Consider the following 450,914-nt stretch of genomic DNA (forward strand, 5'->3'; position numbering starts at 1 on the left):
CGGTCGACGGCGTTCGACTACCAGACGCTCCGGGCGATGGCCTACACCACCTTCGACGGGGCCGAGGTCGGCGAGGTGCTCGCGACGGTCGACCGAATCCCCGACGGGGACGCCGAGTCGTGGTACGAGGAGTGGAGCCGGACCGCCACGCTCGTCGAACGGGCTGCCGACGACGCGCTGGACGTCGGGCGGTCGCGGACCGCGGGCCACGCGTTCCACCGCGCACACACCTACTACCGCACGGCCGAGTTCTTCCTCGACCCTGACGACGAGCGACGCCCGCCGACCTACGAACGAAGCCGCGAGACGTTCCGCGCCGGACTGAACGCGCTCGACGTTCCGGTCGAGCGCGTCACGTTCCCGTACGAGGGGACGACGCTGCCGGGCTACCTGTTCGTCCCGTCTGACGGCGACGGCTCGGCGACGACGCCGCGACCCACCGTCGTCTGTCTCGGCGGGTTCGACTCGCTCGCCGAGGAGTTGTACTTCCTCTGTGGCGTCCCCGAGGCGCTGGCGCGGGGGTTCGCCGTCGTCCTGTTCGAGGGGCCGGGACAGGGCGCACCGCTCCGCGAGGATGGGCTGACGGCGCGCCCGGACTGGGAGCACGTCGTGGGGCCGGTGCTGGACGAACTCGAACGGCGCGAGGAGGTCGACGACGAGCGCATCGCCCTCGTCGGGGTCAGCTTCGGCGGCTACTACGCCCCGCGTGCGGCCGCGTTCGACGGCCGCGTCGCCGCCTGCGTCGCGTTCGACCACATGCACGACCTCTGGCGGGCGTCGGCGGACGACGCGCCGCGGCTCGCTCGGGCGATGCTGTACGCGCCGGACGCGCTGGTGAACCGCCTCGCCGCGCTCGGCGAACGCACCAGCGTCGACGCAGGGTGGCTGATGGCCAACTCGCGGTGGGTGTTCGGCATCGACACCGCAGCGGAACTCCAGCGCACGCTCCGGGAGTACTCGCTCACCGCCGACGCCAGGCGCATCGACTGCCCCACGCTCGTGCTCGCGGGCGAGGACGACCACTTCGTCCCGGTCGGTCTGGCCGACGAGTTCGTCGAGTTGGTCGGTGAGACGGCCGTGCGGCGCGTCTTCCGGACCGAGGAAGGGGCGGCCGAACACTGCCAGGTGGGGAACCTCACGCTGGCGACCGACACCATCTACGACTGGCTGACGGAGACGCTGGCGGCGTCGCGGTCGTCCCCTGGCACGGTCTCGGATTCGACCACCGGCGTGTGAGTCGTTCGTCACCGCGGTGAACGGTCCGTCGCGATGACAGCGACGGAACCCGAGCGATTCAAGCGTCCGGGGTCGTAGGTGAGGGCAATGACGCAGCCGTCGTTCGTCATCGGCATCGCCGGGGGCACGGGTGCCGGGAAGACCGCCGTGGCGCGCGAGGTGAAAGACGCCGTCGGGGAGGCGGTCACGCGCATCCCGCTCGACAACTACTACCGGGACCTCTCGCACCTGCCGATGGACGAACGCGAGGACGTCAACTACGACCACCCGTCGGCGTTCGAGTGGGACCTGCTCGCCGACCACGTCGCGGCGCTGCTGCGCGGGGAGTCCGTCGAGATGCCCCAGTACGACTTCACCGCCCACAACCGCAAACCCGAGCGGCTCACCGTCGAACCCTCGGCGGTCATCGTCGTCGAGGGAATCCTCTCGCTGTACGAGTCCGACCTCCGGGACCTGTTCGACCTCTGTGTCTACGTCCAGACGGACGCCGACGTGCGCATCCTCCGGCGCATCCAGCGCGACGTCATCGACCGGGGCCGCGAACTGGAGGGCGTGATGGACCAGTACCTCGGGACGGTGAAGCCGATGCACGAGCAGTTCATCGAACCGACGAAGAAACACGCCGACATCATCATCCCGGAGGGGCTGAACCGCTCGGCGGTCGACCTCCTCATCAAGAAGATCCACGCCGAGATGCGCGAGCAGGAGGAAGCGCTCGCCTGAGCGGCTCCGACCGGTCGTGCGCCGGACGGAATCCTCGTACGCTCTCCTCCCGCCCCTGCTCTCGTCTCAGCGACGGCCGTCGTCCACGAACCGTTCGACGGCCGCGACGAACCGGTACAGCAGGTAGACGACGTACAGCACGACACCGGCCCAGAAGAGCTGGTAGAGCAGGCCGAACCACACGGCGATGCCGGGGCCTCGGAAGCTGAGCAGGGTGTAGACGAGCGAGAGTGCGAGGAAGCCGACGATTGCTGGTGGGATGTACTCTAGCCACGACGGACCGCGTTCGTACAGTTGGAGGGGAGTGTACGGCGACATACGGTCACGGTTCGGCGTTCTAACCATAACAGTTCCGGGGGGTTGACACTCCGGTTCGAAGGTAATTCGCCCTCAGAACAGCACGGTCCCGTGGTGGCGGTCCCGCTCGGTGCGGCGCTTGTTCCGGAACGCCCGGAGGCGAGCGGCTAGCTGGTCGCGCAGGTCGCCGGCCGGGACGAGTTCGTCGACCTGCATCGTCGCGGCCTGTGAACGGATGTCCACGTACTTCTGGAACTCCGCCTTGGCGCTCTCGACGAACTGCGCACGCGCCTCGCCCTCCATCTCCTCCAGTTGCCCGCCGAACAGCGCGTGGACGGCCGCGTCCGGCCCCATCACCGATATCTCGGCGGAGGGGAGCGCGAGCGTCGCGTCCGGGCCGAACGACGGACCGCACATCGCGTAGATGCCCGCGCCGTACGCCTTCCGGGTGACGACGCAGAACTTCGGTACCTGCGCGTTCGACGTGGCGTAGATGAACTTCCGGCCGCGCTGGAGGATGCCGTCGCGTTCGACCGCGGAGCCGACCATGAACCCCGGCGTGTCACAGAGGTAGACGAGGGGGATGCCGAACGCGTCGCAGATCCAGACGAACTCCGCGCCCTTCTCGGCGCTGTCCGGGAAGATGGCCCCCGAGACGCGCTCGGGCTGGTTGGCGACGATACCGACCGGGCGACCGTCGATACGGCCGTAGCCCGTGACAAGTTCCGGCGCGAAGCGAGGTTTGAGTTCGAACCACGACTCGCGGTCGACGAGGCGGTCGATGACCTCGTGGACGTCGTACGCCTTGTTCGGCTCCTCGGGGATGACCGCGTCCAGGCTCTTCGGGTTCGCGGCGGGCGGTTTCGGCGTCCGGGTCGGGAGGTCGGCGTCGAACGTCTGCGGGAGGTAGCCGAGCAGGTCCCTGACGGCGGTGGCGGCGGCCTCCTCGTCCGGGACCACGAGGTCGGCGCTCCCCGACTGCGTGGCGTGGACGTCCGGCCCCCCGAGTCCCTCCATCGTCACCGACTCGCCGGTCATCGCCTCGACGATTCGTGGGGAGGCGATGGCCATCCCGGATATCTCCTCGACCATTATCAGATAGTCGCAGAAGACGGGCGTGTAGGCGCTCCCGGCGATGTCGGGACCGTAGAGCACGCCGATCTGTGGCACCTGGCCCGAGTGGATGCACTGGTTGTAGAACATCCGGCCGCCGCGGTAGCGGTCCATGTGGGTGTCTCCCTCGTCGCGTTCGTCGGCGTCGAGGCGCGCGCCCGTCGAGTCGATGAGCCGCAGGATGGGCGCGCCAGCCTCCACCGCGCGCTCGGCGAGGCGTATCTCCTTCTCGACGCCCATCTGCCCGAGCGACCCGGCCTTGACGGTGTAGTCGTTTGCGGTGAAGAACACTTCTCTGCCGTCGATGAGGCCGACACCAGTGAGCAGGCCGTCGGCGGGGAACTCCAGTTCGTCGGCGTCGCCGGACTCGAACCGGGCGAACGTGCCGTCCTCGTAGGTCACTTCGTCGAAGATACGGTCGATGCGCTCGCGGACGAACAGCTTCCCGAGCTGGTCGAGCTTCTCGTGGCCGCGCTCGGGGCCGCCCGAGACGACGCGCTCGATGTCCTCGCGCAGTCGGTCCTCGCGGTCGGTGACGACGCGGTCGCTCTCGTCCCACGCGTCGTCCCCGGCCGTGGCGACCGGGCCGTCGTCGGCGACGAGTTCGACCGGCCGACCGAGGTGTTCGGCGAGGGCGGTGGCGAGGACGCGAGCCGTCTCCTCGTCGGTGTCGCCGCGGACGGTTATCTCCACGACGACCACCGCCGTGGGTGTGCTCGACACCGCCGATGCGTCGTCCGTCGAATCGACCGGGAGGGAGGCAGTCGGGTCATGCACGGTCACGTCGCCGAGATAGCAAATAGCTGTGGGGGACGTGGTCGTGGACCGTGTGGCGTGTCACCACAACCGTCATTACCGCGCCGGTCGGCGGTCGTGTATGGCGAGTGACAACGACGACCTCCACGGCCTCATCCGCGAGTCGGTGCGAGGTATAGCGAGCGAGTTCGACCGGGAGTACTGGCGCGAGCACGTCGACGAGAAGGCGTTCCCGGAGGCGTACTGGCAGGCGCTCGCCGACGACGGCTGGCTGGGCGTCGCCATCCCCGAGGAGTACGGCGGCGAGGGCCTCGGGATGGAGGAGATGACTATCATCATCGAGGAACTGTCGCGGGGGGGCGGCCAGGGCGGCATCGTGTTCGTCCTCACGCCGGTGTTCGGCGGCATCGGCATCACCCGCCACGGCACCGAGGCGCAGAAGGAGGAGTACCTCCCGAAGATCGCGTCGGGCGACGTGCGGTTCTGCATGGGGCTGACGGAGGCTCACGCCGGGACGAACACGCTCAACATCGAGACGCGGGCCGAGAAGGAGGGGGGCGAGTTCGTCGCCTCTGGCCAGAAGATGTGGATATCGGGCGTCGAGAACGCCGACACGATGCTGCTCATAGCGCGGACGAGCGAGTTCGACCCGTCGAACCCGACCCACGGCGTCTCGATGTTCCTCGTGGACGACCCCGCAGAACGCGACGCCATCTCGCTGTCGACGGTGGACGTGGCGCTGCCGTGGTTCGAGAAGCAGTACCAGGTGGACATCGACGGGCTCCGGATCCACGAGGACGACATCCTCGGCGAGGAGGACGGCGGCCTCTACATGCTCTGGGACACGCTCAACACCGAGCGCATCGCGGGGGCGGCGTCGTCGCTCGGTGGGGGGCTCCGGGCGGTGGACCTGGCTGTCGACTACGCCTGCGACCGCGAGGTGTTCGGCCAGCCAATCGGTGCTCACCAGGCCATCCAGCATCCCCTGGCCGAGTCGTACGCGAAACTCGTCTCGGCGCGGGAGGTGATGTACGAGGCCGCGCGGAAGTGGGACGCTGGCGAGGACTGCGGCATGGAGGCGAACGCGGCGAAACTGCTCACGAGCGAGTTCGCCACGGAGGCCGCAGACCGGGCCATCCAGACGCACGGCGGCAACGGGTTCACCCGCGAGTACGAGGTGTACGACATCTGGCAGAACATGCGGCTGACGCAGGTCGCGCCGGTCACCAACCAGATGGCGAAGAACTTCATCGCCGAACACCACCTCGGCCTGCCTCGAAGCTACTGAGTCGGTGAGAGCTGCGGCCGTGCGGCTCTCCCGTTTCGGTGGTCTCACGTGGGTACGACTGCCGCGGTACGTGGCACCACAGTTCTGACTGTTCGTCCACGAAAACCCTCATCGTCGTGAACTCGTCCGGTATCTGACCATCTAGTACCTTATACACCTGAGTCGAGCGTGTGAGAACATAGGTCATGTCAGCAAAGGCTTTTCAATGTCACCCCGAACAACAGGATGTATGCCCGAGACCATCCAGCCTGAGCACGACGACGCGCCCGACGACGAACTGGAGGAGGAATCGGTCGAGGACAGCGAGGCGGAGGAGGAAGAGGAGAAGACGTTCGACTTCCCGACACCGGGTGGCCTGCGCGGCCTGTAATCCGGTACCGCACCCGCTCGTTCTATCGATTCGACGGTTCGCCGAGTGTCACCACCAGCCGCCGGCGCGCTCGGCGAGACGCGACGGTCGCTCGGCGACGCTACAGCTCCTCGCTCGGTGAGAGCGGTCCGTCGAGCCGTTCGTCGGCGGCCTCCTCCAGCTTGTAGCGCTGGACCTTCTGGGTCGCGCTCCGCGGCAGGTCCTCGACGAAGAACACCCGTCGTGGATGCGCGTAGGTCGCCACGTGGTCCAGCGTGAACCGACGGAGGTCCTCCTCGGACACCGATTCGCCCTCCTCCAGCACGACGAACGCGATGGGTGCCTCGCCCTTCGTCTCGTGGGGGACGCCGACGACGGCGGCCTCGGCGACGGCCGGATGTTCGTACAGCGCGTTCTCGACCTCCGCGGGGTAGATGTTCTCTCCGCCCGCGATGATCATGTCGTCGGCGCGGTCGACGATCCAGAAGTAGCCGTCCCGGTCAACGCGCGCGACGTCCTCGGTGTAGAACCAGCCTTCGTCGTCGAACACCTCGGCGGTCTTCTCCGGGCGGTTGTAGTACCCCTCGAACACGTTCGGGCCGCGGATGGCTATCTCGCCGGTCACCGAGTCGTGGTCGTCGAAGTCGATGTCTGGGTTCGGATGCGGCGAGAGGTCGTCGGGGGCGACGATCGTCTCGCGGGTCGCCGGGTCGGCTATCTTCAGTTCCACGCCGTAGACCGGCGGGCCGACGCAGCCGGCCGCCTTCCGGACGCCGCGGGCGGGTTCGACGGTACCGGCCGGAGCGGTCTCCGTCATCCCCCAGCCTTCGACCATCGGCACGTTCCACGCCTCCTCGATGGTGCGGCGCGTCTCGTCGGCCAGCGGCGCGGCCGCGCAGGTGACGTCCTCCAGCGACGAGAGGTCGTACTCCTCGGGGTCCTTCCGATACTCGCGGAACATCGTGGAGTACATCGCCGGAACGCCCGCGAACTTCGTGATGCGTTCGTCCTCGATGGCCCGCAACATCGGGACGGGTTCGGGCGTCGGCTGCAGGTACATCGTCGTCCCGGAGTAGATGCCGGTGCCCATCAGCGCGTTGAGCGCGTAGATGTGGAACAGCGGGAGGACCAGCAGGAACGAGTCCTCGGCGTCGATGGCGAGGCCGCCCTTGTCGTACGCCTCGACGGTCGTCAGCAGGTTCTCGTGGGTGAGCATCACGCCCTTCGGCCGACCGGTGGTCCCCGAGGTGTACGGCTGGCAGGCCACGTCGTCGTAGGCCCGCGACGGTCGGTCGAGGTCCGGCGAGGCGTCGGCGAGCGCGGCTTCGAGGTCCTCCACGCCGTCACCGCCGCCCGCGACGAGGGGGTGTTCTACCTCGGCGGCCGCCGATAGCTGGCCCACCTTGTCGCCGATGAGCTGAGACCCCACGAGGTGGTTCGCGCCCGCGTCGTTCAGAACGAACACGAGCGTTTCGGGGTCCATCCGGAGGTTGAGCGGCGTCGGCACGCCGCCTGCCTTGATGGCTCCGAAGTACGCGACCGGGAACTCGTTCGTGTTCGGAATCATCAGACCGACCCGGTCGCCCGGCGTCAGCCCCCGGTCGAGCAGGGCGTTCGCCATCCGGTCCGAGCGGTCGTCGAGCCCCGCGAACGAGAGTTCGTCCGCGTAGAAGCTGAACGCCGCCTTCTCGCCGTACCGGTGGGCGGCCATCGCCGGCAGGTCGCCCACGTGTCGCAGGGGTTCGCCCTGGTGGAGTTCCATGGTAGCGTCTGACGCTGTTCGTCCGACAACATAAACGTTCACTCCGTTGGTAGGTATAGAGGGGTGTTGTTCTACCAACGTTCACGGACCCTACGACCGTCGTCGTTAACCGACACTCTCGCGTCTGGTCCGTATGGACGTTCGCGGGGCGGTCGTGGACCTGGACGGGACGGTGTATCGCGGCGGGACGCTCGTCGACGGGGCGCTGGCGGGTATCGAGGCGCTCCGTGACCGCGGGGTCGACCCGCTGTTCGTGACGAACAACCCGACTCGCTCGCCGGCGGAGTACGCCCGACGGCTCGGCGAGATGGGACTCGACGTGGCCCCCGACCGCGTGCTGTCGGCGGGGTCGGTGACGGCGCAGTTCCTCGCGGACCACCACGCCGACGAGGAGACGTTCGTCGTCGGCAGCGACGGCCTCCGCGAGCAGTTGCGAGCGGTCGGCGTCGCGCTGACGGGTGACCCGGAGGACGCGGCGGTACTCGTCACCTCCCACACCTACGGGTTCGACTACGAGGCGCTGACCGAGGGGTACTGGGCGCTCCAGTCCGCCTCGACGTTCGTCGGGACGGACCCGGACCTGACGTACCCGAGCGCCGACGGCCGCGACCGGCCGGGGTCGGGAGCCATCACCAACGCCGTCGGCGGCGTCGCCGACCGCGACCCGGACCACGAGTTCGGCAAGCCCTCGCCGGAGACGCTGGCGGCGGTCCGCGAGCGACTGGACTGCAAGCCGGAGCACTGCCTCGTCGTCGGCGACCGTCTCGACACGGACGTCGCACTGGGAGCGACCGGCGGGATGCAGACCGGCCTCGTCCTCTCGGGAAGCACCTCTCGGGCGGTGTACGAGGCGCGAGACCCCCAGACGATGCCGACGCCCGACGTCGTGCTGGAGCATCTGGGCGAACTACGGACCGTCTTGTGAGTCACTGTCTGACATAGCTTTTTATACGTGGCTGTGTTCCCCACTACCATGAGGAATCCAGACAGCCCGTACCTCTTCGGCGAGGTGGACGACGACGACCCAGAACCCCCAGAGACGCCGGACGTGAGCCGTGAGACGGTCATCGTCGACGGCGCGGCGATGAGCTACAGGGGATACCAGCGCCAGCAGGGTGAGGAGTGACGGACCCGCCACGACCCTGACGAGTCGTCGAGGCTGGCGACCCTGACTCCGTCGGCCGTGTAAACTCGGAGCGTTCGGTTTGCGGTTCCATACGGTTTTTTATTGTCAACGGTTCACTGTCCGGTGTCCTATGGCAGACAAAGACGAACTCCGTCAACAGATGATCGACGCGTTCGAAGGTGCCGACTACCCCATCAACAGCCCGATGGACCTCGTCCCGGCGCTGCCGAACGGTCCCTCGACGAAGTTCGAGTCGGGTGACTTCTCGATGACCGCCATGGAGCTCAACACGAAGCTCGGTGGGGGAGACTTCCCGTACGAATCGGCGGACGCGTTCGTCGACGACATCATGGACCAGCTCGAGGACCAGGGTCACTTCGACTGAGTCGCTGCTGCGACTGAGTCGCCGCCGCGACAGAACCGGCGTCGCCTCTCGCCTCCGATTCTCGTTCTTTCAGCGCGCGAGCACCGCCAGTGCCGTCGCGAACAGGCCGAGCGCCAGCAGCCCCCAGTTGGCGACGGTGCTGCTCGCTCGTGTCACTCCGAGACTGAACCGACGCCCCGACAGCGGCCAGAGCAGCGGGACGCCAGAGGGCGTCAGCCAGTCGGCCAGCAGGTGTGTAGTGACGCCGAACGCACCGACGAATCCCGCGAACGGGACCAGCCACTGAACGGCGAGCGACGGGGGGAGTCGAGTGACGGCCAGCGTCGCGACCCCCGCCAGCGTCGCGCCGACGAGCAGCGCGAACGCGAGGGAGTGGGTGGGACCGCGATGGCGGAGCAACGGTATCCGGAGGTCCACGTCCGGGAGCCGTGCCAGTGCGAGGACGACGACGCCACCCGCGACGGCGAGTACGGGGTCGGTCCCGAACACCGTCCAGCCGACGGGAGCGTAGCAGACGAGCGCTGCCCCCCAGTGGCCCTCTTTGCGCATGGAGGGGATGACGACGCGACCGGCATGAACCGTCCGCTTTTCGTCACCGCGTCCCTCGACTCGGTATGTTCGCGCTCGCGGGGTCGGTCGTCGAGTCGTACGGGCCGTTCCTCGTCCCCGTCGTCGTCTTCGTGGCGGGACTCGTCGGCTACGGACTGCTCTACGCGCTCAACCGGTGGCAGTGAGCGACGGGTCGTCACGCGAGCAACGGCGGAGCACTCGGGACGCGACCCGCCACCTAGAGCTTTCCCGTCGGCCCCGGAAGTCGGCCCCATGAGCGACGAGACGGAGCCGGCGATGCGGAACTTCCCGGTCCCCGACTACGACGACCTGCCCGAGGACCTGCAGGAACGAATCGACGAGGAGACGGAGCAGGCCGGGTTCACGCCGAACGTCTTCTCCGCGATGGGGTACAAACCGAGTCACTTCCGGGCGTTCTTCGACTATCACGACGCACTCGTCGAGGACACCGCCCTCGAACGCGAGGAAATAGAGATGCTCGTCGTCACCGTCTCCGGCGTCAACGACTGCCTCTACTGCGTCGTCGCCCACGGTGCGCTCGTCCGCATCTACTCGAAGGACCCGAAACTCGCCGACCAGCTGGCGACGAACCACCGCGCCGCCGACCTCAACCCGACCCACCGCGCCATGCTCGACTTCGCCGTGAAACTCACCGAGTCGCCGGGTCGAATTGACGAGGAGGACCTCGAAGCGCTCCGCCTGCAGGGGTTCTCCGACGAGGCAATCTGGGACATCGCCAGCGTCGTCGGCTTCTACAACCTCTCGAACCGGATGGCCGTCGTGATGGACATGCGCCCGAACGACGAGTTCTACCGGTTGGGGCGAGACCAACCGTCACACTCGGAGTAGGGGGCTCGAACGACGTTCTACGTCCCTGTCCGTTAGAGAGAGAGGTCCGATGGTGCTACTGTGAGTCGGTACGGCTCCACGACGGCAAGAGGACCCGGCCCCGGTCACGCCCCCGCCTCCGCGCTCGTCCCCGAGCGGACGAGCGGGACCGCCGCGACCACCAGCGTGAGAACGACGACTGCGGCACACAGGGCGTAGGTCGTCCCGAAGCCGAACCAGTCGTCGACCATCGGGACGGCGAGCAGTGGACCGAGACTCAGTCCGACGTCGCCCATGATGTTGTAGACGCTGCCCATCCGACCGATCTCGTCGCCCGGCGTGATGTCGCCGAGGATGGCCAACAGCGCGGGGCCAGCACCGCCGGTCCCGACACCGATGAGTGCCGTCCCAGCGAACAGGCCGAGGAGCGTCGGGAGCGCGGCGAGCGTGAGGAGACCCCCACCCATCGCGAGGAACGCGGGGACGAGAATGGAAGCTCTGTTCGAGAGCCCGTCGGAGACCCGACCGCTGGCGAACGTCGTGAGACTCGCCGTGACGACGCCGACGCCGAGGACGACGCCACTGATGCCCGCAGCGTCGAGGACTCCGAGTTCGACCCCGGTCTCTGCGGCGTACTTGACGACCGTCGCTAGCAACACGCCGCCGAACGTGAACCGGATGGTCATGTTTCCGACGCCGATGGGGACGACCCGTGGCTCGCGGCGGACCATCGCCGGCAGCTCCCGGAGACTGGTCCGCTCGTCGGTCGACGGCGCGACGTCGGGGAGGACGACCAGCGCGACGAACCCTGCGACGACCGCCAGCACGCCGGCCAGCAGGAACGCCTCCGCGATGCCCAGCAGGTCCGCCATCAGTCCACCGACGACCAGTCCGGTCGGGAACCCCAGGGACTGGCCGCCGCGCATGTAGCCCAGCCACCGTCCACGGTTGGCCGCCGTCGTCACGTGCGTGATGGTGGCGAACGCACCGAGGAAGACGAACGCGCTGCCGAACCCCCACATCGTCCGGGCGAGCAGGAAGACGGCGGCGGCGTTCGACACCGGCCCGACGACCGGCAGCGCCGCGAACGTTCCACTGGGGACGTACAACCCCGCGACGTAGCCGAACGGGGCCAGTCCCTGCACGAACAGGCCGACTATCATCGGTCGGCGCGCACCGACGGCGTCGACGACGGTGCCCGCCGGGGCGTTCATCAACAGGCGCGCGATGCGATTCGCCGAGAGGATGACGCCGAGGACGACCGCGCTGATACCGAGGAGGTCGTCGAGGAGGGGGAGCGTCGGGAACGCGACGCCCGTCGCCACCCCGCCGAAGAACACGCCAGCCACCACGGCCAGCGCGACGGTCCGAATCTCGTGGGGTTCGAACGTCGCGTCGGCCTGCGACTGGGGTCGCTCCGCGGCGTCGGACTCGCCCGTCGTCACGGTCGCTGAGTCACCTCGCGGCCAGCGGGTGGCGACGGTACCGGCACTGCAACGAGATACCGTGCGCGTCGGTTAACAGTTTCTCACGGGACGAAGTCGAGTCCCCAGAGGTAACCGATGGATGGACTGTCTGCGGTTTTAACGAACAACGCTGTCTCAGAGACCGGAACGCTTGTATATTGTTAACATAATACATTATAAGACATGGTCCGGAAGCCAATCGACAGACGGCGGGTGTTACAGGGAATCGGGGCCGGAATCGTCACCGCGACGGCGGGCTGTGCGGGTGGTGGGGACGGCGACCAGGTTCCGGGAGATGGAACAGGCGACGGCGGCGGGGGAGGCGGCGGCGGTGGCGGCGGTGGAAACGGGAGTGACAACGACTCGGGCAGTGGGGGCGGTAGCACCGGTGAGGTCCTCGCACTGACCGACTACGCCAGCGAGGCGTGGCAGGCGAAGTGGGAGGACGAGATAATCCCCGGATTCGAAGAGGAGGTGAGTCCGGACTACCAGGTCACGACGGAGTACGTCGGCCTCCAGGGCACCGGCGAGCAGCGCCTCACGACGCTGTTGCAGTCGGGTAACCCGCCGGAGATGTACCACGGCACAATCACGCAGGTCGCCGACCTGGTCGCGCAGGGACAGACCCGACCGCTCGACGACACGCTCTCGTCGCTCGAAGAGGCCAACGGTGAGATGTACTTCAAGAGCACCGTCACCGTCGACGATAGCGTCCAGATGATACCCCACGGTCTCTACCTCGGCGGGACGCTCAACTACCGCCAGGACATCTACGACACGCTCGGTCTGTCGGTGCCCGAGACGTGGGACCAGCTACTGGAGAACGCTCGGGCCATCTCGGAGTCCGACGAGACGAACGCCACCGGGTTCGCCATCGCCGCACAACCCGCCGGGAAGGCCGGGTCGGACTTCGACAACTTCCTCCGCAACGCCGGCGGTGGCGTCTTCCAGGGGACCGAGGGCGAGGAGGCCGAGATCTGGTTCGACGAACAGCACGTCACCGAAACGCTGACGATGATGAACGACCTCGCGGAGTTCTCGCCGGACCCGTCCAGCCTCAACTGGGGGCCGACCATCGAGAACTGGGTCGCGGGGCGCATCGGTCAGTGCATCATGAACAACGCGTGGCTGGCGGGACCGGCGTACGCCGCCGGCGCGACCGAAGTCGCACTGAACACGAACATCGCGCCCGTCCCGATGCAGAGCGACGCCGACCCCATCGACCGTGGCTGGGCGCTCATCGACGGGACGCCCGTGCTCAGCGAGTCGGACAACCCCGACGGGGCCATCGAGTTCCTGGAGTACATGTACGGCTCGCCGGAAGCGCAGGCCGACAAGAACCTCGTCGAGCCGATGCGGTTCCTCCCGCCCTACCAGGACATCCTGGAGACCGACGCCTACCAGAGCGCCGAGATATTCCAGGCGGAGGACGGCCACTTCCTCGAACTCAACCGGCGGTGTTTCGAGGAGATAGCGCCGAACCTCTCGAGCGACGAACGCCCCTCGACCGTGGCGACGACCTACGAGAGCAGGTTCCAGTACGACTCCGAGATGGTGAACTCCGTCGTCGTCCAGGGGAACTCGCCACAGCAGGCGTACGAGGACGCACTGGCGAAACTCGAACAGCGCTTCCAGGAGGGACAGGAACTCGCCTCGTCCTGAACGGTGTTCGACTGGTTTCCCAGCCGACGCCCTCCCGACCCGGCCGTCGACTCGGCCACGCCGCGACTGCTCGGTCGCCGAGCGCTCGCCGTCGTCGTCGACCTCCTCCTGTGTTACTTCGTCCTCGAGGCGATTCCGCTCGCGCTCGTCGTCTGGCTGCTGCCCGGTCTCGCGGAGGCGAACACGACCGCGCTGTTCGTCGGGAGTGTCGTCGCGCTGGCACCCGTGTCGGTCGTCTACGGCTTCTACTTCGAGTGGCGCTACGCCCGCACGCCCGGCAAGGAACTGACCGGTCTGGTCGTGACGACGCCCGACGGGATACCGCCCGGCATCGTCGCTTGCGGTGTCCGGAACCTGCTCCGATACGTCGACTTCCTCCCGGTCGGGTACCTGCTCGGCGTCCTCGTCGCGGGTCTGTCGAGCGACGGTCGGCGCGTCGGGGACAGAGTCGCCGGGACGCTCGTCGTTCGACCCAGAGCGACGGTCGAGCGCGAGCAGAGAGCCCCCACCGACGGACGAGAAGAGCGGACGGGCCGCGCCTGAGAACCCACTCGATACACACTCACCACCGACGGCACCAGAGCGGGAGACCGCAGCAGTTCAGCGGATTCGCAGGCCGCTCTCGGGGTCGAACAGGCGCAGGTGAGAGGACGACGGCTGGAGGCCGTACGTGCGGCCCTCGCCGCGGAACCCCTTCGGGGTGACGACGGTCACGCGTCCCTCTCGCGTGTCGAAGAAGCTGTTCGTCCGGTCGCCGAGCGGTTCGTCGAGCGCGTGTTCGCCTGCGATGCCGTTGCTCGCGTCGTCGGAGACGCTGATGTCCTGCGGGCGGACGCCGACGCGGATGGGGTTCCCGGTGTACTCTCGGAGGCCGTTCCGGGTCGACACCGGCCAGCGGTGCTCGCCGACCGCCACGGCGAGACCGTCGTCCTCCTCGACGACGGTCCCCTCGAACGTCTGCATGGTGGGCTGGCCGATGAACGTCCCGACGAATTCGCTGTCGGGGTCGTCGTACAGCTCCTCGGGCCCGCCGACCTGCGCGATGTGGCCGTCGTTCATCACGACGATACGGTCGGACATCGTCATCGCCTCCTCCTGGTCGTGCGTGACGTAGAGGGTCGGACAGCCGATCTCCTTGGTCACCTCCTCGAACAGCGGCCGGAGGTCGCGTTTCAGCTTGGCGTCGAGGTCGCTCATCGGTTCGTCGAACAGGAACATCGCCGGGTCCCGGACCATCGAGCGACCCAGTGCGACGCGCTGTTGCTGGCCGCCCGAGAGGTCCGTAGGCCGGTTGTCGAGCAGGTCGGTTATCTGGAGCAGGTCGGCCGTCTCCTCGACGCGCTCGTACCGGTCCGCCTTGGCGTAGCCCGCTATCTTCAGCCCGTAGGCCATGTTGTCGCGAACGCTCATGTGCGGGTAGAGCGCGATGTCCTGGAACAGCAACGCCACGTCGCGCTCCTGCGGCGGGAGGTCGGTGACGTCCCGGTCACCGAACAGCAGTGTACCCGAAGTGACCGTCTCCAGCCCCGCGAACATGCGCAGCGTCGTCGTCTTGCCACAGCCGGACGGGCCGACGAGGGTGACGAACTCCCCCTCGTCGATGGTGAGGTTGAAATCCTCGACCGCGACCAGCGAGCCGAACTCCTTGCGAAGGTCTTGTGCGTGAACTTGTACCATGGGTTACAGTGCTCTGATCTCGAAGCCTTTCAGCAGGTACGACTGGAGGAAGAACGCGAACAGCAACGGCGGGACGGTCATCAGCAGGCCGACCGCCATGAAGTCGCCGTAGCCCGTCTCGAACGAGGAGTTCACCAGCCGGAGGATGCCCGGCGGGAACGTCGTCGCGTCGTTCGAGGGCAGGAGGATCTGGGCGAACGTGAAGTCGTTCCACGCCAGGCCGAACGCGAACAGGGCGTTCGCGATGATGGCGGGCTTGGTCTGGGGCAGGATGACGTCGACGAACCCCCGCCAGCGCGGGGCGCCCGCTATCCACGCGGACTCCTCCATCGCCTCGGGGATGGTCTGGATGTACTTCCACATCAGCCACACCGCGAAGGGCATCGACACCGCGGACAGCGCGATGATGAGACCGATGTGCGTGTTCAACAGGCCGGTCCGCCGCCAGATGAGGTAGAGCGGCAGCGCCAGCACGATTGGGCTGAACAGGTAGCCCAGCAACAGGAACCGGGCGAACTGGACCTTCCCGCGGAAGTCGTAGCGCGCCAGGCCGTAGCCGGCGACGAGCGACACCGCGACGACCATCACGATGGTCCCGACGGTGACGATGATGCTGTTGGTGATGTACGTGACGACCGCGCCGTTGTTGATGATGTCGAAGCGTTCGAGCGTGAACGCCTCACCGGACGGGAACCACGTCACCCCCTGGTTGATGGCGAGTCGCGTCTTGAACGCGTTCTGTGCCATCCAGTAGATGGGGAACACCATGACGAACCCGAGCAGCAGTGCACTCCCGACCGTCCCGAACCGGAGGAGGAACCGACGGGCGGCGTACGGGAGTCTCCGGGTGAGTCCGGGGCCGTTCCGTGCGCGCCTGCTGGTCGGGTCGCCCTCCTGGTCGTCGTCGAGGGTGCTCACGTGTCCACCTCCTGACTCGGGTTGAACGCCATGAAGTACGCGATGGCCCCCACCGCGAGGAAGCAGAACATCACGACGGCGATGGCGTTCCCCAGTCCGTAGGCGCTCCCCTGGAACGTCTCGCGGTACGCGAGGATGGGCATGGTGGTCGTCTCGTAGCCCGGTCCGCCCTGCGTCAACTGCCAGATGATATCGTACTTGTTGAACATGAACACCGAGCGCAGCAGGACGGCGACGAGAATCGCGCCCTTGAGTCGGGGGAGCGTGATGTCGCGGAACATCTCCCACGACGTCGCCCCGCAGATCTTCGCCGCCTCGTAGAAGCGGTCCGGGATGGAGCGCAGTTGTGCGAGCGCGAAGATGGTGATGAACACCGAGAACTTCCACGACCCGATGAGGATGACGGCCGGGAGCGCGAGGCTGAACTCGCCTATCAGTGGCAGGTCGGCCCGCGCCGCCCCCAGCACGTAGTTCTCCCACAGGCCGAGGTCCGTCCCGAACTGGTGGACGACGCCGACGAACGGGTCGAGCATGAACAGCGCGATGAGCGTCACGATGATGGTCGGGATGAGGTACGACGTGAACACGAACGTGCTCAGGAGTCGCTGCCCGCGGTCCATGCGGTTGATGACCAGCGCCATCCAGAGCCCGACGGCCAGTTGCACGAGCGTCGACCCGACCATGAAGATGGTCCCGCGCCACATCGACCCCCAGAACCGGTCTAGCTCGAACACCCGCGCGTAGTTCTCGAGCCCGACGAAGGTCCACGCCGGCCGCGTCAGCGGTATCTGGTGAAGCGAAGCCCACAGCGCGAACCCGACGGGCAGGATGGCGATGAGCGTGTAGAGAAACAGGACGGGCAGGATGGTCAGCCCGCCCCAGAAGCCGTCCTCCGAGATGCGGAGTCGCCCGATTCTCACACCGCCCCGGGCGAATCCGCCGTCGTCCCGCACGCGCTCGTCGACGCCCATCTACGTCCTCCACCGAGCACGTGTCGCGTGAACGTTTATCATCGTTAACGGTGAGGCGGATTTCGTCTGACAGCTATTAACTCTTGGCCGAATTCCGCATCCTTCGGAACGCTTATGCGAGCACCTGTCAGGTGTTAGAACACGACATGGACTTCAGCGAACCGGACGAGGCGGTCCAGATCAAGAAGGCGCTCGACGACTTCATCGACCGGGAGGTCGCGCCGCTTGAGAGCGAACACCCGGAGTTCCTCGGCGAGGACTACGAACGCCACATCGTCGACGACGACTACTACCAGGTTCCCGAGTACCGCGAGATTCGCGAGACCATCCGCGAGAAAGCCGTCGAGGCGGGGTTCTACGGCATGGGGATGCCCGAGGAGGTCGGTGGCGGCGGCGTCGACGTTCTCACCAAGGCCATCGTCACCGAGCACCTCGCGAACCGACCGCCGGGGTTCCACAGCGCCATCATGGGGGGCGCGGGGGGACCGACCCCCATCCTGCTGGCGGGCGACGAGGCACAGCGAGAGGAGTACCTCGAACCGCTGATGGCCGGCGAGATTACGACGTGCTTCGCGCTGACCGAACCGGCCCACGGGAGCGACCCGCAGTACATGGACGCCCGTGCCGAGAAGGACGGTGACGAGTGGGTCATCGACGCCAACAAGTACTGGATCACGAACGGTCCCTACGCCGACTTCGCCATGGTGTTCGCCCGTACCAGCGGCGAGGACGGGGAGTACGAGGGCATCACCTGCTTCCTCGTCGACGCCGACGCGGAGGGGTACAGCGTCGAGAAGGTCCACCGGACGATGGGCCTGACGCCGGGCGGCCAGTGCGAACTCCGGTTCGACGGCGTCCGCGTCGGCGAGGACAAGGTGCTCGGTGAGGTCGACCACGGCTTCCAGACCGCGATGAACTGGATCGGTGGGGGGCGCATCAGCATCGCCGCCAACGCCGTCGGCAGTTCGCAGTTCCTGCTCGACCTGGCCGTCGACTACGCCCGCGACCGCGAGACGTTCGGCAAGCCCATCGGCCACCGACAGGGCATCTCGTTCCAGCTGGCCGACCTCGCGACCGACATCGAGCAGACCCGCCACCTGTACCGCTACGCCGCGTGGAAGATGGACAACGACGAGCGCGCCCGCAAGGAGGAGTCGATGGCGAAACTGCGGGGCGCACAGCTCAACAACCAGGCGGCGGACGTGGCGATGCAGGTCCACGGCGGGTCGGGGTTCATGAAGGACCTCCCCATCGAGCGCCAGTACCGCACCGCCCGCGTCCTCCGCATCTTCGAGGGGACCGACGAGATTCAGAAGCGGACCATCGCCCGCGAACTCATCTGAGGAGGACGGTCGTCGGCTGTACCGAATGTGAACGTCCGTTCCCGACATTCCGGCCGCGGTTAACGGTGACGAGAACCGTGGGCAGTGGTAGCGTTAAGTGAGTCGACCCGTTCGGTGGAGTATGGACGGGTCGGGCGAACGAGAGCAGGTCGACGGGGCGTGCGTCACGGTCCACCGCGTCGAGTTCAGTATCGAGTGGCCACCGTGGACCGTCGCGGCGTACCTGATTCCGGGGGACGAACCGATACTCGTCGACGCCGGCGTCCCCGGCGAGACGGGTGAGGCGGAACTCGTCGACGGTCTCGCCGACCACGGCTACGCACCGGACGACCTGGCCCACCTCCTGCTCACGCACCCGCACAGCGACCACCTCGGGCAGGTGCCCGCACTGCGGGAGGCCGGAGTGACGGTGTACGCCGCCCGACAGACGCTCGACCGTCTCCGACGCGACGAAGCGGCCCTCGAAACCGGCGTTCGCGAGACCGCTCGTGCGGTGGGTCTCGACGAGGACACTGCGGAGGCACAGGTCGACCGCGCGCTCGACTCGTTGCGGCGGAACCGCCGACTGCTCCCGCCCGACGAGGTGGATATCGGGTTCGCCTTCGGCGAGTCCGTCGACGTCGGGTCGCGGTCGGTGACGCCGCTGCACACGCCCGGCCACCAGGCCGACCACGCCGCGTTCGCACTCACGCTCGGCGACGAGCGAGTCCTGTTCTCGGGCGACGTACTGGTCGAACCGTTCCGCTCGGCCGCGCTGAACGTGGGCCTCGACAGGGGGGCCGACGACGCGGTGCGCGAGTACTACCGGGCGTACGACGCCCTCGACGGACGACCGTTCGACAGGGTCTACCCCGGCCACGGTCCCGTCTTCGACACTTTCGACGAAGTCCTCGACGCCTCCCGCGAGCGACTGGACGAGATGGTCGCGGACGTCTTCGAGGCAGTCCCCGAGAACGAGGCCGCCTCCGCCGTCGCCGTCACCGAGGCCCGCGGGAAACGCCTCGACCCGCCAGCGGCGTTGCTCGACACCATCGGCGCGCTCGGCTATCTTGCCACGTCGGGACGAATCGTCGTCGACGTGACCGACGGCGTCCGTCGCTACCGTCGCTCGGGTCGAGACTGAGAGCGACGACGCCTGGGTCAGTCCTCACTCTCGGCGACCGTCACTCCGTCGCCGTCCACGAGCTTGAACTTCTGTATCTTCCCGCTGGCCGTTCGCGGGAGTTCGTCGGCGAACACGACCTCGCGGGGGTGTTTGTACTCGGCGACGCGGTCGAGACAGTACTGGACGAGGTCCTCGCTCTCCACGTCGACGCCCGCCTCGACGCCGGGTCTGACGACGACGTACGCTCTGGGCACCTCGTTGCGTCGCTCGTCGGGGACGCCGACGACGGCGGCCTCCGCGACCGCGTCGTGTTCGTGGAGCAGTTCCTCGACCTCGCTCGGGTAGACGTTGTAGCCCGCCGTGACGATCATGTGCTTCTTCCGGTCGACGATCTCGAAGTAGTTGTCCGGGTCGCGGCGCGCGATGTCGCCGGTTCGGAAGAAGCCGTCGTCGGTGAACGCTTCGGCGGTGGCGTCTGGAAGGTCGTGGTAGCCGGCCATCACCTGCGCGCCGCGGACGAGCAGTTCGCCCGTCTCGCCGAGCGGCACCTCTTCGCCCGTCTCGTCGACGATGCGGGCGTCGACCATCCGCAGGGGCTGGCCGATGGTCCCGTGTCGCGGGCCGAACGTCGAGCGCTGTTGGGAGTGGGTCGCGCCGTTCGTCTCCGTCAGGCCGTACCCTTCGGTCATCTCGATACCCGCAGTGTCCTCGAACTCGCGCTGGACCGCGACCGACATCTTCGCACCGCCCTCGGCGGCCTGGACCAGCGAGGAGAGGTCGTGGTCGCCGAAGGACTCGGCGTTGACCATGTCGACGTACATCGCCGTGACGCCGACGAAGTGGGTGATGCCCTCCGTCTCGATGGTCGTCATCGCCTCGCCAGCGTCCCAGTCGGTCGGGTTGCGGAGGTAGAGCGACCCGCCGCTGACGAGCGGTTGCATCGCGGTGTGGGTGAACCCCGTGATGTGGTACAGCGGGAGGTAAAGGAGGCTCTTGACCTCGTCGCCGGCCACCTCGCCGTAGCTGGCGAGGGTCGTGAGCAACTGTGCGCGAAAGTTCCGGTGGGTGAGTCGGACGCCCTTCGGCTGACCGGTCGTCCCCGACGTGTAGGGCAACAGCGCCACGTCGCCGTCTTCGCGGTCGACGGTCACCGGGTCGCCCCGAACCGACCGGAACGCAACGTCGTCGCCCGCGTCGCCGTCCACTTCCGTCGGCGCGTCCTCGCCGCCCGTGTCGACGGTGACGACCACGGGATCGGTGTCGGACTGCTCGATGCCACCCGCGAGGTGGTCGCGGAGCACGGGATGGGTGACGACGGCGTCGACGTCGGCGTCGTCCAACTGGTACGAGAGCTCTCGTGCCTTGTACTGCGGATTGGCGGGCGAGACGACGACGCCCGCACGGAACGCACCGAGCGCCGCGACGAGGTACTGGGGGCAGTTCGGGAGGTAGAGCAACAGGGTGTCGTCGGGTCCGACTCCGAGGTCGTGGAGACCGCCCGCGAACGCCCTCGTTGCCCCCTGCAACTCCTCGTGCGTCATCCGATAGCCAGTCGCCTCGATGGCGAGTGCGTCCCCGTGCGTCCGGACGGTGTCGTCGAACAGGTTCGCCGCGTTCCCCGTTCGCCCGGCCGGGGTCGTGTCAGAGATATGCATGCCAATCGTTACCTGTGGACGGTAATTAATCCTTTTTCGTGCCTGTCGTTCGTCGACCGAGCGGCCCGAACTATCAGCGGAAACCGCAGCCGTCCGTGAGGGCCGCGCGTGACCGACCGCTCGTTCACCGACCTCGAAGCGACCGTCGGCGCGTCGAAGCAGTCTACTGTCTCCGTGCGTCGGTGACCCCTCCCCCGGGGGTGGTTCGACGCTCCCTGGGACGCCGTACCGGAACGCCAATGGTCACATCGTGTGTGCTGTGACCATACGTGACCGAGCAATGAGCGTGGGGTACACGACGGTGGGTGCGGTCGTCGAGCGAACGACCGGAGGGCAGGTGGTACCGTCCGATGAGTGAGCGCACCGGCGCTGGGGACACTCGGGTCGGCGTCGACGTCGGCGGGACGTTCACCGACCTCGTCACGATACGCGACGGCACCGTCAGGGTCCGCAAGACCCCCTCGACGCCCGAATCGCCCGACGAGGGCGTCGTCGCGGGCATCGAGGAGGCGCGAGCGAACGACGGCCTCGACCCCGAACGCGTCGCGTTCTTCGGCCACGGGACGACGGTGGCGACCAACGCCGTCCTCGAAGGGGAGTGGGCGGACACCGCACTCGTGACGACCGCGGGGTTCCGGGACGTGCTCGAAATCGGGCGACAGGCCCGCCCCGACATCTACGACTTTCAGGCCGAGAAGCCGACCCCGGTCGTCGAGCGCGACCGGCGCTACGAGGTGGTCGAACGCCTCGACGAACGCGGCGAAGTACTGACCGACCTCGACGAGGCGAGCGTTCGGTCGCTCGCCGAGGACCTCCAGGCGACGGACGCAGAGAGCGTCGCGGTCTGTCTGCTCCACTCCTTCGAGAACGACGACCACGAGCGCCGGGTGCGGGAGATGCTGGACGACGCAGGCGTCGACGCGGCCACGTCGCTGTCCTGCGAGGTGCTCCCCGAGATACGCGAGTACGAACGGACGCTCGCCACCTCGCTGAACGCCGCGCTCAAACCGGTGATGGACCGCTACATCGGCCGACTGGAGGGGAGCGTCGCCGACCAGGGCGTCCCGGCCGAACTGAAGATTCTCCAGTCGAACGGCGGTATCATCACGGCCGACGTCGCTCGGGAACGGCCGGTCAACACGCTGCTCTCCGGGCCGGCGGGCGGCGTCCAGGGTGCGGCCTACGTCGCGGGCCTGAGCGGCGTCGAGGACATCGTCACGATGGACATGGGCGGGACGTCGTGTGACGTCTCGCTCGTCGAGGGCGGCGACCCGCTCGTCTCGACGGACGTCCACGTCGGCGACTACCCCGTCAGCGTCCCGATGGTCGACGTCCACACGGTCGGCTCGGGTGGCGGCTCTATCGGCTGGCTCGACGCGGGCGGTGCGCTCCGCGTCGGCCCGCGCTCTGCTGGCGCGGACCCCGGTCCGGTCTGCTACGGACGCGGCGGGACCGAGCCGACCATCACCGACGCCCACCTCCTGCTCGGCCGCCTCGACCCGGCTGGCTTCCTCGCCTCGGCCGACGACACGACCGTCGAGGACGTGCGGACGGTCGTCGAAGAGCGCCTCGCCGACCCGCTCGGGACCACCGTCGACGAGGCGGCGCAGGGCATCCTCGACGTGGCCAACGCGAACATGGAGCGCGCGCTGCGGGTCGTCTCGGTCGAGCGCGGCTACGACCCCCGCGAGTTCAGCATCGTGGCGTTCGGCGGTGCCGGGCCGCTCCACGCGACCAGACTCGCCGAGTCGCTGGACGTGCCTCGCGTCGTCGTCCCGCGCACGGCGGGCGTCCTCTCTGCACTCGGGTTGCTCATCAGCGACGTCCTCTACGACTACAGCGTCTCCCGCGTGCGACCGTGGGACGAGGTCGACCACGAGTCGCTCGCCGAGTCGTTCGCCGAGTTCCGCGAGCGCGGTGAGTCGAGACTCGACGAGGAGGGTCTCGTCCCCGAGCGGATGCGGTTCGAGCGCTCGCTCGACCTGCGCTACGCCGGCCAGTCGTTCGAACTGCAGGTACCGGTGCCGGAGGGTGACGTCGACGCGGCGACGCTGGAGACGGTCGTCGAGCGGTTCCACGACCGGCACCGCCAGCGCTACGGCCACGCCTACACCGACGAACCGGTCGAACTGGTCACGATTCGGGTGCGTGCGCGCGGCCTCGTCGAGACGCCGGACCTCAGACCCGCCTCGACGGCGGGGTCGGTCGCCGACGCCCGCCGGGAACGTCGGCCCGTGCTGTTCGACGGCGAGTTCGTCGAGACGCCCGTCTACGACCGCGAGTCCCTGCCCACCGAGTCGTCGTTCGACGGCCCGGCAGTCGTCGAGGGCGCGGGGAGCACGACCGTCGTCAGGCCGGACACCAGCGCGACCGTCGACGAGTACGGCAGCATCGTCGTGGCGGTGAGCGACTGATGGTCGACTCCGTCACGCTGGAAGTCGTCCGGAACGCCTGCGAGGCGCTCTGCGAGGAGATGAACGCCAACCTGATTCGGACCAGCTACTCGCCGAACATCAAGGAGCGGCGGGACTGCTCGTGTGCGCTGTTCGACGGCGACGGCGAGATGATAGCGCAGGCCGAGAACATGCCCGTCCACCTCGGCGCGATGCCGTTCTCCGTCGCGGCGGCGGTCGAGCGGTTCCCGCCCGAGACGCTCGAACCGGGCGACGCCGTCCTGCTCAACGACCCGTACCGCGGCGGCGCGCACCTCCCCGACCTCACGCTCGTCACGCCCATCTTCCACGACGGCGAGGTGGTGGCGTTCGCGGCCAACCGCGCCCACCACGCCGACGTGGGCGGCGCACGCGCGGGCAGCGTCGCCGCCGACTCCACCGAGATATTCCAGGAGGGCATCCGTATCCCGCCGGTGAAGCTGTTCGACGGCGGCGACCCGAACGAGGCCGTCTTCGACATGATTCTCGCAAACGTCCGCACGCCCGACGAGCGTCGTGGCGACCTGCGAGCGCAGGAGGCGGCCAACCAGACCGCCGTCGACCGGTTCGAGGACCTCGTCGGGACGTACGGCTGGGAGACGGTCGCCGAGGTGCTCGGCGAGATTCAGGACTACTCCGAGCGCCGGATGCGCGCCGAGATCGAGGACCTCCCGGACGGTACCTACGCGTTCGAGGACATCCTCGACGACGACGGGCAGGGCAACGAGGACCTGCCCGTACGGGCCGCGGTCACGGTCGACGGCGACTCGGTCACCGTCGACTTCGACGGGACCGCGCCCCAGACCGCGGGTCCCATCAACGCCGTCCTCGCGGTCACCACGTCGGCGACGTACTACGCCATCCGCTGTGTCACCGACCCGACGATACCGCCGAACAGGGGTTGCTATCGGCCCATCACGGTCGACGCACCCGAGGGGACCGTCGTCAACCCGCGGCCCCCCGCGGCGGTCGTCGGCGGGAACCTGGAGACGTCCCAGCGCGTGACCGACGTGGTCCTCGGGGCGTTCGCGGAGGCGGTCCCCGAACGCGTCACGGGCGCGAGTCAGGGGACGATGAACAACGTCACGTTCGGGGGTGTCGACCCTCGCGGGAGTCGGAGTGAGTCCGCCAGCGCGACCGAAGCCGGGACCGAGGAGGCGACGCCCGACGCGGGGTCGCCCTACGCGTTCTACGAGACGCAGGGCGGCGGCTTCGGCGGTCGTGCCGGAAAAGACGGCATGGACGGCGTCCACGTCCACATGAGCAACACGATGAACACGCCCGTCGAGGTGCTGGAGACGGCCTACCCGCTCCGGGTCGACCGCTACGAGTTCCGGCGGGACTCCGGCGGCCCCGGCGAGTTCCGCGGCGGCCTCGGCCTCCGGCGGGACATCACCGTCCGTGACCACACCGCGACGTTCAGCCTGCTCGCCGACCGTCGGACCCACCGGCCCTACGGCGTCGCTGGCGGCGACCCCGGTTCGACCGGGAGCGCGGTCCTCTCCGACGCCGACGGTGAGGAAGAGCCGTTGCCGGGGAAGACGACACGCGACCTCCCGCCGGACTCGACCGTCAGCATCCGGACGCCGGGCGCTGGCGGGTACGGACCGGTCGAAGAGCGCGACCCGGAGGCGGTCCGCCGCGACGTGCGCCGGGGGAAGGTCTCCCCCGAGGCGGCTCGCGAGGACTACGGCGTCGACGTGGACGGCGACGAGCGAGACGGTAACGACGGCGGTGACGCCGAACTCGACGACGGAGAGGACGACGACCGGGCGAGATGAGGGCGCTGCAGAACTCCGGGTAGACGGGAGATAGAGGCGGGCAGAGACCGTCTGCCGAGAACTGGAACGACCGATGGATCGACCGTCGAGTCGGCGAACGGTTCCTCGACGGCGAATGGTTCGAAACCAAACCGAACGGGCCGAAACACTGTTGATGCCAAAGCCAGTACGAGCGAGTATGCCCGACCTCGACGACACCGACCGGACCATCCTGCGACTCCTGGTCGAGGACGGTCGGAGGCCCTACAGCGAGATAGCAGACGTGGTGGACCTCTCGCCGCCGGCCGTGTCCGACCGCGTCTCTCGCCTGCGTGACTGGGGTATCGTCCGTCGGTTCACCGCGGACGTCGACCGGTCGAAACTCCGCGACGGCGTCTCTGTGCTCGCCACGCTGGACCTCGAACCCAACGCCGTCGAGACGACCCGCGCCGCACTCGTCGGTGACGAGGCCGTCGAACACGTCTTCACGACGGCCGAGGGGTCGCTGGTCGTCACGCTCCGCGTCCCGGACAACGACGTCCGCAACTACCTCGCGGAGACCATCGACTTCGGCGCGGTGCGGTCGCTGGACGTCTCGCTGCTCACCGCGTCGTCGTGGTCGCCGGGCATCGGCGCGGCGGAGTTCGCCCCCGAGTGCGCGGAGTGTGGCAACACGGTCACCGCCGAAGGCGATACGCTGACGCTCGGCGAGGACACCTACCACTTCTGCTGTTCGTCGTGTGCGGGGCGGTTCGAGAAGCGGTACGAGGAACTGGAGGCGGGGACGTAAGAACGGGTGGATAGGAGGAGGAACAGACGCTAGGGCGGCCGAGCGGCCGTCGTGGGGCCTACGCGCTCGCCTCGTAACCAGCGTCCTCGACCGCGGCGACGAGGTCGTCCAACTCGGCATCGCCGTCGACGGTCGCCGTTCCCTCGCTCTCGTCGGCGGTCGCGGAGTCGACGCCCGAGACCGATTCGAGCGCGTCCTCCACGCTCTGTTCACAGTGACCGCAACTCATCCCGGAGACGGAGAGTGTCGTCGTCACGAGTGGCCCTACTAGCCCGTCGAACTTGAGTCTTGGCCATCGAGTTCGCCGAATAGCTTTCGGAGTCAAAGTCAGCGACCAGGATGGCGACGTATTCGAAGGCACAACCCGGTTGAATAGCGAGCACGTAACTTTAGACATGAGCTACCGCCGGGAACGCCTCGCGATAACCGGGATGAGCTGTGCGAACTGCTCGTCGACGGTGACCGAGGCACTCGAATCGCTGGAGGGGGTACGGGAGGCGAACGTCAACTTCGCCACCGACGAGGGGACGGTGGAGTACGACCCCGAGGTCACGACGCTCGCTGCTATCTACGACGCTATCGACGACGCGGGGTACGGAGCCGTCGACGACACGCTCGCCATCACCGTGACGGACATGTCCTGTGCGAACTGCTCGCAGACCGTCGGCGAGTCGCTGCTGGACACGCCGGGCGTTATATCGGCGGACGTCAACTTCGCCACCGACGAGGGTCGCGTCCGGTACAACCCGGAGGAGGCGACGCGCTCGGACCTCTACGACGCCGTCGAGCGGGCCGGGTACTCGCCGGTCCGGGACGACGCCGACGGCGATACGGAGGCCGGTGAGGGCAGCGGCGACGGCGAGAGCCGGGCCGACGCCGCCCGCCGCGAGGAGCTGCACCGCCAGCGGAACCTCGTGCTGTTCGGGACGGCCCTGTCCCTGCCGCTGCTCGCGATGATGGTCGTCGAACTGCTCGCGCCCGGGACGCTCCCCGAGACGATTCCGGGAACCGACCTCGCGATGGGGTGGGTCGCGTTCGCGCTGGCGACGCCCGTCCAGGTCGTCCTCGGCCGCGAGTTCTACGTCAACTCCTACAAGGCGGTCGTCAGGAACCGCACGGCGAACATGGACGTGCTCATCGCACTCGGCTCCTCGACGGCGTACCTCTACTCCGTCGCGGCGCTGGCGGGACTCATCGCGCAGGCGGGCCTCTACTTCGACACCGCCGCGCTCATCCTCGTGTTCATCACGCTGGGCAACTACCTCGAAGCCCGTTCGAAGAGCCAGGCCGGTGCTGCGCTGAAGCACCTGCTCGAACTGGAGGCCGACACGGCGACCGCCGTCGACTACTCCGAGGAGTCGGGAGCCACCGACGAGCGGGAGGTCCCACTCGACGAGGTGGAGGCGGGCGACCACCTGAAGGTCCGGCCCGGGGAGAAGGTGCCGACCGACGGCGTCGTCGTCGAGGGCGAGTCGGCCGTCGACGAGTCGATGGTCACCGGCGAGTCGGTCCCCGTCGAGAAGTCCCCGGGCGACGACGTGGTCGGGGCGACGGTCAACCAGAACGGCGCGCTCGTCGTCCGCGCGACGAAGGTCGGCCGGGACACGGCGCTCCAGCAGATCGTCGCGCAGGTCCGCGAGGCCCAGTCCCGACAGCCCGACATCCAGCGCGTCGCCGACCGCATCAGCGCCTACTTCGTCCCCGCCGTCATCCTGAACGCGCTGTTCTGGGCCGCGGTGTGGTTCCTCTTCCCCGAGGCGCTCGCCGGCTTCGTCGGCGCGCTCCCGATGTGGGGACTGGTCGCCGGTGGCCCCGCGGCCGCGGGCGGCACCATCTCCGTGTTCGAGTTCTCCGTCGTCGTCTTCGCGAGCGCGGTGCTCATCGCCTGTCCCTGTGCGCTGGGGCTGGCCACGCCCGCCGCGACGATGGTCGGGACCACCATCGGCGCGCAGAACGGCGTCCTGTTCGAGGGCGGCGACGTGCTCGAACGCGTCCGCGACGTCGACACCGTCGTCTTCGACAAGACGGGGACGCTCACCAACGGCGAGATGGAACTCACCGACGTGGTGAGCGTCGGCCCGCGCGCCGACGGCGGCGAACTCCAGTACGACGAGGAGTCGCTCGACGAGGACGGCGTGCTCCGCCTCGCAGCCAGCGCCGAACGAGACAGCGAACACCCGCTCGCACGGGCCATCGTCGAGGGTGCCGAGGAGCGCGGTCTCGACCTCGTCTCGCCCGAATCGTTCGAGAACGTCCCCGGTCAGGGCGTCCGCGCCACCGTCGATGGCCGCGAGGTGCTGGTCGGGAACCGGACGCTCCTCTCGGAGGCCGATGTCGACGTCGGTCCCGCGGAGGAGACCGCAGAGCGCCTCGAATCGGAGGGGAAGACGGCGATGTTCGTCGCGAGCGCGCCGACGGGCACGAGCGAGGGCGAGGTCGTCGGCGTCCTCGCCAACGCCGACACGGTGAAGGCCACCTCGGCGGAGGCGGTGCGAACGCTCCGCGAGCGCGGAACCGACGTCTGGCTCATCACCGGCGACAACGAGCGGACGGCCCGCGCGGTGGCCGAGGAGGTAGGCATCGACCCCGAGAACGTCCGTGCCGAGGTGCTCCCCGGCGACAAGGCCGACGCCGTCTCGGACATCCAGTCCGACGGCCGCAAGGCGATGATGGTCGGCGACGGCGTCAACGACGCGCCCGCGCTGGCCGCCGCGTTCGTCGGCGTCGCCATCGGGTCGGGCACCGACGTCGCCATCGAGGCGGCCGACGTGACGCTGATGCGCGACGACCCGGTGGACGTGGTCCGCGCCACCCGTATCTCCGAGGGGACGCTCGCCAAGATCAAGCAGAACCTGTTCTGGGCGCTGGGCTACAACACGGCGATGATCCCGCTCGCCTCGCTCGGCCTGCTCCAGCCGGTGCTCGCGGCGGGTGCGATGGCGTTCTCCAGCGTGAGCGTGCTCACGAACAGCCTGCTGTTCCGGAGCTACGACCCCGACGATGACTACCGACTGCTCGGGTTCCTGCGCAGGTAGCAGTCGTCCCGAATCTCACCGTTGCAAAGATTCAACAGGTCCCGGTCGATGAACGACACATGGACGAGAACGAATCGCCCGCCGTCGTCGTCGACGGCGTCAGCAAACGATACGGTGACGTCGTCGCGCTGGACGGACTCTCGCTGACCGTCGGCCGCGGCGAACTGTTCGGCTTCCTCGGCGCGAACGGCGCGGGGAAGACGACGACCATCAAACTCCTGACGGGTCAACGAACCCCCGACGAGGGGTCGGTGTCGGTGCTGGGTCGGGACCCGAGCGCGGACCCCGTCGAGACGCGACGCCACCTCGGCGTCCTCCCCGAACGCGAGGACCCGCCGAGCTTCATGACGCCCCGCGAGTACTTCGCGTTCGTCGGCCGCGTCCGCGACATCGACGACGAGACGCTCGCCGCGCGAATCGACGGGTGGACGACCCGGTTCGCTTTCCGCGAGCAACTCGACACGCTCTGTACCGACCTCTCGCGCGGTCAGCGTCAGAAGGTGATGATAACCGCCTCGTTCCTCCACGAACCCGACCTCGTCTTCATCGACGAACCGCTCGCGAACCTCGACCCGGTGATGCAGGAGCGCCTGAAACGGTTCCTCGTCGAGTACACACGCGAGGACAACACCGTCTTCCTCTCGACCCACCACATCGACGTCGCCGAGGAGATCTGCACGCGCGTCGGTATCCTCCGCGATGGCCGACTCGCGGAGGACCGGCGACCTGCGTCGGACGATGACGACGACGAGCGACTGCTCGACGCGTTCCTCGACGGGGTGGCGGTCCAGTGAGCAGCGGTCGGGCCGACGACGTCCTCCCTGGTGGCTTCCGGTCGGAGAGCCTGCTCCGGGCGCTGTTCCGCGAGGAGTGGCGACTCCACGCCGACCTGTTCGGCGGGAAGCGATTCGCCGCGTTCCCGGCGTTCGTGGCCGTCCTGAGCGCGGCGGCGCTGTACGGGCTCCAGGCGGTCGGCACGCCGCTCGGCGACACGCTGGCGGGCCTCCACGCGCTCGTGTTCGTCTTCGGCCTCCAGACGGGTGCCATCGGCTTCGTCAGTTCGGACGCGCTCGACAGCCTGCTCGGGGACGTGACGCTCCTGCTCTCGTCGAGTCGCACGCTGCCGGTCTCCGAACGGCGCCTCTACGCGCTGTTCCTCGTGAAGGACGCGCTCTACTACTCGCTGCTGTTCCTCGCGCCGCTGGCACTCGCCGCCGCTGGCGTCGGCGTCGCGACCGGTCGGACCGACCTGCTCGTCCGCTCGCCGCTCCTGTTCGTCTCGCTCGCGGGCACGTTCGCGCTCGGACTGTCGACGACGCTCGTCGGCATCGGACTCGCGCGCCGCGGCGTCGTCGGGAAGGCCGTGCTCGCGCTCGCCACCGCAGGAGTCGCTGGCGCGCTCTGGTTCGACCTCCCGCTGGTCGCGTACTCGCCGTACGGCGTGTTCGCGGTGTTCGACCCGCTCCGGGCGGTCGCCGCGCTGTTCGCCGTGCTCGTCGCTGGCCTCCTCGGCTGGCTGCTGTTCGACCCGAACGACGAGCGGCAGGCGCGCACCGCGACCGACCGGTTCGACGCGCTCTCGGCGCGACTCGGTGACCCGCTCGCCGCCCGGTCGCTGCTCGAACTCCACCGGTCGGGCGGGGGCGTCGCGAAGGTGGTCGTCTCGACGGCGCTCGTCGCCGGCGTCGCCGTCGCACTGCTCGAACTCGTCGGTCGCGTCGTCGGCGAACCGCCCGCACCACCGGTCGCACTCGGTGCCATCCTCGCGCTGACGGCGTTCACGACGTACAACTGGCTGACGCAGTTCGACTCGCTGGCGGAGTACCGGACGCTCCCGCTCTCCGTCGCCGACGTGTTCCGGGCGAAGGCGCGCGGGTTCGCGCTGTTGCTCCCCGTCGGCGGTGCCGGCTACCTCGTCACGGCGCTGTACGTCGGCGGCACGCCCGTCGAACTGCTCGTCGGCGGCGTGCTGTTCTGCGGCGTCTCCGCGTACCTGTTCGGCCTGACGGTGCTGCTGGCCGGCGTCGAACCCAACGAGTTCCTGTTCGACACGGTGCTGTTCGCGGCGTTCACGCTCGCGGTGGTCGTGGCGCTCGTCCCAGTGCTGGTCGCGGGACTCGTCCTCCCGCTATCGGCGACGCTCGCTGGCGGTATCGTGGCCGAGTCCGTCCTCCTGGCGGTGGTCGGCCTCGCGGCGCTTCGGCGCGCGGCACCGCGCTGGGAGGCGCGACTGCTCCACGACGCGTAGCCGCGGCGGTCGCACGCGTGGACGTCCCACTACAGTCACTCGCCTTGCGGACACCGACCTGACGAGTCCCTACTGCTGACTCTCATCTGACGGCGAATCCACCTGCGGACTGCGGGCAGTACAGCGTCGTTTCGGCTGTTCTCGTGTACTGTCGCCACTGTCGTTTCGACCGTTCGCCAGCGAAACGTTCGGAGAAGAGGCGGTCTACTCGTCGTACATCGGGCCGACGTCGGGCAGCGCAGAGCGACGGCGGGCGAGGAAGCGCAGGGCCCGCTGCATCTCGCCGTAGTCGGGCATCCGGGAGTCGCGCGTCGCGTTCATGGCCACTCACCTGCGAGTACGACCTGCTGGCGATGGTCGCCACCCATTGCGATGGACGTTGCGGTCATATTATTTCAGGACAACGTGTCGAGGGGTCTTTGTTATGCCTGCCTATGCAATCGGGTAGCATCGACCTAACCGGGTCTCACAGCCGATAACGACGGTCTGACCGGCGCTCCGGCGGAGTAGATCGGAGGCGTTGTTAGTCGCCAGGCAACCCGGCGGACCCGTCGAGGAACTCCGGCCGGTCGGGCCGGGAAACGGGCGGCAGGTCGGCCGGGAAATCCGATGTTCGCCAACTACTGACCAGTCGTGTCACCGAACAAAGTGTGTCCGGCGACGATACGTTTATGCGTGCCCGAACCCGTCGTGTGTGCGTATGGCACGACTGGCCGCGACCGGGGTGACGTTCGGATGACGTGGTACACGTTCGTCCGCCCGTACCTCCGTCCGCTGGGCATCTCCATCGTGGGACTCCACGCGACGTTCGCCACCCTCGGCGCGGTGGCGACGGAGTCGGTGTTCACGCTGGGGGCGCTCGTCCTCACGCTCGTCCTGGCGGGAGCGGTCGGACTCCACGCGCACGGGCGGGGACCGCTGGTGCCGACGGTGCTCGGTGCGGGCTACACGCTCGCGGCGGCGTTCGCGGTCACGCTCGCGGTCCCCCTCGGTGCGCTGGGTCCGATGCCGGCGGACGCGTTCGCCTCGCTGTCGTGGCGGACCGTCGCCTCGGTGGTGTTCTTCGCGCTGTTCGCCGGGGCACCGTGCTACGCGCTCGCGGCGCTCTCGCTGGTCGGTGGACGGCCGAACCCGATGCTGATAGAGGTCGACTGACGGTCAGTCGTCCGACGGCACCGAGTCGTCGAGAAGGGAGTCGCTCTCCGGGTCTTCGCCAAGCAACGAGTCGAAGTCGAGTTCCTCGTCGGAATCGAGCGCATCGCGTTCGCGGTCGTACAGGTCCTCTCTGAGCTGATGGCGCTTGCCACGGCCTTTGCGCTCACGACCACGTTTCGTGTCTGGCATACTCTCACATACCACACCTACTGTCTTGAAGCTTGTCCCCACGCGACCAGTTCGCACAGGAGACGGGGGCCGACCCGTTCCGTGACGTAACGGGTTTGAGCAGCCCCGACCAACGGCTGGTAGTGACAGACGAGTCGCCCTCGCCCTCGCTCTCGCTCGACGAGTTCCAGTCCGCCCTCCAGCGTCTCGGTCGGTCGGTCGTGACGGCGAGTCAGGTCGCGCGCGTCCTCGAGTGCTCCCACGCCGAGGCCAGCGAGCGACTCGCCGCACTCGCCGACGCGGGCCGCATCGCCAGTGCGGACGTCTCCGACGACCCGGTGGTCTGGTATCCGCTCGACATCGAGGCGCTCTCTTCCCGAGAACACCGTATCCTCTTCCCCGAACGGCGGGAGGTGGTCGTCGAACACCCCCGGCAGTTCACCCGCGCGCAACTCGCGCAGTTCGCCCACCTCGTCGACTCCTCGGGCGACGCCTACATCTACCGCATCCGCGAGGAGGACGTCTGGCAGGCCCCCTACGACCACCTGGAGGACCTCCTGCGGACGATGCGCGACGTCCTCCCAGAGCGGTCGCCGCACCTCGAAGAGTGGGTCGAGCGCCAGTGGGGACGGGCGCACAAGTTCACGCTCGCGACCCACGAGGACGGCTACACGGTTCTCAGGGCGGCCAGCGACGACCTGATGGGCAACGTCGCACTCCAGAGACTCGACCAGGGCGAGCACGTCCGCGCGCCCATCAGCGACTCCGAGGTGTGGGTCGCCTCCGAGCGCGTCGGCGAGATAAAGCGCATCCTCTACGACGCGGGCTATCCGGTCCAGGACGACCGGGAACTGGAGTCCGGCGACCCGCTCGACATCGAGGTGGAACTCGACCTCCGGGAGTACCAGCGGTCGTGGGTCGAGCGCTTCGAGTCCGCACACTCGGGCGTCTTCGTCGGCCCGCCCGGCAGCGGCAAGACCGTCGCCGCGATGGGCGCGATGGCGGCCGTCGGCGGCGAGACGCTCGTCCTCGTCCCGTCGCGTGACCTCGCCGGACAGTGGCACGAGGAACTGCTCACCCACACGTCCCTCTCGCGCGACCAGATCGGCGAGTATCACGGCGGCGAGAAGAACATCCGTCCGGTCACCGTCGCGACCTACCAGACCGCCGGGATGGACCGCCACCGGTCGCTGTTCGACGACCGCGAGTGGGGGCTCATCGTCTACGACGAGGTCCACCACGTCCCCTCGAACGTGTTTCGTCGGAGCGCGGACCTGCAGGCGAAACACCGGCTCGGCCTCTCGGCGACGCCCATCCGGGAGGACGACCGCGAGGCCGACATCTTCACGCTCATCGGCCCGCCCATCGGGACGGACTGGGCGGCGCTGTTCGACGCCGGGTTCGTCGCCGAACCGGAAGTGGAGATTCGCTACGTCCCGTGGGCCGACGAGTACGCCCGCAACGAGTACGTCTCCAGTCACGGCCACGAGCGCCGGCAGGTCGCCGCGACGAACCCGGCCAAGGTCGAGGCGGTGCGGACGCTCCTCGAGGACCACGTCGGGTCGAAGGTGCTGATATTCGCCGACTACCTCGACCAGGGCGAGGCGCTTTCGAAGGCGCTCGACCTGCCGTTCGTCTCCGGCGAGATGCGCCACCGCCGTCGGCAGGTGCTGTTCGACGAGTTCCGTACCGACCGGCGAGACACCCTCATCATCTCCCGGGTCGGCGACGAGGGCATCGACCTGCCGAACGCCGAGGTGGCCATCGTCGCCTCGGGACTGGGCGGCTCCCGACGACAGGGTGCACAGCGTGCGGGGCGGACGATGCGCCCGGTGGGGAGCGCGCTGATGTACGTCCTCGCCACGCGCGGGACGAACGAGGAGGACTTCGCCCGCCAGCAGTTGCGCCATCTCGCCGGGAAGGGCATTCGAGTGACGGAACGCGACGCCCCGCAGGTCGAACCGGTGGTCGACCCGAGCGAGGAGGACGCCCAGGGGAGCGACGAGGACGCGCCGACGGACGGCATCGGCGGCACCGACACCTCCGACGAGACGGACACCTCCGACACCCCGACGGACGGCGACGGAGACGAGTGACGTCGGCAGTCGGGGCAAGAGTAATACGTGTCGCTCGTGACCCGACAGATGCACCCGCTAGTGCTCCTCTCACGCGAGACTGGATGGGTGTATGCGGTGACTGCGTTCGGTGAGTGCCGTGCGGCGAGCGTTCGCGCGCGCTGCGGTCCGTTGTGGGCGGATCTGGTGCTCATCCGCACACCGTGCTCTCGACTCCTGGAGCGGTCGCTCCGTCACGAGACCGACACCGAAGGGTAGTCGGTTCCGCACGTGCCCGTCGCTGGGGGTCGCCCTGTCGCCGGGCGCTCAGGTCCGGTCGACGAACGCGAGAATCTCCTCCGCTATCTCCTCGCCCGCGTCCTCCTGCAGGAAGTGTGCAGCGTCCTCGACCCAGATGTCGGGTTGCTCGCTCGCCGTCGGAATGAGTTCCCGCAAGGGGTCGCGAGCGCCCCCGGTGATGGGGTCGGAGTCTGCGAAGAGGACGAACGCGGGTTTCTCCCACTCCTGCAGCAGTTCGTGCGCTTCGGTCGTCAGTTCTGCACCGTCGCCGCCGTCCTTCCGCGGGACCATGTCGGGCCACGCGTAGGCTCCCGCTTTCGACGCCTCGTCGGGGAACGGTGCCTCGTACGCGGCGAGTTCCTCGTCGGAGAGTTCGGTCGCCGTGGCGTTCTGGATGAGCATCCCCACGGGCAGTTCGTCGACGCGCTCGACGAAGTCCCGGAACTGGTGCCACTCCTCGGCCATCTCGGTGTCGTCGGTCGGCACGAACGTGTTCATCGCCACGAGGCGGGCGAACCGGTCGGGTTCGAACGCCGCGTAGGTCAACCCGACGATACCGCCCCAGTCCTGACAGACGAGGGTGACGTCCTGCAGGTCGAGTTCCTCGACGAACTCCGCGAGCGTGTCGTAGTGCAACCGGAAGCTGTAGTCCTCGCGTTCGGTCAGCTTCTCCGAGCGACCGAACCCGATGAAGTCGGGGACGACGACGCGGCCACGCTCGGCGAGCGCCGGGATCATCTTCCGGTAGAGGTAGCCCCACGTCGGTTCGCCGTGGAGCAGGAGGAACGTCTCCTCGCTGTCCGCGTCGCCGGACCCCGTCCGGTCGCCAGCGAGGTCGTTCGACCCCGCGCTGTCGCCCTCGTCGACGTACGCCATCTCCAGAGAATCACCCACCGAGACGCTGTGGCGCTCGTAGTCGAACTCCGGTAGTCCCTCGAACCGTTCCTCGGGCGTCGTGGTTCGTCCCATGGCCCACCCGTCGGCGGGATACGGTAAGGCGATTGTGGCGCACACGCCTGCAACGAGTTCCTGACCGCCGGGCGAGGGCGCGATACTGTACCGTGTGCCGGTTGTGACGGGGTTTATACGACTCGCGGCGGGAGTGCAGTCATGGAGGCAGAGGTCGACTTCGAGTTCTACGCGACGCTACGAGACGCAGTCGGGGAACGGACGCTGACCAGAGACGTCGAGTCCGGAACGACCGTCGCCGAGTCGCTCCGGACCCTCGGTGAGGAGTTCCCGTCGCTCCGGTCGCTCCTGTTCGACGGCGACGGACGACTTCGCCCGCACGTCTCGGTGCTGGTCGACGGCGAACGCGTCGAGGGCGACCGACGGCTCTCGGGCGGCGAGACGGTCGGTGCGGCCCCCGCAGTCGCCGGCGGAACCGGGCCGTCGTCTCCCGCGAGCACGGAGGCGACGCGATGAAGGCCATCAGTCTCGGCAACCGTGCGTTCGAGGGGCTGAACAACGCCTACCTGCTGGAGGGTGAGGTGACGACGCTCGTCGACACCGGCATCGCCACGCCCGACACCGAGTCGGACCTTCGCGACGGCCTCGGCGAGGCGGGCTACGAGTTCGCCGACGTCGAGCAGATACTCGTCACCCACTTCCACGCCGACCACGCCGGTCTGGCGGGCGCGGTGCAGGAGGAGAGCGACGCGGTCGTGCGCGCCCACGAGGCCGACGCCGCACTCGTCGCGCAGGACCCCGACGCCGTCGAGGCGATGGAGGAGCGCCAGCGGACGCTCCTCGACCGCTGGGGGATGCCCGAGGACGCCCAGTCCGAACTGCTCGACACGATGAGCGGCGCGCTCGGTATCGACGGCCAGGCGGTCGACGTGACGACGTTCGGGGACGGCGAGCAGTTCACCGCGGGCGACGTGACCGTCGAGACGGTCTCCCTGCCGGGTCACAGCGCGGGCCTCACGGGGTTCGCCTTCGAGAGCGACTACCGGGGGCTGTCGGGCGAGGGGAGAGAACTGTTCTCCGGCGACGCGCTGTTGCCCTACTACACGCCGAACGTCGGCGGCGCGGACGTTCGCGTCGAGCGACCGCTGGCGCAGTACCTCGACACGCTGACGCGCATCGCCGACGGCCGGTACGCTCGCGCCTGGCCCGGCCACCGCGGCCCCATCGTCGACCCCGCGGGGCGGGCGCGCGACATCGCCGTCCACCACCGCGAGCGCACCGACCGGGTCCTGTCGGTGCTCGACGAACACGGCCCGGCGGACGCGTGGACCGTCAGCGCCCACCTGTTCGGCGACCTCTCCTCGATACACATCCTCCACGGGCCGGGCGAGGCGTCGGCCCACCTCGACCACCTCGCGGAGGGTGGCGTCGTCGGCGTCAGCGAGCAGTCGCCCGCCGAGTACGCGCTGTCGGGAGAGACCGTGGACGAGAGTGCGGTCGACGACCTGTTCCCGCCGCTCGCGACGGACGAACGGTAGCGCCGTTCACGCCGAGCCACGTCACGGGTCGACCATCGGCGGTTCGTCGGCGTCCATCGGGTCCATCTCGTCCTTGCGCTCGAACGCCTCCTCGATGTACGGTTCCAGTTCCTCGCGTTTCTCCGCGACGTGTGCCTCGTCTCGCTCGTGGAAGGCTGGCATCACCTCCTCGGCGAACAGTTCGAGGGAGTCGCAGATGTGCTCGTGCTCGTTGTTGCCGCCCTGCTGGACGAAGATGACCTGGTCGACGCCCGCTTCCTCCAGCGCTTCGAGGTGTTGGCGCACGTCGTCGGGCGTGCCGATGGCACCCGGCGTGTCCTCGGCTTCGACGTCCACGCCGTCGAGGACGGCCTCCGCGCCGCCGACGTCCTGGAACTCCTGCCAGACGTCCGTCCGTCCGGGCTGGTGTGGAGCCGCGCCGTAGTAGTGCGCCAGCGCGTACTGGAAGAAGGCGAACCCCTCCGCGCCGCGGTCGACGGCCTCCTGGCGGTCCTCGTGGACGGAGAAGCCGGTCACCATCGCCACGTTGGGGTTGACGGCGTGGCCGATCGGCTCGCACTCCTCCCTGAACGTCTCGTAGTAGGTGTCGACCCACTCGCGGGCGTTCTCGGCGGCCGCGAAGTCGAAGCAGAGCGCGCCGATACCCCGACGCGCCGCCTCCTCGATGGTCGACCGCGACGAACAGGCGACCCACAGCGGCGGGTGTGGGTCCTGTTTGGGTTTCGGGACGACGTTCCGGGACGGCATCTCGAAGAACTCGCCGTCGTAGCCGGGATACGGCTCCATCGTCATCATGTTCGTCACCTGCTCGGTCGTCTCCTGCCACATGGCGTCCTTCTCGCGGCGGTCGATGCCGAACCCGCCGAGTTCGATGGACGAGGAGGACTCGCCCGTCCCGAACTCGACGCGACCGTCTGAGATCAGGTCGAGCGTGGCGATACCCTCGGCGACCCGTGCCGGGTGGTTGTAGTCGGGGGGCATGAGGCGGATGCCGTGGCCGAGGCGGATGTCCTCGGTCCGCTCGGCGGCCGCCGCGAGGAACACCTCCGGCGACGACGAGTGGCTGTACTCCTCGAGGAAGTGGTGTTCGACCTCCCAGGCGTAGTCGATGCCGAGCTGGTCGGCGAGTTCGACCTGGTCGAGTGCCTCGTCGAGGATGCGCTGTTCGTCCCCGTCGGACCACGGACGGGGGAGCTGGTGTTCGTAGAAGATGCCGAATTTCATGTGCTGTGGGTCGGGTGTGGTGTCTGTTGGTCGTCGTGCTGTTCGGTGTCGGTCGGCTCGCTGTCAGTGGAACGCGTTCATCCCGCCGTCGACGAGGACGACCTCGCCCGTGGTGTACGGCGACGCCTCGCTGGCGAGGTAGAGGGCAGTTCCCTTCAGGTCCTCCGGGTCGCCCAGTCGCTCGATGGCCATGCGCTCGGTGAGTTGCTCGCGGACCGCGTCGGCCGCCTCGTCTTCTCCTGCGCCGGGCAGCATCCCGCCGGTCATGCCGGTCTGTATCCAGCCGGGCGCGAGCGCGTTGACGCGGATGTCGTGGCGACCGAGCTCTGCCGCGAGCTGTTTCGTCACCTGGACCACGCCGCCCTTCGACGCCGCGTAGGCGGCCAGCCCCGGAATCGAGGCGCCGTTGAGTCCGAGGATGGACGCGGTGTTGACGATGCGGCCGCCGGTGCCGCGTTCGCGCATAGACGCGGCGGCGGCCCTGTCGGTGTGGAAGACGCCCGTCAGGTTGACCGAGAGCAGGTCGTGCCACTCGTCCATGTCGGCGTGGACGACGCTCCCGACGGAGGTGGCGACCCCGGCGTTCGCGAACGCGACGTCGAGACCGCCGAGCGTCTCGACCGTCTCCTCGACGGCCGCGTCGACCGAGGCCTCGTCGCTCACGTCGCACTGGAGCGGGAGCACGTCGGCGTCCGTCCCGGCCCGGAGGTCCTCGGTGGTCTCCGAGAGGCCGGCTTCGTCCACGTCGACGAGCGCGACGTCGGCCCCCGCCTCGGCCATCGCCTCGGCGAACGCGCCGCCGATACCGCCCGCCGCGCCCGTCACGAGGGCGACGTCACCGTCGAGTCTGAACCGGTCGAGGACGCTCATCGGCCCCTCCCGGAGTCCGTCTGTGGGTCCATCTGTCTACGTGCTCACTGTCGTGGAGACGGGGGAAGCGGTTCTGCCACGTATGTGGGGGGATATTTACGCGAGCTACTGACACGCGCTCTCCGTCCTCGTAACAGTGATTCTCGACGTGGTGTCGGCACCGAGACGAACTGCCGCTACCCGGAGCTTTTCTGGTAGTGGTCGAGACATTGTGGCACGATGACAGTCGACTCGGACACCGACGCGGACAGTTCGGCGGTGCGGGCCGACGCGCCCCACCCGGAGGTGCAGGCCATCCTCGACGTGATGGACCAGCAGGAGACGCCGTCGCTCTCCGCGCTGACGCCGGAGAATGCGCGTGCCCAGTTCAGCGAGATGAACGACCTGCTGGAGGGCGAGTCGGTCATGCTCACGCAGGACGTCGAGATGGCTGGACCGGACGGGCCGATTCCGCTCCGGGTGTACAAACCGGTCGACGAGGACGACGTTCCGGTCCTCGTCTACCTCCACGGCGGCGGGTTCGTCGTCGGCGACCTCGACAGCCACGACCCGATCTGCTCCATCCTCGCCAACCGGACGGAGGCGCTCGTCGTCAGCGTCGACTACCGCCTCGCGCCCGAACACCCGTTCCCGGCGGCGCTCGAAGACGCCTACGCCGCCGTCGAGTGGGCCGAGGAGTACGCCGCCGACCTCGGGGGCGACCCGGACCGACTCGTCGTCGGTGGCGACAGCGCGGGCGGGAACCTCACCGCGGGCGTCACCCTGCTCGCACGGGACCGGGAGGACGGCCCCGACGTCGACCGGCAGCTGCTCCTCTACCCCGCAGTCGCACCGGGCGACCACGACGACATGCCCAGTTTCGAGGAGAACAGCGAGGGCTACTTCCTCGAAGCCGACGACATGGCGTGGTTCACGGACTGCTACGTGCAAGACGAGATACACGCCCGCAACGAGTACCTCGCACCGCTCCTCGTGCGGGACCTCTCGGGCCTGCCGCCCGCCTCGGTGGTGACGGCGGGGTTCGACCCGCTCCGAGACGAGGGCATCGCGTACGCCGAGCGCCTCGACGAGGCGGGGGTCGACGTCGTCCATCGCAACTACGACGACATGATTCACGGGTTCGCCAGCATGACCGGCGTCGTCTCGACCGCGGAGGCGTGTCTGGAGGACCTCGCTGCCGACGTGACGGGCCAGTTCGAGTAGTTCGGTCGGCGAAGTGTCCCCTCTGTCGGTGGCGTGGCGGTCGCGTGGACGCCCCCGCCGAAGCTACTTGTAGCGCGGCTCTCGTGGGGACAGTACGTATGCGGTACGTCCAGTTCCAGCTCGTTCCCGTCTCGGGGAGCCTCCACCCGCTCTCCCGCATCCTCCGCGAGGACGACCTGGTCACGCAGGAGGCCATCCACCACCTCAGACTGCTCGACGACGACACCGTCGTCGGCCTCTACGAACTGGAAGGGGAGGTCGAGCACCTCCGGACGACGTTCGACGAGCACCCGGCGATGCTCGACTACACCGTCTCTCGGTCGAACGGCGCGGTGTACGCCCACGCCCGGACCCGGCCGACCGACGCGCTCCGGAAACTGCTCGCCATCCAGCGGCAGTACGACATCGTCGTCGACGGCCCCATCGAGCACACCAGCCAGGGCGGCTTCCGCATCACGGCGGTCGGCACGCTCGACACCGTCCGAGAGACGGTCAGCGAGCACCCCGAGGAGGTGAACCTGGTCGTGGAGACGACCGGCGAGTACGTCCCCCGTCGGAACCGGCCGTTCGTCCAGCTGACCGCCCGCCAGCGGGAGGTCGTTCTGACGGCCGTCGACCGCGGCTACTACGAGAACCCCCGCCAGTGCACGTACGACGACATCGCCGACGAACTGGACATCTCCCCGGAGACGGTCGGCGAACACCTTCGGAAGGCGGAGGCGACGTTCGTCCGGATGGCGGTTCCGTGACCGACGCACGCGACGTCACGACGACCCGACTGCGCGCTGTGGTATAAACGACCACACATACGCCGGAGAACGCTATTGTCCCGTACCACACAATCGACGGATAGCTGCCGGGCTTCCCGGCGACACCGACCCACACATGTCCGAGGCAACCACAGACGTCGACTTCGAGAGGCTGGAACGCATCGTCGAGGCGGACGACGAGACGTTCAAGGAGGAACTCGGTGCGGCCACCGAGGGGCTGGACGACCCGGCCGCCATCGACGAGTTGCTCGTCGAGCACCCCGACGCCTACGAGGCGCTGAGCGTGCGCATCGCGACGGTCGAGGACCCCGAGGACCTCGCCGACGAGGACCCGGCGGCACTCGAACGGGCGATGGCCGTCCTCTACGGCGGGATGGCTCGCCTCTCCGAGGTCTCCGAGGACGTCCGGGAGGCGGTCACCGACGACTACGCGGTCAACTGGGAGGTCGAGGGGTACGACCTCGGCTGGCACCTGGAGACCGACGCGGAGAGCGGGCGCATCGACGGCGGGCCGGGCCTGCTCGACGACCCGACGCTGACGTTCATCGGGTCGCTCGATGTCATGCTCAGCATGACCGGCGACCCCGACTTCAACGGTCCGCTCGCGTTCATCCAGAACGAGTTCGAGATCGTCGGCCCCATCCAGCAGGCCCGCGACCTCGACTCGATGATGGCGGCCGTTCGAGACAACGCCCGCGACATGGCCTGACCCGGCGATGGCACGGTCATCGACGTTCATCGACGAGAGCGACCTGCTGCCCCGCGACCCGCCCGGTCCCGAGCGGTGGAACTGGCTGTCGCTCGCGCGTCAGTTCCTCAGCGCCGACACGACGGAGACGCTCGCCATGCTCCGCGAGGACTACGGCGACGTGGTGAAGGTGTACTTCGACGGCGAGGCGTACGTCGTCTCGAACCCCACCTACGTCCAGCACGTGCTGGAGGCCAACCAGGGCAACTACGCGAAGGCCGACGTCTACGACGAGGAACTCGGCGAGGTGTTCGGCCAGGGACTGCTCACCGCGGAGCCAGCGACCTGGCAGCGCCAGCAGGAGCTCATTCGGCCGATGTTCATGCCGGCGACCATCCGCACGTTCGCGGACCTCGTCGCCGAGGAGACGCGGGCGATGCTCGACCGCTGGAAGGAGTACGCCGACCGCGGCGAACCCATCGACCTCCTCTCCGAGACCGAGCGCGTCACGCTGCTCATCATCGGGAAGGCGATGTTCTCCGAGGACATGGCCGACGAGGCCGACCGGATGCAGGAGGCCCTCCACGTCTTCCGCGACGAGTTCAAACGACAGACCCGCTCGGTGGGACCGACGCTCCCGCGGTGGGTCCCCACGCCTCACAACCGACAGATGGAGGAGGCGCTCGACTACCTGAACGGGTTCGTCTACGACCTCATCGAGAAGCGCCGCGGCCGCGAAGACGAGTTCGACGACCTGCTGACGATGCTGCTGCAGGCCCGGACCGACGACGACGAACGGATGGCCGACGAGCAGATTCGCGACGAGATCGTCACGTTCCTGCTGGCGGGCCACGAGACGACCGCGACGGCGCTCGCGTGGACCTGGTATCTCCTCGCTCACCACCCCGAACAGCACCGGCGTCTGCACGACGCCGCACTCGACGCACCGTGGCTCGACGGCGACTCCCCCGACCCGACGCGGTTCGAGGAGGGGCCGTTCGTGAAGCAGTGCGTGCAGGAGGGCATGCGCATCTACCCGCCCGTCCCGGCGTTCAGCCGCCAGGCCATCGACTCCGACCGACTCGGCCCGTACCAGGTCGACCCGGGGACGGAGCTCATCATGAGCCAGTTCCTCGTCCACCGCGACCCGTCCATCTGGGACGACCCGCTGGACTACCGCCCGGACCGGTTCGACGGGGACGGCCCCGACTGCCCGCGGTACGGCTACTTCCCGTTCGGCGGCGGTGCACGCATGTGCATCGGCCGGGAGTTCTCGCTGCTGGAGGCCCGCATCATCCTCGGGATGGCCGTCCGCGACGTGAAGCTGGAACTCGAATCGCCGGACTACCACCACTACGACGACATCGGTCGGGACTCGGCCGTGACGATGACGCCCGCAGAGCGCATCGAGATGCGCGTCGGCGAGTGGGAGTGAAGAGCGTCCCCAGCCGTACTCACTGCCCATCGCCACAGTCACTATCGCGAGGGCGTGGCGTGGCGGGATTCGAACCACGGTCGTTCCCGTTCGCTCGCTAGCGCTCGCTCACCTCACACTCCCTGCTTCGAATCCCGCACGGTTCGCTGTTCGTCCTCGCTGGCGCTCGGACGGAACAGCGGGCGTGGCGGGATTCGAACCCGCGATCTAGAGGTTAGGAACCTCTCGCCCTATCCGCTAGGCCACACGCCCTACGTCCCCGGAGCAGGGCGGAGTGAAAATCAGTTCTGCTTCTCGGTCTCGACGGTCTCCTCGGTGGCCGCCGACGTCGTCGTCTCGGCGCTCGTCGTCGTGGTCGTCCCCGTCTCGGTCTGGGTCGTCTCCGTGTTCTGCGCGTTGCCCTCCCCCTGCATCTCGGCGAGTTCCTGCTCGACCTCCTCGCGGCCCTTCTTGAACTCACCCATCGCCTGCCCCGAGGAGCGAGCGAGTTTCGGGAGCTTGTTCGCCCCGAACAGCAGGACGACGATGAGCAGGACGACGAACACCTCGATGCCCCCGGGGATACCCGGGAACAGCGGTACCAGGGTTGCCATATCTATCGGTTGTTACCAACTCCCGACTATAGGCCTTTTGCTCGTTCCCAGCCACGGGTATAAGGGTCCGACGCCCGTCGGTTCGGTCGATGCAGGTCGGAGACACCGCACCGGAGTTCACCGCACCGCTCGCGACCGGCGAGGATGTCGACTCGTTCACGCTCTCGGAGGCCGTCGAGGACGGACCGGTCGTCCTCGCGTTCTTCCCGGGCGCGTTCACCAGCGTCTGTTCACACGAACTGACGACGTTCCGCGAGCGCCTCTCGACGTTCGAGGATGCCGGCGTCCGCCTCTACGGCGTCAGCGTGGACTCGCCGTTCGCGCTCAACGCGTTCCACGACGAACTCGACCTCAACTTCCCGCTCCTCAGCGACGCCAACCACGAACTCGTCCACGAGTACGACGTGGCGATGGACTTCGCGGAACTGGGCGTCCGGGACGTGGCGAAGCGAGCCGTCTTCGTCGTCGACGAGGACCGCACGATAACCTACGCCTGGGTCAGCGACGACCCCGGCGTCGAACCGGACTACGAGGAGGTCGAGGCGGCGGCGACCGACGCGTAGATATATATTTTCGAAGGCGTTTTCCTATTCCCACTCGCACCGTCAACCCATGCAATCAGAAGACGACCGTGGGAACGGCGGTCGGACGTACGACCCCGACGCGGACCACGCGTTCCCGGACCAGCAGCTGAACGACGTGCTCGAGTTCATCGACGAGGACGAGGAGATTCAGACGTACCTCGAGGCCCAGAACGTCAACCCCGTCGACCGGAAGGGGTACAACGACCACGGGCGCAAGCACATCAGCATCGTCCGGAACCGAGCGCTCTGCCTCTACGACCTGCTGAAGGCTGGCGACGTCGAGTTCAACGGCGCGCGCCAGCAGGGCCTCGACGAGGCCGACGAGGCGGTCATCGTCGCGCTGGCGGCGCAGTTGCACGACATCGGACACGTCGTCCACCGCGACGACCACAGCTACTACTCGATTCCGCTGGCGTCGGACGTGCTCGACCGCATCCTCCCGGAGTTCGGCTACGACGTGGCCGAGGCCGTCCGAGTGAAGGGCGAGGTGCTCCACGCCATCCTCTGTCACCACACCGAGGAGACGCCCCTGACCCTCGAAGCCGGCGTCCTGCGCGTCGCGGACGGGCTGGACATGGAACGCGGGCGTTCGCGGATGCCCTACGAGCGCGGCGGACGAGGTATCAACACTCTCTCCAGTCAGGCCATCCGGAAGGTGACGCTGCGGGAGGGCGACGACCGGAGCGTCCTCGTCGAGATCGAGATGACCGACGCGGCGGGCGTCTACCAGGTCGACGAACTGCTGAAGTCGAAGCTGGACGGCTCGCTCATCGAGGACGACATCCGCATCGTCGCCATCAACAGCCACGGCGACGGCGGCCAGCTGGTCGAGCGCATCGAGCTGTAGACGCGGCCCGACCGCTCCGGGACGACCGCGTGTCGCTCGTTCTCTATCACGGTCTTTCCACCCTTCATCGTCCGGTTTTCGGGGGTTTAACCGTCTCCGCATCGTCGGTCGAGACACTGTGGCTGGTGGCTCGTTCGGCGTCCTCCGGGACCGCGAGTTCCTCGCACTCTCGGGGACGGCCTTCGCTCGTGCGCAGGCGTACTCGACCATCGCGATAGCGCTGGCGCTGTACGCGGACATGCTCGGCACCACGAGCACCGTCGAGGGCCTGTTCGCCACCGCCTTCGCCCTCGCGCAGTTCGTCATCGTCCTCCCGCTCGGCCGGAAGATAGACACGGGCAATGCGAAGCGGTTCCTGCTGGCCGGGCTCGTCCTCAACGTCGCCGTCTTCGTCGGGTTCTGGATGGTCGACTCCGTCGTCGACATCGTCCTCATCCGGGTCGTGCAGGGCCTCGGCGCGTCGCTGCTCTGGATAACCGGGTCGACCGTCGTCGGCGAGATATCGCCCGACGGCGAGCGCGGCCAGTGGCTCGGGACGTACAACCAGGTCGGCGCGTTCTCCTCGCTCGCGGGCGACCTCGTCGGCGCGTACCTCCTCTCGGCGTACGACTTCGGCGTCACCTACGCCGTCCTCGCGGGGGTGACGACGGTCGCCACCGTCCTCGTGTACGCCTGGCTCCGGGACAACCCCGGCGGGAGGGCCGACCCCGAGGAGGCGACGGGACGCGAGACGCTCGAACAGTTGCTCTCGCGGACGCCGATTCGCGCGCTCGTCACCTTCCGCTTCGGGATGAGTTTCGGGAAGATGTGCGTCATCCTCTTCCTGCCCATCTACGCGAAGACGGTGCTCGACGTCCCGACGCTGTACATCGGCGGCATCCTCGCGGGCGGGAAGCTGACGAAGGCGCTGACCCAGGGGTACGTCGGGGGTCTGACCGACCGCGTGGGGTCGAAGCACCTGTTCGTCTTCGCCGGGGCGCTCTGCTTCGCTCTCGGCACGCTCCTCATCCCGTTCGCGGGTATCGCACACCGGTTCATCTCGTCGGTATCGCTCGCTGGCTACACCTTCGCACCGGGCGTCATCGTGCTGTTCGCGGCCTACGGCATCTGTGGCGTCGCCGACTCCATCCGCCTCCCCGCGAGCATGGCGCTGTTCGTCGAGGAGGGCGAGCAGTTCGACGCCGTCGCGGCGAGCATGTCGCTGCGCTCGGTCGCCTGGAAGGTCGGCCAGGTCAGCGGCCCGTTCCTCGTCGGCGTCATCTGGGACCTGACCGACGTGTTCACGGCGTTCGCCGTCGCCTCGGGCACCATCGTCGTCGCGTCGCTCGCGTTCATCGGGATGTACACGGTCGGCGACCCGGTCCCGGCCGACCTCGTCTCGAACGACGACGAGGAAGTCGTGGACCTCGCTCCGGGGGGAGAAGAGCCCAGTTGCGCCGACGACGACTGAACGCAATCGGCGACCGAATCCAACTGGCGACCGAACGCTATCGGCGGCCGGCGACCGACGAGATCGGGACCATCGAGCGTCTCACGTTCTCTCCGAGTGAGAATCGAGAGCGTGGTTTATCCCCTCGGCAGTCGACTATCCGATCGAGGTTCCATCATGTCCGTCACCACTATCTCCCAGGACGGAGCGACGGGTGTACACACCACCCGTGGCCGCGTCCGCGCCGTCGCCGTCGCCGCCGCCATCACCGTCGTCGCCCTCGTCGTCGGTATCGTCGCTTCCATCCCCGTGCTCGTCGGGTTCGCCCTCGCGGGCTACGACATCACGGCCGTCGAGACGCTCGCACGACCCGAGGTGCTCGTCCTCTCGGCGTTCGCCACGCAGGGGTCGATGCTGCTCGTCGGCTACGGCTACGTCCGGCGATACGGGCTGGCCGTCCCGGTCCGTCTCCCGACCCGTGCCGACGCTCTCGTCGCCGGCGTCGGCGTCGTCGCCGCCATCGTCCTCGCGATACTCGGCAGTCTCGTCATCTCGCTCGTCGTCCCCGTCGACCAGGGGGCGACGTCCGTCCTCGGTGACATCGGTGCCGTCGACCCGGTCGCCCTGCTCGTGTTCGCGGCGCTCTCGGTGGTCTGGATAGCACCGGCCGAGGAGTACCTGTTCCGCGGCGTCGTCCAGGGTCGCGTCAGGCAGGCGTTCGGCATCGGCGCGACGCTCGCCGTCGCGGGCGCGCTGTTCGCCTCCATCCACGTGTTCAACTACGCCGGGACGGCCGCCGTCATCGCCGCGTACCTCGGCCTGCTGGTGCTCGTCTCGGTCGTGTTCGGCTACGCCTACGAGCGGACGGGCAACCTGACGGTTCCCATCGCCATCCACGCCCTGTACAACGCCGTCCTGCTGGGCGGTTCGTACCTCGCGCTCGTCTGGGGCTGAGTCCGCGAAAAATCACCGCATCGGTCGTCCGCTCTTCCCTCCCTCGACCGACGAGGGCCTCGGTTACAGGCTCCCGTAGTCGTAGTTCTCGGCCATCTCCGCGAGTTCGTCGAGGGTCTCCTCGTCCTCGTCGAGGTTCTCCCGGAGGAGGTCCTCGGCCTCGCTGTCGCCGCGCTCGTGAGCGAGGGCGACGAGGCTCTCGTAGGCCGTCTGCTCGTAGCGCTCGGTCTTGATGGCCGTCACGAGGTTGTAGTAGTCGTGGACGGACCCGGCGTCGTTCTCCTCGGCGAACTCCTCCCACTCCGCCAGGAGGCCCTCGATGCCCTCGCACTCCTCGGTCTGGGGGGCCTCGCCCGTCAGTTCGAACACCTCGACGAGACGCTCGATGTGGTCGCCGGTCTCCTCGACGTGTGACTCGAAGAACGCCGCCACCTCCTCGTCCGACGACGTCTCGGCCATCCGGTCGTAGGCCTCGGTGAGTTCGTGCTCTGCGAAGTAGATGTCTTCAAGTTCGTGCTCGAACAGGTCGTCGATGTCTTCGGCGGCCATGTTACGAGAGCAACCGACTCGCGCCACCCGGAATACCGTTGTGCCTGAATCGTCGTCCCATCGGGCCGTCGTACCGTCCTCGCCGCCGACTCTCAGTCGCTCTCCGGCGCTCTCAGCCCCGAGATGACCTCCACCGCGGCGACCTGCTCGAACGGCTCCTCCCCGGACTCGCGTAGCCGCGCCCGAAGGTCGCGCTCGAACGCCGCCCGCTCGTCGCCGAACCGCTCGGGCGAGCAGAACGAGAGCGAGAGGACGTAGCCGACGACGTCGTCGGCCGTCCACTCCCGCTCCACGTCGAACGTGACCGTCTCGACGGACTCGAACCCAAACGCGGCGAGTGTCTCGTCCCACGGGTCGTCGTAGGTCACCGCCTCGGGGTCGACGCGCTCGGGGACGTCGTCGAGGTAGTCGGTCACGACGTCGTAGACGGTCGCCTGCCACGCCTCGCGGCCCTTCGTCAGCCACTCGCGGTCGGTGAGGAGGGCGACGCCGCCATCGGCCTCCGTCGCCCGATAGAGCCGGTCGAGCGTGCGCTCCTGGTCCATCCAGTGGAACGACCGCCCCATCGTCGTCAGGCGGAACGGTCCCTGCTCGACGCGCAGGTCGGCGTCGGAGCCGACGACCCACTCGACGTTCTCGACGCCGGCTTCGGCGGCCCGCTCGCGGGCGTGACGCAGCATCTCCTCGTTCGGGTCCATCGCCACCACATCGTAGGCGTGGCGAGCAAGTGGAACCGCGAGTTGCCCCGCGCCACACCCCAGGTCGAGGACGCGCGCGTCCGAGTCGAGCGCGAACCGCTCCCGGAGGTAGTCGACGGTCGCCTCGCCGTAGTCGGGGCGGTGCTCGGCGTAGTACTGCTCGGTGCCGATGAAGGGGTTCGACTCGGTCATGGGAACTCGGGACCGCGACGGAGTGGGTTGTCGGGCAAACGTGTTGCGGTGCGTCGTCGCTGACGGTCGCGAGACCGTCCCGTCTCACGCCGTCCCGTCAGTCGTAGTGCTCGGCCTTCGCGTAGATGTAGCCCGCGACGACCACCGTGAGTCCGACGACGAGGTACTGCGACTGGACGAGCGCGACGCCCGCATCCAGTGCGTACAGACCGAGTGCGGCCCGCCACGCCCAGTCGCGGAGCGACCAGAGTCCCCACACGACGGGGAGTTCGACCAGCGCGAGGCCGACGACGAGGCCACCGAGGAGGACGTTCGACGCCACCAGCAGGTCGTAGCCAGCGAGGAGCGCGAACGCGACGACCCCGAGTCGGACGAGACAGGCGAGCGTGATGCCCGGCGGCGTCGCGTCCGGCGTCTCCGCCGTCGGCGGCCGCCGCGCCTCGCTGAGGTTCTCGTTGTCCGGCGACTTGGTGGGGGCGGGCGGAGGGGAACCCATGAGCGGGCGTACCGTCCGCACAGGTATCAGTTTTCGGGGGTTTCCGTGATGAACGTACTTCGGTGGAATCGCGGTCAGTACGCGGTGACCGTCCCGTCGACGCGGTCGGCGAGGTACCGCCGGACGTCGCCCTCGCGCCACCCCAGCGGGCCGACCACGCTCGTCGCGGCGCGAACCAGGAGGTCGGCGTAGAACGATGCGTCGTACCGGTCGGGACGCTCGGCGGCGAGTCGCACCCGGTCGCAGGACCGCCGGTCGTCGTCGACCACGACGTAGGCGACGCCCTCGCCGGGGTGTTTCTCCATCCCGAGTCGAGCGGCGCGTTCGAGCGCTGCGACGTTCCGGGTTCGCTGTGTGTACTCCTCGGCGGCCTTCGACACCCGATTCTCGATGCGGAGGTCGAGCGGGTCGACGTCCTCGGTTCGGACCTCGGCGAGGAACCCCCGCAGGCGGTCACAGACCCGTTCGGGCGTGCGGTGTCTGTCGAACGTCTCGACGAGCGTCCGCTGGGCGTCGGCGACGTACGGCGGCGTGCTCCGCTGGCGACACTCGACGCCGCGGAACTTGTACTGCGCGTCGTCGGGCGCGGCCGTCTCGTCGCTCCGTCGACCGAAGTACTTCGTCAGCGCCCCGTCGACGCCGGCGTCGGGAGCGTCGCCCGCGGCGGCAGGAGCGTCGCTCGACGCGGCGGGACAGAACGCCAGCCAGTCGAACCGGCCCTCGTACTCCAGGCGGATGCCGACGTCGTCGCTGACCAGCCGGCAGAGGTCGTCGAGCGGCGTCTGTGAGCGGTCGGGGTCGGCAGTCACCCAGAGGCTGTCGACGATGCCGTGGCGGACGTGCCAGCCGTGGGACTCCAGCGTCGCCTTGGTGTCGAGCAGTATCTCCCGTGCGTAGGCGTTGATGGCCTCGTGGGCCTCGATGCGGCCGTAGCGGGCGTTCGAGAACCCCTGGTAGCCGAAACAGCTCACGAGGATCCACTTGATGGCGCTGGATATCCCCTCGGCGACCGCCCGTGCCCTGGGGTCGTCGCTCGCACGCAACGTCCCCTTGGCCCGGTCTCGGCGCTCGATGAGCGGCCCGAGCACGTCCGTCAGGTAGCCCTGCTCGTCGCAGATGCTGTAGCCCAGGCCGGGCACGTCCTCGCGGTCGGCGTGGCAGCCACAGCAGACCGTCTCGGGGCTGACGTTCCGCGTCACCATGATGTTCGGGTACAGCGCCGAGAAGTCCAGTTCGTGGACGTCCTCGTGGACGCCGACCTCGGGTTCGACCGTGTGGCCGCCCCGGTCGGCGTCCAGGTGCTGTCGAGCGCCCTTGAAGAACTCACAGCGCCACGAGTTCCACGGCACCAGCACGTTCCGCCGTCTCGCCTCCCGAATCTGGATGGCCGTGAGGACGTTCCCGATGGAGGCCCACGCGAGTTCCTGGAGCGGCTTGCGCGACTGCTCGACCACGAAGAGACAGCCCGCGAGGTTCGAGCGGTTCCACAGGAACGTGTTCGACCGGTCGACGATGACGCGCCCCGGAACCGAGTAGCGAGCGGGCGAGTGTCCTACCTCCCCGTAGCTGGTGTACGTCGACGCGCCTGCAAGCTGCTGCCAGCCCGGCCGTCGACCGAGGAACAGGTCCTCGCGGTCGTGTGCGGCCGCCGTCGCCGAGAGCCGCGGCACCAGTCTCGCCGTGTTCAGGTCGAGGACGTCCGGGTCGGACTCCCGGAGGTGCGCGACCAGGTCGTCGAGGACGTCCTGCGGGTCCCCCGTGTAGTCGCGTCCGTCGACGGCGAGTCCGGTGATGGCGTCGCTCGCCAGTTGCGTGGCCGCGACGTCGATGGTACAGACCCGGAGCTCTCGACTGGAGTCGTCGTCCGGTTCAACGTCACCGCCGGGCAGTGGCTCGACGTCGCGTTCCAGACAGAACCGGAACTCGCGACTCAGGTCGACGTCGAAGAGCCGGTACTCGCCGGGCGTCCCCCACCCGCGGACGGTGTGGGCGACCGACGTGACCGACTTGACGTCGTCGACGTCGACGCGCAGGACGGCCTCGGCGTCGTGGCGGAACCCCGGCCGGTGGCGCTCGTAGGCCATGTCGACGACGTGGGGGTGTTCGGCGACGAACCCGCGAATCTCGTCGAGGTCCGCCCGCTCGTGGCTGGCGGCCGAGACGTACATCGTCGGCCGGTAGTCCTCGATGCGCTCGCAGGCCACACCGTCGCCGTCGACCGACCACGCGAGCACGTCACCGTCGAGGAAGTCGAACGTGAACGGCATCCACTCACTCCGAGGGCGTCGACGGTCGCTCGGTCGCGCCGTTCCCGTCGCTCGCGTCGTCGGGGTCGCCATCGTCGGGGTCACCGTCGTCGGGTCCGTCGACCCTCCCGTCGGCTCCACGTTCGTCGCCGGCGCGCTCGTCGCTGCCGGACTCGACGGCCCGGAGGCGGTCGTCGAGGGCGTCGAGGCGTCGCTCCTGTTCGAGGTCGATGCCGACGAGCGCCGGGAACAGTGGCGTCTCGTGGTTGAGGTAGCTCGCCGCGTCGGCGTGGCGGCGGGCGTAGGTGAACAGGCGGTCGAACCGCGACTGGTCGCGCCGCCTGAGCGCCCGCCGGTAGTCGCCCCACCGCCGTTCGATGCCGCGCAGGAGGTCCCGGAACGTCCGGTTGGTTCGACCCATCAGGCCAGCACCTCCCGGCGCAGGCTCTCGCGGGCCTGCTGCCGTTCTTCGAGGACGCGCGACCAGAACGCGAGCGTCGTCTGCACGTAGTCGTGCCCGCGGTACACCAGCGTCTCGAACCCGTCGGCGACGAACCGCGGGCCGAAGCGCGTCGTCTCGACGCGCATCCGCTCGTCGGCGATACCTGCCACCGGGTCGGTCAGGTCGTCGTCGCGTTCGCGCGTCACCAGCACGGCCACGTCGTGGCGCTCGGCGACGGCCTCGACGTGACCGACGCCCGCTTCGACCATCCGCTCGGGTTCGCCGCGCGTCAGGTCGTCGCTCCGGTAGTGGTGGTCGAACGCCGGGACGACGACGAGCGCGGTGTCGCCGTCCACGCGGTCGGCCAGTCGAGCGAGCAGCGTCTGGTGCTGGAACGCCGTGAAGGCGCGCGCCATCCGAATCCTGTCGAGGAACCGCCGACTCGGTGCCAGCCGCACGAGCGACTGCGTCCGCGCGTGCCCGTGGCTGTCGGCCCACAGCGCCTCACCCGAGTGGATGAGCAGGTGGTCGACGACCAGCGAGTGCACCGCCGCGCGCACGCTGTCGTCGGTCTCTAGCAGGTGGACGCCCGTCCCGAGCGTCGGCAGTTCCGGTATCCCCTCTCCGTCCCTCTCTCGCATACTATCGGGGTCTCCCGATTCGGTGATATACCGTTCCGGGTCGGTTCCGAAAGTTCCGATTGCGAGCGCTTCGGTGGATTCTCGACGCCTCGGTGCTCCTGTGGGGGTTCTGCCGGAGTTCCGATTCCGTTCCGGGTGGGGCGTCCCCGTGGTCGTTCGGCTATCCGAGACCGCCTGATTCCCCACTCGTCCCGCGTTTCGAGGCGACGGAGGCCGGCCGGACGAAGGTGTTTCGGCGGTACCGCCCTACCGCAGAGGTGTGACCGCCTTCGACCCCGAGCAGTTCGAGGAGAAGTACGTCCACTATCTGGACGAACTGCAGACGGCGTACCGGAACGCGTACCAGCACTTCCACGGCGAGTACGACTCGACCCTGCTCCGAGCCATCGACCGCCAGGTGCTGGACGAGAGCGAACCGTTCTACGAGGGCGACGGCGAGTTCCGCGTCGAACTGCCCGAAAGCCCGCGCGAGCGGGTCGGAGAACTCCCGGTCGACGACGAGCGGTTCTACGCCGTCCTCGACGAGTTCGTCGACCGCATCGAGTACGAACTCCGCCGGGTCTTCGGGTTCGAGGCGAAGTGAGCGGGCTGGCAGTCGGAACGCCGAACGACTCGACGACACCGCAGAATGCATCGGCCGGGATTGTGAACCACGCCGTGACGTGCTCGCTCCGCTGCGCGCGTCACGTCTCGTTCAAATCCCTTCGTTGTGCATCTCTTCACTCCAGTTCGCTCGGAGCCTATCGGCTCCTCGCGTGGTTCCGTTCAGAAGATGCACCGGCCGGGATTTGAACCCGGGCCATGAGCTTGGAAGGCTCAGGTCCTGCCACTAGACCACCGGTGCTCGCTTCGCTCGCACCGTGCTTCGCCTCACTGCGTTCGGCGAAACACCGGTGCACTCGCATCCCGTGCCTCACCTCGCTTCGCTCGGTGAGACACCGGTGCTCTTGAAGCTATTATCTGGTTCCAAGTCCCGACGTATGTGCGTTTCCTTTCCCCCGCGCCTTCGCGTCCCGGTGGTGAGCCCCAGGGGTCACGCTGGTCCCGTGACGACCGCGTAGCAGTTGCCCTCGCTCTCGTATATCCGCTCGACGCCGAGCGCGCTCGCCGCGCAGTCGGCCTCGAACTCCGCGAGGTCGTAGACGTGGTAGAACCGGCCGACCGTCTCGCCGCCGGGGAGCGTCCAGTCGACGGTGGTGTCGAACCCGGATTCGCGGTCGAATTTGGAGTGCGTGACGGCCCAGACGCTGACGAGCGCGCGCCCACCCGGCACGAGCACCCGCGCGAGGTCGTCGAGGCTCGCCCGGCGGGACTCGCGGGTCGGCAGGTGGTGGAGCGCGGCGACGTACACCCCGAGGTCGGCGCTGTCCGCGGCGAGCGGGATGCGCGCGGCGTCGCCCGCGACGAGCGAGAGCGCGTCCGAATAGCCGCGGTCGACGGCCCGGTCGCGGGCGACGCGGAGCAGTTCGGTGCTGGCGTCGACGCCGACCACCCGGTCGACGCGCTCGGCCAGCAGTTCGGCGTGGCGACCGTTGCCACAGCCGAGGTCGAGCGCGGTCCCGGAGTCGTCGGGCGTCGAGGCGGACTCGCAGAACTCGCGGACCTCCGGCCACGGGTGCTCGCGGGTCTGCGAGAAGTGCTCGGCGATGCGGTCGTACGTCTCGCGCACCGAGCTGCGGTCCGTACCGTCTCCCGGGTCCGCGTCGGTCATGGTCAGATGATGCGCTTGCCGAGACCGCTGGCGGCGAGTTCGACCGCCAGGTCGGCCGTGCGGTTCGAGCGGTCGAGGATGGGGTTGACCTCGACGACCTCCAGCGAGCGCACGTCGCGGCGTGCGGTGCGTTCGAGCGCGGCGTGCGCCTCGCGGTAGGTGACGCCGCCCTTGACCGGCGTCCCGACGCCCGGCGCTTCGTTCGGGTCGAGCCAGTCCAGGTCGAGACTGACGTGGATGCCGTCGGTGCCCTCGCCGACGACGTCCAGTGCCTCCTCGGTCACGTCGGTGATGCCGCGTTCGTCGATGTCGCTCATCGTGAACACGCTGACGCCGCTCTCGCGCAACTCCTCGCGCTCGGTCCGGTCGATGCTGCGGAGTCCCACGAGCGCGACGTTCTCCGGCTTCACGTTCGCCTGCGCCCAGTCGGTGTCGCCGAACTCGCCCTCGCCGAGGAACGCGGCGACCGGCATCCCGTGGACGTTGCCCGAGGGCGTCGTCTCGGGGGTGTTGAAGTCGGCGTGCGCGTCGAACCAGACGACGCCGACGTCGGCGTCGCGGGCGCTGCCGTTGACCGACCCGATGGCGATGGAGTGGTCGCCGCCGAGGACGAGCGGGAACGCCCCGTCGGCGAGCGTCTCGGCCACCTCGTCGGCCAGTCGGGTGCAGACGTTCTCCACCTCGCCGATGTACTTCGCGTTGCCCGTCCGCGGAGTGACGGCGTCGGGGTCGCCCACCTCGGGGTGGGTGACGGGGAGGTCGCCGACGTCCGTCGGGTCGTACTCCAGGTCTACGAGTTCGTCGTGGAGGCCCGCGTAGCGGATGGCGGAGGGGCCCATGTCGACGCCACGTCGGTCCGCGCCGAGGTCCATCGGCACGCCGATGACGCGTAGCGGTCGTGTCATGCTCGTGGCGTCACCGGCCGACGACAAAGGGCCGCCGGTTCGGTCCGTGTCTGCGGCCAGCCGTGCGGTCCGACGGCGCTCCAGGGGACCCACCGACCCCGAGATTCTGCGTTCTGTGGCTGTCTTTCGTTGCAGATGACACGGACAGGGCACCAACACTAAGCCGTCGGCCGTCGCGGTGGCGGTATGCGCCTGATAAAGCTCCTCGTCGACGAGGACCAGCTCGATACGGTCCTCGATATTCTCGACGAGGAGAACATCGACTTCGTCGTCACCAAGGACGCGACGACGGAGAAGGACTCCTCGCTGGTCGAGTTCCCGCTCCCGACCCAGGCCGTCGAGTTCGTCCTCGGCAAACTCCGGGACGCGGGTGTCGACGACCGCGAGTACACCATCATCGGGAGCGCCGAGACGGCCAAGACCGAGCACTACCACGAACTCGAAGACCGGTTCGTCGCGGGCGTGGAGGAGGACGACTCGGTCGCAAAAGAGGAGATCCGTGCGAAGGCGCTGGACATGTACCGCAACGCGCTGACGTACTACTCGCTGACCGCCTTCTCGGCCATCGTCGCGGCCGCGGGCCTCCTGCTCGACTCCCCGGCGGTCGTCGTCGGCGCGATGGTCATCGCCCCGCAGGTAGGGTCGGCGCTCATCGCCAGCGTCGGGATGGTGCTCGACGACACCCGGATGATGAAGATGGGCGTCCGCACCCAGATTGTCGGGTTCACCATCGCCATCGTCGGGGCCGTCGCCTTCGGCGGGTTACTGAAACTCGGCGGCTTCGTCCCGAACGCGCTCGACGTGACGACCGTCGGCCAGATATCGAAGCGCATCTCGCCCGGCCTGCTCTCGGTCTCGGTCGCGTTCTGTGCGGGCGCGGCCGGGGCGTTCGGCCTCGCCACCGCCCTCCCCGTCTCGCTGGTCGGCGTGATGATCGCCGCCGCCCTCGTCCCCGCCGCGGCCGCCGTCGGCATCGGCATCGCGTGGGGGATGCCGTCGGTCGCCGTCGGCGCGTTCCTGTTGCTGGTGGTCAACGCCGTCGCGGTCAACCTCTCGGGGTTCGTCGTCCTCTGGTACCTCGGCTACCGTCCCGACTCGTGGGGGAGCGCCGACGTCGGAGCCGTCCGACGCTACGCGCCGACCGCCGGTGCGCTGGTCATCCTCGTCGGCATCCTCGCCGTCGCGGGCGGTGTCGTCGGCGGGAACGTCGCCCTGGAGAACGACGTCAACCACATCGTCACCGACGCGGTCACCAGCGACGAGTACGCGCAGTTGAGCCTCGTGAGTGTCCAGACCGAGGTGAGTTCCATCCGGATGCTCGATGAGACGCCGACCGTCAGCGTCGTCGTCTCCCGGCCGACAGGCGAGGAGTACCCGGACCTCGCCAGCGACCTCAGGCAGAGAATCGAGTCGTCGACCGGCGAGCAGGTCATCGTCGAGATACAGTACCAGGACCGCTCCCGGTCGACGCCGGGGGCCGCCTCGCTGGAACCGCGGTCGTCGGCCGCCGTGGGGAGTGCGTCGCACGCCGTGGTCGGGCCGTCCCACGTCGCCGCCTGACGGTCACCACGTCGCCGTCCGACGGTCACCACATCGCCGCCCGGCGGTGAGTCCTCGCGGCGACGTACTGCACGCCCTCTTTCTCCCTCACTCTCGCCGCTCAGAGGTCGAGCGTCGTCGGTTCGAACTGGAGGAACGCCGTCTCGTACCCCTCGTGGCGAGCGACCTGTGGCGGCGCCGTCGGCGTGAGCGTCAGCGAGTCGCCCGACTCGACGTCGACGCTCGTCCCGTAGTGATAGTTCAGGTCGGGGTCCAGCGTCCGCGTGAGCGAGCCGTCGAACACCGTCTCGTCGCCGCGCGTGACCGTCGCGTCGAGGCCCATGGCGGGGAGGAGGAGGTCGTTGTACCGCGTCCGCGCCGAGACGGCGAGGTAGCCGTCGCCCGAGACGCCCGCCGGGGGCGAGTCGAGGGTGGTGACGACGAAGACGGCGTCGTCACTGCGCGTCCGACCGCGGACGGTTCCGGGGAGGTCCTCGGGAGCGGGCGCACGAGCGGTCGGCAGCGACCCCATGTCGTTCGGAGCGAGCGCCCCCTGCTGGCCCGCCTGCTCGACCTCGCGGGTGGTGACCTCGGACTGCGTCTCGTTCGTGAAGTCGAGTGGAATCTCGACGGTAGCGGGGTCACCGAACCGCCCCTGGAACGCGCCCGTTCGGCGGATGTTCGTCCCGCCGACGCTGAGAGCGACGGAGTACGTCCCGTTCTCGGGCAGTGTGAAGTTCCCGCCGTAGTGAAAGCCCATCGGCTGACTCAACATCGGGTAGATGACCTCCTGACTCACCAGTTCGCCCGCACTCCCGCCCGACGCTCGCCGGATCTCGACCGAGAGTCCCGTCTCGGGGAGCACCGTCCCCGTCTCGGGGTCCCAGACCTGCGCCATCAGGTGGAGGCTGTCCTCAGGCGTCTTCGCGGTCTCCTGGACCTCGGTCCCGTTGACGTTCCAGAACGTGTGCGGGACGGTGAACATGAGCGCGAACGCGTAGTCGCCCGCCGTCTTCGTCCCCTGCATCGACATCGTCTCGACGAACGACTGCACGTAGATTCCCGAGGGCTTCTCGCCCGGCGTCCCTGGGGGCGTCGCCGTCCCGGTGGTGCTGTTCGACGACTGGTCGGCGGTGGTACTGGCGTCGGTGGAGGGGTCGGCGGAGGAGGAGTCGGAACAGCCGGCGAGTACAGCGGAGCCAGCGAGTCCGAGACCACCCGCGAGGAACCGGCGGCGTTGCATCGCCAGACGGTAGCGCCTCGGGGGATAAATGCGTCCGGTCCGACGGCGGGTCGGTGGCGAGAACGGAACGGGCGATTACAGTGATTACAGATACGACGCGCAGACGCGGCGGAGCCCCTCGTCGAAGTCTATCTCGGGGTCCCACCCCGTCGCGTCCTTCATCTTCGACGGGTCGGCCTTCGTGTCGTGGACGTAGTTCTTCAGGGGGTTCTCGACGTACTCGGGTTGGACGTCGGTCCCGAGCACCTCGTTCAGTCGTTCGATGAGGTGGTTGATGGTGTAGGCGTCGCCGGTGCCGAGGTTGTAGACGCCGTCGAGTTCGTGGTCGGCGGCGAGTTCGAGGCCGCGGACGATGTCGTCGACGTGCGTGAAGTCGCGGGTCTGCGTCCCGTCGCCGTAGATGACCGGCGACTCGCCGCTCGCTATCTGGTCGGCGAACTGCGCGATGAGGTTCGCGTACTCGCCCTTGTGCTCCTCCGCGCCACCGTAGCCCTGGTAGACCGAGAAGAAGCGCATCCCCGCGGCGTTCATCTCGTGGAAGTTCGAGTAGTACTCGGCGTACTTCTCGCGGGCCATCTTCGACGCCTCGTAGCCGGTGCGGGCCTCGACGGGCATGTCCTCCGAGCAGGGGTCGGTCTGGGAGCCGTAGATGGAGGAGGTCGACGCGTAGACGACGGTGTCGCAGCCCTCGGCTCGAACCTGCTCGACGGTGTTGATGAAGCCCTCGACGTTGACGCGCGCACCCTGCATCGGGTCCTCCTCGTGCATGTTCCGGGAGGAGAGCGCGGCGAGGTGGAACAGGGCGTCGACGTCCGCCGGCAGGTCGTCGTCGAGCACCGACCCCTCGACGAAGTCGACGGCGGGGTCGAGGTTCTCCGCGGTCCCGAGGTACGCGTCGTCGAGCGCGATGACGTGGTTGTCCTCGGCGAGCGCGTTCGCCAGGTTCGACCCGATGAACCCGGCACCGCCCGTCACGAGGACTCGGTTCCCTTCCATACCGGTGTGCCACGATGGCGTGGCAAAGGCCTGTCGGTCCACTCAGCGGTCCCCGTCCACCGTGCGCGACGGTCGATTCCACCGTCGGGTTTATCACGTGGAGTTTCGAATCCTACAGCATGTCATCGATAGAGCTCACGTCGAGCCAGAAGAAGATTCTGCAGGAGCTCATCAATCTCTACGGCTCGTCGGAGCGAGCGGTCAAGGGCGAGGACATCGCCGACCGCACGGACCGGAACCCGGGGACGATCCGCAACCAGATGCAGTCGCTGAAGGCGCTCCAGCTGGTCGAGGGCGTTCCGGGTCCGAAGGGCGGGTACAAACCGACCGCGAACGCCTACGAGGCGCTGGAGATTCAGGACCTCGACGAACCCGCCGAGGTACCGCTGTTCCACAACGGTGAGCAGGTACAGGACGCCAACGTACAGGAGATAGACCTGACGAGCGTCCATCACCCCGAACTCTGCCGGGCGGAGATTCGACTCCACGGCTCCATCAACGAGTTCCACGACGGCGACACCGTCCGCGTCGGGCCGACGCCGCGCTCGAAGCTCCTCATCGAGGGCGTCGTCGACGGGAAGGACGAGTCGAGTAACGTCCTCGTCGTCTCGACGACGAAGATGCAGGCTCCCGCGGGCGACCCCGAGCACTGACCTCGTGGTGAGTCGAACCGACGAACCGCGCTGCTGTGTCGGACTGGCGACCGACCGAACTGACGGGCCGACCGACGAGACGGGGACTCGATAGCGATACCGAACCGCACGGTGTTCGACACCGAGGCACATTCTCTATCCAAAGCCTTTGTATCCGATGGGGTTGAGGTGAGGCATATGACTGAGAACGTCGTTGTCCTCGGGTCGGGGTACGCCGGGGCAGGCGCGGTCAAGAGTATCGAGAAGAAACTCGGCGACCGCGTCGACCTGACGTGGGTGTCGGACGTGGACCACCACCTCGTTCTCCACGAGGCCCACCGGTGCATCCGCAACCCCCGCGTCAAGGAGAAGATCGCCATCCCGGTCGACGAGATCAAATCACCCAGTACGCGGTTCGTACAGGCGGAAGTGACGAACATCGACAGCGACGAACAGGTCGTCGAACTCGACGACGGCACGACGGTCAACTTCGACTACTGCGTCGTCGGCATCGGCTCCCAGACCGCCTTCTTCGGTATCGACGGCCTCCAGGAGCACGCGCTGACGCTGAAGAACCTCTCGGACGCGCTGGAGGTCCACGACGCCGTCAAGGCGGCGGCACGGGACGCGACGCGCTCGGACCCCGCACAGGTCATCGTCGGCGGGGCGGGCCTGTCGGGCATCCAGTCCGCGGGCGAGATCGCGGAGTTCCGCGACATGCACCGCGCTCCCATCGACATCCACATCGTGGAAGGGCTGGAGAGCGTCTTCCCGCCGGGCGAGCCCGAGATTCAGGCCCAGCTCGACGAGATGCTCCGCGAGCGCGACATCCAGATTCACACCGGCGAGTTCATCGGCGAGGTCGACGACGACACCGTCTACGTCGGCGACGACAAGGAACTGGAGTACGACGTGCTGCTCTGGACCGGCGGCATCACGGGCCAGAACGTGGCCGAGAAGCTCGACATCGGGCAGGACGAGCGCTCCCACCGGCTCCACGCCGCCTCGACGTTCGAGACGAGCGAACCCGGCATCTTCGCCATCGGCGACTCCGCGCTCGTCGAACAGCCGGGCGACGAGCCCGCGCCCCCGACGGCACAGGCCGCCTGGGACGCCGCCGAGGTCGTCGGCGAGAACCTCAAGCGCGCGATGAACGACCAGCCGCTCCAGGAGTGGCGGTACAAGGACAAAGGGACCGTCATCTCGGTCGGCGAGAAGGCCGTCGCACAGGACGTCAAACCCATCGAGGGCGCGGAGATGCCCATCGCCCGCGTCCTCGGCAACCCGTTCGGCGGCATGCCCGCCAAGACGCTGAAGAAGGCCATCGCCGCGCGCTGGATCAACAAGATCACCGGCACCAGTCGCGCCGCGAAGGCCTGGACCGACATGTAACAGCACCGTTTTCTTCGTCGGGTGTCCTCGCCCGTGCCTGCGACACTCGCTGCGGGCACCGCTCCTCGAAAACCCTCTTCCAGCAAGCGCGCGGGACTCCGTTCCGCTGGCAACCGGCGGCGAAGCCGCCGGTGACGTTCACGAGAGCGAAGCTCTCGTGTGCCAGCCGAAACCAACGGTTTCGGCGACGAAGCTTCTGGGAGCCTGTGAGACGCGAAGCGTCTCACAATGGCACAAAAAGGCCGCTCGCTCGTTCGCCGCTCCGCGGCTCACTCGCTCGCGGTTCAGTAACCTGGTGCAACCGCACCGCACACCGCGCCGCGAACATTCAAGTAGCAAACTGGGGCCAGACCCGTCGTGCGCTGAGAGCAGTCACGTGACGGGTCGAGCGGAGTGCGACGCGCCCCGCCACGTGTGATGCAGTTCGTAGCGCGTCGCCGTGTTCGCCCTTCGACTTCGACGCGACCGCGTTACTGGCTCTTGTAGTCCTTCTGTGGCACGTCCTCGACGTCGTAGCCCGCGGTCTGCCACGCGGTGAACCCGCCCGCCATGTGCGCCACGTCCTCGAACCCCATCTCCTGGAGGACCTTCGCGGCGAGCGCCGAGCGCCCGGCCTCGTTGCAGAACAGGACGTAGCGGTGCGCCGGGTCGAACCAGTCGCGGTAGTACTCCGTCTCCGGGTCGGCCCAGAACTCCAGCATCCCGCGCGGCGCGTGTTTCGCGCCCGGTATCGTCCCCTCGATCCACAGTTCGCGGACGTCGCGGATGTCGACGAGCGTCACGCTCTCGTCGCCGAGTCGCGTCTCCACGTCCTCAGCCGACACCGTCTCGATCTCCTCCTCGGCGGCCTCGGCCATCGACCACGCGTGCTTGCGGAGTCCCGTCATCGTCTACCACGGGACGCGACGGGTGAAAGTCCTGTCGTCGGTCACAGGGAGAGGCCCGCGTGCCAGCGGTCCGCCCCGGCCTCTGCTTTCACCTCGTCCATCCGGGCGAGCAGGTGGGTGGCGAGGCTCGCCGTCTCGGCGGCACGCCCCTCGCCCTCGGTGCGGAACTCGCCGGTGGTGCGGTTCGCGTACACCGTGCAGACCGCGCCAGCGCGGAGACCGTAGACGTTCGCGAGCGTGCAGATGGCGCTGGCCTCCATCTCGAAGTTCTTCACGTTCGCGGCCTTCATCTCCTCGAACAGGGCCTTCCCGCCGGGCGACTCGTAGCCGCCGAACCCCTCGCGGCCCTGCCCGGCGTAGAACGAGTCCGTCGAGGCGGTGACGCCGACGTGGTAGTCGTAGCCGAGTCGCTCGGCGGCGGCGACGAGCGCCGTCACCACCTCGTGGTCGGCGACGGCGGGGTAGTCCTCCCGGACGTAGGCGCCGCTCGTGCCTTCGAGACGGACGCCGCCCGAGGTGATGACCAGGTCGCCGATGTCCATCTCCTCCTGAATCGCGCCACAGGACCCGACCCGGATGAACGTCTCCACGCCGACCCGCGCGAGTTCCTCGACGGCGATGGCGGCCGACGGTGCGCCGATGCCCGTCGATGTGACCGAGATGGGCGTCCCCTCGTACTCGCCGGTGACGGTGTGGTACTCGCGGTGGCTGGCGACCTCCTCGCGCTCGTCCCACTGGCCGACGATGGTATCGACGCGGTCGGTGTCCCCCGGGAGGAGCACCGTCTCCGCGACGTCGCCGGAACCGACCGCGATGTGGTACTGTTCGTCGTCCGCGTGCTCTGGGTCGCTCATGCCCGACCGTCCGTCGGAGCGGGTAAAAGTGGGTGGATGTCCTTCCAGCGTTCACGAGGCGCTGACTACACGGTACGGTCTGGTTTCGCATCGTGTCAGTATGTTGCTAGTTTATGGCGCTCGCACCGCGACCTCTGTGTGCATATGCCTGGCATGCTAGACGGCGAGACGGCAGTCGTAACGGGCGGTTCCAGTGGTAACGGACGAGCGATCTCGTTGGCGTTCGCCCGCGAGGGCGCGGACGTCGTGGTCGCGGATATCCAGTCCGACCCCCGAGAGGGTGGGACGCCGACCCACGAACAGATACCGGAGGAGACGGACGCCGAGGCGGCGTTCGTGGAGTGCGACGTCACGAGTCGTGACGATCTGGAGGCGGCGATGGACGCGGCCGAGGAGTTCGGCGGCGTCACCTCGATGGTGAACAACGCGGGCATCTTCCGGGGAGAGAACTTCGTCGACGTCACCGAAGAGCAGTACGACCAGTTGATGGACATCAACGTCAAGGGCGTCTTCTTCGGGGCACAGGCCGCCGCGAAACGGATGCGAGCCAACGAGAGCGGCGGAACCATCGTCAACCTCTCCAGTGTGGCGGGGTTGCAGGGGTCCGCCGAGTTCGTCACCTACTGCACGTCGAAAGGGGCAGTCCGTCTACTGACCTACTCGCTGGCGGCGACGCTCGGGCCGGACGGCATTCGGGTGAACGCTATCCACCCAGGACTCATCCAGACGACGATGACGACGGAGGACGTGCCCATCTTCGGCACGGACGAGGAAGACGCGTTCGTCGAGACGATTCCGTCCGGGCGCGCTGGCCAGCCCGAGGACGTGGCGGACGCGGCACTGTACCTCGCCAGCGACCTCTCTGGGTACGTCAACGGCGAGTCGCTCGTCGTCGACGGCGGGATGGCTCACACGCAGTGAGTGCGCTATCGGCGTCGTCGAGACGGGTTCACAGCCGTCTCGGAAGGAGTGGATGGTTCTGTCAGTCGACGAACGGTGCGAACGCGCTCGACGAGCCGGTCTCGGTTGTCGGCCCGGAGACCCCGGCGTAGTTCACGACGACGAACGAGACGAGCAGCACCACCGCGATGATGCCGAACGACAGCGACAGCGTCCGCCGGTCGGCCGGTGAGATGCCCCACCTGTCGCCCGCCCACTCCGTGTCGAAGAGGACGGCGAGCAGGAGCGACGCGCCGATGGCGGCGATCCAGAACCCGCCGAGGAGCGAGACCGGCACGAGCAGGAGCCCGTAGGCGAACACGAGCGCTCCGACGGCGACGCCGAGGACGTGGCCGATGCTGAACGAACCGCTCGAGGTGGAGGTGGTTTGAGTAGTCACGAGGGACGGATAGTCGGACGAGGAGATAACTGTGCCGTGAGCCGTGTTACGCCGGTGCCGTGAGCAAGACGTCTCGGCTCATCGCCCACCGCCTCGCTCCCGCCGGTCCGCGGCGTCTTCGAGCGTCTCCAGCGAGATGGTGTTCGGGATGAGGTCGCCCAGGGTGTACTCCGCGACGCCGTCCGGGCCGTCACAGAGCACCCGGAGGTCGGCGTCGGCGAACTCGGCGAGCGTCTGCCGGCACATCCCACACGGCGTGACGCCGTCCTGCGCTGCGGAGGCGACGGCGAGGCGGGCGAACGTCTGGTGCCCGTTCTTCACCGCCTCGGCGATGGCTACCTCCTCTGCGTGCAGCGAGTTCGAGTAGTTGGCGTTCTCGATGTTACAGCCGACGAACACCGTGCCGTCGGCGGTTTCGAGCGCCGCCCCAACCGGGTACTCGGAGTACGGGACGTAGGCACCGTCGAACGCCTCGCGAGCGCGGGCCACGAGTTCGGCATCGTCCATACCCCCTCGTTCAGGTGGTCGCGAGAAATAGCCACCGCACGTCGTCGCTAGCGACGTCCGACAGCGTCGTACCGGAGTCAGTTGTCCTCGCCGGTCTCGTAGTGCTCGCCCGCCGCCTCCGGGATGCGCGTGCGGCCGACCAGCGCGAGGACGACGATGACGCCGATGTAGGGGAACGTCTGGATGAGCGTCCCGGGGACGCCGATGCCGGCGAACTGCAGCGGCTGTTGAATCGCCTCCAGGCCGGTGAACAGGAACGTCGAGAACATCGCCCCAACGGGGTTGTAGTTGCCGAACAGGTACGCGACGATGGCGATGAACCCCTTGCCGTTGACGATGGTCTGTCCGCTCCCGGTGAACTGGCTGACGTTGTACGACAGCGCGGCCCCGCCCAGTCCGCAGAACACACCCGAGAGGACGGCGGCGGCGTAGCGGACGCGGGGAACGCTCACGCCGCTGGTGTCCAGCGCCTTCGGGTTCTCGCCGCTCGCGCGGACCCACATCCCGAAGTTCGTCCGGTTGAGCACGTACCAGCTGAGGGCGACGACGGCGAACATGAGGTACACCATCAGCGACGCTCGGAACAGCGCCTGGAACGGTCCGAGCAGGCTCACCTGTGCGAGGCTGTCGAACACCGGCGAGACGACCGGAATGCCCGCGTTCCGGACCGACGGCACCGAGAACGGGAGGCTCTTGGTGTTCGGGCCGCCGTAGACGAGGCGCGCCGCGAACGGTGCCAGGCCGAGCGCGATGAGCCAGATGGCCAGTCCGGCGATGATCTGGTTCGCGCGGAACTCGATGCAGACGACGGCGAACACCAGCGCCAGCGCGACGCTGGCGGCGATGGCCGCCCCGAACCCGAGCCACAGGCTCCCGGTGATGTCGGCCGCGAAGATGGCCGTGAACGCCGAGATGATGAGCAACCCTTCGAGCCCGATATTGATGACGCCCGACTTCTCGGCGAAGATACCGCCGACGGCGGCGAGCGTGATGGGGACGGCGAGCACGAGCGTCGAGGACCACGTCCCCGGCAGCAGGAGGATGTCGACGAGCGCACCCGCCGTCGAGTCCGGGAACAGCGTCCCGGCGACGCCGAGGACGACGAGCGCGACGAGGACGGCACCGACGACGACGAAGCGACCGCTCGTCCAGTCACGGCCGGTGGTCGAGTCGCCGTCCACGGTGGCCTCACTCATCGTGCTCACCTCCGGGGTGGCCGCCGTCCGAGCGGACGGCGCCACCGAGGCGACGGCCGCGGCGGCCGGTGTTCGACAGGCGCTTGCCGAGCAGGCGGAAGAACTCGGGCATCGCCACGAACAGGATGATGAGCCCGCGGAGGACGCCGACGAGCTGGATGGGGATGTCGACGTTCGGGTCGGTCTGGATGGAGATGGCTCCGCTCTTCAGCACGCCGAACAGGAACGCCGCGGGGAGGACCCCCAGCGGGTTGTTCCCCGCGAGGATGGAGACGGTGATGCCGTCGAAACCGTACGCGGGCAGCGGGAGCTGGAAGTACCCCGAGAACAGCAGGACGTAGACGGTGCCGGCGATGCCCGCGAGGCCCCCGGAGATGGTCATGCTGGCCACGACGGTCCGGGCGGCGTCGACGCCGCCGTACTCGGCGGCCTCCGGCTGGAGCCCGCTCGTCCGGAGGTCGTACCCGAACGAGGTGTACCGGAGGAGGTAGTACGTCGCCCCGACGAGCAGGGTGACGAACACCAGCGCGAGGATGGAGAACTCGTCGGTCGGCGCGTACAGGAGTTTGGGGAACGACGCCTCCGCCGGGAGGTCACGCGTCTTCGTCGAGAGGCTCTCCGGGTCGCCGAACACGTTCTGGAGCAGGTAGAGTGCGACGAGCGACGCGACGAAGTTGAGCATGATTGTCGTGATGACCTCGTTCGCGTCCGCGTACGCCTTCAGCGCCCCCGGTATCGCACCGTAGAGACCGCCGAACACCGCTCCGACGACGACGCCGACCGTGATGAGGACGACCGTAGCCGCCAGCCCCGAGACCAGCGGTGCGACGAGGAGCATCCCGACGGTGCTCGCCAGTCCGCCGACGACCATCTGGCCCTGCGTCCCGATGTTGAAGATACCCGCCTTGAACGCGACGGCGACCGACAGCCCCGTCATCACGAGGACGGTGGTCTCAGTCAGCGTGTCGGCCAGTCGGGAGTTGAACGGCGTCCACCCCTCGCGGATGGGGGCGGCGAACTCGCCGTGGAGCGGGTCGAACAGCGGGTTGACGGGGTTCCCGAGCGCTCCGAGGAACAGCCTGTCGTACACCCGGAACGGGTCGTAACAGAAGCCGTAGCCGAAGTACGTCGTCGCGGCCGTCTCGCACGTCGCCGTGCGTCCCGCCGCGAGGATGACCACCGCACCGATGAGGATGGAGAGCAGCAGCGCGGCGAAACTGATGAGGACGCGCTCGAACGCGCTCGCCTCGACCAGTCGGTCGAGGGCGACGCGCGCTCTGTTCCCCCAGTCGGTGCCGTCGCTGCCGGGACTCCCCCCGGTCCCGCCAGTTCCGCCACCGTCGTCGGGGCCACCGCTGTCACCGGTCGCGTCGCTGCGGTCGCGTCCGTCGTCCGCGTCACCTGCGCCGCTCATCGCTCACCTCCGGGGGTCCCGGCGGTGCTCGGGCGCTGCTCGCCGTCCCCCTCGTCGAACCGCTCGGGACGTTCCCCGGCCATCAGCAGGCCGATCTCCTCCTCGGTCACCGTCTCGGGGTCGACGACGGCCATGAACTCGCCGTCGTGCATCACCGCGAGGCGGTCCGAGAGGCCGCGGACCTCGTCGAGTTGCGAGGAGACGAGCAGGACGCCCGCCCCGTCGTCTCGCAACCCGAGCAACTGCTCGTGGATGAACTCGGTCGACCCGATGTCGACCCCGCGCGTGGGATGCATCGCGACGACGAACCGCGGGTCGCGGGCGAACTCGCGCCCGACGATGAACTTCTGCTGGTTCCCGCCCGACAGCGACTCGGCGCTCGCGTCGGCGTTCGGCGGTCGCACGTCGTACTCCGCGATGACGTCCTCGGCGTGCGTCCGGGCCTCGGTCCAGTCGAGGCGGCCGTTCGTGGCGTAGGGCGGGGAGTGCTGGCTGCCGAGCAGGCCGTTCTCGACGAGGTCGAACTCCATCACCAGCCCCCGCTCGTGTCGGTCCTCGGGGATGTACGCCATCCCCTCCTCGATGCGGTGACGACGCGAGCGACCGGTGACGTCCTGCCCGTCGAACGAGACGGTGCCGTCGTCCGCGCTCCGGAGGCCGGTGATGGCCTCGACCAGTTCCGTCTGGCCGTTGCCGTCGACGCCCGCGATGCCGAAGATCTCGCCCTCGCGGGCGTCGAGGTCCACGCCCGACACCTGCTCGACGCCCCGGCCGTCGCTGACGCGCAGTCCCGAGACGTCCAGCGTCACGTCGCCGGGGTCGGCAGGGGTCTTCTCCACTTCGAGCAGCACCTCGCGGCCGACCATCAGTTCGGCCAACTGCTCTCTGGTGGTCTCGTCGGCGGGGACGGTGCCGACGTTCTCCCCGTCCCGGAGGACGGTGACGTCGTCGGCGGCGTGCATCGCCTCGCCGAGTTTGTGCGTGATGAATATGATGGTCTTGCCCTGGTCGGTGAGTTCGTCGAACACGTCGAAGAGGTCCTCGACCTCCTGTGGCGTGAGGACGGCCGTCGGTTCGTCGAGGATGAGCACGTCGGCACCGCGGTACAGCGCCTTGAGAATCTCGACGCGCTGCTGGACGCCGACCGGGATGTCCTCGACGCGGTCGTCGGGGTTCACGTCGAAGCCGTACCGGTCACAGAGGTCGTCGACGCTCCGCGTCGCCGCGTCGCGGTCGACCGCGAGGCCGAACCACTTGCGCGGTTCGGAGCCGAGCGTGACGTTCTCGGCGACGGTCATCGGGTCGACGAGCATGAAGTGCTGGTGGATCATCCCGACACCGGCGTCGATGGCGTCGCGTGGCGTCCCGAAGTGACGCTCGACGTCGTCGACGACGACGCTGCCCTCGTCGGCGCTGTAGAGGCCGTAGAGGACGTTCATCAGCGTGGTCTTGCCCGCACCGTTCTCGCCGAGCAGGGCGTGGACCGTGCCGCGCTCGACGGCGAGGTCGACGTCGTCGTTGGCGACGACGCCGGGGAAACGTTTCGTGATTCCGTCGAGGTGGACGGCAGTCGTCATTGAGAGAGTGGCAAAGTTCGTTGTCGTGTTGTGAGTCGCTCGCCCGGGTCAGGGACTGGTCGGGACGTCGACCTCCCCGTCGATGATCGCCTGACGGGACTCGTCGATCTGCGTCTTGACCTCTTCCGGCACCTCGCCGCCGATGGCGTCGCCGTAGACGATGCCGACGCCCTCCTGTTCGAGGCCGAGCGCCGTCGTCGCCCCGCCCTCGAAGTTACCGTTGGCCACGGCCTCGATGGAGTTGTAGACGGCGGTGTCGACGCGCTTGACCATGCTCGCGAGGATGACGTTCGCGGAGTTGGGTTTCGTCACGGACTGGTCGCGGTCGACGCCGATTGCGAACCGATTCTGCTCCTGTGCGGCGGCGAACACGCCCGTCCCGGTGTTCCCGGAGGCGTGGTAGATGATGTCCGCGCCCTGGCTGTACATCGAGTTGGCGGCCGACTTCCCGCCGTTCGGGTCGTTGAAGCCGCCGACGTACGTGCTCAGCACTTCGACGTCGGAGTTGGCCGCCTGGACGCCAGCGCGGTAACCCGCCTCGAACTTCTTGATGAGGTCGCTCTCGACGCCGCCGACGAAACCGACCGTCGCGTCGCCGTTCGTCTCGCCAGCGCCCGCCGAGAACTCCTGGGTCGTCAGCAGTCCCGCCATCTGGCCGACGAGGAACGACCCCTCGTGTTCGGCGAACGTGTAGTTCGCCACGTTGTCCGCCTCGACGACGGCGTCGACGATCATGAAGTCCTGGTCGGGGAACTGCCCCGACACCTCACCGAGCGCCTCCGCCTGTGCGAACCCGATACACGAGACGAGGTCGTAGTCCGGGTTCGTCGACTCGGCGTACGACTGCTGGTACGTCTTGAACTCGGTGGCCTGCTCCGGTTCGGACTCGTTGTACTGGATGTCGAACTCCTCGGCGGCCTGCTGCAGACCGACCTGCGCCTGGTCGTTGAACGACCCGTCACCGAGGCCGCCGGTCGCGTACACCATCCCGATGTTCGCGCTGCCACCCGACCCGCCGGAGTCCGTGGACTCCGTCGACCCGTTGCCGGACGCGTTCCCCTCCGTCCCTGTCGTCGTCTCGGCGGTCGAACCCCCACCGGACGAGTCGTTCTGCGTGCTGTCGTTCTCCTCCTCCGGGCCACCGGTACAGCCGGCGAGTCCGGCCACACCTGCGACACCGACCCCCTTCAGAAATTTGCGACGGTCCATTGTTGGTACCTACTGGTGTTCTGTGACGAGGGTTGAATAAGGTCACCGTTTTACACCTATTGCGAAACAGGGTGTCATCCCTATCGTCACCGACAGTTCGAGCGGTCGGGCTGCACGAACATGCAGTTCTCCTCACACCTCGGCGACGGCGCGTTCGACCCGGCCGACCACGTCCCCGACGAGCGAGTCGACGTCCTCGCTCTCCGCGTACACCCGGACGTACGGTTCGGTCCCGCTGGGTCGCACGAGCACCCACGACCCGTCGTCGAACGCGAGTCGGACGCCGTACTCCGTCTCGACGGCGGCCTCCGGGTACGCCTCGGGGAGCGTCGCACCGAGCGTCGCCATCGCACCCGTCTTCGCCTCGTCGGGACAGTCGACGCTCACCTTCCGGTAGGGGCGTTCGGTGACCGGTTCGCGGAGCGCCGCGAGTCCTCGGTCGGCGACCAGCACCGAGAGGACGGCGGCGCTGGCGACGCCGTCTATCCACGGGCCGAACGCGGTGTGGACGTGTTTCCACGGCTCACCGGCGAACACGACGTCACCACCCGCGGCCCGCGCGCTGGCGATGCCCTCGTGGAGCGACCCCAGTTTGACTCGCTCGACGCGCCCACCGGCGGCCTCGACCCGGTCGTCGATGCGGCCGGACGCGTTCGGCGTCGTCACGACCACGGGGTCCACGGCGTCGGCAGTCCGGACGTAGTGCTCCGAGAGGACGGCGAGGATGGTGTCCTCGTGGACCACCTCGCCCGCCGCGTCGACGACGACGATGCGGTCCGCGTCCCCGTCGTGGGCGATGCCGAGCACGTCGTCGTCCGCGTCGGCGACGAACGCCATGAGGTCCCCCAGCGTCTCCGGGGTGGGTTTCGACGGCCGACCGGGGAAGTGGCCGTCGACGTTGCCGTTCAGCGCGACGACGCGCGCACCCAGCGCCCTGAGCACCTGCGGCGTGGCGCGGGCGGCCATCCCGTTCCCGCAGTCCACGACGACCGTCTGGCCCGCCAGCGGGTCGCCGTGCCCCAGTGCGAACTCGCCGACCGCATCACGGTACGCCGGGAGCGGGTCGACCGACGAGGAGTCGCCCCACTCGTTCCACCGGACGGGGTCGAGGCCCTCGGCGACCGACGCCTCGATGCGTCCCTCGGCGTCGCCGTCGAACTCCGACCCGTCGACGAACAGTTTCAGCCCGTTGTCCGTCGGCGGGTTGTGGCTGGCGGTGACCTGCAGTCCGTAGCGGCCCCGCGAGGCGAACGCGAGCGTCGGCGTCGGTTGCTGTCCCGCGCGTCGGACCTGGACACCGCCGCTCGTCGCGCCCGCCTCGACGGCCGCGACGAGCGCGGTCCCCGTCGTCCGCCCGTCGCGGGCGACGACGAGTTCGTCACGGGTTCCGTCGCTCTCGCTCCGGTCGCGTATCTCGTGCGCCATCGCCCGCCCGACCGAGAGCGCGAGGTCCGGGGTCACGCGCTTGCGTGCGTCGCCGCGGATACCCGCGGTCCCGAAGAGTTCCATACTGCACGCATCGGCGGCGGCTACTTAGCTGGTTTCGTCTCTGGTCCCCCTGCTCGCCGTGTCCCCTCCTTCCCGCCGTCGCTACAGTCGGCGGACTGGCTCGCTGGAGGACTGGCTCGCTGGAGGACTGGCTCACGGTGCGCCCCGGTCGTCGCTCCCCCTCGACCGCCTCAGAGTTCCACGCCGCTGGAGACGAGCGAGTGGCGTCGGAGGAGGCCGCCGTTCTCGTCGTACACCAGGAGCGTGTCGACGTCGATTTCGAGTGCCGTGTCGCCGTCGCTCCGCCGGACCACGAACCTGAACTGGCCGTCCTCGTCGTCCTCACACTCGCGGGCCGCGCTCACGAGCGCGCGGACGTCGACCGCCGTCGCGTCGACCTCGAACCGGAACTCGCCGGTGTAGCGGTCGGAGAGTGCGAGGACGCCGTTCGCGTCGTCGGCCATCGGTTCGCGAAGACGGTAGGAGATGTCGACGCCGTCGGCGTCGAGGGGAGCGCCCGACTCGTCGGTCAGTCGCTCGTCCAACAGCCCTGCCGGGCCGTCGAACTCGACGGTCGCCACTGGCTTCGGACCCGTGGCGTCCACGTCGAGCGTGAAGTAATCGCGCCTCATTCGATGAGTGATTGGGTCGCACGCGCAAAGAACGTAACGCCGGCCTGCGCCGATATCACCGCGAGAAGCCGTCTCGCTGGCGTGGCAGGCGGTTGGTCAGTCACCGTCCCGAGGACCATCCGACGCCGATTGCGCTGCTCGGGTCACCCTGCACAGCCACCTCGGGACGTCCCGTATCGTCCACCCGGCCGCACGGTCACGGACGCTTTACCCGCTCGGCACGAAGCGTCCCCATGACGCAGTCACTCCGTCGCGGGGCCGCGCTCCTCGCCGCGACCGCCGGCGTGGTCTCGCTGGGCGTCGCCACACTGCTCGTCCTCGGTGGCGCGTCGTCCGCCCAGGCGCTCGCCGGCGGCCTCCTCGCCGGTCTGTTCGCGGTCGTCGTCGGGCCGCTGGTCGTCATCGCGCGACGTGTCGGGTCGGTCACGGACGACCCGGCGACGCTGGAACGACGGATCGGCGTCGGCGCGGGGCGGTCGTCGGCCGAACTCGACGCGCTCGCGGAGTGGGACGAACGGCGCGGCGGCCTCGACGACGCCCCCGACCACCACGGTCCCGACCGCGAGTCGTAGCATCGCGCTGGCGGTCGGCGGCACTGGCGGTGGGATGGCCGGCAGTCTGCACGCGTCGCTCCGTCGTGTACTGGTCGCCGAAGGAGAACTGCGCAGTCCGTTACTCGTCGCCGTCTCCGCTCTCGACGCTCGCGTCCTCCTCGTCGGTGTCCTCGTCGCTCCCCGGTGAGAACACGTCGACGCTGGCGACCCGGTCGTCGGCGTCGAGTTGCATCACGCGCACGCCCATCGTGTTGCGCCCCTGTTCGGACACCTCCCCCGCGTGGGTGCGCATGATCTGGCCGTCCTCGCTCATGATGACGAGGTCGTCGTCGGGCGTCACCGTCTCCAGCGCGGCGACGACGCCGTTGCGCTCGTTGGTCTTGATGTCGATGAGCCCCTTCCCGTAGCGCGACTGGACGCGGTACTCAGAGAGCTTCGTCCGCTTGCCGTAGCCGTTGCAGGTGACGGTCAGCAGCGAGGTGTCGCCGTCGGTCGTTCCGACGAGCCCGACCACCTCGTCGTCGCCCTGGAGTTTGATGGCGTTGACGCCGCGCGCGGAGCGGCCCATCGAGCGGGCCTCGGCCTCGTCGAACCGGATGGTCATGCCGTCGCGCGTCCCGATGATGACGTCGCCCGAGCCGTCGGTGACGGCCACGTCGACGAGTTCGTCGCCCTCCTCCAGTTTGACGGCGCGGATGCCCGTCGAGAGGATGTTGTCGAACTCGGTGACGGGGGTGCGCTTGATGTACCCGCCGCGGGTCGCCATCGTCAGGAACTCGTCCTCGTCGAGTTCGTCGGCGTTGACGATGGCCGTCACGTTCTCGTCGCGGTCGAGCGTGAGGATGTTGACCGCCGACCGCCCCCTGGCGGTGCGGCCCATCTCCGGCAGTTCGTAGGTCTTCAGCTGGTGGACCTGGCCCTTGTCGGTGAAACAGAGCAGGTAGTCGTGCGTGCTCGCCTGGAACGCCTTCGACACCCGGTCGCCGTCCTTGAGTCGGGCCCCGATGATGCCCTTCCCGCCGCGGTGCTGGGGGTCGAACGACGACAGCGGCATCCGCTTGACGTAGTCCTCCTGGGTGAGGACGACGACCATCTCCTCTCGGGGGATGAGGTCCTCGCGCGTGACGTTGCCGTAGTCCTCCACGATGGAGGTCCGACGGTCGTCGTCGTACTCGTCTTTGATGTCGCGGAGTTCCTCTTTGATGACGCCGAGCAGTTCGGACTCGTCGCCGAGGATGGTCTCCAGGCGCTCGATCTCGGCCGAGACCTTCTCGTACTCGTTCTGGAGTTCCTCGGCTTCGAGGGAGGTGAGGCTCCCGAGTTGCATCCGGACGATGTGGTCGGACTGGCGCTCGGAGAAGTCGAACCGCTCTTCCAGCGCCGACCGCGCGGCGTCGCGGTCCTCGCTGCCGCGGATGAGGTCGACCACCTCGTCGACGTGGTCCAGCGCGTGCAGTCGGCCCTCGAGGATGTGCGCGCGGTCCTCGGCCTCGTCGAGTTCGAACTGCGAGCGCCGACGGACGACGTTGCGACGGTGCTCGACGAACTGTTCGAGCAGTTCCTTCAGGTTCAGGACGCGGGGCTGCCCGTCGACCAGCGCCAGCGAGATGATGCTGAACGTCCGTTCGAGGTGGTGTTCGAGCAGCTGGTTGCGCACCACGTCTGCGTTCGCGCCGCGCTTGAGTTCGATGACGACGCGGATGCCCTCGCGGTCGGACTCGTCGCGGATGTCCGAGATGCCCTCGATGCGCCCGTCGTTCACGTCGTCTGCGATGCGCTCGATGCGCCGCGCCTTGTTCTCCTGGTACGGGAGTTCCGTGATGACGATGCGCCGTTCCTCCTCTTCGACCTCCAGCTCCGCGCGAACGCGGAGCTTCCCGCGACCGGTCTGGTAGGCGTCGACGATACCCTCCCGGCCGACGATGTTCGCGCCCGTCGGGAAGTCCGGCCCCTTGACGTGCTCCATCAGGTCCATGACGGTGCAGTCGGGGTCGTCGATGACCTCGATGGCCGCGTCGACGATCTCCCCCAGATTGTGCGGGGGGATGTTCGTCGACATCCCGACGGCGATGCCCGATGCCCCGTTGAGCAGCAGGTTCGGGACGGCGGCGGGGAGGACGGTCGGTTCGGTCAACCGGTCGTCGTAGTTCCCCTCGAAGTCGACGGTGTCCTTCTCGATGTCGGCCAGCATCTCCTCGGCGATGGGGGCCATCCGCGCCTCCGTGTACCGCATCGCGGCGGGCGGGTCGCCGTCGACGCTCCCGAAGTTCCCCTGCCCGTCGACGAGCGGGTAGCGCAGCGAGAAGTCCTGGGCCATCCGCGCGAGTGCGTCGTAGATGGCCTGGTCGCCGTGGGGGTGGTAGTTCCCCATCGTGTCCCCGACGATGTTCGAACACTTGCGGTGGCCCGCGTTCGACGTGATGCCCGCCTCGTGCATCGCGTAGAGGATGCGCCGCTGGACGGGTTTCAGCCCGTCTTTGGCCGACGGGAGCGCCCGTCCGACGATGACGCTCATCGCGTAGTCGATGTACGACTGCTCCATCTCCTCCTCGACGCGGACCGGGTTGATGCGCTCCGCCGGGACGTCCGGTGAATCGCCGGGTAGGTCTGAACTCATGGGTGCCTCGTAGGGGTCGGGGTCGCTCTTCGCGTCGGTGCGGTCGCTCGGTTCGCGGGCGAGTCGGCGGGGACCATCAGATGTCCACCCACTCGGCCTCTTTCGAGTGCTCCTTGATGAACTGCTTTCGCGGCCCGACGGCGTCGCCCATCAGGACCGAGAACATCCGGTCTGCTGCCGCCGCGTCCTCGATGGTTATCTGCTTGAGGATACGGTTCTCCGGGTTCATCGTCGTGTCCCAGAGCTGTTTCGGGTTCATCTCGCCGAGGCCCTTGAACCGCTGGACCTGGTCTGGCGACCCGCCACAGACGTCCTCGACGATCTCCTTGCGTTCGACCTCCGTCATCGCGTCGTACGTCTCGCCCTTGTACCGGATGCGGTAGAGTGGCGGCTGGGCGGCGTAGACGTAGCCCGCTTCGAGCAGCGGCCGCATGTGCCGGTAGAGGAAGGTGAGGTAGAGCGTCCGGATGTGCGCGCCGTCGACGTCGGCGTCGCTCATGATGATGATCTTGTGGTAGCGCGCCTCCTCGATGTCGAACTCCTCGCCGATACCCGTCCCGATGGCGGTGATGAGGTTGCGTATCTTGTCGTTCTCCAGCACCCGGTCGAGCCGGTGTTTCTCGACGTTGAGGATCTTCCCGAACAGCGGGAGGATGGCCTGGAACTTGGGGTCGCGTGCCTGCTTCGCGGACCCACCCGCCGAGTCCCCCTCCACGACGAACAGTTCGGCCTCGGAGGGGTCGCGGGTCTGGCAGTCCGCGAGCTTCCCCGGCAGCGAGGTGGATTCGAGCGCCGACTTCCGGCGGGTCAGCTCTTCGGCCTTCTTCGCGGCCATCCGGGCCTTGGCGGCGTCGACGGCCTTCCGGATGATTATCTCCGCGGTGTCGGGGTGCTCTTCGAGGTACGTCCCGAGTTCCTCGTGGACGGCGCTCTCGACGATGCCCCGGACCTCGCTGTTGCCGAGCTTCGTCTTCGTCTGGCCCTCGAACTGCGGGTCGGGGTGTTTGACGGAGATGACGGCGGTGAGACCCTCGCGGATGTCCTCGCCCTTGAGGTTGCCGTCGATGTCGTCGGTGTGGCCCTGCGCGTTGGCGTAGTCGTTGACGACGCGAGTGAGCGCCGTCTTGAACCCGGTGAGGTGGGTGCCGCCCTCGCGGGTGTTGATGTTGTTGGCGAACGCGTGGATGGAGCCCTGCACGCCGTCGGTCGCCTGGATGGCTATCTCGACCTGCACGACGCCGTCGTCGGTCTCCGCGTCGGCGTCGAAGTAGACGACGTCGTCGTGGAGGGCGGTCTTCGTCTCGTTGAGGTACTCGACGAACTCGCGGATGCCGCCCTCGTACTCGAAGGTGGCCTCCTTGTCGTCGGGCTCCGAGCGGAGCGTGATGCTCACGCCGGGGTTGAGGAAGGCGAGTTCGCGGAGCCGGGATTCGAGCGTCGAGTAGGTGAACTCCGTCACCTCGAAGATGGAGTCGTCGGGCCAGAACGTTATCTCGGTGCCCGTCTCCTCGTCGGCGTCCATCTCCCGGACGCGCTCGAACTTCTCGGGTTCGGGTTCGCCGTGGTCGAAGCGGTGGTTCCAGACGCCGCCGTCGCGCTTGACCTGGACCTCCAACCACTTCGAGAGCGCGTTGACGACGGAGATGCCGACGCCGTGCAGTCCCCCGGAGACCTGATAGGACTTGTTGTCGAACTTCCCGCCGGCGTGGAGGACGGTCATGATGACCTCCAGCGCGGGGCGGTCGTACTCGGCGTGCGTGTCGACCGGGATGCCCCGGCCGTCGTCACGGACCGTGACCGAGTCGTCCTCGTTGATGACGACCTCGATGGTGTCACAGTAGCCCGCGAGCGCCTCGTCGATGGAGTTGTCGACGATTTCGTAGACGAGATGGTGCAAGCCGCGAGAGTCTGTCGAGCCGATATACATAGCCGGGCGCTTTCTGACAGCTTCGAGGCCCTCGAGGACCTGAATCTGTCCTGCGCCGTACTCTGAATCCTGCGACATGAACTACTTGGATTTCTTTGGAAGTTCCGACACATAAAGCTCCCGCACGCGCGCGCGGAGTGAATGTGAAACTTAGTCACGGAGCCACCCTCGGTGGCGTCCGTCTCCGGTCCGGATTCACTTTCACCTCGGTAACGAGGAGGTTTTAACCACCCGGTAGTAAGGGACCGCACAGGATGACGTCATACCAGTCGGAACTCGGCGGCGGTGGCAACGTCGCCGAGGAGTTGGCCAAGGGCCAGCGAGCCATCTCCATCGCCGAGTTCTTCGAGAAGAACAAGCACATGCTCGGGTTCGACTCGGGCGCCCGGGGGCTGGTGACGGCGGTGAAGGAGGCCGTCGACAACGCCCTCGACGCGACCGAGGAGGCCGGCATCCTCCCCGACATCTACGTCGAAATCGCGGAGGCGGGCGACTACTATCGCCTCGTCATCGAGGACAACGGACCGGGCATCACGAAAGAACAGATTCCCAAGGTCTTCGGGAAGCTCCTCTACGGCTCTCGGTTCCACGCCCGCGAGCAGTCCCGCGGGCAGCAGGGTATCGGTATCTCCGCGGCCGTCCTCTACTCACAGCTCACCTCCGGGAAGCCCGCGAAGATAACGTCGAAGACACAGGGCTCCTCGCAGGCGGAGTACTTCGAACTCATCATCGACACGGACTCGAACGAACCCGAGATTTCGGTCGAGGACACGACGACCTGGGAGCGGACCCACGGGACGCGCATCGAACTGGAGATGGAGGCGAACATGCGTGCCCGCCAGCAACTCCACGACTACATCAAGCACACTGCGGTCGTCAACCCCCACGCCCGCATCGAATTCCGCGAACCCTCCGAGCACCTGAAGTACGAGCGAGCGACCGACCAGTTGCCCGCCGAGACGACGGAGATTCGCCCGCACCCCCACGGCGTCGAACTCGGGACGCTCATCAAGATGCTCGGGGCCACGGACTCCTACAGCGTCTCGGGGTTCCTCCAGACGGAGTTCACCCGCGTCGGGCAGAAGACCGCCGACAGCGTCGTCGAGCACTTCCGCGACCGACACTACGGCCGCGAGATGGCGTGGTCGCCACCTGCTTCCCAGGATGAGGCTGACGTGGCGGCCGCCATCACCGACGCCGTCAACGGCAAGGGTGCCGAGGCGACCGAAGCGTTCACGGACGCCGTGATGAAGGTGCTCGACGCCCGGGAACGCATCTCCCATCACGAACTCGTCACCGTCGTCGGGAACGCGGCGGACGCGACCGAGGACGAGCAGGGCGTCACGTTCGGCGAGACGGTCCGCGAGAACGCCGTCGAGGCTGCGTGGGGAGCGATCGTCACCAGTCGCGCGGCCGACTGCTACCGACTCGTCGACGACGCGACGACCAGCAAGAAGGACGACGCGGCCGTCGAGGCCCTCGCCCGGCGCATCGAGACGGCGTTCGCCAACAGCGAGGACCCGCGTGACCGCGTCACCTACGACACGCTCTCGCAATTCGTCGACCGGGCGGCCGAGCGGACGAAGGAACGCGACGAGGTCAGCTTCGGCGAGACCGCCCGCGAGAACGTCGTCGACGCGTTCTGGAGCGTCTGCCGGACGGTCCCGGACGACGCACCGAGCGTCTCGGAGACCGAGGGCGACCGCGACACCGCGAGCGAACTGCTCGAAGCGATGCGCGAGACGGACATCCTCTCGCCGCCGACCGACTGCCTCGCGCCCATCACGGACGACCTGGTCCGGGCGGGACTGGAGAAGGAGTACGACGCCGACTTCTTCGCGGCGGCGACCCGCGACGCGGAGGTCCACGGCGGCGACCCGTTCATCGTCGAGGCTGGCATCGCCTACGGCGGCGACCTGCCCGCCGAGGGACAGGTCGACGTCCTCCGGTTCGCGAACCGCGTCCCGCTGGTCTACCAGCGCGGCGCGTGCGCCTCGACGGACGTCGTCAAGCGCATCAACTGGCGCAACTACGGCCTCGACCAGCCGGGGGGCAGCGGGATGCCCAACGGCCCCGCCGTGTTCATGATCCACGTCGCGTCCACGAACGTCCCGTTCACGAGCGAGTCGAAGGACGCCATCGCGAACGTCCCCGGCATCGAAGACGAGATAGAACTCGCGCTGCGGGAGGCGGCCCGCGAACTGAAGCGCTACCTCAACAAGCGACGCTCGATGGAAAAACGGCAGCGCAAGCAGGACGTCATCGCCGACATCCTCCCGCGGATGGCCGACAAGCTCTCGGAGGTTACCGAGCGCGACCAGCTACAGGTCGGCGACTCGCTGGCCCGCATCATGAACAACGTCCTCGTCGAGCGGTCGGTCGAGGACGGCACGGTGAGGCTCGTCGTCCGGAACTTCTCCGACACGAACGCGAGCCTCGACGTCACGGACATCGTGACCGCCGACCCCGGCGAACCGAACGACGGGCAGGTGGTCGAGATGGACGGCGAGTGGTTCGTGAAGTGGTCGCCGACCGTCTCGGCGGGAGACACCGCCGTGCTGGAGTACCGGGTCGGCGACGACGCGACGTTCGATGTCTCCGTCGAGGGCGTCGAGGACGCGAAACTGACGGTGAATGCGTAAATGAGCTCAGACAGCAACATGACGGAACAGGACGAACTCGCCCGCCAGCGTCTCATCGACCTCGCGGCGGAGTTCTACGACCAGTTCGCAGAGGGGGAGGTGCCGTCGATGCAGATTCCCACGCGGACGAAGAGCAACATCGAGTACGACGAGGAGCAGGGCGTCTGGGTGTACGGCGACCGCCACTCCACGCGTTCGGCGAACACGGTCGGTGGCGCACAGAAGCTCCTGAAGGCCATCTACGTCATCGACTTCCTCCAGAACCAGCTGCAGGAGAACCGCTCGTCGACCCTGCGTGAACTGTACTACCTCAGCGAGTCCTGGGACCTCGACGCGGCCCAGTTCAACACGCAGGACGAGTCGAACAGCCTCATCGAAGACCTGGAGATCGTCTCGCACGTCAAGCGCGAGGACTTCCACATGCGCCCGGAGGAGTCCGGCGCGAAGGTGATGGGTCCGCTGCTGCTCCGCGAGCAGACCAACCGCGGCGCCCGGGAGATTCACTGCCAGGACGACGTCGGGCAGGGCGGCTACCAGATTCCGAACAACCCCGACACCATCGAGTTCCTCGACCACGACGCGAAGTTCGTGATGTGCGTCGAGACCGGTGGGATGCGCGACCGCCTCGTCGAGAACGGCTTCGACGAGGACTACAGCTGCATCGTCGTCCACCTCGGTGGCCAGCCCGCGCGTGCGACCCGTCGGCTCACGAAGCGCCTCCACGACGAACTCGACCTCCCCGTCACCGTGTTCACTGACGGTGACCCGTGGTCGTACCGCATCTTCGGATCCGTCTCGTACGGCTCCATCAAGTCCGCACACCTCTCGGAGTACCTCGCGACGCCGGACGCCCAGTTCATCGGTATCCAGCCGTCGGACATCGTCGAGTACGACCTGCCGACCGACCCGCTCAGCGACTCGGACGTCAACGCGCTGGAGTCCGAACTGGAGGACCCCCGCTTCCAGACGGACTACTGGCGCGAACAGATCGAACTCCAGCTCGACATCAACAAGAAGGCAGAGCAGCAGGCGCTCGCCGCCCGCGGCCTGGACTTCGTCACCGACACCTACCTCCCGGACCGACTCGAGGAGATGGGCATCCTGTAGTCGAGGGCCGTTCTTCCAGCCCTCTCGTTCTTCACGTCCGTTCCAGTCCCTCGCGTCCGCCGACGCCTCACTCGTTCACGAGCAGTAGCTTCCCGACGAAGTCGCCCTCCTCCGCTCGACGGTGCGCGTCGGCCACCTCGTCGAACGAGAAGCGTTCGTCGACGTGCGGGTCGATGGCTCCGTCGTCGACGAGCGCAGCGATATCCGCGAGTTCGTCGCCGATTCGCTCCTGGCGTTCGCCGAGGAGCACCGGGAGGATGACGAGCACGACGCCGAGGTCCAGCGAGTTGGCGTGCATCGGCGAGAGGTTCTGGGTCGAACTCGACTCGGTCGTCACGACCGTCCCGAACGGCCGGACCGCCTCGAACGCGGTCTCCAAGTGGTCGTCGCCGATGGGGTCGAAGACCGTGTCGAACCCGCCGCCGGTCGCGTGCTCTTCGACGTACGACGCGACGTCCGTCTCCGTGTAGTCAACGGTCGCGTCCGCGCCGAGGTCGGCCGCGAACTCGCGTTTCTCCTCGGTCGACCCCGTCGCGGTAACCTCGGCACCGTGCCACCTCGCCAGCTGGACGCCGACGTGACCGACGCCGCCGCTCGCGCCGTAGACGAGCACCTCCTCCCGGAGGTCGACAGTCGTCTTGTCGGTGAGCAGCTCCCACGCGGTCAGTGCGACGACCGGCAACGAGGCGGCGTCTTCGAGCGGGATGCGGTCGGGAGCGCGGGCGAACGTCCCCGCGTCACCGACCACGTAGTCGGCGAGCGCCCCCTGACGCCCCGCTCCGCCGGGCATCCCGTACACCTCGTCGCCCTCATCGAACCGGTCGACGTCCTCGCCGACGGCGTCGACGACGCCCGAGACGTCACAGTGGAGGCGCGCGGGGAACTCGGGGGCGAAGTCGGGCAGGTCGCCGCGTCGAATCTTGTAGTCGACGGGGTTGACGCTGGAGGCGACCACCGACACGCGAATCTCGTCCGGCGCGGGGTCGGGGCGCTCGACGGTCGTTCGTGAGAACACGTCCGGGTCGCCGTACTCCTCGACGACGTACGCGGTCATCTCTGTCACGGGGACCGGTTCGGGCGCGACGCCGGAGAGTGTGTCCCTTCCGGAGAACGCGTGGTCGTCGGAGTCGGGGCTGGGGCTTCAGTGCTCGGTGTCGGCGACCGGGTCCTCGACCGCCCTCGACGCCTGGTCGTACTCTGAGAGGCCGCCGCTCGCACAGGAGCGACAGTACTGGTTCTCGCCGGAGTCGGTGGTGAACAGCGGAATCCCGGCGACGACGTACTCCTTTCGGTAGGACCGTTCGACGCCCTCCTCGACCGCCTTCGAACAGACGACGCAGGGCTTGTCCGGGTCGACGCGGGTCGTCTCGTCGGTGGTGTGGACGTGGCCGAACGACGTCGGCGGGTGGCGGTCCTTCAGGCGTCGTCGCGTCGCGGGCATCATCCACAGCGCGGCGACGAAGAAGAACACGCTAAACACCATCGCGAACAGGTCGAGCGAGGCGAGCATCGCCAGGGCGACGACGAGCGCCAGCGCCCCACCGAGATACGCCGGGACGCCCTCGAACGACGAGTCCGACTGGTCCGCGTAGGGACTGCTCCCCGGTTCGAGGGAGTACGTGTCGTCGCCGTCGGCCCGGAGGAGGCGTCTGTCGCCGCCCTTCGCGTACTTGTACCAGCCGTACGCGAGGTTCCCGATGCCCCACGTGAAGAGGAACAGCAGGACGTGGACGCCGACGCTGCCGTACTCCCGCTTGCGGAGCAACACGCTGTCGCCCTGGTCGTGTTCTATCTCCCAGCCGTCGACGAGGTGGTCGCCGACGCGCCGCCGGAACCGTTCGTGGTCGACGCCGTCGATAGCCTGGGCCGAACTCGCCTGCCCCGTCCGTCCGGCTGTTCCTCGGCCTCCGGTGGACTCCGTCGTCGCACTCGCCGTTCGCGTCGTCGTCGCCTGCTCCCGTGGCGTCGTCTCACGGCACTTCGTCCCGCACTGCGGGCAGTAGTTGGTGCTCTCGTCGAGCCCCGCTCCGCAGTGCGAGCAGAAGTTCACGTCCACGTCGCCGTTGCCGGAGGGCATACGTGTCGAACGAACGTGTGGTAGAGGTAAAACGTTCCGGTGGAACCGGGCGACACGGCGTCGGTAGCGCCTCGCCGAGCGGAGTCGATTCGCCGTCGTCGTCCCGTCGAACCCGTCGTGGCCGACAGGGACGCTGGCCACGGGCGACGAGCGGTCGGTCGCGCGAGAGAGAGCGGGTGCGTCGTGCCACACGGTCGGCGGGGTCCGGTCCGCTTTTGCTCCCGACGGCCCCAGCCGACCTATGAGTCATTTCTCGTCGTTCGACGCCCTGTGTTCGGCGCTCGACGACCGTACCTTCGACCGGCTGCCGGCGCTCGTCGCCAACGCGCACATCACGGGACTCGGGGTCGCGCGAGCGCTCGCCGCCCACGACGTGCCCGTCGTCGCGCTCGACCGGAGCGGCGACGGGGTCGCCCCGGCCTCGACCGCCGTCACCGCTGCCGGGGAAGTGACGTACCCGCTCGACGACCGCGACGCGTTCCGCGAGGACGTGGAGGAACTCGTCGACCGCATCGGCCGGGAGGCGGTCGCCTTCGGCTGTATGGACGAGTGGGTCCACGCCTTCGCCGAGACGCGACCCGACGGCGTCCGTCTCTCGTTCGACGCCGACGCCGCGCCGGCCGTCCTCGACAAGGAGGAACTGTACGCCCGCGCCGACCGACTCGGCGTGCCCTATCCCGAGACGTACTCGCTGGACGAGGTCGACCCGGCCGACGCTGCCGAGGCGCTCGAATTCCCGTTCCTCGTCAAACCGGCCCGCAAACGCGAGGGCGAGGAGGTGCTCGGGACGAACGTCGTCGAGGTGGCGGACGCCGAGGCGTTCGCCGAGGTGGTCGACCGGGCGCAGTCGGCGGACATCCGGGTGCTGGCCCAGGAGCAGGTCGACGTGGCGGTCGGCGAGGACCGGTCGCTGGCGTCGTACGTCCCGCCGGGTAGCGTTGACGTGGACGATTCGACCGACACCCCCGACCCGCTCGCCGTCGTCGGCAACGCACGGGTGCGTCACCCCCGTGCGTTCGGCACGTCCTGCGTCGTCGACGTCGTGGAGGACGCGACCGTCAGGGAGCAGGCGCTGTCGGTGCTCGCCGACGCCGGCTACCACGGCATCAGCGAGTCCGAGTTCGTCTACGACAGGGAGCGGGGCGAACACGTCCTGCTCGACGTCAACACCCGGCCGTGGAAGTGGATCGGTCTCCCCGTCGCGGCCGGTCGGAACCTCCCGCTGGCGGCCTACGAGGCAGTCACCGACGGCGACGTCGAGCGCGCTTGCGGCCGGGAACGCGCGTCGCGGTGGGTGTACCTCCGTGACCTCCTCGCCGGACTGGCGAGCGGCGACGCGCCGAACGTGCTGACGGGTGAGCAGTGGCACGCCGTCGCCGGGGGACGGCCCGTCGACGCCGGCGTGACGACGGGCGTCTTCGACACGGCCGACCCCGGCCCGACGCAGCGACTCGTCGAGACGGAGTTCTCGGGCCGTGACTACTACTGCTCGTGTTGAGCGCTCCCGAGACGACGGCCGAAACGACCGGTTCCCCCGGACGATTAGTGCCTCGCGGCCGGATACGAACCGATGAGTGACACGCGGGTGGCGGACGACGACGCCTCCTCGGGGGCCGACGCGGACGCGGCGGACGGGCGGATGCGACTCAACCTGTTCACGATGAACGCCGTCGAGCACGTCTCGATGGGGAGCTGGCGCTACCCCGGCGACCAGTCGGCGCGCTACACCGACCGGACGTACTGGGAGGAGGTGGCCCGGACCGCCGAGCGCGGCGGGTTCGACGCCGTCTTCTTCGCCGACGTGCGCGGTATCTACGACGTCTACGGCGGCTCCCGCGAGACGGCCATCGAGAAGGCCGTCCAGACCCCGTCGAACGACCCGACGTACCTGATTCCGGCGATGGCGAGCGTGACGAACCACCTCGGGTTCGCCGTCACGCGGTCGACGTCGTACAACCACCCCTACCAGCTCGCGCGGGAGTTCTCGACGCTCGACCACCTCACCGACGGGCGCGTGGCGTTCAACGTCGTCACGTCGTATCTCGAGTCGGCCGCGGCGAACCTCGGCGTCGAGGAGCGTCTCGACCACGACGCGCGCTACGACCGCGCCCAGGAGTTCATGGACGTCTGCTACGCGCTCTGGGAGGACTCGTGGGACGAGGGAAGCGTCGTCCGTGACCGCGACGCGGGCGTCTACACCCGGCCCGAGGGCGTCCACGACGTCGACCACGAGGGCGAGTTCTTCTCGGTCCGTGGCCCGCACGGCTGCGAGCCGTCGCCGCAGCGGACGCCCGTCGTCTACCAGGCCGGGTCGTCCGACCGGGGTCGGGAGTTCGCCGCCCGGAACGCCGAGGCCGTCTTCGTCAGCCTCCCGACCGAACGCGGCGTGCGGGACTACGTCGAGGACATGCGTTCGCGCGCGGCCGACCACGGCCGCGACCCGGACTCGCTGGCGTTCTTCCCCGGCGTCGTGCCCGTCGTCGGCGAGACCGAGGCGCTCGCCGAGGCGAAGTACGAGAGCTACCGCGAGGCCATCGACGTCGAGGGCGTCCTCGCCGTCCTCAGCGGGTTCATGGACCTGGACCTCTCGACGCTCGACCCCGACGAGCGCGTCGAACACATCGAGACGGAGGCCATCCAGGGGGCCGTCGACGCGTTCACGACCAGCGACCCCGACCGGGACTGGACGGTCCGCGAGGTGGCGCAGTTCGCGGGCCTGGGCACCACCTCGCCGGTCGTCGTCGGGACGCCCGAGGCGGTGGCCGACGAGCTCGAACGCTGGTTCACGGACGTCGGCGTCGACGGCTTCAACGTCAAGGAGGTGACCCGCCCCGACAGCCTCCGGGACTTCGTGGACCTCGTCGTCCCGGAACTCCGCGAGCGAGGACTGGTTCGCGACCGATACGGGGACGGAACGCTCCGGGAGCGGACGCTCGGCTACGGCCCGCGACTGCCGGCTGACCATCCCGGCCGGTCGGACGACTGAGTCGGTCGCTGCGTCGGTGAACGCGTCAGCACCGGCGTTACGCACTGTTGCGTGGGTTCGGTCGGTCGCCGCCAGTAGCGGGTCGACCCGGGCGACCGGAATCCACCCTCTCACACTCGCGCTCGGAGCTGTCTCGTCCGTCGCGTGCACCGCTACTCGTACGTGGCGTGCAGTCGTCGCGGGGCCCGCTACTCGCGAGGCGGTGACTCGTCTACCGTCGATATCTCGACGTCGTACACTTCCTGGCACTCCGGCAGACGGCAGTCGTACGCACCCTCGAACTCGATGCCCTGCTTCGCCGCACTGCCCAGGAAGCGCGTCAACTGGTTCGCGAAGTCCTGGCGACTCTCGAACGTGTACTCTGGATTCTCCATGTAGCTCACCCTGTCCGTCAATCGATTGTGATTACCGCACCTTCGTTAAGTATCTTATTTGTCCACACTCATTGACTATTTTGAGAGGGGACGATCGACGCACGATTGCCCGATTGTTGCCGTAGACGTCTCCGAGGGACCCGTAGCGACCGGTCAGGTCTCGTCGAGGACGACCGGGACGCCGCGACTCGCGACGTCTGCGGCGAACGCACCCGAGTCGGTCTCCAGGGCGTCGAACGTGTTGTAGTGGATGGGCAGGACGAGGTCCGGGTCGAGGTCGGTCGCGAGGGCCGCCGCCTCGTGGCGGTCCATCGTGAACGCGCCGCCGATGGGCGGACAGAACAGCGAGCAGTCCACGGACCGGTGGGCGTCGAGGACGTCGGAGTCGCCGGGCCAGAACGCCGCGGTCCCGTCCAGTTCGACGCGGAAGCCACAGCCGAACCCCTCGGGGTGGTACGGCGTCCCGTCGTCGCGGGTGTGTGGTCCGTTCGGGACGTTGTACGCCTCGGTCACGTCGACGCAGACGCCCGCGACCGTCAGCGAGTCGCCGTACGCCACCCGTTCGACCTCGTAGGGGAGGTCGTCGAGGGGTTCGACGTCACGCGAGACGTTCTCGGCGTCGACGGCCTCGTACGCCACTATCGTCGCGTCGTCGCTCGCGACCCGGCGGACCGCGTCGGAGTCGTAGTGGTGGTCGTGGGTGACACAGACGACGTCCGAGTCGTGGGCGTCGTAGTCGACCGGGTCCGGATGACCGACGTCCGGCGTGTCGGGTTCCCACGCGCCCGAGAGCACGCCGTAGCGACCGGGGTCGAGGGAGACGACGGTGTCTGCCGATTCGAGTCGGAGCGTGGCGTAGCCGAACCAGTCGACCGCGAGTCCGTCGTGGCGGATGGTCATGTGGAGAGGGAGGACGAGGAGGAGCAAAAGCCCCCCAGATGCGGAGAGCGGTGCCGGGACGCGCGACGACGGGTGACCGTCGGGGTCGAGGGCCGAGCGCTCAGCCCTGCAGGTCGGCCGCGATGTCCGCCTCGGTGATGATACCGGCCATCTTCCCGCTATCGACGACGATGACGGCGTCGTGGTGGTCGAGGTGGTTGTCCACCTCGTCGAGCGTCGCTTCGCGGGCGACGGTGGTCAGTGCCTCGCGCATCACCTCGGCGACGGGGAGGTCGCCGAGGCCGTCGCTCTCGTCGACGCGGCGGATGTCGCTGGTCGAGATGAGACCGACGGGGTAGCCGTCGCGCGCGACGGGCATCTGGGAGTAGCCCTCCGCGCTCATCGTCTCGATGGCCTCTCGAACGCTGTCGTCGGGGGCGACGGCGATGACGGGGGCGTGCATCACGTCCTCGGCCCGGCGAATGCCCCCCTCGGCGGCGTCCATCGCCTCGACGATGCGCCGGAGCGTGGAGAGTCGCGGGTCGACGTCGTCGCCCTCGATACGGGCGATGAGTGGCTGAGAGACCCCCGCGCGGTCGGCGAGTTCGCTCTGGGTCAGCTCCAGCGAGAGACGCCGTTCGCGGAGGTCCTCGGGCGTCGGCAGCTTCATGGTTCGGTGATAACCCGAAGTTATACAAAAGCTTTCGGTCGCGGTGTGACCTCCGGCGAGGCCCCACGACGTCGGATGCACGGGGGCTGGGCCGTGAACGGGAGGAGCTTTGGGGCTCCACGTGGTTGGTACCGTGTGACATGACTTCGGGGGCAGCGGACCGGGGGGGAACCCGCCTGACGCTCGACATCTGGCATCCGGACTGCTGGACGCTGGAGGTGACCGAGCGGGTAGCGGCGGGACTGCTCGGTCACGGCGTCCACCACGTCGACGGGCGGGCGCAGGGGCGGTTCACCGCCTTCGCGGACTCCTCGGACGACCTCGCAGCGCTCCTCTCGGCCATCGAGGAGTCGCCGCTCACCGACTCCGTCTGGAGCGTCGCCCAGCCACAGACCGTCGACGACGGTGCGCTCGCACCCGGCAGCGCCACGCAGGGGCTGGTCGTCACGTACGACCTCGACAACAGCATCAACGACGCACTCGTCTCGCGGGGGTTCCTCCCCGACGAACCGGTCCGGATGGTCGGCGGCCGCGAGTACTGGACCGTCGTCGTCCACAAGGACCGGGAGGCGGTCCAGCGTGCGCTGGCCGACGTCCGGAGCGAGAAGGAGGCGGAGATACACGTCGACCACATCGCGACGGCGACCGACGGCGTCGGCGGCGGCATCTTCGCGACGGACGACCTCTCCCAGCGCCAGCGCGAGGTGTTCGAACTCGCCCGCCGCGAGGGCTACTACACCTGGCCGCGCGAGGTGTCGGCGGCCGACCTGGCGACCGAACTCGGCGTCTCGAAGGCGACGCTCCTCGAACACCTCCGGAAGGCGGAGGCGAAACTGCTGGGCGAACGACGCGACTGACGGGGGACCGGCCCGTCGGTGACGGGTCCCACGAGCGCGTGAGCGACCGATTCTGTCGCGTCAGCATCGACCCATCCATGCTAGGGAGGGGAGTTAACCCCGGTGCTGGTAGGTGGTAACACATGTCTTCGGGCACCGCGGACAACAGTCTCGCGCGGAACATGGGGCCGATGGGGGCCATCGCGACGGTGGTCGCCGGCACCCTCGGTGCGGGCCTGTTCGTCACGCTCGGCACCGCCAGTAGCACGACCGGCCCGAGCGTCATCCTCGTGGTGGCGCTGTCGGGTCTGCTCGCGATGGCCATCGCGACGAACTACAGCTGGATGGCGACCATCTTTCCGGGGGCGGCCGGGTCGTACACGTACATCTCGCGGACGTTCGGCAGCCGACTGCCGGGGTTCCTCGTCACCTGGTCGAAGTGGCTCGGGTACATGGCGGCGGACGCAGTCCTCGCCATCGGATTCGGGAGCTACCTCAAGGTGTTCTACCCGAACACGACGCTCCCGTTCGGCGTCGACTTCACCGTCGGCGTCGGCTTCGCCCTGCTGACGGTCCTCTTCCTCGTCAACCTCGTCGGCACGAAGGGGTACAGCGTCTCGCAGAACGCCATCTTCGCCTTTCTCATCGTCTCCATCCTCGTGCTCGTCGTCCCCGGCCTGTTCGCCATCGACAGCGCGAACTACCAGCCGTTCTTCACCGGCGGGTTCGACGGGTTCGTCGCCGCCGCCGTCCCGCTGTTCTACGCCTACATCGGCATCGCAGTCGCGGCACAGATGGGCGCGGAGGTGAAGAACCCCGGTCGCAACCTCCCGCTCGCGATGGTCGGCGGGACGGCCGTCCTCATCGGCCTGTACATGCTGACGGCGGCGGTCATCTACGGCGTCGTCGGCGACTACACCGTGCTGGCGAACTCCGAGCGCCCGCTCGCCACCGCAGCCGAGGTGTTCCTCGGCGATATCGGAACCGCAATCGTCGCCATCGGCGGACTGCTCGCGACCGCCTCCAGCGTCCACGCGGTGATGGCCGCGGGCATCAAGATGCCGTACTCGTGGTCGTGGGACGAGGTGTTCCCGAAGCAGTTCTCCGCCGTCAGCGACCGCTTCCGCACGCCACACTGGTCGCTGCTGACGCTGTACGTCGTCGCCTCGGCGCTGACGTTCTGGTCGGGGGGTCTCGACCGCGCCATCGCCATCGCGACGTTCAGCTACCTCATCGCGTACCTCACGGTCTCGCTGACCGCGGGCTACGTCTACGTGAAGCGCCCGGACATCGCCCGGCAGGCGGCGTTCCAGCCGGCCTCGTGGTTCCTCGCGTCGGTGTTCGTCGCCGTGGCCGGTGCGGCGGGCCTGCTGACGCAGGCGGCGAACTGGACGGCGCTGTTCACCGGGAACTTCGGCGCGCTGACGACGCTCGCCATCTACATCCCGTGGCTGCTGGTCGGTCTCGGCATCTTCGGGGTCTACTGGAAACTCGGCGAACGCAGGGGGACCGACGTCCAGGCCATCCTCGACACGCTCCCCGGCGTCCCGAGCGACGAGTGGAACCCGGACATCCGCGACAGCGACCCGGACGCGACGGACGACCGGACGCCCAGTCCGGGGGCGGGTGACTGAGATGAGTCGACCACAGACCGTCGCGGACGCCATCGACGACGAGGCGACCGTCGACCTCCTGCAGGACCTCGTCCGCATCCGGAGCCCGTACTTCGAGGAGGCCGAGATAACCGAGTTCGTCTACGACTGGCTGGACGAGCGCGACCTCGACCCCGACTACCACCACGTCTCGGAACCGGACATCACGGGCTACGAGGGCGACAACGTCGTCGCACGCCTGGAGGGCAGCGACCCGGACGCGCCGACGCTCCTGCTGAACGCGCACATGGACACGGTGAAGATCGTCGAGGCGTGGGAGGAGGACCCCTGTTCCGGCCGAATCGAGGACGGGAAGCTGTACGGCCAGGGTGCGTGCGACATGAAAGGCGGGCTGGCGGGCATCATGGTCGCGTTCGAGGCGCTCGCCGACGCGGACCTCGCGGGCGACGTGCTGTTCACGGCCGTCGTCGACGAGGAGGGGCCGTACGGTCTCGGAGCCGACGCGCTCATCCGAGACGGCTACACCGACGACTGCGACGCGGCCATCGTCACCGAACCCGGTCCCATCCTCGCGCAGTCCGACGTCGAGAACCCCGCGCTCATCCTCGGCGCTCGCGGCCGGTTCCTCTACGACGTCGAGGTGACCGGGCTGGCGGCCCACGGCTCACAGCCGCACAAGGGCGTCAACGCCGTCGTCGACGCCGGACGCGTCGCGGAGGCGCTCGACGAACTCGACGTGGACTCGCACCCGGACCTGGGCGACGGGTCGGTCTGTCCCATCAGGATAGAGGGCGGGAGTCAGACGCTCTCGGTCCCCGAGTCGGCCCGCGTGATGGTCGACCGGCACGTCGTCATCGGGGAGACCAAGGAGATGGTACGGGACCAGGCCGAGACGGCCATCGACGACCTGGACCTCGCGAGCGACGTCGAGGTGGGCTTCCGCGAGGCTCCCGCGGACGACATCTACTACGGCCCGTACGTCACCGACGAGGACCACCCGCTCGTCCGCTCGCTCGACGGCGCGACGAGGGAGGTAGCCGGCGTCGACCCGGACGTCGCCTACTTCTCCAGCGTCGGCGACTTCAACTACTTCGGCGACCGTGCGGGCCTGCCGACGGTCATCGTGGGGCCGGACGGCGAGAACATCCACGGCGCTGGCGAGTTCGTCTACACCGACGAGGTGGTCGAGGTGGCTCGCATCGTCGCGGCGGCCGCCCACAGCTACACCGGCTGAGTCGACCGGACCGAGGAGCGTCGGCGCACGACGGTGCGGCGCGACGTGTCGGCAGTCGAGCGGTTCAGTCCTCCTCGTCCTCGATGTCGAACGTCTCGATGACCTTGAGCGGGACCTTGGTGAGAGCGCCTCCGATCTCGCTCTTCGCGATGCGCTGGGCGTGCTGTTCGCCCTCGGCGTTGAACACCTTCATCTCCAGGAGGAGCCCGACCAGTGCGGTGTCGGCGGCGATGAACGCGGAGTCGAACGCCTCGCCGCAGGCCGGGCAGGGCGTCCCGCCGACCTCGACCTCCACGTAGTCCATCTCCTTCTGGTTCAGGCGTTTGCCCGCTTCGCTCACTGCGACGCCGATGGCGTCGTCGATACCGTCCACGTCGCGAACCAGCCAGGCAGCCTCCATGGCGACCAGATAGTTGCTCATACCCTCCGCTCGGTGGCGACACATTCGGGCCTTGCGATTCGCCGCGCACGACATCTCGAACCGCCGCATAAGTTATGGCGAACGCTCGGTTCACTGCAGGGAGGCATACAGATAGTCACGAAATCAGGACAGTTGTAGTTGTGGTGGGTGCAACCGTGGTTGAATCGCTGTACTGCGGTACGGTCGGAGACGAGTCGAGCCGAGCGGTAGCCACAAAGCGTTTATAAGGTAACGGAATACCCAGTCGGTGAGGAACCCGATGTTCAGACACCTTCGGTCCCTGCTGTTGTTCGCCCTGTACCAGTGCTGCCTCCTGGCCGGCATCCTCCTGTTGCCGGTCGCGGTGGTCGCCAACCGAGTCGGCCTGCCGTTCCCGTTCCACCGGGTCGTCGGTCGGGTCGGGTCCGCGTACGACCGTGCGAGAGGACAGTAAGACCGGCTCTCACGAGCCCACAGCGATTCTCGGTTTTTCGACGCCCCTGAGTGACGTCCCCATCGTGAGTGGCGAGCGTGTCACCGGAGACGAGGCCATCATCGCAACGGGGAAGCGCCGTCCCCGGAGTCCCGTTGGGTAACCTATTTCCGGACACGCCGGGTAGGCGACGGTAATGTACCGCGAATCCAGCATGGAAGACCGGCGCGACTGGGAACCACCTATCTACAGCCCCGAGGTCGGCGACCTTCCGGAGATGGAGGAGAAGGACGCAGAGAAAGTGAACCAGACCGGGACGACGACGGTCGGCATCACGACGACCGACGGCGTCGTCATCGCGACGGACATGCGCGCTTCGCTCGGCGGTCGGTTCGTCTCGAACAAGAACGTCCAGAAGGTCGAGCAGATCCACCCGACGGCCGCCCTGACACTCGTGGGGAGCGTCGGCGGCGCACAGTCGTTCATCCGCAACCTCCGCGCCGAAGTCGACCTCTACGAGGCACGACGCGGCGAGCAGATGAGTATGCAGGCGCTCTCGACGCTCGCGGGCAACTTCGCCCGCGGCGGCCCCTTCTTCGCTATCAACCCCATCCTCGGCGGCGTCGACGACGAGGGCCACCACGTCTTCTCCATCGACCCCGCGGGTGGCGTCATGGCCGACGACTACACCGTCACCGGGTCGGGCCTGACCGTCGCCTACGGGACGCTCGAACGCGAGTACGAGGACGGTCTCTCGAACGACGAGGCGAAGTCCGTCGCCGCCAGCGCCGTCAAGGCCGCCGTCGAACGCGACACCGGGTCGGGTAACGGCGTCTTCCTCGCCGAGGTCACCGAGGAGGGTGTCGACATCAACGGCCACAAGGACTTCGACGAAGTGCTGTAACGGTCGCAACTACTCTCTCGCTTTCCGACCGACGCCTGAGCGACTGCTGTCGCGGTCACTCCGGAGAGTCGGATGCGAGAGGAGTATCGGAGGGAGCACCTCTTGGTCACCGGCGACCCGACGTGTGAACTGCCTACTCGGCGGAAGCAGCGTGTGAGGCCCCTTCGGTACGGAAGGCGACGAGGTCGAGTTCCTGGTCGTAGTGGACGAGGCCCGCCTCCTCCAGTCGTGGGACGTGGTCGTGGTACAGCGAGAGGTAGACGTCGAGCACCGTCTCGGGGTCCACCTCGACGATGCTGGTTCCGGCTTCGCTCACCGTGACCTCGTCGGCCACGTCGGGGAGCGATATCTGGTTGTGCTCCTCGACCAGCGCGATCATCTCGCGCCGACGGGCGTTCGCCAGCAGTTCGAACCCGTCGTCGGCCGAGTGCGTCCCGCCCTCGTCGACGGTCGAGTGCTCCTCGACGTAGTCGAACAACTGCTCGAACGACGCAGGCGGGTCGTAGTCGATGACGCCGTCGCGGGCGTCGACCATCCCCGCATCGACGAGTCGCGGGAGGTGGACGTGGTAGATGACCTTCTCGAGCTGCGAGCGCGTGGGGTACTCGCCGGCGAACGCGTCGACAAGCGCGTCGAAGCGCGTCCGGCCGACGCTGGCGAGGTGGTCCAGCAGGCGGCGGCGCTGGTTGCTCGCGAGGACGGTGTAGAACTCGTCGAGCGACGAACTGGCCGGGGTCGCTCCGTCCGGGAGCGCGGCCAGTGCGAGTACGTCGATGGAGTGGATGTCGGACGTCATTGGTCTGTTCCGGTCGCCGTTCGGTCGAGGTGTGGCGAAACCACACCACAGCGCGGGTGCCCGACGCCCGCATGCTCTGTCTCGCTGCTACAGATGAACAGTTTCGGCTGTACGGCTTTGTAAATGGTCCCTGCGAGTGCTGGCTTATGATTCTTTCGTCAACGTCGTGAAAGCGTCAAACCACGAACCACGACGGACGGCTCGCCCTCGGTCACACGCCCGACGATTCGGGCGTCCTCGACCTGCTCCACGAACCGCTCGGCATCGTCCGGTGCGAGCGTCGCGACGAACCCGGTCCCCATATTGAACGTCCGGTGCATCTCCTCGTCGGAGACGTCCCCCTCCGACTGGACGAACTCGAACACCGGCTGTGGGTCGAACGGGTCGGTCACGTCGTACCGGTGGTCGCCCATCCGCGTGAGGTTCGTCCACCCGCCGCCCGTGACGTGCGCGGCGGCGTGGGCGTCGCACTCCCGGAGCGGACCGAGCAGGTCCGTGTAGATGCGGGTCGGTTCGAGCAACACGCCGCCGACGGTCCGCTCCTCGTCCGGCGGAAACGGGTCGGTGTAGTCGTGGTTCTTCGTCGCGGCCTTGCGCGCCAGCGTGAGGCCGTTCGAGTGGATGCCCGACGACGGCACCCCGACGATGGCGTCGCCCACCTCGGCCTCGCCGGGGAGGAGCGCGTCCTTCTCGGCGACGCCCGCGCACGCACCGGCCAGGTCCAGCCCCGTCACCACGTCCGGGAGGACGGCCGTCTCCCCGCCGACGAGCGTGATGCCCGCCTCGGCCGCCCCCGCGTCGAGGCCCGTCCCGATCTGTTCGGCGGTGGCGTCGTCGGGCGCGTCGACGGCGAGGTAGTCGACGAACGCGACGGGGTCGACGCCCGCAGCGACGAGGTCGTTGACGTTCATCGCGATGCAGTCGATGCCGATGGTCGAGTAGTCGCCCAGCGCCTCGGCGACGAGCAGTTTCGTCCCGACGCCGTCGGTGGCCAGCGCGAGGTACCGGTCGCCGATGTCGACGAGCCCGGCGTAGTCGCCCGTCGACCCGCCGATGGCACCGACCAGCGCGGCGGTCGCCGCCTCGCTGTCGGCGATGTCGACGCCGGCGTCCGAGTAGGTCATCCCCTCCCCGTCGGAGGCGTCTCGGTCCGTATCCTCGGTCATGGGCGAGAGAGCGACGAGCGAACGCAAAAGCGAATCGGTACCGGGGCGACGAGTCGGTTCGACCCGTTCAGCCGAAGGCCAGGCCGGGGCCGAGGAGGGCGAGCGCCGCGAGACCGGCGCAGACCGCGAACGACACGGCGAACACGGCCTTCGACCACGCCAGCACCTTCCGGCCGTCGAGCGGCCCGAACGGAATCATGTTGAACCCGGCGAGCAGGGCGTTGATGACGACGCCGAGGCCGCCGACGCTCCCGAGCAGCCCGTCGAGGAAGACGAGGGGGAAGAACGCCGCGACGAGCAGGACGTTCGTCACCGGCCCCGCGAGCGAGATGAGCCCGTTCTGTCGCTTGGTGATGGAGCGGCCGCCGTGGTACACCGCGCCGGGCGCGGCAAACAGGAAGCCGGCGAGTCCCGCGGCGACGGCGAGCGCGAGCATGCTGTAGTCCGCGCGGAACTCGGCGACCTGGCCGAACCGGATGGCGACGACCTTGTGCGCGAGTTCGTGGAGCAGGAACCCCACGCCGACCGTGAGCAGTGAGAGGACGAACGTCCGGGCCGCCTCGCCGACGGGGAACTCACCGCGGAGGAGCCCCGTCGCGAGACCGTTGTCGAGGAAGAACGTGAACGCGAGGCCGAGCGCCAGCCACGCGACCGTCAGGTCACGCAGTTCGCGGCCGCTGAAGCGGATACCGCCGCCACGCTGGCGTCGGCTCACAGGCCGACCCACCCGCGGACGAGGTCCACGCTGTTCTCCGCACCCTGCACCATGAGGTCGACGACACCCGCGACGCTCCCCACGTCCCGTGAGAGGTACGGGAGGACGACGAACGGGAAGAGGAAACTCGCGATCATGCTCCCGACGTTCGTCAGCGCGACGACGAGGATGAGGCGGAACAGCGGCACCTCACGCATCTGGGAGACTATCTCACCGATCGGCTGGTCCTCGTCGCCGAGCAGTTCGTTCAGGCGGCCGATGTCGGCCACGTTGACGTCGGCGTAGCGCAGTTCGACGTAGCCCGCGAACCACCCCGGCGCGAGGAGCGGGTTGACGCTCGTGAGCCACGCGATTGCGCCGCCGACGGCCGCGCTCGGCCAGTGTGCGCCCGCGAGTCGGGCGAGTCCGAACGCGAAGACGCCGTTGAAGATGAACCACGCGGCGAACAGTTCGAGCAGGAACTGGTCCTGTGCGCCCGCCATCGCCAGCAGGAGGAAGGCGACGGCGAACCCGACCGTGAACAGGTAGCCGAACAGTTTGTACAGCGAGAACCGACTGCCGGACTCGCGGCCCGTCAGCGACTCCATCGGCGGCAACTGCTCGGGGTGGTCGAGGTAGTTCTCGATGCCCGCCTGGTGGCCGGCACCGACGACGGCGACGACCCGTTTTCCCGACTCCCGGAGCGAGACGAGGTTGTGTGCGATGTAGGCGTCGCGCTCGTCGATGAGTGCGGACGCTCCACCGGGCGAGAACTGTCGGAACTCGTCCATCATCACGCTCACCACGTCGGTGTCGGTGAGCGACTCCATGTCGAGTTCCTCGTACTCGTCGGCACCCATGCCAGCGCCGAGGAGCATCCCGAGCAGCGCACCACCCATCGCGAACACGGCCAGTCCGGCCCCGACGCCGAGGAGGAGGACGACCGCTCCGCGGCCGAGTCCTTCGAGAGCCGACGCCGAGAGGTTCAGCGCACCGACCTCGACGCCGCCCATCGCCCAGAGACCGACGCCGAGCGCGAGACCTGCGGCGAGGGCCACCCCCAGCTTCGTCGTGAAATCGTATCGGTCGGGGACCAGGTCGCCGACGAACACGTAGAGGACGACGGCGGCGATCACGCCGACGATGAGGCCGCCGACGAGGCCCGCCACCGGGCCGAGCGACGCGGCCAGCGCGTCGAGGCCGAGCGGCCCGCTCAGGAACGTCCCCGCGAGCATCCCGACGAAGAGGCCGACGGCCGCACCCGCCATCGCACCGACCTGTCTCGGCGGAGCGATGCTCATCGAGAGTCCGCCGACGAGTTTCAGCTTCTCGAAGCCGGTCAGTCGCGCCCAGAACCGCTGGATGGTGACCTGGATGTCCCGGTCGACGAGCGCGATGTCGGTGCCGTGTTCCTCCGCCGCGTCGATGGCAGCCAGCATGTCCGCGCCGGGCTTGATGTCGAACTCCTCGCCCATCTTCGTCTGGACGTAGGAGAGCATCCAGTACGCGAGGAACTGGAAGACGGTGTTCCCGCGCAGCAGGTCGCTCGCGTCGAGGTCTTCGGGGCTCTCGCCCTGCATCTGCCGGTAGCGGCCTTCGTCGAGTTCGACGGCGACCACGTCCGGTTGCTCCTCGGCGATGGCGCGCTCGACGTCGTCGACGCTGTCCGCGGAGACGTGGGCCGTCCCGACGACGTGCACGCTCCCACGCTCCGTGGCCTGCTCACTCATTACCAGCGGCTATCCGTTCCTGATTCTTACCCCTGTCGCACTTCGTGAGCGAAAACCGACCGATGCAGTCAGTGAGCGTCCGGGTTCGAGGACTACGCGTCCTCGACCAGGACCTCACCGTCGGAGTCGACGACGAACTCGTAATCGCGGTAGGCGAAGGAGATGGTCCCTTCGACACGCGGCGTCCCGTCGGGACGCGGGGCGAAGAGGTCGTTCAGTGCGTCCGGGTCGACGACGTCGTAGACGGGGGGGCGGTCGTCGAACAACTGTTCGAGCGCCCGTCCGAGTGCTTCGACCGGCGTCCCGTTATCGACACTGTACTCCTCTTCGAACCGCTGTTGTGTACTCATTGTTAACCCGACCCGTTCCACCCTCATCTGATGGCTACTGATACTTATATGATTCTGTGTGATTCTCAGAATTGAAACTGTGTTCGGAGACAAACCATCGGCGACTATGGGGGACGCCGCCGAGGCGGGCGTATGGCCGCGACACTCCTCGACTCGTACACCGAGATGACCGAGATTCTCCTCCCGAACGACACGAACAACCTCGGGCGGGCGCTCGGCGGTGCGGTGTTGAACTGGATGGACATCTGCGGTGCGGTGGCGGCGATGCGCTTCGCAGGCGACCAGGTAGTCACCGCGTCCATGGACCACGTCGACTTCATCGCGCCCATCGAACTGGGCGAGGTGGTCGTCGTCGAGGCGTACGTCTTCGACACCGGCCGGACGAGCATCGACGTGAAGGTCGACGTCCGTGCCGAAGACCCCCGGAGCGAGCGACCGGACCGCGACACGACGACCTGTTTCTTCACCTTCGTCGCCCTCGACGAGGAGGGGCGGCCGACGCCGGTCCCCGACCTCGCGTGCGAGTCGGACGCAGAACGCGCACTGCGCGACCGGGCCGTCGCGGACCGGAAGGAACAGTTGCGAGGCGTCGCCGAGCGACTGGAGGAGTAGTGGCCGGGGGCGGAGACGGGGGGTGGACTCAGTCGTCGAACAGTCCCGTCGAGAGGTAGCGCTCGCCGCTGTCCCAGAACACGGTGACGACGAGCGGTTCGTCGTCGCTCTCTCTCGTCACCTGGGCTCTACCTTCTCTCGCGCGCTCGTCGTCGCGGTCGGTCTCCTCACGGCCGTCGGCGCGGACCGGCAACCGTTCGGACGGGCGGTCGACGAACGCGGTCCGTCGGTCACGGGCCGGAGCTCCGTCGGTGGTCTCGCCGTCGCTGCTCGCGGTCCCACGCTCTTCGGCGAGACGCGCGGCGACCCGGCGCGCGGCGACGTTCGACGCGCCCGACGACTGGCCCACGAGGATGCCCTCCTCGTGGGCGAGGCGGCGACACTCCTCCTCGGCGACGTCGAGCGAGACGGTCTCGACGGAGTCGACGACGTCCAGGTCGAGGTTCGGCGAGACGAACCCCGGTCCCATCCCCTGAAAGGTGTCCTCGCGCGCGTCGCCTCCCGAGAGGACGGTGCTGTCCTCGGGTTCGACGGCGACGACCTCGACGTCGGGGAACGCCTCGCGCAACCGCCGTCCGATGCCCGAAATCGTGCCACCGGTCCCGACCCCCGCGACGAACGCGTCGGGCGTGCGACCGTCTAGCTGCTCCAGTAGCTCCGGCCCCGTCGTCTCGTAGTGCGCCTGCGGGTTCGCGCGGTTCTCGAACTGGCGGAACTGGACCGCCCCCTCGGCTTCGAGTTCGTCGGCCCGGTCGTTCGCGTCGGAGATGTCGCCCTCGACGAGGTCGACTTCGGCTCCGTAGGCGCGGAGGACCGCCCGACGTTCGGGCGACTTCGAGGCGGGCATGACGATGGTGCAGTCGTACCCCTTCGCCGCGGCGACCATCGCGACGCCGATACCGGTGTTCCCCGAGGTGGCCTCGACCACGCGGTCGCCGGGGGAGAGGTCGCCCGCACGCTCCGCAGCCTCTACCATCGCCAGCGCCGGGCGGTCCTTCGCGCTGCCCCCCGGATTGCGGGATTCGAGTTTGGCGGCGACCGTCGCCCCGGGGACACCCGCGACGCGAACCAGCGGCGACCCGAGCGTGTCGAGAACGCTCTCGTCCATGCCACGACTACCCGACCGACGAGTAAAGACGTGGCGAAGGGGGTGACGCTCCGTACCATCGAAACGACGAGGAGAGTGCTGCCGCTTTCGATGAGTGGAGAGTCGGTGTCGGTGACACCGGTAGTAGCCAGAACTGTCGCGCCGAGGAGTCAGTCGTCGTCGGCCCGGAGCGTGCCTCCGGACGCGTGGATGGACTCCTCGTCGGCTTCCAGACGGTCGAACTCCCTGCCCCCACACGGACACTCCTGTCCGCCGACCGGGAGGATGAGGTTCCCGTCGGTGCCGAGTCGCGCGACGTACGGCTTCTCACAACTTCGACAGACCACGATAATGCGGTCGCGCATCGACATATCAACCTCGTCCGCCGGAACACCTATAAAGAGCCACCACTACACGACGGGTTTCGGGCTGGTACTCGGAACCGGGCACTGTCGTCTCTCGAACGTTCCAATTAAGCGGACCGGCCCGCTATCGACGGGTATGACCCTGGAGACGATGTCGCCGAACCCGGTGTGGACCGCCGACGCGTACGAGGAGACGGTCGAGACGCTCCGCGCCAACGACGACGTGACCTACCTCGTGTGGGCCGGCGACTGGTGCAAGGACTGTCGCAAACAGCTTCCCGACTTCGCCGCCGCGCTCGACGCCGCCGGCGTCCCCGCCGAGCGCATCGAGCAGTACCACGTCGAACGCGAGGACGGTGAGAAGGTCGGCGAGCGCGTCGAGGAGTACGGAATCGAGTTCATCCCGACCGTCGTCGTCGAGCGAGACGGGGAGGAGCTGTTCCGCTACGTCGAGGACGCCGACGTCCCGCCCGCGGTGTACGTCGCCCAGCACCTCGAAGAGCCGACGAACTCGACGTAACCGCAGGACGACACAGGATTTTACTGGCTGGCAGTCCCTACCCCCGACCGAGGTGGCTCGCGATGCGGCAGGACATCGACACCGGAAGTGACCCCGCCGAACCGTCCGTCGACCGTCTCTCGCGGTACGACCTCGTGCTGCTGGTCGTCCCGCTCGCCTTCCTCGGCGCGCTCCTGGTGAGTGCGCTCGCCGACGTGTCGACCCAGTCGGCGCTGTCGGGGGCCGCGCTCGTCGGGGCGGCCGTCGTCGCCGACGGCCTGTTCCGTCGACCGCCGCGCCGACCGACGAGCGTCTGATTCGACGGAGACCGGCCGTTCACCGGTCGACCGGCCCGTCACGCCACGCCAGCGCGTCCGCCAGGTCCGACTGCGGCGGCGAGCACGCGAACGACTCGCAGAGGTACGCCGTCGCTCCGCCGGTCGCCTCCCGTCCGGCCCAGATGGGCGGCGTCTCCGCGACACCGAGCGTCGAGAGCCAGTCGTCGAGCGCGTCGTCGGCCGCGGGCCGCGGGGCGAGCAGCCGTCGCGGCAGGTACGTCTCGCCGACCTGCTCGCGCCAGCCCTCGGGCCAGCCGTCGGCCGCGACGGTGAGTTCGACGTGCCCCCCGGCGAACTCGTCCGCGGCCAGCGCGAGCGCCGAGTGCTGGAGCGGGTTCGACTGCATCCGCCGCGAGTTCGCCGACAGGGTCGTCTCCGCAACGTCGTCGAACCCCTCGTTAGGCGCGAACGCGTCGAGCGCCAGCAGCAGCGACGCCGCCACGCCGGAACTCGACGGCGTCGCGTGGTCGGTCACCTCCTGCGGACGCGCGACCAGTTCCTCGCCACCCGTCGGCGTGAAGTAGAGCGTCCCGCGCTCCTCGTCGTAGAACCGCTCGACGAGCGCTCGCCCGAGGTCGAGCGCGAACCCGAGATAGTCGGGGTCGGCCGTCGCCTCGTAGGTCGCCAGCGCGCCACGGCCCAGGAACGCGTAGTCCTCCAGGTAGCCCGGCACGTCGGTCCCGTCGTGGTCCGCCGCGTAGCGCCGCGACAGCGTCCCCGTCTCTGCGTCCCACAGTTCGTCCCGGACGAAGTCGAGTGCGTCCGCCGCGGTGTCGGCGAACGCGTCGCCGAGCGTCAGCGCGCCGTCGGCGAACGCCCACGTCATCAGCCCGTTCCACCCCGCCAGCACCTTCTCGTCGCGCGGTGGCCGGGGGCGCTCCTCGCGTGCCTCGAACAGTCGTTCGCGGGCGGTAGTGAGGCCGCGTTCGACCTCCTCCGGCGTGCGGTCGAACTCCTCGCCGAGCTCGTCGACCGGGGCCGAGACGCCCAGTACCGTCGTCCCGCGCTCGAAGTTGCCCGACTGCGTGACGCCGTAGCGCTCGCAGAACAGGTCGGCCAGTTCCTCGTCGGCGAGGACTGCGCGGACCTGCTCGGGCGTCCAGACGTAGAACGCGCCCTCCTCGCGTTCGCCGTGGCCCTCGTCGTCTGCGTCTCCGGCGTCGTCAGGCGCCCCATCCTCCGGCACCACGCTCCCGTCCGCGGACTCACCGCCGCTCGCGTTCGCGGTGCCTTCTGGCACCACGCTCTCCGCGTCGAGCGTCGAGTAGAACCCGCCCTCGGGGTGGGTCAGTTCCCGCTCGACGAACTCGAGCGTGTCGCGGGCGGCCTCGGCGTAGCGGTCCGTCCCCGTGATGCGGTAGCCCTCCAGCATCGCGCGGGTGAGTTCGGCCTGGTCGTACAGCATCTTCTCGAAGTGCGGGACGGCCCACTCCCGGTCGACGCAGTATCGGTGGAAGCCGCCACCGAGGTGGTCGTACAGTCCGTGTGACGCCATCGCGTCGAGCGTCTCGTCGAGTACCTCGCGGTAGACGTCGCGCTCGGTCGCGTCGTGCGCGCGGGCGAGGAGGTGGAGTCGCCCGGGTTGCGGGAACTTCTGACCGGTCCCGAACCCGCCGTACTCGCGGTCGGCCGACCGAACGGCCGCGGCACCTGCGTCCTCGACGAGGTCCGATTCGGGGACCGCGTCCGGTTCCGGGACGTCCTCCAGTTCGTCCTCGATGGCGCGCGTCCACTGCTCGGCGCGCTGTTCCATCTCCTCGCGGTCCTCCGGGGTCGACCACGAGTCGGCGATGTCTGTCAGCAGGTCGCGGAACCCCGGCATCCCCCGGCGCGGTTCGGGCGGGAAGTACGTCCCGACGAAGAACGGCTTCAGGTCGGGGGTGAGCCACACCGACAGCGGCCACCCGGCGTTCCCGCGGACGAGCTGGCAGACGGTGAGGTAGAGCTGGTCGATGTCGGGCCGCTCCTCCCGGTCGACCTTGACGGGGACGAACTCCTCGTTGAGCACCGCGGCCGTCTCGTCGTCCGAGAACGACTCGTCGGCCATGACGTGACACCAGTGACACGCCGAGTAGCCGACCGAGAGGAAGATGGGGACGTCGCGCTCCCTGGCGCTCTCCAGGGCGGCGTCGTCCCACGGCTGCCAGTTCACGGGGTTGTCCGCGTGCTGACGCAGGTACGGACTCGCCGCGTCGGCGAGACGGTTCTCGTCGGTTGGGGTCATACCGGTAGTCCACTCGCCGGCGGTAAATCGGTGTCCGTCGACCACCCACGAGGGTGGTCGAACGTACCCGACGAGGACACCGAGCAGTCGAGTCGGTTGGTACCGAGACACACATCCGCGTTCGTGGGTAGATTCGCTCGCCGGAAGAACAATCCTTACGTCGGCGTGCCCACCCTCTCCGGGTATGACCCCACAGGAGACCGTGTTGCTCGTCGGTGGCGGCGGCCGCGAACACGCCATCGCGCGCTCGCTGGCCGACGACTGCACGCTCTACGCCTGCGCGTCGAACCGGAACCCGGGCATCGCGCGCCTCGCGGAGGCGGTCGAGACGCTCGACGAGACGGACCCCGACGCCGTCGTCGCGTACGCCGAGCAGGTGGGTGCGACGCTCGCCGTCGTCGGCCCGGAGGCTCCGCTCGCGGCCGGCGTCGTCGACGCACTGGAGGAGGCGGGCGTCTACGCGTTCGGCCCGCGCGCCGAACAGGCCCGCATCGAGACGGACAAGGCGTTCCAGCGCCGGTTCATGCGCGACCACGACATCCCCGGCTGCCCCGACTTCGAGACGTTCGACGATATCGAGGCCGCCTGCGACTACATCGACGAGTACGACGGCGACCTCGCGGTCAAGCCCGCGGGACTGACCGGCGGGAAGGGCGTCCGAGTCACCGGTGACCAGGTGACGAAGGCGGAGGCGAAGGCCCACCTGCGCGAGTCGGAGTACGACCGCGTCGTCCTCGAAGAGCGACTCGTCGGCGAGGAGTTCACCGTCCAGGCGTTCGTCGCGGACGGCGAGTTCCGCGTCTCGCCCGCAGTCCAGGACCACAAGCGCGCCTACGAGGGCGACGAGGGCCCGAACACGGGCGGGATGGGGAGTTACACCGACGCCGGGTTCCTCCTCCCGTTCCTCACGGACGAGGAGTTCGACGAAGCGACGCGCGTCATCGAGGCCACCGTCGACGCCCTCGACGACTACCGTGGCGTCCTCTACGGCCAGTTCATGCTCACCGCCGAGGGCGTGAAGGTCGTCGAGTTCAACGCCCGCTTCGGCGACCCCGAGGCGATGAACACGCTGCCCGTCCTGGAGACGCCGTTCCTCGACGTGCTGACCGCCGCGCGCGACGGCGAGTCCCTGCCCGACCTCACGTTCGCCGCCCGCGCGACGGTGTGCAAGTACGCCGTCCCCGAGGGCTACCCCGAGGACCCCGCGGGAGGGACGAAGGTCACCGTCGACGAGGCGAGCGTCCACCCCGCACTGCTGTTCTACGCCAGCGTCGACGACCGGGAGGAGGGTATCTACACGACCACCTCGCGGTCGTTCGCCGTCGTCGGCATCGCCGAGACCATCGCCGCTGCGGAGTCACAGGCCGAGGACGCGCTGTCGGCACTCGGCGACGGCCTCCGGGTCCGTCACGACGTCGGCACCGAGGCACTGGTCCAGCGCCGTCTCGACCACGTCTCGGAACTGCGTGACAGATGATGACAGTCCCGTTTCCTATCAGATGCGCTGACTTTTCACTCCTCGACGTATAGCGCGTCCATGGACATCGGAATCGTCGGGGCTGGCCGTCTCGGCGAGACGCTGGCACGACTGTTCGTCGACGCCGGTCACGAGGTGATGCTCAGCAACTCGCGGGGGGCGTGGTCGGTCGAAGACCAGACCGACGAACTGGGACGGCACGCTCACCCGGGAGACGTGGAGGAGGCGGTCCTGTCGGGCGAGGTCGTGGTCCTCGCCCTCCCGTTCCGGAACCGCGAGTCCCTCCCAAGCGGGGACCTGTTCGCCGGGAAGATCGTCGTCGACGCCACCAACCCGTACACCGAGTCGGGCGAGGTGATGGACCTCCCCCGCCCGTCGAGCGAGTACGTGGCCCGGCAGTTCCCCGGCGCGCGCGTCGTCAAGGCGTTCAACACGCTCGACTGGGAGACGCTCCGCGACGCCGCGGACCCGACGGGCGACGACCGACCGGACGACGGTCGGGTGGCCGACGACCGCCTCGCCGTGTTCGTCGCCGGCGACTACCCGAACGCCAACGAGACCGTCGCCGACCTGGTCGAGGACGTCGGCTTCGCCCCGGTCGAGACGGGGACGCTCGCCGAGGGGAGCACCAGGCAGGAACCCGGTGGGGAACTGTACGGCCGACCCATGGCCGCCGGTGACGCGCGGAAGCGCATCCCGGCCGGTCGGAACTGACCTGCTTTTTGTCGGCCGCGGTCCAATCGCCCGTGTGCCCGCTCCAGACGACGCCGACCACCGCCACGACCGGACGACGAGACACCCGACGCCCGGGCCGCTCAACTCCCTCCAGCACTGGCGAGAGGCGAAGTCGGTCCCGCGCGTCGTCTACAACTTCGTCCTCGTCGTCGTCGCGCGCCTCGCACCGTTCCTCTCGTGGAAGGCGTGGGCTCTCCGGCGAATCGGCGTCAGCGTCGGCGAGGGCGTCTCGTGGGGCCTCGAGGCCACGCCCGACGTGTTCTGGCCGGAACTCATCACGCTGGAGGACCACTGCATCGTGGGGTACGACTCCGTGTTGCTCTGCCACGAGTTCCTGCAGGACGAGTATCGCACCGGCGAGATCGTGGTCGGCGAACGGGCGATGGTCGGCGCGAAGGCCGTCGTCCTGCCCGGCGTCCGTATCGGCGCTGGAGCACAGGTCGCGGCCAACTCGCTCGTCGTCGAGGACGTGCCGCCCGGCGCGACGGTGGCTGGCGTCCCCGCGGAAGTGGTCAAGGAGGGAGACGGCCAGGAGTGAGCGTCCCGGGACCGTCGAATCGGTTCGCTCAGCGGACGCGGATGATGCCCGACCGGAAGACGAGGTCGTTCGGTACGACGAACTCCTCGCCGTCGTTCTCGACCGTCGTGACGAACACGTCCACCTCGGAGACGATGCCGCGGTGGCCCGCGACCTCCACCTCGTCGCCGATGCCATACGGCTGACTCAACAGGAGGTAGATGCCCGCCGTGGCTGCGGCGAGGACGTCCTTCAGCGCGAGGCCGCCGAAGACGATGACGGCCAGCAGGTAACCGCCGAGCAGGACGTACAGTGCACCCGCCGCGAGGCCCAGTTGCGCGAGCGCGATGATGCCCGCGACGTAGTAGATGCTGTACTTGACGAGTTTCGGGATGAGGTTGACCTCGGTGAACTTGACGTTCTCCAGACGCTCCTGGAGCGTCACCTCCGCCTTGTCACCGAGGACCAGTCCCGCGATGACGATGAGTATCGCGGCGAACACCGACGGGATGATGCCGGCGAACGCGAACAGCGAGAGGTCCGTCTCGATGGTCCCCGCGACGCTGAGCGCGCTGGCGACCGTCGCGATGTAGATGAACAGCGTGACCAGCGTCGCGATGAGTCCGACCGTCGACGTGCCGATGCGCTGTGCGGTGCGCTCGAAGCGCGTCCCCTCGACGGCCCGCGGGAGGCCGATGGCGACCATGAACCGTCGGGCGTACCGGCCGACCAGGAACCCGAGGATGAGCCCGACGACGAGAATGAGAATCGCACCGACGGAGTTCGAGACGGCGTCCAGGACGTCCTCGGCGAACCGCTCGACTTGCATCTCAGTAGTCCTCCGGGTCGAGTTCGAGGACGATCTCACCGCCCGCGAACGCCCGGACGAGAGCGTCGCTCTCGGAGAGGACGATGGAGATAGCGTTGGTGTCCCGCGAGATGGCCGCGGCCGCCATGTGACGCGTGCCGAGGCCCTTGGGGATGTCGACGCCCTCCGCGCCGGGTTCGAGGTAGCGGTACGCCGAGACGATCTTCCCCGAGTCCGAGATGACGAACGCGCCGTCCAGCCGCGAGAACTCCTTCAGCATCACGTTGACGATGGGGTCGCCGACGTGGACGTGGGACTTCTCGAACGGGTTGTACGACAGCGAGCGGGACTTGTTCATCACCTTGCCCGCGTCGCCGACCACGAACAGCGCACCGACGGGTTTCCCCTTCTGCCCCTTCTTCCCGAGTTCGATGACCACTTCGAGGACGGCGCGGATGACCGACGGATCCGCCCGCGAGTCGGTGAACAGCGAGTAGACGCCCGACCGGACGAACTCGCTCGTGTTGACCCGCGTCATCGTGTCGATGGTGTCGTCGAACAGCTTCGTCGCGCAGGCGACGATGGCCCCCTCGTCGACGTACTCCCGTTCCATCCCGCCTTCGAGACCGAACCGGATGCGGTCCCGGACGTCCTCGAACTCAAGCGGTAACTCGACGTACTGGTCCGCGTTCACCGCGTTCTCGGACGAGACGACCACCACCGGTGGAGCATCCTCTGTCGTCGCGAACTCGTCGTAGAGGGAGGCGGTCGGCGAGAAGAGAAACACCGCATCGACGTCACCGGCGATATCGTCGTATAGGTCGCCCAGCGCTGACATGATTGCACCCTCTTCCCATGACCGCAAAAGCCTTTCCGAGTGTCTGACGCGAGGCGGACAGCGGGACGACGAGGGGGAACAGGAGGCAGACAGCCCCACACGTACTCGAACGGTCACTTCATCTTACTTTGTAAGTCGGGTCGTGGGACCGGATTCGAACCTCGCTCGCTCACCGTCGTTCGCTCCCTGCTTCGAACCCTCTGCGACGCATTCGCTCGTCACGTCCGGTCCTCGCTGAGTGCGTGGGAGCTGTTCTGGGAGTCGAAACCGCTATACGGGCTGGGGAGGTCCCGGACGAGCGCTCCGGTGATTGTCGAACGACTGGTGGTGGCGGCTCTGCTGGCGCTGACGGTCTGCAGAGCATTACCCGTGGGTTTCTGGAGCTATTCCCGGAGGCTGTGTTCCTACGGGAACCCTGGGCGAGGACCTTCCGGTCTCTCGCCCAGCCCATCCTCGGAGATTCGGCCCAGTCGTTCGGGCATCCACCGCCGAACGTGTCGAAGTCGATGTTTCGTGGCGCCCGCCGACCAGGTAATCCCGGCTCTCACTCGGTGAACGAGTGGCCGAAGCCTTCACGAGGGAGTCCAGTGCGCAACGACACACCAGTTTCCAGGCAGCCCCGCCCGCGGCCCCTCCCTGGGTGATGAGGAACTCTCGGCGAGGACTGTTCTCGAAGCAGTCAGGGGTCCGACTGTCGCAAGCCGTGCTGGTTTCAGCGCCTGAACACGCAACTCTAGTGTTCATGACTGATTGGCGCTCCGTCGGCATCGGGTTCGGTTTTCAGGTAGTGTTCGGAGTACTCGCCTTCGCTCTTCCAGGCATCGGGACCGTGTTCGCTGGGTTTCTCGCCGGCCTTATCTCGGCCTACCTCACGAATAACGGTGCCAGCGTCGGTGCGTGGCACTCGTTCCTCTCCGGCGCTCTGGGTGGGATTATCGTTGCGACGCTCGCAGGTGTCGCTATCACCCTCCTCGGGTTCGCGCTCGGTTCATCGGGACTCGGAGCACTGTTCGGCGGGGGTGTCGTGACCATCGGGGTCCTGATCGCGCTCCTGACCGCGATTCCGAGTGCGGTCGGTGGCGCAATCGGTGGGTACGTCAACTGAGAACGCTCATGTGGGCGCGCGGTTCCGGGCGCTGGACGGCGGCCGTTGGCCCCGGGAGCTAGCTCGGGCCTGCGCCCTCATCACGCGCGTCGGACCCTCGTACGTCTCCCGATACTCGCGTTTCTTCAACTAGCGTTCCAATGCGGGCGACGTACGGTCCGTGAGACTCACCGACCAGTTGTCTCGGTTCTTGCTCGACCCCGCTGGGGGAATCCGTCGCACATCGTCGTCCGTTTCGACCCATGACATATTGACGCGGTCGACCTCGGTCGGACGTAGCCCGTTCCATACGTACTCCGTCAGCGAGAAAACCGCACGACGAGACGGAGTCGAGGAGTGCGTGGGACCGGCTTCGAACCTCGGTCGCTCACTTTCGTTCGCTCCCTGCTTCGAATCCGCCCGGACGATTTTCGCGCTCGCCGTCGCTCGCGCCGAAGATGCGTGGGACCGGATTCGAACCGGCGGACTCCTGAGAGACAGCGTCCTAAGCGCTGCGCCGTTGGCCTGGCTTGGCTACCCACGCGCACCCGAACGTTCCACCAACGCCGAGACAAAGCTTTCGTTCGAAGCGCGTCAGCCCTGCCGATCCCGAATCGACTCCGCGAGCCCCTCCCCGTCGAACACGGGACCGAGCACCTCTACCTCGTCACCTACTGCGACCGACCCGTCCTCGACGACGTCGGCACAGATACCGCCGCGCCCCTCCGTCAACGCCCGCGTGACGCCCTCCTCGTCGGCGACCGCCTCCACGTGGGCACAGGGTGGCCGTGGCCGCGTCCCCTCGAACGTCGCGTCACCGACGCGGAACCGCTGGCCGAGCAGGTCGTGGACGTCGACGTCCCGTACCACGACGTTCCGCCGGTGCCGTCCGTCGGTGAGGTCGATGTCGTACTCCTCGAGGATGTGGTCGAGCGCTTCGCTCTCGACGAACGTTATCTGGCAGACGTCGTAGGGAGAGTAGTAGCCCGTCCCGAGGCAGTACCGGTCGCCCTCGATGCCACACCCCGCGAGACAGCGAATCGACTGGTGGGACTCCATCGGTGCCGAGTCCTCCGGCGCGGTCCAGAGTCGTTCGACCCGTGACATGGGTGGGGTACGACCGGACGAGGCAAAGTCGTTGCTCGTCACAGCCCGCAAGCACTTTGTCGTCCTACCGCAGAGTGAGCGTATGTACAGCGCCCGAGACCACGTCGAGAACGAACAGTGGCTGGCGGACATCGACGCCGCCGGTGACCGACTCGACCTCGGGAGTGCGGCCCGGTCGCGCGCGGTCGACCTGTTCCTCTCGACTGTCCCCGAGGAGGAGCGCTCGAAGAGCGCGTCACTGGCCGCCGCGCTCTACGTCGGTGCGCTCATCGAGGGCGACCGGCGGTCACAGGGCGACGTCGCCGAGGCCGTCGGCGTCTCGCGACTCTCCGTCCAGCAGAAGTGGAAGGACCTCATCGAGGAAGCCGGACTGCGAAAACCGAGCTGGTGAGGCGGTCGTCCGACGCCGACTCCTGTCCGGCCCGGATAGCACCCGGAGCCGTCACTGCTCGCGTTTCGCTGGTCGGGGGCTCGCCTCGGGAGTCAGATTGCCGTGTTCGTCGATTTCGCCGCGAACGATGCGCGTCGAGGAGATACGGTCGCCGTCCTCGGCCGGGACGTGGTCGACGACGACTATCTCGAGCGTGTCGAGCCCCTCCTCTTGACGGAGTTGGTTGACCCGTTCGCCGCCCTTCACGGTCTCCGGCGAGACGATGAGGTAGTCGAATCGCGGCTCCGTCGCGACCCCGGTCGGTTCGACGAGTTCGTGGATCTCGAACTCCCGGTCGTACTCGTCGGCGAACCGTTCGAGCTCCGAGCGGAGCGCTCGCTCCCGTTCGTCGTACGGCTTGACGTAGCGCTCCTCGTTGCGCGTCTTCGGGGCGAGCGTGTCGCTCGTCAGTCCGACGGTGACGTCACCCAGTTCGAAGGCGCGTTCGAACAGGGCTCGGTGGCCGTCGTGCACCGGGTCGAACGTTCCCCCAAGCGCAACCTGCATACACCCGAGGACGGTGGGGCGTGGCTTATGCCTTCGGCTCTCTACTCAGTCGTCCGACTCGGCCCCAGCACTCCCCCCGGTCGCCGTCTCGTCGACGGTGATGGTGATCGGGTCGGCGTCGTCGCTCGACCGGTCTGCGAGCTGGTCGTCGAGGTTGAACACGGTGTTCAGCCCCTCCTGTACGTCGCCGACCACGTCGGTGACGAGGTCCGCCGGTGGAATCGCGACGTACTCGTAGGGGTTGTTCCCCGCACCGGCCGACTCGCGTTTGCTGCGGGTCACTTTCTCCTCGCCGTTCAGTTCGGCGAGCGCCTCGCGGACGGTACTCGGATAGAGACCCGTCCCCTCGGCGATCTCGTCGCTCGTCGAGTGTGGCCGTTCACGGAGATAGATGTATATCCGTGCCCGCGTCTCCGTGTCGAGAATCCACGTCAGTAGTTCGACCAGCCCCTCGTCGAGGCGCTCGACACCGCGGTCCGCTCCCTCACCCAGACGTTCACGGACGGACCCTTCGTCGGCCTCTGCCCCGCCATCGTCATGCGTGTCATCCAGAGACATTCGATGTACTGGAAGCCAAGGATTTGTCAGGTAAAAGCCTTACTTCGTCGCGTTGCCCCCGTGAGCGCGTCGTTGTGGGGGGCGATGGGGCGCCTGTGAGGAGGCGGCCGACCGACGAGAGGTATCGAACGTGACCGCTGGAGACCCGTCAGTCGTAGAGTGTGAGTCGCGGGCTCTCGGCGGGGTCCACGTCGGCGGCGGTGACGGTCCCGTCGGCAGCCACGGTGATGCGGTGGCCCCACGCGTCGAACGTCACCGTTCCGCTCGTCGTCTCGAACAGTGCGTCCAGCGCGTCCGGGTCGACGAACTCCGCGAGCGGCGGCGAGAGCGTCAACGGCGAGGTCTGCTCGCGCTCTGCGACCGTCTCGACGACGCGGACGCTGGGGGTTGTGTTCGGAGACGAACTCATTACTACTGAAGCGGGGACTGATATGAATAAAGGTGTCGCCGCCGATGAAAGACCGGTTTTGTACCCCGAAACGGTTCGAGACGGTCTCGTATCAGAGACGGAGGGCGCCACAGACCGCGTCGAGGCCCCCCGATTCCCGGAGGCGACGCTGGGCGGTCGCACCGTCCTCTGCGTCGAGCACTTCACGGATGCCCGTCACGCCGAGTCGGTCGCACTCCGCGTCGACGGCGTCGGCGAGCGAGACGGTCGACTCGCAGTCGCGGTCGATGAACGAGGCGTCCCGGCCCCACCGCGTCGCCCGCCACTTGTTCTCGTCCAGCGTCTCGCGACGGTGGTCGCTCAGGTGCGACCACGGGTCGGGGTGGTCCTCGTAGCGTTCGGCGTAGTCGACGACCAGCGCACGGACGTACTCCGCGAACGCGAGGACGCGCCACTCCTCGCACTGGGCGTCGGGCGTCCGGACCTCGACGGTGCCGTGGCCGGTGTGGGGCCGCACGTCGTACCAGAGTTCACCGCGATCGCTGATGGAGTCGGTCTCGACCATCAGGCGTTCGAGCCGCTGGTAGTCCTCGAACGAGCCGAACGTCGTCGGCATCCCCGTGTTCGGCAGGTTCTCGAAGACGACCGAGCGGGCCGACGCCAGGCCGGTGTCGAACCCGTTCCAGTACGGCGAGTTCACGGAGAGGGCGAGCAGCAGTGGAAGGTGCCAGCGCAGTCGGTTCGACACCCACGTCGCCTTCTCGGCGTCGTCGACGCCGACGTGGACGTGCAGGCCCGCGGTCGTGTTCCGGTGCTGCGGATACTGGATGCGGTCGAGTTGCGCGCGGTAGCGCTCCTTGTCGGCGTGTTCGAGTTCGCGCCAGTGGGCCGCCGGGTGCAGGCCCGCCGCGGCGATGCCGAACCCGTGGCGCTCGGCGTGGTCGACCAGCGCTGCTCTGACCTCGGCGAGGGCCTCCGCCGCGTCGTCCAGCCCCGCTAACGTGGGCGTCTGCGTCTCGATGACGCACTTGAACAGTTCGTGGTCCAGTCGGCCGTCCAGAATCTCGGGTGGGTCCGACTCGTAGACGAGTTCGTCGGTACCCGACGTGGGGCGACCCTCGGCGTCGACGACGAAGAACTCCTCCTCGATGCCGAGCGTCCCCATCCGGTCGAACGCGTCGGCGGACCCCAACTCCTCCATAGGACTCCTGCCCGCGGCGGCGAGTAAACGCTTGCCTTCTTGCGCTACGCTGCGAGGAACGGTCGGACGGCCCGCACGAACCCGTCGGCGTCCTCGCGGGGCGACCAGTGACCCACGCCGGGAAGGACGCGCACCTCGGCGTCGGCGAGCGTGGCCGCACGGACCGCCCACTCGACGGGCACCACGGGGTCACGCTCACCGTGGACGAACAGCGTCGGTACCGACAGGTCGGGGAGGCGGTCGAGGAAGTTCGTCCGCAGACCGCCGAGACCGACTTCGTGGCGCTGGAACGCGGCGAACGCCTCCCCGGCCTCCGGGCGTCGTGTCGCCGCGCGGACGTCCGCGAGCAGGTCGTCCGTCGGGCCTCCCGGTCCGACGATGCCCCGGATGGCTGCCGCGAGCAGTCGGTCGCTGCGTCGCAGGAGCCACCAGAGCCCCCCGAGCAGTCCGGGGACTCCGACCATCGCGGCGCCGAGTCTCCCTCCCGGGACCGACCCACCGAGGCCGTAGCTGTCGACGGCGACCAGTCGCTCGACGCGGTCGGGGTGACCGAACACGAACGAGAGCGCGACGCCACCACCCATCGAGATGCCGACGAGGGTCGCGCTGTCGATGCCGAGCGCCTCGTAGAAGCGGGCGAGCACCTCGGCGTAGTACTCGACCGTCGGCGTCCCTTCGGGCGCGTCGCTCTCGCCGTACCCCGGCCAGTCCGGGACGTAGACGCGGAACTCGTCGGTGAACGCGGGCGCGACGGTCCGCCACGAGAGCCGCCCCTCGTCGATACCGCCGCCGTGCAGGAACACGAGTGGGTCGCCCGTTCCCGCGACCTGGTAGGACAGTCGAAGCCCGTCGAGATCCACGAACTCCCGGTCGAACGAGTCCATACCGGGGCGAGCGTCGGCGCGGAGAAGTCGGTTCTGGTCGGCGGAGTCGACGCGAGCGTCCCCTCGGTAGCCACTCAGCCGCCGAACTCCTCCTCGGTGACGCGGACGACGAGCGTCTCGTCCACGTCGCGCAGGTCGTACTCCGGTAGCTGTCGGCCCGTGCGGGCGACGAACATCGGTTCGACCAGCCGGGGGAGCGACGCGGTGACCTGGGAACCATCTTCACCCTCCTCGTTCGGTTGGCCCTCCGAATCGCTCGCGGTCTCGTCCGGTCGTTCCACGCCGTACACCTTGAGGTAGCGGTCGGACTCCTCGGGTCTCACGTCGCCGTCGCGGATGGCGCGCGCGAGGTCGCGCGAGAGCCACTCGCCTTCGCTGATGGAGGGTTCGTGGACGAGCGTCGTGTCGACGAACCGGACCAGGTACCACGAGAGGTCGTTGACGAACGAGACGGCCGCCCCCAGACTGATGGTCTCCACGGCGACGCTGTTCTCGAACGGCTGGTCCAGGCTGTACGTCGTCAGCGCGTCGCGTGCCGTCTCGCGGGAGAGCAACTCGTATCGGAGGTCGCAGTCCGGTTCCCCGACGAGACAGACCGTGGTCATGGGGGAACTGTCGGCAGGTGTGGCAAGTCGGTTTCGCTCCGAACCGCCCTCACTAGGCGAAGTATGTAAATAGGGCGGACTCTTGAACTCATACGACACCCAAGCAGTCCCCGTGGAACCGCCCAGTCAGGTCGTTCCGAACATGTCTCACCCAAAGGGACTGTAGCGCGTGTCGGTCTCATGTGCACGCGGCGGGCACTTCCCCGCCGTGTTGAGACTCCTACCGACCGTGGAGCGGTAGCTTCGCCGACGCGTCGTCGACTGCGCGCGTGACCGTCGAGCGCTGGGTAACGGGAGGATTCTCCGAGTCCGTCGCGAAGCGCCTCGCTACCGTAGCAGGAAGTGTATCGACGAACAGTGTGGACAGCGCCGTAGCGCACGAGTCGTCACGCCGCAGAACGGAGTCCGTCCTCAGAAGGTCGACAGTTCGCCGTCGATAACGCGCTCGGTGATACCGGTCACGTCGGCGAGTTCCCGGTCCACGATGGCGGTCACCTCCTCCTCGATGTCGGCCACCGAGACGCCGTCTTCGGTGACGATGGTGGCGTCGGCGACGTGCGGGTCGTCGATCGGCTGCCCGATCTGGCTCAGGAGGCGAACGCGAATCTCGCGGATGCCCTCGACCTCCTCGACGACGGCGCGGGCGATTTCGGTCGAGAGCAGGTTGTATATCTTCCCGATGTGGTTGACGGGGTTCTTCCCGGAGGTCGCCTCCATGCTCATCGAGCGGTTCGGCGTGATGAGGCCGTTCGCACGGTTGCCGCGGCCGACCGAGCCGTCGTCGCCCATCTCCGAGGAGGTGCCGGTGTGGGTGAGGTAGATAGCGCCGCTGTCGTAGTCGTCGGCGGTGTTGACGTGGACCGACACCTCGCGGTCCGTGTACTCGGTCGCGAGGTCGTGGACGTACTCGCGGACGTTCCGGACGGCCTCGCGGTACTCGTCGAGACCGTCGACGTACGTGTCGACCAGCGCCGTGGCGACGGTGACGTCGATGTGGTCGCTCTCGCGTTTGCCCATCACCTTGATGTCCTCGCCGAGTTCGGGGTGGTCGTCGCTGTACTCGCCGTTGAGTCGTCGCTCGGTGTCGAGGACGATCTCCTCGGTCTCGGTCAGCGGGGCGTGGCCGACGCCGAAGGAGGTGTCGTTCGCGCTCGGGACCGTGCGCTCCTCCTCGCCGAACACGTCCTGGAGGTCGCCCGACCCCTCGCCGAGGCGGATGTCGACGACGATGTCGGTTCCGAACTCCAGTTCGGGGAAGTTCTCTCCGACGTACTCGCGGGCGGCGCGCAGCGCGATTGTTTCGGTGGGTATCTTCTGCCCATCGTACTCCTGGGTGGCCCGACCCACGATGAGGACGTAGATGGGTTCGAGGACCTCACCGCCACCGTACGCGGGCGCAGCACTCCCCGCGACGAGTTGCGTCTCGTCGGTGTTGTAGTGCAGCACCTTCCCCACGCGGTCGAGGTAGGTCTGTGCGAGCGCCTGCGAGACGTGCTCTGCGATACCGTCGCAGATGGAGTCGGGATGCCCCAGCCCCTTTCGCTCGACGATCTCGACCTCCTGGTCCTCTACCGCGAGACCCGCCACAGGCTCGACACGAATGTTCCGGTCACTCATTGTCCCGGCTTCTCCGTGGCCGGTAGAATAACTTACGGAAACTCTCGCCCGCCGAATAATTACTTCGGGGAATCTTTTGGTGTATATTGCCACCAATCGAGGGCTCCCCGTCTCAGTCGTCGTGCAGCAGTTCAGTCGCCGTCCAGCAGCAGTTCCAGGTAGGAGGTCCGGATGCCGTCGTCGGGGTCCAGCCCCAGTCGTCGGACGACCTCGAAACACCGGTCGCGTGCGGCGTCGATGGCCTCGCTCTCCAGTTCCACCTCGACGAACTCGCCGAGTCCCGTCACGTCGTCGAGGACGACGGTGACCTCGCCTACCGTGTACTCCTCGCGGCGTTTCTCGACCGTCGCGGCGGGTTCGAACCCGAGCGCGTCGAGGACGTCCGCGAGCGTCTCGCCGTCGTCGACGCCCGTCTCGTGCTCGACGCGGGTCTTCGAGGCGTCGTCGACGAGCGGCCCCTTGTACGTGACGCGCGCTTCGGTCGCGTCGTTCTCCGACTCACCCCGACTGCTGGTCGCGTCGTCGGGGCCGTTCCCCCCGTCGACCTGCGTCACCCGTCGGATGCGCAACGCCTCGTCGGTCGTCGCGAACTCGCGGTGGGGGGCATCGTAGTAGCTGTCGACCTGCTCGACGGTCCGTTCGTGGTCCGCGTCGAGGCTGTCGAGTCGTTCGCGGAGCGGCGCGTGGTCCGCCCGGAGTTTCACCTCCACCTCGTACATACCGGTACGGCGCGTGCCGCCGTGAAAAACCAGCCACATCCCAGGCGACCACGTCCTGCCCCGCGAGCAGTGGCCGGAGACGGAGACACACTCCGGGACGGACGTATCACCGTGCCACTCCCTCCCAGTCGTCCGGGAGAAGCGTGGTTATTAAGCGTGCGACGGGAGGACTGGTTCGGTATGAGCGACGAGCAAGAGCAGACCGAGGCCGAGGAGGTCGACGCAGAAGCCGAAGCGACCGAGGAGGAGACCGAGACCGAATCCGAGGCCGAGGGGCTCCAGGACGGAGATTTCGTCGAACTCGCGTACACCGCCCGCACCGTCGAGGAGGGGCAGCTAGTGGACACGACGGACCCCGACGTCGCGGAGGAGGAGGGCGTCGGCGACCAGGGCACGTTCGAACCGCGAACCATCGTGCTCGGTGCCGGTCACATCTTCGAGGGCGTCGAAGCGGACATCATCGGCGAGGAGGTCGGCCACTCGGGCAGCGTCACCATCTCCGCCGAGGAGGCGTTCGGCGAGTACGACCAGGAGCAGGTCAAGACGGTCAGCGCCGACAAGATTCCCGAGGACGACCGCTACCCCGGTGCGCAGGTCACCATCGACGGCGAGCAGGGCTACCTCGAGACCATCATCGGCGGCCGCGCCCGCGTCGACTACAACCACCCGCTCGCTGGCGAGGCCATCGAGTACGACTACGAGGTGCTCGACACCGTCGAGGACCGGACCGAGCAGGCGGAGGGTCTGCTGGGGATGTTCCTCGACGTCGACCTCGAGATGTACATCCAGACCGACGAGGTCGAGGAGGAGCAACTCGTCGAGAGCGACGAGGAGGAGAGCGAGGCCGCCGACGAGGACGAGGAGGACGCCGAACCCGAGTACGAGACGGTCACCGTCGAGAAGGAGACGCTGTACATCGAGTCGACGCCACAGCTCTCGTTCAACCAGCAGTGGATGATGCAGAAGCAGCAGATCGCTCAGCAACTGATGGACCGGACGGGCATCGACCGCGTCATCATCCAGGAGACCATCGACGGGTCGGGCATGGGTATGCCCGGCATGATGGGCGGCATGGGCGGTATGGGTGGCATGGGCGGTGCCGAGGGTGAGGAGGACCTCGAAGCCGCACTCGAAGAGGCAGACGTCGACGCCGAGGATATCGTCGACGAACTGGACGAGGAGTAGCGAGGACGACCGAAGGGAGTCCTCGGAGAATCCGAGCGGTGACCGCAGGGAACCGCGAGGAGTAGAGCGATTCGGAGCGAGCGGGAGCGAGCAAGAATCTCTGTTTTTCGAACGGAGAGCGAAGCGACCCGTGGGGTGTAGCGAGACGCGAGCGTCTCGAAGAATTCGAGCGGCGAACGGAGTGAGCCGCGAGGGGAAGGGAAGCCGAGCGACGACTGTTCTCCCAGATTCCAGACGCCGGGAGTCGGTTCTCTGTGGGCGCTCGAAGCCCCAGTCGTTCTGTCGAAGGTCGTCTCTCGGCCTCGAAACGCGGCCAGCTAGAGTGGAGTCGGTAGTTCGGTCGCACGCCCCCGCGATGCGACCGGGCAGTTCCGTCCGTCCCGTGGTGTCTCAGGCCGACGTCTCTTCGAGTGATCTCGTCTCGGAGTGGTCGTTCGCGCGTTCGACCTGCGTGGGAACGACCTCCGAACGCGTCTCGTCGAACTCGACGAGGCCCGCGGCGTCGAGTTTCGGGAGGTGGACGTGACGGAGCGTCGCCTCTACGCTCTCGGGGTCCACCGGCCCACCGTCGAGAAGTTCGCGTGCGATGACCTGGCTGGCGAGGTCGTCGACACTCACCGTCCCCGTCACCCCCCGGAGGTACGAGAGCACGTGACGCCGACGCTCGTTCGCCATCAGTTCGAACGCGGCCCCCTCGCGCTCCGCACCCGTTGACACCTGTTGTCTCGTAACCATCTGACTCGTCAGAGTCGCTACGGGGACAAAACCCCACCAGAGCGTTGTCACCGATTTCGCTCCGTTGCAGACCGTTTCACATCGCCGCCGTCCGGTGGTTCGAACGTATCAGTACGAAACAGTGACCCTCCCGTAATGGTACCTTTAGCAGACGCCGACGAGGCCGTCGGCGTAGAAAGTTCTCTGGAATCGTCACGACGGGTAGCCGCCCAGTGGCCGTCTACCCCCCGAAATAGCCAGTATCGGTGTCGAAGTACGGGAGAATCGGTCTCGCTGCACTGTTTCAGGCAGCCTCACCCTGCATCGTGTCAACGGGAACCTAACGAGCGGGTCGGTCAGGCGATGTCTCGGCTCGTGTCGATGGCGACCTCTTCGGACAGCTCCAGTTTGACGACCTCGTTGAGCGACCGGCCGCCACGGAACTTCGGCACCGTGAGTCGGTTCTCGACGGAGTCGGCCCCGACGTGGGTCGTCAGGTCGAACACCACGTCGGCCATGTAGCGCGTCGTGTCGCGCCCTTTCGGGATGTCCTCCCCGGCGAGGCAGTGGAGAATCGCCAGTCCACCGGTGTTCGACATGTGGTTCTGCATCTCGTTGAGGAAGTTCCGGTAGCGGTCGTAGTCCTCGCGTTCGAGGACGTCGACCGGGTCGATGATGAGGTTCGACGCCTCGGGGAGTGCGCTGACCAGTTTCGCCGCGTTGTCGATGGGGGCGTCCCCCGTGATGTGTCGCACCGTCGGGTCACCGGTTCGTGCCGGTGACGCCTCGATACTCTCCTGCACAGCCGTCTCGGTCCGTCCCAGCGAGATGTAGAGCGACCCCCGCATCGCCGTCAGTTCGTTGAGGAAGAGTTCGGATTGACTCGCGGGGCGGGCACAGAGGGCGATGGTACTGCCTGCCGGAATCCCTCCTCCGAGCTTCCGGTCCAGTACGTCGACGCCGGTCTCTAGCCGCTTCACCATGCGAATGAACTCTTCCCGTGACGGTTAACAGTTTCGGAGAGTTACTATTTCTGATAATTCTGTGTGTCGGCTCGTCACGCCGACCGCGTCGAGCGGGTCACAGGCGTCTGGGACGGCCACCACAGGCGTCGGGAGGAGCCGTTCGACCGCGTGCGGTGGTTCGTCGCACCCGCTGAGAACCGTCGCCGTCGGCGGCGCACCGAGCGTCCGAGCGAGGGCGACGGTCTTCGACGCGTCGCGGAGACTGGCGGGGTCGGCCGTCGACACGACGACCGACCGGTCGGCCGCCCGTAACGGGACCGCCGCCGGTCGTCCCGACCCTGCAGGACAGTCCAGTACGACGCGCTCGCGGCGGCCGGCGACCCCCTCGACCAGTCTGCGGGCCTCCGTCCGGTCGCGCGGTGCGGTGAGGATGCGGACGGACGTGCTGTGCGGGTCCTGCCGAGAGGCTGTCGCGTCGGGGTCGGTAACGTCCGAACGAACGGTGTCGACCCCGGCAGTTCGCGCGAGGTCCGGGAGGTCACGGTCGGTGTCGACCACGAGTACCTCTTCGCCACGCCGACCCAGCGCACGCGCGACGCCCAGCGCCGTCGTCGTCTTGCCGACCCCACCCTTGCCTCCCGTGACGGCGAGCATACCGCGACTGGTCCCGGCATCCCGTTTGAACCCTCGTCGTGTCCCCGGCCCCGAAGCGTCGGGGACGACTCAACGTCGACCGATAGCCCCGGAGTGGTGGGTCGGGAGATTCAAGACAGTGCCGCCACCTCCCTCGAACGATGCGGCACGACCACCTCATCACCGCCACGCAGCTCTCGCGGGACGACATCGAAACCGTCCTCGACCGTGCCGCCGAGATAGCCGACGACCCGCCCGAGCGTGACGCGGTCCTCGGCCTCCTGTTCTTCGAACCGAGCACGCGGACGAAGATGAGCTTCGACGCCGCGATGAAACGCCTCGGCGGGACCACCGTCGACATGGGCAGCGTCGACTCCTCGTCGGTCAAGAAAGGGGAGACGCTCGCGGACACCGTCCGCGTCGTCGAGGGGTACGCCGACGCGCTCGTCCTGCGACACCCGAGCGAGGGCGCGGCGGAGATGGCGAGCCGGTTCGTCGACGTCCCACTGGTGAACGCGGGCGACGGGGCGGGCCAGCACCCGTCCCAGACGCTGCTCGACCTCTACACCATCCGGGAGAACGCGGGACTGGACGACCTCACCGTGGGCATCATGGGCGACCTGAAGTACGGCCGGACGGTCCACTCGCTGGCCAGCGCTCTGACGAACTTCGACGCCCGCCAGCACTTCATCAGCCCCGAGTCGCTCCAGTTGCCCCGGAGCGTCCGCTTCGACCTGCACCAGGAGGGCGCACAGGTGCGCGAGCACACGGACCTCGAGGCTATCCTCCCGGAACTCGACGTGCTGTACGTTACCCGTATCCAGCGCGAGCGGTTCCCCGACGACAACGAGTACCGCGCCGTCGCCGGCCAGTACCGAATCACCCCGGAGACCCTGGAGGCGGCGAAAGAGGACCTCGTGTTGATGCACCCCCTCCCGCGCGTCGACGAGATAGCACCCGAGGTCGACGACCTGCCGCAAGCGACGTACTTCGAACAGGCACACAACGGCGTCCCGGTTCGGATGGCGCTGCTGGACATGCTGCTGGAGAACGCCGACGGCGGGACGGGAGGTGCATCGCCATGAGCGACCAGGAACTCCGGGTCAGCAAGATTCGCAGCGGGACCGTCATCGACCACGTTCCCGGCGGCCAGGCGCTCCGCGTGCTGGCCATCCTCGGCATCGACGGGACCGGTGGCGAGACGGTCTCCGTCGCGATGAACGTCCCGAGCGACGCGATGGGCGCGAAGGACATCGTGAAGGTCGAGGACCGCGAGCTGAGTCAGGCCGAGGTGGACGTCATCTCGCTCATCGCCCCGGAGGCGACCATCAACATCGTCCGCGACTTCGACGTGATCGAGAAGAACCGCGTCGTGCGCCCGGACAGCGTCGTCGGCGTCCTGCAGTGCCCGAACGCGAACTGCATCACCACCGAGCGAGAACCCGTCCAGAGCGAGTTCACGGTGCTCTCCGAGGGCGTCCGCTGTGTCTACTGCGACACGCTCCTCCGGGAGGACATCGCAGAGCACATCGGGTAGCGTTTTCTCGCTCGCGTCCCCACGGTCGAGTATGCGTCTGCCCTCCCCATCGGACCTCGTCGTCGTCTCCGTGCTGACCGCGTTCGTCGCGCTGACCGGCCACCTCCTCGCGGGCCTGTTCGCCGCGCTGTTCCTCCGCCGTGACACGCGAGAGTGGCTCCGCGAACGCGTCGGTCGAGGAGAACAGCTTTAACCCCGGACTCTAACCTGTCTGATGATGTCCCGCAAGGTACTGATGCTCGTCGCACTGGTCGCAGTCGCCGTCGCGTTCTTCGCACGACGATAGCTCCGGCCGGACCCGGACAGCACGCCGAACGCCGTCGACCCGCGCGGGCACGGACCCGCGGGTCGTGGTCCCCATCTTTCCGAACCCTTACGCCCGAGCGACTGCCACCGTCGGGTATGTACGGCGTCGTCACCCGCAACGCTCCCGAACTGGAGTGGTCGGAGTTCGACCGCGCGTTCTTCGAGGCCAAGGACGTCTCCGGCCGCGCCGCCGACCCCGAGTCGGAGGCGGTGAACATGGTGTCCTGCTTCGCCGACAACGCCGCCGCGCGGGGGAACCCGGACCTCGTCCCGGTCGACGACGAGGGCAACCGCGCGACCCGCGAGCAGCCGTACTTCGACTGGTCGTACGTCTGCCCGACTAACCCCGACTACCGCGAGGGCCTGCTGGAGACCATCGCCGACTGCGCGGCCGTCTCGCCCGACGTACGACTCGACGACGTGGGGTTCCCCCGGCAGGAGTACTGCCGTTGCGACCGTTGCGAACGGTTGTTCGCCGAGAGCGAGTACGAGAACCGCTTCGACTGGCGGGCGTCGGTCATCGAGGCGTTCGTCGCCGAGGCGCGCGAGCGCGTCCCCGGTCGCCTCTATCTGACGCTGTACCCCGACCCGTATCCGGGTCACGTCCGCGAGCGGACCGGCGTCGACCCGCAGGCGCTCGACGAGTACGTCGACGAGTTCGTCGTCCCCATCTACGACATGGCGTACTCGACGACCTACTGGCTGGAGATACTCGCCCAGGGGTTCGTCGACGAACTGGTGACGCCCTTCTCCATCGAACTGTACGCGGTGAACGTCGACCCCGACGACCTCGGGAAGGCCGCCGAGGTGGCCGGCGCGTACGCGAAGGACGTGCTGTTCGGCTACGACGCCTCGAACGCGCGGGCGACGCTCCGCCGGTTCGAGGCGGACGCGCGCGAGGGAAAGCGGTTCGAACCGGACCAGGAGACCCTGTCGGACGACGAGTAACCGCCGAACGGCCCCAGCGGAACGGTTATGCGACAGCCGTGACGACCGCTACCACATGTCAGCACCGCGCATCGCGTCGGTGGGCTGTTCGACTATCGGCCGCACCGACCTCACGGGCCGTGACCTGTTCTCACAGGCGCTCGCGGAGGCGTTCGAGGGGCTCCCGGACCCCGCCGAGGTGGTCGACGCGCTCTACGTCGGCAACCAGTCGGAGACGTACGAACACCAGATAATGTACGGGACACTGCTCGCCGAGTGGGCGGGCCTGCGGAACGTCCCGGCCGAACGCGTCGAGGGCTGCGCCGCGGCGGGAGCGCTGGCGCTCCGCCACGCCGTCGAGGACGTTCGTCGTGGAACCCACGACGCGGTCCTCGCCTGCGGCGTCGAGAAGATGACCGCCGGCGGAACGTCGGGTGCGACGGACGCGCTCTCGGCGGCGTTCGACCGGGCGCTCGAACAGCGCTCGGGCATCACCGCCCCGAGCCAGTACGCCCTGCTCGCACAGCGGTACCTCCACGAACACGACGCGACCGAGGAGGAGTTCGCCCGCATCGCGGTGAAGAACCACCGCAACGCGACGGCCAACCCACGTGCGCAGTACCAGCAGGAGGTCGACGTCGAGACGGTCCTCGACTCGTCGTACGTCGCGCCGCCGCTGAAACTGTTCGATTGCGCGCCGGTGAGCGACGGCGCGGCGGTCGCACTCGTGACGACCCCCGAACTGGCCGACGAACTCGCGCCGGCCGACGAGCAGGTCGTCGCTGCCGGGACGGGCGCGGCCGCGAACAACATCTCAGTCGCCGAACGGGACCTGACGTTCGTGGAGGGCGCGAACGTCGCGTCCGGGACGGCCTACGAGGAGGCCGGCGTTGAGGCGAGCGACGTCGACGTGGCGGAGGTCCACGACGCGTTCACCGTCTGCGAGGCGCTGCTCGCGGAGTCCGTCGGGTTCGCGCCGCGCGGTCGGGGTATCGAGAGTCCGCTCCCACCCGAGGAGCGCAGCGAGGGCTGGACCGACGTCCACCTCTCGACGAGCGGCGGGCTGAAGGCCCGCGGCCACCCCATCGGCGCGACGGGTATCGCGCAGGCCGTCGAGGCCTACGAGCAGTTGACCGGGCGAGCGGGCGACCGACAGGTCGAGGGGGCCGACACCGCACTGCTCGTCAACGAGGGCGGCGTCGCGGACGCGGTGACCGTCTCGCACGTCCTCCGGAGGGCAGCATGACGAGCAGTGACCAGCGCGGGCCGCTCGCCCCGGAGGACGTGACCGCCGACAGCCCGTTCACGCTACCCGGGTTCTTCGACGCGCTGGCGGCGGACACGCTGTACGGCGCGGTGTGCGAGGAGTGCGACAACGCGATGGTGCCGCCGCGACCGGCCTGCTACGCCTGTGGCTCGCGGTCGGTGGTCGCCACGGAACAGCCGCGGTCCGGCCACGTCGTCTCCTACACAGAGGTCAGGACCGCGCCGCCGGCGTTCGCGGACCGCGCGCCGTACAGCGTCGCCGTGGTCGAACTCGACTCGGGGGCGAGGCTCACCGGTCGCGTCGACGCGGCGTACGAGGACCTCGCCGTCGACCAGCCCGTCGAACTCGTCGTCCGCGAACCGACGGACGAGGAGCGGGCGGCCGCGCTCTCCTACGAGGCCGACTGGCCGGTCCACGTCTTCGAGGTGCGGTGAGCGCCGAGCGGTTTCCGACAGCAGACGAGGCTACGGGGAGAGCGCCGTTCAGAACGCCTCTGCCCGCCACGCCAGCAGGTCCTCTCGGTCCCGCGTGTCGGGGGGGAGCTCCTCGAACCAGCGCGCCTCGCTGATCTCGCTGTCCGGGTCGGCGACCTCCGGTTCGTGACTCTCGGCCCGGGCCGCGAACACCGGGAGCACGCCGGTCATGTCGTACTCGCCGTCGGTGACGGTGAGTCGGGTGAGCATCGCCAGTCCGTCGTAGGTCACGTCGACGCCCGCTTCCTCGCGCAGTTCGCGGCGGGCGGCGGCGCGGTAGCTCTCTTGGTGCTCGACGCAGCCGCCGGGGAGGACCCACAGGCCGACCCCCTCGTGGCGGACGAGCAGCAGTTCCTCGGAGTCGCGATAGACGATAGTGTGTGCACCGAACGGTGCGCCACAGTCACGGCTCCGGTCGGCGAGCGTCCGGAAGCGCCCCCGCGAGACGCGCTCGGTCCGCTCGAACCGGAGGAACCCGTCGTGTCGCTCCCGCAGGTCGTGGAGTGCTCGCTCGGCCTGCTGGTCGGCCTTCTCGGCGACGAACCAGCGGTCGTCGAAGGTCATAGCGGCGGTCGGCGGCGGCGGCGCGCGAACGAGTCGGTCATTCGGGAGGGTACGCCGACCGACCTGAAGAGTCTTGGGCGCGACCCGTTCGAGGAGCCGAGGGCTGCCCCGAATCACGGTCTTTTTGCCCGCTGACGGGGTATCGACGGCCATGGCATTCGACGAAGACGACCGAGTCGTCCTCCACGACCAGCACTCCGACTACGACGGCGAGACGGGCACCATCACGCAGAAGGTGGAGACCATGTTCGGCGACGCCACCTACACCGTGAGCTTCGAGGACGGGCAGGAACAGGGCCTCTCCGAGGATATGCTCGAAGCCGCAGACGGCGACACCGACAGCGACTCGGACGGCGACTCCGACACCGACGAGGAGTAACGTCCGTGTCGAGCGTCCCGTTCCACTACGTCGACGTGCAGGCGTTCTGCTACGCGACGGAAGACGAGGTGCGCGTCGAGCGGGCGCTCCGGACGTTCCTCCCCGACGAGTTCCCCCTCGAACGCACGGAGAACACGGGGTTCCACGGCGACCCCATCGTCGTCCTCTCCGCGAGAGTCGAGAACGCCGACGAGGTGCGACACGTCCTCTCCGCACTCGCCGAACTGGACGACATCGACGGCGTGCTCTCCGAACTCGACCAGCGCGTCACCGAGAACTGCGAACTCTACCTCTACCTCGACAAACAGGCGGCCCTCTCCGGGGGCGTCTCGCTCGGGTCGGGGCTCTCGGTCCGGGGGAAGGTCGAGGCCTACCCGGCGAAGAAGGAGTCCGCCATCGAGAACGTCCGCGAGTCGTTCGCGGAGCTGTGACTCCCTGAAAGGCCGCCGTACGGTGTGTAAGGGCTGTACTTACAGGTTGAGCTGTGGCGAATCGTGCTGTTAACTATGGCCGTCCACCCGTAGCGACGTGTGACCACGGCGTTCGGTTCGGAACGGAGCGATCGTGGTCACAGCGCAGACGGGTCACACCACCGGTTCGGTGACGGGTCGCCTGGTCGCACGCGACCCGACCCCGTTTCCTGTCATGGAGTCGGGCCCGTTCCCACCTGGGGACCGTCCGTCTCTTCGTCGAACCCGGAACGGTCAACAGTGACGACGCTGTACCACGCGGCGTGTACGAAGCCGTCACTCCCCGACCCGACGGGGCGAGCACCGTCGCCCGGTCGGCGCTGACCGCCGCCGAGCAGGGGTACGACGGCATCGTCGTCCGTCCACCGGTGGCCGCCAACCCCGACTACGACGCGAGCGACATCGGCGACCGGTACGACGTCGACGTGGTCGACGGCTGCGAGGTTCGAGCGGATGGCCGGTCGGAGGCCGCCGGAGCGGTGCAGTCCCAGCGCGAGGTCCGGACCGTCGTCTGCGTCCGCGGCGGCGCGCTCAACCGGTTCGCCGTCGAGGACGAACGCGTCGACGTACTGACCCGCCCGATGTGCGACGGCGACGTCAACCACGTCCTGGCACGAGCCGCCGCGGAGAACGGGGTTCGGCTGGAGTTCGCGTTCGGCCGCGTCCTGCGCACGGACGGGGGCGAGCGCGTGCAGGCACTCCGAGGCCTCCGGAAACTGCGCGAGATGGTCGAGCAGTACGACGCGCCGTTCGTGGTGAGCGCCGGTGCCACGAGCCACCTCCACCTGCGAGCGCCCCGCGAACTCGTCGCGCTGGGCGAACTCGTCGGGTTCTCCGCAGAGCAGGTCGAGTCGGGGCTCGCGGAGTGGGGGCGACTCGCCGAGCGAAACCGGGAGCGGATGTCCGATTCCTTCATTGAACCCGGCGTCCGACGTGGCAGGTATGAAGAAGACCATCGATGAACACGCCGCGCGGTTCGACTCCATCGCCGGCGAGTACGACGACACCCAGAACGACACCGACGAGTACCGCGCCTGCGTCTCGCTGGTCGTCGAGCACGCCGACCCCGGCCCCGAGGACGTGGTCCTCGACATCGGCTGTGGGACGGGCGCTATCGGCCTCTCGCTCGCCGGGTCGGCGAAGCGCGTCCTCGGCCGCGACGTGAGCGAGGGGATGATGGAACAGGCCCGCGAGAAGGCGGCCGACGCCGGAATCGAGAACTTCGAGGTCGAGTACGGGACGTTCCGCGACCCGAACGTCGACCACGATGCTCCCGTCGACATCGTCGTCTCGAACTTCGCGATGCACCACCTCTCGGACGAGGAGAAACGGGAGGCCATCCACGCGATCGCCGACCTCGCTCCCCGGCGGTTCGTGCTGGGCGACGTGATGTTCTTCGGCGACCCCGACCCCGAGAACCCGCTGTACAGCCCGGAGGTCGACGACCCGGCGACCGTCGGGATGCTCGCGGACGCGTTCACCGACGCCGGGTTCACGCTCACGGCCGTCGAGATGGTCCACGAGCAGTTCGGCGTGCTGGTCGCCGAGCGCTCGCCGAACTCCGAGCGCGTCGCCGAGGAGTAGTCACCCCCGACCACCCACTCACGAGACGCCACCGAATGAAACACCTCCCCAAACACGTCCGACCGCGCTGGCGCTACCTCGGGGTCGGCCTCGAAGGGTGGCCCGACGCCAGCGTCGACCGCCGGGCGTTCCAGCGCGAACTCTGGTACGCCGCACAGAATCTCGTCGGCGACGTGGGCAGCGCCGACGTCGACTGCTCCGTCTACGGGTTCGCGTTCGAGGACGGCGTCGGCGACGCGGTGGTCCGGGTCAGGCGGGGCGAGGTCGACCGCGCCCGTGCGGTACTGGCCTGCGTCGACGCGGTGGACGGCCACCCGCTCCGGGTCACGGTCCGTGGAGTCAGCGGGACAGTCCGGGCCTGCGAAGAAAGCTATATACGCCGCCCACTGGAATCGACAGACGAGAAACGCGTCGTGTTCGAGGATTCGGACCGTCCCGCGTTCGTCCGTGACGGACGAACCGACGTGCGGGTCGGGGACGAGTTCGTCGGCGCGACGGATTACGACTGCTAAGCTCCACCACAATGCAAGGTCAGAATCAACAGCAGGCGTACGACCGCGGGATCACCATCTTCTCCCCGGACGGACGTCTCTATCAGGTCGAGTACGCCCGCGAGGCGGTCAAACGCGGGACGGCGAGCATCGGGGTCCGAACGAACGACGGCGTCGTCCTCGTCGTCGACAAGCGCATCCGCTCGCCGCTGCTCGAAGGCACGAGCGTCGAGAAACTGCACAAGGTCGACGACCACGTCGGCATCGCCAGCGCGGGCCACGTCGCCGACGCCCGTCAGCTCATCGACTACGCGCGTCGGCAGGCGCAGGTCGAACAGCTCCGCTACGGCGAACCCATCGGCGTCGAACCGCTGACGAAGATGGTCGTCGACAACATCCAGCAGTACACGCAGGTCGGTGGCGCGCGCCCGTTCGGCGTCGCGCTCATCATCGGCGGCATCGAGGACGGCGAACCGCGCCTCTACGAGACGGACCCGTCGGGCACGCCGTACGAGTGGAAGGCGCTCGCCGTCGGCGGCAACCGCAACGACATCGAGGACTACCTGCAGGAGCAGTACACCGAGGAGATGGACCTCGACGCGGGCATCGGCCTCGCGCTCGAAGCCCTCGAGTCGGTCAACGAGGAGGGTCTCCAGGCCCAGGGCCTCGGCGTCGCCACCGTGGACGTCGAGACGGAACAGTTCCGTGAACTCCCGGTCGACGAGGTGGCCACCCATCTGGAGGAACACGACCTGCTCGCCGAGGACGAACCGGACGACGGCGACGACGAACCGTCCGAGTAGGCGACCCGTCCCGCGGACGCACGGTTCTTCACCCGTCTTCCGACCGTCCAGCGACGCGACCGGTCGCGTAGCGTTTCTCTACGCAGTCGGGAAACACACTTGAACCGGCGTGCGGTACGTACCGGCATGATTTCACTGGACGAAGCGGTGACGGCCCGACTCGAATCCCACGGGGCGCGCTTCGAGGTGCTCATCGACCCGGACGCCGCGCTGGCGATGAAACGGGGCGAGTTCGACGGCGAACTGGAGGACGTCATCGCCGCCGAGGACGTGTTCGAGGACGCGTCGCGGGGGGACCGACCGGCGGAGTCGGACCTCGAGGACGTGTTCGACACGACGGACCCGATGACCATCATCCCGCAGGTGGTCGAGCGAGGGGAGATACAGATAACCGCCGAGCAACGCCGCGAGATGCAGGAGCAGAAACGGCGACAGCTCGTGAACACCATCGCCCGCAACGCGGTCAACCCGCAGATGGACGACGCGCCGCACCCGCCCGAGCGCATCGAGCGAGCGCTGGAGGAGGCGCGGTTCAAGGTCGACCCGATGGAACCCGTCGAGAACCAGGTCGACGACGCCCTCGACGTCCTCCGACCCATCCTGCCCATCCGGTTCGACGAGATGACCGTCGCCGTCCGCCTCCCGGCCGACTACGCCGGGAGCGGGCAGGCACGCGTCCGGCAGTTCGGCGACCTGGAGCGCGAGGAGTGGCAGAACGACGGCGGCTGGGTCGGCGTCGTCACGTTCCCCGCGGGCATCCAGAACGAGTTCTACGACCTCGTCAACGAGGTCTCGTCGGGGGAGGCGGAGACGCGCGTCGTCAAGGACGAGGACGAACTCTCGACGCGCTGACCGCTCGGCTACCCCACGACGCCGGTTCCTCTCGACGCTCTGTTACGAGAGCTACGGCAACCGCTCTCAGTCGCGCTGTCGTGGTGCCGAAGAGTGAGAATCGAGCGGGCGACCCGTGTGTCCCGTGAGTTATCCGAGTTTGAACCCGGCGAGGAAGCCGGCCGCGAACCCGCCCGAGATGGAGACGGTCGAGAGGATGGACATCATGAAGTCCGGCGGCTGGTTCGAGGCGGCCGCGTCGCTCGCGCCGATGAGGCCGCCCGAGACGGCCTCCCAGTCGACCGAGAGGATGCCCTCCGATTCGAGGAACTTGAACAGCGCGAGCTGTACGCCGACCAGTACCGCGATGACCTTCGCTATCTTCTTGGCTGCGAACCCCATGACGCCGCCGATGACGCCGCCGGTGCCGAGGTCCAGTCCCAGTTGTGTCACGTCGATTCCCGGTGCCATATGAGTGTCACGGAAAGCGACTGATAAACCTCTTGCGACTAGTTGTGTAGCCCGCGTGACGAACGGGAGGCTGCCCATACGTTAAATAGACGCCAACCGTATCGGGCGACGAGTGACTGCCACAGACAGCGACCCCGCGCTGGCCGTCATCGCCGCACGTGCAGACGCGGGAGCGGCCGACACGGAGGAGATTCGAGACCTCGCGGCAGCGGCGGGCCTCACCGTCGCTGGCGAGGTGACCCAGACGCGCAAGGAGGACCCGGCGCTCTGTCTCGGGGAGGGGAAGGTCGAGGAACTCGCGGCGGTGGTCGCCAGCGAAGGCGCGGGCGTCGTCGTCTTCGACAACCGCCTCGGTCCCTACCAGACGTACAACCTCGGGAACGAACTCCCAGAGGGCGTCGAGGTGAAAGACCGCTTCCGGCTCATCCTCGACATCTTCGGCCAGCGCGCCCAGACGAAGAAAGCGCAGTTGCAGGTCGAACTCGCGGAGTTGCGCTACGAACTCCCGCGCGTCGAGGCGAAGGTATCGCTCGCGCGACGCGACGAGCGCCCTGGGTTCATGGGCCTCGGGGAGTACGACGAGTCCCGCGAGCAGGACATCAAGGCGCGCATCTCGCGCATCCGTGACGAACTCCAGCGCATCGAGGAGGACGAGGAACACCGCCGGGAGCAGCGCCGCGAGTCCGGGTTCGACCTCGTCGCGCTGGCGGGCTACACGAACGCCGGGAAGTCGACGCTGCTCCGGCGTCTCGCGGCGGACCTCGACGTCGACGAGAACGACGACCTCCACCCCGACCTGGACACGACCGCCGAGTCACGGGACAAACTGTTCACGACCCTCGGGACGACGACCCGCCGGGCGGACATGGACCGGCGGAACGTCCTCGTCACGGACACGGTCGGGTTCGTCTCGGACCTGCCCCACTGGCTGGTCGAGTCGTTCAAGTCCACGCTGGACGCCGTCTACCGGGCCGACCTCGTCCTGCTCGTCGTCGACGTCTCCGAACCGGTCGAGGACATCCGGCAGAAACTGGTGACCAGCCACGACACCCTCTACGAGCGCAACGAGGCACCCATCGTCACCGTCCTGAACAAGGTGGACAAGGTGCCCGAGGAGGAGGTCGAACGCAAGCGCGAGGCGCTGGCCGCCCTCGCTCCCGACCCGGTCGCCGTGAGCGGGAAGGAGGGCACCGACGTCGACACGCTGCTGGGTCGAATCGAGACGGACCTCCCGCCGTACGACCGCGAGCGACTCGTCCTCCCGATGAACGACGAGGCGATGAGCCTCGTCTCGTGGATCCACGACCACGCCTACGTCCGGGACGTCGACTACGCCGACGAGGTGGTCGTCGACTTCGAGGCCCGTCCCTCCATCGTCGAGCGAGCGCGGGCGAAGGCGAGCGACCTGCCGGTCCCGGCCGAGTCCTGAGTCACTACCATCCGCTCTCCGCCACGATGCGCTGCACCCGACCCCCGAGAGCTATCGGTGTCGCTCCCGACTCGTCGGGTGTGCCCTATGCCGTGCGACCGACCGAGGCCGAACTGAGCGAGGCCCGCGCGCTCGTCGGCGTCGCCATCGACGCCTGCGAGCGGGTCGAGACCGTCGAGACGCCGCTCCGCGTCGCCCTCGGCTGGACCGACAGCGAGGCGGTCGCCGAGGAACGGATGGGCGTCGACGGGACGACGTTCCCCGATGGAGAGGTAGAACTGGCGTTCAACGCGGCCACCGCCGGGTGGGACGACGCCATCGGGCCGGTCGCCGCCCAGCAGTACGGCCGCGTCGCGTTCGGCGACCGCGTCGACGTGGCGTTCCGCTGGCAGCGACTGCTCCGCGAGGCGTACGCGGACCGGTTGGCGACGGAGACGCACCCCGACGGACCGTACCCGTGGCGGGCGAGCGACGACGCGGCGCTCTCGGAACGCTGGGGGGCGATTCGCGAGGAGCTCGGCGAGCGCGACGACCTACCTGCCGACCGCGCCACGACGGGCGTGGCGTCGAGAATCGGCGAGGAGTTGCTCGACGAACGCGACCGCTCTGCACTGTTGGACCTCGACTGTGGAGCGGTACGCGAGGCGGGCGACGCGGCCCTGCACTGAGCGCGTCGCCCCCTCCGAGTGCTTTCTCCCTTCCCGAGTGCGTCGCCTACACCGTGCGCTTCTCCTTCGAGACGACACGGACGTTCTCGATACTGGTGCCGGGGTACTGGCCGTCGTCGTCCTTCTCGGCCGCTTTCACCATGTCCCAGACGACGTTGAGACCGGTCGTCACGCCCTCCAGCGCCTCCATCTCACAGCCGGTCTTGCCCGTCGTCTCCACTGCCACCTCCACCGAGACGCGGTCTTCTCCCACCTCGAACTCGGTGTCGACGTTAGTGATGGGTATCTGGTGGCACATCGGGATGGTCTCCCAGGTGTGTTTCACCGCCTGGACCGCGCCGACGCGGGCCGTCGCCAGCACGTCGCCCTTCGACAGCGCGTCGTCGCGGATGGCGTCGACCGTCGAGGGAGAGAGTCGAATCTCACCCGCGGCGACCGCCCGGCGTGCGGTGTCGGGTTTCGACCCGACGTCGACCATCTGGACCTCGCCCGACTCGTCGGTGTGGGTCAGGTCGTCGCTCGGGTCGATGTCCTCGTCGCGCTCGTTCATCCCTCGTCCTCGTCACTGCCCCAGATGGCCCGTGGGACGACGTCGAGCAGGTCCGAGGCGAGCAGTCCCGCGCCCGGTGCGGTCTCCTCGGCGACCAGTTCGCCCGCGCTCCCGTTGACGAACGTAGCGACGCACGCCGCCTCGAACGGGTCGAGCGAGGCGAGCATCGCGGCGGTGATGCCCGCCAGGGTGTCGCCCGTCCCGCCGACGGTCATCCCCGGCGTTCCGGCCCGGCAGACGCGGGTCCGGTCGCCGTCCGACACCACGTCGGTCTTCGCCTTCGCGAGGACGACGTGCCCCAGTTCGTCCGCCAGCGACTCGACCGCCTCCTCGTTGCCGCGGAAGTCGTCGACCTCCTCGCCGCCCAGTTCGACGAACTCGTGGCTGTTCGGGGTCAGTACGAGGTCGGCGTCGGTGTCCACCTCGGGGACGACCTCGAGCGCGTCGGCGTCGACGACGGCCCGGCCCTCGAACGTATCGAGGAACTGACGGGCGGCCTCGACCGTCTCGTCGGCGCTCCCCAGGCCGGGGCCGATCACCACCACGTCCTCGTGGTCGTGGGCCGTCTCGACGAGGTCCGGGACGTGGTCGGGTTCGAGTCGCTCGCCCTCGTAGGGCTGGACGATGAGGTCCTCGGCGTACCCCTGGACGGGCGTCTTCACCGACTCCGGGACGGCGACGAACGAGAGGTCCGCGCCCGCCCGGAGCGCACCCTGCGCGGCGAGCGCCGGCGCACCCGTGTACGGCCCGCCACCGACGACGAACACCCGGCCGTTGTCGCCCTTCTTGCCGCCGCCGCTCTGGACGCGCAGCAGGTCGCCGCGCTCGACGAACCGCTCGGCCGCGGCCGGGATGCCGATGTCGGCGACGGTGACGCCGTCGAGGTCCGACAGCCCCGGTTTCTGGTCGTGGAACGTGACGACCCGGTCGGCGTCGACGGCCGGGTCCGCCCGGTCGCCGGTGTCCGCGTCGACGCCGGTGGGGACGTCGACGGCGACGACGGTGGCGTTCGTCTCGCCGACGGCTTCGACCGCACTGCGTTCCGGCTCTCGTGGGTCGCCGGTGACGCCGGTTCCGAGCATCGCGTCGACGACGACGTCGGGGTCGCCGAGGTCCAGCGTCCGTGAGTCGCGGACCTCGCGGGCGTCGGCGTCGCACTCGACGAGTGCGTCCCAGTTCTCGCGGGCGATGCGCGTGGAGACGGTCTCGGCGCGTCCGAGCAGGTGGACGGTCACGTCGTAGTCGCTCAGGAAGCGCGCGGCGACGAGGCCGTCGCCGCCGTTGTTGCCCCGCCCGGCGACGATTGCGACGCTCGCGCCGGGGTCGGCCACCTCGCGGACGACGCGGGCGACGGCGTTACCGCTCGACTCCATCAACTGCTTCCGGGGGACGCCGAGGGCCGCCGCGTTCTCGTCGACGACGGCCATCTCGTCGGCGGAAATCATACCGGCAGCGACTCGCGGAGGGAGGTTAAACGTGCGGGCAGCGTGCGGCAGGCGAGCGAGTCGGTGGCCCCCGTACTCCGACTACCGACGGACCTCGAACCCCTCGATACCCTCCGGCGACTCCGCCTCGGCGTCCACCCCATCGACGATAGCCATCTCGGGGCCGTCCTGGCACCACGTCAGCAGGTCGTCGACGGCCGCTTCTGGGCCCTCGAACACCGCTTCGACCCGGCCGTCGTCGAGGTTCTGCACCCAGCCGTCGACGCCGCGTTCGGTCGCCGCTCGACGGGTGGACGCGCGGTAGGTCACCCCCTGCACGCGCCCGCTGATGAAGACGTGACGGCGTACCCTGTCTCCGGTACTCGGGTCGTCGGACGTCGCTTCGTCGGCCATGGTCACACGGTACTGGTCCCACCCTCAAGAACGATGCGTCGCGCTCCGTACGTCACTGTCCCACAACCGGTCCGCTCCAGTGGACGACCTGGTCGGGAGTTCGGGGGACCCCCGAGCGTCGACTCCTACCCGCTCGTCGACTCACGACACCGTCCGGGGGACCCGCTCGTTTTCGCCTGTCTCCCCGATTACGCTGCGCCGTCGGTCCGGAGGTGGAAGAACACGTACGTCTGTACGTAGCCAGCGTACTCGCCGCCGAACTGCTCGCGGATTGCTCGGGAGGTGTCGGCGTAGTTCCCTCGTTCGCAACGGGGGTAGTGGTCGGCGATGGCGGTCCGAATCCAGGTGTCGAGCGGCACGGCTTCGAGGAAGTCGAGCGAGAACAGCGCCACGCAGTCCGCCACCTTCTCGCCGACGCCGACGAACTGGGTGAGGAACTCCCGTGCGTCCTCGTAGTCGAGATTCCGCGCCGACTCGGGGTGGGCCTCGCCGGTCGCCACCATCTCGGCGGTCCGCTGGACGTAGGGCGCGCGGTAGCCGAGGCTGAGGTCCCGCAGTTCGGCCTCCGTGGCCCCCGCTAGCTGGTCGGCGGTCGGGAACGCGTGGTAGGTCCGACCGTCGAACTCGACGGGCGTCCCGTACTCGCGGGCGAGGCGCTCTTGCATCCCGTGGATGCGCGAGACGCGCATCTGGGCCGAACAGATGAACGAGACGAGGCAGGGGAACGTCGGGTCGCGAACGAGTCGCATCCCGCGGTACCGCTCGAAGGCCGCGTCGAGCAGTGGGTCGTCGGGCGTCGCCGCCACGATTGCGTCCAGATCGTCGTCGAGTCGCAGCAGGCGGACGAGGTGGTCGTGGGCGTCGACGGTCGACTCCCACTCCAGGTAGCCGTCGGACTGGCGGGCGCGGACTACCACCGGAGCGCCCCCGGTGTCGGTCTCCGGGAGGACCGTCGTGTACCATGCATCGCCCCCGTGGGCGGGCGTGTCCTCGTACATCCGGTCGTCCTCGCGGGACCAGACGTAGCTCTGCCCGCTCTCGACGGTCGCCTGCAGGTCGAATCCCCCCGGAAGTGACACGAGTGGTATCTCGCCCGTCTCCATCGTCCGGAGTTGGTGAGGCTCCCTGTTGGCGGTTTCGAAGGCGGGCGAAGGTTCTTGACAACACGCCGGCAATGTATGCTATGGATTGTCGTGTCTTCGTCGAGGCGGCCGTGCCGGTGTACGACGTGGGGACGGCCGACGAAGCCGTCCGGATAGCGATTTCGAAGACCGGCGATATGCTGAACCCGGACCTCAACTACGTCGAGATATCGATGGGCGAGCGCCACTGTCCGCACTGCGAGGAGGAACTCGAACCGGCGTTCGTCGCTGCCGACGAGGGGCTCGTCTCGCTCGAACTCGAGATGACCGTGTTCAACGTTCAGGACGAGCAACACGCCTCCCGAATCGCCCGCAAGGAGATCGGACAGCGGATGCGCAACATCCCGCTCGAAGTACTCCGTGTCGACGTCGTCGAGAGCGACGACGAGAACGGAGACGGCGAGGACGACGAGGGCGACGACACGTCGGCGACTGACGAACCGACCGACGGGGTTGCGGACGGCGGTGACATGGTTCCGGGCGTCGAGGAACTCATCGAGGAGTGACGAGGGCGAACGGGAAAGCCCTCGAAGAATCCGAGGGGGAACGGAGTGGCCCGCGAGGAGAAGCGCGGGTCGGAACGAGCGCCAGCGAGCGAGCATCGCCGACAACTGAGCGGCGCGCGATTGTACGCACAGTGAGCCACGCACCCGTCACGGCACTGGTCGCTGGAACTGCTACGGACGTCCCTGGAGCGTCGTCACTCGGGAGTGCAGGTCTGCGTAGGGGACCGCTTCGAGAAGCTAGTCGGCCGCGGCCGAGACTGGCTGTTCGTCGACGGTCATCTCGCCGGTGATGCCGTCAGCGAGGGCGAACACTGCACGTTTGTGCTCGGTCTTCGACTTGTGGATCGATGTCGGTCGGACGCCGAGTTCGTCGTAGTGGTCGTGTTCGACGTCGGTCCCGTTAGACGCTTCGTAGTGGTTGCGTACCTGTGCAAGCAGGCCGTGAAGGTGGATGAGTTCCTGCTTTTTCATGCTCAACGCGGGATAACGACTGGGAGCATATAGTATTACCCTGAGTACCGTTAGCACGTTCCTCGAATAGAGGGCCTCTCACCCCCGTCAGACACCTTTTCAGAATGAACACTCTCTCCGTCGACAATGCGGAAATTCACGTTCGAAGGCGGGTGAGAACGAACCGGTCAGCCGAGTTGTTTCAACGTCTCCAGGTCGTGCTCGGTACGGGTGAACTCGGCCGTCCGACGGGTCGCGTGGCAGTTCGGACAGTGGAACATGTCGGTGTGGTCGGGGAGGTCGCGGGGAGCCGCTTCCCACTGTTTCCCACATTCGGGACAGAGGAGTCTCACGTACGTTTCCGTCGGCATACCACTCCGTGCGTCGGCGGGTCACAAAAACGTTGACCTCGAAGGGACGGTCTAGAACCTGCCTGCCTCGTCGAGGGTATCGTCACTCGGGAGGTGGCGTCGGAAAAAACGGTCACCGAAGTCGAGTCGAAGCGTCGCGGCGTGCGCCAGTCCTCGCTCAGGCGGTCGGCACGTCCGCCGCTTCGAGGAGTTCCTTGTACCGGTTGCGGATGGTGACCTCGGAGATGTTGGCGACGTCGCTCACCTGCGACTGGGTCACCTTCTCGTTGGACAGGAGCGCGGCCGCGTAGATGGCGGCCGCCGCCAGGCCGACCGGCGACTTCCCGCTGAGGAGACCGCCCTCGCGAGCACCCTGCAGGAGGTCGCGGGCGCGACGCTCGGACTCGTCGGAGAGGTCGAGGTCGCTGGCGAACCGCGGCACGTAGCTCTCGGGGTCCGCTGGCTTGATCTCCAGGTTCAGCTGCCGGATGATGTACCGGTACGTCCGGGTCAGCTCCATCTTGTCGATGCGCGAGACCATCGTCACCTCGTCGAGGCTGCGCGGCGTGCCGGCCTGTCGGGCCGACGCGTACAGCGCAGCCGTCGCGACGCCCTCGATGGAGCGGCCGGGGAGTAGGTCCTCGTTGAGCGCGCGTCGGTAGATGACGCTCGCGGTCTCCCGGACGTTCTCGGGGAGGCCGAGGGCGCTCGCCATGCGGTCGATCTCGCCGAGCGCCTGCTTGAGGTTGCGCTCCTTGGAGTCGCGGGTGCGGAACCGCTCGTTCCACGTGCGGAGGCGCTGCATCTTCGCACGCTGACGACTGGACAGGGAGTTCCCGTAGGCGTCCTTGTCCTGCCAGCCGATGTTGGTCGACAGGCCGTTGTCGTGCATCATGTTCGTCGTCGGCGCACCGACGCGGGACTTGCTGTCCTTCTCGCCGGCGTCGAACGCGCGCCACTCCGGGCCGCGGTCGACGGCGTCCTCCTCGACGACGAGGCCACAGTCCTGACAGACCGTCTCGCCGTGCTCGCTGTCGTTCACGAGGCGGCCGCTGCACTCGGGGCAGGTCCGTACGGACTCCTGCTCGGACTGCTCGGCTTCCGCCTCGCCCATCTCCTCCGTGTACGTTCGTATGGTTGTATCGCTCATGATAGGGACTGGTGCACGCCACGTCCCGAGCGGTGGGACCGTCGCTCGTGGGTGGCGCGTCTTAACCATTAGTTAGTCCGCAAACCATATAAACCTTTTGCAGGTAGTGGACGTGAAATCGGCGTATCTGACTCTAACTCGTCGGGTATCGTGAAATACGGCTGGGCGGGTTGCGTGGGAACGTACATGATAAACCCATCGTCCGTCGTTACACCGGGCGAGGGGACCAACGTTTATGTACGAGACCCATGTCACCTTGAACAAGAAACCGCGCTCGACCTTCGGTCCTGTGCTGGACACCCACCTATGACAACTATCGCAGAACTCGGACTCCCGGCCGAATCGTTCGCTCTCGATGAGGCGTTCACGGAGTGTCCCGGCCTCCGTATCGACGTCCTCCAGGGAGTCGCGCACAATACGACCGGTCTCTCGAACCTCGTCTGGGTCGAGACGGACGACATCGACGCGGCCGACGCCGCCCTGAAGAACGACAGCACCGTCTCCAACGTGGAGAAACTCGGAGACATCGACGGCAAGTGGCTCTACACCATCGGCTGGAAGACCCCGGTCTCCGTCGCGCTCGCGGTCCTGCTGGAGGACGCGACGATGCTCGGTGCCTCTGGCGACGGCGACGGCTGGTCGTTCCGCGTGCTGTTCCCGAAACGCAACGCGCTCTCCATCGCGGCGAGCGTCTTCGAAGAGTACGACGTCAACCTCCGTATCGAACGCATCTACGAACTCGGCACGGGCGGCGAACACGGCGAGTACGACCTCACCGAGGAACAGCGAGAAGCGCTCGAAGTGGCGCTCGAGAACGGCTACTTCAAGGTTCCCCGCGACACCACCCTCGGCTCCATCGCGGACGACCTCGGAATCTCCCACCAGGCGCTGTCCGAACGCCTCCGTCGCGCCAACGAGATTCTCGCCGAAGTGGCGATTCAGCCCCCCGCCAGCGCGGAAGAGCCGGAGCTCAAGACCGACGACTGAGACGAGACGGACGAGACTGACGGCACAGCGGCACGATACACGACGGACCGACGCCGTCGGTTCGAGACGGTCGGGGTCCGACCGTGAACGTTAGACCGTGAACAGGTGGCCCTCCTCCGGAACGTCGAACACCCCGATTCGAGCGCCAGCGTCGAGCCACGCGTGGCCGTAGGAGAACGAGGCGAGCGCGTTCACCCAGTCGTCCTCCTCGCGGAAGTGCCGCCCGTCGGCGAGGTACGACGACGCCATCTCCTCGCACTCCATCGCCGCGTCGTACAGCGGACTTCCCTCCGGAGGGGCGACGGTCGCCGCGTCGAGCGCCTCGCTCAGCAGTCGCTCGTAACGGTCTGTCTTCTCGTGCAGGTCTGCGGGCATACGGGTCGCTCGGTGGCCACCGGCAAGACGACACCGACTCGGCGTCTGTGACCGAGTACACCGACTCCTGTGGCGGCGGGCCGACTCAGAGGGCGGCGAGCAGCGCGTCCACCTCGTCGGCGGTGTTGTAGACGTGGACCGACGCCCGGACGTCGCCCGACGGGAGCGACCGGATGTAGAGGTCCTCGGCCGCCAGTCGCTCGACGAGTTCCTCGGGGTCCTCGTCGTCTGCCGAGAACGCCACCAGCCCGGACTCCGGGTTGCGCGGGCCGAGGACCCTGTCGCCCAGTCCGTCGGCGAGTCGCCCCGCCAGGTCGTGGATTCGTCCCTCGACACGCTCGGTGCCGAGTTCCTCGTGGAGGTCCATCGCCGCCACCGCTCCGGCGTAGGGACCGACGTTCGTCGTCCCCACCTCGAAGCGCGCCGCGTCGGACTTCAGTTCGGGGTCGGGGCTCGACACCTCCTCGACGCTCCGGTAGCCGACCTGTACGGGTGCGGTGTCGACGTCCTCCCGGACGTAGAGGAAGCCCGCTCCCCACGGTCCGAGGAGCCACTTGTGACACGCGCCGACGACGTACTCCGCGTTCCACGCGTCCAGGTCGACGTGCGTCTGGCCGACCGACTGGACCGCGTCGACGAGCACCTCGGCCCCGTGGTCGTGAGCGATATCGACGAGGTCGGCCACGGGCCAGCGCGTGCCGTGGGTCCAGGTGATGGAGGTGAAGCAGACGAGACGGGCGTCGGCGACCGCCTCGGCGTACGCCTCGCGGTCGACCCGTCCGTCCTCTGTCTCGAGAACGCGCACGTCGACGCCCTGCTCGCGGAGGTTCCACCACGGCAGGATGCCCGCCGAGTGTTCGAGGTCGGTGCGGACGACGACGTCGCCCGGTTCCCAGTCGATGCTCGCGGCCACTCGCGCGATGCCGTCGGCCGTCGAGTGAGTCAGCGCGAGTTCGGACGGCGACGCGTCGAAGAACGAGGCGAACCGCTCGCGGGTCTCCTCGAACGCGTCGAACGCGACCGGGTAACAGCCGTCACCGGTCGGCGCTTCCGTCTCGTGTCTCCGCACCGCCGCACAGGTCGCGTCGAGCACGCGCCTCGGCGACGGTCCCGACGCCCCAGCGTTGAAGTAGCTACCACCGTCGAGCGCCGGAATCGACGCCCTGAGTTCCTCGGGGGTCACGGTCGTCCTGCGTGGCCCGGTGGCCTGAAGCTTCTGCTGGGGCCGTCGGGGGACTGTGGGAGCGCACGGACCGGTCGGCAGACTGACGCGACGGTCGCACTCGTGCGCAAGCTACAACACCGAACCGTCGGTATATCCTCCAATGACCGATTCGACCCATCGACGGCTCATCATCGCCGGGTCCGGCATCGCTGGCCTGTCGGCGGCCATCTACGCGGCCCGCTCGAACAACGACCCGCTGGTGTTCGAGGGGACCGAACCCGGCGGCCAACTCACGCTGACGACCGACGTGGCGAACTACCCCGGCTTCCCCGACGGCATCGGCGGCCCCGAACTCGTCCAGAACATGAAGGAGCAGGCGACGCAGTTCGGCGCGGAGGTCGAACACGGCGTCGTCGAGAGCGTCGTTCGTTCGAACGACGCGTTCCACGTCACGATGAAGAACGGCGACGAGTACACCGCCGACGCGTTCATCGCGGCGTCGGGAGCGAGCGCACGCACGCTCGGCGTCCCCGGCGAGGACCTGCTGATGGGCTACGGCGTCTCGACATGTGCGACCTGCGACGGCGCGTTCTTCCGCGACGAGGACATGCTCGTCGTCGGCGGTGGCGACGCCGCGATGGAGGAGGCGACGTTCCTCACGAAGTTCGCCGACACCGTCTACATCGCCCACCGCCGCGAGGAGTTCCGCGCCGAGGACTACTGGATAGACCGCGTGATGGAGCAGGTCGAGGCGGGCGACATCGAGATACTGCGCAACACCGAGGTCATGGAGATCCACGGCTCGCCCGAGGAGGGCGTCTCGCACGTCACGCTCGTCGAGAACGAGTCGGGCCACCCGAGCGACAATCTGGAGGACCCCGACACCGAGCAGTACGACTTCGACGTGGGCGCGGTGTTCCTCGCCATCGGCCACACGCCCAACACCGACTACCTGGCCGACACGGGCGTCGAACTCGACGACCGGGGCTACCTCTACACCCACGGCGGCCGCGACGGCGGCCAGACCGCCACCGACGTCCCCGGCATCTTCGGCGCGGGCGACGTGGTCGACCACCACTACCAGCAGGCCGCCACCGCGGGCGGGATGGGCGTGAAGGCCGCCCTCGACGCCGACGACTACCTCGAAGAGCTGGGTCGGGCCGGGAACGAAGGGAAGGAGACGGTCGAAGCGAGCAGCGACGACTGACTCGGAGTTCGCCAGTCAGAGGTAGTCGAAGTCGCTCCCGCTCCCCGCGAACCCGGCGCGTTCGTGCGCCCACTCGAACGGTTCGCCGTCCTTCTCGGCGAGGAACTCGACGATTTTCTCGCCGACGTTCCCGCCGTACAGTTCCGGCCCGGAGCCGAGTCGCTCGCGGACCGAGTCGGTCTCGTAGACGTACTCGACCGTCTCGAACATCGACTCGCCGTCGCTCGGGGGGACCAGCAGGTTGCTGTTGGCCTCGAACACGGTCTCCGGGCGGTCGGTGTTGAACCGCGCGGTGAGACAGTGGGCCTCGTCGATGTGGTTCAGTTCCTCCTGCATACTGCCGGAATCGGTAAGTTCGGCGAAGCACTGCCCCGAGCGCAGGAACTCGTAGACGTGCGCGTGGCGCTTCCAGAGCCCCGTGAACAGGAAGTTCTCGCGTTCGTCGTCGAGTCGGAGCAGTCTCTCCCGGAGACCGTAGTTCTCCAGAGCCTGTCGCGTCGCGGTGAGTTCGAGGAAGTTGACGTTGTAGTCCGCCTCGACCAGTCGGACCACGCAGTCGACGATGGCGCGGAACCGGTCGGGCAGCAGGTTCGCCCGGCGGTGGACGTCGACGCGAATCCAGTCGTCGCGTTCTTCGAGGACGGGATAGACGTCGAAGACGGACTCCTCGCCGACGTCGCTCTTCATCTCGATGGCGTCGACGACGCTGTTCCCGACGACGGGGATGCGCTCGTCGTCGCCGACGGACTCGGGGTAGCCCTCGTTCACGAGGTGCTCGCGGTTGAGCGCGGTCGGCGCGAGGTGGTACATCGCGGCCGCACTCCCGACGAACGTGTCGTACTGCTCGGGGAACGGTTCGGCGCGGTTGAGCGACCAGTCCCCGTCCCACTGCTGCTCGACGAACGCGGCCGGGTCGCCGTGGGCCGAGAAGTCGGGGGCCATCGAGCGCAGGCCGGCCTCGTTGTGCGCGACCATCTGGTTGGTGGCGAACAGCCACGCCTGCGGGACGATACCGGCGGCGAGCGTGTCGCCGTGGACGATGGGGAGGACGGTCGTGTCGGGGTACTCGCGGTCGAGGTGCTGCGCGAACGCCTTTATCTCGGTCATCAGCGACGCGGTCTTCTCGCTGAGGTCGCCGCGGACCCCCAGGTCGACCGCGATGTGGTCTTCGAGGTCGTACTCGACGAGGCCGTGACCGAGGACGTCGTCGTAGTGCTGGCCGGTGTGGAGGACGAAACACGGGACATCGCGTTCGCGAGCGGCGGCGACGACGGGGGCCTGCTTGTAGAAGTCGGGTTTGGTCGCGGTTACGACCGCGAGGACGTGGTCGCCCGCCTCCATCTGCCGGGCGAGGCGGTCCCCGTACACCTGCTGGTTCGTGTCCATATCCCGACCACTCACAGTTCCGTGAAAGGTGCTTCCGTCGGCGAGCGAGGCGGACGCACCGGACGCGAGCGGCGCGGAACGCACACCGCTTTACGTCTCGACCACGACGAGAGCGTATGTCGAACTCGGAGACGATGGACGTGCGTATCGAGACGCCCGACGGCGAGGACGAAGTGACGCTCCCCACCGGCCTGCTCGACATGCTGGCCGAGGAGGGCGAGTCGGCGGCCGACGTGGTCGGCGACCTCGCACTCATGTCCTGCGCTCAGCGCGTCCACGCCGCGGTCCACCACGGCCACGGCGAGGCGGACCCGGAACTGGAGGCCGTCGAGGAGACGACCCTCGACCTGTTCGAGGAGCGCTTCGGCATGACGTTCGGCGAGGCGACCGGCCACGACCACTGAGTCGGTAGCCGCCCCCGAGCGATCTTTCGAGGCGACCGGCGACGGACGCGAGTTCCGGAGGGCTTCGACTCCCCACCGCGACGGTTCTATGGGACCCCCAACGCTATCTACCAGTGTTCCGACACCACTGTCCATGGGACTCCTCGCCGAATTCCACCTCTCTTCCGACCACCTCCCGCTGGTCCCGGTCGCCACCGTCGTTCCGGAGACGACGCTCGAACTCGACCAGGGCCAGCCACGCTCTTCGGGGACGCCGACGCTGATTCTCCGTGCGACGGGCGAGGACGCCGACGCGCTGGAGGCGGCCCTCGACGACTCCCGGTTCGTCGGCGAGTACTCGCGCATCGGCCGGGACGGGGCGACCCGCCAGTACCAGTTGCGACCGGCCGGTGAGGGCCCCGAGTCCCTCGACGAACTGGCAGTGAACCGGTCCGTCGTCGAGCGCATCGTCGTCGTCGAGGACGGCTGGCTGGAGCGCTGCCGGTTCGCCGACCGCGAGGAGTTCGCCGCGTACCGAGCGTTCTGCCGCGAGCACGACATCGGCTTCACGCTCCGACGACTCCACGACGACGAGGCCGAGCGACCGTCGGAACGGATGACCGACCGTCAGCGCGAGGCCCTGCTGACGGCCTACGAGATGGGCTACTTCGACATCCCTCGGACCGCCTCGATGGCCGACGTCGCCGAGTCGCTGGGTATCACCGCACCCTCGCTCTCCGAGCGCCTCCGGCGTGCGTACGTCCACCTCGTCGAGGACCACCTCCGTTCGAACCCCGACTTGATGGGCCTAACTGGTTAGAGTACGGCCTATGCGGGTGCCGCCGTAACGCTCCCGCGTGACAGTCAGCGACGCGAGCGACGGGCGGCGCGACGAACGCGACGGCGACCCGGTCGAGAACGGACGGGACGGTGAACCGGTCGAGGATGGAGGAGTCTCGACGGACGCTCTGGCTATCGACGCGCGCGGGGTCGAACTGACGTACTCCGACGGGACGGAGGCCGTGAAGGGGGTGGACATCGCCATCCCCGAGGGCGAGTTCTTCGGCTTCCTCGGCGCGAACGGTGCGGGCAAGACGACGACCATCAAGACGCTCGTCACCCTCCTCCACCCGACCGGGGGGTCGGTGACCGTCAACGGCTTCGACGTGGTCTCCGAGCAGCGCTCGGTCCGGGAGTCCATCGGCTACATGGCCCAGGAGACGAGCGTCGACCCGGAGCTCACGGCCCGCGAGAACATCCGGTTCGCCTGCGAGGCGTACGGCGTTCCGAAGGCCGACCGGTCGGGACGCATCGACGAACTGCTCGACCTCGTCGACCTCGCTGACGTCGCCGACAAGACCGCGAAGGACTTCTCTGGCGGGATGAAGAAGCGCCTCGACGTCGCGACGGTGCTGGTCCACCGCCCGCCGCTCGTCTTCCTCGACGAACCGACGACGGGCCTGGACCCGAAGGCGCGGAATCGCCTCTGGGACTACTTCGAACGCATCAACGAGGAGGGCACGACGGTGTTCCTCACCACGCAGTACCTCGAAGAGGCCGACCAGCTCTGTGACCGCATCTCGGTCATCATGGACGGGCGCATCGAGGCGACGGGGTCGCCCGCGGAACTCAAGTCCCGCGTCGGGGGCGACGTCCTCGACATCGAACTCGACGACCCCGACGAACCGACCGTCGAGCGCGCTCGCGAGGTCGCCGAGTCCTCGGAGCTGTTCGACGAGTCGGCGACCGTCTCGACCACCGACGAGGGTATCAGCGTGACCTCCGCCTCGGCGCGCCGCCACGGCACGGACCTGCTGGTCGCCCTCCGGGACGCGGGCCTCACCGTCGTCGGGTTCAACGTCCGCTCGCCGACGCTCGACGACGTGTTCCTCGCCATCACCGACGCGGACGCTGGCGCGGAGACGGCGGGTGACGAGGCCACCGAGACGGGCGGAAGCGGGACGAGCGACGACGACGCGACGGACGCGCCGCCCGCCGAGACGGAGGTGTCGCGATGAGCACCCCCGGAGAGGAGCGGACGGCGACGAGCGTCGGCCAGAAGACCGACGCCAACGGGTTCGTCTCGGACGTCTGGATCAACCTCAAGCGGTGGGTGCTGAAGACCGTCCGGAACCCGTTCGTGGTGGTCGTCTCGCTGCTCAACCCGGTCGTGTTCCTCGTCCTGTTCACCGAGGTGTTCGGCCAGATTACGGGCGGAGCCATCAGCCAGTCGCTCGGCAGCGACGTCAGCTACACGACCTACCTCGTCCCGGCCATCGTCATCCAGGTGTCGCTCATCGCGGCGACGACCTCGGGTATCGGCCTCGTCAACGACATCGAGAACGGCATGTTCGAGAAGGTGCTCGTCACGCCGATGAACCGGGCGGCGGTGTTCCTCGGGAAGTCGCTCTCGGAGGTGCTGCGCATCGTCGCCCAGATATGCATCATCCTCGTGCTGGGGTACGCGCTGCTGTGGATAGACGGTGGCGGCGCCCCCGAGGCGTACGTTGCGACGGGACTGCTCGGCGCGGTCGGCATCGTCGCCGTCGGCATCCTCTTCTCCATCTGGTTCACCGCGTTCTCGAACATCATGGCGCTCCTCACGCGCGACGAGGAGTCGACCATCATCGCGGTCAACATGCTCCAGTTCCCGCTGCTGTTCCTCTCCAGTGCGTTCCTGCCCATCGAGATCCTCCCGGAGTGGGTGCAGGTCGTCGCCACGCTCAACCCCATCACCTACGGCATCGACGCCGCGCGGGCGCTGATGCTCGGCGAGGACGTGATGACGGTCGTCGAGGTGACCGCGTTCGGCGGCATCTGGGACACGCTCGTCCCCGCGATAGCCGTCCTCGCCGTCCTCGACCTCGTTCTGGGTGCGGCGGCCGTCTACATGCTCAACCAGGCGTCGAGCTCCGCCGTGCAGTAGTCGCGTCGTCCACGGTCGTTCTCGAAGGGGGCCGGCGATTTTCGTTCCACTCGCGCTCCTGTACCCCTGTTCAGTCGGCCTCGCCGACCATCTCGGTGAACGTGACGATGTCGTCGTCGGTCCCGGCGACGATGAGTTCGTCGTCGGGGTCGAGTCTGAAGTCGGGACCCAGTTCGGAGACGAGGTCCCCGTTGCGTTCGACGGCGACGACGGTACACCCGGTCCGGGCGCGGATGTCGGCCTCGCCGAGCGTCCGGTTGGCCAGGTCGCCCGGTCCCGTGCGGATGAGTTCGACCTGCTGGTCGAAGGTGATGACCTCCTCGTCGAGGATGGTCGAGGCGAGCATCCGTCCGCTGACGGTCCCCAGCGAGAGGACGTAGTCCGCACCCGCCCGGTAGAGTTTGCGGACGCTCTCCTGGGACTCGGCGCGGGCGACGATCTCGACCTCCGGATTCAGCTCGCGGACGACGAGCGTGGCGAACACGGTCTGCGTGTCGTCGGGCAACGAGAGGATGACGGTCCCGGCCGCCTCGATCCCCGCCTCGCGGAGCACGTCGACGTCGGTCACGTCGCCGGTCACGTCGGCCTCCTTCTCGGGGTCGGTGTCGACGGTGACCTGTGGGAGGCCGATTCCTGCATCGTCGATGGCCCTGACGACGGTCTCGCCGACGACGCCCAGTCCCGCGACGACGACGTGGCCGTGTCGGCGGCGGCGCTGTTCGGAGCGGGTGAGCCGTTTCAGCTCCTCCAGCTGGGACTCGTGGCCCGCGACGAGCAGGATGGTCTGCTCGTCGATGAGCGTGTTCGGCGACGGCGGCGAGACGAACTCGCCGCGGAACCACGCGCCGATGACGTTCGCACCCGTCTGCTCGCGGATACCGCTGTCCGCGACCTGCACGCCGTCGAGTTCGCTGCCCGACTGCACGGGGAGTTCCACGACGTCGAACCCGTCCCCGATCTCGATGGCGTCGTCGAGGTCCGAGGAGACGCCCGACGTGACCTTCGTCGCGAGGCTCTCGCCGACCAGCTGGCGGGGTGAGAAGACGTCGCTCGCCCCGGCGAGCCGGTGGTACTCCTTCAGCGGTGGCTCCTCGACGAACGTGATGACGGGCGTGTCACAGACCTGCGTGGCCGTGAGCGTCACCGAGGCGTTGGTCGCGTCGTCGACGTCGGCCACGAGCGCCCGGGCGTATTCGAGGTTCACGTCGTCCCGGTACGTCTCGACGCTCTCGGGTTCGCCGTGGACGACGGTGGTGTCGGACTCGTAGATGTCGGCCGCCCGGTCCCGGTCCGGTTCGACGACAACGTACGGGATGCCGCGAGCGTCGAGTTCCCGGATAAGCGCCTCGCCGCGAGCCGTGTACCCGGCGATGACGACGTGGTCACCGAGGTCGACGCTCGTCGGTGCGGCCGTCGACAGCGCCTCCTCGAACAGCGGGAAGACGAGCGTCGGCAGGGCGAGGAAGATGAGGAACACGCCGGTGAGGTCCATCACGATGACCAGCACGTTCATCTGCCAGCTCGACCACGGTGCGTCGGAGCCGAACCCGGTCGTCGTGAACGTCTCGACGACGACCTGCAGCGAGTGGAGGAAGGAGATCCGGTCGGCCTCGAACGCCCCCATCCCGTAGTCGTAGACGACGGCGTACAGGAGCATGACGACGAAGAGAACGGCCATGTACCGGACCGTCCGGCGCATCCACTTGTCCATCGGGAGGTACTGCCCGTGTGGAGGACAAAACCGTTGGGAACTCGGCGCGAGCACGCTGTCGCCGAGCGGACAGACCGCACGACGGAACGCTTAACCCACCTCCTGTTCCCGATGCTGTATGTCACGAAATTACGTGCAGATGGCGGCCGCGGTGGTCGCCGTCGTCCTCCTCGTCGTCGCGGGGGTGCTCGGCGGGAGCTACCTCTCGCTGGCGGCCCCGTTCAGCGGCGGCGCGTGGACCGGTGTCTCCGACAGCGGCTCCGGTCTCGGCAGTACGGTCGGCGACGCCGTGAACGGCGAGACGACCGTCGAGAACCCCTACGGCGAGGCGACCGTCGCGTACGACGACGACGGCGTCCCGCACATCGAGGCGTCGAACGAAGAGGCGCTCTACTACGCCGTCGGCTACGTCCAGGCCAGGGACCGACTGTGGGAGATGGACCTCCAGCGTCGCCTGATGGGCGGGACGCTCTCCGCCGCCGTCGGCGACGCGGCCGTCGAGTCCGACCGGTTCCACCGCGAGATGGACTTCCGCGGTGCGGCCGAAGCGTCGTGGCAGTCCGTGGAGGACTCCGGGTACGGCCCGCTCGTCGAGGCGTTCACCGGCGGCGTCAACCGCTACATGGACACCGAACCGCTCCCGGTCGAGTTCCGACTGAACGACTACGAACCGGAGCGGTGGACGCCCGTGGCGACGCTGCTCATCGACAAGCAGATATCCTGGTCGCTGTCGGGGGACTTCCGCGACCTGGAGGGGAGTGTCCTCGACGCGAAACTCGGCGCGAACGCGACGAGCCAGCTCTACCCCGACCAGCTGGCGCACGACAGCCCCGTCCTCCGGACCGAGTGGAACGCGACGACCGCGAACGGGTCGAACGCGTCCGCCCTCGCCGACTACGACGCGCTGTACGACTCCCTCCGTGACTTCCAGCGCGAACCGGGCATCGGGTCGAACAACTGGGTCGTCTCGGGGAACCAGACCGCGAGCGGGCGACCGCTGCTCGCCAACGACCCGCACCTCTCCCTCACCGTCCCGCCGGTGTGGTACGAGATGCACCTGACGGTCACGGGCGACGACGGCTACGACGTGCGTGGCGTGACGTTCCCCGGCGTCCCGAGCGTCATCATCGGACAGAACCGGGACGTCGCGTGGGGCGTGACGAACGTCGGCGCGGACGTCACCGACCTCTACCGCTACGAGACGCCCTCGAACGACACGTACGTCTACGAGGGCGAGACGCGCGAGTTCGAGACCGAACGGCAGACCATCGAGGTGAAAGGGGGTGACGACGTCGACGTGACGGTCAGGAAGTCGGTCCACGGCCCGTACCTCGAACGCGAGACGCCCGACGGCCCCGTCGGCGTCGCCGTCGCGTGGACCGGCCTGACGGGCACGAAGGAGGCGCTGGCCATCCACGACTTCAACCGGGCGTCGAGCGTCGAGGAGATGGAGGAGGCCGCGCGGAACTTCGACTCGCCGACCCAGAACCTCGTGGCGATGGACCGTGATGGCGGGACGCTCTACCGTGCCACCGGGAAGTACCCGTACCGCTACACGAACGGCTCCGTCGTCCGCGGTGACCGCGTGTTCGACGGGAGCGCTGGCGAGGGCGAGTGGCGCGGGTTCACGCCGTACGGCCAGTCGTCGTGGGAGGGGTTCGTCCCGTACGAGCAGGTGCCGCACGTCCAGAACGCCGACTACGTCGCCACCGCGAACCAGCGGACCGCCGACGAACCGGGGTTCTACCTCTCGACGAGCAGTCGGTACGCCGACCCGTACCGCGGGGCGCGCATCTACGAACTGCTCGACCGACGCGCGGAGTCGGACGAACCGATGGACAGCGAGTACATGCAGACCATCCAGCGGGACGTCTACTCGACGGCCGCGGAGGGGTTCGTCCCCGGCATCCTGGACTCGCGAAAGTCCATGAACGAGGACACCCGTGAGTGGGCGGACTCGCTGGAGTCGTGGGACTACAACATGACCGCCGACTCCGAGGCGGCGCTGGCGTTCGCGCTGTTCCGCCAGGAGGTCCGCAACGCGACGTTCTACGACGAGTATCACCCGAAGGGCCTCGACGAGGGCTACTACCCGCACCTCTACGTCGTCCAGACGCTCCCGGCCGACAGCGAGTGGTTCGACGACGTCCGCACCGCCGACCGGGAGACGCGCGCCGACGTCTACGCCGAGGCGATGGCGCGAGCGGAGGCCCGCGCCGAGGAGGAGGGCTGGGAGACGTACGGCGACTACAACCGACTGGACCTGAACCACCCGTTCCCGGTCGGGTACCTCGACTACCCCTCGCGGGCGATGGACGGGTCGCCGTTCACCGTGTTCAACTTCCGCGTCGAGGGGTCGATGCAGGCCGGGTCGAGCTGGCGCATGGTCTCGACGTGGGGGAGCGACTCGCTCGGCGTCATCCCTGGCGGGCAGTCGGGCAACCCGTTCTCGCCGCACTACCACGACCAGCTCGACGAGTGGGCCGAGGGCGAGTACAAGCCGATGACGTTCGACGCGCCCGGTGGCGTCGACATCCGATTCGTGGAGGGGAGCGATGAGTGACGCCGCACGGACCGGGCGCATCCGCGACGCGCTCCGAAGCGGGCGGTACTCCGACGTGCTCGTCGTCGTCACGTTCGTCGTCGCGCTAGCGCTCACGGCCGTCCACTGGGTGGGCCTCGCCGTCGGCGGGGCGCTGCTCGGAGTCCTCGCGCCCTCGTTCTGGCGGGCCGTCCAGTACGGCCTCTACCTCGGCATCACGGTGCTCGCGGCGTTCCTCGTCTACCTGTGGCTGTTCGGGGCGCTCGGGGAGTTCGCCGGGGCGGGGCAGTTGACGTGGCTCGCCATCGCGGTGGCGCTGCTGGTACCGCCGCTCGCGGCGACGGTGCGGGCGTTCGGCTGACTGTAGCGGCCGATTCCTCGCACGCTCGTCGCCTCGACCCCCGGCCGTCACAGGTAGCAGTGGGAACCCCCGGTGTCAGTACTGTTTTCTCGGCGCCACTGCTGCGGTCGGGTATGCAACCCGACCTCTCTGCGCTCGACGCGTTCCTCGACGACCGCGGCGCGGACGGCTACCTCGTCTTCGCCGACGCCGAGGACTCGACACAGCGCTACGTCTCCGGCTTCGACGCCCCCGACCCGTACCTGACGCTGTACGACGGCGACGTCCACCTGCTCGTCTCCAGCCTGGAGTACGGCCGCGCGAAGAAGGACAGCGACGCCGCGAGCGTCTCCCGGCACGCCGACTACGACTACGGCGCGAAGGTCGACGAGTACGGCCACGAGGAGGCGGGCGACCGCGTCGTCGTCGAGTTCCTCGACGAGCACGACGTCGACAGCGTCGTCACGCCCGACGACTTCCCCCTGGCCGAGGCGGACGCCTACCGCGACCTCGGCGCGAGCGTGACGGCCGAACGCCAGGGTGTCGTCGACGACATCCGCGCGACGAAGACCACCGAGGAGGTCGAACACATCCGGGACGCACAGGAGGCCAACGAGCGGGCGATGGCCCGTGCGGAGGAACTCGTCGCCGAGGCGCGGGTCGAGACGGGCACCGACGCGGGCAGTGGCGTCCTCGTCCACGAGGGCGAGGTGCTGACCAGCGAGATGGTCACCCGAGAGATAGAGCTGGAACTGCTGCGCCACGGCTACGCGCTCGACGAGACCATCGTCGCCTGCGGGGCGGACGCCGCCGACCCCCACGACCGCGGGAGCGGGCCGCTCCGCGCCGACGAGTCCATCATCGTCGACATCTTCCCGCGCAGCAAGGAGACGAAGTACTACGCCGACATGACCCGGACGTTCGTGAAGGGCGACCCGAACGACACCGTGGCGGAGTGGTACGACCTGACCCAGGAGGCGAAGGAGGCGGCGTTCGACGCGCTCGAACCGGGTGCGACCGGGAAGGAGGTGCACGACGCCGTCTGCGACGTCTACGAGGACGCGGGCTGGCCGACGCTCCGGAGCGACGAGCGCACCGAGACGGGGTTCATCCACTCGACGGGCCACGGCGTCGGCCTCGACATCCACGAGGGGCCGAGCCTCAGCCCCCGCGGCGAGGAGCTCGAACCGGGTCACGTCGTCACTATCGAGCCGGGACTGTACGACCCCGAGTTCGGCGGCGTCCGCATCGAGGACATCGCCGTCGTCACCGAGGACGGCTACGAGAACTTCACCGACTACCCCGAGGAGCTGGTGGTGGAGTAACGACTGTCGGTTCACTTCCGGTTCGCGTCGTCTGCTCTCGAGAACCGTTCCCCACCTTCATGTCCGTCGTTCGCCAGCTCGCCGTATGAGCCGCCCTCCCCACCTCGCCAGCCTCTCCATCGCGCTCTGGTACGCGCTCGCCGTCGCCGGAATCCTCGGCATCGCGCCGGTCGGGCCTCCGGTCGCCGCCGTGGTGGGACTCCTCGTCGGCGTCGGCGTGTTCCTCGTCTCCCGACGAGCCGACCTCCCGAGCGTGTTCGCACGGTCGCGACTGCACTACCTCCTGCCACTCCTCCCCCTCGCGCTCGGCGTGACCGTCGTCGTCCTCGACGTGTCGGGCGCGGTCGACGTCGGCGTCTCGGAGACGAGTAGCGCGCCACCGTCGGTCGTTCTCGCGCTCCTCCTCGGTGCCGTTCTCGTGGTCGTCGGGGGTGTCGCGCTCGTCGCGGCGGACAACCGGTACGCGGCCCGCAAGCGGGCGACCGAGCGCGAACTCGCGACGTGGGTCGCCCCTATCGACGAGACTCACCACCGGCGCGTACGGCGAGTGTATCTCGCGAGCGCAGTGGTCGCGACACTCCTCGGGGGCGTCGCTGTCGGAAGTGGTATCGACCTCGGTATGGGACTGTTCAGCTTCGCCGTCGCCACGGGGCTGATGGCGTTCACCGCACTCGACAAGCCGACGGAGTACACGGCGCTGGACGGCGGTGTCGTCGTCTCCCCGACGGAGGGGATTCGAGAGCGGTACCTCTCCTGGGGAGCGTTCGAGCGCTCAGAGCGGACCGACGAGGCAATCGTCCTCCGTCGTCGTCTCCCCGGGACCTCGTTGCACTGTTCGCTCGACGCGCTGGAGGACTCCGACGCCGTCGAGCGGCTGCTGGCCCACCGTATCGGCTGACATGCGTCGCGCGGTCGGTCGGGCGGCCACTCCGGCGACGGTCACTCGGCCGACTCGCCTCGGCTCGACCGGTCGCGCGACGACTCGGCGATACCGGCGTTCGGCGAGCAGCTCGGACACGCGAGCAGGTTGCCCTCGTCGTCGGCGAACACAGTCTGGAACCGTCGCGACACGTGGTTGTTGCAGTTGTCACAGTGGGGCATGGTTCGGTGATGAACGTATCACGAGACGAGAGGTTCCCGAACTAACGTCACTCGGCTAGCTGTATAGATGAGCGCTCGTTCCCGTTCGACGACTCGGACAGCCTTTTGCCGCGCGACGGAGTCGCTCGTACATGCACTGCTGTATCGTCGGCGCTGGCGAGATGGGGAGGTGGCTCGGGTCGACGCTCGCCGCGGACCCGGCGTTCGACGTCTCGTTCGCCGACACTGACCCCGCTGCCGCCGACAGCGCGGCGTCGGCGCTCGGCGGTGAGGCCGTCCCGCTCGACCCCCAGGAGTCGTCCCGACGTTTCGACGCCGTCGCACTCGCGGTACCCATCCCCGCCGTCGCCGAGGCGGTGGCGACGCAGGCACCGCGCGCCGACCGGGCGCTCCTCGACGTGACCGGCGTGATGGGAACCGCCCTCGACGCGATGCGGGAGCACGCCCCCGACCGGGAACGCCTCTCGTTGCACCCGATGTTCTCCGAGGCGAACGCGCCGGGGAGTATCGCGGCCGTCCACGACGCCCCGGGTGCCGTCACCGACGCGGTCCGCGAGTCGCTCGACGCCGCCGGAAACGACCTGTTCGACACGACCGCCGCCGACCACGACGACGCGATGGAGACGGTGCAGGCGAAGGCCCACGCCGCCGTCCTCGCCTACGGACTGGCCGGCGAGGCGGTCGACCCGCGCTACCACACCGATGTCTCGACGGCGATGTTCGACCTCGTGGCGAACGTCACCGGCGGGTCGGCGCACGTCTTCGGCGACATCCAGACGGCGTTCGAGGGCGCCGACGCCGTCGCCGAGGCGGCCGAACGCATCGACGCGGCCCGTGGCGACCCCGAGGCGTTCGCCGCCCTCTACGAGGAGGCGGGGCGACTCGGCGACGCGCCGACCGCCGAGGACGAACCGGAAGCTGACGAAGCAGGAGACGCAGCGTCGGAGTCAGACGGATGAACGCCGACCAGCGGCAGGCGGTGCTGGACAACGCGCGGTACCTCCGGCAGGTTCGCCCCATCGACCCCGAGGAGATACACGAGTACGTCGAGGGAACGCCCCACCCGGCGGTCGTCCGACAGACGCTCCGGGAGGCGGCGTTCGACCTCGGCCTGCGCGAACGCGACGACGGGACGTTCGTCCCGGCCAGCGACGACCCGGTGGACGTGCGCCTCGACCGCGTCGAGGCGTTCCCCGAGGAGTACGCGGCGCGACTGGAGGACGTACTGGTCGAGCGCTACGGCCTCGACTGGGCCGAGGGCGACTCCGGCGACCGGCTGCGAGCCACCATCCGGCGCGTCAAGGAGGAGTACTACCGTCAGCACCCCGTCGAGTACGACGCCGAGACGGCGCTGGCGTACGCGCTCTACCACCTGCCCGACTACTACGCCGTCGCACAGTACGCGTTCGGTGCTCTCGCCGACGACGGACTGGTGCCGAACACGCTCCGGGTGCTGGACGTCGGCGCGGGCGTCGGCGGTCCCGCCCTGGGACTGCTCGACCTGCTACCCGAGGACGCACTGGTCGACTACCACGCCGTCGAACCGAGTGCCGCCGCGGACGTGTTCGAGGACCTGGTCGAAGACGACCGGAATCGACGCGTTGCCCTCCACCGGGAGACGGCCGAGGCGTTCGACCCGAGTGCCGCGGTCGGTACCGACGACGCGGACGACGGCGGTCCGTTCGACCTCGTCGTGTTCTCGAACGTGCTGTCGGAACTCGACGACCCGACCGCGGTCGCCCGGCGGTACGCCGACGCGGTGGCCGACGACGGGACGCTCGTCTGCCTCGCGCCGGCCGACCGGAACACCGCCATCGGGCTCCGCGAGGTGGAACGCGACCTCGAACGCGAGGGAAGCGCGTCGGGAGCGACCCTCACCGTCTACGCGCCCGAGGTGCGCCTCTGGTCGTGGCGCACGCCGGAGGACGAGGGCTGGTCGTTCGACGTGCGCCCGGACCTCGCCGTCCCCGACGTCCAGCGCCGCCTCGACGAGGCGACGCCGGAACACGACGAGGCGCACGCCCCCGGCGAGTTCGTCAACGTCGACGTGCAGTTCGCGTACTCACTGCTCCGTCGGGACGGCAGCGAGCGCGTCGACTTCTCGCCCGACCCGGACCGGTACGCGCCGCTGGCGGCCAGCGAGAGCCACGTCACCGACCGCATCGACTGCGTGGCGTTCAAACTCTCGGCGAACCTCTCCGAGGGCAACCCGCTGTACCGCGTCGGCGACGGGAGTCAGGCGGTCGACCACTACGCCGTCAGTACGCGCGAGTCGGCGCTGAACCGCGACCTCCGGGAGGCACCGTACGGCGGACTACTGGCGTTCGAGAACGTCCTCCTCCTCTGGAACGACGACGAGGACGCCTACAACCTCGTCGTGGACGCCGAGACGGTCGTCGACCGCCTCGGCTGACCTGACGGGGGCCGTGTCCCCGAGGCGGTCGACGCTCGACCGGCCGCGATTCGAGGAGGCGCTGTTGCCGGCCGCACCGGCGAGCGCGACGAAGACGGCGCCCTCACCCGAACCAGCAACCTTCGCGGTCAGCGGAGGATTTACTATTCGCCTGTCCTCCCCTTCACATGTGCACATGCTTCCCGAACGAGGTGAGTACTGACGAATGCTGGTCGAGTTCACAGTCCAACAGCCGACGCTGCTGCAGACACTCCGGGAGGTGCCGTCGAGTCGAATCATCTGGGAGCAGAAGGACACGACGGAGAACGACGAGGAGCTACTGCTGTTCTGGGCCGAGTCGGACGACTTCGACGCGTTCGAGTCCGCGCTGTACGACGACCCGACGGTGACCGCGCCGCGTCGTCTCACCGAGTTCAGCGACCGCCGACTGTATCAGGTCGAACACGTCGGAGAGGGCCGAGCACAGAGCGTCTACTCGTCGATGGTCGAGGTCGGCGGTATCGTCCAGCAGGCGACGGCGACGCGCGAGGGCTGGCGGGTTCAGGCGCTGTTCCCGGACAACGACGCGCTGACCCACTTCCACGACGCGTGTTCGGAGTACGACCTCGGCTTCACCCTCCGACGGAAGTACGAGGAGGCCGACGACCACCACGAGTCCGACAGCTACGGCCTGACCGAGAAACAGCGGAAGATGCTCCGTCACGCCGTCGACGAGGGGTACTACGAGGTACCGCGAGCGACCGACCTCGACACCCTCGCCGAGGACCTCGACATCTCCCACCAGGCGGCCTCGGAACGCCTGCGACGGGCGGTCGACCTCCTCGTCCGCCACTCTATCGCGCCCGAGGACGAGTCGACCGAAGCGGTGACCGCGCCTCAACGAGCGGAGTAAGGTCTCGAACATGCGCTCGACAGTAGCGTGCGGCCCGACGGGGACAGCCGCGTACCACCGACGCTAAGAGCGCGGCGCTCGCCCCGTCTGTCGTGAAGCGAGCAATCGTCGTCGGCGCGTCGTCCGGCATCGGGGAGGCGCTGGCGGAACGACTGGCCGAGAGCGGGTACGAGGTCGGACTGGCCGCCCGGCGCGTCGAGCGTCTGGAAGCCATCGGCGAGGCGCTGCCGACGAAGGCCTACGTCGCGGAGATGGACGTCACCGACACCGAGCAGGCACGCGAGCGGTTCGACGCGCTGGTCGACGCGATGGGTGGCGTGGACCTCGTCGTCCTCTCGGCGGGGACGGGGCGACCGAACCGGGACCTCGACTGGAGCGTCGAGAGCGAGACGGTCGCGGTGAACGCCCACGGGTTCGCCGCGCTCGCGACCGCAGCGATGGCGACGTTCGACGAACAGGGACACGGGACGCTCGTCGGTATCTCGTCGGTGGCGGCGCTGTTCGGCGGCGGGGCGTCGCCGGCCTACAACGCGTCGAAGGCGTTCGTCTCGAACTACTGCGACGGCCTGCGGACGTGGGCGGCGAACCGGGACCTCGACGTGGACGTCGTCGACGTGAAACCCGGCTTCGTCGACACGGAGATGGCGTTCGGCGACTTCTGGATGGCCTCGCCGGAGACGGCGGCGCGGCAGATACACCGCGCGGCGGAGCGCGGCCGACGACACGCGTACGTCACGCGACGCTGGCGACTCGTCGGCTGGTTCCTCAGGGCGTTGCCCCACCGGGTACAGGAACGACTCCTCGGGTGAGAGTGGGTGGGAGACGCCACCGACTCCAGAACGTCACGAGACCCGCCGCCGCTCGGAGTACGTCACCGCGCCCGAGTCCGAGCGAATCGTGGTCTCGATGGTGACGTACCCGCCGCTGGTCTCGACGGCGAGCGCCTCGACGTAGGTCAGTTCCACGCGTTTCGTGGTCGTGTGGGTCGCCCCCGGTTCGAGCGTCCCGACGCGTTCGCGTCCCGTCCAGAGCAGTCGGCCGTCGGCGTAGACGCGGATGACGGCCGTGACGTTCTCCCGTGGCTCGTCGTCGAGGTTCGTGAGCGACGCCGTCACGTCGCGACAGGTCGGTCCACAGGACTCGACCCCGGTGACGTTGACGTCGTAGCGGGGCGCTTCGGGAGTCGCAGGCGCGGTGGCGACAGCTGGCCCCGGCTGGCCCGCGTCGGAGAACGTGCGCACGGCGGTTCCCGTCGTGTTCGTCCTCGGTGCGGCGGCCCCCGGCGATGGCTCACCCGCGGGTCTCGGGTCCGACTCCTCCTCTCCGACGAACGGTGGCGTCACGCCGACCATCCCGAGGACGATGCCCCCGGCGAGGAGGGTGAGGACCACCACTCCCACCGAGAGCACGAGAGTGTCCACTCGTCGCATCGACACGTGCTAGTCCAGCGGACCGCATAGCGCTGTTCTCAGCTGTCGGTGGAGTTTTCGGCGGTGGGACCCTTCCTCGGCCATGAACGTCCTCCTCACGAACGACGACGGTATCGACGAGGCCGGACTGCGGGCGCTGTACGACGCGCTCTCCGACGTCGCGTCGGTGACGGCGGTCGCACCGGCCGACGACCAGAGCGCGGTCGGACGGACGCTCTCGACGCGGGTGGACGTGCGGGACCACGAACTCGGCTACGCCGTCGAGGGGACGCCCGCCGACTGCGTCGTCGTCGGCCTCCAGTCGCTCGTCCCCGACGTCGACCTCGTCGTCTCGGGGTGCAACCGGGGGGCGAACCTCGGCCAGTACACGCTCGGTCGCTCGGGGACCGTCAGCGCGGCCGTCGAAGCCGCGTTCTTCGACGTGCCCGCCATCGCCGTCTCGATGTACGTCCCGACCGACGAGGTGGACTTCCGGACCTACGACCCGGACCCGGCGGTGTACGGCGAGGCGGCCCGCGCCACCCGGTTCCTCGTCGAGGAGACGGCCAGAGACGGTGTGTTCGGCATCGCCGACTACCTCAACGTGAACGCGCCCATCGCCGACGAGGACGCCAGCGAGATGGTCGTCACCGAACCGTCGACGTACTACGACATGGACGCCGAACGCGACGGCGACGTGGTCCACCTCTACGACCGCATCTGGGAACGGATGGGCGACGGCTCGCTCCCGGACCCCGAGGGAACCGACCGCCGCGCGATACTCGACGGGAAGGTGAGCGTCTCGCCGCTGACGGCCCCGCACACCGTCACCCACCACGAGACGCTCGTCGGACTCGCCGAGGAGTACTGACCCGCTCGCGGTCGACCGCCGGAGAGCTGCGCTCGCTGGCCGACGAGTCGTGGAGACGACGTGCACACCGCCGACCACGAACCACCGACCACTATGTCGGACGGCCCCCTCACGACGCCCATGAACGAGACACTGCGTTCGTTGCTAGATGGAAACGCCGACCACGCACGGGAGTTCGACTCACGGTTCGACGACGTGCAGGACGGGCAGCAGCCGGCCGCCGTCACCGTCTGCTGTTCGGACTCGCGCGTCCTGCAGGACCACGTCTGGGGGAACGACGAACCGGGGTCCGTCTTCACCTGTGCCAACATCGGCAACCGCGTGATGCAGCGGACCGACGACGGCGACGTGGTCTCGGGTGACCTGCTCTACCCGGTCGCACACACCGGGACGGAGACGGTCGTCGTCGTCGGTCACACGGGCTGTGGGGCCGTCACCGCGACGTTCGACGACCTGACCGACGGTCTCGACGAGCCGGCGGGCATCACCCACTGTCTCGACATCCTCCGTCCCCGCCTGGAACCTGGTGTCGAGGCCCTCCCCGAGGGAATCGAGCGCGAGGACGCCATCAACCACCTCGTCGAGTACAACGTCGACCGGCAGGTCGAGTTCCTCGTCGAGAGCGAGGAGATACCGGCCGACGTCGGTGTCGTGGGCGTCGTCTACGACTTCCAGGACGTCTACTCGGGGCGTCGCGGCGAGGTCCACGTCGTCAACGTGAACGGCGAGACGGACGTCGAGCAGCTCCGAGCGGCGTACCCGGACATCGACTCCCGTATCGAACGGCGCTGGGAGTACTGACGGGAGACGGCCGCTCCGTCGTCGACGAGCGTCCCGCTACTCGGGAGGCGCGTACTCTTCGTCGCTGACGTGCTCCAGCCACGTCACGACCTCGCCGTCCTGCTCTTCCTGAATGGCGATGTGCGTCATCGCCGTCTCGGGGGTCGCGCCGTGCCAGTGCTTCTCCCCCGGTGGGAACCAGACGACGTCACCCGCCCGAACCTGCGCTATCGGGCCACCGTCGCGCTGGACGAGACCACAGCCATCGGTGATGATCAGTCTCTGACCGAGCGGGTGCGTGTGCCACGCGGTACGAGCCCCCGGTTCGAACGTCACGCTCGCCCCGGCCGCACGAGCCTCGTCGCGCGGGTCGAACAGCGGGTCGATTCGGGTCGAACCCGTGAAGTACTCCTCCGGCCCTTCCTGAGCGGGCTGCGAACAGCCGTTTGTGATATCCATGAACTGAACCCGTCCTGTAGTCGGCCAGCGGAACCCTTCGATTCGACGCTAGCTGGAAGGGGTGTTTAAGTACGAACCGAGGACGGTCTACGGTCTACGGCTGGACCTGGTCGAGCGGCCGAATCAGCACCTCGTTGATGTCGACGCGCTGTGGCTGGGTCACGACGAAGGTGATGGTTCGGGCGATGTCCTCGGGCGCGAGCGCGTCCATCGACCCGACGTACTCCTTGACGCCCTCCTGAATCTCCTCGTCGGGGATGTGGTCGAGCAGTTCGGTGTCGACCGCGCCCGGTTCGATGGTCGCGACGCGGATGCCCTCCTCGGCGACGTCGAGGCGGAGCGAGTCACCGAACATCTTCACGCCGGCCTTCGCCGCGTTGTAGTGGGCGCTGTTGGCCTGGAGGAACCGTCCGACGACCGACGAGAGGTTGACGACGTGCCCGCTCTCCTGCTCCAGCATCGTCGGGACGACGGCGTGGGTGAGCGTGATCAGTCCGCGGAGGTTGACGTCGATGGTGTCCTGCAGGGTCTCGCGGTCGGCCTCCGCGATGTGCGCGAGGGGCATGAGCCCCGCGTTGTTGACGAGGACGTCGATGCGCCCGTACTCGTCGGTCGTCGCCTGCACCAGGTCGTCGATGTCCCCGTCGTCCGTGACGTCCGTCGGAACGACGAGGGCATCGCCACCGTCGTCTTCGATACTCGACGCGAGCTCTTCGAGTTCGTCTTCGCGCCGCGCGGCGAGCACGACGCTCGCACCCCGAGCCGCGAGCGACCGGGCCGTCGCCTCACCGATACCGGACGACGCTCCCGTGACTATCGCGACCTGCTCGTCGAGTTCGGAACCGAGTTCTGCTGTCATCGACCGAAACGAGTCCGGGAACCCGGTTGGCCCTGATGCTATCCTGATAGCGTGTTTAAGTGCGCCTGCGAGTCGAGCGCGGACGTGAGGAGCTGTCGCTCCGCTCGGCGGATGAGGTTCGACATCGAGGGCTGGGAGATGTCCATCTCCTGAGCCAGCTCCTCGGTGGTGACCTGCCGCGGACTCTCGAAGTACCCCCGCGAGAGCGCGAGGGTCAGCGCTTCGTGTTGGCGGTCGGTCAGGCCGAACCGCGCGGAGTCGTCCGACGACGGTCCGCTCTGCGCGATGGAGATGAGTTCCACCGAGATGTCGTACTGCGCACAGCGGTCGGTGAGTCCTCTGAACGCGTCGAAGCTCTCGAAGAGCTTCTTCTCGTACCAGCCCTCCGGGGTGACGACGGTCGGCTCCATCTGGGCGGCGGTGAACCGTTCGGGTGCGAACGCCTCCGAGACGACGTCCTCGAGTTCGACGGTGAGCTGGTAGACCTCCCTGCCGCTGGCCCGTCCAAGCGGGGTCACGTCGACGACTTCGTCGAACGCCGAGAGCTCCGCTTCGGTGAGGTCGTCGGACGGGTCGACGTAGATGACGAACACTCGCGAGTCGCGTTCGAGACAGAGGCCGTGGACCGATTCGACCTGATTCGACGGGAGCGACTCCGCGAGACGAACGAGGGGGAGAGACGGCGAACTGATGAGAAACTCGGTCGTGACCGTCATACACCGCTGGTATGCCTCATCGACAGATAACAGTCCGGGTCGACTCGCGGATGCGGGCTCCCGCTCATCCACCTCGTTCGCGTCCTCGACGGACGGTACGGAGGGTACCCATCCTGCTGCTCTCCCGAGTCTCTTGAGCGCGAGTGGGGTCAGAGAGCGCCCCAGATAGCGAGGAGCCCGAACCCGGCGACGACCGCACCTGCCAGTCGGTGCACTCGACGCGTGACCGAGCGTGTGAACCGCGAACGAAAGCGGTTCACACCGACGCTCAGGGCAAGCCACCAGAGCGCCGAGCCGAGGAAGACACCGCCGACCAGCACGGCGGCGTCGGAGTAGTCCCCCGACACGCCGATCCCCAATCCCGTGAAGATGCCGACGAAGGCGACGATGGTCACCGGGTTGGCCAGCGTCAAGAGGAACGTCGAACCGTAGTCTCTGCCGAGCCCCTGCACGTCCGAGGTGGCGACCGCAGTCGCTGCTGGCTCGGCGCGGAACGAGCGGACGCCGAGAGCCAACAGGAGGACTCCGCCCCCGATGCGAATACCGGTCCGGTAGTCGAGCAGGAGCGACGACAGCACCGTGATTCCGAACCCCGCGATCGACCCGTACACGGCGTCAGCGGACGCGGCTCCGAGTCCACTGACCAACCCCGAGAGCCGCCCCTTAGAAAGCGTTCGCTGGATGCACAGGACTCCGATCGGACCGACGGGGGCCGCGATCGAGAGTCCCAGAACGATACCCTGAATCAGGATGTCGATTGTCGTCGTTAATACGCATCACCTCACGACGGTTCGGAGACCGCTATCACGTAAACTCGTTCCGGGCGCATGATGAGAGTTATCCATTGTCACGCTGCTCTATCTTGTCCAACGAGGCGAAATATGATACACTACCTGCCCACGCAGTCACGCTCTTCCCTGCCACCCCTCAAACTACTTCCGTCTGCATACGCGATGTATGCATATGAGCACGTCAATCCGGGTCTCCGATGAGACGAAAGAGAAGTTGGCGAGGCTGAAGCGTGGAGACGAGAGTTGGGACGAGTTCCTCGACCGGTTGGCGAACGAGGAGTCGGGGATGACAGCAGGGGCGTGGAACGGGACTGACAAAGCCGAGAAGGCGCGTGAGGCAATCGAACGGTCCCGTGAGAGCTACGAGCAGTGACGTTCCTCGATTCGTCGGTCATCATCGACTATCTCGACGGAGTCGAAGAAGTCGTCGAGTTCGTCGACGACCAATCGCAGTTGGCCACCTCCAGCATCTGTGTCTACGAAGTGCTCGCTGGCGAAGTGTTCTCGGCAGGTGAGACCGACCTCGTCGAGGCGCGTGGGCACTTCGGGCGAGTCGCAGCCCTTGCCTTCTCCGAGGACGTCGCGTTCGAAGCCGCCCGGATGCAGAACCGGTTGCTCGAATCCGGTGACCCGATGTCGCCGCGTGACCTCATGGTCGCGGCGACGGCTCGGTCCGAAGGGAAGGAACTGGTCGTCTCCGACGGCGACTTCCATACGGAGGGTCTTCGTGAACTGCTCTCTGTCCGACGGTTCGGTCCGTACTGATTGGGAGGCACGACCGGTCTCACATCTCACACTCTCTCGGCACCCTCTGAATCCCGACAAGGGTTCCTGTTGTCGTTTCGTTCTGGGAGTCGCTCGGACCTTCGTCGTCGTTCCCAGACCTCCGATCAGGCACGCGTAGCGATGGAACTGCGTTCTCTCACCTATCGAGGAAGACGAGCACAGATAGCCGAAGAGGCTCCGACCATTCAGAAGACGGTGGAACTGCTGACACGTCCGTATCCGACTACCGCTCGTTCCGCTGCTCTATCTTGTTCAGTTCGATGAGCAGTCGGAAGATGGCCTTCACCATGTTCGCGTCGACGTCGAACCGCTCGGCGTTCTCACCGGCACGGGCCATCACGGCCTCTTCCTGACTCTCGTCGGTCGTCGCGAGGCCACGCTCGGTCTTCACCCGCGCGATGGAGTCCGCGACGTAGGTTCGCTGTGCGATGAGTTCGACGATCTCGCGGTCGATGCTCCGTATCTCCTCGCGAAGTTCGTCGAGGTCCATCTCGTCGGTCGATACGACTGTGCTGTCGGTGTCGGGTGTGTGCTCGGTCATCCCAGTCTCCCTCCGTCGGTGGTCGTCGTCGTCCGCCACGTCTCGCCGTCCAGTGCGTCCCACCGCTCCCGGACGGTCTCGACGCCCCGCTCCTCGCCGACGGCGACGAAACTCGGGCCGGTCCCCGACAGCGAGACCCCCGTCACCTCGGTCATCGCCGAGACGATGGGGTCGGTCGGGAAGTCGAGCGCCGCGCAGAACGCGAGGCCGTTGACCGTCATCGCCCGACCGTACTGCCCGTCGAGCGCCAGGTCCGCGACGAGGTCGGCCATCGGGGCGACGGCCCGACAGCGCTCCACGTCGGCGTCGGCGGAGAACGCCCGCTCCGGCGGCGTCCAGACGACCACTTCCCAGTCCGGGGTGGCGCGGTGGAGCACCGTGTCCTCGTCGTTGTCCGTCACGGTGAGGCCGCCGAGCATCGACGCGCTGGCGTCGTCGAACGCGCCGGTGACGGTGACGCCGACGTCGCGCGCGGCCGCAACGCCCAGCAGACACGCGTCCACGCGGGAGACGGAGTCGGGCGTCGCCTCGTCCTCGTCGTCGGTCCCCTCGGTGGGGACCGTCGGGTCCGGGCCGTCCTCGATGGCCACGCCGAGTGCGTCGAACGTCGCCAGAACCGTCGCGTTGGCGGCCGCGCTCGAACTCTTCAGCCCCGCGGCCATCGGTATCTCGCTCTCGGTCCCGACGCTCGCGCCGCCCGCGGGAATCGGTTCGCCCGCCACCTCGGCCGCCAGTTCGACGCACCGCTCTATCAGGCGCGTGTCGGCGTCGGGCGCGTCCGCTATCTCGCCCGTGACGCGTCGCTCGTCGTGGTCCGTCGGCGTCGCCTCGAACTCGACGGTGGCGGTCGTGTGCGCGTCGATGGCGAACGCCGACCCGGTGCCCGTGGCGAGTGCGTTCAACACGGTGCCCGCTGCAGGGGCGCTCGCTCGTCCGGTCCGCATCAGGCCAACCTTCTCGCGTGAGGACTTACGGGTGGTGGTCGCGGCGAGAGCCGCGAGCAAGGAGCGGTAGTGACCGAGGTCGCGGCGATAGCCGCGAACAGGGAGCGGTAGTGACCGAGGTCGCGGCGATAGCCGCGAACAGGGAGCGGCAGTGACCGAGGTCGCGGCGAGTGTGCCGGGACCGACGAACGCGGTGCTTTTCCCGTCTCGTGGGTAACTCGGAGCCATGAGCCTCCGGAACGACATCGCCCCGGACAGTCTCCCCGTCTCCCTGCAGGCCGAGGGCGTCGAGGTGGAGTACGCCGACGGCCGGTCGGTGTTCTACCACGGCGTCCCCGAGAAGTCCGCAGAACCGGTGACGACGCCGCCGGGCAAGGACGTCCACGTCCTGGTCACCGACCCGACCCAGACCGAGGGCGTCATCGTCTACGTCAACGACCGCAAGACCTCCGACGAGATACTGGAGGACTCCGGCGTCGGCCGGGTCATCCTCGACGCGGGCGAGGAGACGACGGTGTTCCCCGGCGTCGACGTCAGCGTCGACTCGTATCGCGTCACCGTCGACGGCGACCCGGAGGCGGCCCGCGGACGGGTCTTCGTCTTCGCCGAGGACGGACTCGGCGAGCAGTCCTGGGAACTCGTCGCCGAGGAGTGAGCGTCGTCGTCCAACGCTCGGTGCGATAGTCAGACCCCCCGGACGGTCGTCGGCTGTTTTCTCGATGCGCCGTGTCGGCCCCGAGGTGGACGCGTATCGCCGCCTCCGTCGCCGCACCTACGAACTGCTCACCCCGGACTACGGCCCGGTCAGCCGCTGGGTCGACCGGGTCGTCTCGGCGCTCATCGTGCTGAACGTCGTCGCCCTCGGCGCGTCGACGGTCGACTCGCTGGCACTCGCGTACGCGCCCGTCTTCTCCCTCGTGGACCGCGTCACCGTCGTCGCCTTCACCGTCGAGTACCTCGCGCGGGTCTGGTCGTGCGTGGAGGCACCGACGTACGACCGTCCCGTCGTCGACCGGGTACGGTTCGCGTCCCGGCCGTTTCTCCTCCTCGACCTGCTGGCAATCGCACCGTCGTACCTCGTCGTGGTCGTCGAGGACGCGACGCTGGTCCGGGCGGCCCGACTGCTCCGGATGGCGCGACTGCTGAAGATGGCGCGGTACGCTCGCTCCATCCGACTCCTCTGGGTGGTCGTGGGGCGCAAGCGTCGCGACCTGCTCGTCTCGCTGTCGGCCGCGTGGGTGACGCTCGTGCTCTCCTCGACGGTGATGTACGTCCTCGAACGCGGTGCCCAGCCCGAGACGTTCTCGTCGATTCCGGCGACGCTCTGGTGGGGCGTCGTCACGCTCACCACCGTCGGCTACGGCGACGTCTACCCCGTGACGACGCTCGGGCGGGTGTTCGGCGGGGCCGTCGCCGTCGTCGGCGTCGGACTGGTCGCCCTCCCGGCGGGCATCATCGGCGAGGGTCTCATCGAGGCGACGAACGAGCGAGGGCGGGAGGGGAGCGAGGATGGTCGAGCGGGGCGATGCGAAGCAGGGACCCCGCCGCAGCGCTGTTCGCGGTGTGGCGCGCTCGTCGACGTCGAGTGCGCCGACTGAGGAGTTCTCCGCTCCCCTCGTGGTCCGTCCCTCCGTATAGTGTGTCCCCGTCTCAGTCTGCCCCCCGTGCTCGGTCTTCCCCCGTCGTCCGAGTCAGTCGCTCACTGCAGGTAGGTCGGCTCCTTCGCGTCGCAGCGCTCCTCGTGGCGCTTCGCGTCGTCCTCGACGTCGAACATGAGCCCACAGCCCTCACAGCTGTACCACGTCATATCGTCCCGTTCCTCCGCTTTCACCATGGCACCGGGTCCAACGTGGTGGGTCAAATGCGTTACTCCGGCGGAGGGATAAAGTCAGCAGGCACGAAACGAGTGGTATGACACGTGGCGTGGACCTCGCGGTCCAAGGTGCGGAGAAGCGCGACGCGGGTCGCGGTATCGCACGACTCTCCAACGCGACGATGCAGACGCTCGGCGTGCTGAGCGGTGACACCATCGTCATCGAAGGCGAACGCGAGACTGTGGCGAAGGTGTGGCCCGGCGGCGAGGACGGCGCGGTGAAGGTCGACGCGGGCACCCGACAGAACGCGTCGGTGAAGATCGGCGACACCGTCACCGTCCGCGAGGAGGACGTCGACGACGCCGACAGCGTCATGGTGTCGCTGCCGAACACGCCGGAGGTCACGAACGCCGACCTCGCGGACTACGTGAAGCGACGCCTCCTCCAGCGACCCATCCAGATCGGCGACAGCGTCTCGCTCAGTGACACGGGCGTCGAGGCGCGCGTCGAGTCCACCAGCCCCGAGACGGTCGTCAGGGTCGTCGACGAGACGCGGGTCACCGTCCAGACCGGCAGCAGGAAACTCAAGAGTTCGCAGGGGTCCTCGGGCGGGCAGCGCCGTCGCGGCAGCGGTTCCTCGTCCGGTTCTCCCTCCTCCTCGTCCGACGTCGAGGAGCAACTCGGCGGGGCGACGTCCCGGCCGACGGCGGACGGACCGAAGACCGACGTCACCTACGAGGACATCGGCGGACTCGACGAGGAGCTGGAGCTCATCCGCGAGATGGTCGAACTCCCGCTCTCCGAACCCGACCTGTTCCGACGACTCGGCGTCGACCCGCCGCGAGGTGTCCTGCTCCACGGCCCGCCCGGCACCGGGAAGACGCTCATCGCGAAGGCCGTCGCCAACGAGGTGTCGGCGAACTTCTTCACCATCTCCGGTCCCGAAGTCGTCTCGAAGTACAAGGGCGACTCCGAGGAGAAGATCCGCGAGAAGTTCGCCGAGGCGCGCCAGAACTCGCCGGCCATCCTGTTCATCGACGAGATCGACTCCATCGCGGGGGAACGCGACGACGACGCCGACATGGAGAACCGCGTCGTCGCCCAGTTGCTGACCGAACTCGACGGGATGTCCGGCCGCGAGGAGGTCATCGTCATCGGCGCGACGAACCGCGTCGACTCCATCGACCCCGCCCTCCGTCGTGGTGGCCGGTTCGACCGCGAGATCGAGATCGGCGTCCCGAACGAGGAGGGCCGTCGCGAGATTCTGGACGTCCACACGCTCGGGATGCCGCTCGACGACGACGTGGACCTCGACCGCCTCGCGGAGCGCACCCACGGGTTCGTCGGCGCGGACATCCGTACGCTGTCGACCGAGGCCGCGATGTCCGCGCTGCGGCGCTACCGCCACGAACGCGACGAGGACCCCGACACCCCGTTGACGGTCACGCGGGCGGACTTCGAGGCTGCGATGGCCGCGGTCGACCCGAGCGCGATGCGCGAGTACGTCGTCGAGACGACCAACACCACCTTCGAGGACGTGGGCGGGCTCGACGAGGCGAAGGCCACCCTCCGCGAGTCGGTCATCTGGCCGCTCTCCTACGAGAACCTGTTCGAGGCGACGAACACCAACCCGCCGACGGGCATCCTCCTCTACGGACCGCCCGGCACCGGGAAGACGCTGCTCGCCCGCGCCATCGCGGGCGAGAGCGGCGTCAACTTCATCCACGTCGCCGGCCCCGAACTCATCGACAAGTACGTCGGCGAGAGCGAGAAGGCGGTCCGCGAGGTGTTCGACCGTGCCCGACAGACCGCGCCGACCATCGTCTTCTTCGACGAGGTGGACGCCATCGCGGCCGCCCGCGGCGGCGAGCAGGACGTGACCGAGCGCGTCGTCTCACAGCTCCTGACGGAACTCGACGGACTCGCGTCGAACCCGAATCTGGTGGTGCTCGCGGCGACGAACCGTTACGAGGCCATCGACCCCGCACTCCTCCGTCCCGGCCGGTTCGAGTCACACGTCGAGGTCCCCCTGCCGGACGAGGCTGCCCGCCGACTCATCCTCTCGGTCCACACCGAGGGGAAGCCGCTCGGCGAGGACATCGACCTGGACGAACTCGCCGCCGAGACCGAGGGCTACTCCGGCGCGGACCTCGAAGCGCTCGTCCGGCAGGCGTCGCTGTTCGCCATCCGCGCGCTGGCAACGGACGTCGGTCCGGAGGAAGCGAACGAACGCGCCGACGAGATTCGCATCTCGCGTGAACACTTCGAGGACGCACGCTCGAAGGTCGAACCGCCAGGGAGCGGTCGGTAGTCGACCTTCCCCACCGTTCTGACTGTCATATCCACTGAAAGCTTATGCCGGCCGTTCGACTCGGTCGTCACATGGCCCCCACGAGACGACGCTACCTCCTCGCACTCTCCGGGACGCTCGTCGCGACTGCTGGCTGTCTCGGAGACGGTGAGCGGTCGACGGCGAACGAGACCGCCACGCAAGTATCGGAGCGTCCGACGGTGGAGCGGACGACGTTCGACGACTGGGTCGCCGAGGCAGAGCGGTCGGTCGACCGCGACAAGGCGGTCAGACTGAGCAACCGGGACGAGACCGACCACACCGTCTCGGTCCGCGTCGTCCGCGAGTCGGACGGGGCGGTCGTCCACGAGGAGACGTACGACCTCTCGGCGGGCACCGGCCGACGCGAGGTGTTCAACACGGACTCCCTCGACGGACCCGGAAACGTCGGCTACGAGGTCACGGCGACGATGGGGAACCAGTCCGCGAGCGTCTGGTTCGAGACCGACGAGTGTCACGGCGGCGGCACCGTGGAGGTCAGCGACGGGGAACTGGTCGCCTACTCGGCTATCTGTTGAGGTATCTCTCACTGACGTTTTAATCAACTGAAAGCTTATACCGAACAAGCCAGTCGTTCGACATGCGTTCCCGCCGACGCTTTCCCCCTCCACGGTTGCGCCCCCTGTGTCCCCTCGTTACGTCCGCTCTCGCCCTTACTCGTTCTCTTCCGGTTCGACGTCGGCGACCCTGCCGATGGTGACCAGGAGGAGGAGCGTCACCCACGCGACGAAGACGAGACCGCCGAGGTCACCGAGGTTCACCTGGCTGCCGACCGTCGTCAACAGCGAGTTCTGTGCGACCACCGCCGACCCGAGGAGCGAGACGATGCAGACGACGCCGACGACGATTCTGCTGCGTCCGCCACGACTGAAGTCCATGCACCGACGACCGAGGCCACACTGATAACATTTCGTGTCAGTATCGATTTCGAGAATATTGCCGAAGCGATTCGGTCACCGGGCGTCGTCTGGTCGAGTGGCCCCTTTCTCCTGCTCGTCGACGAGCGTCTCGGCGAGGAGGACCGAGAGCCCCCACCGACGACGAGAGAGACGGAGAAGCCATCGTACCCACCGAGCACGTAGCCAGCGACGGTCACGACGACGACGGCGACTGCGACGGCAGCACGTCTCCCGGCTGGACTGACCAGAGGCACAGCTGTCGCCCCGGCGTCGATAAACTGGAGGGTAGCGAGGTGTCCCCTCGCTGGCCAGTCCGAGCGGGAGTCGCCCCGGTGACGTCAGTCCCAGAACGACTTCGTCCGGGCGTAGCGGCGCTCCTGCTGGAGGATGTCGCGGTAGAAGTCGTCCTCGTCCTCCCGCAGTTTGGCGATGATGCGCGCGGCGTTGTGCGGGCCGACCCCGCGTGCCGCGAGGGCGACGACGGCCTGCTTGCCGTGGCTCTGGACGAGGTTCGCGGACTGGTAGGCGCGCTCGGTCTGCTTGCGCTGCTCGTCGTCCTTCTCGGCGCGCTTGACGGCGTCGACCACCTCGTCGGCCCACGGGTTGAGCGCCGCGACGCGCGTCGACCCGCAGAGCGGGCACTCCGGCTGGTCGGCGACGCGCCGGACCTCCTGACGGCGCTCCCACTCCTGGCAGTGCAGACAGAACAGCAGCACGTTGTCCTCCTGGATGCGCTCGCGGACCGTCTCGATGACGCTCGCGTCGGCGTTCTCCGGACTCAAGAGCTCCTGTCCCGACGAGCGCCCGCCCATCCCGACAGGAGTTCGCTCGGTCACCGTCTCGACGGTGAGTGCGCCCGACTGGACGCGGCGGAGGACGTCCGCCGCGCCGTCGACGTCGAGGTCCTCGTGGAGAATCTCGCGGACCGCCTCGTCGTACATCGGCGTGTCGCGGAGCGCTTCGAGCAGGCGCGAGCGGCCGAACTGTCGGGAGCCTTTCCCCTGCCAGCGCTTCAGCGACCCGAACTTCGCGGCGACCTGCGCGAGTTTGAACTTCAGCGCGTCGGCGTTCTTCAGGGAGAGTTCGATGAGGCTCGCGACGTGGTCGGGGTCCGTCTGCCGGAGGAGCGCGAGGACGTCGCTCGCGCTCGTCCCGCCCGGCACCTCCAGTTCGATGCGGTACGGGTCGATCTCCATCCCGACGGAGGAGCCGGTCTGCTGCCCGAGCAGTGCCGACAGCAGGCGACCGAGCGTCTCGTTGACCTTGTGGCCGAAGCAGGCGTTGAGCACTATCTCGCGGCCGTACGACTCGACCATCAGGCGGTCGCTCGACGGCATCGCCTGCGTGTGGCGCTCTAGCTGTTCGAGCGCCTCGCTCGCCGTGTGGTCGTCGGTGGGGTAGCCCTCGGCGACCCACCGGGAGACGGTCGGTCTGTCCTCGCCCCGGTCGAACCGCGAGCGAGCGTCGTATCGCAGGTCGCCGACGTCCTGTGCGACGTCGTAGGGTACCGGAATCTCCTGGCCGACCCACGACGGCACCTCGCCGCCGGGGTCCTCGACGGGCGTCACCTTCACCGCCTCCTCCTCCTCGTCCACCTCGGTGATGCGCCACATCTCGCCGCGCTGGATGAACACCTCCCCCGGCTGGGCGAAGTTGACGACGAACCGTTCGTCGAGCGTCCCGACCTGCCGCCCCGAGGCCATGTCCTCGACGGCGTACGTCGCCTCGTCGGGAATCATCGAGAGGTTGGCGTAGAAGTACTGCCACGTCCCGCCCGACTTCTGCAGTTCGTCTGCCTCCTCGTCTATCCAGAGGATGCGGTTCGAGGAGAGCTCCCGGACCACGTCGCGGAACTGCTCGCGGGTCACGTCGCGGAACGGATACGCCCGCGTCACGAGTTCGTAGGCCCGCATCGCGCCGATGTCTCCGAAGTCCATGACGAGGCCGACGACCTGGTTGGCGACGGTGTCGAGGCTCCCGTGGTGGATGTTCGCGGGTTCGACCTGCCCCCGCTCCGCACGCCGGCAGATGGCCAGCGACTCGAACGTGTCGTCGGGCATCGTGGCGATGATCGTCCCCTGCGAGACCACGTCCCGGCGGTGGCCCGCGCGCCCGACGCGCTGGAGCAGGCGGGACACCTCGCGGGGCGACTGGTACTGGACGACGTGGTCGATGCGGCCCACGTCGATGCCGAGTTCCATCGACGACGTACAGAGGAGCGCGTCGAGCGCCCCGGACTTGAACCGGTCCTCGACGTCGATGCGGGCCTCCTTCGACAGCGACCCGTGGTGGATGCCGATGTTCGTCTCCAGCTTCTTGAACCGCGACCCGAGCGCCTCGGCGGTCTGTCGGGTGTTGACGAACACGAGCGTCGAGTCGTTCTCCTCGACGATGTCCCGTATCGCCCGAACGTGACTCGCCACGTCCGGTTTCGTCATCAGCTTCCCCGCCAGTCGCTCGTCCTCGACGGTCACCTCGGGCGTCAGCACCCGCAGGTCGAGGTTGCTCCCCGCGTCCACCTCGATGATAGAGCAGCCACGGTCGCCCGTGAGGAACCTCCCGACCTCCTCGGGGTCACCGACGGTAGCTGAGAGGCCGATGCACTGGAACTCCTCCGCGAGTTCTCGCAGTCGCTCCAGTCCGATGGCCATCTGCGCGCCCCGCTTCGAGGCCGCGAGTTCGTGCACCTCGTCGACGACGACGTGGCTCACGTCCGACAGCGCCCGTCGCAGCTTCTTCCCGGTCAGCATCGCCTGTAACGTCTCGGGCGTCGTCACCAGCACGTCCGGCGGGTCGTCGGCCTGTTTCCCCCGCTGGTACTGCGTCGTGTCGCCGTGACGGACGTCGACGTCCAGCCCGAGTTCCTCCGCCCACCAGTCCAGTCGCTGGCGCATGTCGCGGTTCAGCGCCCGGAGCGGCGTGATGTAGAGCGCCGAGATGCCGAAGGGGGTGCCCTCGTCCTCTCGCTCGCGGACGATGGCGTCGAACACCGGGAGCATCGCCGTCTCCGTCTTCCCGGTGCCCGTCGGCGCGATGACGAGGCCGTGGCCGCCGTCGGCCAGCGCGGGAATCGCACGGCGCTGTGGCTCGGTGGGCGTCTCGAACCCGCGTTTCGACAGCGCCGACCGGACGCGGTCGCCGAGGTGGGCGAACGCGTCCATCCCTGCCCGGTGTTCGCTCACTGTTCTAGCGATGGGGACGAATCGAAAAAAGGCCGTCGCCTGCCGGTTCGGTGGCGTTCTCGGCGGTTCTGTGGTCGCCACGTCGTGTCGGGAGGACCGGGCCGTCGCGTCGGAACCGACTTAGTGGCTGGCGTGGAGAGGTGGGCAATGAACGCCGCCGACACCTACTGGCTGGGGTGGGTCGGGTTCGGCCTGGGGTTCCTCTGCCGGGGCGTCGCCAGGGTCCGGGCCGACGGTCTCGGCGTGCTCGCCGCCGGATTCGCACTCACGGGCGCTGCGGCCGTCGTCCTCGCCGTCACTGCCGCACGACGGCCAGAGCGTCACGGCGCGCCGACCGAACCCGGATGGCGGTCGTACGGGATGGCACTCACCGGACTGGCGCTGTTCGCCGTCGGGCTCTTCGAACTCCTCTACACGTTCTGATACGGGCCGAGGCGCGTCCCGTTCAGCAGGTACGCCTGCGCATCGGGCATTCCTGCGGGGAGGTACGGCGCGAGGAACCCCTGGCCCGCGTTCGTCCACGTCCCGCCGAGCAGGTCGTTGAACGCCGGACAGACGACGAGTTCGCCCGTGACGTCGTACTGGTCGCGTGATTCCTCCTCCTCCCGGTCTGCCTCTCCGTAGTGCTCGACGAACGGGTCAGGGGCCAGCGGGCCGCGCAACCAGATGCGCTCGGCTCGCGCGCCGCCGACCTCGTCTTCGAGTCGTATCTTCGGGTGTTCGTGGCCCATGCAGACGACGCTCGCCGCGGCTACCTCCGGTGCGGGCCAGGTGTGCCCGTGGACGAAGCCGACGTCACCGAGGCGGATGCCGTTCGTCGGCGTCACCTCGACCGGGTGGTCGCGTTCGCTCTCGGCGGCCCACGCCTCGGCGTCGCCGTCGTGGTTCCCCTTGACGACGGTGACGGGGACGCGCTCGCTGACCGTCCCGAGGAGCGTCGTCAACTCCTGGCGCTCCTCGCGCGAGGGGTTCCCGATGGCGTTCCCGAGGTCCCCGAGGAAGACGACGCGGTCCGCGTCGGTCGCGTCGAGCAGTTCCAGCAGGTGCTGGCGGCGGTCGCTGGCCTGCGAGCGAATCTCGACGCCGTCGTAGCGCAGCGCGACTTCGAGGCCCGCGTGGTAGTCGGCGACCACCAGCGCACGTTCCCCCCCGCAGTCGGCGACGCCGACCGGTTCGTCCGGGACCGGTTCGAACACCGTTCAGATGGGTTTGAGCCGGCCGTCCTCGGGTTCGTAGCACTGGCCGCTCATCAGCGCGTCCTGGATGGCGTCGTCGACCGTCGACTCGTCCGCGCCGGTTCGGTCACCGACGCGGGCGACGAGTTCCTCGCGCGGCGCACCGTCACCGTCGTCGAGCGCCTTCATCTCCTCGACGAGGACCGTGTCGAGGTCGGCGTCGGCCTCTGCGTCTGCATCCGATTCGTCCGCTGGCTCCGTGTCTCCGGCGTCGGTTTCGGGTTCGGGTTCGGTCTTCGGTTCTGCCTCGGACGCAGGTTCTGTCTCGGACGCAGGTTCCGGCTCCGACCCACTCGCCGTCGCGTCCACGTCCGTCGCTTCGTCGTCGCTGGCCGGTTCGAACGAGGGCTCGTCCGGTTCGGAGGCCGGGGTGGCCTCCGAACCTGTCTCGGCGACCGCTGATTCGTCACTCTCGCTGGCGGGTTCGTCGAGGTCGTCCGCGTCCGGCGTCTCGATGTCGGCCTCGCCGGCCGGGTCCACCTCGTTGCCCGTCGAGAAGTCGGTGCCGAACTCCGACTCGACCTCCTCGCGGGTCTCCTCGTCCATCTCGTAGGCTCCCGCGTCGGCGTCACCGGACTCCGGTTCGGGCTCCTCGAACGACGGTTCCTCGGTCGACTCCTCGTCTGCTTCCGGAGCCTCGACCGGTTCGGTCCCGTCGTCCTCGTACTCTGTGTCGGGGTCGACGGTCTCTGCGGCGTCCGCGACCGTCTCCTCCGCCTCGGTCGGTTCTGCCTCCGTCGGTTCCGTCCCCGTCGGTGTAGTTCCCGAGGGTTCTGCTTCCGTCGGCTCTGCCCCGGATGGTGCTGCCTCGGCCGACGGCGACTCGGCGGCTGCCGACTCGTCGGACGCGCTCGGAGCGGACGACTCCTCCTCGGCGACCGGTTCGCCCGCTGGCTCCTCGCCCGCGTCGACGCCTTCCTCGACCGGTTCCGAGGACGGCTCCTCCACCGGGTCGCCCGTCGCGTCCGGTTCGTCGGTCGCCGCCGCTGGTTCCGGCGTCCCGGATTCGGGGGCTGAACCGTCTGCAGACCCCTCTGGGCTCGCACTGTCGGCCACGCCGGCCGCCGCCACCGACACGTCGACGTCGGCGGGGATGGCGGGCGTGAAGGACTCGTCGCCGCCCTCGCCGGGCGAGATATCGAGTTCGCGCACCTCGTCGGTCTCCCCGGCGACGCGTCGGACGGCGTCGAGCGCCACCTCCTGTAGCGCCGCGAGGTACGCCGTCGTCGTCCCGTACTGCTCGATGGCGATGGGGATGCCGGCGGCGAGGCTGGCGTCGACGCCCGCCTCGCGGAGCGCGGTGGCCAGCGTGTCGCCGGTCAGCCCCGTCTCGAGTGCGGCGGCGAACACGCCGATGCGTTCGAGCGTGCGTTTCGCGGCCGTCACGGTCCAGCGGTCGCGCGTCGGCGCGTCCACCTCGCTGACGGTCTCGGGCCTGACGCTCGTGTAGACGAGGTCCGAATCCTCGGGCTGGAACGTTCGGGCCTTACCAGTCACGGCGACGAACGACGGCGTCTCGGCGTCGTCGAGGAAGCTCATCGCCTCGGGCTGGTACTGCCCGGCGTAGACGACGAACGCGCCCGTCGGGTCGACGACGCGCGCTCGCAGGATGCTGTCGCCGGCCTGGGCGACCTCGGTGAGGACGCCCGCGGCGAACAGGCGGTTGACGCGCGCGCCCGTCGGCGTGACGACGTAGTTCGGCGCACGCTCCTCGTCCGACTCGGAGTACGAGTAGCTCGCCTCCTCGAACTCGGCGGCGAACAGGCGGTAGGCGACCTCGCGGTTGCCGGGCGTCGAACTCACGCGAACCACCCCTGGTGGTGAGTGTGAGTAGAGCAGTCGCAGCCCGCGCAGCGCACGAGAGTGCGCGAGCAGGACCGTCTGGGCGTACTCATCCGTCCACCTCCGCGAGCAGCGCGTCGGCACGGTCCTCGGCGGCCTCCTGGACGCGGTCGAACTCCTCGGCGTCGAGGTTCGCGCCGTAGTCGTCGACCGAGAGCGACCCGCGGACGCGGTACTCCTGCCCGACGATTCGGTCGGCGACCGTCTCCGCCACGACCTCCTTGTCCATCGCGTCGCGGGCGTGGTCCAGCGCGTCCTCCAGCGTCCCGTCGTAGACGCGCTCGGTCAGTTCGCGGTCGAGCACCACGGTGACGGTGCCCGTTCCGTCGTCGAGGATGGCCTTCGTCCGCAGGTCGTCGACGCCCTCGACCTCGCCGTGGGAGCGACACTGCCCGTTCTGGATGACTCGGTTGCACTCCGGGCAGCGCTGGACGAGCCCCGAGCCGTCGCGCACGTCGAGCAGGCTGCCGACGAGTTCCACGTCGAACGCGCCGCCCCCGCGGACGGCCTCGCCCACGTCGAGGCGGCGGGCCGTCGCGCGCTCCTCCACCTCGCGGTCGAGTTCGCCGACGACGGTGAACTCCGAGAGGTTGACCGACGGGACGCCCCGGAACTCCCGGACGTAGACGTCCTCGACGCGGAGCGACGCGCCCTCGACGATCTCCTCGCGGGGGTTCCAGTCGGTGAACGGCAGTCGCGCGGACTCGTCGGCGAACACGCCGGAGAGGATGTCGGTCTCGCCGTCGCGGCCGTCGATGGTCCGCTCTTCGACCTCCACGACGGTCACTTCGAGGGTCCGGCCGCGGTCGCCCGGCGAGAGGTCGGCCAGCGAGCGGTCGCCGCCGACCTCGTAGGGCACGTCGAGTTCCTCGTCGAGCGTCTCGACGTCGGTCGAGTCGCCGAGGTTCAGTTCTGGGTTCCCCTCCCACTCGCGGACGCCCGCGTTGCCGGCGCGGATGGTGTCGCCAACCGCGAGGCCGAAGTCGTTCCACGCGGTGTAGGAGATGCGCCCCGTGTCGTCGGCCAGCTCGCCCTCGAAGATGGTGAAGTCGTCGCCCTGGTACCGGATGGTGCGCTTCCCGACGGTCAACACCCGGCCCGTGACGGTGACGCTCGCGTCGTCCGTCGACACCGCGCCGATCTCCTTGGTCGAGGGAGCGCTCCCGCCGCCACCGCCTCCGCCGCCGTACTTCCGGCGCAGGCTCTGAACCGCCTCGTCCATCGGGACGTCGTACTCCACGAGCTTCCGCAGGTCGTCGCTGACCTCCTGTTTGTCCACACCGAGGTCGGAGGCGAGCTCCTCGGCAGTCTGGTCGATATCCATCGTCTGAGAGTTCGGTCGACCTCCTAAAAAAGCATTCGCGCCTAGGATCTCGCTTCGAGTATTCGTTCCGTCTCGGGGTCAGATGTGCTCCGAACTGTGACTCGACTGTTACCCCGAAAGCCCCCGGACGCTCGGGTCGGTGCGGCGGGCGCGCTCCTCGTCACTCACTTCGTTCGTTCCTGCGGTGCTCACCCGTCCGCGCCGTCGTCCTCGCGCCGGCCCCTTTCAGTCCCACCCGTAGTTCGAGAGGTGGCCGTTCCGAGACACGAAACCGGTTAGTCGTCGCTCTCTGACGTACTGGTGTGTACGTCCACGTCAACGCCGCTGTGAGCGCGGACGGGAAGCTCTCGACGCGGCGACGCGAGCAGGTACGCATCTCGGGCGACGAGGACTTCGCCCGCGTCGACCGGCTCCGGGCCGAGAGCGACGCGGTGCTGGTCGGGGTCGGGACCGTGCTGGCAGACGACCCGTCGCTGGTCCGGTTCGACCGCGAGCACCGGGAGACGGTCGAGAAGTCGGGGGTCCCGACGCGCGTGGTGGCGGACTCGCGGGCGCGGACGCCGCCCGACGCGGCCATCCTCGCGGGCGACGCCCCGACGACGGTGCTGGCGAGCGAGGTCGCACCGAGCGAGCGGGTGGAGACGCTCCGAGAGGTAGGTGCGAGTGTCGTCGTCGCCGGCGAGGACCGCGTGGACCTCACGCGTGCGTTCGACGAACTGGAGTCCTCGGGCGTCGAGGACCTCATGGTCGAAGGGGGCGGCGAACTCGTCTTCTCGCTGTTCGAGGCGGGACTGGTCGACGACCTCACGCTGTACGTCGGCAGCCTCGTCCTCGGCGGACGCGACGCTCCGACCATCGCCGACGGCGAGGGGTTCGTCGACCGAGAGACGTTCCCGAGGCTCTCGCTGGACGGCGTGGAGCGACTGGACGACGGCGTGGTGCTCGGCTGGTCCGTCGAGGAACAGGCGTAGCGAGACGAGTGACCACCCACCGAGCGCGGTGGTCGGGGCGACGACGCCGGTAGCGGGCGGCGTCGGTGTCGGTTCAGGCGGGGTCCGTCGTGTGGCCGCCCGACGACCGCTCCGGGTCGGTCTCGCCGGGCGGGTCCTCCCGGAGCGACTCGGTCCGCTCGCGGTGGAACTGCTCGCGGCGTTCGGCGACCGCCGCGTGGAGTCGCTCCTCGACCTCGACCCGCAGGCGTTCGGCGTCGTCGGCGTCGACGTCGACGGCCTTCGCGTCGTCACCGCCTCGGCCGCCCGACCCGGCGGTGTCGATGACCAGCGTCGCCAGGTCGCGGCGGCGCTGGAACACCGTCTCGGCGGTGGTGACGGTCTGGATGCGGTGGTACGGCACGACCACCTCGCGCTGGACCAGGTAGCCGTTGCGCACGAGGACGTAGTCGTCCTGAACGGCGTAGCCTCGCACGCTCCACGTCGCGTGTGCAGCCACGGGGACGACCGGCAGCAGGACGAGCGTCCCCCACCACGCGCCGTCGAGCGGCGTCCACCGGACGATACCGTAGGCGAGCGCCACCACGGCCAGCGCGACGACGAGGTACCGGACGGCGTAGCGCGTCCGCGCTCGCTTCGGCGGGCGGACGTACGACGGGTCCTCGAACGACTCGATGGACCGCGCCAGCGACAGTACGCGGCCGCGTTCGGCGAACGGGACGGCCGACTGCGACCCGCCCTCGCCGGGCGCGTACCCCGCCGTCACGACGGCGAGCGACCCGTAGCCGATGGCCCGCGCCAGGACGTTCGCCGTGACCGAGAGCGACTGGACCTTATCGAGCGGGATGGTGCCGCTGTAGCGCTGGAGGAGACCGCGCTCGTAGCGCAGTTCGTCGTGCGCCCGCGAGAGTCGGAACCCGTAGTAGTTCGATACGGCGACGGCCCCGCCGACCAGCGCCGCGACGACGTAGAGCGCGAACACGCCGCCGACGCCGAGCGTGATGGGCGACAGCTGGACCAGAAGCGGGCGAGCGGGGTCGACGACGTCGCCCAGTGACGGCGCGAACACCGGGACCGCGAACGAGAGGAAGGAGAGGACACGGAGGTCGACGGAGACGAACCCGAGCAGCAGCAGTTCCTTCGGTGAGATGGCGTACAGCGCCTCTTCGGCGTCGCGGTCGTCGTTCGTCCGCGTCTCGTCGGTCGACTCTCCGCGCTTGCGTCGACCGATGTCGTCCTGAAGGCGGCGCGCTTCGGACCGCGAGACGTACCGGAGCGACGCCTCGGTGCCGCTCCCGCCGGCGGTCTCCAGTCGCACCTCGGCGATGCCCAGCGCTCGCTGGACCGGGTTGGCCGCGATGTCCACGTTCTGGACCCGACGGAGCGGTATCTCGCGCGTCCGTCGCGAGACGACGCCCGACCGGATGTCGAACGTGTCCTCCGTGAGGTCGTAGCTGAACCGCCGGAGGTAGAGGACGTGATACCCCACCGAGACGCCGACGACGGCGACCACCGCACCGGCGAGGACGAGCATCGGGGGAGCCACCGAGGAGTCGGTGGTGAACGCGACGATGACGACGACCCAGACGAGCCGCGACAGCGAGTCGACCGCCCGGTACGGTATCGACCGCGGGGAGAGCCTCATACGGCGTCTTCACCCTCGGCGGCGATGGCGAGACGCTTCAGTCGCTCCTGTAGCTCCTCGGCGTCCTCGGGCGTCAGGCCCGGAATCGTCACGTCCGCGCCGCGGGACCCGGCGGTGTAGACCACGACGCTGGCGAGACCGACGCTCCGTTCGAGTGGACCGCGGTTCGAGTCGACGTGCTGGATACGGACGTAGGGGACGACGGTCCGCACCCTCGTCAGCACGCCGCGGCCGAGGAACAGCGAGTCCGACCGGACCTGAAAGCGCCAGATGCGGTAGCGTGCCAGCGCGAACCCGACTGCGAGGAGGCCCACGACGACGAACGCGACGACGCCGGGCCAGAGGAGGCGGTCGACGGCGTAGCCGATGGCTCCGACGATGGCACCGACGACGACCGCCGAGATGATGGCCTGTACACCCCAGACGTAGCGCACTCGCGGGTCGAGCGACCGCATCGGCCCGGTCAGCGGCTCGCGGTCGTCCGGCGTAGCCGACCGGTCGACCGCGTGGTCGGCGTCGCCGTCTGCGGTCTTCATCGTCGTACAGACGACGCGTAGCGGTAAAAAGCTGGGTGGGACACGGAGCCGTGAATCGAGTGACTGCAGGCCAGTGAGCCAGCGAAGACCGGCCCACCAGCGACCGTCACGGTGACCGACTCCGTCCCGAGCGACTCCGCCCCGACCGACTCAGACCCGCCGCAGTCGGTCGGCGCGCACCTCGACGCCGGGGGCGTAGTGACAGAGCGGGTCGCCCTCGGGCGTCTCGAACCGGTTCGCCCGGAAGCAGCCGTTCCGGCGGACGGTGAGGGCGGCCGGTGCGAGCGTCCACGGGTCGTGACGGACCTCGCCGATCCAGAGGCGGTCGCTCGACCCCTCGTACCCCTCCCGCACCGCGTCGACTCCGGCGGTGTAGAAGCGATAGCGCTCGGTCAGGAACTCGGCGCGTTCCCGGTCGGCGAGCGGTTCGTCGAGGGGGGCATAGTCGGCGTCGAACGCGAGGGGCGGTGCGTCTCGCTCCACGCGCCGCGACCGGAAGCGGAAGCCCTCCTCGCGGTCCGTGATGCGCATCGACGCGGTGTAGTACGGTAGTTTGACGAGTCGGCGCGCGGCGGCGACCCCGAGGCGGTCCCCGGCGTCGAGGTTGAAGAAGTAGATGCCGGGCGTTCCGTCGTGCGTGACGTACGTCCGGAGGTTGAGTTCGGGGAAGGTGAAGCCGAGCGACGGCGGCATCCCGCGGAGACGGACGTCCTCCATCAGGAAGCCCACGACGCCGAGCCACGCCCGTCCGTCGTGGGTATCGACGTCCAGATCGTCCGGGAGGCGCGGGTCCACGACGGACGGTTCCACCGGCCAGTGGGCGAACAGCGCGTCCCGCCACGTCATCTCGACCAGCGACATACCGGACCTACGCGGGCCACGGATTTCGACGTTGTCGTTCCCGACCGCTCCTCGGTAGACGTGGCGAGAACGCCCGCCGACACACGAGAGAGCTGCTCGAAGGACTGTCACCGGCACTGACGGACGGTACGGTTATTCGAAGCGGTTCCCAGTGTGTCAGTACGGGACACCCGTCCCGGCGATACCACCATGACCGACCGAGACAGCGACGCGTGGCGCGAGGCGGAGACGACGAGGACCGCGAGGCTCTGGGCGCGCGGGCTCCAGACGATGTTCGCTGGCGGCCCGGAACTGGCCCGACTCAACGGCGAGACGATGCGACTGACGCTGGCTCCCTACACGTCGTCGGGCCAGCGCGACCGGGGCGTGGCCGAAATCGCCCCACGTAGGGCAGCCACCCCCGAGACCACTCGGACACCCACGCAGACGCCACCAGCGACCGACGACCCGTTCGACGAGTTCCTCGCGGGGTTCGAACCGGAACTCCCGCTGACCCACTGAGAAGGGTGCGTCGAGACGTAACGAAGTGCGCGTGCAGTGCTGTGACCGACGTTACTCGTGGCCGGCGACCCGGACCGGCTCGTACGGTTCTTCGAGGAACGCGACGTCGGAGTCCGAGAGGTCGATGTCGAGCGCCTCGACGGCCTCTTCGAGGTGCTCGACACTCGTCGTCCCGACGATGGGGGCGTCGACCCACTCCTTCGAGAACAGCCACGCGAGACTGATCTGGGCCATCGTCGCCCCCTCGTCTTCGGCTAGTTCCTGGACCCGTTCGTTGACCGCCTTCCCACCGCCCTCGAAGTACGGGTGCGACTGGGCGTGGCTGTCGGACTTCCCGCGGGTCGTCGCGTCGAACTCCTCGTGCGGGCGGGCGAGGTAGCCACGGGCTAGCGGACTCCAGGGGACGACGCCGACGTTCTCCTGTTCGCAGAACGGGAGCATCTCGCGTTCCTCCTCGCGGTACAGCAGGTTGTAGTGGTTCTGCATCGTGGCGAACCGTTCGAGGTTCTCCACCTCGCTCGTGTGGAGGGCCGCTGCGAACTGGTAGGTGTGCATCGAACTCCCGCCGACGTAGCGGGCCTTCCCCCGACGGACCGCGTCGTCGAGCGCCCGCATGGTCTGCTCGATTGGCGTGTCGTAATCCCAGCGGTGGGTCTGGTAGAGGTCGACCGTCTCCATCCCGAGCCTGTCCAGCGAGGCGTCGAGCTGGTTCTCGATGGCCTTGCGCGAGAGGCCGCCGGAGTTGGGGTCCTCCTCGTCCAGCGGGAAGTACCCCTTCGTCGCGACGACCTGCTCCTCGCGGCGGCCCTCCAGGGCCTTCCCCAGGATGCGCTCTGACTCGCCACGCGAGTACATGTTGGCCGTGTCGAAGAAGTTGATACCGAGGTCGATGGCCCGGTCGACGAGTTCCACCCCTTCCTCTTCGCCGAGCACCCAGTCGCGCCAGTCGCTGGTGCCGAAGCTCATACAGCCCAGACAGATGCGCGAGACGGTCATCCCCGTGTCTCCGAGCGTGGTGTACTCCATGCCGGTGACTCACGGGGCACCGGTATAACTCTCGGGACGGGGCGATTCGGTGACGCTGTCGGGCGACGACGGTGTGAAGGGACCGGGCGGCGTAGCGACTCCCATGTCGCTCTCGCTCTCCCGCACGTCCGACGGGATGCGCGTCGAGGTCGCCCGCGATATCGACGCCCCCGCCGACGCGCTCTGGACGCTCCTCCGGGACACGACTCGCTGGCCGGAGTGGGGGCCGAGCGTCCGCGCCGTCGACTGCGACGTGCGGTACGTCGAGCAGGGAACGACTGGCCGCGTCCAGCTCGACGCGCCGGGAACACCCTGGGCACGGTTTCGAATCACCTCGTGTACGGACTACCGCTGGACGTGGTCGGTGAGTCCGCCGCTGACCGACGCGGTCCGGAACGTGCTCGACCTCGGGCCGACGCTCCCGGCGACGGGCCACCGCGTCGAACCGCTCGGCGAGGGGTGCTGTCGGGTCGTCTTCGAGATTCCGCCGCTCGGCGCGGGCTACGCAGTCGTCTGTCGACGGGCGCTGGCGACGCTGGACGACCTCGCACGAGAGGCGTGAGTGCAGTGAGAACAGGGCGCACGGTCCGGGGGCGGTCTGCAGGAGAGGGGGGAAACGCGGGGCGGTTCGGTCGTCGAGTGCGGTGTCGGCCTACCGGGAGACGGTAATCGCGTCGCGTACCCGTCGAAGGTCCTCGCCGATGCCGGAGCCGTCACAGTCCTCGCTCGGGCACTCGTAGTGCCAGCCGTCTCGTGTCGCTCGTCGCTCTGCGAACCGCTCGCCGCACTTCCCACAGAACAGCTGCGAGTCCGAGCAGGTGTCGCGGTGGAGTTCGAGTTCAAGTTCAGACGTGAACGTCCGCTTGCAGTTCCTGCAGGTGTGCGTCATACGCTTCCCTCATGGCTACAAAACTATAATATTACCGTAGGAGGCCGTGTGAGCACCCCACACAGGGAATCGAGCGATGGAGGGCGTTCCGTCGGATTGTCTGCATTAATCGTGTCGGCTCACGACAGGGATGACACCGGGACAGTCGCGTCGACTCCCGAGGGTGAGCATCTATCGAAACGGCGGCGGGCGGAAGAACAGCGAGTCGTCACCGACCGGACAGCGGACCGACGAGCAGCGCCTCCTCGACGAGGACTTCGGTGCCCCGACGCAGGCGTTCGGAGAGCGCCTGGTGGGAGATGTCGAGTTGCTCCGCGAGTTCGTCGAGGTCCGTCTCGCGTGGGACGGAGTAGTAGCCCTGCTCGCAGGCGTTGGTGAGCGCCACGTACTGTTCCTGCGTGAGCCCGAACCGACCCGACGGTTCCCCGTCCATCTCCCTAACGTGGAGGACCTCGAACGTCAGTCCGTGGCTCTCGCAGAACTCGTTGGTCTTCGACAGGGCGTCGCGGTTCGGGTAGAGGATGCGCATCTCCCACTCCGTCCCGTCGGAGTAGGCGTTCATCACCGTCGCCTCCAGCGTCGTCACCATCTCCATCACCAGTCGGACGTGGTCGACCCACACCATGCGGTAGAGCATCTCGGTGCCGAAGTCGGCCAGGAGCGAGTACTCCTTCACGTCCGGGTCCTCGTCCAGACTCGACTCCAGTTCCTCCCGACCGACGTCACGCGCCCAGATGAGGGGCATCACCGCCTCGTTCCCGCTCTCGACGATTCGCTCGCACTCGAAGTTCGCCTCCGGGTGGTCCCCCAGCGTCTGTCGGAGGGCGAACTCGTCGGCTGGAATCGCTGCTCGCGTCACCGTTGCCATGTCAATGTCGAATCACGGGAGGGGTGAGTAGTAAAGGTATCCATCCTCTCGAACCCGCAGGAGGACGGACGGGCCGTGTCCCGGTTCCTGCCGGGGTCAGTCGTACTGCTCGGGGTACGCCGCCGCCAGCAGTTCGGGGTCGGCGAGCAGTCGCTCGCGGACGGGGGCGACGGCGTCGGCGATGTAGTCGGCCGTCGCGTTCTTCAGGTCCTGCGGGTGGAGTTCCTCGCTGACGAAGTCCGCCTCCAGCGACTCGTAGTCCTCGTAGACGAGGTCCCCGCCGAACTTCTCGGGCCGTTCGACCTCGAACGGGTCGCCGTCCTCGTCCAGCAGCGGGAAGACGAGGTAGCGGACGTACTCCAGGACGCCGTTCTCCTCGACCTCGCCCATCGGGCAGTACGCCTGTCCGAGTTTCTCGCGAACCGTCTCGCGGTCGTCGGTGAGGTTCACCTTCGAGGCGGCGTCGCTGGCCGACATCTTCCCGCCGGTCAGCCCCGACAGGAGCGGCGCGAACACGCAGACTGGCTTGTCGTAGCCGTAGTCGGGCAGTAGCTCGCGGGCGAGCATGTAGATTCCCCGCTGGTCGATACCGCCGTAGGCGATGTCGGCGTCGAGCGCCGCCACGTCGAGGCTCTGCATCAGCGTGTAGACGAGTCCGCCGAGTTTCGGATTGTCGGACTGCCTGACGACCTCGCTCCCGGCGCGGGTGGCGCGGGAGACGGTCGTGTCCGCGAGCATCCGGTAGAGGTCGAGCGTGTACGGCTGGTCGAGTTCGAACTCGCGGCCCTGGACGAACTCGATGTCGCCGGGGTCCGCGCCCGCGACGTCGACCATCGCCTCGATGGCCTGCTGGTAGTACTCGGTCCGCGCGTCGAGCAGGTCGAACGGGCTCTTCTCGTCGTCGAGGTGCGCGTGCAGGTCGGCGACGAGGACGGTCACGTCGACGCCCGCCCGGAGGAAGTCAGCGAGTTTCCGGATGGTCGTGAAGTGGCCGATGTGCATCTCGCCGGTCGGCGCGTAGCCGATGTAGGCCTCGGGCGACTCGCCGTCCAGCACCTCGGCTAGCTCCTCGTCCGTGACGACCTCCTCCGTGTAGCGGGTCATCAGTTCCCGCCGCTCGGCCGTGTCCATGTCTTCGCTTTCCGTCTCCCGCGCTTAAGCGATTCGGGATGGGGTGACGGCGTCTCACGGTGGTTCGCCGGTCGACGGTGCGTCCTCCCCTGTCGTCCCGACAGCCTCGACGCACCGCCGTCGAGCGTCGGACCGCCGTCGAGCGTCAGTGCGTCGTCTCGGCAGACGACCCGGTCGTCTGCTCCCGGTCGACCCGTTCGGCGAGCGCCCAGTTCATCGACTCGTAGGTCGCCTCGTCGTCTTCGCTGGTAACGAACCCCACGAGCAGGCCCGACAGTTCCTCCCGATTGACCAGCAGCGTCCGGCCGCAGTCGAGCGATTCGAGGTCGAACGTGTGGCGTCCCTCGAACAGCCACGACGACCCGACCCGACCCACCCACTGGAGTCGGCGCTCCGGGTCGACAGTCGTCACCCTCGGCCGGAGCGTGCGCGTCCGACCGCTCTGGTCGACGGTTATCGTCACCCGTTCGCCCTCGCGCAGCTCGCCGCTGGCCGACGTGAGGTGTGGGTTCCACTCCTCGTAGGCGTCGAGGTCGGTGAGTGTGGACCAGACGGCCGACGGCGGGCTATCGATGACCGTCTCCGTACGTATCGTCCTCATCGACCGCTAGAGAGGTCGCGCACGACGATGAACCTGTTCTCTGCGGGACGTGAACCGTCGGTACCGGAGAGGACAAAGCCCCCCCGCTCGTACGGCTGCCCATGTACACGGGCAAGACGGAGAAGCCGTGTTGTCTCTGCGGCGACCGGGAGACGGTCGCCAGGCTCGACCTCCCGCCGCGAGCGGTACAGTCGATGGAGAACTCGGGGCCGATAGCCTGGCGCGACATCGTCGGCGAGGTGTCGGTCCACTTCTGCGAGTCGGACTGGGATCTCGTCACCGACCTCGTCCTCGACACCGGGATGTCGCCGCTCCCCCGGTGTAACGTGGCGCAGGCCTCGCTCGACATCCGCGAGGACTTCGAGGCCCTGTTGAACGACGTTCGCGAGGAACCCGACCAGCGAGCGCTCGAAGAACGGATGCTGACCGACGCTCGCGAGACCATCGAGCGCGTCGAGAGCGAGGGTATCGAGGAGGTCAACACCCGCGATGCGGTCGAGGCGTACGTCCGCCTCTGGGCGCTCGAGGACGCCGACCGGGCCGAGGCGACCGAGTAGGCCATCGCGTCCCGAGGGTTCAGGGCCCGCTCAGTACGGCACCGTCGGGAGCGCGTGGCCACCGTCGACGACGAAGTACCCGCCGGTCACGTACGCCGCGGCGGGACTGGCGAGGAACAGCGTGAGCGGGACGCAGTCGGCCGCGTCGCCGAACCGGTCGACGGGGATGGTCTCCAGCATCGAGGCGGGGAGTTCGCCACCCGCCGCCTCCGCGACGCCTTCGGTCTCGACGATGCCCGGCGCGACGGTGTTCGCCCGGATGCCGTGGTCGGCCCACTCGTTGGCGACGGTCTGCATCAGGTTGTGGACGCCCGCCTTCCCCGCACCGGAGTGAGCATGGTACGGCGCGCCGCCGACGCTGTTGGTCGCCCCCATCGACAGCACGACGCCGCCGTCGTTCTCCATCATGTGCTCCCCCACCGAGAGCGTGCAGTAGGCCGTCCCGTCGAGGATGGTCCCGACGACGGCCCGCCACCCGTTCGGCGAGAGCGACTCAGTGGGGCTGAGGAAGTTCGCGCCCGCGTTGTTCACGAGCACGTCGATACCACCCAACTCGTCGACGACGGTGTCGCGCATCGACTCGACCTGTTCGTACTCGCGGACGTCGACGGTCGTCGCACAGGCGCGACGCCCGCGGGCTTCGACCGCCTCGGCGACCGGTTCGAGGTGGTCCATCGACCGCGAGGCGACGGCCACGTCCGCTCCGTGGTCCGCGAACGCGAGCGCGAGTTCTCGGCCGATGCCGGTCCCGCCGCCGGTTATCAGCACGCGCTCGCCGTCGAACAGGTCCTCGCGGAAGATGTCGGTGCTCGGTGGCGTCCGTGGCCAGTCGCTCATCGTGGACCACCCGGAGGGTCGTGGTGCATGGTGGCACACGTGTGACGGGGCCGCTTAACTCTGCGTGTCGAGGTGTGACGTCGTGGCCCCCCTCGTCTCAGAGTGTCCGACCTCAGTCCCCGATACGGGTCCCGACGCGCTCCTCGGCGACGAACGAGTCCAGCCCGTCGAGGTCGAAGATGGTCGCGGGGACGTCGAGCGAGAGCAGCTCCTCGACCTTCGCGGCCATCCCGCCGGTGACGTCCGTCGACTCGCTCTCGCCGAGGGCGGTCGCCACGTCGGCGAAGGAGTCGATGTACTCGATTACCTCGCCGTCGTCGTCGTAGACGCCCGGCACCGCAGAACAGAGACCCACGCGCTCGGCGTCGAGGTGGTCGGCGAGTTCGACGACCAGTTCGTCGCCCGAGAGGATTGTCGCCCCTTTCCCCTCGTGACCCACGACGTCGCCGTGGAGGACGGGGACGAACCCCTCCCGGAGGAGCGTCCGGACCTGTCCGGTCGGGAGGACGAGGTCCGCGACGGCGTTGCGGAAGCCCGCCGAGAACGGGTGGACCGGCACCGCGGGCACGTCCTCGTCGTGGAACGCGTCCAGCACGGCGCTGTTGAGGCGACTCATCGCGTCGTGGACGGCGACCACCTCCTCGTAGTCCTCGGTGCCGACGGTCCGCGAGACGCCGAACTCGTTCGCGAAGTGGTGGCCGAACGACCCGCCGCCGTGGACCACGACGAGGTCCTCGTCGACGGCCGCCAGCGCCCGCGCGGCGTGCTGGAGGGATTCCCCGTCGACCGTCTCCGGCGCGTCCTTGTCGGTGATGACGCTCCCGCCGAGTTTGACGATGATCACTCCACACGCACCCCTTCGCGGTCCAGTTCGGCGCGGAACGCCGCCTCGCAACCGGGCGTGTAGTTCAGCGCCGTCCTCGTCGCCTCCGTCTCGTCGAGGGCGACGATACAGCCGCCGCCGCCAGCGCCGGTGAGTTTCGCGCCGCGTGCGCCCGCCTCTCGGGCGGCCCACACCATCGCGTCCAGCGACCGCGAGGAGACGCCGAGCGCCGACAGCAGGCCGTGGTCGAAGTTCATCAGCTTCCCGACCGCACTCACGTCGTCGTCGGCCAGCGCCTCCTCGCCCTCGCGGACCACGTCGCCGATGGCCCCGATGGTGTCCGCGGCGAAGTCGAACTCCTCGCGGAGCGCTCGCACCCCGGCGACGAGTTCGCCCGTGTCGCCCGCGCCGCCGTCGTAGCCGACGACGAAGGGGAGGTTCGGTACGTCGTCGATTCGACGGCAGTCGTCGCCCTCGACGCGGACCGCGCCGCCCATCGCCGAGCAGAAGGTGTCCGCTCGCGACGCCTCGCCGTCCTGCACCTCGTGTTCGACCCGATAGGCGCGGTCGGCGACCGCCTCCTGGGTGAGTTCGACGCCGAGTTCCCGCGTCGCGGCGTCGATGGCCGCGACGACGACGGCCGCCGACGAGCCCAGTCCCGCACCCAGCGGGATGTCGCTCTCGACGGTCATGTCGAAGCCCGCCTCCGGTTCGTCGGCGACGTCGCGGGCCTGCTCGACGGCTCCATCGACGTAGCCCATCGCCGCCTCCACGAGCGACGTCGGAACGTTCACGTCGGGCGTATCGCCGCCCTCGCCGCTGTACTCGACGGTGAACCCGTCGAGGGTCAGGTCCTTGGCCTCCACCCGGAGGCGGTCGTCGTCGCGGGCCTCGACGGTCACCCGTGCGCGTCGCTCGATTGCGCAGGGGACCGCCGGTTCGCCGTAGACGACGGCGTGTTCGCCGAAGAGGTACACCTTCCCCGGCGCGCTCGAAACGGTCATACTTCCTCCCTGCCGGAGCGGGCGGTTAAGCGTGTCCGAACGCGGTCACCGACGGGACGAAGCTGGGGGCGGCCGGTCGGGACCCCCCGAGTCGGACACCGTCCACTGGGAACTGGCCGGCCGTCGGAGCGGTACGTCCGGAGCGACAGGACCGTCGGCAAACCCCTATACGACTGGCGGGCTGAGGGGAGTCCATGTCTGTTCTCGCGGCCAGTCGTCACCTCGACAGGACGCTGGCCACGCTCGCTGCGGAGTACGGGTCGGTCGAGGTCGTCGGCGAGGCCCACGAGGTCGCCCCGGACGAGTACGACCGCCTCCTCGAACGGGCGGACGCGTTCGACGGCTGTGGCGGTGCCGGGGCGTGGCTCCGGGACGAGGCGGACCGCGTCCTCCTCGTCGAGAGCGACGCGGGCTGGCGCGAACCCGGAACGACTCGCCTGCCCGACGACGACCCAATCGACGCCGCGCGGCGCGCGGTTCGAGAGCAGACCGGACTCGTCGCCGACCTCACCGACGTCCGTCACGTCCACGTCCGCTTCCACCGGGACTGGACCGACCGCGACCCGGTACCACAGCCGTTCGTCGTGTTCGAGGGGACCGCGTCGGGCACGCCGGCCGACGGTGCGCGGTGGCACGACAGCCGACCCGAAGAGCTGCTGTACGAGCGCCTCGCGGAGCTGCCGCTGGCGGAGCGAGAGAAACAGTAACACCAGCACGTCACCGCCGACCGCGACGCGTCCGCGAAAACGCGGTTATATCTCGGTCTCGAAGTCCTCCAGCGCGTAGGAGGGTTCGGCACCGCGGTTGTCGAGCGTCTCGTTGGCCAGCAGCCAGTAGACGACCGACAGGGCCTTGCGACCCTTGTTGTTCGTCGGGACGACGAGGTCCACGTTCGACGTGGAGTTGTTGGAGTCACACATCGCGACGACGGGGATGCCGACCGTGATGGCCTCCTTGACCGCCTGCGCGTCGCCGATGGGGTCGGTGACGACCACGACGTCCGGTTCGATGTAGCCGTCGTACTTCGGGTTCGTCAGCGTGCCGGGGATGAACCGGCCCGTGCGGGCGCGAGCGCCGACGGCGTCCGCGAACTTCTCGGCCGGGAACCGACCGTACTGGCGCGAGGAGGCGACCAGGATCTGCTCGGGGTTGTAGTTCGAGAGGAACCGCGCCGCCGTGCGGATGCGGTCGTCGGTCTGGGAGACGTCCAGCACGTACAGCCCGTCGGTCCGGACGCGGTGGATGAACCGCTCCATGTCCTTCGTCTTCTGCTGGGTCCCGATGTGCGCCCCGGCGGCGAGGTAGTCCTCGACCGGGATGAGGAGGTCGGCCTCGTCGTCGGGCATGACGTCCTCGTCGAGCACCGGTTCGGCATCCTCCTCTGGCTCCTCGACCTCCGCGGCGTCGTCGGGGGCTACCTCGGGTGCGTCTGCTTCGGCCGCCTCTTCGGCGGCGGGCGTTACGTCTTCATCGGACTCCTCGGCCGCGTCGACCTCTTCGAGTCCTTCTTCGTTATCGCTCATGCGTTTTCCTCGATTCTGATGAGTTCGTTCAGCTTCGCTGTTCGCTCGCCGCCGACCGCGCCCGTCTTGATGAACGGGGCGGCCGTCGCCACGGCGAGGTGTGCGATGGTCGTGTCCTCCGTCTCGCCGCTCCGGTGGGAGACGACCGCGTCGTACCCGTTGTCGCGCGCCAGTTCGATGGCGTCGAACGCGTCCGACAGCGTCCCGATCTGGTTCGGCTTGACGAGGATGCTGTTGGCCGCACCCTCCTCGATGCCCGTCTCGAGACGCTCGACGTTCGTGACGAACAGGTCGTCGCCACAGACGAGGCAGTTCTCGCCCACCCGCTCGGTGAGCGCGGCGAACCCCTCGTAGTCGTCCTCGTCGAGCGGGTCCTCGACGTAGGCGAGGTCGTACTCGTCGACCAGGTCCGCCACGTACTCGACCTGCTCGTCGGGCGAGCGCTCGGTGTCCGAGTAGACGTACGACCCGTCCTCGAACATCTCGGCGGCGGCCACGTCCAGGCCGAACCGGATCTCGAAGCCGACCTCCTCCTCGACCCGCGAGACGGCCTCCTCCATCACGTCGAACGCCTCCGCGTCGTCGATGGAGGGTGCCCACGCGCCCTCGTCGCCCTTCGCGGCGGCCTCGCCACGGTCGGCGAGGACGTCGCGAGCGGCACCGTGGACGGCCGCGTTGGCGAACACCGCGTCGGCGACGCTCGGTGCGCCGACCGGCGCGGCCAGGAACTCCTGGATGTCGGTCGCGTCGGCGGCGTGTTCGCCACCGCCGATGACGTTGCCCAGCGGCGTCGGGAACTCGTCGCCCCGGAAGGCACCACCGAGGTGCTGGTACAGCGGCGCGCCGAGCATGTCGGCGGCGGCCTTCGCGGCCGCCATCGAGATGGCGACGGCGCTGTTCGCACCGATCTCCGAGAAGTCGTCGGTGCCGTCGGCCTCGCGCAGGACGAAGTCGACCGACCGCTGGTCGCCCGCGTACACCTGCCCCTCCAGTCGAGGGACGGCGAGTTCGCGGGCGTTCGCGATGGCCTCCTCGGCCGGCAGTTCGATGGCCTCGTACTCGCCGGTCGACGCTCCGGACGGAGCGGCCGCCCGGCCGAACCCACCGCTCTCGGTGGTGACGTCGGCCTCGACCGTCGGGTTACCCCGCGAGTCCAGGATGCGACGGAGTCGCACCTCGGTGATGAGCGTCACTGCTGCCCCCGGATGACCGTGAACGGCAGTGCGCCCGCGTCGTACTCCTCGGCGGCGACCAGAATCGGTTCGCTCTGCTCGGACTCGACGAGCACGGGTGCGCCGTAGGACACCTGCAGCGCTCGCGCGCCGATGATGCGAGCCTTCTCGTACCGGTTGTGTTCTTGTTGGGCCATCACTGGTAGGGGGCGACGATGTCCACGAGGTCCTTGTGGGAGACGAGCATCCGACGGCAACACGGCCGGTCGACGCCCAGGTCGTCGAGGACCTCGGCGGGATTCTCTGCTTCCTCTTCGGTCCGTCGCGTGAACTCCTCCCAGTGTTCACCCACGACTTTGCCGCACGTGAAACACCGGACTGGGATCATCATGAGTGGATCACCTCAGCGGTAGGACTTCTGGTAACGCGCACGAGCACCCGGTCCACCCCACTTCTTGGACTCGGTCTGTCGGACGTCGTTGACCAGCAGCGAGCGGTCGAACGTCATGTACGCGTCCCGCAGTTCGGCGTCGTTGGTGAACTCGACGAGTCCACGGGCGATGGCGGTGCGGGCCGCGTCGGCCTGCCCCATCACGCCGCCGCCGGAGACGTCGACCTCGACGTCGACGCCGTCCCGGAGCTCCTCGTCCGCGATGCGGAACGGTTCGAGCATCTTCAACTGCGCCATCTCCGGCTCGGTCAACTCGACTGGCTGTGCGTTGATGCGCACCCGGCCCTGGCCCTCTCGGACCGTCGCCCGGGCGATCGCGGTCTTCTTCTTGCCGCTCGTGTTGGTTACCATGTAACGTTCGCCCCGATCTGTTCGCTGATCTCGCCCAGCGTGACGAATTTGATGTTCGACAGACGGTCGAGCGAGGTGCCGTCGAGGATCTCCGCCTCGCGGTTCTCGTCGCCCTCGTACGGGTTGCCCACGTACGTCCGGACGTTCTCGAACGCCTCGCGCCCGCGCGGGGTCTTGTACGGGACCATGCCGCGGATGGCGCGCTTGAAGAGGCGGTCGGGTCGCTTCGGGTAGTACGGCCCGCGGTCCGAACCGACCTCGACGCGCTTGCGGTACTTCGCCAGCACGTCGTCTTCGTCGCCGGTGACGATGGCGTGTTCGGCGTTGACGACGGCGACGCGCTCGCCGTCCATCGCGCGCTGGGACACCTCGCTGGCGACGCGACCGAGGATGCAGTCGCGTGCGTCGACGACGAGGTCTGCGTCGAACTCGGCGACGCTCATCGAATCACCCTGACGTCGCTGCCTTCCGGGTTCTGTTCGAGTGCCTGTTCGAGGTCGATGGCCTCACCGACCTGACTGATCTTCGTGCGGGCCGTCCCGGAGAAGTCGACGGCAGCGACGGTGACGTCCTTGCGGAGCGCACCACTGCCGAGGACCTTTCCGGGGACGATGACGGTCTCTTCTTCCTGGGCGTACCGTTCGATACGCCCGAGGTTGACCTCCGCGTGCGTTCGCCGTGGCGCTTCGAGCCGGTCGGCGACGTCGCCCCACACCGCGGCACCGCTCCGTGCGGCGGCCTTACAGTCGGCGATGAGACTCTGGAGTCTCGGGTTCGTCTTACTCATTGATCTGAATTACTGAAGAAGTGCAGGGAGCAGGATTTGAACCTGCGGACCCCTGAAGGACGGCGCCCTGAACGCCGCGCCGTTGGCCAGACTTGGCTATCCCTGCTCGCATTCGTATCTCGGTGGTTCCCGTAAAACCCCTTTCGGTCCGTCGGCTCTGCGGGGCCTGCGTCATCACCGGGGGATTGGGGGTTCGGGACATCGTTACAACTGGACCGCTTCTTCGAGTTCGTCTGCGCGAGCGTACAGCGAGTCGACGGCTTCGAGCACGAGGTCGTCGACGCTCATCGAGCCGTCGGTCTCCACGTCGAAGACGAAGGCGTTCGGCACGTCCTCGACGCGCACTTCCTTACCGGGGTAACGGTTCTGGAGGTCGTTGCCGAACTCCTCGGTCGGAATCAGCTCGCCGTCCTCCTCGATGACGCCGCGGATGATCTGCGTCTCCTCGTCCTCGAACTCGCCGAGGTCACCGACGACCTCGACGGTCTGGAGGTGCCGGTAGCCGACCGCGACCCCGCCCTGGTGTTTGGCGTGGGTCTTCCCGCGGTCGAGCACGGCCTCGGCCTCCAGTTCGAGCCGCTGGTTCTCCTTTAGGTCGATGATGGGGACGTTCTCGTCGGCCGGTTGCACGAGGCCGTCGCTGGAGACGAGGTCGCCCGAGTAGGCCGTCGCCGGCCCCTGCACGTCGAGTGCGAGGGTGACGGTCTCGCCCTCCTCGAACTCGCCGGGCGGCGTCGTCAGCGGGACGAGACCGAGTCGAAGCCCGATCATCTCGTCGAACATCACCGACGAGTTCTCGATGACGCGTAGCTCGTCGATAGAGAGCGTGGGGACGTCCGCGACCATCGCTCGCCGGATACCGTTGGCGAACGCCGGGGTCACCCCACGCACGACGAACCGGGCGTCCCGGTCGTCCTCGGAGCGGTCGATGAACTCCACGTCGAACTCACTCATGGCTCAGAACCCGCTGTTCTTCGGTGGTCGGGTCCCGTCGTGCGGGATCGGCGTGACGTCCTCGATGCGACCGATCTCGAGGCCCGCACGAGCGAGCGCCCGGATGGTCGCCTGCGCGCCGGGACCGGGGTTCTTCTGCAGGTTGCCACCGGGGCCGCGAACGCGGACGTGGACGCCCTCGATGCCCTGCGCGAGGATGTCCTCGGCGACCGTCTCGGCCATCTGCATGGCCGCGTACGGCGACGCCTCGTCGCGGTTCTGCTTGACGACCGTCCCACCCGACGATTTCGCGAGCGTCTCCGCGCCCGTCTCGTCCGTGATGGTGATGATGGTGTTGTTGAACGATGCGTGGACGTGTGCGATGGCCCAGCGGCCCTCGGGTTCCTGTTGACTCATTCTTGGCCCTCCGCTCGGGCGGGGTGCAGGTCGTCCGCAAGCGGGCTGTTCTCGTCGAACGCGATGGTGTCCTCCTCGCTCGTCGTCACGGTGTACGACGGAACGCGGACGCGCGAGTCACCGACGACGACGTGGCCGTGCGTGATGAACTGGCGCGCCTGGGTCGGCGTGCTCGCCAGGCCCTTCCGGTACGCGATGGTCTGGAGGCGGCGTTCGAGCACGTCGGTCACTTCGAGCGACAGAATGTCGTCGAGGCTGTCCGCGTCCCCGAGGATGCCCTTGCGCTGCAGGCTGGCCAGGAACTCCTGACCGGCCTCGGCGGCGGCCTCGGCGTCACCCTGCGACTCGCCGAGGAGGCGACGTGCCTCGCGGCGGTAGTCGCGCAGTTCGGACTGCGCCTTCCAGAGTTCCTCCTTGTTCTTCAGGCCGTAGCGACCCGTGAGGCCGCCTTCCTCGGAGATGCGCTCGCCCTGATACGGGTGGTTCGGCGTCTCGTAGAGCTTGGTGTTCTGTCCGAGCGTCATTCGTCCTCAGCTGCCTCCTCTTTGATGGCCTCGACGTTCACGCCGATGGTACCCTCCGAGCGGCCGGTGGACTTCGTGCGCTGCCCGCGGACCTTCTGGCCGCGCTGGTGACGGACGCCCTTGTAGGAGCTGACCATCTTCATGCGGTTGATGTCCTGTCGACGGGTCATCTCGAGTTCGTTGCCGACCTCGTGGGTGGTCTCGCCCGTGAAGTAGCCCTTCTGGTGGTTGGCGAGCCACTCCGGGATGTCCTCGGCGTGCTGTTCGACGGCCTCGACGACGCTCTCGATGACGTCGTCGTCGAGACGGCCGAACGTCGCCGTCCGGTCGACCTCTGCGCGCTCGCAGATGATGCGGGCGCTCCGTCGCCCGATGCCGTTCATCTCGCTGAGCGAACGCTCGACGGTCTTCGTCCCGTCGAGGTCCGTCTGTCCGATTCGGACGAAGTAACGAATGTCGTCGTCCTCTTCGCCCTCGGGTTGTTCCTGACTCATGTGTTGGTGGGTTCGGACGTCGTGGCGGGGATTCGAACCCCGGAGGCTTGACGCCACAGAGTTAGCAACCCTGCGCCTTAGGCCGCTTGGCTACCACGACTCGCGTTTCGTATCTTCGCTTCGGACTCGCGGTCCGGCACTCGGGAGCCGACCTCCCTACACTGATTGCGTACGACCAAACCCAGTCGCGACACTTAAACACACCGAATCACCAGACCCATGCGAGAGCGCGACACGCCGGGCCTCGCTGGCAGAACGGGAGCGTCAGGAACAGTCGGGTCTTCTGGGCGGGGTCGGAAGAACGTCCACTCAGTCGGCGTCCGCGGGCATCCCGAGGTACTTCTCGTTGACCACCCACTCGTCGTCCTCGTCCCGGACCATGTACTCCCCGTAGTACGGGACGCGGTTGGCGACGACCTCGCGGTACGCCTCGCGGATCTCCTCCTTCGTCATCTCGCCCATCGTGCGCAGGTCGTCGTTCCGGTTGAGACAGCCCTTCAGGTAGCCCTGGTGGGTCACGCGCACGCGGTGGCAGTTCGCGCAGAACGACTCGTTGCCGACCGGGTCGACCACCTCGACCATCCCTCCGTCTATCCAGTACCGCTGGCGACCGTGCATCTCGCGCTGTTCGACGCGGTCGGCCTGCTCTTCGAGCCAGCCGTGGACGCGCTCGATGTCGACGGCCCACTCCGGTCGCCCGGCGAGTTCGGGCATGTACTCGATGAGCTGTAGCTGGAGCCCGTCGTTCTCCGCGACGTGCTCGACCATCTCCGGGACGTACCCCGCGGTCGCCTCGAACACGACCATGTTGAGCTTCACCGGCGTGAGGCCCGCGTCGACGGCGGCCTGCACGCCCTCGATGACGTCGTCGTACCCGCCGCTCTTCGTCAGTTCCCGGAACTCCTGGGGGTCGAGCGCGTCCTGCGAGACGTTCACCCGGTCGAGGCCGGCGTCGACCAGCGCCTCCGCCCGCCCGGGCAGGAACGTCCCGTTCGTCGTGAGCGACGTCTCCATCGAGTCCGGCGTGCGCTCGATGATCTCCTCGAGATCCTGCCGGAGCATCGGCTCACCCCCCGTGAACTTCGCCTTCTCGACGCCGAACTCCTCGACGACTTCGAGGAAACGGACCACGTCGTCGGCGCTCATCTCGTCGTCCTGTGGGTCCATCGGCCCCCGCGTATCCCCCAGTCCCTCGTTGTGACAGTAGACACAGTCGAAGTTACACCGGTCGGTGAGCGAGATGCGGACGCCGGAGACCTCGCGACCGAACTCGTCCGACAACATACCAGACGGTTCCCGCGCGGCGGGATAAACTCGTGCCCGAACCCGACCACTACGTAACCCTCTGTGGTTACCCCGCGCCCGGGAAGTAAACCACCGGACGTTGTTCCCGACCGGATACATCGCCCGGCACTCGTGGCTACTGCCCGGGCGTTCACAACCCTTATCGGCCAAACGCGACGTATCGCCCGCATGGACAAGGAGGAGATTCTCGATCGGTTACGCACGGTCGAGGACTCGCGACTCGGCGACGACATCGTCTCGCTCGGCCTCGTCAACGACGTCACCGTCGACGACCGGACCATTTACATCTCGCTCGCGCTCGGTGCTCCGTACTCGCCCGCGGAGACGGCCATCGCCGGGGCCGTCCGCGAAGCACTCGCCGACGCCGACCGGGAACTCTCGCTCACGGCACAGGTCGAGTCCAACGAGGACCTCGCTCCCGAGGAGCAGGTGCTACCAGACGTCACGAACATCGTCGCCGTCGCCTCCGGGAAGGGTGGCGTCGGGAAATCCACCGTCTCGGTCAACCTCGCCGCCGGGCTCGCCGACATGGGTGCCAGCGTCGGGCTGTTCGACGCGGACATCTACGGCCCGAACGTCCCCCGGATGGTCGACTCCGAACAGCACCCGGAAGCGACGCCCGACGACACCATCGTCCCGCCCGAGAAGTTCGGTATGAAGCTGATGAGTATGGCCTTCCTCGTCGGCGAGGACGACCCCGTCATCTGGCGCGGTCCGATGGTCCACCAGATTCTCACGCAGCTCTGGGAGGACGTCGAGTGGGGCCACCTCGACTACCTCGTCGTGGACCTCCCGCCAGGCACCGGCGACACGCAACTGACCCTCCTCCAGTCGCTCCCGCTCGCCGGGTCGGTCATCGTCACGACCCCTCAAGAGGTCGCACTCGACGACGCGCGCAAGGCGCTCCGGATGTTCGGCAAGCACGACACGCCAGTCCTCGGCGTCGTCGAGAACATGTCGTCGTTCCACTGTCCCGACTGTGGCTCCGAACACGCCATCTTCGGGGAGGGGGGCGGCCGCCGGTTCGCCGACGAGGTGGACATGCCGTTCCTCGGCGAACTCCCGCTCGATCCACGAGTTCGCGAAGGTGGCGACACCGGCGAACCGGTCGTCCTCGACGAAGAGAGCGCGACCGGCGACGCGTTCCGCGAGATGGTCGAGAACGTCGCGGACAACGTCGGCGTCGTTCGCCGCCGCGAACACCAGCAGGCGACCAGATGACGGTGGCGGAGGATACCGAGCGGGCTGCATTGCTACGGGACGTCGCTGACGACGTGCGTGGAGAGAGTTCGGAGAGCAAGCAGTTGTCCGCGATTCTGTATCGGGTCAGCGACCTGTACGACACTGACGAGGAGACGTCGCCCGAGGAGATCTACCGGGCGGTTCGGTACATGCTCCAGGTGAAGGAGCGCGGTGGCCTCGATCGCTGAGTCAGCGCACCCTCCGACCGATTAGGAGAGCGACCGAGAGAACACCGATAGCAGCGACGATCACGACCAGAGGGACGCCGCGTACTTCGCTGTCGGTATCGATTCCGTCGCTGATTCCCGAGTTCCCGACGCTCGCGTTCTGGTACTGGTAGGGGTCGTCGCTCCACGGTCCTTCGACTGCTGCGTACGACTCGTTCCACTGCACAGTCTCGCCGTCTACTCGTCCTTCGAACCCGACCTGGTCGATTCCGCCGTCGCTCTGGTTGAACTGGTCGACGTACAACCGTGCTTCACCGACGATGGTCGAGTCGGCATCGTCGAGGAGTTCGACCGTAACGGTCTCCGATTCACCGGTAGGGACGATTGCTGCGTAGAAGCTTCCATCAGTTCCCTGGGTATGAACCATCAACTTCGTCGGATACTGCTGGTCCGAGGGGTTAACGACAGTCACGTTCACGACCGTCGATTGCTCACCGTCGATCATCGCTTGAGAGATCTCGGTTTCCTCAATGTACGGGGTAGGGACCACGGAGGAGTGTTCCGGGTCGATATCGTACTCGAATTCGAACGCACGAGTGCTGCCGTAGGTAGATGCTCTGACGACGTGATTCGTCCGAAGCGCGTCCAACGACGAATTGGTGTTCACCGAAGTTGACCAGTTCTCGTGGGGAGAGAGAGTCATCTCTTCGTCAAGGACTGTTGAATTATCTCCATCTATTATGATTCCCGTACTGAGTGTCCGATTTGTGGGGTTCGTTGCGTTGATCTGGAGATTGTGAGACGTATCGTTGAATGCAAGGTAAAAATCCACGCCAGTCATCGATGTCATCTTCTTTATCTCGAGATTGTCAGAGACATCGCTCGTTTGCCCCTGCACTATCAGGGCAGACTGTCCAATTGTACTAAATAACAACAGAGAAACGACGAGCATCGTCCCGAGAGTGCGCATATAACGGCCGAATGACTCGAACCGTAAACGGCTATCGCCAACGAATCTGGTGGGACTCACTGTCCTCCCTCCGACTCACGAACACGTTCCTTGATGTCCGCCCTGCTGAGAAGCCCACGACTGGAGAAGTGCGTGCTGAAGTCGTCGATCACTCTGGCGGTGCCAGGCCCAGACCCACCAGTACGATAGCGGATGATCGTCCCACTCACAGTCGCGCGAGTTCCCACGACACGATCTTCCTCGGTGTACGCTGGACGGATGACCTCCTCTGTGTTCGTGCGACTCATCATCCATCGGCGTTCGGTCAGCGTATCGCCGATTCGGTAGTCTGTCTGGCCGGACACCTGTCGCCAGGCGGCTCGCTCGTTCTCAACGGTGTCCACCTGCTGCCACTCGTACTTCGCAGGTTGGACAATCGTGGTGTGGGACGCGACGTACTCGCGTTCCGTTTTAGTTCTCCAAGTGCTGTACCGGTGCTCGTACTCCGTCGCGTATTCGGCTGCATCGACGAGCGTGCGTCGAACGTCTCCAGTAGCCGAATGATACGATAGATGCTTCGAACGGGCCCAGTACGTATGGGTGACGTCGACGTACACCGTCCGTTCGTAGGTCACCTCGTAGCATCTCCCGTACAATGGACATTGACGGCTCGTAATCTCACGCGTTCGCGGTTCGACCGTCGAGTACTCGTACTCGCGTTCGGTGGAGTATTCGGCAGGGTCGGTGCGAACTCTACGTGTCTCGCCGGTGAATCCGTTTCCTTTGGTACGTCTCCACTCCGTATGCGTTTCTCTGACCCGCTCGCGATGCGTCTGAACGCCGTCGGCGGTCCACTGCGAATGGGTCTTGAGGAACAGTCGACGGCTGTACGTCGAACTGAACTCACGAGAGTCTGTATCGACGATTTCCTCCTGGGTTCGGACGTGTTCCTCGATGCGGTAGCCGACAGTAGTCGACTCGGAGTTCTTGACCTCGTAGCCAGCATCGACTAGCTGCTGCATCTCGCTACGTGCATTTGCGACAGTCGTCTCCTCGGTCTGCTTGCGGATTACGTACCGGAGGTTGGTTACATCGAGGGTGCCCCGGCCTGTTCGCTGGGACCCGGTGAGTGCCACTGTCGGTAGCGTCGTCGTCTTCCGTGCGTAGTCCGGGCGTTTCTCGTTGTATAGGACGAGTCGCGCATCCGGCCCGTTCTTCGCCAGCGCACTCGCGGGCAGTTCGATCGTCCCCTCGAATGCGAAGTCGTTCTCCCCCCCGACTGCATCGGTGTACAGTTCGTCCCATTCCACGACTTCACCAGGCACACCTCTGAGTTCCGCTCCGATGTCGAGATTTGCTGTGTTGCGTCGAAGCTGTACGAGAGCCGTTCTAACTTCAACCCGAACCGGTTCGTCTGGTGAGAACGGACCTTCTCCGACAACTTCTGTTGATTCTATATTGGGGACTAGTGTCTTTTGAGCACTCCAATTCTGGTAGACTCTCGCCCCGGAGTCATCCTCGATAATAATTTTTCCATCCTCCCAACCAGACAATCGACCGATGGAGTCGTCTCGCTCCGTCGCCTCTGCCCCATTTTTCCAGATATAGGTCAAGGTCGTTCCATCAGGGTCGAACGAATCGCTCGCATCGATAATGATGTCCTCTCTCGTATCTATCGGAGCACGCGTCGAACCCCCCGACCCTCCAACAGGCCTCGTACCATCATTTAGCATCTCGATACGCATCACCGACTTGCTAGGAGTGACAATGAACCCTGAACTCCCGTCGCTAATCATCTTACTCGGTTGATGGGATTTCATCTCCAGAACGAACTTCACACCATACGGCGATCCTGAGCTAGGGGATTCACCAGCCCAATAGGTGTGGACAGTGGCGATTCCATCTTCTGTCGCTACCTTTCGACCGGCTATTCGACGCACATCAGTTGGCTTCTCTGCGCTGACATCGATTCCTAAATCCGCTACCGAATGCCCGTTCAAATCGATTTTCAGGACATGGTGCGCCGTGTATCGTTCTGCATCGATTCGCGGGTGATACGAGTCGACGGGTCCGTTTACGAACTCCGCCGAGACCACTTCGGGAGGTGCGAGTACTGTGACGGTGCGATTCAGCGTCGTCTGCTGTCCCCGTTCATCGACTGCTGTGACGACGATATCGTAGTCACGCCCCGGCTTGGCGTCCGCCCAGTCGAAGTCCACTGTCGACCGAGAACCATCGTTCACCTCTCTGCCTCGTGTACCGAGTCCGTCAACACTCACGTCGACAGACTTCAGGTTCCCGTAGCCGTCAGTTGCGCTCGCCGTTCCGGACAGCCCGTCCTGAGAGACGAGGTCGGAGAGCGACAGGTCGGGACGAGGATCCGCGACGATACGATTCGTACCGTCTGCAAAGTCTGCCTTCTCCGTCGTACCATCTGCGAAGGAGACTGTGGCCGTGAGCCTATGATCGCCAGGAGACCAGCTCCTAACCAGTGACTGACCAGTCGCCTCGACGTCGCCGTCGACAGTCCATTCGACCTGGTCGACGGTACCACTCGTCGCTATAGAGTACTCCCCTCCGAGTGGCCGGTCACCCGTGACGAGTTGCGGACCGCGAATCGTCGGTGAACGGTCGACCGGGGTTGGCGTATCAGGAGGCCCCGCGGGTGGTGGCGTAGTCGAGACTGGCGTGCTGGGGGTCGAGGTGGGTGCTGTGGTCGTCGTGGTGGGTGTCGTCGCTGCCTCGCCGACGTCGACGTAGAGCGAATCGGACGCAGTGTCGCCGCTATCATCTGTTACGGTGAGGGTGACGACGTACCGCCCGACTGTCTCCGCGACGAACGTCGTTCGAGGCTCTGTCGGTTCGCGGGGACTGACAGCAGTCCCCGTCGGTGTCTCGATACGCCACTCGTACTCGGCGATACGTCCATCGGGAGCACGTGACCCCGACCCGTCCAGGAGGACAGTCGTTCCCCGTTCGACGGACTGATCGAGGCCTGCATCCGCGAGTGGTTCGGAAATCCGGTCGACTCCTCCGACAGCAGCGACGGGTCCGACCGTCGCTACGACGACGAACGCAGCGAGGGCCAACGGTTTCGTTCGCATCTATCAGGACGTAATCTGGTTACTGATTAAAAAAGTTAGCAATCGGAGAAAGTAATAATTGTGTATGGGTATGGGACAAGTAGACCGAGAGTCGGAGTAATTCGGGTCTGCTCGGAGGAGGGGAGAAGCCACGCCCTTTTTACCAGAGTAGCCTGTAGGCCCCAGTAACCGAGTAGACGGTCGCTCACGGGTTGCGAGCGAGCGACCGGCGGGGTCCAGCGTGGGACCGCCGATCGACGGCGTTCACGCGCACTAGGGGCCGCGCAGGATGCAGTCTCCAGCGGTCCGTTCCCGCCGGTCGGTCGCGTCGTCGCGCCGTCGGGCGACTCCTCGGAGTCAACACTATGGAAGTCGAAATCGCAACGATTGGCGGATACGAAGAGGTCGGCCGACAGATGACGGCCGTTCGTGCCGGGGACGACGTGGTCGTCTTCGACATGGGGCTCAACCTCTCGCAGGTACTGATTCACGACAACGTCGAGACCGAGCGGATGCACTCGCTCGACCTCATCGACATGGGCGCGATTCCGGACGACCGCGTCATGTCCGACCTCGAGGGCGACGTGAAGGCCATCGTGCCCACGCACGGTCACCTCGACCACATCGGGGCCATCTCGAAACTGGCGCACCGCTACGACGCCCCCGTCGTCGCGACGCCGTTCACCATCGAACTGGTCAAGCAGCAGATCAACTCGGAGGAGAAGTTCGGCGTCGAGAACGACCTCGTGAAGATGAGCGCGGGCGAGACGATGTCCATCGGCGACTCGGGCAACGTCGAACTGGAGTTCGTCCACGTCACTCACTCCATCATCGACGCGATCAACCCGGTCCTGCACACGCCCGAGGGCGCGGTCGTCTACGGCCTCGACAAGCGCATGGACCACTCGCCGGTCATCGAGGACCCCATCGACATGAAGCGGTTCCGCGAGATCGGCCGCGAGGGCAACGGCGTCCTCGCGTACATCGAGGACTGTACGAACGCGGGTCGGAAGGGCCGCACGCCATCCGAGAGCGTCGCCCGACGCCACCTCGAGGACGTGATGACCTCCGTCGAGGACTGGGACGGCGGCATCGTCGCCACGACGTTCAGTTCCCACATCTCGCGGGTCACGTCGCTCGTCGAGTTCGCGAAGGACATCGGTCGTCAGCCAGTGTTGCTGGGCCGGTCGATGGAGAAGTACTCGGGGACCGCCGAGCGCCTCGGCTTCGTGGACTTCCCGGACGACGTCGGGATGTACGGTCACCGCAAGAGCGTCGACCGGACGTTCAAGCGCATCATGAACGAGGGCAAGGAGAACTTCCTGCCCATCGTGACCGGCCACCAGGGCGAGCCACGGGCGATGCTCACCCGGATGGGCCGCGGCGAGACGCCGTACCAGCTCGAAGACGGTGACAAGGTCATCTTCTCGGCGCGGGTCATCCCGGAGCCGACGAACGAGGGCCAGCGCTACCAGTCCGAGAAGCTCCTGAAGATGCAGGGCGCTCGCATCTACGACGACATCCACGTCTCCGGCCACCTCCGCGAGGAGGGCCACTACACGATGCTGCAGGCACTCCAGCCACAGCACGTCATCCCGGCCCACCAGGACATGAAAGGGTTCGCGCCGTACACGAAGCTCGCGTCCTCGCAGGGTTACACCCTCGGACGTGACCTGCACGTGACGCGCAACGGGAACATGATCCAGCTGACGGAATGAGCAACGACGCCGACCGGGTCGAACAGGCCGTCCAGGAACGCCGCGACCTGGTGAACGACGCCATCGCGGACATGCTGCCCATCCAGCGGCCAGAACGGCTGTACGAGGCGTCCCGGTACCTGCTGGACGCGGGCGGCAAGCGACTACGCCCGGCGGTGTTGCTACTGGCAGCGGAGGCCATCGAGGGCGTCGAGCCGTTCGCCGAGGACTATCGGTCGTTCGGCGACGAGGATATCGACGTGATGGCCGCGGCGGTCAGCATCGAGACCATCCAGTCGTTCACGCTCATCCACGACGACATCATGGACGACGACGACGTCCGTCGGGGCGTCCCCGCCGTCCACCGCGAGTACGACCTCGAGACCGCTATCCTGGCCGGTGACACGCTGTACTCGAAGGCGTTCGAGTGCATGCTCGACACCGGCGCGCCTGCCGACCGAACGGTCCGTGCACTCGACGAACTGGCGACGACCTGCACCCGCATCTGTGAGGGGCAGGCGCTCGACGTGGAGTTCGAGGGTCGCGAGTCGGTGGCACCGGACGAGTACATCGAGATGGTCGAGTACAAGACCGCCGTGCTGTACGCGGCGGCCGCGTCCATCCCGGCCATCGTCCTCGGTGCCGACGACGAGGTGGTGGAGGCGCTCTGTGGCTACGGACTCGACGTGGGTCGCGGGTTCCAGATTCAGGACGACCTGCTCGACCTGACGACGCCCAGCGACACCCTCGGGAAGCAGCGTGGCTCGGACCTCATCGAGGGCAAGCGGACCATCATCTCGCTGCACGCCCGTGAACACGGCGTCAACGTCGACACGCTAGTCCCGCACGAACGGGACGCGGTCACCGAGGACGATATCGACGCGGCACTCGACGAACTCGACGCGGCCGGGAGCATCGAGTACGCCCGCGAGATGGCACAGGAGTACGTCGACCGCGGGAAGAACCGTCTCGAGATTCTCCCCGACGGGGAGGCTCGCCGGACGCTCGAAGCCATCGCCGACTACCTGGTCGAGCGCGAGTACTGACAGCGCGACGAGCGGCGGTATGCCGAAGCTGGGGCCGTTTCCGCGGCGTCAACTGTTTTCACGCCTCGCCGTGTCGGCCTCGACGATGACAGAACGTGTCGAATGGGAGTACGAGACGTTACGTGCTCCCCGCGGGGCGACGAAGCACGAGACCAGCGACCCGAAGGACGAACTGAACGACCTCGGCGCGGACGGGTGGGAACTGGTCGGGACCGCGTCGTACTCCGGTGGTGGGACGAAGTACTACCTGCTGAAGCGACCACGCGACTCGGATGCGACCGGGAGTCGAGATGGGGCCGGTGCGCGGGATGCGGCCGGTGCGCGGGATGCGGCCGACGACGGCGATGTAGCCGGGAAGACGGATGCAACCGGTGACGTCGATGGGTGACATCTCGGTCAGCGAGCAGGACGACATCAGCACCGAGAACACGATGCGGGCGCGGGCCGGGGAGAGCCGCATCAAACTGTGGGTGCTCCTGGGCGCGAACCGGCTCTTCATCACGGCGGTGCTCTCTGCGGTCATCTTCGTCGGGTTCATCCTCGTCAGCGTGACGCTGTCTCCCCCGTTCCGCGTCCGCGTCGTCCAGGGCGACGTGCTCGGGACGATGTTCTCGACGATGACCAGCGCGCTCGTCACGGGCGTCACGCTGGTCGTCTCCATCAACCAGCTCGTCATCTCACAGGAGAACGGACCGCTGGGCGACCAGCACAGTCGGATGAGCAACACGCTCGACTTCCGCCAGTACGCGAGCGAACTCATCGGGACGGCGACGCCCGCCGACCCCTCGGCGTTCCTGGCGACTATCGTCGAGGCGTCAGAGGACCGCGCCGAGCGGTTACGCGAGTCCGTCGACGGCAACGACAACGACCAGTTCGTCGACGAGGTGAACGAGTTCGTCGAGAGCCTCACCGGAAACGCCGACACCGTCCAGGAACGACTCGACGGAGCGGCGTTCGGGACGTTCGACGTGCTGTTCGCCGCGCTCGACTACAACTACTCGTACAAGGTGTTCCAGGTCGAGCGCCTCCGAGAGCTGTACGGCGACGACATCGGTGACGAGACGAGCGAGGTGCTGGACGAACTCCACACTTCGCTCGTGATGTTCGGGCCCGCACGCGAGCACATCAAGACGCTGTACTTCCAGTGGGCGCTGACCAGCCTCTCACAGATGATCGTCTACGCCGCCATTCCCGCGCTGCTCGTCTCGGGGTCCATGCTCGCGCTCGTGGACGCGACGACGTTCACCGGGACGACGTTCGGTATCAGCGACGTCCTCTGGGTGACCGCGGGCGCGTTCACCGTGACGCTGGTCCCGTTCTTCCTGTTCGTCTCCTACGTGATGCGCGTGGCGACGGTGGCGAAACGGACGCTCGCCATCGGCCCGCTCATCCTCCGGGACTCACAGCGCTGAGTGGAGGCGTCGGTATGGTACCGGCTGACACCGGCCATCCGCACTCAACGCTCTTCGACGGGGACCCACGACCGGTCCGTCTCGCCGACGTACCTCGACCGCGGCCGCACGATGCGGTTGTCCTCCAGTTGCTCCAGGCAGTGTGCCGTCCACCCGCCGACCCGCGAGACGCCGAACGTCGCCGCGAACAGCTCGCGGGGGACGCCGACCCCTCGCAGGAGGACCGCCGTGTAGAACTCGACGTTCGTCTCCAGCGAGCGTCCGGCCTTTCGCTCGGCGAGCACGTCGACGGCCGTCGACTCCACCTCCTTCGCGAGGTCGAAGAACGCCGACTCCTCGTCCGCGTAGAACTGCTCGGCCGCGGCCGAGAGCACCGCCGCTCGCGGGTCACGGACGCGGTAGACGCGGTGGCCGAAGCCCATCAGTCGCTCGCCCGAGTCGAGGCGGTCGGTCAGCCACTCCTCCGGGTCTCCGTGGTCGGCGATGGCGTCGAGCATGTCGAGCACCGGTCCCGGTGCGCCGCCGTGGAGCGGCCCCTTGAGCGCACCGACCGCACCGGTCACCGCCGAGACGACGTCCGATTGCGTGGAGACGATGACTCTGGCGGTGAACGTCGAGGCGTTCAGCCCGTGGTCGACGACCGTACAGAGGTACGTCTCCAGCCCCCGGACCTGCTCGTCGGTCGGTTCCTCGCCGGTGAGCATGTAGAGGTAGTTCGCGGCGTGGCGCAGGTCGTCGCGGGGTTCGATCGGTTCCTCGCCGTTCGAGAGTCGCCAGTAGGTAGCTACGGCAGTGGGTAGCTGGGCGACGGCCACCATCGCGTCACGTTTCGGCTCTGGCTCGGCGTCCGAACCTCGCGCGAGGGTCGCACACGCGGCGCCGATACGCTCGGCGTCCATCGCGTCGTCGCCACGTTCGGCCGTCTCCCGGAGTGCGGCGAGTGTCCCCCCGGAGAGCTCCCGATGGGGCTGCAGGGAGGCCCGGAAGTCGTCGAGTTCCTCGCTCGTCGGGAGTCGGTCGTTCCAGAGCAGGTAGAGCGCCTCCTCGTAGGTCGCGTTGGAGGCGAGTTCCGCGAGCGGGAACCCCCCGATGACAAGTTCGCCCGCCTCGCCGTCGATGGTCGACAGTCGGGTCTCGGCGGCGAGGACGTGTTCCAGTCCGGGGTCGAACGTGAGGTCGGTGTCGTCTGCCATCGCTGGCAAAAGTTGCCTGACCGACGACTTAGCGACGCGGCTACCGGGCGTGCTGGCCGGGAGTTTCGACGAACTCCAGCCGATGGACGGGAGTTCGACGAAGTGGGCGCGAACTGTACGAGAGATGCGCGTGACGTACGAACGGTGGTAACTCGTGTCGCAGTCAGCCGCCGTTGTCGCCCGTCTCGACGCCCATCGCGTTGAACAGTTTCCGACGGACCGCCTCTTCGGTCAACTGGAGGAGCGTATCGCGGTTGTCCTCGCTCGTCTCGATGCCCGTGAAGATGCCGAGCGGTATCTCGACGGTGGCGTCCGTCGAGTGGCCGCGAGCCTCGCCGATGTCGCCGAACGCGTCTTCGAGGACCGCGCCGATGTTCATCCGGATGTCCTTCGAGCGGGCGGCGAGGTAGATGGTGTCCTCGGCGATGGCGAACACCGCCGTCGTCGTGATTCCCTCCAGGTTCAGGAGGTGCTGTGCGGCCTGTGCGAGTGCGTCCCGGTCACGGACGAAGCCGGCGTTCGAGACGAGGTGGCTGCCCTTGACCTCTCGGTTGCGGATGGCCTCCGCCAGCACGTCGAGCGTCTCGGCGCTCATCGACGGCGACTCGACCTGTTCGAGCGTGTCGTGGTTGACGAACGGGTAGAGGTACGCCGCCGCGGTGAGGTCGGCGGGCGTGGTGTCGCGCTTGAAGTCGAGCGTCTCGGCGCGGATACCGTACAGCAGTGCCGTCGCGACCTGTTCGGACAGGGAGATATCGAACTCCTGGATGTACTTCGTCAGGATGGTCGAGGTGGCGGCGATGGAGGGGCGGACGTCCGAGAACGTCGCGTCGTACTCCACGTCGGGTTCGGCGTGGTCGATGTAGACCCCGACCGAGCGGTTGTCGAGTGGGTCGGCCGCCTGCGAGTGGTCGACCAGCGCCAGCGTGTCGTAGTCGGCGAGGTCGACCTCCGACCGGGAGAGCAGGTCGATACCGAGCAGGTTGACGAACGCCCGGTTCTCCTGGAGACCGATTTCGCCCTCGTAGACGATGTCGGCCTCGACGTCGCGGGCGGCCGCGATGGCCTGTAACGCGACGGCGCTCGCGATGGAGTCCGGGTCGGGACCCGGCGAGGTGAGGATGGCCAGTCGCCCGTCCGTCCCGTCGAGGACCTCGGCGAGTTGCCCCGCCTTGTACTCCAGTTCGCCGGTCTCCAGTGCTCTGAGCGCGGAGTCGGCGATGACTGCGGAGGGGTTGATGACGACGTCCGCACCGCTCTCGGAGAGGTCGTCGGCGGAGACCGGGTCCGAGGCACGGGCGACGACGAACTGGTCGCCCCCTCGGGAGCGGAGGTTCTCGACGGCCGCCTCGTTGGCCTCCTCGTCCGAGGAGAGGATGAGGACGACGTCACGGTCGGCGATGGTCTCCGCCACGCTCGCCTCGCGGATGTCCGCCGTGCGGGCGTCCATATCCTGGTCTCGGAGCGCTTCGACGCGGCCCTCGTCCATGTCGAGGATGAGGACGTCCTTCCCTTCCGCGTCGAGTTCCTCCGCGACGGCGTGCCCGACGCTGCCACACCCTAATATAGCGTAGGTGGACATCGACGCCATCGTGATGGCGGTACTCATGATATCCTACTTCTGACGGCGTAGTACTTGAAACCCCCCACTTGACAGTCTCAGAGCTACGTCTACGCGGGCGAAAAGCGGCAGACAGGAGCGTGGTCACCCCACGCCTGCCGTCCGGGAGCGGTTTCCCAGCCGGGACCCCACGGTTGGTGGACGACGGCCCACGGCGCCCACCGACCTCGCTCCCGTGAGAGGGGATTCGTCGGTGTCCAGAAAGTGTTTGTGGCCGGTTCACAACCGCCTCGGAGTCCCCGAACAGAAACCTATATGAATCGAACGACCGCACCTGTATTCGAGGGCTGATAGCTCAGCCAGGCAGAGCATCTGGCTCTTAACCAGACGGCCGAGGGTTCAAATCCCTCTCAGCCCGTTTCTGCTCCGAGTGCTTGCACGAGGAGTGAAACGGCCGTGGATTTGAACTAAAGAGCGAACGGTAGTGAGCGACTGGAGTTCAAATCCCTCTCAGCCCGTTTTCCTGCGTCGTCGAACGCAGAGCGTTCCGACTGCCAGCCGAATCGCGTTGGATTCGGCGAGAACGCTCGTGACGAACGAAGCGGTCGTGAAGATTTCTGGCGTGATATCGTCGCAACCCGGCCCATCGGGTATGAAGTTCCGTCGTGCTCCTATCGAGGCTTCTCCGCCTCGATTGTCGCCGACACGATGTACTCACTCAGGTCTCTCGTCTCGTCCCACGTCCGGATGAACGACTCGCTCTCTCCCTTCGGTGAGACGTCGACCGTTTCGAAACCGGCCGCCGCGAGCAATCGCGCCACCTCGTCGACCGTCTCCGCCCCGGAGACACACGCTGCGAGTGCGTCCGAGTCGTCGAGGACGTCGTCCGGGAACGGTGCCGTTCGCACGATGTCGGAGATAGTCAACCGGCCGCCCGGGCGAAGCACACGGTAGGCCTCCTCGAAGACCCCTCGCTTGTCCGGCGAGAGGTTGACGACGCAGTTCGAGATGACGACGTCGACCGTCTCGTCTGCGACGGGCAGGTGCTCGATCTCTCCGAGACGGAACTCGACGTTGTCGGACCCGTTTCGTGCCGCGTTGGCGCGCGCTTTCTCGACCATCTCCGGCGTCATGTCGACACCGAGGACCCGTCCGGACGGGCCGACCGCCTGCGCAGCGAGGAAGCAGTTGAACCCGGCACCCGACCCGAGGTCGAGGACCGCCTCGCCCGCTTCGAGACCTGCGATTGCCGTCGGGTTCCCACATCCCAGACCCAGGTTCGCTCCCTCGGCGACCGTCTCCAGTTCCGCGTCGTCGTAGCCCAGCTCTCGGGTCCGAGCGTCGAGGCCGTCCGAGCCGCACCCACAGCCGTCGCCCGCACAGCACCCCTCGTTCGTGGACCGAGTCGCGATGTCGGCGTACCGCTCCCGGACGGCGCTCCGCTGTTCGGTCGCCGACCGGGTTGCTCGTCGCTCGTCACTCACTCCCATCACCCCGTAGGTCGTCGAGCGTGGCGAGCAGTGCCGTCGCGGATTCAGTGGCGCTGTAGTAGCGCCAGCGACCCTCTTTCCGCCGCGTCACGAGCCCTGCGCTGCGGAGACGGGACAGCGCCTGACTGACCGCTCCCTGACTCACGCCCAGTGCTGGTTGGAGTTGACAGACGCAGACGCCGTCCTCGGCACCGGCGACGATGCGCAGCGCTTCGTACCGAGTGTCGTTGCCCAGCGCAGAGAGCAACTGCACGTCCGCGGCGAGCTGGTCGTCGTCGGGCGCTGCAGGTACAGAGCAGCACTCGACCGCCGATTCTGGGTCCGTCCGACCGCCGGTCTGGCGAGTCATTTTAGCTATCTCTAATATTAGTGTCTACTCATATAGCCGTACCGGCAATCTCGGATCTGGTTGAGTGATACTTCAGCTATCTATCGGTCGAGCTATCGGTACGAGACGTTACTCAGACTAACAGTAGTCGCAGAGAGCTAGCTAGTTTATGAGGTCGGAGCCAGAATAAATGAACAGTGGCTCAATCGAATACTCGTCTCCGTCGTTATCTCGAAGACGAGATCGGCGACTGCTGTGACGAGGACGTAGAACAGCGACTCGCAGAACTCGATGCGTTCGACGTCGGGAGTCCCGAGCGAGTGACCGACCACGTCGTCGCGTTGTCGGCGCTGGCGAACGAGACGCGCTACCGACTGGTCGGCGCACTGCACGCTGCCGACGGAGAGCTCTGTGTCTGCGAACTCGTCCCGCTGGTCGACGTGAGCGAGAGCGCAGTGAGTCACGCGCTGTCGACGCTCACCGAGGCTGGCATCGTCACCAAGCGCAAGGACGGCAAGTGGCGCAAGTACCGCATCACGCCGCGGGGGACCGCGCTGCTGGTCGCACTCGACGGGACGGAGCCACGACAGTGAACACGAGTACGGAGCACGACCACGGGCCGAACTGCACGTGCGAGTCGTGTGGCGACCCGCGGTCGATGGATTTCCTCGACAAGTACCTTACCGTCTGGATTTTCGGTGCGATGGCACTCGGCGTCGGTGTGGGCTACGCCGCGCCGTCAGTGACCGACCCCATTCAGAACTTCTATCTGGTCGAAATCGGTCTCGTCGTGATGATGTACCCACCGCTGGCGAAGGCCGACTACTCACAGCTGCGGACGGTGTTCGGCAACTGGCGCGTCCTGGGGCTGAGCCTCGTGCAGAACTGGCTCATCGGCCCGACGCTGATGTTCGGCCTCGCGGTCGTGTTCTTCGGCGGTTTCGTGCCCGGACTCCCGGCCCGCCCCGAGTTCTTCCTCGGCCTCGTGTTCATCGGGATGGCCCGATGCATCGCGATGGTCCTCGTCTGGAACGAACTCGCCGAGGGCTCGACCGAGTACGTCACCGGACTGGTCGCCTTCAACAGCCTGTTCCAGATCGTCACCTACGGCGTCTACGTCTGGTTCTTCGGGCTGGTCCTGCCCCCGATGTTGGGGATGGAGTCGCTGGTCGCGGGCATCGAGACGTTCGACGTCACCCCGATGCAGGTGTTCGGAGCTATCGCCGTCTTCCTCGGCATCCCGTTCGTCGCGGGGGTCCTCAGTCGGTACGTCGGCACGCGGGCGAAGAGCGAGGCGTGGTACGACGAATCGTTCGTCCCGCGTGTCGACCCTCTGACGCTGGTCGCGCTGCTGTTCACCATCGTCGTGATGTTCGCCACGCAGGGCGAGAACATCGTCGCCGCGCCCGGTGACGTCCTGCTCATCGCCGTCCCGCTCACCATCTACTTCGTCGTGATGTTCCTCGTGAGCTTCGGCATGGGCCGGGGCGTCGGCGCGGACTACTCGACGACCACCGCCATCGGCTTCACCGCCGCCTCGAACAACTTCGAACTGGCTATCGCCGTCGCAGTCGCCGTCTTCGGAGTCGGCTCCGGCGTCGCCTTCGCGACCGTCGTCGGCCCGCTCGTCGAGGTCCCCGTGTTGCTCGCACTGGTCAACGTCGCACTGCACTTCCAGCGCCGGTTCGACTGGAGCGAGAGCGACACCAGTTCCGGGAGCGCCTCCGGAACCAGCCCTCCTATCGACGATTAACGAACCATGTCAACCGCAACCTCACGCCCGACTCGCATCGCCTTCGTCTGCGTCCAGAACGCCGGTCGCTCGCAGATGGCGACCGCCTTCGCCGAACGGGAACGCGACCAGCGGGGTCTCGCCGATAGCGTCGAAATCGTAACGGGAGGAACGCATCCCGCCGACGAGGTCCACGATGTCGTCGTCGAGGCGATGCGCGAAGAGGGGTTGGACCTCGCCGACCGGACACCACGCGAGGTGTCGACCGACGAACTCGAAACCTGTGACCTCGTCGCGACGATGGGCTGTTCGACGCTCAGCCTCGACACGTCGGGCGGCGTCGACGTCCGCGACTGGGACCTCGACGACCCCCACGGGCAGGACGTCGACGCCGTTCGCGCGATTCGAGACGACGTCGAGCGCCGAGTGGCGGCGATGTTCGACGAACTCGAGCGAGACACCTGATAGATCTCCCGTCGTGACTCGACACCCGAACTCGGTTCGGCCGGTTGAAACGATCCGAACGGTTCCAGTCGCGTTCGTGCGGGTCGACGACGAGTGACCGCGGATGCGGTCCGTCACTCACCCTGGCTCGATACGGTGCGGTGAGCGACGAGGACCCCGCCACCGACGGCCAGAGCGAGCGCCGGTGGGGTCACCGTCGGGTCGGTCGGGTCCGGCGCGAACAGCGTGAACAGGACGAACAGCGCCGTGGCGACGAATGCGGCCGCCACGGCGGTCCGGAGGGTGTCGGAGAGGGCGACGAGCGTGAGAGCGGACACGAGTACCCGGCCGTTGCGCGTCGAGAAATATCCTACACATCTCTCGTTCGTCAGCGTGCGCCCGTCGAGTGTGGTTCATCTCAGAGGCCTGGAACGAGACTCGTCACGTCGAGCGTTTCGGCGACCATCCAGCCGACGAACCCGACGTAGACGGCGAGCAACACGCCGGACTCACGCGGCGTGAGTTCGAGTTCGGTCCTGAGAAGACCGAAGACGACGACGGTGGCGAGAGTCAGGAACCCCATCGTCGGGACGACGACGGAGAAATCCACTTCTACGGTCCCCCGGATGAGAACGGCGATGGGCACGACGACCAGCAGGTCGAAGATGTTGCTGCCGAAGACGTTGGCGAGACTGGTGACCCCGTCACCGCGTTGGGCGGCCCGAACGCTGACGAGGGTGTCGGGGAGGCTCGTCGCGGCCGCGAGGACCGTGATTCCCCACAGCGCCGGGGGTGTGTCGAAGATGGTCCCGAGTTCGATGGCGGCGCTGACCAACTCCTCGACGGCGACGGCGATGACGACGAGACTGACGAGCAAGAACAGCCACTCCTTGAGTACCGAGAGGTCCTCGGGGGGTTCCTCGGCATCGTAGTCACTGGTGTCCTGATACTGGGTGAAGACGTAGACGCCGTACAGCAAGATGGGGATGATGGCAAGTTCCCGCGTCACGGTTCCGAACAACTGCCCGTCGCTACCGGTCGGGTAGTAGATGACCGCGAGCGCGAAGGTGATTATGAGCGCGCTGACGCTGACCATGTAGAACTGCGCTTCCTTGTAGACGATGTCGCGGTTCGCCCCCACGCCTTCGCCGTAGAGCCCGCTGATGGCGGGGATGACGAGGACGTTGAAGATGGCGGAGCCGACGATGGCGGCCACGCCGAGGTCGAACGCACCCCTTGAGGCGGCGATGACGGTGGTCGCCAGTTCTGGGAACGACGACCCGATGGCGACGACGATCGCGCCGTGGACGACCGGCGGGAGACCGTAGTACAGCGAGAGGTTCTCGGCGGCCCGTTCGAGGAGGGAGCTACCGCCCCAGACGAACGCCGTCGCGACGACGACGGTGAGGGCGATGACGAGGAGTTCGACGAGCATCCGGTCGGCGCAAGGGTGCCCCCGGACTTAACGGGTCTGAAGACAGACCGGACAGCGGATCGATGGGAACAGCTACTCGCCGGGTTTGTAGTTCGGCGCTTCGTCGGTGATGACGACGTCGTGGGCGTGGGACTCCTTCTGACCGGCCGAGGAGACGCGGACGAACGACGAGCGCTCCTTGAACGCGGGGATGGACTCGGCACCGACGTAGCCCATGCCCGACTGCATCCCGCCGACGAGCTGGTGGAGTTCGGAGGCGAGCGGCCCCTTGTACGGCGTCGCAGCCTCGACGCCCTCGGGGACGAACTCCTCGTCCTCGTCGGCGTCCTTCAGGTACCGGTCGCCGCCGCTCTCGCTCATCGCTCCGACCGAGCCCATGCCACGGTACTGCTTGTAGCGCTTGCCGTTCATCGTGATGACGCGTCCGGGTGCCTCGTCCGTCCCGGCGAAGTAGGACCCGAGCATCACGGCGTCGGCACCTGCCGCGATTGCCTTGATGGCGTCGCCCGAGTAGCGGATGCCCCCGTCGGCGATGACCGGGACGTCGTGTTCGCTCGCAACGTCTGCGACGCCCGCGACGGCCGTTATCTGGGGCATCCCGGAGCCGGAGACGACACGCGTCGTGCAGATGGAACCGGGACCGATGCCGACCTTCAGGCCGTCGGCGAAGTCGACGAGTTCTCGGGCGGCCTCGGGAGTGCCGATGTTCCCGACGACGACATCCGCGTCGACCTGCTCCTTGATGTCGCGGGCGGAGTCGACGACGTTCCGGTTGTGCGCGTGCGCGCAGTCGATGAACACGACGTCGGCCCCGGCGTCGTCGGCGGCCGTCGCACGGTCGACCTCGAAGGGACCGACGGCGACCCCGGCGCGGAGACGACCGTCGTCGTCGCGCGCGGCGTCGTCGTACTCGCGGCGCTGGAGGATGCCCTGCATCGTCACGAGCCCGGTGAGTTTCCCCTCGTCGTCGACGATGGGCACGCGCTCGATCTTGTGCTCGTACATCAGTTCGAGCGCCTCGCGTGCGCCGACGTCCTCGCTCGCCGTGATTACCTTCTCGGTCATCGCCTCCTGTACCTCGTCGGCCTCGCCGACCTCCAGATACGGCCGGATGTCGGTCCCGGAGATGATGCCGAGGACGGTGCCGTCGTCGGCGACGACCGGTGCTCCGGAGACGCCCTCGCGCGCCATCATCGAGTCGACGTCGCGGACGGTCTGGTCGGGGGCGGCGGTGACGACCTCGCGGATGATGAGTTCGTCCGCGCGCTTGACGCGGGTGACCGCCTCGGCCGTCTCCTCGACGGTCATGTTCCGGTGGAGGACCCCCAGACCACCGTTCCGGGCCATCGCGATGGCGAGGCCCGCCTCGGTCACGGTGTCCATCGCTGCCGAGAGGACGGGAATCGAGAGCGTGACGTTCTTCGAGACGCGCGTGCTGGTGTCCGCGTCGTCTGGTTCGACGTGGCTCTCCATCGGCCGTAACAGGACGTCGTCGAACGTCAGCGCCTCCGGAACTCGAAGCTTCTGCGAGAACGTACCGTCGGGAGTCTCCGCCATGTAAGCGGTGGTCGGCCGCCGCGCAAAAACGTTGCGAGAGAGGCATCGACGTATCAGCTCGGAGACCACTGAGACCGAGAACGACGACTCGCAACTGGACGTTCGTGAGCCACATTACGGTTCTCCTTGCGTGAGAACCCATAACAAGTACCGATGTGGTTGAGAACGTTCCGTCGCGTGCGGACACGTCTCACACAACGCTTATTGGGTTATCTACAAATATTGCGATATGGACTCCGCACGTCCCGTCGGAGGTCGCCCCGGCACGCAACTTCTCGCCACCGGAGAGACCAAACCGTTTACAGGGGTCGTGCGCACATCCGTCACGCTGTGGACTCGGATTCGGAACGCTGTCGGCATCGCGACTCCCGGCGAGTCGCAGGCGGACGGCGCGGTCGTCGACGACGCGACGGCCCGACTCCGGCCGCGGTATCGCGAGGATGTGCTCCACTCGGCCACTGGTGAGGCCGCCAGCGCCTGAATGAGTACCTCCAGACATCCGGTCGCGTTACGACTCGAGCAGCAGGTCGGTCGCGGTACCAGACTGCTGGCCACCGTGATGGCCCTCCCGCTGGTCGACGGTATCTTCGCCGCACTCGTCCTCGCCGGTGCACTCACCACGGCGAGCGGCGGCATCAACCCCGTCGGCGTCTTCGAGGTCGGACTGCTCGTCTTCGGGGGGAGTGCGACGCTCGCCGTCGTCCTCGCCGAGATGGAAGGGACGACCAGAGAGCGCGTCGTCAGCGCTCTCGCCGTCGGTGCGCTCGTCGTCCCCCTCGCCGCCGTCGAGGCGGCCATCGCCCCGACCATCGAGGCGGCCATCACCATCGACATCTTCAACCGGTTCGCCGCGCTCGTCATCCTCGCCATCGCGGCGAAGACGGCGAGTTCGACCGTCGGCGAGTGGCTCCCACGACCGGGTGCCATCATCGGCCTCGGCCTCATCGCGAGTCTCGACCCGAGCGGTGCCGAACTCGTCGTCGACCCCGACCCGACTCTCATGGCAGCGGCCGCGGCAGCCGCCGGTGTCGGTGTCGGATTCGCACTCCTCGTCGCCATCGCGGGGCCGACGCTCCGCGGACTGGTCGACATCGACCGCTTCCGATTCGGCAGTGCCGTCGCACTGGGCGTCCTCCCGCTCACGCTACTCCACGTCATCGAGACGGACGTCCCGCTGGCACTGGCCGTCCTGGGGGTCACCTGTCTGCTGTCGCTCGACCCGGATTCCGAGGACGTCCCGTTCGGCATCGCGTCGGAGTCGAACGCGACGGCCAGCGGCGACGGGTCCCAGTCGCGGCGACCCGCCCACGCACACCAGGGTGGGCCGCGCCACGGCACCAGCCCGAAGAACGCGCCCGTCGCGGGACCGCAGCGTGAGAGCACGGCCGACCCGGAGGCCCGCGGTGCGAACGCGGGGAATCCGGCGACTGACGGCGGGTCGGAGTCGGGCGACACGGACGACTCCGAGGACTCCGAGCGCGCGCCGTGGCTGTAGACTGCAGGGCTTAAGGCGCTGACACTCCGCTGCTCTTCTATGGAGAACCGCGTCGTTCAGGGCCGGATGGTCACGCCCCAGTCGCTGGCCGAACTCATCGAAGGCGACTCCGTGATGGACGCCGAGAACATCTCTGACGCCGACCGGGACTGCCCCGAGTGCGGCGAGAACGTCGTCGAGGTGGGATACATGCCGTCGGTGACGGAGTTCGTCACCGGCTACAAGTGCCAGGAGTGCGACTGGGCGACGACCGACCGAGACGAGTAGTCGAACAGCGATTCGGCCGGTAGCGCCTGTCGTGGGCGCGTTGCCGGGATTCACCCGTCTCCCGAATCGAAACCGCTTTAGGGCTCTTCCTCCTCGTCGGGAACGCGGGGACGTGGCCAAGCCAGGCATGGCGACTGACTCCAGAGGCCACGCGCCCGGTGACGAGACTCCAGACTGATATACCGAGCGGCCGACTGATCATCGGTTCGCGTTGACGACCCTCTGGAGTACCGAGGCGCACACCGGAGATATCAGTCGATCGGGGGTTCAAATCCCTCCGTCCCCATTCTTCGCTGTCGCGAACGGACGTGAGCGACTGCAGGACTCACATCGGAGAATGTGAACCAGAGACCGTTCACGAGAGCCTCGCTCTCGTGATCCAACCGAACCCTCCGGTTTCGGTGACGAACGCCAGTGAGCGACCGTGGTTCAAATCCCCCGGCCCTCGGCGAGGTGGTGACGATACCATTGGATGGTTAGACCGCTAACAGTGACGAGTCGAAAGCTGTCCCGCTGTGGCGGTGTTTGACCGCGTAGTGGAGGTCCTGTAAACAGATCCCGGTGACTCGAGAGTCTCGAACGCCGACCCCACGCCGCCACAGAGTAACAGGCTACACTGATACTCCCCAGCCTAATACATTCATGAATTCGATAACTAGGCATGGAAGACAGGCGGCTCGCCGTCGTCGTGCTGGGAGTGCTCGCACTCACCGGACTCGCGACGGCGGGAGTCACGAACGCGGGGGCGCTCGACGGTGACGACACGAGCCCGATAGCAGAGTGGCAAGCGGGGACCGACCCGTTCAGCGCGGACTCCGACCAGGACGGACTGAACGACACGGTCGAACTCGGCGGACCGACCGACCCCAACGCGGCAGACACGGACTCCGACGGACTGCTCGACGGCGAGGAACTCGACCTCGGGACGGACCCGACCGTGACGGACACCGACGGTGACGGTATCGACGACGCGACCGAAGCCGAGGGTAAGACCGACCCCACGAACGCCGACACGGACGGCGACGGTCTGGAGGACGCGGTCGAACGTGACGGCGACACCGACCCCGCGAACGCCGACACGGACGGTGACGGTCTGACCGACGGTCGAGAGGCCGACCTCCGCACCGACCCGACGGCGGTGGACACCGACAGCGACGGACTCGACGATGCGACCGAAGTCGACGGACCGACCGACCCGACCGACCCGGACACGGACGACGATGGGCTCGACGACGGTGCGGAGCGAGATGCCGGGACCGACCCGGCCGACGCCGACTCGGACGACGACGGTATCCCTGACGGCCGAGAAGCCGACCTCGGTACCGACCCGACGCGATCCGACACGGACGGTGACACCATCGCCGACGGTCGGGAACTGGACCTCGACACCGACCCCACCGAGGCCGACACGGACGGCGACGGACTGGACGACGCGGCCGAACTCGACGGACCGACCGACCCGACCAGGGCCGACACCGACAACGACGGCCTCGACGACGGCGCGGAGCAGGCGGCCGGCAGCGACCCCACCGTCGCCGATACGGACGAGGACGGCCTGACCGACGGCCGAGAAGCCGACCTCGGCACCGACCCCACTGCCACCGACACCGACGGCGACGGGTTCGGTGACGGCGAGGAGGTACTCGAGGAAGAACGGCTCCCGGACGCCGACCCGCTCCGGAAGGACGTCTACGTCGAGGTCGACTACCAGGCCGGAGCGACGATCTCGGACGAGGAGCGTCACCGCATCGTCGAGAGCTACGCCGACGCGCCGGTGTCGAACCCGAGCGGCGAGCGGGGAATCGCCCTCCACCTCGTCGTCGACGAGCAGGTCGGCGGTGACTCGCCTGTGTACTGGAACGGTAGACGCGGCGACTGGAACGACCTGGGCGACTTCTACTACGACCGGTTCGACAACTACGGAGCGGGCTACCACTACGCGGTCGTCGTCGACGAACTGGACGACGACCGGACCATCGGCCTCGGAGCCGAGGGCGTGATGCTCGTCGAGGACCACCCGCGGGCCGAGACGGGGAGCACGCTGATGCACGAACTCGGTCACTCGCTGGGCATCGGGTCGGACACGTTCACCGGCGTCGACTCTCGGGAGCGGTCGGTCGCCGAGTACCCGTCGGTGATGAACTACAACGCGGACAACGACTTCTACGGCTACTCGGACGGGTCGAGCGGCGACGGCGACTTCGACGACTGGGGATACATCGAGGAGCACCTCGACACGCCGCCGACGTACGACCGGTCGGGGTGAGCACACACGACGATTCGGCGAGACGACTCGTCGGCGTCGCCGACGGAAACCACTCCTCAGCCGAACCGGCATCCTCGTGGCACGAACACCTCGTATAGCCACGTCTCGGGGACCGCCACTATCCAGTTAGACAGTATTCTTTTTATGCGATACCCCCGCATTCCGGTGATGACAGACCTACGCCCTTCCGTCGCGCTCGTCGAAGCGGTCGCAACTGAAGCAGGCTGCCACCCGGTCGACCTCCCCCCGCTGTACGACACGCTCGACCCGGACGCGCTGGATCGACTGTTCCCGCTCCGCGGTGACGGCGAGATCGTCCTCCACTACCACGGCTACGAGGTGACGCTCCGGGACGTCGACGACATCACCGTCGACGAACTCGATGCGACGAGCGACCGGAACGAACTCGCGGCCGGTGTCTCGAACTGACCAGCATCACGTCGTGAACTGCTCCCCGCACGGGTCGAGCCGAAGCGCTAGCGACGCGCGACCGTCTGCCGTCCTCCCGGTCCCCTCGCTGCGACGGACCACATTCACTCCGAACTGAACAACTACTAACCGCTGGACGCGTACTCTCTACCATGCACGGCGGTGGGGCGACCGACGCGCACGACGACGACCGGGTCGTCCTCCACGTCGATATGGACTGTTTCTACGCGGCGTGCGAGCGCCGACGCGAACCCGCACTCGAAGGGAAGCCCGTCGTCGTCGGCATGGGCTACGAGGACGGCGCGAGCCACGGCGCTGTGGCGACGGCGAGCTACGAAGCCCGCGAACACGGCGTCGAGAGCGCCCAGCCCATCTCCCAGGCGCTCGACGCGCTCCCACGAGTCGAGTCCGGGTCCGAGTGCAACGGCTCCGAGTGCGAGGAGTCGCCCGGCGACGACGACAACGAGGCAGACGTCGGGTCTGTGACCGAAACAACCGACGAAGAGACCCCACGCGGATACTACCGGAGCGTGGACCTGGAGTACTACGAGTCGGTCAGCGCCGAGGTGAAGGCCATCCTCCACGAGGTGAGCGAGACGGTCCGGGAGGTGAGCATCGACGAGGCGTACCTCGACGTCACCGGACGGGTCGGCTGGCACAGCGTGGACGTGTTCGCCCGGAGCCTCCGCGAGCGAATCCACGAGGAGGTCGGCGTGCCCGCCAGCGTCGGCGTCGCGCCCAACATGTCGACGGCGAAGATCGCGAGCGACCACGACAAGCCGGACGGACTCGTCGTCGTCGAACCCGACGAGGTGCGGGAGTTCCTGGCTCCGTTGCCGGTGGACGACCTCCACGGCGTAGGCCCGGTCACCGCGCGCGAACTGCGTTCGATGGGCATCGAGACTGCCGGTGACCTCGCGGCCGCCGACCGGACGGAACTGGTCGACCGGTTCGGTGCTCGCGGCCGCGAGTTCCACGAGCGCGCCCGTGGCGTCGACCGCCGCGTGGTCGAACCGGTGGGCCGCCCCAAGAGCCTCTCCAGCGAGTCCGCGTTCACCGAGCAGACGGCCGACCCCGAGCGCATCCGCGGACGGCTGACCGACCTCGCGATGGAGGTGGTCGAGCGGGCCGACGCGCGGGGCGCGCTGTACAAGACCATCGGCATCAAAGTCGTCCGGCCTCCGTTCGACGTCAGCACCCGCGAGCGGTCGCTGTCGGGGCCGGTCGCGGATGCCGACCTCGTCCAGTCGGTCGTCGCCGACCTCGCCGAGGAGTTCGAGGGGGAGACGGTCCGCAAACTCGGCGTCCGCGTCTCGAACCTCTCGTTCGGCGAGGGGACGCAGTCCGGACTGGACCGCTGGGAGGGGATGGAGGAGGTGGGCGAGGAGACGGAACCGTCGGTCGAGGACGCCAGCGACCCACACGCCACGAACGGGGACGAGGGCGTCGCCTCGCTCGACCGGTTCGTGCGGGACGGCGGAACCGACCCGGCGACCGACGACGCAGAGCCGAATGGGAGGACCACCGACGACCCACCGGGAATGGGAGACCCACCGGCGACCCGTCGGCTACCCCCCGGGCAGACCACGGTGTTCGACTTCGTGTGAGACCGTCTACCGCACCATGGTAACGGTTTAGTGGGGTCGTCGAACAAGGTCAGGTATGGTCCCTCAGAGCAGGTTTCTCTACTTCGTACTGTTCCTCGTCGGCATCACGCTCTTCCTGGCGGGTGGGCTGGGCTGGTTCATCACCGCCGACCAGGACTACTCCATCACGTTCCAGCAGGTCACCGACGAGGCTCCGCCTGGTGTCGCGAACGCACAACTGAACGTCGAGACCTACGACGACCTGAACGAGCAACAACGTGCGGACTTCCAGCGAGCGGTCGAGGAACGGACGGTCGTCCACTACGACACGCACGAGAACGTCTGGGCCGACGTCATCACGAAGGACGACAGGTACTACAAGTTCAAGAACGGCGGCCACGTCGACTGGCTCGACCCGATGACCTTCGGAACCGCCATCGCCAGCCTCCTCGGCCTCGGCCTCGTCGTCCAGACGGCGCGCTGGGAGATTCGTATGTACTGAATCGCCCGGAGCGCAGACCCACGACCACCACAGTTCGTCACTGTTCTCGACTCACTCGGGTCTGCGGTTCCTCTGGACCGACCGCTCCAGTTCGTCGAGCAGCGTGTGGTCGAACGGCGCTGCGGTCAGCACCGCCGTCAGTTCGTGGACCTCCTCGCGCGAGACCTTCACCGTCGCCCCGGAGAGGACGGCGTCGAGGTCGCCTTCGAGTTCGCGCAGCGTCGCCAGTGCGAGCAGGTACGGGAGTCCGAACGGCGGGAGCGAGAGCTGTGCGGTTCGGGCGCAGCGTTCGAGGTACTCGTGGGCGTCGACCCGGAACGACCGGGCGTGCCCGATGACGCGCTGGAGCGCTCGACGCGTCCCGGCGCGGTGTTCGTCGGCGAGCAGTCGGTCCTGTGGCACGTCGTCGGCCAACCACTCCCGCGGGACGTAGACGTTGTCCTCCTCGTGGTAGTCGGCGTGGACGTCCTTGACGACGTTGACGAGCTGGAGCAGGCGGCCGAACCCCTCGGCGCGCTCGCGCAGGTAGCGCTCGGTCTCCGGGTCGCTGTCGAACGCGACCAGGTTCGTCACGAGGTGCCCGACGGTGCCGGCGACGACGTCGCAGTACCGGTCGAGGTCCTCCTGGGTGTCGATGCGGAGGCCGACCCCCTGCGCGCTCTCCTCGACGAACCTCGCCATCCCGCAGACGAGTTCTCGAATCGGCGGCCGCATCGCGCCGCGCACGTCGGCGTCGAACGCGTCGAACGCGCTCACGACGCGCTTCGTCTCGCGGACGACCGTCCAGTCGTCGTCCACGTCGGCCGGAATCCACGGTTCGACGGCGTCGAGGAAGGCCTCGACGGTCGTCGGGTCGGACGGGTCGAGCGCCGCGTCGTACGTCCGGAGGAGTCGCACCTTCTCGTCGCTCGGAATGTGACGCGCGTCCTCGACGGTGTCGGGGACGCGACAGAGCAGGTAGCCGACGCAGATGTAGTCGTCCATCGGGGCGTCGAGCAGGCGGACGGTGACCGCGAACGACCGAGAGACCGTCGGGACGACGTCGTGACACCACGAGAGTGGCGTCGGTTCCGTCCTGGCGGACTCGACGTGAGTGTCGGTCATCTACAGTCGACATAGGCGGCGGGAACGTATAACCTGCCGGAAGCAGTCCGACAGGCCGAGAAGTCGGCGACTCGACGACGACCGCCTGCGGAGCACCAGCGACCTGGGCGGCACCGGTTTCCGTTCTGGTGAGTCTCGGCGCGCCCAACCGAGCGACTCGTGTCGCGTGTGTATCGTACGGCGACGCGTCTCCAGCCCTGCCGTCGAGAGTGTACGCGCAGACGGACTCAAGAGCCCGGTCCCGTGCGCTCGAAACGCTGCATCGCCTGGTCGCTCCCGACGACCAGTAGCTCGTCTTCCGCTTCGATTACCGCCTCTCCAGCGGTGGAGACCGACCCGTCGCGGACGAGTCCCAGCACCGTCCAGTCCCGGTCCGTACGACGCCGGACGTCTGCCAGTCGACGCCCCTCGAACGGGGCCGCATCGCTCCGCACCAGACGAACCTGACGGACGGGGTTCATCACCCGCTCGCCGTGTACCTCGGCCGCGACGAGTCGCGCACAGATTCGCTGCACCGAGAGCACGTAGTCGGCTCCCGCTCTGAACGCGGGGGACGCCTTCTCCGTATCGACGACGCGTGCGAGAATCTCCACGTCGGGAGCGAGCGACCGGGCCAGCGCGACGGTCAGCAGGCCGGTCGAGTCGTCGTCGACGGTGACGACGAGCGCAGAGGCGTCGCCGATTTCGGCAGCACGAAGCGTCTCGGGTTCGGTGACGTCACCGACGACGTCCGGGTCTGCCTCCTGTCGTTCGTCGATCGTCGTCACCGACGCGTGGTCGCGAAGCACCTCGGTAGCAGCAGCGCCTCCGTCGCCGAGTCCAGCGACGACGACACGAGACGGTGGGGTGGCACGCGGTGACTGTACCCCCGAGGTTTCGCTGATGACGTCGGTGATCGCACCCTCGTCTCCGGCGACGAGGAGGACGGTGTTCGGCGCGAGTCGGTCGTCGGGCGACGCCGGCAGTCGTAACTCCCCGTCGAACCAGCCGCCGACGAGCGTCAGCGACGGATGGTTCGCCAGCGGCGAATCCCCGACGCGAGCGCCGTGTAACGGGCTGCCTCTCCGGACGAGTATCTCCCGAACGACGAACCCGTCGTTGTCGCCCCCCGGTGCGTCGATGGATACCGGAGTGGTCGCCTTCTCGGCGAGCCGTCGTCCGATGAGGGCGTGCGGTGCGACGGTTCGGTCGACCCCGGCTTGCTCGAGCGCCGACCGTCGCCGGGTCGAACGCATGAAGCTGACGACGCGCAGGTCCTCGTTGGCCTCGCGTGCCGTCAACGCGATGCTCGCTGTCCTGTCTCCGGCGTCGGTGATGAGCAACGACGCGTCCTCGATGCTCGCGCGGTCGAGGTCGGCGCGCGATTCGGCGTCGCCGTTGATGGCCTGGTAGCCCTCGTCGGAGAGCCGTTTCGCCTCGGTCTGGTCCGGGTCGAGCAGCACGTACCCGACGTCGAGTCGCTCGAGTTCGTCGAGCAGCTCCTCCGTGTCGCGCTGGTACTCCGTGATGACCACGTGGTCGTTCTTGAGCGAGAGCCGGTCGTCCAGTTTGAGGGGCGCCCGTTCGAAGAGCGGGATGATGAGCACGCGCAGCGTCACGAACCCGATGACGACGCCGCCGAACTGCATCGTCACCATGAGCAGGTTCATCGCCCGCGTCTGCCACGGTGCGTCGGCTCCGTACCCGGTCGTGGTCATCGTCGCGACGACGGCGTTCAACGAGCGGTAGATCGTTCGGGGTTCGTTCTCGAGCGTCCGCATCCCCCACCAGTAGGCCAGCGTGAAGGCGAGGACGGTCGAGACGAGCCCGAGGGCGTAGAGGAGGACGAACCACTGCCGCCGCGTGTAGTCGCTGGGATGTAAGCCGCCGATGTTCCGGAGTTCGCGCATCTGATTCCTGTCGAGTTCGTTCTTCAGGAACACCTAAGCCACTTGTCTAAGGCGAACTCTGGACCGCTACCGTGGTCCCGGCGACGTGCGCCGACGGCGGTGACGGTGAAGTGTAGACAGTGTCACGTCGCCCTGTTCGTCCGTTCCTCGTGAACTACGTACGTAGCTAGTGGGGCGGCCGGGTGGTACATGTGTACGGAGAAGTGGTACGCTGTCACCGAGTCAGGGACGGATGTGGTTGGCACCAACGAGACGATCGAGACGATCGACGAACTGAACACGAACCTTGCTTCCCTCATCGACGACCTCTCCGGAGCGGGCGTCGTGACCGGCGACGACGCGACCGAGTTCCGATACCGGGCAGACATGCTCGCTGCCGAACTGACTGCGTGTGTCGAACACGCCGACACCGGGCCGCTGGGAGGCGACTGACGACAGCGTTCACGAACCTCTGTTCCCCTTCCCCGCGAACGTCCAGTCGGTGTGCGGGGAACGACTGCGACCGGGAGGCAAGAGAGACCCGTCCGAAGCTCACCGACCGCTCGGTTCGCGCCGAACAGCGGTCCGCCGGACCGACTCGACGAGGGCGACCCCCTCGGTTAAGCCCGTCCGGACGCAACTGCACGTCGTGAACCATCTGCAGCGCGTCGAGGCGGACGAGGAGAGCTACCGCCTCGCGCGACACGCGCACCTCGTCGTCTACACCGCCCGCGACGACGGCGACCTGCTGACGGTGTACGACTGCGGCGCGGCCCAGAAGCCGCCGAGCGCGCAGTTCATCGGGCACCTCGTCAACGTCGACGCCCCCGCCAGCACCGAGCGGACGCCGACGGGCTACATCGTCCGCCTCGAAGCGGGCGGCCGACTCGTCGAGCAGACCGACGGCGAGTGGGTCGTCCGTCCGGCCTGAGTCGACACGCGGAGGGCAACGTTCCCGACCGTACGCTACCCCGACCTACTCCACGCGGTCCCGCAGTTCCGTCCGGCGAATCTTCCCGGTCACGGTCTTGGGTAACTCGTCGACGAACTCGACCTCGCGGGGGTACTCGTGTGCGGCGAGTTCGTTCCGCACGTGTTGCTGGATATCCTCGACCAGGTCGTCGCTCGGGTCGTGACCCGCAGACAGGACGACGAACGCCTTGACGATGTTGCCGCGTTCGCGGTCGGACTTCGGGACGACGGCCGCCTCCGCGACGGCGGGGTGTTCGCCGAGCGAGGACTCGACCTCGAACGGACCGATGCGATAGCCCGAGGAGATGATGACGTCGTCGGCCCGCCCCTCGAACCAGAAGTAGCCGTCCTCGTCGAGGTGGCCGAGGTCACCGGAGAGGTACCACTCGCCGTCCGGACCGTCGACGAAGCAGTCGGCGGTCTTCTCGGGTTGCTCCCAGTACTCCGCGAAGAAACACGGGAAGTCGCCGCGTTCGGCGATGACGCCCGTCTCGCCCGGTGGTAGCACCTCGCCGCTGTCCGGGTCGACGACGGCCGCCTCGACGCCGGGGAGGGGTTTCCCCATCGACCCGGGGCGAATCGCCATCTCGGGGTAGTTGTTGATAATCATGTTGCCCGTCTCGGTCTGGCCGTACGTGTCGAGGATGGTGACGCCGAGCGCGTCTCGACCCCACTCGACGACCCCCGCCGAGAGCGGTTCGCCGATGGAGAGCGCGTGTCGAACGTCGTGGTCGACCCCGTCCAGCACCGCCTCGTTCTCCCGGAGCATCCGGTAGGCCGTCGGGACGGAGAACAGGACGCTGACGGGGAACTCGTCGAGCAGGTCGGCCCACGCCTCCGGGTCGAACTCGCCGTCGGTAGTGAACAGCGAGGTGCCCCAGTACCACGCGCCGAGCGTGTTGATGGGGCCGGTGAGCCACCCGAGGTCCGCGGTCGACCAGTAGAGGTCGTCCGGGGTGAGGTCGACGGACAGTTTCTGCGTCAGGGCGACGCCCGCGACCCAGCGGTGTCTGTGGAGGACGCCCTTCGCCTGCCCCGTCGTCCCCGAGGTGTAGTACAGCAGGGCGTCGTCCTCGCCGCTCGTCTCGACGACGTCGAACTCGTCGTCGGCCGCGGCGGTCGCCTCGTGGAAGTCGAGGTGGCCGTCGTCGCGGCCACCGGGGTCGCCGCCCTGCTCGACGACGACCACCGTCTCGACGCTCGGGACGTCGTCGAGCGCCCGTTCGACCGTGTCGAGGTTGTCGCTCGTCGTGAACACGAGTCGCGCGTCGCAGTCCGCGAGACGGTAGGCGATGCCGTCGGGACCGAACCGCTCGTTGACGCTGCCCCAGACGGCACCCGCCTTCAGCGTCCCGACCATCGCCGCGTAGTGCTGGGGGATGCGGGGCATGTACGAGAACACGCGATCGCCCCGGTCGACGTGGTCGGCGACGACGTTCGCCACCCGGTTCGAGCGGTCCCGCAGGTGGCCGAACGTCACCGTCTCACGGTCACCCTCGTCCCCAGCCCACTCCAGGGCGGTCCGGTCCGGGTCGGCCGCCGCGTGGCGGTCACACACCTCGTGCCCGACGTTGAGTCGGCTCGGGGCGTCCCAGTCGGCCTCGGCGTAGACGTCGTCCCACGTGAACTCGTCGCGGTCCGCTACGGGGTCGAAGCTCTCCCAGTCCATGGGTAACGAGTGGCACATGGCGACTTAGCTGTTCTCCGGCCGGTCGGTAGGCGACACAGTCCCCCATCGACAACAGTACTTCGAAACGATAGGTCTCCCCTCCCTTCAGCGATAAAGCAGTGCTTGGGGCCACTCCCGACAGATATCACTCAGTTCAGGGGGTGGTACTATGTGTCTGTCACACGTCCGGTATCGTAGAGTCTGCATGGTGACCGTGGTGGACCTGACGCTGCCGGGCGACGCGTTACCGCTCGGTGACGTGCTCCTCGAGGACGAGGATGCGCGTATCAAACCCGAGCGGATGGCGCCCATCAGCGACGACGTCCTCCCCTTCTTCTGGATATCCGACGGCTCCGTCGGGAACATCGAGCGAGCCCTCGCCGAGGAGTCGACGGTCGAATCCACCGAGCGACTGGCGTCTGTCGACGGCCGCCACCTGTACGCGATGGAGTGGGCCGGCGACCTGGGAGTCGTGGTCGAGTCGCTCGAAGCGACGGACGGCGTCATCCTCGACGGCGTCGGTGAGCAGGGTCGGTGGGAGCTCCGCATCCGGTTCCCGAGTCACGACCGTCTGCGGGAGTTCGCCGACCGCTGCCGGGCGTCCGACGTCAGGTTCGACGTCGGTGGCATCTACAACCCGCACGTCCCGACGGCGAAGGACGTCCTCACGCCCACGCAGTGGGAGACGCTCAACGTCGCGTACGAACGCGGCTACTTCGAGGTGCCACGGCAGTCGACGCTCGCCGACCTCTCGGAACAGTTCGGCGTCACGGAGCAGGCCGTCTCCCAGCGACTCCGGCGCGCCCTCAACGGTCTCGTCGGGAGCGTTCGGTTCGACTCGCCGTAGCGACGCTCAGAGAACAGGCGACAGCCGGTGGTGATACGACGAGCGGTGTCGAGACTCTCGGCCGAGTGGGTCGTGGTCCGTCGCCGACAGAAAACGGGGGCTGCGTGTCAGAGGCACAGCATCCCGTGGGCACGCCGGGGTCGTACCGGTCTCCCGCCTCCGCTCCCCACCAGTGGAGTGCCGGTGAACACGGACTGTACCTTCGTGCCCTACCCGAGAGGAGTGGTAGTGCGGCTTACGTTCGCGGGTTCAACAGTCTACGCGTTTATTAGCGGTGCTCGTCGGTGAACGGCGTCGAACCGGGTGGTATCGGGTCGCCGGACGGCGGTCGACCCGCCGCCGTCCGCCGTGCGTCTGACGATGAGTTATGACAGTTCGCACGTACGCGCGAACATGGGAGAGACCGAGACCATCACGGTGGCGGAGGTGAGCGACGGTGTCGGCGGCGTCGGCACCGCCGGCACCGACGTATCACTGCCCTCCGTCGAAGTGCTGACCGGTCGCGGGTTCGTCACCGGGAAGTCCGGGTCGGGGAAGTCGAACACCGCGAGCGTCGTCATCGAGAAACTGCTCGACCGGGGGTTCCCGGTCCTCATCGTCGACATCGACGGCGAGTACTACGGGCTGAAGGAGAAGTACGAGATCCTCCACGTGGGCGACGACGAGGAGTGCGACATCCAGGTGAGCGCCGAACACGCCGAGAAGATAGCCGACCTCGCGCTCGTCGAGAACGTCCCCATCATCCTCGACGTCTCCTCGTTCCTCGACGAACGGGAAGCCGCCGACCTGCTGACGGAGGTCGCGAAACAGCTGTTCGCGAAAGAGAAGAAGCTGAAGAAGCCGTTCCTCCTCGTCGTCGAAGAGGTCCACGAGTGGATTCCCGAGGGCGGCGGGATGGGCGAGTGCGGTCGGATGCTCATCAAGGTCGGCAAGCGCGGTCGGAAACACGGCCTCGGTATCATGGGCATCAGCCAGCGGCCGGCCGACGTGAAGAAGGACTTCATCACGCAGTGCGACTGGCTCTGCTGGCACCGCCTGACGTGGCGTAACGACACGAAGGTCGTCAAGCGCGTGCTGGGGAGCGAGTACGCCGAAGCCGTCGAGGGACTGAACGACGGCGAGGCGTTCCTCGTCACCGACTGGGAGGAGGAGGTGCGGCGGGTGCAGTTCCAGCGCAAGAAGACGTTCGACGCGGGCGCGACGCCCGGTCTCGACGACTTCCAGCGCCCCGACCTGAAGAGCGTCAGCGACGACCTGGTCGGCGAACTCCAGACCATCACCGAGGAGCAGAACGCCCGCGAGGACCGCATCGCCGAACTCGAAGCCGAGGTGCGCGAGAAGGAGAACCGCATCGAGATGCTCGAACGCGACCTGGAGGACGCCCGCGACCTCTCGCAGATGGCCGACCAGTTCGCCGCCGCGCTGTTCGACCACCCCGGTCGCTCGCGGATGCAACTGCGACGCGACCGTGAGCACGAGGACGACGCCGAAGGGACCGAACAGGCGACGCTGGAGGAGTCCCACGACCCGGCGGTCGAGACGACGCCGTGGCCAGCGCCCGACGCCGACGACCCGTCGATGGTCGGAGGGAGCGACGACGCGACGGCGTCGGCCGAAGCGACGGACGCCGAGCGGGAAGCGGAGGCGTCGACCGCGGCGACGAACGGGACCGAGAACACCGACGACGAGGCTGCCACCGACGAACGTATCGAGGCGGCGATGGCGAGCCTGACAGGTGCCGGAGCGGTTCCCGAGACGTCGTCCGGTGGCGACGACACCGCCGCCACGAACGGAACGTCCGGTACCACCGCGTCCGCGCCGACTGCGTCGGACGACTGGGCCGACGCAGGGATGCGCTCCACGTCCACGTCCGGCGAACGGGACGCGAGCGGTTCGACGTCCGCGGGAGCGGCCACGACGCCGTGGCCCGACGCTTCGCCCGCGGCCGCACGAGACGACTCGACGACAGCGGACGGGGCGAAGTCGAGCGACGCGGGCGGGAGCGACGGCGGCGAACACGGTGCGAGTGCCGCGCGAGCGGACGACGAACGACGGGACGGTGACGGTCGACACGGCGCAGAAGCGGACGGCGAGCGACCGGTCGTCGCCCGCGCCAGAGCAGTTCTCTCGGACCTCGACGAACCGACGCGGGAGATGCTCGTCGAGTACCGCGACCGCGGTCCCTGCACTCCTGTCGACGCGCACGTCGCGACGGGCGGTGACGGTGAGAGCGAACGGACGCTCGCGTACAGCAAGAACAGCGCGCTGCGGGAGGCCGGACTGATTCGACACGCGGGACGTGGGCGCTACGCCTACGCGCTCCCGACGTTCGTCGCCGCCGCCAGCGGCGACCATCTCGACGAGGGAGTGGCCGAGGACGTCGTCGAGGCCATCGAGGCGGGACTGCTCCGCTGACCGGTCGGTCCACGCTGGTCGACCATCTCGATGCGGGGCACTGTGACACAGGTGTTGGTGAAGAGTCGTCCGACCCGGACTCGATGCGGTTGCAGACGCTGGAGGAACCCCTATCGGTCGGCGGCCCTGCGGCGCGGTCGACCGTCGTTGTACTACTCGGAGAGAACAGTGACGTCGTCGTTGCTACACTCCGTACAGCGGGCGATAGACGGTGAGACCGTCGTTCGCCACGTCGCTCCGCACGCGTCGCACTCGTACTCGTAGCGGGTCCGCTCCTCACCTCCACCGTCGAGGTCGTTTTCGATGTCGTCAAGTAGTCCCATGATACTCTCTGACTCGACCATATTCCTTCACAGAAATAAGTCTTTCTTCGATTCGTATTAGTTTCGCCGAGCTGTCTAGGAACACGGCGCTGGACGGAACCCGCTCCCGACCGCTCAGATGCCGGAGACGAGGTCTCTGAGCACTTCCTCGGGGTCGTCTGCCTTGGCGACGCCGCTGGCGAGGAGGACCCCTTCGCTCCCGAGGTCCGCCGCCGCCTCGACGTCGTCGCCCGACGTGATACCGGCCCCGCAGAGCACCGGGACCGGGGGGTTGACCTCGTCGGCGGCGGCGACGGCGTCGCGGACGATGTCGGGGTCCGCGCGACTGACCGGCGTCCCGGAGCCGATGAGTTCCGGCGGTTCGACGGCGACCATGTCCGGACCGAGCGTCGCGGCGGCAGCCACCTGCCGCGGGTTGTTCGCACAGACGATGGTATCGAGGCCGGTGTCCTCGGCCGCGCGAAGCGACCCGTCGATGTCCGCCAGTTTGAGTCGGCGCTCGGAGTGGTTGAGGAGCGCGCCGGTCGCGCCCGCGTCCGCGACGGCGGGGGCGAGCGTGCTCCCGGTGTGACTGCCGTGGCCAGAGGACGAGACGTGCTGTGCCCACGTCTCGACGCCCGTCTCCGCGACGGGTTCGATGTGGGCGGCCTGCGGGGCGACGGCGATGCGCGCGCCGGTGTCGTCGGCGACGGTCGCTGCTGCCTCGGCGACGGCGACGGCGTCACAGGGGTACGCCTTCAGGTTGACGAGAACGAACATACAGGAGGGGCACTCGCGGCTGGCAAATAACTACTCACTCCGTCCCGGAACGACTCGGCGAAAACGCTGCTCGACACGGACCCGACGCGGCGGGAGCGGGGCGCTCAGTCCTTCCGCTTGACCACGTCGCCGAGCGTGTACGACCCGGAGGAGGAGCCACCCTCCCACTCGTCGTCGTCGCTGCTCGACCCCTCGGTCAGCGAGATGCCGAGTTTCCGTTCGAGCTTCTTGCGCACGTCGTCGCTCGGGAGGATGTCGCCGCGTTCGAGCTTGCGGATGAGACTCGCCTTCTCGTTGAGTTCTCCGGCGAGCTCCTCCTGCGTGAGGTTCGATCCCTCCCGCGCGTTGCGGATGCGGTCGTCGTAGTCCTGTGCGACCTCGTCCATCTGGTCGAACATGTCCCGGCGGCGTCGTTGCTGTGAGGACGAGGAGGAACTCGACGACGAGGACGACGAAGACGAGGAGGACGACGAGGAGTCTGTCGAGTACTTGGAGGTCGACCCGGACGACGACTGGGTCTTCACCTCCGTCCCGAACTGAGCACAGGCGTCACACACCTGTATCTCGGCCCCTTCGATCTTCACGGTCTTCGGCGACGAGGTCTCCGCTCCGCACATCTCACACTGCGGCATGCGAGGTCCTTTGCCACGCCCACGGATAAATCGTCCGACGGAGCCAGCGTCGACGACGAATCAGCCGGTGACCACCCTCCTCGCCGCTCGCGGCGGCCAGGACGCCCCTACAGCCTGTCCGTCGACTCGAACGCCCGCATCGCGTAGTAGAACCGCTGGAGCGCGGTGAAGTGACCCACGATGGCGAAGAACACCAGCGTCCACCCGACGACGGTGAGACCCGCTATCGAGTCGGTGTAGAGCCACGCCACCACGCCCACCACGCCGACGATGACGAGTCGGTCCGCGCGGCCGACGAGGCCGCCGTACACCCGGTCGAGACCGACAGCCTGGGCCTGCGTCCCGAGGTACGACGTCATCACGACGCCCGTCACGGCCGCGAGGCCGAGCGCCCACTCGTCGACGCCCGCGGCGAGACCGACCAGGATGAAGATGTCCGCGTAGCGGTCGAGGACGTGGTCGAGCAGGTCACCGGCAGCCGAGGCGACCTGCAGGCGACGCGCCAGCGCGCCGTCGAGGATGTCGAGCCACCCGTTCAGGAAGACGAGTACCGACCCGACGAGGTAGAGTATCGGCGTACCCTGCCCGAACGCGAACGCGAGGCCCGCGCCCGCGGCGAGCGCGATGGCCGCGACGCTCACCGCGTTCGGGGTCAGGCCGGCCTGCTCGGAGACGTCCACGAACGGTTCCAGGAACCGGTCGGCGACCGACCGGAACTGGTCGAGCGTCATAGCCACCCCGTAAAGTCGACCGTCCCGGCGCTCGGTTCTCGTTCGCCGTCGAGTACCGCACGAATCTCGTCGGCGACCGCCTCGGGCGAGCGGTCGGTCGCGTCTATCTCGTACACCGCGTCCGTCCCGTGGCGGTCGACCGCCTCGGCGAGAATCACGTCGAGGGCCTCGGCGTCCGCGTTCTCCTCCGCCTTCTCTTCCGTCTCTCCGCGCTCCAGGAGCCGCGATTCGAGCGTCTCGGGGGCGCACCGCAACACGACGACCCGGTGGGCGTCGAAGTGGTGGGCGAGGTGCGACTCGACGACGACGTCCTCGTCGGTGCCCGCCGCGTGCTCGTCGAGCCACTCTCCCAGCGCCTCGAAGTCGGCGTAGAGGCTGGCCCGGTCGGGGTCCTCGCCGTCGTGGAGTCCCGCCTCCCGGATGACGTCGTTCAGGTGGACGACGCGCGTGTCCTGCGCTCGCTCGCTGGCACGGTCGTCGAGGTGCTCGGTGGCCGTCGTCTTCCCGGTGCCGGGCGTCCCGGTAACGGCGAGCCTCACGCCTCGGGCACCTCCGCGAGAACGCCGTTGACGACCTCGACGGCTCGTTTCGTCTCCTCGCGGGTGCCCGTCGTGATGCGGACGCAGTCGGGGAGGCCGAAACTCGAACAGTCCCGGACGATGAGGCCGCGGCGCTGGGTCGCAGCCGCGACGGCGCTCCCCGCGCCCTCGTCGGCGTCGAGCGGTGCGGCCTCGCCCACGTCCACGAGGACGAAGTTCCCGCCGCTCTCGAACGTCGGCGCGTCGAGATGCTCGTGCAGGTACTCGCGCGCCCAGCGGGCGGTCTCGACCGTCTCCGTGACGAACTCGTCGTCGGAGAGCGCCGCGAGTCCGGCCCGGCAGGCGAGTTCGTTGACCGAGAACGGCGTGTTGACGCGGGCGTAGACGTCGGCCCACGACTCCGGCGTCAGGAGATAGCCGAGTCGGAGACCGGCCAGCCCGTACGCCTTCGAGAACGTGCGGAGGACGGCGACGTCGTCTCGTTCGTCGAGAAGTCGCCGCTTGCTCTCGCTCGTCGAGAACTCGGCGTACGCCTCGTCGACGACGACGAGCGTGTCGTCGGCCGTCTCGTCGGCCAGTCGCTCCACCTCGGCCATCGGCATCTCGGTGCCGACGGGGCTGTGCGGGCTGATGACGAACACGACGCGCTCGCCGTCGTAGGACGCGAGGACGGTGTCGGCGGTCTGCTCGAAGCCGTCGGCCTTCGACAGACTGTACGTCGAGACGTCGCCGTGGTGGTAGCGCGCGCTCATCGCGTAGTAGGCGAACCCCGGTCGCGGGACGAGAATCTCGTCGCCGGGGTCGAGCATCGCCCGGTGGAGGAAGTCGAGTGCCCCGTCGCCGCCGGGGGCCAGCCACGCCTGTTCCGGCGCGAAGTCCCACTCCTCTGCGATGGCCTCGGTGAGGTCGACGTGCGAGGACTTCGGGTAGCGGTTGACGCCGCCCGCGTGGTCGCGGATTGCCTCGACGGCCGCTGGCGACGGCCCGAGAGCGTTCTCGTTCGAGGAGAGCACCACGAACTCCTCGGGGTCCCGGTCGAGTTCGCGGGCCACCTCCTCGATGCCCCGCCCGGCCTGGTACACCGAGTACGACGAGCGGTCCCGTGGTTCCATACCGGAAGGCAACGGACGGCGCGGCTTAAGCGTGCTCACACGAATCGCGGGCCCCGCTCCAGGCTCGCGTCGGTACGGCCGTCCGGCCGCGATGCCTCCCCCGTCGCCACGGCGGCGACGACTGCCACGACCTGAAGCTACTTGCGTGGTCGTCGGCTAGCCTCGTCGTGAACGTCGACGTCACCGTCATCGACTACGGCGTCGGGAACCTCCGCAGTCTCCGGCGCGGCCTCGAACGCGCGGGAGCGACCGTCACCGAGTCGAGCGACCCCGACGCGATACGAACCGCCGACGCCCTCGTCCTCCCCGGCGTCGGCGCGTTCGAGGAGTGCATGCGCAACTCTCGACCGTTCCACGACGTACTCCGGGAGGTGGCCGAGGACACGCCCGTCCTCGGCATCTGCGTCGGCCTCCAGTTGCTCATGACCGACTCGACGGAGGACGCCCCCGAGGGAGACGTCGTCGAAGGACTGGACCTCGTCGAGGGTCACGTCACGCGCGTCGCGGGCGACGTGAAGGTGCCACACATGGGCTGGAACACGCTGACCGTCGAACGCGACCACCCCGTCGTCGCGGACGTGGAGACGGGCGACTACGCGTACTTCGTCCACTCCTACCGGACGGACGCGGGCGAGCACACCGTCGCGTCCTGTGACTACGGTGGCGGGTTCGCCGCCATCGCGGCCAACGAGCGCGGGAACGTCGTCGGGACGCAGTTCCACCCGGAGAAGTCCGGCGACACCGGTCTCGCCGTCCTCGACGGGTTCGTCTCGTTCGCGGCCGACTGGAACGCGGGGCGGACGCCTCTCGCGGACTGAGACCGGTCCCTCGGGAGGCAGAGTCGCCCGGTGAGACGGACACGGCGACGGACCGGTCGACTTCCGAACCGTTCTTTGCGGTGCCGCCGTCTCCTCCGCTATGGCTCTGGTCGACGCCGTCGCGTACGCGACGCACCTCCTGTTCGCCGGCCTCTGGTCGGGCACCGTCCTGTTCGTCACCGTCGGTATCCTCCCGCTGGGGCTCCGGGGAGAGATTCGCCCCGACCCGTTCGCCTTCGTCGTGTCGCGGCTCTCGACGGTGAGCCGTGCGAGTGCACTGCTCCTGTTCCTCTCGGGCGGGCACATGGCCGCGAACGCCTACACCGTCGAGTCGCTCACGGGGACGCAGCGCGGCTACCAGGTGCTCGCGATGGTCGTCCTCTGGTTCCTCCTGGCGGGCCTCGTCGAGGCCGGGAGCGCCCGGATGCGCGACGGCCTGGCGGAGGAGAAGGTGCGGACGCCCGCACGCGACGGGAAGCCGTTCCTCTACGCGGGGAGCGTCGTCGCCCTGCTCCTGTTGCTCGACGCGGGCCTCCTCGCCAGCGGCGTCACGTTCTGAATCGGGCTACATCTCCTCGTCGCCCCCGGAACTGCTAATACGCCGACAGTTCGACGCCCCGTATGCGCCCTCCCCACCTCGCCGTCGTGCTGACGGCCCTCGTCCTCCTCGCCGGCTGTGGCGGCGTCTTCGACGGTGATGCGAACGCCCCCGCGTCGTCGACGCCCGCGAACGTTCCGACCGACGACCCGATGGCCGACCCGCCGGCCGGTCTCGACGCGGACGGTATCACCGACTCGTTCGCGCTCGTCGACACGCACGATAGAGCGGTAGCGAACACGAGCTACACTGTCCGTGGTCGGCAGACCGTCACCGCGACGAACGGGACGCGGCTTGGCAACCTGACCACAGTGTCTCGCGTCTCGGCGGACCACGAGCGGGCGAGGACGCGACTCTCGCTGGATGGGACCCCACCTTCGTACGCGGCGAACGTCCTGACGATAGAGAGCTGGGCGACTGGCGAGCAGTTCTACGAGGAACGGACCGGTGAGAACGGGACGACGTACTTCGGTGGACAGCAGTGGCTCGGTGGTACTGTGTCACCGGCCGCCACACTCCGGCCGTACTACACCAACGCGGAGTCGGCATCGACGGTCAGCGAGGACGGCCGCATCCGCCTCCGAATCGACGCCACACCAGGTGACCTGTACGTGGCAGGGTGGCCGGTCGACGTGACGGAAGCACGAGTGAACGTCACGATGACCGACGAGGGGCGACTCGTCGACTACCGCATCGAGCACGACGGCACCCTCGCTGACACCGACACCGCGGTCCGTGGGGTGTACACCGCGCGCTTCACCGACATCGGCGAGACCAGCGTCGAACCGCCGGAGTGGCTCGACGAGGCGCGAAACGGCACGGCGAGGCCCGAGGGGCGCAACCCTCCGGTCCAGGTCGAGTGAACAGGGAGAGACAGACGAGGCGTGAGGAGAGACAGACGAGGCGTGACAGTTGCCAGTTCGAAACTGTCTGGCCCCAGTCGGACCCCGCCCTGGTCACCTCGCATCAGAAAACCGCATGATGCGAACCTTTTTGCTAACATGGTTAGATAATAGCACGAGAGTACTTAGCATGTGCCACGGCAAGAACGGAGTGACGTAGATGGAGTTCAGTGGGACGTTCGAACTGGAGGACACGACTGTCGACGAGGTGTGGCTCGCGCTCTCGGACCCGGTGCTCATCGCCGACTCGCTACCGGGGTGCGAGTTCCTCCTGCACGTCGAGGGTGACGACGTTGACTTCGACGCCCTCCAGGAACGAGCCGACGAACAGGACGCCGAACTGAGCGGTGACCCGGAGGTCATCGCGGAGCGAGCGTTCAGGGAGGGCGAACAGTACGCCGTGCTCATGCAGATCAGCGTCGGGCCGGTGAACCCGACGTTCGAGACGGTGGTGACCATCGACGAGCGCGACCAGCCGCGAATGCGTGCGTCGGGCGAGGGGAGTTCCGGGGACAGCTCCTTCGAGATGTCCTCCGGGATGGACCTCGAACCGACGGACGACGGCGTGGCGGTCCACTGGGAGACGGACGCCGACGTGTTCGGCAAGGTCGCCGGGATGGGCCAGCGCGTCATCAACCCGGTGGCGAACCGCGTCGTCAAGCGGTTCTTCTCGTCGGTGCAGGAGCGCCTGCGAGAGCTGACGATGGCGGACGTGGAGGAGGCGGCGGAACCGGCCGACGAAGACGACGACCGAGGGCTCATCGACCGGGTCCTCGGCCGCTCGAAGGACTGATACGAAATGACAGACCACGACATCTCGCTGACGGTGAACGGGACAGACCACGACCTGACAGTCGAATCGCGGACCCTGCTGGTCCACGCGATTCGAGACCAACTCGGCTATACGGGGACCAACGTCGGCTGCGAGTCGAGCACCTGCGGCGCGTGTACCGTCCACGTCGACGGTGACGCGGTGAAGTCCTGCACGATGCTCGCCGTACAGGCCGACGGCACGGAGGTCGACACCGTCGAAGGACTCGCCGAGGGCGGCGAGTTCCATCCCATCCAGACCGGCTTCCAGGAGGAACACGGCCTCCAGTGTGGCTACTGCACGCCGGGGATGATGATGACCGCGACGGACTTCCTCGAGTCCAACCCGGACCCGAGTCGCGAGGAGATTCGGGAGGGGCTCGAAGGCAACCTCTGTCGCTGCACCGGCTACCAGAACATCGTCAACGCCGTCGAGAACGCCGCGGAGTCCATGAGTAGCGGGGCCGTCACCGACGGCGGCACGCGCACGGACGGCGAGCCGCGTACCGACGGCGGCACGGTCGAAGACGCTCCGTGTGACGTCGACGCCACCGAGGAGGACGGAGAATGAGCATCGAGTCCCTCGACCCGGACGAGGTGAGCGCGGCGGACATCCTCGGGTCGGCCATCGAACGCCGCGAGGACCCGGCGCTCGTCACCGGCACGGGCGAGTACACCGACGACCTGCAGTTCAACAACACGGCCCACATGGCCGTCAAGCGCAGCCAGTACGGCAACGCGCGCATCGAGAGCGTCGACACGAGCGAGGCCGAGGAGATGCCGGGCGTCGTCGGCGTCTACACGCACGACGACCTGTGGAGCGACGACACGCCGGGCGGTGGGTCGTTCGAACTCCCGGTCGGCTGGCTCCTCCCGAGCCTCAACAACGTCTCCCACCCCATCCTCGTGGACGACCACGCGCGCTACCAGGGCGACGCCATCGCCGTCGTAATCGCCGAGAACCGGTACCAGGCGCAGGACGCGCTCGACGGCATCGACGTCAGCTACGAGCGCCAGGACGCCGTCACCTCGCCCGGCGAGGCGCTGGAAGACGGCGCGCCACAGCTCCACGACGACGCGGAGGGCAACGTCGCGTTCGACTGGGAGATCGGCGACGAGGAGAAGACCGCCGACGCGTTCGACTCGGCGGCCCACACCGTGAGCACCGACATCGAGAACCAGCTACTCATCGCCAACGCGATGGAGCCGCGAGCGGCCGTCGCCCGGTACAACTCCGGAACCGACGAGCTGGAGGTGTTCATGACGTCGCAGAACCCGCACCTCCACCGCCTGCTCATGTCGGGCGTCATCGGCCAGCCCGAGCACAAGCTCCGCATCAAGGCACCCGAAGTGGGCGGCGGGTTCGGGAGCAAGATCCACCACTACGCCGACGAGGCGCTCGTCGCGTGGTGCTCGAAGCTGCTCCAGCGGCCCGTCAAGTGGACCGCGACGCGCTCGGAGACGTACCTCACGGACGCTCCGGGTCGTGGCCACGAGACCACCGCGGAACTCGCGATGGACGACACGGGTCGCATCACCGGGCTGCGCGTCGACACGAAGGCGAACCTCGGCGCGTACCTCTCGACGTTCGCCCCGGCCGTCCCGACGTACCTGTACGGGACGCTCCTGTCGGGCCAGTACGACATCCCGGCCATCTACGGCCACGTCACCGGCGCGTACACGAACGTCCCGCCGGTCGACGCCTACCGCGGGGCGGGTCGCCCCGAGGCGTCGTTCCTCGTCGAGCGCCTGATGTACCTCGGCGCGAAGGAGATGGGGATGGACCAGGCGGAGTTCCGCCGTCACAACTTCGTCCCGAACGACAAGTTCCCGTACGAGACGCAGGTCGCGGTCGTCTACGACAGCGGCGACTACGAGAAACCGATGGACAAGGCGCTGGAACTGGTGGACTACGAGAACTTCCGCCAGCGTCAGGAGGAGGCCCGCGAGGAGGGCAAGTACCTCGGTATCGGCTTCTCCTGTTACATCGAGGCCTGCGGACTGGCACCCTCGGAACTCGCCGGGCAACTCGGCGCGCAGGCGGGGCTCTGGGAGTCCAGCCTCGTGCGCTTCCACCCGTCCGGGACGGTGACGGCCCACTGTGGCACGTCCGGCCACGGGCAGGGCCACGAGACGACGTACGCTCAGATCGTCGCCAACGAACTCGGCGTCGACTACGACGACGTGGAGGTCGTCGAGGGCGACACCGACGAGATACCCCACGGGATGGGGACGTACGGCTCGCGCTCCGCCGCGGTCGGCGGCTCCTCGCTCGTGATGAGCGCCCGGAAGCTCGTCGACAAGGCGAAGGAGATAGCCGCCCACCAGCTCGAAGCCGACCCCGACGACATCGAGTTCGAGGCCGGTGAGTTCCAGGTCGCCGGTGCGCCCGACCGCTCCATCGGCATCCAGGCGGTCGCCCAGCAGGCGTACCTCGCCCACGACATCCCCGAGGGGATGGAACCGGGTCTCGAGGCGACCTCGTTCTACGACCCGGACAACTTCGTGTTCCCGTTCGGGACGCACGTCGCCATCGTCGAGGTGGACCCCGAGTCCGGCGAGATAACATTCGAGAAGTACGCCGCCGTCGACGACGTCGGCAACCAGATCAACCCCAAGATCGTCGAAGGACAGATCCACGGCGGCGTCGCGCAGGGCGTCGGCCAGGCGATGTACGAGGGCGCCGAGTACGACGACAACGGGACGCTCATGACGGGGTCGATGCAGGACTACGCGGTCCCGAAGGCCGAGCACGTCCCCGAGATGGAGACAGAGTCGACGGTGACGCCGAGCCCGCACAACCCGCTGGGCGTGAAGGGCGTCGGCGAGGCGGGCACCATCGCCGCGCCGCAGGCCATCGTCAACGCCGTCGCGGACGCGCTGGAACCGTTCGGCGTGGACGGCGTCGAGATGCCGATGAGCGCCGAGAACGTCTGGCAGGCCGTCCAGGACAACACGGCCGCCGACGGCGGCGCTCCAACGGAGGAGTCCGACCCGGCCGACGACGCCGCGGACGACGGAGGTGACCGCTGATGTTCCCGGACCAGTTCGACTACTACAAGGCAGAGAGCGTGAGCGAGGCGCTGGACCTCATGGACGAGCACTCCGGCGAGGAGACGGAACTGCTCGCCGGGGGCCACAGCCTGCTCCCGGCGATGAAGAGCGGGCTGTCGAGTCCGGACGTGCTCATCGACATCGGGAGCATCGACTCGATGCACGGCGTGAGCGTGGAGGGCGACACGCTCTCCATCGGCGCGATGACGCCGTACGACGACTTCATCGAGTCCGAGGACGCACGGACCCACGCGCCGGCGCTGGTCGCCGCGGTGGAGCAGGTCGGCGACACGCAGGTCCGGAACATGGGGACCGTCGGCGGGAACCTCGCGCACGCGGACCCGGCCTCGGACCTGCCAGCACCCGCGCTGGTGTCCGACGTGACGCTCGTCGCCGAGGGACCGGACGGCGAGCGCGAGATACCCGTCGACGACTACTTCTTCGGGATGTACGCGACGGCGCTCGGCCCCGACGAACTGCTGACGCGCATCGAGGTACCGTCGGCGGGCGACGCCGTCGGCACGTACGCGAAGAAGGCGTCGCCGTCCTCGGGGTACGCGATGACGGGCGTCGCGGCGCTCGTCGAGACGGACGGCGACTCGGTCCAGTCGATTCGCGTCGGCGCGAACGGCGTGATGGACCACGGCGTCCGTCTGGAGGGCGTCGAGGACGCGCTGACGGGCGAGACGCTGGACGACGACGCCATCGAGGCGGCCGCGGAGCGCGCGACGGACGGCCTCGACACGGACATGTTCATGTCCGACCTGCAGGCGTCGGCGACGTTCCGCGAGCAACTGCTGCGCGTCTACACGAAGCGTGCGCTGAGCGAAGCGGCCGAACAGACGGCGTCCCCGGCCGCGGCCGACTGACGTGGTTCTCCCCCAGCCGACGGCGTCGTCGTCACGGTCGCCGTGGCCGTCGCTGACGACGCGGCGCTGGGGGGAGAACCACGGCCGACCGACGCGGCTGCTAGCGAACGACATAGTATCCATGACCTACTATCGACTAGCATGACCGACCGACCGGCGACGGCGTTCGCGGACGTGACGGAGGACGACCTCCGGGCCGTCTTCGACGACCAGTCGTACGTCGCCGAGGACGACATCGTGACGACCGTCCTGCTGGCGCTCCGCCTCGGCAAGCCGCTCCTGGTGGAGGGCGAACCGGGGGCCGGCAAGACCGAACTGGCGAAGGTGCTCGCGGCGGGGTTCGACACCGACCTCGTCCGCCTGCAGTGTTACGAGGGGCTGGCCGCCGAGAGCGCGCTGTACGAGTGGAACTACACGAAACAGCTGCTGGCGGTGCAGTCGGGCGACGACGACGGCTCGGTGTTCGACGAGGACTACCTCCTCGAACGCCCGCTGCTGCGCGCCCTGCGCGGCGAGGACGGCCCGCGCGTCCTGCTCATCGACGAGGTGGACCGCGCCGACGAGGAGTTCGAGGCGCTCCTGCTGGAGGTGCTGAGCGACTTCCAGGTGACCGTTCCGGAGTTCGGTACGGTCAGCGCGACGACGCCGCCCATCGTCGTCATCACGTCGAACCGGACGCGCGCGCTGAGCGACGCGCTGAAGCGACGCTGCCTCTACCTCCACGTCGAACCGCCGTCGTTCGAGAAGGAGCGCGAGATACTCGCGCGGAAGGTGCCCGAACTCGACGGCGCGGTGGCCGCCGAACTCTGCGGGATGACGAGCGAACTCCGAGAGGAACCGCTCCGGAAGCCGCCCGGCGCGGCCGAGACCATCGACTGGGCGCGGGCGGTCGCCGAACTCCGTCGAGACGACGGCACCGACCCGCTGACGGCGGGGGAGATTCGCAGCACCCTCGGCTGTCTGCTGAAGGAGGTCGAGGACATCGAACGCGTCGACGACGCGATGCTCGAACGACTCGCCGAGGCGGCCGAGACCGCCCGGCTGGAGGCGGAATGACCGACCCTCCGGACTTCGTCGCCGCGCGCGACCACGTCCGCGACGAACTCGTCCGGTTCGTCCGCTCGCTGCGGCGGGCGGGCGTCCACGTCCCAGCCAACAGCGGGACGACGGCGGCCCGCGCGCTGGTCGAAATCGGGTTCGACGACGAGGCGACGGCTCGCGTCGCCCTCCGGGCGTGTCTGGTCACCGACGCCGACGACTTCGCGACGTTCGAGCGCCAGTTCTCGGAGTTCTGGCGACGGCTCACCGCCGGCCTCGACCCCGAGGGGCCGGCACCGCGCCGCGACGACGGTCCGGAGGGGACGCTCGCTCCGCTGGGTGGGGACCCCGCACCGGGGGAGTCGGGCGACGACAGGGCGGCGAAGAACGACCGCGAGCAGGCTGACGACGAGGGCGGAGAGGATAGCTGGCGGACGACGTCGGCCGAGGGTGCCATCGTCTCGTCGCGACTGGACGAGGAGGAACGCGAGCGGACGGAGGCGGCGTGGTACAGTCCGACCGCAGGCACGGAGCGCGTCGCCGCGGCGACGGCAGAGAACCCGACGGGCGGGTTCGACGAGGTGACGGACGCCCTCGCCTCGCTGCGGGGGCGACGCTGGCGCGGTGGCGGCGACGACGGCGCCGACGTCCGTCGGGCCATGCGGACGAGTTTCGAGACGGGCGGCACCGTCGTCACGCTCCCGCAGCGCCAGCGCCCGCCGACGGCGGTCCGGGCGCTCTGGCTGGTCGACGTCAGTCGCTCGGTGCTCGACACCGTCGACCGGTCGTTCCTGCTGAGCGTGCTGCGCCGGGCGCGCGCAGACTGGCGCGACTGCCGGGTGTTCTTCTTCGACGAGGACTGCCGCGAGGTGTCCGCGTCGTTCGACCACCCGACGGCCGCCGCTGCGCTGGACGCGCTGGACCGGGCGGAGGCGGAGTGGGGCGGCGGCACCCGCATCGGGCAGTCGCTCGCCGGACTCCGTCAGGAGGCCCCCGACGCCGTCGACGCGCGGACAGTCGTGTTCGTCGTCAGCGACGGCCTGGAGATGGGCGACACGGACGTGCTGGAGCGGGAACTGGCGTGGGTCTCGCGGCGCGCCGAGGCCGTGCTGTGGCTCAACCCGCTGGCGTCGTCGCCGGGCTACGAACCGACGGCGCGGGGGATGGCCGCCGCACTGCCGTTCGTCGACGGCCTGTTCGCCTTCGGGACGCCCGCCGACCTCGCGGAACTCGGGCGGCAGGTCCGCCGCCACGGCACCACCGGACGCATCGGCTACGAGTACGACCCGCGACGGGGGGTCTCGTGACCCGGCGGCCATCGGCCGGGCACCCCGAACCCCGTCACTCACCAGAAACCCGTCACTCACGACCATGACAGAGAACGACTGGAGCGTCCCCGAGACGGACCTCTTCGACCGACTCCGTACCGCCATCGAGACAGACGCCGACGCGGTCCTCGCCACCGTCGTCGCCGTCGAGGGCAGCGCCTACCGCCGCCCCGGCGCGAAGATGCTCGTCGACGCCGACCGCGGCGGCGCGGGCAGCATCACCGCCGGCTGCCTGGAGGACGAGGTCCGCCTGCTCGCGGAGGACGTCCTGGAGGCTGGCGAACCGCACGTCGAGACCTGGGACCTGACCGGCGACGACGAGATCTGGGGCCGGGGCGTCGGCTGTAACGGCGTCATCACCGTCCTCCTCGAACTGGTCGACGACACGCTCGCACCGGCGCTCGACGCGGTAGCCGGCGGGACCGACGTCGGCGTCGCCACCGTCGTGGGCGGCGACCTGCCGACCGGCGACCGGAGCGTCTACCGGCCCGACGACGGATTCGGCGACGCCGAGGGCACCGGACTCCCCGACTGGCTCACCGACCGCGTCGAAGCGCCCCTCGCGGACCTCGTCGAAGACGGGAAGAGCGAGACGCTCACGGTCGAGGCCGAGGAGGGCACCGTCGAGGTGTTCCTCGACGGTATCACCGCGCCGCCGGACCTCGTCGTGTTCGGCTCCGGGCACGACGTCGGCCCGGTCGTCGAACTGGCGAAACTCGTCGACTTTCGCGTGACCGTGGTCGCCTTCCGCGGCGCGCAGGCGCTCCAGGAGCGCTTCCCGCAGGCCGACGAGGTGGTCTCGGCGTCGCCGCGCGACGTGGCCGACCTCCGGGAGTGGGACGACGACACCTACGCCGTCGTGATGAGTCACAACTTCGTCGACGACCGGTTCACGCTCGCGGAACTGCTCGACACACCCGTCCCGTACATCGGACTGATGGGGCCGCGCGACCGCTTCGAGGAGATGCGCGAGGAGTTCGACGAGGAGGGCGTCGAGTTCAGCCGCGACCAGCTCGACCGCGTCCACACGCCAATCGGCCTCGACCTCGGGGGCGACGCGCCGTACCAGATAGCGTACAGCATCGTCGCCGAACTGCTCGCGGTGGCGAACGACCGGACGCCGCGACACCTCAGCGACCGCGCCGGCCCCATCCACGACCGGGTGAGTCTGTCGACCGAGTGAGCCGGCATCCCAAGCTACATCACCGTCTTCGGCGGTAGGTCCCCCATGAGTCCGACGGTCCACGAACTACGCAACGAGATCCGACTGGCGGTCGGCCGGTACGAGCGCGTCGAACAGACGGGGTTCACGAAGGAGTCGCTGGCCGCCATCGCCGAGGCCGTCGGCTACACGCCCGAGACGGTCTCGCGCCCGCCGAAGGGGCAGGTGCGGGCGGGCATCCGCTGGAAGGTCGGTCTCCGCGAGGACGACGACCCGGACGCTGGCGGTGGGACGTTCAGGAAGGCCGACCTGCAGGCGATAGCCGAGTTCCTCCGAGAGGAGTAGGGTCGTCGGGGACCGGTACTCCGGCGACTCGGGCACGACGTGACCGCAGATTCTCATCGACTACCGGTCGAGACGTGTGTGGGTCACACAGCAGCGGTGGCACGTCGCGGGAACGTTATCCCCTCCCCCAGCGAATCCTCGGGTATGGCCCTGCTCGAAGCGCTGGTCATCTTCGTCGTCGGCTACGTCAGCGGGACGGTAACGCGCTGGTTCGCCGGGTTGGCGGCCATCTTCGCCCTCCTGCTCGCGATCCTCGGCCTCGCGGCCCCGGGCTGGTTCCTGAACCTCCTCGACCCGGTGCTCACGTTCTACGAGGGCAACGAACTGCTGTTCCTCTCGGGGTTCCTGTTCGCTATCGCACACCGAGAGCGCGGGGAGTGAGGGAGACGGTCGGTCGTTCCGTCGCTCAGTCGTCGCGTTGCAGTGACGCGAGCCACCGGTCGACGCCCTCGCGGGTCCGCGTCATCACGTCGTCGTCCGTCGTCGCCTGCCGGAGCATCGCGCCGTCGATGGTCGAGAGGAGGGTGTCCGCGGCCACCTCCGGGTCGACGTCGTGGAACCGGCCGCGTTCGACGTCCTGCCGGACGAGTTCGACGAGCGTCTCGCGGAACAGGCGGTCGAACAGCGTGAACTGCTCGCGGTAGTCGGCGTCGGAGGCCGCCTCCGCCCGCATCTGGATGAACGCCGCGCGGAACCCGGCACGTTCGTCGTCCAGTTCGCGGGGGAGGATGCGGTCGACGAGTCGCTCGGTCGAGTCGATGTCGTCGCCCTCCAGCACCTCGGCGTTGCGGTCGATGAGCCACGAGATGAACTCGACGAGCAGGTCGTCTTTCGTCTCGTAGTGGTAGTACAGCAGCGACTTCGACTTCTCGAACTCGTCGGCGATGTTCTGGATGGTGAGGTCCGCCGTCCCGTTGTCCCGGAGCGCGCGGTACGTCGCCTCCATGATGGCCTCGCGCGTGCCCTGACACCCACCCTCGCCGTCGTCCCCGCTCATTATTGACTGAATATTCAGTCAGTACCGAAAAGCGTTACGAGTGAGCGGACGACGCCGATACCGGCGCAGTCTACCCGAACCGACAGCGACGGAGCCCATCAAAGTCCCGGTAGTCGGCTGGCCGCTCCCTTCGTTTCACTGGGCGAATAGTTTTCTCTGAACGACGCCTCTTCGGGGTATGCCAGTCGCTGCAGTACCCGACCTGTCCGTCGAATCCGTCGACCTCCCGACCGGTGAGACCGTCACCTACCGCCACCGAGAGGGCGAGATACCCCTGCTCCTGCTCCACGGGAACATGACCTCCTCGAAGCACTGGGACCTCGTGCTCGACGCCATCGACGAGCGGTTCGACTGCTACGCGATGGACATGCGCGGGTTCGGCGGGTCGACCTACGAGACGCCGGTCGAGTCGCTCGCCGACTTCGCCGAGGACGTCGGGCCGTTCGCCGATTCGGTCGGCCTCGACTCGTTCCACCTCTGGGGCTGGTCGACCGGTGGGGGCGTCGCGATGGCGTTCGCCGCGCGTCACCCCGAACGCGTCCGGCGACTCGTCCTGATGGCCTCCGTCGGCACGCGGGGCTACCCGATGTACCGGACCGACGAGCAGGGCACCCCCACGGACGAACCGCTCACCACCCGCGAGGACATCGCCGCGGCCCCGGCGCTCGTCCCGCTCCTCCAGGCCCACGAGACCGAGGACCGCGAGACGTTCAAGGCGGTCTGGAACCAGCTCATCTACACGGACGAGCAGCCAGAGGAGGACCTCTACGACGACTACGTCGACGACATGCTCACCCAGCGGAACCTCGTCGACGTCTACCACGCGCTCGCTCACTTCAACGTCAGCGACGAGGCGAACGACTACGGCGAGGGGTCTGGACGCGCCGCCGATATCACCCACCCGACGCTCGTCGTCCACGGGGACCGCGACCTGGTCATCCCCCGCGAGATGGTCGAACAGACGGTCGACGACCTGCCGAACGCGGAGTTCGTGGAACTGTCCGACTGCGGTCACTCGCCGCCCGTCGACGCGCTGGGCGACCTGCTGGCCGTCGCCGAACCGTTCCTGCTGGAGGAGGTCGAAGCGGACGTCGAGAGCGAGTAGATCCGAGAGATCGGTCAGAACCCGCCGCGACGCTACGGAATCCGCACGTCGTTGCGGAGCGTCCCGATACCCTCGACCTCGACCTCGACCGTGTCGCCGTCTTCGAGCGGAGCGACGCCCGCGGGCGTCCCCGTCGAGATGACGTCGCCGGGTTCGAGGGTCACGTACGTCGTGATCTCCTCGACGAGTTCCTCGACGGAGAAGATGAACTGGTCGCGCGAGGAGTCCTGTCGCGTCTCGCCGTTCACGCGGAGGCTGACGCGGGCGTCCTCCGGCACCTCGTCGGGCGTGGCGACGACGGGGCCGAACGGTGCGGCCTGGTCGAACGCCTTCCCGCGGACCCAGTTCTGCTCGATGTTCTGGTCGTCGCGGTTCGAGAGGTCGTTGAGGCAGGTGTAGCCCTCGACGTACTCCATCGCCTCGTCCGCAGAGACGCCCTTCGCTCGCTCGCCCATCACGACGGCGAACTCCGCCTCGTGGTCGATGCGCTCCTTGCCGCTCGGGAGCGTCACCGTCTCCTCGTGGGCGGCCACGGTGTTCGGCCCCTTCAGGAACAGCATCGGGCGGTCGGGGAGGTCGGCGTCCTGTTCCTCCGCGTGGTCCGCGTAGTTCAGGCCGACGCAGACGATCTTCGAGGGGTCGCTCGGCGGGAGGAACTCGACGGACGCGGCGTCGTACGTCTCGCCGTCGGCCGTGAGTTCGCTGTCGTCGTCGCTCAGTTCGCCCCGGTGGACGGTGCCGTCGGCGTCGCGGAAACGTGCGAGTCGCATGGCTTCGCCTTCGGTGCCCGCGTGTTAACTCTAGCTCAAACCGAGGTCCCTGCCCCCAGGCGTACCGTTAAGCAGCCGGCCCGAGTGGACGCGACCGACATGGAACTTACCTGGCACGGCCACTCGACGTGGCACGTCACGGTCGGCGACACCGACCTCCTCATCGACCCGTTCTTCGACAACCCGAAGACCGAGAAGGGACCTGACGACTTCGACCCGGACTACCTGCTGCTCACCCACGCCCACCAGGACCACATCGCCCACGCGGGCGAGTTCACCGACGCCACCGTCGTGGCGACGCCCGAGGTCTGCGGGTACGTGGAGGCCGAGATGGGACTGGAAGACCACATCGGCGGGATGGGGATGAACCTCGGCGGCACCGTCGAGTGCGGCGACGCGTTCGTCACGATGCACCGCTCGGACCACACGAACGGCGCGAACACCGGTTACGAGTACGACCTCGGGATGCCCGCGGGGTTCGTCATCGCGGACACGAAGCCGACGCAGGTCGCTGACGAGGAGTCCACCTCGTTCTACCACGCCGGCGACACCGCGCTGATGCCGGAGATGCGCGACATCATCGGCCCCTACCTCGAACCCGACGCCGCAGCACTGCCCGTCGGCGACCACTTCACGATGGGGCCGTGGCAGGCCGCCGTCGCGGCCGACTGGCTGAACGTCGACCACGCGTTCCCGATGCACTACGACACGTTCCCGCCCATCGAGATCGACACCGACGAGTTCGTCGACGAGGTGAAGGCGACCGGCGGGTCCGCCGAGGTCCACGTCCTCGACGGCGACGAGTCGTTCACGCTGGAGTGAGCGGGTCGTCTCACGTCTGCCCCCGGTCGCCGGTGGGCGTGTGTCACCCCGTATACTGCGATTCCGAGTCTCAGTAGATTTATGCTGAGTCGCACCTTAATTAGCCCGAAGAACGCGGGACTCTCGGTCTCTCGAACGGCGCCCTCTCGACTCGTTGCGTCGACGTGATTACTCGAACACCAGCGACCGTAGTCACCGCTTCGCCACCACCCATGACACACCACCGTACCAGCCACCTGGCCGAAGAGGCGTGGAAGACCGACGGCTCCGACGTGCAGGTTCCGTTCGTCCCGGGAGACGAGTCCATCTGCGAGACGGTCGTGCTGGCCATCGCCCGTCGAATCGGCGACGCTCCGGCGCGGATTCCGCTGCTACACGACGCGGTGGACGTCGACGCCCTGGAGGCGCTGTTCGACGGCCGGTACGAGGGGACCGCGCTCGACACGGTCCGCGCGGTGTCGTTTCGGTACGCCGACCACCTCGTCCGTATCTACTCGACGGGATGTGTCACGCTCACCCAGCTGGACGACCCCGGAACGTCGTCGGGTGGCGCCACGGCGTAGGGTCGTCGGGCACCGCCGGGACAGGGCCGTCGTCGAACCCACCGCGAAACGGCGCATCTTTTTGTGTACGTCGCGCGCACGTGACGAACGCTATGGCAGATGTCGAAGCCACTACCACGTCAGAAGAGGGGTACACGAGCGTCAGTCGCGTCGGCGACTTCGAACTGACCATCGACGCGACGGGGGAGGACGGTCCCGACCCGAACCAGGTGCTCGCGGCGGACTACGCCTCCTGTTTCATCCCGGCGTTCCGCGTCGGCGGGAACAAGGAGGGCCACGAGGACCTCGGCAAGATCACCGTCGAGGTAGAGGGCGACCTGAACGACGACGACGACCTCACCGCGGTTCGCTTCGTCATGCACGTCGAGGCGGACCTCGACGACGACGAGTTCGACGCCATCGTCGAGCGCGCCGAGGACATCTGTCACGTCCACGACTCGCTCAAGGAGTCGCTCCACGCCGAGATTACGGTCCACGGCGGCCAGTTCTGAGCGGCCCGTCCGACCTCGTTTTTCTTCGCAGTGTCGTCGAGGGAGGTAGCGTATCGAGCGACTGCTGGACCGGTGCGGTCACTCGGAGGCGTCCGGTCGAGAAATCCGGACGGAGCCCGTAGACGCGGACCCCGCGGAACCGCCGCTTACTCGCGGGCGACGGCGATGTTCTTCGTCTCGCCCCCACACTCCGGGCACGGCCCGACGTACTCCTCGGAGACGATGCGGTTCTGGCACGCCAGGCACTCGAACACGGCCTCCTCGGGCGTGTACGGATCGACAGTGTTCAGGCTCATACGCGCGAGTCGAGAGTCCTCGGACAAAGATGTTACGAGTTAACACACCACAAGAGACGAAGGATGTACTAGCAGATTAAGGTTCGCGACGGAGCGAACAGACGAACGTCTCCCGGCGTTCGGAGGCGAACTCGACCGAAAACCCGGCAGCCTCGAACGCCGACGTGCAGTCGTCGAGCATGAACCGTTCGTCGAGCGGCGGTCCCTCGCCGCCGTCACCGTTGGCGGTCCAGTCGGCGATGCCGACCCGCGCGTCGGGTGCGAGGGTGCGGTGGAGTTCCGCGAGCGCCTCGTCGCTGTGAAACTCGTGGTACGTCATCGTCGAGAACGCGCCGTCGAGGTGGCCGTCGGGGAACGGCAGGTCGTCGACGGCCGCCTCGACGAGTTCGACGCTCTCGGGGACGCCCTTCTCCCGGTAGAAGTCGTGCATCTCGTGTTGCACGTCGACGGCGTAGCAGGTCTCGACGTACGGGGCCACGTCGTCGGTGTAGAACCCCGTCCCGCTCCCGAGGTCCGCGACGACGCCGCCCTGGTCGAACAGCGCGAGGAGTTCCTCGGCCGAGCAGTACCGGTAACGCGAGGCGTCTTCGAGGTTCGGCGCACGCTCCGGGTCGTACGTGTGGAAGCCCATGGCGGGTGGAGGCGGCGCGGGCACATAGTCCTGCACCGTCGCCACGCCGTTTCCGGCACCGTCACGAAGCCGCCCACTGCTGGCGTCGGATTGATACCGCTGGGCGCGTTTCTGGTTCCTATGGTGCGAATCACACCGCCGACCGAGCGGGCCTGCGAACGCTGTGGACGCGAGGACGTCTGGGACACGGACGTACAGTCGTGGGTCATCGGCGGCGCGGAGGGCGACCCCTACTGCCTCCACGAGTGGGACATCAACGGAACCTACAACCCCGTCGCGGAGTGACCGAGGCGCGGCGGAGGCCGTCGTCACTGTGAAACACTGCTCGTCGAACTCTGTGAAGGAACTGCGCTCGTGTCAAACGGACGAGCGACGGCTCAGAACGGGAGACTCGTGACGACGCCGGCCAGGTCGAGGACGGCGACGACGAGACTGCAGACGAAGACGGCGGCGAACGGCGCGTCGAAGTGCGTGTCGCCGTGAGCGTAGAACGCGCGTTCGAGGAGTTCCGAGCAGAGCGCCGTCGCGAGACCGGCGACGGTACCGACTCCCAGCGCGACGGGGAGCGACACCGACTCGGCGAGCGTCGCCGCCGTCGCGTCCGCCGGAGCGAGAGCGAGGACGGCGATTCCCGCCACGAAGGCGACGTGGTACGCGACGGGCACCTCTTCGGTGAAGGCGAACCCGAGGAGCGCCGCGGCCGCGAGTCCGAACGGCAGGAACGCGCTGGCGGTGACGTAGGCGAGGGCTGACGCGACCAGACCAGCGCCGACGCCGAGCGCAGCGACGGTCCGCCACTCGCACTGGTAGGGGAGGAACGGTTCGACTACGAGGCGCGTCGTCGGGTCGGTCGGCCGGTCGCTGGTCGCCGAGCGCTCGCCCGTCTGCCGGGACGGTCCGTTGCCGAGCGTGCTCCCGCCGTCGGTCATCGGTTCGCGGCGCTCGCCCCGGTCGTACGGCGAGACGTCGAGCAGTCCCCCGCGAATCTCCCCGACCAGCGGGTAGCCGAGGGCGACGCGGTGGGCGAACGCCGAGACGACGACGGTGGCCGCGACGGGGTCGAACGGCGCGCCGACGGTCGCGTACACCCAGGCGACGCCCGCACCGAAGACGCCGAAGACGGCTCCGACGAGCAGCGCCTTCGACTCGCCGCCGAGCGGTCGCGTGACGTCCTTCGCCGGGTGGTAGCGGAAGGAGGGGTCCATGTAGCCGCGGCGAGCGGCGAACGCCGCCGCCGCGACGCCGCCCCCGAGGACGACGTGGGGACCGAGCCAGACGCTGTACCCGAGCGGCGTCGGGACGGCGGCCGGGACCGACACGTCGAGCGCGGCGAGCAGTTCGCCGACGAGGACGAGACAGCCCAGCGCACCGAGCGCGAGGTAGCCGCCGAGCGCCGCACCGACCGCACCGCCGAGCGCCGCGACGGCGACCAGCACCGCGACCGTCACCGGGTCCACCACTACCGCTCACCTCGCCGACGCACGTACATGTCACCCACTGGTGGGGAGGGGCAGAAAGGCGTGTCTACTTCCCTCGGAGAACGGACCGTTCAACGGGTTTATGTGCGTCAATCGATGGAGAGGAGGTATGCATCGGCGAGGGAGAGGGAGGGCGACCGTGGATGCGTGACTCGCTGTGTCGAGACCTGACCGGCACGTTCGTCGGCTGCGACGGCGAGCCGACGCGCGCGACCTGTAGCTTCCACGACCGGCCCTGCGTCCTCGGGGCTGGCGACGTCCTCCAGCTAGAGGTCGAACGGATGGACGGCGAGTGGACGCCCCTGTTCCACCGCTGTGACAGCCACGCCGTCGACGAGTTTCCCGACGAACACTCCGTTCACGGTACCGACCAGGCGCTGGTCACCGCCCGCCTCGAACCGACCGGCGCACACCTCCCCGCGACGGGTCACTACGATCCGGACGCGCTCACCATCGGCAACGTCGAGGTGCAGGACGTCTCGGCAGCGACCGAGGGTCGACGCTCGCCGCTCGCCGACCGGGACACGCTCACCGACGGGGACGCGCTGTCGGAGGGCGACGAACGGTAGCCGGGAGAGAACGGGTGACGCGCAGCGAGGAGGTTCAGTTCTCGGTGTTCAGACGAGTCCGCCGGCGCAGTCCTCGTGGAGGGTCGTCGACAGGTCGTCCATCAGCGTCCGGAGGTTGACCGCGTCGTCGCGGTTGTACGACACCAGCGTCTCCAGGGAGCCGGTCTGCCCGCGTTCGTACTCCTTCCACAGGCGCACCGCGTCGCGCCCCGAGATGTCGGGGCGGTCGCGCTCGATACCGACGTCGTTCTCGATGGCCTTCAGCCCGCCAGAGAGACCGACGCGCTTGCAGGCGTAGCGCAGGTCGAGGTGCGCCGCGTCGAGGTCGATGTCGTAGCTGGTCTCCAGGAAGGGGACGTCGAACGTCGTCCCGTTGAACGTGACGAGCAGCGGCGCGTCGAGCGCCTCGCGGAGCGCCTCGCGGGTCAGCGGTTCGCCGACGATGGGGTCGGGGTCGTTGACGAGCGTCCGGACCTCGCCGTCGCGGAGCAGGCTCACCGTCGTCACCTGGTCGCGGTGGTGGGAGAGGCCGGTCGTCTCGATGTCGAAGTAGCACGCCGCGTCGCGGAAGTCCTCGTACAGTCGCCAGCGCTCCTGGCTCGGGAACGCCTCGTCGAAGAAGCGGGCGTCGCTCGCCGCGAGGTGGTCGCGACCCTGCTCGATGAACGTCGCGATGCGCTCGCCGGTCGTCTCGCCGACCGCGTCGCGTTCGAACTCGTCCCAGTGGGTGATGCCCTGCTCCCACAGGCGGCGCTCGGTCGTCTCGCCGACGCCCCGAACGGGGATGAAGCTGTTCTCGATTCGCACGCCTCCACTCGGATTCGCCGACAACTAAGGGCTTCGATGAGTTCATCTCCTCGGCGGCGAATACGGTCGCGTGAATTCTCGCACGGCGGCTACCCTCCTCGTAGCTCTCTGTCTGCTCCTCGCTGGCTGTCTCTCCCCTGCGGTCGCCGACGAGTCGACGCCGACACCCGACGGCGTAGCGACGCCCGACGACCGGTTCGACCTCCGGGTCGCGAACGACGCGGACCGCGAGGTATCCGTCGTCGTCTGGTTCGTCACCGGTAGTCTGGACGACGTCGTCGTGACGAGCGCCGACGGGACGAACGCGACGTACTCCGTCGCCGACCTCCGGGGAGCCCCGGTCGCCGTCGAGAACGCGACGAGCGTGACGCCTCGCGGCGACGTCGACCGCTCGGTCGGTCTGCGCCTCTCCGCCGGCGTCGACGGTGTCGCGCAGGCCGACGTCTCCGGCGTCGAGTCCGTCGTCTACGCGGTGTCGGCAGGCGGTGACCAGGTGGACGACGGCGAGGCCGTCCGCGCCGGCGTGAACGAGACGGTCCAGTACGTCGGCGTCGGCAGCTGTTCGGCTGGCGGGGTCGTCACCGGTCTGACGCTGAACGTCGACGGGGCCTCCGCTACCGCACAGGTCACCTGCGACGGCTGACGTGGACCCGCTCCACTCAGCCCGAAGCGCTCCTCACTCCTCGCGTGCCCAGTCTCGCGCTCGCTCGACCGCCTCCTGCCAGCGGTCGTACCGTCCGGCGACGGCCTCGTCGCTCGGGACGAACCGGGCGTCCCCGCGCCACTGCTCGCGCAGGTCGTCGGTCGAGTCCCAGAACCCGACCGAGAGACCGGCGGCGTAGGCCGCGCCGAGCGCCGTCGTCTCACCGACCGCCGACCGGACCACCTCGACGTCGAGCGCGTCGGCCTGGATGCGACAGAGCGCGTCGTTCTCCACCGCGCCGCCGTCGACGCGGAGCGCGTCCATCGAGCGGCCGCTGTCCGCCTCCATCGCCTCGGCGACGGCGCGCGTCTGGAACGCGATGGCCTCCAGCGTGGCGCGGGCGAGGTGCGCGCTGGTCGTCCCCCGGGTGAGACCGACGACGGTCCCGCGGGCGCGCTGGTCCCAGTGTGGCGCGCCGAGTCCCGAGAACGCCGGGACGCCGAACACGCCCTCGGGCGACTCGACGCTCTCCGCCAGCGACGCGCACTCCTCGGGGTCGTCGACGATACCGACGTCGGCCAGCCACTCGACGGCCGCGCCGGTGGTGAATACGGAGCCCTCCAGCGCGTACTGGGGCGGTTCGCCCTCTCGCTGGTACGCGACGGTCGTCAGCAGGCCGTGGTCGCTCCGCACCGGTTCCTCGCCCGTGTGCTGCAGGAGGAACGACCCCGTGCCGTAGGTGGTCTTCGCGCTGCCGGGGTCGAAGCAAGCCTGGCCGAACAGGGCGGCCTGCTGGTCGCCGAGGACGCCCGCGATGGGGACCGGTTCGGTGAACATCCCCTGTGCCGTCGTCTCGCCGAACGACCCGCTGGAAGGTCGTACGTCCGGGAGCGCCGCCATCGGGACGCCGAACTCCTCGCAGAGCGTCTCGTCCCACGCACAGCGCTCGATGTCGAACAGCATCGTCCGGGAGGCGTTCGTCACGTCCGTCGCGTGCTCGCCGCCCAGCGACCAGCAGAGCCACGCGTCGACGGTGCCGACGAGCACCTCGCCAGACCGCGCCCGCTCGCGGTGGTCCTCACGGTCCAGCAGTCGCTCGAACTTCGTCGCCGAGAAGTAGGCGTCCGGTTCGAGGCCGGTCCGCTCCCTGATGGTCGCGCGCAGGTCGTCGGCGAGTCCGTCGATACGGTCGGTCGTCCGGCGGTCCTGCCGGACGATGGCGGGCGCGAGCGGTTGGCCGGTCTCGGCGTCCCACGCGACGGCCGTCTCGCGCTGGTTCGTGATACCCAGTGCGACGGGGTCCTCGCTGAACCCCGACCGGAGGCGCGCCAGCACGTAGTTCACGTTCGCCAGTAATTGGGTCGCGTCGTGTTCGACCCACCCCGGTTCCGGGTACGACTGTTCGTGTTCGAGGTACTCGCGAGCGTGGACCGCCCCCGACCGGTCGACGGCCATCGCCCGCGTCCCGGTCGTGCTCTGGTCGACGGCGACGACGTACTCCATACTCGTCCGCGGCAGGCGGACGGTTAAACTGTCGGGGCTACGAGTATCGTCCGAGAACGAACGTCGGCTCTTCGTGAACGACTAGTCGCTACTCCTGAACGACCGTGTTCTACTCCTGGACGACCTCGGCCTCGGGCGAGACGCGGATGAGCCGAGCGACGTCCGCGGGGAGGCTCTGCTCGCCGCTCGGTCCGGTGACGGTGACCATCCCGAACGGGGCCACCTCGACGACCTCCAGTGCTGCGCCGGGGCGGACGCCCGCGTCCGCGAGGTAGTGAAGTTCCTCGTCCTTGCGGTGTCTGACCCGCTGGACGACGACGCGGTCGCCGACGGCGCACTCGTCGAGTCGCTTGCCGGGGGCGTCCTCGGGGCGCGAGAGGTCGGCGCCGGGGATGGGGTCGCCGTGCGGGTCGACGACCGGGTCGCCGAGCGCTTCGGCGATGCGCGCCTCGAACGTCTCGCTGATGTGGTGTTCGAGCCGGTCGGCCTCCTCGTGGACGTCGGTCCACTCGTAGTCGAGCGCCTCGGCGAGGTACGCCTCGATGAGCCGGTGGTGGCGGAGCACCTCGATGGCGACCGTCTCGCCCTCGGGCGTGAGACGGACGCCCTTGTACTTCTCCCGGTCGACGAGCCCACGGTCCTCGAGTTTGTCGAGCATGCTGGTCACCGTCGGCGCGGTGACGTCGAGCCGGTCCGCGATGGCGGAGGTGGCGATGCGCTCGGCGGAGGCGTCGTCGCCCGCCTCGCGTTCGAGGACGTAGATGGTCTTCAGGTAGTCCTCCATCACGGCACTGAGCATACTGGAGAGAGCGGACAGGTGGGTAAAAACGGTTCCCCTCGAACCGGGTCGCCGGTCGTCGGTCGCCGGTCCCCGGGTGCCCGACTACTTCGCAGTCGGGGCTGGGCGCTCCTCGCCGTCCGCGTCGAGGTCGATGTCGCCGGTGACGTAGTCGACGCCGAGGACGAGGACTGCGCCGACGACGAACGAGGCGAGGATGGCGAGCGTCGTCGTCGTCGTCCACGCCTCGACGTTCACGAGCACCTGCTCGGCGGGGTAGTACAGCGCCCCGACCATCAGCGCGACGAGGAACGTGAGCGTCGCCCTGCGGTAGTGGGTCAACGCGTACTTCACGGCGTGAGCGACCGAGAGCAGGCCGACGACCGCGCCCAGGCAGAACGTGACGACGACGGTGCCCGGTTCGACGAGCGTGTCGAGACTCCCCCCGCGGGCGACGTCGAGCAGTCGGTCGGTGAACGCCGACAGCGTCCCCGTCAGGTAGGTGTACTGCCCGAGCAACAGCAGGATGAGCGACCCGGAGATGCCGGGGAGGATCATCGCCGAGATGGCGATGGCCCCGACGACGAACAGTACCGGGAGGCTGTTCGGGAGCGCGGTACCCACCTCGACGGCTGCCACGACGGCCAGCGCGAACCCGGCGAGGCCCGCGAGCACCCGCCCCCACGAGCCGAGGTCGATCTCGTCCCGGAGGACGACGGCGCTGGCCGCGATGAGGCCGAGGAAGAACGCGAACATCAGCGCCGGCGCGTGCTCCTGGGCGTACTCGACGATTCGCGCCACGGACACCAGGGCGGTGACGATGCCGAGGCCGAGGGCCATCAGGAACGGGATATCCATCTCGACGAGGCGCTCGCGGAGGCGGGTCCGCCCCGCCGCCCTCGTGACGCCCGGCAGGAGCGCGAGTGCGCGCGGGTCGAGTTCGGTGATGGCGGTCACCAGTCGCTCGTAGATGCCCGTGATGAGGGCGATGGTCCCGCCCGAGACGCCGGGGACCGCGTCGGCGGCCCCCATCGCGATACCCCGGAGGTAGACACCGAGGTACGCTCGAACGGACATCAGGCGACCTGCGGTCGGGTCGCGTAGACGCCCGGTGCGGCGAGCGCCGACGCGTTCGACGCGTTACCCGACCCGTTCGTCGACGTGTTACCAGACCCGTTCGTCGAGTCGTTTCCGGTCGCGTCGGTGCCGGTCGTGTTCGCGGTCTCGTTCTCCGAGACCGACGTTCCGGGGTCGGCGGTGGCGTTGGTCGCGTTACCGGACGCGTTTCCGCTCTGGTTGCCTTCGGGCTGGATGGTCGTCGTCTGGTCGAGCGACACCTGCACCGGCGCGTCGTCCTGGCCGAGCACCTGCGCCTCGGTCACGTCCGTCGTCGTGTTGTAGACGGTCTGCGAGCCGTTCTCGTTGCCCTGCACCGTCCGGAACTCGTACTGACCGGTGGCACGGACGCTGACGTTCGTCTGCCCGCCGTCCGGGCCGACCTGATCGTAGCCCGTCGAGGAGTACGGCAGCGTCATCGTGAACTGCCCGTCCTCGCCGGTCTCGGCCTGCTGGACGTAGTTGAACGTCTCCGACTGCGTCCCGTTCTGCGTCGGGATGCGCATCGTCACGCTCGCGGTCACCGTCGAGTTGGCTGGGCCGGTCCCCTCGACGGTCGCCCCGTCGACGCGCTCGAACGTCTTCACCCACGGGCCGACCTGGTTGGCCGCCTCGCTGGCGTGGACGAGCCGGTAGTGTTCGAGGGCCGGGACGTACTCGGTCGGGATGCCCTGCAGGCCACCGATCTGGGAGGTGCTGTCGGTCTGGACGTACTCTCTGGCCTCGGCCATCGTGTCGAACTGCATCGTGCTCGCGTTGGTCGGGAGGTTCCTGCTGCCGCCACCCCACGAGACGTCCTCGTTGGACCAGTCGAGCACGAGCACGTTCCCGTTCGGTAGCGTCGGACTCGTCGCGCTGCCGTGGAACTTGTAGAGACGCACCCGCATCGACTCGTAGTGCGCCTGGTTGCGGACGTAGACCGCCGCCTGTGGCTGCGTTCCGGGAGCGTACTGCGTGTAGAGGGGCGTCCGGAGCAGCGCGTTCTCGCCGCTGCCGTAGGCGTCGACGCCGATGTCGTCGAACTGCGTGGGAGCGGTGTACTTCGCGGACCGCGGGTCGGCGAGTTTCCAGTCGACCATGACGTACCGGGTGCCCTCACCCTCGCCTTCGGTCGTCATGATCTCGTTCGCCGCGGACTCGTTGGTGTTCAGCAGGAAGTTCGCCGCCGTACTGGCCCCCTGCTGGAACGGGTTGGCGTTCGGGATGCGGTTCCCCTCGACCGTGATGAAGTGACCGTAGTCCCACCACGACATGACGCCGTAGGTTCCCGGTCCGTACTCGTAGTCGCCCGTACGGGCGAACTGCCCGTAGTACTCCAGCTGCTCGTTGTTCGCGTTGGCGGCGCCGTACTGGCCCTCGTCGGGCGTGTTGTTCGCGAGCCACCCGAGGCTCCCCTCCCACTGGGTGACCTCTCCGGGGCCGTTCGACTCGGCGGACTGGACCGACTGGAGCGACAGCCCACCGTTCAGAAGCGGTCCGCTGATGGCGGCGAACGGTGCCACGACGACGAGGAGCAGGACGAACACGGTCAGCACCTGCGCGGTGTCGAGGTCGGTTGCCGACTCGGTCGCGCCGAGACCGGCGAGGCGCACGACGTAACCGACGACGAACGCCGTCAGCGCAGCGACCGGGACGGCCACGTAGTAGTCGAAGCGGTTCTGGGTCAGCGTCGCCAGCACCATCAGGACGAACCAGGTGACGAGCAGCAGCGACTCGCCGCTCGGTTCGTCGTCGAGCAGGTACTTCGCGAGGAGCAGGATGCTCCCGATGCCCGCGATGAAGAACGTGAACCCGTAGCGAGCGGAGAAGAACTGGCCCGCATCCCCGAGGGGGACGGGCTGTGCTTCGTTGACCGTCCGGACCTGCGCGTTCGCGTCCAGCCCGTAGATGCGGAGGAACTGGTCGACGAAGTACGAGAACGTGTCGGGGACGACGAGCCAAGCGAGCAGTGCGACCGCCGCGATTCCCCCTACGAGCGCACCGGGGAACAGCGTCCGGGCGTCGTCACGGCCCTCGACGACGCGAGCGAGTGCCGCCACGACGACGAGGACGGCCGCGAGACCGAGGAAGGCGACCGGCTGGAGCAGGGTGAAGTCCGACGCGGAGAGGGCGAACTCGGAGATGCGCACCGCCGAGAGGAGGGCCGCGACGACCGACATGACGACGCCGGCGATGGCGACGTGTTCGGGACTGTGGCCCTTGAGGAAGACGACCACGAGGTGCAGGAGGAAGAAGAGCCCGAGCACGGAGACGAAGAAGATGGCGGGCGGCCACACCCAGACGTAGAGCGCGAGCGCGACGCCGGCGAGCACGGCGTAGCCGACGGTGCGACGGAGCGTACCCCACTCGCGTGCGCGGAACTGTTCGTAGACGGGGCGTTCGCGCTGGGCGACGCCGACCGAGACCATCACCGCGAGGACGGCGACGACCTGGAACAGCACCTCGGCGATGTGGTGGTCCGAGAAGCCGACGAGACTCCGGAAGAGGAACGCACCCGGAGTCAGCGCCAGCACGAGGACGGCGATGACGCCGCCGAGTCGGCCGCCGAATCGCTTCGCGATGAAGTACGCCGGGATGGCGACGAGCGTCCCGAAGACCGCGGGGGCGAACAGGAGGGCGGTCGTCGTCGCCTGGTCCTGGGGCATGAACAGTCCGAGGACGAGCGCGCCGAGTGCGATGAGCTGGTCGAACAGCGTCCCGAACTGCCCCGACGCGGTCCCGACGGGGAAGCGCGTCCACGGGTCGAACGGCATGGTGAACGGGAAGTTCCGGACGGTGTAACTCGTCGCGCGGAGGTGGTACCAGGCGTCGTTCCCTCGGAACAGGAACTCGCCGCTCGACGAGAAGTTCTCCCACGTCTTCACCCGGTTCCACAGCATGAACACGAGAAGCAAGGCGACCGCGGGGATGTGATACAGCTCCCGGACGCGTCCGAGGACGGAGTCGGTGTCGAACGTCAGCCCGTCCTCACGCTCCGTTGGCTGACTCATTGGTTTCACAAACCCCAAAACCCGCATAAGCCTTTTGACCTCGCCCCGAGGTGAATGGAAAACCCCTTGCCACGGCGCGGTAGAGCCACTCCTATGCGTGTCTCGGTCGTCGTCTGTACACACACGACAGAGCGGTACCCCGACCTGAAGGAGGCGGTCGAGAGCGTCCTCGCCAACGACTACCCGGACCGCGAGGTGGTCGTCGTCAGCGACGGGAGCGAGGCAGTCCACGAGTCCGCACTGGCCGACTTCGGCGACCACGACGACGTGGTCGTCCACATGCACGAGACGAACGACGGTCTCCTGACGGTCCGGAACGTCGGTGCGAGCGTCGCGTCGGGCGACGTGGTCGCGTTCATCGACGACGACGCCATCGCCGAGGAGGACTGGCTGGACGAACTCGTCTCGGTGTACGACCGGTCCCTCTGGCCGTGGCTACCCAACGGGGGTGACGCCGAGGGTGGTTCTGAGAGCGACGAAGACGACATTCTCGCCGTCGGCGGCAGGATGGTCCCCGCGTGGGTGGCCGGTGAGCCGTCGTTCCTCCCGGAGGAGTTCTACTGGCTCATCGGCGTCACCCACCAGGGGTTCGCCGACGGGCCTGGCGAGGTGCGCAACACGAACGGGTCGAACATCTCGTTTCGCGCCGAGGTGTTCGAGGCGCTCTCGGGGTTCGACACCGACGTCGGCGGCCGCCAGGGTGACAACCACCTCCAGGGCGGCGAGACGGAACTGTGCGCGCGCCTACGCGAGGAGTACGACGTGGGCGTCCAGTACAACCCGGACGCGGTGGTGGCGCACAAGATATTCGACTACCGAACGGACCCGCGCTGGCTGGTCGAACGCGCGTTCTGGCAGGGCTACTCGAAGCGGGGGATGGAGGTGTTCGTTCCCGAGTCGACGGGCGAGGAGGCCGAGTTCCTCTCGGCCCTGCTGTTCCGGTTCGTCCCCGGACGGGTGCGCGACCTCGTCGACGAGTTCTCGGCGGCGAAGCTGTCACAGCTCGTGATGCTGGTCGTCCTCACCGGTGCCGTCGGTCTCGGCTACCTCTACGGCGTCGTCAAGTGGCGGTAGGCGCCGTCACAGGCAGCCGCAGGGATATCTCGGGCGGAAACGACCGGTGAGCGTGGGCATCGTGAACCGGGACGACCTGGACAGGAGGACGAGGAGGGCAACGCACGGTTCCGGCGCACGCAACTCGGCACTGCGGCCGGTGGCGAGGAACTGGGCTGTGACCTGTTCGAACTCGACCCCGGCGACGAGGCGTGGCCCTACCACTACCACACCGCGAACGAGGAGTCACTCTGGTACCTGCTACTCTCGACGATGAACGACCCGGACGTGGCCGTCTACCCCGACTCGGGGAAGGTCGGCCTGTTCGTCGCGCCACCCGGCGCTCGCGGTGAGCGCTCCGTCCACGGCTACTACCGCATCGACGACGACGTGGACTACTGGGAGGGTGAGTGGGCGTCTCGTCGCCGCCGGACACCGGGGCGTAGCGTCAGGTTCCGTCTCGCACCGCCGCGCCCTCGCTCTCGTACTGCCACGTCAGGTCGAAGAACCGGCCGAGACCGGCGACGAACGCGCCGTTCTCCGTGATCGCCGCCTGCCGGAGGTGGTTCGGCACGTCGTCCTCCTGGACCAGCAGGATGGCCTCGCCGCCCTCGTAGGAGAACGTCGGGTCGGCGAACGTCCCGCGCCACGGTAGCTGTTCGGTGGAGTAGCGGACCGCCACGTCGTGGTCGGCGAGGCGGTCGACGACGGCCGCCTGTCGCCCGCGCTCGTCGGTCGACAGGAGGTCCGGGTGGAGCAACAGCACCTGCACCTCGACGCCCCGGTCGAGCGCGTCGAGGAGCGCCGGTTCGACGGTGTCGAAGTACTCGAACCCCTTCGAGAGGATGCAGATGCGGTCGCTCGCCTCGCGGTAGATGCGCCGGGTCTCGCGTTCGGAGGGGTCGCCGACGTCGACGACGTAGAACAGTTCCTCGGTGGCGGTGATGTCCTCGCCCGCGGCCTCGAACCGTGGCTGGAACTCGTCGAGGAACGCCTCGCGGTCGGCGTCGACGTCCTGCACGAACGACTCCAGTTCCTGCCGTCGGTTCTCCTTGGCGCGGTCGAGGATCGACGCCGGGTCGTGGGGCTGGTAGTGCTTCGGGCGACCGGGGATGATCTTCACGTACCCCTCGTCGGCGAGCGAATCGAGGACCCCGTACACCCGCGCCTTCGGGATACCGGCGGCCTCCGCGAGGTTCGGCGCGGTCGTCCGCCCCAGCGTCATCAGTTCCACGAGCGCCGTCTGCTCGTACTCGGTCAACCCGAGGCGGTCGAACACGTCCGTCTCGCTCATACGGAACCTGACCAGCGCTCGGTGGTAAAACCGCCGGTCACACGGCCGTACAGCACCGACGGGGGCGTCGAGTGCGCGCCATCCAGGGCCGGGGCGACCCGACCGACACCCAGAAAGAGTTATACGTCCGGGGTGAGTTACTCAGATAACGAGTAACCATGAGCGACACTACGAAAGAGGACGACCGGGCACATCTCGAAGGCGTCGAGGACGGCTGTGGCTGCGCGGAGATCATGGACCACCTCTCGGAACAGCGCGCCGCGGCGGCCTCGGACGACGACTGAGTCGGCGACGCGAAATCGACTCCCGTCTCTCTCCTCGCCCTCCCCCTGGCGACCGGACCCCCCGACAGACCGCAGCAGTACCGAAGCGCGCGCCGTATCGACCGACGGGGGCCGGAGGGTTTTTCAGCACGTGCGGTCGAACTTCCTCCAACCAGATGACCAACTCCGACGTGTGCGTGCTCATCCCGACCCTCGACGAGGCCGAGACCATCGGTCCGGTCATCGACGGGTTCGTCGAGGAGGGGTTCGAGAACATTCTGGTGGTCGACGGCGGGTCGACCGACGGGACGGCCGACATCGCACGTGACCACGGCGCACGCGTCGTCCAGCAGAGCGGAGAGGGGAAGGGACAGGCCGTCAGGGAGGCGTTCCGGTACGTCGACGTGCCGTACGTCCTGATGCTCGACGGTGACATGACGTACGACCCGGCCGACGCACCGAAGATGCTGGAACCGCTGTTCGAAGGGCGGGCCGAACACGTCATCGGCGACCGGTTCGCGGACATGCACGACGGCGCGATGCCCCGAGTGAACCAGTTCGGGAACCGCATCATCAACGGCGCGTTCGCGACCATCCACGGTCGGAACCTCGGCGACATCCTCAGCGGTTACCGGGCGTTCACGGTCGACTCCATCCGACGCATCGAACTGGAGTCCGACGGGTTCACCATCGAGACCGAACTCGCCGTCGAGTGCGTCAAACACGGCGTCCCGACGGCCGTCGTCCCCGTCTCCTACCACCCCCGGCCGGACGAGTCCGACACGAACCTCCACCCGGTCAAGGACGGGGGTCGCATCATCTTCGCGCTCTACAGCCTCGCGAAGACGAACAACCCGCTGTTCTACTTCGGGAGCGTCGGGACGGCGAGCGTCCTCGTCGGAACGCTCCTCGGCGCGTGGGTCGGCTACGAGTGGTGGTTCGCCGGCATCTCCCACCAGGTGTACGCCGTCGCCGCGGGCGTCGCCATCCTGCTCGGAGCGCAGCTCCTGATGTTCGCGGTGCTCTCGGACATGATCGTCGCCGTCAACCGGGAGCAGACGAACCGCCTCGAAGGGTTGGCCGACCGTATCAACGCCGACGGGCGCGACGTCTCCCGTCGTGCAGGGCCACTGACGGACGAGGACGTCAGGGAGCGAACCGCCGCCGAGCAGCGGGAACTGCGCGCCGAAGACTGAGACCGGGGACCGACGCCGAAGACTGAGACCGGGGACCGACGCCGAAGACCGGCGTTCAGAAGGGGACGAACGAACGGAGGCGGCCGACGATACCCGCCCGGTTCTTCTCGCGGGCCGTCTCGAAGACGGGGTGGAGCGCGTTGAGGAACGCCTGTTCGTTGTCGAACTGGGTCGTGGACACCTCGTCGAGTGCCTCACCGACGGTCATCGTCCCGCCAGAGGCGTCGAACGGCACCGAGACGTCGCCGACCGACTCGCGGATGGTCGCGGCGTCCGCCGGGAAGGAGAGGTCCGACCGGTCGAGTCGGGCGTCGAGTGCGGCGATGCCGAAGGCGACGGTGTCCGGTTCGTCGTCCAGGTCGTCCGTCGGTGGCCGTGCTCTCATTGGAGCGAGCTACGGGCGACAGCACTGAAAAGCCTGCGACCGACGTCAGTCGGTCGCGAACAGTTCGATTGTCCCGCTCGCCGAGACGACGACACGGTAGCCCTCGTACGGAAAGCGGACGGTCGTCCCCCGGTCCCTGCAGACGACCGCGTCGAGCGCGTCCGGGTCGACGCTGTACGCCAGCGGTGTGAGGCTCGTCGGGTCGACGTTCTCGGCGACGGCGATAGCACGGACGAGCACGTCGCTCGGCAGGTCGACCGCCGGATCGAAGTGCGTCTCTAGCTCTGACACCTCCTCCCCCTCGGTCTGGTTTCCGGTCACAACCAGCCGGGAGGGAGCTTCGAGGGGTTGTCGGCGAGCAGCGTCAACATCGGTTCGACGGCGTCGAACGCCTCGCCTCGGGAGACGACCCCGCGGTGGCGGTCCCAGTCGACGACCTCCGCGTCGTCGAGTTTGGGGAGGTGGACGTGGTGGAGGCGGGTCGGGACCTCCCCGTCCGCCTGCGGCACCAGTTCGTCGGGTTCGACCGACGACTCGGAGAGCAACGAGACCAGCAGACGGCGACGAAGGACGTCGTCGAGCAGTGTGAACGCTTCGTCAGTCGTTGGCGTGGTGACTGCGGTGTCACCCTCGGTGTTGGCTACGTTCATGGTTGACGGAACGCGTGTGAACCGTGTGATGCGGCCCGTCACGATGAGACGCGATGTTCGTATCGAAGCCTGGGTGGCTCGTACGCACACTGTGTAATCTCGGTTCCGGAACACTGTCGCGCGTCCCGACGCAAAAATCTGATGCTGGCGAGTCGAACCGGAATCGAAAACCGATAAGCGACTCCGGGACGACCCGGTGAGCATGACCGAGTACACCACGGTCTCGATTCCGAAGGACCTCGCCGCACGGGTCGAAGAGACCATCGAGGGGACGAGTTTCTCCTCGACCAGCGACCTCGTCCGGTTCCTCCTCCGGAGCATCGTCATCCAGCACCAGCGCGAGGGCCAGCTCAGCGAGGCCGAGTTCGAGGAGATCGCCCAGCAGTTGCGGGACCTCGGCTACCTCCAGTAACGTCGTTCGACCGCTGGGGCGACGAGACGGACGCTCCAGTCCGCCGGCGACTCCAGCAACGTCAGGTGACGGACTCCGACGGCGGCACGGCGTCGACAACCTGGACGGGGAGTTCCGACCCGGAGCGGTCGTACGCGACGACGGCGTCCCACGGGGGTACGGCGACGAACACCACCTCGTGGAGGTCGTCGCGCTTGCGTAGCCGGTCGTCGCCGTCCGGGTGGGAGACGAACCGGCCCTGCGTCCGGGGACTGGCGAGGTCCATCCCGAACACCGCCTGGACCGAACCGCCGGCGTCCGGGTGGTAGAAGTGCGTGAACACCGGCGTCTCCGGGTCGAGGTCGGTGTCGAGGTCGGCGGCCGTCGTCACCGTCAACCCGACCGTCACCCCCTGTGGGTCCCGGTCGTCGGCCATCGAGAGGAGGACGTCGACGAGCCCGGTCGTGATGTAGACCACACGTCGCGGGAGGGCGCCGGGCGCCAAGAACGCGTCGGCTTCGAAGGACTTGTGAACACCGCGTAATGTTAATTTATCATACAATATGCTTTTGAATGGTGGACGTTGTTGATTGACACGATGGTGGGAGACAGCATGAAGTCGTTCCTCGTGTCGCACCCGAAACTGTTCGAACTCGCGTTCGCGGGGGCTGTGGCCCTTCCGCTCATCGGGGCACAGCTCAACGGTGTCACGGGGAACGCCGGCCCCTAGAACTCGGCGTCGAGTAGTCCGCTGCTCCAGAAACACTCCCCGTCGAGGTAGACGGGACAGGAACTCATCTCCAGGAGCGACCGGAGTTCGCTCCGGCGAATCTCGTAGTCCGGAGTCGTACTCCCGAACAGGAAGCTCTGCGTCAGGCCGTCGAGGACCGGCCGACCGAGACTCCCCATCCCGTAGAGGCGGTTGGGGTACAACTGGAACGACGCGTGGTACGTGACGTCGTCGTCGGCCGCCCGACTGGTCGCAGGCTCGCAGCCGGTCCCGACAGCGTCCCCTGCACCACCGTCCGCCCGTCCGCAGTCGTCACCCGTCTCGTCCGCACGTCCACCGTGGGCGACTCCGCCGTCCGTCCGACCGTCTGCGGGTCGCTCCGCCTGTCGTTCGAGTCGGAGGACGAACGTCACGCCGCCCTCCGACTGGGCGATCTCCGTGTTACCGTCGCCGACGACGAGGTACTGCGCGCCGATGAGGCTCTCGTCGCTGGCGACGTCGAGCGCCGACTGGAGCGGGAACCCGGCGTTCAGCATCCGTGCCAGCATTCGACCGACGGCCGTCGCCCCGGTGTTCACGACGTCGTCGACGGTGACGACGCCGCCGACGGCCCCCGCTTCGATGAGCGCCATCCCCTGCTGGTAGGAGGTACAGGCGTTGAGGAAGAACGCGTCGATACCGACCCCCGCCAGCGCGTTCGCGTCCAGGTGGCCGTCGTGGCAGCGGAACCCTCGCTCGTCGACGTGGCCGATGTAGTGGACGAAGTCCACGTCGGACTGGAAGACTGCGGCGAGGTCGGCGGTTGACGCGTCCCGGTGGACGGTGACGTCGAAGGGCAGCGACTCGCGGGAGCCGTAGACGTCGCTCGCCGTCTGGTGTTCGGAGAGCATCGTCTGGTCGTTGCAGATGACGGCGATGGAGAGGTCGCCGTCCGTCGGTTCCTGGTTCAGTCGGTTGCGGAACGCGGCCGCGCTGACCTTGCTCGCACCGATGGGCACGTCGGGGGCGACCCACGCCTGTTCGAGCGAGTCGGTCCGCTCCGGACGGACGAGGCGCGGCGGCGTCGGTGGCGTCTTCGACCGGGTCGCGCCGTCGCTCATGAACGACTCGATGGCCGCCGACTGCGCCTCTGCGAGCGTTATCTCCCGTGCGTTCGGCGTTCGAATCACCGAGAGGTCGTCGACGAGGTAGGGGAGCGTCTCCAGGTTCGACGGCGTCGGGGCGACGTGGCTCGTCAGTTTCCACGTCGGCATGTGCGGTTCGAGCGACTCGAACGGGACCGCCAGGTACGCCCGTAGCTGTTCGGGGAGCGAGCGGTCGTACGTCGCCGAGAGGTCGAAGGGGAGTTCGGGCTCGACGGCGCTGCGTTCGTGTAGGTCGACGGGGTAGTACCCTTCCGTCCGGACGATACAGTCCAGGAAGTGGACCTGCTTCAGCGTGCGTTCGACGCCCCGTTCGAACCCGTGCGGATCGTCGCTCTCGTCGGGGGTCGCGAGTGCGTGGTCGACGCCGTCGGCGACCAGTCTCGGCTCGGACCCGGCGACCACCTCCGCGCCGAGGTAGTACGCCAGCGGCGCGACGACGTACGACGCCTCCAGCGTGGGCGGTATCTCGATGCGGACGCCGGTGTCCGGGAGGACCAGGCCGTCGGGGACGTCGAGTTCGTCGCCGAGTTCCAGCGCCGGTGGATGTCCGCGCAGCGTCGGGAAGGAGCGCTCGGGGGTCGTCGTCTTCAGCGCCGACCCGAGGTGCGAGACGGCGGTCATCACGTCCGCCGGGTCGGTCGTGGTGGTGATGGTCGCGGCCGGTCGTTCGTGGTACGAGCGGGCACCGACCAGCACCTCGCCCGTCTCGGCCAACGAGATGGACGTCGTGTCGCCGTCCGAGTCGACGGCGAGGGGACCGCGGACGCGGAGGTAGAGTTTGATGGGCGAGCAGAGTTCGACCCCGAACTCGCCCTCGGGGAGGTCGTGGCGCTCGAAGTGGCGGACCTGGTGGATGACCGTCCCGGTGTGGTCCCGGACGTACGTCTCAACTACCTCGGGGAAGGTGAGTTCCGCGACGTCGACGGCCACCGCCGCGTCGACGGGCGCGTCGAACAGGTCTCCGTCGACGGGACGGGGCGACACCTCGCGGTCGGTGAACAGGTCACAGCGCCGACGTTCGATGCTGTCTCGAACGCGGAGTTGCCCCTCCGGCCCCCGTTCGATGGCGACGAAGGTCACCGCGGCCGCCCCCTCCCGCTCGGTACCCCAGACATAGCAAGCAGAGACTGTCGACGTTTCGGCAAAAGTCTTCGGCTCAGTCCAGTAGTCCGCGGAGCATCTGGAAGTACGCCGTCGGAGCACGCCGCCGCGACCCGCCGACTGCGTCCCGAATCGCGCTCGTCGCGCGGTCCATCACGCCCGGGCCGTGACCGACGAGCAGTCGGTCGACGTCGTACGCCGTCAGTTCGCGCGGCGGCGTCATCCGGAGCATCGGGTGGACGCCGACGCGCTCGTCGCCCGCCCGGAAGTACTCGGCTCCCCCCAGCGCTTCGGGGACGACCAGCGTCTTCTCCTCGGGGTGGTAGAGGTACGCCTCGCTCCAGAACGGCGTGTCGTACAGCTGGAACACCTCGTACCCCGTGTCGCCGAGTTCGACGCCGATGTCCTCGACGGGTGCGAGGTAGTTCGGGTCGATGGACTCCATCCACGCCGGTCGATACACGGACACGTCGTGGCGACGGGCGAGCGCGTCGGCGTCGCGGTTGTGTCTGTCGAGGAGGACGACGCAGCCCGCGACGTCGCCGTACTCGTCGAGCAGGTCGTCGAGCCCCTCACAGTCGACCGGGTCGACCAGGTAGAGACCCTCGTCGGTCACGAGCGCGTGACTCGCACGCTCCATCCGTTCGTCGGGGTACGCCAGCCAGCCGACGCCGCCGTCGAACCGGTCTATCTCCGCCATCGTCGTCGCTCCGGACCCTTTCATCGGCATACGGGAATGGAGGGCCGCTCGGCGTATAAACGGTGGCGAGGGGGCAGAAACCCCACCGTTCTCGGCTGGCCAGTGACCCGGTTAGTCTCCTCGGCGTGCCCGGTCGCGCCGTCGGCCCCGTAGTTATTACCACACGGGACCGACCCGCGGGTATGACGTCGCTCCGGTGGCTCGCACTCGAGACGAAGTCCCTCGGCCGGATGGGTGAGTTCTACGACGAGCACCTCGACCTGCCGACCGAACGGGGCGACGAGGGAGAGCTGGTCGCGCAGGTCGGCGACACCGAACTCGTGTTCCGCCGGCCGAGCGGCGTCCCGCGCGGCGGCGTCCACACGCACTACGCCTTCTCGACGCCGTTCGACCGGTACGACGAGTGGTACGACCGCCTCTCCCGGCGGTTCGACCTCTCGGAGTTCACCTTCGGCGACGCGCGGTCGCTGTACTTCTACGACCCCGAGGGCAACTGCGTCGAGATCGGGCAGGTCGAACGCGACTCCTCCTCCCGCGCCGCGACTGACGCTCCCAGCGCGCTCACCGGCATCTTCGAGGTCGTCCTCGAGGTCGCCGACCTCGACCGCGCGGTGGCGTTCTACACCGAACTCGGTCTGGAGGTCGTCGACGAAGGCGAGGAGCGGCGACGCGTCAGGCTCACCGCAGGCCCGTTCGACCTGGAGCTCTGGGAACCACACCTCGGCATCGCCGACGCGCGCGGTGGACTCCACGTCGACCTCGGCGTCGGCGTCGCGGACCCGACCGAGACGGCCCAGCGGCTCCGGAGCCTCGCGGTCGACGTCGCTCCCGTCGACGACGGCGTCCGCGTCCGCGACGCGGACGGTCACTACGTCACGCTCCTCGAAGACGAGTGAGGTCGTCCAGCGACCCGCGGACGCGGTTCAGTCCAGTCGGTCCTCAGTCCAGTCGGTCGGTGTCGATGAGGACGCCGGGTGGCGTGACGATGAGGAACCCCCGGAAGTGGACGAGGTGACCGCCCATGTCCCTGATGTCCCGCGCGAACCCGGAGGCGAGGTCGTTCAGGTCGCCGTCGACGGACAGCACCAGCACTGCACCGTCGCGCACGAGGCGCTGCCACTCCGCCGACCCCGTCTCACCGTCGAGGACGCCGAGAACCACCTCGCCGCTGCCACCCTCCTCGTCCGATATCTCGCGCTCGACCGCACCCAGGTCGAGGTCGAAGCTACCCATGAGCGTCGGTTCGAGAGGTGGGGTAAAAAGTTGCGCTCGTCCGAGGCGAGCCGAGGCGCTCGCTTCGTTCGCACCGCTGTAAATATCACCTGCATCGACAGAATCGTCCCGCAGGTCTCTCGTACTTGCGGAATGTAGCGGTCGCTGTGGTCGAACAGTCAACGGCACGGCGCGATGCAGCACTACCCGGCAAGCACCCACCTCGTACCACAGGTCGTCTCTTCCTGTGATGGATCTCCCCGACGTCGGTCCCGGTGTTCTCTTCGGCGCGATCACGATGGTCGCGTGGGGCGTCTGGTTAGTGCTCGGTAACGCCGCGTCCGAATCTATCGACCCGCGGACCGCCGCCGCTATCTCGTACGTGGTCGCGGCGACCCTCGCCGTCGTCTACGTGCTCGTCTCCGACGCATCGCTCGTCGTCACGCCACGGGGCGGCCTGCTCGCGGTCGTCGCTGGCGTCTTCACCGCGATCGGTCTCGTCTCGACGTACATCGGACTCTCCGTGGGGACGACGACGACCGTCTCGACCGTCGGCGCGATGTACTTCGTCGTCGCGGCGCTCATCGGGATGGCCGTCCTCGGGGACGAACTCACGGCGAGGAAGGTCGCCGGGCTCGCGTTCGCCGCCCTCGGCGTGGCCCTCATCGCTCGATAGCCACCGACCGCTCCGATACGCGCACGCTTCCAGTCTCGCCGGACTCGTCAGCCGTGCGGCAAGTGAGACTCGTCGGAACTGTCATCGACGAGGGAGCCTCGGGTCGACTCCACCTATCTCGGAGAGACCGGTCACGGCAGAAAATTCGCATCACTGCGGACTACTCGGGGGGATACGATTACGAGGATCGTAGATACATATTGTGCACCCAGCAGATTGGGACTATCTCGAAAGTAGATAATACATCAAATAAGGAATTATCTAATATATGATAATTATAAGTCGGTGTGGCCGCACGTACCCGGTAGGGAAATGGACGACAACACAGAGTCCGGACGACGCGACCTTCTCAATAAATCGGTCGGTATCGGCGCCGCAGCGCTCCTCGGTGCCGGTGGCGCACTGACGTTCTCCGATGGAGCACGAGCACAGGCGACGACGAACATCGATATCGCGGACGCGAGCGTCGTCACGAACGACGGCAGCGTCGACGAAGTCTGGATCACGCCGACCGGGAGCATCAACTGGGAGGGGTTCGACAAACCCGTGTCGGTCATCCGGGTGCAGTTCCGCTCGAAGGTCGACGGGCAGACGTCGTTCACCACCGCACTGGACAAGACGTACCCGATCGGGACGAACGGGGGCTCCGGTGGCACGTTCAGCGACGTGAAGTACCCGGAGAACAACGGCAGGGTCGTCCTCTACAGCGGTACCGAGGCCAACGACCTCTTCGGCGTCCCCGAGGACGGCGAGACCCGCACACGAACCGTGACCGTCGAACTCCACATCGAACTCCTCAACGCCGGCAAGCAGCGCGTCACCCCGCCGGAAGCCGCCGAGGTGGTCGTCACCGACACGTTCGAGGCGACGACCACGAACCAGGCCGGGTCTGTCACGACGAACACGAACGCGGACGCCGGGATGAGCGGGGGGTCGTAAACCGGTGAGGCCACAGTAGCGTTCCGGTGAACGCCGTCGGGAGGTACGACCGGGGTAACCCCCGTCGTCTCAGGGGGAGACGGCGGACGCACACCGCGTGACCATCGAACGGTACGACGGTGGTCACCCACGAGTCTCGTATCGCTGTCTCACCGACAGCCGTTGGGCCGGGACTACTCTCGGCGCACGCCCGGATTCGTCACCGCGCCGTCGGCCGCCGAACCGAACGTCGCACCGTACTTCGCCAGCACGCCGTTCGTGTAGTTCGGGTCCGGGCGCTCCCACGCGTCGCGCCGCTCCGCGAGTTCCTCCTCGCTCACGTCGACCGACAGGTCCCGCTCCTCCACGTCGATGGTGACGACGTCGCCGTCTTCGAGCAGGCCGATGGGGCCGCCGACGAACGCCTCCGGCGCGACGTGGCCGATGGAGAACCCGCGGGTGGCCCCGGAGAACCGGCCGTCGGTGAACAGCGCGACGTCCTCGGCGTGGTCCTGGCCGGCGACGGCGGCGGTGACGCCGAGCATCTCGCGCATCCCTGGGCCGCCGCGCGGTCCCTCGTTGCGGATGCAGAGCACGTCGCCGCTCTCGACGTGGCCCTCCTGCACGTAGCGCATCGCCTCCTCCTCCCGCTCGAAGACGCGGACCGGCCCCTCGTGGCGCAGGTCGTCCTTGCCGGTGACCTTGAGGACGGCTCCGTCCGGCGCGAGGTTGCCCGTCAGGATACGGATGGCCCCCTCCTCGGAGAACGGGTCCGAGACCGGGCGAAGGAAGTCAGCATCGGAGCCTTCGCTCCCGTCGACACCGAGATGGTCGAGTTCCGCCGCGACGGTCCGACCGGTGACGGTCATCGCGTCGCCGTCGAGCAGGTCGGCGTCGAGCAGGCGCTTCATCACGACGGGGACCCCGCCCACCTCGTGGAGGTCCTTCATGACGCGCGACCCGCCGGGCTGGAGGTTGGCTATCTTCGGCGTCTCCCGCGATATCTCGTCGAAGCGCTCGATGGAGAGCTCGATGCCCGCCTCCGCGGCGAGCGCGAGCAGGTGGAGGACGGCGTTGGTCGACCCGCCCATCGCCACCTGCAGTCGGATGGCGTTCTCGAACGAGGCCTTCGAAAGGATGTCCGAGGGTTTGCGGTCCTGTTCGACGCAGTCGAGGACGAGTTCGCCCGCGCGGCGCGCGGTGTCGAGACGCTCCTCGCTCTCGGCGAGCGGCGAGGCACTGCCGAGCGGTGCGAGGCCGAGCGCCTCCGACATGGACGCCATCGTGTTCGCGGTGAACATCCCGCCGCAGGAGCCAGCGCCGGGACAGGCGTTGCGCTCCAGGTCGTCGAGTTCCTCGCGGCTCATCTCGCCCGACGCGTACGTCCCGACGCCCTCGAAGACGTTCTGGACGGTCACCTCCCGGCCCTCGTGGTCGCCGGGCAGGATGGACCCGCCGTAGACGAACACCGACGGGAGGTCCGTCCGGATGGCGGCCATCATCATGCCGGGGAGGTTCTTGTCACAGCCAGCGACGGTGACGAGGGCGTCCATCCGCTCGCCGAACGAGACGAGTTCGACGGAGTCGGCGATGATCTCGCGGGAGACGAGGGAGGCCTTCATCCCCTCGGTCCCCATCGAGATGGCGTCGGAGATGGTGATGGTGCCGAACTCGATGGGCATGCCGCCCGTCTCGTCGACGCCCTCGTACGCCGCGTCCGCGACGTCGTCCAGATGGACGTTGCACGGCGTGATGTCCGCCGCCGGGTTGGCGACGCCCACCATCGGCGCGTCGAAGTCGGCGTCGTCGTAGCCCATCGCCCGGAACATCGCGCGGTGCGGCGCGCGCTCCGGTCCCTGCGTCACTTCGGCACTTCGGAGGCGCTTCCCTCCCTCCCCGTTGTCTCCACTCATACCTCCACGTCCGCCCGCGTCGCCTTAACCTCCCGTGGCCGGGCAGGTGTTGCAGTCAGACCGACGCCGGCAGTGGCCCGGGTCGATTCGCGGACCGCCACTCCCGACCATCGGCGACTCGACTCCCGGCGAGCCGTGGGTGCGCCCGAAGCGCGCCCGAGGTGAGACCCCCCGTCGCGGAGCGGGTGTCGCGGCAATCCGTGCGCCGACCGCCGTGGCGTGACACAGGTTATTGGGCGGTATGGTTTCAGGTCGTACAAGGTCGTATTAGGCCGCGCCGTCGTGCGATTCGCCGGAGCGTGTCGGAAATCTGGACACCTGTAACTTTCGCCCCGGGGAGAAGCGTTAATACTGACCGGTCGTTGGCGTGGAGTACAATGTCACACACGACAGAGGGCACGTCGGAGACCCCGGCGGGTCGAGTTCTTCGACGGTACGCTGAGAACTACTGCTGAATTCGACGACGCACGGATTTTCGACACGACGCTGCGCGACGGCGAGCAGTCGCCACGAACCTCGTTCTCGTACGACGACAAGCGCGACATAGCCGCGCTGCTGGACGCGATGGGCGTCCACGTCGTCGAGGCGGGGTTCCCGGTGAACTCCGACGCGGAGTTCGCCGCGGTGCGCGACATCGCCGAGAGCACCACCTCGACGACCTGCGGGCTGGCCCGCGTGGTCGACGAGGACGTGGAGGCCGCACTCGACGCGAACGTGGACATGGTCCACGTGTTCGCCTCGACCAGCGACGTGCAACTGGAGGACTCCATGCACGCGACGCGCGAGGAGGTCGTGGAGCGCTCGGTGGACGCGGTCCAGCGAGTCCGCGACGCGGGGTGCGAGGTGATGTTCTCCCCGATGGACGCCACCCGGACCGACCCCGACTTCCTGCAGGAGGTCGTCGAAGCGGTCTCGGAGGTCGGCGTCGACTGGATCAACATCCCCGACACCTGCGGCGTCGCCACGCCCGCTCGGTTCGCGAAACTGGTCGAGCAGGTCGGCGAGTACACCGACGCGCGCATCGACGTCCACACGCACGACGACTTCGGCCTGGCGAGCGCCAACGCGCTGGCCGGGTTCGAGGCGGGCGCGGCCCAGGCGCAGGTGTCGGTCAACGGCATCGGCGAGCGCGCGGGCAACGCCGCCTTCGAGGAGGTCGTCATGGCCGTCGAGAGCATCCACGGCGTCGACACCGGTATCGACACGACGCGCATCACGGAGCTGGCGCGGATGGTCGAGGAGAAGAGCGGGGTGCCCGTCCCGGCGAACAAGCCGGTCGTCGGCGACAACGCGTTCGCCCACGAGTCGGGCATCCACGCCGCGGGCGTCATCGAGAACGCCGCGACGTTCGAACCCGGCGTGATGACTCCGGAGATGGTCGGCGCGGAACGCGAACTGGTGATGGGCAAACACACCGGCGTCCACTCGGTTCGCGAGCGCCTGCGCGAGGCGGGGTACGACCCGACCGAGGAGCAGGTACGCGCCGTCACCCGGAAGGTGAAGGACCACGGCGCGGAGAAACAGCGCGTCACCGAGGAGCGGGTCCGCGAGTTCGCCGACGAGGTCGGCGTCGAACAGGCCGCAGAGCGAGTCACGGAGGGGTCGCGCTGATGTCCTCCAGCGGCAATCGCCCCGAGGGCGAGCGACCGCGCTCGCGCGGACGGTCCGCGCGAGTGCCGACCGGGGAACGTCGGTCCTCACGTATCGACGTGACCGGCACGGAGCGCGGCGAGACTTGCCCGCCTGCAAACGGTTATGTTCGTGGGGTCGTTCGACCCGGTAATGACGCACACTCGGCTCCCGGAGACGACCGCAGTGAGCGTCGCGCTCGCGATTATTGTAGGGGTCTAGCCCCTACCGCATCCTCTCCTCACCGACCGACCGCACCGCCTTCCGAGCGAGCGACCAGCACGACACCAATCCACGACAGATGAGCGAGCGAACGAGCACCCCGACCAACCCCCGGTATCGAGAGCCGACCGAATCGCCCACCGAGGGGGAACAGACCGAGACAGAGGAATCGAACGAGACGACGCCCGAGTCGGCAGACCAGGCGACCGACGAGGACGAGCAACGACCCGTCACCACGGGCGCGCAGGCGACCATCCGCGCGCTCGAAGCGGCGGGCGTCGAGCACGTCTTCGGCGTGCAGGGCGGGGCCATCATGCCCGTCTACGACGCGCTGTACGACTCCGACATCAGCCACGTCACGATGGCCCACGAGCAGGGCGCGGCCCACGCCGCCGACGCCTACGGTCAGGTGACCGGTCGGCCGGGCATCTGCATGGCGACGTCCGGGCCGGGCGCGACGAACCTCGTCACCGGCATCGCGGACGCGAACATGGACTCGGACCCGGTCGTCGCACTGACGGGCCAGGTCCCGACGAAGTTCGTCGGGAACGACGCGTTCCAGGAGACGGACACCGTCGGCGTCACGCGACCCGTCACGAAGACGAACTACTTCGCTGACGACCCGAACACCGTCGGTGCGACGGTCAGCGACGCCATCGCGTTCGCGGGCACGGGCCGACCCGGCCCGACGCTCGTCGACCTCCCGAAGGACGTGACGACGGGGGAGACGAGCGACGAGGCCGCCAGCCCGACGGCACCCCCCACCGACGAGCCGCCGGCCGCGGAGCAGGAGGCCGTCGAGTCTGCGGCGCGCGCACTCGCGGAGGCCGACCGCCCGCTCATCCTCTCGGGTGGCGGCGTGACGAAGGGCGAGGCGAGCGACGAGGTGCGCGCGTTCGCCACCGAGTTCGGCATCCCCGTCACGACGACGATGCCCGGCATCGGGACGTTCCCGGAGGACCACGACCTCTCGCTGTCGTGGGCCGGGATGCACGGGACGGGCTACGCGAACATGGCCATCAGCCACACCGACTGCCTGCTCGCCATCGGGACGCGCTTCGACGACCGGCTGACGGGCGGTATCGAGACGTTCGCGCCCGACGCGACGGTCGTCCACGTCGACATCGACCCGGCCGAGATATCGAAGAACGTCCACGCCGACCACCCGCTGATCGGCGACGCGGGCACCGTCGTCGAACAGCTCCACGACGCGATGCCCGGCGCGTTCTCCGCGACGGAGCGGAGCGCCGACGACTACGAGTCGTGGTGCGAGACGTGCACCGGGTGGAAGGAGACGTACCGCCAGACGTACGACACGCCCGACGACGAACCGCTCAAACCGCAGTTCGTCGTCGAGGCGACCGACGAACTGACGCCCGACGACACGCTCGTCACGACGGGCGTCGGCCAGCACCAGATGTGGGCCGCGCAGTACTGGACGTACACCGAGCCGCGGACCTACATCTCCTCGCACGGCCTCGGGACGATGGGCTACGGTCTGCCCGCCGCCATCGGGGCGAAGGTGGCCGCCCCGGACCGCGAGGTGGTCTGCTTCGACGGCGACGGGAGCTTCCTGATGACGATGCAGGGGCTGTCGGTCGCGGTGCGCGAGAACCTCGACATCACGGTCGTCGTCCTCAACAACGAGGCCATCGGGATGGTCCGCCAGTGGCAGGACGCGTTCTTCGAGGGGCGCCGGATGGCCTCGGAGTACCCGTGGGTGCCGGACTTCGCGATGCTCGCGGAGGCGTTCGGCGCGAAGGGGTTCACCCTTCGCGAGTACGAGGAGACGGCCGACACCCTCCGCGAGGCCATCGAGTACGACGGCCCGAGCGTCGTCGACGCGTACATCGACCCGGCGGAGAACGTCTTCCCCATCGTCCCGAGCGGCGGCGACAACGCTCGCTTCGCCCTGACGGAGGACCAGCTATGAGCCAGGACGCCACCGACGGGACCGAGGAGTCGGTCGAACGGACCGAAGGGAGCCACAGCGTCGGCCCACATCCGGACGAGCGCGAGCACCCCATGGGGCGTCGCTCCTCGCAGGGCATCCGCATCGACCCGGACGTCGAGGCGACCCACGAGCCACGGCGGACGACCATCTCGGCGCTCGTCCGTCACGAACCGGGCGTGCTCGCGGAGGTGTCCGGCCTCGTCAGTCGACGGCAGTTCAACATCGAGTCGCTGACCGTCGGGTCGACGACGAACCCGGAGACGGCGCGCATCACGCTCGTCATCGACGAGCCCGAACCCGGCGTCCGACAGGTCGAGCGCCAGCTGGCGAAGCTCCGGCACGTCATCTCCGTGGGCGAACTCGACGGCGACGCGGTCCGACGCGAACTCGTCGTCCTGAAGGTCCACGGCGACCGACCGGCGCAGGTCCAGGCGGTCACCGAGATGTACGACGGGAAGACCCTGGACGCCGGGCCGCGGACCATCACGGTCGAGATCACCGGCGACGAGCAGACCGTCGACGACGCCATCGACGCGTTCCGGCAGTTCGGCATCCGCGAACTCGCCCGGACCGGCCACACCGCGCTCGCACGCGGCGAGACGTGGACGACGCCCGACGAACAGGAGCGGTACGAACGACTCCACGGCACCGGGGACGGGGAGTCCGCCAGCGACGAGGCCGCCACGACCAGCGCCCCGGCGAACTTTTCAGACGATGACTGACAACCAGATCTACTACGACGACGACGCAGCGTACGAGAACATCGAGGAGAAGACCGTCGCGGTCCTCGGCTACGGGAGCCAGGGCCACGCGCACGCGCTCAACCTCGCGGACAGTGCCATCGACGTCGTCGTCGGCCTGCGCGAGGAGTCCAGTTCCCGCGACGCAGCCCAGGAGGACGGTCTCCGGGTGGCGACGCCGACCGAGGCCGCGAAGGAGGCGGACATCGTCTCGATGCTCGTCCCCGACACCGTCCAGCCGGACGTGTTCGCGGCCATCGAACCCCACCTGGAGGCGGGGAACACGCTCCAGTTCGCCCACGGGTTCAACGTCCACTACGGGCAGATAGAGCCCCCCGAGGGCGTCGACGTGACGATGATCGCCCCGAAGTCGCCGGGCCACCTCGTCCGGCGGAACTTCGAGGCGGGCGAGGGGACGCCCGGCCTGCTCGCCATCTACCGCGACGAGTCCGGCGAGGCGAAAGACGAGGCGCTCGCGTACGCGCAGGCCATCGGCTGCACTCGCGCCGGCGTGGTCGAGACCACGTTCCGCGAGGAGACCGAGACGGACCTGTTCGGCGAGCAGGCGGTGCTCTGTGGCGGCGTCACCGAACTCATCAAGGCCGGCTACGAGACGCTCGTCGACGCGGGGTACAGCCCCGAAATGGCGTACTTCGAGTGCATGAACGAGATGAAGCTCATCGTCGACCTGCTGTACGAGGGCGGCCTCGGCGAGATGTGGGACTCGGTGAGCGACACCGCCGAGTACGGCGGCCTGACCCGCGGTGAGGTCGTCGTCGACGACCACGCCCGCGAGCAGATGGAGACCGTGCTGGAGCAGGTTCAGAACGGCGAGTTCGCCCGCGAGTGGATCAACGAGAACCAGGCCGGACGGCCCGCCTACAAGCAGCGTCGCGGTGCCGAGCAGGCCCACGACATCGAGGCGGTGGGCGAGGAACTCCGCGGCCTGTTCGCGTGGGGCGAAGCAGCCGGAGAGGAGAGCGAGGACGAGGCGGCCGCGCCGGAAGCGCCGGCGAACGACTGACGACCAGCGAGACAGACGACCCCGACCCAACTACGATGCCCGAGCACACCACACGAGACGGACGAGAGACGGACCGAGCGGAGAACCGACGACCCGACGACGAGCGACCGACGCTCGCGGACTGCGACCACACCAACCCGTTTACCGGCGAGAGCTTCGGTGACGCGATGGTGTACCACCGCGGCCCAGTCGTCGCCGCCGACGGTGGCGAGGCGGAGGTGACCGAACGAGCGGACGCAGAGAGCGCGGACGCCGAGCAGTCGACCGGCACAGCGGAGGGGGACACCGGCCCCGAGGACGAGGAGACGCTCGGCGACATCGACCACACGCCGCCGCGGGACGCCGAGGACGCGAACCGCGTCTACGAACGCGGCGGTGAGACACCGGACGACGACGACGTATGACCAGTACCGAGACCGCCCATCGGGGAGACCGGAGATGAGCGACCGAACGCTGTACGACCACGTGTGGGACCGCCACCGGGTGCGCACGCTCCCGTCGGGACAGGACCAGCTGTTCGTCGGCTTGCACCTCGTCCACGAGGTGACGAGTCCGCAGGCGTTCGGCATGCTCGAGGAGCGCGGCCTCTCCGTGGCTCGCCCCGACCTGACGCACGCGACGGCGGACCACATCGTTCCGACCGACGACCGTACCCGACCGTACGCCGACGAGGCGGCCGAGTCGATGATGAGCGAACTGGAGGCGAACGTCGGCGGGTCGGACATCCCGTTCCACCACCCCGACACCGGTCGGCAGGGCATCGTCCACGTCGTCGGCCCCGAACAGGGACTCACCCAGCCGGGGATGACCGTCGTCTGCGGCGATTCACACACCGCCACGCACGGCGCGTTCGGCGCGCTGGCGTTCGGTATCGGCACCTCCCAGATTCGTGACGTGCTCGCCACCCAGACCATCGCGATGGAGAAGAAGGACGTCCGGCGCATCGAGGTGACGGGCGAACTCGGCGAGAGCGTCACCGCGAAGGACGTCGTCCTCAGCATCATCCGTGAACTGGGCACCGACGGCGGCGTCGGCTACGTCTACGAGTACGGCGGTCCCGTCGTCGAGTCGCTGGACATGCCCGGTCGGATGACCATCTGCAACATGTCCATCGAGGGCGGCGCTCGCGCGGGCTACGTCAACCCCGACGAGACCACCTACGAGTGGCTCCGCGACACCGACGCCTTCGCCGACGACCCGGAGCGCTTCGACGAACTAAGGGAGTACTGGGAGTCCATCCGGTCGGCCGAGGACGCCGAGTACGACGACGTGGTCACCATCGACGGGAGCGCCCTCGAACCGGTCGTGACGTGGGGAACGACGCCGGGACAGGTCGTCGGCATCACCGAACCCGTCCCGGACCCCGAGTCGTTGCCCGAGGGCCGACGAGACGTCGCGCGCCGCGCCCAGGAGCACACGGGCGTCACGCCCGGCGAGTCGATGGACGGCTACGCCATCGACGTCGCGTTCCTCGGGTCGTGTACGAACGCGCGGCTCTCGGACCTCCGGGACGCGGCGCGGGTCGTCGCGGGCCGGGAGATCCACCCCGACGTGCGCGGTCTGGTCGTCCCCGGCAGCCAGCGGGTCGCCGCGGCAGCAGAGGCCGAGGGCCTCGACGAGACGTTCACGCAGGCCGGTTTCGAGTGGCGCGCGCCCGGCTGTTCGATGTGTCTCGGGATGAACTCGGACCAGCTCGTCGGCGACGAGGTGTGTGCGTCCTCGTCGAACCGGAACTTCGTCGGTCGGCAGGGCTCGAAGGAGGGTCGCACCGTGCTGATGAGTCCGCGGATGGTCGCCGCCGCCGCCGTCTCCGGCGAGGTGACGGACGTGCGCGACCTGCCGCCCGCGGAGGAGGAGGTGGTCGCGTGAGGGACGACGAACGCGACTACGCCGGAGCCGTCGCTCCGGAGGTAGTGGTATGAGCCACCGACCGGAGACCGGCGCGTCCGGCGACGACGACGTCCCGGACACGCCACCCGTCCAGCACGTCGAGGGGACCGGTATCGCGGTCCGCGGCGACGACATCGACACCGACCAGATACTCCCCGCGCGGTTCCTCAAGGTGCTCACCTTCGAGGGGCTGGGCGAGTACTCGTTCTTCGACCAGCGCTTCGAGACGGTCGAGACCGAGGACGGCGAGGAGGAGGTCGAGACCGACCACCCGTTCAACGACCGCGCACACCGCGACGCCTCGGTGCTGGTCGTCGGGAGCAACTTCGGCTGCGGCTCCTCGCGCGAGCACGCCCCGCAGGCGCTCCAGCGCTGGGGCATCGACGCGGTGGTCGGCGAGTCGTTCGCCGAGATCTTCGCGGGCAACTGCCTCGCGCTCGGCGTCCCGACGGTGACGCTCGACGAGGACGAGATCGAGTCGCTCCAGTCGTTCGTCGAGGCGCATCCCGACGCCGAGATAGCGGTCGACGTCGCCGAGCAGACGGTCAGCTACGGCGGTGAGACCGTCCAGGCGAGCGTCGACGACATGCAGCGCCACGCGCTCGTCGAGGGCCAGTGGGACACGACGGCGCAGCTGGCGTCGGTCCCCGAACAAATCGCCGAGACGGGGCGGAGCCTGCCGTACGTCGGAGGCGACCGGTGAGCCACGAGATTGCCGTCCTCCCCGGCGACGGCATCGGCCGGGAGGTGACGCCCGCCGCCGTCGACGTGCTGGACGCGCTCGACGTCGAGTTCGGCTTCGCGGACTGTGAGGCCGGCGACGCGGTGGCCGAGGAGCAGGGCACGCCGCTCCCCGAGGAGACCGTCGAGACCGTTCGGGAGGCCGACGCGACGCTGTTCGGCGCGGTCGGCGAGACGGCCGCCGACGTCATCCTCCCGCTCCGTGACGTGGTCGGGAGCTACGCCAACGTCCGTCCCGCACGGGCGTACCCCGGCGTCGACGCGCTCCAGCCGGAGACGGACCTCGTGTTCGTCCGCGAGAACACCGAGGGCGTCTACTCGGGCATCGAGAACGAGATCGCGCCGGGCGTGACGACGCTCACGCGAGTCGTCACCGACGACGCCTCGCGGCGCATCGCCGAGTTCGCGTTCGACTACGCCGAGGAACGCGGCAGCGACGTCACCGTCGCCCACAAGTCGAACGTGATGCGCGTCACCGACGGCCAGTATCTGGAGTCCGTTCGAGCGGTCGGCGACGAACGCGGCGAGGAGTACGACGAGGCGCTGATGGACGCGCTGGCGATGCACCTCGTCCTCCGCCCCGAGGAGTACGACGTGGTTTGCTGTCCGAACCTCGCGGGCGACGTGCTGAGCGACCTCGCCGCGGGCCTCGTCGGCGGCCTCGGCCTGCTACCCAGCGCGAACGTCGGCGACGACAACGCGCTGTTCGAACCGGTCCACGGGAGCGCCCCCGACATCGCCGGGCAGGGCGTCGCCAACCCCGCCGCGGCGATACTGTCGGCGGCGATGCTGCTGGAGTGGCTCGGCGAGGACGAGGCGGGCGAGCAGGTTCGAACGGCGGTCGAGGGCGTCCTCAGCGACGGCCCCCGGACGCCGGACCTCGGCGGCGACGCCTCGACGGACGACGTGACCGAAGCCGTCGTCGACCGTCTCTGAACCGCCGAGTCAGCTCTCGCCGAGCACTCCGTTCAGTCGAGCGATACCGTATCCAGAGAGTTCGATGCCGAGCGCGGCGTACGAGAACAGGGAGGAGTAGTCGTGACTCGTCGCGTTCCCGGTAGCGAACGGGATACCCGAGACGGCGAGCAGGATGCCGACGAGCAACCAATCCTGTGCGGCCAAACCGCGACGTTCGTGAGCGCCGACGAGTCGCGACTGGTCCGGGGGTCGGTCAGTTACCGTGCTCTTCCTCGGCGGCCGCCGCGCGGATCTCCTCCCAGCGGCCACTGTTCTCCAGTCGCTCCTGCAGGCGCGTCGTGTACTCGTCGACGAGTCGCTCGGCCGTCTCGATGCGCTCGGCGTCGTCGGGTCCGTCGTCACCGCTCATGCCGAACGCGTCCTTGATGGAGCCGAACAGGCCACCCGAGGACCCACCGTCGCTGGCACTCCCACCACCGGCGTTCGGCTGTTCGGAGGCGATGCGGTCCATCTCCGGGACGACCGACTCCAGTTTCGAGGTGTCGCCGACGAGTCGGGCCGCCTCCGGGTCGTCGACGTCCGCGACCCGGAACTCGGTGGCGGTCATCACGAGGTTCCACTCCTGGTTGGAGAGCGACGACTGGGCGACCCGGTCGCCGAACTCCCGGTCGACGGCCATCCGCGACCCGACGAGACGGTCTGTCCACGACATACTACCCTCGTCACCGTCGCGGGGCGTAACTCTTCGCCCGCCGGTCAGAAGTCTGGGAGGTCGTCCGGCGCCTCGTAGTCGGACTCCCAGTCGATGTACTCGTCCTTCAGGACGTCGCAGACGACCTGTCCGAGTTCGGTCAGCGCCGCGTTGATGCCCGACACCCGCGCCCAGGAGTCGAGGTTCGGGTGCAGGTCCCGCTCCTTCCAGTCCTCGGGGAGTCCGGGTGCGTGGTACCCGACCCGCTCGGCGAAGGCGTCCCAGAAGAAGTCGTACTCCGCGACGAGGCCGAGATCACGGACGATGTCCCACTCCGGTTCGCCGAGGTCGGTGTGCTCGCTCCACTCGCCGAACGCCCGCTCCCACGCGCCGTCGTGGAGGTACTCGTCGAGTTCCTCGCGGCGATAGTCGTCGCCCATCACGTCGGCGTCCTCGTACTCGTCGGGGTCGAACGCGGGCGAGAGGGCGGGTGGGTCCGGCGGCGAGACGTCGAGGCTCATGGCGGTCGATACGTCGGGCGTGGGGAAAAACGTGCGCCGAGCGGCCGGCGAACGGCGAAAACGAGTGGCTTCGAGGTCGGAACCGAGGGCGTTCGTCTCGCTCAGCGCCGGCCGTCGATGGAGCGGTTCCGGGCGGCGTTCGACGGCTCACGACCACCGTCGGCCATCGCCGTCCCAGCAGTCCCGTCCGTGTCCCTCGTCGCTCCGCCGTCACGCTCGCCGTCGGCCTCGCGAACCTCGAAGGTCGACACCTGCTCGCGGAGGTCGTCGGCGAGCGTCGAGACGTGCTGGACGTTGTTCGACACGCTCGAGAGCGACGCGGTCTGCTCTTCGGTCGCCGCCGAGACGTTGCTCGCCTCCGCGGCCGTCTCTTCGCTGACGCTGGCGACCTCGTTGACCACGGAGACGACCTCCTCGGCGGTGACGGCCTGGTCGTCGGTCGCGTCACTGATCTCCCGGATGCCGTCCTCGGCCTCGCCGACGGCCGTCGCGATCTCGTCGAACATGTCGATGGCCTCCCCGATGGTCTGGGAGCCCCTGTCGACGCGCTCGTTCATCTCCTGGATGCCGTCGACGGTCTCGGTCGTCGTCGCCTGCACCTCCTCGATGCGGCGCTCTATCTGTCCGGTCGCCTCGCCCGCCTCCTCGGCGAGGCTCTTGATCTCGCTCGCGACGACCGCGAACCCCTCGCCGGCCTCGCCGGCGCGGGCGGCCTCGATGGAGGCGTTGAGCGCCAGCAGGTTCGTCTGCTCGGCGATATCGGTGATCATCTCGACGATCTCCCCGATCTGTTCGACCTCCTCGTCGAGGGACTGCACCTTCGACGTGGCGCGGTCGGCCTGCGACTCGATGGCGTGGATCTCCTCGGTCGCCTCGGCGGCGTACTCGCGACCGGTCTCTCCCTGCTCGGCGGCCGTCGAGGCCGTCGCCGCGACCTCCTCGGTCGAGGCGGCGATCTCCTCGACCGTCGCGGCCATGTCGTTCATCTCGTTGGACACCTGGTGGAGGTTCTCGGACTGCTCCTCTGCACCCTGCGATATCTCGACGACGGAGCCCGCGACCTCCTCGCTCGCGGTCTCTATCTCCTCGGTACTCGCGGCGGCGTCCTGACTCGACCCGGCCACCTCGTCGGCGACCTCCTGCACCGCGTGGATGCTGGCACTCAACTGCTGGATACTCTCGTCGAGGTTCGTCATCACCGTGCCGTACGTGCCGGGGTGGTCCGTGTCGAGGCGCTGGTCGAGGCGGCCCTGCTTCAGGGCCTCGCTCGCGGCGGATATCTGCTCGAAGCTGGCCGACAGCCGAGCGGTTCCCGTCGCGAGGTCGGCGAGCACGGCACCGTACTGACCGGGTCGGTCGGTGTCAACGTCGTCGTTCAGGCGACCGGACTGGAGGTCGTCGCTGACGCTCCGAATCTCCGCGAAGCTTCCGTTGAGCTGTTCGATTCCGGCGTCGAGGTTCGTCATCACGGCACCGTACTGACCGGGTCGGTCGGTGTCCACGTCGTCGTCGAGACGACCGGCCTGCAGGTCGTCGCTCACGGCCGTGATGTCGGCGAAGCTCCCCCGGAGCTGGCCGACGCCGTCGTCGAGGTTCGTCATGACCGCACCGTACGTGCCGGGGTGGTTCGTGTCGAACGACTGGTCGAACTCGCCCTCCTTGAGACCGCGGCTCACGCCGTCGAGGTCCGTGAACACCGCTCGCAGGTTCCCCTGCATCCGGTTGAACGCGTCGACCATCCGGCCGATCTCGTCGTCCTCGACGTGGTCGTCGAGTTCGGTGTCGAGCGACCCCTCGCTCGCGGCGACCGCAGCCTCCGAGAGCTGTTCGATGGGCGTCGTGATGCGTCGGGCGACGAAGAGCCCGATTCCGAGCGCGGCCACGAACGACGCGATGGAGATGCCGACGACCAGCAGTTCGGTCAGCTGTGCGTTCGCGTCGGCGGCCGCCGTCTGTTCCTCGAGGTCCGTGCCCGCCGACTCCTCGATGGAGTGGGCTCGCTCCTCGATACCGGCCTGGACGCCCTCCATCTCGTCGGCCTTCTCGGCGGCCAGGTCGGCGTTACCCGCCTGCTTCGCCTCGAAGAACTCCGTCGCGAGCGTGGCGTACTCCGTCTGCAGGGAGCGAATCTCGGCGAGGTCCGCAGCCTGCGCGTCGCTCAGGTGGGTCCCCTCCAGCGCCGTGGCTCTGCTCTCGAACTGTTCGCTGGCCGTCTCGAAGTCGGCTTCGGCTCCCGAATCGCCGAGCTCTGCGGCCTGTACCGCCTCGTGTTGGCCCTTCGTCGCGACAATGAGCTCCGCGGCGTGGTCCATCTTCTTCCCGTCTTCGGCCACCCTGTGAACCTCCCCGTCGATGGTGGTGACACCGTAGTAGCCGACGACACCCGTCAAACCGGTCAACAGCGCGATGAGGACGAACGCGAGTATCAGCTTCGGCTTGAGGTCGTACCTGTCGATCGTAATCCGCTCTAGCATTACTGTAACCGCGGATTAGTTCCTCGACGTATAACCGCATCTTCCCAAAAATCAAAACAAATATGCACGTCTATCCGATTATTTATGATACATTTCCGGTTATTGGATTATCAACCCGCCTCATAAGCGAGGTGGGCGAACAGTAGGCCCCTCTTGCCGTTCTCGCCGGCCGACTACGCCGGCCGCGCCACCACCGCGAGGTGGTCCTCGTGGTAGGGGTCGAGCGGGGTCGTCTCCAGCACGTCGTACCCCTCCAGGGCGTCGAGGGCGGCGTCAAACACGTCCCCGGGGTCGGCGGTCACGTCCTCCGAGCGAGCCTTCACGACCGCCAGGAGGCGGCCGTCCTCCCGGAGGAACCGTCGGTTGCGGTTCGCCACCTCCGCCTGCCCGCGGGTCGCCACGTCCTGTACCAGCACGTCGACCGGTTCGACGACGTGAGCGTAGGTCTCTGGCTTGCGAGCGTCCTTGAGCAGCGGGAAGAGGTTCTCGCGCGCCTCTGCGACCGGGAGCAGGTCGCGGGTCGGGCGCGGCGCGAACTCGACGGCGTAGGTCGGCCCGGCGAAGTCGGCGACGTGGCTGACCGTCGTCCCGGACGCCGCACCGAGGTAGAGCACCGACTCGCCGCCCGAGAGACCGGTGTCCATCCCCAGTGCGAGCATCGCACCGAGTTTCGACCGGCCGGCGTCCCAGACGCGCCACTCGCCCTCGGTCGGTTCGCCGTAGACGGGGTCGCCGCGCGTCGCGAGACGCTCCCGACCGTCGAACTGGCGACGCTCGACGCCGTCGGGGAGGTCGGGAGTCATCCGTCCTCACCCGACTCGCTGGACGCGCCGTCGGCGTCCGGGGCGCCGTCCTCGGGGTTGTCGTCGCGTTCGCCGGGAGCGGGGTCACCGGTCCGGGCGCGAATCGTCGCGATGCGGTCGTCGAGCTGGTCCTGCAGTTCGGGGCGCAGGTCACCCGAGTAGTGGTCGACGCGGGCGGCGATGGAGAGCTTCCCGGCGAGGGCGCGCGCCGCCGACCCGCGCTCGTCGGGGTCGGTGTTCCGGACGTAGTCGTGGACGTAGATGACGCCGTGTTTCGGGGAGGTGGCGCGACCCCGGAGGTGGGCGAACAGCGCGTCCTCCGCGCCGAGCACCTGCACCGTCCCGGAGGGCTTCTTCGCCAGCGACTCCAGTCCCCCCGCGAGCGCGACGAGGCGAGCGGCCAGCACCGGCCCCGCCATCGACGAGAGGTTCGGGGCGACGTCGGGTGCGGTGCGCTCGACGAACGCCCGAAGGTCGTCGCGCTCGTCGGTCAGGTCGACGACGCGCCGGGCGAGCGAGACGACGCGCTCCTCGGCGGGGTCGCTCGGCGCTCGCTCGGCGAGTTCGCGAGCCCCATCGACGCCCGTCCCGGCGTCCTCGAAGCGAGTCCCCGCCCACTCCGCGAGGCGCTCGGCGAGTTCGTTCGCCACGCGCTCCGTGTCGTCCATCGACCGCACCGCGTGGACGAGTTGTCGGTCGCCGGCCGTCTGGGCCTCCTCGACGGCCGCTCGGGTCGCCGCCAGCGTCGCCTCGCGCAGTCGGTCGTAGTACTCGTCGGTGTCGGCGGCGAACCCCGACCCGACCGCCAGCGCGGGCCACTCGCGGGGGGTCTCGCACGTCCCGTCGCGGACGCGGTCGGCGGCCCCCTCGACGTCGTCGGGGGGCAGCCCCGCGAACCAGGCTCCCTCGGTGTCGCTCATGCCCTCGCCTTCCCACCGGGGTCGTATATCCGTCCCGGTACGGGGAGTCGGTACGGTGGTTCCGGACCTCCTCGACCCGCCGAGGCCGGGTCGGAAGGGTGTCGAGTCGTCCCGTGGGTTTCGAGACGGCCCGCAGCGCGTCAGTCGCAGAGGAACTCGAGCATCGGTTCGTCGAAGCGCTCGCCCGCACAGACCACGGCCTCGTGGCCGAGTCCGTCGAGTCGGTGGAACGGCGCGTCGAGCAGTTCGCCCGTCCGTCGGAACTCCCCCGTCGTGAAGAACGGGTCCTCCGTCCCGCCGACGACGAGCGTCGGCAGCGGTGGGGCGCGCTCGCTGGCGTCGTGGGCCAGACAGGCGTCGACGGCGGGCGCGAAGTCGACTCCCGCCGGGGGGTAGGAGACGAATGCGTCGTAGGGGTAGGTCGCCGCGCGCATCGCTCGTCGGAGGGGGCCGACCGCCACGGCGTCGCAGCCAGCGCGGTAGATGCGGCCCCACTCGCCCGCGTCGGCCCAGTCGCGCCACTCGCGGATTCGCGCCCGGCCGTGGTCGGAGAGGCGGGCGGCGGCCAGGCCGAGGACGAGTCGCCGGACGCGGTCGGGGTGGTCGACCGCGCAGTGGTTGGCGACGAACCCGCCCATCGAGACGCCGAGCAGGTCGGCCGGTCGGTCGAACCCGTCGAGGAACGCCGCGAGGTCGTGGCCCATGTCGCGTGTCGTGTCGTCGGCGGGGCGGCCGACGGGCCGACTCGTCAGGTACACCGGACCGGGGTAGCCCCGGCGACGGAGTCGGACGCCGTAGGTGGCGACCACGCCCGAGAACCAGAGCGCGTCGGTGACGCGCAGCAGCGGGTCGTTGAGTCCCGTGACGAGGACGAGCGGTGTCTCGCCGCTCGCCTCGGCGGGTGGCCCGACCCGGACGAACGGGTGGGAGGCGCGCTCGCCGAGTGCGATGCGGGGACCGGTCATTGGGGAGCGAAGGGAGCGCGTCGAGAAAAGCCGCGGTGGTTCGGGGTCGATGGCGGTGGTGACGGGAGGACGAGGGCAGGGCCGCTCAGAGCACGCCGAAGCCGAACAGCGGCCCCACGGTGAGGTGGACCGCGACGCCGACGACGAGCGCCGGAACCGTCGTGTAGATGGACGCGACGACCGCGGCCGTCTTGTCGATGGCGATGAGCGGGAACAGCGCGTCGCCGTCCTGGCTGATGGCGTTCGCGGTGAGCGTGGAGAACGGAATCGCTCCCTCCGCGTACGCCGTGGCGAGCACGATCTGCGGGCCACAGCCGGGAATCAGGCCGACGACGGCACCGGCGATGGGCGCGAGGATGCCTGCGGCCGCGGCGATTGCCGCGATGTCGATGCTGAACAGCGCGACCGGGTACTCGTACAGCAGGTAGGCGACGATGACCCAGACCGTGACGAACGACGTCTCCATCGCGGCGTGGGTGAACGTCTCGCGCAGACTGGCGAACGTGTCCCGTCCGTGCCCGACGTGGCCGTGACCGACGTAGCGCCGCCCGACGAGGTAGAGGTAGAACGACAGGGCGGTGCCGGTGATGCCCGCGACGGTGAACACGCCCGCGTAGCTGACGCCGAGTTCGATGGCGACCTCCGGTGCGCCGCGCAGGAGGTAGAGGACGCCCGCGACCAGTCCGACGGCCGCGGCGACCCACCAGAGCGCGAGCGCGCCCTCCGAGAGCCGACGCATGACGGGCGAGTCGCGGGTCGGCGCTTCTAGCTCGTGGCCCGTCTCGTCCTCGTAGTGGTGGACGTGGCTCCCGCCGGGGGCGGCGAGTCCGCCGTTCTGCACGACACCACCGTCCGTCGCGACGCCGCCGATGCGGCGCACGGCACGGTCGACGCGGCCGACGCCCAGACCGAAGCCGTCGATGGCGTAGCCGAACAGCACCGCCGAGGCGAACGCCAGCAGGTAGGCGTACAGCGCCGCCTCGGGAGCGAGCGCGAGGATGACGAACGCGCTGTCGCCGGCCGTCGCGGCGAGCGTGGCGACGACGGTACCGAACGACACCGTCCCGCGGAGGTACAGCGGCATCATCACGATAGCGCCGCCACAGCCGGGAGTCAGCCCCATCAGCGCGCCGACGAGCGGCTGGGCGCGCTCTCGCTCTTCGAGCCACCGGATGAGTTTCCCGTCGGTCCTGTACTGGACGTAGCTGAACAGCAGCACCGTCACGGCGACGAACGCGCTGACCTGCACGAACCCGTCGCGGACCGACGCGACGAATATCTCGGTCAACTGTGAGAGAGGGACGCCGAGAACGTCAGCCATTCTCGGCCACCCTCCGAACGTAGATTAGACGCATCTAATTCTATAGTTCGTCCCATGCGACTTATAGTTGGTGTCGTCGCATAGCGTGCGGGAACGGTCACGTGACGACTCGCCGTGACCCGTATTGTCAAGGGGAAGAGGGACGGAGGGCGTGGTATGACAGAAGCGTACGTCGTCGGTGCTGGGCAGTCGGATTTCGGCTCGTACCCGGACGAGACGTATCGGTCGCTGTTCGCCACCGCGTTCGAGTCGGCGCGCGACAGCGTTCCGGAAGGTATCGACCGGTCGGCAATCGACGAGGCGTACGTCGGCACGCTCGGGGTCGGCGGTCGCCAGCTCGGCCTGCCCGGCCCCGCCGTCGCCGACCACGTGGGTCTCGACGGCATCCCCGTCACGCGCGTCGAGAACGCCTGCGCGGCGGGCGGGAGCGCAGTCCGGCAGGCGGTCAACGCCGTGCGCGCCGGGAGCGCCGACGTGGTACTCGCGGGCGGCGTCGAGGTGATGACCGACGTGTCGAACGACGCCGTCCGGTTCTGGCTCGGGGTCTCCGGCGAGACGGAGTGGGAACGCCTCTCCGGGACCACCTTCGCGGGCGTCTACGCCCAGATGGCCAGCGCCCACATGGAGGAGTACGGGACGACCCAGGACCACCTGAGCCACGTCGCCGTCAAGAACCACGCCAACGGCGCGAAGAACCCCCACGCGCACCTCCGGTTCGAGTGCTCGCTCGACCAGGCGACGAACGCGCCGACGGTCGCCGACCCCCTCACGCTGTTCCACTGCTGTCCGACGACCGACGGCGCCGGCTGCGTCCTGGTCGTCAGCGAGGACGTCGTCGACGAGTTCACCGACGAGCGCATCCGCGTCGCGGGCGTCGGCGCGTCCGCCGACTCGGTGGGCCTGTTCCAGCGGGACACGTACACCGCCGTCCCGGCGAGCCAGCAGGCCGCCGAGACGGCCTACGCCGAGGCCGGTATGGGTCCGGACGATATCGACTTCGCGGAGGTGCACGACTGCTTCGCCATCGCGGAGCTGATGGCCTACGAGGACCTCGGGTTCTGCGAACCGGGCGAGGCCGGGCCGTACGCCGCCTCGGGCGCGACGAAGCTCGACGGCGAGTTACCCGTGAACCCCTCGGGCGGCCTCAAGTCCAAGGGCCACCCCATCGGTGCGACCGGGGCAGGACAGCTCTCGGAGGCGTTCGCACAGCTCTCCGGGAACGCGGGAGAACGGCAGGTCGAGGGCGCTCGCGTCGGCCTGACGCACAACGTCGGCGGGAGCGGCGGTGCGGCAGTGGTACACATATTAGAACGCGAGGACGGTCAGGCGGCGACGGAGGTGAGCGGCCGATGACTCACACGACCATCACCGCAGTCGGCGGCTACGCACCCGAACGGCGACTCCCGGCCGACGCCATCGAGGAGGCGTGGGGGAACGCCCCGTCGGGAATCGAGTCGACGGCGGTCCCAGCGGGCGACGAGGACGCCCTGACGATGGGCGTCGCGGCGGCGAAGCGCGCGCTGGATGCGAGCGACGTCGACGCGAGCGACGTCGGCTGGCTCGGGTTCGCCACGACCACGCCTCCCGTGGCCGAGGGCGACCTGCTCGCCCGTCTCGCGTCGATGCTCGGCGTCCGCGAGGACGCGACGACGCGTCTGTTCACCGGGAGCGCCCGCGCCGGGACGGCGGCGCTCCTCGACGCGCCCGACTCCGGACTGGTCGTGGTCGCCGACTGCCCGCAGGGCGAACCGGACGACGACCGGGGGCAGGCGGCCGGTGCGGGCGCGGCGGCGTTCGTGGTGGGCGCGGACGCCGACGGCGCGACGGTCACCGACCACGCGAGCCACGCCGAACCCGCACCGGGCGTCCGGTTCCGCCGGTCCGGGAGCGACCGCGTCGAGGGCCTCGGCGTGACGACGTACGACCGCTCGGCGTTCGTCGACCCCATCGCCGCGGCCGTCGGCGAACTCGACACCGAGGACGCCGACGCCGTCGCCATCACCGCGCCCGACGGGAAGCGCCCGTACCGCGCGACCGGAGCGCTCGGCGTCGAGAGCGAGGCCATCCAGCGCTGTACCGTCGTCCACGAACTCGGCGACCTCGGGGCGGCGAGCGCCCCGCTCTCGCTCGCACGAGCGCTCGCCGACGGGGACGAGACGGTCCTCTGCGTCGGCGTCGGCGGTGGTGGTGCTGACGTCCTCCGCGTCGAGTCCGGCGGGTCGGTCCCCACGTCGCTCGCACTCGACGCTGGCGAGGAGGTGGGCTACGCCGACGCGCTCCGACTCCGTGGCGAGTTGAGCGACGACGAGGCCGGAACCGGCGCGGCGTACGTCACGATGCCGACGTGGGCCGAGTCGCTCCCGCAGCGGCACCGACTCCTCGCGGGTCGCTGTCCCGACTGTGGCGCGCTCGCGTTCCCGCCGCAGGGGGCGTGTCCGGACTGCCGCGAACTGGTCGAGTACGAGGAGACGCGACTCGCCCCCGAGGGAACCGTCGAGGCGGCGACCCGCATCGGTCAGGGCGGCGCACCGCCGGAGTTCGCCCCACAACAGAAGCGGGGCGGCGCGTTCGGCGTCGTCGTGGTGCGGTTCGAGGCCGCCGACGGCGAGGGGAGCGTCAGCCTCCCCGGACAGGTCGTCGGCGAGGCGTCGGTCGGCGACACGGTGCGGGGCGTCCTGCGCCGACTCTACACGCAGGAGGGCGTGACGCGCTACGGGACGAAGTTCGAGCGCGTCTGAGCGGAGCGGACAGCAGCGTGGCGGGTGGCGACGGGATGGGCAGTGACAGTTGGGGGCGCTAGCCGTGTGTCCCCCTCGCACGCTCCCGGCGGTTTGACAAGGATTAAACGGCACCGGCCGGTGACGTGAGGTATGAGTCAGGAACAGCGTCAGGCGCGGAAATGCGTCTCCTGTGGGATCAACATCTCCGGGACGACCGCGGCGGCGTTCAAGTGCCCCGACTGCGGCCAGCAGATCTACCGGTGCTCGAAGTGCCGCAAGCAGAGCAACCTCTACGAGTGCCCGGACTGCGGGTTCATGGGGCCGTAACCATGGGGAAGGTCGCCGCCCGACTCAAGGTGATGCCGAACAGCCCCGACGTCGACCTCGACGGACTGCAGGAGCGCCTCGAAGCGTCGCTCCCCGAGGGCGCGAAGATCTCGCGGACGGACCGCGAGGACGTCGCGTTCGGTCTCGTCGCACTGATGCCGACGGTCATCATCCCCGACGAGGCCGGTGGGACGGAGGCCGTCGAGGAGTCGTTCCAGAACGTCGACGACGTCGAGAGCGTCGACGTCGACCAGGTCGGCCGCATCTGAGCGTCCGGACGTTCTCCCCCTCGTTCTCGCACCGCGGAGTGCCATCGCCGTCCCGAGCGGTGCTCCTCGCGCCGTCGCCGATTTGACCGCAACCAACGGACTCAAACCCCCGTCCGCGCTGGTGAGCGATATGCGAGCGGCAGCGACACTCGTGTCCGCACCGGGAATCGACCGTCTCCGGCAGCTCCCGCCGGGTCGGCGAGTGACCGTCTCCCGCGAGGGCGACGCGATTCCGCCCGGGTTCGCCCGCTCGCCCTTCACCCTGCCGTTGACCGCGCGGACCGTCTACCGGGAGTGCCGGGCGACGGACTCGCTCGTCCTCTCGGTGTTCGACGACCGGGTCGTCGTCCGACGGGAACGGTACCACCCGCAGCGTCACCCGCTTCGCCACCTCCTCTTCGACCGGTTCGCGGTGTTCCTCGTCGTGGCCGTCGCGTGGCTCCTCGCGAGGCGTCGCCGCCGTGTGAACGACACTCGTCGGTGAGCGAGGAACGCACCATTTATGTCCGTCGTGTTGGTATCCACGGCAAATGCCGAGTTCCAAGGGCCCCTACCACGGTACCCGCGAGAAGCTGTCGAACGACCCGCGAAAGCGTGGCATCTCGCCACCCCAGCGCGCCATCCAGCAGTACGAGGAGGGCGAGCGCGTCCACCTCAAGATCGACCCCTCGATTCCCGAGGGTCGGTTCCACCCGCGGTTCGACGGTCACACGGGGACCGTCGTGGGCGAACAGGGTCGAGCGTTCAAGGTCCGAATCAACGACGGTGGGAAGGACAAGACGCTCGTCGTTCGCGCCGCACACCTGAAGCGACAGCAGGAGTAGGTAATGACGATATTCAAGGAAATCGTCGACGAGGAGTACCTCACCGTCCCCGAGGTCAAGGAGTTGCTCGCCGACATCGAGAACGAACGCGCGATGGACGAGGAGCGCGAGATGCGCTACGAACTCGCCCGCGCCATCGAGCACGTCAACCGGTTCTCCGAGCTCTCCCCGGAGGACTCTCGGGCGCTCGTCGAGGAGCTCCAGGAGCACGAGAAGGTGACCGACGAGACGGCGTTCAAGATCGCCAACCTGCTCCCGCGGACCCGCGACGAGATGCGGTCGGTGTACGCCCAGCAGCGCTACTCGCTGTCGGGCGACGAACTCGACGACCTGCTCAACGTCGTCAAGAAGTACGTCTGACTCGGTTACGGCGGTCGTCTCGGCGACGGCGAACAGGTCACATCGCGTGACTGTGGTCGTCGGTCCGACGTATCCTTAAATAGCTCCTTCGCGTTGAGAGTCACATGCCCAGTGCCGACAGTGGGTCGGTCGCGGTCGTCCTCGACTACCTGCCGCACGGACGGGCCGACGACGACCGCCCCCGCTTCCAGAAACCGTCGCTCGCGTACGCCCTCGGCGTCGACGACTTCGGACTGTACGAGTGCGTCCTGACCGAGGGCGCAGAGGTATCGTTCGGTGACCACGTCGACGTCCACGGCGACGACGTCGAGACGGTGTCTCGCGTCTCGTTCGAGGAACTGTCCGGCGGCGCGCGCTCCGAACTGGAGTACGCCGTCGAGGAGATCGTCGACGACGACGAGCGTCGATTCGTCGACCACTACAACGAGGCCCAGCCCATCACGCTGCGCCTCCACCAGCTGAACCTCCTGCCGGGTATCGGCAAGAAGCTTCGCGACACCATCCTCGACGAGCGAAAGCGCCAGCCGTTCGAGAGCTTCGAGGACCTCGACGAACGCGTCGACGGGCTCCACGACCCGCGACAGATAATCGTCGAGCGCATCCTCGAAGAGCTCCGGGAGGACGAACTGAAGTACCGCTCGTTCGTCCAGTAGGGCGCTCGCCCCCGCCGAACCGGATGAAACGCCTTTTTGCGTCCCGCCGAACTACGGTCGCGCAATGAGCGAGCGACCGGTCAGGGCGGGTACCCGCGACCCCGACGCACTCGTCCAGCGCGCGGGTGCACGCGGTGACCCGAACCACGACCAGCACTTCCTCGTCGACGACCGGGTCGTCGACCGGATTCCGGGCTACCTCCCGGAGGGAACCGACCGGAGCCACGTCCTCGAGGTGGGTGGCGGTCCCGGCGTCCTCACCGACCGCCTGCTGGCGAGCGCCCCCGAGGACGGTCGCGTGACGGTCGTCGAGCGCGACCCGATGTTCGCGGGGTTCCTCCGCGAGGAGTTCGCCGACGCCGTCGAAGCGGGCCGACTCGGCGTCGTCGAGGGGAACGCACTCGACGTCGACCTCCCCGACGACGTCACCGCGAGCGTCTCGAACCTCCCGTACAGCGTCTCCTCGAAGATTACGTTCCGACTGTTACCCCTGCAGATTCCGATGGTCCTCATGTTCCAGCGGGAGTTCGCCGAGCGGATGGCCGCCGAGCCGGGGACCTCGGAGTACGGTCGCCTGTCGGTGACGGCGGGCCACTACGCGGGCGTGGAGGTGGTCGAACCCGTCCCGAAGGAAGCGTTCTCGCCCGAACCGGCCGTCGAGAGCGCGCTCGTCCGGCTGACGCCGCGCGACCCGGACTACACAGTTCCCAACGCCGACTTCTTCCTCCGGTTCGTCACGGCCGTCTTCACCCAGCGCCGGAAGACCGTCCGCAACGCCATCCGGAACACCGCCCACATCTCCGAACTCGACGACGCCGACGCGGTGGTCGCCGAGGCGGACGAGGAACTGCTGAGCGCCCGTGCGGGTGACCTCTCGCCGGCCGACTTCGCAGAACTCGCCTCGCTGGCGTGGCGCGTCGGGGAGCCGCGCTGATGCAGGGGGGCGACGCACTCGGTCCGCAGACGGCGAACATCGTCGTCACCGCCGGGGCGTTGCTCGTCCTCCTGCTCGTGGCGCTGTTGATCCGGCGACTGGGTGACCCGCTGGAACGGTACGTCGATACCATCACCGCCGACGCGACGCAGTCCATCCTGTTCACCGTCGCTGCCGTCGCCACGGCGTGGTTCCTGCTGGAGCGCTGGGAGGCCGCCGGGAGTTTCGTCGAGGCGCTCGGAAACCCCACCGTCGACCCGGCGAAGACCGGTGCACTCGGCCTCGTCGCGGGGCTCATCGTCGTCGTCGCCTACACGCTGACGCGTATCAGCAAGACGCTGCTCGTCGAACGAGACGGTGACATCATCACCGGCCACAGACAGGAGGCGTTCTACCACGTCGCGCAGTTGACCATCTACCTCGCGACGCTCCTCGTCCTGTTGGCGCTCGTCGGCGTCAACCCGAGGGACCTCGTCCTCAGTGCGGGTGCGCTCGGCGTCGTCCTCGGCCTCGCCGCTCGGCAGACGCTCGGCGCGGTGTTCGCAGGCTTCGTACTGCTGTTCTCGCGGCCGTTCGAACTCGGCGACTGGGTGGTGATGTCCGACCGCGAGGGCATCGTCCGGGACATCAGCATGTTCAACACGACGCTCCGGACGTTCGACGACGAACACGTCATCATCCCGAACGACGAGGTGACCTCCAACGACATCGTCAACCGGTCGCGGATGGGACGACTCCGCGTCTCCGTCGAGGTCGGAGTCGACTACGACGCGGACGTGGGGCGGGCCGTCTCGCTCGCCGAGGAGGCGATGGCCGGCCTCGACGAACTGATGGAGACGCCCGAACCGCGCGTCGTCGTCGCGCGCTTCGGCGACTCCGCGGTCGTCCTCGACTGCCGGTTCTGGATAGCGAACCCCAGCGCGGCGCGTTACTGGCAGGCACGCAGCGCCGTCGTCGAGTCGGTGAAGTCCCGGTTCGAGGAGGCTGGCGTCGGCATCCCGTTCCCACAGCGGGTGCTCTCGACGCGACCCGACGCGACGTTCGAGGCGGACGTGGACGCACCCGGCCCCGAGTCCGGCAGGCCACGCCCCGAGTCCGACGGGGCCGCGGGGGGTGGTGCCTGATGGTCGACCGCGAGCGGGCGGCCGAGCAGGTGTACCAGCCAGCGGAGGACTCCCACCTGCTCGCGGAGACGGCCGCCGACGAACTCGGCGACCTGCCGGCGGATACGCGGGTCGTCGACGTCGGCACCGGGTCGGGCTACGTCGCCGCGCAGGTCGGCGACGCGACCGGGGTGGACGTGCTCGGCGTCGACATCAGCCCCATCGCCGTTCGGGAGGCACGCGACCACGGCGTGAGCGTCGTGCGGTCGAACCTGCTCGACGGCCTCGCGGGTCCGCTCGACGTCGTGCTGTTCAACCCGCCGTACCTCCCGACGGACCCCGACGCCGAGTGGGACGACTGGATGGAGTACGCGCTCTCGGGCGGCCCCGACGGACGGCGCGCCGTCGACCCGTTCCTCGACGACCTGCCGCGCGTCCTGGCCGAGGACGGCCGAGCGTTCCTGCTGGTCTCGTCGCTGACGGACGTCGAGGCCGTAACGGAGCGTGCGGCCGCGAACGGCCTCGCCGCGCGCGAACTCGCGGAGGAGTCGTTCCCGTTCGAGCGACTGGTCGTCCTCGAACTCCGTCACGCCTGACGCTCGGATAACTATAGCGCATATATCGAACGAGAAAATATTATCACGGGTCGTTCCGTAGCCGTGCGTGATGACCGAACTCGTCGCGACGACGACCGGCCTGTTCCCGCTGCCCGACTGGGCGAAGTCGGAGCTCGCGGACCTGAAGGGCCACCAGAAGGACGACCTGGTGAGCGGTGACGAACCGCCATCCGTGGTCGAACAGTACGACCGGGCACGGGAGGAGGTAGTGGCCCGCCAGCAGGAGGCCGGCCTCGACCGCGTCGTCGAGGGGCAGCTGCGCTGGGACGACATGCTCGCGCACCCCCTCGCCGTGCAGGAGAACGTCGAGACGCGCGGTATCGTCCGCTACTTCGACAACAACAACTTCTACCGCGAGCCGGTCGTGACGGGCGACCTCTCGCCGACCGGCGACCTCGCGGCGGACCTCGATGCGGCCGACGTCCCGGGCGACGAACTGCAGGCCGTTATTCCGGGGCCGTACACGCTCGCGGACCTCGCCACCGACGACCACTACGGCGAGGGCTTCCTCGACGCCGTCACGGAGTTCCTCGTGGGGGAAGTCGAGCAGTTCCCCGACCACGCGACGCTGCTCGTCCTCGAACCGTCGCTGGTCGAGGAGCCGCCGGAGGACGGTGCGGACGAACGGGCCAGCGAGGCCATCGACCGCGTCGTGGGTGCGAGCGACGCCGAGAGCGTCGTCTACCCGTTCTACGGTGCGCTCGACGAGAAGGTGTACGCGCACCTGCTCGACGCCGACGTGGACGCGGTGGGCTACGACTTCGTCACCGACCACGAGGACAACCTCTACAACATCAACGAGTACGGGACGACCGACTCGGTGGCACTCGGGTTCGTCGAGGGACAGAACACGAAGGTCGAGTCGCCCGACCTGCTCCGCGAGCGGGTCGAGTGGGTCGAGGAGAACACGCCCTCGGCGACGTTCGACCGGGCGTACGTCCTCCCGAACACGGAGACGTTCTACCTGCCGACAGAACGCTTCGAGGCGAAGTTGGACGCGCTCGGTGCGCTGACGCGACCCGAGGAGGTGACGGCATGACGCGCAACCCCGCCGCCAACCGCGAGCAGTTCCGCCCCGCCGACCATCCGAACGAGCACTTCATCCTCTCGACGGTCGTCGGGAGCTACCCCAAACCGAAGTGGCTCAACCGCGCCCGCGACCTCTACCACGGCGAACTGGAGGTCAGCGCGGCCGACCGCGCCAGCGACGAACCGCGCGGCAGTTTCGACATCGACGTCGACTTCGACGAGGAGAACTGGCAGGAGGCGAAGGACGACGCCTCCCGCCTCATCACGGACGAACACGAGCGAGCGGGGCTCGACGCCATCGTCGACGGCGAGATGCGCCGCAACGAGATGGTCGAGTACTTCGCCCACCGCATCGCGGGCTACGAGTTCCACGGCCCGGTCAAGGTGTGGGGCCACAACTACTTCGACAAGCCGTCGGTCGTCGACGAGGTCGAGTACGACGAGACGTGGCTGGTCGACGAGTTCGCGTTCACGGACGACGTCGCACAGCGACCCGTCAAGGTGCCCATCACCGGGCCGTACACGCTCGCGAACTGGTCGTTCAACGAGCACTACGACGACGACGCCGAACTGTCGTACGCGCTGGCCGAACTCGTCAACACCGAGGTGGAGAAGCTCGTCGAGGCGGGCGCACGCTACGTCCAGATAGACGAACCCGCCCTCGCGACGACGCCCGACGACCACGCCATCGTCGGCGAGTGTCTCGAACACATCACCGACGGCATCCCCGAGGACGTGCGCATCGGTCTGCACGTCTGCTACGGCGACTACTCGCGTATCTACCCCGAGATTCTCGACTTCCCCATCGACGAGTTCGACGTCGAACTCTGCAACGGCGACTACGACCAGATCGACGTGTTCACCGAACACGAGTTCACCGCGGACCTCGCGCTCGGCGTCGTCGACGCCCACGTCGCGGAGGTCGAACCGGTCGAGGACATCGTCGAGAACATCAAACGCGGGTTCGAGGTCGTCCCGCCCGAACGGCTCACCGTCTCGCCGGATTGCGGGCTGAAGCTCCTGCCCCGCGAGGTCGCCTACGGCAAGATGGAGAACATGGTGACCGCGACCCGACAGGTCGAGGCCGCGCTCGACGACGGCGATATCGACCTGCCCCGCGTCGCCGCCCGCGCCGACGACTGAACGACACCGTTTCGCCCGACGGCGCACGCTTTTTCGGTCACGTTCCGGGAGTCACGCTCGATACCACGCAGCGAGAAGCTTTACTATGAAAGGTCCAGTAGTTCGGATTCTTCCCGGGACGCGACGGTGCGGCGCTGGTCGCGACGACCGCTCGGGAGGGGACCAACTGATGACACACCAGAAGATCGTCCACTGTACGACGTGCGGGCAGGTGTACGCCGCTCGAAAGCGCGAGGACGGGACGTTCATCCTCTCCACGGCCGACGGGCGGTGTCGCTGCGGCAGCGACCGACTGAGCGAGTACGAACTCGCAGAGCCGGAACCGGCACCGACCTGAGGCGGCCCGGATCGCACGACGACACTGGCCATTGCGGCGCGGTCGCCACGGCGGCGGTCGCGACGACGGTGTCACCTCCGGAACAACTGTTTATCCGCTCGGCGTGATACCGCCGGTATGGACCTCCACCCGACCGTCGAGACCACCGCGGAGGACATCGCGTCGATGGAGACGCGAGGGGCGGCGACCATCGGCGCGGCAGCGGCTGCCGCCCTCCGGGTGCAGGCAGGGGAGTCGGACGCCGTGACGCCCGAGGCGTTCCGTGCCGAACTCCGCGTCGCTGGCCGACGCCTCCACGAGACCCGGCCGACGGCGGTGAGCCTCCCGAACGCCCTCCGCTACGTCCTCCGACGGATGGACGGCGACGAGGTAGCGACGCTGCGCGCGAGCGTCGTGAAGGCTGCGACGGAGTTCGAACAGCGCCTCGACCGCGCCCAGTCACAGCTCGGCGCAATCGGTGCGAACCGCCTGCAGGACGGCGACGTCGTGATGACCCACTGCCACTCGACGGACGCGCTCGCCTGCGTCGAGGCGGCCCTCGACCAGGGGAAACACCTCGAAGCCATCGTCAAGGAGACGCGCCCGCGTCTCCAGGGCCACATCACCGCCAGAGCGTTGCGCGAGATGGGCGTCCCCGTGACGCTCATCGTCGACAACGCCGCGCGTCGGTACCTCGACGACGCGGACCACGTCCTCGTCGGCGCGGACGCCATCGCCGCCGACGGGAGCGTCGTCAACAAGATCGGGACGTCGGGGCTGGCGGTCAACGCCCGCGAACGTGGCGTCCCCATCGTGGTCGCCGCCCAGACCATCAAACTCCACCCGGCGACGATGACGGGCCACACCGTCGAGATAGAGATGCGCGACGAGCGGGAGGTCGTCTCCGACGAGGACCGGGCGGACATCGGCGACGTGGCGGTGGAGAACCCGGCGTTCGACGTGACGCCACCACGTCACATCGACGCCATCGTCACCGAAAGCGGCCAGTTCCCGCCCGAGAGCATCGTCACGCTGATGCGCGAACTGTTCGGTGACGGCGTCGCGGAACCGTGGGTCGAACCGACGAACGAGTAGGGGTCACAGCGGACGGGCGATGTAGCGAACGGTCGGCGAGTCAGTCGAGGACTGCGGACTCGCCCGGAGTGTACCAGTTCTGTGAGGAGAGGTCGACCGGGAGGGTGGCGAGGATGTGGGCGAGGTGTTCGGTCGGGTCGACCAGGTCGTCCTCGCAGGTGGGTTCGACGAGGTTCGCGTCGACGAGTTTCGGGACGTGGACGTGGTGCAGGCGAATCGCCGCGTCGCGACGCTGATGCTGAGTCGCTGCCGTCCTGGTAGCGTCGTCGCGGTCAGCAGAGAGGCGCTCGGCGAGCGTCGACTGCGTCGTCGCCCCGTTGGTGTGGAGATACTGGAGGACGAATCGCCTGTCGGCGCTCGACAGTACGTCGAACGTCTCGTCCAGCGTCGGTCGTCCCATACCGTCGTCTCTGTCCCCACACATCGATGTTGAACGGTTCTGGTCATCGAACGGTGATAAATACTTCGCCCGTTCTCGGTAGTGTATCCATCGGAGAGCGCTCCTACACGGTGTCGTCTCCGAAACCGTCGTCTCCACGGGTTTTTTCTCGCGACGCAGCGTCACCACGGACCGATGCGCATCCTCTGTGCCGGTCACGTCAACTGGGACGTGACGCTCCGGGTCGACCGCCTCCCGGAACCGGACGGTGAGGTGTCGATCGAGGAGCGTGCCCAGGCGGGAGGCGGTAGCGCGGCCAACGTCGCCTGTACCCTCGCGGCGCTCGGCGAGGAGGTGGCACTGTTCGGGAGCGTCGGCGACGACGAGGAAGGGAGGCTCACTCGCGACGAACTCGACGGGTTCGGCGTCGACACGAGCCACGTCGTCACGGTCCCGAACCACGAGACCACCACGAAGTACCTCGTCGTCGACGGGACGGGCGAGGTGATGGTGCTGTCGAACAGCGGTGCGAACGAGGCGTTCACCCCCGACGACATCGACCCGTCGGTCCTCGCGAGCGTCGACCACCTCCACCTCACCAGCCAGCGACCCGCCACCGCCGCCGCACTGGCCGAGGCGGCGGCCGGAGTGGGCATCGACGTCAGCTTCGACCCCGGCCGTCGCATCGCGAGCAGGGACTACGCGGCGACGCTCGTGAACGTCGACGTCCTCTTCCTCAACGAACGCGAGGCGCGCGTCCTCGTCGACCACGCCTCGTTCGAGTCGCTGGTACGGGAGGCATGCGTGGTGGTGAAACGCGGCGGTGAGGGGGCGACGGTCCACAACCCAGACGGCGAGGTGGACCACGACGGCTACCCGCTCGACCCGCTGGACACGACCGGTGCCGGCGACGCGTTCGCCGCCGGGTTCCTCGCCGCGCGCACCGAGGGGTACGAGCGGGCGCTGTCGGTGGCGAACGCCTGCGGGGCGCTGGCGGCGCTCCGGGTCGGAGCACGGACGACGCCGACGGTGGACGAGGTGGAGGCGTTCCTCGCAGAACACGCGTGAACGGCAGCGTTCGGCGACCGATTCCGGTCGGTGTGTCACGGGTCGTACCCTGAGCGGACATCGAAGTGAGCGAGGACGACGAGACCAGGGAAGACGAGGACGATGAGAACGAGCGGTCGGACGGCAGGACCATGGACGAGTCGTAGACCGAGACGAACCCGGTGGGGACGAGCGGTCCGCCGCCGTCTGGGCCGACCAGGGCCGTCTTACCGGTCGACCGACCCGAGCACGATGTCGAGGCTGCCGAGCGACGCGATGAGGTCCGGGATGTACTCGCCGTTGGACATCTCCGGGAGCGCCTGCAGGTTCGAGAAACACGGCGAGCGAATCTTGAACCGGGCCGGCGTGTCGGTCCCGTCCGAGCGGATGTAGATGCCGAGTTCACCCTTCGCGGCCTCGACGGCCTTGTACGTCTCCGTGTCCGGGTCCGGTTTGAGCGTCCGCGGGACGTTGCTCTGGAGCGTTCGCTCGTCGTCCGGCCAGTCCTCGAGCAGGTCGATACACTGGCCGACGATCTTCGCCGACTCCTCGACCTCCTGCATCCGGACGAGGACGCGCGAGTAGTTGTCACAGCCGTCCTCGGTGACGACGTCCCAGTCGAGTTCGGGGTAGTAGCCGTACGGGTCGTCGCGACGCAGGTCGTAGTCGACACCCGACCCGCGAGCTACGGGACCGGTGACGCCGTAGCTCTTGGCCACCTCGGGTTCGAGGACACCGGTGTCGATACACCGAATCTGGAAGATCTCGTTGCCCGTGACGAGGTTGTGGTACTCCTCCAGTTTCGCGGGGAGTTCGTCGAGGAAGTCGCGGACCTTCTCGTAGAACTCCTCGCTAGGCTCGGGGACGTCCCACGCGACGCCACCGAGGCGGAAGTAGTTGTACATCATCCGCTGGCCAGTGAGATCCTCGAGGATGTTTTGGGCGATCTCGCGGTCGCGGAACGCGTACTGGAAGATGGCCGTGAAGTCGCCGTAGACGTCCAGCGCGAACGTCCCCAGCGCGAGGAAGTGACCGGTCATCCGACTGAGTTCGACGCCGAGCGTCCGGAGGACCTGGGCGTACTCCGGCACGTCGAGGTCCGCGAGGTCCTCCGCGGCGCGCGCGTACGCCCACTCGTTGGTCATGTTCGCCGTGTAGTCCCAGCGGTCGGGGTAGGGCATGATCTGGTGGCGGTAGGTGCTCTGCTCGCACATCTGCTCCTCGCACCGGTGGAGGTAGCCGATGTCCGGTTCGACGTCGGCGACCGTCTCGCCGTCGAGCACCGTCTTCAGGTGGAGCACGCCGTGGGTCGCGGGGTGGTGGGGACCGACGTTGATGAACATCGTGTCCGAGTCGTCCTCGCGGTGGTCCTCCTTCAGCGGGTTGGCGTGCTCGCGGAAGGTGACGACCTGTGGCTGCTCCTTGTCGTAGTCCTGCCGGAGCGGGTGGCCCTGCCACGTCTCCGGGAGCAGGATGCGTCGGAGGTCCGGGTGGTCGTCGTAGCGGATGCCCATCAGGTCGTACGCCTCCCGCTCGTGCCAGTTCGCCGTGTCGAAGACCGCCGACCCCGACTGACTGCGCGGGTCGTCGTGACGCGTCGGGACGACGACGCTGACCTCCTGGGTCGGGTCCGCGTACTTCTTGAGGTGGTAGATGCTCTCGAAGCGGTCGCCGTACTCCTGGGCCGTCACGCTCGAGAGGTGGTCGAAGCCGGCCTGCTGTTTGAGTCGACCGAGCGCCTCCTCGACCTGGTCGGCCCGGACGACGAACCCCTCCGCGTTGAGGTGGGTCTCGCGACCGACGACGAGGTCACCGAGCAGATTCGCGAGGGCGTCGTGGTCCGTGCTGTGAATCTGCCTGCCTTCTCTCTGAACTGTAGGTTCCGTGCTCATGGTGGTCGCGAGAACTCGGGGACGAACCGACCGCAGCAGACGGTTCGGGAGTCTCACCAAGGGTTGAGGGCGAAAGGTGATGAGTCGATGGCAAGCGCTCGCAACCGGCACCCACCACGGAGCGTGCTGTGGTCGTTCGAGGTTCGGTGGGGCAGCGTCGGTCCGTCCGATATCGTCGACGGCACCCCTTCTGGGGTCTAGCGGCGCTTCTGGAAAGAAGTCGACGCCTCGGGGGTTGCAGCGGGCGGTGTCAGTCGCTGGTGACTGCCTGCCGGTCGAACTGCTCGCCGGCCTCGGTGACCTCTTCAAGCGACCCCTCCTCACGAAGCGACTCTTCGAGAAGGTCGGCGGCCTCCTCGTAGCCGAGATCGTCGACGAGCGACGTGGGGTTGCCGTAGGCGGCTATCCCGTGGTGTTCGGTCTTCTGTCCGACCGAGATGTTGTACCGGTCGAGGACCTCCTCATCGTACTCCTACGCCAACGGCTCGCGTTCACCGACGAGCGCGTACACGGCCTGCTCTTCTTTGGTCCGTGGTTCCTCGCCGAAGCGTCGAACACGTCTCCCAGACGGTCGACATGGTTCTGGGCCTCCTCACGGTGCTCGGAGAACCCCTGACTCGCCGTCTCGTCGCTCGTCTGGTTGGCCAGCGTCTCCAGCGCGTCGACGAGTTGCTGTTCGGTGTAGTACCGTCCCTATAGCCCTTCGACGAAGAGCTTCTCTATCGAGTCGGTAGTCATAGTGGTACAGTCGTGTGGGTTCGACCGGCGTCGTGTTGGGAACTGTGGTTGCACAGGAAGGGGACACGAGACGCAGGCGACCCGGGGCGGTACGACGGTCATTCGGTCGCCGCGCTGGTCTCGGAACGGGACTCCAGTTCGACCGCGTTCCGGTCGAGCGCAAAACAGTGACCCGGACAGCGACGTCTACGCACCGTCCGACGACTCGTCCCCGTCGTCGGAGGTGACGTACCGCCACAGCTCGCCGTCGCGTTCGACCCCCGGAATCGCCGCGAGCGAGTCAGTGAACCGGTCCGCGTCGTCGGCCGACCCGGTCTCGGCCGCGACCACCCGGACGAGGTCGGCGGTCCGCCGATCATCGGCGACGACCGACTCGAACAGCGCCGAGAGGACCTCGGTTTCCTGGCTGTCGGTCGCTTCGCCCTCGATAGCGTGTCTCGCACTCCCGTACGCGTCGCCGTCCCGGTCGAGCACGCGGCGGCCGTCGCCGTCCTCGTCGAGCGACGCGTCGTCGCCGGCGTACCGCCACTGCGTCTCGTCCTCCGCGGGCGGGACGACGCCCGGGAGCGCCGTCAGTCGGTCGCGGACGAGGTCGGTCCACCACGCCTCGGGGTCGTCGTACCCCGCGGGCGACTCGTCGAACACGCCGTCGACGAGTTCGCTGGCCGTCGACGAGTTCCACTGGCGGAGGAAGACGAGCGAGCGACGCAACGCCTCTTTCTCGTCGACGTCGAGGTCGAACGAGGCGACCACGAGGTCGACGGCCCGTGGGACGTCGGGGTCGTCCGTCGGGTCGTCGGCGTCGGTCGAGAGCAGTCGACGACCGCTCGACGTGGGTTCGTACTGCCCCGCCTCGCCCTCCTCGACGAGACCGTCGTCGACGAGGTCCGAGAGCAGCGACTCGACGCGTCCCCTCGGCCTGTCGACGTGGTCGGCGAGCGTCTCCGGGTCACCTTCGCCCCCGACGACCCGCCGCAGGACGAGGTCGTGGTCGCCGTCGACTGTCGTGGTCCCGCCTGAGTCGGTCATGCCGGGGTTCGGGGAGCTACGGGGGTCAATGCTCGCCCTGCTGTCGCCTCCTCGGCTCGCGACCCCTCGACCCGTCGGCCGGCTCTATCAGCTGAGTCACTCCGAGTCGCCGCGAGCGAATCCAGCCTATCGAGTGTCGTCGTCGGTAGATGCAGCGCGCGGGTGAGTCGTGGGAAGCCCAGACATTCGGCTAGGTCGTGTAACCCCCGAGAGCCACCTAACGCGGTGTCTCGGTGCCCCACTTCTCGATGGCGACGCCGAGTTCGGGGTGGTCCTCCGCGTACTCCTCCAGCGAGATACCCTCGACCGTCGCGTCGACGGCCTGCCGGAGCGCCTTCGCACCCGCGTGGGTGCCGTCGGGGTGACCGTGCACGCCACCACCGGCCTGGACGCCGACGTTCGTCCCGACGCGGTCGACGAGCTCCGGGACCAGTCCGGGGTGCAGACCACCGGAAGCCATCGGGAGCACGTCGTTCAGGCCGTACAGGTCGCCGTAGAGCCACTCGTTGATCCCGACGGTGTCCTCGTTGGCGAGTTTCCCCAGGTCGGCGGTCCCCGTGTGCAACTGGTCTGCTCCGCAGAGACGGGAGACCTGCGCGATGACGCGCATCGAGACGCCCTGCGTCGGGACGCGGTCGAACGCGGCGTGCATCGCGCGGTGTGCGTGGATTGCGAGGCCGTGTTTCTCACAGCGCTCGCGGACGGCCTGGACCGCGGCCCACCCGCACGTCACCACGTCGACCATCACGTACTCACAGCCCGCCTCCGCGACCCGGTCGACGCGTTCGAGCATCGTGTTCGCGTCCGCCGTGACGTTGACGAGGTAGCTCTTCTTCTCCCCCGTCTCGTCCTGGGCGTCGTCGCGGGCGGCCAGCGACTCGGTGAGGCGGTCGTCGAACGGGTTGAACTCCTGGTCGGTGAGGTTCTCGTCGTCCTTCAGCAGGTCGAGGCCGCCGGTCCACGCCTCGTAACCGACCTGCACGTGCTGGTCCGTCGAGAGACCGACCTTCGGTTTCGGCACCGTCGCGGTGATGGGGCGCTCGCCCGCGTCGAAGATGTCGTTGCGGACCGCGCTCCCGAACTGCGGTCCCGCGAACGAGGCGGCGAGTCCCTCGGGCCAGTCGCAGTCCTCCAGGCGGATGCTGTCGACGGCCTTCATCCCCATGATGTTGCCCGCGATGCACGACAGCACCTGGGGCATGTTGCCCGCCTCGAACAGTTCCTCGGGGTACGCGACCCGCACGGTGTCGCCGTCGATGTCGTACGCCGTGGCCGAGAGGTCGGTGATGGAGCCGTCGACCTGCAACTCGGCCCACGTGCCGTTGGAGGACTCGCTGGCGACGCGGGAGGCGGCGGCCTCCACGTCCATGTCGCTGGCGGGGTGGACGGTGAACGTACAGCGGAGTTCCGAGTCGGCAGGCTCGTAGTTCAGGTCGAGGAAGTCCTCGTAGGTGATGCCGGTCATGCCCTTCCGGTTCGAGTGGTGGGGTTATAAAACGGGGCGGCGGGCCCCCCGGCTCACCGGGCCCCCGAGAACCGCACCGCAGAGACGGTTCTGCCAGTTGTCGAACGTATTTGTCGCTGGACTCTCCCGTCAGAGACATGGTAACGTCCATCAACGGGACGGTGAGGGGGATGGCGACGCGGGCGAACCCGATGTTCAGCGTGGGAGCGCTCGTCGTACCGTTCGGGGCGCTCGCGGGCGTCCTGCTGTTCGGCACGAACCAGCAACTGACGTTCGTCCACGTGATGGCGGGCGTGCTCTGGACTGGTATCGACCTCTTCATGGCGCTGGTGCTCGGGCCGGTGCTCGGCGGACTCGCCGTTGAGGAGCGCGCGAGCGTGTTCCAGCGCTTCACACCGAAGATGACGTTCCTGATGCCCGCGCTGGCGTTCACGACCATCTTCGGCGGTATCACGCTGGCGTCCCGCCTCGGCTGGTTCGAGACGGCCGACCCGTGGATAGCGCTGTTCTCGACGGTGTCGATGGTACCCGCGCTGCTCGCCATCGGCTGGCAGTTCGACGCGTTCCGCGACTGGCGCTGGTGGGCCGCGTTCGCCCTCGTCGGCGGTGGGAGCGCCGTCTACCTCCTGCTCAACCTCGGCGGGTTCGCTCCCATCGACCCCGCGGTGCAGGTCGCGCTGGTTATCGTCACGCTGCTCACGTTCGTCGGCTTCGGCGTGCTGATGCCCGGCGAGGCCAGGATGTACCTGGAGATGACCAGCGACGACCCGGACCCGAACGTCATCGGCGCAATCGGCCTGCGCAACGCGAAGCTGAGCGGCGTGCAGGGCGTCCTCCAGCTCGGTATCATCGTCGTCATGGTGTACCTGCGCTGGGGCGGGTTCTGAGCGACGTTACCTGTCGAACCGTGCCAGGAGAGCCGAACCGACGACTTACTCCTCGTCGGTGGGTGCGTGGGCCTTCAGCGAGAACAGGAACGGTAGCGACGCGCCCGGCAGGTCCCAGAACCCGTCGTCACGCTCGACCATCCCGGCGACCTGCTCGAAGCAGGCGAAGGGGTGTTCGTGGACGAACTCGACGGTGAGGCCCGCGTCGACGAGGCTCGTCATGATGTCCCCGAGCGTGTGGGGCCACTCCCGGGTCTCCGTGCTGTCGAGCGACGCCTCGCTGTCGGCGTAACTGCCGTCGATATCGTACTCCTGGGACCGTCTCCGAAGTACGGCCAGTCGGAGTGGAGGCGACCGTCGCGGAGGCCGACGTCCATCAGGACGTGGCTGAACGGGTGTATATTGGCGACGTAGAACGTGCCCCCCGGTGCGAGGCAGTCGGCGACCACCTCGACCCATCCTCCGATATCCGGGAGCCACGTCAGCACGCCGTAGGAGGTGAACACCACGTCGAAGCCGCCCTCGGGCATCGCTCCCGTCCCGGCGAGTGCCTCCGGCGTGTCGTAGACGTTCGCCTCGACGAACTGCGCCCGGTCGGCGAGACCTGCGTCGCTGGCCAGGTCGCGGGCGGTGGCGATGGCCTTCGCCGAGAAGTCGAGACCCACCACGTTCGCGCCCTCCCGTCGTCGTCGTCCGACTGCTCGTCCATGTCTCGGCCCCCCGTCGTGGAGGCAAAACCGTTCGGTGGCGGTGAGAGTCGGTGACAGACACCCTCACGAACAGCGTGAGGCGCTCACTTCCAGGGGTTCGAGACGAGTTCTCGGTGGACCGCCGCGCCGACCCGCAGTCGGCAGTCGGAACGCGGTTCGGCGACACAGAGCAGGACGTAGTCGTCCTCGCGGTGACGTTCCTTCAGGGCGCGCGGCGGTCGTCGATGGTCGACTTCTCCGCGTTCAAGCTGTGCCGTGCAGGTGGCGCAGGCACCGGTGAGACAGCCGAACGGGAGGCCCAGGTCGGCGCGCTCGGCGGCTGACAGCACCGTCTCGTCGGCCGCGACCGAGATGGTCTCACGACGTCCGTCGGACCACGCGAGGGTGACGGCGTGGTCCGAGACTGCCTCGGTCGAATCGCTGTCCGAGGCGGTAGCCTCGCTGTCCGTGCCAGTAGGCACGCTACTGCCAGACGTCGCTCGTGCAGTCGCCGTCCGGCCAGCGAATCTCGTGGGCGCGCGCCGGGCCGTGGGGCAGCTCGCCGAAGTCGACCAGGAACTCCTCGTCGAGTTCCATCGTCCCGCGGCGCGGGTCCACGTCGGCCTTCAGCATCACCGACCCCTCGGCCCCCTCGTCGGGGTAGAACTGCTCGTCCCACGACGAGAACAGCGAGGTGGTCCAGTAGAGGCGCTCGCCGTCGAGGCTCAACTGGAGCATCTGCGGGCCGCCGTGGACCGCCCGCTCGCCGTCGATGGGGTGACGCGGGCCGAAGTGCCCGCCGGCCCACACCCGGTCGGCGAGTCGCGGGTTGTCCGGGTCCGAGACGTCGTACATCCGGACGTCGCCGTGGAGCCAGTTCGAGAAGAACAGGTACCGGTCGTCCATCGAGACGAGCAGGTCCGTGACGAGGCCCGGCACGGGCATGTCCCAGTCGTCGTGGTCGCGCGCCTCCACGTCGATGACCTTGTCGGCGCTGAACTCACCTGGGCCGGAACCGCTCTCAGCGCTCTCTTCGTAGAAGTGGAAGACGTTCGACGACAGCGCCGCACCGACGAAGCCGTGCGTCGAGACGGGCGAGTGCAGGAACCGCACTTCGAGGGGTATCAGGCCCTCCTCACCGAGGTCGATGGTCTGTTCGACCGTGCCCTCCTCCCAGTTCCAGACGTTGAGCTTCCGGCCGTACTTGCCCGCCTCGACGTCCTCCAGGTCGAAGCCGGGGTAGTACGTCTCGGGCGCGGCCCACTCGCTGGAGATCATCACGTTCCGCCGGGGCTGATACCAGTAGTCGTAGTTCATCCCGATCTCGCCGGGCGGGTCCCAGCGCCCCGCGACCTCGAAGTCGTCGTTCAGTTCGAGGAACCCGCCGGGGAGTTCGCCGTCCGCGTCGCCGAGCATCGAGAGCACTATCTTCCCGTCGGGGATGCAGTGGACGGTGTGCGGTGCGCTCAGGTCGTGTTCGAACACCTCCTCCGGTTCGATTACGGTCTGGAGTTCGGGGTTCCGTCGGTCCTTCGTGTCGACGACGTGGATGCGCGAGGAGCGCTGGCCCGGAATCACGAGGTGGCGTCGCTCCAGTCCCTCGACGTGACACGACGAGGAGCAGGCGTTCCAGCCGAAGTGGTGTAACTCGTCGCCGCGGTTGGGCATCTCCACGCGGTCGACGACCTCGCAGTAGGACTCGGAGTTCGGGTCCAGGTCGACGACGGCGAGGAAGTCCGGCGCGTCGACGTCCGTCCCGACGTAGAGGCCCATCACGTACGCGAGTCGCTCGGGCGTCGACTCCTCGATGGCGGCCTGCGGCGTCGAGTACCCCGGCCCCTCGTGGTGCTGGTGGTCGTGCGTGCCGACGTCGGCACTCGGGTCGTCAGCGTCACTCATGGTCGGCGTCTATGAGACGCTCCACAGCCCTGAGTCGTCGTATTGCGGGCACCGCCACCGCTACCCCGCACGGCGCCCTCCGCGCTCTACCCGTCGTTTACCCGACTACGAGCACCCATGACAACGAATGTCACGTTTCATCGTCGTGATAGATTTCTGCAACATTTGCCCCATCACGGTCGCGGTGACCGTCCGTCCTCCGAATCAGTAGGGCGATAGCTTCGTGGGGAACCTGTCCGATTCGTTACCGAACGAAGCTTCTGGAAGCACTGATAGGTCGTCGTACTCAGTTCCGAACGATGACGGAGACAGACGTCCTCGAAGCCCTCGCTAGCCTCCCGACGATGGCCCACGCGACGCTCTCACCCGCCGGCGATCGCGTCGCGTTCTACTACGACGTCTCGGGCCGCAACGAACTCCACGTACTCGACGTGGCGAGCGGCGAACACGAACAGGTCAGCGACGGGGAGGTCCCCCGCAACGCTCGCTGGGGCCTTCACTGGAGCGCCGACGGCGAGCAGGTGTACTTCCACCTCGACGACGACGGGGACGAACAGAACGACGTCTGGGCGTTCGACCTCGGGTCCGGGACGGCCGAACCGGTCGTCGAACTCGACGGGCAGACCGCCCTGAGCGACGTCGGTGACGATAGTGAGACGCTCCTCCTCGGGTCGACGCGCGACGGCCAGATGAACGTCTACAGCCACGACCTGCCGAGCGGTGAGACGACGAAACTGACGGAGTACGAGCGGGCCGCCGCTGGCGCGATACTCTCCCCCGACGGCGACCGTATCGCCTACACGACCAACGAGTCCGAGGACTTCGACAACCAGGACGTCTACGTCGTGGACGCCGACGGGTCGAACCCCCGGAACCTCCACGTCGGCGAGGACGGCGCGGAGTCCGGCCCCGCGGACTGGCACGACGACGGCACGCGACTCCTCTTGTCGGACAACTCCGAGGACCTCGGCCGCTGTGGCGTCTACGACCTCGCGGCCGACGAGGTGACGTGGTACGCCGACGGCGACGGACCCGCCCCCACGGCCGAGGAGTCGCCCGTCCGCTTCCTGGACGAGGACCGGTTCCTCGCGCTTCGCGTCAGGGACGCCGCCGTCGTCCCGGTCGTCTACGACCTCGATACCGGCGAGGACGAGGAGTTCGACGTGCCTGAGGGCGTCACGACCAGCGTCTCAGGGGAGGGACTGCTCGACGACGGGCGCGTCCCCATCACGCTCACGACGCCGGACCGTCGCCCCGAACTGCAGGCGTACGACCTCGAGACCGGCGCGACCGAGACGCTCGTCGACGCCGAGTACGGGCCGTTCGACCGCGAGGACTTCGCCGACGCGGAGTACTTCACGTTCGAATCGCACGACGGTGCCGAGCAGAGTTCGGCAGGCAGCCAGACGGAGTCCGGCGATGGGACGGAGATAGGCGCGCTCCTCTACGACTCGGGCGAGCGACCGTCGCCGCTCGTCGTCAACCCTCACGGCGGGCCGCGCGCGGCCGACTACAAGTCGTTCGGCCTCTACACCCAGTTCCTCGTCTCCCGCGGCTACTCCGTCCTGCAGGTCAACTACCGGGGCTCGACCGGCCACGGGAAGGCGTTCGTCGACATGCTCAAGATGGACTGGGGTGGCGGCGAACAGCGCGACATCGCACAGGCGACCGAACTGGTCAGCGACTACGACTGGGTGGACGACGACCGCGTCGTCGTCTTCGGCGGCTCCTACGGCGGCTACAGCGCCTACTGCCAGATGACGATGTTCCCCGACCTGTACGACGCGGGCATCGCCTGGATCGGACTGACCGACCTCGAGGACATGTACGAGAACACGATGCCCCACTTCCGGACGGAACTGATGGAGAAGTACCTGGGCACGCCCGAGGAGCACCCCGACCTCTACCGCGAGCGCTCACCCGTCGAGCACGCGGAGAACCTCAGCGCGCCCCTGCTGATGGTCCACGGCGTCAACGACCGCCGCGTCCCGGTCAGCCAGGCGCGCATCTTCCGCGACCGACTCGACGAACTCGGCTTCGAGGCGGGCGAGGACAGCGCGTACGAGTACGTCGAACTCGGCGAGGAGGGCCACGCCTCCTCGGACATCGACCAGAAGGTCCGCCTGTTCGAGATACTCGACGACTTCCTCGACCGGCGCATCGGGACGACAGTGGAGTCGCTGGCCGACGACTGAACTCTATCCGCCTCCACCGGTGGGTTCGTTCGACCGACATCTCTGCACCAGTTGGTCCTGACCCCGCGTTCCCCTTCACCGACGAGACGCAGTCTATCTCTCGTCCCACTGGAGACCGCTACCGACGACTCAACACTGTGGGTACGGTCTGAACCGTTCCCGTGGGTTCGACGGTGGCTGACCACGGCTACCCGGAACGTGGACGGCAACAATCGTGTCGAGTTGCGTCCTGGCGGACACCTCTGTCTCTGTCGTTGGCGGGACACCGCGTGGTGGGTGGGTCCAGTTGCGTCGAAAGTGCCATTCCATTCGACGCACCACTCGAGGAACGGATGCCGAGGCTCAGGTCACGTCTCCGATTCCATCGTCTCGACGCGGAGTAGTGCGAACAGGTATACCGCCCACACGACGAAGACTCCCCGCCACCATTCGAGTCCAAACAGTTGGAAGAGATACACTGCGGGTGGAGTGAGTGCAATGTGGATGCCAAGTAGGTCTCTATCGACACCTTCAGCGACGTGACCGACCCTCGTCTGAAGCGATTGGTCGCCGGCCCGGCACCCTGGTTCACCACGTCCCGAATCGTGACGTTCTTCAGGCATCGAATCAGCTCGGTGTTGGAGAAAACTAACTCTAACGGCCAGTCGTTACCGCCCCCTCAATAGAGTGCCGGGTTTTCTACGCCTGGCTGAACGTCCCGCCAGAGCACACGCGATAGAGAGGAGTGGCTTGCTTCTGGTTGGTGGACGCTCCAAACGCAGTGACCAGTCAGACGGTCATCGATCGATAAGTGGGCCCTCTCGCGGTGTTCAGTCGCCGCTCACCCACTGACGTACCGAGCCAGCCAAACGCGCTGTCCGCCCAGTTCGCCGTTTGGTCATGATCGTGATGTTCCCCGCCCGACGCCCGATCTCCTCGGGTATCGTTCCAAAGACGATCTGACGGAGTCTGCTGTCTTTCGTTGCCCCCACGATTGTGATGTCGTGTTCCTCTGCTTCTCGCAGGATCCGGTCGACAACGTCGTCGCTTTCCAGCACCTTCGTCTCGACATTCGACTCGCCTGCCGCGACGACAGCGCTGTCGAGTGCGTCCTGCGCGCTCGCTCGTTCCTTGTCACCGTCGCCCACGACCGTCACTATCGTACACGTCGCATCCTCAGTCCGTGCAATCGCGCCGGCTACTTCCGCCGCCAGTTCCGCGTGCTGGCCGCCAGCGGTCGGCACGAGAATGGAGTCGACGTCGTCACCGGTAGACGGGCCGACTCGCTCGACGAACACGTCGACGTTCGCGTTCCGGACGACCTCGTCCACAGTGCTGCCAATATCGACGTTCCCTCGACGGCGACCAGCGCCACCCCAGCCCATCAACACGCCGTCACAATCGTGCTGGTCTATCGTGTGGAGGATGGTCTCTTCGGGGTCGTGGCCGACCCGGACGAGACCGTGAACTGGCACATCGGTATCATCCGCGAGCGCCATCGCTTCGTTGACAATCTCCTCCTCGTCGTCGATGAACTGGTCGGCTCTGCTGAAGGGCGTCTGCTCTGGGACGGTAACAGCACTCATGACGAGCAACTCCGCATCCCGGTCACGAGCGATGTCGAGCGCTGTCCGCATGAGCTGTTCGACGTTCTCCGACCGGGCGATAGGGACGAGCAGTTGCTCATCGCGCTCGCGGTCTGCGACCTGGCTTCGGGCGGCGATCGTCGGTGCTGCCTGCTCGTAGTCATCTCCGCGATTTCGACGCATCCAGCCGAACCAGAACACGATGCCGATGGCCTCGGCGATGAGGCCGATGAGCAACGCCTTGAACTCGACCTGAGTGACGAGGATCAAGTTCGCGACGATAGCGACGATTGGAATCCACGGGACGAGTGGCACCTCGAACCCTCGGTCGAGGTCTGGCTGCTTCCGCCGGGACTGGATGAGCGCGATGTTCACGAAGATGAGCCCGGCGAGGAGCATGAAGTCGGCGAAGTGCGCGATAGAGTGCAGGCCGAGGTGGATACCCAGCGGTGTCGAACCTCCCTCGCTCCCCGGCGGCGTGCCGAACAGAACGCTGAACACGAGGATGTAGAAGAGTATGAGTCCACCAGTCAGCAAGACTGACGCGTATGGCGTGTTGAATCGGTCGCTGAGGTCGCCGAACACACTCGGGAGGTGACCGCGGCGACTCATGGCGAGTTTCACGCGCGAACCGGCGAGGATCGTCGCGTTGGCGGCCGAGATCATCGACAACAGCGCGCCAACGATAATGACGTAGAAGCCGATGTTTCCGAGGTAGTACTGGGCGGCGTACGCCATCGACACCTCCCCATTGTCGGCGACGTACTGGGTAGCGGCCTCGACGCCCGATAGTTCGCCGACCTGTTGGACGAGGAAGGGGAGGAACCCGTTGGTATCGTTGATGGCGATGACGATGACCAGCACGACGAGCGCGTAGACGACAGAGACGACGCCCATCGAGATGAAAATCGCTCGTGGGATGTTCCGCCCTGGACGCTCGATCTCCTCGGCGTTGGTCGCGATCGCTTCGAACCCGAAGAACGTGATGAACACGAGCGTCGTCGTCACACCGATCTCGGTGAACTGGGAGAGGTTCTCGGCGAACGAGGCCTGAACGACAGAGGGGTCGAACGCTTGGAGACCCCCGAACAGGAACAGTGCGATCAGGGCAACCTTCAGCCCCGTGACGACAATCTGGAACATTCCAGTCTCCTCGGTCCCCTTCAGGTTGACCGCGACGAGTAGCCCCAGGATGAAGACGCCAAACGACCAGTAGGGAATCGCCGCCGGGATGTTCAACGCCGGGTAGATGAATCGTCTGAACCAACTGGCGAAGCTGGCGAGGTAGAACGCGGCGCTCGCGGGATACCCTAGAATGATCGACCAGCCGACGATGTAGGTGAGGTCGCTGTCGAAGACGTTGGCGACGTACGCGTAGCCACCGCCGCTCTCGGGATACAGTGCCGAGAATTCGGCGTACGCGAGTGCGGTGAACCCAGCGACGACCCCCGCGAGGAGGAACGAGATGATGGCTGCCGCACCGACGTTACTGACGGCGAGCCCCGACAGGACGAAGATTCCGGCGGCGATCATCGTCCCGACGCCGAGTGAAATGGCACCGATCAAGCCGATATCACGATCGAGTTCGTTCGAGACAGAACGCTCGCTCATTATATGACAACCGCATGGGCCACTGGTAAACCTTGAGCTTGATTGAAAAGGGGATTGCGCTAACTGTACTGACGATGCCAGAAAATTCCGGTTGTCTGATTGGACGGGGGCTACCTGTAGAGGGTACCAGCTACGACGTGAAGCGTCGGCCCGTGGTCTATCGGTGGACCACGTCGCCACCGAAATCCTCGAGTACAGACTCCGAGAGACCGTTTCTGAAGAGAAGTGAGACGATATCACTCTCGTGGAACTCGACGTCACCTTTGGGCGTTATCATCGACTCTCCACGTTCGATGGTGACGACGAGGACGTCATCCGAGAGGATATCCGCGGCGGCGGCTTCTCCGATGGTCATTCCGACGACAGGGGCGTCTTCCAGGAGGCGTAGATCGGTCAGTTCGGCGTCACCAGCCAAGGTCATGAACCCCTTTCCAGTGTGACTGTGTTCGTCGCTCGGACCGTAGGGGGAGTACGGCTGGAACTGCTCTTCTTCTACCAGGCCCTCGTGCTCGACCTCGAGGCCGAGGTCGGTGAGCTTCCGGCTAATTCGCCCGATGTCTCGGGTGTCGGTCCCGACGGCGACGACGTGGAGGTTCTCTCGACCGATCATCGCTCGTCGGACGTTGATCACACCTGGGATCTGGAGCACTTCCTCTGCGAGTCGCTCACGGTCCGAATTCGGGGCATGACAGATGTATATCCTCGTGAGCAGGTTGTCGGCCTTCTCGTAGTTGATGTCCGCGTGATACCCCTCCAGGATGCCGCTCTCCTCGAGCCGTTCGATACGATTTCCGATCGTCCCTGCGGAGACGTCGACTTCCTCGGCCACCTCTCGAGCGGTCGTGTTACGGGCGTCCTGTGCGAGGTGAAAGAGGATGCGCTTGTCGATTCTATCGAGTCGGTACCCCATATGGCCGTCTCTTCCCAGTGTGGGGTCGAAAAGGTACTGCACTCACTCCCGTACGCTACTGTCGGACTCGCTTGTGCACCCCTAGAGTAGTTGCTATCCGGAACCCGGAGGAAGTCGCCGCAGTAGTACCGTGATTCCGGCGACCGCTGGACTACGAAACCCGAGAGGACCGCTCGCTTACTCGTACAGCCAGGTCTCGTCGATGCGCTCGTAGTCGACCAGTTCCTCGTCGTCGAAGAACAGGTCGATCTCGCGCTCGGCCGAGCCCTCCTCGGTGTCGGAGCCGTGGATGACGTTCCGGCCGAGGTCGAGGCCGTAGTCGCCGCGGATGGTGCCCGGGTCCGCTTCGAGCGGGTCCGTCGCGCCCATCATCCGGCGACCCTGGGCGACCGCGTCCTGGCCCTCCCAGACCATCGCGAGGACGGGACCCGACGTGATGAAGTCGGTCAGGTCGTCGAAGAACGGCTTGTCCTCGTGTTCGGCGTAGTGCTCGGCGGCGAGGTCGTCGGAGATCTGCATGAACTTCGCGCCGACGAGTTTCAGCCCGCGCTCCTCGAACCGGGAGACGATGTCCCCCGCGAGGCCGCGCTGGACGCCGTCGGGCTTGACCATCAGGAAGGTGCGCTCGTGGTCGCTCATTCCTCGTCGTCCTCCTCGTCGTCACCCTCGACCTCGGCCTCCGCCTCCGCTTCGGCGGATTCGAGGTCCGGCGTGCCGTCGGCCTCCTTGCCGCCGCCGGCGTCGACGACGGGTTCCTCGTCCTCGTCGCCGCGAGCCTCCTCGTCGGGGGTCTCGACGTCGCTCCCCTCGAGTTCGTCGGTGGCACCGGGCTTCTCCTCCCCGGTGGTCCCCTCGGGTTTCGTCTCGGCGACGCTCTGGGAGTCGGGCGTCGCGCCCGCCTCGCTACCGTGCTGGCGGTCCTCGTCGCCCGTCGCCGTCTCCTCGTCGGGCTGGGCGACGTCCGAGGTGGGTTCGGGCTCGTCCATCTCGGTCGAGCCCTCGTCGGCGACCTGCTGTGCCTGCTGGCCGCGGTTCGCCGCTCGTGCGCGGCGACCGGCCTCGGTCCACTCCAGGTCGCGGGCCTCGCGGCCCATCAGGTAGTTCTTCTCGGCCTTCGAGTTCACGAAGTGCAGGACGGTGCCGTCGTTCTTGACGTACATGACGCCCGTGCCGGGTTCGATCTCTTCGCCCGTGTAGTCGCAGGTGCGATTGGATGGCATCTACCGTCCTCCGATGGAGTCTGCCTCGCGGGCGGTCTCGCGCAGCTGGAGCACGTCGCCGACGCGGACCGGCCCGAGGACGTTTCGCGCGATGATGCGACCCTGGTTCTCGCCCTCGCGGATGCGACACTTGACCTGCATGGCTTCGCCGTGCATGCCGGTCTTGCCGACGATTTCGACGACCTCGGCGGACGTCGCACCGCTCTCTTCTTCGGCGCTCATCGGTCTAGTTGAGCTCCTCGAGCTTGTCGGCGATGTCCTCGACGTCGCTCTCCGCCTCGCCAGCGTCCACGATGGCGGCGGCGGCGGAGCCGACCTCGAGACCGGCCGCGTGGCCGATGTCGTCCTGCGTCTCCACGAAGAGATACGGAATCTCCTTCTCCGTGGCGAGCTCCGGGATGTGCATCACGACCTCCTCGGGCGTGACGTCCTCGGCGACGTAGACGAGCTGTGCGTTGCCTCGCTCGATGGCCTTGGTCGTCTCGTTCGTTCCTTTCTTCACCGAACCTGTGTCCCGGGCGACCTGGAGCGCCTCGATGGCGTCGTCCTCGAGGTCGGCCGGAACGTCGAAGTCTACGTATACTGGCATGATTGGATCAACCTCCCACGTGGTGGCTCGCGCCCCCTCCGCCTCGGTGGCGAACGGCCCACACGACCGTTCGACCCACCTACCGGCGCGTACCGGCGAGAGTCCCTGGCTGGGGGCATCATCAACCCCACGCGGGTTGTACCCCGTCGTTTCGACGGAGGGCATAAAAGCGCTTCCGAACGCGTCCGCCCGTGTGTCGCCCCCACACGGGTCCTCCGACCAGTTCTCGGGGACGACGGTCACGGAACGAAAGTTTTGCACGGTGACAGTTACCGCACGGTACGTCGGGCCGCCTCGCTCACTCGCGGTCGGCGACGTGGACGACCTGCTTCCCGATGTTGACGCCGTCGAAGAGCCCGAGGAACGCGTCGGGCGCGTTCTCCAGGCCCTCGGTCACCGTCTCGCGGTACTGGACCGTCCCGTCGGCGACCCACCGTCCGAGGCGTTCGGCCGCCTCCCCGTACCGGTCGGCGTAGTCGCTGACGAGGACTCCTTCGACCTTGGCACGCTTCTGGATGAGCTGTGCCAGTTTCCGCGGCCCGGTGGGGACGTCGGTCGCGTTGTAGAGCGCGATCTGCCCGCAGACGACGACGCGGGAGCGAACGTTCAACTCCCGGAACACGGCGTCCGTGACGGGCCCACCCACGTTGTCGAAGTAGACGTCGACGCCGTCGGGGCACGCCGCTCGAAGTTCGGCGTGCACGTCGCCCTCCTGGTAGTTGATACCCGCGTCGAAGCCCAGTTCGTCCGTGAGCCAGTCGATCTTCTCCTCGGCCCCGGCGACGCCGACCACGCGACAGCCGGCCTCCTTCGCGACCTGGCCGACGACAGAGCCGACCGCCCCCGCCGCGCCCGAGACGACGACGGTGTCGCCCGGTTTCGGTTCGCCCACGTCGAGCAGGCCGAAGTACGCCGTCATCCCCGGCATCCCCAGCACGCCGAGAGCCGTCGAGACGGGTGCCACGTCCGGGTCGACGGGCGTCAGCTCGTGACCGCCCGCGACGGCGTAGTCCGCCCACTGGAGTTCGCCGTTGACCACGTCACCCTCGGTCCACCGCGGATGGTTCGATTCGACTACCTCGCCGACGACGCCCGCCTGCATCGGGTCGCCCACCTCCCACGGCTCGGCGTACGACTCGGCGTCGCGCATTCGACCGCGCATGTACGGGTCGACGGACATGTACAGCGTCCGCACCAGTACCTCGTCGCGGCCCGGTTCGGGAACGTCGCGTTCGACGAACTCGAAGCAGCCCTCGTCGGGCCGACCGTCTGGTCGCTCTGCGAGCAGCCACGTCCGGTTGGTGTCACCCATGGGCGGTACTCACACGCCCCCTCCCTCAGCCTATCGGCGGCGGCGATTCGGACGGTCGACGGGACCGTTCGGTGACCGCAGGACGCAAGCCCCCCCGGCGTCCACGACCACCATGCTCGGTTCGCTCGCTCGCACCCTCCGCGAGGAAGCCCGTCGCGCCGACGAGCGACGGCTCTGCTGTCTCGCGGGGGAGGCCGACCCGGAACCCGCGCTTCAGGAGGTGCTCGACGCGGCCGACCTCGACGACGCCGTCCTCCTCGGCCACCGTGACCTCGCGGCCCTGACGCGCCACGAACCCCGGCAGGCCGGTGCCCTCCTCGGGACGACCCGCGACTGCGTCGTCGTGGACCTGCGCGACGAGTGTCGCCCGAACGCCCTCGGCCGCGCCGTCGGTGCCGTCGACGGCGGGGGGCTGCTCGTCGTCCTCGCACCGCCGCTCGACGACTGGCCCGACCGTCGCGACCGGTTCGACGAGACGCTGGCCGTCCCGCCGGACACCCTCGACGACGTCGCCGGGAACTTCCGACGGAGACTCGTCGGGTTGCTCCGCGCCCATCCGGGCGTCGCCCTCGTCGACCTCGATTCGGGGACCGTCGAACGCGACGGCCTGACCGAGCCCGCACCCACGCAGCCGACTTCCCCGCCTGCACTCCCGGACGACCACGCCTTCCCTCGCGTCGCCTACGAGTCGTGTCTCACCGACGACCAGGTCGCCGCGGTGCAGGCGTTCGAAGCGCTCCGGGAGGGGAACAGCGCCGTCGTCTGCACCGCCGACCGCGGGCGAGGCAAGTCCAGCGCGGCGGGTATCGCCGCCGGAGCCCTCGCCGCGGCGGGCCGGGACGTGCTCGTGACGGCGAGCGACCGGCGCGGCGCGGGGGAACTGTTCGCCCGTGCTCGTGCCGTCCTCGACGCCATGGGGCTGCTCGCCCACGGGGAGGAGACGGTGCAAGCGACCGACGGTGGTCGGGTCCGCTTCGCCTCGCCCGCGGAGGCGACCGACCTGCCAGACGACCCCGACGTCGTGTTCGTGGACGAGGCGGCCGGCCTCCCCGTGGACCTGCTCGCCGCCTTCCTCGGTCGTGTGCCGGTCGGCTACGCGACGACGGTCCACGGCTACGAGGGCGCGGGACGGGGGTTCGCCGTGCGATTCAGCGAGCGACTCGCCCGGAACGACGTCGACGTGCGGGAGGTGACGATGGCCGACCCCATCCGCTACGCCGGGACCGACCCCGTCGAACCGTGGGCGTTCCGGGCGCTGCTGCTCGACGCCAGCCCGCCGGTCGAACCGCTCGTCGCCGACGCGACGCCCGAGTCCGTCGAGTACGTCTCACCCTCGTCCGCGGACCTGCGCGAGGACGAGCACCTGCTCCGTGAAGCGTTCGGGTTGCTCGTCCTCGCGCACTACCGGACGGAACCCGACGACCTGGCGCGACTGCTCGACGCGCCGAACCTCACGACCCACCTGCTCACGCACGACGGACACTCCGTCGCCGTCGCACTCGTCGCCCGTGAAGGCGGACTGGACCCCGAGACGTGCGCCGAGGTGTACCGCGAGGGCCGCGTCCAGGGCAACATGCTCCCGGACCTCATGACGGGACAGTTGCGCGACCCCGACGCGGCCGGACCGGTGGGACGCCGGGTCGTCCGCATCGCCGTCCACCCGCAGGTCCAGTCCCAGGGACTCGGGAGCCGACTTCTCGACGACCTGCACGGGGAGTTCGACGATGCCGACTGGTTCGGGACGAGTTTCGGCGCGACGCCGCGACTGCTGGCGTTCTGGCAGGACAACGGCTACCGCCCCGTCCACCTCTCGGCGACGCGCAACGCCACCAGCGGTGAACACTCGGCGGCCCTGCTCCGTGGCGACGACTCGCCGCTCGTCGCTCGCCACGCGCGCTGGTTCCGCGAACGCGTCGGCGACGTGCTGGCCGACACGCTCCGGGAAGTGGACGCCGACGTGGTCCGGCGAACGCTCGCCGGGACCACGTTCGAGGAACCGAACCTGACCGACCGCGAGTGGCGACTCGTCGCGGCCGCCGCGTACGGCCCCGGCCAGTTCGACATGCACCCCGGTCCGTTCCGGCGACTCGCGCTCGCGGTGCTCACGGACCCGGAGTCGGACCTGAGCGCCGACCGGGAGCGGCTGCTCGTCCGTCGCGTCCTCCAGTTCCACGACTGGGAGGTGACCGCCGAGGAACTCGACTACTTCACCGCGAGCGGTGCCCGGCGCGAACTCGGTCGGACGTTGCAAGTGCTCGTGGAACGGTACGGTTTGAAGGCGGCCCGCGACGAACGCGACCGATATGGTTGAACCGCTCGGCTGGATCGCTCTCGGGCTGCTGGTCCTCGCCGTCGTCGGTGCGGTCGCGCCGCTGATTCCAGGTGCGTTGCTCTCCTTCGCGGGGATCCTCCTCTACTGGTACTCGACCGGGTACGCCTCACCCTCGACGTACGTCGTGGTAGTGCTGTCGCTCGTCGCACTCGGGACGGCGGCGGTCGACTACTTCGGCGGAGCGCTCGCGGCGAAGGCGGGCGGCGCGTCGACGTTGAGCACGCTCGTCGCCTCCGTCGTCGGTATCGTCCTCCTGTTCCTGACGGGGCCGGTCGGACTCATCCTCGGCGTCACCGTCTCCGTGTTCGTCGTCGAGTACTGGCGGAACCGGGACGCGAGGCAGAGCGCGCGAGCGACGCTGTACGCCGCCATCGGTATCCTCGCCTCGACGGTGGTGCAGGTGCTCACGACGCTCTCCCTGCTGGTCGCGATGCTGTTCGTCGCGTTCGCGTAGCTGACAGGCGACGCGGCGTCTATCGATGGTGGTTCACCACCGTATCGACGTCGACGTGGGCGGGTGCGCCGCACGGTACGGGCCGCTCTCGGCCCCGGAGTCGCCCACGGGTCTGGTCAGGACATCGGCGACGCTGGCCGCGGCCTCCTATATGAATCCTCGCCACATGGCGAAAGTGGAGATATTCGTCTGGTCGAGGGGTGGTGTGGTCGAAGAGAGGTCGTCGGAGTCCCGAGGTGTTACGGAAAATTCGAGGCGAAAGCCTCGTCCTTCAGGGCGGGGATGAAGCCGACCAACAGTATTTAACCGCCGACGACACCACAGACGGGGTTCCAACGCAATGATTAAGCCGTCCGACCGTGATAGTATACATAGATGGTAAAGAGCACCCGTCACGCGGAATACGAACTCTACTACCACATAGTGTTCGTGCCGAACTATCGGCGTTCGCACCTGACGGGGAAGACGAAGGAACGTCTCGAAGCCATCTTCGCGGAAATCTGTGAGGACAAAGACCTCGAACTGGCCGAGTCCGAGGTCATGCCCGACCACGTACACCTGTTCATCGGGAGTCCGCCCAAGAACGCCCCGTCACTCATCGTCAACTGGGTCAAGGGCATCTCGGCGCGGAAGTACAACCAACGCTACGACGACCGCGTGAAGTGGACTCGTTCGTACTACGTCGGTACGGCGGGAAGCTCCTCGAGGGGCGCTGTCGAACAGTACATCGCTGAACAGGAAGGTGACGACGAATGAAGCGCGTCAACACCTTCGAGGTGGTTCCACAGACCGAAAACGACAAAGAGTGCCTCCTACGGCTACTCGACGCCTCCGCTTCCCTGTGGAACGAACTCACCTACGAACGCCGTCAGAACTACTTCGGTGACGGCGACGTGTGGGACACCTCCGAGTACCGAGGACGCTACAACGGCGTCGTCGGAAGCGCGACCGTCCAACAGGTCACGCGCAAAAGCTCGGAAGCGTGGCGGTCGTTCTTCGCCCTCAAGGAGAACGGCGAGTATGCCAACCCACCGTCGTACTGGGGCAACGAGGAGGACGGACACGAACTCCGTACCTACATTCGGTGCAACCAGTACACGATTCAGTGGGGCAAGCGTAGCCGTCTCGAAATCTCTGTCGGGCAAGAACTGAAAGACGAATACGGACTCGGCTACCACGAACGACTCAGCCTCGAAGTCCGAGGCAACCCGAAGTGGAACGGCAAACAGGGTCGTCTGGAACTTGAGTACGACGAGGTTAGCGACACGTTCAGGGCTTTCCAACCAGTCACCGTCCCTGATTCTCGACTGGATTCACCACTGGCTTCTCACGAAGCCGCCCTCGACGTTGGCGCGAACAATCTCGTCGCCTGTTCCACGACCACTGGGAACCAGTACCTCTACGACGGTCAGGAGTTGTTCGGACGGTTCCGCGAGACAACTGACGAAATCGCCCGCCTACAGTCGAAACTCCGAGAGGGACGCTACTCCTCGAAACGGATTCGACGGCTGTACCGACAGCGGACAAAGCGTCGTGATCACGCACAGAACGCGCTGGTACGTGACCTCGTTCAACGACTGTACGACGAGGGCGTAGCGACGGTGTACGTGGGCGACTTGACCGACGTGCTGGAAACGCACTGGTCGGTCAGGGTCAACGAGAAGACGCACAACTTCTGGGCGTTCAAGAAGTTCATCCACCGTCTCGCGTGCGTCTGTGAGGAGTACGGTATCAGCCTCGAAGCCGAGTCGGAAGCGTGGACGAGTCAGACGTGTCCTGTGTGTGGCGACCATGAGGAGACCGTTCGCCACGGGGAGACGCTGACGTGTCCGTGTGGCTTCGAGGGGCACGCCGACCTCACGGCGTCAGAGACGTTCCTTCGAGAAACCAGCGATTGCGAAATCAGGCCGATGGCACGGCCCGTGCGATTCGAGTGGGACGACCACGATTGGTCGGGGACACCATACCCTCACGACAGTCCCAAAGAAGTGCGCACAAACCCGCAAGTTGCCTCCGTGGGTCGGTAGCCGAACCCCCAACGGAGGAATCCTCGTGCTTTACCACGGGGAGGATGTCAAGGGTGTGCGAAGTACGCGACGTGTTCCTCGTCCGGGGCCTCCGGGACCGAGTCGACGCGAGCGAACCCGATGCGCTCGAACTGGACCACGTCGTCCGGGTCGTAGTCGTGGAACCCCGGTTCGGCGAAGCCGGAGACGTCCCCCTCCATCGTCCGTAACGTGACGGGGACGCTCTCACTGGCCGGAACCCAGTGGACGACCGGTACGTCCTCCTCGCGGACGGCGTCGATGTCGTCGTCGGTGAACTCGAACGCCGGGTCGCCGTCGACCGGGTCGGTGTAGCGGACGGGGCCGTACCCCTTCAGCCAGACGCGGTCGCCGACGTCCGGGACGTCCTCCAGTTCGATTCGGACGGCGTCGGAGACGGGGATGTCCCGGTTGCCACGGTCCTCGTGGTCGGGGTGGAGCGGCGGGTGGGCGGCGTCGGGTCCGCCCTCGACCGGTATCTCCGCCCCCTCGCGGACGAGGAACCGGCGGTCGGCCTCGTCGTCGACGAGTTCGCGGTTCTTCGCGTAGACCGTCGACATCGCGAGGTCCACGTCGCTGGTGGAGGTACCGAGTTCGACGATGGCGTCGACGACGGCCTGTCCCTGGATTCCGCGGCGCTTCACGCTGGCGAGCGTGGGGGCGCGCGGGTCGTCCCAGCCGTCGAGGTCGCCCGACTCGACGAGCGACTTGATGGTCGAGGTGCTCATCTTCACGTCGTAGGCGTCGATCTGTATCTTCCCCCAGTGGACCACCTCGGGGTACTCCCAGCCGAAGTAGTCGTAGACGAATCGCTGTTTCTTCGCGGAGTCCTGCAGGTCGATGCCACGGACGATGTGCGTGATACCGAGCAGGTGGTCGTCGATACCGCTCTGGAAGTCGAGCATCGGCCACGCGCGGTAGTCGGCCGCCTCCTCGCGCGGGTGGGGCGTGTCTATCATCCGGAACGCGACGAAGTCCCGCAGCGCCGGGTTCTTGTGGTCGATGTCGGTCCGCACGCGGAGGACCATCTCGCCGCTCTCGTACTCGCCGTCGACCATCCCCTCGAACTCCTCGCGGACCGTCTCCACGTCCTTCTCGCGGTGAGGGCACGCCTCGCCGGAGTTCTTCATGTCTGAGAACTCGCCAGCCTCACAGGAGCAGGTGTACGCCCCACCGAGGTCGACGAGGTCACGGGCGTGGTCGTAGTACGTCTCCATCCGGTCGCTGGCGCGGACCACCTCGTCCGGTTCGAAGCCCAGGTAGTCGATGGCGTCGAGGATGGCGTCGTAGGCGTCGAGGTCCGGGCGCTTCGTCTCGGGGTCGGTGTCGTCGAACCGACACAGCATCCAGCCGTCGTAGAGGTCCTTGTACGTCCCGATGACGGCGGGCATTCGGGCGTTGCCGAGGTGCCACGGCCCGTTCGGGTTCGGCGCGAGACGCATCCGAATCTGGTCGTACTCGTCGGCGTTCGGGAGGTCGGGCAGTATCTGGTCGTCCTCCTCCTCGTCGGCGTCCAACTCGGCGACGGCCTCGGGGTCGAGTTCTTCCAGTCGCTCGCGTTTCTCCGCGTTCGAGAGGCCGTTGACGCGACCGACGACGGGCGCGACGACGCCCGCTATCTGGTCGCCGTGCTCGCGGAACTCGGGGTTCTCGCCCATCAGCGGCCCCATGATGGCACCGACCTGTGCGTCGCTGTCGTGTTTGAGCGCGTTGAAGAGGGCGTTGACCTCCGCCTCGCGCTCGACACGCTCGCGAATCTCGTCGTCCATTACGCCGGGATAGCTGCTTGCGGGTGAAAACTGCGTGGGATTCGCTGCTAGGAGTTGGAGGTGGTTTCGGAGTGGGTTTGGGAGACACGGCTGTGAACACCTCGAAAGCCCCCGTGCTCTCGTGAGGCGAGACGACGTAAGCACGCGACCAGCGGGAGCGCGCGCAGCGAGTCGCAGCCCACGAGAGCACGGCCCCTTTCAGTCCGCCCGCGCCGACTGATTCGCCAGCTATCGCGGGTGGACTGAAAGGGGCGAGGCGCTGGGCGAAGTCGCGGACGGGTGAGCACCGCAGCGACCGAAGGGAGCGAGGAGCACGCCCGCCGCACCGAGTCCAGCGCCTCGGGGCTTTCGAGATGTTTGCTACGCTGGCAGTCACTCGATAGAAGGTACGAGAACAGAAATCGGAGAGTTCGACTCCCTTACGCTGCTGCTTCCTGCTCGGGGTCTTTCATGCGCTCGACGATGTCGTTGATGAGGATGACGTCGCCGACGGCCCGGACCCAGCGGTACGGGATGATGACGCCGCGTGCGCCGCGGACGCGGTCGTCGAACAGTTCGACGTTGAGGTCGGCGAGGGCGAGTCCCGTCACCTGCTCGGTGTCGAGGTCGAGTCGGAGGTCCTCGACCTGCCCGATGAACACGCCGTTGTTCGAGTAGACTTCCCGCCCGACGAGTGTCGTAATCTCCTGTGGACCCGCGTCTGCATCCATACGCAGGCGGTGGTCCGGTGGGGTCTTAACCCTTGGCTGACCCGTCTGACGCTACGGTGACGGGAGCGGGTCCGCAGCGTCCCAGTGCCGGTCGATGAACGACGCCGTCCACGAGACGGCCTCTGGAGAGTCGTTGGTGACGAGCCCGCGAAGCCCGTCCGGGCCGTAGACGGTGAGCGACGCGACCTGCTCCCCGTCGCGCTCGTGGAGCTTCACGCTACACGGCAGGGTCTCGGACGTCTGTCGGACCTCGACGATGTCCCGGTGGAACACCGGGTCGTCGGCGGTGCCGTACTCGCTGACGAGTCGTTCGAGCACCGCCGACGGGAAGACCATCTGGACCGAGGTGCCCCCGTCTATCGCGTCGCGGTAGTTGTCGACGTACTGTTCTGAGACGGCGCTGATGAGGCCGTTGACGTTGTCGGCCCACGAGAGGAGCTGGGCGTTCGTCTCGGCGGGTCGGTGCGGCGCGATGGGCGACGGCCTGACGACGGTCGCTCCCGCGAACAGGTCCGGCGGGAACGGTGCGTCGTGCGGGAGCACCGTGAGCACGTCGAGCGCGGCGTCGATACCGCGTGTTCGCTCCTGGAGGTGGTCGAACGCGTCGAGTGTGAGTCGCCCCGCGAGCGTCGTCCGGTAGCCGTCGTCGGTCCGTTCGACGAGGTCCTGTGTGGCCAGTTCACGGAGCGCCCGGTCGACGGTCGAACGGGAGACGTCGAGCCTTGCCGCGAGGTCTCGCTTCCGGACGGGGTCGTTATTTAACTCTCGTAACACCGATGTCCGGCGGGTGAGCAGGTCGAGAAGAGTGGAGGGCCTCGAATCCATCGATGTTTCGTCGTGGAGCGACGCGTATCAATCCACCGTTCCGGAGTCGGTTTGACATAAATACTGCAAAGAGATATATAGTGTTGGTCGCACCGTGACCAAATCTGCGAGGCGTGCACTCATAACACCCGCCCCCGTACAGCGGCCTGCCGGAAGCCTCTGACACTCCCCGGCACGCGCGTCGTTCGACGCGCACGGCCACCGGTCGGCCCGGACCGGTGGTGCTCGGGGGAGCACTCTCCCCCGACTTCTCACGAACCGATACGCGCAGCGTCCCGTCCCGGCCGTGCGGTCGCGGTCCCGACGGGTCGTACGGTCGTGCGGTCGTCGGACACAGGGTCGGGAGAGCTAAATCGCCTCGCAGCCGTATCTGGACACATGACTGACGACGAGCGCGAGGCGATTCGAGCACGAAAGCGCGACGAACTGGTCGAGCGAACGAACGCCGAGAACGCGAGCGATGGGGGTGCCAACGGCGCGGACAGGCCGACCGAACCGCTCCACGTCGACGGGCAAGCGGGCCTCGACGAGGTACTGAGCCAGTACCCGCTGGTTCTCGTGGACTACCACGCCGAGTGGTGCGGACCGTGCAAGATGCTCGAACCGACGGTGAAGACGCTGGCCGCCGACTCACCCGCCGTCGTCGCGAAGGTCGACATCGACGAGAACCAGGCGCTCGCCCAGCAACAGGGCATCCGCGGGGTCCCGACGCTCCAGCTGTACGCGAACGGCGAACGGGTCGAGCAGGTGGTCGGTGTCAAGGACGAGTCCTCGCTACGGTCGCTCATCCAGCAGCACGCCTGACGCAGACGACGCGCTGCCGCTCGGCGACGGTCCTATAGCAGTTCGATAGACACTCGGTATCGGTTCGGAGCACCAGCCACGGTCGCGGTCCGTTCGGGCGACCGACCGAGTAGGCCTGGCTGGCCGCAGACTTACCACCCGACTCCGAGTAGCGGGTCGCCATGAGTACGTTGAGTCAGGCGCTCGGCCTCCTCGCGGGGGTCGTACTGTTGTTCGGGAACGCCTTCTTCGTCGTCTCAGAGTTCGCGATGACCCGCGTTCGCCAGTTCGACGAGAGCGAGTTCCAGGGGCACCGCGGGCTGGAACGCGCGTGGGAGATGACCGAGGAGCTGGAGATATACCTCTCCGGCTGCCAGGTCGGCATCACCATCTGTTCGGTCGGTCTGGGGTACGTCGCCGAACCCGCGCTCGCGGCCATCCTCGACCCCGCGGTGAAGGCGGTGGGGTTGGGCGGCCTGCTGGGTGGCGGTGGCGAGGGCGGTCACACTGCCATCGCCGTCGTCCTCGCACTCCTCGTCATCAACCTTCTGCACATCGTCATCGGCGAGCAGTCGCCGACGTACCTCGGTGTCGAGCGCTCGAAGACCGTCTGCAAGTACTGCGCGTACCCGTTGTACCTCTGGGCGACGGTCATGAAGCCGGTCATCCTCGTCGCCGACCGCATCGCCAAGGCACTCCTGCGCCTGTTCGGCGTCTCCATCGAGCGGTCGTGGGCCGACGAGGAGATGGAGGACGGCGAGGACGGCGAGGCGACGGACCGTGCCGACGTCCGCCGACAGATGGGCGAACGGCTCTCCGGACTCGGACTCACCGGCGAGCGGAAGGAGGAGGTGCTGGCCGCCATCGACATCGACCAGATGACCATCTACGACGTGATGGTCCCCGTCGAGGACGTCGTCACCCTCCGAACCGACGCCTCGTTCGAGGAGAACCTCGACACGATGCGCGAGGCGTCGCTCTCGCGGTTCCCGCTTGTCGGCGACTCCATTCAGGACTTCCGCGGCGTCGTCCACGCCCCGGCGGTCATCCGCGAACTCGACGGACTGCGCGACGGAAGCGTGACGCTATCGGACGTCGCCGCCCCACCGATGACCGTCGAAGCGGGCGAGGACGTCGCCGACACCATCGACCGGTTCCAGGCGGAGAACCAGGAACTGGCGCTCGTCACCGGCGGCTCACCTGACGACGAGGAGCCCCTGGAGGCGCTCGACGCGGGCGACGACGAGGTGGTCGGCCTCGTGACGGCGACGGACTGCTTCGAAGCCATCACCGGCGAACTCGAAGACCCGCTGGACGCGGAAGAAGAGTCGGCGACGGGGTCGGCGCACTGACCGCTCGGCGTCGATTCGTGGGCGTCGAGAGGGGGAACACGCAGGGTGAAGATGTCCCCTGCGTGTGACACTACGGAGCTCGCGTGAGCTCCGGATGCTATCGATCACCCAGAAACATAACCGTTCGGCGTGTATGCGTGCGGTCCACACGCCGTATCGAACTATCAGTTCTCGGCGAGGTCGAACACCGCGTCCACGTCGACGCCGTCGACGACGAGGTCCCGCATGCGTTCGACCGTCTCGGCGTTTCGGGCGCGCCCCGAGCGGACGACCTCCTCGGCCCGGTCGACGGTCGTGATGGTGTCCGAGCGGGAGAGCAGGACGGGGACGCCCGCCTCCTCGGCCCGGCCCAGCACCGCCGCCGGTGGGCGATACCCGCCGGTCAGCAACAGCGCCTTCACGCCGGGCGCGTCGAGCGCCGCGGTGGCGATCTCGGGGCGGTCGCCACCGGTTATCATCGCCGCGTCGCGAGTCCGGCGGAACTGGGCGAGCGCGTCCTCCGCGCTCATCGCGCCGACGGTGAACCGCTCGACGAACGCGTCGGTCGGGGCGTCGCTCGTCAGTACCTGCGCGCCGAGTTCGGCCGCGAGGTCGGCGACGGTGACGCCCGCGAGTTCCTGAACGCGCGGGAGCGCCCCGAAGACGGGGATTCCCTGTCCCTCCAGGAACGGGATGGCGTCCTCGACGAGGGCGTCCAGGTCGGCGTCCGCGACGGCGTTGAACAGCACGCCGTCGAGTCGGTCGCCGAGGTGGCGCGCCGCGGAGAGGACCGCGTCCACGTCGGTTGGGTCCTCGTAGGTGGCGACGAGCACCGCCCGCGCGTCGAGCAGGTCGGCGACGTCGGCGTCCGTGAGGTCGGCGACGCCCCCAGTGGCGAACGACCCGCCGCCTTCGAGGACCATCAGGTCGGTGTCCGCCGCGAGGCCGTCGTAGCTCTCGCGGATGCGCTCGTGGAGTTCGTCGGGGTCCTCGCGGCCGCGCATCGTCTGCTCGACGAACGTCCGCGAGTAGACGACGGGTTCGAGGTCGGCCACGTCGGCGTCGAGGTCCAGCAGCTCCCGCGCCAGCAGCGGGTCCTGGTCGAGCGTCTTGCCGACGGCGCTCTGCAGGCGCGTGCCCTTCGGTTTCATGTAGCCGACCGTGTGCCCGCGCTCGCGGGCGATGAGCGCGAGTGCGAGCGCGATGGCCGTCTTGCCGGTGCTCTCGTCGGTCGAGGTGATGAGTATCGGGTTCATAGCTCGTCGGGGTCGATGGTGAGGCGCACGTCGACGGCGGCCGCGCCGTCGTCGGTCGCCACGAGGGGGTTCACGTCCAGTTCCAGGATGGCGGGGAAGTCGGTGGCCAGCTGCGAGAGGCGACCGATGGTGTCGACGACGGCCGACTCGTCGACGGGGTCACGGCCGCGAGCGCCCCGGAGGAGCGGTGCGGCCTGCACGTCGTCGATCATCTCGCTCGCCTCTCGTTCGGAGAGCGGCGCGACGCGCACCGTCGTGTCCTCCAGCACCTCGACGAAGATGCCGCCGAGGCCGAACAGCACCAGCGGCCCGAACTGCGGGTCGCGGTTGACGCCGACGATGGTCTCGACGCCCTCGTCGAGGTCCAGTTGCTCCTGGACCTGCACGCCGAGGATGTGCGCGTCGGGCTGGTAGGTGCGGGCGCGCTGGACCAGGTCGTCGTACGTCGCGGCCACCTCCTCGTCCGGGACGCCGACCCGGACGCCGCCGATGTCGGACTTGTGGAGGATGTCCGGCGAGACGATCTTCATCACGACGTCGCCGCCGATGGACTCGGCCACCTCCTCGGCGTCCTCGGGCGTGTCGACGACGCTCCCCTCGGGCGTCGGGATGCCGTACTCCGACAGCAGGTCCATCGCCTCGACGCCGAGGCGGGTCTCGCCGCGGTCGGCGGCGTCAACGAGAATCTCGCGAGCGGCCTCGCGGTCCACGTCGTCGTACTCGGCCGGCGGGTCGTAGGTTCGCTGGCTGACGTCGCGGTACTCCCGCAGTGCGTCGAGACTCCGGATCGCCCGCGCGGGGTCGAAGTACGCCGGGATGCCCGCCTCGTTGACGGTGCCCATCGCGTCTCGCGCCGAGTCGCCGCCCATGAAGCAGACGGCGACGGGTTTGCCGTGTTCGGCCTGCTTCTCGACGACCACCTCGGCGAGGTCCTCGAACGTGAGGACGGCGACCGGACAGGAGACGATGCAGCACGCGTCGACGTTCGGGTCGCCGAGCACCGTGTCGATGGCGGCGGCGAACCGCTCGACGTCGGCGTCGCCGATGACGTCCACGGGGTTGTACCGGTTGGCCGTCTCGGGGAGTTCCTCGGCGAGTCCGTCGAGCGTCTCCTGGGTGAACGACGCGAGCGAGAGGCCCGCGTCGCCCACGGCGTCCGTCGCCATCACGCCCGGACCGCCCGCGTTCGTGACGACGGCGACGCCGTCGCCCTCGGGGAGCGGTTGGCCGGCCAGCGCCTCCGCCGAGTCGAACAGCTCCTGTACGTTCTCGGCGCGGAGGACGCCCGCCTGTTCCAGCCCCGCCTCGTATGCCGCCTCGCTCCCGGCGATGGTGCCGGTGTGCGAGGCCGCTGCGTGCGCTCCGGCTTCGGTGCGCCCGGACTTGACGAGGACGATGGGCGTGTCGTCGGTCACCTCGCGGGCGGCGTCGACGAAGGCTCGCCCCTCCTCGACGCCTTCGAGATACCCCAGTATCACGTCCGTCTCCGGGTCGTCGCCCCACGCGCGGACGAAGTCGCGTTCGTCGAGGACGGCCTTGTTGCCGAGCGAGACCACGTCCCGGAAGCCGATGCCCCGGTCGTTCGCCCAGTCGAGGACGGCCGTGACGAACGCCCCCGACTGGCTCATGAACGAGATGCTCCCGTCGAGCGCCATGTCGGGGCCGAACGTAGCGTTCATCCCGACGCCGGTGGCGATGACGCCGAGGCTGTTCGGCCCGACGAGGTTCAGGTCGTACGCCTCGGCGACGTCGCGCAACTCGCGCTCGCGGGACGCACCCTCGCTGCCCGTCTCGCCGAACCCGGCGGTGATGACGACGACGTTCTCGACGCCAACCTCGCCCGCCTGTTCCACCACGTCGATGGCGACGCTCGGCGGGACGACGACCACCGCCAGGTCGACGTCGCCCGCGCTGGCGAGGTCCGGCACCGTCTCCCGCCCGAGCACCGACTCGGCGTTCGGGTTGACGGGCACCGTCTCGCCGTCGAACGTCGCGAGCAGGTTCTCGACGACGGCTCTCCCGACCGACCCTTCGCGTTCGGTCGCCCCGACCACGGCCACCCGTTGGGGGGCGAACAGCGTCTCCAGTCCCATTCGTCGGCTGGAAGTTCTGGGGCAGCGTGGAAATACGTGCCGACGGTAACGTTCTCTCGGGGGAGTATCACACGCTTCGACCGGTCGGGGAATTCAGGAGCCTCGCACGCGATGACAGTCGTCGTTTCGTTGACTTTTCACGCGTGGAGCGAAGTTGACGGTCAGAGAGCCGTAGTGACAATCACACAGTAGTCTTTGACATGTTTCCCACTCTGTGCGGCAAGGAGTTCCCTTTGCACGTTCATATTGGATATCTCTGGACATAGGCCAGCACCTGCTAAGTGAACGTATTGGTGAACCGCCTCGGGAATCAAGCCCTGAAGCACTTGGCCCGCTTCGCCTGTAGAATACCTTGTCGGCGACGAGAGCTCCCCGTTGAGCGATAATCGCTGCTCCTCAAACGGGAGGGGTTGAGCGACGTACCTATCGCAATACCTATCTAATAATTATACTGATGGGTCCTCGTCCGTTGGCGTCTTGAGGGCGATTCACCATGGGATGCGTGGTCTTCTTGGCTATTGGACCGGCGATACCGGAAACGCCAATGGACTTTTCTCCATCGCAATTTTCCGATAAGCCCTCGTTCTGTCAGCTTACTTGTGGTTCTCTCAGAATGTATCGGTAGAAGCCCTGCCAAGCAATAAGCGTCTTCCACTGCCGAAAGCCGACATTCTCGACGATACCAGATCCGAACAATGAGAGCACCTTGTCTGGTGTCTCATACCGTTGATGGCCCCATACCTCTCGATAGACACCGAGCCATGAGAGGATGAGTCCGACACATACGATGAGACCGAAGTAGGTGACTGCGAACCATGGATTGATGAGTCCGATTACGACTCCGACGACGATGATGAGATAACCAACACCCCTAATGAGTGGGCCAAGAACTTCAGCAAGGACGAACGCGAAGAGGACAACGCTGTCGAGACAACGATTCTGTCGAGTAGCAATAAGTGAACGGTGGGTCCATAGCGTCTGGATAAGCCCCTGGAACCGTCGGGGTCGTTGCCTCCGAAACGCAGAGACTGTTGACGGAGCTGCAACCTCGACAATATCGTCAGGGACGAACTCGACCCGATATGACTGGCCAGCAGCCGAGAGATGGCGAGAGAGACGCATGACGAGATCGAGTCTTCATCGAGTGCCGTGGGGTCGTAGCCACCAATGTCCCGGAGGACGTCGGTTCGAAAGACTCCGAATCCAGCGGAGATACGGAGAAGGGAGCTCAGGCGGCCGACATCGGACCGGGCTAGTGAGGATGGGCGGAGACCCTCTGAGACCTGTACGTATCTCAGCAACCGTCGTGGAAGACGATTGTGTGGGAGTTGCTCATTCTCGATGGAAAAGCCATTGCTGAGACGGTTTGCTGCACCTGTTGCGACCATCTCCTCAGGATGCTCGAGGAACGGCTTGACCATCGAAAGCAACCATTACCGTCGATGATCGCATCAACACCAATCGCACCGAACAGTGGCTTGGAAGTCAGCCACAGTCCTGCGTTGAGTGCGTCCGACTGGCCACCAGCAGCCTTATCGATAACACTCAGAGAAAGGCGGTCTCGAGAGCGATACACCGCATGGATCTGTTCACATGGCATCTCCAGAGGTATATCGGCCTCAATCGCCTCCAGATCGAACACATCAAGTAGCTTGCTGAGTGTCTCATCCGTCGCTCCATCGTTAACGACAATCACCTCTGAATCGGGATAATTCGAGTCGAGCAATGACTGAATATTCTCGATGAGATCCGGCGTGTACGCGTGAACGGGAACGACGAGTGCGATTCCAGGATAGAATGGCGAATCGAGTGGGTGAAACAACGGGCCCCACGTCTTATTCCGCAGTACAGCTCGCAATTTGAACAAATCGGCGAACACAGCGAGGATGGATGCCCCGGTAAAGAGGAGATGATACCCCAAGATGACGAGCGCCGTCGAGAGAAGAAGCCTCGCCACGTCCTGATGAATCACTGGCTCACCTGTGCCTCTGCGGTCACCCATTCGAGTGCTAGCGATTCGGCTGAGCGAGTGGACGTCGGATGACGATTTGTCGTACTCGCGCGCGGAGAGTACGTATCACTTCTCGCACTTTGATCGCTTCTCGCGTTGAAGAGTGCCCGAGGGGCCCCGACTCGTGCTTGATCGTCAGGTTTAGTTTGGAGGGCAGTTCGTAGATGGGTTAGTGTGGCACTTGTCGCCCAGTTCCCAAAGATCTGATAGACAACACTGCGGACTTGAGGAGAGGGATCATTGAGGAGACGGTCACAGATGACGGCTTCCCGCACGTCTTCACGCCATCCATACGCCGAGAGTGCGTGTAGCGCTGCACTTCGAATTCGAGGAGAGTCGGCCGTCAGTTGTGAACACACCCATATGAGTGGCGTCTCTCGCTCGCCGGAGCAACAAGCACCGAAGTCGTGCAGGTGCTGGAGAGTCAATGAGAGTTCCTGCTCCTCGTTTTGAGCTACCAGACGTGCGAGTTGCTCCGGTGAAGACTCGAATAGCCGATACAGAGTGTCGACTCCGAGAACTGATAGCGGCGCACCCGAATCAAGCAAAAGCACACTACCGACATCGGTGGCATCGGGGTGACTTGTATCACTGAGTAACCGAACTCCAGCAGCCCGAGTATCTGGATGTTCCCTGCAATCGTCGAGCAAGGCATTGGCATCGACCGAGAGGTCCAGTAACGAGCACCACGTCATGCCGACCAATCGTTGGTGCCGAGCAGAGTCATCAAGCAATGCCCGGGCGCCCTCGTCGAGGCCGAAATACGACGCCAACTCCTGGAGACTCTCTCGGTCTGGTCCCTTGACCCAGCGAAGTTGCTTGTCGAGCAGAGTCCGGACAACACGTTGATCGATACGGTCGAATCCGGCCACCCACTCTGACCATTGTGGGTCCTCACTATACAACCGCGTCAGTAGTTCCGTCCGGAGTTGGTCGTAGCGATGAGCGTTTTGTCGATGTGGGAAGTGGCGACGAAGCTTTGGCCAAGTGTTTCGATGGCTATCGCGACCACAGGCAGGATCATGGAGGTGGCTGTAATCTCAGAACACCGCGCTATCTGTCGAGAGACTTCAGATCCAACGATAACACAGTCTACTGTGTCGTACCGATGCTCAGGCGTGAGTTCGAGTACCTGAATCTCGCTTTCGAGTTGGTCGAGGGACTCACACAAATTCTTCAGGACTCTCTCCTCGATTCCCATTACCCTGATCCGGACTACACCCACCCCGCTTGGCATACCTGTCCGACGATAAATACCAATTATAGTTTAAAAATTCCTACAATTTCAATTTATGAGGGTTGGGTCGGCTATAATCAATTCCTCACCAACAGCGACCTTAGGTAGACACACGCCAGAATGTGTCAGCTGTGACCGCGATGTAGCAATATTGTATCACAATGGAGGGAGCAACCACACCGTTTGAGTTGGAGCCTTGGTTCTCACTGGCAACGGGATAATCGAGTTGCGTAAGAGACGAAGGTTGGCCGCAGCTGGTCGTGATGGAGAGTGATGTTGAGCGTGCTTTTATTCTAAAGGTGGAGACACCCAGCTCGGCCAGCAACACATCACACGATAGGGCTGCGCGATTGAGACGGATATATCAGTTCGGCATTCAAGACGGTACACAATGGAGCAATGGTCTCTGTGAGTTACCGACGTGCTCTTCTCACACGTTGGTCCAGCAGGGACCGGCTTGCAGTACTCATCGTAGCGGTCGCGACCGCATTCCTCGTGGGAGCAGTCGTCGTATTGCTCGCTGTCTCAGGGTACACGACGACGATTGCAGGCAATCTTGGATCGGAGACAGCAGTCGAATTGACCAGCGATGCTGCAGGTGCAGGTGATGGTACAACGTTTCCAATCACAGCAGTCTCGGTCAATGGAGAGCCCTACACACTTCTTGGCGTGCCCACTACAACGTCACAGGACATTGCAGTTCCAAACGGTGTTGCCGGGCCACTATCCGGTAGGACCGTCACAATCGCTGGCGAGCAAACCACGCTCGAAAGGGGGGTGGTCAAGCGCAGTGATGACACGCCTTTCCCCGATTCATGGCTCATCACGGATGCATCAACGGCTCGGGAACTGGGAGCTGATCGGGCCCTCGTCATTCGCGAGTCATCCGATCCAGTTCCGCAATCTGGTGCTCCACTGATTGGCGCTCTTGCGTTCTTTATCGCCGGTACACAGCAAGTACTCGGCCTCTTGACCGTTGTGTGTGCTGGCGCAGCCGTTCTCATCGGCGTCATCATCTTCAGCGTAACCCGCATGACGGTTCGCGAACGTCGGGAAACACTTCGCGTGTTGCGCGCGACTGGAGCGACTCAACGTACCGTCCTCATGCTGGTCGCCGCTCGGGCAGGACTCCTCACACTCATCGGTATCGCCCTTGGCTATGCATTCGGGGTGATTATTCCGAATGCAGCAGCGAACATCGCCATTACGCTCGGGTTCCCGATTGGCCTTCCGATGGCGATGAGCGCTCAGACAGCGCTCGTTGTTGCCGGAATGCTTGGGGCACTCGTCTGTGTTGGCATCCTTGCAGGTGGGCTCGCTGGACGGCAGGTCGTCAGCGGAGAGCCACTTGATGTGAAGAACAATTCATCCCGACGATGGCCCGGTGGCCCCTCGTTTCTGCCGAGTGGAGCGGTCGTGCCAACGACGGCAACGCTCGCTGTCTTCATCGCGTTCGTACTTGTCGTCTTCTCGCTTGGTGGAGTCGTCGGCAGTGTAGGCGCGACAGACCAGCAGGGCGGGACGATTGTTGCGCCGAATGCGGTCCACCCAGTTGCAAGTCAGGTCGATGTGGCCTATGCTGAGGCACTACAGCGCGCTGGCACAGCCGCAAGTCCGGAGATACTGCTCTTTCAGGTGTCTGATGGCCATCCGTTCCCCGCCCGAGGCGTCCAGTTTGACGCCTATCAGAATGTCACAGACGCCAAACTCGTGGCAGGCCGAGCACCGAATGCAACTGACGATGACGAGGCAGTCATTGGCACCGACCTCGCCACGACTCTGGGAGTTGGCCCTGGAGACGAACTCGCACTGGGGGGGTCCACGAAAGCCGGGGTGGCGACGGTAGAGATCGTCGGGACGTTCTCGGCGAGTGGGGCAGCTGATGACCACCTCCTCGTGTCCCTGCCGGTCGCTCGGCATCTCTCGACGGTCCGACAGGGGAAGGTGAACCTCATTCGCCTCGCTGATCGGCCCCAGCGTGGGGCGCGTGGGGGTGTCGCCGTTCTCGACGTGAGCACCCCCAGACAGGTCGTTGCGGGCGAACAGCTACCAGTTCGAGTGCAGGTGCGTAACGTAGGGCAGGACACGACGACCGAGACGCTCCGAGCGACGTTTGGCTCACAGGAACAGTCTACACAGATATCGCTCACAGCCGACCAGCAACGGACGGTGACATTCCGTTTCACTGCGGAAGACCCGGGTACACAGACGATTCGCGTCGGAGAGACGAACCAGTCGGTTCGGGTCGTCACACCGACTGCATTGCGATTGTCACAGGTGCCGAAAACAGCACCACCAAATGCCACGTTCGAGCTTCGAGTTACGACGGCGACTGGGCAGTCGGTTTCGAACGCGACGGTCACACTCGGTGACCGCTCGGTGGGCACGACTCCCAAAGGAAGGGCCCGGGTCCAGCTACCAACTGCCGATGGGACCTACAGCCTCCGTGTCGTGGCCGGTAATCGCTCAGTGTCACGGCAACTACGGGTCAACGAAGACGTACAGCGAACCCCGACCGTCCAACTCTCGATGGTGAACGAGACCGGAGTGTTGACCGCTCCGACAGCGCGCGTGCGTGTCTCGAATCCGTGGTCTACTCCACAGACAGCGTCGGTCTCGGTATCCGGGCCTGGCGCGACAGTCAACCAAGCAGTTCGACTGGCACCAGGCGCATCCAAGGCGGTCGCTGCAAATCTCGAGCGTCGGCCCCCTGGAACCTACACCGTAGAGGCGACGGTCAATGGAACCACGATCGAACAGCAGTATCGAGTGACGGGTGATGAGCGCCTCGCCAGTGCAATTGCATCGAGTGGCCGCGTCTCAGGCGGCGTGGGAACGAGTGGGTTCATCGCCAGAGCCTTCGGGAATATCGGGCTCGTGTTAGCGACACTGCTCGGCCTCGGTGTTGTGATGACCGTCGGGAGTACCATCGCCTCATTTGCAGACGCCGTGCAGGCCCGTCGCCGTGATATCGGCGTGCATCGAGCTGTCGGTGCTGGGCCGCTGCAGGTGGGCAAATTGGTTCTCAGTGATGCACTGCGAATCGCCATCCCTGCCGGTCTCGGTGGCGCGCTGCTTGCGGTCATCACGCTCACCGCATTGTCGTGGGCTGGCGCCCTGACCGTGTTCGGCGTCCAGCTTGCCCCGCAGGCTCCGCTTGCTCTGATCGGTGGTATCGTACTCGGTGCACTCGGCCTCGCACTCGTCAGTGCGGTCATGGTCGTTGCTCGGTACGTAAGAGCCGACCCATCCCGACTGTTCGGAGGTAGCCAATGAGTCCACGACGCCGTCTCGACCTGGTACTCGTGCTTGCTGTGATCGCGGTCGGAGTCGCGACTCGACTACTGCCGTTGCACTTCTCGCCGCTGCCGTTCAACACTGATGCGTTTGTATTCGTTCGGTATAGCGAACTGATCCTGCAGAACAATCACCTCGCGTTCAGTGGCCCCGCAGCACCATACCCCGACGAGTACCTGTTCGACATGCTGCTCGCGATGGTGAGCGAAGTGGTCGGGATGTCGCCTCTCTATCTCGTCCAAATACTCATCGCCTGCCTAGCTATCGTCCCCTCGCTTGTCGCAGTCGCGTATGCGCGGTCACTTACCGCAGATCTCCCACGGGCGCATCGGCGAGGGGCGATGGCACTCGCCGGGATTGGACTCTCTGTAGAGGGGCTCTATCTGTGGCGAACAGCGACGATCAGCAGCGAGGTCTACGGTCTATCGTTTATCGCATGCATCGTGCTCTCGCTTCATCGAGGGCTCCAGACCGGGTCGCGACGCTGGCTCGCTCTCACAGCCATTCTGAGCGCGCTGATGCCCATCGTCCACAATGGGAGCACGTTCGTCGTGGGGCTCATCGGTACCGTCCTAACCGCACTCGCCGTGGGTCGTCAGTTCACGATTCGTCGTGCGCTCGGTGGGACGATTGGCGTCGTTGGATTCTGGGCGCTCGCGTTCGGGTATTACGAAGTCGTCGAGCTACCGAATGCCGCGACCATCTCTGCAGCGCCTGGGCTGTTTATCGCCTGGACGATTCTCATCGTTGGGGTGGCCCGATGGCTCGACCGAACATCTCCACGAGTGCAGCGTGGAGTCCCGGTTACTGTATTCAGCCTCGGCGTGCTCGTGTTCACGTTCAACGCGTTCGTCCCTGTGTTCCCCGGGATGCCGACAACATCGATCTGGTTACTGATCTACACCGTTCCGCTCGTCACTCTCCTGGTTGTGGCCGCTGTTGGCATTCCCTGGGTAACCACCAAGCAGAGTCAGGGCATCGCGATGGTCGCAGTCGTCATCGCTCCTCTCGCTGCCATTGGATTCGCACTAACCGGGGGGCGAACGCCCGAATATCAGGCACTGCTCACTCGCTCGACGACGTTTATGCATCTGGGAGTGGTTGTCATCGCAGCCGTCGCACTCGCGATACTCGCTCACCGACGACCGACGCTTGGTCGTATGGCTACAGTCATCGTCGTGATTGCAATACTCATCTCCGCGCCATTTCCATTCGCTGGCCTCGGGACGATTCCGTTCGAGGCCGTCACCGAGCCGACCGAGTTCGAGACGGTGATGTTCGCGACCGAGCACATGAATGGTACGTGGGCAAGTGACGATCACTTCACTCACATCGGCACGAAGTACCGGGGTGCAAACGTGGTCGATACTCCGACAAGCGCCTGGCTTCGGGGGGACGCTTCGCAGCCTGCTTGTCCAACGATTGGCCGTGAAATATGGACGACGCGGGGAGCGCCAGCAGTACCGAAACCGCTGTCACTATCCACGGCCGCATACGAGCAGTGGGTAATGACAGGGGACATCATCTATAACGGTGGAGGGAGTGAGTCGACGGTCGTTCGGTGGGTGAACGGCCAGTGTGAGCAGTCGGTCCTCAGTGAGGGGACGCGATGACCGACGATACCGTCATCACTGCTCGCGATATCTCCGTCTCACGTGGTGGCGAACCAGTCCTCGATGAACTCTCACTTACCATTCCGAGTTCAGCTCGAACCCTCATTCAGGGTGCGAGCGGGGCCGGGAAGTCTACGCTGTTCTCTGTGCTCGGCCTGCTGTCGACCCCTGATTCTGGAACTCTCAAGATAGATGGCGATGACGCCGCGACGCTACCCGAACGAAAGCGAGCGGCCCTTCGTCGAAATCACCTTGGGTTTGTCTTCCAGGATTTCAAACTCATAGATGATCTCACAGCGTTCGAAAACGCTCGGGTTCCACAGGAGCACGCTGGCGAACTCGATGAAGACTGGCTCAACTCATTGTTCGATCAACTGGGGATTGCACCGCTCACCCATCGACTCCCACCGACGCTCTCTGGAGGGGAACGCCAGCGAGTCGCGATTGCCCGTGCGCTCGCCAATCGACCAAGCGTCATCCTCGCAGACGAGCCAACGGGCCAGTTAGACCCACAGACGACCGACGACGTCCTCGACACGCTGTTTTCTGTTCACGAGACGTTCGATACCGCAGTCGTCGTCATCAGTCACGATACGCAGCTCAGTGGTGCATTCGATGAACAGTATACCCTCGCCGATGGAACGCTCAATTCGGGCGGTTCGTGAACTGCCTCGGGGTCAAGCTCCGAGGCACTCGGCCTGCTCCGCCTGTAGATTACTCTTCAGTCCGGCGTACTCGGGTGAGTAACCACCGAAATCCAGGGTAGCCATCATGCACCCACAACGCTCCCGCAGCAACAGTGAGTGCTAAGCTTAGCAGATTAGCGTACGTCAGTCCAAAGAGAACGTCGTGACTGAGAAACACCCAGGTCGCCCCATTGGCACTGAGCAAGAGGCCAATCAGCGTATAGAGGCCCTCACAAGACATAGTCGGTGCGTGAGTTGTTAGTAACAAATATGCATCGATGTACTGCTAGGAATCTATCGGGCTGTTCAGCGAGCCGCTCAGAGTCACCTCCTGAGGGATTCGCCTTGCATGATTGGTGGAAAGTCGCGAGGCGCAAGCCTCGCCGTTCACGGTGAGGAGGATGTCATTAGCGTACGAGCCATCGAATCCCTGGGTATCGGTCATGAGCCCAGAGGCCCAGTACAGCGAGGGTTAATGCGAGGCCGAACAGGGTGAACGGGTCAGGGGTGACGTTCACGAAGTGTTCGATAAAGCCTGAGTCGTTCTCATAGGGGGGCGGGGGTAAGAGCGGCCATGCGAGAAACGTGAGGAACTCCGTGTCTAATTGCAAGATTGGCAGTAAGGCATCCCCGAGGAGATGGGCACAATAGCCGATCGAGAATGCCCACGCAGGCGTTCTGTAGCCATATCGACGGGACACCACGATAGCGATGCTGCAGATGATTGTTGCAATGAAGATCGAATGGGCGAACGATCTCCCCGAGGGGAGCACATTGAGAGACCACGCAAGCGGCTTGTCGATGAGGTCTGGAAACTGCGTGCCGAGCGCCACTGCAATCGCTGGACCGTCGCCTGGCGGCCATGATTGATCACGACTATGCCGAGCGACCCGATAGATGAGATAGCCGAGCGCCGCATGCCCCCATGGCCACATTAGCGAATGATTCAGCGACGAGACTGATAGCTGTTTATACGCGCTAAGCCCCCACCCTCAAGGAGCGACCAACGGGAGCGAGTAGGGTGGGGATACAGCGTCCCCAGAACGCAGAGCGTTCTGGTGTGCGGACGAGAGCCGTGCTCTCGTCAACGCCGTCATCAGTTGTTCACGTCCTCGGTTGCTGACTCACAGGCTCGCCGTGAACTGTACATTCAAGTTACAACACGACGATAATTTGAGTGTGTCGGAGCCATGAAATACAGTCCACGCTACCGCGCACTCCCGTCCACGGAGCAACGCGGACTGATGGGCTGGCAACTCGACACGCTCCGGCAACTGAACAACGACGCCCTCAAGCGATTCAAGGAGATACTCGACGACGCAGGCACGGTCAAACAACGCGTCAGGATGGTGAGTGACGAACTCCCCGACCTCAAGCAGTGGTGGCCGAGACTCAGCGACATCTACTCGAAGGTGTCCCAACTCGCCATCTAACGCATTGCCAAAGCCATCAACTCCCTTCGCGGGTTGAAAGCCGCTGGCTACAACGTTGGGTCGCTCAACTGGAAGAAACCGCGAGAGTATCGCTCGTTCACGTATCAGCAGTCCGGCTTCGAACTCGACAAGAAGAGTGGTCGGACTGGCCGAGCGATACTCACGTTGAATAAGGTCAAAGGCGAGACCATCGAGGTGCCGATTCGGTGGCATCGTGACCTGCCCGAAGACGCGACCATCAAATCAGTCACGCTCAAACGCGAGCCCACCGGCGCGTGGTACGCATCGATCACCGTCGAGGCTGACACGTCAGAGAAACCCGCTATCGAGGACATCAACGCTACGGACTGCGTCGGGCTCGATCTCGGGGTGCTGAACCACGCCCACGACTCGAACGGAGTGTCTGTCGGCAGACTCAACCTCTCAGACGACCGCGAGCGCCTCGAGCGTGAGCAACGCTCGCTGTCACGGAAGGAACACGAGTCAAACAACTAGGAGACTCAGAGACAGCGAGTTGCTGAGGTTCACGCGGAGATGTCCAACAAGAAGCAGGACTACAAGCACAAGCTCGCCCATCACTACACCACGACGTTCGACGCGGTGGTTCTCGAAGACCTGAACGTCAAGGGCATGTTGGAAGACATTTCAAACGCCCGAACCAAAGCGGAGGTCGGCTGGCGTGACCTCATCAGCATCTTCGAGCATCACGGGGAGAAGAACGCGTGTCACGTTCTTACGGTCGACCCCGAGAACACGACGCTGGAGTGTGCGTCGTGCGGGTCATCGGTGTGGAAGCCGCTGTGGGTTCGCGAGCATAGGTGCCCCACGTGCGGGTTTGAGACGGACCGGGACTGGAACGCGGCGTTGAACGTGCTTCAACGTGGTTGTGAACCCGTCGCTCGGCGTCATCGTTCCAGCCCGCAGCCCACGATGACTGTTACTCGCCGCGCGTCCGCTTCGGTTCGAATCCTCGCGCTTTAGGGCTGGGAGCATATTACCCGAGGTAGATGAGGTTGCAACGTCGCCAGCGGTTTGTCTTCGGTCATTTGACGGCGACGTGTTCGGCGATAATCCTTCTGGCAGCACTGGGAAGCCTGACACTGGAACTCGTGTTTGTTATCTCACTGATTGCGTTTCTTGTGCTCGTCGAGCTGACTGCACCTATAGCAGTTACCCCTCGCTGGCGGTCACGCCTGAAGTGGGTTATCGCCGCTGGGTTGCTCGTCTTTGCGTATCTCGTCATCAAGCGAATTCTGGAGATCCTCCCTCCAGGGGTGATCTGAGCCGATGCGGACAGATCTCCCACGGATCGCACTGTGGGTACTCACTGGAGTCGTTCTCCTGGGGGTCGTCGTTGGCGCTAGTACGTCGGGAGCAGCGTACGGTGCGTTCAATCCCTCGTGGGACGGTGGTAGTTCACTTCGAACAATCGCCGAGAGCCAGGGGACCGATGCGGTCTACATTCAGGAGGCAACGGAGTATCGCTCGCTCTCCAGTGAGAGTGTCGCGTTCATACTCGCGCCCGATGAATCTTACAGTCCGAACGAGTCTGCCCAGGTGCAATCGTTCGTTGAGCGTGGGGGGACAGTCGTCGTTGCTGACGACAGCACGGGCTCGAATAGCCTTCTCGCATCGGTCGGGGCATCGAGCCGTGTTGATGGGCGACTCGTCCGTGACGAGCGACGGTACTACCGCGGGCCCGCGTTACCAGTTGCGACGAACGTGACAGCACTGAATCGCTCAACGCAACCGGATGAGTCAGCCACTGCATCGAATCTCACGGCCTCCATCGACCGACTGACGCTCAACTACGGGAGTGTCTTGCAGCCTGGGAACGCGACCGTCCTCGTCTCCACGTCGGAGTTCGCGTATCTGGACTCGAATCGGAACGAGGAACTCGACGATACGGAGACACTGGCCAGTCGGCCTGTCGCAACGGTCGAATCCATTGGTGAGGGACACGTCGTGACGGTGAGTGATTCGAGTGCGCTCATCAACGCGATGCTCGACCGGCAGGACAATCGTGCGTTTATCGAGAATCTCATCTCCGGGAGCGATCGCGTCGCACTCGACTATTCGCATACAGCCAGTCTACCACCACTCGCGTACGTGCTGGTGACGTTTCGGGCGTCACTCCTGTTCCAGCTCTGGGTGGGTATCCTCTTCATCTGGGCGATTGCTGTGTATCTCTACTGGCCCACGCTACGTGAACAGCCGGCACTCCGCCGACTCCGACACCGCATTCATGGTACCAATGAACAGATCTCACCTCGCCTCGATGCAGAGACAGCGGCAACAGCACTTCGACGGCGGCGACCAGACTGGGATGAAGACCGCATTCAGCGAGTCGCGACTGCGCTCGGTGGTGAAGGACCACGGGATCCATGGCGCGGAACTCGAACGAGTCGAGCTCAGCGTGGGGAAGACCCCTCCGATGAGCCATCCGAGAATTGAGCCCCTCCAAGTGCGAAGAAGTTGTACTCCTTGTTCCAGCCCTCGGGGTGATGTAAGAGCGTTTTTACATCGTGGATTGGTAAAGTGGTAAAATGAGTGCGCGCGACCCTGAATCGCTTTACAATGCGCTCCGGAAGGAGATGGGAACGGTCCTCATCGGGAAAGACGACGTAGTAGAGGGCCTCACCATCGCGCTTCTCACACGTGGGCATGTTCTGCTGGAAGGTGTCCCAGGCGTCGCGAAGACGACGATCGCCAATCTATTTGCCCGAACGACTGGCCTCCAGTATACCCGTATCCAGATGACGCCGGACGTCCTTCCGGCAGACGTGGTGGGAACGACTGTCTACCGCGAATCCACCAGTGAGTTCGAACTTCGGAAGGGGCCGATATTTGCCAACGTAGTCGTCGCCGACGAGATCAACCGCGCGACGCCAAAGACGCAATCTGCACTCCTGGAGGCGATGGCAGAGCGAAACGCGACAATCGACGGCGAGACGCTCAGCTTGCCCGACCCGTTTGTCGTTGTAGCAACGCAAAATCCGATTGAGATGGAGGGGACCTTCGAATTGCCAGAAGCACAGCGTGACCGCTTCTTGTTCCAGCTTGACGTCTCGCTACCAACTCGCGACGAAGAACGCGAGCTCCTGAACGAGTTCGACAGAGCTCCTACACTCGGCCCCGACGCAGTTGAACGAGTCGTTACCCCGAATGACCTGCTGGAGGCCCGAGAGATGGTCGAGTCCGTTCACGCTGCTCCAGAGTTGAAAGAGTACATTCTGGATATCGTCGGGGCCAGCCGCGACACTGCGGATACGCGTCACGGTGGATCACCACGAGCATCGCTGGCGTTTTTGAACGCTGGGAAAGCTCGGGCAGCGATTCACGGTCGTGAGTATGTGATTCCCGACGACGTCAAAGCGCTCGCCCAGTCCGTACTCGCCCACCGACTCGTATTAAGCACGGACGCAGAGCTCAGCGATCTCAGTGCCCGGGAAGTCGTCGATGAAATCGTTGGGTCGGTCGAACCACCGGGAAGCGATACCGAGGCAGTAGAGTCCGTTCCGGTCAGTGATGGCGGCGATGCTTCGGAGCAATAGGTCCGAATTGATAGACGGGGAGACGCAGACCCTCGTCTCACAGACATCGAGTGTGAATCGGGGACCGAGTCAGCTTGAGCTGGCCTCTGCTCCCTCCCACGTGAAGACGAGGCGCGCATCGTACCGGTCGTCATCCGACTTCTGGACAGTGACCGCTATTGGGGTCTCGAGCTGGGTTGTGAGCCCGACAGCGACCAGTGACGTAACTGGATGGTCGAGTGCGGACAGCGGTGTGATTTGTGCCCCGGCACACCCGATAGCGAGGCGGCCCGATTCGACGTCAGGCTCAGCCCTCGCGAGGAGTTCGAACTGTTCGATGGCTGCATCCGTGAGTGCCTGTGCAAGTGGGGCTGGCCCCTCCGGGACGGGCCCCGAATGCGCGCGCTCGAACGACTCGTACAGCGTGTTCCCCGTCGGCTTGAGCGACAGTCCGCGTTCACGAGTGTTGTCCGTCGTGACAAAGGGCGTGCTGAGCGCATCGGCGGCCGGTAGTTCATAGTCGTCATACTGCGGGAGGTACAGTCGGGTGTCATCGCCCGCTCGAAGGTACACGCGCTTCTCGCTCAATCCCAGATCAGCGGCAATAGCGGCCATGTTATCGGAGTGCGTCCGGGAGACCGCTTCACCAATGCTCGCCGGAACGAACGACTCAGGAGTGAGGTAGAGGGTCATCACGGCCGCGAACAGCCCCGTACCACCAATAGCGAGTAGTATCGTTCGAACGCCGGGAAAGAGTGTCCCACCAGCAAGTGCGAGCAGCCCAATTACTCCAAACCCGACTGCAGTTCGGCGATAGCGCTGGCGCTGTGCGTCGTGGTATGCCGCTCGGAGCCGCTCGTTTTCTGACCGAAGGGCTTCAACCTGCGCGAGCATGTCAGCCCGGTCGAGGTCGTCGTGGTCGCTCGCGTCGGTCGTGGCCGGTCGGTCTGCAGTGGCTGACTCACTCATGAGGGCTCCTCTCGCTCGCCGCTGTCAGTGACGAGTCCCAGCATCACTCGCTCATACCGGTGGGCCCCATATCCGAGTACTGCAATCGCTGTCACGGTCGCGAGCGTGGCGAGCCAGGGTGGCCAGTTCATCCACGCCCCATACGCGAGGCCAGCAATCACGCCTGTGACTACCGAGAACACAAGGACGCCGAGAAGTGGACGTCCTGTACTATCGAGTCCTGCGACTGCGATGAGCGCGAGCCCACCTCCGGTAACGAGGAGTGTCAGGGTACTGGAGGGGGCGAACAGGCCAACGAGCAGCACACAAACGGTGAGTGCAACAGGCGTGGCAAGCGTTACGGCGGCGATGATTGCGACTGGCATCGCACCCAGTGCAAGGAAGTCGCCTGACAACGCGAGTCCGCCAGCAACAGCGAAGCCACCCAGCGAGGCAACCATCGTCCCCCATGTGGTACCCGTCCGCCCCACAGTCGATGTGCCGTCTCGCAACTCGCTCGTGATTGGACTCATGCAGTTCGCCCCCGTCGCGACCGTCGACTGTCAAGTACGGCAGCAAGCCGTGCCCCCGGTGCAATCTCGTATGCTTCCACGCGGTCGAGACCAGCTAACGACCGTCTGAACTCCTCGAACTCGAGATACGAATCGTAGGCAGACCCCAGATCGGCGAGTCCCCCCGATTCGAACAACGTTCGGGGGGCGAGGAAGACAGTCACGAGACTGTCTGCCTGACGAGCCAGCTTGACTGTCTCTCGGATCTCACTGCGATTGCTATCGGTCGTGAAGATGACCGTGTGCGTGACGCTCTTCGCCGCCCGTCTGGCCGCCGCAAACAGCGGGTCCTGGCCGATTCGCTCGACATAGCGTTCGCTCGCCTCGAAGTATGGAGCGAGCAGTTGTGCGAACTGGTCTGAGTTAGTTGTGGATGCAGAAAGTGTCGTTGCAGCTCGTCGAGCCGCTGCTGGTGACCGGCGCTCCTGTGAGGAGTCCAGTGCAGTGTCGTCGAGCGCTGTCGGTTCTGTCGGTGTGAGCGTGGTCAGATGCCGACGAATCCGGTTGTAGCCCGACTCCGAGGCCGAGACCGGGAACCGACCGGTAATCCCCGCATCTCCGACTGTGAAACACCCGACCGGGTCATCGACAGTGTCTGCCTTCTCGACGATGGCGAGTGCGACTTCGCGGATGAACTCTTGGGCCGTCTCGCCGGGCTGACCAACGACCGTTGATCCACGGTGATCGACGAGAAGCATGGAATCGCGATCCGTTTCTGCCTGATACTCTCGGACCTGTGTGGTCTGGGTTCGGGCAGTGGCCTTCCAGTCGATTTGCCGGACTGAATCCGTGGGGACGTACTCCCGAATCGACTCGGGTTCTACGCCCCCACCAGATGGGCGGATAGCTTCGTGTTCGCCGTAACCGGATGCAATCTCCTGGCCTCCCTGGCCGATGTGGATATCATCCGGAACGCGTGGCTGAACCTGGATACGACGGCGCTCGCCGCGAGTAATCGACTCCCAGAAGAGGTCACCATCTGTCACCACGATATGAGGGCAATCGAACGTCGCCACTCCGGCGACCGAGAGGCGGACAGTGACTGTCGTCGCTGCGTCTCGGTGTGTGTCTGAGAGCTCGATTCGCTGCTGGCCTTGCGATGGCGTCTCAGCAACAACTGGTGGCTGGAGCGTGATGGAACTGGTGAGTGCTGTTGGCCGCTCAATGGTTGCACTGAGCGTCACTGGCGTCTCCGTGTCTGGTCGTACTGCCGATGGAATCGACTGCCTGACTGTCAGTGCATCGTCGAACGTCGAGAGTGCTGTAACGAACAGTACGGCACGAGCGAGCAGCCACGCCCCTAGGAGGGCTGTCCCTGCGAACAACAGCCACGACCGGAGAATCACGGCGAACGCGGCGAGACCACCGACGAGCCCAATGGTGGCCCAGCCGCGACGCGTGAGATGCATACGCGGTGGTAGAAGAGAAGACGATTCAACGTTCTGGTACTGTCGCCACGTTTGACAGCGATATGTTGATTCTCATATACGAATCGACGAATCGAAACCCCCCGAAACGAGTCCGGGGCTCATCGGCTCGGGACGATAAGTACAAGTATATTTGTGTTATTCCCCAATCCAACATGGGGATTGGAAAAATAAAGTGTTATCTAAAATACAACGAATAATGTATGAATTGGGTTTTATAGCATATTATATGCAAAATTTCCACTATAAATTTCCCAGTGCGTGCTAGTTCGCCCCTTATAATACCAGTTCCCGACTGTTTCTTATAGCTGGTGTTGTACTCGAACAGCAGATTTAACCCATATTACCCATGTTTGATGAATTTATGTCCACGAATAAATAGGCAGGCACCAGCGAACAGTAACACGAGCCAGATAAACGAGTCGGTCAAGTCCTGTTCTCCGGTAGGTTCCCCTATCGCGTCGACCACACGTCTGGCTGATAGCCTCCTGGGTGTACTCCGTGTGGACCCACACCAGCGACGATGAACGGAGGTTGGTCAATAGCTGAACGACGGACCGAAGAAGAACGAAGCGATGGGCGTACGGGCGCCAATATTTCCGTTCGCCAACTGAGAGTCTAGCTATGAGCAGCAGTCGGTTCGGGGGGGCGATCACCACTCCAACGCGCAATGCCGCGCTTGGCTGGTCAATCGTAGCGATGCTCGCCGTCCTCATGATCACGCAAGTAGCTATCGAGTCCTATCGCTGGGGGTTCTTCCTTGGCTTAGCACTCGCGTTGATTGTTCTCCCGGCAGTAGCGCTGCGGGACATCTCCGCCATGCCCCCCTGGGAGCTGCTGGTGTTGGTGGCGATACCAGCGGTCGATGCGATACTCCTCGGCGAGACCGTGCTCTCTCCGGTAACAGTGTATCTGGGAGTCGCAGCGGTTGCGCTGATCGTCGCCGTCGACGTGCGTACGTACACCCAGGTCCAGATGAATCGCTCATTCACCGTCGCGCTCGTCGTCATCGCGACGCTGGCTACCGGTGCGACGTGGAACGTTGCGTTGTGGATTGCAGATGGCGTGCTCGGAACCTCGTACTTGCTTGGCGGGCGAACGCAGGACGCTGCCAACCACGTGATGATGATCGACTTCCTCTACGCGGCGAGTGCGGGGCTGCTCGCGGGCATCCTCTTCACGGTCTACCTCAGGCGTCGGTCGTTCGAAGCGACCTCACACGCAGAGGCCCCCGGCGGAGAAGCGGGAGAACGCCCTGAGCCGACGCCGTCGCTCACCAGAGGCCGATTCAACCTCTCAGAGCGCCGAGTCACCCAGATCACCGTGACGATGCAGGTCATCCTTGGCGTGCTTCTTCTCTATGGGTTGGTGGTTCGCGACGTTCCGACGATCACCAACGCCAGTATCGCACTGTTGGTCACCTTCCTCCCCGCCGCCCTCGAGCACAACTACCGACTGCCAATGGAACCGGAGCTCGTTATCTGGCTGACGACGGCGGCGTTCCTGCATACCCTTGGGTCTGCTGGGCTCTACGATCTTATCGGGCAGTGGGACAGCCTCACTCATTCCCTATCAGCATCGATCGTTGCGGCGACGGGCTACACGCTTGTCCGCACGATAGACCTGCACTCCGCTGACGTGTACTTGCCGTCGAGAACGATGTTTGCGTTCATCCTGTTGTTCATCCTCGCCGTTGGCGTCGTGTGGGAACTCGTCGAATTCGCGCTCGACCTCGCTGCCGATCGATACGGCTTCGACGCTGCTCTCGCCCAGCACGGCGTGAGCGACACCGTTACCGACCTCCTGTTCAATCTCGCGGGGGCCATCATTGCTGCGACGCTTGGAGCGACGTATCTGACGAACGTCTCTCACCAGATCGCCGAACGGTTTGGAAACTGACGCAAAGGGAGCTACTAGCGAATCTGCGCAATAGAGGCCTTCCTGATACTCCCCCGATTGAAATAGCCCCTACTCAGCGTCAACGACCTGAGCGTTCGGAGCACGCTGTTTTACGGTCTGGATTCCGCGTTTCGCCTCCTGTTTCGAGGGGTATCCCTCGCTACTATCTGCGATGGTACCTCCATCAGAGACAATCAGCTCCCATCCCCATTCTCCAGACTCATCTTGGAAGAGTTCGAACCGTGCTGGCGTTGGCATATGAACTCCCCACACGGGATTCGTATGTGCGTTTGGGCCGGTACAGGTGGCAACAGCGGCCAACTATCCTGGGCAGCAGGAGCTAGCTGATAATCAAGTCAAACCCTGCTCTCGGTGGCTAAATGTCCGATAGTAGTGAATTCAAATATACAAGAGGGGAATAGCTTCAAAGGTACACAATCCGTGACTCTATCTCCGCTAATAAATGTTGTTTAGTGTGTATAATGGCGAGTCTCACCTTGTTCTTCGCATTTAGGTTTCATTAAGAAACATTGATTTTGAGAAAGTCAGCAGCGATTTCAACAGTATTGGCAATGAGATTGGAGTCCGTCTGGAGCGGCTGCTTGAGTCATCCGAGAGTGGTCTCTGTCCAGCGAGGATGGTGGGTAGCTCATCGATTGCCTTGCCAACTGCGCGGGTTCGTAGTGGCCAGCCAGCTCGGTGATTAGCTTCGAAGCCACTCCCCGAGCCGTTTTACCTGTTCTGTCTGTGGAATTGACCGTCGCTGGCTCGACATAGACTCACAATCTCCCGATCGGCAACGACGCCGACGTGCTGGTTTCAATTGGTTTCCTCGCCGCAAGGCGTTGGTCGTCCTCGTGATCTCAGTGGTTCTCCCGGAACGCCTGGACCGTCTTGCGGTTGGGGAGAGCAGTCATCGCCCCCTCGGCAGTTGTCGTCACCGCTGCGACGGCATTGGCGAACGCGAGTGCCTCATTGAGCGCTTCCTCGTCAGCGAGTGCTGCAAGCGCGCCGGCCGTGAACGCGTCCCCCGCGCCAGTCGTGTCAACCGGATCGACCGAATAGCCGGGGTGGTCGACCGTCGTCGGTCCCCACGGTGCGACGTCAGTTGCAGAGGCGAATGCGCCCGCATCTCCTCGGGTCAACAGAAGGGTATGCGGGCTGGCGTCGTGGATTGCAGCGGCGAGTGTCTCAGTGTCAGTGTTCGTGTCGAACCCGGCAGCAGCGAGATCATCAGGGGTCGCTTTCACCACGTCTACCCGAGCGAGCGTGTCGTCTACCACCTCGGGAAAGTCCTCATCCCACAGTTCGGGGCGAGCGTTGGGGTCGAACACGACCGTCGCGCCGTGCTCGCGAGCCCGCTCGGCGAGGTCGAGCGTCGCCGTCCGCGCGGGCTCAGAGGCGAGCGAGACGCCGCCGATGGCGACCCACTCGAGCGACGCAAGCACGTCGTCGGGAACGGTCCCCGGTTCGAGTCGCGTGTCGGCGGTCCGGTCGCGATAGAACGTGAACGCACGGTCGGCACTCGCGTCGTGTTCGACGAACGCAAGCGTGGTTTTTGCCTCGGGGTCGCGCTCGACGAATCGGTCGGGAACGCCCCGGTCGTCTAGCGTCGCGGCTAATGCGTCGCCGAAGGGATCCGCCCCAACCCGTGTCCAGAACCAGGGCGTATGACCGAGTGTCGCCAGCCCGACGGCGAGGTTCGCTGGTGCGCCGCCCGGTCGCCGCTGGAACCGCTCGACGCTCGCGAGTGGGCCGGCGCGTTCCGGGAGGAAATCGACGAGCGTCTCGCCGGCGACGAGGATACCCGGATTCATACCAGGCCTGTGCCTGCTACAGGCAAGAAACCGCCGATAAGGCTGCCTCGCTCGGTGGGCGGCTTGGGCCGATGCTGGTCCGATGTCTTCGTATCTGTTCTGTAGAGCCTCTCGTTCGAGCGGGGGGAGTGTTCGCCGGGTGAGGGCGACTCGACTTCAGCGAGGTCAAGGCGGCGACCGCAATCTCGGTGGTGGGTAGCTGTCTGTCGAGCGACGAGCGAGCAATAACGTTCATTGCAGTCGACCACGGAACTCGGACAATCGTGTTCCGGTCGGTTGTCCTCGTTTGTGTCGTCCTCTCTCTGGTAACTGGCCCGGTTGGGGCCGCTGCAACGGCTGGTGGTGGCGCGCCTGACATCTCGGCATCGCAGGCTGGCCCTGAGACGAACGGGACGAACACCACGTCCTCGAATGACTCGGTTGCGCATCGAGACCCCGATACCGTTGGTCAAGAGGGCGACCTTGAGGGGCTCAGATCGTGGTTGATTGGGCAACTCGCAGGCCGACTTGGTGAGGGTGCGATACAACTCAGTCAGGGAGAGTACGACGCTGCCCGGAAGCTGGTGGGCGACCAGTATAGCGACCGACTGGACCAGCTCGTCGACGTCGCTGGTGAGACAGAGACGACCCGAACCTACCGGCGGACCCAGGAGAACCAGCGGGAAATGGCGAACGCGACGAACGATTATCGTGAGACGTACGACGACTACCGAGACGCCCGCGAGAACGGCAACAACGAGCGCGCACGGGAGTTAGCTCGAGAACTCGAAGGAGACGCTCAACGGGTGCGTGAGAACGCTCGAGACACGCGTGATGGATTCGGTGGGCTGGGCAACCAGACGGGGCAGAACTTCACTGATGCCCGGACGGCTGTCACTGAGGTCGAGCAGAACATCACCGACACGCAGGAGCAGGTGCGGCGGTCGACGTTCGAAGCGACGAATCTCTCAGTGAGTGCAGATGGAGAAGCGGTGTCGTTCATTGACCCACTCGCCCTCTCGGGGGAGTTGACGACCGAGAACGGGTCGGTGATTGCTGAGGAGGACATTCGACTGCAGGTCGGCAATCGGACCTACAGGACGGAGACTGACGAGGAAGGAGCGTTCACTGTGGACTATCGACCGACCGAGCTTCCGCTGAATATCTCGGCGCTACCGGTCGAATACCAGCCCGCTGGGTCGTCGCCGTATCTCAACTCCTCGACGACCGTCCCAGTCGATGTCGAACAGGTGACGCCAACGGTCTCGGTCAACGCATCACCGCAGCGTATCGCATTCAACGAGCGGCTGAGTGTGAGCGGGGCGGTGCGTGCAGACGACGTGGGGGCACCCGTTCCGATTGCGGTGTACCTGGGTGGAACACGCGTCGCGACTGTGCGTAGCGATGGGAACGGAAGCTACCAAACGACGCTGCGGGTCCCGGCACGTATCGACAATGGAACGCGAAACGTAACCGCTCGTATCGCCCAGACCGACAGAGCGCTTGCGAGTACGAACGCGAGTACCACGGTCGATGTTAGAGAGACCGCGACAGGGTTGACCGCCAACGCGTCGTCTATTGATGACGGACCGATCCGTGTTTCAGGGACGCTCCAGACTGAAGCAGGGACAGCAGTCGCCAATCAGCCGATCACTGTGTCGATAGGCGGCCAGACCCTCGACACTGTACAGACGAAGGGTGAGGGACGGTATACTGCCCGCATCGACCCAGCAGAGCTCGGTGACGCCAATGGGTCGATGACGATCAATGTCGCCTATAGGGGTGAGGGGACGAACCTCGAAGCTTCGCGTGCGAACGCGACAACCGTGCTTGCTGGGGTGAATAGCGGTGGCGGTGAGCCTGCTGATGAATGGAGCCTCTTCGGTACGGACATGCGTATTGCACTCCTAATTGGCCTCTTGGTCCTCGGCCTGCTGGCCGCACTCGGCATCCGGTACTGGTCCGGTAGGGAGGGGTCCGAACCTGACGATTCACCCCCTGCAGTCGGCGACGCTCCGACATCTGCAGTACAACGGGTCGAACCAACCAGCAGTGTGAGCCTCTCGACACGGCTGGAGAGTGCTCGTGAGCAGCTTGCAGCCGGTGATATCGATGCTAGTGTAGTGACGCTATATACCGCAATGCGAGCGCAGTTTGGCCAGCAGGGCGTTCGCCGTGGGCTTACTCACTGGGAGTTCTACAACGCCTCGGCTGACGACCTCGAAAGCGAGGAGCGATCGTTTCTCGAACGGCTCACGAGTGCGTACGAACAGGCCGTGTTCTCACCACTCGGTGTCTCCGAAGAGACTGCAGAAGACCTACTGGAGCGGACGTCACAATCCTCTGATTCCTCGACTAGCGCAGACTGATGGTTGCATGGGATAGGCAAGTCTGATCGTGTACAATCTTGCTGAGGCACAATCGCTACTGGAGTCTCTACAGCAGACAGATCTTCTCGTTGGGAGTCGGTGGATGACTCTGAGGGGGGGGACTCCGGCGTCCGTCAGAGAGCCGTGAATATAGTGTTCAGATAGCACAACCACCCAGGACAGCAGGTCTGACCGTTGGTGTTCACACCGGGTCAGGTGGCGCATCCTGATAGTTCACAACCGCGTCTCGGAAGTCATCGGGCACACGGGTTGGCTCGCCAGATGCTGCATCGACGGCGACATGGGTCACACTTCCCTCAGCGACGATATCGCCGCTGTCCTGCGTTCGGCAGGCGTACTCAAACTCCATGCTCGAGGTTTGAATCGCGCTGATTCGCATCCCGTTTATGAGCTGGTCATCGAATGCAGCCGAATCCCGATAATTGAGGTCAACGTGGACGACGTGGATATCCCAGCCCTCACTCGCGAGTGTGTGATAATAATTTTTGGTAATATGATTTCTTTATCCAGTCTGCACAGCGAATATTTGCCGCACGGTTCATGTTACTCACGAGCGCTATCAGTCCTTCTTCTCCGATTCTTGAGACCGTTCGCCAAGAGGTTTCATCCGGAGTTCACCGAAGCCGTATCTGGAGTGCGAGCCGATCCGCGTGAGGCCGTTCTTCGCGGTCTCCACTGGGCTGTCCCCGAGGTAGTTCACGACTTGCCCGTGGTCGACCGTCTGAAGGCGGAAAACCTCGCGCTGTTCGAGAATCTTCTCCTCACGGAACCGCAGGTCGCCGCGGTTCTCCGCCCACCACCATGGTACGGGGCGGTCGTTCGCCTCCGGGTACTCCGACTCCAAGACGAACGGCGTCACGAGTTCAATGAGGTACGTCTCCGCGCCTTCGAGCCGGGAGTAGTCCAGTTCGTCAAGGTTCACCACTTGCGTATCTTTCAGTTGGACCTCGCCGTAGCCGTAGTTGCGCTTGCCGCCGAACTGAATGCCCTCCAGCACCTCCTTGTCGAGCGGAAGAACCGCCGGGTCATCGGCGTGCAGGTATGCGTGGACGTACCACTTCGTCGTTTGGCGGTTCTTGCGTTGTTCGGGCCGCCGCCCCATGATTGTCTCGTGAGCCAGCACGGGATGGCCACCGTGGACGCGGAGGTCGTGTGTGTTCAGCGCGTCCCGAGCACGGGTATCAAGCATCCACGAGTGCGACGCCTGCCGCTGGAGGAAGAGGTCGTCGTAGGCTTCGACCTCAGGGAGACCACTTCCGAGGTACGGACGAATTCCTGACTGGGAGTGTTCTTCGGGGAACGTCCCGAACTGGCCGGGGACGAACACTCCGTGGCTCGCCGAAATTGCAGCGTGCGTCTCGGGGGCGAGATGCTGGCCAAGGGCGTGCAGGATGGCGTTCCCGCTCACGTAGTAGGGGTGACCGATGTAATCCATCCTCAACCCCCAGAGGACCTGCTGAACCTCCGTCACCGGTCGGGCCTCCATGCGGCGTAGTCCTCGATGTACTGGAGTGCGGTACTCCACGACCACATCCGCCGTAGGTTCGCATCGAGTGTCATGTCGTACTTGTTGTGGTCGGCATCAAGAGGGTGCGCCGTGAGGCGGTTCCACGCCGACGACCACGACTGCCACGGGCGACTTCCGAGTCGGGCCGACGGTCGCCCGTCGTCATCCGCGTCAATGCGAAGTGCGAACCGTTCCCCGTCGTAGACGGTGCGGAACGGGACGACCTCGCCCGCTGAGTCCACGATGAGTCGGAGGTTAGCGAACTCATGGTGGGCACGGTAGTTGTCCAGCAGGGCTGCCACTAGAAGTGTGTGGAACTTCAGGCTCGTGTACGGGTGATAGACCGTCTCGTTGAACGCGGCGGCCACGTCGGACGCCAGCCACCGCTCGTGGGCGGCCAGTGCGTCCTCGGTGGCGATGAGTTCAGACACCTCATTCTCGACGGTCGCTCGTGTGAACGTCTGTGGGTTGTAGAGCGTCTTCCCAGTGAACAGAGACAGCCGGTAGTGGTCGGCGTGCGTCGGGACGGTCTGCTTCTGCACGTCCAGCGGACGTGAGAGCGCCGCCGCATCGCCGTCCGCACCCTCAGAAACCGACTGGTTCACCCGAACGCCTGCATACATGTCACTGGCGTCGTCGTGGCTCTCGCCCGTGAACTTGTGGGCGTCGTGGCGGTACGCGGTCAGCAGCGGGTCGCTCATGACACGTGCTCCACGCGCTCAGTGAGCGCCGACTGCAATTCAGGAAGGCACTCGTCGGCCCACTCATCGTCCTTCGCGTCCATCCTCTTCGTGTTTCCCTTGCCCCGGTCGAACACCCGCCGAAGTTCTGACTTTTCGTAGAGCGGGTTCATGAGTTCGCAGTCCACAATCCCTCCGCCGAAGTTCCGAGCGCCACCCAGCTGGTGCATAAAGTCGGTCTGGTGGGCATCGAGGTAATCGATGCCCGCAGCGAGCAGAGCGATGAACTCGGGTTTGGCTTCTCGGAACGAGAGATGCCACGCACCGTCGAGATTCGCGACAGCGTCTACCTCGGTGTTCCGAAGCGGTTCGCGGTTGTCTTCGCGATTGCGAGAGACGATGTTCCGGTTCAGGCGACGGTAGTGGCCTTCTGCCTGTCCACGCGTATAGTCCACGCTGGAGCGAATGGGCGAGAACCTGATGGGCCGCCGCATTACCTTGCCAGGACGATTGCCGAAACCGCCGAAGAGGTCGTGAATCACGCATCCGTCGCCGCCTTCGTCTTCAAGGCAGTCACCCTTCGGGTGATAGCCGGCGTCAAGGTCGCGGTTGTAGACACCGTCTTTGCGAAAATTGGCGTTGGCCTCACCGGGATGACAGACGGTGCCATCGCGTTCGTGGACGGCCTTTTCCATCCCATGACGGAGCCAGCCCGAGGGACTGAACGCTGGGATGATGCCTCCGATCTGGTTCTGGGGGTCGGTGTCCTCGTAGTTCCCATTGCTGGCGTGATGGCGGTCAGTCATGATACTGTCGTCAATGATGAGGAGGTCCGACTGAACACGGACAAACACATCACGGAAATCAGATGTCTTCATCTTCGTAGGTTAGCAGCCAGCCATTCGGTTGATTTTCTCCAGGGAGACACCGATTGCTCGGGCGAGTTCGCAGGAGGTGGTTGAAACCGCCCCCTCCCACCACGCTGCGTTATCAATGACGTAGAACGGTTTGTCGAACCCGATGTCCTCCGGTATCATCGGCTTGGAGGTGTTACACTTGTCGCTCATGCTTCGTGACAAGCGGCGTTCACCCCAGTTTCGTAGGTCGGAAGGTAGTAACTTGCACCAACGCCGTGTCCGTGCCCCCGGGAGTGCCTCACGGATGTCGTCCCAGTCCTGCACGTGGGCGAATCCGATGAGTTCCTTTGCGACCGGGACCTCACGCCCGAGGTGAGAGCGATATTCGGTTTCGACCTCGTAGACGAGTGCGGCTAGGCTGGTGTCGGCGAGTTCAATGTTCTGCTGCGATTCGACGATCGTGTCGGGGGTTTGAAGTCCGGTGGAATATGATTCGGACATGGGTCTTCTGTTCCCAGAAACCCGACCCGAGTGCTGGAATCACTCGGGCATTTCCTGCGATAGTAACGCCCCAACGGGACCGGGCTTCCTTACCTTCTGCTATACAGCATAACGTTATAAGGTTTCGCCTTATGCTATAGGGCAGAAGGTTGAAAAGGAAAGGACCTGTCTGTGATAGTGATGGGTGAAGATCGGGAAAGAAACGAAGGCGGGCAGTTCGAACCTGAGCACACCGACGAAGACGTGCTGGAAGCGGTTCGTGAACATGCGCCCGCTGGGACTCAAGAAGTCGCTGGTGAGCTTGGGATTGCACGGCAAAGTGCTGACTACCGACTCCGGCGTCTTCTCGAAGAGGGCCGAGTCTCGAAGAAGAAGGTCGGGAACTCTCTCGTTTGGTCTGCTGACGAATGACGATGGAACCGCGACCACAACCGGGTATCAACGACACCGTTGGAGTTCTGCGTTCGCCATTGAACCGGCTACAGTCACGACCACGCGATGGTGAGGGGTGGGGTCGTGAGACAGATAGAGTATTGATTTGATAACGGGTAGGCAGAGGTCGTTTATTCACCCCGACTCCGAGAGCGGACCGGACCACACTCCAACCGTCGAGGGCAGCTACATGGATATCTACCGGGGACCGAGAAGATATGCACGCCAGATATCTGCCGCCAATGCCCGCGAACGAAGCACTCACGAGCGCCAAATTATGACATATCAACGACTAATGTGGCTCTTAGAAGTCAACTGATTTATCCCAATTGAGGGTCTCCACCGAATCAATGGATGCCCGATTGCTGCTCCCCCGTCCGGTTCGTCGGCTTCCCGCCGACCTCGCAGCAATCATCGTGCTGACGCTGGTGACCGACCTCTTCGTTCTCGCGCCGGTCCTCAACGAGACCCCGGTTCGCATTGGGCTCGGGCTGGTGTTCGTGTTGTTCGCCCCAGGCTATGCCTTCATCGCCGCGTTGTTTCCGGAAGCAGGCGAGGGCCCAACACACACTGGAAACGCTGAATGGAACGATGGTGCTGTCGATGAGGTCAGTGAGGGAATCGACGGCATCGAACGGCTCGCGCTCTCGCTGGGGACGAGCATCGCAATCGTTCCGCTCATCGGATTGGTACTGAACTTCACCCCCTTCGGGATTCGGCTGGTGTCCATCGTGGTGAGTTTGAGTGCGTTCACGCTCGGCGTGAGTGTCGTCGGGGCGATGCGGCGGTGGGCCCTCCCTGCCGATGAACGCCTCGTCATCCCGTATCGTGAGTGGATCGCGGGGACGCGCTCGGAGTTGTTCGAACCCGATTCGCGTGGTGATGCGCTCCTAAACGTTGTCCTGGTGCTCAGTCTCCTCCTTGCTGTATCGAGTGTTGGCTATGCGGTACTGGTACCAACACAAGGCGAGCAGTTCACTGAGCTGTATCTGCTCACCGAGAACGAAAGCGGGGACCTCGTTGCTGATGACTATCCCACGAACCTCACTCAGGGCCAGAGTGCGTCGCTGTACGCCGGAATCGGGAATCACGAAGGCGAGACGGTAGATTACACACTGGTGGTCGAACTCCAGCGCGTGAATGTGACCTATCTCGAGAACGGGACAGCGGTCCAGCCGTCCTCGAATCAGACGAACGTGACGAACGTCTCTGTTGACGTTCGGGAGCAAGCAGAACTACGGCGATTCACCCCTAGCGTCGGGTCGAATGAGACGTGGCAACGGAACCACACGTTCACCCCACCGTTTGCTGGTGAGCGACTGCGACTCGTCTATCTACTGTACAAGGAAGACGTCCCAGAAAACCCGACAACGGAGAACGCCTATCGAGAAGTGCATCTCTGGGCCAACGTCTCCGGCGACCAATCAGGTTCCAACTAGAAGCTCTGGTTCGTTACCAAACTAGACTCACCTTCGGCGCTCGACGACCTTTGCAGCGGTTAACACCGGGTCCCAGGTCGTGTTGAATGGTGGTGCATACGCCAAATCGTAGTTCGCGAAATCCTCGACGCTGACGCCCTCGGTCACCGCGCCAACGAGGGCGTGGCTGCGGTGGACCGCCCCCTCGCCGTACTCTGAGACCAGACTCCCACCAAGGACGCGCCCCGAAGGACGGTCAATGGTGAGTGTCACCCGGACGGTGCCACCTTCAGGGTAGTATCCAGCCCGAGAGTTCGCGTCGATGGTCTCCGTTAGCGGGTCGAAGCCCGCGGCCTGTGCCGTTTCGTGGTTGAGGATACCCGTTCGGGCGGCTTCGACGTCGAACGCTTTCACGGCGGCCGTGCCTGCGACACCGCCCCCTTCAGTTCGCTCACCAGTGACTGTCTGCCCGATAGCACGGCCATGGCGATTGGCAGTCAGGGCCAGTGGGATGTAAACTGGCTCACCGGTGACGACGTGTTGGGTCTCCGCACAGTCGCCCGCGGCGTAGACGCTCGGCAGGTTCGTCTCCCGATAGCTGTCCGTCGCGATGGCACCGGTCGGTCCTAGTTCGACACCGGCGTCCTCGGCGAGGGCCGTTCGCGGCCTGACGCCGGTTCCGACGAGCACCATCTCGACCGGAACGTGGTCTTCGTTCGTCACCACTGCCTCGACGGCGTTGTCACCGTCGAACGAGGTCACTTCTGCATTCAGGTAGACTGCGACGTCCTGTTCGTCGAGGTGGTCAAGGACGGCCTCGCTGGTTGCCTCACTGAACGACGTCAGGATGCGGTCGCCGCGCTGGAACAGGTGGACTTCGAAGTCGTTGGCAGCGAGGGCTTCGGCCATCTCGACGCCGATATAGCCGCCACCTACAATACCCACAGGACCACTGCACGTCTCGAGAAACTGGCAAGCCGGCCCGCGGTCAGGTTGTTGGAGGTCCTGGTCCTCACGTGACCGGGCGACGTACTCCCGGAGGTCCTTCCCATCAGACATGGATCCGAGTGTGTAGACGCCCTCCTTGTCGAATCCGCCGATTGGTGGAGTGACGGTGGCAGCGCCCGTCGCGATCAGCAGGTGGTCGTATGGCTGGACGACCTCGCCCGCCTCGTGCTGGGCTATGACGGTCTGTTGGTCTGGGTCGATATCGACCACTTCGTGGCCAGTTCGGAGGTCAATTTCTCGCTCTTCACGGAACTGCTCGGGCGTCACCGAGACGAGGTCTTCGAGTGACTGAATCTCCCCTTTGATATAGTACGGTAGTCCACACGCGCCGTATGAGACCCACTCCCCCTGCTCGAAGACGACGACGTCGAGGTCGGGGTTTTCACGTTTCGCTTTGCTCGCTGCAGACATGCCAGCGGCATCACCACCGACGACGACAAAGGTGCTCATACTGCCGTATCGTCACCAGTCTGAATAAGGTCGGTTCGTGTGTGCGGTGGCGGGTAAGACCGTGCGCCCTCTCGGCAGGTGGTCGATTTGGAGGCTACAGTGGTGATTTCGGCGAGCGAGTGGGTTCGCTGAGGTGTTCAGTCGAATTGGCTGGGAAGAATGGACACTTCGGGTTAGAGGGGGGAAGTGTTGGCTCGACCGCTGAAAACACCGGCCCTCTTGAGACGACGTTTGTATCACGGTTCCAACCCACTGCTCCCGCTGCGTCGAGTGTGAGGAGGTGACTGTGGTACAATTCAGTTGCTTCCCGTGTATTCTGGTTGCAGACGTAGTGGTTGGACCACTCGGAGGAGTTGCGGGTCCCTCTATCGGTCGGTGTCTAGAGCCCGCCGTATGGGCCTGCCTTCGATCCCGTCAAGCGCTCGACTTGCTCGGCCGAGAGGTCGATACGCGCAGCACCGAGATTTTCCTCTAACTGCTCGATGGTCCGTGCCCCGACGATAGGTGCGGTAACGCCCTCGCGGTGCATCAGCCACGCAAGCGCCGTCTGGGCGGGGCTAGCGTCTACCTCTTCAGCGACTGCTTCGAGCTCGTCGTGAACGTCGAAGTTCTCCTCGGTGAGGTAGGCGTCTTCGAACCGGCTCGACTCCGACGCTCGGGATTCCCCAGTCAACCCCTCATCACGAGTGTATTTGCCGGTCAGGAAGCCCTGGCCGAGCGGACTCCACGGACAGATAGCGATGCCGAAGTGCTTCGCCATCTCGAGATAATCGCCCTCGATTTCTCGGTCGACGAGGTTGTAGCGTGGTTGGGCGACAGTGAACGGCTCCCATCCCTCTGCGCGGGCAATCTCGTTTGCTTTGGCCACCTTCCAGGCGTTCGGGCACAGCGTCGACGTCCCGAGATAGTTGACCTTGTTCTTCTCGACGAGGCCGTTGAGCGTCTTCATCATCTCGCGAGTCGGCGTCTCGTCGTCCCAGCGGTGGATGTAGAGAATGTCTACGTAGTCGGTATCGAGGCGATCCAGTAGCGCGTCGATTCGGTGGCGAATGTTCTTGCGGTTCGTCCCTCGCGAGTTGGGGTCGCCCTCGCGAATCTGCCAGTACAGCTTCGACGCAATCGTATAGCGCTCGCGGTCTCGGTCTTCGAGCCACTCACCGATCCAGCGTTCGGAGTCGCCCCCACCGTAGACGTCTGCCGTGTCGATGAACCGACCGCCCGCGTCCGCGTAGGCATCGAGGAGTTCGTGTGCACGCTCCTGACCGATCTCGATGTTTCCTTCCTCGGTCTCCTTCCCGAACCGCCACGTGCCGAACTGGAGTTCGCTCGTCTGCATCCCTGTGTCGCCGAGTTGTACAAAGTCGAGTTCTGAGTCCTCAGTCATCAGTCTGGCTTCGGACGAGCGACTGAAAAACGCCCAGAACGCGGCAGGCTAGACGGTCGTCGCGACAATCATCTATAGCGGACTCTTGGGTGATCACTCCTGAAATGCGGGGCAAAAGCCGAGTTCAGATATCGCTCATGACTTCCTCGTGGTACCCTGCCTCGAGTGCGATGGAGACTGCTTCCTCACTGAACGTTTCGAGGTCGACTGCAGCAGTGTTCGCCCCCACGAGGGCGTGCTGCGCGAACGAGTGTGAGAGGATCGTTGTCTGAGTGGTTGGTGGCAGTTCGTTGGGGACGCCCATCACGTACGCAATCGGGCTCTCAATCATAGAGTCGATGGCTTCCTGTGGGAACGGCTGCTCGTCGCCGCTGGTGCTGACTATACTTCGAATCGTCCCGTCGCTTCTGAGCACCTGGAGCCAGAACAGCGTCAGATCGGAATCAGATAGCACGTCCGTCGCTTGCTCGAGGCGGGTCGACAGCGAGCCCCGAATCGGGTAGTCGACAGGGGCTGCATCCGACGCCTCCGATAACATGCGAGCAAATTGAGTGATGTCTGAGCCAATCTGGGTCAGGGCGTCTTGATTCGAGAGGCTGGCGGCACGGCCGTCAGTGAGGACTCCCAGATGGTGGCCAAACAGTTGCCGAGCAAGTTGCGTGATCTGTGGGTACTCGAAATCATCAGCATAGCCAGCGAGGTGCGTGATTTGTGGTGTTGTGTTTGGACTGGAGACCTCAGTTGGTGTTGAATCAAGGGTCGTTCCGTCGCCGGTTGCCTGGAGCCAGACTGCGACGATATCCGTTGAATCGAGCGTCTCAAGGGCTTTCGAGCGTGCCCTCTCGAAGCTCGCATCAAGACCACCATCCAGAAGCGAGACGAGCGCCGGATCCGGGCGATTTGCATCCGGGTTCGGGATATGTGCCATGGGTCAGTGCTTCGAGAGAGACCATATGACTGTTTGCTGAAGTGCCAATAGAGGCCCTCTTTGTATTGATATCAGCAGTTCGGAGACAGAAGATGGTTCAACTGAAGCGGTAGCGTGGAGTCCCCTCCCTCAAGGAGCGACCGAAGGGAGCGAGTAGGGAGGGGAGGAGCGCGTTCGTACCGGCTACAATTATCAGTCTATAAGTAGCCACCCATCAACATTGAATACGTGGCAGACGACTACGTGCGTCGGACGGCAATCACCCGCCTCTCGGTAGATGGTGAGCAACGCGAGTTGCTTGAGGAAACCATCTCCGAGTGGAAGCGTGGTTGCCAACTCGCCACGGACATGGCGTGGGGTAAATGCAACACCAAAAGCGACGTCCAGCCCCTCGCCTACGACACCGTGCGCGAACACACCGACCTCGGCAGTCAACACACGATTCTCGCCACCCACCAAGCTGCACAAGCCATCACCGGCTGTCTCGACCGTCGGTCCAACGGCAAGAAGGTCAGCAGGCCAACCTTCACCGCATCCACGGTGAAGTACGACACTCGGACGATGACGCTGTTTGACGATGATACGGTGTCGCTCTCCACAACGGAGAGTCGCGTCAGGTGTGACCTTGCTTTGCCCGACGCCGACGATGGCTACCAACGACAGTACGTCGACTCCGAGATATGGAGCGTCACGGAAAGTACGCTCACCGCTCGTGACGGCGACTACTTCTTGCATATCGGCTTCCGCCGACACAAAAACGATACTGAGCGGAACACTGCCGAGGACGGAACGGTCCTCGGAGTTGACCTCGGTATCGAAAACCTCGCTGTCACCAGTACCGCCCACTTTGTCAGCGGGCGAGAGTTGACTCACGACCTCCGTGAGTTCGAGACGGTCCGTGCCGGACTCCAACAGACCGGGACACGAAGCGCCCACCGAACGCTCGAACAGTCTAGTGGCCGGGAACTTCGCTACGTCCGTGACGTGTTGCACCGGGCGTCGAACGCGATCGTAGACGAAGCGCTTCGATACGACTGTGACGTAATCGCGTTCGAGGACCTGACGTATATCCGCGACCGGACGGGTGCGTCGTGGGGGCACAAGTGGGCGTTCCGAACGCTGTACGAGCAAGTGGCGTACAAAGCCGAAGCGGTCGGGATCCTGGTGAAGCAAGTCGGGTCGGCGTACACATCGAAGCGGTGCGCCGAGTGCGGATTCACGGCAGACGAGAATCGCCCAACTCGCAACGACTTTCGGTGTCAGAGCTGCGAGTCGGAAGCGAACGCGGACTACAACGCGGCGAAGAATATCGGGATGCGGTACGTCCGTCGGGGCCAACAGTCGTCTCAGCGGACGGGCGACAGTCAGCTCGCCCTGAAGTCTGGAACGGTGACGCTGAGCGGCGGATTTACCGCCCACCCGGACGGGTTCGAAGCCGAGTTCATGGACAAGCCCCATCACCAGAAGTCCTCGACTTCTGGTTAGCAGCCAGAACTCAGAGAGTTCTGGCGACACCCTCCACGAGCGAACCCGTCAGGGTGAGCGAAGTAGGGTGGGGTAGTTGACTTATCTGGGGAGAGGGCCAGTGATTTGCACTGGGGGTACGCCCGAATCGGTTCACAAACCAGACCAACCTGTCGTGGGTGGGCCACAGGCTGGACCTGGGTGGTCTGATGAGGAGTTCTATCGAAGGTGGGCCAGCGGGCTTCGGCTTGACCAGACCGTAATATCGATATGTCGTAGGTTGTGACCAACAGTGTGAACCTTACCGGAAAGAGAATACTCGTCACTGGAGGTGCTGGGTTCATTGGCTCGAATCTCGCCAATTCGCTCGCTGAAGACAACGACGTCGTCGCCGTCGACGATGGCTATCTCGGTACCCCAGAGAACCTCAACGATGACGTAGAATACTACGAGGCAAGCGTCCTCGATGACGAACTCCCCACCGATGTTGACGTGCTGTTCCATCTGGCTGCGCTCTCGTCGTACAAGATGCACGAAGAAGACCGGATGAAAGGGGCGAAGGTCAATATTCTCGGCTTCATCAACACCGTTGAGCAGGCGATGGAGGATGGCTGTGACACCGTGGTCTATGCGTCGACCTCCTCGATCTATGGGAGTCGGACGGAGCCGTCTCCGGAGGACATGGACGTGACTGTGAACACGGGGTATGAAGCGTCAAAGATGGCACGCGAGAACTATGCTGAGTACCTCGCGAATCACTACGGCCTCAATATGGCTGGGATGCGCTTTTTCTCGGTCTATCAGGGCTACGGCGGCTCAGAGGAACACAAAGGTGAGTTTGCGAACGTCATCGCGCAGTTTGCTGATGATCTTGCAGACGGCGACGCTCCGGTTTTGTTCGGTGATGGCTCCCAGACGCGGGACTTCACCCACGTTGATGACATCGTTCGTGGACTTAGCGCTGCCGCAGAGCATGAGTTGACGGGAATCTACAACTTGGGCACTGGCGACGCAACGTCGTTTAACGAACTCGTTGAGATGCTCAACGACGAACTCGGGACGGATATCGAACCAGAATACATCGAGAACCCCATCCCTGAGAGCGTGTACGTCCATGACACAATGGCTGACTATTCGAAAATGAACGCGGAGACAGGGTGGGCGCCACAAATTTCATTAGAAGCAGGTATCCAGCAGGTTTGTCAGCAATACGTGCCGAACCCCTCTCAGTAACCAGAGCACCACTTACTGTACTTCTACTAACACTCTATCGACAAGTGAGAGTACATTTCGTCTGTTCCGGTGGGCAGGTGCCACGGGTAGATACCAAGTGTATGAGAAATGTCGAGACACGGCCGCTCGGAGAGATATGCCATATTCACCCATTAGCTCCCGAATTGAGCAGGTAAACAGACGAACTGTACTCTTTCACAACCAATAGTAAACTGGCAAGGTTACTTTCTAAGCGATTGGCTTTGTGGCGATATTTCTCCCTCAGAGGGGATTAGAAAGAGAGTACATTTCGTCTGTTCCGGGGCTGCTGAATGACTACTGAAGGATGCCAGAAAGGGGGTTTTGAAGACGCTCAGTCCCTCCTCGCGCAGCGGCGTGCAGAGCGAGTGAGGCGTGGAAGTGCACTATGAGAAGTGCACAGTGGATGCTCATCTAGTAACCGGGGGTAACTAACCATTAGAAAGAGAGTACATTTCGTCTGTTTACCTGCTAGCTGAGGCTCAGCATTCGTGAGTCTCAGGTACGTCCGATTCAAAAGGAGTGCCTCAGAGGGGCAACCGATTATTGACGACAGAGGCTGACAGCAGCGACATCTTCAGCTCACAAATTGCAGCAGATTATAAAAGATCCAGAGACCACTAAGGGTATCGAGTAGCTCCCAAAGAACCGCTCGTCTATCATTCTGGTCAAAAACAGACGAAATGCACTCTCTTCGTGATTACAGCGACATTATTCGGAGGGTGAAGTAATCGAATCGTTACCCAGTTCGAGATCGTTACGCGTTTCGAGGACTATGGATGCGTCCAGATCCAACTCGTATTCGAAATAGTGTCCACCACTACGGCCTTCGTTTCTCTCATGTTGGGTGAAGAACCCCAGCATGTGGAGCTCTGAAAGATGGCCTTGAATACTCTTCAGAGTAGTCAGAGGGTCTCTGTCCCAGGAGTGCGCTACGGTCTCGTACGTCGCCATGACTTGCTTGGAACGGGCAGGCGTCTTTCCGTCTTGTTCGAGTCTAGCAACGGCTTCGAGAACAAACTGTGCATGCTTAGTCTGGTCGCTGATGCGGTTTTGCAGCCTCCCCCGTTGCACAAGCGTCCGAGCCCGAGTGATGTGGGTGTCAGTGACCTGTGAGTCGCCATTCTTCTCTGCAACCTCGGCCCCCACACGAAGCAGGTCAATCGCCTGGCGTGCGTTGCCGACGTCTTGTGCAGCGATTGCGGCGGCAGCCCTGATAGCAGACGAATCGTATCCACCTTCTACAAATGCGTTCTCTGCCCGGTCGTTGAGAATGGTCTGAAGTTCAGTTGCGTTGTACGGGGTAAACGCAATCTCAGCCTCCATCAGCGTATCCTTGACCTTTGGCGAGAGTGACTTGCGGAACGTGTAGTTGTTACTAATACCGATGATTCCGACTCGCGCATCATCGAGATAGTCGTTCGAACGTGCCCTTGGAAGTTCGTACAGGAGGGTATTCGCATCGTCAATGTGGTCGATTTCGTCAAAGACAAACAGATGAGTTCCACCGAGTCTTTCTAGTTGCTGGTATAGCGTCTCGAAGGCATCCCCGGTACCGAGACCGCGGCGAGGGAATGAACTCGCCTCTTCGGGAAGAATTTCGTTGACTAGTGTCCGGGCCACCATGAACAGCGACTTGCCGTTACAATTGACCGTGTGGATGAAGAGATCGTCGGCCTGCTCGCGAGTCTCGACCTCCTCATTGAGTGCATCCATCATATACATCGTCACGGCCGTCTTGCCAAGGCCAGCTTTGCCGTAGATCATCACATTCTCCGGATCATTTCCAAATAGAACATCACGGAGCGCGTGTCGGTACTCGTCGATTTCTTTGTCCCGCTCAAGAATCTGCTCCGGTTGATACTCCTCTTGGAGAACGCTCTTGTCTGCGAATATTGTGTCCGTGATATCGCTAAATGGCCCGGACATTGATTCTATAGCAGAGTTCGGAAGAAGGCTATTTAATTCCTTCTTTCGTTTGTTTCGTGTGTTAGTGAGTAGACACCGTTCTCGTGAGAGGGCGTATATCGGCTGCCGATTTTGCGTATCGAACCTGTCCTAAACAGACGAAATGTACTCTCTGTCTCTTGACGGCGACTGGGACGGCTTTCTGTAATCTTATTGGAGGAGTTGTGTCAGAAACGATTCGCCAATCTTGCCACGTCCAAGTGTTCCAAACGCGGGCAGTGAAACTCCAGGCGGCAGAGAACAGACGAACTGTACTCTCTTTCTCCTTTAACTGGCGGTGTGGGCGACCACTATGCCGGTATCTTTGCGGTCTAGTTGGGGACTTCCAATCGGCCGTGTGAACTACCCCGCCCTACTCACTTTCCGCTTTCGCGACTCGTTCGTTGAGGGCGGGGCTTCCTGCTTCCACGACGCGGCTTGCTTCCGCCGCCGTAGCGGACGTAGAGGTCGCAGTCTCCACAGGCGGACCTTCGGAGTGATCCACTCCTAGCTTATCGAGACCCCGTTCGACAACGTTCAACGCGGAAGCCACTCTGCAAAATTGATCTCAATATAGTCCGCGGTCGGTGTAGCGGTCGTAGATGAAAGGTCGTCGAAACTGCTGTGGTCGCTATTCGACCGTTACCGACGTTGCGAGATTGCGTGGCTTATCGATTGGCCGGCCGAGTTGGTCTGCGATATGATAGGAGACGAGTTGCAACTGAATATTCGCGAGAACGCCTGCGATATCTGGATGGGTCTCTGGGAGTGGGAGGAAGTAATCGGCAAACTCGAGTTCGCGTTCGAGGGAGGACGGAGCCACGACGATAACAGGCGCATCACGAGCCTGAACCCCCTTGAGGTTGCTGACCGTCTTGAGGTCCTCCTTGCCCGTGATGATACCGAAGACGGGCGTGTCCTCGGTGACGAGTACGAGCAGGCCGTGTTTTAGCTCCGACGACTGAGAACCCCTACTGCGAGCTTCATCTCTGCTTGAACGTCTTGGAATTACTACAATAATTGTCATGATGTCGTTCAGCCGAGCTTAACAGACTGCCAAAAGATACGTCCATAGATGCCATATTGTATATTTTTATCAGTGATGTGAATTGATATATGTAGTCGCTCGTAATTACATCCCTAATGGAAGCATTTTTGTCCTTCTACTTCTGCACCTAGGATAAGCGCCCTGATTGGACTGTCGTGTGATGCTTTGCACGGCAGGCGTGTCAGAGGGGGGTCGCAGTAACAACTATAAATAATGTCAAGCGGAAACCAAATACAGTCGGGTTCGACGGGTGGTGTCGAGACGGAGCCCACTCAGACGAAGCCGAGGGCACCAGTAAAAGAGGTTGAACCAGAAGGCTACCTTCTGTCTGCGGATAGCGAACTCCAACCCACGTTGAGCGTGGTCATGCCGACGCTCAACGAGGAAGAAGGAATTGCAGAGTGTATCGACCGCATCAAGAACGCGCTCGTCGACATTGGCGTCTACGGCGAAATCATCGTCAGTGACGACTCGACCGACCGAACGCCTGAGATTGCCCGAGAGATGGGCGCCATTGTCGTCAATCCTGACGGGAAGGGCTACGGCTACGCGTATCAGTACGCGTTCGAACACGCCCGTGGGGAGTTCATTGCGATTGGTGACGCGGACTGTACGTACGACTTCGAGGAACTGCCCAAGCTCTACGACCTCGTCGCGAACGGTGATGCGGATATGGCGATGGGCTCCCGTCTCGAAGGGAAGATCCTCCCCGGCTCGATGCCGAAGCTTCACCAGTACGTCGGCAACCCGTTGCTCACGAAGTTCCTCAATGTCTTCTACGGGGCTGGCGTGAGTGACGCACACAGCGGCATGCGCGTGTTCACGCAGGATGCACTGGCAACGATGGATTGTGAGACAACTGGGATGGAGTTCGCCTCAGAGATGATCATGGAGGCGGGGGCACGTGGCCTAACCATCGAGGAAGTTCCCATCACCTATCACGCCCGAGCAGGAGAGGCGAAACTCGATAGCTTCCGCGATGGCTGGCGTCACGTGAAGTTCATGCTCGAAAACGCCCCGGGGTATCTATTTTCGGTTCCTGGGTTTGTACTGGGCACCTTTGGGCTGCTACTGATGGGCCTAGCGTTCTTCCACGTTAGTCTCGGTGGGTTCACTCCCGGCGCACATTCGATGATGGCTGGGAGTCTACTGACGCTCGTTGGGTATCAGATTGCGAGTATGGGCGTCTTCGCAACCATTACCACGAACCCCATTCGGAAGCCCGAGGACAGGGTAACGACTTGGATCACGAACAATCTGCGACTGGAGCAAGGGGCAACCCTTGGGACAATCATCTTCGGTGCAGGGGCGGCCTACGGGGCGGTGTTGTTCGGCCAGTGGGCCAGTAGTGGATTCAGCCAGCTTCCGCTCCTGATGGCTGACGTCGTGGCCTTGACCGCGGTCGTCCTCGGAATCCAGATTGTGTTCGGATCGTTCTTCCTGAGCGCGATCGCAGAATAGACGCTGTTTTTCCTTTAACGGTAACTGGTCACGATTTAGCAGACTGTCTTTGAAGGCCGGCATCTACTAATAGGCTCGATCAGCAATCTACGATGTTACAACCTTTTGAAGGTCGTGTCCCAGCATCGATCCGGGTGCAATCGACCCGAGTCATCAGGAAGTCGTCTACTCCGATGTTAGTGCTTCATACCGCTCGGTATCTCGATCGTCTTGCCGAAGTTGTTCAGGAGTAGCTTCGATGTCACAATGTGCTCCAACCGTCGAATCGACGAGCACTGCTCCCGAGACGGTCGCTTCGCGGTCGACAACTGAGCGAGTCAAGGTTGCGTCCTTGATTGTTGTGTCAGGGAAGACAACCACGTTCTCAAGCGTGCTGTTACGGACGTCTGCCCCCGGGAGAATGCTGACGTCTCGCAGTTCTGAGTTCTCGACGAGAGCGTTCTCTGCGATCTGTGAGTCACCGTCGATTGCCCACGAAACGGCATCCAGATACCCCTCTGATGAGCCGATGTCGAACCACGCGTCGTCGAAGGTGAAGGCGTGTACCGGTTGTTGGGCCTGTAGCCACTGAATGAACCAGCCTGGCTCGTCTGGGTTATTGTCTTCGGCGAGATACGTCTCGAACTGCGGGACAACCTCCTTGGGAAACGCATAGCAGGCAATCGAGACGAGGGTGCTGTTCGGGTTATCTGGCTTCTCCTGGAAGTCGACGACGCGCTTTCCATCAAGTTCGACCAACCCGTATGATGTGGCCTTCTCACGGGACCCGACGTCGTAGGCTGCAATCGAGGGGGTTTCTTCTTGTTCGAAGAAATCGACGAACTCGCCGAGGTCGAACCCCACCAAGTTATCCCCAGCGACAACGAGCAGGTCATTGTCAATATCCTCACGTTCAACGAGTTGGGCAAGCGCGCCGACGACACCGAACTTGCTCGCTTCGTCGCTTGTCTCCTCGACCGAGAGGATTGGTTTTTCGAAGGGCTGATTATCGAGATGCTCGGCAAATGTGTCCGCGAACGCCTCGTTGGTGCTTACGTAGACGTCATCAATTCGGTCATCGGCTTCAAGATCGGCAAGGAGGGAGTCAATGACAGTCGTTTCCCCGACTGGGAGGAGCATCTTCGGCCGATTCCGTGTAATTGGCCAGAGCCGTGTCGCAAAGCCCCCTGCAAGAACTATTGCATCCATGTTGGCACTTTCATCACCCGGTGCTTAAATTCCTTCTCAATGACTAATTTGCTATGAACTACTGTCACTGACTGATGTCGAAATGTACGAATTACTACGTATCGCCAATGTAAGAGAGAAGCCTGGTAAACACCGTCTTTTGGTTTTGGGTTATAGGTCTCTGGACGATTGAACTGCTCGTTGATATACTGCCTCGGCTTGGTCTGCAACTGAGTCCCAGTCAAAACGTTCAGCCCGTCTCGTAGGTGACGTCGGGGGTTGTTGACCCGAGAGAGCAGTGGACAATGCGGTCGTTACGCCCTCAACTGTGGGTGTAGCGAGAAAGCCCGCATCGCCAATCACCTCCCCAGCAGCAGATTCGGGATGGTCAGCACCAATTACGAGGCAGTCAGCTGCCATCGCCTCTGCGTATGTGATTCCGAACCCCTCCCTCGTTGATGGTGAGGCAAATACAGAGGCCGCTCGCATATGCCCGAGAACAGACTCATATTCATCAAGAAATCCAAGGAAGGTGATTCTGTCTGCGCTATCGAGTTCTGCAGCTTTCGACTGCAACCGTTGGGCCTCGGGACCATCGCCGATAACTCCCAATGAGACATCGAACTGAGAGGCAATATTATCGAACGCATTGAGAAGCACGTCGACACGCTTGTCTTTGATAAGACGACCCGCGAAGAGGATGTCGAAACCTGGCATTCCGTCGAGCCGATACGATTCGTCAGGGAGGGGTGCCGCATGTATTTGTTCAACATCAATGCCGTTCGGGACGACTTCGATTTGACCTCGGGATGGGCCAATCTGCGATAAGCGATCGGCTGTGACTCCAGACACAGCAACTGGAGACTGTGGAAGCTGCGCGGTGAGATATTCGATTCCTTTCCCACCCAACGCGAGACGGCCGAGGTACTCGTCCCAGTAGTCTCGCCACACCTCATGCCAGGTCGTGACCAGTGGCGTCTGCGTGCCAATACTCACGAGTTTCGAACTGAGGACTGGGAAATAGGGGAAGACAGACGCAATAATGAGGTCGTGGTCATGCCTACGAAGGCTCTTTCGAAGAGACGGAGCGAGCCGTGCTGCAAAATCGATTGCCTCAGATATCGATCGGCGCTCATCACTGTAGAGTTCAACCCCTGGGGCTACTGCTCGGAGTGTCATCCCGTCGTGAGTGAACACCTCCTCCCCGTCCCAGAAGTGGCGCGCGTATACCGTGATGTTGTGTCCCCGATTTGCCAGTCTCGACCCGATTTCGTGGATTCGCTTCTCGGCGCCACCGGTAACAAACGGGTAGACGACATTAGAGACAAACGCGATATTCATGGACACATTAGCCTCTAGCTTTCAGTCGGGAAGCATACCGCTTTTGTCTAAGTTGTTACAGACGTCGCGAAGTATATATTACAATATATACACGCCTTCTGACTAGTAGAGACATTCGCCAATACGTGACATTCTCGTTAGAGATTTTGTAGTATTGAGCCGATGCAAGTTATGTGGTGACAATGATTATATAATAGTATAGCTAGTATAAAAGGATGGGTTGTCCTGCAGTGTTTGAATATAAATTTACAATAAATTCGCTCCACTCAATTGCCCGGGGGCGAAATGATTCCTCCGGAAGAGTCAAATTGCTGCATAGTAAGAAACTTCCAATGAGCGAGTCACCACAGAATATTGTCCTCCTTTCAGCTGATGCCCTGCGAGCCGACCATCTCTCCTGTTACGGGTATCACCGCGATACATCGCCAATACTAGATGCGCTCGCTGAAGAGAGCATTCAATTTACCAACGCATACAGTGCCAGTTCGCACACTCGAGAAGCAGTTCCCGCACTGCTTACCGGGAGATATCCCGACGTCGCAATCGACTCCAAATACAATCTCGCCTCTGAGTCTATCGCATCAATGCTTACTAAAAACGGATTTGCAACCGGAGGCTTTCACTCGAATCCGTTCGTCTCACGTGCCTACGGCTTTGATCAGGGATTCGACGTCTTCGACGACGATCTTCGTCTCGGCCAACACAAACTGATTGCGCTCGCACAACGAGTATTCGATAAGCTCCGGAACCGCCACTACGCACGCGCCGAAGAAATCAATACACGATCACTGAAATGGATTGATTCATTAGACGATGGCGAGCCGTTCTTTCTCTGGAACCACTACATGGACACGCATGGACCGTATGATCCGCCACAGGAGTATCTCTCTGCATATCGTGACCACGGTGCCACAAAACAAGATCTCCAGTCGCTCTACCAACGGGCAATTAAGCAGCCAGAATCGATCACTGACGACGAACGTGCGTTGTTAATCGACTTGTATGATGCCGAAATTAGATACAATGACGAGAAAATTGGGGCTTTCCTCGAAGCCCTACGTGAGCGCGACCTGCTTAAACAGTCTCTGCTTATCATCACTGCAGACCACGGCGACGCCTTCGGTGAACACGGCTATTATGAACATCCGCGGTATCTCCACGACGAAATCACACACGTCCCGTTGTTGATTCACAGCCCAGGGACACCGGGGAGGACAATTTCGACCCCAGTAAGTACGATTGATATTGTCCCGACGATTCTAGACGCAATAGGCCAAAAGACCGACGATGATCGAATTTCTTTGCTATCTCCATTAGCGAAGAATCGGAATGTCTTCTCGCAAGTTCGGGGCGAAAAAGACGAGAGTCATCTCCGTCGTTACGCGCTTCGCTCCAGCGAGGGCGTCGGCTTCTGTGAACGAGACTCGGACGCTGACACGCTTCGCTTCGAAGAGTGTACCTCGGCGTCGCATCGAGCGGACCTAGAGGCCTACATTGAGAACCGGGTTGGCGCAGACGACAACGACACGTCCGTCGAGTCTGAGGAGGTCGACGATGAGATTGAGCGTCGACTTGAGGCGCTGGGGTACAAGTAATCCCCTGGATTTCGCGATGATTAGGATAACTGGTAGGTACGTATTGACGGTGACCCAGCCTAAGTATTGAGCCCCCTCGCGTACCAGATAAATATTTTCCCTTTAATATTACTAGCAATGGTTAACCCATCAATTAAAAATTGCCAGGCGGGGCTTACTCCCCAAACTCGCTGACTATTTCAATGACGACTCGTTCAGCGACGAGTTCAAGGTCATTGATGGACCAGGAGAGTGACAGACGTCCCTACGGGCGCTAGAAGCCATACTATTACCAGGCATCTCTATTATGTAGATCTCATTTTATCGAGCGATGAGCGTAGAAGTAGTGAAGGACACTTTCAGGAGCTTTACCGATTCCTAGATCCGGATTCACTCCTGAGGAAAGTGGGTGAACACAGAATAGTCGGTAAGAAATGAGACATCAAGCTATTCGAACAGTGTCATTGTATCTGTCTATAGTGTTATTCATCTTGTTTGACCGTAGCGCTATCCAGGGGACAAACCCAGTTCAGAACATGTCAGGTTCGTCCTACAGCTTCCATCTAAGGACTTCTGCTTTGCCTCCCGTTCGGGCAAACGTTATATGTAGCCCAGATCCTCGAGGTTATCCTCAACTTCTTTGGAAAGACCGCCGTCATCTAATTCAGATTGACCAGTCCCAGCTGCCCCAGCACTAGCCCGATACTGTCCAACAAGCGTCTGGAGCTCCTGCCGTTTTTCTTCGTTGTTCGATTGTTCCGATTCCGCGGCTGCGTGAGGGACCTGGTAGAGTTCTTTTCTCCCATCGGATTCAATGTACTTCCACCCACCAACTCGAACACCAATCTCATCTGGGCCAAGAGTGAAGAATATTGGTTCTCCAGATTTCCTATCGACAGTTTGTAGTGGCTCGCCCTCCCAATGTGAGGGGATATCTAATCCTGCTGCATGGAGTAGGGTCGGCGGGATATCGAGATGTTGTGCAGGCATTTCTGACCGACCAGGTGCCAATTCCGGATCTCGAACGATGATTGGGACTTGCGTCAGAGTGCTGTACAGTGAGGCATTATGGAAGTCCCCGAACTGACCAAACTCCTCGCCGTGATCCCCTGTGAGCACAACCGTCGCATTATCGGGAACAGCCTTTAGTAACCTCCCGATTTGTTTGTCAGCACTTCTGATTCCAGCATCATAAGTGTCGATGACTTCCTTTGATGGCTCTCTTCCTTGTTTGACTTTCCCCTCTTGTCCGGGATGGATTGTGTGTTCAATATCGGTGTCTCCACGAATCTTTTGCAGGTGCTCTGGCCAGAATCCATACGGAGTATGGGCATCCATCAGGTGGACCCAGAGGAAATACGGATTCTCGACTTCATCAATGAACGATAGTGCCTGGTCAACGGTATTGGCATCCGAGTGAACGGGCTGGAACTGATTACTGTCTCCACTTCTAAAGTTTCTCAATCGGTCATGGATCGGTTCAAGGATGAGATTCCTGACGGTCTTACTCCCGAATACATCATTGACCTTTCGACCCGCTCGCATTACAAGACCATGTTGAGATGACGAATCTTTGACACTGTAGAAGGAATGGAAACCTGTGTCGTAGCGATAGTCGCGGCTCACAAACCCGTTGACCGCAAAACCGCCTGTCGTATATCCCAGTTCAGAGAGATAAACGGCTAGTGGATTATATCCCTCAGGAATGCCAAGACCGTCTATCTTGATTGTGGAAACACCAGTGTGGAGTGATTGGAAAGCCCACCTTGTTCCAGGGCAGTTTGAGTATGAATATTCAAAGAGTGTACTGTTCGAGGCTAGCTGATCAATATTCGGTGATGTTGGCCTGTTGTAGCCATAACAGCCCAGATGGTCTGCTCGGAGGCAGTCTACACTAATGAAAACGATAGGCCTCATAGACGAACCAAGCATCATCCTGCTAAAAGGTTTTCCGACTCCTGCTAGCTCTCAACAAGACAGTTGGATCGGGCTTCTACACTGAGAATCTAACCTATGGGACTGACAATAAAACCATATTATTGCTGGCTTTCTTTAGAGGGGTGAGTTCTCCCCGGTTAAGGGTGTAATAGGAAGTTTAGTAGTATTATCCATTAATGCCCTCAATTGACCATGCGAACCTGTATAGAGATTAGGACTTATCGGATTGGAATGTGCTGAGACTGTGAAAGTGCGATATCAACGATTCAGTGTAAATATCGGATAACAAACAACATTTATTGAACTATCTTTATGACGTTTGAAACCGAGTAAAAAAATACAGTCGAACTCAAAGATTATCTTCGGCACGGAGAATTCTTGGATGTCCTATTACTAATTTAGACAGGCCACTACAAACATTCAGTTTACTCTAAGTATCCAAGGGATTTGAGGCGGTCTTCAACTACTCCTCCCATATCATCCTGGGATATTTCGCCTTGCGCTAAGCTCTCGATTCGTTCTCGGAGGTCCTGCAACTCGTCATCAGGTACTGTCCCGATTAGATTATCTTGCTCATTCGGGTCCTCTTGAAGGTTATAGAATTCGAATTTAGTATCCGACCAATCCGAGTCAGTTTCGTTGAAAATGAGCTTGCGGCCATCGGCGGCCCGACACGAAATGGTCCGACCAATATCCGTTCCTAATCGCTTCACTGATGCCTCACTGAGTGCATATTCGGTCTTCGGCTGTTTCGTAATCACAGTATTTCCGAGGCTCTCTCCGAGCATTGAGTCTGGTGGGGACAATCCACAGAGATCTATGATTGTCGGTGCGAGATCTAGGAGACTCACCTGGTTTTCAACATGGTGGTTTGGAACAGCACCACCCGAAAAAATCAAAGGAACACGGATGAGCTCCTCATAGAGTTTCTGACCATGGAAGAAACCGCCGTGTTCTCGGAACTCCTCGCCATGGTCTGCACTGATGACTAACAAGGTATTCTCCCACTCACCTATATTTTTGAGATGGTTGACGAGTTCACCAACGTTGTCATCGACGAACCGAATCGCCCCCTTATAGAGCGCTTTTGCTATCTCTAGGTCACGTTCTGAGACAGAGGCAGGGTCTCCTCGGAACAAGTCCTTATTCGAGAGCAGAAGGTCATTCACCTCATTAATCTTCTGTTCAGAAATATCGCTAGATAAGAAGTTCTTGTAGTAACGCGCAGGTGGTGTGTACGGCGTATGGACATCCATATAATGGATGAAACAAAATCGAGGAGTCTCTGTTTTCAAAATGTGTTCCTGAAATTGTTCCGTAAGTTTAGTTGCATCTGCCACCGAATCCACCTGTTCAACGTCTGCAAAGTTAAGTTGTTCAACTAGCCGATGTGCATTATCAAGGACTCGATTCGGGAGATAGTCCAATATCGATGAGATATCGAAACGGGCTTCCTCATGATCTGCCAGATCAAGGAAAGTATCGAAACCATTGGCGTAATTGTTAGTCATGCTCATCATCGGTGTTGAATGCAGACCAAATGTGCTAAATCCGTTTTGGCGAAAGACCTCGGCGATAGATGTATTTTTGTTCGATATGTGGTGAGACCCTTGGATTGAAGGCAGACTGGAGGTGAGGATACCGGGGAATGAATCCTTGGTGTGTGAGGCTGTGGAGACTGCTTCGTCAAATGATACACCGGAATTCGCTAAGGTGTCGATTTCCGGGGTGGTGTTTGAGACGTCCCCATAGCAACTTACATAATCATGTCGAAGACTATCAATTGTAAGTAAAACTATATTTCGAGCGTCCATCGGCACACGACAGTCTAACTAGACCGTTAACGTAAATTCTTTCATGTGTGGCGCCAAAAATCTGGCATACGCTAATGGGTAATTCAGATGGCCAGCGCTTAATTATTCTCGTAGAGGGATTCTATCCACACCTTGGTGGTGGTTCACTTGAACAATGGCATCTCGCACAGGAGGCTGTTGATGAAGGGTTTGATGTAACCGTTTATACACCAAAGATGGATGATACTCCAAAGAAGGAAACTGTTAATGGGGTTAATATTAGGCGTCCATTCTCCGGGCCGAATGATCCAGATGATCTCACTAACCCTATGGCGATGTTTCGTCGAATAGTGTTCAATGCCCTACTTCTTCCGTATCTACTTCTTCAACTCAGAAAATCAACAGTCGATATAGTTTATTGTCCCTCGCACTTACTTCACCCGGTCGCAAAGATTGTAGCAACCCTCAAGTCTGCTCCAGTTGTCCAGTTCATTGGATTCTCACCAAGTTTGCGAAATAATGCTGAATTTGATATTTTACTGTTTCTCGAGAAAATCAATTTTCGTCTCTTCATGGGGGACTTTGTTTTCACCCGGAACTCATCTATTGCCAATCAAGTGAAAAAATACAATTCTGAAAGTGTTGTCACTACAGTAGACGGTATAGTTAACGAGGACGATATACTGGACGCCGCCAATGACTTTCATCCGGAATCACTATTATCTGAATTTGAGCTCCCAGAAGATACAACTCTTCTCTGTTGGGTCGGTCGTGTCGTTGACATTAAGAACCCTGAAGGTGCCATACAAATAATTAATGAGATGCCTGATCAATACCATCTAGTCTTCATTGGGGACGGACCACGATCGGGACGGGTTCAGGACTTGGCAGAAGAACTAGATAATTCAGATAGGATACACTTCATAGGACGTGTCCCCCACCATAAGACGCTACAACTGATGGGGATGTCTCACGGATTAGTTCTCACGTCCCATACCGAGGCATACCCCACCGTTGCGTTCGAAGCCCTTTGCTTAGACACTCCTGTGTTTTCGACACCTGTTGGTGTTCTTCCAGAAATCTCTGATCCAAACCTCTATTTAGAGGATATCTGTTCACTACATCACGTAATTGATAGATATTACACTTCAAATTCCCCTAATTCATTGAATGTAAGGGATGAAAGGCTGGAAAAATATGGGATAAAGCAGTTTTCAAATAATGTTATTAGGGCACTCTACACTCTATAATCATAAGCTGGTAGAAAACTAGCAAACCATTGCAGGCTAATGTAGAAATGCAGTCATGGAGCCGAGTCAATCGATGGCTTTCTCAATGACTTTTTGAATTTCCTCCTTTTGAAACTCATATGAAAAATACACCTTATTCTTCCACTGCTCGTTCCAGTCTTGCTTTACTAACTTGCGAACCATTTCGCTCTCTGATTTTACAACGCCATCAAGAATAAACCCAATATCACCAGCCTTCCTTGCAACTACTGGTAGACCCGACTGAAGTGCTTCAAGAATGACTAGTGGGATGCCTTCAAACTGAGATGGATGTACATAGACTGTCGCAGCTTTGTAATAGTCTTGAATCCGATTGTGTGATACATACCCAGGGAGAAGAACATTATTCGGGGAAAATTTCTCCCGAAATCTCTTACGGAATGGTCCTTCCCCTACGACAACAAATTGATAATTAGTAGATTGAATAACGGATTCCATCACTGACTCAAGAAAATGCATACCTTTTAATTTCGAGAGGCGGCCGACAAACAGTGCTATTGGACGATTTCGATCAAGGTCAATATCCTCTCTAATCGATATTTTGCCATTTCTATTTCTAAACTGCGTTTCATCAGGACCGGGTGGAGGAATCAAGTGGATATGATTTTCTGACGCTCCATGCCCCACGGCACTCGACTTCAAATTCGGTCCAAGCACTACGATCTCGCTCGCTAAACGGAGTGTAATCCGGCCAATTGCGTTGTTCAGCGCAATTACTCCCAAACACTCCGGGAAATCGTATCCACGATATACGGAGAAGACATCACCAGTGATTCGAACTACAGTTTCAGTCTCCTTACTTACTCCCGCCAATGTTAGACCGGGGGCGTGAGTAGGTGTCTTCCAAAGTTGTAAAACCACGTCAGGGTGTGCTTCCGCAATATATCTTGAAACGTGGTTATATACCCCCTTTATCTTTCCAAATGGCGTGCTAACATCATATTCTTCCACCTTGTGCCATCCATGTTTGCAGCGAAGTGCATTCGGAACGTTCTTTCCACCAATCAAATCGATTTCGTATCCGTATTCGTCTAAGGCCTTTGCCCAAGTAAACAAGACATTATTTATATTCGAAACATCGTCGGTAGGTGACCCGAGATAAATGCCAATCCGAGACATTATTTGCTGGTGATTGAATCCCAGTTAACTTCTAACCCCACTATTTGAAAATGGCTATTATCAAGCATATATTACTTGTCCGGTAGCAACGGTAGTCCGGATCAAAGACAGATATAAGTGTGTGTCTCATCGATAGTTGCCAATCAATCACATGTTTGGTTAGTTATCTGCGTTAGTCCCATGACCAATTAATTAATGCCAGGAGAATACCTCTAAAGTGGCTAATCCAGTCGCACAATGTATATTAAAGGAGTAGGGCGATGAGCTCACAACCAAACGTAGCAAATTCAATAAAATCGGCACTAATTATACCGTATCTAAGCGGTGCAAATCCGTGGTTCGAACCTAAATTGCTCCGATACAGTTCGCCAGTTGCATATGGATGGGATGGGCACAATAATTTCGAAAGACGGCTTGGCTATCTAACCGTAACGAAATCTTCTACTAGCATGCGAGTGATTAATTTCTGTGAGTTTGTCCGTTGACAGTCTCGGTGGGCTCGTTAAAAGCGCTGGCATCGTACTTGTTGGAACGGTTATTGCAAACTTCCTCGGAATTTTCGCCGAAATTTTAATTCCCCGCGCATTGCCGCCCACAGTATACGGTCGGCTAGGGCTTGCATATGGAATTATTGGTGCGATGAGTTCACTCGCTATTCTTGGCATTCCAAATGGTGTTACCCGGTTTCTATCGGCAGATAAGTCGACACATAAGCGTCTGGACGTTCTTTGGAGTGGCTATACCATCTCAATCATAGGAAGCGTCGTAGCAGCGGCGGCAATCTATCTTGCACGCTTCGAGATAGCGATTCTTATGGACGATCCGCAGATTGCGCCACTTCTCGTTGCCTTTATACCCTACCTTCTCGCGTTCCCGGTCGCGAAAGTGAGTGTCGGGGTGCTTCGCGCACAAGAACGGACTATTGAAGCAGTTCTGGCACAACAGATTGGCCCACGTGTAGTCGGACTAGCGCTTGCTCTTGGATTCATCACCGTTGAAGAACCCATCTTTGGTGCCTTTGGTTACTGGCTTTCCTTTTCGGTCTTAGGAGCAGCACTGGGACTGTATTTCGTCCACCAATGGGTCGACTTCCGCTCAGTCGTCGTTAGACTTCCAGCACATAAGACGCTCCGTGAGCTGTGGTCATTCTCATGGCCTCTTGCTGCCAGCGCCTCATTGCACATCCTGCTTTCGAATGTCGACATTATCATGTTAGGTTATTTTACTGATTCGGCAACGGTCGGCTATTATCGTGTGATTCAGCCGCTCAAACAGATGGTTTTCTTTTTTACCGGAGCATTCGCTTTTCTCTTTCTACCATTGGCAACGAAACACTACTCTACGGGAGACCTCGCAGGCCTCAACGCGCTTTACACTGTCACAACGAAGTGGATTGTCTGGCTGACGTTTCCTGTCGTCCTTGTGTTTACACTGTTCTCGCCAGGCATAATACGATTATTTTTCGGAGAATCGTACCTTCCCGCGTCTCCTGCGCTCTCAGTTCTAATAGCAGGCTTGTTCTATCGTGTTCTCGTTGGTCTAAATGGTGATATGGTCAAGGCGATTGACCGACCACGGATTGAGTTTTACTCTGCGTTCACTGGGGTCATTGTGAATATCATCATGAATGCGACACTTATTCCACTATTTGGTATCGTCGGTGCAGCGTTCTCGACGGTTGTTGGCTACTTTGTCTACAATACAATCGAAATCATCGCAATCTATCGGGAGATTGGCAGCTATCCATTCTCGGCGGGGGCAGTCAAACCACTCCTTTTGACAGCCTTCGCCGGAATCGGAGTACTAGCTTTTACTTCCGAACAAATGATTGGATTGGTTGTACTCGTAAGCCTCGGCATCACAATGTATGCTGTTGAGTTTGTTTCGATTATTCTTACCCGGAGCATTAGTGACACCGATATTTTACTGATTGAGCAGTTTGAGTCGCGTTTTGACGTCAATCTCACACGACTCAAAAAGATAATTCGCCGTAAGGTGTGACTGGTCACCAAATATCTTCAACACACTCAACTGACCCAGACTGACAAATCTCTCTACCCCAGCGTTGGCGGCGGTTGACATCATTCGAAGTAATACTTAATATTTTGTCCGATAGTTTGAAATTCGTATGGAGGTAGTGCGGTGATAACAGAGCAGTCTATACAATATTAATGGTGAATAGAGAAGTGATGCATTCCACAGTAGGTCAAATGAACTCTGCTATTAGACTGCCGTCGCGTGAGTTACAGTAACTGACTCAACTTCCAAATCCCAACCCCGCCGCCCGCAATGGCCGCTGCAACTCCTATCCAGCGGACTTTTTTAACAGAGAGGCCTCGCAGCCCGGTCGGATTGAGAACAGAAAGCACGACAACGATAGCACAGGCCGCAATGGCATAGATAGGGAGTGTAAGTGCGTTGAGGAACAGCATGCCAAGAAGGCAGAGCAGTTGGGTGCTGACCATCAGGTGCACGAACTTAAGCTGTTTTCTCAATGCGCATTCACCTCTCCGCAGAGGAGGACCATCTCTATTCGGTGCATTGAATATGCCTTGACTTAATCCTGCATGATATGAATCGCGCGGTAAAAGTGATCGCGAGTATCTTTCTTCTCAGTATTTCAGTTGCGTGTCTCTCGATCTCGAAAGCCGATATGCAGGGGTACGAATTATCAATCTACAGAGGGACCCCTATTGGTTTTTGGGTCGGTATAGGGGCGGCGCTATCCATTTCCATCATCACAGCAGGCTGGTTCGAGGGGCGACGATGGCAGCTCGTTGGCGCTGCTGGAGGCGCTATTGCTATCACTATAATAGTTGGGCTACCATTTCTCAGCGGATACGTGTTTTTCGGCCAGAGTGATCCGCTGCAACATCTAGGCTGGGCGAAGGATATCGCTGCACATCGGCCATGGGCTTCACTGAATCCCTATCCTGGCTTGCACTGGCTCGGCGTGGCGCTTCATAGTGCAACCGGACTGCCACTCAATAGAACACTTCTCTTGACGGTTCCGGTGGTATATGGCATCTTTTGCGCCGGAGTATCGCTTTTGACGCGGGAACTCAGCCCACAGGGATTGGTAAATGGGCGGCTCTCTCCTGAGGCGATTGCACTCGCGTTGACTACAGCGACCCCCATCATTATCGGCGTCCGACTTCCCCGGTTGCAACCGATCGCGACCGTCGCTGGTTTGTGCCTTGTCCCACTAACAGTTTGGATAGGGCTTACGTGGCTATTCAACGACAGACGCCCAGTGCAGAAGGCCTGGCTTCCGGCATTCCTCATTCTTGGCTGTGGATTACTCCTCTTTCACCCACAGCAATCTCTTGCGGCAGCGTCGCTGCTTTCTACCACCCTCCTCGTCACTGTCCTGATTGAGCGTCACAGGGCAGGAGCGTTTCTCCGTCCAGGCAAGGTTATCGCGGGGCTGCTAGCGTTGGGGGCAGCGTTGTACTTCTGGCTGATTACTCGACGTGTATTTGTCAGTGCTATCGGAGCCCTGACAACTGGTTTTCTCGCAGATACATCCGCGTCACAAACAGTGTCACCGGGGAGTGCGTTTAGTGCTATCGGCGGGAGCGTTCCTCTCCTGTTCGCGAAGACACTATCCGTTCAGGCAGCAGTCGCTATCGTGTCGGTTGTGGTCTTCGTTGTCGTTGGGACATTTGTGGTCCGTGCATGGTACAATGACGACTGGAGAAGTATCTCGACGTCGACCCGCAAGATATTCGCTTTTCTGGTGGGTTTCGTCCCGATTCTCGTCCTATTCGTAGTGTATCTGGCCGCGAATGGCCCAGCGCAAGCGCTCCGCTACGCTGGCTTGCTCGTAGGACTGGGCACACCTGTCGTTGCTATCGCACTCTACCACATCCAACGCTTTAGCACTCCGCGCATGGGTCGGGGCGCGGTGGCGCTTGTCATTCTCGTCGCTGCAACGGTGGCGACCCCAGCAATGTTTGGGTCACCTTACATCTACGTCGGTAACTCGCAAGTGACTGAGGCCCAACTGACAGGATACGACTGGTTATTTGAACACACTCGTGAGGGGCCGATCTCGTCCGTCGATACGGACGTCCAACGGCAAATCATCGCGTTATACGGCTACCGTCCCGCTCTTAGTTCTAAAATCAAGACGATTGGGAGCTCTCGCGGAGATACTCTCGCCGCAGCTCATTTCAATGAGTCGTGGGTTCAGTCTATCAATAGCTCTTGGTATCTCGTGAGTACCGCCTCTGCCCGCGAGCAGCAGATTGGATTATACAATGAGTTGCGATTTTCAGAGCGTGACTTCCAGCGGTTGAGCCTGTCAAGAGGGGGCGCAACAATATACTCAAACGGAGATGTTCGCGTGCGGAGGCTGGCGGGACCAAACCGAACCTCCCTGCAGATTCCCTCGAAACCCGAGCAATAGTACACTCCGAGAGACAGAAGCAACTGCTGGGAGATAAGATTTAACTCCTTCGTTGGGAAGACAATCTATGGTCAATAAGGCGGGAAAACCAGCCACCCTCTTACTCCCGGTGAGGAACTAACCGACAATGATGCCCCCCGGAATGCGGTCACCGGCATTGTAGTCTCGCTGGCAACAGCCGTGACGTACTTGCTGGTTCAAAAACCCTTCGTGGCAGCGGTAGTAGGGGTTCTTATACTCGGCGTGGCCTCTCTCATCGAAAAGTGCTCTTGAACAACTGCCGCCCACGGCGCAAACTTTGAGACCACCGCGAACGTATCAAACGATGCCCGCCCCGTCAACGAGACTCACCTACCCAGTCCCGTCGTTGAACGCCGGGGCATCGGTGTTTGCGTCGCCTGCTATTGAGGGGTCGTGATAGGCTTCGATTCTTGCATATGGGAAACGACGTACTGGAGCAGAAGATTGAGTAGGTACTACTGGATTGCTGCCTTATTACGTCGTTGGCTGCGCACCCACAGTGTGCGTCATATTCGCTGAAAATCTCACGTCTCTGAATACCGACAAAGGATGCGGAGCAACGATTCGCACACATGAACCAGCGAGTGGGCACAACCGGGCAGGCGATTATGGCGCGTTGGACAGTGACTGCTTAGCGACCAACCGAGCATCGTCGACAGCTATCTCACCAAACAACGGGTCGTTTTCGAGCGTTTGCAGGACTGCGTGAACAGGTTCGATAAACTCGAATAGGAGGTGAACACCACGAGCGAATCCGCTACTGGTGCGTTCGCTTTCCAAAACACCATACGTGGCGGCATTGCCGATATGGCTGTTGACGGTTTCTTGGGTGTAGATATCTCGGTCAGTCGACTCACTCCTGTGAACTCCCCAGCCCTATTGGCTCGATACGCTCACTCCGTGCGGACGGCGTCGTAGCGCCCCCTCTTGCAGATAACTGTCACCGCCGAAAACGGTCATTTCTGCCGCGAAAACATTCACATTTGTAGGGTCGAACGAGAGCGTATGGACGAGACGCATCGGGAGATCAAAGGACAACTGACCACGAATCTCAAACCGGGGAGACGACTGCCGCCACAGGAATGTTCATATTGCGCTCGAGATTTTGACCCAGAGGGGCCGTTGTTGTGCGAAGTCGTCCGATATGATAATCGCGCTGGTGAGGTCAGTCTTGACGAACTATTCACGCTCTGGGTTCCAGCCAGAGGTCGGTGTTCGTACTGTGAAACCGACACGCTAGCGCCTGGAACGGTCGGCTTCGACGAAGCCCTCGTCAGGATCGATGTTGAGCGAAGCGCGGACGGGTGGTGCATTAAGAGTACGGATATCGAACTCGTCGATTACTCGGTTGCGGGAGATGGGCATCCGGCACCCTGTTCAATTGGACTGGAGGTTCGCTCCTCAGAGACAGTTCCCCATCGGGAGGGGCAAGTGCTGGTTAACTTGGAAGCCGGCCGCTGGGTCGTCTTGGAGTGGAAGCTCAAAACCCGATTCACCCTCCTGGATGAGAGTAGATCCGAGATAGGTCAAGATGAATACGAACGGTTCGAGGAGGAACTCGGACCACTCGAAAAGCTGCCACCGTCGTTGGTCAACTTGATCGAGTCAAAAGCTCCCGAGTAGCGACGACAACTGTCACTGGGGGTCGTTCTCGACGATGCAGTCTCACTCAACGGATCGTCTTACCTGACACCCGTTCTGGCCGTTTTTCGTCTTCCGACCATACTCAGCAGAATTGTGAATGGTCTCGCGATGGCGCGCCTCTCGACGACACTCGCTACACTGATAGTACACACTTCCGCTTGGAATGCCGTCTGGCCCGTACTCGGTGTGTGGCCCGGTGATGAGCAGTGTTAGCCGTTCCACGTCCTTGACCGATCCATCAGGTCGCAGTGGTAGCTCGCCATCTGGGCCAGTGAGAAACTAGGAGTGGTTTACTCCGAAAACACGCCTGTGGAGACTGCGACCGCTGTGTCAACCCGGATGGTTGATGCACGTCACGTCGTCGAAGCAGGAAGCCCCCTGCCTCGAGGAGCCGCCGAAGGCGGCGAGTAGGCAGGGGTAGTTCACGAGTAGAACAGAGACGATTGGCAATCGGCAGAGGACAGGAGCCTTCTTAGAGCCAGAAGTAATTACCCAAATATATCGAATGATGAGATAGCGGTAGTCAATTCCGAGCATGTATCCGTGAGAAATCGCCAGAGGGAGTCCAGACAGACCAATCTTCGCACGAAACGCTCCATTTATTGCTGCGCTCAACCACAAACACGACATCTCACAGACTGAGATAGTGGGCATGTAGGAATTCCACGGAAAACGGTCTACAATTGGCTCGCGGGGCTCGAAGAACACCCAATCAAGGACGCGACTCGAGACGCCGATCGACCAAGCGACCGCCGAAGCTTCATGTGGACGAATGGAATCAGGTTGAGGCGTACTTCGCGGACTCCCCTGAGAAGGATTGATATGACACCGCTCGATGGGCACCGTCGTTCGTCCAACAATTTCTGCTCGAGAATGCGGAATCGAGTACGCACTCGTACATATTCGACGCTTGCTGCGACCACCGGTTCCAAATTAACGCAGCAATGGATTTGCTCCCTCACTTATTTATATGTCATAGGTTCCTACATTCTCTGCTCCATTCGACAAATGAGTAAATACATTTGATAGCTCGTAGGCGAATTCTGTGAAGTGCGTCCATGGGGGAGGGTGGCCAAGAAAGACAGGGGAGTAATCGAAAGCGCGATGGTCGTTTGATATTCCCAATCACTATTGTTGGGGAGCGTTACTGGGGACTATGAACGATTCAAGGCAGCCTCGACGCATCAAATCCGTCGACAGAGCGTTTGATATTGTCGAAGCGCTCCGAAAGAACGGAGCAACGACTATTTCGGAGCTCGCTGAGGAGGTTGACCTCTCTCCAGGCACGATTCACACCTATCTGACGACACTGGAATCACGTGGGTACGTGCAATCAGATGATGGCGTGTACAGTGTAGGGCTCTTCTTCCTCCCGATGGGTGAGCACGCCCGAGCAAACACAAGGCTCTATGAGGCAGGCAGATCAGTTGCTGATGAACTTGCCGAAGAGACAGGAGAGGCAATTCATCTCATCGTCGAAACCAATATGCACGAGATTGCCCTCTACGAACAGTTCGGTCCGAATGCAGTCGGCCAAGAGATCTACATGAAGAATCAGGGGACACCAAAGCGAAATCTTCACTGTTCGGCTGCTGGTAAGGCGATTCTCGCCCATCTCGATGACGCGTACCGCGCTGAAATCCTCGATGACTACAGTTTTGACGCCTATACACAATCTACGGTTACTGACCCGGAACAACTTCGTGAAGAGCTGGCCACGATTCGAGAGAGTGGGGTGGCGCTCAACGATGAAGAACAGATTTCTGGACTCCGTGCCGTTGGTGCGCCCGTCTTGACAGAAAGCGGTGTAGAGGGCGCAATTAGCCTCTCAGCGCCTGTCAGCCGAGTACAAGGTGACCGATTCGAATCAACATTTCCTAACCACGTGCGCCAAGCTGCGAACATCATTGAGGTGAACTTACAAGCCACCTGATATCATCCCGCGCCTGAAGACACGGGAATCCCACGGCACCGCACCGCTGAGTTGGGATATTACGGTTTGCAGTCCACCACCTCTGTCCGAGGTTGGAATCCTCGGGAGAGGTCATGAAGGTAGACTCCGGGCTGTGCCAACCAGCCGGTACTCCTATCTCCGCCCAAGTTGGGCGCAGACTCGGAGTTACTTTCGTTGATGTTGAGACGGATGTTTTCCGCCCCGTTCACGTCAGCATTGAACGCCGCATCACACGACTCGCACACGTACAACCCGCGCTCGACACGCTGACTATCGTCCTTTCTACCGCAGACGCAACACGTCTTGCTCGTGTCGCGCTCTGAAACTCCTACGACTTCGATACCCGCGACTTTCGCTTTGTATGTGAGTAGCTTCGTGAAGCGGTCGAACGCCCATCCGTGCAAGTCGAGGTTGCCGTGCCGACCCCAGTTCTTTGACTCGCCGTTTTCGTCGTCGCGGATACCAGCGAGCTTGCCGATGTTGATGCGGCACACGCCGTTCTCGACACACCGTTCAACGATATGTTTGGCGAGGGAGTGGAAGATGTGCGTGCGGCGCTCCGACCATTTCGCGTGCAGACGAGTGGCTTCAGAACCCCCGCTGTCATCGCACTTGGCGATTTCTTTCGGGAAGTAGTACCCGTCTTGCTTCAAGCGGTTGCCGGGATACAAGTCGGCTTCTTCGGTGCTGTATGAGACCGCAGCGAAGTTACAGATGCCGAGGTCGATACCAGCCGTCTCGTCTCCCGGTGCGTCAGGGGTGTCCACTTCGTGTTTGCAGACGAGGTGCAACCCCCACTGTCGCTTGGCCGGGTCGTAGACCGCCCGGACTTGCTGGATGTTTTCGACAGTGGTCTCGGGACGAGTCTCGTACTCGATGAGGATGTAGTCCCAGTCTCGCGGGTGGTCTTTGTGATTCGTCCCTTTCGAGAGACGAACTCGCTCGTTCTTCGTGTCGTGACGGATGCCTTTCTGTTTCCACGTCACCGTGCTTCGTGGGTGTTCTTCGTGGACGCGGTTGCCGTGGTCGTCGTAGTAGTTTTTCTTGCGGTATCCGGGCGGGTTTGCTCGGGCGTCTTCCTTGCGTTTGCCGAACCACGAGGTGAAGGCTTCAGCGAGTTCTTCCAGAACGCGCTGACTGGACTGACTGTGCAGTCCCTTGTAGGTTGGATGCGTCTTCAGCTCGCGTTTGAGTTCGGCTTCGTCGGGAATCTCGCCCGTGTCATCCCACTGTTCGCGGGAGAAGTAGTTAGCGACGTTCCACAGCTTCGACGCACTCCACCCGTGACAGTCGAGCATCTCAGCCACTTGTGAGTAGTTGAGGATTTTGGCTCGGTAGGTGCGGTGGGTGTGCATCGTGAAACGCGCTCATAAGTGTGACAGAGGCGTGGACTCATAACAGAGCTAGTGGTGTTATGAGTACCGCTAACTGACTCCCGACGCTGGCTCCTGCTGTTTGTTATCGTCAAACACACTTTTGCATGAGGTAATTCCTCCACAGAAGGCCGCAAAGAGAGCAACCCAACCCAATCCGAGCAGAGTCGATTACCTACGAACCGTTGTCGTTCACCAAATAGAACAGTCCTTCACCCGTATTACTGGCTTCGCGGACCACTGCGTAAATATCAAACGTCATCAGGAGACAGTCTAACGAGTCGGTTTGTGTTAGTTTCCTGTTGGTTATTCAAAAATATTTATTAATGCATGTCACAACTGGTAACGCGCAGCATGCAGCGACGCAAATACCTCAAAGGCATGGCGACGGCCGCAGGAATCGTCACAGTCTCATCCACTGGGAACGCCCAAGTTTGGGACTCCGATGAACTATCGAAGGGTGAGGAACCAAAGAACCCGTCACCTCCACGAAAGGGCGACTCAGTAATGGGGCTCACAGATCAAATCGATACAGTCAATGTAGGCATTATCGGCCTCGGAAACCGAGGCTTCTCGATGACCCAACTCATCGATGCGATGGCACCCGACAAAGGAGTAATCAAGGCCATCTGTGATATCCGGGAAAAACCAGTCGAGGAGATGTCCGACTGGATTAAAGAAGAAGGAAAGAACGACCCACCAGCGACATACTCGGGGTCGAAAAACAGCTGGCGAAAGCTGGTCCAGCGAGATGACCTCGACCTCGTCTTCGTCTTTACTCCTCACCAGGCACACACACCGATGGCGGAGTATGCGATGAAGAAAGGGAAGCACGTCGCTGTCGAAGTACCAGCGGCTACGACGATCCAGGAATGCTGGACACTGGTCGACACTGCTGAAAAGACCCAGAAGCAGTGCGTGATGCTTGAGAACGTCTGCTACTTCGATATAGAGATGTGGGTCCTCAACATGGTCCGCCAAGGGGTGTTCGGTGACAAACTCACCTATGCCTCTGGAGGGTACATCCATAATCTTGTCGCAGAGTACTTCTTCGAAGCGTACTGGAAGGATTGGCGGTCGAAGAACCACCGTAAATACAAGGGTGATCTCTATCCGACTCACGGACTGGGGCCGATTGCCTTCTACATGGGTATCAATCGCGGTGACCGGTTAGAGTACATCGCGAGCCAGGAGAGCCCAGAGACTCAGCTGACTGAACGGGCTAAGGAGTTGCCCGAAGACCATTGGGCCCATGGCGCTGACGACTGGGCGAACGGTGACACGACGCGTTCGGAGATTCTAACGGAACAGGACCGCCAAATCCACCTGCAATTCGACGTAAAGACGAACAGAGGGTATAGTAGAAAGAACGAACTCGCGGGAGTCGATGCGTACCACGAAGGATTCCCAAGCCAACTCGCTGTCGACAGCGAGGGCCATGGGTTCGTCGACGATGCAACCTACGACCAGTACTATGAGGAGTATCGACACCCGCTCTGGGTCCAGATGGAAGAAATTGCCGAAGAGTACGGTGGCCATGGTGGTGGAGATTTCCTCGAGATCTACCGGCTCTTCGATGCGTTCAACGATGGCCGGCCACCCGACATGGACGTCTATGATGCAGCGGCCTGGAGTGCAGTGAGGCCGCTTTCGGCAACGTCCATCGAATATGGTGGCATCCCGGTCAAGTTCCCAGACTTCACTCGTGGTGACTGGCAGAACAAACGCAAGCTACAGGTGATGGACTTCGACACCATCTGAATCGAGTTCACACTGACAACACGGCCATCGAGGAGATGGCCTTCGGTTAGCTTCCGCAACGCACCGATTTATTCAGCGACCTTGTATTATCCAATTGCAAGTTAATCTAGAATAACTATTTATATATTGCATTTAACTCCAGACATGCATGCCAGACGATAGCAACTTCCGAAGACGTAGCGTGCTGCGAGCCATTGGCGGTGTCAGTGCGGTGTCTCTGGGGGTCGGCACCGCGAGCGCACGGTGCAAAGAATCAACAGATGCAGCAAGATTGGAGACGCTCGTACCGGTCCCGGTCGACGTAACATCGACCGGTAGAGGCTACACAATCACTGACGCGACGACGATTACGGTCGAAGATGCCACAGCAGAAGGTGTGGCCGAGTACCTCGCAGAGTTCCTCAGAGCGCCGACTGGGTACGATCTGCCAATCAAGACGCATCAGGGAAGGGGCGGGAGAGACACTATCTCCCTGCAACTCAGCGAGCCAAGCTCTGGAGACCATGAGCAGGGCTATCGACTCCGAAGTAATCCAAGTGGGCTTACAATCCGCGCGAACGAACCTGCAGGATTGTTCGCGGGTGTTCAAACACTTCGGCAACTACTCCCACCGGCCATCGAGCATGATACCGAACAATCGACAGAGTGGACCGTCCCGGGAGGACACATCCGTGATTACCCGCGATTCGACTACCGGGGAGCTCATCTCGACGTCGCTCGACATTTCTTCGACGTAGAGACAGTCAAGCAGTTCATCGATTACCTAGCCCAGTACAAGGTCAACCACCTCCACCTGCACCTTACTGACGACCAGGGCTGGCGCATCGAAATCGATAGTTGGCCCAACCTCACGGACGAAGGAGCAGACTCAGAAGTCGGCGGTGGGCCAAGTGGGTACTATACGAAAGAGGAGTATGCAGAACTCATCGAGTACGCTCAACGCCGATACGTCACCATCATCCCGGAGATCGACTTGCCGGGACACACGGGTGCGGCCCTCGAGTCTTATGCCGAACTCAACTGTGACGGGACGAAACGCGAGGAGGATACAGGAACGAATGTTGGTGACACGACGCTATGCATCGACAAGGATGTGACCTACGAGTTCGTTGATGACGTCATCCGCGAAGTGGCAGAGATGACGCCTGGGCCCTACATCCACATTGGTGGTGATGAGGCTCACGTTGTCAGCGACTCGGAGTATAACACCTTCATGGACCGGGTAGTCCCGATCGTCCAGAAATACGGAAAGCGTCCAATCGGGTGGCACCAGATTCTTGATGCAGAGCCCCCGTCTGAGACGATTGCTCAGTACTGGTATACGGGTCATGATGCTCCCGACGTGGCTGAAGCCGCACAGAACGGACACGATCTTATCGCCTCACCGGCGAGCCACGCGTATATGGATATGAAGTACAACGAGGATACCGAGTTGGGTCTCGACTGGGCGGGTCTTACATCCGTCAAAGACGCCTACGATTGGGATCCGGGTAGCTTCCTCAACGGGGTCGATGAGTCGGCCATCATGGGTCCTGAAACGGCACTCTGGTCGGAGACCCTGGAGACGCTCGAAGACATCGAATTCATGTTCTTCCCTCACTTTCCCCCTGTCGCGGAGTTAGGTTGGTCACCTGCTGCCAAGACGGATGAATGGGACGAATTTGAACATCGCCTCGCCGCACAGGCTTCACGCTGGGAGATCCAAGGTGTCAATTATTATCAAACGCCACAAGTTCCCTGGCCGTGAGGGAGCCGTAATCCGCCACCTTCCGGAGGTAACCATTGAGAGAGATTGAGATAGGAGACCATCTCTTTGATATCGCTGCTGATGATTCACGCCGATACCTTTTTTGTTCCCAGCGACACAGAAGTTGCGTAATAGTATGAGTAGGGTCCGATTGTCGAACGTGTCAAAGGTATATGGTGACGACGTTCTCGCCGTCAAGGAGGTCGATCTCACTGTCCGTGATGGTGAATTCCTCGTGTTGGTCGGGCCCTCCGGCTGTGGAAAGTCAACGACCCTTCGTATGATCGCAGGGCTTGAGACGATCACACAGGGAGAAATCGAGATTGGCGAGACGGTCGTCAACGATGTGCGGCCCCAGGACCGGAACATCGCGATGGTGTTCCAGAATTATGCGCTGTACCCGCATATGACTGTCCGAGAGAACATGTCGTTCGGGTTGCGCCTCTCAAAGCAGTTCGGTGATGACGAGATTTCAGGGCGAGTCGAGGATGCCGCGAATCTGCTCGAGATACCTGAGCTTCTCGATCAGTATCCCAAGCAGCTTTCGGGAGGGCAACAGCAACGGGTGGCACTGGGCCGATCGATCGTCCGCGACCCAGACGTGTTCCTGATGGACGAACCACTGTCAAACCTTGACGCGAAATTGCGGACCCAGATGCGGACGGAACTCCAGCGCATCCAAGACGACCTGGGTGTAACGACAATCTACGTTACGCACGATCAGACCGAAGCGATGACGATGGGCGATCGCATCGCCATCCTCAACGACGGTGAACTCCAGCAGGTCGCTGAGCCAGAGGTGTGTTACGACCAGCCGAACAACAAATTTGTCGCTGGCTTCATCGGCTCGCCCAGCATGAACTTCTTCGACGTCGAAGTCACGCCAGCTGGCGATAGCGTGCAGGTCGCCGGTGACGGCATCGAGACGACGATTCCAGCGACGATGGAGGCTGGTGACTACACACTCGGTATCCGCCCGGAAGATCTCTCTATCGCCTCCGACGAGGAGCGATTCCAAGCCATAGTCGATGTCGTTGAACCGATGGGCTCGGACAACTTCCTATATCTCCATCCACCAGACGGCGATCAGGAGATCATCGCTCGCGTCGGGAGTGATTATCACCCAGAGTCAGGGGAGAAAATCGCGCTCGACTTCGCAGCGAACGACGTCCACTTCTTCGACGAGACGGGCGAGCGCATCATGCTCAGTGACGAATCCGACCCGATGAAGGCACCTTAACAGCAGCTCATGATTTACGAATCTATCGGCGCAACTGACAGTGAATGGGCCAGTAAATCCTACCCGGAGATTCAAGAGACTGCGAACGCCGATGGGTCGGTCCTTGTCGTTCCAGTCGGGAGTATCGAGCAACATGGTCATCACCTCCCAGTAGCGACTGATACTATCCTCGTTGACGCAGTCGTCTCCGGTGCCTCCGAAAAACTCGACGATGAGATACCCCACCTCGTGACGCCACCTGTCTGGAGTGGGTTTTCGCCTCATCACCTCCCATTTGGAGGAACGCTTTCCCTTGACTTCAACCACCTTCAGACGGTCCTCGAAGATGTTGCACAAACGGGACTCGAAAACGGGTTCGATGCAGTCTGTTTCGTGAACGGTCATGGTGGGAATGCATCGCTCATTGATGCCGTTGTCAGTACGGTAGGAACGTCGACAGACGCCGAAGTACTCGGAACGACGTACTTCACGCTCGCATCCGACGAAATTCACAACCTTCGGGATAGTGACATTGGAGGGATGGCACACGGTGGTGAGTACGAGACATCACTCATGCTCCACCTCCGGCCGGAGTTGGTCGCCGACACAGACCAGCGTGAGGCGACAGCGTGGGATGAGCACTACGAGTGGGGTGGCAGCGACTTATTGGACAGCGGACCGCTTGCCGTCTATCGGTCGTTCGATGAGTACTCAGCCTCAGGGGCAATCGGCGCACCGGAGTTAGCGAGCGCCGAGAAAGGCGCCCGTATCTACGATATCGTCACAAGCGAACTCGCGGCAGTGTTCGTCGCAATTCACGAACATAATCGGTAGCGTTCTGTTTGCGCTGAAAAAGTCTCATCGAACGCTGTTATCAGGAGGTACAGTACGTCAATAGGGAGATACAGTCCGAGTACAATGGTCAGGAAGTTTTAATATGAGTCACTGTGTTATGCCCACAGATGCCTAACGAGAAGACTGACTCACCTGGGGAAGGGAGCTTGGATCGGCGGAGGATGCTCGAAGCCATCGGTTCGGGCGGTATTATCGCCCTCGCTGGTTGTCTTGGTGGTGGGGGCGGTGGAAACGGATCGGGTGGTAATGGGAGCGGTGACGGTGGGAAGCAGACCATCCAATTCCTTACGATGGGTGTTGGTGACAACATCAGGCAGTTCTTCGAGGAGAACAATGCCACGTTCGAAGAGGAACACAACGTGAACATCGAGTTCACGAGCGTGACATGGGACAACGCCCAGCAGACAGTCAACAACCGAGTTGACGGGAATAAAGCGCCTGACGTCGCTCGCTGGCCAGCTCGCTGGATTCCACAACTCGCGGATAAAGATGCTCTGACGCCAATCTCCGACATGATGGAAAGCGATTGGGGGAATCGCTTTTATGAAGGGATGGCTGAGGGCTGTAAGTACAACGGCGAGTATTACGGTGCCCCCTGGGCAGCATCGAACAAGTGTCTATACTACAATAAGAGCGTCTTCAAGCAAGCGGGGCTCGACCCGGAGAACCCCAAACTGGACACGTGGGACGATATGCTGGCTGCCGCGAAAAAGATCAAGGCAAACACGGATACCCCTGCACTCGGCCTCGCGGGTGCCGATGCCATTGAAACGGGGTCACAGTACTACCACTACCACTGGTCGTACGGAGCGGACCTCGTCGACGACAGCGGTGCCCCAGTCGTCAACTCCAAGGAGGCAGCTCAAGCACTAGGCTTTTACTCGGATCTTCACCTAAAGCACAAGGTCACCCAGTCATCGCCGCTCTCCTCGACTCGACAAGACATCCGGCAGCTGTTCGAGACCGGTTCCCTTGGAATGGTCATTGCCCACGTCTACACGGGTCTCAACATCAAGAAAGCAAAAGAGAACGGTGAGGTTGATTTCGACTTCGGCATCGTTCAGGTACCTAAGGGACCTGGTGGCCGATTCAGTCTGAACACGATCGACTCTGTCGCAATCTTCGCCCAGAGCGAGGCCACTGAGATGGCGAAAAACCTGCTGAAGTTCTACTTCAAAGAGGATCGCCACTTCGAGTACGCGACCAACAAAGGATTCATGCCTACGATGAAGGCCGTTGGTGATCGAGACCACTTCCAGAACTCGAAAATTTGGAAGCCCTATATCGAGGCAGGAGAGTACGCCCGAGCGCGACCGAAGCTCTCGAACTTCAACCAGTTCAACACCCGAATGGTCCAGGCGATCCAGGAAGCCCTGGCCGACCAGAAGTCGCCTCAGAAAGCGCTGGACGATGCCCAGGCAGACCTCAAAGAGGCGATGAAGTGACCATCAACAGATGAGTATTGCCGAAGAGTATACGCAGTCGACAGCAGATTCCCGCCTTGAGCGGACCCGACAGTATCTCTGGAAAAACCGGTACGCATACCTGCTGATACTGCCGACGATCGTGTTTCTCGTGGCCGTCGTCGGCTACCCGATCTTTGAGACATTTCGTCTCTCACTATACCAGTCATCGGCTGGCTCGACGTTCGTAGGCCTCCAGCACTACCGCGAAATCATCGACAGCAGCATCTTCCCACTGTTGCTTCGCCAGACAGCACGGTGGGTCGTTCTCGGCGTCGTTGGAAAGACACTGCTGGGCCTGTTGATCGCTCTCCACCTCAACCACGATATTCGGGGACGGAAGTTCTTCCGCACAGCGTTCCTTATCCCATGGGGGATTCCCTACGCGATCTCGGCCGTCGTGTTCCGCTGGATCGAACACCCCCAGTATGGCTACCTCAACGCGATCTTGCTGAAGCTGGGACTCATCGATCAAGGAATCGGTATCCTCGGCAATCCAGACACTGCTTGGATTGGCGTTGTGGTTGCCGACGTCTGGATCGGGACGCCGTTCATGGCAATAATCTTCCTCGCCGGGCTCCAGTCCATCCCGGAGGAGTTGTATGAAGCCGCCGCTATCGATGGCGCAGAGAAGTGGCAACAGTTCCGCTACGTCACGCTCCCTCAGCTCAAGTCCGTCGTTATGATCGCGACGCTGCTCTCGACGATTTGGACCTTCGTCAGCTTCGACGTCATCTGGACGATGACGCGAGGCGGCCCGATCAACACGACGTCGACGCTCATCATCTGGATCTACCAGGTCGGCATCGAAAACGGGAACATCGGGAAGGGGGCAGCGTTCAGCGTCATCAGCTTCCTAATCCTGATGGTGTTCGCCGTTATCTACCTGCGAATCTACACCAGCGGAGATGATGAGCTATGACTGTCGCGGGTCAGCGCCGAAGCAGCCTGCGCAAAGTCCGTATCTACGGCATGTTACTCGCCTTACTCGGGGTCATGATGTTCCCGTTTTACGCGATGTTCTCCACAACGATCAAGTCCGAATCGGCAATATTCGCCAGCCCAGCAGATCTGGTTCCGGCTCAGCCGTCGTTCGACGCCTACATTGAGGTGTGGGGCCAGACTGATGTCCTGCTGTGGGTTGGCAATAGCTTCCTGATCTCACTGGGGACAGTCTTAGTCACGCTGCTGCTCGCGATTCCAGCTGCATACTCCTGTGCGAGGAACGACTTCATCGGGAAGCGAACATTCCTACTGGCCGTGCTGGTCGTACAAATGTTCGCTCCCGTCGTGTTAATTGTCGGTCTATTCGACGTAATCACCACGCTCGGGGTGTACAACAGCTACCTAGCCGTTATTATACCTGCGGCAGCGTTCACGCTACCGTTCAACATCTGGATGCTGTATGGGTATTTCAAGACGATTCCAGTTTCGTTAGAAGAATCCGCACGCATCGACGGTGCCTCGCAGTTGCAGGTACTCACGAAAATCGTGTTGCCCCTCACGAAGCCCGCGCTAGTCGCGAGTGTCACCTACACGTTCCTCTATGCGTGGAACCGGCTGCTGTTCGTTCTCACCTTCCTTACGGACGCATCGAAGTACAACATACCACGTGGGGTGTTCTCCATGGTCGGGGCGCTGCAGACCGACTGGCGGATGATGTTGACCGTCTCGGTAATCGGGATTCTACCGCTGTTGATCCTGTTTGCCTTCCTCGAAGAGTACATCGTCAGTGGGATGACCGCTGGCGCTGTAAAGGAGTAACTCCTTCTCTACGTTTCTCTGCGCTCTGCTTCTGGCGCACCAGAGATGCAAATAATGGTGACTCGGCAAGGACTGCTGTCGTGACTGCAGATGTTAGCGTCCTGCACCACCCGGTGAATTAACCTCTCTCCGTTCATGCTCCGCTCATGGAGTTCGCAATCTGGGGCTATCCGTGGGACATCCGTGATGAGGGGCCGGAAACCGTCGAACAGCGCCTCCGAGAAATCGGAATCGACGAACTCAACCTGGCGACAAACTACCATAGCGTGCAAGCGTTCGCTCCCCACAACCCGGAGCGCCGAACGCACTTCGCCCACGCGAGTTCGTATTTCGTTCCCGACGAGCGCTATGGCGCACTCGAACCCGTCCCCTATGAAGGGATGGACGGCGACTGGGTGAAAGCGATTGCTGAACGCTGGTCTGACCTAACACTCAACTCATGGACGATCGGCTGTCACAATTCCCGTCTTGGAATGGCTACTCCAGAAGCCACGATAGAATCGCCACACGGTGATGACCTCGTCTTCGGGCTCTGCCCATCGAACCCAGCCGTCCAAGAGTATCTCATCTCGCTCATCGGTGACATCTCAGACCGCGATACGTTCGACCGCATCGAATTGGAGACGTTCGATTACTTCTACGGGACCGGCTTTGGGTGGCACCACCAGAAGATCCATGCTCGACTCGGGGCGCTCGGTGAGTTCCTATTCGGCCTCTGCTTCTGTGATCACTGCCGGGCGACTGCAGCTGACGCTGGTATCGATGTCGACGCCGTTCGCACCACAGCTACCGAGACTCTTGATGCTATCATCGACGGTCGTGTTCCGTACGATCTCAGACCAGAGCAGTGGCTCCACTCACATCCTGCTGTCGCTGATTACGTCGACAGACGTGAGGACACCCTTACTGACCTGTATGCCGATCTCGCTACTGTGAGTGGTGAGACGCCGCTCGGTTACTACGTCGGAATGCCCGAAGCTGGCCGAGAATGGATGGCAGGCGTCGACCTTGAACGACTGGCAAATCATGTCGACTACTACTGCCTGCCCGCCTACAAATCGTCATGCGAGGCTGTCCTCGAAGCATACCAGACTGTTCAGACGCTCAGCCCCGACATCCCATTACACGTCGGTATACTTCCCGGACATCCAGCCATTCACGACGAAGCTACTGTCGTCGACATCGTAGATGGACTCCATACCGAAGGCGTCCCGCGTGTGTCGTTTTACAATTACGGCCTTCTCCCAGAGCAGTCATTGGAGTGGATTGAGACTGCGATTACCAACCTTCACTGACGAACAGTGGTCTGGATGACACCTCTCAGGCGGTGAATCTGATGGGTTTCGGTATCCGCGCAAAAGATCCGCCTCGTATTTTATGTGACCACCCTACCAGGACCGTGTATGGAGATTACAGATGTGACCGCAGTCACCGTCGATATGCCGTTAGCTGGGCTTGACCAACCCCTCGGCATCGGCCCATATGTCACAAATCACGGCCAGGTTGACTCTATGGAGCGCGTCCTCGTTCGCGTTGAGACGAACGAAGGAATCGCTGGCTGGGGCGAGATGCGGACCTTCCTAACCCCGACTGCCACAGAATCCGTCCTCGAAGATGGCATCGGGCCACTCGTTGAAGGCCAGTCGCCGTTCGAAATCGAACGGCTCCGACGACAGGTGTTCATCGAATACACGAACATCGAACTCTTCTTTGCCGCTGTTGAGACCGCGTGCTGGGATATCGTGGGCAAGGCGCTGGAGAAACCCGTCTTCGAACTCCTCGGAGGGGCGACTGCACCCCAGCAGACCGCAGCGATGAATGCTGATGCGGCGGATGACGAGACATCTATCAGTCGTGATGTTGAGTTTGCGTTCTGTCTGGGCATTCTTCCACCAGACGAATCTCGCCCAAAAGCCCGTGAAGCACTCGATGCTGGCTTCTCTGTCCTAAAGACGAAAGCTGGGCGCAATTGGCAACAAGACGTTGAGCGAATAAAGGCCATGCACGAAGAGGTGGATGGACAACTCGAGTTCCGGCTTGACCCGAATCAAGGCTGGTCACTTGACCAGGCCGTTCGTGTGGGAGCCGCCCTCGAAGATGCGGGGATTTACCTTCAGTACATGGAACAGCCAATTCGTGTCAACGCACACTCCTCGCTCGCTCGACTTCGGCAGCGACTTCGACAGCCGATCGCGCCGAATGAGGATACGTACATTCCCCACAACCTCCGATCGCTCATCCAAGAGGGAGCAATGGATGTCGCTGTCCTCGACCTGACCCCAGCAGGAGGGATTGCCGGGCTCCGGCAGCAAGCAGCAATCGTAGAAGACGCTGGGATTCCCTACACACATCATTGTGCATTCGATCTCGGCATTCGGACGGCTGCAATTCTCCACGCAGTCCATGGACTGCCCGGATTCTCGCTCCCGCCAGACACTACCTACTACGCTTGGGAAAACGACGTACTCACAGAACCATTCGAGGTCACAGACGGCAGTATGACAGTTCCCGAAGAGCCCGGCCTCGGGATTGACGTTGATCTGGACGTCATCGAGGACTATCGCGTCTAAGGAGAGCGGAGCCAGATTGGTACTTCCGCAATCATGAGCGCGGGCGGTCACTTCACACTGCTCACACCGTAACATGAGGGTAAGATTCTTTGTTTCTACGCGAGAGTCTTAGTTCGGTATGATTGAGTTGTCTTTAGCTGACCGACCGGCGATTGTGACCGGTGCATCAAGAGGGATTGGCCGTCGAATCGCGACAAAGTTCGCAGCAGCAGGCGGTGATGTCGCCATCTGCTCTCGGTCATACGATGATGTCAAACCGGTCGCTGAAGAGCTGACAGCTGAGTACGATGGTCGTGTCGTCCCAGTAGAGTGTGATATCACGGACAGTGCAGAGATTGCCGACCTCGTCGACACTACACTCGAAGAGTTCGGAGATCTCCGAGTCTTGGTGAACAACGCTGGGGGCGCCGCTGAATCAGCTGATCTCTTACACCGCTGTGATGAGGAGACCTATGAATGGATGCTCGACCTGAACTTAAAGGGGCCATTCCTCATGGCCAAGGAGGTACTCCCAGCGATGGTTGCGGCTGGCGGGGGATCGATGGTTCATGTCGGGTCAGTCAACGGATTGTTCGGTATTGGTCTGGCTGGCTACTCGGAGGCAAAGAGCGGCCTCCTCGCGCTTTCGCGCAACATCGCGACACACTACGGACAGTATGGTATCCGGTCGAACGTCCTCTCTGCAGGGACGATTGAAACAGAGAATCGCAAAGCAGAGATGGAAAATACCGAACAACGCTCGGAGGGAACGAGTGCGCGCGATCGATGGCTTGATCAGTACCCGCTCGGACGCTTCGGACGGCCTGACGAAGTCGCTGACACCACACTCTTCCTCGCAACAGAACGGGCTGGCTTCATCACCGGTGAGAACATCGTCGTTGACGGTGGCCTCACTGTTGGACTCTCGACACCGTTCGAGAACGAGATTTACCAAGCTGATGAGCAACCATCTGACGAATCCATCACTCAAAGAGAGTGACCGTCATCGAGTCACCCCTTGAGTATTCGACCCACTCTGCCAGTAGATTCAATGGCAGGTCGTGTATGTAGGTAGATATGGAGGAAGTAAGTACAGACCAGGCACCGAGTGCGATTGGACCCTACTCACAAGCGATTAAAGAAGATGGCCGAGTCTACGTATCAGGCCAAGGACCCGTCGACCCAGAAACGGATAAAATCGCCTCGGACAATATCGGTGAGCAAACCGCCCAGACGCTCGAGAATATCGCGGCGATACTCGATGCAGCAGGGACGTCACTCGATGACGTAGTGAAGTCAAAAGTGTTTGTCACAGACATGGACGATTACGAGGCGGTTAATGAAGTCTATGCAGAGTACATGAGCGAGCCCTACCCTGCACGGGCAGCTGTCGAAGTATCTCGACTCCCTATCGAAATCGGTGTTGAGATCGAGGTTATCGCGAGTCTCAAATGAGATTGAGGTAGTTCTCTATCGAAATAGCTAATCAATCGTTTGACTGGAGAATGTTGAAGTGCGAGCGCTGATAAGCTGGTAAGACTCACACATCACGTCGATCAACAATCTGTTAGATGAAGTTCACAGAAGCCAAAGAGCGGAATAACAGCTGTTGAGCCCTCAGGGTACCTCGTCGCCGTGTGACCGTCCACAGAAGTAGTCACAACGCCTGAATCAACCAAGGGGTTGTTGTCTCTGTACTCGTTCATCTAGGTAGGGCTGCACAGCATCCCTGCATCGGTATCCATCCGGTGGATCTGTTAGTGTACGGCCAACGAGCATACAAGTCAGCCCATGTGATGTGAATGTTCTTGGCAACATGGCAACTCTTCTACTTCGTTGAGAGGCGTTGGTCGACGAGTGTCCGTACCTGTGGGAGGACCGTCGTGCACGGTGGTCTACGAGACGTGACGTGGCCTTGGGGAGTCCGTTATACCTCATATTCTCAGACCATGAACAGAGCAATGGAAATACCATTAAGTCTGGGCTCTTCGAAATTAATTGCTCATTCTCTATAGGAACACCAAGATGTACTTATTACCAACATGCAGGCATCGTTTATTGCTAATTGTCGGTTAGTATTGGGAAGATTGTCTGACTCTACCACGCCTTTCGCAACGAGTTTTGAATATTGGATGCGTCTATTGGTGGGGCTACCCGATTACCAGTGACTTCCCCGTCCTTCGACGCTCTGAAAGCCGGTTCATCTGGAGCTCAGGTAGTCAGGAATGATTTTCTCCCTCCCGAATTCACAAGCAATAGTGAGCAAATATATCTGTACACCTATCGCAAATACTTCACACTGAAGAGGATTCGAGGCGTCCCGGTAATCTCGTGACAGACACGTTGAGTTTCGACCGCACCAACTCGGGTCGGGAGTACAGCGACACATCTGGAACGTTCACTCAGGAGCCACGGTCAATGACGGGAAGTAGGTCTCGTAGAAGCCACTATCGAAGCTGACCAGCGCATCTGCGTCAGCGGTTGCGTGCCCGCCGATGACGAAGTCCGCAGCGATATGCTGACGCGGTGCAAGATCTTCACGACACGCTTCACACCGGACACGTTGTTTCTCCCCGCAAGACGGACATTGCAGTCCATCTGGTCGCCGATTCGTATACTGTTGGAATTGTTCACCGGCTCGGAACAATGCCTCTCGTGACGGCTCAACGAGTTGAATGCTGAGGTCTTCGAAAAACTGGTCGAGTTCCGGCATGGTCGCAAAGTGCCCATCGGCTGCCAGTTCAGCGTATACAATCGGCGTGATAACGACACGGCCTTCCCGATAGACGCGCCGAAGTTCTCGTTCACTATTGTCAGTGTGTTCGTCGTCGTACAACAACGCGAGAAGTGCGCTCGTATCGACTGCTGTGATCACGTGTCTGCCTCGGACGTCTCCTCGTCCTCGTCATCGACATCCCGGGGATACTCACTACGAAGCCGTCGCATTCGGTCGGGCATCGTCTCATCGCTTTCAGCGCTACCACGATACTTCTCAAACGGATCGTCGCCCTCTGCCGTGGTCGGTTGTTTCTTTTGGATCGTATAGCCAGACTCACCCTCCTTAAACGCGATTTCGTCACCGGGTTCGATTCCGAGTGCGTCCCGAATGTGCTTCGGGATTGTGACTTGGCCTTTGGTAGTAACGCGCGGCATGTCCATACAAAGTAGGTAATACTCATTAGGTATTACGGCAAGTCACAGATCGATTCTCGGAGCGAGCGTGATGTGCGCTCTCGCTCCCGCGAGCTATCACCCGTATTCAACAACAGCCAGTAGTACGATGGACGTCCGTTCGATGCCTGGCTTCGAGGCCACACCGACTACAGCGGAAATACACACTCCCGGTTGGAGTGCCTCGAGGCCCGTATTCGGTGTGTGGGCCAGTGATGGTTGCCTCAGCCGTAGGTAGCTGACTTCGAGTGGATGGACAGACCCCAGCGAGAGGGCTGTAGCTGCTGAGGCGTCTTGTGCTAATCCGAAAGGTACCTCTTCCGGAGGTGGGTGACGTACTGTTTATCCCAGTGTTTGGTTTCGATGTAGTAGGTCAGGACAGCGCTGACGTACGCTGAAGAGAGGACATCGTGGCTGGCGAGTGAGCAGAGGATGTGCGGTGTCGTGAAAAGCGTGTTCCGGTCGTCGAGCGCGAGACTGACAAAGAGGTAGTTCGTGGTGTTGAACTCGTCGGTGATGAAGAGATCTGCGTCGAGATCATTCGCGAGCCAGATACCGTCCGACTCTCCACGGTCGAGCCCGTAGTCAAGCGGGTCATCGAGTCGGTCGTCGACATCGTGTGTCGTCAACTGGTCTGACGCCCGAAGGGCGAGCGCTGCCGCAGCCGAGAGCAGGTCGTCACTCCCAGTCGCCTCACTGAGTTCACCGAGTACGCTCGTGGGCGTATGAACATCGTATGAGACGAGGAGGGCCTTGAGTGGATCCGCCCCAGTGGGAGCCGTCGGTCGACTATCGACAACGGGGGTGGCGAGATTCAATAGGACATTGGCGTCGACAACAGCGACGGTTTCGGCCATCGTCAGGGGCGCGAATCCTCGTCTGCTGACTCGGAGTCCTCGTCCGGCACCCACGCTGGAACGTCACCGTCGTAGAACTCCTCGTCACTGGGGAGGTCACCGGTGAGCTGGGGTTCTGGTGGTGTCCGGTCGATCGAAGCGCGGAGGAGCTTCATCCGCATCGCCTCTTCACGACCGAGGACGGTCTCGACTATCTGGTAGTCGATTCGGTCGTTGTAGTAGGCGTCGCTGAGGCGACGGCGGAACTCCTCGTCGTTCGCGAGTTCCTCGAGCTCGTCTTCGAGCGCATCGATGAGAAGGCGCGTCCGTGAGATATCGAGTATCTCGACGACACTGTCGGCGCGCTCGACGAGCGAGGCTGGTGCGTTGAAATCAACCCGTGTTTTGTCTTCCGCCATCTCACTCATGTGTAGAGTTTACACATGATTAAACCCATTGCTCGCCTTCCAAAGGCAGCTCACTGACAGTCAGTCGAGCGATGGACATCTGCTCGATGCCTGGCTTCGAGGCCACACTGACTACAGCGGAAATACACACTCCCCGTTGGAGTGCCTCGCGGTCCGTATTCGGTGTGCGGACCGGTGATGAGTGGCGTTTGCCGTTCTACGTCGTGTATCGATCCATCAGGTCGCTGTGGTAGCTCGCCAGTGGGACCAGCGATACAGCCCGCCTTGATTTCCAAATCGACACGGCGGAGGTGCTTGCATCCCCCATCCGGTTCGCGGTAGTACCAATCTGAACAGGTACACGCTGGCAGGCGCATATCGACCGCATACACACGCCCGGAGGCAACGCGAACCTCGTAGCGACCACCTGTCCGGAGTAACGAGACAGCCATCGGTTCGGTTCGAGCACGGCGTGTTCGTGGCTGCTCGGCTGGCTCTCGCTCTACTGAAGGAGTGTCGTTCGACATTGGAATACGAGTCTCCCCGCACCCGTCAGGGGGTGATAAACCGTCCAGCGAGCGTGTCCAGTCGCTCCTCGACGCTTGCGATGACCCACCAGAAGGTTGAGAGTTGTGATAAAATAACACAACTCTGGCCGGGTTATAGCGGTGTTAATAAAAGCAGAAATGCGTGTTTGTAGCACAACTACACCGTCAGAGATGGAATACTACTTCCTGTGGCGTTGTTGTGTAGCTCACCCGAGCGAGGTTTTTGATCAGGAACCGCTGTCTCGGTTTCGATGATGTGTCGCTCTCGGTCAAGGGCTCGTACCTCGACACCTCGCCACAGGTGGGAGGTTCGCCCTCGAATCGGCCAGCGAGAGAGACAGCTGTCTCTGTAGATTGTACCACAGGCCACATCTCGTCAGCTGGCTGTAGGCAAATATTGAATGAATTCCGCCATGTTTGAAACGGGCTTCAAATGGATTCTGAACCATTGAGAAACCATTTCCAGTAATAGGGCATAAGATTTCTGTCAGTAATAATATCGCCTGAGTTCGGGGGGAACGGATGGAGCACTCTTTCGCGCGGACAGTTCTGGCTGAGTCAACGTTTCTAACTGACTCAGTGGTTCGACGATTCTATTAACTTGGTTGACCCGAACCGTAATGCAGTCGAGTCCGCTACCCTACAGTATGAGCAATACGGCCCCGGAAGGGTTCGAGGATCCCTTCGCAGAGCAGCAGCGGATGCGTGAGCTGCTCTCTCAGGAGACGTGCCACCTCATCGTGCAGGTGATTCTCGGTCACCCAGCACACCTCGCGTCGTTGGCCGAACTTGACTACATGATTCCGAAGAACGAGGTGGCCATCCTCAACCAGCTCGAGACTCTCCAAGAGGCAGGGATTCTCGATGTATACGTGCACGAACCGAACGTGTCGACGCGAAACCTCCCGTCAAAGTTCTGGGGACCGACCGAGCGTGGGGTCGAAATCCTCTACCAGCATAATTTCTTGCGGGGCGTCCCGATTGCACGCGCGGTCTACGAGGAAACAAATAAATCCGAGCGGGTGCAGCGCCACGAGGACGCACCGCGACCAACGCTTCCCAAAGCCGTGAGAGAGGCACTTGACTTCGATGAGCCGGATATGAAAGAGACTGAAACTTCATGACATTCTCCTGCGGTAAACGCGGGGGAGGATGTCACCTCTGGTCGTCTGGTCTCCCGTGAACCGTATGCTGATTGCGAGTGAGCGATCAGCAGAGAGGGTTAGGACTCTCCCATCAAGTCAGGAGACGTCGATCACTGTGCCGTCGCTCCGTCAACCGCCTCCATCCGCTCTTCGATTGCTGCAATGAGTTGCGTCGCAGTCGCAGAGAGCCGGCACAATCGCTCGCTCAGGACATCCTCGTCGTCGTCCTGCCACCGGGCGATGTACAGCGCCGAGTTATCCACATCGAGGCCGAAGTGCCGACCGACGACGTACGCAACGCTCTCGGCTTCCACCTCGCGTTTCGCCCGTTCCTCCGGAGCGACTCGACCGTCCATGTGCAACAGCGCATGGGCGTACTCGTGGATGAGCGTGCTCGCCATCTCGGCGTATTCGCCAACCCGTTTCACCAGGACGAGCGGGGGTTTCTCACCCCGGTACTGACACAGGCCACGGGCAGTGCCCAGCGGCCACTCCTCCTCCTCGACCACTTCTACGGCCACATCGAGGGCACGCCCACACTCCAACAGGCGCGCCAACAGTGGTTTTCCCTCGCCGGTTGCCGCTGTGTCGAGTGTGGGAAGGGCCCTCCCCTCTGTCTGGGAGACGTCGAACACGGGCACGGGTTTGAAGCCGACCACCCCTCGCGACCACTCCTCGGTGGGCGTCGTGTCCGCACAGTCGCTTGCCTCGTGGTACTGGCGACTCTCATGGCAGGCTGGACACCGCTCGGTGATGATCGGTGCCCAGATCCAGATGGCCGATTCGCCACCCCGGACCTGCCGCTCGAACTCGGTCTGCCACGTCCGGTAACCGGCCACCTTTGTCGCCTCTGGTGCCTGCTGTTTGATCAGCAGCGTATTTCTGAACGAGTACTCGTGGAACCGGCTGTGAACCTCAAGCCACGACTGGAACTCCTCGCTTGCCCGCGCCTCGTCAGTCAAGTCGGAGAGGTCCGCTATCCACGACTCGATGGTGTCGTTCATCGCCGCTGGTCGGTTGCTCCGCTCGCTCTCGCTGAGTGCTGGGGTTGTCGTACTAGACATGAGAACGCAGAACGCATTTCTGAGCGCCCCGCACCCGTCAGGGGGCGATAAATTGGGAGAGCGGTACCACCAGATTTCGAGCTGGAGATCGACTGTTGCCGACGGAGATGCCCTCGCTGCTGCTTGGACTCAGCGTCGGGTAGTTGACGTTCGAGCGACTCAAGCGTTCACCACCACATGAGGCAGCACATGAGATTTATCCTTGTTGCCTCCGAAGGCCATCTATGGCGACGAACGGGGAGCAGACAACGATTACTGATCACTACTCGGTAACAGTCCCGGCAGCGATTCGAGATCGCCTCGATATCGAGCCCGGTGACAAAATCACGTGGAAGGTTACAGACGATGGAGAGCTCACGATAGAAGTCATCAAACAACGATACGGAGCATTCGACGATTTTGATGCCGTTGATATGGGTGAGACCGACGTCACGAGAGAACATGATGTGACTGGCGCTGATCACGACTCGACTGAGGTCCAGTAGTGGCAGTAGCAGCTATCGACACCAACGTGTTACTCGCACGAATGAGTCGGAAAGATGCCCACCATGACACCGCTCGCAGAATCGTCGAAGCCGCTGACCACGGTGACCTCCCGACGATGCGTGTCACGAACTACGTCGTAACTGAGACACTCAACTACCTCCACGAGCGCCAAGAGCACGACGTTGCCGTCGAACTCTACGACCGGTTAGTCCAGTCCGCAGGATTCGAGCCGGTTCATACGCCCAAGGCAGATTTCTCACAAGCAGTTGATCTCTTCAGAGAAAACTCGGGACTCGCCTTCGGGGACGCGGCGATTGTTGCGTGTATGCAGCGTGAGGATATCGAGTACGTATATAGCTTCGATGATGACTTCGACCCGGTAACTGGGGTTACCCGATTGAACACTGCCACAAATCCGTTTTCACCATAGGCTCGTCTCTGTCTGGAGGCACCCATCTTCCCAGAAAGAGGGAATACCGCCCAGTGACGACCTCTCTCATGACGGCTTCGCCCGCTTGAGCCCCACGTGCGTGGTCACCGTGTTGGTTCAATGCGTTGGGCGTACAGAGCATCGTCGAGGCCGAATAGAATGCCCGCCCGACAGGAGTCAGATTCTCTTCGATGCGGTCGTTGGCGAACGGCTCAACACTCATCCAGACGCCCTCATCGGCTAGTTTCTCTTTGACGTGGGCCGCGACCCCGACGGGATCTCCCATATCGTGAAGACAGTCGAACATCGTCACAAAGTCGAACTCGCCGTCATCGTAGGTCAACCACTGAGGTAGAGTGCAATTGCCAGTGGAGCATTACGACCCCTCTTCTGGGGGAATGTCGATCAGGCACTCATCGCACGATGTACCCTATTTAATTCTGACCACCTCAAATTATTTCTACATTGGGAGTGTAGAGGGAGTCATGAACGATGAACAGGCCCGAAGTTGGACTGACGGTCTGTCGGCGGCTGAGCGCGTCGAAGCGGTTGCACTCACTGTCAGTGAACCCCGAACAGCCAATTGGATCGCTGGTGAAGCCGAGGTCGCCCACGAGACAGCAACGAAGTACCTCAACCGTCTTGTAGACGATGGCAAACTGAGCGCGGATGCACGCGGCCAGCAGACGACATACGAGCCAGACCCGGTTGGTCAATACCTTATCGAGATGCGCGAGCTCTACGAAGAGCACTCTCCCGACGAACTCGCTGTGAGTCTCGAAGAGATGAACGAGCAGATTCGAACGTGGAAGACGGAATACGACGTCGAAACCCCCAACGAACTCCGTGCAAGCCTCGGGAGGACAGAAGACCTCACAGACGAACGCCAACGTCGACAAGTGGCCGGCGAGTGGGACCACCTCAAAACGCGCCGTCGTCTCGTCGAAGATGCACTCCACCTCTACGACCGCTTCCCCGGTGAGCGACGCTCCGCCTCCGCATGAATCCTGGAGCGGAAAATCCAGCCCTGTATCGAACACTCAAGGACGTATTGGAACGGCAAGCGGAGGTCATCTCTGTCTGGTTTAAACCAGACGCGATCCAGAAACGGTACCTCACCGCTGAAATCGACCCACAGCGGGTCGTTCCGCCGACCGGACCCGAGTCACCGCAGCTTGAAGTCCACTGGAAACTCACTGCGCCCCACGACGAATTCAGGATCGACTACGCCGATCCGAACCTGGAGTTCCACTGCGGCTGGCACCAAGATGATGATCACACCGATCTCGGCGCAGCGCACTTCCAGTACCAGACGGCTTCGATGGAGACCCCACACTACGAAGGGACCGTGTTCGAAGCTGATTCTCCTCCGAAACTCCTCTGGGAGTGCTGTGGTGATCTCTTCGAGACCGTGATTCCCGAGAATACGGCAGAACACTAGCTCGTATCTCGGGATGAGAGGCCGCAGCTCTACGACCCCCTGAGAGGTTCATCCAACTTCAAGGCGGATTCACTGAGTTCGATCTCGGTGGTGTTTGTCTGCAGATACTCGAGGATATCTCCCTCGTCGACTGTCACATCGCCACTTCCAAATTCCTTCAGGATGGCTCGAATCTCAGTATCGTAGTCAGTCAGGACACCAGTTTGGTCGTGGCTGTCGTGGCGTCGCCACGGGAGCGGTGGGTGGGGAGGAGGGGTCGTGGGCACTGGGAGTCACGAACAAAAAACAAACCGCGCAGCGAGTGTCTCTCGCGTTCTGAGACGATTGGCGGAACACTACTGCTGGTCAGCCTGATTCGGCTGCCGAGACACGCTAACTGTAGTAGTTTCACGGGACGTTCGGGGACCAGGGCTTGTCGCCTCCAATGGGTCCGATGGTGTTCTTCGCGCTACTCGTGTTCAAGTGCATCGTACACCTCACGGTGAGCATCACGATCGCTCTTTGCGACCCGCAACACGAGTTCTCGGCGGATGTCTTTCATCACCGCGTCGAGTGGTGAGTCATCCCCCTCAGTCATCATCGGCAGTGTAGGCTCCACCACGCCGCTTGATTCGGGCGATCACCATCCGATTGCCATCATGACGAAAGGTCACTGCCAATCGAAATTCGCCGACACGCACCTTCTTGTGCGGACTGTTCTGCAGTGGCTCCCCGTAGTCGGGCGGGTCACGCCATGGTGAGTCAACGATCTCATCAAGCTTGTCCAAAATCCGGTCTTGGTCGTGCGAATCGAGGCGAGCAAGGTCCTCTTTCGCCTTTGATGCGAGTTCCCACGTCCACTCCCCCTTACTCATTTGTGTCACTACCGAACTGCTCGCGGGCCTCCGCAGCGCTCATGGTTCGCTCCTCGCGAACGTCCTCTTCTGCTTGGAGAAGCGCGATGAGCTCATCACGGTCGAACGTCGGAAACTCAGTCGCATCCCGCAAGGTGTATCGGATGAACTCACTTCGGCTGTTGAATCCTCGGCCCTGCCATGTACTGTCGATATCGTCGAGGAACGCCTGGGTGACTTTGAAGTTCACAGTCACGATTTCGTCGTCGCCGTCGTTCTCCGTGGTCGCTCCAGACATACGGGCGTATTACGGCTGTCTTACCAAAACCGTTTCGGCACCCCACCTGAAAGAGAACGCGAGCGCATACCCGCGTCTTCAGGCGCGGGTCGAGCGGCCACGACCGACACAGTCACTAGTCGATTGCTAACTGACTTCCGACCATATCGTCACGCTTAGGTGGGTGAAATCGCTATACATGGGCATGTCGGGCGACGAACCGAGTAGCGACGAGGACGACCAGTACACCGTCCTCGAAGCCAAACTCGTCGACCCGACCACGAACAAACGCGAGAAACTCATCGAGACCGTCAGCGAGTACCGCGAGGCACTCCACGATGCGTTCACACAGGGCTGCACCACGCGGTCAGAGACGAACGACGTAGTCACGGCGTACGACCTGAGCGGGTATGCGAAAAACGCCCTCAAGAAGTACGTTCCACAGCTCACGGGCGACTCCTACGACGCGAACACACTCGCGGAGGACCATCCTGTACGCTTCACGAACGAAGGACCACGCTTCGATCACCGCCCGGACAACCACCACGAGTGGTGCATGAAACTTCCGCACCACGAGGACTACCACCTCTGGTGCCCGCTCGCCATCAATCCTGAGCACGAACAATGGTATCACGCGCTCGTGGACGAGGGGAGGAGCGTACGTCTCGGTGAGACACGGCTGTTCGAGCGTGGCGGAGAGTGGTACGTGCACGTGACCATCGAACGCGAAACAGCCATCGCTCCCCGCTGCGGAAGCCGCGACAGTTGTCGGCGTGGACGTTGGTGAGGCGAGTCTGCTCACGGTGTGTCACCGTGACGAGCACGGCTCGCCGACCGACCCGACGCTGTTCACCGACGAAAGCACGCTCGTCCGCCGACTGAGAAAAACGTACTTCAGCGTGTCCAAACGTCTGAACGAGCGCGGCAGTACAGCCACGCTCGACGCGTACGCTGAGACGACGTGGAATCGTATCAATGACATCCTGCACACGGTGACGCGGCAGGCGATCGACGAGATACGCGAACTGGAGAGGCCAGTCCTCGTGCTCGAAGACCTGACGTACATCCGTGAAGAGTTGGACTACGGCGCGTTCATGAACCGGCGGCTCCACGGCTGGGCGTTCGCGAAACTCCACGCGTTCCTCTCGTACAAAGCCCGCGAAGCCGGGATCCCAGTGCGCTCGGTGGACCCGTGGGGCACCTCGAAAAAGTGCCATCACTGTGGCTCGACGGGCTACCGGCCGCGACAGGCAACGTTCAACTGTACGAACGATGCGTGCTGGGTGTCCGAGTATCAGGCGGACGTGAACGCAGCGGTGAACATCGGCGACAAGTATCGACATCAGATGTACCTCGCTAGAGAGACGCGACCGAGAAGACACGTGGTCGCGGATGACTCGGGCGAGGATGGGGCATTGTTGACCATGCCACAAGACAACTCACTGAGCGAGGACCACCCGTCTGTGAAGCGGGCGTCCGATGACAACGTCCCGACCAGCCAGACTCGTGGTGAGTCGGCGGGGTCGGTTCGGGAGACCGGTGAGTCGCATGCGTCTTGAAACCTCGAACAGACGCTGAGTCTGGAAATTCTGTGTCAGGATTCCTCCGCGTTCACGCGGAGGAGGAGGTCAATTCGCTGTCGTCCATCGTACCTGATGGGTTGAGAACGCTCTAGGTCGTTGTACCGATGTTCGTTCTACGGTTGTGGCTGCCGTGGCTCCGCCACGGGAGCGGTGGGTGGGGAGGAGGGGTCGTGGGCACTGGGACTCACGAACAAAAAACAAACCGCGCAGCGAGCCTATCTCGGCTGTTGAGACGAACTGGGGAACACGACGTCCGACCAGCCCGTCAGGGCGACCGAGACGCGCTCACCGTAGTAGTTCCACGCGACGTTCCGCAATCTGACCACGTCGTCTTCTGCCAGCCAAGGTTGGTTGCTCTTCGCCCAACTGGTGAACTTGACCGTTCCCGTCTCGTCTTCGAGCAATCCGACTTGCGCGATCGAGGGGTGTGAGGGTGTCCACAATGTCTTCACCCGGCCCTCGATGTCGACCTCGCTCCGTCCCACCGATCCGATTTCATCGATAGGCACGATTGCTCCGGGTGTCGCTTTCACCTCTTCAAGAGTGTCGAGGACGGCCGTCTGCAGATCCGCCCCGGCGTTCATCCGCTCTGCAATCCGGACCTCGATACCCGACTAACCCTCAAGCCTACGCTGAGTTTCTGAACAACATCTCAACGATTGTTAGCGGCCAGGTCGGTGTCGATTCGGACTTGGCAAAGCGATTCGCCACTGATGCCATGCCACCCGAGGCGGTCGCGAACCGCCTCAGAGCACTCAAACGCGGCGAGTGGCTCGTGCGGCTCCCCGCTCACTTTGGCGAGCCAGAACCCCGACCGTTCGTCGTCAACTCCCCACCGCTCCCGGCTGGTCACTCTGAAAGCGACAACCCGCTCGATGGGACGGCGGCCGTCAGCTTCGACGCACAGTTGACCCTCATGGCCGAGGATGCCCTCGATGACTACTGCCTGCCGATCGGTTCCCACAGTACAGCGACCCGAACGGACGCGCCAGATGAGACTGGTGCGGACAGCGACCACGACCAGACGACACAGCGCGTCAAGTCGCCACTCGCACTCACCAAGTGCCTCCCCCCAACGGTCCAGTACGTCCCCGACTGGGACGCGCTGCAATGTACTGCGTGCGACAACCGCTATGACCCCTGTATCGATGGCATGCGCCGCGCCATCAGCTGCTGTAGCTCGCTGGCTGCTGTCGACCGCGACAAAATCCCGATCTGTGAGCTAAACCTCAAGTGCTCGCTCGAGGAACGCGCCGCAAGCGAGTGGAGCGACCAGCAGTTACTGTTCTTGCAGGCGGTCTACAACGCCCAGCAAGGACGCTATGACAAACTCGAGTACGACCTGCTCTCGGACTCGATGCTCCGACTCCAGGAGTACATCGGCCTCGACAGCGACGCCGTCCAGGCGTTACTCGACAGCGACGTGCTCAATCACGATGGCGACCACCCACACCGCCTGTATTCGGTCACGCCCGAGGGACGCGACGCCATCGGTGAGAGCTACCGCCTGGGTGTCGACTACGGTCACGGCAAGGGTGACCTCGAGGAATCGAGTCAACACGTCCTGGGGATGGGGGTCGCGATGCGCTGGCTCGAACAGGAGTTCCGCGATAACCCCGACTCAGACGTCACCGTGGTGTTTCCCTACTATGACCTCCCCGATTCCGACCACCGCCTCGACCTCGTCGGCCTCGACGACAACGGTGAAATCGTCGTCGCCGTCGAGGTCGAACGCATCAATCACGACGTCCGCGAAGCTGCTGTCTCGGACTTCGATAAGATGGCTGCCTACGACCCTGATGAAGCCATCTGGCTCGTCATGACACAGGACGATGGCCACACCCTCCTCGACGCACTGCGCGATCCCCCCGATGGCACGCCACGAGTCGAGGCGTCGTATGCAGCCACCACGCCGCCACAGCAGTTCACCATCGACACACCCGGTCTGACGAAAATCTACCCCGTAACCTGGCTTCGTGACCAACTCGAGGAGTACCAATAACTGCACATTGATTGACATCCCCCCACCGTGAACGGCGAGGCTTGCGCCTTGTTATTTTTCCTCACCGGCCAGCCCATCCCGAGTTCATGAACGTGGTCATGCGTTCATCTTATATTCGATGAGCAGATAGGAGGAGATGGAAACAGAGGGTTCGTATGAGCAGCGACGATACCAAGCACGTCCAGACAGAGTTGAGCGAGGACGAATACGAACGATTTCGCGAGTTCGCAAGGGAACACGAGCTATCGCTCAAAGAAGCTGGCCACGAGGCGCTTACCGAGTGGGTCGAGCGACAGGAGCGAGCGGATCCCAACGACCGTGCATTCACCGTTTTTGACGAGCTCGAAGCAGACTCCCTCCCAGCGTCCGCAGAGACGGACGCACGCGATGAAGACGATCTCGTTGACGAGTGGCACGGGAACGAAGAGTCCATGATGCTAGCTGACGATCCGTCCACCCACTCGTAGTCGATGGCAGAGCCTGTTGAAACACCCATCGGGCGGGTCACGGCCGAGCATTTCCGGCCAGGCCACGTTCGACACCAAGTCGTCGTCGGCCCAAAGTTCCTGTACGCGTTGTTCAATCCTCGAGAGCAAATGCACGGTGTCACGCGGGCGTTCATGGCGTTCGTCCGCGACGGGGACCTCCCCTATCGGCGACTCATCGTCAACGATCACATCGTCGATGAGGCGGCCACTCGGTTGAAAAAGCAGGCATCGATGCAGAACGCGGCGTCGTTCCTGAGGACGCTCGACGAAAGTAGACTCTATCAGTTCCAAACTGTCTCCGAGGCCGTATTCGATGAGGCCAAAGCAACGTTCGTCGAGTGGACCGATCTGGACGCTGCATTCACTGACTTTGTCGTCGCCGCCCATATGAACACCCTAGAGGTTGACCACATTCTCACCTTCGACCGGCACTACGATGCGTTCGATGTGACAACGCTCCCATATCACAGTCAGGACTGACAGAAAGTAGTGATCTACGCCACACTGGTTCGCTCGGTCGAGACCGACCTCGCAGGTTATCGTGGCAACTCGCCATCTGGACCAGTCAGACAGCCTGTCTTGAATGTCAAACCGACGCGGCAGAGGTACTTTCACCCACCGTCTGGTTCCCGGTACTGCCACTCCGGACAGGTGCAGGCTGGAATCCGTAGATCGATACCGTAGATACGCCCGGATGCACCACGGACCGCATACCGACTGCTCGTTCGGACCGTGAAAATGGAAGTAGATCTCCCAGCGACTGTGCCTCTGACACTCCGCATCGACATATTAATTGGCTGATGTATAAATGCACGTCAGACGGAAGGTTCTACTGACACTATTTCGGTGTGGCTGTCGAGTAGCTCGTGTCCGGTCTGCCTCGGCGACCCCGCTATAGAGTCCACATTCTGACCCTATCGAACGAGTGCCCGGCGTCAAGAGGTGAGGGGAAAGGGATAGCCGATTTCGGGCCACCCCTCATGTCCCACCCATTGGTTGTCAGAGGCTGTCCCCCCATCTGCGCTCATGTTCTCTGACCTACTGGTAATCCAGAAGCTACTGTGGCCACCGAATATGAGAGTAGTAATTGTGAGATTGAACGAGATTCATCTCCCGTCAACGCGGATGAATGCCACGGTACCGAACCACTGTGTTGGGATAGTAGGAGTTGTATTCCACTACACTCACTCCTCAGTCAGTTCCAGACGGTAGTGAATCCGCCATCGTCGATGGTGCCGTGAGTCGTGATGATCGCGTCCATTTCCTCAGCCCGGTGGCTGGCGTCGATGAGTCCATCGCGGTTGCTGAGCTCATCGACTAGTTGTGCATACTCGACGAGCGCATCATCGTCGATGGGAGCGACCGAGACTGGGCCGTAGAGGAGTGCCTGGCGTGCGTCCTCTGGGGAGCCGTTGAGCGTGCCACCCGGATGTCTGTATCACGTGACACTAAGTAGAGGACTTCGACCCGACCCTGTATATCAAAACATCTTCATTTCTTTTTATTAGTGCGAATGATGGATGTCTTCTCCCCGTCAGGAGGTTAGCTGGTCCAGCGGTTCCGGCCGCGGCAAGTCCCTGATTCGAGCGTGCGGTCTAAGGAAGTTCTTCTCGAACGCGATAGCGATGGTCACCAGCGACGCCACCGCGGTTACCGGCCAAGCGGAGGCTGCACCACTCTGTCAAAACCACCGACCACTCGGTCCACCAGACCAGACCCGAGCCAACGGGTCAGGGCTCTGGGACGCCGAGAACGTTGTCCGGTGTTCGAACGATGCGGTCGGCCGCTATCGTATCGATGTGGATGTCGGTGAGCCCGTCGAAGAAGACCTGTGTGCCTGCCATCGGGACGTCCATCACGGCGACCGGCTGACCGAACTGTGCTCATACGGAACTGCATCTGCTGACTGAAGCGGGACCCCGACGATCGTTGCCGATCCATGCGACGTCGAAGGAGGGTGGTAGTTGTACACCCCTGAAACGCTGTACAACGCACGTTCGGCGTCTATCATTGCCAGCAATCGTCAGTCGGACCGCATTGCGTCGAGGATGATGTCGGTGTCGCGCATTAATCGGTGTTCGAGGTAGCTCCCCTTGCTAGGCCCGCCGCCCGTATGCGTGGTGTCGGTGATACCCAGAAATGATTGCTCCTTGAGCAGGCGCGACACTCGGTCGTACGAGAGTGGGTCGGCTCCCTCAGACTCGGCGAAGTTGACGTACACGTCATAGATATCAGCTGTTCTGAACCGCGAGGCGTCACGTTGCTCGGTCAGGGCTGCGAGTGCTCGAAGGATGAGTTTCACATGAGGGGGTTGCCCGCTCACGAGTCGCTCAAACCGGTTGATCTCTGCCTGTCGAACGGCATCGTCGACGAAATTGACAGTCACGCGGTCGGCCCCGGCGCGCTCGGCTAGCTGCCCGGCCTCGTAAAACGTGTCCACGGCCTTGCGGGCATCCCCATGCTCGCGCGCTGCGAGCGCCGCTGTCTTGGTGACGACGGCGTCATCTAATACGCCCTGCTTGAAAGCGTCACGTCGGTTGTTGAGGATGTTGCTGAGTTGGTCAGCGTCATACGGGTCAAACACGAGTTCATTGTCCTGTAGACTCGAATCAACGCGTTCGTTGAGCCGCTCGCGGTATTCGATTTTGTTCGAGATGCAGATGACGCCAACGAACGCATCGGCCTTGCCCGATTCTCGAGCCCGCGAAAGACTGCGCAAAAGTTCGTCATCGGCGAGCTTGTCGATTTCGTCGAGAATCACGACGAACGCATCTACGTCATGAAGATCGAGAAGTTCCCACGTAATGTCGCGGTAGTCCGCTGCACCGATGCCGACTCGTGGGATGGTGCGGTCGGTGGTGAGTCGCTTGACTAGCTCACGTGCCATCTCGCGGCTAGCTTTTGCCTCGGTCTGGTAGTCCGAACAGTCGACGTACGCGTACTGGAGGGAGCGATCGTTCTCCGTCGCTCGTCGGTGGGCCTCCCGAGTGACACACCTCGCAACGAGTGACTTCCCGGTCCCTGTCTTCCCGTAGATGATGGTCGTCTCGGGTGGCCCGCCTTGTGTCGCCGGGCCCAACGCTCGCCCGACCTCGTTGATTTCATTGTCACGGCCGACGACGCGGTCAAGTTCCGGGACGTGGCCAACACGAACCAACTCCCGATTGGCGAAGATATCACCCGTCGCAAAGATATCATCGGTCATATGCCCACAACCATACCCCAGTAGTATAAATTCCCCATACCCCACACCGAGTGAAATGCTCAAATCATTACTCTGTGTCACTATAGAGGCCACTGAGTGCGTTTTATATACTCAATTGGTGTGAGAGACACACCTCGTACCGAGTGAGGAGAGTCCAATATGGAATCTGGTGATAACTGAAGCAAGAGGGAGCGTTGGTGTCGAAAGGCACGGCGATTTCGAACAGCGGGACTCACTCGGTACGAGGGGTGTGGGAAGCAGCAGACACCACTTCGAAATCACCCGACGTGATGCGTGACCGCTCACTCGGTACGAGGGGTGTCAGCAACGAACCGCCACTTCTGGTTGCGGCCTCTCCCCCGGTTCACCCTCACTCGGTGTGAGGTGTCCCTCTCGTGTTCGTAGTGATGCTTCCTCAGTTAGTTCCAGACGTTCGCGAATCCGCCATCGTCGATCATACCGTCGGTCGTAATTCTCGACTGTCTCTCAGCACTTACTCAGCCACAGTCTCTCGATTCGTTGCTCTATCGCTGTGAGGATGGTGGAGTATACCTCGGGTGGATGGAGCGAAGGAAGGTTGAGGTCAGTGACTCCGGTGACAGAGGGTGGCTCATCGGACTAGTATCGGTACACCGTGGCACGGGAGCGGGCGAAACGTGAGCGCACGCCCGCATCTGTGTCGAGATGCTGGAGTTGGCTGCCGAGAAAGGAATCGACGTTGGCTACTCGACAGAGGATCTCGAGCGAGACCTCGATCGGAACTGATCCGTGGTCGTCGTCGATTCCTCGGTCCTCATACCGCTGTCGTGGGTACATCGGTTGGAACTCATCGTCTCATAACCACAGTTCGACGCAATACGAACGACAGAGTTCGTGGAGACAGAGGTTCTTATCGAGTATCGCAAGACACTCCACGACGAGTTCATAGAGGGCTGCACCACGCAGACATCGAGATTCGAGCCACTCACGCTCCCACCGAAGGCGATGTCCCGCAGCCCAACCCCCAACTTGCATTTAGCATAGCTAAATTCATGTATGGTCGCCATATATTGTCCATCCATGCATGGATGAGCGCGAGATCGGAGCGTTGGCCCCAGGGAGGCTCATCCCATACGGGAGAGAGTCCTACTACAAACCAGAGCCGCTGCCGCCATCACGAGCACTCGATTTTGAGGCATCGTTCTATGAGACGCTCGCTGATGCGACATTTTGGCTCGGCCAGCTCAGTGGTGTGAGCCGGGAGCTTGAGTTCTCACCCGTCCTCTACACGTCGTTGCTCCGGAAGGAGGCGATAGAATCCGCCGAAATCGAAGGTGCAGATGTTGACTACAACGCACTCTACAGTCTCGAAACACAGGCGTTCGACAGTATATCGAATGACCCATCAGACGGGACACTCGCTTCAGCGTCGAACACGAAAGACACCCGTGAAGTGCTCAATTACGAGCAGGCCATAGAAGACGGGATAGCAGCTCTCGACGACGGCGAGGAACTCACGGTTGACCTCATGCATGCGCTTCACGAGACGCTTCTTACAGGAGTGTCAGGCGACCGTGTCGAGACCGACACAATTGGGGCATACAAGACGGTCCCAAATCATCTTGGGGGCTTTCTTCCACCGGTTCCAGACGCAGTTGACGGGCTAATGGAGGCGTTGATCACGTATTATAGAATCGGAGGGCGATATCACCCACTCATCGATATCGGGCTGTTTCACTACCAGTTCGAGACGATTCATCCATACGGTGATGGAAATGGTCGATTGGGGCGATTGCTCATAACGTTGCAGCTGTACGATACTGGCTACTTACAGCGGCCGAACCTCTACCTGAGTGAGTACTTCAATCGGAACAAGCCCGAGTATATCGATCGAATGCGTGCAGTCAGGTACGATGGCACGTGGGAGGCGTGGCTCTCGTTTTTCGTTCGCGGAATCGCCCAACAGGCCGAGGAATCGGTCGAGCGAACACTCGCACTCGATCGGCTTCGACGACGGTATGAAAACGAGTATGGAGGCCACTCCTACACGAAGAACAAACTTGCCTGTACGCTCTTCGAACACCCCTATCTCACGACCAAGACCGTCCAAACGCTCTTCGACGTCGAACAATCGACGGCGTATCGAGCGATTAGCAGTCTCGAAGACGACGGACTCCTCGAAGAAGTGACCGGGAAAGGACGAAACAAGGAGTATCGCGCCCGGGAAATATTCGATATTCTCGAACAGCCGCCCCAGACCTATTGAACGGGGTTGAGGCGTCCATCGGTTCGGTTCGAGCATGGCGTGTTCGTGGCTGCTCGGCTGGCTGTCGCTCTGCTGAAGGAGTGTCCTTCGACATTGGGATGGCAGTCTCCCTGCACCCGTCAGGGGGCGATAACTCTGTTAGCGAGCGAGTCTAGTCGCTCCTCGACGCTCGCGATGACGCCCCAGAGGGTTGGAGGTTGTGATAAAATGGCCCAATTCTGGCCCGGGTTCAGAGGCGTTAATAAAAGTAGAATTGCGCTTTTCGGTCATAACCGCCGTTTCGTGGTGGCGTCGCCGTGTAGCTCACCCGAGTGAGTTTCCTGATCAGGAACCGCTGTCTCGCTTTCGATGATGTGTCGCTCTCGGTCAAGGGCTCGTACCTCGACACCTCGCCACTCCCCGTCGATACCGATCAAGGCTTGTGAATACCCCTTTGCATCACTCCCAGGCGTCGCGTTCTGGACGAATCGCATCTCAGCAGAGTTCAGGTTGAACTCCTTGGCCCAGTGGTCGTCCATCGCATCGAGTTTGTTGAACTGCTTGATCGAACACTGATCGAGGATCGCCTCGGCCTCCGGGCGCTGGAAGAACTCATCGACCGTCTGCGTGATGAGGCGAATCGAGAGGTCGTGATGGCGATGATGCCTGAAGATCGTCTCCAGATACTCGAGCGTCGACGTCTCACTCAGGCAGTAGCGTGCTTCGTCGATGACGAACACCACCTCTTTCTCGACCTGTTTGGCGTGTTCATACACGAGTGAGATGAGCAACTCCATCAGGAGACTCGTGTGACCGCCGAGCGAGCCACCCTGTTGGACGAGATCGAGATAGACGACCGATTCATCGCGAATGTCGAATTCACTCGCTCGGCCGAGGTTTTCGAGTTGCCCACCGCCAGCAAATGGTCGAAGCTGGTTGAGCAACCAAAGTGCATCTGTCCTGATCTTCTCGGCTTCCCGCTCACTCCGGACGACCCAACCGGTTGCATCCTCGCTCATCTCCTCCAGGATATCGAGTGCATCGCGCACAGTGGGGCTCTCATTGTCGTGTGTCCGGACATCTGTGGTGATACCCTGTCGTGCATACGCTTCGTCGAACGCCCGTTCGAGGGTCGTCCGTCGATCGCCGAGAGTGACGCCTCGTAGGGCGAAGAAGTTCACGAAGAATCCGATCGCCTGATTGCGACGTTCGTTGAGCGGGCTGGCATCATCCCCTCGTCTGTTGAGTACGTGTGGTGGGGTCGGCTTGATCTCAAGCGGATTGAGACCGCGTGTGCCGCCCACGGTGATTCGCGTTGCACCCAGCGCTTTGGCGACGCCACGCCAGTTGTTGAGCGGTTCGAGGATGACGCCGATGCGGTCAGGGTCCTGTTCGAGCGAGCGGATGAACTGCTGTTTCGCGCTGAACGACTTGCCCGACCCGGGATCGCCGATGGTGAACATCGCATATCCATCCTCACGGGCGAACGGATCGACGACCAGTGGCGTCTGTGTCTTCGTGTGCGTCCCGACCTCGATGCCACCGGGTTCAAGGACGCTCGGATTGTGCGGTGAGGCGAGCAGTGCTCCGACTGCGCCACCGAGGGCGACGACGTCATGATGGAGCTGGTCGGTCCCGATGGGTGCGACCGAGCGAAGCCCACGGTCCTGTTCACAGACGGCGGTCTTCGGTGCGAGCCGGGCTGGCCGGTCACGGAGGATCGCCTGCACCTGGCGAACCGCATCCTCGAGTTCCTCACGACTCTCTGCCCGAACGGTCAGATACGTCGCAAGCGAGAACACGCGCTGGCCACTCTCGACGGCGGCGTAGGTCGACGCCGCTTCCTCAGCCCGCTCTCGCAGATAGCGGCCCCGAATCGTCCGCTCGATATCTGCATCCGCTCGGAGTCGTTCGGCGGTGTTGCGGAGTTCAGTCTCGGCCCGACGCTGTTGTTTCGGGACGAGATGGACCGAGCAGTCGAATTCGAGCGAACTCTCCTCGAAGAGCGAGCTCAGGAATCCATCACTCGGGTAGTCGGGGTAGCCAGCGATGTAGAGCGTCGTCGTCCACTGTTCGCCAACGCGCGCCGCTCGCGTCTCCCATTCGATTGCGGCCGGTGCAACTAGCGTCCGGTGTCGTTCGCCAAGTGACCCACTGCCATGTCCGTCTTCCTCGACCATTGCATCGAGTGCCTCACCGAGGTCGACAGTCGCTGGCGAGTCATCGCTTCGGCGACGAGCGAGGAGATTCGCAACGGTGATGAGCACGAGCACTGCTCCGATTCCGTACAGTGAGATGCCAGCCGGTGAACCGACTGGTGGAAGTGCCGACCAAATCCGTTCGAGAACCGCCCGCTGATAGACGAGTGCCGTCATTCGGCATCACCTCGGCGCTCTGCGTCGACCGCGGATTCACGCCGATACTCGGTTTCCTCGACTGATGTCCCACTCCAGAACTGTGCCGCGAGGCCGATGATATCGAGTGTACTGCACCGAGATGTCGTCCAGCCAGGCACCTGATCGACGAACTCGGTATCGATCGTCTGCAGGCGGCGATCCAGCAGGTCGACCATCCGGTCGTGGATCTCACTCTCTGTGTACGTCGTCCGCCGCGTGACGAATGGTGTGAACAGCACCCCGACGAGCGGGATAGCAGCGAGTTTCTCACCGGGGGTTCGTTCTCGTTCGTTGCGGGTGTACACCTCGAAGCGGTCGACCTCCGTTCCGAGATAGTAGTGGAGTTCCTGGGTCGCATCGAGTTCCGCGGGTCGCTGTTCACGGTACTCTTCGATGAGCCCCTGGAGCGTTGGCGTCGACTCGAGCGCTGGGTCCTCAAGCCGATCTTCCAGTCGGTCGACCAACATCTCCACTGGAAACGAACGGGTCGTGACGTAGAGTCTGAGTGGGAACTCGGCCTCTGTGTTGGCGAACGTCGCCGCCGTCTGCTGGAGTGCGGCCCAGTCCCCAGACATGGCAAAGTCCATCGTATCGGGATGGAGTTCGAGGTAGCCCTGTAGCGCGCCGTCGCTCCGTTCGACAGCGCCAACACCTGGCCAGGCTCGCTCGATGGCCGTCAGGTCCTGCGTCCGTTCATCGAGCGTGATTGGGAGGCGGTCGACGAGGCCACCCTGTGTCGATGCTCGCTCTGCGTCAGCTGGTGTCCCGAGCGTTACCCGAGGCCGAAGGAGGATGTATCGAGTAACGTTATGGAGCCACGTCCACGCGCTCAGGTGCCGTGGAGCCGCGTAGACGATCATCACACTGAGTGCGAGCCCTGCACAACTCAGTGGCAAGACGAGTCTATCCAGTCCGGTGAGACTCCCGATGACCACCCCGAGCAGTGGCCCACCGAACAGCACGCCGACGTCGCCTTCCTCAATACCGAACAGCGGCAGTCTGCTGGTCTCTCCGAGACCGTCCATGATACGTCGCGTTGCGCGGTCAGATGTCGAATCCATCAGTAGTAACTCGGGTCGTTTTCCGCACGCCGGTAGGCCGGAACGCCACCGTCAGCCGACCGCGGTGCGATATTGTCGTTCGTCGATTGCTGTGCTGGTTGAGAGGGCTCGCTGCGGTCAGAGAACGCCCGCTGGGAGAGTACCTGGCCGGTTGCGGCTTTCGGGCCCCACCGAGCGGCGGTGGTGGCTGCGTAGGGACCCGCTGCGTAGCCGGCTCCGACGACGCTTCCAACGGTTACGGCAGCGACTGAGGCGGTGCCGACGACGCGAGCCGTGAGCGGGCTCGCATACCTGAACGTCTTCCACGTGATGAACAGGGCGAGCATCGGCAACGAGATGACGACGAGATACTGCAAGAACGCACTCTCTGGGACCACCATGGCGTCTCCCACGAACAGTAGCTCATAGCCACGAAACAGAACCGCAGCCGGGAGGGGAAGTGCGGCTAGCGGTATCATCTGTTTGCAGAGTCGCGAGGCAATCTCAGAGAGGACTGGGACGTTTCCGAAGGCGATGGCGAGTCCGATCGGCATCCCGTAGAGGTAGATGTAGAGCAGAATCTCGCGCAGGAAGAAGACAGCCTCCAGCGCAACCATCGAGAGCCCACCGAGGACGGCCATTATGAGGGTGATTGCGGGGTTTCCTACGGCAGTTGGTAGGATACCGAGCAGAGCCCTTGTGATAGCATCTAAGTCAGGGAGGAGTGCTATAGTCATCCCATCAATCAGGTAAAGCCCAAGTACTGCAACCCAGTACCAAGCGACAATCAGGAACGCTCCTGTCCAAGCTGAATGACGCGTTTTGCGCCCGTTGTAGGTGCTTCCCATATTGAAAATACGAATCGCATGCCGCGTTTGGACAGACAGAACAAGGATGAGTAACGCGAGTAGCATCGTCTCACCTCCAACGATTGATTCATAGATTCCTTGCCAAGGTTGGTCAGATGAACTGGGCGAACCAAACACAACATCCGATCCAGAACCCTCTGGAAGGGGAGTATCGAAGAAGTCTGGAGCGAGCTCATTTAGACCCTCTCCGATCTCAGTAGCGAACCAGCCGATGATTTGACCGATTATATCGGAGAACCACTTGACTCCAAAGTCAACGAGCGGAAGCGACTGCACTCAATCAGCCTCCGTAAGAGTAGTTTTACACTCGTACCGATCTGCGCCTTCAGAATAACTAACATTCCCCACCCACCGCGCTTCTCGCTGGCCGTGACTGTACAGAACGGACACAGTGATTGACCCATCACCGGGGCGGCATCCTCCTGATGTCTGCGCCCATGAAAAGGGTAGTGTCGTACTGTAGAGGGTCTCCTTCTTACCACTAAGGAGGACCAGTTCTTCAACGTCACCGCCAGCTTCCAAATTATAGATGCCACTTCGTCGTGCTTCCGATTGGATTTTACCCCTTTCCGATGGATTTGGAACTCCTCCTCCGAATAATAGACCAGCAATTGCAGCGGGACCTGTCCCGCTATTCAGAACTGTCGCAATTGCCTCGACTTTGCGAGAGTTTCCAAGCGAATCTGGCATCTCGTCCATGTGATTCGCACCAACACGAACGTCGAGAATCTCTATCTCCGGCGCAATCTCCAATGCAGTCGTCGCGATCTGCTCGTCATCACGAACGGCGTGAATGCGATACTCACCCGGGGTGTAGCGGGTTCCGATCTCCACGCTGACCCGCGTTGCCCCTGTCGTCACAGTGCGATCAGCGAAGGCTGCACCCGAGGGGTCGATGACTGTGAGCCGGTCGACGGTCGTCTCCGGTCGTAGTTCGATGACGAGGGTCGTTCCCTCGATGCGGGCAGCCTGAATCGCCCCGCTCCCGTTCGTTCCATTACTCGTCGATGCCGAACCGTTTGTCTCACTTCCGAGGCTGAGACAGCCAGCCAGTCCTGCCGTGAGACTACCGGCCGCGGCGAGAAGCGTTCGTCGTGTGTAGTGTGTCATGAGTATCGTGACCCGGTGAAGAGTCGGCTGAGCGTTCGCCCAGCGAATACTGCGAGCAACAGCGGTGCGAGCCAGACCAGCGCGTCGACGGCGAGCCACAACCACTCCAGTGGGTTCATCAGTGGATGCCACCGCGTCGACGCGGTCGCTGGTGTGTAGGCGACGTCCTGTGTCAACCAGGACTCTGGGTGATATCGGGCCGAGTACGCTCCAGAGTCGGCGACGGTGACAACGGCCATCCCCGATTCGTTCGTCTCGACAGTCTGGCCAGCGATCGTGAGCGACCCCTCGCGGTCCGGAATCGTAATCGGCCCAGTTGGGGGTCGGTCGTACTCCCCGAGGAAGATGGGGTCGCCACTCGCCGCTTCGCGAAGCGTCGCCAGCAGCCTCACGCCATCGTCAGTGTGGTCGAGGACGCGAAGTGAGAGCTCGCTCTGGCGAATCGTCTGCTCGGCGTCGGTCACCGAGAGCGTCGTGTTCACGCCGCGGACGACCCCGCTGACCGTGACCTGCTCGCCAATCGTCTCGTGGCGGGTCTCGATTCCCCACGTCGTGTTGTAGGGCTGCTCGACGACGTCCACGAGGATATGAGTCCCAAGGACGGGGGGAGCACTCCTCGTCCCCCACGTCCGGACCATGTCGATACTCCCACCAGTCGGTCTGGCCTGCGGCCCTATCTCCGAGGGATAGGCGTGGACAGCGACTGGTCTCGACGGTGCGTCGATCGTCGTCGTTCCCGTCGAATTCCGCGCAATGAGTTGGTCCCAGTCCCCATCACTGGCCGTGTAGTATCGCCAGACACTCCGGACGTGTTCGCGCTCTCCAAACGAATACCCCTGCCAGGGTTCGATCTGGGCGACAGCAACCCCGATATCTCCGTCTGGATAGCGAACCGTCCGCAGTAGGGGATCGAGTCGATAGACACGGACTGAGCGAGTCGCGCGAACAGTGATGGTCTCCTCGGAGATGCCTGTCGAGGGAGCCGAACTGGTCGTCGAATTGCCTACCGACGCGTTCGTCCCCGACGTGTTGTTCGAGCGCGGGAGCGGGCCCTCGACCTGAGCAGTGATGTTCGCCTCGAGTGTCAGCATCGCTGACCGGCCAGTGAGATTGTATTCGAGGATGGGTCGATGTGACCCATTGGTGCGAGCGATAACCGTCTCGTTGACCAGTAGTCGAACCTCATCGATACGGTGACCGACGCTCTGATTGGCGAGCGTCGTGTTACCGAGTGCGAGCCGGTAGTCGATGATACCGCGGACAGTGCCGTTCGGCGGGACAGCGAGCGTCGTCTCGTTCGGTGCGTCGTGGAGGTACGTCCCAGGCGTGACAGCGAAGACAGCGACGTAGGCATCCCTGATGACCTGCCCATCAACGCGATCCGTCCCCTGGGGAGCGACTGACGTGGTTGCGTTCCCTGGCTCGAATGCGAGATGAGCGTGGCGTGACCACGTGCTGGCCGTTGCTGGCGGCCGTGAGAACGTGATGTCCGTCGCGTTCGCCAGCTCGGCCATCGCCGACCGCGATTCTCCATAGGCCTCCAGATAGGCCGCGTTCGTGATGTAGCCACTGTCGTTATCACGAGACCACAGCGTGGCTGACTCGTTCGCAGAAAGGCCAGTATCGGCCCCCGGACTCGGGTCAGACTGCATCGCAGTCCCGGTCGCGAGTCCGGCGAGTGGCAGTGCTACGATGAGGAGGATGGCAAGCAGGCGACTGTCGTGACGGCCACCCATCCTCAGAATGGGATGAGGTCGACACAGTTCGCGATGGGGAGGTTCATCGTCGTCCCCGCGACGGTGAACAGCGGCCCGAGACAAACCAGGACCCCTGCGGATTTGAGTGCCGTTCGTTTGTGATTCCGAATCGAAGCCTTCTGCTCGCGGCCAATCATGACCATCTCCATCAAGGAATCAGCCTGCCAGACGATCAGCAGGCCCATCACACCGAGAGCAGTCGTGATCTGGATGAACCCTTCGATCATCCCGGCAAGCGTGTTTGAATCGTCCGTACAGATTGGGTTCTCCTCCTGTGCACTGACCGGGGCAGTCCCTGCTGTGAGCATGACCAAGAGGATGAAAACCACCAGACTGAGGCGGCGGATACTCACCATCGGGAGGTCTGGCCCCGATTCGGCGGCCGAGAGGGACCGATCTCTGCTGAGGAGGTGCCCCACGCTCCACCTGGCTGCTCGGCGAAGTGTGCATGCCATAGCATTTCCGTCATATCCGAAACCGAATTCAAATGGATTCTGAAGCATCGAGCATCCAATTCAGGTAGTACAGCATAAAATTTCTGTCTAGTAATTAAAAATGAAAACGAGGTGTGCTAATGCACGGAGATGTTCAGCTTGATGTCGTGAGAGATGGCGAGTTGGGCCCAGGGTTCCTAGTCGTGAGAATCCTGATCTCGCACAGCCGGGGGTGTACTCAATGGACTGCTTGACGTTGAGACAGCTCAGCGAAACAGCCGGGTCCAAATCGACTCCGAACCGTCTGCAGACTCAGGTTCCTCAGGAGTGGCTGCTCGTGCGGTTTCGAGTTCGTCTCGCAACTCGGCGTTCGTCTCCTCAAGCGATTGGACTTCCGCCACGAGAGATTCGATCGTCTCGCGTCTGTCTGTGAGGGTCTGAGAGAGCTGGTTCAGTTCCTGTTGGAGCCCCTTAATCAACTCAGCCTGGGAATTCTCTCCGGCACTGCCTTCTGGCTCGGCCGACGCTGAACGGGATGGAGTATAGAAATCGCTGGTCCCTGCAATCGCCCGTTCGAGTGTCTTCTCCCCGTAGGTACTCCCATCGGCGAAATGCACCTCGTCCCACTTGCTACGATACAAGCCTGAGTCCCGAAACAACCGATCCATCTGGGTGGCATCGCCTCCACTCCAGAACGCGAGCATCGAATTGAGTGCCATATCCGCCTCTGAGTGGCTGTCGTAGCCTGCTGTCGACCCACTCCAGAGGCCAGTAAACTTCTGGCCGTTGGCTGCCTGTTGAGCACGCTCGATGAGGTCCTCATCAGCGAGTTCCGAGGGTCCAGACGGCTGCTGTGGTGTGGGCGTGGCCTCTTCTTCAGCAGGCCCACCGATGTGTTCACGGTGAACTGCTCTTAGCTCGTCTGTCCGCTCGTTGATTGTGTCTGGTGTGCCCTGAACATGTGCTCCAGTCACGGTGAAAAATCGAGCAGCCTCATACAGTTCGACGTCCCCACTGCGATTGCCGCCCTCTGGGAGCGACCCGTGAACGAGGACGTGCACGCCAGTACCTGACGGACTCACCTCCGTGTAAGATGCCAGGGCGTCGATAATCGCTTGTGCCCACACGTGGATGGTCTCGGTTTCGGCGACACGGCAATGGTCGAGGTCGACGCCAACGAATGGATCCTCTTCGGTGAACACGAAACCGATACCGTCTGCTTCATCGGTTCTCGCGAATTGGTGAGCGATGTCGAAGGCTGTCCACGTTGCTGGGTCAGTTGTCGATGCGAAGTGGCCTGTCGACGGGTTAATCGGGACTTTCGTTTGCGCGTCACCACGGGTTTCGCTTCGCCAGCAGATCCACTGGTCGTACTCACGAAGCGATTCGGGAAGCGTATCTGCGGTCGGGAGTGGTGTGGTCATCTCTCGCCAAGCACCATACTCATCCAGTGGGTGGCGACCACCCTCGAAGAGTACGTCATCAGTCTGGCCTCTTGAGCGGAGCATGAAGACCGTTGTGGCACTCTCAACAGCTCTGACCAGTCTAAGCGACAATTCGAACGGTGACCCCCCATGTCTGTGGGAGTTTCCCCACAATCGGAATGGATGGTATCTCAACCCCAGAAGGTGTGCAACTGATTTATCACCCGAAACCATCCACAATCAGATCGAGATCGGGGCACTGTCGCCTAGTCAGGATGTCGAGCACCTCGATTGCTGTATACTCTTTCCCGCGTTCTGTGCCGGTCACTTCCTCGATGAGACCAGCCGATTCGAGGTCGACACACTTCACGAGAAATTTTCGCGCCACGACCAGACACGTATCAATGTGCAATTATCATAATACTTAACTATAGTACGGTCGTGAGAAATATGATGGCAAACCACACACGGCGGACGTTTCTGACTGTCAGCGGGGCCACCATCGGTGGAATCTTCGCAGCGAGCTCAACCGTCGCTGCACAGGAGAGCACAGAGCGATTCATCGTGAAACTGCAGGGAGGCAGGGTACCGAACGCGGAGGTGCTGTATGACCTCTCGGAGATTGGCTACGCCGTCGTGAAGGGGAGCGAGTCGGCGCTGAAAGAAGACGGTGCAGTCGAGGGGCTCGCACCGGACATCTCATACGACGCGAGCGACCCGGCGGCTGAGTCGGTGACTCCCGATTCGGGGGCCGAAACGGTCGACGATACGTACTACCCCTACCAGTGGGACAAGCAGGCTCTCAACGCGCCGATGGCCCACGAGACGACGACGGGTGATGGATCGCGAATCGCCATCATCGACTCGGGGATCGACGCTTCGCACCCAGATCTCGAGGAGAATGTCAATCTCGAGCTCTCGAAGAACTTCACCAACGATGACCTTGGCGCGGGCGTCCCTGGAGGCGGAGATCATGGCACCCACGTCGCCGGTATCGCGGCTGCGTCAAACGACGGGTCAACCGGCGTCGTCGGTACCGCACCCGATGCCGAACTGGTGGACTTCCGGGTATTCTCGACGGCCGACGAGGACAGCGGGTCGTTCTCCTACGTCGTCGCGGCGATGCTCGAAGCAGCCCGGACGAACTGCGATGTCGCCAACCTCTCGTTGGGAGCATATCCCGTCTCACGGAAGGAACTCGGCAGTTTCTATGGCTCATTCCTCAACCAGGCGATGACCTACGTCAACAAGGAGGGAACGCTGCTGGTCATCTCCGCGGGCAATGACGGAGTGAACCTCCAGAACGACAACGGCCAGCAGGTCGACATCGATGGCGACGGCGAACTTGAGACGCTCGAAGGCGGCCACTGGATCAGTCTCCCCAATGAGGGCGCGCAGGCGCTGTCCGTGTCTGCAACTGGCCCGATTGGATTCGGTAGCGCGCTCGTTGGTGATGAATCACTGGAGGAACCACCAGAGACCCCGGCGTTCTACACGAACTACGGGACCAGCGCCGTCACACTCGGCGCTCCAGGTGGCAACGCCGACCTCTCCATGACTGACCCGATTAATGGTATCCCGGCGTACGCGTACGACCTCGTCTTCTCAACGCTCCCGGTCGTAGACGGTGAACCACAGTACGGCTGGAAGGCCGGCACGTCGATGGCCGCACCGAACGTCGCTGGTGCTGCTGCGCTCGTGAAAGCCACCAACCCCGACTACGACGCCAATAGGGTCGAAAGCGCGCTCAAACGAGCCGCCGATGTCCCGGAGGAGTTCGACAAGGAGTACTATGGCAGCGGCTTCCTGAACATCGTCGACGCGCTGTGAATCGCCTCGAGGGCAAGCCCGGGGGTATTCGACTCGACCACCTGTGAGGGGTGACCTACTGCTGCACCACAGTCACGTCTGTTCGCGGACATACGTAACCACTAAGACCAGGATTCGAGAGATGTCTGGAAGAAGCAGTATGTCCTGTTCTCACACAGCTGCGCCACTGGTGATATAGCAACGTCATAGCAGGGCGTATCGACCAGTAGCGCCCACGTCTGCTTGGTACTCCCCGACCTAGCAACCGTTTTTTGAAGACCGCTAGACAGCAGTCGAGGTGCGACAAAAATAGCTTGTCTGACGCACTAGTTGCGCATATTAGCAAACGAGAGGCTAATTTTTCAGCCTATTTTTAACCAATGTCGGATATTACCAGCGCGCGAAGAGAACAATCTTGTCTTATAGGGGTTTGCATAACTAGAATCATTCATGTTCTACTGAATGGATGTACAATTGTAATCATTCATTCTCCGATATGTTACTGCAGAACTACTTGCTAGCAATATTATATCGGCAGAATGGTGAGAAAGACGGAAATTCAAACTCAATAACTAGAATAATGTTCTGAGTGTAACAAATCAGATTTAGAATCTTACTGGATAATAAGGATGAGGTAACACCACTGCAGTTGGCGTGTTTTCGTGCCAGCAGTGTTCACTCAGATAACTGTCTGAAATCTATTACTAATCATACCCGGGTCTTCATGTCACCTATGGCTAACTAATGCTCCAAATTCAAAGCGCCCAGTCGCATGCAACCACCAGACGACTGGCAAAGACAGACAATAGCGATACTGTTGTCAACACTCATAGTCATCTCAACTGCAGCGACAGGAATCGCCCTGGCCGCCAGCGGTGTGGGAGCAGCGGTAGAGAGTGGGCAAACGCACGCAGACCCCACAACAACCGAGCAAGGAAACTATGTGGGGGTAGGATCCGGGACCTCCCAATCCACTGCGCCGATTAGTGGGAATGGAATAAACGATTTCTCACTTATCCAGCAAACGAGTGCTATCGGATTCGAGTCAACTACACTCGGTACGAATGTCAACAACCCGACTGACCTCCAGTTCGGTCCCGACGGACGCCTCTACGTCGCCCAGCAGAGGGGCGTGATCAAGGCGTTCGAAATCGAGCGACAGGGTCCAGAGGACTACGTCGTGACGAGTACGGAGACGATCACCGCGATCAACAACCTCCAGAACCACAACGACGACGGTTCCACCAACGGCGTCCCCGGTGACAGGCAGGTCACGGGAATGCTCGTCACGGGCACAGCGGACGACGTGGTGCTCTACGTGACGTCGAGCGACCCCCGCAGTCGGTCGAGTCCCGTCTCGGACCGCTCTGACGCGCTGGACACCAACTCCGGGGTCCTGTCGAAGCTCACCCAGGACGGTAACTCGTGGAACCATATCGCACTCGTCCGCGGCCTGCCGCGGTCGACTGAGAAACACTCCACAAACGACCTGATACTGGATGAGGAGACGGGCAACCTGTTGATCTCTCAGGGTGGCAACTCGGGATCCGGCGCCCCGAACGACGAGTTCACCTTCACCCCCGAGTACGCCTACTCGGCGGCGATTCTCAGCGTCGACGTGGACGCGGTCGAGGGGATGTCTACCAAGACCGACACGGGGAACGTCCCCTACAAGCACGACCTCCCAACGCTGAATCCGAGCGTTTCTCAGGCGCCCGACAGTACTCCGTTCGGTGGTATGGGTGGCCAGAACATGGCCGTCTGGGAGAGCAACAGCCCGGTTCAGGTGTACGCGACCGGCCTTCGCAACTCCTACGACATCACTCAAACCGAAGACGGCACTCTGTACGCGACCGATAACGGCGTCGGTGGCGGCTGGGGCGCGCCGCCGGTGAATGAGGGTACCAACAGCTGCCTGAACGAACCAGTCAGTGAGGGCAACCCAGAGGATGAGGATCAGATCCACCTGATCGAGGAGGATGGCTACTACGGCCACCCGAACCCAACCCGCGGTAACCCCGACGGCGCCGGCCTCTACGAAGCCGAGTCTGACGGGGCGCAAATCGGATCGGACGATATTCTCTCCGGTGCGGTTCCCTCGGCGAACCCAATCGAGTGTGACTACCAGGAGCCTGGTTCGGAGGACGGCGCGGTCGAGACGTTCGGCATGTCCACGAACGGTATCCACGAATACACCGCGTCGAACTTCGACGGCGCGATGCAGGGCGACCTGCTTGCGGCTGGACTGAGCGGACCGATATTCCGCGTCCAGTTGAACAGTGACGGCACCTCGGCAACGGATACCAGCGAGATCTTCACGAACAATGCTGGTCCGCTGGACATCGAGGCACAGGGCGACGAGGATCAGTATCCCGGAACGGTATGGGTCGCTGATATCTACGGGAGCAGCATCAACATCTATGAACCAAACGATTACGACGGCAGCGGTGCGGTCTGTGACCCGAGCGACCCGAGCGGCGACGCCGACGGGGACGGGTTCACGAACGGTGACGAACAGGCAGTCGGAACCGACCCATGTTCGTCGGCAAGCCAGCCTGGTGACTGGGACGAAGATGGGAACCCGAACGCGTTAGACGACGATGACGACAACGACGGTCAGCCCGATACGTCCGACCCGTTCGCGCTTGACCCGGATAACGGTGCCACGACGCAGGTTGTCACCGACTGTCCGGCTGACCCAGAGGACTCGGCCGAGACGTGCCTGACCTTCTCCGGCGAGAGCTTGGACAGGACCAGCCTGTTCGGACTCGGGTTCACGGGTCTAATGACGAATGGACAGGACGACTACGCTGATCTGTACGATCGAAGTAAGATCCAAGCAGGCGGTGCAGCCGACATCTTCGGTATCGAAGAGGTCACCGGCGACGGCAGTGCCTTTGGCAGTGACGATGACCAGCGTCAGGGGTTCCAGTTCGGGATGGCACCTCCCGACGAGCCGTTCGTGGTCCATGGTGAAATCACGAACGGGTTCAACGGTGAGGTCCCGCCGGAATACTGGAACTACGGCATCTTCCTTGGCACCGGTACCCAGGCTGACTACACGAAGTTGGTCATCGGGTCGAACGGTGGGAACGGTGGCGAAATCGAGTACGCTGTCGAGGAAAGTAACTCGGCATCCAACACCCAGCTTCCGGAAGACGGTGTCATCGGCGGTACGGTCGACCTCTACATCACCGTCGACCCGACCACCGATCCCGTCACGGTCACGTACGAGTACGCTATCGACGGCGGGGAACGAATCGAGGTGGGGACCGAAACGATTCCCTCCTCGTGGGTGAGCGGAGACTCGATGGCGGTTGGGGTCATCCCAACGGCCACGGGCGCTTCGGGCACCTACTCTGCGAACTACAACGAACTTGAGGTCGAACTCGTCGCGGAGTCCAGCGCTAGCGACCCCGAGGCAAGCGTCGCCATCACCCCGAACAGTGGGGTCGACGCGAGCACGTTCAGTAACGACGGGTTCCAGATCGAGAACACTGGCGACGTCGACATCACGTCCATCTCGATCGACACGGAGACGACGATTCTGCCGGATCTCGTCTACGACCCTGCGGGGACTGCCGGCGACGGCGGTGACAAAAGCTTCGAGCTCGGCTCCGAATCGGACGACGTCGGTGTCGTCTCGACGGCCGACGCCGACCTGTTCGACGAGCCGAAGAACGGCCAGAACAGCGAGGACGGCTACCAGCGTCTGACCGTCGGGTTCACCGACTTCCAGCCCGGCGAGACGCTCCTGTTCGGCTCCGACGGGGACCCGACGTCCATCAAGGGAAGTGGCGATGCACAGCAGACCGAGGCCGGCCCAGTCTCCGGCGCGGAGCTGGCAGGCGCGACCATCACGGTTCAGTTCGCGGACGGTACGACCGAGACGATTCGGACGTTCGGCGATGGCAGTGCCGGCGGCTCGACGGTCGTCACCAGCGCCGACCAGTCGACCGCACCGACGCTCGACGTTCAGAACGTTCAGCTCGATTCGAACGCGCTCGACGCCCGCCACAGCGCAGCGACGGTCTCTGAGACGAGCCAGACGCTCACCCTCAGCGGACCCGCAGGCGCGACGGTTCAGGTCATGCAGGCGAACACCGAGCTGAATCTGGTGGACGTACCCGAGTACGACGGGACGCCCGGCTACAACGTCGAGCCCTACGAGGGCAACAACTTCGTTGACGTCACCTACCACACGGTGACGCTCGGCTCGGACGGCATCGGGACGGTCGACGTGACGGTGCCCGACGCCGACGACCAGCAGGCCTACTTCATGGCCGCAATCGAGAATGACGACGGCACGATGGGAGCTCCCTCGAACGTCGTCGTCCTCGAACAGGGCCAACCCGACGACGGAAGCGGCGACACGCCGACCGACGGCGAAGCCATCTACCGCGTCAACGTCGGTGGTTCGGAACTAGCGGCTATCGACAGTGGCGCTGCCTGGGAGTCGGACACGAACAACGACCCATCCCAGTACCGCACCAGCGCGGGATCGGACGAAAGCCAAGAGAGCGGTCCTGACGGCGACACGGTGACGCTGCAGAGCGTCGTCCCGGACAGCACGCCTCAGGACCTCTATCAGTCGACCCGGTATGACCCGGCCGATGGTTCGGAGATGCAGTGGGCCTTCCCGGTCCAGTCCGGCGAGACCTACGAGATTCGCGTATACGTCGCAGAGACGTACATCGATAGCACGTACACGGACGAACCGCGCGAATACGATGTCACCGTCGAGGGCCAGACGGTCCTTGACAACTACGACATGTATCAGGAACTCGGCCACGATGTCGGGTCGGTGAAGACCTTCGAGGTCACGCCAACTGACGGCACGCTGAACCTCGAGTTCCTCCACGAATCTGAGAACCCGATGATCGCGGGGCTCGAAGTCGTGCAACTGAGTGACGGCGGCGGTAACACGGCGCCAACGATCGATCCGATTAGCGACCAGACGGTCACCGAGGGTGACTCGACGACGGTTCCGGCCACTACGTCGGATGACGACGGCGACACGGTGTCGCTGTCGCTCGGTCAGTCGCCGGATTTCGTCAGCCTCTCGAACGGCGAACTGACGATCGCCCCGCAGTCGGGCGATGCCGCGAATTCGCCGTACACGGTCGAAGTCATCGCTGACGATGGCACCGACCAGACTACCGAAACGTTCCAGGTCACTGTGGAGTCCAGTGACGGTGGCACGGCCGATGGCGAGGTCGTCTACCGCGTCAACGTCGGTGGACCGGAGCTATCGGGGTCGCCAGTGTGGGCACAGGACGAGGACGGCTCCCCGAGCCAACACCTCGTGACGACCGATACGTCTTTCTCGGACTTCGGCGGTGCGGTCGACGAGAAAGCGTCCAACGTGCCTCAGGACGTCCCGCTCGACGTCTACAACTCCGCGCGGTACATCAACACCGATAACCAGCAGACCTCACAGTCGATGGACTGGGAGTTCAACACCCAGCAGGGGGCGACCTACGAGGTCCGCCTCTACTTCGCCGAGCCCTACTTCGGCGGGTCCGGTCCAGCCCAAGAGGGCGCTCGGCAGTTCCACGTCGACATCGAGGGCGAGCGCAAACTCGAGAACTACGACATCTACGCTGATGTCGGCTTCGGTACCGGCACGATGAAGACGTTCACCGTTACGTCCGACGGGACGCTCAACGTCAACCTCGTCGACGGAGCGGCGAACAACCCCATCGTGAGCGGCATTGAGGTTGTGCAGTTGGGTGATGGCGGCGGGAACACGGCGCCAGCGATCGACGCAATCAGCGACCAGACGGTCACCGAGGGTGACTCGACGACAGTCTCGGTCACTACGTCGGACGATGACGGCGACGCGGTGTCGCTGTCGCTCGGTCAGTCGCCGGAGTTCGTCAGCCTCTCGAACGGCGAACTGACGATCGCCCCGCAGTCGGGCGATGCCGCGAATTCGCCGTACACGGTCGAAGTCATCGCCGATGATGGCACTGACCAGACCACCGAAACGTTCGAAGTCGCCGTTGAAGTACCGGCAGGTACTACGCCTGAGGCATCGGTTTCGATCACCCCGAACAGCGGGGTCGATGCAACCACCTGGGACAACAACGCCTACCAAATCGAGAACACCGGTGACGTCGAGATTACGTCGATTTCGATCGACACGGACACGACGATCCTACCCGACCTCGTCTACGATCCGTACGGTACGGCTGGTGACGGTGGCGACAAGAGCTTCCAGGCCGGCTCCGGGTCGGACGACGTCGGTGTCGTATCGACGGCCGACGCCGACCTGTTCGACAAGCCGAAGAACGATGCCAACGGCGACGATGGCTTCCAGCGGCTCACCTTGGAGTTCACCGACTTCCAGTCCGGCGAGACGCTGACGTTCGGCTCGGACGGCGACCCGACGTCCATCAAGGGCGCGGAGAACGACGTCCAGAGCACACTCGCCGGTCCCGTCTCGGGTGCTGAACTCGCGGGCGCGACCATCACGGTCGAGTTCGCGGACGGTACCACCCAGACCGTTCGGACGTTCGGCGATGGCAGTGCCGGCGGCTCGACGGTCGTCACCAGCGCCGACCAGTCGACCGCACCGACGCTCGATGTCGAGGGCGTCTCGCTTGATTCGAGCGCACTCGACGCTCGCCACAGCGCCGCCACGGTCAGCGACACCGAACAGACGCTCACCGTCACTGGTCGCGACAACACGGCAGTCCTGGTGATGCAGGCGAACACCGAACTGAACCTCGAAGGCGTACCCGAGTACGACGGGACGCCCGGCTACAACGTCGAGCCCTACGAGGGCAACAACTTCGTCGACGTCACGTACTACTCGGTGTCGCTCGGCTCGGACGGCATCGGGACGGTCGACGTGACGGTGCCCGACGCCGACGACCAGCAGGCCTACTTCATGGCCATTGAGAACGACGACGGGTCGACGAGTGCGCCTTCGAACGTCGTCGTCCTCGAACAGGGCCAACCCGACGACAGCGGCCCCGGTCCGATTGGCGAGTTCGCAAACGCCCCGGCCGACCCCGACGGTGACGGCCTCTACGAGGACGTCAACGGCGACGGCTCGGTGGACGTTGGCGACGCACAGGCACTATTCGCGAACAACGACGACCCGGTCGTCCAGAACAACGTCGACGCGTTCGACTTCAACGGTGACGGCTCGGTAGACGTTGGTGACGCGCAAGCGCTGTTCGCGAGCATTGGGGGGACCTGATCAGTCTCCACGTTATCCCGGATCGGGTGGGTGTCACTCCAGAGGACCACCCCGCCGTCCCGACCTGGGCGACCGCTGCACGTCACGCAGTGACTCTGACACAAACGAACAACACACAATCCAAACCACAGCAATGACACAAACACATCGAAAAGCGCGTCAGGTACTAGCGCTGATGCTGGCGGTCACGGTTATCCTATCGACGACCACCGGGTTCGTCGCCGCCGCGACATCGACTGACCTGACGGCTACAATAGCTGGAGACAGCACCGTCGCTCCCGGTCAGACAGCGACAGTCGAGATCGCGGTCACAGACGTCGATGGCGGCGTCGGTGCTGCGGACTTCGGCGTTGAATTGAGCTCCCCTGGCGTCGCCACAATCACGGACGTTTCAGTGGAGAATGCCGGAAGCTCGAACAATGAGGTTGCCAGTGACGGTCAGTCGGCCAATCTGCAGTATGCCTTCGCCGATACCACCGATACCGGTAGTATCGTTATCGCAGAGGTGACCGTGCAGGCTACTGCCGAGGGGACGACCGACATCGAAATCGGTTCGAGCAGCAACACCGGTAACCTCGTCGTCTACGACGAGAATGGGGCAGGCTACACAGTCGACTCCGTCGGAAGTGCGACATTGACGGTTGAAAATGTCAATCAGCCCCCCACCGCAGACGCGGGCGACGACCAGACTGTCGGCGCAGGCGATACCGTGAGCCTCGACGGCTCCGAATCGACGGATCCGAACCCGGAAGACACGCTCGACTACGAGTGGTCCCAGGTTGGCAATGGGCCGCAGGTGACACTGAGCGACAACATGGTCGACAATCCCACGTTCACCGCCCCAGACGTTACGTCTGCGACCACGCTGACGTTCGAGCTTCTCGTCACGGACGATGACGGGGACGCGTCGACCGACACGGTCGAAGTGACGGTCCAGCCGCCGGACGCAGCGTTCTACGAACTGTCGAACCTGCAGGCACCCGGAAGTGCCACGCAGGGTGATAACATCGACATCTCTATCGATGTCGAGAACACTGGCGGTCAGACAGCCACGAAGAACGTCGAGTTCCGTGTCGACACGGACGATGACGGCTCGATTGCAGATGAGAGCGCGCTCACTTCCGAGAGCGTCCAGCTTGGGCCCGGTGCCTCGACTACTGTCAGCTTCGACGATGTCGACACGAGCGGGCTTCCGACAGGCACGCTCACGCACGGTGTCGTGACGGCTGACGACAGCGCGGTTGCACAGATTACAATCGAAGAGCCACCAGAACAGCCGACCAAGGCAACGACGGTGAGCTTCCAGCCCACCGACGCGTCGACCGCAGTTGGCGTCTCCACCACGTACCAAGTCGTGGTTGACAGCGCCCAAGGTGGCGTCGGTGCTGGCGAGTTCCGTATTGCTGTCGATGACTCTGCAATCGCGCAGATCACCGATGTGAACGTCCTCGGAAGCGGGTCGACCAGCACAGAACTCGCGAGTGATGGGTCCTGGGTAGATGTCGACTACGCATTCCGGGACACCCCAGAGACGGGGAGCGTTGTATTTGCGGAGGTGACCGTTGAAGCTACCAGTGCCGGAACGACCAGTCTCGGCATTGAACCAGCCGCTGGAAACAGTGATGTGCTCCTGTTCGATGAGGAAGGGGCCGGATACACTGTGACCGGTACTAGCGGGTCGAACCTGGAGGTAGTGGCGGTGGAGTTCCTCGTCGACAACATTGATGCTCCCGAGAAAGCAGCTGTTGGGAGCACAATCAGTGTCAACGGTCAGGTGACGAACGACGGAAGTGTCGAGAGTACCCAGCCTGTCGAACTGTACCTCGACACGAACGGAGACGAGATCCTCGAACTCGTCGAGACGAAGCAGGTGACCATCGATGCTGGGGAGACAGTCACCGTTTCGTTCGACGTCGACGTGCCCGCTAATGCTCCGTTCGGCGACCACGAGTACGGCATCGTGACATCCGTCAACTCGGCGACCGGATCCATCGAGTTCACCCCCCCAGCCGTCAGCGAGAATCAGCCTCTACCCGGCGACCTCGACGGTGACGGTCTATTCGAGGACGTGAATGGTGATGGTCAGGCAAACGTCGGTGACGCACAGTCGCTCTTCAGTAATCGCGACGATGCCGCCGTCCAGCAGTACGTAGCACAGTACGACTTCAACGACGACGGTGTCGTGAACGTCGGTGACGCACAGGCACTGTTCTCCCTCATCACAGGGAGCGATGACAGCTAACGACAACATATTCGACAATCCATGAAACCAAATCCAATGAGGAAGTATCTGAAAGGGGGAAGCATCACGCTCATCGCGGCGATGCTCGTCCTCTCATCGATGATCGCTGGCGGCGTCCTCGCTGCCGGTGGAACAACGGTTAGTATCACCCCTGCAACAGAATCGGTAGATGTGGGCGATTCGACGACGGTTCAAGTCGTTGTCGACAATGCGAATGGAGGCGTCGGCGCCGCCGAAGTCGGACTCGCAATTGGTGATTCGAGTGTGGCCACAATTACTGACGTGTCTGTCCTTGGATCGGGAAGCGAAGTCGTTGATATCGCAGCAGACGGGTCGTCTGCTGACGTTGAGTACGCCTTCCGGGACACTGCCGCCTCCGGTACGGTCCCAATAATCGAAGTCACCGTTACCGGCGAAGCGGACGGTGAGACGGAGCTCTCACTCGAAGCCGCTGCCGGAAACGATGGCGTCCTAGTGTTCGACGAGAATGGGATGGGCTACGATGTCACCAGTACGAGTGGCACCACCCTAACGGTCGGCGAAGGCCCATCTGACGAAACGCCAACCGAAGAGCCAACTGAGGAACCCACTGAAGAACCAACCGAGGAACCAACAACCGAGGAACCAACAACCGAGGAACCAACGACCGAAGAGCCAACTGAGGAACCCACTGAAGAGCCCACCGAAGAACCCACTGAAGAACCAACCGAGGAACCAACAACCGAGGAACCAACAACCGAGGAACCAACGACCGAAGAGCCAACGACTGAGGAACCGACCGAAGAGCCAACGACTGAAGAGCCAACGACCGAGGAACCAACGACTGAGGAACCAACGACTGAGGAACCGACCGAGGAACCAACGACTGAGGAACCGACCGAAGAGCCAACGACTGAAGAGCCAACGACCGAGGAACCAACGACCGAGGAACCAACGACCGAGGAACCAACGACTGAGGAACCAACGACTGAGGAACCGACCGAGGAACCGGCTGAATACCCCGAGAGCGAGGACACCTACTACCAGGTCGACTTTGTTGTCGGCGAGCCCAAGAGTCAGGTCGGCCCTGACGCAGGGTTCTACAGCGACGACGAGCGACTCATCAGGTTCGCTCACGGC

Annotated in this window: 447 protein-coding genes, 7 tRNA genes and 6 pseudogenes (2 of these 460 running past the window's edge); 226 read left to right on the forward strand and 234 right to left on the reverse strand. The window is 65.2% G+C overall.

Features of this window, described 5'->3' with window-relative positions:
• Both MX571_RS12260 and udk read left to right on the forward strand, forming a co-directional pair.
• Positions 1–1,236: the 3' portion of an alpha/beta hydrolase family protein gene (locus MX571_RS12260; RefSeq protein ID WP_247417076.1), read on the forward strand. 15 nt of this gene lie to the left of the window's left edge; the window shows 1,236 of its 1,251 coding nt (coding positions 16–1,251); its start codon lies beyond the left edge, outside the window; it ends in the stop codon at positions 1,234–1,236.
• Positions 1,237–1,323: 87 nt separating this feature from the next.
• Positions 1,324–1,959 (forward strand): uridine kinase, encoded by a 636-nt coding sequence (gene udk / locus MX571_RS12265; RefSeq protein ID WP_247417078.1) that lies wholly within the window; start codon positions 1,324–1,326, stop codon positions 1,957–1,959.
• A 66-nt stretch (positions 1,960–2,025) separates the two neighbouring features.
• On the opposite strand, the gene MX571_RS12270 is transcribed toward udk, so the two are convergent.
• Both MX571_RS12270 and MX571_RS12275 read right to left on the reverse strand, forming a co-directional pair.
• Complete coding sequence (locus MX571_RS12270) at positions 2,026–2,277, reverse strand: hypothetical protein (protein ID WP_247417079.1); 252 nt, start codon at positions 2,275–2,277, stop codon at positions 2,026–2,028.
• 72 nt (positions 2,278–2,349) lie between these two features.
• Positions 2,350–4,062 (reverse strand): acyl-CoA carboxylase subunit beta, encoded by a 1,713-nt coding sequence (locus MX571_RS12275; protein WP_247418481.1) that lies wholly within the window; start codon positions 4,060–4,062, stop codon positions 2,350–2,352.
• 184 nt (positions 4,063–4,246) lie between these two features.
• Between MX571_RS12275 and MX571_RS12280 the strand changes: the two genes are divergently transcribed.
• Together MX571_RS12280 and MX571_RS12285 are read left to right on the forward strand one after the other, a co-directional pair.
• Positions 4,247–5,413, forward strand: a complete 1,167-nt coding sequence (locus MX571_RS12280) for an acyl-CoA dehydrogenase family protein (protein WP_247417082.1) — start codon at positions 4,247–4,249, stop codon at positions 5,411–5,413.
• A 229-nt stretch (positions 5,414–5,642) separates the two neighbouring features.
• The gene (locus MX571_RS12285) at positions 5,643–5,783 is read left to right on the forward strand and encodes a hypothetical protein (RefSeq protein WP_247417083.1); all 141 of its coding nucleotides are present in this window, start codon (positions 5,643–5,645) and stop codon (positions 5,781–5,783) included.
• A gap of 100 nt (positions 5,784–5,883) precedes the next feature.
• Here the strand turns inward: MX571_RS12285 and MX571_RS12290 are convergent, their stop codons facing one another.
• A complete protein-coding gene (locus tag MX571_RS12290) occupies positions 5,884–7,524 on the reverse strand; it encodes a class I adenylate-forming enzyme family protein (protein ID WP_247417086.1) in 1,641 nt (546 codons plus the stop codon).
• 133 nt (positions 7,525–7,657) lie between these two features.
• Here MX571_RS12290 and MX571_RS12295 point away from each other — a divergent pair, with 133 nt between their 5' ends.
• From MX571_RS12295 to MX571_RS12305, 3 genes are all read left to right on the forward strand, one after another.
• A complete protein-coding gene (locus MX571_RS12295; protein ID WP_247417088.1) occupies positions 7,658–8,449 on the forward strand; it encodes an HAD-IIA family hydrolase in 792 nt (263 codons plus the stop codon).
• A 48-nt stretch (positions 8,450–8,497) separates the two neighbouring features.
• On the forward strand, positions 8,498–8,650 hold the full coding sequence (locus tag MX571_RS12300) for a hypothetical protein (RefSeq protein WP_247417090.1): 153 nt from the start codon (positions 8,498–8,500) through the stop codon (positions 8,648–8,650).
• 130 nt (positions 8,651–8,780) lie between these two features.
• Complete coding sequence (locus tag MX571_RS12305; protein WP_247417092.1) at positions 8,781–9,035, forward strand: MTH865 family protein; 255 nt, start codon at positions 8,781–8,783, stop codon at positions 9,033–9,035.
• Positions 9,036–9,104: 69 nt separating this feature from the next.
• Here the strand turns inward: MX571_RS12305 and MX571_RS12310 are convergent, their stop codons facing one another.
• On the reverse strand, positions 9,105–9,584 hold the full coding sequence (locus MX571_RS12310; RefSeq protein WP_247417095.1) for a metal-dependent hydrolase: 480 nt from the start codon (positions 9,582–9,584) through the stop codon (positions 9,105–9,107).
• A gap of 273 nt (positions 9,585–9,857) precedes the next feature.
• Between MX571_RS12310 and MX571_RS12315 the strand changes: the two genes are divergently transcribed.
• Positions 9,858–10,454, forward strand: a complete 597-nt coding sequence (locus tag MX571_RS12315; RefSeq protein ID WP_247417096.1) for a peroxidase-related enzyme — start codon at positions 9,858–9,860, stop codon at positions 10,452–10,454.
• 104 nt (positions 10,455–10,558) lie between these two features.
• Here the strand turns inward: MX571_RS12315 and MX571_RS12320 are convergent, their stop codons facing one another.
• A complete protein-coding gene (locus tag MX571_RS12320) occupies positions 10,559–11,878 on the reverse strand; it encodes an MFS transporter (RefSeq protein ID WP_247417098.1) in 1,320 nt (439 codons plus the stop codon).
• 204 nt (positions 11,879–12,082) lie between these two features.
• Here MX571_RS12320 and MX571_RS12325 point away from each other — a divergent pair, with 204 nt between their 5' ends.
• Positions 12,083–13,561, forward strand: a complete 1,479-nt coding sequence (locus MX571_RS12325; RefSeq protein WP_247417099.1) for an ABC transporter substrate-binding protein — start codon at positions 12,083–12,085, stop codon at positions 13,559–13,561.
• Positions 13,562–13,564: 3 nt separating this feature from the next.
• Complete coding sequence (locus tag MX571_RS12330; RefSeq protein ID WP_247417101.1) at positions 13,565–14,104, forward strand: RDD family protein; 540 nt, start codon at positions 13,565–13,567, stop codon at positions 14,102–14,104.
• 57 nt (positions 14,105–14,161) lie between these two features.
• On the opposite strand, the gene MX571_RS12335 is transcribed toward MX571_RS12330, so the two are convergent.
• The 3 genes from MX571_RS12335 to MX571_RS12345 are packed head-to-tail and all read right to left on the reverse strand — an operon-like array spanning position 14,162 to position 17,127.
• Positions 14,162–15,238 (reverse strand): ABC transporter ATP-binding protein, encoded by a 1,077-nt coding sequence (locus tag MX571_RS12335; protein ID WP_247417102.1) that lies wholly within the window; start codon positions 15,236–15,238, stop codon positions 14,162–14,164.
• A 3-nt stretch (positions 15,239–15,241) separates the two neighbouring features.
• Entirely contained in the window at positions 15,242–16,156 is a 915-nt protein-coding gene (locus tag MX571_RS22710) for a carbohydrate ABC transporter permease (protein WP_247417103.1), read from the reverse strand.
• Positions 16,153–17,127, reverse strand: coding sequence for a carbohydrate ABC transporter permease (locus tag MX571_RS12345; RefSeq protein WP_247417105.1), 975 nt, complete (start codon positions 17,125–17,127; stop codon positions 16,153–16,155). Before MX571_RS12345 ends, MX571_RS22710 begins: the two co-directional genes overlap by 4 nt.
• A 146-nt stretch (positions 17,128–17,273) precedes the next feature.
• On the opposite strand from MX571_RS12345, the gene MX571_RS12350 reads away from it, so the two are divergent.
• Together MX571_RS12350 and MX571_RS12355 are read left to right on the forward strand one after the other, a co-directional pair.
• Positions 17,274–18,470, forward strand: a complete 1,197-nt coding sequence (locus MX571_RS12350) for an acyl-CoA dehydrogenase family protein (protein WP_247417106.1) — start codon at positions 17,274–17,276, stop codon at positions 18,468–18,470.
• A gap of 121 nt (positions 18,471–18,591) precedes the next feature.
• The gene (locus MX571_RS12355) at positions 18,592–19,593 is read left to right on the forward strand and encodes an MBL fold metallo-hydrolase (RefSeq protein ID WP_247417109.1); all 1,002 of its coding nucleotides are present in this window, start codon (positions 18,592–18,594) and stop codon (positions 19,591–19,593) included.
• A 17-nt stretch (positions 19,594–19,610) separates the two neighbouring features.
• Here MX571_RS12355 and MX571_RS12360 read toward each other — a convergent pair whose 3' ends face one another.
• Positions 19,611–21,230: a class I adenylate-forming enzyme family protein gene (locus MX571_RS12360; RefSeq protein ID WP_247417112.1), complete on the reverse strand. Its 1,620-nt coding sequence runs from the start codon at positions 21,228–21,230 to the stop codon at positions 19,611–19,613.
• Between the two features lie 350 nt (positions 21,231–21,580).
• Between MX571_RS12360 and MX571_RS12365 the strand changes: the two genes are divergently transcribed.
• The 3 genes from MX571_RS12365 to MX571_RS12375 all read left to right on the forward strand — a co-directional run bounded on the left by MX571_RS12365 (position 21,581) and on the right by MX571_RS12375 (position 26,212).
• Positions 21,581–23,644, forward strand: coding sequence for a hydantoinase/oxoprolinase family protein (locus tag MX571_RS12365; protein ID WP_247417114.1), 2,064 nt, complete (start codon positions 21,581–21,583; stop codon positions 23,642–23,644).
• The gene (locus MX571_RS12370) at positions 23,644–25,443 is read left to right on the forward strand and encodes a hydantoinase B/oxoprolinase family protein (protein WP_247417117.1); all 1,800 of its coding nucleotides are present in this window, start codon (positions 23,644–23,646) and stop codon (positions 25,441–25,443) included. The genes MX571_RS12365 and MX571_RS12370 overlap by 1 nt, the downstream gene beginning before the upstream one ends.
• Positions 25,444–25,621: 178 nt before the next feature.
• The gene (locus MX571_RS12375; RefSeq protein WP_247417120.1) at positions 25,622–26,212 is read left to right on the forward strand and encodes an AsnC family transcriptional regulator; all 591 of its coding nucleotides are present in this window, start codon (positions 25,622–25,624) and stop codon (positions 26,210–26,212) included.
• Between the two features lie 58 nt (positions 26,213–26,270).
• Here the strand turns inward: MX571_RS12375 and MX571_RS12380 are convergent, their stop codons facing one another.
• Positions 26,271–26,468, reverse strand: a complete 198-nt coding sequence (locus tag MX571_RS12380) for a heavy-metal-associated domain-containing protein (RefSeq protein ID WP_368409020.1) — start codon at positions 26,466–26,468, stop codon at positions 26,271–26,273.
• Between the two features lie 139 nt (positions 26,469–26,607).
• Between MX571_RS12380 and MX571_RS12385 the strand changes: the two genes are divergently transcribed.
• From MX571_RS12385 to MX571_RS12400, 4 genes are all read left to right on the forward strand, one after another.
• Positions 26,608–29,247, forward strand: coding sequence for a heavy metal translocating P-type ATPase (locus MX571_RS12385; RefSeq protein WP_247417122.1), 2,640 nt, complete (start codon positions 26,608–26,610; stop codon positions 29,245–29,247).
• A 59-nt stretch (positions 29,248–29,306) separates the two neighbouring features.
• A complete protein-coding gene (locus MX571_RS12390) occupies positions 29,307–30,041 on the forward strand; it encodes an ABC transporter ATP-binding protein (RefSeq protein WP_247417127.1) in 735 nt (244 codons plus the stop codon).
• Positions 30,038–31,495 carry a hypothetical protein gene (locus MX571_RS12395; RefSeq protein WP_247417128.1) on the forward strand — a complete coding sequence of 486 codons (1,458 nt, stop codon included), beginning with the start codon at positions 30,038–30,040 and terminating at the stop codon, positions 31,493–31,495. Before MX571_RS12390 ends, MX571_RS12395 begins: the two co-directional genes overlap by 4 nt.
• Positions 31,496–32,230: 735 nt before the next feature.
• Positions 32,231–32,650, forward strand: a complete 420-nt coding sequence (locus MX571_RS12400) for a hypothetical protein (protein ID WP_247417130.1) — start codon at positions 32,231–32,233, stop codon at positions 32,648–32,650.
• 3 nt (positions 32,651–32,653) lie between these two features.
• Here MX571_RS12400 and MX571_RS12405 read toward each other — a convergent pair whose 3' ends face one another.
• Positions 32,654–32,839: a hypothetical protein gene (locus MX571_RS12405; RefSeq protein ID WP_247417131.1), complete on the reverse strand. Its 186-nt coding sequence runs from the start codon at positions 32,837–32,839 to the stop codon at positions 32,654–32,656.
• Positions 32,840–32,955: 116 nt separating this feature from the next.
• Here MX571_RS12405 and MX571_RS12410 point away from each other — a divergent pair, with 116 nt between their 5' ends.
• On the forward strand, positions 32,956–34,914 hold the full coding sequence (locus tag MX571_RS12410) for a DEAD/DEAH box helicase (RefSeq protein WP_379751952.1): 1,959 nt from the start codon (positions 32,956–32,958) through the stop codon (positions 34,912–34,914).
• 285 nt (positions 34,915–35,199) lie between these two features.
• Here MX571_RS12410 and MX571_RS12415 read toward each other — a convergent pair whose 3' ends face one another.
• Positions 35,200–36,141 carry a haloalkane dehalogenase gene (locus MX571_RS12415; protein ID WP_247417134.1) on the reverse strand — a complete coding sequence of 314 codons (942 nt, stop codon included), beginning with the start codon at positions 36,139–36,141 and terminating at the stop codon, positions 35,200–35,202.
• Between the two features lie 141 nt (positions 36,142–36,282).
• Between MX571_RS12415 and MX571_RS12420 the strand changes: the two genes are divergently transcribed.
• Both MX571_RS12420 and MX571_RS12425 read left to right on the forward strand, forming a co-directional pair.
• A complete protein-coding gene (locus MX571_RS12420; protein WP_247417135.1) occupies positions 36,283–36,597 on the forward strand; it encodes a ubiquitin-like small modifier protein 1 in 315 nt (104 codons plus the stop codon).
• Complete coding sequence (locus MX571_RS12425; RefSeq protein ID WP_247417137.1) at positions 36,594–37,619, forward strand: MBL fold metallo-hydrolase; 1,026 nt, start codon at positions 36,594–36,596, stop codon at positions 37,617–37,619. The genes MX571_RS12420 and MX571_RS12425 overlap by 4 nt, the downstream gene beginning before the upstream one ends.
• 21 nt (positions 37,620–37,640) lie before the next feature.
• Here MX571_RS12425 and MX571_RS12430 read toward each other — a convergent pair whose 3' ends face one another.
• Both MX571_RS12430 and MX571_RS12435 read right to left on the reverse strand, forming a co-directional pair.
• Positions 37,641–38,843, reverse strand: a complete 1,203-nt coding sequence (locus tag MX571_RS12430) for an LLM class flavin-dependent oxidoreductase (RefSeq protein ID WP_247417140.1) — start codon at positions 38,841–38,843, stop codon at positions 37,641–37,643.
• A 63-nt stretch (positions 38,844–38,906) separates the two neighbouring features.
• Positions 38,907–39,713 (reverse strand): SDR family NAD(P)-dependent oxidoreductase, encoded by an 807-nt coding sequence (locus MX571_RS12435; RefSeq protein ID WP_247417141.1) that lies wholly within the window; start codon positions 39,711–39,713, stop codon positions 38,907–38,909.
• A 219-nt stretch (positions 39,714–39,932) separates the two neighbouring features.
• On the opposite strand from MX571_RS12435, the gene lipP1 reads away from it, so the two are divergent.
• The 4 genes from lipP1 (at position 39,933) to MX571_RS12455 (ending at position 43,809) form a co-directional block, all read left to right on the forward strand.
• Positions 39,933–40,916 (forward strand): LipP1 family hormone-sensitive lipase, encoded by a 984-nt coding sequence (gene lipP1 / locus MX571_RS12440; RefSeq protein WP_247417145.1) that lies wholly within the window; start codon positions 39,933–39,935, stop codon positions 40,914–40,916.
• A gap of 98 nt (positions 40,917–41,014) precedes the next feature.
• Positions 41,015–41,665 (forward strand): helix-turn-helix domain-containing protein, encoded by a 651-nt coding sequence (locus MX571_RS12445; RefSeq protein ID WP_247417148.1) that lies wholly within the window; start codon positions 41,015–41,017, stop codon positions 41,663–41,665.
• 136 nt (positions 41,666–41,801) lie between these two features.
• Positions 41,802–42,395 (forward strand): hypothetical protein, encoded by a 594-nt coding sequence (locus MX571_RS12450; protein WP_247417151.1) that lies wholly within the window; start codon positions 41,802–41,804, stop codon positions 42,393–42,395.
• 7 nt (positions 42,396–42,402) lie between these two features.
• Positions 42,403–43,809 (forward strand): cytochrome P450, encoded by a 1,407-nt coding sequence (locus MX571_RS12455; RefSeq protein ID WP_247417153.1) that lies wholly within the window; start codon positions 42,403–42,405, stop codon positions 43,807–43,809.
• A 179-nt stretch (positions 43,810–43,988) separates the two neighbouring features.
• Here MX571_RS12455 and MX571_RS12460 read toward each other — a convergent pair.
• Together MX571_RS12460 and tatA are read right to left on the reverse strand one after the other, a co-directional pair.
• Positions 43,989–44,061: transfer RNA gene (locus MX571_RS12460), tRNA-Arg, on the reverse strand.
• Positions 44,062–44,090: 29 nt separating this feature from the next.
• The gene (gene tatA, locus MX571_RS12465) at positions 44,091–44,402 is read right to left on the reverse strand and encodes a twin-arginine translocase TatA/TatE family subunit (RefSeq protein ID WP_247417154.1); all 312 of its coding nucleotides are present in this window, start codon (positions 44,400–44,402) and stop codon (positions 44,091–44,093) included.
• Between the two features lie 89 nt (positions 44,403–44,491).
• On the opposite strand from tatA, the gene MX571_RS12470 reads away from it, so the two are divergent.
• The 4 genes from MX571_RS12470 to MX571_RS12485 all read left to right on the forward strand — a co-directional run bounded on the left by MX571_RS12470 (position 44,492) and on the right by MX571_RS12485 (position 48,216).
• A complete protein-coding gene (locus MX571_RS12470; RefSeq protein ID WP_247417156.1) occupies positions 44,492–44,965 on the forward strand; it encodes a redoxin domain-containing protein in 474 nt (157 codons plus the stop codon).
• Positions 44,966–45,014: 49 nt separating this feature from the next.
• Positions 45,015–45,833 carry an HD domain-containing protein gene (locus tag MX571_RS12475; protein WP_247417158.1) on the forward strand — a complete coding sequence of 273 codons (819 nt, stop codon included), beginning with the start codon at positions 45,015–45,017 and terminating at the stop codon, positions 45,831–45,833.
• Between the two features lie 118 nt (positions 45,834–45,951).
• On the forward strand, positions 45,952–47,283 hold the full coding sequence (locus tag MX571_RS12480) for an MFS transporter (RefSeq protein ID WP_247417159.1): 1,332 nt from the start codon (positions 45,952–45,954) through the stop codon (positions 47,281–47,283).
• 156 nt (positions 47,284–47,439) lie between these two features.
• The gene (locus MX571_RS12485; protein WP_247417161.1) at positions 47,440–48,216 is read left to right on the forward strand and encodes a CPBP family intramembrane glutamic endopeptidase; all 777 of its coding nucleotides are present in this window, start codon (positions 47,440–47,442) and stop codon (positions 48,214–48,216) included.
• A gap of 63 nt (positions 48,217–48,279) precedes the next feature.
• Here the strand turns inward: MX571_RS12485 and MX571_RS12490 are convergent, their stop codons facing one another.
• The 6 genes from MX571_RS12490 to MX571_RS12515 all read right to left on the reverse strand — a co-directional run bounded on the left by MX571_RS12490 (position 48,280) and on the right by MX571_RS12515 (position 53,480).
• Positions 48,280–48,765 (reverse strand): YciE/YciF ferroxidase family protein, encoded by a 486-nt coding sequence (locus MX571_RS12490; RefSeq protein WP_247417164.1) that lies wholly within the window; start codon positions 48,763–48,765, stop codon positions 48,280–48,282.
• Positions 48,766–48,857: 92 nt separating this feature from the next.
• Complete coding sequence (locus MX571_RS12495; protein ID WP_247417166.1) at positions 48,858–49,655, reverse strand: class I SAM-dependent methyltransferase; 798 nt, start codon at positions 49,653–49,655, stop codon at positions 48,858–48,860.
• 97 nt (positions 49,656–49,752) lie between these two features.
• Complete coding sequence (locus MX571_RS12500; RefSeq protein WP_247417169.1) at positions 49,753–50,151, reverse strand: hypothetical protein; 399 nt, start codon at positions 50,149–50,151, stop codon at positions 49,753–49,755.
• Between the two features lie 74 nt (positions 50,152–50,225).
• Complete coding sequence (locus MX571_RS12505) at positions 50,226–52,418, reverse strand: type B DNA-directed DNA polymerase (RefSeq protein WP_247417172.1); 2,193 nt, start codon at positions 52,416–52,418, stop codon at positions 50,226–50,228.
• A 4-nt stretch (positions 52,419–52,422) separates the two neighbouring features.
• Positions 52,423–52,818 carry a DUF8156 family protein gene (locus MX571_RS12510; protein ID WP_247417175.1) on the reverse strand — a complete coding sequence of 132 codons (396 nt, stop codon included), beginning with the start codon at positions 52,816–52,818 and terminating at the stop codon, positions 52,423–52,425.
• Positions 52,818–53,480 carry a P-loop NTPase family protein gene (locus MX571_RS12515; protein WP_247417178.1) on the reverse strand — a complete coding sequence of 221 codons (663 nt, stop codon included), beginning with the start codon at positions 53,478–53,480 and terminating at the stop codon, positions 52,818–52,820. Before MX571_RS12515 ends, MX571_RS12510 begins: the two co-directional genes overlap by 1 nt.
• Before the next feature lie 259 nt (positions 53,481–53,739).
• Here MX571_RS12515 and MX571_RS12520 point away from each other — a divergent pair, with 259 nt between their 5' ends.
• Positions 53,740–54,063 (forward strand): DUF5783 family protein, encoded by a 324-nt coding sequence (locus tag MX571_RS12520; RefSeq protein WP_247417181.1) that lies wholly within the window; start codon positions 53,740–53,742, stop codon positions 54,061–54,063.
• A 190-nt stretch (positions 54,064–54,253) separates the two neighbouring features.
• Here the strand turns inward: MX571_RS12520 and MX571_RS12525 are convergent.
• The 3 genes from MX571_RS12525 to rocF all read right to left on the reverse strand — a co-directional run bounded on the left by MX571_RS12525 (position 54,254) and on the right by rocF (position 56,096).
• A tRNA-Gly gene (locus MX571_RS12525) sits at positions 54,254–54,324 on the reverse strand.
• A 189-nt stretch (positions 54,325–54,513) separates the two neighbouring features.
• The gene (locus MX571_RS12530) at positions 54,514–55,191 is read right to left on the reverse strand and encodes a class I SAM-dependent methyltransferase (RefSeq protein ID WP_247417183.1); all 678 of its coding nucleotides are present in this window, start codon (positions 55,189–55,191) and stop codon (positions 54,514–54,516) included.
• A gap of 2 nt (positions 55,192–55,193) precedes the next feature.
• Positions 55,194–56,096 carry an arginase gene (gene rocF, locus MX571_RS12535; protein WP_247417186.1) on the reverse strand — a complete coding sequence of 301 codons (903 nt, stop codon included), beginning with the start codon at positions 56,094–56,096 and terminating at the stop codon, positions 55,194–55,196.
• Positions 56,097–56,282: 186 nt separating this feature from the next.
• On the opposite strand from rocF, the gene MX571_RS12540 reads away from it, so the two are divergent.
• Positions 56,283–57,656 (forward strand): TIGR00341 family protein, encoded by a 1,374-nt coding sequence (locus MX571_RS12540; RefSeq protein WP_247417189.1) that lies wholly within the window; start codon positions 56,283–56,285, stop codon positions 57,654–57,656.
• 100 nt (positions 57,657–57,756) lie between these two features.
• Here MX571_RS12540 and MX571_RS12545 read toward each other — a convergent pair whose 3' ends face one another.
• Both MX571_RS12545 and MX571_RS12550 read right to left on the reverse strand, forming a co-directional pair.
• The gene (locus MX571_RS12545; RefSeq protein WP_247417191.1) at positions 57,757–58,878 is read right to left on the reverse strand and encodes a DUF7350 domain-containing protein; all 1,122 of its coding nucleotides are present in this window, start codon (positions 58,876–58,878) and stop codon (positions 57,757–57,759) included.
• A gap of 84 nt (positions 58,879–58,962) precedes the next feature.
• Positions 58,963–59,874 carry an NAD-dependent epimerase/dehydratase family protein gene (locus MX571_RS12550; RefSeq protein ID WP_247417195.1) on the reverse strand — a complete coding sequence of 304 codons (912 nt, stop codon included), beginning with the start codon at positions 59,872–59,874 and terminating at the stop codon, positions 58,963–58,965.
• Between the two features lie 119 nt (positions 59,875–59,993).
• On the opposite strand from MX571_RS12550, the gene MX571_RS12555 reads away from it, so the two are divergent.
• Positions 59,994–60,527: an HTH domain-containing protein gene (locus MX571_RS12555; protein WP_247417197.1), complete on the forward strand. Its 534-nt coding sequence runs from the start codon at positions 59,994–59,996 to the stop codon at positions 60,525–60,527.
• Between the two features lie 177 nt (positions 60,528–60,704).
• The gene (locus MX571_RS12560; RefSeq protein WP_247417198.1) at positions 60,705–61,898 is read left to right on the forward strand and encodes an NAD(P)/FAD-dependent oxidoreductase; all 1,194 of its coding nucleotides are present in this window, start codon (positions 60,705–60,707) and stop codon (positions 61,896–61,898) included.
• 470 nt (positions 61,899–62,368) lie between these two features.
• Here the strand turns inward: MX571_RS12560 and MX571_RS12565 are convergent, their stop codons facing one another.
• Both MX571_RS12565 and MX571_RS12570 read right to left on the reverse strand, forming a co-directional pair.
• A complete protein-coding gene (locus tag MX571_RS12565; protein ID WP_247417201.1) occupies positions 62,369–62,785 on the reverse strand; it encodes a rhodanese-like domain-containing protein in 417 nt (138 codons plus the stop codon).
• A gap of 41 nt (positions 62,786–62,826) precedes the next feature.
• The gene (locus MX571_RS12570; RefSeq protein WP_247417202.1) at positions 62,827–63,639 is read right to left on the reverse strand and encodes a nucleoside phosphorylase; all 813 of its coding nucleotides are present in this window, start codon (positions 63,637–63,639) and stop codon (positions 62,827–62,829) included.
• Between the two features lie 153 nt (positions 63,640–63,792).
• Here MX571_RS12570 and MX571_RS12575 point away from each other — a divergent pair, with 153 nt between their 5' ends.
• Positions 63,793–64,560, forward strand: a complete 768-nt coding sequence (locus tag MX571_RS12575) for an SDR family oxidoreductase (protein WP_379751954.1) — start codon at positions 63,793–63,795, stop codon at positions 64,558–64,560.
• 61 nt (positions 64,561–64,621) lie between these two features.
• Here MX571_RS12575 and MX571_RS12580 read toward each other — a convergent pair whose 3' ends face one another.
• The 8 genes from MX571_RS12580 to MX571_RS12615 form a co-directional block, all read right to left on the reverse strand.
• A complete protein-coding gene (locus tag MX571_RS12580) occupies positions 64,622–64,978 on the reverse strand; it encodes a hypothetical protein (protein WP_247417208.1) in 357 nt (118 codons plus the stop codon).
• 78 nt (positions 64,979–65,056) lie between these two features.
• A complete protein-coding gene (gene cdd, locus MX571_RS12585) occupies positions 65,057–65,485 on the reverse strand; it encodes a cytidine deaminase (protein WP_247417210.1) in 429 nt (142 codons plus the stop codon).
• Between the two features lie 77 nt (positions 65,486–65,562).
• Positions 65,563–66,681: an ABC transporter permease gene (locus MX571_RS12590; RefSeq protein WP_247417213.1), complete on the reverse strand. Its 1,119-nt coding sequence runs from the start codon at positions 66,679–66,681 to the stop codon at positions 65,563–65,565.
• Complete coding sequence (locus MX571_RS12595) at positions 66,674–68,095, reverse strand: ABC transporter permease (RefSeq protein WP_247417214.1); 1,422 nt, start codon at positions 68,093–68,095, stop codon at positions 66,674–66,676. The genes MX571_RS12590 and MX571_RS12595 overlap by 8 nt, the downstream gene beginning before the upstream one ends.
• Positions 68,092–69,672 carry an ABC transporter ATP-binding protein gene (locus tag MX571_RS12600; protein ID WP_247417217.1) on the reverse strand — a complete coding sequence of 527 codons (1,581 nt, stop codon included), beginning with the start codon at positions 69,670–69,672 and terminating at the stop codon, positions 68,092–68,094. Before MX571_RS12600 ends, MX571_RS12595 begins: the two co-directional genes overlap by 4 nt.
• Before the next feature lie 48 nt (positions 69,673–69,720).
• Entirely contained in the window at positions 69,721–70,881 is a 1,161-nt protein-coding gene (locus MX571_RS12605) for a BMP family lipoprotein (RefSeq protein ID WP_247417219.1), read from the reverse strand.
• A gap of 132 nt (positions 70,882–71,013) precedes the next feature.
• Positions 71,014–72,390 (reverse strand): phosphohexomutase domain-containing protein, encoded by a 1,377-nt coding sequence (locus tag MX571_RS12610; RefSeq protein ID WP_247417221.1) that lies wholly within the window; start codon positions 72,388–72,390, stop codon positions 71,014–71,016.
• A 170-nt stretch (positions 72,391–72,560) separates the two neighbouring features.
• Positions 72,561–73,001, reverse strand: coding sequence for a DUF5793 family protein (locus MX571_RS12615; protein ID WP_247417223.1), 441 nt, complete (start codon positions 72,999–73,001; stop codon positions 72,561–72,563).
• 233 nt (positions 73,002–73,234) lie between these two features.
• Between MX571_RS12615 and MX571_RS12620 the strand changes: the two genes are divergently transcribed.
• Positions 73,235–73,573 (forward strand): hypothetical protein, encoded by a 339-nt coding sequence (locus tag MX571_RS12620; protein ID WP_247417225.1) that lies wholly within the window; start codon positions 73,235–73,237, stop codon positions 73,571–73,573.
• A gap of 100 nt (positions 73,574–73,673) precedes the next feature.
• Here the strand turns inward: MX571_RS12620 and gyrA are convergent, their stop codons facing one another.
• Both gyrA and gyrB read right to left on the reverse strand, forming a co-directional pair.
• Positions 73,674–76,172, reverse strand: a complete 2,499-nt coding sequence (gene gyrA / locus MX571_RS12625; RefSeq protein ID WP_247417228.1) for a DNA gyrase subunit A — start codon at positions 76,170–76,172, stop codon at positions 73,674–73,676.
• Between the two features lie 76 nt (positions 76,173–76,248).
• Positions 76,249–78,177, reverse strand: coding sequence for a DNA topoisomerase (ATP-hydrolyzing) subunit B (gene gyrB, locus MX571_RS12630; protein WP_247417230.1), 1,929 nt, complete (start codon positions 78,175–78,177; stop codon positions 76,249–76,251).
• Positions 78,178–78,353: 176 nt separating this feature from the next.
• On the opposite strand from gyrB, the gene MX571_RS12635 reads away from it, so the two are divergent.
• Positions 78,354–80,741: a DNA topoisomerase VI subunit B gene (locus MX571_RS12635; RefSeq protein ID WP_247417232.1), complete on the forward strand. Its 2,388-nt coding sequence runs from the start codon at positions 78,354–78,356 to the stop codon at positions 80,739–80,741.
• On the forward strand, positions 80,742–81,848 hold the full coding sequence (locus MX571_RS12640; protein ID WP_247417235.1) for a DNA topoisomerase IV subunit A: 1,107 nt from the start codon (positions 80,742–80,744) through the stop codon (positions 81,846–81,848).
• Between the two features lie 67 nt (positions 81,849–81,915).
• Here MX571_RS12640 and MX571_RS12645 read toward each other — a convergent pair whose 3' ends face one another.
• Together MX571_RS12645 and MX571_RS12650 are read right to left on the reverse strand one after the other, a co-directional pair.
• Entirely contained in the window at positions 81,916–82,902 is a 987-nt protein-coding gene (locus MX571_RS12645) for a zinc-binding dehydrogenase (RefSeq protein ID WP_247418483.1), read from the reverse strand.
• An 87-nt stretch (positions 82,903–82,989) separates the two neighbouring features.
• A complete protein-coding gene (locus MX571_RS12650; RefSeq protein WP_247417237.1) occupies positions 82,990–83,925 on the reverse strand; it encodes a zinc ribbon domain-containing protein in 936 nt (311 codons plus the stop codon).
• 241 nt (positions 83,926–84,166) lie between these two features.
• On the opposite strand from MX571_RS12650, the gene MX571_RS12655 reads away from it, so the two are divergent.
• Together MX571_RS12655 and MX571_RS12660 are read left to right on the forward strand one after the other, a co-directional pair.
• Positions 84,167–85,423 carry a carboxylate--amine ligase gene (locus MX571_RS12655; protein WP_247417240.1) on the forward strand — a complete coding sequence of 419 codons (1,257 nt, stop codon included), beginning with the start codon at positions 84,167–84,169 and terminating at the stop codon, positions 85,421–85,423.
• A gap of 141 nt (positions 85,424–85,564) precedes the next feature.
• On the forward strand, positions 85,565–86,911 hold the full coding sequence (locus tag MX571_RS12660) for an LLM class flavin-dependent oxidoreductase (RefSeq protein WP_368409050.1): 1,347 nt from the start codon (positions 85,565–85,567) through the stop codon (positions 86,909–86,911).
• Positions 86,912–87,099: 188 nt separating this feature from the next.
• On the opposite strand, the gene MX571_RS12665 is transcribed toward MX571_RS12660, so the two are convergent.
• The 3 genes from MX571_RS12665 to MX571_RS12675 form a co-directional block, all read right to left on the reverse strand.
• Positions 87,100–87,285, reverse strand: coding sequence for a hypothetical protein (locus MX571_RS12665; RefSeq protein WP_247417247.1), 186 nt, complete (start codon positions 87,283–87,285; stop codon positions 87,100–87,102).
• A gap of 153 nt (positions 87,286–87,438) precedes the next feature.
• Positions 87,439–88,185, reverse strand: coding sequence for an MBL fold metallo-hydrolase (locus MX571_RS12670; RefSeq protein ID WP_247417249.1), 747 nt, complete (start codon positions 88,183–88,185; stop codon positions 87,439–87,441).
• A gap of 100 nt (positions 88,186–88,285) precedes the next feature.
• On the reverse strand, positions 88,286–88,834 hold the full coding sequence (locus MX571_RS12675; RefSeq protein WP_247417251.1) for a CBS domain-containing protein: 549 nt from the start codon (positions 88,832–88,834) through the stop codon (positions 88,286–88,288).
• 140 nt (positions 88,835–88,974) lie between these two features.
• On the opposite strand from MX571_RS12675, the gene MX571_RS12680 reads away from it, so the two are divergent.
• From MX571_RS12680 to MX571_RS12690, 3 genes are all read left to right on the forward strand, one after another.
• Positions 88,975–89,691 carry a helix-turn-helix domain-containing protein gene (locus MX571_RS12680; RefSeq protein ID WP_247417254.1) on the forward strand — a complete coding sequence of 239 codons (717 nt, stop codon included), beginning with the start codon at positions 88,975–88,977 and terminating at the stop codon, positions 89,689–89,691.
• A gap of 122 nt (positions 89,692–89,813) precedes the next feature.
• Positions 89,814–91,304 (forward strand): APC family permease, encoded by a 1,491-nt coding sequence (locus tag MX571_RS12685; RefSeq protein WP_247417257.1) that lies wholly within the window; start codon positions 89,814–89,816, stop codon positions 91,302–91,304.
• A 1-nt stretch (position 91,305) separates the two neighbouring features.
• Positions 91,306–92,517, forward strand: coding sequence for a M20 family metallopeptidase (locus MX571_RS12690; protein ID WP_247417258.1), 1,212 nt, complete (start codon positions 91,306–91,308; stop codon positions 92,515–92,517).
• Between the two features lie 64 nt (positions 92,518–92,581).
• Here the strand turns inward: MX571_RS12690 and MX571_RS12695 are convergent, their stop codons facing one another.
• Entirely contained in the window at positions 92,582–92,938 is a 357-nt protein-coding gene (locus tag MX571_RS12695) for a DUF555 domain-containing protein (protein ID WP_247417261.1), read from the reverse strand.
• 259 nt (positions 92,939–93,197) lie between these two features.
• On the opposite strand from MX571_RS12695, the gene MX571_RS12700 reads away from it, so the two are divergent.
• Positions 93,198–93,371 carry a hypothetical protein gene (locus tag MX571_RS12700; RefSeq protein ID WP_247417263.1) on the forward strand — a complete coding sequence of 58 codons (174 nt, stop codon included), beginning with the start codon at positions 93,198–93,200 and terminating at the stop codon, positions 93,369–93,371.
• 175 nt (positions 93,372–93,546) lie between these two features.
• A complete protein-coding gene (psmB, locus tag MX571_RS12705; protein WP_247417265.1) occupies positions 93,547–94,254 on the forward strand; it encodes an archaeal proteasome endopeptidase complex subunit beta in 708 nt (235 codons plus the stop codon).
• Between the two features lie 133 nt (positions 94,255–94,387).
• Here the strand turns inward: psmB and MX571_RS12710 are convergent, their stop codons facing one another.
• The 5 genes from MX571_RS12710 to MX571_RS12730 all read right to left on the reverse strand — a co-directional run bounded on the left by MX571_RS12710 (position 94,388) and on the right by MX571_RS12730 (position 98,990).
• A complete protein-coding gene (locus tag MX571_RS12710) occupies positions 94,388–95,050 on the reverse strand; it encodes a DUF7344 domain-containing protein (RefSeq protein WP_247417268.1) in 663 nt (220 codons plus the stop codon).
• Positions 95,051–95,208: 158 nt separating this feature from the next.
• Positions 95,209–96,216: a phosphoribosylformylglycinamidine cyclo-ligase gene (purM, locus tag MX571_RS12715; RefSeq protein ID WP_247417270.1), complete on the reverse strand. Its 1,008-nt coding sequence runs from the start codon at positions 96,214–96,216 to the stop codon at positions 95,209–95,211.
• Between the two features lie 67 nt (positions 96,217–96,283).
• On the reverse strand, positions 96,284–96,904 hold the full coding sequence (locus tag MX571_RS12720) for a zinc metalloprotease (protein WP_247418484.1): 621 nt from the start codon (positions 96,902–96,904) through the stop codon (positions 96,284–96,286).
• A 23-nt stretch (positions 96,905–96,927) separates the two neighbouring features.
• Positions 96,928–98,640 (reverse strand): TraB/GumN family protein, encoded by a 1,713-nt coding sequence (locus MX571_RS12725; protein WP_247417274.1) that lies wholly within the window; start codon positions 98,638–98,640, stop codon positions 96,928–96,930.
• A gap of 92 nt (positions 98,641–98,732) precedes the next feature.
• A complete protein-coding gene (locus tag MX571_RS12730) occupies positions 98,733–98,990 on the reverse strand; it encodes a HalOD1 output domain-containing protein (protein WP_247417277.1) in 258 nt (85 codons plus the stop codon).
• Positions 98,991–99,122: 132 nt separating this feature from the next.
• On the opposite strand from MX571_RS12730, the gene MX571_RS12735 reads away from it, so the two are divergent.
• Positions 99,123–99,602, forward strand: coding sequence for an acyl-CoA thioesterase (locus MX571_RS12735; RefSeq protein ID WP_247417279.1), 480 nt, complete (start codon positions 99,123–99,125; stop codon positions 99,600–99,602).
• 28 nt (positions 99,603–99,630) lie between these two features.
• Here the strand turns inward: MX571_RS12735 and MX571_RS12740 are convergent, their stop codons facing one another.
• Together MX571_RS12740 and MX571_RS12745 are read right to left on the reverse strand one after the other, a co-directional pair.
• Positions 99,631–100,710: a PLP-dependent cysteine synthase family protein gene (locus tag MX571_RS12740; RefSeq protein ID WP_247417280.1), complete on the reverse strand. Its 1,080-nt coding sequence runs from the start codon at positions 100,708–100,710 to the stop codon at positions 99,631–99,633.
• 149 nt (positions 100,711–100,859) lie between these two features.
• A complete protein-coding gene (locus MX571_RS12745) occupies positions 100,860–101,054 on the reverse strand; it encodes a hypothetical protein (RefSeq protein WP_247417282.1) in 195 nt (64 codons plus the stop codon).
• A gap of 136 nt (positions 101,055–101,190) precedes the next feature.
• Between MX571_RS12745 and MX571_RS12750 the strand changes: the two genes are divergently transcribed.
• Positions 101,191–101,574, forward strand: coding sequence for a thioredoxin family protein (locus MX571_RS12750; protein ID WP_247417284.1), 384 nt, complete (start codon positions 101,191–101,193; stop codon positions 101,572–101,574).
• 62 nt (positions 101,575–101,636) lie between these two features.
• Complete coding sequence (locus MX571_RS12755) at positions 101,637–101,870, forward strand: DUF8015 family protein (RefSeq protein WP_247417286.1); 234 nt, start codon at positions 101,637–101,639, stop codon at positions 101,868–101,870.
• A gap of 19 nt (positions 101,871–101,889) precedes the next feature.
• On the opposite strand, the gene MX571_RS12760 is transcribed toward MX571_RS12755, so the two are convergent.
• Positions 101,890–104,115, reverse strand: a complete 2,226-nt coding sequence (locus tag MX571_RS12760; RefSeq protein ID WP_247417288.1) for a thioredoxin domain-containing protein — start codon at positions 104,113–104,115, stop codon at positions 101,890–101,892.
• Between the two features lie 184 nt (positions 104,116–104,299).
• Between MX571_RS12760 and purD the strand changes: the two genes are divergently transcribed.
• From purD to MX571_RS12775, 3 genes are read left to right on the forward strand one after another with little or no spacing between them, the layout of a single operon-like run.
• A complete protein-coding gene (gene purD / locus MX571_RS12765) occupies positions 104,300–105,592 on the forward strand; it encodes a phosphoribosylamine--glycine ligase (RefSeq protein ID WP_247417290.1) in 1,293 nt (430 codons plus the stop codon).
• A 60-nt stretch (positions 105,593–105,652) separates the two neighbouring features.
• Positions 105,653–106,306, forward strand: coding sequence for an NADPH-dependent F420 reductase (locus tag MX571_RS12770; protein WP_247417292.1), 654 nt, complete (start codon positions 105,653–105,655; stop codon positions 106,304–106,306).
• Between the two features lie 34 nt (positions 106,307–106,340).
• On the forward strand, positions 106,341–106,865 hold the full coding sequence (locus MX571_RS12775) for an acyltransferase (protein WP_247417294.1): 525 nt from the start codon (positions 106,341–106,343) through the stop codon (positions 106,863–106,865).
• A 28-nt stretch (positions 106,866–106,893) separates the two neighbouring features.
• Here the strand turns inward: MX571_RS12775 and MX571_RS12780 are convergent, their stop codons facing one another.
• Positions 106,894–107,673 (reverse strand): mechanosensitive ion channel domain-containing protein, encoded by a 780-nt coding sequence (locus MX571_RS12780; protein WP_247417296.1) that lies wholly within the window; start codon positions 107,671–107,673, stop codon positions 106,894–106,896.
• 1 nt (position 107,674) lies between these two features.
• Complete coding sequence (dacZ, locus tag MX571_RS12785; RefSeq protein WP_247417297.1) at positions 107,675–108,490, reverse strand: diadenylate cyclase DacZ; 816 nt, start codon at positions 108,488–108,490, stop codon at positions 107,675–107,677.
• Between the two features lie 243 nt (positions 108,491–108,733).
• Here dacZ and MX571_RS12790 point away from each other — a divergent pair.
• Positions 108,734–109,082 (forward strand): annotated as a pseudogene (locus MX571_RS12790) (IS4 family transposase); the annotation flags it as partial.
• Between the two features lie 150 nt (positions 109,083–109,232).
• Positions 109,233–109,595, forward strand: a complete 363-nt coding sequence (locus MX571_RS12795; RefSeq protein ID WP_247418485.1) for a DUF5518 domain-containing protein — start codon at positions 109,233–109,235, stop codon at positions 109,593–109,595.
• Positions 109,596–110,033: 438 nt separating this feature from the next.
• Here the strand turns inward: MX571_RS12795 and MX571_RS12800 are convergent.
• Positions 110,034–110,118, reverse strand: a tRNA-Leu gene (locus MX571_RS12800).
• Positions 110,119–110,168: 50 nt separating this feature from the next.
• Positions 110,169–110,681, reverse strand: a complete 513-nt coding sequence (locus MX571_RS12805) for an MOSC domain-containing protein (protein WP_247417300.1) — start codon at positions 110,679–110,681, stop codon at positions 110,169–110,171.
• Positions 110,682–110,763: 82 nt separating this feature from the next.
• Between MX571_RS12805 and MX571_RS12810 the strand changes: the two genes are divergently transcribed.
• Entirely contained in the window at positions 110,764–111,072 is a 309-nt protein-coding gene (locus MX571_RS12810) for a transcription initiation factor IIB family protein (protein ID WP_247417304.1), read from the forward strand.
• A 51-nt stretch (positions 111,073–111,123) separates the two neighbouring features.
• Here MX571_RS12810 and MX571_RS12815 read toward each other — a convergent pair whose 3' ends face one another.
• The 8 genes from MX571_RS12815 to cyaB form a co-directional block, all read right to left on the reverse strand.
• Positions 111,124–111,618 (reverse strand): phosphopantetheine adenylyltransferase, encoded by a 495-nt coding sequence (locus MX571_RS12815; RefSeq protein WP_247417307.1) that lies wholly within the window; start codon positions 111,616–111,618, stop codon positions 111,124–111,126.
• 45 nt (positions 111,619–111,663) lie between these two features.
• A complete protein-coding gene (locus MX571_RS12820) occupies positions 111,664–112,176 on the reverse strand; it encodes a winged helix-turn-helix domain-containing protein (RefSeq protein ID WP_247417311.1) in 513 nt (170 codons plus the stop codon).
• Between the two features lie 148 nt (positions 112,177–112,324).
• Entirely contained in the window at positions 112,325–112,585 is a 261-nt protein-coding gene (locus tag MX571_RS12825) for a HalOD1 output domain-containing protein (RefSeq protein ID WP_247417314.1), read from the reverse strand.
• A gap of 91 nt (positions 112,586–112,676) precedes the next feature.
• Complete coding sequence (locus MX571_RS12830) at positions 112,677–113,765, reverse strand: glutamate--cysteine ligase (protein ID WP_247417316.1); 1,089 nt, start codon at positions 113,763–113,765, stop codon at positions 112,677–112,679.
• 44 nt (positions 113,766–113,809) lie between these two features.
• The gene (locus MX571_RS12835) at positions 113,810–114,649 is read right to left on the reverse strand and encodes an alpha/beta fold hydrolase (protein ID WP_247417320.1); all 840 of its coding nucleotides are present in this window, start codon (positions 114,647–114,649) and stop codon (positions 113,810–113,812) included.
• A 74-nt stretch (positions 114,650–114,723) separates the two neighbouring features.
• A complete protein-coding gene (locus MX571_RS12840) occupies positions 114,724–115,254 on the reverse strand; it encodes a DUF5804 family protein (protein WP_247417322.1) in 531 nt (176 codons plus the stop codon).
• A gap of 411 nt (positions 115,255–115,665) precedes the next feature.
• Positions 115,666–116,871, reverse strand: coding sequence for a methionine adenosyltransferase (locus tag MX571_RS12845; RefSeq protein ID WP_247417324.1), 1,206 nt, complete (start codon positions 116,869–116,871; stop codon positions 115,666–115,668).
• 131 nt (positions 116,872–117,002) lie between these two features.
• On the reverse strand, positions 117,003–117,590 hold the full coding sequence (gene cyaB, locus MX571_RS12850; RefSeq protein WP_247417327.1) for a class IV adenylate cyclase: 588 nt from the start codon (positions 117,588–117,590) through the stop codon (positions 117,003–117,005).
• Positions 117,591–117,770: 180 nt separating this feature from the next.
• Here cyaB and MX571_RS12855 point away from each other — a divergent pair, with 180 nt between their 5' ends.
• On the forward strand, positions 117,771–118,775 hold the full coding sequence (locus tag MX571_RS12855) for an FKBP-type peptidyl-prolyl cis-trans isomerase (RefSeq protein ID WP_247417330.1): 1,005 nt from the start codon (positions 117,771–117,773) through the stop codon (positions 118,773–118,775).
• 390 nt (positions 118,776–119,165) lie between these two features.
• On the opposite strand, the gene MX571_RS12860 is transcribed toward MX571_RS12855, so the two are convergent.
• The 3 genes from MX571_RS12860 to MX571_RS12870 all read right to left on the reverse strand — a co-directional run bounded on the left by MX571_RS12860 (position 119,166) and on the right by MX571_RS12870 (position 121,108).
• Positions 119,166–119,492: a DUF7344 domain-containing protein gene (locus MX571_RS12860; protein WP_247417332.1), complete on the reverse strand. Its 327-nt coding sequence runs from the start codon at positions 119,490–119,492 to the stop codon at positions 119,166–119,168.
• A 353-nt stretch (positions 119,493–119,845) separates the two neighbouring features.
• The gene (locus MX571_RS12865; protein WP_247417335.1) at positions 119,846–120,472 is read right to left on the reverse strand and encodes an RAD55 family ATPase; all 627 of its coding nucleotides are present in this window, start codon (positions 120,470–120,472) and stop codon (positions 119,846–119,848) included.
• Positions 120,473–120,496: 24 nt separating this feature from the next.
• The gene (locus MX571_RS12870) at positions 120,497–121,108 is read right to left on the reverse strand and encodes a MinD/ParA family ATP-binding protein (protein ID WP_247417337.1); all 612 of its coding nucleotides are present in this window, start codon (positions 121,106–121,108) and stop codon (positions 120,497–120,499) included.
• Between the two features lie 140 nt (positions 121,109–121,248).
• Between MX571_RS12870 and pyrB the strand changes: the two genes are divergently transcribed.
• From pyrB to MX571_RS12900, 6 genes are all read left to right on the forward strand, one after another.
• Complete coding sequence (gene pyrB / locus MX571_RS12875; RefSeq protein ID WP_247417339.1) at positions 121,249–122,172, forward strand: aspartate carbamoyltransferase; 924 nt, start codon at positions 121,249–121,251, stop codon at positions 122,170–122,172.
• Positions 122,169–122,624 carry an aspartate carbamoyltransferase regulatory subunit gene (pyrI, locus tag MX571_RS12880; protein ID WP_282594487.1) on the forward strand — a complete coding sequence of 152 codons (456 nt, stop codon included), beginning with the start codon at positions 122,169–122,171 and terminating at the stop codon, positions 122,622–122,624. Before pyrB ends, pyrI begins: the two co-directional genes overlap by 4 nt.
• A gap of 31 nt (positions 122,625–122,655) precedes the next feature.
• Positions 122,656–122,817: a hypothetical protein gene (locus tag MX571_RS12885; protein WP_247417342.1), complete on the forward strand. Its 162-nt coding sequence runs from the start codon at positions 122,656–122,658 to the stop codon at positions 122,815–122,817.
• 209 nt (positions 122,818–123,026) lie between these two features.
• Complete coding sequence (locus tag MX571_RS12890; RefSeq protein WP_247417345.1) at positions 123,027–123,878, forward strand: hypothetical protein; 852 nt, start codon at positions 123,027–123,029, stop codon at positions 123,876–123,878.
• 55 nt (positions 123,879–123,933) lie between these two features.
• The gene (locus MX571_RS12895) at positions 123,934–125,103 is read left to right on the forward strand and encodes a thiolase C-terminal domain-containing protein (protein WP_247417348.1); all 1,170 of its coding nucleotides are present in this window, start codon (positions 123,934–123,936) and stop codon (positions 125,101–125,103) included.
• Positions 125,100–125,558, forward strand: coding sequence for a Zn-ribbon domain-containing OB-fold protein (locus MX571_RS12900; protein WP_247417349.1), 459 nt, complete (start codon positions 125,100–125,102; stop codon positions 125,556–125,558). The genes MX571_RS12895 and MX571_RS12900 overlap by 4 nt, the downstream gene beginning before the upstream one ends.
• A gap of 48 nt (positions 125,559–125,606) precedes the next feature.
• Here the strand turns inward: MX571_RS12900 and MX571_RS12905 are convergent, their stop codons facing one another.
• Positions 125,607–126,161, reverse strand: a complete 555-nt coding sequence (locus MX571_RS12905) for an NUDIX hydrolase (RefSeq protein WP_247417352.1) — start codon at positions 126,159–126,161, stop codon at positions 125,607–125,609.
• A gap of 151 nt (positions 126,162–126,312) precedes the next feature.
• Between MX571_RS12905 and MX571_RS12910 the strand changes: the two genes are divergently transcribed.
• The 7 genes from MX571_RS12910 to MX571_RS12940 all read left to right on the forward strand — a co-directional run bounded on the left by MX571_RS12910 (position 126,313) and on the right by MX571_RS12940 (position 130,740).
• Entirely contained in the window at positions 126,313–126,540 is a 228-nt protein-coding gene (locus MX571_RS12910; RefSeq protein WP_247417355.1) for a DUF1918 domain-containing protein, read from the forward strand.
• A 5-nt stretch (positions 126,541–126,545) separates the two neighbouring features.
• On the forward strand, positions 126,546–126,971 hold the full coding sequence (locus tag MX571_RS12915; RefSeq protein ID WP_247417358.1) for an RNA-binding protein: 426 nt from the start codon (positions 126,546–126,548) through the stop codon (positions 126,969–126,971).
• A 302-nt stretch (positions 126,972–127,273) separates the two neighbouring features.
• Positions 127,274–127,972 carry an RNase P subunit p30 family protein gene (locus MX571_RS12920; protein WP_247417360.1) on the forward strand — a complete coding sequence of 233 codons (699 nt, stop codon included), beginning with the start codon at positions 127,274–127,276 and terminating at the stop codon, positions 127,970–127,972.
• Complete coding sequence (locus MX571_RS12925; RefSeq protein ID WP_247417362.1) at positions 127,953–128,594, forward strand: class I SAM-dependent methyltransferase; 642 nt, start codon at positions 127,953–127,955, stop codon at positions 128,592–128,594. Before MX571_RS12920 ends, MX571_RS12925 begins: the two co-directional genes overlap by 20 nt.
• A gap of 35 nt (positions 128,595–128,629) precedes the next feature.
• A complete protein-coding gene (locus MX571_RS12930; RefSeq protein WP_247417364.1) occupies positions 128,630–129,106 on the forward strand; it encodes an Rpp14/Pop5 family protein in 477 nt (158 codons plus the stop codon).
• Between the two features lie 11 nt (positions 129,107–129,117).
• Positions 129,118–129,888 (forward strand): archaeal proteasome endopeptidase complex subunit alpha, encoded by a 771-nt coding sequence (gene psmA, locus MX571_RS12935; protein WP_247417365.1) that lies wholly within the window; start codon positions 129,118–129,120, stop codon positions 129,886–129,888.
• A gap of 126 nt (positions 129,889–130,014) precedes the next feature.
• The gene (locus MX571_RS12940; protein WP_247417368.1) at positions 130,015–130,740 is read left to right on the forward strand and encodes a ribosome assembly factor SBDS; all 726 of its coding nucleotides are present in this window, start codon (positions 130,015–130,017) and stop codon (positions 130,738–130,740) included.
• 129 nt (positions 130,741–130,869) lie between these two features.
• Here MX571_RS12940 and MX571_RS12945 read toward each other — a convergent pair whose 3' ends face one another.
• Positions 130,870–131,190, reverse strand: a complete 321-nt coding sequence (locus MX571_RS12945) for an FUN14 domain-containing protein (RefSeq protein WP_247417370.1) — start codon at positions 131,188–131,190, stop codon at positions 130,870–130,872.
• Between the two features lie 112 nt (positions 131,191–131,302).
• Here MX571_RS12945 and hflX point away from each other — a divergent pair, with 112 nt between their 5' ends.
• Both hflX and MX571_RS12955 read left to right on the forward strand, forming a co-directional pair.
• Positions 131,303–132,619, forward strand: a complete 1,317-nt coding sequence (gene hflX, locus MX571_RS12950) for a GTPase HflX (RefSeq protein WP_247417372.1) — start codon at positions 131,303–131,305, stop codon at positions 132,617–132,619.
• Positions 132,620–132,699: 80 nt separating this feature from the next.
• Positions 132,700–133,287 carry a hypothetical protein gene (locus MX571_RS12955; protein ID WP_247417374.1) on the forward strand — a complete coding sequence of 196 codons (588 nt, stop codon included), beginning with the start codon at positions 132,700–132,702 and terminating at the stop codon, positions 133,285–133,287.
• Positions 133,288–133,333: 46 nt separating this feature from the next.
• Here MX571_RS12955 and moaC read toward each other — a convergent pair whose 3' ends face one another.
• From moaC to MX571_RS12975, 4 genes are all read right to left on the reverse strand, one after another.
• A complete protein-coding gene (gene moaC, locus MX571_RS12960; RefSeq protein WP_247417377.1) occupies positions 133,334–133,837 on the reverse strand; it encodes a cyclic pyranopterin monophosphate synthase MoaC in 504 nt (167 codons plus the stop codon).
• Positions 133,834–135,282, reverse strand: coding sequence for an NAD(P)H-hydrate dehydratase (locus MX571_RS12965; protein ID WP_247417379.1), 1,449 nt, complete (start codon positions 135,280–135,282; stop codon positions 133,834–133,836). The genes moaC and MX571_RS12965 overlap by 4 nt, the downstream gene beginning before the upstream one ends.
• Before the next feature lie 81 nt (positions 135,283–135,363).
• Positions 135,364–135,675, reverse strand: coding sequence for an acylphosphatase (locus tag MX571_RS12970; RefSeq protein ID WP_247417382.1), 312 nt, complete (start codon positions 135,673–135,675; stop codon positions 135,364–135,366).
• A gap of 188 nt (positions 135,676–135,863) precedes the next feature.
• Entirely contained in the window at positions 135,864–136,778 is a 915-nt protein-coding gene (locus MX571_RS12975; RefSeq protein ID WP_247417384.1) for a DNA-3-methyladenine glycosylase family protein, read from the reverse strand.
• A gap of 80 nt (positions 136,779–136,858) precedes the next feature.
• Between MX571_RS12975 and MX571_RS12980 the strand changes: the two genes are divergently transcribed.
• On the forward strand, positions 136,859–137,323 hold the full coding sequence (locus tag MX571_RS12980; protein ID WP_247417386.1) for a DUF555 domain-containing protein: 465 nt from the start codon (positions 136,859–136,861) through the stop codon (positions 137,321–137,323).
• Positions 137,324–137,560: 237 nt separating this feature from the next.
• On the opposite strand, the gene MX571_RS12985 is transcribed toward MX571_RS12980, so the two are convergent.
• From MX571_RS12985 to MX571_RS12995, 3 genes are all read right to left on the reverse strand, one after another.
• Positions 137,561–137,794, reverse strand: a complete 234-nt coding sequence (locus tag MX571_RS12985; RefSeq protein WP_247417389.1) for a UPF0058 family protein — start codon at positions 137,792–137,794, stop codon at positions 137,561–137,563.
• A 167-nt stretch (positions 137,795–137,961) separates the two neighbouring features.
• Positions 137,962–138,144: a DUF7836 family putative zinc-binding protein gene (locus MX571_RS12990; protein ID WP_247417390.1), complete on the reverse strand. Its 183-nt coding sequence runs from the start codon at positions 138,142–138,144 to the stop codon at positions 137,962–137,964.
• A gap of 157 nt (positions 138,145–138,301) precedes the next feature.
• Positions 138,302–139,273, reverse strand: coding sequence for a transcription initiation factor IIB (locus MX571_RS12995; RefSeq protein WP_247417393.1), 972 nt, complete (start codon positions 139,271–139,273; stop codon positions 138,302–138,304).
• Between the two features lie 306 nt (positions 139,274–139,579).
• Here MX571_RS12995 and MX571_RS13000 point away from each other — a divergent pair, with 306 nt between their 5' ends.
• Complete coding sequence (locus MX571_RS13000) at positions 139,580–140,260, forward strand: helix-turn-helix domain-containing protein (RefSeq protein WP_247417397.1); 681 nt, start codon at positions 139,580–139,582, stop codon at positions 140,258–140,260.
• Between the two features lie 90 nt (positions 140,261–140,350).
• Here the strand turns inward: MX571_RS13000 and MX571_RS13005 are convergent, their stop codons facing one another.
• Together MX571_RS13005 and MX571_RS13010 are read right to left on the reverse strand one after the other, a co-directional pair.
• Positions 140,351–140,635: a DUF357 domain-containing protein gene (locus tag MX571_RS13005; RefSeq protein ID WP_247417399.1), complete on the reverse strand. Its 285-nt coding sequence runs from the start codon at positions 140,633–140,635 to the stop codon at positions 140,351–140,353.
• 85 nt (positions 140,636–140,720) lie between these two features.
• Entirely contained in the window at positions 140,721–141,818 is a 1,098-nt protein-coding gene (locus MX571_RS13010; RefSeq protein ID WP_247417401.1) for an aminotransferase class V-fold PLP-dependent enzyme, read from the reverse strand.
• 142 nt (positions 141,819–141,960) lie between these two features.
• Between MX571_RS13010 and MX571_RS13015 the strand changes: the two genes are divergently transcribed.
• On the forward strand, positions 141,961–143,007 hold the full coding sequence (locus MX571_RS13015; protein ID WP_247417403.1) for an NAD(P)/FAD-dependent oxidoreductase: 1,047 nt from the start codon (positions 141,961–141,963) through the stop codon (positions 143,005–143,007).
• A gap of 15 nt (positions 143,008–143,022) precedes the next feature.
• Here MX571_RS13015 and MX571_RS13020 read toward each other — a convergent pair whose 3' ends face one another.
• A complete protein-coding gene (locus MX571_RS13020; RefSeq protein WP_247417405.1) occupies positions 143,023–144,393 on the reverse strand; it encodes a UDP-N-acetyl glucosamine 2-epimerase in 1,371 nt (456 codons plus the stop codon).
• 116 nt (positions 144,394–144,509) lie between these two features.
• On the opposite strand from MX571_RS13020, the gene MX571_RS13025 reads away from it, so the two are divergent.
• The 4 genes from MX571_RS13025 (at position 144,510) to MX571_RS13040 (ending at position 147,702) form a co-directional block, all read left to right on the forward strand.
• On the forward strand, positions 144,510–144,797 hold the full coding sequence (locus MX571_RS13025; protein ID WP_247417407.1) for a DUF7545 family protein: 288 nt from the start codon (positions 144,510–144,512) through the stop codon (positions 144,795–144,797).
• A gap of 133 nt (positions 144,798–144,930) precedes the next feature.
• Positions 144,931–145,596, forward strand: coding sequence for a helix-turn-helix domain-containing protein (locus MX571_RS13030; RefSeq protein WP_247417409.1), 666 nt, complete (start codon positions 144,931–144,933; stop codon positions 145,594–145,596).
• 148 nt (positions 145,597–145,744) lie between these two features.
• Positions 145,745–146,794 carry an ATP-binding cassette domain-containing protein gene (locus MX571_RS13035; RefSeq protein WP_247418489.1) on the forward strand — a complete coding sequence of 350 codons (1,050 nt, stop codon included), beginning with the start codon at positions 145,745–145,747 and terminating at the stop codon, positions 146,792–146,794.
• Positions 146,791–147,702, forward strand: a complete 912-nt coding sequence (locus MX571_RS13040; protein WP_247417411.1) for an ABC transporter permease — start codon at positions 146,791–146,793, stop codon at positions 147,700–147,702. Before MX571_RS13035 ends, MX571_RS13040 begins: the two co-directional genes overlap by 4 nt.
• A 70-nt stretch (positions 147,703–147,772) precedes the next feature.
• Here the strand turns inward: MX571_RS13040 and MX571_RS13045 are convergent, their stop codons facing one another.
• The gene (locus tag MX571_RS13045) at positions 147,773–149,413 is read right to left on the reverse strand and encodes a potassium channel family protein (RefSeq protein WP_247417414.1); all 1,641 of its coding nucleotides are present in this window, start codon (positions 149,411–149,413) and stop codon (positions 147,773–147,775) included.
• A gap of 118 nt (positions 149,414–149,531) precedes the next feature.
• Here MX571_RS13045 and MX571_RS13050 point away from each other — a divergent pair, with 118 nt between their 5' ends.
• The 4 genes from MX571_RS13050 to MX571_RS13065 all read left to right on the forward strand — a co-directional run bounded on the left by MX571_RS13050 (position 149,532) and on the right by MX571_RS13065 (position 154,518).
• A complete protein-coding gene (locus MX571_RS13050) occupies positions 149,532–151,976 on the forward strand; it encodes a penicillin acylase family protein (protein ID WP_247417415.1) in 2,445 nt (814 codons plus the stop codon).
• The gene (locus tag MX571_RS13055) at positions 151,969–152,316 is read left to right on the forward strand and encodes a hypothetical protein (RefSeq protein ID WP_247417417.1); all 348 of its coding nucleotides are present in this window, start codon (positions 151,969–151,971) and stop codon (positions 152,314–152,316) included. Before MX571_RS13050 ends, MX571_RS13055 begins: the two co-directional genes overlap by 8 nt.
• Positions 152,317–152,429: 113 nt before the next feature.
• Positions 152,430–153,620, forward strand: coding sequence for a M24 family metallopeptidase (locus MX571_RS13060; RefSeq protein WP_247417419.1), 1,191 nt, complete (start codon positions 152,430–152,432; stop codon positions 153,618–153,620).
• A gap of 85 nt (positions 153,621–153,705) precedes the next feature.
• A complete protein-coding gene (locus MX571_RS13065) occupies positions 153,706–154,518 on the forward strand; it encodes a hypothetical protein (protein ID WP_247417422.1) in 813 nt (270 codons plus the stop codon).
• Positions 154,519–154,559: 41 nt separating this feature from the next.
• Here the strand turns inward: MX571_RS13065 and MX571_RS13070 are convergent, their stop codons facing one another.
• Positions 154,560–154,721, reverse strand: coding sequence for a DUF7563 family protein (locus MX571_RS13070; RefSeq protein ID WP_247417426.1), 162 nt, complete (start codon positions 154,719–154,721; stop codon positions 154,560–154,562).
• Between the two features lie 131 nt (positions 154,722–154,852).
• Here MX571_RS13070 and MX571_RS13075 point away from each other — a divergent pair, with 131 nt between their 5' ends.
• The 4 genes from MX571_RS13075 to MX571_RS13090 all read left to right on the forward strand — a co-directional run bounded on the left by MX571_RS13075 (position 154,853) and on the right by MX571_RS13090 (position 158,835).
• On the forward strand, positions 154,853–155,680 hold the full coding sequence (locus tag MX571_RS13075) for a prephenate dehydrogenase/arogenate dehydrogenase family protein (protein WP_247417429.1): 828 nt from the start codon (positions 154,853–154,855) through the stop codon (positions 155,678–155,680).
• Entirely contained in the window at positions 155,677–157,134 is a 1,458-nt protein-coding gene (locus MX571_RS13080) for a small ribosomal subunit Rsm22 family protein (RefSeq protein ID WP_247417432.1), read from the forward strand. Before MX571_RS13075 ends, MX571_RS13080 begins: the two co-directional genes overlap by 4 nt.
• Positions 157,135–157,339: 205 nt before the next feature.
• Positions 157,340–158,026: a helix-turn-helix domain-containing protein gene (locus MX571_RS13085; protein ID WP_247417435.1), complete on the forward strand. Its 687-nt coding sequence runs from the start codon at positions 157,340–157,342 to the stop codon at positions 158,024–158,026.
• A 92-nt stretch (positions 158,027–158,118) separates the two neighbouring features.
• Positions 158,119–158,835 (forward strand): SDR family NAD(P)-dependent oxidoreductase, encoded by a 717-nt coding sequence (locus MX571_RS13090; RefSeq protein WP_247417438.1) that lies wholly within the window; start codon positions 158,119–158,121, stop codon positions 158,833–158,835.
• 33 nt (positions 158,836–158,868) lie between these two features.
• Here the strand turns inward: MX571_RS13090 and MX571_RS13095 are convergent, their stop codons facing one another.
• The gene (locus tag MX571_RS13095; protein ID WP_247417440.1) at positions 158,869–159,456 is read right to left on the reverse strand and encodes a hypothetical protein; all 588 of its coding nucleotides are present in this window, start codon (positions 159,454–159,456) and stop codon (positions 158,869–158,871) included.
• A gap of 82 nt (positions 159,457–159,538) precedes the next feature.
• On the opposite strand from MX571_RS13095, the gene surE reads away from it, so the two are divergent.
• Both surE and MX571_RS13105 read left to right on the forward strand, forming a co-directional pair.
• Positions 159,539–160,306: a 5'/3'-nucleotidase SurE gene (gene surE / locus MX571_RS13100; protein ID WP_247417444.1), complete on the forward strand. Its 768-nt coding sequence runs from the start codon at positions 159,539–159,541 to the stop codon at positions 160,304–160,306.
• Between the two features lie 120 nt (positions 160,307–160,426).
• Positions 160,427–161,107, forward strand: coding sequence for a carbonic anhydrase (locus tag MX571_RS13105; RefSeq protein WP_247417447.1), 681 nt, complete (start codon positions 160,427–160,429; stop codon positions 161,105–161,107).
• 36 nt (positions 161,108–161,143) lie between these two features.
• Here the strand turns inward: MX571_RS13105 and MX571_RS13110 are convergent, their stop codons facing one another.
• From MX571_RS13110 to MX571_RS13125, 4 genes are all read right to left on the reverse strand, one after another.
• Entirely contained in the window at positions 161,144–161,545 is a 402-nt protein-coding gene (locus tag MX571_RS13110; RefSeq protein WP_247417450.1) for a (R)-mandelonitrile lyase, read from the reverse strand.
• A gap of 94 nt (positions 161,546–161,639) precedes the next feature.
• Positions 161,640–162,404: an SDR family oxidoreductase gene (locus MX571_RS13115; RefSeq protein ID WP_247417453.1), complete on the reverse strand. Its 765-nt coding sequence runs from the start codon at positions 162,402–162,404 to the stop codon at positions 161,640–161,642.
• Positions 162,405–162,442: 38 nt separating this feature from the next.
• Positions 162,443–163,120, reverse strand: coding sequence for a helix-turn-helix domain-containing protein (locus MX571_RS13120; protein WP_247417455.1), 678 nt, complete (start codon positions 163,118–163,120; stop codon positions 162,443–162,445).
• 149 nt (positions 163,121–163,269) lie between these two features.
• Positions 163,270–163,878 (reverse strand): LysE family translocator, encoded by a 609-nt coding sequence (locus MX571_RS13125; RefSeq protein ID WP_368409051.1) that lies wholly within the window; start codon positions 163,876–163,878, stop codon positions 163,270–163,272.
• A gap of 205 nt (positions 163,879–164,083) precedes the next feature.
• Here MX571_RS13125 and MX571_RS13130 point away from each other — a divergent pair, with 205 nt between their 5' ends.
• Positions 164,084–164,284, forward strand: a complete 201-nt coding sequence (locus MX571_RS13130) for a DUF7557 family protein (protein ID WP_247417457.1) — start codon at positions 164,084–164,086, stop codon at positions 164,282–164,284.
• On the forward strand, positions 164,281–164,676 hold the full coding sequence (locus MX571_RS13135; RefSeq protein WP_247417459.1) for a type II toxin-antitoxin system VapC family toxin: 396 nt from the start codon (positions 164,281–164,283) through the stop codon (positions 164,674–164,676). The genes MX571_RS13130 and MX571_RS13135 overlap by 4 nt, the downstream gene beginning before the upstream one ends.
• A gap of 244 nt (positions 164,677–164,920) precedes the next feature.
• Here the strand turns inward: MX571_RS13135 and MX571_RS13140 are convergent, their stop codons facing one another.
• Together MX571_RS13140 and MX571_RS13145 are read right to left on the reverse strand one after the other, a co-directional pair.
• Positions 164,921–165,238: a chorismate mutase gene (locus MX571_RS13140; RefSeq protein WP_368409022.1), complete on the reverse strand. Its 318-nt coding sequence runs from the start codon at positions 165,236–165,238 to the stop codon at positions 164,921–164,923.
• Entirely contained in the window at positions 165,235–166,182 is a 948-nt protein-coding gene (locus MX571_RS13145) for a shikimate kinase (RefSeq protein WP_247417462.1), read from the reverse strand. Before MX571_RS13145 ends, MX571_RS13140 begins: the two co-directional genes overlap by 4 nt.
• Positions 166,183–166,408: 226 nt before the next feature.
• Here MX571_RS13145 and MX571_RS13150 point away from each other — a divergent pair, with 226 nt between their 5' ends.
• Both MX571_RS13150 and MX571_RS13155 read left to right on the forward strand, forming a co-directional pair.
• The gene (locus MX571_RS13150) at positions 166,409–166,837 is read left to right on the forward strand and encodes a DUF5796 family protein (protein ID WP_247417464.1); all 429 of its coding nucleotides are present in this window, start codon (positions 166,409–166,411) and stop codon (positions 166,835–166,837) included.
• A 64-nt stretch (positions 166,838–166,901) separates the two neighbouring features.
• Positions 166,902–167,780 (forward strand): ion transporter, encoded by an 879-nt coding sequence (locus tag MX571_RS13155; RefSeq protein WP_282594488.1) that lies wholly within the window; start codon positions 166,902–166,904, stop codon positions 167,778–167,780.
• A 101-nt stretch (positions 167,781–167,881) separates the two neighbouring features.
• Here the strand turns inward: MX571_RS13155 and MX571_RS22445 are convergent, their stop codons facing one another.
• Positions 167,882–168,016: a DUF7128 family protein gene (locus MX571_RS22445; protein ID WP_282594489.1), complete on the reverse strand. Its 135-nt coding sequence runs from the start codon at positions 168,014–168,016 to the stop codon at positions 167,882–167,884.
• Between the two features lie 77 nt (positions 168,017–168,093).
• On the opposite strand from MX571_RS22445, the gene MX571_RS13160 reads away from it, so the two are divergent.
• Both MX571_RS13160 and MX571_RS13165 read left to right on the forward strand, forming a co-directional pair.
• On the forward strand, positions 168,094–170,307 hold the full coding sequence (locus MX571_RS13160; RefSeq protein ID WP_247417466.1) for an AAA family ATPase: 2,214 nt from the start codon (positions 168,094–168,096) through the stop codon (positions 170,305–170,307).
• Between the two features lie 71 nt (positions 170,308–170,378).
• Entirely contained in the window at positions 170,379–170,864 is a 486-nt protein-coding gene (locus MX571_RS13165) for an Ig-like domain-containing protein (protein ID WP_247417468.1), read from the forward strand.
• Between the two features lie 135 nt (positions 170,865–170,999).
• Here the strand turns inward: MX571_RS13165 and MX571_RS13170 are convergent, their stop codons facing one another.
• Positions 171,000–171,224 carry a hypothetical protein gene (locus MX571_RS13170; RefSeq protein ID WP_247417470.1) on the reverse strand — a complete coding sequence of 75 codons (225 nt, stop codon included), beginning with the start codon at positions 171,222–171,224 and terminating at the stop codon, positions 171,000–171,002.
• 359 nt (positions 171,225–171,583) lie between these two features.
• Complete coding sequence (locus MX571_RS13175; protein WP_247418493.1) at positions 171,584–174,406, reverse strand: DEAD/DEAH box helicase; 2,823 nt, start codon at positions 174,404–174,406, stop codon at positions 171,584–171,586.
• Positions 174,407–174,574: 168 nt separating this feature from the next.
• Between MX571_RS13175 and MX571_RS13180 the strand changes: the two genes are divergently transcribed.
• Positions 174,575–174,850, forward strand: coding sequence for a hypothetical protein (locus tag MX571_RS13180; protein ID WP_247417472.1), 276 nt, complete (start codon positions 174,575–174,577; stop codon positions 174,848–174,850).
• Here MX571_RS13180 and MX571_RS13185 read toward each other — a convergent pair.
• The 3 genes from MX571_RS13185 to MX571_RS13195 form a co-directional block, all read right to left on the reverse strand.
• Positions 174,838–175,623 (reverse strand): metallophosphoesterase, encoded by a 786-nt coding sequence (locus tag MX571_RS13185; protein ID WP_247417474.1) that lies wholly within the window; start codon positions 175,621–175,623, stop codon positions 174,838–174,840. The two genes, MX571_RS13180 and MX571_RS13185, sit on opposite strands and share 13 nt — an antisense overlap.
• A 3-nt stretch (positions 175,624–175,626) precedes the next feature.
• Positions 175,627–177,465: an RPA family protein gene (locus tag MX571_RS13190; protein ID WP_247417477.1), complete on the reverse strand. Its 1,839-nt coding sequence runs from the start codon at positions 177,463–177,465 to the stop codon at positions 175,627–175,629.
• Between the two features lie 88 nt (positions 177,466–177,553).
• A complete protein-coding gene (locus MX571_RS13195) occupies positions 177,554–178,828 on the reverse strand; it encodes a Single-stranded DNA binding protein (protein WP_247417479.1) in 1,275 nt (424 codons plus the stop codon).
• Between the two features lie 302 nt (positions 178,829–179,130).
• Here MX571_RS13195 and MX571_RS13200 point away from each other — a divergent pair, with 302 nt between their 5' ends.
• Positions 179,131–179,799, forward strand: a complete 669-nt coding sequence (locus MX571_RS13200; RefSeq protein WP_247417480.1) for a 2,5-diamino-6-(ribosylamino)-4(3H)-pyrimidinone 5'-phosphate reductase — start codon at positions 179,131–179,133, stop codon at positions 179,797–179,799.
• A 73-nt stretch (positions 179,800–179,872) separates the two neighbouring features.
• Here the strand turns inward: MX571_RS13200 and MX571_RS13205 are convergent, their stop codons facing one another.
• The 3 genes from MX571_RS13205 to MX571_RS13215 form a co-directional block, all read right to left on the reverse strand.
• Complete coding sequence (locus MX571_RS13205; RefSeq protein WP_247417481.1) at positions 179,873–181,423, reverse strand: PH domain-containing protein; 1,551 nt, start codon at positions 181,421–181,423, stop codon at positions 179,873–179,875.
• Positions 181,420–181,878 (reverse strand): PH domain-containing protein, encoded by a 459-nt coding sequence (locus MX571_RS13210; protein ID WP_247418494.1) that lies wholly within the window; start codon positions 181,876–181,878, stop codon positions 181,420–181,422. The genes MX571_RS13205 and MX571_RS13210 overlap by 4 nt, the downstream gene beginning before the upstream one ends.
• A gap of 231 nt (positions 181,879–182,109) precedes the next feature.
• Positions 182,110–182,820: a YqjF family protein gene (locus MX571_RS13215; RefSeq protein WP_247417483.1), complete on the reverse strand. Its 711-nt coding sequence runs from the start codon at positions 182,818–182,820 to the stop codon at positions 182,110–182,112.
• A 189-nt stretch (positions 182,821–183,009) separates the two neighbouring features.
• On the opposite strand from MX571_RS13215, the gene MX571_RS13220 reads away from it, so the two are divergent.
• Complete coding sequence (locus MX571_RS13220; protein ID WP_247417487.1) at positions 183,010–183,321, forward strand: hypothetical protein; 312 nt, start codon at positions 183,010–183,012, stop codon at positions 183,319–183,321.
• Between the two features lie 51 nt (positions 183,322–183,372).
• Here the strand turns inward: MX571_RS13220 and MX571_RS13225 are convergent, their stop codons facing one another.
• On the reverse strand, positions 183,373–184,347 hold the full coding sequence (locus MX571_RS13225; RefSeq protein WP_247417488.1) for an aldo/keto reductase: 975 nt from the start codon (positions 184,345–184,347) through the stop codon (positions 183,373–183,375).
• Positions 184,348–184,450: 103 nt separating this feature from the next.
• On the opposite strand from MX571_RS13225, the gene MX571_RS13230 reads away from it, so the two are divergent.
• Entirely contained in the window at positions 184,451–184,909 is a 459-nt protein-coding gene (locus MX571_RS13230) for an SRPBCC family protein (RefSeq protein ID WP_247417490.1), read from the forward strand.
• A 90-nt stretch (positions 184,910–184,999) separates the two neighbouring features.
• On the opposite strand, the gene MX571_RS13235 is transcribed toward MX571_RS13230, so the two are convergent.
• The 4 genes from MX571_RS13235 to MX571_RS13250 all read right to left on the reverse strand — a co-directional run bounded on the left by MX571_RS13235 (position 185,000) and on the right by MX571_RS13250 (position 187,836).
• A complete protein-coding gene (locus MX571_RS13235; protein WP_247417492.1) occupies positions 185,000–185,236 on the reverse strand; it encodes an HVO_2901 family zinc finger protein in 237 nt (78 codons plus the stop codon).
• Positions 185,237–185,444: 208 nt separating this feature from the next.
• The gene (locus MX571_RS13240) at positions 185,445–186,104 is read right to left on the reverse strand and encodes a helix-turn-helix domain-containing protein (RefSeq protein WP_247417495.1); all 660 of its coding nucleotides are present in this window, start codon (positions 186,102–186,104) and stop codon (positions 185,445–185,447) included.
• A 96-nt stretch (positions 186,105–186,200) separates the two neighbouring features.
• Positions 186,201–187,235, reverse strand: coding sequence for a tyrosine--tRNA ligase (locus tag MX571_RS13245; RefSeq protein ID WP_247417498.1), 1,035 nt, complete (start codon positions 187,233–187,235; stop codon positions 186,201–186,203).
• 145 nt (positions 187,236–187,380) lie between these two features.
• Positions 187,381–187,836 carry an SRPBCC domain-containing protein gene (locus tag MX571_RS13250; protein ID WP_247417500.1) on the reverse strand — a complete coding sequence of 152 codons (456 nt, stop codon included), beginning with the start codon at positions 187,834–187,836 and terminating at the stop codon, positions 187,381–187,383.
• Positions 187,837–187,937: 101 nt separating this feature from the next.
• On the opposite strand from MX571_RS13250, the gene MX571_RS13255 reads away from it, so the two are divergent.
• Complete coding sequence (locus tag MX571_RS13255; RefSeq protein WP_247417502.1) at positions 187,938–188,393, forward strand: DUF7960 family protein; 456 nt, start codon at positions 187,938–187,940, stop codon at positions 188,391–188,393.
• A gap of 30 nt (positions 188,394–188,423) precedes the next feature.
• Here MX571_RS13255 and MX571_RS13260 read toward each other — a convergent pair whose 3' ends face one another.
• The 3 genes from MX571_RS13260 to mvk form a co-directional block, all read right to left on the reverse strand.
• Complete coding sequence (locus MX571_RS13260; RefSeq protein ID WP_247417504.1) at positions 188,424–189,230, reverse strand: SDR family oxidoreductase; 807 nt, start codon at positions 189,228–189,230, stop codon at positions 188,424–188,426.
• A gap of 112 nt (positions 189,231–189,342) precedes the next feature.
• Entirely contained in the window at positions 189,343–190,074 is a 732-nt protein-coding gene (locus MX571_RS13265) for an isopentenyl phosphate kinase (RefSeq protein ID WP_247417506.1), read from the reverse strand.
• A complete protein-coding gene (gene mvk, locus MX571_RS13270; protein ID WP_247417509.1) occupies positions 190,071–191,057 on the reverse strand; it encodes a mevalonate kinase in 987 nt (328 codons plus the stop codon). Before mvk ends, MX571_RS13265 begins: the two co-directional genes overlap by 4 nt.
• A 194-nt stretch (positions 191,058–191,251) precedes the next feature.
• On the opposite strand from mvk, the gene MX571_RS13275 reads away from it, so the two are divergent.
• Positions 191,252–191,764 (forward strand): NUDIX hydrolase, encoded by a 513-nt coding sequence (locus MX571_RS13275; protein WP_247417512.1) that lies wholly within the window; start codon positions 191,252–191,254, stop codon positions 191,762–191,764.
• A gap of 45 nt (positions 191,765–191,809) precedes the next feature.
• Here the strand turns inward: MX571_RS13275 and rpsB are convergent, their stop codons facing one another.
• The 14 genes from rpsB to moaA form a co-directional block, all read right to left on the reverse strand.
• Positions 191,810–192,580: a 30S ribosomal protein S2 gene (gene rpsB, locus MX571_RS13280; RefSeq protein WP_247417515.1), complete on the reverse strand. Its 771-nt coding sequence runs from the start codon at positions 192,578–192,580 to the stop codon at positions 191,810–191,812.
• Positions 192,577–193,773: a phosphopyruvate hydratase gene (gene eno / locus MX571_RS13285; RefSeq protein WP_247417517.1), complete on the reverse strand. Its 1,197-nt coding sequence runs from the start codon at positions 193,771–193,773 to the stop codon at positions 192,577–192,579. Before eno ends, rpsB begins: the two co-directional genes overlap by 4 nt.
• Positions 193,770–193,949, reverse strand: coding sequence for a DNA-directed RNA polymerase subunit K (locus MX571_RS13290; RefSeq protein WP_247417519.1), 180 nt, complete (start codon positions 193,947–193,949; stop codon positions 193,770–193,772). Before MX571_RS13290 ends, eno begins: the two co-directional genes overlap by 4 nt.
• Positions 193,949–194,143: a DNA-directed RNA polymerase subunit N gene (locus MX571_RS13295; RefSeq protein WP_247417521.1), complete on the reverse strand. Its 195-nt coding sequence runs from the start codon at positions 194,141–194,143 to the stop codon at positions 193,949–193,951. Before MX571_RS13295 ends, MX571_RS13290 begins: the two co-directional genes overlap by 1 nt.
• A 12-nt stretch (positions 194,144–194,155) precedes the next feature.
• Positions 194,156–194,554 (reverse strand): 30S ribosomal protein S9, encoded by a 399-nt coding sequence (locus MX571_RS13300; RefSeq protein WP_247417523.1) that lies wholly within the window; start codon positions 194,552–194,554, stop codon positions 194,156–194,158.
• Complete coding sequence (locus MX571_RS13305) at positions 194,548–194,997, reverse strand: 50S ribosomal protein L13 (protein ID WP_247417524.1); 450 nt, start codon at positions 194,995–194,997, stop codon at positions 194,548–194,550. Before MX571_RS13305 ends, MX571_RS13300 begins: the two co-directional genes overlap by 7 nt.
• Positions 194,994–195,341 carry a 50S ribosomal protein L18e gene (locus tag MX571_RS13310; protein ID WP_247417526.1) on the reverse strand — a complete coding sequence of 116 codons (348 nt, stop codon included), beginning with the start codon at positions 195,339–195,341 and terminating at the stop codon, positions 194,994–194,996. The genes MX571_RS13305 and MX571_RS13310 overlap by 4 nt, the downstream gene beginning before the upstream one ends.
• Before the next feature lie 21 nt (positions 195,342–195,362).
• Positions 195,363–195,447 (reverse strand) — tRNA-Leu (locus tag MX571_RS13315).
• Between the two features lie 98 nt (positions 195,448–195,545).
• On the reverse strand, positions 195,546–196,295 hold the full coding sequence (locus MX571_RS13320) for a DNA-directed RNA polymerase subunit D (protein WP_247417528.1): 750 nt from the start codon (positions 196,293–196,295) through the stop codon (positions 195,546–195,548).
• Between the two features lie 3 nt (positions 196,296–196,298).
• Positions 196,299–196,691 carry a 30S ribosomal protein S11 gene (locus MX571_RS13325; RefSeq protein WP_158203702.1) on the reverse strand — a complete coding sequence of 131 codons (393 nt, stop codon included), beginning with the start codon at positions 196,689–196,691 and terminating at the stop codon, positions 196,299–196,301.
• A complete protein-coding gene (locus tag MX571_RS13330) occupies positions 196,688–197,215 on the reverse strand; it encodes a 30S ribosomal protein S4 (protein ID WP_247417530.1) in 528 nt (175 codons plus the stop codon). The genes MX571_RS13325 and MX571_RS13330 overlap by 4 nt, the downstream gene beginning before the upstream one ends.
• Positions 197,212–197,709, reverse strand: a complete 498-nt coding sequence (locus MX571_RS13335) for a 30S ribosomal protein S13 (RefSeq protein ID WP_247417532.1) — start codon at positions 197,707–197,709, stop codon at positions 197,212–197,214. The genes MX571_RS13330 and MX571_RS13335 overlap by 4 nt, the downstream gene beginning before the upstream one ends.
• 17 nt (positions 197,710–197,726) lie before the next feature.
• A tRNA-Ser gene (locus MX571_RS13340) sits at positions 197,727–197,809 on the reverse strand.
• Between the two features lie 209 nt (positions 197,810–198,018).
• Positions 198,019–198,993, reverse strand: a complete 975-nt coding sequence (gene moaA, locus MX571_RS13345) for a GTP 3',8-cyclase MoaA (protein WP_247417534.1) — start codon at positions 198,991–198,993, stop codon at positions 198,019–198,021.
• A gap of 189 nt (positions 198,994–199,182) precedes the next feature.
• Here moaA and MX571_RS13350 point away from each other — a divergent pair, with 189 nt between their 5' ends.
• Both MX571_RS13350 and MX571_RS13355 read left to right on the forward strand, forming a co-directional pair.
• Entirely contained in the window at positions 199,183–200,235 is a 1,053-nt protein-coding gene (locus tag MX571_RS13350) for an Mrp/NBP35 family ATP-binding protein (RefSeq protein WP_247417536.1), read from the forward strand.
• On the forward strand, positions 200,232–200,444 hold the full coding sequence (locus MX571_RS13355) for a DUF7976 family protein (protein WP_247417538.1): 213 nt from the start codon (positions 200,232–200,234) through the stop codon (positions 200,442–200,444). The genes MX571_RS13350 and MX571_RS13355 overlap by 4 nt, the downstream gene beginning before the upstream one ends.
• A 1-nt stretch (position 200,445) precedes the next feature.
• Here MX571_RS13355 and MX571_RS13360 read toward each other — a convergent pair whose 3' ends face one another.
• A complete protein-coding gene (locus MX571_RS13360; RefSeq protein WP_247417542.1) occupies positions 200,446–201,393 on the reverse strand; it encodes a hypothetical protein in 948 nt (315 codons plus the stop codon).
• A 56-nt stretch (positions 201,394–201,449) separates the two neighbouring features.
• Positions 201,450–204,476 carry a PKD domain-containing protein gene (locus MX571_RS13365; RefSeq protein WP_247417545.1) on the reverse strand — a complete coding sequence of 1,009 codons (3,027 nt, stop codon included), beginning with the start codon at positions 204,474–204,476 and terminating at the stop codon, positions 201,450–201,452.
• Positions 204,477–204,820: 344 nt separating this feature from the next.
• Here MX571_RS13365 and MX571_RS13370 point away from each other — a divergent pair, with 344 nt between their 5' ends.
• The 4 genes from MX571_RS13370 (at position 204,821) to MX571_RS13385 (ending at position 208,610) form a co-directional block, all read left to right on the forward strand.
• Entirely contained in the window at positions 204,821–206,173 is a 1,353-nt protein-coding gene (locus MX571_RS13370) for a ribonuclease J (protein ID WP_247417548.1), read from the forward strand.
• Positions 206,170–207,198 (forward strand): geranylfarnesyl diphosphate synthase, encoded by a 1,029-nt coding sequence (gene idsA3 / locus MX571_RS13375; protein WP_247417549.1) that lies wholly within the window; start codon positions 206,170–206,172, stop codon positions 207,196–207,198. Before MX571_RS13370 ends, idsA3 begins: the two co-directional genes overlap by 4 nt.
• Positions 207,199–207,283: 85 nt before the next feature.
• Positions 207,284–207,586, forward strand: a complete 303-nt coding sequence (gene sp36, locus MX571_RS22910) for a Sp36 family protein (protein WP_379751858.1) — start codon at positions 207,284–207,286, stop codon at positions 207,584–207,586.
• The gene (locus tag MX571_RS13385; RefSeq protein WP_247417551.1) at positions 207,579–208,610 is read left to right on the forward strand and encodes a DUF7972 family membrane protein; all 1,032 of its coding nucleotides are present in this window, start codon (positions 207,579–207,581) and stop codon (positions 208,608–208,610) included. The genes sp36 and MX571_RS13385 overlap by 8 nt, the downstream gene beginning before the upstream one ends.
• Positions 208,611–208,654: 44 nt before the next feature.
• On the opposite strand, the gene MX571_RS13390 is transcribed toward MX571_RS13385, so the two are convergent.
• The gene (locus MX571_RS13390) at positions 208,655–209,803 is read right to left on the reverse strand and encodes a citrate synthase/methylcitrate synthase (protein WP_247417553.1); all 1,149 of its coding nucleotides are present in this window, start codon (positions 209,801–209,803) and stop codon (positions 208,655–208,657) included.
• Between the two features lie 163 nt (positions 209,804–209,966).
• Positions 209,967–211,412: a DHH family phosphoesterase gene (locus MX571_RS13395; protein WP_247417554.1), complete on the reverse strand. Its 1,446-nt coding sequence runs from the start codon at positions 211,410–211,412 to the stop codon at positions 209,967–209,969.
• A 296-nt stretch (positions 211,413–211,708) separates the two neighbouring features.
• On the opposite strand from MX571_RS13395, the gene MX571_RS13400 reads away from it, so the two are divergent.
• Positions 211,709–211,782 (forward strand) — tRNA-Lys (locus MX571_RS13400).
• Between the two features lie 253 nt (positions 211,783–212,035).
• Here the strand turns inward: MX571_RS13400 and arsM are convergent.
• A complete protein-coding gene (gene arsM, locus MX571_RS13405; protein WP_247417556.1) occupies positions 212,036–212,854 on the reverse strand; it encodes an arsenite methyltransferase in 819 nt (272 codons plus the stop codon).
• The gene (locus MX571_RS13410) at positions 212,841–213,203 is read right to left on the reverse strand and encodes an ArsR/SmtB family transcription factor (protein ID WP_247417558.1); all 363 of its coding nucleotides are present in this window, start codon (positions 213,201–213,203) and stop codon (positions 212,841–212,843) included. Before MX571_RS13410 ends, arsM begins: the two co-directional genes overlap by 14 nt.
• 176 nt (positions 213,204–213,379) lie before the next feature.
• Between MX571_RS13410 and MX571_RS13415 the strand changes: the two genes are divergently transcribed.
• From MX571_RS13415 to MX571_RS13425, 3 genes are read left to right on the forward strand one after another with little or no spacing between them, the layout of a single operon-like run.
• Positions 213,380–213,775: an ArsR/SmtB family transcription factor gene (locus tag MX571_RS13415; protein ID WP_247417560.1), complete on the forward strand. Its 396-nt coding sequence runs from the start codon at positions 213,380–213,382 to the stop codon at positions 213,773–213,775.
• Entirely contained in the window at positions 213,772–214,935 is a 1,164-nt protein-coding gene (gene arsB / locus MX571_RS13420) for an ACR3 family arsenite efflux transporter (protein ID WP_368409023.1), read from the forward strand. Before MX571_RS13415 ends, arsB begins: the two co-directional genes overlap by 4 nt.
• A gap of 6 nt (positions 214,936–214,941) precedes the next feature.
• Complete coding sequence (locus tag MX571_RS13425) at positions 214,942–215,379, forward strand: arsenate-mycothiol transferase ArsC (protein WP_247417562.1); 438 nt, start codon at positions 214,942–214,944, stop codon at positions 215,377–215,379.
• A 113-nt stretch (positions 215,380–215,492) separates the two neighbouring features.
• Here MX571_RS13425 and MX571_RS13430 read toward each other — a convergent pair whose 3' ends face one another.
• The 3 genes from MX571_RS13430 to guaB all read right to left on the reverse strand — a co-directional run bounded on the left by MX571_RS13430 (position 215,493) and on the right by guaB (position 218,350).
• Positions 215,493–215,696: a hypothetical protein gene (locus tag MX571_RS13430; protein ID WP_247417564.1), complete on the reverse strand. Its 204-nt coding sequence runs from the start codon at positions 215,694–215,696 to the stop codon at positions 215,493–215,495.
• Positions 215,697–215,776: 80 nt separating this feature from the next.
• Positions 215,777–216,793 carry a sodium:calcium antiporter gene (locus tag MX571_RS13435; RefSeq protein WP_247417567.1) on the reverse strand — a complete coding sequence of 339 codons (1,017 nt, stop codon included), beginning with the start codon at positions 216,791–216,793 and terminating at the stop codon, positions 215,777–215,779.
• Between the two features lie 72 nt (positions 216,794–216,865).
• Positions 216,866–218,350 carry an IMP dehydrogenase gene (guaB, locus tag MX571_RS13440; protein WP_247417569.1) on the reverse strand — a complete coding sequence of 495 codons (1,485 nt, stop codon included), beginning with the start codon at positions 218,348–218,350 and terminating at the stop codon, positions 216,866–216,868.
• A gap of 229 nt (positions 218,351–218,579) precedes the next feature.
• Here guaB and MX571_RS13445 point away from each other — a divergent pair, with 229 nt between their 5' ends.
• From MX571_RS13445 to MX571_RS13490, 8 genes are all read left to right on the forward strand, one after another.
• Positions 218,580–218,831, forward strand: a complete 252-nt coding sequence (locus MX571_RS13445) for a hypothetical protein (protein WP_247417572.1) — start codon at positions 218,580–218,582, stop codon at positions 218,829–218,831.
• Positions 218,832–219,845, forward strand: coding sequence for a DUF5794 domain-containing protein (locus MX571_RS13450; protein ID WP_247417575.1), 1,014 nt, complete (start codon positions 218,832–218,834; stop codon positions 219,843–219,845).
• A 39-nt stretch (positions 219,846–219,884) separates the two neighbouring features.
• A complete protein-coding gene (locus MX571_RS13455) occupies positions 219,885–220,112 on the forward strand; it encodes a DUF5795 family protein (RefSeq protein ID WP_247417578.1) in 228 nt (75 codons plus the stop codon).
• Between the two features lie 106 nt (positions 220,113–220,218).
• Positions 220,219–220,398 (forward strand) — tRNA-Trp (locus MX571_RS13460).
• 375 nt (positions 220,399–220,773) lie between these two features.
• On the forward strand, positions 220,774–222,378 hold the full coding sequence (locus tag MX571_RS22715; protein ID WP_368409024.1) for a zinc metalloprotease: 1,605 nt from the start codon (positions 220,774–220,776) through the stop codon (positions 222,376–222,378).
• A gap of 168 nt (positions 222,379–222,546) precedes the next feature.
• A complete protein-coding gene (locus MX571_RS13480; protein ID WP_247417580.1) occupies positions 222,547–222,807 on the forward strand; it encodes a HalOD1 output domain-containing protein in 261 nt (86 codons plus the stop codon).
• Between the two features lie 152 nt (positions 222,808–222,959).
• A complete protein-coding gene (locus MX571_RS13485) occupies positions 222,960–224,414 on the forward strand; it encodes a DNA polymerase Y family protein (RefSeq protein ID WP_247417584.1) in 1,455 nt (484 codons plus the stop codon).
• Between the two features lie 55 nt (positions 224,415–224,469).
• Positions 224,470–224,895 carry a hypothetical protein gene (locus MX571_RS13490; protein WP_247417586.1) on the forward strand — a complete coding sequence of 142 codons (426 nt, stop codon included), beginning with the start codon at positions 224,470–224,472 and terminating at the stop codon, positions 224,893–224,895.
• A gap of 51 nt (positions 224,896–224,946) precedes the next feature.
• Here MX571_RS13490 and MX571_RS13495 read toward each other — a convergent pair whose 3' ends face one another.
• Positions 224,947–225,999: a phytoene/squalene synthase family protein gene (locus tag MX571_RS13495; protein WP_247417588.1), complete on the reverse strand. Its 1,053-nt coding sequence runs from the start codon at positions 225,997–225,999 to the stop codon at positions 224,947–224,949.
• Between the two features lie 227 nt (positions 226,000–226,226).
• Entirely contained in the window at positions 226,227–227,888 is a 1,662-nt protein-coding gene (locus MX571_RS13500) for a potassium channel family protein (protein ID WP_282594652.1), read from the reverse strand.
• A 189-nt stretch (positions 227,889–228,077) separates the two neighbouring features.
• Here MX571_RS13500 and MX571_RS13505 point away from each other — a divergent pair, with 189 nt between their 5' ends.
• Entirely contained in the window at positions 228,078–228,320 is a 243-nt protein-coding gene (locus MX571_RS13505) for a hypothetical protein (protein ID WP_247417595.1), read from the forward strand.
• A 196-nt stretch (positions 228,321–228,516) separates the two neighbouring features.
• Entirely contained in the window at positions 228,517–228,798 is a 282-nt protein-coding gene (locus tag MX571_RS13510) for a hypothetical protein (RefSeq protein WP_247417598.1), read from the forward strand.
• Positions 228,799–228,843: 45 nt separating this feature from the next.
• On the opposite strand, the gene MX571_RS13515 is transcribed toward MX571_RS13510, so the two are convergent.
• On the reverse strand, positions 228,844–230,508 hold the full coding sequence (locus tag MX571_RS13515; protein WP_247417600.1) for an acetate--CoA ligase: 1,665 nt from the start codon (positions 230,506–230,508) through the stop codon (positions 228,844–228,846).
• A gap of 205 nt (positions 230,509–230,713) precedes the next feature.
• Here MX571_RS13515 and MX571_RS13520 point away from each other — a divergent pair, with 205 nt between their 5' ends.
• A complete protein-coding gene (locus MX571_RS13520; protein WP_247417601.1) occupies positions 230,714–231,355 on the forward strand; it encodes a helix-turn-helix domain-containing protein in 642 nt (213 codons plus the stop codon).
• A gap of 393 nt (positions 231,356–231,748) precedes the next feature.
• Positions 231,749–233,770, forward strand: a complete 2,022-nt coding sequence (locus tag MX571_RS13525; protein WP_247417604.1) for a helicase HerA domain-containing protein — start codon at positions 231,749–231,751, stop codon at positions 233,768–233,770.
• Between the two features lie 152 nt (positions 233,771–233,922).
• On the opposite strand, the gene MX571_RS13530 is transcribed toward MX571_RS13525, so the two are convergent.
• The 3 genes from MX571_RS13530 to MX571_RS13540 all read right to left on the reverse strand — a co-directional run bounded on the left by MX571_RS13530 (position 233,923) and on the right by MX571_RS13540 (position 235,484).
• On the reverse strand, positions 233,923–234,114 hold the full coding sequence (locus MX571_RS13530; protein WP_247417607.1) for a hypothetical protein: 192 nt from the start codon (positions 234,112–234,114) through the stop codon (positions 233,923–233,925).
• Between the two features lie 93 nt (positions 234,115–234,207).
• Positions 234,208–234,852 carry a triose-phosphate isomerase gene (gene tpiA, locus MX571_RS13535; RefSeq protein WP_247417609.1) on the reverse strand — a complete coding sequence of 215 codons (645 nt, stop codon included), beginning with the start codon at positions 234,850–234,852 and terminating at the stop codon, positions 234,208–234,210.
• 104 nt (positions 234,853–234,956) lie between these two features.
• Positions 234,957–235,484, reverse strand: a complete 528-nt coding sequence (locus MX571_RS13540; RefSeq protein ID WP_247417612.1) for a multiprotein bridging factor aMBF1 — start codon at positions 235,482–235,484, stop codon at positions 234,957–234,959.
• Between MX571_RS13540 and MX571_RS22970 the strand changes: the two genes are divergently transcribed.
• Positions 235,429–235,653 (forward strand): hypothetical protein, encoded by a 225-nt coding sequence (locus tag MX571_RS22970; protein ID WP_465261048.1) that lies wholly within the window; start codon positions 235,429–235,431, stop codon positions 235,651–235,653. The genes MX571_RS13540 and MX571_RS22970 overlap by 56 nt on opposite strands.
• Here MX571_RS22970 and MX571_RS13545 read toward each other — a convergent pair.
• Genes MX571_RS13545 through hisC form a run of 3 tightly spaced genes read right to left on the reverse strand, consistent with a single transcriptional unit; the run spans position 235,592 to position 237,866 of the window.
• Positions 235,592–236,215, reverse strand: a complete 624-nt coding sequence (locus MX571_RS13545; RefSeq protein ID WP_247417615.1) for a CDP-alcohol phosphatidyltransferase family protein — start codon at positions 236,213–236,215, stop codon at positions 235,592–235,594. The genes MX571_RS22970 and MX571_RS13545 overlap by 62 nt on opposite strands.
• Positions 236,212–236,754 carry an adenylate kinase family protein gene (locus MX571_RS13550; protein WP_247417618.1) on the reverse strand — a complete coding sequence of 181 codons (543 nt, stop codon included), beginning with the start codon at positions 236,752–236,754 and terminating at the stop codon, positions 236,212–236,214. The genes MX571_RS13545 and MX571_RS13550 overlap by 4 nt, the downstream gene beginning before the upstream one ends.
• Positions 236,751–237,866: a histidinol-phosphate transaminase gene (gene hisC / locus MX571_RS13555; protein WP_247417621.1), complete on the reverse strand. Its 1,116-nt coding sequence runs from the start codon at positions 237,864–237,866 to the stop codon at positions 236,751–236,753. The genes MX571_RS13550 and hisC overlap by 4 nt, the downstream gene beginning before the upstream one ends.
• Before the next feature lie 167 nt (positions 237,867–238,033).
• Here hisC and hisH point away from each other — a divergent pair, with 167 nt between their 5' ends.
• The 12 genes from hisH to MX571_RS13615 all read left to right on the forward strand — a co-directional run bounded on the left by hisH (position 238,034) and on the right by MX571_RS13615 (position 249,171).
• Complete coding sequence (gene hisH / locus MX571_RS13560; protein WP_247417624.1) at positions 238,034–238,684, forward strand: imidazole glycerol phosphate synthase subunit HisH; 651 nt, start codon at positions 238,034–238,036, stop codon at positions 238,682–238,684.
• A gap of 100 nt (positions 238,685–238,784) precedes the next feature.
• Entirely contained in the window at positions 238,785–239,243 is a 459-nt protein-coding gene (locus MX571_RS13565) for a transporter (protein ID WP_247417626.1), read from the forward strand.
• Between the two features lie 62 nt (positions 239,244–239,305).
• Positions 239,306–240,145: a DUF7537 family lipoprotein gene (locus MX571_RS13570; RefSeq protein ID WP_247417628.1), complete on the forward strand. Its 840-nt coding sequence runs from the start codon at positions 239,306–239,308 to the stop codon at positions 240,143–240,145.
• Positions 240,146–240,344: 199 nt separating this feature from the next.
• Positions 240,345–240,977, forward strand: a complete 633-nt coding sequence (locus tag MX571_RS13575; RefSeq protein WP_247417631.1) for an SRPBCC family protein — start codon at positions 240,345–240,347, stop codon at positions 240,975–240,977.
• 6 nt (positions 240,978–240,983) lie between these two features.
• On the forward strand, positions 240,984–241,565 hold the full coding sequence (locus MX571_RS13580) for a (2Fe-2S)-binding protein (RefSeq protein ID WP_247417634.1): 582 nt from the start codon (positions 240,984–240,986) through the stop codon (positions 241,563–241,565).
• Entirely contained in the window at positions 241,562–244,027 is a 2,466-nt protein-coding gene (locus tag MX571_RS13585) for a xanthine dehydrogenase family protein molybdopterin-binding subunit (protein ID WP_247417639.1), read from the forward strand. The genes MX571_RS13580 and MX571_RS13585 overlap by 4 nt, the downstream gene beginning before the upstream one ends.
• On the forward strand, positions 244,027–244,917 hold the full coding sequence (locus tag MX571_RS13590) for an FAD binding domain-containing protein (protein ID WP_247417642.1): 891 nt from the start codon (positions 244,027–244,029) through the stop codon (positions 244,915–244,917). The genes MX571_RS13585 and MX571_RS13590 overlap by 1 nt, the downstream gene beginning before the upstream one ends.
• A 141-nt stretch (positions 244,918–245,058) precedes the next feature.
• Positions 245,059–245,973, forward strand: coding sequence for an AAA family ATPase (locus MX571_RS13595; RefSeq protein WP_247417645.1), 915 nt, complete (start codon positions 245,059–245,061; stop codon positions 245,971–245,973).
• The gene (locus MX571_RS13600) at positions 245,970–247,262 is read left to right on the forward strand and encodes a VWA domain-containing protein (protein WP_247417649.1); all 1,293 of its coding nucleotides are present in this window, start codon (positions 245,970–245,972) and stop codon (positions 247,260–247,262) included. The genes MX571_RS13595 and MX571_RS13600 overlap by 4 nt, the downstream gene beginning before the upstream one ends.
• Positions 247,263–247,326: 64 nt before the next feature.
• A complete protein-coding gene (locus MX571_RS13605) occupies positions 247,327–248,466 on the forward strand; it encodes an XdhC family protein (protein WP_247417652.1) in 1,140 nt (379 codons plus the stop codon).
• A gap of 45 nt (positions 248,467–248,511) precedes the next feature.
• Entirely contained in the window at positions 248,512–248,790 is a 279-nt protein-coding gene (locus tag MX571_RS13610) for a hypothetical protein (RefSeq protein ID WP_247417654.1), read from the forward strand.
• 144 nt (positions 248,791–248,934) lie between these two features.
• Complete coding sequence (locus tag MX571_RS13615; protein ID WP_247417656.1) at positions 248,935–249,171, forward strand: hypothetical protein; 237 nt, start codon at positions 248,935–248,937, stop codon at positions 249,169–249,171.
• Between the two features lie 25 nt (positions 249,172–249,196).
• On the opposite strand, the gene MX571_RS13620 is transcribed toward MX571_RS13615, so the two are convergent.
• Positions 249,197–249,787, reverse strand: a complete 591-nt coding sequence (locus MX571_RS13620; protein WP_247417658.1) for a TetR/AcrR family transcriptional regulator — start codon at positions 249,785–249,787, stop codon at positions 249,197–249,199.
• A 178-nt stretch (positions 249,788–249,965) separates the two neighbouring features.
• Between MX571_RS13620 and phaZ the strand changes: the two genes are divergently transcribed.
• The gene (phaZ, locus tag MX571_RS13625) at positions 249,966–250,892 is read left to right on the forward strand and encodes an intracellular short-chain-length polyhydroxyalkanoate depolymerase (RefSeq protein ID WP_247417660.1); all 927 of its coding nucleotides are present in this window, start codon (positions 249,966–249,968) and stop codon (positions 250,890–250,892) included.
• Between the two features lie 32 nt (positions 250,893–250,924).
• Here the strand turns inward: phaZ and MX571_RS13630 are convergent, their stop codons facing one another.
• Positions 250,925–251,662 (reverse strand): fumarylacetoacetate hydrolase family protein, encoded by a 738-nt coding sequence (locus MX571_RS13630; RefSeq protein ID WP_247417661.1) that lies wholly within the window; start codon positions 251,660–251,662, stop codon positions 250,925–250,927.
• 99 nt (positions 251,663–251,761) lie between these two features.
• Between MX571_RS13630 and MX571_RS13635 the strand changes: the two genes are divergently transcribed.
• From MX571_RS13635 to MX571_RS13645, 3 genes are all read left to right on the forward strand, one after another.
• Positions 251,762–252,484, forward strand: coding sequence for a metal-dependent hydrolase (locus tag MX571_RS13635; protein WP_247417663.1), 723 nt, complete (start codon positions 251,762–251,764; stop codon positions 252,482–252,484).
• 212 nt (positions 252,485–252,696) lie between these two features.
• The gene (locus tag MX571_RS13640; protein ID WP_247417665.1) at positions 252,697–253,047 is read left to right on the forward strand and encodes a HalOD1 output domain-containing protein; all 351 of its coding nucleotides are present in this window, start codon (positions 252,697–252,699) and stop codon (positions 253,045–253,047) included.
• A 92-nt stretch (positions 253,048–253,139) separates the two neighbouring features.
• Positions 253,140–253,538: an OsmC family protein gene (locus tag MX571_RS13645; protein ID WP_247417667.1), complete on the forward strand. Its 399-nt coding sequence runs from the start codon at positions 253,140–253,142 to the stop codon at positions 253,536–253,538.
• A 146-nt stretch (positions 253,539–253,684) separates the two neighbouring features.
• On the opposite strand, the gene MX571_RS13650 is transcribed toward MX571_RS13645, so the two are convergent.
• Complete coding sequence (locus MX571_RS13650; protein WP_247417668.1) at positions 253,685–253,834, reverse strand: rubrerythrin-like domain-containing protein; 150 nt, start codon at positions 253,832–253,834, stop codon at positions 253,685–253,687.
• Between the two features lie 76 nt (positions 253,835–253,910).
• Entirely contained in the window at positions 253,911–254,465 is a 555-nt protein-coding gene (locus MX571_RS13655) for a class I SAM-dependent methyltransferase (protein ID WP_247417671.1), read from the reverse strand.
• Between the two features lie 120 nt (positions 254,466–254,585).
• Between MX571_RS13655 and MX571_RS13660 the strand changes: the two genes are divergently transcribed.
• Entirely contained in the window at positions 254,586–254,750 is a 165-nt protein-coding gene (locus tag MX571_RS13660; protein ID WP_247417674.1) for an HEWD family protein, read from the forward strand.
• A 92-nt stretch (positions 254,751–254,842) separates the two neighbouring features.
• Here the strand turns inward: MX571_RS13660 and MX571_RS13665 are convergent, their stop codons facing one another.
• Positions 254,843–255,925 carry a DUF7973 family transport facilitator gene (locus tag MX571_RS13665; protein ID WP_247417677.1) on the reverse strand — a complete coding sequence of 361 codons (1,083 nt, stop codon included), beginning with the start codon at positions 255,923–255,925 and terminating at the stop codon, positions 254,843–254,845.
• Positions 255,926–256,086: 161 nt separating this feature from the next.
• On the opposite strand from MX571_RS13665, the gene MX571_RS13670 reads away from it, so the two are divergent.
• Positions 256,087–256,512 carry a hypothetical protein gene (locus MX571_RS13670; protein WP_247417680.1) on the forward strand — a complete coding sequence of 142 codons (426 nt, stop codon included), beginning with the start codon at positions 256,087–256,089 and terminating at the stop codon, positions 256,510–256,512.
• Positions 256,513–256,560: 48 nt separating this feature from the next.
• On the opposite strand, the gene MX571_RS13675 is transcribed toward MX571_RS13670, so the two are convergent.
• Complete coding sequence (locus MX571_RS13675) at positions 256,561–257,319, reverse strand: ribonuclease H-like domain-containing protein (RefSeq protein WP_247417683.1); 759 nt, start codon at positions 257,317–257,319, stop codon at positions 256,561–256,563.
• A 70-nt stretch (positions 257,320–257,389) separates the two neighbouring features.
• On the opposite strand from MX571_RS13675, the gene MX571_RS13680 reads away from it, so the two are divergent.
• Complete coding sequence (locus MX571_RS13680) at positions 257,390–257,962, forward strand: hypothetical protein (RefSeq protein WP_247417686.1); 573 nt, start codon at positions 257,390–257,392, stop codon at positions 257,960–257,962.
• Between the two features lie 33 nt (positions 257,963–257,995).
• Here the strand turns inward: MX571_RS13680 and glpK are convergent, their stop codons facing one another.
• From glpK to MX571_RS13700, 4 genes are all read right to left on the reverse strand, one after another.
• On the reverse strand, positions 257,996–259,465 hold the full coding sequence (glpK, locus tag MX571_RS13685) for a glycerol kinase GlpK (protein WP_247417689.1): 1,470 nt from the start codon (positions 259,463–259,465) through the stop codon (positions 257,996–257,998).
• 109 nt (positions 259,466–259,574) lie between these two features.
• Entirely contained in the window at positions 259,575–260,264 is a 690-nt protein-coding gene (locus MX571_RS13690) for a metal-dependent transcriptional regulator (RefSeq protein WP_247417693.1), read from the reverse strand.
• Between the two features lie 84 nt (positions 260,265–260,348).
• Positions 260,349–261,320 carry a DUF368 domain-containing protein gene (locus MX571_RS13695; protein WP_247417696.1) on the reverse strand — a complete coding sequence of 324 codons (972 nt, stop codon included), beginning with the start codon at positions 261,318–261,320 and terminating at the stop codon, positions 260,349–260,351.
• Positions 261,320–264,349 (reverse strand): oligosaccharyl transferase, archaeosortase A system-associated, encoded by a 3,030-nt coding sequence (locus MX571_RS13700; protein ID WP_247417698.1) that lies wholly within the window; start codon positions 264,347–264,349, stop codon positions 261,320–261,322. The genes MX571_RS13695 and MX571_RS13700 overlap by 1 nt, the downstream gene beginning before the upstream one ends.
• Positions 264,350–264,442: 93 nt before the next feature.
• Here MX571_RS13700 and MX571_RS13705 point away from each other — a divergent pair, with 93 nt between their 5' ends.
• Complete coding sequence (locus tag MX571_RS13705) at positions 264,443–265,423, forward strand: glycosyltransferase family 2 protein (RefSeq protein WP_247417700.1); 981 nt, start codon at positions 264,443–264,445, stop codon at positions 265,421–265,423.
• A gap of 24 nt (positions 265,424–265,447) precedes the next feature.
• Positions 265,448–265,807, forward strand: a pseudogene (locus tag MX571_RS22720) (cupin domain-containing protein); the annotation flags it as partial.
• Between the two features lie 43 nt (positions 265,808–265,850).
• Here the strand turns inward: MX571_RS22720 and MX571_RS13710 are convergent.
• The gene (locus tag MX571_RS13710; RefSeq protein WP_247417702.1) at positions 265,851–266,696 is read right to left on the reverse strand and encodes a TrmB family transcriptional regulator; all 846 of its coding nucleotides are present in this window, start codon (positions 266,694–266,696) and stop codon (positions 265,851–265,853) included.
• Between the two features lie 158 nt (positions 266,697–266,854).
• Between MX571_RS13710 and MX571_RS22460 the strand changes: the two genes are divergently transcribed.
• Together MX571_RS22460 and aglJ are read left to right on the forward strand one after the other, a co-directional pair.
• Positions 266,855–266,980: a DUF8595 family protein gene (locus tag MX571_RS22460; protein ID WP_282594490.1), complete on the forward strand. Its 126-nt coding sequence runs from the start codon at positions 266,855–266,857 to the stop codon at positions 266,978–266,980.
• Positions 266,981–267,135: 155 nt separating this feature from the next.
• Entirely contained in the window at positions 267,136–268,155 is a 1,020-nt protein-coding gene (gene aglJ, locus MX571_RS13715) for an S-layer glycoprotein N-glycosyltransferase AglJ (RefSeq protein ID WP_247417704.1), read from the forward strand.
• 55 nt (positions 268,156–268,210) lie between these two features.
• On the opposite strand, the gene MX571_RS13720 is transcribed toward aglJ, so the two are convergent.
• The 3 genes from MX571_RS13720 to MX571_RS13730 are packed head-to-tail and all read right to left on the reverse strand — an operon-like array spanning position 268,211 to position 269,190.
• On the reverse strand, positions 268,211–268,540 hold the full coding sequence (locus MX571_RS13720) for a DUF5789 family protein (protein ID WP_247417706.1): 330 nt from the start codon (positions 268,538–268,540) through the stop codon (positions 268,211–268,213).
• Between the two features lie 45 nt (positions 268,541–268,585).
• Positions 268,586–268,861, reverse strand: a complete 276-nt coding sequence (locus MX571_RS13725; protein WP_247417708.1) for a HalOD1 output domain-containing protein — start codon at positions 268,859–268,861, stop codon at positions 268,586–268,588.
• Complete coding sequence (locus tag MX571_RS13730) at positions 268,858–269,190, reverse strand: DUF7344 domain-containing protein (protein WP_247417710.1); 333 nt, start codon at positions 269,188–269,190, stop codon at positions 268,858–268,860. Before MX571_RS13730 ends, MX571_RS13725 begins: the two co-directional genes overlap by 4 nt.
• Positions 269,191–269,392: 202 nt before the next feature.
• On the opposite strand from MX571_RS13730, the gene MX571_RS13735 reads away from it, so the two are divergent.
• Entirely contained in the window at positions 269,393–269,602 is a 210-nt protein-coding gene (locus MX571_RS13735) for a ribbon-helix-helix domain-containing protein (protein WP_247417712.1), read from the forward strand.
• 61 nt (positions 269,603–269,663) lie between these two features.
• On the opposite strand, the gene MX571_RS13740 is transcribed toward MX571_RS13735, so the two are convergent.
• Positions 269,664–270,059 (reverse strand): JAB/MPN domain protein-containing protein, encoded by a 396-nt coding sequence (locus MX571_RS13740; protein WP_247417715.1) that lies wholly within the window; start codon positions 270,057–270,059, stop codon positions 269,664–269,666.
• Between the two features lie 120 nt (positions 270,060–270,179).
• Here MX571_RS13740 and MX571_RS22465 point away from each other — a divergent pair, with 120 nt between their 5' ends.
• The gene (locus tag MX571_RS22465) at positions 270,180–270,311 is read left to right on the forward strand and encodes a hypothetical protein (protein ID WP_282594491.1); all 132 of its coding nucleotides are present in this window, start codon (positions 270,180–270,182) and stop codon (positions 270,309–270,311) included.
• On the opposite strand, the gene MX571_RS13745 is transcribed toward MX571_RS22465, so the two are convergent.
• On the reverse strand, positions 270,308–272,536 hold the full coding sequence (locus tag MX571_RS13745; protein ID WP_247417716.1) for a hypothetical protein: 2,229 nt from the start codon (positions 272,534–272,536) through the stop codon (positions 270,308–270,310). The genes MX571_RS22465 and MX571_RS13745 overlap by 4 nt on opposite strands.
• A 76-nt stretch (positions 272,537–272,612) precedes the next feature.
• Complete coding sequence (locus MX571_RS13750) at positions 272,613–273,287, reverse strand: hypothetical protein (protein WP_247417720.1); 675 nt, start codon at positions 273,285–273,287, stop codon at positions 272,613–272,615.
• Between the two features lie 152 nt (positions 273,288–273,439).
• Between MX571_RS13750 and MX571_RS13755 the strand changes: the two genes are divergently transcribed.
• Complete coding sequence (locus MX571_RS13755) at positions 273,440–274,153, forward strand: VOC family protein (RefSeq protein WP_247417723.1); 714 nt, start codon at positions 273,440–273,442, stop codon at positions 274,151–274,153.
• A 43-nt stretch (positions 274,154–274,196) separates the two neighbouring features.
• Here MX571_RS13755 and MX571_RS13760 read toward each other — a convergent pair whose 3' ends face one another.
• Positions 274,197–274,490, reverse strand: coding sequence for a DUF5779 family protein (locus tag MX571_RS13760; protein WP_247417725.1), 294 nt, complete (start codon positions 274,488–274,490; stop codon positions 274,197–274,199).
• Between the two features lie 229 nt (positions 274,491–274,719).
• Between MX571_RS13760 and MX571_RS13765 the strand changes: the two genes are divergently transcribed.
• Both MX571_RS13765 and MX571_RS13770 read left to right on the forward strand, forming a co-directional pair.
• Positions 274,720–275,145: an EamA family transporter gene (locus MX571_RS13765; protein WP_247417728.1), complete on the forward strand. Its 426-nt coding sequence runs from the start codon at positions 274,720–274,722 to the stop codon at positions 275,143–275,145.
• 312 nt (positions 275,146–275,457) lie between these two features.
• Positions 275,458–276,084, forward strand: coding sequence for a hypothetical protein (locus MX571_RS13770; protein ID WP_247417732.1), 627 nt, complete (start codon positions 275,458–275,460; stop codon positions 276,082–276,084).
• Between the two features lie 173 nt (positions 276,085–276,257).
• Here the strand turns inward: MX571_RS13770 and ilvD are convergent, their stop codons facing one another.
• Positions 276,258–277,976: a dihydroxy-acid dehydratase gene (ilvD, locus tag MX571_RS13775; protein WP_247417735.1), complete on the reverse strand. Its 1,719-nt coding sequence runs from the start codon at positions 277,974–277,976 to the stop codon at positions 276,258–276,260.
• Positions 277,977–278,327: 351 nt separating this feature from the next.
• Here ilvD and MX571_RS13780 point away from each other — a divergent pair, with 351 nt between their 5' ends.
• The 8 genes from MX571_RS13780 to MX571_RS13815 all read left to right on the forward strand — a co-directional run bounded on the left by MX571_RS13780 (position 278,328) and on the right by MX571_RS13815 (position 287,112).
• The gene (locus tag MX571_RS13780) at positions 278,328–279,587 is read left to right on the forward strand and encodes a LeuA family protein (RefSeq protein WP_247418499.1); all 1,260 of its coding nucleotides are present in this window, start codon (positions 278,328–278,330) and stop codon (positions 279,585–279,587) included.
• 319 nt (positions 279,588–279,906) lie between these two features.
• Complete coding sequence (ilvB, locus tag MX571_RS13785; RefSeq protein ID WP_247417737.1) at positions 279,907–281,760, forward strand: biosynthetic-type acetolactate synthase large subunit; 1,854 nt, start codon at positions 279,907–279,909, stop codon at positions 281,758–281,760.
• Positions 281,757–282,503: an acetolactate synthase small subunit gene (gene ilvN, locus MX571_RS13790; RefSeq protein ID WP_379751883.1), complete on the forward strand. Its 747-nt coding sequence runs from the start codon at positions 281,757–281,759 to the stop codon at positions 282,501–282,503. Before ilvB ends, ilvN begins: the two co-directional genes overlap by 4 nt.
• Positions 282,496–283,545: a ketol-acid reductoisomerase gene (gene ilvC / locus MX571_RS13795; protein WP_247417740.1), complete on the forward strand. Its 1,050-nt coding sequence runs from the start codon at positions 282,496–282,498 to the stop codon at positions 283,543–283,545. Before ilvN ends, ilvC begins: the two co-directional genes overlap by 8 nt.
• A 35-nt stretch (positions 283,546–283,580) precedes the next feature.
• A complete protein-coding gene (locus MX571_RS13800; protein WP_247417743.1) occupies positions 283,581–283,949 on the forward strand; it encodes a DUF7989 family protein in 369 nt (122 codons plus the stop codon).
• Between the two features lie 34 nt (positions 283,950–283,983).
• On the forward strand, positions 283,984–285,414 hold the full coding sequence (leuC, locus tag MX571_RS13805) for a 3-isopropylmalate dehydratase large subunit (RefSeq protein ID WP_247417747.1): 1,431 nt from the start codon (positions 283,984–283,986) through the stop codon (positions 285,412–285,414).
• A 49-nt stretch (positions 285,415–285,463) separates the two neighbouring features.
• Entirely contained in the window at positions 285,464–286,138 is a 675-nt protein-coding gene (leuD, locus tag MX571_RS13810) for a 3-isopropylmalate dehydratase small subunit (RefSeq protein WP_247417749.1), read from the forward strand.
• Positions 286,135–287,112 carry an isocitrate/isopropylmalate dehydrogenase family protein gene (locus MX571_RS13815; protein WP_247417750.1) on the forward strand — a complete coding sequence of 326 codons (978 nt, stop codon included), beginning with the start codon at positions 286,135–286,137 and terminating at the stop codon, positions 287,110–287,112. The genes leuD and MX571_RS13815 overlap by 4 nt, the downstream gene beginning before the upstream one ends.
• A gap of 9 nt (positions 287,113–287,121) precedes the next feature.
• Here the strand turns inward: MX571_RS13815 and MX571_RS13820 are convergent, their stop codons facing one another.
• The 8 genes from MX571_RS13820 to MX571_RS13855 all read right to left on the reverse strand — a co-directional run bounded on the left by MX571_RS13820 (position 287,122) and on the right by MX571_RS13855 (position 294,789).
• Positions 287,122–287,298 (reverse strand): hypothetical protein, encoded by a 177-nt coding sequence (locus MX571_RS13820; protein WP_247417752.1) that lies wholly within the window; start codon positions 287,296–287,298, stop codon positions 287,122–287,124.
• Between the two features lie 49 nt (positions 287,299–287,347).
• A complete protein-coding gene (locus MX571_RS13825) occupies positions 287,348–287,806 on the reverse strand; it encodes a DUF5799 family protein (RefSeq protein ID WP_247417754.1) in 459 nt (152 codons plus the stop codon).
• 44 nt (positions 287,807–287,850) lie between these two features.
• Positions 287,851–288,306 carry a DUF7992 family protein gene (locus MX571_RS13830; RefSeq protein WP_247417756.1) on the reverse strand — a complete coding sequence of 152 codons (456 nt, stop codon included), beginning with the start codon at positions 288,304–288,306 and terminating at the stop codon, positions 287,851–287,853.
• 101 nt (positions 288,307–288,407) lie between these two features.
• On the reverse strand, positions 288,408–290,780 hold the full coding sequence (locus tag MX571_RS13835; protein ID WP_247417758.1) for a methyl-accepting chemotaxis protein: 2,373 nt from the start codon (positions 290,778–290,780) through the stop codon (positions 288,408–288,410).
• A gap of 173 nt (positions 290,781–290,953) precedes the next feature.
• Positions 290,954–291,583 (reverse strand): fibrillarin-like rRNA/tRNA 2'-O-methyltransferase, encoded by a 630-nt coding sequence (locus MX571_RS13840; RefSeq protein WP_247417760.1) that lies wholly within the window; start codon positions 291,581–291,583, stop codon positions 290,954–290,956.
• Positions 291,580–292,503, reverse strand: coding sequence for an NOP5/NOP56 family protein (locus MX571_RS13845; protein WP_247417762.1), 924 nt, complete (start codon positions 292,501–292,503; stop codon positions 291,580–291,582). Before MX571_RS13845 ends, MX571_RS13840 begins: the two co-directional genes overlap by 4 nt.
• Positions 292,504–292,643: 140 nt before the next feature.
• On the reverse strand, positions 292,644–293,468 hold the full coding sequence (locus MX571_RS13850) for an alpha/beta fold hydrolase (RefSeq protein ID WP_247417766.1): 825 nt from the start codon (positions 293,466–293,468) through the stop codon (positions 292,644–292,646).
• A gap of 85 nt (positions 293,469–293,553) precedes the next feature.
• Positions 293,554–294,789, reverse strand: coding sequence for a putative manganese transporter (locus tag MX571_RS13855; protein ID WP_247417768.1), 1,236 nt, complete (start codon positions 294,787–294,789; stop codon positions 293,554–293,556).
• 156 nt (positions 294,790–294,945) lie between these two features.
• Between MX571_RS13855 and MX571_RS13860 the strand changes: the two genes are divergently transcribed.
• From MX571_RS13860 to MX571_RS13930, 15 genes are all read left to right on the forward strand, one after another.
• The gene (locus MX571_RS13860) at positions 294,946–296,142 is read left to right on the forward strand and encodes a thiolase domain-containing protein (protein ID WP_247417770.1); all 1,197 of its coding nucleotides are present in this window, start codon (positions 294,946–294,948) and stop codon (positions 296,140–296,142) included.
• The gene (locus MX571_RS13865; protein ID WP_247417772.1) at positions 296,139–297,527 is read left to right on the forward strand and encodes a zinc ribbon domain-containing protein; all 1,389 of its coding nucleotides are present in this window, start codon (positions 296,139–296,141) and stop codon (positions 297,525–297,527) included. Before MX571_RS13860 ends, MX571_RS13865 begins: the two co-directional genes overlap by 4 nt.
• A 132-nt stretch (positions 297,528–297,659) precedes the next feature.
• Positions 297,660–297,836 carry an HVO_2753 family zinc finger protein gene (locus MX571_RS13870; protein ID WP_247417775.1) on the forward strand — a complete coding sequence of 59 codons (177 nt, stop codon included), beginning with the start codon at positions 297,660–297,662 and terminating at the stop codon, positions 297,834–297,836.
• A gap of 2 nt (positions 297,837–297,838) precedes the next feature.
• On the forward strand, positions 297,839–298,105 hold the full coding sequence (locus MX571_RS13875; protein ID WP_247417777.1) for an elongation factor 1-beta: 267 nt from the start codon (positions 297,839–297,841) through the stop codon (positions 298,103–298,105).
• A 130-nt stretch (positions 298,106–298,235) separates the two neighbouring features.
• The gene (locus MX571_RS13880) at positions 298,236–298,589 is read left to right on the forward strand and encodes a hypothetical protein (protein ID WP_247417779.1); all 354 of its coding nucleotides are present in this window, start codon (positions 298,236–298,238) and stop codon (positions 298,587–298,589) included.
• Positions 298,590–298,635: 46 nt separating this feature from the next.
• Complete coding sequence (locus MX571_RS13885) at positions 298,636–298,929, forward strand: 50S ribosomal protein L21e (protein WP_247417782.1); 294 nt, start codon at positions 298,636–298,638, stop codon at positions 298,927–298,929.
• A 3-nt stretch (positions 298,930–298,932) separates the two neighbouring features.
• A complete protein-coding gene (locus MX571_RS13890) occupies positions 298,933–299,289 on the forward strand; it encodes an RNA polymerase Rpb4 family protein (protein ID WP_247417784.1) in 357 nt (118 codons plus the stop codon).
• A gap of 104 nt (positions 299,290–299,393) precedes the next feature.
• Positions 299,394–299,942 carry a DUF655 domain-containing protein gene (locus MX571_RS13895; protein WP_247417787.1) on the forward strand — a complete coding sequence of 183 codons (549 nt, stop codon included), beginning with the start codon at positions 299,394–299,396 and terminating at the stop codon, positions 299,940–299,942.
• A gap of 64 nt (positions 299,943–300,006) precedes the next feature.
• On the forward strand, positions 300,007–300,876 hold the full coding sequence (locus MX571_RS13900; protein WP_247417790.1) for a 16S ribosomal RNA methyltransferase A: 870 nt from the start codon (positions 300,007–300,009) through the stop codon (positions 300,874–300,876).
• A complete protein-coding gene (locus MX571_RS13905; protein ID WP_247417793.1) occupies positions 300,876–302,000 on the forward strand; it encodes a mechanosensitive ion channel family protein in 1,125 nt (374 codons plus the stop codon). The genes MX571_RS13900 and MX571_RS13905 overlap by 1 nt, the downstream gene beginning before the upstream one ends.
• Positions 302,000–302,575, forward strand: a complete 576-nt coding sequence (locus MX571_RS13910; RefSeq protein ID WP_247417795.1) for a HemK2/MTQ2 family protein methyltransferase — start codon at positions 302,000–302,002, stop codon at positions 302,573–302,575. The genes MX571_RS13905 and MX571_RS13910 overlap by 1 nt, the downstream gene beginning before the upstream one ends.
• A 70-nt stretch (positions 302,576–302,645) precedes the next feature.
• The gene (locus MX571_RS13915) at positions 302,646–303,635 is read left to right on the forward strand and encodes a 5-methyltetrahydropteroyltriglutamate--homocysteine methyltransferase (protein WP_247417796.1); all 990 of its coding nucleotides are present in this window, start codon (positions 302,646–302,648) and stop codon (positions 303,633–303,635) included.
• The gene (locus tag MX571_RS13920; RefSeq protein ID WP_247417799.1) at positions 303,632–304,768 is read left to right on the forward strand and encodes a methionine synthase; all 1,137 of its coding nucleotides are present in this window, start codon (positions 303,632–303,634) and stop codon (positions 304,766–304,768) included. The genes MX571_RS13915 and MX571_RS13920 overlap by 4 nt, the downstream gene beginning before the upstream one ends.
• Positions 304,769–304,937: 169 nt before the next feature.
• Positions 304,938–305,105 (forward strand): hypothetical protein, encoded by a 168-nt coding sequence (locus MX571_RS13925; RefSeq protein WP_247417802.1) that lies wholly within the window; start codon positions 304,938–304,940, stop codon positions 305,103–305,105.
• A gap of 117 nt (positions 305,106–305,222) precedes the next feature.
• Complete coding sequence (locus tag MX571_RS13930) at positions 305,223–306,179, forward strand: ribose 1,5-bisphosphate isomerase (protein WP_247417804.1); 957 nt, start codon at positions 305,223–305,225, stop codon at positions 306,177–306,179.
• 40 nt (positions 306,180–306,219) lie between these two features.
• Here MX571_RS13930 and MX571_RS13935 read toward each other — a convergent pair whose 3' ends face one another.
• Positions 306,220–306,579, reverse strand: coding sequence for a DUF7344 domain-containing protein (locus tag MX571_RS13935; RefSeq protein WP_247417806.1), 360 nt, complete (start codon positions 306,577–306,579; stop codon positions 306,220–306,222).
• 174 nt (positions 306,580–306,753) lie between these two features.
• On the opposite strand from MX571_RS13935, the gene MX571_RS13940 reads away from it, so the two are divergent.
• A complete protein-coding gene (locus MX571_RS13940) occupies positions 306,754–307,626 on the forward strand; it encodes an ATP-dependent ribose-1-phosphate kinase (protein ID WP_247417808.1) in 873 nt (290 codons plus the stop codon).
• Positions 307,627–307,832: 206 nt separating this feature from the next.
• On the opposite strand, the gene MX571_RS13945 is transcribed toward MX571_RS13940, so the two are convergent.
• The 4 genes from MX571_RS13945 to rbcL form a co-directional block, all read right to left on the reverse strand.
• Positions 307,833–309,497 carry an NADH-quinone oxidoreductase subunit D gene (locus MX571_RS13945; protein WP_247417810.1) on the reverse strand — a complete coding sequence of 555 codons (1,665 nt, stop codon included), beginning with the start codon at positions 309,495–309,497 and terminating at the stop codon, positions 307,833–307,835.
• A 402-nt stretch (positions 309,498–309,899) separates the two neighbouring features.
• Entirely contained in the window at positions 309,900–310,154 is a 255-nt protein-coding gene (locus MX571_RS22475; protein WP_368409053.1) for a hypothetical protein, read from the reverse strand.
• A gap of 267 nt (positions 310,155–310,421) precedes the next feature.
• Entirely contained in the window at positions 310,422–311,264 is an 843-nt protein-coding gene (locus tag MX571_RS13955; protein ID WP_247417815.1) for a hypothetical protein, read from the reverse strand.
• Between the two features lie 217 nt (positions 311,265–311,481).
• Positions 311,482–312,729 carry a type III ribulose-bisphosphate carboxylase gene (gene rbcL, locus MX571_RS13960; protein ID WP_247417818.1) on the reverse strand — a complete coding sequence of 416 codons (1,248 nt, stop codon included), beginning with the start codon at positions 312,727–312,729 and terminating at the stop codon, positions 311,482–311,484.
• Positions 312,730–312,899: 170 nt separating this feature from the next.
• Between rbcL and MX571_RS13965 the strand changes: the two genes are divergently transcribed.
• A complete protein-coding gene (locus MX571_RS13965) occupies positions 312,900–313,616 on the forward strand; it encodes a hypothetical protein (RefSeq protein ID WP_368409054.1) in 717 nt (238 codons plus the stop codon).
• 45 nt (positions 313,617–313,661) lie between these two features.
• On the opposite strand, the gene MX571_RS13970 is transcribed toward MX571_RS13965, so the two are convergent.
• The 4 genes from MX571_RS13970 to MX571_RS13985 are packed head-to-tail and all read right to left on the reverse strand — an operon-like array spanning position 313,662 to position 316,204.
• Positions 313,662–313,838, reverse strand: coding sequence for a hypothetical protein (locus MX571_RS13970; protein WP_247417823.1), 177 nt, complete (start codon positions 313,836–313,838; stop codon positions 313,662–313,664).
• Positions 313,835–314,383, reverse strand: coding sequence for a class I SAM-dependent methyltransferase (locus MX571_RS13975; RefSeq protein ID WP_282594659.1), 549 nt, complete (start codon positions 314,381–314,383; stop codon positions 313,835–313,837). The genes MX571_RS13970 and MX571_RS13975 overlap by 4 nt, the downstream gene beginning before the upstream one ends.
• A gap of 26 nt (positions 314,384–314,409) precedes the next feature.
• Positions 314,410–314,787 (reverse strand): 2Fe-2S iron-sulfur cluster-binding protein, encoded by a 378-nt coding sequence (locus MX571_RS13980; RefSeq protein ID WP_368409025.1) that lies wholly within the window; start codon positions 314,785–314,787, stop codon positions 314,410–314,412.
• A gap of 1 nt (position 314,788) precedes the next feature.
• A complete protein-coding gene (locus MX571_RS13985; protein WP_247417828.1) occupies positions 314,789–316,204 on the reverse strand; it encodes a selenium-binding protein SBP56-related protein in 1,416 nt (471 codons plus the stop codon).
• 299 nt (positions 316,205–316,503) lie between these two features.
• Between MX571_RS13985 and MX571_RS13990 the strand changes: the two genes are divergently transcribed.
• Positions 316,504–318,399 carry a S9 family peptidase gene (locus tag MX571_RS13990; protein WP_247417831.1) on the forward strand — a complete coding sequence of 632 codons (1,896 nt, stop codon included), beginning with the start codon at positions 316,504–316,506 and terminating at the stop codon, positions 318,397–318,399.
• Positions 318,400–319,208: 809 nt separating this feature from the next.
• On the opposite strand, the gene MX571_RS13995 is transcribed toward MX571_RS13990, so the two are convergent.
• From MX571_RS13995 to MX571_RS14025, 7 genes and pseudogenes are all read right to left on the reverse strand, one after another.
• Positions 319,209–321,755, reverse strand: a complete 2,547-nt coding sequence (locus MX571_RS13995) for an amino acid permease (RefSeq protein WP_368409026.1) — start codon at positions 321,753–321,755, stop codon at positions 319,209–319,211.
• Entirely contained in the window at positions 321,733–322,485 is a 753-nt protein-coding gene (locus MX571_RS14000) for a winged helix-turn-helix transcriptional regulator (RefSeq protein ID WP_247417832.1), read from the reverse strand. Before MX571_RS14000 ends, MX571_RS13995 begins: the two co-directional genes overlap by 23 nt.
• Before the next feature lie 177 nt (positions 322,486–322,662).
• Complete coding sequence (gene ndk / locus MX571_RS14005; RefSeq protein WP_247417834.1) at positions 322,663–323,124, reverse strand: nucleoside-diphosphate kinase; 462 nt, start codon at positions 323,122–323,124, stop codon at positions 322,663–322,665.
• Between the two features lie 403 nt (positions 323,125–323,527).
• Positions 323,528–323,705: pseudogene (locus MX571_RS22725) on the reverse strand (50S ribosomal protein L24e); the annotation flags it as partial.
• Entirely contained in the window at positions 323,706–323,927 is a 222-nt protein-coding gene (locus tag MX571_RS14015) for a 30S ribosomal protein S28e (RefSeq protein ID WP_247417838.1), read from the reverse strand.
• 4 nt (positions 323,928–323,931) lie between these two features.
• Positions 323,932–324,294, reverse strand: coding sequence for a 50S ribosomal protein L7Ae (gene rpl7ae / locus MX571_RS14020; protein WP_247417840.1), 363 nt, complete (start codon positions 324,292–324,294; stop codon positions 323,932–323,934).
• Positions 324,295–324,592: 298 nt separating this feature from the next.
• A complete protein-coding gene (locus tag MX571_RS14025; protein WP_247417843.1) occupies positions 324,593–325,606 on the reverse strand; it encodes an NADP-dependent oxidoreductase in 1,014 nt (337 codons plus the stop codon).
• Between the two features lie 112 nt (positions 325,607–325,718).
• Between MX571_RS14025 and tmcA the strand changes: the two genes are divergently transcribed.
• From tmcA to MX571_RS14045, 4 genes are all read left to right on the forward strand, one after another.
• Positions 325,719–327,917 carry a tRNA(Met) cytidine acetyltransferase TmcA gene (gene tmcA, locus MX571_RS14030; RefSeq protein ID WP_247417844.1) on the forward strand — a complete coding sequence of 733 codons (2,199 nt, stop codon included), beginning with the start codon at positions 325,719–325,721 and terminating at the stop codon, positions 327,915–327,917.
• Positions 327,910–328,392: a DUF456 family protein gene (locus tag MX571_RS14035; RefSeq protein ID WP_247417846.1), complete on the forward strand. Its 483-nt coding sequence runs from the start codon at positions 327,910–327,912 to the stop codon at positions 328,390–328,392. The genes tmcA and MX571_RS14035 overlap by 8 nt, the downstream gene beginning before the upstream one ends.
• 375 nt (positions 328,393–328,767) lie before the next feature.
• Positions 328,768–329,148 carry an IS200/IS605 family transposase gene (gene tnpA, locus MX571_RS14040; RefSeq protein WP_247417847.1) on the forward strand — a complete coding sequence of 127 codons (381 nt, stop codon included), beginning with the start codon at positions 328,768–328,770 and terminating at the stop codon, positions 329,146–329,148.
• The gene (locus MX571_RS14045; protein ID WP_247417849.1) at positions 329,145–330,419 is read left to right on the forward strand and encodes an RNA-guided endonuclease InsQ/TnpB family protein; all 1,275 of its coding nucleotides are present in this window, start codon (positions 329,145–329,147) and stop codon (positions 330,417–330,419) included. The genes tnpA and MX571_RS14045 overlap by 4 nt, the downstream gene beginning before the upstream one ends.
• 47 nt (positions 330,420–330,466) lie before the next feature.
• Here the strand turns inward: MX571_RS14045 and MX571_RS14050 are convergent, their stop codons facing one another.
• From MX571_RS14050 to MX571_RS14060, 3 genes are all read right to left on the reverse strand, one after another.
• Complete coding sequence (locus tag MX571_RS14050; RefSeq protein WP_247417851.1) at positions 330,467–332,206, reverse strand: glutamate--tRNA ligase; 1,740 nt, start codon at positions 332,204–332,206, stop codon at positions 330,467–330,469.
• Positions 332,207–332,625: 419 nt separating this feature from the next.
• Positions 332,626–332,916 carry a PRC-barrel domain-containing protein gene (locus MX571_RS14055; protein ID WP_247417852.1) on the reverse strand — a complete coding sequence of 97 codons (291 nt, stop codon included), beginning with the start codon at positions 332,914–332,916 and terminating at the stop codon, positions 332,626–332,628.
• A gap of 51 nt (positions 332,917–332,967) precedes the next feature.
• Positions 332,968–333,741, reverse strand: a complete 774-nt coding sequence (locus MX571_RS14060) for a helix-turn-helix transcriptional regulator (protein ID WP_247417854.1) — start codon at positions 333,739–333,741, stop codon at positions 332,968–332,970.
• A 378-nt stretch (positions 333,742–334,119) separates the two neighbouring features.
• On the opposite strand from MX571_RS14060, the gene MX571_RS14065 reads away from it, so the two are divergent.
• Together MX571_RS14065 and MX571_RS14070 are read left to right on the forward strand one after the other, a co-directional pair.
• Complete coding sequence (locus MX571_RS14065; protein ID WP_247417856.1) at positions 334,120–334,545, forward strand: thioredoxin family protein; 426 nt, start codon at positions 334,120–334,122, stop codon at positions 334,543–334,545.
• A 161-nt stretch (positions 334,546–334,706) separates the two neighbouring features.
• Positions 334,707–335,876, forward strand: a complete 1,170-nt coding sequence (locus MX571_RS14070; RefSeq protein ID WP_247417858.1) for a CNNM domain-containing protein — start codon at positions 334,707–334,709, stop codon at positions 335,874–335,876.
• Positions 335,877–336,040: 164 nt separating this feature from the next.
• On the opposite strand, the gene MX571_RS14075 is transcribed toward MX571_RS14070, so the two are convergent.
• From MX571_RS14075 to MX571_RS14090, 5 genes are all read right to left on the reverse strand, one after another.
• Positions 336,041–337,111, reverse strand: a complete 1,071-nt coding sequence (locus tag MX571_RS14075; RefSeq protein ID WP_247417861.1) for a phosphotransacetylase family protein — start codon at positions 337,109–337,111, stop codon at positions 336,041–336,043.
• Positions 337,108–339,204: an acetate--CoA ligase family protein gene (locus MX571_RS14080; protein WP_247417864.1), complete on the reverse strand. Its 2,097-nt coding sequence runs from the start codon at positions 339,202–339,204 to the stop codon at positions 337,108–337,110. The genes MX571_RS14075 and MX571_RS14080 overlap by 4 nt, the downstream gene beginning before the upstream one ends.
• Before the next feature lie 588 nt (positions 339,205–339,792).
• Positions 339,793–340,326 carry a glycosyltransferase family 2 protein gene (locus MX571_RS22730; RefSeq protein WP_368409027.1) on the reverse strand — a complete coding sequence of 178 codons (534 nt, stop codon included), beginning with the start codon at positions 340,324–340,326 and terminating at the stop codon, positions 339,793–339,795.
• A gap of 172 nt (positions 340,327–340,498) precedes the next feature.
• A complete protein-coding gene (locus tag MX571_RS14085; protein ID WP_247417866.1) occupies positions 340,499–341,176 on the reverse strand; it encodes a glycosyltransferase in 678 nt (225 codons plus the stop codon).
• Between the two features lie 949 nt (positions 341,177–342,125).
• Positions 342,126–342,452 carry a hypothetical protein gene (locus tag MX571_RS14090; RefSeq protein WP_247417869.1) on the reverse strand — a complete coding sequence of 109 codons (327 nt, stop codon included), beginning with the start codon at positions 342,450–342,452 and terminating at the stop codon, positions 342,126–342,128.
• A 495-nt stretch (positions 342,453–342,947) separates the two neighbouring features.
• Here MX571_RS14090 and MX571_RS14095 point away from each other — a divergent pair, with 495 nt between their 5' ends.
• From MX571_RS14095 to MX571_RS14105, 3 genes are read left to right on the forward strand one after another with little or no spacing between them, the layout of a single operon-like run.
• On the forward strand, positions 342,948–345,728 hold the full coding sequence (locus MX571_RS14095; RefSeq protein WP_247417871.1) for an ABC transporter permease: 2,781 nt from the start codon (positions 342,948–342,950) through the stop codon (positions 345,726–345,728).
• Positions 345,725–347,362, forward strand: coding sequence for a hypothetical protein (locus MX571_RS14100; RefSeq protein ID WP_247417874.1), 1,638 nt, complete (start codon positions 345,725–345,727; stop codon positions 347,360–347,362). The genes MX571_RS14095 and MX571_RS14100 overlap by 4 nt, the downstream gene beginning before the upstream one ends.
• Positions 347,359–348,027: an ABC transporter ATP-binding protein gene (locus tag MX571_RS14105; RefSeq protein WP_247417876.1), complete on the forward strand. Its 669-nt coding sequence runs from the start codon at positions 347,359–347,361 to the stop codon at positions 348,025–348,027. The genes MX571_RS14100 and MX571_RS14105 overlap by 4 nt, the downstream gene beginning before the upstream one ends.
• A gap of 428 nt (positions 348,028–348,455) precedes the next feature.
• On the opposite strand, the gene MX571_RS22735 is transcribed toward MX571_RS14105, so the two are convergent.
• Complete coding sequence (locus tag MX571_RS22735; protein ID WP_368409028.1) at positions 348,456–348,983, reverse strand: metal-dependent hydrolase; 528 nt, start codon at positions 348,981–348,983, stop codon at positions 348,456–348,458.
• Positions 348,984–349,238: 255 nt separating this feature from the next.
• Here MX571_RS22735 and MX571_RS22740 point away from each other — a divergent pair.
• The 4 genes and pseudogenes from MX571_RS22740 (at position 349,239) to MX571_RS14135 (ending at position 353,035) form a co-directional block, all read left to right on the forward strand.
• Positions 349,239–350,462, forward strand: a pseudogene (locus MX571_RS22740) (RNA-guided endonuclease InsQ/TnpB family protein).
• A gap of 26 nt (positions 350,463–350,488) precedes the next feature.
• Complete coding sequence (locus MX571_RS14125) at positions 350,489–350,764, forward strand: DUF8044 family membrane protein (RefSeq protein WP_247417881.1); 276 nt, start codon at positions 350,489–350,491, stop codon at positions 350,762–350,764.
• Between the two features lie 4 nt (positions 350,765–350,768).
• A complete protein-coding gene (locus MX571_RS14130) occupies positions 350,769–351,935 on the forward strand; it encodes a DUF4350 domain-containing protein (protein ID WP_247417882.1) in 1,167 nt (388 codons plus the stop codon).
• Between the two features lie 92 nt (positions 351,936–352,027).
• On the forward strand, positions 352,028–353,035 hold the full coding sequence (locus MX571_RS14135; RefSeq protein ID WP_247417885.1) for an AAA family ATPase: 1,008 nt from the start codon (positions 352,028–352,030) through the stop codon (positions 353,033–353,035).
• A gap of 69 nt (positions 353,036–353,104) precedes the next feature.
• Here the strand turns inward: MX571_RS14135 and MX571_RS14140 are convergent, their stop codons facing one another.
• Genes MX571_RS14140 through MX571_RS14150 form a run of 3 tightly spaced genes read right to left on the reverse strand, consistent with a single transcriptional unit; the run spans position 353,105 to position 355,943 of the window.
• A complete protein-coding gene (locus tag MX571_RS14140; RefSeq protein ID WP_247417889.1) occupies positions 353,105–353,983 on the reverse strand; it encodes a DUF7982 domain-containing protein in 879 nt (292 codons plus the stop codon).
• The gene (locus tag MX571_RS14145) at positions 353,980–354,495 is read right to left on the reverse strand and encodes a DUF8163 family membrane protein (RefSeq protein ID WP_465261045.1); all 516 of its coding nucleotides are present in this window, start codon (positions 354,493–354,495) and stop codon (positions 353,980–353,982) included. Before MX571_RS14145 ends, MX571_RS14140 begins: the two co-directional genes overlap by 4 nt.
• Positions 354,492–355,943 carry a DUF58 domain-containing protein gene (locus MX571_RS14150; protein ID WP_247417893.1) on the reverse strand — a complete coding sequence of 484 codons (1,452 nt, stop codon included), beginning with the start codon at positions 355,941–355,943 and terminating at the stop codon, positions 354,492–354,494. The genes MX571_RS14145 and MX571_RS14150 overlap by 4 nt, the downstream gene beginning before the upstream one ends.
• 642 nt (positions 355,944–356,585) lie before the next feature.
• Here MX571_RS14150 and MX571_RS14155 point away from each other — a divergent pair.
• Positions 356,586–357,860 carry a DUF2238 domain-containing protein gene (locus tag MX571_RS14155; protein ID WP_247417896.1) on the forward strand — a complete coding sequence of 425 codons (1,275 nt, stop codon included), beginning with the start codon at positions 356,586–356,588 and terminating at the stop codon, positions 357,858–357,860.
• A 69-nt stretch (positions 357,861–357,929) separates the two neighbouring features.
• Here MX571_RS14155 and MX571_RS14160 read toward each other — a convergent pair whose 3' ends face one another.
• Together MX571_RS14160 and MX571_RS14165 are read right to left on the reverse strand one after the other, a co-directional pair.
• On the reverse strand, positions 357,930–358,118 hold the full coding sequence (locus MX571_RS14160) for a YegP family protein (RefSeq protein WP_247417898.1): 189 nt from the start codon (positions 358,116–358,118) through the stop codon (positions 357,930–357,932).
• Positions 358,119–358,723: 605 nt separating this feature from the next.
• The gene (locus MX571_RS14165) at positions 358,724–359,677 is read right to left on the reverse strand and encodes a carbohydrate kinase family protein (RefSeq protein ID WP_247417899.1); all 954 of its coding nucleotides are present in this window, start codon (positions 359,675–359,677) and stop codon (positions 358,724–358,726) included.
• Between the two features lie 263 nt (positions 359,678–359,940).
• Here MX571_RS14165 and MX571_RS14170 point away from each other — a divergent pair, with 263 nt between their 5' ends.
• Complete coding sequence (locus MX571_RS14170) at positions 359,941–362,025, forward strand: DUF4129 domain-containing protein (protein ID WP_247417900.1); 2,085 nt, start codon at positions 359,941–359,943, stop codon at positions 362,023–362,025.
• Between the two features lie 202 nt (positions 362,026–362,227).
• On the opposite strand, the gene MX571_RS22745 is transcribed toward MX571_RS14170, so the two are convergent.
• The 5 genes from MX571_RS22745 to MX571_RS14190 form a co-directional block, all read right to left on the reverse strand.
• Entirely contained in the window at positions 362,228–362,539 is a 312-nt protein-coding gene (locus tag MX571_RS22745; protein ID WP_368409055.1) for an acyl-CoA thioesterase, read from the reverse strand.
• Between the two features lie 66 nt (positions 362,540–362,605).
• Positions 362,606–363,532 carry a hypothetical protein gene (locus MX571_RS14175; RefSeq protein WP_247417901.1) on the reverse strand — a complete coding sequence of 309 codons (927 nt, stop codon included), beginning with the start codon at positions 363,530–363,532 and terminating at the stop codon, positions 362,606–362,608.
• Entirely contained in the window at positions 363,514–364,254 is a 741-nt protein-coding gene (locus MX571_RS14180; RefSeq protein WP_247417902.1) for a DUF8168 family protein, read from the reverse strand. Before MX571_RS14180 ends, MX571_RS14175 begins: the two co-directional genes overlap by 19 nt.
• On the reverse strand, positions 364,251–365,111 hold the full coding sequence (locus tag MX571_RS14185; RefSeq protein WP_247417903.1) for a hypothetical protein: 861 nt from the start codon (positions 365,109–365,111) through the stop codon (positions 364,251–364,253). Before MX571_RS14185 ends, MX571_RS14180 begins: the two co-directional genes overlap by 4 nt.
• 9 nt (positions 365,112–365,120) lie before the next feature.
• Positions 365,121–365,591, reverse strand: a complete 471-nt coding sequence (locus MX571_RS14190) for a hypothetical protein (protein WP_247417904.1) — start codon at positions 365,589–365,591, stop codon at positions 365,121–365,123.
• Positions 365,592–365,771: 180 nt separating this feature from the next.
• Between MX571_RS14190 and MX571_RS14195 the strand changes: the two genes are divergently transcribed.
• Both MX571_RS14195 and MX571_RS14200 read left to right on the forward strand, forming a co-directional pair.
• Entirely contained in the window at positions 365,772–366,002 is a 231-nt protein-coding gene (locus MX571_RS14195; protein WP_247417906.1) for a winged helix-turn-helix domain-containing protein, read from the forward strand.
• 371 nt (positions 366,003–366,373) lie between these two features.
• Positions 366,374–367,462 (forward strand): DUF1616 domain-containing protein, encoded by a 1,089-nt coding sequence (locus tag MX571_RS14200; RefSeq protein ID WP_247417908.1) that lies wholly within the window; start codon positions 366,374–366,376, stop codon positions 367,460–367,462.
• A 27-nt stretch (positions 367,463–367,489) separates the two neighbouring features.
• Here the strand turns inward: MX571_RS14200 and MX571_RS14205 are convergent, their stop codons facing one another.
• The 3 genes from MX571_RS14205 to MX571_RS14215 form a co-directional block, all read right to left on the reverse strand.
• A complete protein-coding gene (locus MX571_RS14205) occupies positions 367,490–368,899 on the reverse strand; it encodes an FAD-dependent oxidoreductase (protein WP_247417912.1) in 1,410 nt (469 codons plus the stop codon).
• A 379-nt stretch (positions 368,900–369,278) separates the two neighbouring features.
• Positions 369,279–370,283: an aldo/keto reductase gene (locus MX571_RS14210; protein WP_247417914.1), complete on the reverse strand. Its 1,005-nt coding sequence runs from the start codon at positions 370,281–370,283 to the stop codon at positions 369,279–369,281.
• A 124-nt stretch (positions 370,284–370,407) separates the two neighbouring features.
• A complete protein-coding gene (locus MX571_RS14215) occupies positions 370,408–371,211 on the reverse strand; it encodes a hypothetical protein (RefSeq protein ID WP_247417917.1) in 804 nt (267 codons plus the stop codon).
• A 228-nt stretch (positions 371,212–371,439) separates the two neighbouring features.
• Between MX571_RS14215 and MX571_RS14220 the strand changes: the two genes are divergently transcribed.
• Both MX571_RS14220 and MX571_RS14225 read left to right on the forward strand, forming a co-directional pair.
• A complete protein-coding gene (locus MX571_RS14220; RefSeq protein WP_247417920.1) occupies positions 371,440–372,696 on the forward strand; it encodes an RNA-guided endonuclease InsQ/TnpB family protein in 1,257 nt (418 codons plus the stop codon).
• Positions 372,697–372,969: 273 nt separating this feature from the next.
• A complete protein-coding gene (locus MX571_RS14225) occupies positions 372,970–373,908 on the forward strand; it encodes an NAD-dependent epimerase/dehydratase family protein (RefSeq protein WP_247417923.1) in 939 nt (312 codons plus the stop codon).
• Positions 373,909–374,637: 729 nt separating this feature from the next.
• Here the strand turns inward: MX571_RS14225 and MX571_RS14230 are convergent.
• Together MX571_RS14230 and MX571_RS14235 are read right to left on the reverse strand one after the other, a co-directional pair.
• Positions 374,638–375,855 (reverse strand): orc1/cdc6 family replication initiation protein, encoded by a 1,218-nt coding sequence (locus tag MX571_RS14230; RefSeq protein WP_247417925.1) that lies wholly within the window; start codon positions 375,853–375,855, stop codon positions 374,638–374,640.
• Positions 375,856–376,504: 649 nt separating this feature from the next.
• Positions 376,505–376,849 (reverse strand): annotated as a pseudogene (locus tag MX571_RS14235) (SIS domain-containing protein); the annotation flags it as partial.
• 438 nt (positions 376,850–377,287) lie between these two features.
• On the opposite strand from MX571_RS14235, the gene MX571_RS14240 reads away from it, so the two are divergent.
• Complete coding sequence (locus MX571_RS14240) at positions 377,288–378,382, forward strand: glycosyltransferase family 2 protein (protein ID WP_282594493.1); 1,095 nt, start codon at positions 377,288–377,290, stop codon at positions 378,380–378,382.
• A gap of 165 nt (positions 378,383–378,547) precedes the next feature.
• Here the strand turns inward: MX571_RS14240 and MX571_RS14245 are convergent, their stop codons facing one another.
• Together MX571_RS14245 and MX571_RS14250 are read right to left on the reverse strand one after the other, a co-directional pair.
• Positions 378,548–379,570 carry a nucleotidyltransferase family protein gene (locus MX571_RS14245; protein WP_247417931.1) on the reverse strand — a complete coding sequence of 341 codons (1,023 nt, stop codon included), beginning with the start codon at positions 379,568–379,570 and terminating at the stop codon, positions 378,548–378,550.
• A 150-nt stretch (positions 379,571–379,720) separates the two neighbouring features.
• Positions 379,721–380,890 carry a glycosyltransferase family 4 protein gene (locus MX571_RS14250; protein WP_247418505.1) on the reverse strand — a complete coding sequence of 390 codons (1,170 nt, stop codon included), beginning with the start codon at positions 380,888–380,890 and terminating at the stop codon, positions 379,721–379,723.
• 332 nt (positions 380,891–381,222) lie between these two features.
• On the opposite strand from MX571_RS14250, the gene MX571_RS14255 reads away from it, so the two are divergent.
• The gene (locus tag MX571_RS14255; RefSeq protein WP_247417933.1) at positions 381,223–382,485 is read left to right on the forward strand and encodes a sulfatase; all 1,263 of its coding nucleotides are present in this window, start codon (positions 381,223–381,225) and stop codon (positions 382,483–382,485) included.
• Positions 382,486–383,064: 579 nt separating this feature from the next.
• On the opposite strand, the gene MX571_RS14260 is transcribed toward MX571_RS14255, so the two are convergent.
• Both MX571_RS14260 and MX571_RS14265 read right to left on the reverse strand, forming a co-directional pair.
• Positions 383,065–384,381, reverse strand: coding sequence for a sulfatase (locus MX571_RS14260; protein ID WP_247417935.1), 1,317 nt, complete (start codon positions 384,379–384,381; stop codon positions 383,065–383,067).
• A gap of 446 nt (positions 384,382–384,827) precedes the next feature.
• On the reverse strand, positions 384,828–386,216 hold the full coding sequence (locus MX571_RS14265; protein ID WP_247418507.1) for a sulfatase family protein: 1,389 nt from the start codon (positions 386,214–386,216) through the stop codon (positions 384,828–384,830).
• 74 nt (positions 386,217–386,290) lie between these two features.
• Between MX571_RS14265 and MX571_RS14270 the strand changes: the two genes are divergently transcribed.
• Entirely contained in the window at positions 386,291–387,445 is a 1,155-nt protein-coding gene (locus MX571_RS14270; RefSeq protein WP_247417937.1) for a glycosyltransferase family 4 protein, read from the forward strand.
• Between the two features lie 66 nt (positions 387,446–387,511).
• Here MX571_RS14270 and MX571_RS14275 read toward each other — a convergent pair whose 3' ends face one another.
• Positions 387,512–388,603: a glycosyltransferase family 4 protein gene (locus tag MX571_RS14275; RefSeq protein ID WP_247417939.1), complete on the reverse strand. Its 1,092-nt coding sequence runs from the start codon at positions 388,601–388,603 to the stop codon at positions 387,512–387,514.
• 468 nt (positions 388,604–389,071) lie between these two features.
• Here MX571_RS14275 and MX571_RS14280 point away from each other — a divergent pair, with 468 nt between their 5' ends.
• Both MX571_RS14280 and MX571_RS14285 read left to right on the forward strand, forming a co-directional pair.
• On the forward strand, positions 389,072–390,604 hold the full coding sequence (locus MX571_RS14280) for a flippase (RefSeq protein WP_247417940.1): 1,533 nt from the start codon (positions 389,072–389,074) through the stop codon (positions 390,602–390,604).
• A gap of 3,436 nt (positions 390,605–394,040) precedes the next feature.
• Positions 394,041–394,658 (forward strand): hypothetical protein, encoded by a 618-nt coding sequence (locus MX571_RS14285; protein WP_247417942.1) that lies wholly within the window; start codon positions 394,041–394,043, stop codon positions 394,656–394,658.
• Positions 394,659–394,700: 42 nt separating this feature from the next.
• Here MX571_RS14285 and MX571_RS22975 read toward each other — a convergent pair whose 3' ends face one another.
• On the reverse strand, positions 394,701–394,901 hold the full coding sequence (locus MX571_RS22975) for a DUF8118 domain-containing protein (protein WP_465261046.1): 201 nt from the start codon (positions 394,899–394,901) through the stop codon (positions 394,701–394,703).
• A gap of 934 nt (positions 394,902–395,835) precedes the next feature.
• On the opposite strand from MX571_RS22975, the gene MX571_RS14290 reads away from it, so the two are divergent.
• The gene (locus MX571_RS14290) at positions 395,836–396,612 is read left to right on the forward strand and encodes an IclR family transcriptional regulator (RefSeq protein WP_247417945.1); all 777 of its coding nucleotides are present in this window, start codon (positions 395,836–395,838) and stop codon (positions 396,610–396,612) included.
• 59 nt (positions 396,613–396,671) lie between these two features.
• On the opposite strand, the gene MX571_RS14295 is transcribed toward MX571_RS14290, so the two are convergent.
• Entirely contained in the window at positions 396,672–397,988 is a 1,317-nt protein-coding gene (locus tag MX571_RS14295) for an RNA-guided endonuclease InsQ/TnpB family protein (protein WP_247417948.1), read from the reverse strand.
• Positions 397,989–398,360: 372 nt separating this feature from the next.
• Here MX571_RS14295 and MX571_RS14300 point away from each other — a divergent pair, with 372 nt between their 5' ends.
• The 11 genes from MX571_RS14300 (at position 398,361) to MX571_RS14350 (ending at position 410,819) form a co-directional block, all read left to right on the forward strand.
• Complete coding sequence (locus MX571_RS14300) at positions 398,361–399,767, forward strand: Gfo/Idh/MocA family protein (RefSeq protein ID WP_247417950.1); 1,407 nt, start codon at positions 398,361–398,363, stop codon at positions 399,765–399,767.
• Positions 399,768–399,915: 148 nt separating this feature from the next.
• The gene (locus MX571_RS14305; RefSeq protein ID WP_247417952.1) at positions 399,916–401,514 is read left to right on the forward strand and encodes a beta-N-acetylhexosaminidase; all 1,599 of its coding nucleotides are present in this window, start codon (positions 399,916–399,918) and stop codon (positions 401,512–401,514) included.
• A 136-nt stretch (positions 401,515–401,650) separates the two neighbouring features.
• Entirely contained in the window at positions 401,651–402,754 is a 1,104-nt protein-coding gene (locus MX571_RS14310; RefSeq protein WP_247417955.1) for an ABC transporter ATP-binding protein, read from the forward strand.
• A gap of 9 nt (positions 402,755–402,763) precedes the next feature.
• Complete coding sequence (locus MX571_RS14315) at positions 402,764–403,567, forward strand: creatininase family protein (RefSeq protein ID WP_247417956.1); 804 nt, start codon at positions 402,764–402,766, stop codon at positions 403,565–403,567.
• Positions 403,568–403,695: 128 nt separating this feature from the next.
• Complete coding sequence (locus tag MX571_RS14320) at positions 403,696–405,033, forward strand: ABC transporter substrate-binding protein (RefSeq protein WP_247417958.1); 1,338 nt, start codon at positions 403,696–403,698, stop codon at positions 405,031–405,033.
• A 10-nt stretch (positions 405,034–405,043) separates the two neighbouring features.
• Entirely contained in the window at positions 405,044–405,973 is a 930-nt protein-coding gene (locus tag MX571_RS14325; RefSeq protein ID WP_247417959.1) for a carbohydrate ABC transporter permease, read from the forward strand.
• A complete protein-coding gene (locus MX571_RS14330; protein ID WP_247417960.1) occupies positions 405,970–406,815 on the forward strand; it encodes a carbohydrate ABC transporter permease in 846 nt (281 codons plus the stop codon). The genes MX571_RS14325 and MX571_RS14330 overlap by 4 nt, the downstream gene beginning before the upstream one ends.
• Before the next feature lie 146 nt (positions 406,816–406,961).
• On the forward strand, positions 406,962–408,110 hold the full coding sequence (locus MX571_RS14335) for a hypothetical protein (RefSeq protein ID WP_247417961.1): 1,149 nt from the start codon (positions 406,962–406,964) through the stop codon (positions 408,108–408,110).
• A gap of 108 nt (positions 408,111–408,218) precedes the next feature.
• On the forward strand, positions 408,219–409,385 hold the full coding sequence (locus tag MX571_RS14340) for a mandelate racemase/muconate lactonizing enzyme family protein (RefSeq protein WP_247417962.1): 1,167 nt from the start codon (positions 408,219–408,221) through the stop codon (positions 409,383–409,385).
• Positions 409,386–409,503: 118 nt separating this feature from the next.
• Complete coding sequence (locus tag MX571_RS14345) at positions 409,504–410,364, forward strand: SDR family NAD(P)-dependent oxidoreductase (RefSeq protein WP_247417963.1); 861 nt, start codon at positions 409,504–409,506, stop codon at positions 410,362–410,364.
• 77 nt (positions 410,365–410,441) lie between these two features.
• The gene (locus MX571_RS14350; RefSeq protein ID WP_247417965.1) at positions 410,442–410,819 is read left to right on the forward strand and encodes a Rid family detoxifying hydrolase; all 378 of its coding nucleotides are present in this window, start codon (positions 410,442–410,444) and stop codon (positions 410,817–410,819) included.
• A gap of 943 nt (positions 410,820–411,762) precedes the next feature.
• Here MX571_RS14350 and MX571_RS14355 read toward each other — a convergent pair.
• The 6 genes from MX571_RS14355 to MX571_RS22985 all read right to left on the reverse strand — a co-directional run bounded on the left by MX571_RS14355 (position 411,763) and on the right by MX571_RS22985 (position 414,305).
• A complete protein-coding gene (locus MX571_RS14355; RefSeq protein WP_247417966.1) occupies positions 411,763–412,239 on the reverse strand; it encodes a PIN domain-containing protein in 477 nt (158 codons plus the stop codon).
• Positions 412,236–412,517, reverse strand: a complete 282-nt coding sequence (locus tag MX571_RS14360) for an AbrB/MazE/SpoVT family DNA-binding domain-containing protein (RefSeq protein WP_368409056.1) — start codon at positions 412,515–412,517, stop codon at positions 412,236–412,238. The genes MX571_RS14355 and MX571_RS14360 overlap by 4 nt, the downstream gene beginning before the upstream one ends.
• Before the next feature lie 106 nt (positions 412,518–412,623).
• Positions 412,624–412,881, reverse strand: coding sequence for a DUF8118 domain-containing protein (locus MX571_RS22980; protein WP_465261049.1), 258 nt, complete (start codon positions 412,879–412,881; stop codon positions 412,624–412,626).
• Complete coding sequence (locus MX571_RS14365) at positions 412,835–413,392, reverse strand: hypothetical protein (protein WP_247417970.1); 558 nt, start codon at positions 413,390–413,392, stop codon at positions 412,835–412,837. Before MX571_RS14365 ends, MX571_RS22980 begins: the two co-directional genes overlap by 47 nt.
• Before the next feature lie 2 nt (positions 413,393–413,394).
• Complete coding sequence (locus tag MX571_RS14370) at positions 413,395–413,790, reverse strand: hypothetical protein (RefSeq protein ID WP_247417972.1); 396 nt, start codon at positions 413,788–413,790, stop codon at positions 413,395–413,397.
• Between the two features lie 59 nt (positions 413,791–413,849).
• Complete coding sequence (locus MX571_RS22985) at positions 413,850–414,305, reverse strand: DUF8118 domain-containing protein (RefSeq protein WP_465261047.1); 456 nt, start codon at positions 414,303–414,305, stop codon at positions 413,850–413,852.
• A 668-nt stretch (positions 414,306–414,973) separates the two neighbouring features.
• Here MX571_RS22985 and MX571_RS14375 point away from each other — a divergent pair.
• On the forward strand, positions 414,974–415,450 hold the full coding sequence (locus MX571_RS14375; RefSeq protein ID WP_247417974.1) for an ArsR family transcriptional regulator: 477 nt from the start codon (positions 414,974–414,976) through the stop codon (positions 415,448–415,450).
• Positions 415,451–415,581: 131 nt separating this feature from the next.
• On the opposite strand, the gene MX571_RS14380 is transcribed toward MX571_RS14375, so the two are convergent.
• Positions 415,582–416,535, reverse strand: a complete 954-nt coding sequence (locus tag MX571_RS14380) for an ArdC-like ssDNA-binding domain-containing protein (RefSeq protein ID WP_247417975.1) — start codon at positions 416,533–416,535, stop codon at positions 415,582–415,584.
• Positions 416,536–416,759: 224 nt separating this feature from the next.
• On the opposite strand from MX571_RS14380, the gene MX571_RS14385 reads away from it, so the two are divergent.
• Together MX571_RS14385 and MX571_RS14390 are read left to right on the forward strand one after the other, a co-directional pair.
• Positions 416,760–417,020 carry an AbrB/MazE/SpoVT family DNA-binding domain-containing protein gene (locus MX571_RS14385; RefSeq protein WP_247417977.1) on the forward strand — a complete coding sequence of 87 codons (261 nt, stop codon included), beginning with the start codon at positions 416,760–416,762 and terminating at the stop codon, positions 417,018–417,020.
• Positions 417,020–417,451, forward strand: coding sequence for a type II toxin-antitoxin system VapC family toxin (locus tag MX571_RS14390; RefSeq protein ID WP_247417979.1), 432 nt, complete (start codon positions 417,020–417,022; stop codon positions 417,449–417,451). The genes MX571_RS14385 and MX571_RS14390 overlap by 1 nt, the downstream gene beginning before the upstream one ends.
• Here MX571_RS14390 and MX571_RS14395 read toward each other — a convergent pair.
• Positions 417,411–417,794 carry a class I SAM-dependent methyltransferase gene (locus MX571_RS14395; RefSeq protein WP_247417981.1) on the reverse strand — a complete coding sequence of 128 codons (384 nt, stop codon included), beginning with the start codon at positions 417,792–417,794 and terminating at the stop codon, positions 417,411–417,413. The two genes, MX571_RS14390 and MX571_RS14395, sit on opposite strands and share 41 nt — an antisense overlap.
• A 142-nt stretch (positions 417,795–417,936) precedes the next feature.
• Here MX571_RS14395 and MX571_RS14400 point away from each other — a divergent pair, with 142 nt between their 5' ends.
• Both MX571_RS14400 and MX571_RS14405 read left to right on the forward strand, forming a co-directional pair.
• Positions 417,937–418,455, forward strand: a complete 519-nt coding sequence (locus MX571_RS14400; RefSeq protein ID WP_247417988.1) for a DUF7342 family protein — start codon at positions 417,937–417,939, stop codon at positions 418,453–418,455.
• Positions 418,452–418,892, forward strand: a complete 441-nt coding sequence (locus MX571_RS14405; protein ID WP_247417990.1) for a hypothetical protein — start codon at positions 418,452–418,454, stop codon at positions 418,890–418,892. The genes MX571_RS14400 and MX571_RS14405 overlap by 4 nt, the downstream gene beginning before the upstream one ends.
• Positions 418,893–418,921: 29 nt before the next feature.
• On the opposite strand, the gene MX571_RS14410 is transcribed toward MX571_RS14405, so the two are convergent.
• From MX571_RS14410 to MX571_RS14420, 3 genes are all read right to left on the reverse strand, one after another.
• Positions 418,922–419,158 (reverse strand): hypothetical protein, encoded by a 237-nt coding sequence (locus MX571_RS14410; protein WP_247417992.1) that lies wholly within the window; start codon positions 419,156–419,158, stop codon positions 418,922–418,924.
• 303 nt (positions 419,159–419,461) lie between these two features.
• Complete coding sequence (locus MX571_RS14415; protein ID WP_247417994.1) at positions 419,462–419,746, reverse strand: type II toxin-antitoxin system RelE family toxin; 285 nt, start codon at positions 419,744–419,746, stop codon at positions 419,462–419,464.
• Positions 419,739–420,023 carry a ribbon-helix-helix domain-containing protein gene (locus MX571_RS14420; protein WP_247417996.1) on the reverse strand — a complete coding sequence of 95 codons (285 nt, stop codon included), beginning with the start codon at positions 420,021–420,023 and terminating at the stop codon, positions 419,739–419,741. The genes MX571_RS14415 and MX571_RS14420 overlap by 8 nt, the downstream gene beginning before the upstream one ends.
• Before the next feature lie 184 nt (positions 420,024–420,207).
• Here MX571_RS14420 and MX571_RS14425 point away from each other — a divergent pair.
• Positions 420,208–421,441 (forward strand): annotated as a pseudogene (locus tag MX571_RS14425) (RNA-guided endonuclease TnpB family protein); the annotation flags it as partial.
• A gap of 359 nt (positions 421,442–421,800) precedes the next feature.
• Here the strand turns inward: MX571_RS14425 and MX571_RS14430 are convergent.
• Positions 421,801–422,169, reverse strand: a complete 369-nt coding sequence (locus tag MX571_RS14430) for a hypothetical protein (RefSeq protein ID WP_247417997.1) — start codon at positions 422,167–422,169, stop codon at positions 421,801–421,803.
• 134 nt (positions 422,170–422,303) lie between these two features.
• Between MX571_RS14430 and MX571_RS14435 the strand changes: the two genes are divergently transcribed.
• The 3 genes from MX571_RS14435 to MX571_RS14445 all read left to right on the forward strand — a co-directional run bounded on the left by MX571_RS14435 (position 422,304) and on the right by MX571_RS14445 (position 424,555).
• The gene (locus tag MX571_RS14435) at positions 422,304–423,587 is read left to right on the forward strand and encodes a hypothetical protein (protein WP_247417998.1); all 1,284 of its coding nucleotides are present in this window, start codon (positions 422,304–422,306) and stop codon (positions 423,585–423,587) included.
• Between the two features lie 155 nt (positions 423,588–423,742).
• Complete coding sequence (locus MX571_RS14440; protein WP_247417999.1) at positions 423,743–424,054, forward strand: hypothetical protein; 312 nt, start codon at positions 423,743–423,745, stop codon at positions 424,052–424,054.
• A 129-nt stretch (positions 424,055–424,183) separates the two neighbouring features.
• Positions 424,184–424,555, forward strand: coding sequence for a type II toxin-antitoxin system VapC family toxin (locus MX571_RS14445; protein WP_247418000.1), 372 nt, complete (start codon positions 424,184–424,186; stop codon positions 424,553–424,555).
• 1,250 nt (positions 424,556–425,805) lie between these two features.
• On the opposite strand, the gene MX571_RS22480 is transcribed toward MX571_RS14445, so the two are convergent.
• Both MX571_RS22480 and MX571_RS14450 read right to left on the reverse strand, forming a co-directional pair.
• Positions 425,806–425,931 carry a hypothetical protein gene (locus MX571_RS22480; protein ID WP_282594494.1) on the reverse strand — a complete coding sequence of 42 codons (126 nt, stop codon included), beginning with the start codon at positions 425,929–425,931 and terminating at the stop codon, positions 425,806–425,808.
• Positions 425,932–426,098: 167 nt separating this feature from the next.
• Positions 426,099–427,280 carry a Cdc6/Cdc18 family protein gene (locus MX571_RS14450; protein ID WP_247418008.1) on the reverse strand — a complete coding sequence of 394 codons (1,182 nt, stop codon included), beginning with the start codon at positions 427,278–427,280 and terminating at the stop codon, positions 426,099–426,101.
• 1,063 nt (positions 427,281–428,343) lie between these two features.
• Here MX571_RS14450 and MX571_RS14455 point away from each other — a divergent pair.
• Complete coding sequence (locus tag MX571_RS14455; RefSeq protein WP_247418010.1) at positions 428,344–429,525, forward strand: Fic family protein; 1,182 nt, start codon at positions 428,344–428,346, stop codon at positions 429,523–429,525.
• Between the two features lie 266 nt (positions 429,526–429,791).
• On the opposite strand, the gene MX571_RS14460 is transcribed toward MX571_RS14455, so the two are convergent.
• The 8 genes from MX571_RS14460 to MX571_RS14495 form a co-directional block, all read right to left on the reverse strand.
• Positions 429,792–431,879: a VirB4 family type IV secretion system protein gene (locus MX571_RS14460; protein WP_247418012.1), complete on the reverse strand. Its 2,088-nt coding sequence runs from the start codon at positions 431,877–431,879 to the stop codon at positions 429,792–429,794.
• Positions 431,876–432,925 carry a TraC-like domain-containing protein gene (locus tag MX571_RS14465; RefSeq protein ID WP_247418013.1) on the reverse strand — a complete coding sequence of 350 codons (1,050 nt, stop codon included), beginning with the start codon at positions 432,923–432,925 and terminating at the stop codon, positions 431,876–431,878. Before MX571_RS14465 ends, MX571_RS14460 begins: the two co-directional genes overlap by 4 nt.
• A gap of 35 nt (positions 432,926–432,960) precedes the next feature.
• Positions 432,961–434,085, reverse strand: a complete 1,125-nt coding sequence (locus tag MX571_RS14470; RefSeq protein WP_247418014.1) for a TrbL/VirB6 family protein — start codon at positions 434,083–434,085, stop codon at positions 432,961–432,963.
• Positions 434,086–434,919 carry a hypothetical protein gene (locus MX571_RS14475; protein ID WP_247418015.1) on the reverse strand — a complete coding sequence of 278 codons (834 nt, stop codon included), beginning with the start codon at positions 434,917–434,919 and terminating at the stop codon, positions 434,086–434,088.
• Entirely contained in the window at positions 434,916–436,433 is a 1,518-nt protein-coding gene (locus MX571_RS14480; protein WP_247418016.1) for a DUF8186 domain-containing protein, read from the reverse strand. Before MX571_RS14480 ends, MX571_RS14475 begins: the two co-directional genes overlap by 4 nt.
• Positions 436,434–436,657: 224 nt before the next feature.
• Positions 436,658–437,179: a DUF7985 family protein gene (locus MX571_RS22915; protein ID WP_247418017.1), complete on the reverse strand. Its 522-nt coding sequence runs from the start codon at positions 437,177–437,179 to the stop codon at positions 436,658–436,660.
• A 197-nt stretch (positions 437,180–437,376) separates the two neighbouring features.
• A complete protein-coding gene (locus MX571_RS14490; RefSeq protein ID WP_247418019.1) occupies positions 437,377–438,534 on the reverse strand; it encodes a phage NrS-1 polymerase family protein in 1,158 nt (385 codons plus the stop codon).
• Positions 438,535–438,754: 220 nt separating this feature from the next.
• Complete coding sequence (locus MX571_RS14495) at positions 438,755–438,904, reverse strand: hypothetical protein (RefSeq protein WP_247418021.1); 150 nt, start codon at positions 438,902–438,904, stop codon at positions 438,755–438,757.
• A gap of 83 nt (positions 438,905–438,987) precedes the next feature.
• Between MX571_RS14495 and MX571_RS14500 the strand changes: the two genes are divergently transcribed.
• The 4 genes from MX571_RS14500 to MX571_RS14515 form a co-directional block, all read left to right on the forward strand.
• On the forward strand, positions 438,988–440,364 hold the full coding sequence (locus MX571_RS14500) for a S8 family serine peptidase (RefSeq protein ID WP_247418022.1): 1,377 nt from the start codon (positions 438,988–438,990) through the stop codon (positions 440,362–440,364).
• 1,111 nt (positions 440,365–441,475) lie between these two features.
• A complete protein-coding gene (locus MX571_RS22755) occupies positions 441,476–447,553 on the forward strand; it encodes a malectin domain-containing carbohydrate-binding protein (RefSeq protein WP_247418024.1) in 6,078 nt (2,025 codons plus the stop codon).
• A 175-nt stretch (positions 447,554–447,728) separates the two neighbouring features.
• Positions 447,729–449,795 carry a PKD domain-containing protein gene (locus MX571_RS14510; RefSeq protein ID WP_247418025.1) on the forward strand — a complete coding sequence of 689 codons (2,067 nt, stop codon included), beginning with the start codon at positions 447,729–447,731 and terminating at the stop codon, positions 449,793–449,795.
• Between the two features lie 36 nt (positions 449,796–449,831).
• Positions 449,832–450,914 carry the 5' portion of a hypothetical protein gene (locus MX571_RS14515; protein ID WP_247418027.1) on the forward strand. Its footprint extends 288 nt past the window's final position, so the window shows 1,083 of its 1,371 coding nt (coding positions 1–1,083); its start codon is at positions 449,832–449,834; the stop codon falls past the right edge of the window.

The organism is Halomarina salina, assembly GCF_023074835.1.
Taxonomy (GTDB): domain Archaea; phylum Halobacteriota; class Halobacteria; order Halobacteriales; family Haloarculaceae; genus Halomarina; species Halomarina salina.

Coding starts and splice junctions, on each gene's coding strand:
- MX571_RS14070 (WP_247417858.1), top strand. CDS start 334,707: ATGAGTACGTTGAGTCAGGCGCTCGGCCTCCTCGCGGGGGTCGTACTG.
- MX571_RS13040 (WP_247417411.1), top strand. CDS start 146,791: ATGAGCACCCCCGGAGAGGAGCGGACGGCGACGAGCGTCGGCCAGAAG.
- MX571_RS12500 (WP_247417169.1), bottom strand. CDS start 50,151: ATGGGTTCCCCTCCGCCCGCCCCCACCAAGTCGCCGGACAACGAGAAC.
- MX571_RS14045 (WP_247417849.1), top strand. CDS start 329,145: ATGAAGCGCGTCAACACCTTCGAGGTGGTTCCACAGACCGAAAACGAC.
- MX571_RS12730 (WP_247417277.1), bottom strand. CDS start 98,990: ATGAGTACACAACAGCGGTTCGAAGAGGAGTACAGTGTCGATAACGGG.
- MX571_RS13230 (WP_247417490.1), top strand. CDS start 184,451: ATGTCGCTCTCGCTCTCCCGCACGTCCGACGGGATGCGCGTCGAGGTC.
- MX571_RS12905 (WP_247417352.1), bottom strand. CDS start 126,161: ATGACCTTCGACGACCGCTGGTTCGTCGCCGAGAAGGCCGACCAGCAG.
- MX571_RS13590 (WP_247417642.1), top strand. CDS start 244,027: ATGTTCCCGGACCAGTTCGACTACTACAAGGCAGAGAGCGTGAGCGAG.
- MX571_RS13495 (WP_247417588.1), bottom strand. CDS start 225,999: ATGACCGACACTCACGTCGAGTCCGCCAGGACGGAACCGACGCCACTC.
- psmB (WP_247417265.1), top strand. CDS start 93,547: ATGTACCGCGAATCCAGCATGGAAGACCGGCGCGACTGGGAACCACCT.
- MX571_RS12820 (WP_247417311.1), bottom strand. CDS start 112,176: ATGTCTCTGGATGACACGCATGACGATGGCGGGGCAGAGGCCGACGAA.
- MX571_RS13330 (WP_247417530.1), bottom strand. CDS start 197,215: ATGACGCTCGGACAGAACACCAAGCTCTACGAGACGCCGAACCACCCG.
- MX571_RS12295 (WP_247417088.1), top strand. CDS start 7,658: ATGGACGTTCGCGGGGCGGTCGTGGACCTGGACGGGACGGTGTATCGC.
- MX571_RS14060 (WP_247417854.1), bottom strand. CDS start 333,741: ATGGATTCGAGGCCCTCCACTCTTCTCGACCTGCTCACCCGCCGGACA.
- MX571_RS13245 (WP_247417498.1), bottom strand. CDS start 187,235: ATGGACACGGCCGAGCGGCGGGAACTGATGACCCGCTACACGGAGGAG.
- MX571_RS13395 (WP_247417554.1), bottom strand. CDS start 211,412: ATGAGTACCGCCATCACGATGGCGTCGATGTCCACCTACGCTATATTA.
- MX571_RS12745 (WP_247417282.1), bottom strand. CDS start 101,054: ATGCGCGACCGCATTATCGTGGTCTGTCGAAGTTGTGAGAAGCCGTAC.
- MX571_RS13490 (WP_247417586.1), top strand. CDS start 224,470: ATGGTCCCTCAGAGCAGGTTTCTCTACTTCGTACTGTTCCTCGTCGGC.
- MX571_RS13235 (WP_247417492.1), bottom strand. CDS start 185,236: ATGACGCACACCTGCAGGAACTGCAAGCGGACGTTCACGTCTGAACTT.
- MX571_RS12845 (WP_247417324.1), bottom strand. CDS start 116,871: ATGAGTGACCGGAACATTCGTGTCGAGCCTGTGGCGGGTCTCGCGGTA.
- MX571_RS12670 (WP_247417249.1), bottom strand. CDS start 88,185: ATGACCATCCGCCACGACGGACTCGCGGTCGACTGGTTCGGCTACGCC.
- MX571_RS13690 (WP_247417693.1), bottom strand. CDS start 260,264: ATGCTCAGTGCCGTGATGGAGGACTACCTGAAGACCATCTACGTCCTC.
- MX571_RS13640 (WP_247417665.1), top strand. CDS start 252,697: ATGACACACCACCGTACCAGCCACCTGGCCGAAGAGGCGTGGAAGACC.
- MX571_RS13110 (WP_247417450.1), bottom strand. CDS start 161,545: ATGGATATCACAAACGGCTGTTCGCAGCCCGCTCAGGAAGGGCCGGAG.
- MX571_RS12835 (WP_247417320.1), bottom strand. CDS start 114,649: ATGGACTCGTTCGACCGGGAGTTCGTGGATCTCGACGGGCTTCGACTG.
- MX571_RS14265 (WP_247418507.1), bottom strand. CDS start 386,216: ATGGACGCTCGAAATATAGTTTTACTTACAATTGATAGTCTTCGACAT.
- MX571_RS13750 (WP_247417720.1), bottom strand. CDS start 273,287: ATGCCGATGAAAGGGTCCGGAGCGACGACGATGGCGGAGATAGACCGG.
- MX571_RS13060 (WP_247417419.1), top strand. CDS start 152,430: ATGCAACCCGACCTCTCTGCGCTCGACGCGTTCCTCGACGACCGCGGC.
- MX571_RS13825 (WP_247417754.1), bottom strand. CDS start 287,806: ATGTCGTGGACAGACCGTCTCGTCGGGTCGCGGATGGCCGTCGACCGG.
- surE (WP_247417444.1), top strand. CDS start 159,539: ATGAACGTCCTCCTCACGAACGACGACGGTATCGACGAGGCCGGACTG.
- MX571_RS13480 (WP_247417580.1), top strand. CDS start 222,547: ATGACAGACCTACGCCCTTCCGTCGCGCTCGTCGAAGCGGTCGCAACT.
- phaZ (WP_247417660.1), top strand. CDS start 249,966: ATGCCAGTCGCTGCAGTACCCGACCTGTCCGTCGAATCCGTCGACCTC.
- MX571_RS13770 (WP_247417732.1), top strand. CDS start 275,458: ATGGACGACAACACAGAGTCCGGACGACGCGACCTTCTCAATAAATCG.
- MX571_RS14015 (WP_247417838.1), bottom strand. CDS start 323,927: ATGAGCGCCGAAGAAGAGAGCGGTGCGACGTCCGCCGAGGTCGTCGAA.
- MX571_RS12370 (WP_247417117.1), top strand. CDS start 23,644: ATGGTCGACTCCGTCACGCTGGAAGTCGTCCGGAACGCCTGCGAGGCG.
- MX571_RS12325 (WP_247417099.1), top strand. CDS start 12,083: ATGGTCCGGAAGCCAATCGACAGACGGCGGGTGTTACAGGGAATCGGG.
- dacZ (WP_247417297.1), bottom strand. CDS start 108,490: ATGTCAGCGCTGGGCGACCTATACGACGATATCGCCGGTGACGTCGAT.
- MX571_RS12305 (WP_247417092.1), top strand. CDS start 8,781: ATGGCAGACAAAGACGAACTCCGTCAACAGATGATCGACGCGTTCGAA.
- MX571_RS12490 (WP_247417164.1), bottom strand. CDS start 48,765: ATGGCCGCCGAAGACATCGACGACCTGTTCGAGCACGAACTTGAAGAC.
- MX571_RS13305 (WP_247417524.1), bottom strand. CDS start 194,997: ATGAGCGTCGCCGAGTTCGACGCAGACCTCGTCGTCGACGCACGCGAC.
- MX571_RS12985 (WP_247417389.1), bottom strand. CDS start 137,794: ATGAAAAAGCAGGAACTCATCCACCTTCACGGCCTGCTTGCACAGGTA.
- MX571_RS12690 (WP_247417258.1), top strand. CDS start 91,306: ATGAGTCGACCACAGACCGTCGCGGACGCCATCGACGACGAGGCGACC.
- MX571_RS12350 (WP_247417106.1), top strand. CDS start 17,274: ATGGACTTCAGCGAACCGGACGAGGCGGTCCAGATCAAGAAGGCGCTC.
- MX571_RS13860 (WP_247417770.1), top strand. CDS start 294,946: ATGACAGAAGCGTACGTCGTCGGTGCTGGGCAGTCGGATTTCGGCTCG.
- MX571_RS14000 (WP_247417832.1), bottom strand. CDS start 322,485: ATGGGGTACCGACTCGATAGAATCGACAAGCGCATCCTCTTTCACCTC.
- psmA (WP_247417365.1), top strand. CDS start 129,118: ATGCAAGGTCAGAATCAACAGCAGGCGTACGACCGCGGGATCACCATC.
- MX571_RS12420 (WP_247417135.1), top strand. CDS start 36,283: ATGGAGGCAGAGGTCGACTTCGAGTTCTACGCGACGCTACGAGACGCA.
- MX571_RS13830 (WP_247417756.1), bottom strand. CDS start 288,306: ATGAGCCTCGACGTCTCGCCGCCGGACCCACCCGCCCTCTCGCCCGCG.
- MX571_RS14075 (WP_247417861.1), bottom strand. CDS start 337,111: ATGAACCCGATACTCATCACCTCGACCGACGAGAGCACCGGCAAGACG.
- MX571_RS12450 (WP_247417151.1), top strand. CDS start 41,802: ATGTCCGAGGCAACCACAGACGTCGACTTCGAGAGGCTGGAACGCATC.
- MX571_RS12770 (WP_247417292.1), top strand. CDS start 105,653: ATGGACATCGGAATCGTCGGGGCTGGCCGTCTCGGCGAGACGCTGGCA.
- MX571_RS12740 (WP_247417280.1), bottom strand. CDS start 100,710: ATGGACGAGAGCGTTCTCGACACGCTCGGGTCGCCGCTGGTTCGCGTC.
- MX571_RS12635 (WP_247417232.1), top strand. CDS start 78,354: ATGACGTCATACCAGTCGGAACTCGGCGGCGGTGGCAACGTCGCCGAG.
- MX571_RS14180 (WP_247417902.1), bottom strand. CDS start 364,254: ATGAGCGACCCGCTGCTGACCGCGTACCGCCACGACGCCCACAAGTTC.
- MX571_RS13355 (WP_247417538.1), top strand. CDS start 200,232: ATGACGGTGGCGGAGGATACCGAGCGGGCTGCATTGCTACGGGACGTC.
- MX571_RS13880 (WP_247417779.1), top strand. CDS start 298,236: ATGCGAGCGGCAGCGACACTCGTGTCCGCACCGGGAATCGACCGTCTC.
- MX571_RS12805 (WP_247417300.1), bottom strand. CDS start 110,681: ATGTCACGGGTCGAACGACTCTGGACCGCGCCGGAGGACTCGGCACCG.
- MX571_RS12605 (WP_247417219.1), bottom strand. CDS start 70,881: ATGGACCGTCGCAAATTTCTGAAGGGGGTCGGTGTCGCAGGTGTGGCC.
- MX571_RS12695 (WP_247417261.1), bottom strand. CDS start 92,938: ATGAGCAACTATCTGGTCGCCATGGAGGCTGCCTGGCTGGTTCGCGAC.
- MX571_RS12475 (WP_247417158.1), top strand. CDS start 45,015: ATGCAATCAGAAGACGACCGTGGGAACGGCGGTCGGACGTACGACCCC.
- MX571_RS14125 (WP_247417881.1), top strand. CDS start 350,489: ATGAGGTTGCAACGTCGCCAGCGGTTTGTCTTCGGTCATTTGACGGCG.
- MX571_RS13120 (WP_247417455.1), bottom strand. CDS start 163,120: ATGACGGTCACGACCGAGTTTCTCATCAGTTCGCCGTCTCTCCCCCTC.
- MX571_RS14380 (WP_247417975.1), bottom strand. CDS start 416,535: ATGTCTAGTACGACAACCCCAGCACTCAGCGAGAGCGAGCGGAGCAAC.
- MX571_RS13370 (WP_247417548.1), top strand. CDS start 204,821: ATGGAAGTCGAAATCGCAACGATTGGCGGATACGAAGAGGTCGGCCGA.
- MX571_RS13565 (WP_247417626.1), top strand. CDS start 238,785: ATGGCTCTGGTCGACGCCGTCGCGTACGCGACGCACCTCCTGTTCGCC.
- MX571_RS13445 (WP_247417572.1), top strand. CDS start 218,580: ATGGACTCCGCACGTCCCGTCGGAGGTCGCCCCGGCACGCAACTTCTC.
- MX571_RS13050 (WP_247417415.1), top strand. CDS start 149,532: ATGTCACGAAATTACGTGCAGATGGCGGCCGCGGTGGTCGCCGTCGTC.
- MX571_RS12830 (WP_247417316.1), bottom strand. CDS start 113,765: ATGGAGGAGTTGGGGTCCGCCGACGCGTTCGACCGGATGGGGACGCTC.
- MX571_RS12355 (WP_247417109.1), top strand. CDS start 18,592: ATGGACGGGTCGGGCGAACGAGAGCAGGTCGACGGGGCGTGCGTCACG.
- MX571_RS12335 (WP_247417102.1), bottom strand. CDS start 15,238: ATGGTACAAGTTCACGCACAAGACCTTCGCAAGGAGTTCGGCTCGCTG.
- MX571_RS13630 (WP_247417661.1), bottom strand. CDS start 251,662: ATGCGACTCGCACGTTTCCGCGACGCCGACGGCACCGTCCACCGGGGC.
- MX571_RS13390 (WP_247417553.1), bottom strand. CDS start 209,803: ATGGCAGACGACACCGACCTCACGTTCGACCCCGGACTGGAACACGTC.
- MX571_RS12620 (WP_247417225.1), top strand. CDS start 73,235: ATGACGCAGTCACTCCGTCGCGGGGCCGCGCTCCTCGCCGCGACCGCC.
- MX571_RS14350 (WP_247417965.1), top strand. CDS start 410,442: ATGGAGGAAGTAAGTACAGACCAGGCACCGAGTGCGATTGGACCCTAC.
- MX571_RS14365 (WP_247417970.1), bottom strand. CDS start 413,392: ATGGCCGAAACCGTCGCTGTTGTCGACGCCAATGTCCTATTGAATCTC.
- MX571_RS13015 (WP_247417403.1), top strand. CDS start 141,961: ATGACCGATTCGACCCATCGACGGCTCATCATCGCCGGGTCCGGCATC.
- MX571_RS14160 (WP_247417898.1), bottom strand. CDS start 358,118: ATGCCAACGCCAGCACGGTTCGAACTCTTCCAAGATGAGTCTGGAGAA.
- MX571_RS13085 (WP_247417435.1), top strand. CDS start 157,340: ATGCTGGTCGAGTTCACAGTCCAACAGCCGACGCTGCTGCAGACACTC.
- MX571_RS13755 (WP_247417723.1), top strand. CDS start 273,440: ATGACGTCGCTCCGGTGGCTCGCACTCGAGACGAAGTCCCTCGGCCGG.
- MX571_RS13350 (WP_247417536.1), top strand. CDS start 199,183: ATGGACAAGGAGGAGATTCTCGATCGGTTACGCACGGTCGAGGACTCG.
- MX571_RS13835 (WP_247417758.1), bottom strand. CDS start 290,780: ATGCTAGAGCGGATTACGATCGACAGGTACGACCTCAAGCCGAAGCTG.
- MX571_RS12685 (WP_247417257.1), top strand. CDS start 89,814: ATGTCTTCGGGCACCGCGGACAACAGTCTCGCGCGGAACATGGGGCCG.
- MX571_RS12385 (WP_247417122.1), top strand. CDS start 26,608: ATGAGCTACCGCCGGGAACGCCTCGCGATAACCGGGATGAGCTGTGCG.
- MX571_RS13205 (WP_247417481.1), bottom strand. CDS start 181,423: ATGAGGCTCTCCCCGCGGTCGATACCGTACCGGGCGGTCGACTCGCTG.
- MX571_RS13080 (WP_247417432.1), top strand. CDS start 155,677: ATGAACGCCGACCAGCGGCAGGCGGTGCTGGACAACGCGCGGTACCTC.
- MX571_RS13540 (WP_247417612.1), bottom strand. CDS start 235,484: ATGCCGCAGTGTGAGATGTGCGGAGCGGAGACCTCGTCGCCGAAGACC.
- MX571_RS13985 (WP_247417828.1), bottom strand. CDS start 316,204: ATGAGTGACGCTGACGACCCGAGTGCCGACGTCGGCACGCACGACCAC.
- MX571_RS13045 (WP_247417414.1), bottom strand. CDS start 149,413: ATGGACAAGTGGATGCGCCGGACGGTCCGGTACATGGCCGTTCTCTTC.
- MX571_RS12540 (WP_247417189.1), top strand. CDS start 56,283: ATGCGCCTGATAAAGCTCCTCGTCGACGAGGACCAGCTCGATACGGTC.
- MX571_RS12735 (WP_247417279.1), top strand. CDS start 99,123: ATGGCCGCGACACTCCTCGACTCGTACACCGAGATGACCGAGATTCTC.
- tnpA (WP_247417847.1), top strand. CDS start 328,768: ATGGTAAAGAGCACCCGTCACGCGGAATACGAACTCTACTACCACATA.
- MX571_RS13055 (WP_247417417.1), top strand. CDS start 151,969: ATGAGTGACGCCGCACGGACCGGGCGCATCCGCGACGCGCTCCGAAGC.
- MX571_RS12795 (WP_247418485.1), top strand. CDS start 109,233: ATGACTGATTGGCGCTCCGTCGGCATCGGGTTCGGTTTTCAGGTAGTG.
- MX571_RS13210 (WP_247418494.1), bottom strand. CDS start 181,878: ATGCGGTCGCTCGACCCGCGAGTGCGCTACGTCTGGGGTGTACAGGCC.
- MX571_RS13505 (WP_247417595.1), top strand. CDS start 228,078: ATGTGTACGGAGAAGTGGTACGCTGTCACCGAGTCAGGGACGGATGTG.
- MX571_RS14385 (WP_247417977.1), top strand. CDS start 416,760: ATGGCGACGAACGGGGAGCAGACAACGATTACTGATCACTACTCGGTA.
- mvk (WP_247417509.1), bottom strand. CDS start 191,057: ATGACCGTTTCGAGCGCGCCGGGGAAGGTGTACCTCTTCGGCGAACAC.
- MX571_RS12390 (WP_247417127.1), top strand. CDS start 29,307: ATGGACGAGAACGAATCGCCCGCCGTCGTCGTCGACGGCGTCAGCAAA.
- MX571_RS14230 (WP_247417925.1), bottom strand. CDS start 375,855: ATGTCCGGGCCATTTAGCGATATCACGGACACAATATTCGCAGACAAG.
- MX571_RS12470 (WP_247417156.1), top strand. CDS start 44,492: ATGCAGGTCGGAGACACCGCACCGGAGTTCACCGCACCGCTCGCGACC.
- MX571_RS13130 (WP_247417457.1), top strand. CDS start 164,084: ATGAGCACGTCAATCCGGGTCTCCGATGAGACGAAAGAGAAGTTGGCG.
- MX571_RS12940 (WP_247417368.1), top strand. CDS start 130,015: ATGATTTCACTGGACGAAGCGGTGACGGCCCGACTCGAATCCCACGGG.
- MX571_RS14320 (WP_247417958.1), top strand. CDS start 403,696: ATGCCTAACGAGAAGACTGACTCACCTGGGGAAGGGAGCTTGGATCGG.
- MX571_RS12990 (WP_247417390.1), bottom strand. CDS start 138,144: ATGCCGACGGAAACGTACGTGAGACTCCTCTGTCCCGAATGTGGGAAA.
- MX571_RS13320 (WP_247417528.1), bottom strand. CDS start 196,295: ATGAGTGAGTTCGACGTGGAGTTCATCGACCGCTCCGAGGACGACCGG.
- aglJ (WP_247417704.1), top strand. CDS start 267,136: ATGACCAACTCCGACGTGTGCGTGCTCATCCCGACCCTCGACGAGGCC.
- MX571_RS14090 (WP_247417869.1), bottom strand. CDS start 342,452: ATGCCAAGCGGGGTGGGTGTAGTCCGGATCAGGGTAATGGGAATCGAG.
- MX571_RS13600 (WP_247417649.1), top strand. CDS start 245,970: ATGACCGACCCTCCGGACTTCGTCGCCGCGCGCGACCACGTCCGCGAC.
- MX571_RS13660 (WP_247417674.1), top strand. CDS start 254,586: ATGGTGCGAATCACACCGCCGACCGAGCGGGCCTGCGAACGCTGTGGA.
- MX571_RS13895 (WP_247417787.1), top strand. CDS start 299,394: ATGCCCAGTGCCGACAGTGGGTCGGTCGCGGTCGTCCTCGACTACCTG.
- sp36 (WP_379751858.1), top strand. CDS start 207,284: ATGACAGAACGTGTCGAATGGGAGTACGAGACGTTACGTGCTCCCCGC.
- MX571_RS14105 (WP_247417876.1), top strand. CDS start 347,359: ATGACCGACGATACCGTCATCACTGCTCGCGATATCTCCGTCTCACGT.
- MX571_RS12530 (WP_247417183.1), bottom strand. CDS start 55,191: ATGACCGACGCGGACCCGGGAGACGGTACGGACCGCAGCTCGGTGCGC.
- MX571_RS13940 (WP_247417808.1), top strand. CDS start 306,754: ATGCGCATCCTCTGTGCCGGTCACGTCAACTGGGACGTGACGCTCCGG.
- MX571_RS13760 (WP_247417725.1), bottom strand. CDS start 274,490: ATGGGTAGCTTCGACCTCGACCTGGGTGCGGTCGAGCGCGAGATATCG.
- MX571_RS13250 (WP_247417500.1), bottom strand. CDS start 187,836: ATGAGGACGATACGTACGGAGACGGTCATCGATAGCCCGCCGTCGGCC.
- MX571_RS22730 (WP_368409027.1), bottom strand. CDS start 340,326: ATGCGTCTCTCTCGCCATCTCTCGGCTGCTGGCCAGTCATATCGGGTC.
- MX571_RS14510 (WP_247418025.1), top strand. CDS start 447,729: ATGCTGGCGGTCACGGTTATCCTATCGACGACCACCGGGTTCGTCGCC.
- moaA (WP_247417534.1), bottom strand. CDS start 198,993: ATGTTGTCGGACGAGTTCGGTCGCGAGGTCTCCGGCGTCCGCATCTCG.
- MX571_RS14250 (WP_247418505.1), bottom strand. CDS start 380,890: ATGAATATCGCGTTTGTCTCTAATGTCGTCTACCCGTTTGTTACCGGT.
- MX571_RS12550 (WP_247417195.1), bottom strand. CDS start 59,874: ATGGAAGGGAACCGAGTCCTCGTGACGGGCGGTGCCGGGTTCATCGGG.
- MX571_RS13545 (WP_247417615.1), bottom strand. CDS start 236,215: ATGACGCTCGACCAGTTCCGGTCGGTCGCCGACCGGTTCCTGGAACCG.
- MX571_RS13195 (WP_247417479.1), bottom strand. CDS start 178,828: ATGGATATCGACCAGACTGCCGAGGAGCTCGCCTCCGACCTCGGTGTG.
- MX571_RS13360 (WP_247417542.1), bottom strand. CDS start 201,393: ATGCGCACTCTCGGGACGATGCTCGTCGTTTCTCTGTTGTTATTTAGT.
- MX571_RS14195 (WP_247417906.1), top strand. CDS start 365,772: ATGGGTGAAGATCGGGAAAGAAACGAAGGCGGGCAGTTCGAACCTGAG.
- MX571_RS14025 (WP_247417843.1), bottom strand. CDS start 325,606: ATGGGTGACACCAACCGGACGTGGCTGCTCGCAGAGCGACCAGACGGT.
- MX571_RS12495 (WP_247417166.1), bottom strand. CDS start 49,655: ATGACCGAGTCGAACCCCTTCATCGGCACCGAGCAGTACTACGCCGAG.
- MX571_RS12965 (WP_247417379.1), bottom strand. CDS start 135,282: ATGATTTCCGCCGACGAGATGGCCGTCGTCGACGAGAACGCGGCGGCC.
- MX571_RS13885 (WP_247417782.1), top strand. CDS start 298,636: ATGCCGAGTTCCAAGGGCCCCTACCACGGTACCCGCGAGAAGCTGTCG.
- MX571_RS13365 (WP_247417545.1), bottom strand. CDS start 204,476: ATGCGAACGAAACCGTTGGCCCTCGCTGCGTTCGTCGTCGTAGCGACG.
- MX571_RS13970 (WP_247417823.1), bottom strand. CDS start 313,838: ATGACGAGCCTCGTCGACGCGGGCCTCACCGTCGAGTTCGTCCACGAA.
- MX571_RS12600 (WP_247417217.1), bottom strand. CDS start 69,672: ATGACGACTGCCGTCCACCTCGACGGAATCACGAAACGTTTCCCCGGC.
- MX571_RS12270 (WP_247417079.1), bottom strand. CDS start 2,277: ATGTCGCCGTACACTCCCCTCCAACTGTACGAACGCGGTCCGTCGTGG.
- MX571_RS14405 (WP_247417990.1), top strand. CDS start 418,452: ATGAATCCTGGAGCGGAAAATCCAGCCCTGTATCGAACACTCAAGGAC.
- MX571_RS13670 (WP_247417680.1), top strand. CDS start 256,087: ATGCGTGACTCGCTGTGTCGAGACCTGACCGGCACGTTCGTCGGCTGC.
- MX571_RS14435 (WP_247417998.1), top strand. CDS start 422,304: ATGCCACCCGAGGCGGTCGCGAACCGCCTCAGAGCACTCAAACGCGGC.
- MX571_RS14135 (WP_247417885.1), top strand. CDS start 352,028: ATGAGTGCGCGCGACCCTGAATCGCTTTACAATGCGCTCCGGAAGGAG.
- MX571_RS13585 (WP_247417639.1), top strand. CDS start 241,562: ATGAGCATCGAGTCCCTCGACCCGGACGAGGTGAGCGCGGCGGACATC.
- purM (WP_247417270.1), bottom strand. CDS start 96,216: ATGACCGAGGATACGGACCGAGACGCCTCCGACGGGGAGGGGATGACC.
- MX571_RS22445 (WP_282594489.1), bottom strand. CDS start 168,016: ATGGTGAAAGCGGAGGAACGGGACGATATGACGTGGTACAGCTGTGAG.
- MX571_RS12840 (WP_247417322.1), bottom strand. CDS start 115,254: ATGACCACGGTCTGTCTCGTCGGGGAACCGGACTGCGACCTCCGATAC.
- MX571_RS13865 (WP_247417772.1), top strand. CDS start 296,139: ATGACTCACACGACCATCACCGCAGTCGGCGGCTACGCACCCGAACGG.
- MX571_RS12680 (WP_247417254.1), top strand. CDS start 88,975: ATGACTTCGGGGGCAGCGGACCGGGGGGGAACCCGCCTGACGCTCGAC.
- glpK (WP_247417689.1), bottom strand. CDS start 259,465: ATGGAGTACGTCGTCGCCGTCGACCAGAGCACGACCGGGACGCGGGCG.
- MX571_RS14315 (WP_247417956.1), top strand. CDS start 402,764: ATGATTTACGAATCTATCGGCGCAACTGACAGTGAATGGGCCAGTAAA.
- MX571_RS12590 (WP_247417213.1), bottom strand. CDS start 66,681: ATGAGTGAGGCCACCGTGGACGGCGACTCGACCACCGGCCGTGACTGG.
- MX571_RS13170 (WP_247417470.1), bottom strand. CDS start 171,224: ATGGACTTCAGTCGTGGCGGACGCAGCAGAATCGTCGTCGGCGTCGTC.
- MX571_RS14145 (WP_465261045.1), bottom strand. CDS start 354,495: ATGAGTCCAATCACGAGCGAGTTGCGAGACGGCACATCGACTGTGGGG.
- MX571_RS14360 (WP_368409056.1), bottom strand. CDS start 412,517: ATGCCGCGCGTTACTACCAAAGGCCAAGTCACAATCCCGAAGCACATT.
- MX571_RS13500 (WP_282594652.1), bottom strand. CDS start 227,888: ATGCGCGAACTCCGGAACATCGGCGGCTTACATCCCAGCGACTACACG.
- MX571_RS12485 (WP_247417161.1), top strand. CDS start 47,440: ATGTCCGTCACCACTATCTCCCAGGACGGAGCGACGGGTGTACACACC.
- MX571_RS12855 (WP_247417330.1), top strand. CDS start 117,771: ATGAGCGACGAGCAAGAGCAGACCGAGGCCGAGGAGGTCGACGCAGAA.
- MX571_RS12365 (WP_247417114.1), top strand. CDS start 21,581: ATGAGTGAGCGCACCGGCGCTGGGGACACTCGGGTCGGCGTCGACGTC.
- MX571_RS13435 (WP_247417567.1), bottom strand. CDS start 216,793: ATGCTCGTCGAACTCCTCGTCATCGCCCTCACCGTCGTCGTCGCGACG.
- pyrI (WP_282594487.1), top strand. CDS start 122,169: ATGAGCGACCAGGAACTCCGGGTCAGCAAGATTCGCAGCGGGACCGTC.
- MX571_RS13020 (WP_247417405.1), bottom strand. CDS start 144,393: ATGGACACGAACCAGCAGGTGTACGGGGACCGCCTCGCCCGGCAGATG.
- MX571_RS12885 (WP_247417342.1), top strand. CDS start 122,656: ATGCGTCTGCCCTCCCCATCGGACCTCGTCGTCGTCTCCGTGCTGACC.
- MX571_RS13730 (WP_247417710.1), bottom strand. CDS start 269,190: ATGAACGTAGCCAACACCGAGGGTGACACCGCAGTCACCACGCCAACG.
- MX571_RS13005 (WP_247417399.1), bottom strand. CDS start 140,635: ATGCCCGCAGACCTGCACGAGAAGACAGACCGTTACGAGCGACTGCTG.
- gyrA (WP_247417228.1), bottom strand. CDS start 76,172: ATGAGTTCAGACCTACCCGGCGATTCACCGGACGTCCCGGCGGAGCGC.
- MX571_RS13115 (WP_247417453.1), bottom strand. CDS start 162,404: ATGACAGCAGAACTCGGTTCCGAACTCGACGAGCAGGTCGCGATAGTC.
- MX571_RS13695 (WP_247417696.1), bottom strand. CDS start 261,320: ATGTCCGTTCGAGCGTACCTCGGTGTCTACCTCCGGGGTATCGCGATG.
- MX571_RS13870 (WP_247417775.1), top strand. CDS start 297,660: ATGAGTCAGGAACAGCGTCAGGCGCGGAAATGCGTCTCCTGTGGGATC.
- MX571_RS13215 (WP_247417483.1), bottom strand. CDS start 182,820: ATGTCGCTGGTCGAGATGACGTGGCGGGACGCGCTGTTCGCCCACTGG.
- MX571_RS12405 (WP_247417131.1), bottom strand. CDS start 32,839: ATGCCAGACACGAAACGTGGTCGTGAGCGCAAAGGCCGTGGCAAGCGC.
- MX571_RS14490 (WP_247418019.1), bottom strand. CDS start 438,534: ATGACCACACCACTCCCGACCGCAGATACGCTTCCCGAATCGCTTCGT.
- pyrB (WP_247417339.1), top strand. CDS start 121,249: ATGCGGCACGACCACCTCATCACCGCCACGCAGCTCTCGCGGGACGAC.
- MX571_RS13855 (WP_247417768.1), bottom strand. CDS start 294,789: ATGGCTGACGTTCTCGGCGTCCCTCTCTCACAGTTGACCGAGATATTC.
- MX571_RS12865 (WP_247417335.1), bottom strand. CDS start 120,472: ATGGTGAAGCGGCTAGAGACCGGCGTCGACGTACTGGACCGGAAGCTC.
- MX571_RS12455 (WP_247417153.1), top strand. CDS start 42,403: ATGGCACGGTCATCGACGTTCATCGACGAGAGCGACCTGCTGCCCCGC.
- MX571_RS13720 (WP_247417706.1), bottom strand. CDS start 268,540: ATGAGAGCACGGCCACCGACGGACGACCTGGACGACGAACCGGACACC.
- MX571_RS13145 (WP_247417462.1), bottom strand. CDS start 166,182: ATGCGGACCGGACGAGCGAGCGCCCCTGCAGCGGGCACCGTGTTGAAC.
- MX571_RS13335 (WP_247417532.1), bottom strand. CDS start 197,709: ATGAGTCAGGAACAACCCGAGGGCGAAGAGGACGACGACATTCGTTAC.
- tatA (WP_247417154.1), bottom strand. CDS start 44,402: ATGGCAACCCTGGTACCGCTGTTCCCGGGTATCCCCGGGGGCATCGAG.
- MX571_RS12290 (WP_247417086.1), bottom strand. CDS start 7,524: ATGGAACTCCACCAGGGCGAACCCCTGCGACACGTGGGCGACCTGCCG.
- MX571_RS13800 (WP_247417743.1), top strand. CDS start 283,581: ATGCCCGAGCACACCACACGAGACGGACGAGAGACGGACCGAGCGGAG.
- MX571_RS12755 (WP_247417286.1), top strand. CDS start 101,637: ATGCGGCAGGACATCGACACCGGAAGTGACCCCGCCGAACCGTCCGTC.
- MX571_RS13955 (WP_247417815.1), bottom strand. CDS start 311,264: ATGACCGACTCAGGCGGGACCACGACAGTCGACGGCGACCACGACCTC.
- MX571_RS14325 (WP_247417959.1), top strand. CDS start 405,044: ATGAGTATTGCCGAAGAGTATACGCAGTCGACAGCAGATTCCCGCCTT.
- MX571_RS13890 (WP_247417784.1), top strand. CDS start 298,933: ATGACGATATTCAAGGAAATCGTCGACGAGGAGTACCTCACCGTCCCC.
- MX571_RS13325 (WP_158203702.1), bottom strand. CDS start 196,691: ATGAGTCAACAGGAACCCGAGGGCCGCTGGGCCATCGCACACGTCCAC.
- gyrB (WP_247417230.1), bottom strand. CDS start 78,177: ATGTCGCAGGATTCAGAGTACGGCGCAGGACAGATTCAGGTCCTCGAG.
- MX571_RS13165 (WP_247417468.1), top strand. CDS start 170,379: ATGGCCCCCACGAGACGACGCTACCTCCTCGCACTCTCCGGGACGCTC.
- leuC (WP_247417747.1), top strand. CDS start 283,984: ATGAGCGACCGAACGCTGTACGACCACGTGTGGGACCGCCACCGGGTG.
- MX571_RS12560 (WP_247417198.1), top strand. CDS start 60,705: ATGACTGAGAACGTCGTTGTCCTCGGGTCGGGGTACGCCGGGGCAGGC.
- MX571_RS13930 (WP_247417804.1), top strand. CDS start 305,223: ATGGACCTCCACCCGACCGTCGAGACCACCGCGGAGGACATCGCGTCG.
- MX571_RS13915 (WP_247417796.1), top strand. CDS start 302,646: ATGACCGAACTCGTCGCGACGACGACCGGCCTGTTCCCGCTGCCCGAC.
- MX571_RS13240 (WP_247417495.1), bottom strand. CDS start 186,104: ATGGCAACGGTGACGCGAGCAGCGATTCCAGCCGACGAGTTCGCCCTC.
- MX571_RS12430 (WP_247417140.1), bottom strand. CDS start 38,843: ATGAAATTCGGCATCTTCTACGAACACCAGCTCCCCCGTCCGTGGTCC.
- MX571_RS12645 (WP_247418483.1), bottom strand. CDS start 82,902: ATGACCGCGTACGTCGTCGAGGAGTACGGCGACCCGGACGTGTTCTCA.
- MX571_RS12280 (WP_247417082.1), top strand. CDS start 4,247: ATGGCGAGTGACAACGACGACCTCCACGGCCTCATCCGCGAGTCGGTG.
- MX571_RS13385 (WP_247417551.1), top strand. CDS start 207,579: ATGGGTGACATCTCGGTCAGCGAGCAGGACGACATCAGCACCGAGAAC.
- MX571_RS13255 (WP_247417502.1), top strand. CDS start 187,938: ATGTACACGGGCAAGACGGAGAAGCCGTGTTGTCTCTGCGGCGACCGG.
- MX571_RS13595 (WP_247417645.1), top strand. CDS start 245,059: ATGACCGACCGACCGGCGACGGCGTTCGCGGACGTGACGGAGGACGAC.
- MX571_RS14290 (WP_247417945.1), top strand. CDS start 395,836: ATGAACGATTCAAGGCAGCCTCGACGCATCAAATCCGTCGACAGAGCG.
- MX571_RS22460 (WP_282594490.1), top strand. CDS start 266,855: ATGAGCGACACTACGAAAGAGGACGACCGGGCACATCTCGAAGGCGTC.
- MX571_RS13920 (WP_247417799.1), top strand. CDS start 303,632: ATGACGCGCAACCCCGCCGCCAACCGCGAGCAGTTCCGCCCCGCCGAC.
- MX571_RS13030 (WP_247417409.1), top strand. CDS start 144,931: ATGGGACTCCTCGCCGAATTCCACCTCTCTTCCGACCACCTCCCGCTG.
- MX571_RS14500 (WP_247418022.1), top strand. CDS start 438,988: ATGGCAAACCACACACGGCGGACGTTTCTGACTGTCAGCGGGGCCACC.
- MX571_RS13650 (WP_247417668.1), bottom strand. CDS start 253,834: ATGAGCCTGAACACTGTCGATCCGTACACGCCCGAGGAGGCCGTGTTC.
- MX571_RS13905 (WP_247417793.1), top strand. CDS start 300,876: ATGCAGGGGGGCGACGCACTCGGTCCGCAGACGGCGAACATCGTCGTC.
- MX571_RS14210 (WP_247417914.1), bottom strand. CDS start 370,283: ATGACTGAGGACTCAGAACTCGACTTTGTACAACTCGGCGACACAGGG.
- rocF (WP_247417186.1), bottom strand. CDS start 56,096: ATGACACGACCGCTACGCGTCATCGGCGTGCCGATGGACCTCGGCGCG.
- MX571_RS14140 (WP_247417889.1), bottom strand. CDS start 353,983: ATGAGTGAGTCAGCCACTGCAGACCGACCGGCCACGACCGACGCGAGC.
- MX571_RS12870 (WP_247417337.1), bottom strand. CDS start 121,108: ATGCTCGCCGTCACGGGAGGCAAGGGTGGGGTCGGCAAGACGACGACG.
- MX571_RS12750 (WP_247417284.1), top strand. CDS start 101,191: ATGACCCTGGAGACGATGTCGCCGAACCCGGTGTGGACCGCCGACGCG.
- MX571_RS13875 (WP_247417777.1), top strand. CDS start 297,839: ATGGGGAAGGTCGCCGCCCGACTCAAGGTGATGCCGAACAGCCCCGAC.
- MX571_RS13075 (WP_247417429.1), top strand. CDS start 154,853: ATGCACTGCTGTATCGTCGGCGCTGGCGAGATGGGGAGGTGGCTCGGG.
- guaB (WP_247417569.1), bottom strand. CDS start 218,350: ATGGCGGAGACTCCCGACGGTACGTTCTCGCAGAAGCTTCGAGTTCCG.
- MX571_RS13965 (WP_368409054.1), top strand. CDS start 312,900: ATGGCGACGCGGGCGAACCCGATGTTCAGCGTGGGAGCGCTCGTCGTA.
- MX571_RS13605 (WP_247417652.1), top strand. CDS start 247,327: ATGACAGAGAACGACTGGAGCGTCCCCGAGACGGACCTCTTCGACCGA.
- lipP1 (WP_247417145.1), top strand. CDS start 39,933: ATGACAGTCGACTCGGACACCGACGCGGACAGTTCGGCGGTGCGGGCC.
- MX571_RS12760 (WP_247417288.1), bottom strand. CDS start 104,115: ATGACCCCAACCGACGAGAACCGTCTCGCCGACGCGGCGAGTCCGTAC.
- MX571_RS12930 (WP_247417364.1), top strand. CDS start 128,630: ATGAAACACCTCCCCAAACACGTCCGACCGCGCTGGCGCTACCTCGGG.
- moaC (WP_247417377.1), bottom strand. CDS start 133,837: ATGAACGAGCGCGACGAGGACATCGACCCGAGCGACGACCTGACCCAC.
- MX571_RS12315 (WP_247417096.1), top strand. CDS start 9,858: ATGAGCGACGAGACGGAGCCGGCGATGCGGAACTTCCCGGTCCCCGAC.
- hisC (WP_247417621.1), bottom strand. CDS start 237,866: ATGGAACCACGGGACCGCTCGTCGTACTCGGTGTACCAGGCCGGGCGG.
- MX571_RS14475 (WP_247418015.1), bottom strand. CDS start 434,919: ATGACACACTACACACGACGAACGCTTCTCGCCGCGGCCGGTAGTCTC.
- MX571_RS12445 (WP_247417148.1), top strand. CDS start 41,015: ATGCGGTACGTCCAGTTCCAGCTCGTTCCCGTCTCGGGGAGCCTCCAC.
- MX571_RS14375 (WP_247417974.1), top strand. CDS start 414,974: ATGAGCAATACGGCCCCGGAAGGGTTCGAGGATCCCTTCGCAGAGCAG.
- MX571_RS13945 (WP_247417810.1), bottom strand. CDS start 309,497: ATGAGCACGGAACCTACAGTTCAGAGAGAAGGCAGGCAGATTCACAGC.
- MX571_RS22735 (WP_368409028.1), bottom strand. CDS start 348,983: ATGTGGCCATGGGGGCATGCGGCGCTCGGCTATCTCATCTATCGGGTC.
- MX571_RS13310 (WP_247417526.1), bottom strand. CDS start 195,341: ATGAGTAAGACGAACCCGAGACTCCAGAGTCTCATCGCCGACTGTAAG.
- arsM (WP_247417556.1), bottom strand. CDS start 212,854: ATGGGAGTGAGTGACGAGCGACGAGCAACCCGGTCGGCGACCGAACAG.
- tmcA (WP_247417844.1), top strand. CDS start 325,719: ATGCTCGGTTCGCTCGCTCGCACCCTCCGCGAGGAAGCCCGTCGCGCC.
- ndk (WP_247417834.1), bottom strand. CDS start 323,124: ATGAGCGACCACGAGCGCACCTTCCTGATGGTCAAGCCCGACGGCGTC.
- leuD (WP_247417749.1), top strand. CDS start 285,464: ATGAGCCACCGACCGGAGACCGGCGCGTCCGGCGACGACGACGTCCCG.
- MX571_RS22465 (WP_282594491.1), top strand. CDS start 270,180: ATGGTGGGAGACAGCATGAAGTCGTTCCTCGTGTCGCACCCGAAACTG.
- MX571_RS14150 (WP_247417893.1), bottom strand. CDS start 355,943: ATGCATCTCACGCGTCGCGGCTGGGCCACCATTGGGCTCGTCGGTGGT.
- MX571_RS12435 (WP_247417141.1), bottom strand. CDS start 39,713: ATGAGCGTCCTCGACCGGTTCAGACTCGACGGTGACGTCGCCCTCGTG.
- MX571_RS13610 (WP_247417654.1), top strand. CDS start 248,512: ATGAGTCCGACGGTCCACGAACTACGCAACGAGATCCGACTGGCGGTC.
- MX571_RS14240 (WP_282594493.1), top strand. CDS start 377,288: ATGCCGACGCTCAACGAGGAAGAAGGAATTGCAGAGTGTATCGACCGC.
- MX571_RS13705 (WP_247417700.1), top strand. CDS start 264,443: ATGCGTGTCTCGGTCGTCGTCTGTACACACACGACAGAGCGGTACCCC.
- MX571_RS14205 (WP_247417912.1), bottom strand. CDS start 368,899: ATGAGCACCTTTGTCGTCGTCGGTGGTGATGCCGCTGGCATGTCTGCA.
- MX571_RS14300 (WP_247417950.1), top strand. CDS start 398,361: ATGCAGCGACGCAAATACCTCAAAGGCATGGCGACGGCCGCAGGAATC.
- MX571_RS13155 (WP_282594488.1), top strand. CDS start 166,902: ATGCGCCGTGTCGGCCCCGAGGTGGACGCGTATCGCCGCCTCCGTCGC.
- MX571_RS14155 (WP_247417896.1), top strand. CDS start 356,586: ATGAGCAGCAGTCGGTTCGGGGGGGCGATCACCACTCCAACGCGCAAT.
- MX571_RS12945 (WP_247417370.1), bottom strand. CDS start 131,190: ATGGCACCGGGAATCGACGTGACACAACTGGGACTGGACCTCGGCACC.
- MX571_RS14460 (WP_247418012.1), bottom strand. CDS start 431,879: ATGACGGCACTCGTCTATCAGCGGGCGGTTCTCGAACGGATTTGGTCG.
- MX571_RS14480 (WP_247418016.1), bottom strand. CDS start 436,433: ATGGCCGAGCTGGCGAACGCGACGGACATCACGTTCTCACGGCCGCCA.
- purD (WP_247417290.1), top strand. CDS start 104,300: ATGACCCCACAGGAGACCGTGTTGCTCGTCGGTGGCGGCGGCCGCGAA.
- MX571_RS12970 (WP_247417382.1), bottom strand. CDS start 135,675: ATGGCCGACGAAGCGACGTCCGACGACCCGAGTACCGGAGACAGGGTA.
- MX571_RS14295 (WP_247417948.1), bottom strand. CDS start 397,988: ATGCACACCCACCGCACCTACCGAGCCAAAATCCTCAACTACTCACAA.
- MX571_RS14190 (WP_247417904.1), bottom strand. CDS start 365,591: ATGTCCGAATCATATTCCACCGGACTTCAAACCCCCGACACGATCGTC.
- MX571_RS12640 (WP_247417235.1), top strand. CDS start 80,742: ATGAGCTCAGACAGCAACATGACGGAACAGGACGAACTCGCCCGCCAG.
- MX571_RS13645 (WP_247417667.1), top strand. CDS start 253,140: ATGGCAGATGTCGAAGCCACTACCACGTCAGAAGAGGGGTACACGAGC.
- MX571_RS14430 (WP_247417997.1), bottom strand. CDS start 422,169: ATGAACGCCGGGGCGGATCTGCAGACGGCCGTCCTCGACACTCTTGAA.
- MX571_RS14465 (WP_247418013.1), bottom strand. CDS start 432,925: ATGGACGGTCTCGGAGAGACCAGCAGACTGCCGCTGTTCGGTATTGAG.
- udk (WP_247417078.1), top strand. CDS start 1,324: ATGACGCAGCCGTCGTTCGTCATCGGCATCGCCGGGGGCACGGGTGCC.
- MX571_RS14175 (WP_247417901.1), bottom strand. CDS start 363,532: ATGGAGGCCCGACCGGTGACGGAGGTTCAGCAGGTCCTCTGGGGGTTG.
- MX571_RS14370 (WP_247417972.1), bottom strand. CDS start 413,790: ATGGCGGAAGACAAAACACGGGTTGATTTCAACGCACCAGCCTCGCTC.
- MX571_RS14260 (WP_247417935.1), bottom strand. CDS start 384,381: ATGAGGCCTATCGTTTTCATTAGTGTAGACTGCCTCCGAGCAGACCAT.
- MX571_RS12725 (WP_247417274.1), bottom strand. CDS start 98,640: ATGAGTGAGCAGGCCACGGAGCGTGGGAGCGTGCACGTCGTCGGGACG.
- MX571_RS13275 (WP_247417512.1), top strand. CDS start 191,252: ATGTCTGTTCTCGCGGCCAGTCGTCACCTCGACAGGACGCTGGCCACG.
- MX571_RS14440 (WP_247417999.1), top strand. CDS start 423,743: ATGAGCAGCGACGATACCAAGCACGTCCAGACAGAGTTGAGCGAGGAC.
- MX571_RS13095 (WP_247417440.1), bottom strand. CDS start 159,456: ATGCGACGAGTGGACACTCTCGTGCTCTCGGTGGGAGTGGTGGTCCTC.
- MX571_RS13025 (WP_247417407.1), top strand. CDS start 144,510: ATGTCGAACTCGGAGACGATGGACGTGCGTATCGAGACGCCCGACGGC.
- MX571_RS14055 (WP_247417852.1), bottom strand. CDS start 332,916: ATGGATGCAGACGCGGGTCCACAGGAGATTACGACACTCGTCGGGCGG.
- MX571_RS12700 (WP_247417263.1), top strand. CDS start 93,198: ATGTTCAGACACCTTCGGTCCCTGCTGTTGTTCGCCCTGTACCAGTGC.
- MX571_RS14165 (WP_247417899.1), bottom strand. CDS start 359,677: ATGAATCCGGGTATCCTCGTCGCCGGCGAGACGCTCGTCGATTTCCTC.
- MX571_RS13925 (WP_247417802.1), top strand. CDS start 304,938: ATGACACACCAGAAGATCGTCCACTGTACGACGTGCGGGCAGGTGTAC.
- MX571_RS12360 (WP_247417112.1), bottom strand. CDS start 21,230: ATGCATATCTCTGACACGACCCCGGCCGGGCGAACGGGGAACGCGGCG.
- MX571_RS12555 (WP_247417197.1), top strand. CDS start 59,994: ATGTCATCGATAGAGCTCACGTCGAGCCAGAAGAAGATTCTGCAGGAG.
- MX571_RS14420 (WP_247417996.1), bottom strand. CDS start 420,023: ATGTCTGGAGCGACCACGGAGAACGACGGCGACGACGAAATCGTGACT.
- MX571_RS12615 (WP_247417223.1), bottom strand. CDS start 73,001: ATGAGGCGCGATTACTTCACGCTCGACGTGGACGCCACGGGTCCGAAG.
- MX571_RS12285 (WP_247417083.1), top strand. CDS start 5,643: ATGCCCGAGACCATCCAGCCTGAGCACGACGACGCGCCCGACGACGAA.
- MX571_RS12595 (WP_247417214.1), bottom strand. CDS start 68,095: ATGAGCGGCGCAGGTGACGCGGACGACGGACGCGACCGCAGCGACGCG.
- MX571_RS12900 (WP_247417349.1), top strand. CDS start 125,100: ATGACGAGCAGTGACCAGCGCGGGCCGCTCGCCCCGGAGGACGTGACC.
- MX571_RS14415 (WP_247417994.1), bottom strand. CDS start 419,746: ATGAGTAAGGGGGAGTGGACGTGGGAACTCGCATCAAAGGCGAAAGAG.
- MX571_RS12505 (WP_247417172.1), bottom strand. CDS start 52,418: ATGCCGTTCACGTTCGACTTCCTCGACGGTGACGTGCTCGCGTGGTCG.
- MX571_RS13455 (WP_247417578.1), top strand. CDS start 219,885: ATGGAGAACCGCGTCGTTCAGGGCCGGATGGTCACGCCCCAGTCGCTG.
- MX571_RS12425 (WP_247417137.1), top strand. CDS start 36,594: ATGAAGGCCATCAGTCTCGGCAACCGTGCGTTCGAGGGGCTGAACAAC.
- MX571_RS12650 (WP_247417237.1), bottom strand. CDS start 83,925: ATGCCCTCCGGCAACGGCGACGTGGACGTGAACTTCTGCTCGCACTGC.
- MX571_RS12815 (WP_247417307.1), bottom strand. CDS start 111,618: ATGCAGGTTGCGCTTGGGGGAACGTTCGACCCGGTGCACGACGGCCAC.
- MX571_RS13765 (WP_247417728.1), top strand. CDS start 274,720: ATGGATCTCCCCGACGTCGGTCCCGGTGTTCTCTTCGGCGCGATCACG.
- MX571_RS12975 (WP_247417384.1), bottom strand. CDS start 136,778: ATGGAGACGGGCGAGATACCACTCGTGTCACTTCCGGGGGGATTCGAC.
- MX571_RS12610 (WP_247417221.1), bottom strand. CDS start 72,390: ATGGAACTCTTCGGGACCGCGGGTATCCGCGGCGACGCACGCAAGCGC.
- MX571_RS12890 (WP_247417345.1), top strand. CDS start 123,027: ATGTACGGCGTCGTCACCCGCAACGCTCCCGAACTGGAGTGGTCGGAG.
- MX571_RS12675 (WP_247417251.1), bottom strand. CDS start 88,834: ATGAAGCTGCCGACGCCCGAGGACCTCCGCGAACGGCGTCTCTCGCTG.
- MX571_RS14345 (WP_247417963.1), top strand. CDS start 409,504: ATGATTGAGTTGTCTTTAGCTGACCGACCGGCGATTGTGACCGGTGCA.
- MX571_RS13735 (WP_247417712.1), top strand. CDS start 269,393: ATGACCGAGTACACCACGGTCTCGATTCCGAAGGACCTCGCCGCACGG.
- MX571_RS14245 (WP_247417931.1), bottom strand. CDS start 379,570: ATGGATGCAATAGTTCTTGCAGGGGGCTTTGCGACACGGCTCTGGCCA.
- MX571_RS14185 (WP_247417903.1), bottom strand. CDS start 365,111: ATGAAGACATCTGATTTCCGTGATGTGTTTGTCCGTGTTCAGTCGGAC.
- MX571_RS13220 (WP_247417487.1), top strand. CDS start 183,010: ATGACCGACCGAGACAGCGACGCGTGGCGCGAGGCGGAGACGACGAGG.
- MX571_RS13105 (WP_247417447.1), top strand. CDS start 160,427: ATGAACGAGACACTGCGTTCGTTGCTAGATGGAAACGCCGACCACGCA.
- MX571_RS13225 (WP_247417488.1), bottom strand. CDS start 184,347: ATGGAGTACACCACGCTCGGAGACACGGGGATGACCGTCTCGCGCATC.
- MX571_RS13620 (WP_247417658.1), bottom strand. CDS start 249,787: ATGAGCGGGGACGACGGCGAGGGTGGGTGTCAGGGCACGCGCGAGGCC.
- MX571_RS13935 (WP_247417806.1), bottom strand. CDS start 306,579: ATGGGACGACCGACGCTGGACGAGACGTTCGACGTACTGTCGAGCGCC.
- MX571_RS13840 (WP_247417760.1), bottom strand. CDS start 291,583: ATGACTCCCGACCTCCCCGACGGCGTCGAGCGTCGCCAGTTCGACGGT.
- MX571_RS12980 (WP_247417386.1), top strand. CDS start 136,859: ATGGATTGTCGTGTCTTCGTCGAGGCGGCCGTGCCGGTGTACGACGTG.
- MX571_RS12925 (WP_247417362.1), top strand. CDS start 127,953: ATGAAGAAGACCATCGATGAACACGCCGCGCGGTTCGACTCCATCGCC.
- MX571_RS13290 (WP_247417519.1), bottom strand. CDS start 193,949: ATGGCCCAACAAGAACACAACCGGTACGAGAAGGCTCGCATCATCGGC.
- MX571_RS13575 (WP_247417631.1), top strand. CDS start 240,345: ATGGAGTTCAGTGGGACGTTCGAACTGGAGGACACGACTGTCGACGAG.
- MX571_RS13990 (WP_247417831.1), top strand. CDS start 316,504: ATGACGGAGACAGACGTCCTCGAAGCCCTCGCTAGCCTCCCGACGATG.
- MX571_RS13700 (WP_247417698.1), bottom strand. CDS start 264,349: ATGAGTCAGCCAACGGAGCGTGAGGACGGGCTGACGTTCGACACCGAC.
- MX571_RS13140 (WP_368409022.1), bottom strand. CDS start 165,238: ATGACCGAGCACACACCCGACACCGACAGCACAGTCGTATCGACCGAC.
- MX571_RS14255 (WP_247417933.1), top strand. CDS start 381,223: ATGAGCGAGTCACCACAGAATATTGTCCTCCTTTCAGCTGATGCCCTG.
- MX571_RS13070 (WP_247417426.1), bottom strand. CDS start 154,721: ATGCCCCACTGTGACAACTGCAACAACCACGTGTCGCGACGGTTCCAG.
- MX571_RS12780 (WP_247417296.1), bottom strand. CDS start 107,673: ATGCAAGTCGAGCGGTTCGCCGAGGACGTCCTGGACGCCGTCTCGAAC.
- ilvC (WP_247417740.1), top strand. CDS start 282,496: ATGACTGACAACCAGATCTACTACGACGACGACGCAGCGTACGAGAAC.
- MX571_RS14400 (WP_247417988.1), top strand. CDS start 417,937: ATGAACGATGAACAGGCCCGAAGTTGGACTGACGGTCTGTCGGCGGCT.
- rpsB (WP_247417515.1), bottom strand. CDS start 192,580: ATGAGCGATAACGAAGAAGGACTCGAAGAGGTCGACGCGGCCGAGGAG.
- MX571_RS13295 (WP_247417521.1), bottom strand. CDS start 194,143: ATGATGATCCCAGTCCGGTGTTTCACGTGCGGCAAAGTCGTGGGTGAA.
- tpiA (WP_247417609.1), bottom strand. CDS start 234,852: ATGTTCGTTCTCGTCAACCTGAAGGCGTACCCCTGTGACGCCGTCGCC.
- MX571_RS14100 (WP_247417874.1), top strand. CDS start 345,725: ATGAGTCCACGACGCCGTCTCGACCTGGTACTCGTGCTTGCTGTGATC.
- MX571_RS12515 (WP_247417178.1), bottom strand. CDS start 53,480: ATGCGAGAGAGGGACGGAGAGGGGATACCGGAACTGCCGACGCTCGGG.
- ilvB (WP_247417737.1), top strand. CDS start 279,907: ATGAGCGAGCGAACGAGCACCCCGACCAACCCCCGGTATCGAGAGCCG.
- MX571_RS13515 (WP_247417600.1), bottom strand. CDS start 230,508: ATGGACTGGGAGAGCTTCGACCCCGTAGCGGACCGCGACGAGTTCACG.
- MX571_RS13845 (WP_247417762.1), bottom strand. CDS start 292,503: ATGAGCGACACCGAGGGAGCCTGGTTCGCGGGGCTGCCCCCCGACGAC.
- ilvN (WP_379751883.1), top strand. CDS start 281,757: ATGAGCCAGGACGCCACCGACGGGACCGAGGAGTCGGTCGAACGGACC.
- MX571_RS13000 (WP_247417397.1), top strand. CDS start 139,580: ATGACAACTATCGCAGAACTCGGACTCCCGGCCGAATCGTTCGCTCTC.
- MX571_RS12345 (WP_247417105.1), bottom strand. CDS start 17,127: ATGGGCGTCGACGAGCGCGTGCGGGACGACGGCGGATTCGCCCGGGGC.
- ilvD (WP_247417735.1), bottom strand. CDS start 277,976: ATGAGTGGAGACAACGGGGAGGGAGGGAAGCGCCTCCGAAGTGCCGAA.
- MX571_RS12665 (WP_247417247.1), bottom strand. CDS start 87,285: ATGGAGAATCCAGAGTACACGTTCGAGAGTCGCCAGGACTTCGCGAAC.
- MX571_RS14065 (WP_247417856.1), top strand. CDS start 334,120: ATGACTGACGACGAGCGCGAGGCGATTCGAGCACGAAAGCGCGACGAA.
- MX571_RS13900 (WP_247417790.1), top strand. CDS start 300,007: ATGAGCGAGCGACCGGTCAGGGCGGGTACCCGCGACCCCGACGCACTC.
- MX571_RS13485 (WP_247417584.1), top strand. CDS start 222,960: ATGCACGGCGGTGGGGCGACCGACGCGCACGACGACGACCGGGTCGTC.
- MX571_RS12400 (WP_247417130.1), top strand. CDS start 32,231: ATGACGTGGTACACGTTCGTCCGCCCGTACCTCCGTCCGCTGGGCATC.
- MX571_RS13655 (WP_247417671.1), bottom strand. CDS start 254,465: ATGGGCTTCCACACGTACGACCCGGAGCGTGCGCCGAACCTCGAAGAC.
- MX571_RS13300 (WP_247417523.1), bottom strand. CDS start 194,554: ATGGTAACCAACACGAGCGGCAAGAAGAAGACCGCGATCGCCCGGGCG.
- MX571_RS13450 (WP_247417575.1), top strand. CDS start 218,832: ATGAGTACCTCCAGACATCCGGTCGCGTTACGACTCGAGCAGCAGGTC.
- MX571_RS13520 (WP_247417601.1), top strand. CDS start 230,714: ATGGTGACCGTGGTGGACCTGACGCTGCCGGGCGACGCGTTACCGCTC.
- cdd (WP_247417210.1), bottom strand. CDS start 65,485: ATGGACGATGCCGAACTCGTGGCCCGCGCTCGCGAGGCGTTCGACGGT.
- MX571_RS12310 (WP_247417095.1), bottom strand. CDS start 9,584: ATGCGCAAAGAGGGCCACTGGGGGGCAGCGCTCGTCTGCTACGCTCCC.
- rbcL (WP_247417818.1), bottom strand. CDS start 312,729: ATGACCGGCATCACCTACGAGGACTTCCTCGACCTGAACTACGAGCCT.
- MX571_RS22480 (WP_282594494.1), bottom strand. CDS start 425,931: ATGGACGTCCCGATGGCAGGCACACAGGTCTTCTTCGACGGGCTCACC.
- MX571_RS12545 (WP_247417191.1), bottom strand. CDS start 58,878: ATGCAACGCCGCCGGTTCCTCGCGGGTGGTCTCGGACTCGCTGGCTCC.
- MX571_RS14130 (WP_247417882.1), top strand. CDS start 350,769: ATGCGGACAGATCTCCCACGGATCGCACTGTGGGTACTCACTGGAGTC.
- MX571_RS12375 (WP_247417120.1), top strand. CDS start 25,622: ATGCCCGACCTCGACGACACCGACCGGACCATCCTGCGACTCCTGGTC.
- MX571_RS14310 (WP_247417955.1), top strand. CDS start 401,651: ATGAGTAGGGTCCGATTGTCGAACGTGTCAAAGGTATATGGTGACGAC.
- MX571_RS12995 (WP_247417393.1), bottom strand. CDS start 139,273: ATGAGCGATACAACCATACGAACGTACACGGAGGAGATGGGCGAGGCG.
- MX571_RS13850 (WP_247417766.1), bottom strand. CDS start 293,468: ATGACCGGTCCCCGCATCGCACTCGGCGAGCGCGCCTCCCACCCGTTC.
- MX571_RS13615 (WP_247417656.1), top strand. CDS start 248,935: ATGGCCCTGCTCGAAGCGCTGGTCATCTTCGTCGTCGGCTACGTCAGC.
- MX571_RS13180 (WP_247417472.1), top strand. CDS start 174,575: ATGAACGCCGCCGACACCTACTGGCTGGGGTGGGTCGGGTTCGGCCTG.
- MX571_RS12300 (WP_247417090.1), top strand. CDS start 8,498: ATGAGGAATCCAGACAGCCCGTACCTCTTCGGCGAGGTGGACGACGAC.
- MX571_RS14305 (WP_247417952.1), top strand. CDS start 399,916: ATGCCAGACGATAGCAACTTCCGAAGACGTAGCGTGCTGCGAGCCATT.
- MX571_RS13425 (WP_247417562.1), top strand. CDS start 214,942: ATGTCAACCGCAACCTCACGCCCGACTCGCATCGCCTTCGTCTGCGTC.
- MX571_RS13710 (WP_247417702.1), bottom strand. CDS start 266,696: ATGAGCGAGACGGACGTGTTCGACCGCCTCGGGTTGACCGAGTACGAG.
- MX571_RS12660 (WP_368409050.1), top strand. CDS start 85,565: ATGCGACTCAACCTGTTCACGATGAACGCCGTCGAGCACGTCTCGATG.
- MX571_RS12570 (WP_247417202.1), bottom strand. CDS start 63,639: ATGAGCGACCCAGAGCACGCGGACGACGAACAGTACCACATCGCGGTC.
- MX571_RS13635 (WP_247417663.1), top strand. CDS start 251,762: ATGGAACTTACCTGGCACGGCCACTCGACGTGGCACGTCACGGTCGGC.
- MX571_RS13910 (WP_247417795.1), top strand. CDS start 302,000: ATGGTCGACCGCGAGCGGGCGGCCGAGCAGGTGTACCAGCCAGCGGAG.
- MX571_RS12895 (WP_247417348.1), top strand. CDS start 123,934: ATGTCAGCACCGCGCATCGCGTCGGTGGGCTGTTCGACTATCGGCCGC.
- MX571_RS14285 (WP_247417942.1), top strand. CDS start 394,041: ATGGACGAGACGCATCGGGAGATCAAAGGACAACTGACCACGAATCTC.
- MX571_RS14270 (WP_247417937.1), top strand. CDS start 386,291: ATGGGTAATTCAGATGGCCAGCGCTTAATTATTCTCGTAGAGGGATTC.
- MX571_RS22715 (WP_368409024.1), top strand. CDS start 220,774: ATGGAAGACAGGCGGCTCGCCGTCGTCGTGCTGGGAGTGCTCGCACTC.
- MX571_RS12710 (WP_247417268.1), bottom strand. CDS start 95,050: ATGACGTCCGACATCCACTCCATCGACGTACTCGCACTGGCCGCGCTC.
- MX571_RS14215 (WP_247417917.1), bottom strand. CDS start 371,211: ATGGCACATATCCCGAACCCGGATGCAAATCGCCCGGATCCGGCGCTC.
- MX571_RS13410 (WP_247417558.1), bottom strand. CDS start 213,203: ATGACTCGCCAGACCGGCGGTCGGACGGACCCAGAATCGGCGGTCGAG.
- MX571_RS13570 (WP_247417628.1), top strand. CDS start 239,306: ATGCGCCCTCCCCACCTCGCCGTCGTGCTGACGGCCCTCGTCCTCCTC.
- MX571_RS13530 (WP_247417607.1), bottom strand. CDS start 234,114: ATGGTCGAGTCAGAGAGTATCATGGGACTACTTGACGACATCGAAAAC.
- MX571_RS13175 (WP_247418493.1), bottom strand. CDS start 174,406: ATGGACGCGTTCGCCCACCTCGGCGACCGCGTCCGGTCGGCGCTGTCG.
- MX571_RS13160 (WP_247417466.1), top strand. CDS start 168,094: ATGACACGTGGCGTGGACCTCGCGGTCCAAGGTGCGGAGAAGCGCGAC.
- MX571_RS14340 (WP_247417962.1), top strand. CDS start 408,219: ATGGAGATTACAGATGTGACCGCAGTCACCGTCGATATGCCGTTAGCT.
- MX571_RS12910 (WP_247417355.1), top strand. CDS start 126,313: ATGGCATTCGACGAAGACGACCGAGTCGTCCTCCACGACCAGCACTCC.
- MX571_RS14200 (WP_247417908.1), top strand. CDS start 366,374: ATGGATGCCCGATTGCTGCTCCCCCGTCCGGTTCGTCGGCTTCCCGCC.
- MX571_RS12825 (WP_247417314.1), bottom strand. CDS start 112,585: ATGAGTTCGTCTCCGAACACAACCCCCAGCGTCCGCGTCGTCGAGACG.
- MX571_RS13065 (WP_247417422.1), top strand. CDS start 153,706: ATGAGCCGCCCTCCCCACCTCGCCAGCCTCTCCATCGCGCTCTGGTAC.
- MX571_RS13580 (WP_247417634.1), top strand. CDS start 240,984: ATGACAGACCACGACATCTCGCTGACGGTGAACGGGACAGACCACGAC.
- MX571_RS12565 (WP_247417201.1), bottom strand. CDS start 62,785: ATGACGGGACTCCGCAAGCACGCGTGGTCGATGGCCGAGGCCGCCGAG.
- MX571_RS12510 (WP_247417175.1), bottom strand. CDS start 52,818: ATGGGTCGAACCAACCGGACGTTCCGGGACCTCCTGCGCGGCATCGAA.
- MX571_RS14080 (WP_247417864.1), bottom strand. CDS start 339,204: ATGGGACTGGAGACGCTGTTCGCCCCCCAACGGGTGGCCGTGGTCGGG.
- MX571_RS14330 (WP_247417960.1), top strand. CDS start 405,970: ATGACTGTCGCGGGTCAGCGCCGAAGCAGCCTGCGCAAAGTCCGTATC.
- MX571_RS14450 (WP_247418008.1), bottom strand. CDS start 427,280: ATGACCGATGATATCTTTGCGACGGGTGATATCTTCGCCAATCGGGAG.
- MX571_RS14035 (WP_247417846.1), top strand. CDS start 327,910: ATGGTTGAACCGCTCGGCTGGATCGCTCTCGGGCTGCTGGTCCTCGCC.
- idsA3 (WP_247417549.1), top strand. CDS start 206,170: ATGAGCAACGACGCCGACCGGGTCGAACAGGCCGTCCAGGAACGCCGC.
- MX571_RS13150 (WP_247417464.1), top strand. CDS start 166,409: ATGAGCCTCCGGAACGACATCGCCCCGGACAGTCTCCCCGTCTCCCTG.
- MX571_RS14335 (WP_247417961.1), top strand. CDS start 406,962: ATGGAGTTCGCAATCTGGGGCTATCCGTGGGACATCCGTGATGAGGGG.
- MX571_RS12810 (WP_247417304.1), top strand. CDS start 110,764: ATGTACAGCGCCCGAGACCACGTCGAGAACGAACAGTGGCTGGCGGAC.
- MX571_RS14050 (WP_247417851.1), bottom strand. CDS start 332,206: ATGGACGACGAGATTCGCGAGCGTGTCGAGCGCGAGGCGGAGGTCAAC.
- cyaB (WP_247417327.1), bottom strand. CDS start 117,590: ATGTACGAGGTGGAGGTGAAACTCCGGGCGGACCACGCGCCGCTCCGC.
- MX571_RS13525 (WP_247417604.1), top strand. CDS start 231,749: ATGGGAGAGACCGAGACCATCACGGTGGCGGAGGTGAGCGACGGTGTC.
- MX571_RS13260 (WP_247417504.1), bottom strand. CDS start 189,230: ATGAGCGACTGGCCACGGACGCCACCGAGCACCGACATCTTCCGCGAG.
- MX571_RS14455 (WP_247418010.1), top strand. CDS start 428,344: ATGGATGAGCGCGAGATCGGAGCGTTGGCCCCAGGGAGGCTCATCCCA.
- MX571_RS22985 (WP_465261047.1), bottom strand. CDS start 414,305: ATGTCGAACGACACTCCTTCAGTAGAGCGAGAGCCAGCCGAGCAGCCA.
- MX571_RS14275 (WP_247417939.1), bottom strand. CDS start 388,603: ATGTCTCGGATTGGCATTTATCTCGGGTCACCTACCGACGATGTTTCG.
- MX571_RS14445 (WP_247418000.1), top strand. CDS start 424,184: ATGCACGGTGTCACGCGGGCGTTCATGGCGTTCGTCCGCGACGGGGAC.
- MX571_RS12575 (WP_379751954.1), top strand. CDS start 63,793: ATGCTAGACGGCGAGACGGCAGTCGTAACGGGCGGTTCCAGTGGTAAC.
- MX571_RS22915 (WP_247418017.1), bottom strand. CDS start 437,179: ATGCTTCAGAATCCATTTGAATTCGGTTTCGGATATGACGGAAATGCT.
- MX571_RS12655 (WP_247417240.1), top strand. CDS start 84,167: ATGAGTCATTTCTCGTCGTTCGACGCCCTGTGTTCGGCGCTCGACGAC.
- rpl7ae (WP_247417840.1), bottom strand. CDS start 324,294: ATGCCAGTATACGTAGACTTCGACGTTCCGGCCGACCTCGAGGACGAC.
- MX571_RS12415 (WP_247417134.1), bottom strand. CDS start 36,141: ATGGGACGAACCACGACGCCCGAGGAACGGTTCGAGGGACTACCGGAG.